Origin of the sequence: Eggerthella guodeyinii (genome assembly GCF_009834925.2) — a bacterium.
Classification (GTDB): Bacteria; Actinomycetota; Coriobacteriia; order Coriobacteriales; family Eggerthellaceae; genus Eggerthella; species Eggerthella guodeyinii.
Genome location: NZ_CP063310.1, coordinates 2175326 through 2635072, shown reverse-complemented (window position 1 = coordinate 2635072; position 459747 = coordinate 2175326). Strand labels below are relative to the sequence as shown.

At 67.0% G+C, this 459747-nt stretch carries 387 protein-coding genes, 11 tRNA genes and 2 pseudogenes (2 of these 400 only partly in view); 289 read left to right on the top strand and 111 right to left on the bottom strand.

The window, feature by feature from the left end:
* Together GS424_RS11115 and GS424_RS11110 are read right to left on the bottom strand one after the other, a co-directional pair.
* On the bottom strand, positions 1–147 hold the 5' portion of the coding sequence (locus GS424_RS11115) for an FAD-dependent oxidoreductase (protein WP_160943370.1). It extends 1407 nt beyond the left edge of the window; only the first 147 of its 1554 coding nucleotides appear in the window; the start codon lies at positions 145–147; its stop codon lies beyond the left edge, outside the window.
* Between the two features lie 243 nt (positions 148–390).
* The gene (locus GS424_RS11110) at positions 391–1122 is read right to left on the bottom strand and encodes a Crp/Fnr family transcriptional regulator (protein WP_160943371.1); all 732 of its coding nucleotides are present in this window, start codon (positions 1120–1122) and stop codon (positions 391–393) included.
* 140 nt (positions 1123–1262) lie between these two features.
* On the opposite strand from GS424_RS11110, the gene GS424_RS11105 reads away from it, so the two are divergent.
* The 3 genes from GS424_RS11105 (at position 1263) to GS424_RS11095 (ending at position 2997) form a co-directional block, all read left to right on the top strand.
* The gene (locus tag GS424_RS11105) at positions 1263–1760 is read left to right on the top strand and encodes a GNAT family N-acetyltransferase (protein WP_160943372.1); all 498 of its coding nucleotides are present in this window, start codon (positions 1263–1265) and stop codon (positions 1758–1760) included.
* Complete coding sequence (locus tag GS424_RS11100) at positions 1753–2313, top strand: YdeI/OmpD-associated family protein (RefSeq protein WP_160943373.1); 561 nt, start codon at positions 1753–1755, stop codon at positions 2311–2313. The genes GS424_RS11105 and GS424_RS11100 overlap by 8 nt, the downstream gene beginning before the upstream one ends.
* Positions 2314–2433: 120 nt before the next feature.
* Positions 2434–2997: a DUF4256 domain-containing protein gene (locus tag GS424_RS11095; RefSeq protein WP_160943374.1), complete on the top strand. Its 564-nt coding sequence runs from the start codon at positions 2434–2436 to the stop codon at positions 2995–2997.
* A gap of 7 nt (positions 2998–3004) precedes the next feature.
* Here the strand turns inward: GS424_RS11095 and ligD are convergent, their stop codons facing one another.
* Complete coding sequence (gene ligD / locus GS424_RS11090; RefSeq protein ID WP_160943375.1) at positions 3005–5464, bottom strand: DNA ligase D; 2460 nt, start codon at positions 5462–5464, stop codon at positions 3005–3007.
* A gap of 76 nt (positions 5465–5540) precedes the next feature.
* On the opposite strand from ligD, the gene GS424_RS11085 reads away from it, so the two are divergent.
* A tRNA-Gly gene (locus tag GS424_RS11085) sits at positions 5541–5614 on the top strand.
* A gap of 275 nt (positions 5615–5889) precedes the next feature.
* Here GS424_RS11085 and GS424_RS11080 read toward each other — a convergent pair.
* Complete coding sequence (locus GS424_RS11080; RefSeq protein ID WP_160943376.1) at positions 5890–7605, bottom strand: FAD-binding protein; 1716 nt, start codon at positions 7603–7605, stop codon at positions 5890–5892.
* Between the two features lie 247 nt (positions 7606–7852).
* Between GS424_RS11080 and GS424_RS11075 the strand changes: the two genes are divergently transcribed.
* Entirely contained in the window at positions 7853–8752 is a 900-nt protein-coding gene (locus tag GS424_RS11075) for a LysR family transcriptional regulator (protein ID WP_160943377.1), read from the top strand.
* 68 nt (positions 8753–8820) lie between these two features.
* Here the strand turns inward: GS424_RS11075 and GS424_RS11070 are convergent, their stop codons facing one another.
* Positions 8821–9063 (bottom strand): glutaredoxin family protein, encoded by a 243-nt coding sequence (locus GS424_RS11070; protein ID WP_160943378.1) that lies wholly within the window; start codon positions 9061–9063, stop codon positions 8821–8823.
* A 286-nt stretch (positions 9064–9349) separates the two neighbouring features.
* Positions 9350–9425, bottom strand: a tRNA-Arg gene (locus GS424_RS11065).
* 540 nt (positions 9426–9965) lie between these two features.
* On the opposite strand from GS424_RS11065, the gene arcA reads away from it, so the two are divergent.
* From arcA to GS424_RS11040, 5 genes are all read left to right on the top strand, one after another.
* Complete coding sequence (arcA, locus tag GS424_RS11060; protein ID WP_154334385.1) at positions 9966–11183, top strand: arginine deiminase; 1218 nt, start codon at positions 9966–9968, stop codon at positions 11181–11183.
* Between the two features lie 178 nt (positions 11184–11361).
* Positions 11362–12357, top strand: coding sequence for an ornithine carbamoyltransferase (gene argF / locus GS424_RS11055; protein WP_160943379.1), 996 nt, complete (start codon positions 11362–11364; stop codon positions 12355–12357).
* A 21-nt stretch (positions 12358–12378) separates the two neighbouring features.
* Positions 12379–13332, top strand: a complete 954-nt coding sequence (gene arcC, locus GS424_RS11050) for a carbamate kinase (protein WP_160943380.1) — start codon at positions 12379–12381, stop codon at positions 13330–13332.
* A gap of 181 nt (positions 13333–13513) precedes the next feature.
* Positions 13514–15121: a YfcC family protein gene (locus GS424_RS11045; protein ID WP_160943381.1), complete on the top strand. Its 1608-nt coding sequence runs from the start codon at positions 13514–13516 to the stop codon at positions 15119–15121.
* A gap of 198 nt (positions 15122–15319) precedes the next feature.
* On the top strand, positions 15320–26860 hold the full coding sequence (locus GS424_RS11040; protein WP_193666518.1) for a SpaA isopeptide-forming pilin-related protein: 11541 nt from the start codon (positions 15320–15322) through the stop codon (positions 26858–26860).
* Between the two features lie 32 nt (positions 26861–26892).
* On the opposite strand, the gene GS424_RS11035 is transcribed toward GS424_RS11040, so the two are convergent.
* Complete coding sequence (locus tag GS424_RS11035; RefSeq protein ID WP_160943643.1) at positions 26893–27327, bottom strand: GNAT family N-acetyltransferase; 435 nt, start codon at positions 27325–27327, stop codon at positions 26893–26895.
* A 206-nt stretch (positions 27328–27533) separates the two neighbouring features.
* Here GS424_RS11035 and argS point away from each other — a divergent pair, with 206 nt between their 5' ends.
* Positions 27534–29261, top strand: coding sequence for an arginine--tRNA ligase (argS, locus tag GS424_RS11030; RefSeq protein WP_160943644.1), 1728 nt, complete (start codon positions 27534–27536; stop codon positions 29259–29261).
* A gap of 97 nt (positions 29262–29358) precedes the next feature.
* Here argS and GS424_RS11025 read toward each other — a convergent pair whose 3' ends face one another.
* Together GS424_RS11025 and GS424_RS11020 are read right to left on the bottom strand one after the other, a co-directional pair.
* Positions 29359–31371 (bottom strand): cation:proton antiporter, encoded by a 2013-nt coding sequence (locus GS424_RS11025; RefSeq protein ID WP_160943645.1) that lies wholly within the window; start codon positions 31369–31371, stop codon positions 29359–29361.
* 100 nt (positions 31372–31471) lie between these two features.
* Positions 31472–32008: a DUF1836 domain-containing protein gene (locus GS424_RS11020; protein WP_160943646.1), complete on the bottom strand. Its 537-nt coding sequence runs from the start codon at positions 32006–32008 to the stop codon at positions 31472–31474.
* A 167-nt stretch (positions 32009–32175) separates the two neighbouring features.
* On the opposite strand from GS424_RS11020, the gene GS424_RS11015 reads away from it, so the two are divergent.
* Positions 32176–33030, top strand: coding sequence for a DegV family protein (locus GS424_RS11015; protein WP_160943647.1), 855 nt, complete (start codon positions 32176–32178; stop codon positions 33028–33030).
* A 19-nt stretch (positions 33031–33049) separates the two neighbouring features.
* Here GS424_RS11015 and GS424_RS11010 read toward each other — a convergent pair whose 3' ends face one another.
* Together GS424_RS11010 and GS424_RS11005 are read right to left on the bottom strand one after the other, a co-directional pair.
* Positions 33050–34489 carry a sensor histidine kinase gene (locus GS424_RS11010; protein ID WP_160943648.1) on the bottom strand — a complete coding sequence of 480 codons (1440 nt, stop codon included), beginning with the start codon at positions 34487–34489 and terminating at the stop codon, positions 33050–33052.
* A 3-nt stretch (positions 34490–34492) separates the two neighbouring features.
* Entirely contained in the window at positions 34493–35239 is a 747-nt protein-coding gene (locus GS424_RS11005; RefSeq protein ID WP_154332290.1) for a response regulator transcription factor, read from the bottom strand.
* A gap of 182 nt (positions 35240–35421) precedes the next feature.
* On the opposite strand from GS424_RS11005, the gene GS424_RS11000 reads away from it, so the two are divergent.
* Both GS424_RS11000 and GS424_RS10995 read left to right on the top strand, forming a co-directional pair.
* Positions 35422–36252, top strand: coding sequence for an ABC transporter ATP-binding protein (locus tag GS424_RS11000; protein ID WP_160943649.1), 831 nt, complete (start codon positions 35422–35424; stop codon positions 36250–36252).
* Positions 36242–38344 (top strand): ABC transporter permease, encoded by a 2103-nt coding sequence (locus GS424_RS10995; RefSeq protein ID WP_160943650.1) that lies wholly within the window; start codon positions 36242–36244, stop codon positions 38342–38344. Before GS424_RS11000 ends, GS424_RS10995 begins: the two co-directional genes overlap by 11 nt.
* Positions 38345–38400: 56 nt before the next feature.
* Here the strand turns inward: GS424_RS10995 and GS424_RS10990 are convergent, their stop codons facing one another.
* The 4 genes from GS424_RS10990 to GS424_RS10975 all read right to left on the bottom strand — a co-directional run bounded on the left by GS424_RS10990 (position 38401) and on the right by GS424_RS10975 (position 41317).
* Positions 38401–40191: a hypothetical protein gene (locus tag GS424_RS10990; protein ID WP_160943651.1), complete on the bottom strand. Its 1791-nt coding sequence runs from the start codon at positions 40189–40191 to the stop codon at positions 38401–38403.
* A complete protein-coding gene (locus GS424_RS10985; RefSeq protein ID WP_244977520.1) occupies positions 40188–40727 on the bottom strand; it encodes an RNA polymerase sigma factor in 540 nt (179 codons plus the stop codon). The genes GS424_RS10990 and GS424_RS10985 overlap by 4 nt, the downstream gene beginning before the upstream one ends.
* Positions 40728–41058: 331 nt before the next feature.
* A tRNA-Lys gene (locus tag GS424_RS10980) sits at positions 41059–41134 on the bottom strand.
* A 106-nt stretch (positions 41135–41240) separates the two neighbouring features.
* A tRNA-His gene (locus GS424_RS10975) sits at positions 41241–41317 on the bottom strand.
* Between the two features lie 221 nt (positions 41318–41538).
* Between GS424_RS10975 and GS424_RS10970 the strand changes: the two genes are divergently transcribed.
* Positions 41539–43161: an NYN domain-containing protein gene (locus GS424_RS10970; RefSeq protein WP_160943652.1), complete on the top strand. Its 1623-nt coding sequence runs from the start codon at positions 41539–41541 to the stop codon at positions 43159–43161.
* 154 nt (positions 43162–43315) lie between these two features.
* On the top strand, positions 43316–43891 hold the full coding sequence (locus GS424_RS10965; RefSeq protein ID WP_154332285.1) for a DUF4230 domain-containing protein: 576 nt from the start codon (positions 43316–43318) through the stop codon (positions 43889–43891).
* A 101-nt stretch (positions 43892–43992) separates the two neighbouring features.
* Here the strand turns inward: GS424_RS10965 and sstT are convergent, their stop codons facing one another.
* From sstT to GS424_RS10945, 4 genes are all read right to left on the bottom strand, one after another.
* Positions 43993–45249 (bottom strand): serine/threonine transporter SstT, encoded by a 1257-nt coding sequence (gene sstT, locus GS424_RS10960; RefSeq protein ID WP_160943653.1) that lies wholly within the window; start codon positions 45247–45249, stop codon positions 43993–43995.
* A gap of 91 nt (positions 45250–45340) precedes the next feature.
* Positions 45341–45425, bottom strand: a tRNA-Leu gene (locus GS424_RS10955).
* A 115-nt stretch (positions 45426–45540) separates the two neighbouring features.
* Positions 45541–45903 (bottom strand): hypothetical protein, encoded by a 363-nt coding sequence (locus tag GS424_RS10950; protein WP_160943654.1) that lies wholly within the window; start codon positions 45901–45903, stop codon positions 45541–45543.
* Positions 45904–46067: 164 nt separating this feature from the next.
* Entirely contained in the window at positions 46068–46661 is a 594-nt protein-coding gene (locus GS424_RS10945) for a DUF308 domain-containing protein (RefSeq protein ID WP_160943655.1), read from the bottom strand.
* A 281-nt stretch (positions 46662–46942) separates the two neighbouring features.
* On the opposite strand from GS424_RS10945, the gene tig reads away from it, so the two are divergent.
* The 12 genes from tig to GS424_RS10885 all read left to right on the top strand — a co-directional run bounded on the left by tig (position 46943) and on the right by GS424_RS10885 (position 60520).
* Positions 46943–48430, top strand: coding sequence for a trigger factor (tig, locus tag GS424_RS10940; protein WP_244977519.1), 1488 nt, complete (start codon positions 46943–46945; stop codon positions 48428–48430).
* A 163-nt stretch (positions 48431–48593) separates the two neighbouring features.
* Positions 48594–49217: an ATP-dependent Clp protease proteolytic subunit gene (locus GS424_RS10935; protein WP_009304212.1), complete on the top strand. Its 624-nt coding sequence runs from the start codon at positions 48594–48596 to the stop codon at positions 49215–49217.
* Between the two features lie 17 nt (positions 49218–49234).
* Positions 49235–50650, top strand: a complete 1416-nt coding sequence (gene clpX, locus GS424_RS10930) for an ATP-dependent Clp protease ATP-binding subunit ClpX (RefSeq protein ID WP_160943657.1) — start codon at positions 49235–49237, stop codon at positions 50648–50650.
* A gap of 96 nt (positions 50651–50746) precedes the next feature.
* The gene (locus GS424_RS10925) at positions 50747–53428 is read left to right on the top strand and encodes a valine--tRNA ligase (RefSeq protein WP_160943658.1); all 2682 of its coding nucleotides are present in this window, start codon (positions 50747–50749) and stop codon (positions 53426–53428) included.
* Between the two features lie 2 nt (positions 53429–53430).
* A complete protein-coding gene (locus GS424_RS10920) occupies positions 53431–54330 on the top strand; it encodes a GGDEF domain-containing protein (RefSeq protein ID WP_160943659.1) in 900 nt (299 codons plus the stop codon).
* 106 nt (positions 54331–54436) lie between these two features.
* A complete protein-coding gene (locus tag GS424_RS10915) occupies positions 54437–55126 on the top strand; it encodes a hypothetical protein (protein WP_193666517.1) in 690 nt (229 codons plus the stop codon).
* Positions 55127–55251: 125 nt separating this feature from the next.
* Positions 55252–55920, top strand: coding sequence for a hypothetical protein (locus GS424_RS10910; RefSeq protein ID WP_160942191.1), 669 nt, complete (start codon positions 55252–55254; stop codon positions 55918–55920).
* A gap of 120 nt (positions 55921–56040) precedes the next feature.
* Positions 56041–56835: a hypothetical protein gene (locus GS424_RS10905; protein ID WP_160942192.1), complete on the top strand. Its 795-nt coding sequence runs from the start codon at positions 56041–56043 to the stop codon at positions 56833–56835.
* The gene (locus GS424_RS10900; RefSeq protein ID WP_160942193.1) at positions 56832–57458 is read left to right on the top strand and encodes a hypothetical protein; all 627 of its coding nucleotides are present in this window, start codon (positions 56832–56834) and stop codon (positions 57456–57458) included. Before GS424_RS10905 ends, GS424_RS10900 begins: the two co-directional genes overlap by 4 nt.
* 19 nt (positions 57459–57477) lie before the next feature.
* The gene (locus GS424_RS10895; RefSeq protein WP_160942194.1) at positions 57478–59541 is read left to right on the top strand and encodes a lectin like domain-containing protein; all 2064 of its coding nucleotides are present in this window, start codon (positions 57478–57480) and stop codon (positions 59539–59541) included.
* Positions 59542–59804: 263 nt separating this feature from the next.
* Positions 59805–60179, top strand: a complete 375-nt coding sequence (locus tag GS424_RS10890; RefSeq protein WP_160942363.1) for a type II toxin-antitoxin system RelE/ParE family toxin — start codon at positions 59805–59807, stop codon at positions 60177–60179.
* Positions 60176–60520 (top strand): helix-turn-helix domain-containing protein, encoded by a 345-nt coding sequence (locus tag GS424_RS10885; RefSeq protein WP_160942195.1) that lies wholly within the window; start codon positions 60176–60178, stop codon positions 60518–60520. The genes GS424_RS10890 and GS424_RS10885 overlap by 4 nt, the downstream gene beginning before the upstream one ends.
* A gap of 159 nt (positions 60521–60679) precedes the next feature.
* Here the strand turns inward: GS424_RS10885 and GS424_RS10880 are convergent, their stop codons facing one another.
* Entirely contained in the window at positions 60680–60916 is a 237-nt protein-coding gene (locus GS424_RS10880) for a helix-turn-helix domain-containing protein (protein WP_154332275.1), read from the bottom strand.
* A 334-nt stretch (positions 60917–61250) separates the two neighbouring features.
* Between GS424_RS10880 and loaP the strand changes: the two genes are divergently transcribed.
* From loaP to GS424_RS10830, 11 genes and pseudogenes are all read left to right on the top strand, one after another.
* Positions 61251–61763: an antiterminator LoaP gene (gene loaP / locus GS424_RS10875; protein ID WP_160942196.1), complete on the top strand. Its 513-nt coding sequence runs from the start codon at positions 61251–61253 to the stop codon at positions 61761–61763.
* A gap of 37 nt (positions 61764–61800) precedes the next feature.
* Positions 61801–62589: a sugar transferase gene (locus GS424_RS10870; RefSeq protein WP_160942197.1), complete on the top strand. Its 789-nt coding sequence runs from the start codon at positions 61801–61803 to the stop codon at positions 62587–62589.
* 156 nt (positions 62590–62745) lie between these two features.
* Positions 62746–63939: a glycosyltransferase gene (locus tag GS424_RS10865; RefSeq protein WP_160942198.1), complete on the top strand. Its 1194-nt coding sequence runs from the start codon at positions 62746–62748 to the stop codon at positions 63937–63939.
* Positions 63932–65209, top strand: a complete 1278-nt coding sequence (locus GS424_RS10860; protein ID WP_160942199.1) for an O-antigen ligase family protein — start codon at positions 63932–63934, stop codon at positions 65207–65209. Before GS424_RS10865 ends, GS424_RS10860 begins: the two co-directional genes overlap by 8 nt.
* Before the next feature lie 45 nt (positions 65210–65254).
* Positions 65255–66361 (top strand): polysaccharide pyruvyl transferase family protein, encoded by a 1107-nt coding sequence (locus GS424_RS10855; RefSeq protein ID WP_160942200.1) that lies wholly within the window; start codon positions 65255–65257, stop codon positions 66359–66361.
* Positions 66340–66534 (top strand): annotated as a pseudogene (locus GS424_RS18150) (4Fe-4S dicluster domain-containing protein); the annotation flags it as partial. The gene GS424_RS10855 and the pseudogene GS424_RS18150, both read left to right, overlap by 22 nt.
* A 3-nt stretch (positions 66535–66537) precedes the next feature.
* On the top strand, positions 66538–67569 hold the full coding sequence (locus GS424_RS10850) for a Coenzyme F420 hydrogenase/dehydrogenase, beta subunit C-terminal domain (RefSeq protein ID WP_244977518.1): 1032 nt from the start codon (positions 66538–66540) through the stop codon (positions 67567–67569).
* Positions 67553–68674 (top strand): glycosyltransferase, encoded by a 1122-nt coding sequence (locus tag GS424_RS10845; protein ID WP_160942202.1) that lies wholly within the window; start codon positions 67553–67555, stop codon positions 68672–68674. Before GS424_RS10850 ends, GS424_RS10845 begins: the two co-directional genes overlap by 17 nt.
* Entirely contained in the window at positions 68674–69807 is a 1134-nt protein-coding gene (locus GS424_RS10840) for a polysaccharide pyruvyl transferase family protein (protein WP_160942203.1), read from the top strand. The genes GS424_RS10845 and GS424_RS10840 overlap by 1 nt, the downstream gene beginning before the upstream one ends.
* Positions 69808–70009: 202 nt before the next feature.
* The gene (locus tag GS424_RS10835) at positions 70010–71008 is read left to right on the top strand and encodes a Coenzyme F420 hydrogenase/dehydrogenase, beta subunit C-terminal domain (protein WP_160942204.1); all 999 of its coding nucleotides are present in this window, start codon (positions 70010–70012) and stop codon (positions 71006–71008) included.
* Positions 70992–72248, top strand: a complete 1257-nt coding sequence (locus GS424_RS10830; RefSeq protein WP_160942205.1) for an oligosaccharide flippase family protein — start codon at positions 70992–70994, stop codon at positions 72246–72248. The genes GS424_RS10835 and GS424_RS10830 overlap by 17 nt, the downstream gene beginning before the upstream one ends.
* 106 nt (positions 72249–72354) lie before the next feature.
* Here the strand turns inward: GS424_RS10830 and GS424_RS10825 are convergent, their stop codons facing one another.
* Entirely contained in the window at positions 72355–72573 is a 219-nt protein-coding gene (locus GS424_RS10825) for a hypothetical protein (RefSeq protein WP_160942206.1), read from the bottom strand.
* A gap of 137 nt (positions 72574–72710) precedes the next feature.
* On the opposite strand from GS424_RS10825, the gene GS424_RS10820 reads away from it, so the two are divergent.
* From GS424_RS10820 to GS424_RS10800, 5 genes are all read left to right on the top strand, one after another.
* The gene (locus GS424_RS10820) at positions 72711–72923 is read left to right on the top strand and encodes a helix-turn-helix domain-containing protein (protein WP_160942207.1); all 213 of its coding nucleotides are present in this window, start codon (positions 72711–72713) and stop codon (positions 72921–72923) included.
* Positions 72924–73080: 157 nt separating this feature from the next.
* Complete coding sequence (locus GS424_RS10815; protein ID WP_160942208.1) at positions 73081–73635, top strand: zinc ribbon domain-containing protein; 555 nt, start codon at positions 73081–73083, stop codon at positions 73633–73635.
* 141 nt (positions 73636–73776) lie between these two features.
* Positions 73777–75690 carry a threonine--tRNA ligase gene (gene thrS, locus GS424_RS10810; RefSeq protein WP_160942209.1) on the top strand — a complete coding sequence of 638 codons (1914 nt, stop codon included), beginning with the start codon at positions 73777–73779 and terminating at the stop codon, positions 75688–75690.
* A 487-nt stretch (positions 75691–76177) separates the two neighbouring features.
* Entirely contained in the window at positions 76178–76495 is a 318-nt protein-coding gene (locus GS424_RS10805; protein WP_160942210.1) for a PadR family transcriptional regulator, read from the top strand.
* Entirely contained in the window at positions 76492–77028 is a 537-nt protein-coding gene (locus tag GS424_RS10800) for a DUF2812 domain-containing protein (protein ID WP_160942211.1), read from the top strand. The genes GS424_RS10805 and GS424_RS10800 overlap by 4 nt, the downstream gene beginning before the upstream one ends.
* Before the next feature lie 2 nt (positions 77029–77030).
* Here the strand turns inward: GS424_RS10800 and GS424_RS10795 are convergent, their stop codons facing one another.
* Positions 77031–77858: a hypothetical protein gene (locus tag GS424_RS10795; protein ID WP_244977517.1), complete on the bottom strand. Its 828-nt coding sequence runs from the start codon at positions 77856–77858 to the stop codon at positions 77031–77033.
* 168 nt (positions 77859–78026) lie between these two features.
* Here GS424_RS10795 and GS424_RS10790 point away from each other — a divergent pair, with 168 nt between their 5' ends.
* The 7 genes from GS424_RS10790 (at position 78027) to panF (ending at position 84465) form a co-directional block, all read left to right on the top strand.
* Positions 78027–78611, top strand: coding sequence for a response regulator transcription factor (locus tag GS424_RS10790; protein WP_160942212.1), 585 nt, complete (start codon positions 78027–78029; stop codon positions 78609–78611).
* 73 nt (positions 78612–78684) lie between these two features.
* Positions 78685–80103, top strand: a complete 1419-nt coding sequence (locus GS424_RS10785) for a helix-turn-helix transcriptional regulator (protein ID WP_160942213.1) — start codon at positions 78685–78687, stop codon at positions 80101–80103.
* Between the two features lie 173 nt (positions 80104–80276).
* Positions 80277–80921: a twin-arginine translocation signal domain-containing protein gene (locus tag GS424_RS10780; RefSeq protein ID WP_160942214.1), complete on the top strand. Its 645-nt coding sequence runs from the start codon at positions 80277–80279 to the stop codon at positions 80919–80921.
* Between the two features lie 42 nt (positions 80922–80963).
* On the top strand, positions 80964–82271 hold the full coding sequence (locus tag GS424_RS10775) for an FAD-dependent oxidoreductase (protein WP_160942215.1): 1308 nt from the start codon (positions 80964–80966) through the stop codon (positions 82269–82271).
* 21 nt (positions 82272–82292) lie between these two features.
* Entirely contained in the window at positions 82293–82514 is a 222-nt protein-coding gene (locus tag GS424_RS10770; RefSeq protein WP_160942216.1) for a 4Fe-4S binding protein, read from the top strand.
* Positions 82515–82658: 144 nt separating this feature from the next.
* Entirely contained in the window at positions 82659–82934 is a 276-nt protein-coding gene (locus GS424_RS10765; protein WP_160942217.1) for a YhdT family protein, read from the top strand.
* On the top strand, positions 82927–84465 hold the full coding sequence (panF, locus tag GS424_RS10760) for a sodium/pantothenate symporter (RefSeq protein ID WP_160942218.1): 1539 nt from the start codon (positions 82927–82929) through the stop codon (positions 84463–84465). The genes GS424_RS10765 and panF overlap by 8 nt, the downstream gene beginning before the upstream one ends.
* Here panF and GS424_RS10755 read toward each other — a convergent pair.
* Positions 84462–86132, bottom strand: coding sequence for a cation:proton antiporter (locus GS424_RS10755; RefSeq protein WP_160942219.1), 1671 nt, complete (start codon positions 86130–86132; stop codon positions 84462–84464). The two genes, panF and GS424_RS10755, sit on opposite strands and share 4 nt — an antisense overlap.
* Positions 86133–86267: 135 nt before the next feature.
* Between GS424_RS10755 and GS424_RS10750 the strand changes: the two genes are divergently transcribed.
* Positions 86268–86591 (top strand): heavy metal-binding domain-containing protein, encoded by a 324-nt coding sequence (locus GS424_RS10750; protein WP_154332258.1) that lies wholly within the window; start codon positions 86268–86270, stop codon positions 86589–86591.
* Positions 86592–86604: 13 nt separating this feature from the next.
* The gene (locus GS424_RS10745; protein ID WP_160942220.1) at positions 86605–87498 is read left to right on the top strand and encodes an ion transporter; all 894 of its coding nucleotides are present in this window, start codon (positions 86605–86607) and stop codon (positions 87496–87498) included.
* Here GS424_RS10745 and GS424_RS10740 read toward each other — a convergent pair.
* Both GS424_RS10740 and GS424_RS10735 read right to left on the bottom strand, forming a co-directional pair.
* The gene (locus tag GS424_RS10740) at positions 87444–89387 is read right to left on the bottom strand and encodes a sensor domain-containing diguanylate cyclase (protein WP_160942221.1); all 1944 of its coding nucleotides are present in this window, start codon (positions 89385–89387) and stop codon (positions 87444–87446) included. The two genes, GS424_RS10745 and GS424_RS10740, sit on opposite strands and share 55 nt — an antisense overlap.
* 107 nt (positions 89388–89494) lie before the next feature.
* Positions 89495–90445 (bottom strand): patatin-like phospholipase family protein, encoded by a 951-nt coding sequence (locus GS424_RS10735; protein WP_160942222.1) that lies wholly within the window; start codon positions 90443–90445, stop codon positions 89495–89497.
* A 284-nt stretch (positions 90446–90729) separates the two neighbouring features.
* On the opposite strand from GS424_RS10735, the gene trxA reads away from it, so the two are divergent.
* Entirely contained in the window at positions 90730–91038 is a 309-nt protein-coding gene (gene trxA, locus GS424_RS10730) for a thioredoxin (RefSeq protein WP_101722793.1), read from the top strand.
* 90 nt (positions 91039–91128) lie between these two features.
* On the opposite strand, the gene GS424_RS10725 is transcribed toward trxA, so the two are convergent.
* Complete coding sequence (locus tag GS424_RS10725) at positions 91129–91887, bottom strand: MerR family transcriptional regulator (protein WP_160942223.1); 759 nt, start codon at positions 91885–91887, stop codon at positions 91129–91131.
* Positions 91888–92020: 133 nt separating this feature from the next.
* Here GS424_RS10725 and GS424_RS10720 point away from each other — a divergent pair, with 133 nt between their 5' ends.
* On the top strand, positions 92021–93364 hold the full coding sequence (locus GS424_RS10720) for an MATE family efflux transporter (protein WP_160942224.1): 1344 nt from the start codon (positions 92021–92023) through the stop codon (positions 93362–93364).
* A 36-nt stretch (positions 93365–93400) separates the two neighbouring features.
* Here the strand turns inward: GS424_RS10720 and msrA are convergent, their stop codons facing one another.
* Entirely contained in the window at positions 93401–94642 is a 1242-nt protein-coding gene (gene msrA, locus GS424_RS10715; RefSeq protein WP_160942225.1) for a peptide-methionine (S)-S-oxide reductase MsrA, read from the bottom strand.
* Between the two features lie 209 nt (positions 94643–94851).
* On the opposite strand from msrA, the gene trxB reads away from it, so the two are divergent.
* The 4 genes from trxB to GS424_RS10695 all read left to right on the top strand — a co-directional run bounded on the left by trxB (position 94852) and on the right by GS424_RS10695 (position 99622).
* Positions 94852–95826 carry a thioredoxin-disulfide reductase gene (gene trxB / locus GS424_RS10710; RefSeq protein ID WP_160942226.1) on the top strand — a complete coding sequence of 325 codons (975 nt, stop codon included), beginning with the start codon at positions 94852–94854 and terminating at the stop codon, positions 95824–95826.
* A 135-nt stretch (positions 95827–95961) separates the two neighbouring features.
* A complete protein-coding gene (gene prfA / locus GS424_RS10705; protein ID WP_218958853.1) occupies positions 95962–97035 on the top strand; it encodes a peptide chain release factor 1 in 1074 nt (357 codons plus the stop codon).
* 14 nt (positions 97036–97049) lie between these two features.
* Positions 97050–98045, top strand: a complete 996-nt coding sequence (locus tag GS424_RS10700) for a N5-glutamine methyltransferase family protein (RefSeq protein ID WP_160942227.1) — start codon at positions 97050–97052, stop codon at positions 98043–98045.
* A gap of 743 nt (positions 98046–98788) precedes the next feature.
* Positions 98789–99622, top strand: a complete 834-nt coding sequence (locus tag GS424_RS10695) for a purine-nucleoside phosphorylase (protein ID WP_160942228.1) — start codon at positions 98789–98791, stop codon at positions 99620–99622.
* A gap of 100 nt (positions 99623–99722) precedes the next feature.
* On the opposite strand, the gene GS424_RS10690 is transcribed toward GS424_RS10695, so the two are convergent.
* Positions 99723–100784, bottom strand: a complete 1062-nt coding sequence (locus GS424_RS10690) for a PTS sugar transporter subunit IIC (RefSeq protein WP_160942229.1) — start codon at positions 100782–100784, stop codon at positions 99723–99725.
* Positions 100785–101036: 252 nt separating this feature from the next.
* On the opposite strand from GS424_RS10690, the gene GS424_RS10685 reads away from it, so the two are divergent.
* Entirely contained in the window at positions 101037–101840 is an 804-nt protein-coding gene (locus GS424_RS10685; protein WP_160942230.1) for an MBL fold metallo-hydrolase, read from the top strand.
* 13 nt (positions 101841–101853) lie between these two features.
* Here GS424_RS10685 and GS424_RS10680 read toward each other — a convergent pair whose 3' ends face one another.
* Both GS424_RS10680 and GS424_RS10675 read right to left on the bottom strand, forming a co-directional pair.
* Complete coding sequence (locus GS424_RS10680; protein WP_160942231.1) at positions 101854–102270, bottom strand: hypothetical protein; 417 nt, start codon at positions 102268–102270, stop codon at positions 101854–101856.
* The gene (locus tag GS424_RS10675) at positions 102263–102469 is read right to left on the bottom strand and encodes a helix-turn-helix transcriptional regulator (RefSeq protein ID WP_154332243.1); all 207 of its coding nucleotides are present in this window, start codon (positions 102467–102469) and stop codon (positions 102263–102265) included. Before GS424_RS10675 ends, GS424_RS10680 begins: the two co-directional genes overlap by 8 nt.
* A 209-nt stretch (positions 102470–102678) precedes the next feature.
* Between GS424_RS10675 and GS424_RS10670 the strand changes: the two genes are divergently transcribed.
* Positions 102679–102966, top strand: coding sequence for a type II toxin-antitoxin system Phd/YefM family antitoxin (locus GS424_RS10670; RefSeq protein WP_160942232.1), 288 nt, complete (start codon positions 102679–102681; stop codon positions 102964–102966).
* Positions 102954–103292, top strand: coding sequence for a type II toxin-antitoxin system RelE/ParE family toxin (locus GS424_RS10665; RefSeq protein WP_160942233.1), 339 nt, complete (start codon positions 102954–102956; stop codon positions 103290–103292). Before GS424_RS10670 ends, GS424_RS10665 begins: the two co-directional genes overlap by 13 nt.
* A gap of 11 nt (positions 103293–103303) precedes the next feature.
* On the opposite strand, the gene GS424_RS10660 is transcribed toward GS424_RS10665, so the two are convergent.
* Positions 103304–104215 carry a cysteine peptidase family C39 domain-containing protein gene (locus tag GS424_RS10660; RefSeq protein ID WP_160942234.1) on the bottom strand — a complete coding sequence of 304 codons (912 nt, stop codon included), beginning with the start codon at positions 104213–104215 and terminating at the stop codon, positions 103304–103306.
* Positions 104216–104464: 249 nt separating this feature from the next.
* Positions 104465–105538, bottom strand: coding sequence for an endonuclease/exonuclease/phosphatase family protein (locus tag GS424_RS10655; protein ID WP_244977516.1), 1074 nt, complete (start codon positions 105536–105538; stop codon positions 104465–104467).
* Positions 105539–106106: 568 nt separating this feature from the next.
* Between GS424_RS10655 and ilvD the strand changes: the two genes are divergently transcribed.
* From ilvD to nrfD (GS424_RS10600), 11 genes are all read left to right on the top strand, one after another.
* Positions 106107–107780 carry a dihydroxy-acid dehydratase gene (gene ilvD / locus GS424_RS10650; RefSeq protein WP_160942235.1) on the top strand — a complete coding sequence of 558 codons (1674 nt, stop codon included), beginning with the start codon at positions 106107–106109 and terminating at the stop codon, positions 107778–107780.
* Complete coding sequence (gene ilvB / locus GS424_RS10645) at positions 107777–109687, top strand: biosynthetic-type acetolactate synthase large subunit (RefSeq protein WP_160942236.1); 1911 nt, start codon at positions 107777–107779, stop codon at positions 109685–109687. Before ilvD ends, ilvB begins: the two co-directional genes overlap by 4 nt.
* Positions 109684–110169 (top strand): acetolactate synthase small subunit, encoded by a 486-nt coding sequence (gene ilvN / locus GS424_RS10640; protein ID WP_009304310.1) that lies wholly within the window; start codon positions 109684–109686, stop codon positions 110167–110169. Before ilvB ends, ilvN begins: the two co-directional genes overlap by 4 nt.
* 56 nt (positions 110170–110225) lie before the next feature.
* Positions 110226–111221 carry a ketol-acid reductoisomerase gene (ilvC, locus tag GS424_RS10635; protein WP_160942237.1) on the top strand — a complete coding sequence of 332 codons (996 nt, stop codon included), beginning with the start codon at positions 110226–110228 and terminating at the stop codon, positions 111219–111221.
* Positions 111222–111498: 277 nt separating this feature from the next.
* Complete coding sequence (serA, locus tag GS424_RS10630) at positions 111499–113079, top strand: phosphoglycerate dehydrogenase (RefSeq protein WP_160942238.1); 1581 nt, start codon at positions 111499–111501, stop codon at positions 113077–113079.
* A gap of 10 nt (positions 113080–113089) precedes the next feature.
* Positions 113090–113953 (top strand): NrfD/PsrC family molybdoenzyme membrane anchor subunit, encoded by an 864-nt coding sequence (gene nrfD, locus GS424_RS10625; RefSeq protein ID WP_160942239.1) that lies wholly within the window; start codon positions 113090–113092, stop codon positions 113951–113953.
* 155 nt (positions 113954–114108) lie between these two features.
* Positions 114109–114489, top strand: a complete 381-nt coding sequence (locus GS424_RS10620; protein WP_154332236.1) for a GntR family transcriptional regulator — start codon at positions 114109–114111, stop codon at positions 114487–114489.
* A 9-nt stretch (positions 114490–114498) separates the two neighbouring features.
* Positions 114499–115431, top strand: coding sequence for a slipin family protein (locus tag GS424_RS10615; protein ID WP_154332235.1), 933 nt, complete (start codon positions 114499–114501; stop codon positions 115429–115431).
* Positions 115432–116105: 674 nt separating this feature from the next.
* Positions 116106–118508, top strand: coding sequence for a molybdopterin-dependent oxidoreductase (locus GS424_RS10610; RefSeq protein WP_160942240.1), 2403 nt, complete (start codon positions 116106–116108; stop codon positions 118506–118508).
* A 10-nt stretch (positions 118509–118518) separates the two neighbouring features.
* The gene (locus GS424_RS10605; RefSeq protein ID WP_160942241.1) at positions 118519–119139 is read left to right on the top strand and encodes a 4Fe-4S dicluster domain-containing protein; all 621 of its coding nucleotides are present in this window, start codon (positions 118519–118521) and stop codon (positions 119137–119139) included.
* 10 nt (positions 119140–119149) lie between these two features.
* Positions 119150–120391 carry an NrfD/PsrC family molybdoenzyme membrane anchor subunit gene (nrfD, locus tag GS424_RS10600; RefSeq protein ID WP_160942242.1) on the top strand — a complete coding sequence of 414 codons (1242 nt, stop codon included), beginning with the start codon at positions 119150–119152 and terminating at the stop codon, positions 120389–120391.
* 122 nt (positions 120392–120513) lie between these two features.
* On the opposite strand, the gene GS424_RS10595 is transcribed toward nrfD (GS424_RS10600), so the two are convergent.
* Entirely contained in the window at positions 120514–121242 is a 729-nt protein-coding gene (locus GS424_RS10595) for an AAA family ATPase (RefSeq protein WP_160942243.1), read from the bottom strand.
* A gap of 540 nt (positions 121243–121782) precedes the next feature.
* Between GS424_RS10595 and GS424_RS10590 the strand changes: the two genes are divergently transcribed.
* The 4 genes from GS424_RS10590 (at position 121783) to GS424_RS10575 (ending at position 127287) form a co-directional block, all read left to right on the top strand.
* Positions 121783–123315 carry a 2-isopropylmalate synthase gene (locus GS424_RS10590; protein ID WP_160942244.1) on the top strand — a complete coding sequence of 511 codons (1533 nt, stop codon included), beginning with the start codon at positions 121783–121785 and terminating at the stop codon, positions 123313–123315.
* A gap of 617 nt (positions 123316–123932) precedes the next feature.
* Positions 123933–124814: an enoyl-CoA hydratase/isomerase family protein gene (locus tag GS424_RS10585; protein ID WP_154332226.1), complete on the top strand. Its 882-nt coding sequence runs from the start codon at positions 123933–123935 to the stop codon at positions 124812–124814.
* A 91-nt stretch (positions 124815–124905) separates the two neighbouring features.
* Positions 124906–126168: an MFS transporter gene (locus GS424_RS10580; RefSeq protein ID WP_154332225.1), complete on the top strand. Its 1263-nt coding sequence runs from the start codon at positions 124906–124908 to the stop codon at positions 126166–126168.
* A 177-nt stretch (positions 126169–126345) separates the two neighbouring features.
* On the top strand, positions 126346–127287 hold the full coding sequence (locus tag GS424_RS10575; protein WP_160942245.1) for a LysR family transcriptional regulator: 942 nt from the start codon (positions 126346–126348) through the stop codon (positions 127285–127287).
* 58 nt (positions 127288–127345) lie between these two features.
* Here the strand turns inward: GS424_RS10575 and GS424_RS10570 are convergent, their stop codons facing one another.
* Both GS424_RS10570 and GS424_RS10565 read right to left on the bottom strand, forming a co-directional pair.
* Complete coding sequence (locus tag GS424_RS10570; protein WP_160942246.1) at positions 127346–127876, bottom strand: hypothetical protein; 531 nt, start codon at positions 127874–127876, stop codon at positions 127346–127348.
* A gap of 111 nt (positions 127877–127987) precedes the next feature.
* Positions 127988–129175 (bottom strand): acyl-CoA dehydrogenase family protein, encoded by a 1188-nt coding sequence (locus tag GS424_RS10565; protein WP_154332222.1) that lies wholly within the window; start codon positions 129173–129175, stop codon positions 127988–127990.
* A 383-nt stretch (positions 129176–129558) separates the two neighbouring features.
* Between GS424_RS10565 and GS424_RS10560 the strand changes: the two genes are divergently transcribed.
* The 4 genes from GS424_RS10560 to GS424_RS10545 all read left to right on the top strand — a co-directional run bounded on the left by GS424_RS10560 (position 129559) and on the right by GS424_RS10545 (position 133753).
* On the top strand, positions 129559–130755 hold the full coding sequence (locus GS424_RS10560; protein WP_160942247.1) for an acyl-CoA dehydrogenase family protein: 1197 nt from the start codon (positions 129559–129561) through the stop codon (positions 130753–130755).
* A 166-nt stretch (positions 130756–130921) separates the two neighbouring features.
* Positions 130922–131878 (top strand): LysR family transcriptional regulator, encoded by a 957-nt coding sequence (locus tag GS424_RS10555; RefSeq protein ID WP_244977515.1) that lies wholly within the window; start codon positions 130922–130924, stop codon positions 131876–131878.
* Between the two features lie 124 nt (positions 131879–132002).
* The gene (locus tag GS424_RS10550) at positions 132003–133160 is read left to right on the top strand and encodes a CaiB/BaiF CoA transferase family protein (protein ID WP_160942248.1); all 1158 of its coding nucleotides are present in this window, start codon (positions 132003–132005) and stop codon (positions 133158–133160) included.
* Between the two features lie 107 nt (positions 133161–133267).
* On the top strand, positions 133268–133753 hold the full coding sequence (locus GS424_RS10545) for a PaaI family thioesterase (protein ID WP_160942249.1): 486 nt from the start codon (positions 133268–133270) through the stop codon (positions 133751–133753).
* Between the two features lie 19 nt (positions 133754–133772).
* On the opposite strand, the gene GS424_RS10540 is transcribed toward GS424_RS10545, so the two are convergent.
* A complete protein-coding gene (locus GS424_RS10540; RefSeq protein ID WP_154332219.1) occupies positions 133773–134426 on the bottom strand; it encodes a TetR/AcrR family transcriptional regulator C-terminal domain-containing protein in 654 nt (217 codons plus the stop codon).
* 367 nt (positions 134427–134793) lie between these two features.
* Here GS424_RS10540 and GS424_RS10535 point away from each other — a divergent pair, with 367 nt between their 5' ends.
* Positions 134794–136869, top strand: a complete 2076-nt coding sequence (locus GS424_RS10535) for an oxidoreductase (RefSeq protein ID WP_160942250.1) — start codon at positions 134794–134796, stop codon at positions 136867–136869.
* A 118-nt stretch (positions 136870–136987) separates the two neighbouring features.
* Positions 136988–138172 carry an acyl-CoA dehydrogenase family protein gene (locus GS424_RS10530; RefSeq protein WP_160942251.1) on the top strand — a complete coding sequence of 395 codons (1185 nt, stop codon included), beginning with the start codon at positions 136988–136990 and terminating at the stop codon, positions 138170–138172.
* Between the two features lie 313 nt (positions 138173–138485).
* Here the strand turns inward: GS424_RS10530 and GS424_RS10525 are convergent, their stop codons facing one another.
* Positions 138486–139268, bottom strand: coding sequence for a phage tail protein (locus GS424_RS10525; RefSeq protein ID WP_160942252.1), 783 nt, complete (start codon positions 139266–139268; stop codon positions 138486–138488).
* Positions 139269–139597: 329 nt separating this feature from the next.
* Here GS424_RS10525 and GS424_RS10520 point away from each other — a divergent pair, with 329 nt between their 5' ends.
* The 6 genes from GS424_RS10520 (at position 139598) to GS424_RS10495 (ending at position 146377) form a co-directional block, all read left to right on the top strand.
* Positions 139598–140737, top strand: coding sequence for an acyl-CoA dehydrogenase family protein (locus GS424_RS10520; RefSeq protein WP_160942253.1), 1140 nt, complete (start codon positions 139598–139600; stop codon positions 140735–140737).
* A gap of 48 nt (positions 140738–140785) precedes the next feature.
* Positions 140786–141574 carry an electron transfer flavoprotein subunit beta/FixA family protein gene (locus GS424_RS10515; protein WP_160942254.1) on the top strand — a complete coding sequence of 263 codons (789 nt, stop codon included), beginning with the start codon at positions 140786–140788 and terminating at the stop codon, positions 141572–141574.
* A gap of 18 nt (positions 141575–141592) precedes the next feature.
* On the top strand, positions 141593–142585 hold the full coding sequence (locus GS424_RS10510; protein WP_160942255.1) for an electron transfer flavoprotein subunit alpha/FixB family protein: 993 nt from the start codon (positions 141593–141595) through the stop codon (positions 142583–142585).
* Between the two features lies 1 nt (position 142586).
* Complete coding sequence (locus GS424_RS10505; RefSeq protein WP_160942256.1) at positions 142587–144647, top strand: heterodisulfide reductase-related iron-sulfur binding cluster; 2061 nt, start codon at positions 142587–142589, stop codon at positions 144645–144647.
* An 81-nt stretch (positions 144648–144728) separates the two neighbouring features.
* Positions 144729–145565: an NUDIX hydrolase gene (locus GS424_RS10500; RefSeq protein ID WP_160942257.1), complete on the top strand. Its 837-nt coding sequence runs from the start codon at positions 144729–144731 to the stop codon at positions 145563–145565.
* Entirely contained in the window at positions 145550–146377 is an 828-nt protein-coding gene (locus tag GS424_RS10495; RefSeq protein WP_160942258.1) for an MBL fold metallo-hydrolase, read from the top strand. Before GS424_RS10500 ends, GS424_RS10495 begins: the two co-directional genes overlap by 16 nt.
* A gap of 325 nt (positions 146378–146702) precedes the next feature.
* On the opposite strand, the gene fadK is transcribed toward GS424_RS10495, so the two are convergent.
* Positions 146703–148328: a medium-chain fatty-acid--CoA ligase gene (gene fadK / locus GS424_RS10490; protein ID WP_160942366.1), complete on the bottom strand. Its 1626-nt coding sequence runs from the start codon at positions 148326–148328 to the stop codon at positions 146703–146705.
* A 566-nt stretch (positions 148329–148894) separates the two neighbouring features.
* On the opposite strand from fadK, the gene GS424_RS10485 reads away from it, so the two are divergent.
* Both GS424_RS10485 and GS424_RS10480 read left to right on the top strand, forming a co-directional pair.
* A complete protein-coding gene (locus GS424_RS10485; RefSeq protein WP_154332210.1) occupies positions 148895–149773 on the top strand; it encodes an enoyl-CoA hydratase/isomerase family protein in 879 nt (292 codons plus the stop codon).
* Positions 149774–149875: 102 nt separating this feature from the next.
* Entirely contained in the window at positions 149876–150490 is a 615-nt protein-coding gene (locus GS424_RS10480) for a flavodoxin family protein (protein ID WP_160942259.1), read from the top strand.
* A 185-nt stretch (positions 150491–150675) separates the two neighbouring features.
* Here GS424_RS10480 and GS424_RS10475 read toward each other — a convergent pair whose 3' ends face one another.
* Positions 150676–151986, bottom strand: coding sequence for a CaiB/BaiF CoA transferase family protein (locus GS424_RS10475; protein ID WP_160942260.1), 1311 nt, complete (start codon positions 151984–151986; stop codon positions 150676–150678).
* A 349-nt stretch (positions 151987–152335) separates the two neighbouring features.
* Between GS424_RS10475 and GS424_RS10470 the strand changes: the two genes are divergently transcribed.
* The 3 genes from GS424_RS10470 (at position 152336) to GS424_RS10460 (ending at position 156132) form a co-directional block, all read left to right on the top strand.
* Entirely contained in the window at positions 152336–153484 is a 1149-nt protein-coding gene (locus GS424_RS10470) for an acyl-CoA dehydrogenase family protein (RefSeq protein ID WP_160942261.1), read from the top strand.
* 323 nt (positions 153485–153807) lie between these two features.
* Positions 153808–155073, top strand: coding sequence for an MFS transporter (locus tag GS424_RS10465; RefSeq protein ID WP_235904753.1), 1266 nt, complete (start codon positions 153808–153810; stop codon positions 155071–155073).
* Positions 155074–155184: 111 nt separating this feature from the next.
* On the top strand, positions 155185–156132 hold the full coding sequence (locus GS424_RS10460; protein ID WP_160942262.1) for a LysR family transcriptional regulator: 948 nt from the start codon (positions 155185–155187) through the stop codon (positions 156130–156132).
* Here the strand turns inward: GS424_RS10460 and GS424_RS10455 are convergent.
* The 7 genes from GS424_RS10455 to GS424_RS10425 form a co-directional block, all read right to left on the bottom strand.
* Positions 156122–156709, bottom strand: a complete 588-nt coding sequence (locus GS424_RS10455; protein WP_160942263.1) for a hypothetical protein — start codon at positions 156707–156709, stop codon at positions 156122–156124. The genes GS424_RS10460 and GS424_RS10455 overlap by 11 nt on opposite strands.
* A 23-nt stretch (positions 156710–156732) precedes the next feature.
* Positions 156733–157659, bottom strand: a complete 927-nt coding sequence (locus GS424_RS10450; RefSeq protein ID WP_160942264.1) for a LysR family transcriptional regulator — start codon at positions 157657–157659, stop codon at positions 156733–156735.
* A 147-nt stretch (positions 157660–157806) separates the two neighbouring features.
* Entirely contained in the window at positions 157807–158103 is a 297-nt protein-coding gene (locus GS424_RS10445; RefSeq protein ID WP_154332204.1) for a ferredoxin family protein, read from the bottom strand.
* Positions 158100–159395 (bottom strand): FAD-dependent oxidoreductase, encoded by a 1296-nt coding sequence (locus GS424_RS10440; protein WP_160942265.1) that lies wholly within the window; start codon positions 159393–159395, stop codon positions 158100–158102. Before GS424_RS10440 ends, GS424_RS10445 begins: the two co-directional genes overlap by 4 nt.
* Before the next feature lie 27 nt (positions 159396–159422).
* On the bottom strand, positions 159423–160313 hold the full coding sequence (locus GS424_RS10435; protein WP_160942266.1) for an electron transfer flavoprotein subunit alpha/FixB family protein: 891 nt from the start codon (positions 160311–160313) through the stop codon (positions 159423–159425).
* Positions 160314–160340: 27 nt separating this feature from the next.
* Positions 160341–161111, bottom strand: coding sequence for an adenine nucleotide alpha hydrolase family protein (locus GS424_RS10430; RefSeq protein WP_160942267.1), 771 nt, complete (start codon positions 161109–161111; stop codon positions 160341–160343).
* A 53-nt stretch (positions 161112–161164) separates the two neighbouring features.
* Positions 161165–162319 carry an acyl-CoA dehydrogenase family protein gene (locus tag GS424_RS10425; RefSeq protein WP_160942268.1) on the bottom strand — a complete coding sequence of 385 codons (1155 nt, stop codon included), beginning with the start codon at positions 162317–162319 and terminating at the stop codon, positions 161165–161167.
* A 496-nt stretch (positions 162320–162815) separates the two neighbouring features.
* Here GS424_RS10425 and GS424_RS10420 point away from each other — a divergent pair, with 496 nt between their 5' ends.
* The 7 genes from GS424_RS10420 (at position 162816) to GS424_RS10390 (ending at position 176178) form a co-directional block, all read left to right on the top strand.
* Entirely contained in the window at positions 162816–164024 is a 1209-nt protein-coding gene (locus GS424_RS10420) for an acyl-CoA dehydrogenase family protein (protein WP_154332199.1), read from the top strand.
* Positions 164025–164299: 275 nt separating this feature from the next.
* A complete protein-coding gene (locus GS424_RS10415; protein ID WP_160942269.1) occupies positions 164300–165784 on the top strand; it encodes an aldehyde dehydrogenase family protein in 1485 nt (494 codons plus the stop codon).
* Between the two features lie 700 nt (positions 165785–166484).
* A complete protein-coding gene (locus tag GS424_RS10410; protein ID WP_160942270.1) occupies positions 166485–168200 on the top strand; it encodes a SpaH/EbpB family LPXTG-anchored major pilin in 1716 nt (571 codons plus the stop codon).
* Positions 168201–168274: 74 nt separating this feature from the next.
* On the top strand, positions 168275–169858 hold the full coding sequence (locus GS424_RS10405) for a SpaH/EbpB family LPXTG-anchored major pilin (RefSeq protein WP_160942271.1): 1584 nt from the start codon (positions 168275–168277) through the stop codon (positions 169856–169858).
* Between the two features lie 13 nt (positions 169859–169871).
* Entirely contained in the window at positions 169872–174518 is a 4647-nt protein-coding gene (locus GS424_RS10400) for a SpaA isopeptide-forming pilin-related protein (RefSeq protein WP_160942272.1), read from the top strand.
* Positions 174515–175360, top strand: a complete 846-nt coding sequence (locus GS424_RS10395) for a class C sortase (protein ID WP_160942273.1) — start codon at positions 174515–174517, stop codon at positions 175358–175360. The genes GS424_RS10400 and GS424_RS10395 overlap by 4 nt, the downstream gene beginning before the upstream one ends.
* Positions 175357–176178, top strand: coding sequence for a class C sortase (locus tag GS424_RS10390; protein ID WP_160942274.1), 822 nt, complete (start codon positions 175357–175359; stop codon positions 176176–176178). Before GS424_RS10395 ends, GS424_RS10390 begins: the two co-directional genes overlap by 4 nt.
* A gap of 41 nt (positions 176179–176219) precedes the next feature.
* On the opposite strand, the gene GS424_RS10385 is transcribed toward GS424_RS10390, so the two are convergent.
* Entirely contained in the window at positions 176220–177683 is a 1464-nt protein-coding gene (locus GS424_RS10385) for a helix-turn-helix transcriptional regulator (protein ID WP_160942275.1), read from the bottom strand.
* 301 nt (positions 177684–177984) lie between these two features.
* Between GS424_RS10385 and GS424_RS10380 the strand changes: the two genes are divergently transcribed.
* From GS424_RS10380 to GS424_RS10350, 7 genes are all read left to right on the top strand, one after another.
* Entirely contained in the window at positions 177985–179298 is a 1314-nt protein-coding gene (locus GS424_RS10380; RefSeq protein WP_160942276.1) for an MFS transporter, read from the top strand.
* Between the two features lie 96 nt (positions 179299–179394).
* Positions 179395–180390, top strand: a complete 996-nt coding sequence (gene aes, locus GS424_RS10375; RefSeq protein WP_160942277.1) for an acetyl esterase — start codon at positions 179395–179397, stop codon at positions 180388–180390.
* Positions 180391–180471: 81 nt separating this feature from the next.
* A complete protein-coding gene (gene caiA, locus GS424_RS10370; RefSeq protein ID WP_160942278.1) occupies positions 180472–181620 on the top strand; it encodes a crotonobetainyl-CoA dehydrogenase in 1149 nt (382 codons plus the stop codon).
* Positions 181621–181698: 78 nt separating this feature from the next.
* Positions 181699–182910 (top strand): L-carnitine CoA-transferase, encoded by a 1212-nt coding sequence (gene caiB, locus GS424_RS10365; protein WP_154332189.1) that lies wholly within the window; start codon positions 181699–181701, stop codon positions 182908–182910.
* A gap of 151 nt (positions 182911–183061) precedes the next feature.
* Positions 183062–184675 (top strand): crotonobetaine/carnitine-CoA ligase, encoded by a 1614-nt coding sequence (caiC, locus tag GS424_RS10360; protein ID WP_244977514.1) that lies wholly within the window; start codon positions 183062–183064, stop codon positions 184673–184675.
* Positions 184676–184771: 96 nt separating this feature from the next.
* Positions 184772–185644, top strand: a complete 873-nt coding sequence (locus GS424_RS10355; protein ID WP_160942279.1) for a MaoC/PaaZ C-terminal domain-containing protein — start codon at positions 184772–184774, stop codon at positions 185642–185644.
* A gap of 130 nt (positions 185645–185774) precedes the next feature.
* Positions 185775–187217, top strand: coding sequence for an MFS transporter (locus GS424_RS10350; protein WP_160942280.1), 1443 nt, complete (start codon positions 185775–185777; stop codon positions 187215–187217).
* Positions 187218–187456: 239 nt separating this feature from the next.
* On the opposite strand, the gene GS424_RS10345 is transcribed toward GS424_RS10350, so the two are convergent.
* Entirely contained in the window at positions 187457–188452 is a 996-nt protein-coding gene (locus GS424_RS10345; RefSeq protein WP_160942281.1) for a hypothetical protein, read from the bottom strand.
* Positions 188453–188618: 166 nt separating this feature from the next.
* The gene (locus GS424_RS10340) at positions 188619–189077 is read right to left on the bottom strand and encodes a GNAT family N-acetyltransferase (protein ID WP_160942282.1); all 459 of its coding nucleotides are present in this window, start codon (positions 189075–189077) and stop codon (positions 188619–188621) included.
* 113 nt (positions 189078–189190) lie between these two features.
* Here GS424_RS10340 and GS424_RS10335 point away from each other — a divergent pair, with 113 nt between their 5' ends.
* Positions 189191–190477, top strand: a complete 1287-nt coding sequence (locus GS424_RS10335) for a hypothetical protein (RefSeq protein WP_160942283.1) — start codon at positions 189191–189193, stop codon at positions 190475–190477.
* Positions 190478–190599: 122 nt separating this feature from the next.
* Here GS424_RS10335 and GS424_RS10330 read toward each other — a convergent pair whose 3' ends face one another.
* The gene (locus GS424_RS10330; protein WP_160942284.1) at positions 190600–191385 is read right to left on the bottom strand and encodes an enoyl-CoA hydratase/isomerase family protein; all 786 of its coding nucleotides are present in this window, start codon (positions 191383–191385) and stop codon (positions 190600–190602) included.
* A gap of 504 nt (positions 191386–191889) precedes the next feature.
* Here GS424_RS10330 and fixA point away from each other — a divergent pair.
* From fixA to GS424_RS10300, 6 genes are all read left to right on the top strand, one after another.
* Complete coding sequence (fixA, locus tag GS424_RS10325) at positions 191890–192648, top strand: putative electron transfer flavoprotein FixA (protein ID WP_160942285.1); 759 nt, start codon at positions 191890–191892, stop codon at positions 192646–192648.
* 46 nt (positions 192649–192694) lie between these two features.
* A complete protein-coding gene (locus GS424_RS10320) occupies positions 192695–193576 on the top strand; it encodes an electron transfer flavoprotein subunit alpha/FixB family protein (protein ID WP_154332178.1) in 882 nt (293 codons plus the stop codon).
* A gap of 248 nt (positions 193577–193824) precedes the next feature.
* On the top strand, positions 193825–195120 hold the full coding sequence (locus GS424_RS10315) for an FAD-dependent oxidoreductase (protein ID WP_160942286.1): 1296 nt from the start codon (positions 193825–193827) through the stop codon (positions 195118–195120).
* Positions 195117–195416 carry a ferredoxin family protein gene (locus GS424_RS10310; RefSeq protein WP_160942287.1) on the top strand — a complete coding sequence of 100 codons (300 nt, stop codon included), beginning with the start codon at positions 195117–195119 and terminating at the stop codon, positions 195414–195416. Before GS424_RS10315 ends, GS424_RS10310 begins: the two co-directional genes overlap by 4 nt.
* Before the next feature lie 418 nt (positions 195417–195834).
* The gene (locus tag GS424_RS10305) at positions 195835–196323 is read left to right on the top strand and encodes a DUF1269 domain-containing protein (protein WP_160942288.1); all 489 of its coding nucleotides are present in this window, start codon (positions 195835–195837) and stop codon (positions 196321–196323) included.
* A gap of 301 nt (positions 196324–196624) precedes the next feature.
* The gene (locus tag GS424_RS10300; RefSeq protein WP_160942289.1) at positions 196625–198334 is read left to right on the top strand and encodes an FAD-dependent oxidoreductase; all 1710 of its coding nucleotides are present in this window, start codon (positions 196625–196627) and stop codon (positions 198332–198334) included.
* Positions 198335–198344: 10 nt separating this feature from the next.
* Here the strand turns inward: GS424_RS10300 and GS424_RS10295 are convergent, their stop codons facing one another.
* Positions 198345–199295: a LysR family transcriptional regulator gene (locus GS424_RS10295; RefSeq protein WP_160942290.1), complete on the bottom strand. Its 951-nt coding sequence runs from the start codon at positions 199293–199295 to the stop codon at positions 198345–198347.
* 176 nt (positions 199296–199471) lie between these two features.
* Between GS424_RS10295 and GS424_RS10290 the strand changes: the two genes are divergently transcribed.
* Both GS424_RS10290 and GS424_RS10285 read left to right on the top strand, forming a co-directional pair.
* Positions 199472–200050 (top strand): helix-turn-helix domain-containing protein, encoded by a 579-nt coding sequence (locus GS424_RS10290; RefSeq protein WP_160942291.1) that lies wholly within the window; start codon positions 199472–199474, stop codon positions 200048–200050.
* A gap of 10 nt (positions 200051–200060) precedes the next feature.
* Positions 200061–201752, top strand: a complete 1692-nt coding sequence (locus GS424_RS10285) for an AMP-binding protein (protein WP_160942292.1) — start codon at positions 200061–200063, stop codon at positions 201750–201752.
* A 146-nt stretch (positions 201753–201898) separates the two neighbouring features.
* Here the strand turns inward: GS424_RS10285 and GS424_RS10280 are convergent, their stop codons facing one another.
* Positions 201899–202987, bottom strand: a complete 1089-nt coding sequence (locus GS424_RS10280; RefSeq protein ID WP_193666516.1) for a hypothetical protein — start codon at positions 202985–202987, stop codon at positions 201899–201901.
* Positions 202988–203018: 31 nt separating this feature from the next.
* On the opposite strand from GS424_RS10280, the gene GS424_RS10275 reads away from it, so the two are divergent.
* From GS424_RS10275 to ribF, 9 genes are all read left to right on the top strand, one after another.
* On the top strand, positions 203019–204866 hold the full coding sequence (locus GS424_RS10275) for a GHKL domain-containing protein (protein ID WP_160942293.1): 1848 nt from the start codon (positions 203019–203021) through the stop codon (positions 204864–204866).
* Positions 204867–205095: 229 nt separating this feature from the next.
* A complete protein-coding gene (locus GS424_RS10270; RefSeq protein WP_160942294.1) occupies positions 205096–205575 on the top strand; it encodes a ribosome maturation factor RimP in 480 nt (159 codons plus the stop codon).
* A gap of 17 nt (positions 205576–205592) precedes the next feature.
* Positions 205593–206810: a transcription termination factor NusA gene (nusA, locus tag GS424_RS10265; RefSeq protein ID WP_160942295.1), complete on the top strand. Its 1218-nt coding sequence runs from the start codon at positions 205593–205595 to the stop codon at positions 206808–206810.
* A gap of 30 nt (positions 206811–206840) precedes the next feature.
* A complete protein-coding gene (gene rnpM / locus GS424_RS10260) occupies positions 206841–207122 on the top strand; it encodes an RNase P modulator RnpM (protein ID WP_101722710.1) in 282 nt (93 codons plus the stop codon).
* 17 nt (positions 207123–207139) lie between these two features.
* Positions 207140–209902, top strand: a complete 2763-nt coding sequence (infB, locus tag GS424_RS10255; protein WP_160942296.1) for a translation initiation factor IF-2 — start codon at positions 207140–207142, stop codon at positions 209900–209902.
* A gap of 108 nt (positions 209903–210010) precedes the next feature.
* The gene (gene rbfA, locus GS424_RS10250) at positions 210011–210448 is read left to right on the top strand and encodes a 30S ribosome-binding factor RbfA (RefSeq protein WP_160942297.1); all 438 of its coding nucleotides are present in this window, start codon (positions 210011–210013) and stop codon (positions 210446–210448) included.
* Positions 210449–210456: 8 nt separating this feature from the next.
* Complete coding sequence (locus GS424_RS10245) at positions 210457–211470, top strand: DHH family phosphoesterase (RefSeq protein WP_160942298.1); 1014 nt, start codon at positions 210457–210459, stop codon at positions 211468–211470.
* Positions 211458–212480, top strand: a complete 1023-nt coding sequence (gene truB / locus GS424_RS10240) for a tRNA pseudouridine(55) synthase TruB (RefSeq protein WP_160942299.1) — start codon at positions 211458–211460, stop codon at positions 212478–212480. Before GS424_RS10245 ends, truB begins: the two co-directional genes overlap by 13 nt.
* Complete coding sequence (ribF, locus tag GS424_RS10235; RefSeq protein WP_160942300.1) at positions 212464–213387, top strand: riboflavin biosynthesis protein RibF; 924 nt, start codon at positions 212464–212466, stop codon at positions 213385–213387. Before truB ends, ribF begins: the two co-directional genes overlap by 17 nt.
* Before the next feature lie 221 nt (positions 213388–213608).
* Here ribF and GS424_RS10230 read toward each other — a convergent pair whose 3' ends face one another.
* Entirely contained in the window at positions 213609–215672 is a 2064-nt protein-coding gene (locus GS424_RS10230) for an LTA synthase family protein (RefSeq protein WP_160942301.1), read from the bottom strand.
* Positions 215673–215969: 297 nt separating this feature from the next.
* On the opposite strand from GS424_RS10230, the gene GS424_RS10225 reads away from it, so the two are divergent.
* From GS424_RS10225 to GS424_RS10210, 4 genes are all read left to right on the top strand, one after another.
* Positions 215970–218069: a sodium-translocating pyrophosphatase gene (locus GS424_RS10225; protein WP_186938147.1), complete on the top strand. Its 2100-nt coding sequence runs from the start codon at positions 215970–215972 to the stop codon at positions 218067–218069.
* A gap of 91 nt (positions 218070–218160) precedes the next feature.
* Positions 218161–218820 (top strand): GNAT family N-acetyltransferase, encoded by a 660-nt coding sequence (locus tag GS424_RS10220; protein WP_218958852.1) that lies wholly within the window; start codon positions 218161–218163, stop codon positions 218818–218820.
* Between the two features lie 125 nt (positions 218821–218945).
* Complete coding sequence (locus GS424_RS10215) at positions 218946–220505, top strand: GGDEF domain-containing protein (RefSeq protein ID WP_160942303.1); 1560 nt, start codon at positions 218946–218948, stop codon at positions 220503–220505.
* Complete coding sequence (locus GS424_RS10210) at positions 220502–221812, top strand: GGDEF domain-containing protein (RefSeq protein ID WP_160942304.1); 1311 nt, start codon at positions 220502–220504, stop codon at positions 221810–221812. Before GS424_RS10215 ends, GS424_RS10210 begins: the two co-directional genes overlap by 4 nt.
* A 95-nt stretch (positions 221813–221907) precedes the next feature.
* Here the strand turns inward: GS424_RS10210 and gdhA are convergent, their stop codons facing one another.
* From gdhA to GS424_RS10190, 4 genes are all read right to left on the bottom strand, one after another.
* A complete protein-coding gene (gdhA, locus tag GS424_RS10205) occupies positions 221908–223239 on the bottom strand; it encodes an NADP-specific glutamate dehydrogenase (protein WP_160942305.1) in 1332 nt (443 codons plus the stop codon).
* A 150-nt stretch (positions 223240–223389) separates the two neighbouring features.
* Positions 223390–224436: an LCP family protein gene (locus tag GS424_RS10200; RefSeq protein WP_160942306.1), complete on the bottom strand. Its 1047-nt coding sequence runs from the start codon at positions 224434–224436 to the stop codon at positions 223390–223392.
* Positions 224417–225241, bottom strand: a complete 825-nt coding sequence (locus GS424_RS10195; protein ID WP_160942307.1) for a class B sortase — start codon at positions 225239–225241, stop codon at positions 224417–224419. The genes GS424_RS10200 and GS424_RS10195 overlap by 20 nt, the downstream gene beginning before the upstream one ends.
* 112 nt (positions 225242–225353) lie before the next feature.
* Positions 225354–226337 carry a hypothetical protein gene (locus tag GS424_RS10190; RefSeq protein WP_160942308.1) on the bottom strand — a complete coding sequence of 328 codons (984 nt, stop codon included), beginning with the start codon at positions 226335–226337 and terminating at the stop codon, positions 225354–225356.
* Between the two features lie 252 nt (positions 226338–226589).
* Here GS424_RS10190 and GS424_RS10185 point away from each other — a divergent pair, with 252 nt between their 5' ends.
* Both GS424_RS10185 and GS424_RS10180 read left to right on the top strand, forming a co-directional pair.
* Entirely contained in the window at positions 226590–227945 is a 1356-nt protein-coding gene (locus GS424_RS10185) for a DUF2130 domain-containing protein (protein ID WP_160942309.1), read from the top strand.
* On the top strand, positions 227935–229689 hold the full coding sequence (locus tag GS424_RS10180) for a hypothetical protein (RefSeq protein ID WP_160942310.1): 1755 nt from the start codon (positions 227935–227937) through the stop codon (positions 229687–229689). The genes GS424_RS10185 and GS424_RS10180 overlap by 11 nt, the downstream gene beginning before the upstream one ends.
* 246 nt (positions 229690–229935) lie before the next feature.
* Here the strand turns inward: GS424_RS10180 and GS424_RS10175 are convergent, their stop codons facing one another.
* A complete protein-coding gene (locus tag GS424_RS10175) occupies positions 229936–230430 on the bottom strand; it encodes a YaiI/YqxD family protein (RefSeq protein ID WP_160942311.1) in 495 nt (164 codons plus the stop codon).
* Between the two features lie 182 nt (positions 230431–230612).
* On the opposite strand from GS424_RS10175, the gene dltA reads away from it, so the two are divergent.
* The 16 genes from dltA to gpmI all read left to right on the top strand — a co-directional run bounded on the left by dltA (position 230613) and on the right by gpmI (position 250626).
* Positions 230613–232160 (top strand): D-alanine--poly(phosphoribitol) ligase subunit DltA, encoded by a 1548-nt coding sequence (gene dltA, locus GS424_RS10170; RefSeq protein ID WP_160942312.1) that lies wholly within the window; start codon positions 230613–230615, stop codon positions 232158–232160.
* Positions 232161–232176: 16 nt separating this feature from the next.
* Positions 232177–233349, top strand: coding sequence for a D-alanyl-lipoteichoic acid biosynthesis protein DltB (gene dltB, locus GS424_RS10165; protein WP_160942313.1), 1173 nt, complete (start codon positions 232177–232179; stop codon positions 233347–233349).
* Complete coding sequence (gene dltC / locus GS424_RS10160; protein WP_087191596.1) at positions 233342–233596, top strand: D-alanine--poly(phosphoribitol) ligase subunit DltC; 255 nt, start codon at positions 233342–233344, stop codon at positions 233594–233596. Before dltB ends, dltC begins: the two co-directional genes overlap by 8 nt.
* A gap of 6 nt (positions 233597–233602) precedes the next feature.
* The gene (gene dltD, locus GS424_RS10155) at positions 233603–234883 is read left to right on the top strand and encodes a D-alanyl-lipoteichoic acid biosynthesis protein DltD (RefSeq protein ID WP_160942314.1); all 1281 of its coding nucleotides are present in this window, start codon (positions 233603–233605) and stop codon (positions 234881–234883) included.
* A complete protein-coding gene (locus tag GS424_RS10150; RefSeq protein ID WP_154332157.1) occupies positions 234883–235056 on the top strand; it encodes a hypothetical protein in 174 nt (57 codons plus the stop codon). Before dltD ends, GS424_RS10150 begins: the two co-directional genes overlap by 1 nt.
* A complete protein-coding gene (locus GS424_RS10145; protein WP_160942315.1) occupies positions 235056–236648 on the top strand; it encodes a serine hydrolase domain-containing protein in 1593 nt (530 codons plus the stop codon). Before GS424_RS10150 ends, GS424_RS10145 begins: the two co-directional genes overlap by 1 nt.
* A 66-nt stretch (positions 236649–236714) precedes the next feature.
* The gene (locus GS424_RS10140) at positions 236715–237659 is read left to right on the top strand and encodes a LysO family transporter (protein ID WP_160942316.1); all 945 of its coding nucleotides are present in this window, start codon (positions 236715–236717) and stop codon (positions 237657–237659) included.
* A 42-nt stretch (positions 237660–237701) separates the two neighbouring features.
* Complete coding sequence (locus GS424_RS10135; protein WP_160942317.1) at positions 237702–239894, top strand: ATP-dependent helicase; 2193 nt, start codon at positions 237702–237704, stop codon at positions 239892–239894.
* Positions 239895–240497: 603 nt separating this feature from the next.
* Positions 240498–242777 (top strand): excinuclease ABC subunit UvrC, encoded by a 2280-nt coding sequence (gene uvrC / locus GS424_RS10130; protein ID WP_244977512.1) that lies wholly within the window; start codon positions 240498–240500, stop codon positions 242775–242777.
* 4 nt (positions 242778–242781) lie between these two features.
* A complete protein-coding gene (gene rapZ, locus GS424_RS10125) occupies positions 242782–243750 on the top strand; it encodes an RNase adapter RapZ (RefSeq protein WP_160942318.1) in 969 nt (322 codons plus the stop codon).
* Between the two features lie 10 nt (positions 243751–243760).
* Positions 243761–244885, top strand: coding sequence for a gluconeogenesis factor YvcK family protein (locus GS424_RS10120; protein ID WP_154332151.1), 1125 nt, complete (start codon positions 243761–243763; stop codon positions 244883–244885).
* Complete coding sequence (gene whiA, locus GS424_RS10115; RefSeq protein ID WP_154332150.1) at positions 244864–245796, top strand: DNA-binding protein WhiA; 933 nt, start codon at positions 244864–244866, stop codon at positions 245794–245796. Before GS424_RS10120 ends, whiA begins: the two co-directional genes overlap by 22 nt.
* A 219-nt stretch (positions 245797–246015) precedes the next feature.
* Complete coding sequence (gene gap, locus GS424_RS10110; protein WP_154332148.1) at positions 246016–247017, top strand: type I glyceraldehyde-3-phosphate dehydrogenase; 1002 nt, start codon at positions 246016–246018, stop codon at positions 247015–247017.
* Between the two features lie 62 nt (positions 247018–247079).
* On the top strand, positions 247080–248264 hold the full coding sequence (locus GS424_RS10105) for a phosphoglycerate kinase (RefSeq protein ID WP_160942319.1): 1185 nt from the start codon (positions 247080–247082) through the stop codon (positions 248262–248264).
* 14 nt (positions 248265–248278) lie between these two features.
* A complete protein-coding gene (gene tpiA, locus GS424_RS10100) occupies positions 248279–249046 on the top strand; it encodes a triose-phosphate isomerase (RefSeq protein WP_154332146.1) in 768 nt (255 codons plus the stop codon).
* Positions 249046–250626, top strand: coding sequence for a 2,3-bisphosphoglycerate-independent phosphoglycerate mutase (gpmI, locus tag GS424_RS10095; RefSeq protein WP_160942320.1), 1581 nt, complete (start codon positions 249046–249048; stop codon positions 250624–250626). The genes tpiA and gpmI overlap by 1 nt, the downstream gene beginning before the upstream one ends.
* Before the next feature lie 51 nt (positions 250627–250677).
* On the opposite strand, the gene GS424_RS10090 is transcribed toward gpmI, so the two are convergent.
* Positions 250678–251007 carry a branched-chain amino acid transporter permease gene (locus GS424_RS10090; protein WP_160942321.1) on the bottom strand — a complete coding sequence of 110 codons (330 nt, stop codon included), beginning with the start codon at positions 251005–251007 and terminating at the stop codon, positions 250678–250680.
* Positions 251004–251801: an AzlC family ABC transporter permease gene (locus GS424_RS10085; RefSeq protein ID WP_160942322.1), complete on the bottom strand. Its 798-nt coding sequence runs from the start codon at positions 251799–251801 to the stop codon at positions 251004–251006. Before GS424_RS10085 ends, GS424_RS10090 begins: the two co-directional genes overlap by 4 nt.
* A gap of 115 nt (positions 251802–251916) precedes the next feature.
* On the opposite strand from GS424_RS10085, the gene GS424_RS10080 reads away from it, so the two are divergent.
* From GS424_RS10080 to GS424_RS10060, 5 genes are all read left to right on the top strand, one after another.
* Positions 251917–253362: an aminotransferase-like domain-containing protein gene (locus GS424_RS10080; RefSeq protein WP_160942323.1), complete on the top strand. Its 1446-nt coding sequence runs from the start codon at positions 251917–251919 to the stop codon at positions 253360–253362.
* A gap of 69 nt (positions 253363–253431) precedes the next feature.
* Positions 253432–253686 carry a preprotein translocase subunit SecG gene (gene secG, locus GS424_RS10075; protein WP_160942324.1) on the top strand — a complete coding sequence of 85 codons (255 nt, stop codon included), beginning with the start codon at positions 253432–253434 and terminating at the stop codon, positions 253684–253686.
* A 68-nt stretch (positions 253687–253754) separates the two neighbouring features.
* A tRNA-Leu gene (locus GS424_RS10070) sits at positions 253755–253842 on the top strand.
* Between the two features lie 90 nt (positions 253843–253932).
* The gene (locus GS424_RS10065) at positions 253933–254838 is read left to right on the top strand and encodes a cation diffusion facilitator family transporter (RefSeq protein WP_160942325.1); all 906 of its coding nucleotides are present in this window, start codon (positions 253933–253935) and stop codon (positions 254836–254838) included.
* A 9-nt stretch (positions 254839–254847) separates the two neighbouring features.
* Positions 254848–255540, top strand: a complete 693-nt coding sequence (locus GS424_RS10060; protein WP_160942326.1) for an HAD family hydrolase — start codon at positions 254848–254850, stop codon at positions 255538–255540.
* A gap of 64 nt (positions 255541–255604) precedes the next feature.
* Here GS424_RS10060 and GS424_RS10055 read toward each other — a convergent pair.
* The 3 genes from GS424_RS10055 to GS424_RS10045 all read right to left on the bottom strand — a co-directional run bounded on the left by GS424_RS10055 (position 255605) and on the right by GS424_RS10045 (position 255946).
* Positions 255605–255680, bottom strand: a tRNA-Gly gene (locus GS424_RS10055).
* Between the two features lie 49 nt (positions 255681–255729).
* Positions 255730–255803: transfer RNA gene (locus GS424_RS10050), tRNA-Cys, on the bottom strand.
* Between the two features lie 67 nt (positions 255804–255870).
* Positions 255871–255946 (bottom strand) — tRNA-Gly (locus tag GS424_RS10045).
* Positions 255947–256108: 162 nt separating this feature from the next.
* Here GS424_RS10045 and GS424_RS10040 point away from each other — a divergent pair.
* Positions 256109–256183, top strand: a tRNA-Val gene (locus tag GS424_RS10040).
* A gap of 131 nt (positions 256184–256314) precedes the next feature.
* Here the strand turns inward: GS424_RS10040 and GS424_RS10035 are convergent.
* Positions 256315–256467, bottom strand: a complete 153-nt coding sequence (locus tag GS424_RS10035) for an FmdB family zinc ribbon protein (RefSeq protein ID WP_154332139.1) — start codon at positions 256465–256467, stop codon at positions 256315–256317.
* A 229-nt stretch (positions 256468–256696) separates the two neighbouring features.
* On the opposite strand from GS424_RS10035, the gene GS424_RS10030 reads away from it, so the two are divergent.
* On the top strand, positions 256697–257788 hold the full coding sequence (locus GS424_RS10030; RefSeq protein WP_160942327.1) for a hypothetical protein: 1092 nt from the start codon (positions 256697–256699) through the stop codon (positions 257786–257788).
* 3 nt (positions 257789–257791) lie between these two features.
* Here the strand turns inward: GS424_RS10030 and GS424_RS10025 are convergent, their stop codons facing one another.
* Positions 257792–259216 carry a response regulator transcription factor gene (locus GS424_RS10025; RefSeq protein WP_160942328.1) on the bottom strand — a complete coding sequence of 475 codons (1425 nt, stop codon included), beginning with the start codon at positions 259214–259216 and terminating at the stop codon, positions 257792–257794.
* Between the two features lie 299 nt (positions 259217–259515).
* On the opposite strand from GS424_RS10025, the gene GS424_RS10020 reads away from it, so the two are divergent.
* The 14 genes from GS424_RS10020 to GS424_RS09955 all read left to right on the top strand — a co-directional run bounded on the left by GS424_RS10020 (position 259516) and on the right by GS424_RS09955 (position 273059).
* Positions 259516–261519, top strand: coding sequence for an FAD-binding protein (locus GS424_RS10020; RefSeq protein ID WP_160942329.1), 2004 nt, complete (start codon positions 259516–259518; stop codon positions 261517–261519).
* Between the two features lie 424 nt (positions 261520–261943).
* The gene (locus GS424_RS10015; protein WP_160942330.1) at positions 261944–263089 is read left to right on the top strand and encodes a hypothetical protein; all 1146 of its coding nucleotides are present in this window, start codon (positions 261944–261946) and stop codon (positions 263087–263089) included.
* Positions 263089–263463 (top strand): hypothetical protein, encoded by a 375-nt coding sequence (locus GS424_RS10010; protein WP_160942331.1) that lies wholly within the window; start codon positions 263089–263091, stop codon positions 263461–263463. The genes GS424_RS10015 and GS424_RS10010 overlap by 1 nt, the downstream gene beginning before the upstream one ends.
* Before the next feature lie 76 nt (positions 263464–263539).
* A complete protein-coding gene (locus tag GS424_RS10005; protein ID WP_160942332.1) occupies positions 263540–264907 on the top strand; it encodes a M73 family metallopeptidase in 1368 nt (455 codons plus the stop codon).
* Between the two features lie 31 nt (positions 264908–264938).
* Positions 264939–266393, top strand: coding sequence for a TasA family protein (locus GS424_RS10000; protein ID WP_160942333.1), 1455 nt, complete (start codon positions 264939–264941; stop codon positions 266391–266393).
* Between the two features lie 117 nt (positions 266394–266510).
* The gene (locus GS424_RS09995) at positions 266511–267227 is read left to right on the top strand and encodes a signal peptidase I (protein WP_160942334.1); all 717 of its coding nucleotides are present in this window, start codon (positions 266511–266513) and stop codon (positions 267225–267227) included.
* Complete coding sequence (locus GS424_RS09990) at positions 267224–267487, top strand: helix-turn-helix domain-containing protein (RefSeq protein ID WP_160942335.1); 264 nt, start codon at positions 267224–267226, stop codon at positions 267485–267487. Before GS424_RS09995 ends, GS424_RS09990 begins: the two co-directional genes overlap by 4 nt.
* A gap of 203 nt (positions 267488–267690) precedes the next feature.
* A complete protein-coding gene (thiS, locus tag GS424_RS09985) occupies positions 267691–267888 on the top strand; it encodes a sulfur carrier protein ThiS (RefSeq protein ID WP_160942336.1) in 198 nt (65 codons plus the stop codon).
* Positions 267888–268496 (top strand): sulfur carrier protein ThiS adenylyltransferase ThiF, encoded by a 609-nt coding sequence (thiF, locus tag GS424_RS09980; RefSeq protein ID WP_160942337.1) that lies wholly within the window; start codon positions 267888–267890, stop codon positions 268494–268496. Before thiS ends, thiF begins: the two co-directional genes overlap by 1 nt.
* Before the next feature lie 46 nt (positions 268497–268542).
* On the top strand, positions 268543–269316 hold the full coding sequence (locus tag GS424_RS09975) for a thiazole synthase (RefSeq protein ID WP_160942338.1): 774 nt from the start codon (positions 268543–268545) through the stop codon (positions 269314–269316).
* Positions 269317–269325: 9 nt separating this feature from the next.
* Positions 269326–270543, top strand: coding sequence for a 2-iminoacetate synthase ThiH (thiH, locus tag GS424_RS09970; RefSeq protein WP_160942339.1), 1218 nt, complete (start codon positions 269326–269328; stop codon positions 270541–270543).
* Positions 270530–271117 (top strand): thiamine phosphate synthase, encoded by a 588-nt coding sequence (locus GS424_RS09965; RefSeq protein ID WP_160942340.1) that lies wholly within the window; start codon positions 270530–270532, stop codon positions 271115–271117. Before thiH ends, GS424_RS09965 begins: the two co-directional genes overlap by 14 nt.
* A gap of 47 nt (positions 271118–271164) precedes the next feature.
* A complete protein-coding gene (locus GS424_RS09960) occupies positions 271165–272418 on the top strand; it encodes a GAF domain-containing sensor histidine kinase (protein ID WP_222617540.1) in 1254 nt (417 codons plus the stop codon).
* Positions 272415–273059 carry a response regulator transcription factor gene (locus GS424_RS09955; protein WP_154332123.1) on the top strand — a complete coding sequence of 215 codons (645 nt, stop codon included), beginning with the start codon at positions 272415–272417 and terminating at the stop codon, positions 273057–273059. The genes GS424_RS09960 and GS424_RS09955 overlap by 4 nt, the downstream gene beginning before the upstream one ends.
* Positions 273060–273124: 65 nt before the next feature.
* Here the strand turns inward: GS424_RS09955 and GS424_RS09950 are convergent, their stop codons facing one another.
* From GS424_RS09950 to GS424_RS09925, 6 genes are all read right to left on the bottom strand, one after another.
* Entirely contained in the window at positions 273125–274018 is an 894-nt protein-coding gene (locus GS424_RS09950) for a 4Fe-4S binding protein (protein WP_160942341.1), read from the bottom strand.
* On the bottom strand, positions 274015–274272 hold the full coding sequence (locus GS424_RS09945; protein ID WP_160942342.1) for a chaperone NapD: 258 nt from the start codon (positions 274270–274272) through the stop codon (positions 274015–274017). The genes GS424_RS09950 and GS424_RS09945 overlap by 4 nt, the downstream gene beginning before the upstream one ends.
* 119 nt (positions 274273–274391) lie before the next feature.
* Positions 274392–274724, bottom strand: a complete 333-nt coding sequence (locus GS424_RS09940; RefSeq protein ID WP_160942343.1) for a hypothetical protein — start codon at positions 274722–274724, stop codon at positions 274392–274394.
* Positions 274725–274734: 10 nt separating this feature from the next.
* A complete protein-coding gene (locus GS424_RS09935; RefSeq protein ID WP_160942344.1) occupies positions 274735–277299 on the bottom strand; it encodes a molybdopterin-dependent oxidoreductase in 2565 nt (854 codons plus the stop codon).
* A 112-nt stretch (positions 277300–277411) separates the two neighbouring features.
* Positions 277412–278032: a 4Fe-4S dicluster domain-containing protein gene (locus GS424_RS09930; protein WP_160942345.1), complete on the bottom strand. Its 621-nt coding sequence runs from the start codon at positions 278030–278032 to the stop codon at positions 277412–277414.
* 223 nt (positions 278033–278255) lie between these two features.
* Positions 278256–279038, bottom strand: a complete 783-nt coding sequence (locus GS424_RS09925) for a teichoic acid transporter (protein WP_160942346.1) — start codon at positions 279036–279038, stop codon at positions 278256–278258.
* Between the two features lie 671 nt (positions 279039–279709).
* Between GS424_RS09925 and GS424_RS09920 the strand changes: the two genes are divergently transcribed.
* Positions 279710–280819 carry a TerC family protein gene (locus tag GS424_RS09920; RefSeq protein WP_160942347.1) on the top strand — a complete coding sequence of 370 codons (1110 nt, stop codon included), beginning with the start codon at positions 279710–279712 and terminating at the stop codon, positions 280817–280819.
* Positions 280820–280886: 67 nt separating this feature from the next.
* Here GS424_RS09920 and GS424_RS09915 read toward each other — a convergent pair whose 3' ends face one another.
* Together GS424_RS09915 and GS424_RS09910 are read right to left on the bottom strand one after the other, a co-directional pair.
* Positions 280887–282353: an FAD-binding protein gene (locus GS424_RS09915; RefSeq protein WP_160942348.1), complete on the bottom strand. Its 1467-nt coding sequence runs from the start codon at positions 282351–282353 to the stop codon at positions 280887–280889.
* 68 nt (positions 282354–282421) lie between these two features.
* Positions 282422–282883: an FMN-binding protein gene (locus GS424_RS09910; RefSeq protein ID WP_160942349.1), complete on the bottom strand. Its 462-nt coding sequence runs from the start codon at positions 282881–282883 to the stop codon at positions 282422–282424.
* Positions 282884–283119: 236 nt separating this feature from the next.
* On the opposite strand from GS424_RS09910, the gene GS424_RS09905 reads away from it, so the two are divergent.
* Positions 283120–284565 (top strand): helix-turn-helix transcriptional regulator, encoded by a 1446-nt coding sequence (locus tag GS424_RS09905; RefSeq protein ID WP_160942350.1) that lies wholly within the window; start codon positions 283120–283122, stop codon positions 284563–284565.
* 21 nt (positions 284566–284586) lie between these two features.
* Here GS424_RS09905 and GS424_RS09900 read toward each other — a convergent pair whose 3' ends face one another.
* A complete protein-coding gene (locus GS424_RS09900) occupies positions 284587–285498 on the bottom strand; it encodes a diacylglycerol/lipid kinase family protein (RefSeq protein ID WP_160942351.1) in 912 nt (303 codons plus the stop codon).
* Positions 285499–285573: 75 nt separating this feature from the next.
* Between GS424_RS09900 and rnd the strand changes: the two genes are divergently transcribed.
* The 5 genes from rnd (at position 285574) to GS424_RS09875 (ending at position 289587) form a co-directional block, all read left to right on the top strand.
* Positions 285574–286719: a ribonuclease D gene (rnd, locus tag GS424_RS09895; RefSeq protein ID WP_160942352.1), complete on the top strand. Its 1146-nt coding sequence runs from the start codon at positions 285574–285576 to the stop codon at positions 286717–286719.
* A 159-nt stretch (positions 286720–286878) separates the two neighbouring features.
* Positions 286879–287553, top strand: coding sequence for a zinc metallopeptidase (locus tag GS424_RS09890; protein WP_160942353.1), 675 nt, complete (start codon positions 286879–286881; stop codon positions 287551–287553).
* Between the two features lie 9 nt (positions 287554–287562).
* Complete coding sequence (gene xseA / locus GS424_RS09885) at positions 287563–288933, top strand: exodeoxyribonuclease VII large subunit (protein ID WP_160942354.1); 1371 nt, start codon at positions 287563–287565, stop codon at positions 288931–288933.
* Positions 288930–289187, top strand: a complete 258-nt coding sequence (gene xseB, locus GS424_RS09880) for an exodeoxyribonuclease VII small subunit (protein ID WP_160942355.1) — start codon at positions 288930–288932, stop codon at positions 289185–289187. The genes xseA and xseB overlap by 4 nt, the downstream gene beginning before the upstream one ends.
* A 46-nt stretch (positions 289188–289233) precedes the next feature.
* Positions 289234–289587 carry a histidine triad nucleotide-binding protein gene (locus tag GS424_RS09875; RefSeq protein ID WP_160942356.1) on the top strand — a complete coding sequence of 118 codons (354 nt, stop codon included), beginning with the start codon at positions 289234–289236 and terminating at the stop codon, positions 289585–289587.
* A gap of 97 nt (positions 289588–289684) precedes the next feature.
* On the opposite strand, the gene GS424_RS09870 is transcribed toward GS424_RS09875, so the two are convergent.
* Complete coding sequence (locus tag GS424_RS09870; protein WP_160942357.1) at positions 289685–290563, bottom strand: LysR family transcriptional regulator; 879 nt, start codon at positions 290561–290563, stop codon at positions 289685–289687.
* Positions 290564–290778: 215 nt separating this feature from the next.
* Here GS424_RS09870 and GS424_RS09865 point away from each other — a divergent pair, with 215 nt between their 5' ends.
* Together GS424_RS09865 and GS424_RS09860 are read left to right on the top strand one after the other, a co-directional pair.
* Positions 290779–292371: an FAD-dependent oxidoreductase gene (locus tag GS424_RS09865; RefSeq protein ID WP_160942358.1), complete on the top strand. Its 1593-nt coding sequence runs from the start codon at positions 290779–290781 to the stop codon at positions 292369–292371.
* 169 nt (positions 292372–292540) lie between these two features.
* A complete protein-coding gene (locus tag GS424_RS09860) occupies positions 292541–293755 on the top strand; it encodes an acetate/propionate family kinase (RefSeq protein WP_160942359.1) in 1215 nt (404 codons plus the stop codon).
* Positions 293756–294090: 335 nt separating this feature from the next.
* On the opposite strand, the gene pta is transcribed toward GS424_RS09860, so the two are convergent.
* A complete protein-coding gene (pta, locus tag GS424_RS09855) occupies positions 294091–295092 on the bottom strand; it encodes a phosphate acetyltransferase (RefSeq protein ID WP_160942360.1) in 1002 nt (333 codons plus the stop codon).
* Between the two features lie 155 nt (positions 295093–295247).
* On the opposite strand from pta, the gene glf reads away from it, so the two are divergent.
* Positions 295248–296462 carry a UDP-galactopyranose mutase gene (gene glf / locus GS424_RS09850; RefSeq protein WP_154332108.1) on the top strand — a complete coding sequence of 405 codons (1215 nt, stop codon included), beginning with the start codon at positions 295248–295250 and terminating at the stop codon, positions 296460–296462.
* 4 nt (positions 296463–296466) lie between these two features.
* Positions 296467–297489 carry a glycosyltransferase family 2 protein gene (locus tag GS424_RS09845; RefSeq protein WP_160942361.1) on the top strand — a complete coding sequence of 341 codons (1023 nt, stop codon included), beginning with the start codon at positions 296467–296469 and terminating at the stop codon, positions 297487–297489.
* A 71-nt stretch (positions 297490–297560) separates the two neighbouring features.
* Here GS424_RS09845 and GS424_RS09840 read toward each other — a convergent pair whose 3' ends face one another.
* Positions 297561–299288, bottom strand: a complete 1728-nt coding sequence (locus tag GS424_RS09840) for an OPT/YSL family transporter (RefSeq protein ID WP_160942362.1) — start codon at positions 299286–299288, stop codon at positions 297561–297563.
* Between the two features lie 145 nt (positions 299289–299433).
* Between GS424_RS09840 and GS424_RS09835 the strand changes: the two genes are divergently transcribed.
* The 3 genes from GS424_RS09835 (at position 299434) to cydC (ending at position 305075) form a co-directional block, all read left to right on the top strand.
* Entirely contained in the window at positions 299434–300234 is an 801-nt protein-coding gene (locus GS424_RS09835; RefSeq protein ID WP_154332105.1) for a type III pantothenate kinase, read from the top strand.
* 902 nt (positions 300235–301136) lie between these two features.
* Positions 301137–301592, top strand: a complete 456-nt coding sequence (locus GS424_RS09830) for a YbaN family protein (protein ID WP_160942371.1) — start codon at positions 301137–301139, stop codon at positions 301590–301592.
* 3 nt (positions 301593–301595) lie between these two features.
* Positions 301596–305075: a thiol reductant ABC exporter subunit CydC gene (gene cydC / locus GS424_RS09825; RefSeq protein WP_160942372.1), complete on the top strand. Its 3480-nt coding sequence runs from the start codon at positions 301596–301598 to the stop codon at positions 305073–305075.
* On the opposite strand, the gene yfcE is transcribed toward cydC, so the two are convergent.
* The 4 genes from yfcE to GS424_RS09805 form a co-directional block, all read right to left on the bottom strand.
* On the bottom strand, positions 305072–305605 hold the full coding sequence (gene yfcE, locus GS424_RS09820; protein ID WP_160942373.1) for a phosphodiesterase: 534 nt from the start codon (positions 305603–305605) through the stop codon (positions 305072–305074). The two genes, cydC and yfcE, sit on opposite strands and share 4 nt — an antisense overlap.
* A gap of 71 nt (positions 305606–305676) precedes the next feature.
* A complete protein-coding gene (locus GS424_RS09815) occupies positions 305677–306324 on the bottom strand; it encodes a TorD/DmsD family molecular chaperone (protein WP_160942374.1) in 648 nt (215 codons plus the stop codon).
* A gap of 113 nt (positions 306325–306437) precedes the next feature.
* The gene (locus GS424_RS09810) at positions 306438–306977 is read right to left on the bottom strand and encodes a 4Fe-4S dicluster domain-containing protein (RefSeq protein WP_160942375.1); all 540 of its coding nucleotides are present in this window, start codon (positions 306975–306977) and stop codon (positions 306438–306440) included.
* Between the two features lie 3 nt (positions 306978–306980).
* On the bottom strand, positions 306981–309386 hold the full coding sequence (locus tag GS424_RS09805; RefSeq protein WP_160942376.1) for a molybdopterin-containing oxidoreductase family protein: 2406 nt from the start codon (positions 309384–309386) through the stop codon (positions 306981–306983).
* A gap of 286 nt (positions 309387–309672) precedes the next feature.
* Here GS424_RS09805 and GS424_RS09800 point away from each other — a divergent pair, with 286 nt between their 5' ends.
* Positions 309673–311133: a helix-turn-helix transcriptional regulator gene (locus tag GS424_RS09800; RefSeq protein WP_160942377.1), complete on the top strand. Its 1461-nt coding sequence runs from the start codon at positions 309673–309675 to the stop codon at positions 311131–311133.
* On the opposite strand, the gene GS424_RS09795 is transcribed toward GS424_RS09800, so the two are convergent.
* Both GS424_RS09795 and GS424_RS09790 read right to left on the bottom strand, forming a co-directional pair.
* Positions 311112–312338 (bottom strand): deoxyguanosinetriphosphate triphosphohydrolase family protein, encoded by a 1227-nt coding sequence (locus GS424_RS09795; RefSeq protein ID WP_160942378.1) that lies wholly within the window; start codon positions 312336–312338, stop codon positions 311112–311114. The genes GS424_RS09800 and GS424_RS09795 overlap by 22 nt on opposite strands.
* 231 nt (positions 312339–312569) lie before the next feature.
* Positions 312570–313739: a baeRF8 domain-containing protein gene (locus tag GS424_RS09790; protein WP_160942379.1), complete on the bottom strand. Its 1170-nt coding sequence runs from the start codon at positions 313737–313739 to the stop codon at positions 312570–312572.
* Between the two features lie 211 nt (positions 313740–313950).
* On the opposite strand from GS424_RS09790, the gene GS424_RS09785 reads away from it, so the two are divergent.
* The 29 genes and pseudogenes from GS424_RS09785 (at position 313951) to GS424_RS09645 (ending at position 342341) form a co-directional block, all read left to right on the top strand.
* Entirely contained in the window at positions 313951–314142 is a 192-nt protein-coding gene (locus GS424_RS09785) for a hypothetical protein (protein WP_160942380.1), read from the top strand.
* 9 nt (positions 314143–314151) lie between these two features.
* Positions 314152–316020 (top strand): DNA primase, encoded by a 1869-nt coding sequence (gene dnaG, locus GS424_RS09780; protein WP_160942381.1) that lies wholly within the window; start codon positions 314152–314154, stop codon positions 316018–316020.
* Positions 316021–316091: 71 nt separating this feature from the next.
* Positions 316092–316520, top strand: a complete 429-nt coding sequence (locus GS424_RS09775; protein ID WP_160942382.1) for an NfeD family protein — start codon at positions 316092–316094, stop codon at positions 316518–316520.
* A gap of 1 nt (position 316521) precedes the next feature.
* Positions 316522–317466 (top strand): SPFH domain-containing protein, encoded by a 945-nt coding sequence (locus GS424_RS09770; protein ID WP_154332091.1) that lies wholly within the window; start codon positions 316522–316524, stop codon positions 317464–317466.
* Positions 317467–317601: 135 nt separating this feature from the next.
* Positions 317602–318153, top strand: coding sequence for a peptide deformylase (gene def, locus GS424_RS09765; protein WP_160942383.1), 552 nt, complete (start codon positions 317602–317604; stop codon positions 318151–318153).
* 1 nt (position 318154) lies between these two features.
* Positions 318155–319111 (top strand): methionyl-tRNA formyltransferase, encoded by a 957-nt coding sequence (gene fmt, locus GS424_RS09760; protein WP_160942384.1) that lies wholly within the window; start codon positions 318155–318157, stop codon positions 319109–319111.
* On the top strand, positions 319104–320525 hold the full coding sequence (locus tag GS424_RS09755) for a transcription antitermination factor NusB (RefSeq protein ID WP_160942385.1): 1422 nt from the start codon (positions 319104–319106) through the stop codon (positions 320523–320525). Before fmt ends, GS424_RS09755 begins: the two co-directional genes overlap by 8 nt.
* 43 nt (positions 320526–320568) lie before the next feature.
* Positions 320569–321894, top strand: coding sequence for a coproporphyrinogen III oxidase family protein (locus tag GS424_RS09750; protein WP_160942386.1), 1326 nt, complete (start codon positions 320569–320571; stop codon positions 321892–321894).
* 172 nt (positions 321895–322066) lie between these two features.
* The gene (locus tag GS424_RS09745) at positions 322067–322648 is read left to right on the top strand and encodes a helix-turn-helix domain-containing protein (protein WP_160942387.1); all 582 of its coding nucleotides are present in this window, start codon (positions 322067–322069) and stop codon (positions 322646–322648) included.
* A gap of 127 nt (positions 322649–322775) precedes the next feature.
* On the top strand, positions 322776–324554 hold the full coding sequence (locus tag GS424_RS09740; RefSeq protein WP_160942388.1) for an AMP-binding protein: 1779 nt from the start codon (positions 322776–322778) through the stop codon (positions 324552–324554).
* On the top strand, positions 324554–325318 hold the full coding sequence (locus GS424_RS09735) for a nucleotide-binding protein (protein WP_160942389.1): 765 nt from the start codon (positions 324554–324556) through the stop codon (positions 325316–325318). Before GS424_RS09740 ends, GS424_RS09735 begins: the two co-directional genes overlap by 1 nt.
* A 72-nt stretch (positions 325319–325390) precedes the next feature.
* A complete protein-coding gene (locus tag GS424_RS09730) occupies positions 325391–325597 on the top strand; it encodes a 4Fe-4S binding protein (protein WP_160942390.1) in 207 nt (68 codons plus the stop codon).
* A gap of 3 nt (positions 325598–325600) precedes the next feature.
* Positions 325601–326683 (top strand): 3-methyl-2-oxobutanoate dehydrogenase subunit VorB, encoded by a 1083-nt coding sequence (locus tag GS424_RS09725; RefSeq protein WP_160942391.1) that lies wholly within the window; start codon positions 325601–325603, stop codon positions 326681–326683.
* 3 nt (positions 326684–326686) lie between these two features.
* Complete coding sequence (locus GS424_RS09720; protein WP_160942392.1) at positions 326687–327535, top strand: thiamine pyrophosphate-dependent enzyme; 849 nt, start codon at positions 326687–326689, stop codon at positions 327533–327535.
* Complete coding sequence (locus tag GS424_RS09715) at positions 327532–328068, top strand: 2-oxoacid:ferredoxin oxidoreductase subunit gamma family protein (RefSeq protein ID WP_154332082.1); 537 nt, start codon at positions 327532–327534, stop codon at positions 328066–328068. Before GS424_RS09720 ends, GS424_RS09715 begins: the two co-directional genes overlap by 4 nt.
* Positions 328069–328077: 9 nt before the next feature.
* Positions 328078–328629 (top strand): helix-turn-helix domain-containing protein, encoded by a 552-nt coding sequence (locus GS424_RS09710; RefSeq protein WP_154332081.1) that lies wholly within the window; start codon positions 328078–328080, stop codon positions 328627–328629.
* A gap of 12 nt (positions 328630–328641) precedes the next feature.
* Entirely contained in the window at positions 328642–330315 is a 1674-nt protein-coding gene (locus GS424_RS09705; protein WP_160942393.1) for an AMP-binding protein, read from the top strand.
* A 195-nt stretch (positions 330316–330510) separates the two neighbouring features.
* On the top strand, positions 330511–331362 hold the full coding sequence (locus GS424_RS09700) for an aminoglycoside 6-adenylyltransferase (RefSeq protein WP_160942394.1): 852 nt from the start codon (positions 330511–330513) through the stop codon (positions 331360–331362).
* Between the two features lie 145 nt (positions 331363–331507).
* Positions 331508–331792, top strand: a pseudogene (locus tag GS424_RS09695) (peptide chain release factor-like protein); the annotation flags it as partial.
* 462 nt (positions 331793–332254) lie between these two features.
* Positions 332255–333115, top strand: coding sequence for an aldo/keto reductase (locus GS424_RS09690; protein ID WP_154332078.1), 861 nt, complete (start codon positions 332255–332257; stop codon positions 333113–333115).
* Positions 333116–333288: 173 nt separating this feature from the next.
* Positions 333289–334056: a DUF4352 domain-containing protein gene (locus tag GS424_RS09685; RefSeq protein WP_160942396.1), complete on the top strand. Its 768-nt coding sequence runs from the start codon at positions 333289–333291 to the stop codon at positions 334054–334056.
* Between the two features lie 147 nt (positions 334057–334203).
* Positions 334204–334623 (top strand): XRE family transcriptional regulator, encoded by a 420-nt coding sequence (locus tag GS424_RS09680; protein WP_160942397.1) that lies wholly within the window; start codon positions 334204–334206, stop codon positions 334621–334623.
* Between the two features lie 68 nt (positions 334624–334691).
* Entirely contained in the window at positions 334692–335984 is a 1293-nt protein-coding gene (locus GS424_RS09675; protein WP_160942398.1) for a serine/threonine protein kinase, read from the top strand.
* A gap of 151 nt (positions 335985–336135) precedes the next feature.
* Positions 336136–337539, top strand: a complete 1404-nt coding sequence (locus GS424_RS09670; protein WP_160942399.1) for an APC family permease — start codon at positions 336136–336138, stop codon at positions 337537–337539.
* Between the two features lie 151 nt (positions 337540–337690).
* Positions 337691–338413 carry a LytR/AlgR family response regulator transcription factor gene (locus GS424_RS09665; RefSeq protein WP_160942400.1) on the top strand — a complete coding sequence of 241 codons (723 nt, stop codon included), beginning with the start codon at positions 337691–337693 and terminating at the stop codon, positions 338411–338413.
* Positions 338414–338534: 121 nt separating this feature from the next.
* Positions 338535–339749 (top strand): putative ABC transporter permease, encoded by a 1215-nt coding sequence (locus GS424_RS09660; RefSeq protein ID WP_160942401.1) that lies wholly within the window; start codon positions 338535–338537, stop codon positions 339747–339749.
* Between the two features lie 151 nt (positions 339750–339900).
* A complete protein-coding gene (gene amrA / locus GS424_RS09655; protein WP_160942402.1) occupies positions 339901–341325 on the top strand; it encodes an AmmeMemoRadiSam system protein A in 1425 nt (474 codons plus the stop codon).
* Complete coding sequence (amrS, locus tag GS424_RS09650) at positions 341318–342160, top strand: AmmeMemoRadiSam system radical SAM enzyme (RefSeq protein ID WP_160942403.1); 843 nt, start codon at positions 341318–341320, stop codon at positions 342158–342160. The genes amrA and amrS overlap by 8 nt, the downstream gene beginning before the upstream one ends.
* An 84-nt stretch (positions 342161–342244) precedes the next feature.
* A tRNA-Sec gene (locus GS424_RS09645) sits at positions 342245–342341 on the top strand.
* Positions 342342–342437: 96 nt separating this feature from the next.
* Here GS424_RS09645 and GS424_RS09640 read toward each other — a convergent pair.
* Positions 342438–343370 carry a LysR family transcriptional regulator gene (locus tag GS424_RS09640; protein WP_160942404.1) on the bottom strand — a complete coding sequence of 311 codons (933 nt, stop codon included), beginning with the start codon at positions 343368–343370 and terminating at the stop codon, positions 342438–342440.
* A 454-nt stretch (positions 343371–343824) separates the two neighbouring features.
* Between GS424_RS09640 and GS424_RS09635 the strand changes: the two genes are divergently transcribed.
* From GS424_RS09635 to GS424_RS09570, 14 genes are all read left to right on the top strand, one after another.
* Positions 343825–344688, top strand: coding sequence for a respiratory nitrate reductase subunit gamma (locus tag GS424_RS09635; RefSeq protein WP_160942405.1), 864 nt, complete (start codon positions 343825–343827; stop codon positions 344686–344688).
* Between the two features lie 4 nt (positions 344689–344692).
* The gene (locus GS424_RS09630; protein WP_218958850.1) at positions 344693–346309 is read left to right on the top strand and encodes a (Fe-S)-binding protein; all 1617 of its coding nucleotides are present in this window, start codon (positions 344693–344695) and stop codon (positions 346307–346309) included.
* Between the two features lie 67 nt (positions 346310–346376).
* Positions 346377–347696 (top strand): glutamyl-tRNA reductase, encoded by a 1320-nt coding sequence (hemA, locus tag GS424_RS09625; RefSeq protein ID WP_160942406.1) that lies wholly within the window; start codon positions 346377–346379, stop codon positions 347694–347696.
* Positions 347693–348625 (top strand): hydroxymethylbilane synthase, encoded by a 933-nt coding sequence (gene hemC / locus GS424_RS09620; protein WP_160942407.1) that lies wholly within the window; start codon positions 347693–347695, stop codon positions 348623–348625. Before hemA ends, hemC begins: the two co-directional genes overlap by 4 nt.
* Positions 348626–348642: 17 nt before the next feature.
* Positions 348643–350199 carry a uroporphyrinogen-III C-methyltransferase gene (cobA, locus tag GS424_RS09615; protein ID WP_160942408.1) on the top strand — a complete coding sequence of 519 codons (1557 nt, stop codon included), beginning with the start codon at positions 348643–348645 and terminating at the stop codon, positions 350197–350199.
* Positions 350196–351173 carry a porphobilinogen synthase gene (gene hemB, locus GS424_RS09610; RefSeq protein WP_160942409.1) on the top strand — a complete coding sequence of 326 codons (978 nt, stop codon included), beginning with the start codon at positions 350196–350198 and terminating at the stop codon, positions 351171–351173. Before cobA ends, hemB begins: the two co-directional genes overlap by 4 nt.
* Before the next feature lie 12 nt (positions 351174–351185).
* A complete protein-coding gene (gene hemL, locus GS424_RS09605) occupies positions 351186–352490 on the top strand; it encodes a glutamate-1-semialdehyde 2,1-aminomutase (protein WP_244977511.1) in 1305 nt (434 codons plus the stop codon).
* Between the two features lie 335 nt (positions 352491–352825).
* Entirely contained in the window at positions 352826–353014 is a 189-nt protein-coding gene (locus GS424_RS09600) for a 4Fe-4S binding protein (protein ID WP_114546733.1), read from the top strand.
* Between the two features lie 40 nt (positions 353015–353054).
* The gene (dsrA, locus tag GS424_RS09595) at positions 353055–354275 is read left to right on the top strand and encodes a dissimilatory-type sulfite reductase subunit alpha (RefSeq protein WP_154332066.1); all 1221 of its coding nucleotides are present in this window, start codon (positions 353055–353057) and stop codon (positions 354273–354275) included.
* A 72-nt stretch (positions 354276–354347) separates the two neighbouring features.
* Entirely contained in the window at positions 354348–355397 is a 1050-nt protein-coding gene (dsrB, locus tag GS424_RS09590) for a dissimilatory-type sulfite reductase subunit beta (protein WP_222617582.1), read from the top strand.
* Positions 355398–355547: 150 nt separating this feature from the next.
* Positions 355548–356909 carry a YeiH family protein gene (locus tag GS424_RS09585; RefSeq protein WP_154332065.1) on the top strand — a complete coding sequence of 454 codons (1362 nt, stop codon included), beginning with the start codon at positions 355548–355550 and terminating at the stop codon, positions 356907–356909.
* Between the two features lie 177 nt (positions 356910–357086).
* Positions 357087–357287 (top strand): hypothetical protein, encoded by a 201-nt coding sequence (locus GS424_RS09580; protein WP_154332064.1) that lies wholly within the window; start codon positions 357087–357089, stop codon positions 357285–357287.
* 85 nt (positions 357288–357372) lie between these two features.
* Positions 357373–357846: a hypothetical protein gene (locus GS424_RS09575; RefSeq protein WP_160942411.1), complete on the top strand. Its 474-nt coding sequence runs from the start codon at positions 357373–357375 to the stop codon at positions 357844–357846.
* Between the two features lie 59 nt (positions 357847–357905).
* Positions 357906–358781 (top strand): hypothetical protein, encoded by an 876-nt coding sequence (locus GS424_RS09570; RefSeq protein ID WP_160942412.1) that lies wholly within the window; start codon positions 357906–357908, stop codon positions 358779–358781.
* A 20-nt stretch (positions 358782–358801) separates the two neighbouring features.
* On the opposite strand, the gene GS424_RS09565 is transcribed toward GS424_RS09570, so the two are convergent.
* Positions 358802–359428 carry a precorrin-2 dehydrogenase/sirohydrochlorin ferrochelatase family protein gene (locus tag GS424_RS09565; RefSeq protein WP_160942413.1) on the bottom strand — a complete coding sequence of 209 codons (627 nt, stop codon included), beginning with the start codon at positions 359426–359428 and terminating at the stop codon, positions 358802–358804.
* Positions 359429–359717: 289 nt separating this feature from the next.
* Between GS424_RS09565 and GS424_RS09560 the strand changes: the two genes are divergently transcribed.
* From GS424_RS09560 to GS424_RS09520, 9 genes are all read left to right on the top strand, one after another.
* Positions 359718–359939 (top strand): hypothetical protein, encoded by a 222-nt coding sequence (locus GS424_RS09560; protein ID WP_154332060.1) that lies wholly within the window; start codon positions 359718–359720, stop codon positions 359937–359939.
* A 102-nt stretch (positions 359940–360041) separates the two neighbouring features.
* On the top strand, positions 360042–360545 hold the full coding sequence (locus GS424_RS09555) for an RsbRD N-terminal domain-containing protein (protein ID WP_160942414.1): 504 nt from the start codon (positions 360042–360044) through the stop codon (positions 360543–360545).
* Complete coding sequence (gene dsrM, locus GS424_RS09550) at positions 360542–361531, top strand: sulfate reduction electron transfer complex DsrMKJOP subunit DsrM (RefSeq protein ID WP_160942415.1); 990 nt, start codon at positions 360542–360544, stop codon at positions 361529–361531. Before GS424_RS09555 ends, dsrM begins: the two co-directional genes overlap by 4 nt.
* Before the next feature lie 6 nt (positions 361532–361537).
* Positions 361538–363202 (top strand): sulfate reduction electron transfer complex DsrMKJOP subunit DsrK, encoded by a 1665-nt coding sequence (dsrK, locus tag GS424_RS09545; RefSeq protein ID WP_160942416.1) that lies wholly within the window; start codon positions 361538–361540, stop codon positions 363200–363202.
* A complete protein-coding gene (gene dsrJ / locus GS424_RS09540; protein ID WP_160942417.1) occupies positions 363195–363596 on the top strand; it encodes a sulfate reduction electron transfer complex DsrMKJOP subunit DsrJ in 402 nt (133 codons plus the stop codon). The genes dsrK and dsrJ overlap by 8 nt, the downstream gene beginning before the upstream one ends.
* A 1-nt stretch (position 363597) precedes the next feature.
* Positions 363598–364470: a sulfate reduction electron transfer complex DsrMKJOP subunit DsrO gene (gene dsrO, locus GS424_RS09535; protein ID WP_244977510.1), complete on the top strand. Its 873-nt coding sequence runs from the start codon at positions 363598–363600 to the stop codon at positions 364468–364470.
* Positions 364463–365665, top strand: coding sequence for a sulfate reduction electron transfer complex DsrMKJOP subunit DsrP (gene dsrP, locus GS424_RS09530; RefSeq protein WP_160942418.1), 1203 nt, complete (start codon positions 364463–364465; stop codon positions 365663–365665). Before dsrO ends, dsrP begins: the two co-directional genes overlap by 8 nt.
* A gap of 74 nt (positions 365666–365739) precedes the next feature.
* Positions 365740–366054, top strand: coding sequence for a TusE/DsrC/DsvC family sulfur relay protein (locus GS424_RS09525; protein WP_154332054.1), 315 nt, complete (start codon positions 365740–365742; stop codon positions 366052–366054).
* Between the two features lie 20 nt (positions 366055–366074).
* Positions 366075–367517: a cobyrinic acid a,c-diamide synthase CobB gene (locus GS424_RS09520; protein ID WP_218958849.1), complete on the top strand. Its 1443-nt coding sequence runs from the start codon at positions 366075–366077 to the stop codon at positions 367515–367517.
* A 55-nt stretch (positions 367518–367572) separates the two neighbouring features.
* Here GS424_RS09520 and selB read toward each other — a convergent pair whose 3' ends face one another.
* The 4 genes from selB to GS424_RS09500 form a co-directional block, all read right to left on the bottom strand.
* Positions 367573–369510 carry a selenocysteine-specific translation elongation factor gene (selB, locus tag GS424_RS09515; RefSeq protein ID WP_160942420.1) on the bottom strand — a complete coding sequence of 646 codons (1938 nt, stop codon included), beginning with the start codon at positions 369508–369510 and terminating at the stop codon, positions 367573–367575.
* On the bottom strand, positions 369507–370985 hold the full coding sequence (selA, locus tag GS424_RS09510) for an L-seryl-tRNA(Sec) selenium transferase (protein ID WP_160942421.1): 1479 nt from the start codon (positions 370983–370985) through the stop codon (positions 369507–369509). The genes selB and selA overlap by 4 nt, the downstream gene beginning before the upstream one ends.
* A 67-nt stretch (positions 370986–371052) precedes the next feature.
* Positions 371053–371421 carry a type II toxin-antitoxin system VapC family toxin gene (locus tag GS424_RS09505; protein ID WP_160942422.1) on the bottom strand — a complete coding sequence of 123 codons (369 nt, stop codon included), beginning with the start codon at positions 371419–371421 and terminating at the stop codon, positions 371053–371055.
* Between the two features lie 15 nt (positions 371422–371436).
* On the bottom strand, positions 371437–371721 hold the full coding sequence (locus GS424_RS09500; protein ID WP_160942423.1) for a type II toxin-antitoxin system RelB/DinJ family antitoxin: 285 nt from the start codon (positions 371719–371721) through the stop codon (positions 371437–371439).
* A gap of 420 nt (positions 371722–372141) precedes the next feature.
* Here GS424_RS09500 and GS424_RS09495 point away from each other — a divergent pair, with 420 nt between their 5' ends.
* From GS424_RS09495 to GS424_RS09380, 24 genes are all read left to right on the top strand, one after another.
* Positions 372142–372696 carry a 4Fe-4S dicluster domain-containing protein gene (locus GS424_RS09495; protein ID WP_160942424.1) on the top strand — a complete coding sequence of 185 codons (555 nt, stop codon included), beginning with the start codon at positions 372142–372144 and terminating at the stop codon, positions 372694–372696.
* An 18-nt stretch (positions 372697–372714) separates the two neighbouring features.
* Entirely contained in the window at positions 372715–374937 is a 2223-nt protein-coding gene (gene fdhF, locus GS424_RS09490; RefSeq protein ID WP_160942425.1) for a formate dehydrogenase subunit alpha, read from the top strand.
* A 66-nt stretch (positions 374938–375003) separates the two neighbouring features.
* Positions 375004–375594, top strand: coding sequence for a 4Fe-4S dicluster domain-containing protein (locus tag GS424_RS09485; protein ID WP_160942426.1), 591 nt, complete (start codon positions 375004–375006; stop codon positions 375592–375594).
* On the top strand, positions 375591–377609 hold the full coding sequence (gene hyfB, locus GS424_RS09480; RefSeq protein ID WP_160942427.1) for a hydrogenase 4 subunit B: 2019 nt from the start codon (positions 375591–375593) through the stop codon (positions 377607–377609). Before GS424_RS09485 ends, hyfB begins: the two co-directional genes overlap by 4 nt.
* A 10-nt stretch (positions 377610–377619) precedes the next feature.
* Positions 377620–378549, top strand: a complete 930-nt coding sequence (locus GS424_RS09475; RefSeq protein WP_160942428.1) for a respiratory chain complex I subunit 1 family protein — start codon at positions 377620–377622, stop codon at positions 378547–378549.
* 20 nt (positions 378550–378569) lie between these two features.
* Positions 378570–380024 (top strand): hydrogenase 4 subunit D, encoded by a 1455-nt coding sequence (locus tag GS424_RS09470; protein WP_160942429.1) that lies wholly within the window; start codon positions 378570–378572, stop codon positions 380022–380024.
* A gap of 10 nt (positions 380025–380034) precedes the next feature.
* On the top strand, positions 380035–380688 hold the full coding sequence (gene hyfE / locus GS424_RS09465; RefSeq protein ID WP_160942430.1) for a hydrogenase 4 membrane subunit: 654 nt from the start codon (positions 380035–380037) through the stop codon (positions 380686–380688).
* A 9-nt stretch (positions 380689–380697) separates the two neighbouring features.
* On the top strand, positions 380698–382272 hold the full coding sequence (locus GS424_RS09460; protein WP_160942431.1) for a hydrogenase 4 subunit F: 1575 nt from the start codon (positions 380698–380700) through the stop codon (positions 382270–382272).
* Positions 382273–382281: 9 nt separating this feature from the next.
* A complete protein-coding gene (locus GS424_RS09455) occupies positions 382282–384012 on the top strand; it encodes a hydrogenase large subunit (RefSeq protein ID WP_160942432.1) in 1731 nt (576 codons plus the stop codon).
* Between the two features lie 9 nt (positions 384013–384021).
* Positions 384022–384561 carry a formate hydrogenlyase complex iron-sulfur subunit gene (locus GS424_RS09450; protein ID WP_160942527.1) on the top strand — a complete coding sequence of 180 codons (540 nt, stop codon included), beginning with the start codon at positions 384022–384024 and terminating at the stop codon, positions 384559–384561.
* Positions 384558–385349, top strand: a complete 792-nt coding sequence (locus GS424_RS09445) for an NADH-quinone oxidoreductase subunit B family protein (RefSeq protein WP_160942433.1) — start codon at positions 384558–384560, stop codon at positions 385347–385349. Before GS424_RS09450 ends, GS424_RS09445 begins: the two co-directional genes overlap by 4 nt.
* On the top strand, positions 385319–385843 hold the full coding sequence (locus GS424_RS09440; protein ID WP_218958848.1) for a formate hydrogenlyase maturation HycH family protein: 525 nt from the start codon (positions 385319–385321) through the stop codon (positions 385841–385843). Before GS424_RS09445 ends, GS424_RS09440 begins: the two co-directional genes overlap by 31 nt.
* Complete coding sequence (locus tag GS424_RS09435; RefSeq protein WP_160942434.1) at positions 385840–386301, top strand: hydrogenase 3 maturation endopeptidase HyCI; 462 nt, start codon at positions 385840–385842, stop codon at positions 386299–386301. The genes GS424_RS09440 and GS424_RS09435 overlap by 4 nt, the downstream gene beginning before the upstream one ends.
* A 68-nt stretch (positions 386302–386369) precedes the next feature.
* Complete coding sequence (locus GS424_RS09430) at positions 386370–387203, top strand: formate/nitrite transporter family protein (RefSeq protein WP_244977509.1); 834 nt, start codon at positions 386370–386372, stop codon at positions 387201–387203.
* Positions 387204–387221: 18 nt separating this feature from the next.
* The gene (fdhD, locus tag GS424_RS09425; protein ID WP_160942435.1) at positions 387222–388118 is read left to right on the top strand and encodes a formate dehydrogenase accessory sulfurtransferase FdhD; all 897 of its coding nucleotides are present in this window, start codon (positions 387222–387224) and stop codon (positions 388116–388118) included.
* A 75-nt stretch (positions 388119–388193) separates the two neighbouring features.
* The gene (locus GS424_RS09420; RefSeq protein ID WP_160942436.1) at positions 388194–388808 is read left to right on the top strand and encodes a carbonic anhydrase; all 615 of its coding nucleotides are present in this window, start codon (positions 388194–388196) and stop codon (positions 388806–388808) included.
* Positions 388808–390064, top strand: a complete 1257-nt coding sequence (locus GS424_RS09415) for a chloride channel protein (RefSeq protein WP_160942437.1) — start codon at positions 388808–388810, stop codon at positions 390062–390064. Before GS424_RS09420 ends, GS424_RS09415 begins: the two co-directional genes overlap by 1 nt.
* Before the next feature lie 227 nt (positions 390065–390291).
* Positions 390292–391566 carry a double-cubane-cluster-containing anaerobic reductase gene (locus GS424_RS09410; RefSeq protein ID WP_160942438.1) on the top strand — a complete coding sequence of 425 codons (1275 nt, stop codon included), beginning with the start codon at positions 390292–390294 and terminating at the stop codon, positions 391564–391566.
* Positions 391567–391576: 10 nt separating this feature from the next.
* On the top strand, positions 391577–391873 hold the full coding sequence (locus GS424_RS09405; protein ID WP_160942439.1) for a putative Se/S carrier protein: 297 nt from the start codon (positions 391577–391579) through the stop codon (positions 391871–391873).
* A gap of 56 nt (positions 391874–391929) precedes the next feature.
* Positions 391930–392562, top strand: a complete 633-nt coding sequence (gene yedF / locus GS424_RS09400) for a sulfurtransferase-like selenium metabolism protein YedF (RefSeq protein ID WP_160942440.1) — start codon at positions 391930–391932, stop codon at positions 392560–392562.
* Between the two features lie 35 nt (positions 392563–392597).
* Positions 392598–393740 carry an aminotransferase class V-fold PLP-dependent enzyme gene (locus GS424_RS09395; protein WP_160942441.1) on the top strand — a complete coding sequence of 381 codons (1143 nt, stop codon included), beginning with the start codon at positions 392598–392600 and terminating at the stop codon, positions 393738–393740.
* 3 nt (positions 393741–393743) lie between these two features.
* Positions 393744–393983, top strand: coding sequence for a putative Se/S carrier protein (locus GS424_RS09390; RefSeq protein ID WP_160942442.1), 240 nt, complete (start codon positions 393744–393746; stop codon positions 393981–393983).
* A 153-nt stretch (positions 393984–394136) separates the two neighbouring features.
* The gene (locus GS424_RS09385) at positions 394137–394907 is read left to right on the top strand and encodes an acyl-CoA dehydratase activase (protein WP_160942443.1); all 771 of its coding nucleotides are present in this window, start codon (positions 394137–394139) and stop codon (positions 394905–394907) included.
* Positions 394897–396051 carry a double-cubane-cluster-containing anaerobic reductase gene (locus tag GS424_RS09380; RefSeq protein WP_160942444.1) on the top strand — a complete coding sequence of 385 codons (1155 nt, stop codon included), beginning with the start codon at positions 394897–394899 and terminating at the stop codon, positions 396049–396051. Before GS424_RS09385 ends, GS424_RS09380 begins: the two co-directional genes overlap by 11 nt.
* A 62-nt stretch (positions 396052–396113) precedes the next feature.
* Here the strand turns inward: GS424_RS09380 and selD are convergent, their stop codons facing one another.
* Positions 396114–397172: a selenide, water dikinase SelD gene (selD, locus tag GS424_RS09375; protein ID WP_160942445.1), complete on the bottom strand. Its 1059-nt coding sequence runs from the start codon at positions 397170–397172 to the stop codon at positions 396114–396116.
* Positions 397173–397630: 458 nt separating this feature from the next.
* Here selD and GS424_RS09370 point away from each other — a divergent pair, with 458 nt between their 5' ends.
* From GS424_RS09370 to GS424_RS09350, 5 genes are all read left to right on the top strand, one after another.
* A complete protein-coding gene (locus tag GS424_RS09370; protein ID WP_186937843.1) occupies positions 397631–400768 on the top strand; it encodes a molybdopterin-dependent oxidoreductase in 3138 nt (1045 codons plus the stop codon).
* A 12-nt stretch (positions 400769–400780) separates the two neighbouring features.
* On the top strand, positions 400781–401707 hold the full coding sequence (locus GS424_RS09365; RefSeq protein ID WP_160942448.1) for a 4Fe-4S dicluster domain-containing protein: 927 nt from the start codon (positions 400781–400783) through the stop codon (positions 401705–401707).
* On the top strand, positions 401700–402464 hold the full coding sequence (locus tag GS424_RS09360) for a cytochrome b/b6 domain-containing protein (protein WP_160942449.1): 765 nt from the start codon (positions 401700–401702) through the stop codon (positions 402462–402464). Before GS424_RS09365 ends, GS424_RS09360 begins: the two co-directional genes overlap by 8 nt.
* A gap of 114 nt (positions 402465–402578) precedes the next feature.
* Positions 402579–403526 carry a formate dehydrogenase accessory protein FdhE gene (locus GS424_RS09355; protein WP_160942450.1) on the top strand — a complete coding sequence of 316 codons (948 nt, stop codon included), beginning with the start codon at positions 402579–402581 and terminating at the stop codon, positions 403524–403526.
* 4 nt (positions 403527–403530) lie between these two features.
* Positions 403531–404283 (top strand): formate dehydrogenase accessory sulfurtransferase FdhD, encoded by a 753-nt coding sequence (locus GS424_RS09350; RefSeq protein ID WP_160942451.1) that lies wholly within the window; start codon positions 403531–403533, stop codon positions 404281–404283.
* 22 nt (positions 404284–404305) lie between these two features.
* Here GS424_RS09350 and GS424_RS09345 read toward each other — a convergent pair whose 3' ends face one another.
* Positions 404306–405181 carry a LysR family transcriptional regulator gene (locus tag GS424_RS09345; RefSeq protein WP_160942452.1) on the bottom strand — a complete coding sequence of 292 codons (876 nt, stop codon included), beginning with the start codon at positions 405179–405181 and terminating at the stop codon, positions 404306–404308.
* Between the two features lie 94 nt (positions 405182–405275).
* Here GS424_RS09345 and GS424_RS09340 point away from each other — a divergent pair, with 94 nt between their 5' ends.
* From GS424_RS09340 to GS424_RS09310, 7 genes are all read left to right on the top strand, one after another.
* On the top strand, positions 405276–406199 hold the full coding sequence (locus tag GS424_RS09340) for a DMT family transporter (RefSeq protein ID WP_218958905.1): 924 nt from the start codon (positions 405276–405278) through the stop codon (positions 406197–406199).
* 493 nt (positions 406200–406692) lie between these two features.
* The gene (locus GS424_RS09335) at positions 406693–407661 is read left to right on the top strand and encodes a LysR family transcriptional regulator (protein WP_160942454.1); all 969 of its coding nucleotides are present in this window, start codon (positions 406693–406695) and stop codon (positions 407659–407661) included.
* Positions 407658–407858, top strand: coding sequence for a 4Fe-4S binding protein (locus GS424_RS09330; protein WP_160942455.1), 201 nt, complete (start codon positions 407658–407660; stop codon positions 407856–407858). Before GS424_RS09335 ends, GS424_RS09330 begins: the two co-directional genes overlap by 4 nt.
* 172 nt (positions 407859–408030) lie before the next feature.
* Positions 408031–410367 carry a molybdopterin-containing oxidoreductase family protein gene (locus GS424_RS09325; protein WP_160942456.1) on the top strand — a complete coding sequence of 779 codons (2337 nt, stop codon included), beginning with the start codon at positions 408031–408033 and terminating at the stop codon, positions 410365–410367.
* Between the two features lie 2 nt (positions 410368–410369).
* Positions 410370–410978 carry a 4Fe-4S dicluster domain-containing protein gene (locus GS424_RS09320; protein WP_160942457.1) on the top strand — a complete coding sequence of 203 codons (609 nt, stop codon included), beginning with the start codon at positions 410370–410372 and terminating at the stop codon, positions 410976–410978.
* Complete coding sequence (locus tag GS424_RS09315; protein WP_160942458.1) at positions 410954–411796, top strand: DmsC/YnfH family molybdoenzyme membrane anchor subunit; 843 nt, start codon at positions 410954–410956, stop codon at positions 411794–411796. Before GS424_RS09320 ends, GS424_RS09315 begins: the two co-directional genes overlap by 25 nt.
* A 65-nt stretch (positions 411797–411861) precedes the next feature.
* On the top strand, positions 411862–413154 hold the full coding sequence (locus GS424_RS09310) for an MFS transporter (RefSeq protein ID WP_160942459.1): 1293 nt from the start codon (positions 411862–411864) through the stop codon (positions 413152–413154).
* Between the two features lie 108 nt (positions 413155–413262).
* Here GS424_RS09310 and GS424_RS09305 read toward each other — a convergent pair whose 3' ends face one another.
* Both GS424_RS09305 and GS424_RS18060 read right to left on the bottom strand, forming a co-directional pair.
* Positions 413263–413454, bottom strand: coding sequence for a helix-turn-helix domain-containing protein (locus tag GS424_RS09305; RefSeq protein WP_244977508.1), 192 nt, complete (start codon positions 413452–413454; stop codon positions 413263–413265).
* Positions 413455–413532: 78 nt separating this feature from the next.
* Complete coding sequence (locus GS424_RS18060; protein ID WP_280527508.1) at positions 413533–413664, bottom strand: hypothetical protein; 132 nt, start codon at positions 413662–413664, stop codon at positions 413533–413535.
* Positions 413665–413723: 59 nt separating this feature from the next.
* On the opposite strand from GS424_RS18060, the gene GS424_RS09300 reads away from it, so the two are divergent.
* Positions 413724–414539, top strand: a complete 816-nt coding sequence (locus GS424_RS09300) for a helix-turn-helix transcriptional regulator (RefSeq protein ID WP_160942460.1) — start codon at positions 413724–413726, stop codon at positions 414537–414539.
* A gap of 126 nt (positions 414540–414665) precedes the next feature.
* Here GS424_RS09300 and GS424_RS09295 read toward each other — a convergent pair whose 3' ends face one another.
* The 4 genes from GS424_RS09295 to GS424_RS09280 form a co-directional block, all read right to left on the bottom strand.
* On the bottom strand, positions 414666–416093 hold the full coding sequence (locus GS424_RS09295; RefSeq protein ID WP_160942461.1) for a purine-cytosine permease family protein: 1428 nt from the start codon (positions 416091–416093) through the stop codon (positions 414666–414668).
* Positions 416094–416114: 21 nt separating this feature from the next.
* The gene (locus tag GS424_RS09290) at positions 416115–416336 is read right to left on the bottom strand and encodes a hypothetical protein (protein ID WP_160942462.1); all 222 of its coding nucleotides are present in this window, start codon (positions 416334–416336) and stop codon (positions 416115–416117) included.
* A 97-nt stretch (positions 416337–416433) separates the two neighbouring features.
* Positions 416434–417630 (bottom strand): agmatine deiminase family protein, encoded by a 1197-nt coding sequence (locus GS424_RS09285; protein WP_160942463.1) that lies wholly within the window; start codon positions 417628–417630, stop codon positions 416434–416436.
* Positions 417631–417712: 82 nt separating this feature from the next.
* Positions 417713–418810, bottom strand: a complete 1098-nt coding sequence (locus GS424_RS09280) for an ornithine carbamoyltransferase (protein ID WP_160942464.1) — start codon at positions 418808–418810, stop codon at positions 417713–417715.
* Between the two features lie 273 nt (positions 418811–419083).
* On the opposite strand from GS424_RS09280, the gene GS424_RS09275 reads away from it, so the two are divergent.
* Both GS424_RS09275 and GS424_RS09270 read left to right on the top strand, forming a co-directional pair.
* A complete protein-coding gene (locus GS424_RS09275; protein WP_160942465.1) occupies positions 419084–420421 on the top strand; it encodes a Y-family DNA polymerase in 1338 nt (445 codons plus the stop codon).
* The gene (locus GS424_RS09270; RefSeq protein WP_160942466.1) at positions 420414–420743 is read left to right on the top strand and encodes a YolD-like family protein; all 330 of its coding nucleotides are present in this window, start codon (positions 420414–420416) and stop codon (positions 420741–420743) included. Before GS424_RS09275 ends, GS424_RS09270 begins: the two co-directional genes overlap by 8 nt.
* Positions 420744–420861: 118 nt before the next feature.
* On the opposite strand, the gene GS424_RS09265 is transcribed toward GS424_RS09270, so the two are convergent.
* The 3 genes from GS424_RS09265 to GS424_RS09255 all read right to left on the bottom strand — a co-directional run bounded on the left by GS424_RS09265 (position 420862) and on the right by GS424_RS09255 (position 425152).
* Positions 420862–421479 (bottom strand): GNAT family N-acetyltransferase, encoded by a 618-nt coding sequence (locus tag GS424_RS09265; protein ID WP_160942467.1) that lies wholly within the window; start codon positions 421477–421479, stop codon positions 420862–420864.
* Entirely contained in the window at positions 421476–423992 is a 2517-nt protein-coding gene (locus GS424_RS09260) for an excinuclease ABC subunit UvrA (RefSeq protein WP_160942468.1), read from the bottom strand. Before GS424_RS09260 ends, GS424_RS09265 begins: the two co-directional genes overlap by 4 nt.
* A 125-nt stretch (positions 423993–424117) precedes the next feature.
* Complete coding sequence (locus tag GS424_RS09255; protein ID WP_160942469.1) at positions 424118–425152, bottom strand: DUF3089 domain-containing protein; 1035 nt, start codon at positions 425150–425152, stop codon at positions 424118–424120.
* A gap of 545 nt (positions 425153–425697) precedes the next feature.
* On the opposite strand from GS424_RS09255, the gene GS424_RS09250 reads away from it, so the two are divergent.
* A complete protein-coding gene (locus tag GS424_RS09250) occupies positions 425698–426915 on the top strand; it encodes an aminotransferase class I/II-fold pyridoxal phosphate-dependent enzyme (RefSeq protein ID WP_193666515.1) in 1218 nt (405 codons plus the stop codon).
* A gap of 267 nt (positions 426916–427182) precedes the next feature.
* On the opposite strand, the gene GS424_RS09245 is transcribed toward GS424_RS09250, so the two are convergent.
* The 3 genes from GS424_RS09245 to GS424_RS09220 all read right to left on the bottom strand — a co-directional run bounded on the left by GS424_RS09245 (position 427183) and on the right by GS424_RS09220 (position 435223).
* Complete coding sequence (locus GS424_RS09245; RefSeq protein WP_244977507.1) at positions 427183–427926, bottom strand: hypothetical protein; 744 nt, start codon at positions 427924–427926, stop codon at positions 427183–427185.
* Between the two features lie 418 nt (positions 427927–428344).
* Entirely contained in the window at positions 428345–433900 is a 5556-nt protein-coding gene (locus tag GS424_RS17870) for an EAL domain-containing protein (RefSeq protein WP_218958847.1), read from the bottom strand.
* Between the two features lie 114 nt (positions 433901–434014).
* Positions 434015–435223 carry an MFS transporter gene (locus GS424_RS09220; RefSeq protein ID WP_160942471.1) on the bottom strand — a complete coding sequence of 403 codons (1209 nt, stop codon included), beginning with the start codon at positions 435221–435223 and terminating at the stop codon, positions 434015–434017.
* A gap of 151 nt (positions 435224–435374) precedes the next feature.
* Here GS424_RS09220 and GS424_RS09215 point away from each other — a divergent pair, with 151 nt between their 5' ends.
* Positions 435375–435827, top strand: a complete 453-nt coding sequence (locus GS424_RS09215; RefSeq protein WP_160942472.1) for a MerR family transcriptional regulator — start codon at positions 435375–435377, stop codon at positions 435825–435827.
* Between the two features lie 101 nt (positions 435828–435928).
* Here GS424_RS09215 and GS424_RS09210 read toward each other — a convergent pair whose 3' ends face one another.
* Positions 435929–438085 (bottom strand): Tex family protein, encoded by a 2157-nt coding sequence (locus GS424_RS09210; RefSeq protein WP_160942473.1) that lies wholly within the window; start codon positions 438083–438085, stop codon positions 435929–435931.
* Between the two features lie 376 nt (positions 438086–438461).
* Between GS424_RS09210 and GS424_RS09205 the strand changes: the two genes are divergently transcribed.
* The 3 genes from GS424_RS09205 (at position 438462) to GS424_RS09195 (ending at position 442535) form a co-directional block, all read left to right on the top strand.
* On the top strand, positions 438462–438803 hold the full coding sequence (locus GS424_RS09205; protein WP_160942474.1) for an arsenate reductase family protein: 342 nt from the start codon (positions 438462–438464) through the stop codon (positions 438801–438803).
* 64 nt (positions 438804–438867) lie between these two features.
* Complete coding sequence (locus GS424_RS09200; RefSeq protein ID WP_160942475.1) at positions 438868–440544, top strand: hypothetical protein; 1677 nt, start codon at positions 438868–438870, stop codon at positions 440542–440544.
* Between the two features lie 35 nt (positions 440545–440579).
* Positions 440580–442535: a fructose-1,6-bisphosphatase gene (locus GS424_RS09195; RefSeq protein ID WP_160942476.1), complete on the top strand. Its 1956-nt coding sequence runs from the start codon at positions 440580–440582 to the stop codon at positions 442533–442535.
* A 65-nt stretch (positions 442536–442600) separates the two neighbouring features.
* Here GS424_RS09195 and GS424_RS09190 read toward each other — a convergent pair whose 3' ends face one another.
* On the bottom strand, positions 442601–443587 hold the full coding sequence (locus tag GS424_RS09190; protein ID WP_160942477.1) for an ArsR/SmtB family transcription factor: 987 nt from the start codon (positions 443585–443587) through the stop codon (positions 442601–442603).
* Complete coding sequence (locus GS424_RS09185; RefSeq protein ID WP_160942478.1) at positions 443559–445310, bottom strand: ABC transporter ATP-binding protein; 1752 nt, start codon at positions 445308–445310, stop codon at positions 443559–443561. Before GS424_RS09185 ends, GS424_RS09190 begins: the two co-directional genes overlap by 29 nt.
* Before the next feature lie 175 nt (positions 445311–445485).
* Between GS424_RS09185 and GS424_RS09180 the strand changes: the two genes are divergently transcribed.
* Positions 445486–446373 (top strand): aldose 1-epimerase family protein, encoded by an 888-nt coding sequence (locus GS424_RS09180; protein WP_160942479.1) that lies wholly within the window; start codon positions 445486–445488, stop codon positions 446371–446373.
* A gap of 8 nt (positions 446374–446381) precedes the next feature.
* The gene (locus tag GS424_RS09175) at positions 446382–446963 is read left to right on the top strand and encodes a DNA-3-methyladenine glycosylase I (RefSeq protein ID WP_160942480.1); all 582 of its coding nucleotides are present in this window, start codon (positions 446382–446384) and stop codon (positions 446961–446963) included.
* A 124-nt stretch (positions 446964–447087) separates the two neighbouring features.
* Here GS424_RS09175 and GS424_RS09170 read toward each other — a convergent pair whose 3' ends face one another.
* Together GS424_RS09170 and GS424_RS09165 are read right to left on the bottom strand one after the other, a co-directional pair.
* Positions 447088–448635 carry a flavocytochrome c gene (locus GS424_RS09170; RefSeq protein ID WP_160942481.1) on the bottom strand — a complete coding sequence of 516 codons (1548 nt, stop codon included), beginning with the start codon at positions 448633–448635 and terminating at the stop codon, positions 447088–447090.
* A gap of 139 nt (positions 448636–448774) precedes the next feature.
* Positions 448775–450238, bottom strand: a complete 1464-nt coding sequence (locus GS424_RS09165) for a helix-turn-helix transcriptional regulator (protein ID WP_160942482.1) — start codon at positions 450236–450238, stop codon at positions 448775–448777.
* Between the two features lie 399 nt (positions 450239–450637).
* On the opposite strand from GS424_RS09165, the gene GS424_RS09160 reads away from it, so the two are divergent.
* From GS424_RS09160 to GS424_RS09145, 4 genes are all read left to right on the top strand, one after another.
* Positions 450638–451759: an ammonia-forming cytochrome c nitrite reductase subunit c552 gene (locus tag GS424_RS09160; protein ID WP_160942483.1), complete on the top strand. Its 1122-nt coding sequence runs from the start codon at positions 450638–450640 to the stop codon at positions 451757–451759.
* Between the two features lie 195 nt (positions 451760–451954).
* Positions 451955–452686, top strand: coding sequence for a response regulator transcription factor (locus tag GS424_RS09155; protein WP_193666514.1), 732 nt, complete (start codon positions 451955–451957; stop codon positions 452684–452686).
* Positions 452687–452737: 51 nt separating this feature from the next.
* Positions 452738–454042 (top strand): sensor histidine kinase, encoded by a 1305-nt coding sequence (locus GS424_RS09150; RefSeq protein WP_160942484.1) that lies wholly within the window; start codon positions 452738–452740, stop codon positions 454040–454042.
* Positions 454043–454660: 618 nt separating this feature from the next.
* Entirely contained in the window at positions 454661–455416 is a 756-nt protein-coding gene (locus GS424_RS09145) for a hypothetical protein (RefSeq protein ID WP_193666513.1), read from the top strand.
* 534 nt (positions 455417–455950) lie between these two features.
* Here the strand turns inward: GS424_RS09145 and GS424_RS09140 are convergent.
* The gene (locus GS424_RS09140) at positions 455951–456538 is read right to left on the bottom strand and encodes a recombinase family protein (RefSeq protein ID WP_160942485.1); all 588 of its coding nucleotides are present in this window, start codon (positions 456536–456538) and stop codon (positions 455951–455953) included.
* Between the two features lie 417 nt (positions 456539–456955).
* On the opposite strand from GS424_RS09140, the gene GS424_RS18145 reads away from it, so the two are divergent.
* The 3 genes from GS424_RS18145 to GS424_RS09125 all read left to right on the top strand — a co-directional run bounded on the left by GS424_RS18145 (position 456956) and on the right by GS424_RS09125 (position 458584).
* Positions 456956–457117, top strand: a complete 162-nt coding sequence (locus tag GS424_RS18145) for a ribbon-helix-helix protein, CopG family (protein ID WP_160942486.1) — start codon at positions 456956–456958, stop codon at positions 457115–457117.
* Positions 457118–457131: 14 nt separating this feature from the next.
* Positions 457132–457989 (top strand): hypothetical protein, encoded by an 858-nt coding sequence (locus tag GS424_RS09130; protein WP_160942487.1) that lies wholly within the window; start codon positions 457132–457134, stop codon positions 457987–457989.
* A gap of 199 nt (positions 457990–458188) precedes the next feature.
* On the top strand, positions 458189–458584 hold the full coding sequence (locus GS424_RS09125) for a hypothetical protein (RefSeq protein WP_160942488.1): 396 nt from the start codon (positions 458189–458191) through the stop codon (positions 458582–458584).
* A gap of 221 nt (positions 458585–458805) precedes the next feature.
* Here the strand turns inward: GS424_RS09125 and GS424_RS09120 are convergent, their stop codons facing one another.
* Positions 458806–459396: a hypothetical protein gene (locus tag GS424_RS09120; protein WP_160942489.1), complete on the bottom strand. Its 591-nt coding sequence runs from the start codon at positions 459394–459396 to the stop codon at positions 458806–458808.
* Positions 459397–459450: 54 nt separating this feature from the next.
* On the bottom strand, positions 459451–459747 hold the 3' portion of the coding sequence (locus tag GS424_RS09115; RefSeq protein WP_160942490.1) for a tyrosine-type recombinase/integrase. It continues 903 nt past the right edge of the window; 297 of the gene's 1200 nt are visible here — the last part of the coding sequence; its start codon lies beyond the right edge, outside the window; it ends in the stop codon at positions 459451–459453.

Genomic DNA, 459747 nt, shown 5'->3' with positions numbered 1-459747 from the left:
GGCCTGCGCCTGCTCGTTTGCGCTGCCGTCCGGTGCGGTCGAGCTTGCGGGCTCGGAGCTCGGGCTGCATCCTGCGATTCCCGCCAGGGCTGCGACTCCGCCGGCGATCGCGGCGGTCGACAAGAACTTCCTTCGATCCATTTCCATGATGATCCCCTCTGTCTTTCCCTCGTGGTGCTTTCGGCTTCGGTTCCGTCTGCGCCGTCGTCTCGCGTGCGATGGAGATGGAGCGACGTTCGCCCCTCGCGTTCATGCCCGATCGTTCTCCAGAAAAAGCACGGCGCCATCCTCCCTTCCCTCTGGGCAAGGAGAATACGAAGTGCGGGGGAATTGGTCTAGAAAGCGAGGCTACCGTTGTGATCTTGGCTACAACGGTAGCCTCGGCTCGACCTAGAGGGTGTTTCGATAGCTGCTGGCCTGGGTTTTCGTGTACGCTTCCAAACGGGGAACGTCGGGGACGCCGTAGACGTTGTTGATCCTCCGAACGAGCCCCTTCTTCGTGAGGGACTGCATGCACTTCGTTACCGTGACCCGATTCGCGTTGGCGAAATCCGCTATCAGCTGGTGGCTGAGAGGGAAGGCGATGAGCGTTCCCCCTTCGAAGTCCTTCCCGTACCGGTGCGAGAATTCCAGGATGATGTTGCAGACCCGCCACACGACGGGTTCCTTTCCCAGATTGCTGTAGAAGCCTTTCACGGCGAACATTTTTCGCGCGACGAGGAGGGCCACATATTGCGACAGCTCTTTGTCCCGGTGGAAGAGGTCGAGGAAGTCCGCCTTCGGTATGAAGAGCGCACGCGTTTTGATCTGCGCTTGGAAGCCCATGGGGAAGGGCATGTCGAGCAGCAGGGACGTTTCGCCCACGAGCGCGTCCCGGTCTATGACGAGCCCCAGCACCTTCTCGCCGTTCCTCGTGAAATCGACGGCGAAGACCAGTCCTTCGACGATGTAGTAGCAGCCTTCGATCGGGGCGTTGTTCTCGACCAGCATGCTGCCCGGAGGGAACTCCTTTTCCTCTCCGATGGCGCGAATGCTTCGAGGTACTGGTGGCGAATCGAAAAACAGGCTGGAAAAGTGAGTCCCCATAATTCCCCGCTCCCCTTGGGCTTGACCGAATCCCATTCTAGCTTATTGCCGAAAAAGTATCGACCCGGCGCGTGTCAGGCTGCGGCATGCAACGGCGGGTTATAATGGAAGCGCGAAACCGATTCGGCCGTAGAGGGCCGATCGTGCCGGTGTCCCCGACCGACGGAGAGCCCCCTATGAGCCACGGCATCGCGCTGAGAGCGTTCGAAGACGACGACCTTCCCCTGTTCGAAAGCTGGCTGGCTCGTCCCCATGTTGCCGCCTGGTTCGGCGACCCCCTCGCCTGGATCGACGAGGTGAAGAAGCGCCGCGGCGACTGCGCGTTCATCCATCACTTCATCGTCGAGGCCGATGGCGAGCCCATCGGGTTCTGCCAGTTCTACGAATACGCCCGCGGCGGCGAAGAGTGGCACGGCGACTTGGACGTGGCAGGAGTCTACAGCATCGACTACCTCATCGGAGAAACCTCCTATCTGGGCAGAGGGTACGGAGCCGCCATCGTCGGCGCGCTCGTCGACCGCATCGCGGCGCGCGCCGACGCGCGCCTCGTCATCGTGCAGCCCGAACCCGAGAACAAGGCCTCGTGCGGCGCGCTCCTGTCCAACGGGTTCTCCTTCGACCCGGCACGCAAGCTGTACGCATTGGATCTCTTGGGAGGGGCGCACCATGGATGAACCTTTGATCTTCGCCGATCGGGCGGCGTTTCGGGCGTGGCTGGACGAGTTCGGCGAGACGAGCGCCGGGGTGTGGCTTCTGTTCGGCAAAAAGGGCGGCCCCGTCACGCTCAAAGCGGCTGAGGCGCTGGAGGAGGCGCTGTGCTTCGGGTGGATCGACGGGCAGATGCAGAGCATCGACGCCGCCGCGTATCGCAAGTACTTCGCGCGCCGCACGCCGCAAAGCGCGTGGTCGGACAAGAACAAGGCGCTGGCCGAGCGGCTCGAGGCGCAGGGCCTCATGACCGAGCGCGGGCGCGAGAGGATCGCGGCTGCCAAGCGCGACGGCCGATGGGATGCGCGCAAGGCGCCGGGGATCACCGAGGAACAGCTGGCGGAGCTCGTGGGCCTGCTGGAAGGCCACGAGCCGGCATGCTCGAACTTCAAGGCCATGTCGCCGTCGGTGCGCACCACCTACGCGAAGGCGTACTTCGGCGCCAAAACGGACGCCGGCCGTGCCAGCCGCCTCGCGTGGATGCTCGACCGCCTCGAGCGGAATCTCAAGCCCATGTAGGCGGGGTGGCCGTCCGGTAACGGCTTGCCGTGCGTTGCGCGCGCCGCGTTCCCAACGGTCGCCCGGCGCTTTACCATGGCGGAGACGAACGACCGCCCGCCCGCGACCGAAGGACCCGCCATGGAAACCTCGAACCCCCTCACCGACGACCAGCGCGCCGCGCTGCTGGACGCGCTGCAAGCGCGCTTCGAGCGCAACGAGCACCTCCATCCCGGCATCGCCTGGGAGGGCGTGCGGGCGAAGCTGGAGGCGGACGAGGGCAAGCTGCGCGCGCTGTTCGCCATGGAAGAAACGGGCGGCGAGCCCGATGTCGTCACGTACGACCAGCTCGCGGACGTCTACGTGTTCTACGACTGCGCGCCCGAGAGCCCGATCGGACGCAGGAACCTGTGCTACGACCGGGCGGCCTGGGAGGCGCGCAAGCGCAACAAGCCCGAGGGCAACGCCGTGGATGCGGCCGCCGCGATGGGCATCGAGCTGCTGACCGAGGCGCAGTACCGCGCGCTGCAGGAGCTGGGGGAGTTCGACGCCAAGACGTCGAGCTGGATCGAAACGCCCGAGCCCGTGCGCGCGCTGGGCGGCGCGCTGTTCTGCGACCGCCGCTACGACCGCGTGTTCACCTTCCACAACGGCGCCGAGTCCTACTACGCCTCGCGCGGCTTCCGCGGCTCGCTGCGGGTGTAGTCCGGCGCTACTCGAGCGCCTGGTCGACGTCGAAGTAGCCGTCCCAGGGGTCGTCGCCCTCGATGCGCGCGAGCGCGTCGGCCATCGTGACGGCGTTCGGGGCCACCTCGTCCAGCTCGTCCCAGGCCAGCGGCATGGACACGCGCGCGCCGCTGCGGGCGCGCAGCGAGTACGGGGCGATGCTCGTGGCGCCGCGCCCGTTGCGCATCCAGTCGATGAACACCTTGCCGGTGCGCTTCGCCAGGCGCACGTTGCTCGTGTAGCGGTCGGGCCACTTCTCGGCCATCACCTGGGCGATGCGCCGCGCGAAGTCGTGGAACGCGTCCCACGACGCGGCGGGCTCGAAGGGTACCACCACGTGGTAGCCCTTGCCGCCGCTCGTCTTGAGGAACGTTTTCAGCCCCAGGTCGTCGAGGATGCCCTTGAGGTCGCGCACGCCTTGGCGCACCTGCTCGAGCGCGAGGCCCTTGTCGGGGTCGAGGTCGAACACCATGGTGTCGGGCTGCTCGAGCGTGGCCACCCGGCTGCCCCACACGTGGAACTCGATCGTGTCCATCTGCGCCTCGGACACGATCCCGACGGCGTCCTCCACGTAGAAGTACAGCTCGTCCCCGCCGTCGCTCGCAGGCGTCGACACGGTGCGCACGCCCGGGGTGGAGGGGCCGGGATGCTTCTTGAAGAAGCAGGCCGATCCCGCGCCGCGCGGGCACCGCACGATGCTGAGGATGCGGCCGCCCGCGTAGGGGAGCATGCGGTCGGCAACCCGGGCGTAGTAGCGCACGACGTCCTCCTTCGTGATGGGCGGTTCCTCGAACAGCAGCTTGCCGGGGTTCGTGATGCGCACGCCGTCGATATGCAGCTCGTCGCTCTTCTCGTTCGATTCGTTCATGGGAAGCTCCAATCGCTCGGTCGGGTTCGGGGACGGCTCCTCGACGGATTCGCGCCGTACGTCGCGCGGGTCCTTGTCGGTGCGCAGGCCCAGGTAGCTGGGGTGGCGCAGGAGGCCGTCCTCGGTCCATTCCGAGAACCGCACCTGCACGACTGCCTGGGGGTCCAACCACGTGAGGCGCTCGTTCGCGCGCGGTTTCGGGGCGTCGGCGAAGGGCGCGTCGGGCCGCTCGAGGCCGGCGAACGCTTCCAGCAGCTCGTTCGACGCCGCCTCGCTCAGGCCCGAGCCGACGCGCCCCGCGTACACGAGGCGCCCCTCCTCGTACAGGCCCAGCAGCAGCGAGCTGATGCCGCGCACGCGCTTGGCCGTGCGCGTGTACCCGCCGACGACGAACTCCTGCTCGTCGCCGCACTTCAGCTTGATCCAGTCGCCGTTGCGCGCGCCACGGTACGGCGCGTCGGCGCGCTTGCCCACCACGCCTTCGAGGCCCTGCTCGCAGGCCGCGCGGAAGCTGTCGGCGCCGTTGCCGCGCACGTCCACGCTGTAGCGCACGTCGTCGGGCGCGTCCTGCAGCAGCTTCTCGAGCAGCTGCTTGCGCTCGACGAGCGGCCGGTCGCGCAGGTCCTCGCCGTCGAGCGCCAGCAGGTCGAACGCCACGTAGGCGGGGTGCTTGCCCTGCGGCTCGCGCAGGAAGCCCTGCAGCGCCTGGAAGTCGGTCCTGCCGGTTTCGTCGGCTACTGCGAGTTCGCCGTCGAGCACCATCGCGCGCCGGCCCGCCCAATCCTCCAGCGAGCGCGCGACGGTGTCGAAGCGCTCGGTGTAGTCGTTGCCGTTGCGCGTGACGAGGCGCGCCGTGCCGCCTTCGAGAAAGGCGACGATGCGGTAGCCGTCGTACTTGACCTCGAAGAGCCAGTCGTCGCCGGGCGGGGCCGCGCTCACGAGCTTGGCGAGCTCCACGTCGACGCGCTCGAACGGGTTGCGGACGACGCGCTCGTCCTCGCCGCGGGCGATCTCGTCCATCGTGCGACCCGTCTGGACGGACGTGTCGAAGCCCGCGATGCCGGCCTCGTCCTGCACATAGTCGTCCTTCTCCTTGATGAGCAGCCAGTTGTCGTCGCGCTCGCGGCCCTTCGGCTTCATGTGCACGAGCACCCACGCGCCCTTCAGGCGGTGCCCGTCGAGGACGAACTTGAGATCGCCGTCGCGCAGCCCCTCCTCCACGTCCACGAGCGGCTCCCAGTACCCTTCGTCCCACAGCATCACGGTGCCGCCGCCGTACTCGCCCTTCGGAATGGTGCCCTCGAAGGTGCGGTAGTCCAGCGGGTGGTCCTCCACGCGCACGGCCAGCCGCTTGTCGCGCGGGTTGTAGGACGGCCCCTTCGGAACGGCCCAGCTCAGCAGCGTGCCGTTCCATTCGAGACGCAGGTCGTAGTGGTCCCGCGACGCGCAATGGTGCTGCACGGCGAAGCGGAGCCGCCCGTCGCCGCCCTCGTCCGAGCGCGGCTCCGCCGTGCCGGGCGGTTCCGTCGTCCGGTCGAAGTCGCGTTTGCGGTTGTAGTCGCTCAAAGGGGAGGTCATGGGCACCTCGTGGTTCTTCTCGGATAATTTCGCTCGCAGCGGGCGAACTTGCGGTACAATAGTCGCCGCGCAAAACGCGGGTGTGGTTCAATGGTAGAACCTGAGCCTTCCAAGCTCATGACGCGGGTTCGATTCCCGTCACCCGCTCCATGAATTCGCAGGCCGTGCACGTATTGTGCGCGGCTTTTTCTTTGCCGGAACCCCGCACGACCACCTGATTGCGCATCGTTACCGTGCGTACGGCCCGCCGAAACCCCGCCCGTCTCGGCGCGGCTGCCTTCCCGCGGGCACGCATCGCGCGCGAACCGGGGCTCGCGCCGCGCTCGAAAAGCCCCGGCGCGCGATGCGGGCCGGGGCTTCTGCTTGCGCTCCAGGGAGGGGGGCGGACGCGCAAGCCGGGGAGGCGAGGGAGGGGGCAGGGCCGCTTACGCCAGCAGCTCCTGGGCGTCCTTCATGGCCAGGCGGCCGGAGTTGACCGCCCACGCCGCCTGGGAGCCGGGGGCGAACTTCACGTCGTAGGAGTCGCCGTACAGGCCGCCTGCGTCCGAGCCGCCCGCGTACAGGCCCACGATGACCTGGCCGTCCTGGTCGAGCACCTGGGTCTTCTCGTTCACCTTGATGCCGCCGCACGTGGTGTAGAAGCCGTCGGCCGTCTCGCACAGCCAGTAGGGGCCGGCATCCATCTTGTGCAGGTACTTCGCGCGCTTGCCGAACTCCTCGTCGGCGCTCGTGTCGTCGCCGTCGAGGCCGGTGGCCGCGTCGCAGTAGCCGTTGTACTGCTCGACGGTGGCCTTCACCGCGGCGGGGTCGAGCCCCACCTCCTTGCACACGGCCTCGAGGGAGTCGCCCACGTGGCAGCCCTCGGCCTTCTCCAGCACCTCGCGCGCCTTCGCCAGCGGCGTGCCCGGCGTGCCGAACGAGAACACCTGCCCGTCGGGGCCCTCCGCTTCCCAGCGCAGCATGTCGGCCTCGGTGAACAGCGCGAACGTCTTCTCCTGGTTGCGCACGCAGATGCCCGCGCCCGCGAAGTCGTCGATCCACAGGTCTTCCTTGCAGAAGCGCGCGCCCTTCTCGCTGAGCCACAGCGTGGGCTGCACGCCGGCCGAGTAGGCGTCGGTCGTCCACGTGGCCGTCACGGCGCCGATGGTCACCGGGCCGCACCACATGACGGTGCCCAGCCCCTCGGCGAACTCGGCCCCGGCGTCCTTCGCCATCTTCAACCCGTCGCCGACGCGGCAGTCCATGCCGAGCGCCTGGATGTTGGCGTTCTTCGTCTCGGAGACGCTGTACAGCATGTCCGAGTTGTTCGCGTAGCCGCCCGTGGCGATCATCACGACGGGCGCCTCCACCTTCAGCACGTCGCCGTTCTCCTTCTCGGCCAGCACGCCGGCAACCTTGCCGTCCTCGACGAGGAGCTTGCGGCCGAACGTGTTGAAATGGGCTTCCACGCCCAGCTTCTCGGCCTCCGCGCCGAAGCACTGCATGAAGTAGCCGCCGGGGCTCGCGTTGTCGCCCTTGTCGTACACGTGCCATACCTTCGGGCCGGAGCCGATGGAGATGTTGCCCTCGAACACGATGCCGTGTCCCTCGAGCCAGTCGATGGTCTCGGACGTCTGGCCGAAGAAGTTCTCGTACAGCTTGTGCTGGGGGATCCAATGGTGGTAGTTCAGGCAGGTGTTCGTGGCGTTCTTCACGCCGTAGGGGGCGTCGGGGCTGTAGGCGCCGGCGAACTGCACACCGCCGTCGGCTTCGGTGAAGTGCGTCTCGAGGCCGGTCATGCCCTCGGTGCCGATGAACGATCCGCCGTAGCCGCTCAAGCGCTCGATGACGACGGGCTTGAGCCCGAGGTCGATGGCCTGGATGGCCGCCGCCGTGCCCGTGCCGCCCGCGCCCACGATGCACACGTCGGCCTGCACGGTCTCCTTCGGCTCGCCCAGCTCGGGGATGCTCCAGATGGCGTCGTCGGCAGCGATGTCGGCCGTGGCTCCCGCATCGGCGCCGGCGGTCGGGGCTTCGGCCTCGGTTTCCTTGGCCTGCTGCGGCCCGCAGCCCGTCAGCGCCGCGCCGGCGAAGCCCGCGGTCAGGATGCCGGCTCCTGCGAGAAAGGAACGCCTGCTCAAGTTGTTGGTAGCTGCACTCATGGTGGATCCTCCTTACCTGCCTCTGTTGCGAGGAAGTGGATTGCGGCCGCCCTCCTGCGGCCTGTCCTTACTGTAGATTCTCGTGGATATTTCGTGCAAGAGCTTGACGTGTAGCTCCTCGTTTGCTGTTGAATCTCTTAGTTTCAAGCGCAGCGTATCGCGCGCCCGCCGCGCGCCGCCGTAGTACAATGGGTCGTGCGGAGCGGGGAGGGAGCCCCTTTCGCACGGCAGGCGGGAGGGACATGCGATGATGCAGGACAGGTTCGACTACTTCGTGCTGGCGTACGATTCGCCCAGCTTCAGCGCCGCGGCGAGCAAGGTGCCCATGTCGCCGCAGGGGTTCGCGAAGGCCGTCCGCAACCTCGAGCGCGAGCTGGGCGTGCCGCTGTTCGCCGTGGACGAGGACGGCACGCGCCGCGCGACGCCCTACGCCGACGAGCTGTACGAGTACGCCAAGCGCATGCGCGCCGAGCGCAACCTCCTGGCCAGCGCCTTCGAGCGCATCTCGTCGAGCGGCTACGTGGAGCTGCGCATCGCCTGCTCGCTGGGCGTGCCGGGGCTGCTGGGCTCGGGCTTCCTCGGCGGCTTCCTCGAGCAGCATCCGGACGTGTCCATCACGCTCAACGAGATGCCGGACGCGATGTGCGAGTCGGTGCTGCGCGACGGCCTGTACGACCTGGCGCTCACCGTGACGTCCCCCGTCGACGACTTCGACTCCCACGAGCTGTACTCGTCGCCCGTGAGCTACTGGGTGCGCAGCGACGACCCCCTCAGCGCGCGCGACGCGCTCGAGCTGGACGACCTGGCCCAGCGCCGCCTCGCCATCCCCGGCGACGACTTCAAGTGCTACCGCGACCTCGTGGGCCGCTTCGAGCGCGAAGGCGTCGACCCGCCCGAGATCGTCAAGTACTCCGAGATATTCTGGATCTACGAGTTCGTCCTACGCGGCGAGGGCATCGGGTTCACGCTGCCGCACCTCTCGTCGCTCGAGGTGTTCAAGGGCAGCGAAGCGGTGGTGGCCGTGCCGGCGCGCGGATTCACCTGGGGGTTCGGCGTGTCGCATCTCAAGGCGCACGCGCTGGGGCCGCGCGAGGAGGACCTGATCGCGTACTTGGACGAGCGCGCGGCGCGCCTGCGCCGCAGCTGACCGGCGGCGCAAAAAAAACCGCCCGCGGCAGGCGGGCGGTCGGGCAGTCGAAGCGGTGGGGAAGGGCGCTACGCGATGGTGGTGCGCAGGTAGGCGATGATGTCGTCCGACTCGTACAGGGGCTTTCCGTTGATGACGAGGCACGGCACCTGCTTCTTGCCGCCGATGCGGACGAGGTCGTTCTGGTTGCCGGGCTGCAGGGTGTCTCTCGTGTCCATCGTGATCTTGTTGTCGTCCATGAAGCGCAGGACCTTCTGGCAGAACGGGCACTGCTTCTTGTAGTACAACGTGTGGTTTTCCATGTACGGCATGCGCAGCTCCTCTCGATGTGCGATCGAACGTTATTCATAAGCTCGGGGATGATAGAGCTTCTTATATTACGCCAACGAGTATAAAGGGCGAACCGATTCGGAGGGCTGTTGCCAATCGGTTGACAACTCTCCGCACCGTGTCGGAAAAGACGGGCGTTTGTCATCGTACGGTAACTACCTAAGAACTTTCTATTGTGATATGTAAAGAACTGTGCAATAATATTCAGTTTTTCGTTCAACGGGGTAAAAGAGGGGCGATGCTCGAAGCGAGCGGATGAGCGAAAGATGGCGCGCCCGGCAGGACTCGAACCTGCAACCGACGGATTAGAAGTCCGTTGCTCTATCCATTGAGCCACGGGCGCGTTTCAGCGAGCATCGGTATTATACCGTAAAACTTCCCCGTGCGAAGGACGGATACGCCGAGTGTTCCAGCGGGGCAGCGTCAGGTCAAAATCTGCCCGGTATCTGGTATTTTACGCGCGAGAACCCCCGTCTGAGCCGCGCGGCGCACCCCCGGTGAGCGCCGTCCGATCGACGTGGGCCGCGGCGGTTGCATCCGAAATGCATCTTTCTGCATGTTTATGCATTCGGGTTAATCAAATATGCAATCCAAAAGGTCGGCGCACCTGCGGTTCGGGGCCGAAACGGGGCGAAACAAGCCGCTTCATCGCTATAGCGCGAAAAAGTGAATGTGTCGAAAATATGAAAACACGCCGGCTAACGGGTGACCATTCGCCGAAAAAACACGAGGTATTGCGAGGGGTACCGTTTTGTTTCGTTTTTGTGGTTGCAATTTGATCCGAACCATGAGATTTTGGCGAAGTGAACGGACACCCGGTGCGCAACGGGTGCTTCCGCAAGCCAAAAATCTGGAAAATGCATAAAGGAAAAGGAGGGTTGCTATGGCTGGTGTGAACGTCAAAAGCGAGATCAAGCCTTTGAAAAAAGTCTTGCTCCACCGACCGGGTAAAGAGCTTCTGAACCTGACACCAAACACGCTCGAAGAACTCCTGTTCGACGACATTCCGTTCTTGAAGGTCGCCCAGGAGGAGCACGACGCCTTCGCGCAGGCTCTGCGCGACAACGGCGTCGAAGTCGTGTACCTCGAGAAGCTCATGGCCGAGGTGCTCGATCAGAACCCCGAGCTGCGCGAGCAGTTCCTTAAGCAGTTCATCGAGGAAGCCGGCATCCGCACGGATCGCTACCAGAAGATCATCTTCGACTACCTCAACGAAAACTATCCCGACAACCTCGACTTGGTCATGAAGACGGTGGAGGGCATCAACCTCACCGAGCTGCACACCGACAAGTCGAACTCCCTGGTCGACCTCGTCAGCGAGGCGTCCAAGATGGTCGTCGCCCCCATGCCGAACCTGTACTTCACCCGCGACCCGTTCGCGATGATCGGCAACGGCGTGTCCATCAACCGCATGTACTCCGTCACGCGCAACCGCGAGACCATCTACGCCGAGTACATCTTCACGCATCATCCCGACTTCAAGGATGTGCCCCAGTACTACAGCCGCTACAACACGTTCCACATCGAGGGCGGCGACATCCTCAACATCAACGACAAGGTGCTGGCCATCGGCATTTCCCAGCGCACCGAGCCCGATGCCATCGATGCCATCGCGAAGAACATCTTCGAGGACGAGACCAGCCCGGTCGAGACCATCCTGGCCTTCAACATCCCGAACAACCGCGCGATGATGCACCTCGACACGGTGTTCACCCAGATCGACACGGACAAGTTCACCGTGCATCCGGGCATCCTCGGCCCGCTGACCGTCTTCGAGATCACCCCCGAGGGCGACGGCATCAAGGTCAAGGAGATGAACGGCACGCTTGAGAGCATCCTCGAGAAGTACGTCGGCCATCCGGTCGAGCTCATCCCCTGCGGCGGCGGCGATCGCATCGCGGCCGAGCGCGAGCAGTGGAACGACGGCTCGAACACGCTGTGCATCGCCCCGGGCACCATCGTGGTGTACGAGCGCAACGACGTCACCAACAAGCTGCTCAAGGAGAAGGGCCTCAACGTCATCGAGGTTCCCTCCGCCGAGCTGTCCCGCGGCCGTGGCGGCCCGCGCTGCATGAGCATGCCCATCTGGCGCGAGGACTAAGGTTCCAAGCTCGCGCGCAGCTGCATGTGCGCGAGTGTTATTTGAGCTACCCTTGCCTTTTCCGGATTGCCGGGGCCGTGCAACGCGGCCCTGGCGTTCGAAGAGGGGGCGGGCGGAAATACTTGGCACCGCCTGCCGGTATCATTGTCTTGGTAAGCAACGTTGAAAGGAATGATCTATGCCTACTAGCCTGAGCGGTCGCGACTTCCTGCGCCTCCTCGACTTCACCACCGAGGAAATCGAGTACCTGCTGAAGTTGTCCCGCGAATTCAAGAACCTGAAATTGACGGGTACCCCCCATCGTTACCTCGAGGGCAAGAACATCGTCCTGCTGTTCCAGAAGACGTCCACCCGTACGCGTTGCGCGTTCGAGGTTGGCGCCATGGACCTCGGCATGGGCGTGACCTACCTCGATCCGGGCAGCTCCCAGATGGGCAAGAAGGAGTCCATCGAGGACACCGCCCGCGTGCTCGACCGCTTCTACGACGGCATCGAGTTCCGCGGCTACGCCCAGTCCGACGTGGAAGAGCTGGCTGCCGGCGCCTCCGTGCCGGTGTGGAACGGCCTGACCACCGAGTGGCACCCCACCCAGATGCTCGCTGACATCCTGACGGTTCAGGAGAACTTCAACTACGACATCAAGGGCAAGACGCTGGTGTTCATGGGCGACGCCGCCAACAACGTGGCCCGTTCGCTCATGGTCGTGTGCGCCAAGCTGGGTCTGAACTTCGTCGCCTGCGGCCCCAAGGAGAACATGCCTGCCGCCGACCTCGTGGAGACCTGCGAGGCCATCGCCGCCGAGAACGGCTGCACCATCAAGCTGACCGAAGACGTGAAGGACGCCTGCACGGGCGCCGATGTCATCTACACCGACGTGTGGGTGTCCATGGGCGAGCCCGACGAGGTGTGGGCCGAGCGCATCAAGCTCCTCGAGCCCTACCGCGTGACGGAGGAAGTCATGGCCATGGCCAACAAGGATGCCATCTTCCTGCACTGCCTGCCGTCGTTCCACGACACGAACACCACCACCGGCGCGGACATCGCCGAGCGCTTCGGCGTCACGGAGATGGAAGTCACCGACGGCGTGTTCGAGTCCAAGCAGTCCAAGGTGTTCGACGAGGCCGAGAACCGCATGCACACCATCAAGGCCGTCATGTACGCGACGCTCTCCTAAAGAAAGAAACGGTGATTCAGTATGCCTTACGCTAAAGGAGAAGGCCCCAGCGTCGTCATCGCGCTCGGCGGCAATGCCCTGGGCAACACGCCCCAGGAGCAGCTCGCGCTCGTGAAGAACACCGCCAAGCACATCGTGGACATGGTGGGCGAGGGCACGAACGTCGTGGTCAGCCACGGCAACGGCCCGCAGGTCGGCATGATCAACAACGCCTTCGCGTATGCGTCCCAGCACGACGGCAAGACCCCGGAGATGCCGTTCCCCGAGGCCGGCGCCATGAGCCAGGGCTACATCGGCTACCAGCTGTCCCAGGCCATCCTCAACGACATGAAGGAACGCGGCATCATGCGCTCCACGGCATGCGTCGTGACCCAGACGGTCGTCGATCCCGAGGATCCGGCGTTCCAGAACCCCACGAAGCCCGTCGGCGCCTTCCTCACCGAGGAAGAGGCCAAGGCCAAGGCCGAGGAAACCGGCTGGACCTTCAAGGAGGACGCCGGCCGCGGCTGGCGCCAGGTGGTTGCCTCGCCGAAGCCCGTGCGCATCGTCGAGTTCGACGCGGTGAAGGACCTCATGGACGACGGCTACATCGTGGTGTCCACGGGCGGCGGCGGCGTGCCGGTGTTCGAGACGGAGGACGGCTACGTCGGCGTCCCCGCGGTCATCGACAAGGACCGCTCCTCGGCCAAGCTCGCGGCCGACTTCGGCGCCGACATGCTCGTCATCCTCACGGCCGTCGAGAAGGTGTGCATCAACTTCGGCAAGCCCGACCAGGCCGAGATCAGCACCATGACGATCGCCGAGGCCGAGGAGTACATCGCCCAGGGCCAGTTCGCCCCCGGCTCCATGCTTCCGAAGGTGGAGGCCTGCATCGAGTACGTGCGTGCGTTCCCCGAGGGCAAGGCGCTCATCACCTCCCTCGAATGCGCCGCTGCGGGCCTCGAGGGCAAGACGGGCACGGTCATCACGGCGTAAAGCGTTTTGCGTGTGCGCGGAAGGCTTCGTGAGCTTCCGCACGATGGAACGGTGGCATGCGTTTCGGCGCATGCCACCGCAACAGGGGTACGGCGGTCTGCGGTTACGCTTCCACAAGACCGCTTGAAAATTTCTCGTTCGCCAAAATATCCGACTCGATCCTCAAATAGGAGGGGTTGTTATGACCGAGAAAGCAAAAGAAAAGAGCAAGAAAAAGCGATCTATTTCATCGTTTACCATCCTGCTGATCATCTTGATCGTGCTGGCGCTGGTCACGGTAGTGATGTCGCTGGCAGGTGTGCAGGGAGTTGAAGGCGCCACGATTGCCAATGTGGCAACGGCTCCCGTGAAGGGCTTTACCGACGCTCTACCCGTTTGCCTGTTCGTGCTGATCCTGGGTGGTTTCCTGGGCATCGTCACGGAGACGGGCGCGCTGGACGCCGGTATCGCAGCGCTGGTGAAGAAGCTGAAGGGCAATGAGCTCATCCTCATCCCCATTCTGATGTTCATCTTCTCCATCGGCGGTACGACGTACGGTATGTGCGAGGAAACGGTTCCGTTCTACCTGCTGCTCGCGGCCACCATGGTCGCCGCAGGCTTCGACAGCGTCGTCGGTGCTGCGGTCGTGCTGTTGGGTGCCGGCTGCGGCGTGCTCGGTTCGACGGTCAACCCGTTCGCCGTTGGCGCTGCCGTTGACTCCCTGAGCACGTCGGGCATCGTGATCAACCAGGGCACCATCATCATGCTCGGCGTGGTGCTGTGGCTCGTGACGCTGGCGATCTCCATCGTCTTCGTCATGCGGTATGCGAAGAAGGTCAAGGCCAACAAGGGTTCCACCATCCTGTCGCTGCAGGAGCAGGAGACTATGAAGGCCGAGTTCGGCGAGGCCCAGCAAGAAGCTGAAATCGCTGAGGCGAACCCGAGCGAGAAGCTGATGACGGGCCGCCAGAAGTGGACGCTCATCGTGTTCGCCCTGACGTTCGTGGTCATGATCGTCGGCTTCATCCCCTGGGGCGACTTCGGCGTCGAGCTGTTCGATGCCGGCGCGGCCACGGAGGAAGTCACCACGCCGGTTTCCGGCGAGGACATCTCGGCCGTCTACGCCGATGGAGACATGGGCGAGCTGACCTTCACGGGCGATGTGTCCGGTACGGTCACGACGGAAGACCAGATCTCCGAGGGTTGGTCCGCGTTCCTGACGGGTCTGCCGCTGGGTCAGTGGTACTTCGATGAGGCTTCCACTTGGTTCCTCATCATGGCCATCATCATCGGCGTCGTCGGCGGCGTGTCCGAGAGCCGCTTCGTCAAAGCGTTCATCAACGGCACCGCCGACATGATGAGCGTCGTGCTGATCATCGCCATGGCCCGTTCCATCACGGTGCTCATGGGCGAGACCGGTCTCGACATGTGGATTCTCGAGAACGCGGCGAATGCGTTGAACGGCTTGTCGGCGGTCATCTTCGCCCCCCTGTCGTTCCTGCTGTACATCGTGCTGTCGTTCCTCATCCCGTCGTCGTCCGGCATGGCAACGGTGTCCATGCCCATCATGGGGCCGCTGGCGAACTCGCTGGGCTTCTCGACCGACGTCATGATCATGATCTTCAGCGCCGGCAACGGCCTGGTGAACCTGTTCACCCCGACGAGCGGTGCGATCATGGGCGGTTTGGCGCTGGCCAAGGTGGAGTACTCCACGTGGCTCAAGTTCGGCGGCAAGCTGTTCGTGATGCTGGGCGTGGCGTGCGTGATCATCTTGACGGTTGCGATGATGATCATCCCGGGCGCTGCGTAAGCGTTCTGCGTCAAGCAGAGCACTCTGGTGCACGGCTGCATCTGAAATCCCCCCGCTTCGGCGGGGGGATTTTTTTTTACGTGTGACGCGCTGACCAGGGCTTGAACTCTTGTTTGAATCACTATTAATTGGAACCCCCCTCTCATTACAATGGGCAACTGGCGCGGAGCGACCGCGCGCAGGGGAGGGGAGTTTACTATGCGATATCCGCTTGCTCACAAGGCCGCTTCGGTGCTGATGGCGTTCGTGCTGGTATGCACGTGCAACAGCGCCGCCCTGCAGCCGCTCGCGGCGTTCGCCGCGCAAGGGGACGGCGCGGCAGCCGCGGAGCAGGAGGCGCTGACCGAGGCGTCCGAGGCGGGGAACGCAGGGGAGCCTGAGGCCGCGCCTGCGGGCGAAGAGGGGCCTGCGGGCGCGGCCGAGCCCGAGGAGGGCGCGGAGGCGCCGCGCGCGGTGAGCGAGCTGACCGTTTCCGGGACGTGGGACGCCGACGCGCGCATCGTCACCTGGACCGTGCGCATGGGGGAGGAGTCGGCCGCCGCAGTCGATCTGTCGCGCTACGAGCTGACGCTTTCCTTCGACGATCGGCTTGCCGTCGAGCGGGCCCGCCTCGGCGATGCCCCGACGGGCTTCGACGTGAGCGGCGCCCTGTCGCCCGGAGCGGCCACGTACCGCTTCGAGGCCGTCGGGGCCGATCTGCCGCTCGCGCCGCAGACATTGACGGTGTCGATGCGGGCGTCCGACGCCCTGCTCGACGCCTTGGCCGCCGCCGAGGAGGCCGGCGACCGCTTGGCGGTGGCGCTGGACGCGCGCCTCGAGGTCGCCGAGGACGCCGCGCCGCTCTTCGACGCCCCTGCGGTGGAGGGGCGTGCCGACGTCGTGCTGCGGGAGGCCTCCGTCGGCGAGCCTTCGGCGGAATCGCGCAAGACCGTCGAGGACGGCGGGGTCGCCGAGGCGACGCCGAGCGCGGTGCCGGGGGACGCGCCTCGCGAAGGCGCCGAAGGCAGCGACGTGACGAACGAGGTCGAGCAGCTTTCGCTCGGGGTCGTGGACTTCTCCTACGTCGATGCGGCGGGCGCCACCCACGTCATCCCCGCCGTGCAAACCGGGGACAAGCGCGTCGCGTACGATTTCTCGAGCGTCCCCCTCGCCTCCATCGACCGGATGAACATGGGGGTCGATTTCAAGATCAACAAGGACGACGCGTCGCGCACGATCAACGCCGGCGACGTGTTCAGATACAGCGTGCCCAGCATCTTCACCGTTGCCGACAGCCCCTTCGCGCAGGACATCGTGTCCCCCACGGGCGAGGTGCTGGCAACCTACACCATCGAGAACAACCAGGTGGTGGTCGCGTTCACGCAGACCGTGGACATCGAAGAGGGCAACGTGGGCATCGTGGGCGGCATCATGTGCTCGTTCAAGCTGAACGACGACAAGCTGCAGTCCGACGCCCCGACGGATGCCGACATGACGCTGCAGACCGACGGCACCGTCTACACGTTCACGGCCCCGAAGAAATCGACGGATCTCGTGGGCATCGAGAAGACGGGTTCGTACAACAAGAACGACGCGACGGTCACCTGGACCGTCACGGTGGGCTCGGCGGCCGAGTCGGCCGGGGTTCCCCTCAAGAACATCGTGATCGTCGACGAGTACGACAGGGCGACGCAGGGGGAGGCGACGGTGACCGGCCCGGACGGCGACGCGCTCGCGATCGAGCAAACCGACGCGGGCTTCACCTACGCGTTCCCCGCCGATTCCACCGCGGTGGCGCCGTACAAGCTGAGCGTGACCGTTCCCGTCGAAAACGAGGTGCTCGATGCGGCCGTGAACGGCGATCAGCTCCTTTCGAACACGGCGACGATGTCGTCCCCGGCGGGCTCGTCGATACACGTGACGGGCGAGCCGGACGCCACCGGCACCGCGACGGTGCCGAAGTACTCGTTCAGCAAGCGGGGGACGCCGCTGAACAGCAGCACGATAGCTTGGGAGCTGACCGTCAACCAGGGCGGCTTGGGCGCGGCGAACGACGTCGTGGTGTACGACCGCCTGGACGCGCGTGCGGCGTACAAGGACAAAACGCTCAGGTTGGACGGAATGCCCGTGACCGTGCATGCTTCCGCGCCCGATCCGGCGCCTTCGTCGACGTACGCGGTGCTCGTCGCCGAGGAGGGCGGAACGCACCTGCTCGAAGTCCATATCGCCGGAACGGTGGACACCGAGCGGCGCATCACGTTCGAGACCGAGATCGACGCGCCCGGGCAGGAGAACGAGAGCATCGACTTCCCGAACTCGGCGTGGATCGCCTACCAGTGGCCCAACGGCTACGGTCCCGGCGAAGGGGCGTTCAAGCCCATCGACGTCAACACGGATTTCCAGGTGGCGCATCTCGACAAGGAGACTCCCTCCTACGATTCCTCCACCGGCGAGATCACGTGGCGCATCGTCCCGTCGGTGCGCACCGACGACTACGAATCCGGGGCCATCGCCGACGTGATCGACGACGATCAGGCCTACATCGCCGGCTCGGTGAAGGTCGTCTACCGGGACGCCGAGCTGACGCCGGACCAGCTGGCCGGCGTGTTCTCGTACGACGAGGCGCTCAAGCTGCTGACCTTCTCCTTCGAACGCGCCGAGTACGCGCTCAACGACGTGGTCATCGAGTACCGCACCCAGGCGCTCAACTTCAAGGACGAGAACAGGGTGCTGCATCGCTACGAGAACGCGGCGAACCTGGTGGTGAGGTCGGAGCACGGGACGTTCGAGGCGCAGGCCACCGCCTCCCGCACGTTCGAGAACAAGTTCCTCGCCAAGACGAGCTCCTACGAGGTGGTGGACGACGAGCACGGCTCCACCGGTTACCTGCATTACCGGATCGTCGTGAACGGGAGCCATATGCCCAGCGCGAACCTGCAGGTGAGCGACGATTTGAGCGCGCTCGTCACGGACGTGCGCGCCGCCGACGGAGCGTCGCTCGGCTCCGTCGCCGCAGACGAGTGGGCGATCGCCGAGGGCGACCGGGCCATCAAGGTGACGGAGCTCGGCAAGGACGGCACCGAACGGGACGTCACGGCATCGTACGACACGGCCGCCTGGAAGGATTCCCGGAAGATCGAGGCGATCTTCTCCGACGACGCGCCGACGACGAACGGCTACCGGATCGACCTGTACCTCACGCTGGAAAACTCCGTGCTGCAAAAGCTGCACCAGGACCATCCGGGCGATTTCGTGATCAGCGCGACGAACTCCGCCACCGCCGGCTCCGACGATTTCGCCGGCGGCACGCCGACGAACGTGAAGTGCCAGGGAGCCGCGGGCGCGGGCAACATCGACAACCGATTGGTCGCCAAGACCGTCGACGGCTCCCAGCAAGGCAACGGGGTGCTCGCGTACCGCATCAACATCAACCCCAACGGCGCCGATATGCGCAACGTGACGCTGACCGACGTGCCCGACGACGTGCTCAGCATCGACGTGGGCAGCGTCGAGCTGCATCGCGCAACGCACGACGCCGGCGGCGCGATAGCCGACGCGCTGGGCGAGGCGGTGGATTCGGATACGTGGTCGAAGAAGCTGACGTACGACGCGGGCTCCGGCGGCACGGCCTTGAGCGTGACGGTGCCGGACGGCACGGCGTCGTACGTGCTGACGTATAGCGCCAAGGTGGTGGGAGCTGCCAAGGGCGGCAAGATCGCGAACAACGTGACGCTGACGGCCGATCAGGGCCAGACCGGTTCCGACACCTGCGTGGCCGAGGTCGATGCGGGTTCGTGGGGATGGCTCACGAAGAAGGCCATCTACAAGCTGGTGAAGGCCGACGAGTTCGGCGGGAAGGCGTCGCCCATCGCGGGCGTGACGTTCAACCTGTACAGCGATCCCGAGAAGAAGGATCTCGTGGCGACGTCCGTCTCGAACGCGAAGGGTTTGGTGGCGTTCTACGGGCTCGACGTGGACGCAACCTATTACTACGACGAGCTGGAAGCGTCGAGCGGCTATAAGACGCTGGCGTACGACGCCGATGCGAACCAGTTCACGACCGGTGCCGGAGGCAGCAACACCGTAGCCGGCGCTGCGACGCTGAACGAGCGTCTCACGAGCGAGGCGCCGGTGCTTCTCGAGAAAACCTTCGAGCTCGAGGCGGGCGACGCGCTGAGCGGCCCGCGCTCCTCGTTTAGGCTGTACCTGTACCCTAACGGGTTCGACGGCGGCAAGAAGGTGGCGGTGAGCGTGACGGGTTCCGACGGCTCGTACGCCTACGCCCCGTCGGGCGATAGCTTCGAGCTCGTCAACAGAGATGCCGACGGCTCGCTCGCTCTTGCCGGGCTCCCGTGGGGCGACTACGGCCTGGAGGAGGTCGACCCGCAGGCCGGTTACGCCGCCTACGAGGGCATGAAGCACTTCTCGGTGGTGAGACCGGCCGATGGCTCCTCGTGGTTGGTTGATTACGCGCCGGGGACGGGCAGCGACGTGGGCGAGGCCGCCGCCGTCGTGAACGAGAAGACCTCGATCACGGTGAAGAAGACGACGGACGAGGACAAGAGCCTCGAAGGGGCGGTGCTGGCGATCCATGAAGACGACGCCGGAGCGGTGGGCAACGTGCTCGTGAATTCCTTCACGAACGAGAAGTACAGCGTGACCGTCGGCGACGCGTCGACGTACGAATGGGAGCTGCGCGGCATCCCCGTCGGCACGTATTGGCTGTGCGAAGATAAGACGCCCCACGACCCGACGGTCGGCAAGTTCGAGGATGTGCGGTTCAGCATCGACGTCCACGGGAAGCTGGCCGTGCTGAACGGCAAGGGCACCGTGACGGGGTCGACGCTGGCGGTGGCGGACGACCCCAACAAGGTGAGCGTGAAGAAGATCGACCAGTGGGGCAAGACCGTCGCGGGCGCGACGCTGCAGCTGCAGGTGCAGAACGGCGATGCGTGGGATAAGGTTGGCGACGCGCAGGAGTCGCCGGCTGCGGGCGAGCTCTCGTTCGACGGCCTCGAGCGCGGCAAGAGGTACCGCATCGTCGAGACGGCGGTGCCGGAGGGCTACGCGGCCGCAAGCCACGCGGACCAGAGGGTCGAGTTCACCATCGACGAGTACGGCGTCATCGCCGACGACGCCGTCGATCTGCACAACGGCGACGCGCCGGACGGCGTCGCCGGCAACGGCACCTTCCTGAACGCGCACCACGGCAACAACGGCTTCACCCTGCGCAACGAGCGTATCGTGGGGCATGCGGAATTCACGAAGCAGACGGATGACGGCGCGCCGCTTGCGGGCGTGAAGTTCAACCTGTACCGGAAGGCGGCGGTGCCGGGCGCGGCCGACACCCTCGTGAATTCGACGTCCTTCGTCAGCGGACGCGACGGCAAGGTGACCACGGTCGGCCAAGCCTCGATGTGGAATAGCGTCACGGGCGATTGGATGAGCCGCGGGCTTACGCCGGGCACTTACTATTTCAAGGAAACGGCCACGCACGGCGACTTCGTGCTCGACGGCGCCGATCCGCTCGTCACCGACGAGTTCACCATCGGCGCGACCGACAACCGCTTCACGTGGTCGAAGGACGCGGAGGGGAAGGTCTCGTTCGGGGACGTCGTCGTCGTGACGAAGGACGGCGGCGCGGTGGCCAATGCGCCGCTCGACGCGAGCGTGCGCGTGCTGAAGGCGACGGCTGGGGGCCGGGCGCTCAACGGCGCCGTGTTCACCCTCACGGGAGCGGACGTCAACGGCAAGAGCGTGAGCATGACGGCCGCGTCTGCTGACGCGGGCACTGTGGTGACGGCGACGGACTCCGCAGGAACGGAACATGAGTATACGACGACCGACGACGGCGAGGCCCTGTTCGGCAACGTGCCCGCGGGCGCGTACGTCGTGGAGGAGACCGTCCCGCCTCCCGGCTACAAGCTGAGCGCGGCGGAGCTGACGGTGACCGTCGAGCAGGGAACGGCGAGCGAAACCTACACCCTCAACAAGGGTGATGCCGTCGTGAACGAGCAGAACGAGTTCACGGTGTCCAAAAAAGACGCGGCGACGGGGGAGGCCCTGGGCGGCGCGAAGTTCACGCTGAGCGGCGAGTTCGCCGACGGCGCCGATCCGCTCGTGTGGACGTCGGGCGACCATGCCGAGGCCGTCGCGGGGAAGCTGATAGCCTCGACGGCTGGCGACGAGCGCGTCTACACCCTTGAGGAGACGGGCGTTCCGCAGCACTACCTGGCCGCGCCGTCCCTCGAGCTCAAGATGGACGCGGAGGGCGCCCTCTACCAGCGCGCCCCGGGCGCGACGGCATGGAGCAGGGTGGAGGCGAACGCGCTCACGGTGCTGAACAGCCCGGTGCGCGGGCACGTGACGCTGACGAAGACCGTCGCCGACGACGGCGTCGGGACGGTTGCGGGCGTGGAGTTCTCGCTGTACAAGGCGGGCGCGGACGGCGCCGACCTGCTCGTCGCCGCGGGGCTTGAGACCGATGCGGACGGCGCGTGGACCTCGGTGGGGAAGGACTCGACGGCCAACCCGGACACCGGGCAAATGCTGGACCAGGGCCTCGCGGTGGGTTCCTACTACTTCGTGGAGACGGCGGCCACACCCGACACGGTGCTCGATAGCGACGCGCGCCACGAGTTCGAGATCGCCGACGGGAACCATTACGCTACGACGAACGCAGCCGTGGCCTGCGGCGCGAAGAACAAGGCGTTCTCGGCCTCGCTCAAGTTAGACAAGCTGGACGGTACGTCCGGCGAGGCGCTCGCCGGTGCCGAGTTCGAGCTCATGTATACGCCTGAGGGCGGCGGCGCGGCGCAGACCGTACCGCTGACGGTCGAGGGCGGCACCTTCAAGGCAACCGACCTCAAGAAGGGCTCCTACGCCCTGGAGGAGACGAGGGTCCCGACCGGCTACGAGGGCGCGGGCGCGTTCAAGGCGACCTTCGAGCTGGCCGACGCCGACGACGGTCTGGAGCTGGCGATCGGGGAGGGCGCGGCCACGTCGGCGGGGCCGGTGGATAAGGCGTCCGGCGCGTGGACGTCGGCGGGCGTCTTGAACGAGCGCATCCTCGGCTCGATGAGCCTGGACAAGGTGGCGGCGGGCACGGAAGCGGGCCTCGAGGGCGCGGAGTTCCGGCTGGCCGGCCCCGACGGCTACGTCGCCACGCTGACCACCGGCCCCGACGGCGCGCTGAGCGTCGGGGACCTCGCCTGGGGCGAGTACTCCCTCGTCGAGGCGAAGGCCCCGGCCGGCTACCGGCTGGGAGCGGAGCCCTACTCCGCGGCGTTCGCGATCGGCGCGCAGAGCCTGGCCGTCGACCTCGGCTCCGTCGAGAACGCGAAGACGAGCATCTCCATCGCGAAGACCGATGACGACGGCGGCCCCCTGGCCGGCGCGCGCCTGAAGCTCTCCGGAACCTTCGCCGACGGCACGACGGAAACGGAATGGACGTCCGAGGCCGACGCGCGGCTCTTCGAGGGCGCGCTCGTCGTGGGCGAGGAGTACACGTTGACCGAGGACGGCGCGGTGGCCGGCTACGAGCCGCTGCCCGGGAGCGTCGTCTTCAAGCTCATGGAAGACGGCAAGATCGAGCTCTCGTCCAACCCGGTCTACGCCGACGGCACGCCCGCCGCCATGCTCGACGACGGCAACGTCGTGCTTTCCGTCCGCAACATGCGCCTGTCCGGCACGGTGGAGCTTGTCAAAGTGGACGCCGATGACGCGAACGCGCCCTTGGATGGCGCGGTGTTCGGCCTGTTCGACGTCGATGGCGATGCGAAGCTGGGCGAGTTCGCCACCGGCAGGGCCTACACGGGCGCCGACGACGCGGAAGGCGCGCCCGCCGAGCCTGGCTCGCTCTCCATCGCGGGGCTGGAGTGGGGAGGCTACTATTTGCAGGAGCTCTCCTCCGACGGCTACGTGATCCCCGACACGCGGTACCCGTTCTCCATCGGCGCCGGCACCCCGGGCATGACGGCGGACCTCGGACAGGTGGCCAACGAGCGCACCAAGGCGTCCTTCTCCAAGGTGGACGCCGCCGAGGGCGGCTTCGTCGCGGGCGCGACGCTGACGCTCTCCGGCAGGTTCGCGAACCCCGAGGCCGACGAGGTGTCCTGGACCTCGGGCACCGGAGCCTTCAACCTCGCCGGTCGCCTGGTCGCGGGGGAGGCCTACGAGCTGGCCGAGACCGCGCGGCCGGACGGCTACCTGGCGCTGCCGGGCCCCGTCGAGCTCGCGGTGGGAAGCGACGGCAAGCTGTCCGTCATGCAGAATCCGGAGCTCGCCGACGGCCGCCCGGCCGTCTCGGTGGCCGCCGACGGCACGTCGCTGTCGCTGCGCAACGTGGAAGTCTCCGGAAGCGTCGAGCTCGTGAAGAGCGACGCCGCCGGAAGCCCGCTGGAGGGGATTTCCTTCGAACTGCGCAAGGGCGTCGACGGTCAGGGCGGCCTGGTGCAAGAGGGCCTCGTCACGGGTGTCGACGGCAAGGTATCCGTCGCCGGTCTGCCCGAGGGCGACTATGCCTTCGTGGAGACGGTGACGCGCGACGACCTGGTTCTCGATCCGAACCCCGTGCCGGTGAGCATCGGCACGGGCGACCACGGGACGACCGTGTCGGTGGCGATGGAGAACAAGGCGTTCTCGGCCTCGCTCGTGCTGCACAAGCTGGACGGCGCGACGGGCGACGCGCTCGAGGGCGCCGAGTTCGAGCTTGCGTACGTGCCTGAGGGCGGCGGCGACAAGCGGGTCGTGCCGATGACGGTCGAGGGCGGCACCTACACCGCGGCCGACCTCAAGAAGGGCTCCTACGCCCTGGAGGAGACGAAGGTCCCGACCGGCTACGAGGGCGCGGGCGCGTTCAAGGCGACCTTCGAGCTGGCCGACGCCGACGACGGCGCGACGGTCTCTATCGGCGAGGGCGCGGCCACGTCGGCGGGGCCGGTGGATAAGGCGGCCGGCGCGTGGACGTCGGCGGGCGTCTTGAACGAGCGCATCCTCGGCTCGATGAGCCTGGCCAAGGTGGCGGCGGGGACGGAAACGGGCCTCGAGGGCGCGGAGTTCCGGCTGGCCGGCCCCGACGGCTACGTCGCCGACCTCGCGACCGATGCCGACGGCAAGCTGAGCGTCGGGGACCTCGCCTGGGGCGAGTACTCTCTCGTCGAGGCGAAGGCCCCCGCCGGCTACCGGCTGGGAGCGGAGCCCTACTCCGCGGCGTTCGCGATCGGCGCGCAGAGCCTGGCCGTCGACCTCGGCTCCGTCGAGAACGCGAAGACGAGCATCTCCATCGCGAAGACCGATGACGACGGCGGCCCCCTGGCCGGCGCGCGCCTGAAGCTCTCCGGAACCTTCGCCGACGGCACGACGGAAACGGAATGGACGTCCGAGGCCGACGCGCGGGTCTTCGAGGGCGCGCTCGTCGCGGGCGAGGAGTACACGCTGACGGAAATCGGCCGGCTGAGCGGATACCGTACCTGGTCGGGGCACGTGTCCTTCAAGCTGGACGACGCGGGCAAGGTCGTCCTCGACGATCCGGCCGATCCTGCGGCTACCGTCTCCGCCGACGGCCTGCGCCTCTCGCTGAGCAACACGCGGATCGTGGCGAACGTCGAGCTGACGAAGACCCGCGACGGCGCGGGCCCGCTCGAGGGCGTCACGTTCGACCTGTACGCCGAAGGCGCGGACGAGCCGCTTGAGCGGGGGCTGGTCACCGACGCGGCGGGTAAGGTGGCGGTGTCGGGGCTGCCCGAGGGAAGCTACTACTTCGTCGAAACCGCCGCGCCCGACGACGCGGTGGCGGACGGCGCGCATCAGGCGTTCTCCATCGGCGAGCAAGACCATGGGAAGACGGTTGCCGTGGCCATGGACAACAGCAGCTTCACCACCGTGGTTTCCCTGCTCAAGGTGGACCAGACCAGTGCCGAGGCGCTGGCCGGAGCGCAGTTCGCGCTGTCCAAGCGTACGGCGGACGGGTCGTTCGCCCCCGTCGGCTCGTCGCTCGCCACGAACGAGCACGGCGCGGCGGCGTTCGTGCTGACGGAGAAGGGCACGTACCGCATCCAGGAGACGCAGGCCGCGCCCGGCTACGTCCTGGACGCCGACAAGCCGTACACGGCCACGTTCACGGTGGATAACACGGCCGCCTTCCAGGGTGCCGAGCTCAAGCTGGCCGAGGTCGTCGACCCGGCCACGGCGGGCGCTTACGGGCTGGTCGTGGAGAACGCGCGCTACGAAGGCGGCAAGGTGGCCAACGAGCGCAAGCTCGGGTCCGTGGCGCTGACCAAGGTCGCGGCGGGGACGGATGAGGGCCTCGCGGGCGCCGAGTTCAAGCTGACCGGCCCCGACGGCTCCATCGCGACCATCACGACCGGCGCCGACGGCTCCCTGTCCGTCGCCCCCCTCGCCTGGGGCGCCTACACCGTCACGGAAACGAAGGCCCCCGACGGCTACCGTCTGGGCGCGCAGCCCTACTCCAAGACGTTCGAGATAGGGGCGGGCAACGCGGATTCGACCCCTTCGGTCGATCTGGGCGCGGTGGGCAACGAACCCATCGAAGTCTCGTTCGCGAAGCTCGAGCGGTATGTCGAAAGCTGCTCGGACGCCAGCCTGGGAGCCGCCGAGGCAGATGCCACGCGGTCGCTCGAAGGCGCGGAGTTCACGGCGTACGACGACGAGGCGTGCACGCGGGTCTCGCAGACGGCCGGCGGCGAGGACCTGAGGGCGCGAAGCGGTGCGGATGGCGCGGTATCGTTCTCCCCGGTCACGGCCGGCACCTACTATCTCAAGGAGACGGTGGTGCCCGCGGGCCACGTGCCGAGCGACGCGGTGCACCGGCTCGACGTCGCCGTCGACGGCACCGTCGAGCGGTTCGCCCCGCTGGGGGAGGACGGCGTGCTCGACGCCGTCGTGAACGACGTGCACCGCACGGACATCCGCATCAAGAAGGTGTCGGAGAACGACGAGGGCAAGGTGCTGCCGAACTCCACGTACGGGCTGTTCAAGCGCGTGGCCGCGCCGGAAGCGCGGGCGGCTTCGGCCTTCCCGGGCGAAAGCGGCCTGCAGCTCGTCGCGAAGGCGACCACGGGTGCGGACGGCTACCTCGTGTTCGAGGGCGTGCTCATGGATCGGGAGTACGTGATCCAGGAGCTCGAGGCGCCCGACGGCAGCCTCGTGTCGAAGCATCCCATCGCGCTGACGTTCGCCGTCGGAGACGACGGCGCCCCGAGGCTCGTTTCGTTCGACGACGGGTCCGGCACGGCCGAGGTGGACGAGAACGGCGACATCGTGTGGAAAGAGCCGCAGGTGATCGTCGAGTTCAGCAAGAGGGATCCCGACGGCGCGCTGCTGGCCGGCGCCACGCTGCAGGTGGTGGACGAGGCCGGCGCGACGGTCGGCGAGCCGTGGGTTTCCGAGGCGGATGCGGGCCGGCGGATCGAGGGCGTGCTCGCGGCGGGGAAGACCTACCGCTTGGTGGAGCTCGCCGCGCCCGACGGCTACGCCGTGGCCGAGGACGTGACGTTCACGGTGGAGAATCCCAAGCTGGGGCCGCAGGAGGGCTACGTGCAGCACGTCGAGATGGTGGACGAGCGCGTTCCGGAGGCGCCGGTCCAGGCACCGGCGAAGCCCTCGGCGTCGAGGGGGCCGTTCGGGTTCCTCGCGAAAACGGGCGACGCGCCGCTCGGCCTGCTGGCGGTTGGCGCCACGCTGGCCGCTGCCGGCATCGCGGCCAGCGTGGGCGTGCGCCGCCGCCGCAGGCGATCCTAGAGCGCGAAGGGGGCCGGCGGGCCCCCTTCTCGTTACAGCGCTTTCTTCATCCAGATGTGCTCGACGTGCTCGTCCAGCTCGACGGGGCCGTACTGCTCGTAGCCCGTGCGCTCGTAGAACGATGCGACGCGGCATTGCGCGTGCAGGTGTATCTCGGTGGCGCCGGCTTCGCGCGCCAGGCGCTCGGACTCGGCAAGCAGCTTGCCGCCGAAGCCGCCGTGGCGCGCCTCGGGCAGCACGGCCAGGCGGCCGAACACCCAGCGGCCGGGCTGGTCGGGATGGTCGGGGTCGGGGAACGTGCGCGCGCAGCCGACGAGGGCGTCGTCAACGTAGAGCGTCACGTGGATGGTGCGCGGGTCGTCGTCCACGGCGTCGAACTCGTCCTGGAAGCCCTGCTCCTCCATGAAGACGCGCGTGCGCACGAGGCGCGCGTCGTCGAAGTTCCCTTGCTCGAATCGCAAATCCATGCGGGCCCTTTCTCTCTTCGGTCGCCGACCACCTTACCATACGTGCGCAATGAAATCAGGCTTTTGCGAGGTCGTGTGGATGTTTTCTGCATAAGGGCTCCGAAGTGCAAAGCGGCGCTCGCGTGTGCTTCATTTGCGGTGGAAAAATGGTAGAATCGACGGATGTATAAAAAGAAGGACTCATCCGCTAAGGAAAGATGCGTACCATGCAAATTCGCGAACAACTTGAACAGCTGATCGACGCGGCCGTCGCGGCCGCGTGCGAGGACGGAACGCTCACGCTCGAGCAGGCTCCCGAGGCGGCACTCGAGCGCCCGCGCGACGAGAGCAACGGCGATTGGGCGTCCACCGTCGCCATGCGTTCGGCAAAGCTCGCCAAGAAGAATCCCCGCGAGATCGCCCAGATCATCGTCGACCACCTTCCGGAGAACGACATGATCGCCTCCGTCGACATCGCCGGCCCCGGCTTCATCAACATCCGCCTGGCGAACGTGGTCCTGCAGAGCGTCGTCGCCACGGCGCGCGCCGAGAAGGGCGACTTCGGCAAGGGCGAGATCCCCGAGGGCGAGCGCAAGATCAACCTCGAGTACATCTCGGCGAACCCGACCGGCCCCCTGCACGTGGGCCACGGCCGCTGGGCTGCGCTCGGCGACGCCACGGCGCGCGTCATGCGCCATGCGGGCTACGACGTGTTCGAGGAGTTCTACATCAACGACGCCGGTACGCAGATGGACAACTTCGGCGAGTCGGTGGCTGTGCGCTACCAGCAGCTGCTGGGCCGCGACGTCGAGATGCCGGAAGCGTGCTACGCCGGCTCCTACGTGAAGGACATCGCGCAGGCCATCATCGACGAGGACGGCGACACGTGGCTCGACGCCGACCCGAAGGAGCGCATGGAGAACTTCCGCGAGCGCGCCTACGCCTACGAGCTGGCCGAGCAGCATCGCGTCACCGAGCGCTTCGGCACCACGTTCGAGTGCTGGTTCAGCGAGCGCAGCCTGTACGTGCCCGACGAGACGGGCGAGAGCGCGGTCGACCGCAGCCTCAAGGCCATGGACGAGAAGGGCTACATCTACGTCGAGGACGGCGCCACCTGGTTCAAGTCGAGCGCGTTCGGTGACGAGAAGGACCGCGTGCTCATCAAGGCCAACGGCGAGATGACGTACTTCATGAGCGACGTGGCGTACCACTACAACAAGATGGAGCGCGGCTTCGACCACCTCATCAACATCTGGGGCGCCGACCACCACGGCTACATCGCTCGCTGCGAGGCCATGCTGGCCGCGTGGGGCTGGCCCGGCGCGCTCGAGATCATGCTCGGCCAGCTGGTGAACCTGTTCCGCGACGGCGAGGCCGTCCGCATGTCGAAGCGCACGGGCGAGATGATCACGTTCGAAGAGCTCATCGACGAGGTGGGCGTGGACGCGACCCGCTACCTCATGCTGGCGAAGTCCTCCGACCAGCCCATCGACTTCGACATCGAGGTGGCGAAGAAGAAGGACGCGTCGAACCCGGTGTACTACGTGCAGTACGCGCACGCCCGCATCTGCTCCATCCTGCGCAAGGCCGCCGACCCGGCCGATGCCGAGGCCGCCGCGAACGGCGACATCACGATGGACGAGCTGGCCGCGAAGGTGATCCCGGCGAACGTGGACCTGAGCCCGCTCTCCCACGAGTCCGAGCTGGCGCTCATGCGCAAGATGGACGACTTCGGCCCGCTCGTGGCCCAGGCCGCCCGCGACCGCGCCGCGTTCCGCCTGACGCACTACGCGCAGGATCTGGCGGCGCTGTTCCACTCGTTCTACACGAACTGCCACGTCATCGGCGAGGAGGACGACGTGAAGAACGCGCGTCTGGCCCTCGTGGACGCCACCCGCATCGTGCTCGCCACGACGCTCGACCTCCTGGGCGTCACGGCTCCGGCCAAGATGTAGTGCGATTCCAAGCGAAGGGGCCGTCCGATGGGCGGCCTTTTTGCGTGGTGCTCTCGAAAACCCCTCGCGACGCGGAGCGTGCCAAGGGGGAGCGGGCCTACACGTTGTCTTCCAGGTCCACCTGCATGAGGTAGACGTTCTCGCGGAGGCGCTTGTACGAGGCGCGGCACAGCTCGCCGTCCTCGTAGCGCGCCTGGATCTGCTCCAGCTCGAGGCGCAGCCCGTGGCGCTCGATGTCCACCGCCTTGCTGGCGGTGTTCGCGAGCGCGGTGATGGACGGGTTCGCGCTGCGCAGCGCCGTGATGGAACGCTGGTACTCCAGCAACAGCGTGCTCACGTCCTCGGTGGGCTCGTTCGACTCGGGCGAGGCCAGCTTCTGCTGCAGGCGTTCCACCACGTGCTCGGCGCAGAGCATCTGGAGGTCGCGGACGGCCTGCACCCGCTCGGTGACGTTGATGCCGGGCAGCCCGGCGACGATGCGGTGCCAGCCCGAGCGCACGATGGCGCGCAGGCGCAGCATGAAGTTCTGCGCCGACCAGCGGCCGCGATGGTGCTGCAGCATGTTCTCGATGCGCGCGAGGCGGCTGAGGTACTGGTAGCCGATGATGGGGTAGATCTCCTCGTCGTCGATGAGCTTGAGCACGAGCTCCTGCTCCCATGCCACCGCCTGCAGGCGCAGGGCGGTGTTCGGCTGGTCCTCGATGTCGTTGCGGCTCTTGATGCGCGCGATACGGTCGTTGTAGGAGCGGATGACCATCTGCGTGGCGGCGCGGTTCTCGGTGGTCTGGCGCGCGGCCAGGTCCTCGATGACGGTGCGCAGGATCTCGATGCTCACCTCGGTCTCGTCGCAGCGCAGGTCCTCGTCGGTCGGGGGCTTCTTCGGCGCCAGCAGCGGCACCACGAACGTGGCCAGCAGCAGCGTGACCACGATGACGCCGCAGGCCATGAATATCATGAGGTCGCGCTGCGGCACCGTGTAGGGGATGGTGAACGCCACGGCCAGCGTGATGGTGCCCTTCGGCCCGCCCAGCGTCATGACGGCGGCCGAGCGCACGTTCTCCAGCCCGAACGAGCCGGTGTCGGGGTCTTTGCGGTTGTGCGCCCACTCCATGAGCAGGATCCACACGAAGCGCACGGCGATGATGAGCAGCGCGAGCCCCAGCACGTAGGCGATCAGCTTGTCGTTGGCGATGGCGGTGCTCTCCCATGTGCCCAAAAACGCGAGCGGCAGCTGCGTGCCCAGCAGCACGAACACCACGCCGTTGAGCGTGAACGACAGCACGCGCCACACGCTCGTCGAGACGATGTTCATGCGCGAGATGGACGGCCCGATGATGCGCGGCGAGATGACGTTCACGAGGCCGGCCGCCACCACGGCCAGGATGCCGCTCGTGTGCAGCGCGTTCGCCACGAGGTACACGATGAACGGCGTGAACACCTCGAACAGCACGTGGAACGTCGTGTTCTCGAGCCCCCAGGAGCGCACCTTGCGCACGAGGAAGTTGCCCAGGTAGCCCATCGCGATGCCCATGAGGATGCCGCCGAAGAAGCTGAACAGGAAGTCGGCCGTGGCGTCCACGAGCGAGAACGTGCCCGTGACGGCGGCGGCGATGGCGAACTGGAACGACACGATGCCCGACGCGTCGTTGATGAGCGATTCGCCCTCGAGGATGCTCTTGGAGCGCGACGAGATGTTAGTCTCCTTCGACAGCGAGGCCACGGCCACGGCGTCGGTGGGGCCGAGCGCCGCGCCCAGGGCGAACGCCGCGAACAGGCCGATGGACGGCACGAGCCAGTTCACGGCGAAGCTCACGACGAGCGCCGTGGCCACCACGAGCCCGATGGCCAGCGACAGCACGGGCCGCCGGTTCCTCCACAGCGACGCCTTGTCGATGTTCTTGGCCTCGTCGTAGAGCAGCGGCGCGATGAACAGCACGAGGAACAGCTTGTCGTCGAGCTCGATCTTGATTTGCGAGGAAGCGAGAAGCGCGATGCCCAGTCCCAGCAGGATTTGGATGAGAGGCGAGGAGATCTTGGGGACCAGCTGGTCGATGACCGACGAGACGAGGACTGCTGCCAGCAAGAGCAGGGCGAGCATGAGCGCTTCCAAGGGCTCCTCCTATCGTGGACGGGATCGACCCTTCTATTGTAACCGAGCGCGTCGTGCTTGCCCGAACCTGCGCATGAAATGAGCGGAAGACGTAACGTCGCTACGCCTGGGACACCGCGATGCTCGCCTTGATGTAGAGCGTGTAGGCGACCGCCGCGGTGGAGGCCAGCACGAGATCGCGTTCGAAGTCGCCCTCGTTCGCGCCGCTCATCAGGCCGTTCGGACTGGTCGGGTCGGGGGCGAACAGCGCGTGCAGCGCGGCCTCGAACGCGTCGCAGTAGTAGTCGTAGGCCACGTGCGTGTCGAAGCTGGCGATCTGCATGCGGATGAGCCGGTCGATCTCGGCGATGGAGAACGTCTGCTTGAGCGTACAGATGACGATGAGGTAGGCGATGTGGGAGCGCGTGTACTTCTTGCCCGCAGCTGACGCCAGCACGCCCTGCTTCACGTAGTTGTTCACCATGGAGCGCGTGATGATCTTCTCGTCCGGCTGGTACAGGGGGCCGAGCATCTCCTCGAGGTAGCCGATGAGCTGGTCCATGTACAGATCGATCGAGGGTATCTCGTCGTAGCGCGGCAGATGGAGCGCCACGAGCCGTTCGGCGTACGATGATGCGCTGACGGATGCGTCGTTCATGGAGGGGCCTTTCGTGTGCGGTGCGGGGGAGGCGAACACGAGGATAGCAAGAAGGACGTTTGGAGTCAATCTTCCGAACTTCTTGACATGGTGTGCTTCAACCAATAATCTAGTTATTGAAACTAGATAGCACGGGGGCGATCCCCGACCCGACGAAAGCAGGCCGCATGGACACCAACCGCATCGCCCTCGTCATCGACTCGTGCACGGACGTGCCGCCCGCCGACATCGAGCGCTACGGCATGTACGTCGTGCCGCTCCAGGTGAACTACCGGGACGAGAGCTTCCTCGACAAGGTCACCATCACGCCGCAAGAGGTGTACGACCGGTTCAGCGAGGAGATCCCCACCACGTCGACGCCCACGCCGGCCATCGCGCGCGAGGTGCTGCAGCGCGTCGCGGACGACGGCTACGAGCAGGCCGTCGTGGTCACCATCTCGAGCGGGCTGTCGGCCACCTACGAGCTCATGCGCTCGATCGCCGTGGGCCTGCCCCAGCTCGACTGCCATATCGTGGACACGAAGAACATCGGCATGGGCGCGGGCCTCGTCGCGCTCGCGGTGGCGCGCAGGCTGGCGGCCGGCGCGACGCTCGACGAGCTGCGGCGCGACAGCGACCGCATCGTGGACAGCACCAAGGTGTTCTTCTGCGTGGACACCCTCGAGTACCTCCACGCGGGCGGGCGCATCGGAAACGTGACGTACGCCGTGGGCAGCCTGCTGGACATGCGGCCGGTGATCAGCTGCAACGAGAAGGGCGTCTACTACACGGTGGCGAAGGCGAAGGGTCGCCGCCAGTCGCTCAAGAAGGCCATCCGGTGCGCCGAGGAGGTGGCGGCGCGCTACCCGCGCTGCACGATGGCCGTGGTGAACGGCGACGCCGCCGAGGAGGCGGTCGAGGTGAAGCGCGAGCTGGAGGAAAGCGTGCGCAACGTCGATGCCTGGTACGAGGGGCAGATCAGCCCCGTGCTCGTGGTGCACACCGGCCCCGGCCTCATCGGCATCGGGGTGAGCGGGGCGTAAGCCCCTGCGTCCCGCGCCGTTAGGCCAGCGGCAGCGTGATGGCCACGGTGAAGCCCTTGCCGTCCGCGCCGTCGAGGGCGAGCGAGCCGCCGTGCGCGCGGGCGATGCGGTCGATGAGCACGAGCCCCAGGCCGTGGTCCTCGTTGAACGACCCGGCCGCGCTGCGCGCCGTGCGCGAGCGCGCGAGGCGCGCTTCGAGCGCGGCGAGCTCGGTGGGCGCGAGCCCCGAGCCGTCGTCGCTCACGCTGATCGTGCAGCGCGCGCCGTCGCGCGCCGTCAGCGCCACGCGGATCGCGCAGCCGCGCTCGTTGTGCAGCCGCGCGTTCGCCAGGGCGTTCTCCACCGCGCGCGTTAGCAGCCGCTCGTCGCCGAGCACCACCGCGTCGAGCGCGCCCTCCTCGATGTCGAGCTCGATGGGATGCTGCTCGTTCAGGCCGCTGTTCGCGTGCGCGGCCGCCACGGTGCGCAGCAGGCGCCCCACGAGCACGCGCTCGAGGTGCAGCGGCTGCATGTCGTAGTCGAGCTGCGAGGCGGTGTTGAGGTCGGTGACGAGGTCCTTGATCTTGAGCCCCTGCGCGCGGATGACCCGCGCGCGCTCGCGCGCCTCCTCGTCGGCGCCCGCGTCCTGCGCGAGCGCGTCGGCGTAGCCGAGGATCATCGACAGCGGCGTGCGGATATCGTGCGAGATGCCCCGGATCCAGCTCGTGCGGGCGGCGTCCTTCTGCTCGATGATGGCGCTCGTCTCGGTGATCTGATCCCCGATGTCGCGCAGGTCGCCCTTGAGGTGCAGCTCGGCCGCCCGCCCGTCCGACAGCGCGTCGAGCGCGGCCGCGATGGGGGCCACGGCGTTTTGCGTCCGGCGGCGCGACACCGCGTAGATGGAATAGAGGATGCCCAGGTCGACCGCGAATATCAGCAGCACGTACAGCGGGAAGTTGCGCACGGTGGACGCGGGGTAGGTCAGCGTCATCGTCCAGAACTCGTGCTTCGGGAAGCCGATGACCAGCAGGCCGTCGTCGCGGTCCCAGAAGAACGTCGGATAGTCGGCGATGTCCGCGTAGTGCGCCGCCATCGCCACGTCGTTGACGCTGAACCGGTCGGGCACGTCGTCGGGCTTGCCACGCGACCACGCCACCGCGCCGTCCGCGCCGACGACGAGCGCCCACGCGTCCTGCTGGTCGAGCGCTTCCGCGCCGTCTTCCCCCAGCGTCCACGTGCCGTCGGCCTCCTGCGCGAGCGCCTGGTCGACGGCTCGCGTCGTGGACGCGGGCGTGCCGTCGTTGAAGTTCGAGTTCGACTCCTGGTAGGCGATGACGGCGTACAGGAAGAAGTCCACGACGACGATGAGCAGCGCCAGCGCCACGAACAGCAGCAGCTGCTTGGTGAAGAAGCGCGCGAAGCCCACCGACTGGGCGCCGCGGCGGTCGCGTCCGAAGGATGTGCGGGGAGGGCGGCCCATGCGCTAGCCGCGTTTCACCAGTTTGTAGCCGAGGCCCTTCACCGTGACGAGCGACGCCGGGGCCGACGGGTTGGCCTCGATCTTCTCGCGCAGGCGGCGGATGTGCGCCATGAGCGAGTTCTCGTAGCCGAACGACGTGCCCCAGCACGCCTCGCACAGCGCGTCGATGGTGACGATGCGCCCGGCGTTGCGCGCGAGCACGCTCAGGATCTCGTGCTCCTTGGCGGTGAGCAGCACCGTGCTCCCGTCGGCGCGCTCCACCTCGGCCGTGGCGAAGTTCACGCGGCTCGCGGCCAGCTCGAGCAGCGGGTTCTCGGCGACGTAGCAGCGGCGCAGCACGGCGGCGATGCGCAGCACCAGCTCCTGCGGCAGGAACGGCTTCGCGATGTAGTCGTCGGCTCCCAGCGTGAGCCCCGACACGCGGTCGAAGGGCTCGTCCTTCGCCGTGAGGAACAGCGCGGGCGTGGAGGCGTGCGCGGGCAGCTGGCGGATGCGGCCGAGCAGGTCGAAGCCGTCCATGCCCGGCATCATCACGTCGAGCACGAACAGCTGGTAGGCCGCCTCGGGCGTCGCGCTGCGCGCCGTGATGGACGCGAGCGCCTCGGTGCTGGAGTTCGCGATGTCGACGGAGGCGAACCCCGCGCCGTGCAGGATGGTGGCCACCATGTCGGCCAGCTCGCGCTCGTCGTCCACCAGCAAGATGCGCTTGTCGCGCAGATGCGCCTCCACCATGCCGAATGCGCCGGTCATCGTCAAACCCCTTTCTCTCTTGCTTGCCAGTATGCCACAGCCGGGCGGTCGCGGGCACCCGGTTGCGCACAACGTAAGGCAGCCGCAAGGTACGGCAAGGTTGGCGCAAGGAACGCTGCAAGGCGCCGTAAGGAGCGGTTCGTATCCTGGGGGAAGGAGCAAGCGAGAAGAAGGAGACGATCATGGAAACGAAGGACGCAAGCGGCTCGACGGTGGTGGAGGTGCGCGCGCTCAGCAAGCGCTACGGCGCCGGGGGGCGCAAGCACGATTCATGCGTGACGCAGGCGCTCGACCGCGTGAGCTTCGCGGTGTCGGCCGGCGAGTTCACCGGCATCATGGGCCCCAGCGGCTCGGGCAAGTCGACGCTGCTCAACTGTCTGGCCACCATCGACGCGCCCACGAGCGGCAGCATCCACGTCGGCGGGCGCGACGTGACGAAGCTCGCGGGCAGGGAGCTGGCGCGGTTCCGCCGCGAGGACCTGGGCTTCATCTTCCAGGACTCGAACCTGCTGGACACGCTCACGGCCTACGAGAACATCGCGCTGGCGCTGACCATCCAAAAGGTGCCCGCGCGCGAGATCGACCCGCGCGTGCAGGAGGCGGCGCGCTCGCTCGGCATCGCGGACGTGCTGCAGAAGTACCCCTACCAGCTGTCCGGCGGCCAGCAGCAGCGCGTGGCCGCGGCGCGCGCCACGGTGACCCGCCCGCACCTCGTGCTGGCCGACGAGCCCACCGGCGCGCTCGACTCGAAGTCGGCGGCCGCGCTGCTGGAGTCGCTCGCGTACCTCAACGGGCGGGGGTCCACCATCCTCATGGTCACGCACGACTCGTTCTCGGCCAGCTACTGCAACCGCATCGTGTTCATCAAGGACGGCGGCCTCTACGGCGAGCTGCGCCGCAACGGCGCGGAGCGTTCGGCGTTCTACCAGCGCATCGTCGAGGTGGTCACGAGCATGGGCGGCGCGGTCGAGGACGATGCCGCGGCGGGCGAGGTGACGCGCCATGCTTGCTAGGCTCGCGCTCGGCAACGTGCGCAAGTCCCTCGCGGACTTCGGCATCTACTTCCTCACGGTCATGCTGGGCGTGGCCGTGTTCTACGCGTTCAACTCCATGACGGCCCAGCAGGGCGTGCTCGCGTTCTCGCAGACGCAGGACAAGATGTTCGAGCTGCTGGGCATGGTCATCGACGGCGTGTCGGTGTTCATCGCGTTCGTGCTCGTGTTCCTCGTGGTGTACGCGAACAGCTTCCTCGTCAAGCGGCGCAAGCGGGAGTTCGGGCTGTACCTCACGCTGGGCATGAGCACGGGCGACGTGGTGAAGATCGTGGCGCTCGAGTCGCTCATCGTGGGCGCGGCGTCGCTGGCGGTGGGCCTCGTGGCGGGCGTCGGGTTGTCGCAGCTGCTGCTGCAGCTCACGAGCGCGCTGTTCCAGGCCGACGTGGCCGAGGCGGGCGGGTTCGCGTTCGTGTTCTCGGCCGACGCGATGGCGAAGACCGTCGCGGTGTTCGCGGTCATCTTCCTGGTCGCCGCGCTGCTGAACGCGCGCACGGTGGCGCGGGCGAAGCTCATCGACCTCTTGCGCGCGCAGCGCAAGAATGAGGAGATGAAGCTGACGAGCTTGCCGCTGTCGCTCGCGCTGTTCGCGGCGTCGCTCGTGCTTATCGGCGTATCGTACAAGCTGCTCATCGACAACGGCCTGATGGAGCCCTCGCCGGAATTCGCGGCGGCTGCGCTGCTCGTGTGCCTGGGCACGGTGTTGTTCTTCTACGCGCTGTCGGGCTTCCTGCTGAAGCTCGTGCAGCTCATCCGGCCGCTGTACCTGCGCGGGCTCAACATGTTCACGCTGCGGCAGCTGAACGCCAAGGTGAACACCACGTTCGCGTCGCTGTCGGTGGTGTGCCTCGTGCTGTTCCTGGCCATCACCAGCGTGTGCGGCGGCATCGGCATCCGCAACGCCATCGACGGCTCGCTGGACAAGAGCACCGGCTACAGCGCCAGCGTGTCCACGTCGTTCGGCTCGTACAACGCCGAGGCGGGCTATCAGCCTGCCGAGCTGGGTGAATTCGGGGCCTTCGCCGAGCGGCAGGGCTACGATATGGCCGCGGGGCTGCGCGCGAGCGTGGCGGCCGTGGGCGCGGGCGACTTCGATGCGGCGGCGTCCCGCACGGCGCAGATCGACTTTTTGGTCGATCCGGCCGACGGCCTCGTGATGGACGACGTGGAGCGCGCGAGCGGCCTCAAGCTGTCCGACTACGCGGGCGCGTCCGTCAACAGCGGTTACGGCGCGTACCCCGTGTACCTGGCGAAGCTGTCGCAGGTGAACGCCGCGCTCGAGCTGGCGGGTCGGCCGACGCTCGAGCTGGGCGCGGGGGAGTGCGCGGTTTTCAGCGACTCCGACATCACGAGCGGGTTCTACCGCGACGCGGTGGATCGCGGCACCGTGCTGTCCGTGGGCGGGCGCGACCTGCGCGTGGCCGAATTCCGGGGCGAGAGCCTGCAGACCACGCCGTTTCCGATGAACACGGGCACGCTCGTGGTGCCCGACGAGGCGGTGCCGACAGGATCGGCGATCCTCCAGTCCGTCCTCGACGTGCAGTGCGCAAGCGACGAGGACGAGGCCGCGTTCGGCGAGATGATGGACGCCGTGGCGGACACCGACAACCCCGACACCTGGCCGGTCACGCTGTCCATGACGCGCGCCGAGGTGATCGACCAGAGCATCAGCCTGTCCACCATCGTGGCGTACCTGGCCATCTACCTGGGTTTCGTGCTGGTCATCGCATGCGCGGCCATCCTGGCCATCCAACAGCTGTCCGACGCGTCCGACAACGCGCAGCGCTACGGGCTGTGCGCCAAGCTGGGCGCGCCCGAGGGCATGATCAGCGGCGCGCTGTTCACCCAGGTGCTCGTGTACTTCCTGTTCCCGCTGCTGCTGGCCGTGGCGCACTCCGCGTGCGCGCTCGTGGTGGTCACCGACGTCGTGGCCGTGTTCGGGCACCTCGACATCACCTCGATGGCGCTGGTGTGCGCCGGCGCGTTCCTCGCGGTGTACGGCGTGTACTTCGCCGTGACGTACGTCGGTGCCCGGAAGCTCGCGCGCGGGTAAAGGGCATGAAGAAGGGCCCGCAGGTTCGACCTGCGGGCCCCTGCGTGGCGGAGCAGCTAGATCTGCCCGCCGACGGAGAACGCTTGGGTGACGGCGCTCGTACCGTCCGGGACGAACAGGAGGCTGTCGTCGTCGGCCAGGCGGTTCGACAGCACGCGCAGGATGGTGATCTGCACGGTGTCGCCGGCCGCGATGCCGACGTGCTGCGGCTCGTCGCACGGCAGCGCGTTGTCGCTGGTGGAGAAGTCGAGGCTGTAGCCCGTGCTCGCCGTGGCCACGACGCCGTCGCCGTTGACGATGGCGAACTCGCCGATCCAAGCGGGCCATACCTCGATGGCCTCGTCGCCCGTGTTCGTTACGTCGAACGTTGCCGTGACGTAGGTGAAGTCGTCGCTCGTGAGGGTGCCGTCATCGTTGAAGCCGTAGCCCCACACTTCGTTCGAGCACTTGTTCACGTACGCGGTGTCGCCGAACCAGCCGTAGATGACGCCGTTGAAGTCGCCGAGCGTCTTGCCGTCGGGCGGCGCGCTGAGGCGCTCCACGGTCGGGTATCCGTAGGAGAGGGGGACGAAGGATGCTTCCCCGGCGACCTCGCTGCGGTAGGTCGTTTCGATCGTGGTGCCCTCGCCGAGCAACGCATCTTCACCGAGCTTCGTGTCGGTGGGACGGGTCTCGTCTTGGCGGTCGAGCGTGTAGGCCGGCAGCACTTCGTCAGCGCGGTCGTTCGCGTTGTCGAGCGGCAGCGGGAAGGCTTCCTTGTTCGCCTCGATCACGGTGCCGTACAGCGAGCGGAGGGAGTGCTCGCCCTCGCCCAGCTGCGCGGGGTCGACGATCTCGGGGATGAGCTCGGTTTCGGTGCTGCTGGTGTATTCGACGCGGAAGTCGGCGGCGTGCAGCTCGATGACCTGGGTGGAGCTGTGTCCGTCTTCGAACGTCACCGTGACGGTGAGCGTTTGGCCGTCGAACTGGTCGATGACGCCGGCGTAGGGGTCGAACGCGGCGTCTGCGGACGGGTTGCCCTCGTTCGTCCACAGGCCGAAGCTCGTCTCGCCGGTGGCGATGCCGGGGTCGTCCTGTGCAGATACGTCGATGGTGGAGCCCAGCAGCTTGTTCAGCTCGGCGCCCACGATGGCGTCGGGGTTGTCCTTCGCGCCGTCGTTCGCGATCATGAGCGGGTACGCTTCGTCGTACGCCCCGTAGTATTCGCCCATGCCGCGGTTCGTCGGCTTCGTGCTGATCAGCTCCTGCCATTTCTCCGGCTCGTCGCCGCGGCGGAACTGCTCGATGGCGGAGCGGTACAGCACGCCCTTCGAGACGTTCATCTGCACCCGGGCGATGCCGTCGCCTTCCACGCGGAACGTGCAGCCGGTGAACGCGCCTTCGACGTCGTACTGGTCGCTGAGGCCGGTCGTCGGCGCGCGCCTCCCGAACACCACGGTGCCGTCGCTGCCGAGTTCCAGCATCGAAGAGCCGTCGGCCGCGTAGGCGCGCACCGAGAACCCGCTGGTCAGCTGGGCATCGTTCATGGAGATGGCCGAGTGGCTGCCCGCATCCATCGCGCCCATGACGACGGGCACGCCGCCGGCGACGATGGCGACTGCCACGAGGCAGGCCGCGGCGGGAAGTCCCCAGCGACGCGCGACGGCGATGCCGCCGGCCTGCGCGCCGCGCGATCCGGTGCGCCGATGCGGGCGCTTGGCGGACGCGGGCACGGCCGCTTGCGGGGTGGGGGCGCCGCGATGGGCCTCGCGGTTCGCGGCGGCCAGCGTTCGCTGCTTGAGATCGGACGATGCGGTCACGTCGTGCTGCATCGCCTCGTATGCTTGGCGGAAATCACGTTCGTTCATGAGTGCGCTCCTAGATTGATCTTGAGGGCCTTGCGCGCGCGGTGGAGGTGGGATCGGACGGTGCCGGGGCGCTCGCCGGTGATCTGCGCTATCTCGTCGGTCGCGTAGCCTTCGAAGTAGAACAGGTGCACCACGGTGCGCTGCTGGGGCGTGAGGCGGGCGAGGGCCGCGGTCAGGTCGCCGCGCTCGAGATCGCGGCTGCCGAAGGCGTCGTCGGGCGGCTCCTGCCCCGGCTCGTCGAGCTCCGAGGCGCGCAGCGTGGCCGCCGTGGCATCGTCGAGCTCGGCGCGCCGCTTGTTCCAAGGGCTGCGGTGCGCATCGTTGCAGCAGTTGACCGTCACGCGCAACAGCCACGCCTTCAGATGCTCGTCGTCGACGAACCGGTCCCTCGATTGCAGCAGGCGCATGAACACGGTTTGGAACACGTCCTCGGCGTCGGCGACGCTGCCCATGCGGCTCGTCGCCAAGCGCAGCACGGTGTCGCCCCAACGCTCCATGGCGCTCGAGCGCGACGGTGTCGAGGGGGTGCGCGCCATCGCGTTCTCCGTCGATGCGCGGTCTTCGCCCGGTCGCTGCAGCAACCGGGCGATCGCTCAGGGGCATTCCCGCCCCCAGAGCCTCGCAACCTGTATCCATATCCCATCTCCTTTCCGCTACCAACACGGACGAAGGAGCGTTTTGTTGCAGATGCTACCGCCATCATACACAAGGTGCCCACAATTCAAGGGAGAAGGGGGGGTGGAGCGCACCGGTGCTGCGGTCGGGGGACCGGAGGGCTTCGAGGATCGGGCGGCGATGCGCAACGCAGCTTGCAGCTTGAGGGCAACAAAAAAGGCCAGACGCAATGTCTGACCTCTCGAATTCAAATGGTGGACTGTCGGGGACTCGAACCCCGGACCTTGGGATTAAGAGTCCCCTGCTCTACCAACTAAGCTAACAGTCCGAAAATAACGCCTATGTCAAAGTTCTCAAAACTCGAAGTGCGCAAAGCGCTGGATTATTTTAAAGCACGTTTCCAGCAATTGCAAGCACTTTTTTCAAACTCGCGCTGGGGTGGATGATGGGACTTGAACCCACGACCTCCAGAGCCACAATCTGGCGTTCTATCCAACTGAACTACACCCACCAAGGCGCAAGGTGGAAGTATACGGATTATCGGCCTCGAGCGCAAGAGGAATATGAACAAAATGTATCAGGCATTTTGCAATTGCCCGCTCAACGCTCACTTTCAAGTAGTATAGAATCAGTCGAGACGCCGAAAACGTCCCGTCAACCAAGGCGCGGCGCGATGCGGCGCCCGAGGGGCAGGGCATCCGGCTCGCCCGCAATCGGAATGAGGAGCACCACGTGGATACCAAGCAATCGTCTGAAAAGCGGTTCGCACTCTTGATCGATGCCGACAACGTGTCGGCGAAGTATATAAAGCCCATCACCGACGAGCTGTCGAAGTACGGCACCGTCACCTACAAGCGCATCTACGGCGACTGGACGCTCACGCTCCACGCCAAATGGAAGGACGCGCTGCTGGAGAACTCCATCACGCCCATCCAGCAGTTCGGCTACACGCAGGGCAAGAACGCCACCGACTCGGCCATGATCATCGACGCGATGGACATCCTGTACACGCGCTCGGTGGAAGGGTTCTGCATCGTGTCGAGCGACAGCGACTTCACGCGCCTGGCCAGCCGCATCCGCGAGAGCGGCCTCACGGTCATCGGCATGGGCGAGAAGAAGACGCCCACGCCGTTCCGCAAGGCGTGCGACATCTTCACCACGCTCGAGCTGCTGCTGGGCGACACGGGCTCCAAGAGCTCCGGCGGCCGCGGCAAGAGCCGCCACGACCAGCCCGGCTCGTCGAGCAGCCAGAGCGCCGGCACCACCACGATGAGCAAGGACGAGATCGAGCAGGCCGTGGTGAACATCATCACGGACAACCAGAACAACGGCAAGTCGACGGGGCTCGGCGAGGTGGGCAGCCGCCTGCTCAAGCGCTATCCCGACTTCGACGTGCGCAGCTACGGCACGAACCTGCTGTCGAAGCTGCTCGACGAGTTCGCCAGCGTGCAGATCATCAAGGACGGCAGCTCGGTGGCCGTGGTGCTGACCGAAGGCAAGGACGCGAAGGACGCGCCGGTCGAGGTGGAGCAGGCTCCCGAGGGCACGCAGGGCGACGGCTCGGAAGACGCGTCGGGTGCGGAGCAGACGGAGCCGACGGACGCGCAGGGCGCGGCCGAGGCGAAGCCCGCTGAAAAGAAGCCGGCGCCGCGCCGCCAGCCGCGCCGCCGCAAGGAGCAGGCTCCCGAAGCCGTCGAACAGGAGCCTGCCGAGGCGGCCGACCCCGCGGTCGAGTCCGCCGAGGGGCAAGCTGTCGTCCCCGTCGAGGCCGAGCCCGTCGAGCGGCCCTCTTTGGACAACCGACCCGGACGAGCGGCCCGCAAGCGTGTCGCGGCGACGCGCGCAAAGGGATCGGGAAGCAAGAAGCCGGCAGCTGGCAACCAGGTTGAGAAGGCCGATCGCGCCGGCGAAGCCGATGCCCAGGCCCTGGCGCCTTCCGAAGAGCTGAAGCCCGCGGCGAAGCCGAAGCGCAAGCCTGCAAGGGCCAAAGCTCCCAAGACCGAACGGCCGGTTGTCGACACCGAGGCCGCAAAGGAGGCGTCCGTCGACGAGGCGGCCCCGGCTTCCGCTTCCGCGAAGCGTCCTGCGAAGCGCCCGGTCAAGGCGACGTCGAAGGCTCCTGCCTCGAACGCCGCCGCCCCGTCCGATGCCGAGGCGTTCATCCGCCAAACGGTGGCCGATGCCGAGCCTGAAGGAATCGCGCTCTCGGTGCTCGGCAAGCGCGTGCGCGGCAAGTTCCGTTCGTTCAAGCTGCGCGATTTGGGATATGCTCAGTTCAGACCCTATCTCGCCGACCTCGCAGGCATCAAGGTGGAGCAGCGGGACGGTCAATCGTACGCTCGCCTCGATCGATAGGTTGCCGGTTTCGAGCCGTCGCCGCCCATGCCGGCGGCGGCTCGCGTCTCGTGACGATCGGGCAACAACCGATCATTGAAGCTGCGCGTCGACGTTTTCGCGGCTCGGCCTCATGGTATCCTTGCAGGGTGAAAGCTGACAGGGTAGGAGAGGCATGAAGAAAATCCTCATGGTTGTCGTCGCCGTCGCGCTCGTCGCGGCCGGCGTGTTCGGAACGCTCGCCGTGCAGCGCACGCTCGAGCCGAGCGTGTCGCTGTCGTCCACGTCCATCCAGGAGCAGCTGTCCGACTGCAGCGAGCTGGCCACGGCCAAGCTCGATTACCGCGGCCTCGTGCGCTACGAGAACGGCGACATCGACTTCATCACGAAGAAGGCGTTCACCATGGTCTACGATGCCGAGGTGCGCGCGGGCGTCGATCTGGCGCAGGCGAGCGTCGAGGTGAGCGGCAACGCCATCACGGTGAGCCTGCCGGCGCCCAAGCTGCTGGGCATCGAGATCGACCCGAACTCCATCGAGTTCTACGATTCTTCGTTCGCGCTGTTCAACTGGGAGAACAAGCAGGATACGGCCGAGGCGCTCAAGGTGGCCCAGCAGGATGCCGAGGGCAAGGTGAACCAGGCCAACATGCTGGAGCAGGCCAAGACCCAGGCCCACACGCTGGTGGAGAACCTCCTCAAGCCCTTCACCGTGGGCGACAACGCCTACACGGTGGCGGTGGTGGACCAGTAGGCCGCCCCGCTTCGCGGCGGCGCCCGGATACCCGGAACCTCGCCGCGCCGAAGAAGAACGAAGCGGCCCCCCGGGGGCCGCTTCGTTTGCAGGGGGTGTGTTTACGCCAGCTCGTCTTCGCTGAACGCGTCCTTGCCGAACGTGATCTCCTTGCCGGCCTTGCGCCACTGGCGGTACTCGGACGTGGCGGTGAACAGCACGTCGGACGACGAGTTGAGCGCCGTCTCGCACGAGTCCTGGATCACGCCGATGATGAAGCCGATGGCCACCACCTGCATGGCCACGTCGTTGCCGATGCCGAACAGCGAGCACGCCAGCGGGATGAGCAGCAGCGATCCGCCCGCCACGCCCGACGCGCCGCAGGCGGACACGGCGGACAGCGCGCTCAGGATGACGGCGGTGGGCAGGTCGATACCTACGCCCATCGTGTGCGCGGCCGCCATGGCCATGACCGAGATGGTCACCGCGGCGCCCGCCATGTTGATGGTGGCGCCCAGCGGGATGGACACCGAGTAGTTGTCCTTGTCGAGGCCCAGCTTGCGGCACAGCTCCATGTTGACCGGGATGTTCGCCGCCGAGCTGCGCGTGAAGAACGCCGTGATGCCGCTGTCCTTCAGGCAGCGCAGCACGAGCGGGTAGGGGTTCTTGCGGATGCCCCAGAACACGAGCAGCGGGTTCGTGACGAACGCGATGAACAGCATGCAGCCCACGAGGACGAGCAGCAGCTGGCCGTACTCGGTGAAGATCTCCAGGCCGTTCTCGCTCACCGTGGAGTACACGAGGCCCAGGATGCCGAACGGCGCCAGCGCGATCACCCAGCGCACCACCTGCGACACGGCGTCGGACACGCTGGTGAACACGTCCTTCGTGCCCTGCGACGCGGCGCGCAGCGCGATGCCCAGCACCACGGCCCAGGCGAGGATGCCGATGTAGTTCGCGTTCATGAGCGCGTCCACCGGGTTCGACACCACGTTCATCACGAGCGTGCCCAGCACCTCGCCGATGCCCGACGGCGAGCTCTGGTCGGTCGCCGGCGCGGACAGCGTGAGCTCGATGGGGAACAGGAAGCTGGCCACCACGGCCACGAGCGCCGCGACGAACGTGCTGACCACGTAGAGGAGCACGACGGTCCTCATGGAGCCGGCGGCCTTCGCGTTGGCCAGCGCGCTGATGACCAGGAAGAACACGAGGATGGGGGCAACGCCTTTCAGCGCCGACACGAACAGCGTGCCCAAAAGCTCGATGATCTCGATGTTCGGCGCCGCCACGCCCAGCACGCCGCCGATCACCAGCCCGATGACGATGCGCTTCACCAGGCTGACGGAGTTCCACGCCTGCGCGACCTTCTTGATTCCCATGATGCGGTTCCCGTTCCTTTCTCGACGTCGGCCGTGCGGCGGCCGTTGAAACCAGCTGGGGGGAGGATGCCGATGGCACCCTCCCCCCAGCTGGTGCGGGCGAAAGGACTTGAACCTTCACGAGTTTCCCCACCAGAACCTAAATCTGGCGCGTCTGCCAATTCCGCCACGCCCGCACGTGTGAGCGCACGCTTGGAAGCGTGCAGCGATCATGATACCAAAAAAGGCGGGAAAGCCAACCGCAATCGTCGGCTTGCGCGAAAATGGGCGCGACGAGGACGCGTTGCGGCGCTACGCGAAGAAGTGTCCCAGCAGGAAGCCGATGAGCATGCTGATGACGGCGAACAGGGCGGCGGTGCCCACGAGGCGCACCTCGCGCCGCTCGCGGCGCTTGCGCTCGTCCTCCTCCTGCTGCAGCATGGGGAAGTAGGAGTAGCCGTCCGAGGTGATGGTGACCACGGTGCCGCGCCGATCGTCGATCTTCTGCATGAGCGCGCCTCGCTCGACGAGCTCGCGCTGCAGATCGTCGTCGGGCCGGTAGGGGAAGGCGCACCGGTACACGAGGTCGCCGTCGACCGTGCATGTGGCGCGCTCGTAGTCGAGCAGACGCCCCAGTTCGCGTTCCTGCATGATGTTGAGATCGATGGTGGGCATGAAAGCCTCCGCTGCTGCGTTTCGTGTACGTTTTCGGTTCGCTCCCATGATACCGTGACCGGCCATTCCGCGGGAGGGGGAAATCGATTTGTAACCTTATTCCATGAGGTGGACGGCGGCTGCGCAGGCGCGCGCCGAACCCCGCCCGCGCACGGGGGCGGGGGCTACGCCTCCGTCTCGATGGTGAGCTTGCCGGAGTCGCCCGACTCGATGCGGAAGGGGTAGGCGATCAGCTCGAGGCCCAGCAGCAGCACGTGGTGCTCGATGTTGGCGAACGGGCTGACGATGAGCAGCACGGCCAGCACCATCTCGAACACGGTGAACGCGAGCTTCAGCACGAAGCGGCGGCGGGCCCTGAGCGCATGCACCACCTCGTCGATCTCGTCGGCGGCCTTGTACAGGCCGAGCAGGCCCCACATCACGCCGACGAAGCTGATGGACGCGTGCCCCTGCACGAGGATCACGATGCCGAGCACGCTCATCACGATGGCCTTGCCGAGGATCGCGTGCTCGGCAGCGCGCCCGCGCCCGTCTCCGTCCCCTTCGTCCCTCTTCGCGCCGGCCGCCGCGTGCACGATGCCGCCGATGCCGGAAACCGCCATGATCCCGCCCAGAACGAACGGCAGCGCCATCGTGGACGCCTCGGGAAGCAGCAGGCAGCACAGCCCCAGCAACGGCAGGAACAGCAGCGAGATCACCGATACCTGCTCGCTGCGGCTGCGGGTCTTGATGGCTTTGAGGGTGCGGTCCTGCGGCATGGGGGCTCCTTGGGGGCGGGGACGAAACAGGCCTATACTAGCACGACGGGCGGACCGGGCGAACGGCGCGCGCGGCGCGAACGGCGCGCAACCCGCCCCGTTTCGTCGGTTCTTCGTGAACCTGCCTCATCTTTACTTCCCGGGCGGCCTCATATGTGCGATAATTCCGTCTCGGTGTGCTTGGCGCAGTGCAGGTCATCGCGCATCGCCGCATGAAGGCAGCCAAGGCAATCGCACCGAACGATGCCGCAAGGCGACATAGAATGATGGAGGATAGCTACGTGGAAACAAAAGTTGAGGCATTGGAAGATAACCGCACGAAAGTGACCGTTACCGTCGATGCTGCGGACATCGATGCCCGCATCAAGAAGACCTACAAGGACTTCGCCAACAAGTACAACTTCCCCGGGTTTCGCAAGGGCAAGGCCCCGCGCCCGATCATCGACAACGCCCTTGGTGCCGAAGCCGTCCGCGCGACGGTGACCGACGATGTCGTCAACGGAACCTATCCTCTCGCCATCGACGATTGCGACCTGTACCCCATCGCCAAGCCCGAGTTCGACGAGACCGACCTCGTCGAGGCTGGCAAGCCGTACACGTTCGCGTTCACCGTCGCGGTGAAGCCGGAGATCGAGATCTCCAGCTACGAGCCGGTTGAGATCGAGCTGCCCGCCGAGGGCGCGAGCGACGCCGAGGTCGACGAGCAGATCGACGCCCTGCGCGAGCACTACTACTCGTTCGAGGACGCGTCGGCCGCCACGAAGGTGAAGGACGACAGCTACATCGACCTGTCCATGAAGGCTACCGACGACAAGGGCGAGGAGATCCCGTCCCTGACGACGGAGAACCGTCCCTACGGCCTGGGCGCCAACCTGTTCCCGGCCGAGTTCGACGAGCAGCTCGTGGGCCTGAAGAAGGGCCAGACCGCCACGTTCACGCTCGACATGCCGGCCGACCCGCCGATCATGCTGTCGGCGCTGGCGGGCAAGACCGAGAAGATCAACTTCGAGGTCGAGGTCAAGGTCGTCAAGAAGAAGATCGTCCCCGAGGTCACCGACGAGTGGGCCAAGGAGCAGATGGGCTTCGAGAGCGTGGAGGACCTGCGCACCCGCATCGCCGAGTCCATCGCCAGCCAGAAGGCCGACATGATGCCGCGCCTCAAGGAGAACGCCTGCCTGTACGCGCTCGCCGAGCGCGTCGAGGCCGAGGTCCCCGAGGCCCTGCGCGAGGATGCGGAAGCCAGCCTGATCCAGGACTTCTTCCAGCAGCTCCAGAGCCAGGGCATGACGTTCGACGTGTACCTCGCCCAGCAGGGCATCACGCCTGACCAGTTCAAGGAAGACGTCAAGCAGCAGGCGCTCGACATGTCCAAGCAGGACCTCGCGCTCGACGCGTGGGCCCGCCACTTCGGCATGGAGGCCACCGGCAAGGACGTCACCGAGGAGTTCGTGAAGAGCGGCGTGGAGGACCCCGAGGCCCTGCAGGCCGAGTGGCGCGCGAACGGCCAGCTGCACATGGTGCGCCAGGGCGTGCTGCGCACGAAGGCCGTGAAGGACCTCATGGACAAGGCCGTCGTGACCGAGCTCGACCCCTCGAAGAAGAAGGACGAGGAGAAGAAGCCGGCCAAGAAGGCTGCCGCCAAGAAGACCGCCAAGAAGGACGACGCCGAGGGCGACGAGCCCGCGAAGAAGCCGGCCAAGAAGGCCGCTCCGAAGAAGGCTGCGAAGAAGGACGAGGGTGCCGAGGCCAAGGCCGACGACGCCGAATAGCACCGCGAACTGCTCGGGCCGTCCGGCTGCGCACCTGCGCGGTTGGACGGCCCGAGGTAACGAAACGGTACCCGGGCCTTGCACAGCGCAGCGATACATCGCACTATGGCATGAACGCAAGCAGAGCCGCCCAGCGGCCTCAAGAGACAAGCGAGGCATACCTATGAGTTTTGATCCCAAATCAGCATTGATCCCCTACGTTATCGAGCAGTCCCCCCGCGGCGAGCGCAGCTACGACATCTACTCCCGCCTGCTCAACGATCGCGTCATCTTCCTGGGCGAGCAGATCGACGACAACGTGGCCAACTCCGTCGTGGCGCAGCTGCTCCACCTCGAGAGCGCCGATCCCGACAAGGACATCTCCCTGTACATCAACTCGCCGGGTGGCTCGGTGACCGCCGGTCTCGCCATCCTCGACACGATGGACTTCATCAAGTGCGACGTGTCCACCATCTGCCTGGGCGAGTGCGCGTCCATGGCCGCCGTGCTGCTTTCCAACGGCGCCAAGGGCAAGCGCCTGTGCCTGCCGAACTCCATGGTGCTCATCCACCAGCCGTCCGGCGGCGCGCAGGGCCAGCAGACCGAGATCGCCATCGTGGCCGACTTCATGCTGAAGACCCGCAACCGCCTGAACAAGATCCTCGCGGACAACACGGGCCAGACGCTCGAGACCATCCAGAACGACACCGAGCGCGACAACTACATGACCGCCGAAGAGGCCGTTGCCTACGGCCTGGTCGACCGCATCACCACCTCGCGCGCGGTTGCGCCGAGCACCGACGAGTAGAAGAGCGAACAGGATACATGAACGACAGACGCGACGACGAATTCGAAGGCCGGAACTCCGACATCGCCTGCGCCTTCTGCGGCAAGCAGCCGCATCAGGTGGCGGCGATGATCTCGGGGCCGAACGGCATCTACATCTGCGACGAGTGCATCTCCGTGTGCGCCGACGCGATGATGCGCGACCTGGGGCTGAGCGTTCCCGGCCACGACGCGGACGCGTCGGCCGAGGGCTTCTCCCATGCTGAAGAGGGCCGCCACGCGCGGGTGGGCGACGGCGCCGTGATGGCGTCGGTCGCCGATCCGGCGCCGGAGGACGTGCTGGCCGACCTGCCCACGCCCCACGAGCTGTACGCGGACCTCTCCGAGCACGTGGTGGGCCAGGAACAGGCGAAGCGCGCGCTGTCGGTGGCGGTGTACAACCACTACAAGCGCATCAGCCTGGGCGCGGACGCCGAGGACGGCGACGTGGAGCTGGCGAAGAGCAACATCATGCTGCTGGGCCCCACGGGCTCGGGCAAGACGCTGCTGGCCCAGACGCTGGCCCGCACGCTGCGCGTGCCGTTCGCCATCGCGGACGCCACGACCCTCACCGAGGCCGGCTACGTGGGCGAGGATGTGGAGAACATCCTGCTCAAACTCATGACGGCGGCGGATTTCGACATCCCGCGCGCCGAGATCGGCATCATCTACATCGACGAGATCGACAAGGTGGCCCGCAAGGCCGAGAACCTGTCCATCACCCGCGACGTGTCGGGCGAGGGCGTGCAGCAGGCGCTGTTGAAGATCGTCGAGGGCACGGAGGCCAGCGTGCCGCCGCAGGGCGGCCGCAAGCATCCGCAGCAGGAGCTCATCCACATCGACACCACGAACATCCTGTTCATCCTGGGCGGCGCGTTCGTGGGCCTGGCCGACATCATCGCCGAGCGCGTGGGCAAGAGCGGCCTGGGCTTCAACGCCGAGATGCCCGAGAGCAAGAAGCACGCCGAGGCCGAGCTTCTGGCCCAGGTGCTGCCGGAGGACCTCAACAAGTACGGCATGATCCCCGAGTTCGTGGGCCGCATCCCCGTGGTGACGTCCCTCAACGAGCTGTCGGAGGACGACCTCGTGCGCATCCTCACCGAGCCGAAGAACGCGCTGGTGAAGCAGTACACGAAGATGTTCGAGTTCGAGGACTCCGCGCTCACGTTCGAGCCCGAGGCCCTGCGCGCCATCGCGCACGAGGCCGTCGAGCACGGCACGGGCGCCCGCGGCCTGCGCTCCATCTGCGAGCGCGTGCTGCAAGACGTGATGTACGACCTGCCCGAGCAGAACGGCCCGTCGTCGGTGACCATCCGCGCGACGGACATCACGGGAGAGACGAAGCCCGACATCGAGCCGGCGGACGAGATCGAGGCCCTTCCGGCGGGCGGCGAGGCGAGCCTGCAAAGCGCGTAGCGCGGGCGCAGGATGCGGTAAACGAGCGGGCGGATCGCGGACGAGCGGCGCGCCCGCTTTTCGGTTTGAGAGACTTTGAGGACGAAAGAGCAGATCATGGCCGATAACACGAACGACAAGAGCGGCAAGAAGATCGACTACGACTTCGCCGCGCACGAGCGCCCGCTTTTCGACGCGTGGATGGACGCGGGCTACTTCCAGCGCACGCCCGAGCTGGGCGCGGGCACGGGGCAGCCCTACACCATCGTCATCCCGCCGCCGAACATCACGGGCGTGCTGCACATGGGCCACGCCCTCAACGACACCATCCAGGACACGTGCATCCGCCGCGCCCGCATGCAGGGCCGTCCCACGCGCTGGATCCTCGGCACCGACCACGCCGGCATCTCCACGCAGACCAAGGTGGACAAGAAGCTGGCCGACCAGGGCATCAGCCGTTTGGAAATCGGCCGCGAGGCGTTCATCGAGGCGTGCTACGACTGGTATAAGGAGTACGGCACCACCATCGTGAACCAGATCAAGGGCATGGGCTGCTCGTGCGACTACGCCGACGAGCACTTCACGCTGGAGCCGGCCTACGTGAAGGCCGTGCGCAAGCTGTTCGTGGACTGGTACCACGACGACCTCATCTACAAGGGCAAGCGCATCGTGAACTGGTGCCCCCACTGCACGACGTCCATCTCCGACGACGAGGCCGAGTACGTGGACGAGGCGGGGCACCTGTGGTACCTGCGCTACCCGCTGACCGAGCCCGAGGACGGCCTGGAGTACCTCGTGGTGGCCACGACGCGCCCCGAGACGATGCTCGGCGACACGGGCGTGGCGGTGAACCCGAAGGACGAGCGCTTCAAGCACCTCGTGGGCAAGACGGTGAAGCTGCCGCTCGTCGACCGCGAGATCCCCATCTTCGCCGACTGGCACGTGGACAGGGAGTTCGGCACCGGCTGCGTGAAGACCACGCCCGCGCACGACCCGAACGACTGGGCGATGGGCGAGCGCAACGGCCTCGAGCGCATCAACATCTTCGACGAGACCGCGCACGTGGTGGACGGCTTCGGCGCGTTCAGCGGCATGGACCGCGACGAGGCCCGCGAAGCCGTCGTGGCCGCGTTCGACGAGCTGGGCTTGCTGGAGAAGGTGGAGGACCACGACCACTCCGTCATGACGTGCTACCGCTGCCACACGAAGCTCGAGCCCTGGGAGTCCGAGCAGTGGTTCGTGGCCGTGGACGGCCTCAAGCAGGACGCGGCGCGCGTGGTGGAGGACGGCTCCATCCAGTTCCACCCCGAGCGCTGGAAGCAGGTGTACCTCGACTGGCTGGACAACCTCAAGGACTGGTGCATCTCGCGCCAGCTGTGGTGGGGCCACCGCATCCCCATGTTCTACTGCGACGAGTGCGGCTGGGAAGACGCGTCGGTGGAGGACGTCGAGGTGTGCCCCGTGTGCGGCAAGCCCGCACGCCAGGACGAGGACGTGCTCGACACGTGGTTCTCGTCGCAGCTGTGGCCGTTCGCCACGATGGGATGGACCGAGGAGGGCATGGACGCGCCGCAGATGAAGCAGGCGTATCCCACGCAGGTGCTGTCCACGGCGCGCGACATCATGGGCCTGTGGGTGGCGCGCATGGTGATGGCGTCCATGTACTGCACCGATCGCATCCCGTTCGAGCACGTCATCATCCACCCGACGGTGATGGCCGCCGACGGCAAGCCCATGTCCAAGAGCCGCGGCAACGGCGTGGACCCGCTGCGCCTCATGGAGGACTACGGCGCCGACGGCATGCGCTTCGGCCTGCTCATGCAGGTGACGGGCGCGCAGGACCTCAAGTTCAACGAGGCGAAGCTGGAAAGCTCGCGCAACTTCGCGAACAAGATCCGCAACGCCGCGCGCTTCGTGACGATGAACCTCGACGACTACGAGCCGGGCGCGCCCGAGCCCGTGACGCCCGCCGACCGCTGGATCTTCTCGCGCTTGGCGGGGCTCGTCGCCCGCGTGGACGAGGCGTTCGCGAACTTCGAGTTCGGCGAGATCACGCGCGAGCTGTACTCGTTCGTGTGGAACGAGTTCTGCGACTGGTACATCGAGTTCTCGAAAGCCCGCCTGAACGGCTCGCCGGAGGATCGCCGGTCCTGCCAGCGCAACCTCGTGTTCGTGCTCGACCAGGCGCTGCGCCTGCTGCATCCCATCATGCCCTTCGTGACGGAGGAGATCTACCAGCAGCTGCCCATCGATCGCGCGGACGCGCCGTACCTCATCGTGGCTGCGTGGCCCGACGCCGAGGCGCTGGCGCGCTACGCCGACGCGGACGCCGAGCGCGCCATCGACATGGTGTGCGAGACGGTGTCGGCCATCCGCTCGACGCGCGCCCGCTACGGCATCTCGCCGAAGACCGAGCTCAACGTGGTCGTGAAGGCGGGGGAGGCCGACGCGGCGCTGCTCGAGGCGCAGCGCGGGCTGATCGAGGGCATGGGCGCCACGGCGTCGCTCGCGATCGCCGCCGACGCCGAGAAGCCGGCCGAGTCCAGCGTGTCGCTGGCGCCGGGCCTCGAGGTGTACATCGTGCTGTCGGGCCTCGTGGACTTCGACGCCGAGCGCGCGCGCTTGGAGAAGGAGCGTGCGAAGCTGGCCGCCGACGCCGGCAAGCTGGAGAAGAAGCTGGGGAATCCGGGCTTCTTGGCGAAGGCCGCGCCCGAGATCGTGGAGAAGGATCGTGCCAAGCATGCCGAAATGGCCGATAAGCTGGCTCGCGTGGAGGCGCAGTTAGCGGAATTGGGGTAGCCATGTTCCCGTACGCGAGCATCCATCCCGCTGTTGCGAATGCCGCATTCGACCAGCTGAAGTACGACTTCTACCGCCTGGTCGATCCGAGCGACCACCGGGTGTTCGCGTACGGTTGCGATACGGCGGAGCTTCGCGCGTCCGACGAGCTCTGCTATCGCGTCTGGAAGCAGGGCGCGCCGTGCCTCAACTGCACGTCGCGCTCCTGCTTGGCGCTGCAGGCGCCCATGTTCAAGATCGAGTACCTCGACGGGCGCGTGCTGCTCGTCACGAGCCTGCCGTCCGAGGTGGAAGGACGCGTTTTCGCCCTCGAGCTGATCAAGGACGTGACCGACAGCCTGCTCGTGGCCGATATCGAGGTGCACGACAACATCGAGATCACGCACATGGTGACGAAGTTCAACGATCTCGCCGTGCGCGACGGGTTCACGAAGCTGTTCAACAAGACCTACATCAACAACGAGCTCGAAGGGCTCATCCAGGCCGCGAAGGACGATCCTGCCGTCGAGGCCGCCGCGGTCGTGGTGCTCGACATCGACGACTTCAAGCTGATCAACGACACGTACGGCCACGTGGCCGGCGACGACACGCTGCAGTACTTCGCCAACCGCCTGCGCAACCTCGCGCGCGAGTTCGACGCGTGGGTCGGCCGCTTCGGCGGCGACGAGTTCGTGCTGTGCGCGCCGCAAGGGCTTGTCGATGCGGACCTCGAGCGCCTGTTCGCCGAGGTCGACGTCATCGAGCAGCACGTGTTCGAGACCGAGGCGGGCTCCTTCTCGCTCACGGCCAGCTGCGGCGCATGCTTCGTGCGTCCCGACGACACCGCCCGCACGCTGCTCGACCGGGCTGACGAGGCCATGTACCGCGCCAAGCCCCTCGGCCGCAGGCTGGCCGTGCGCTAGGGAACGGCGCCTTCCTGCGGATTCTCTCCTCGTGCGGGCGCGCTGCGCAGGGTACGGGTGATACGATGATCCCGTAGGTGCGATTTGACGCGAGAGAGGATGTCCCATGGCGAAAATCAGCAAGTTGATCGACGAACTCAAGGGCAAGACCGAGGAGGAGATCCGCACGAGAGAGCAGTATTGCTTCCTTCAGAAGATGGCCAGCGCGAAGTCGGAGACCTTCGAGAACCGACTCAAGCTCAAGCTGAGCAAAGAGGAGACGGCGGGCGCGCCCGAGATCGTGGGCGGCAGAGCGTACGAGTACCATAGCGGACAGCATGTGAACATCTCGCAGCAATGCGACGATGCCGTTCCCAAGGAGATCGCCGAGTTCTTCAAGGGCAGCGAGGAGGTCAAGGCGGGCTTCCAGAAGCTCGTCAAAAAGGGCCTTTCCGGTCCGATCAATGATACGTCCATCGGCGAGACCGAGGAGACGAAGTCCTTCGTGTTCCCTGAGAACTACGCCATCGTGCGCGTGGACGTGACGGCCTACAAGTACGCGTTCTCGTCCGAGGACGTCCTCGCGAACAACGTGGAGAACGTGTTCGTCTACACCATGGCGAAGTCCATCGTAGACTGCAAGAAGGTGAGCCTCGACTCCCTCTTGCACGCCGTCGTGGATATACTGAACGACGACACGGGCGAGAACCTCAACATCGAGCAAGTGATGCCGTTCGTTAAGGAGCTGCAGATGTACTGGAAGCTGCTTGACGAGAACGCGATCTCCGCAAGTGCATCCGACCTGCTGCGCGGGTAGCTCAGGTCGCGTTTTTTGATTAGTTTGCGTTCTCAAGCGTCCTGCGGACGTGCAGGACGATTGAACCAAAGGACGATGCGCTGCACCCTGCATAGTATGGACGATTCTGCGAGAGAGGATGTCCCATGACGAAGATCAGCGAGATGATCGACGATATCAAGGGCAGGACCGAGGAGGACGTACGCGCGAGGCAGCAGCTCGTATTCCTTCAGAAGATGGCATGTGCGAAGTCGAAGGAGCTCGAGGGCCGGATTGCGACCATGTTGAGCGATGAGAAAGCGGTAGGGGACGTTGCGATCATGGGCGGCGGGGCGTACGAGTACCATAGCGAGCAGCATGTGAACATCTCGCGGCAATGCGACGACGCCGTTCCCAAGGAGATCGCCGAGTTCTTCAAGGGCAGCGAGGAGGTCAAGGCGTGCTTCCGAGCCATCGTCAAGCAAGGCCTTTCCGGTCCGATCAATGATACGTCCATCGGCGAGACCGAGGAGACGAAGTCCTTCGTGTTCCCTGAGAACTACGCCATCGTGCGCGTGGACGTGACGGCCTACAAGTACGCGTTCTCGTCCGAGGACGTCCTCGCGAACAACGTGGAGAACGTGTTCGTCTACACCATGGCGAAGTCCATCGTAGACTGCAAGAAGGTGAGCCTCGACTCCCTCATGCACGCCGTCGTGGATATGCTGCGGGGCAACTCGGACGAGGGTCCGTCCCCCGATCAGGTGATGCCCTTCATCCAGAACCTTCAGACGTGCTGGAAGCTGCTCGACGAGGGCATAGTGCCGCCTCGGTAGCGCACCTAGCCCGATAATTCTCCTTGACTCATGCCCCCTGATTCCCTATGATCAAAGCAAGGGACAATGCGGAGCCGCCCTGCACAATGCGAACGGTGCTTCGGGACAGGAGAAACCACCATGGCGAAAATCGGCAAGATGATCGACGACCTCACGGGCAAGTCCGAGGAGGAGATCCGCATGAAGGAGCAGTTCAGCTTCCTTCAGAAGATGGCTAGCGCGAAGTCGGAGACCTTCGAGAACCGGCTCAAGCTCATGCTGAGCAACAAGGAGACGGCGGGCGCGCTCGAGATCGTGGGCGACAAGGCGTTCGAGTACCACAACTCGCAGCACGTCAACATCTCGCAGCAATGCGACGATGCCATCACGGGGGCGGTCGACGAGTTCTTCAAGGGCGGCAAAGGCGTCAAGGCGGGTTTCCAGAAGCTCGTCAAGCAGGGGCTGTCCGGCCTGATCGGCAACACCTCCATCGGCGAGACCGAGGAGAAGATGTTCTTCGTGTTCCCCGAGAACTACTCCATCGTGCGCGTGGACGTGATGGCCTACAAGTACACGTTCTCGTCGAAGGGCGTCCTCGCGAACAACGTGGAGAACGTGTTCGTCTACACCATGGCGAAGTCCATCGTCGACCACAAGAAAGTGGGGGTCGACTTCCTCATGCACGCCGTCGTGGACATGCTGTGGGGCGACTCGGACGAGGGTCCGTCCCTCGATCAGGTGATGCCCTTTATCCAGAACCTTCAGATGTGCTGGAAGCTGCTCGACGAGGGTGCGGTCTCCGCAAGCGCATCCGACCTGCTGCGCGGCGCGGCGCCCACCGTGGATACCTCGGTCAAGGAGCGCATCCAGAAGGAGGTCAAGGCCCTCACGCCCGAGGATGTTCTGGCATCCGCCAAGAAAGGGGCGATCGCATGAGTGCGCCGCATATGACCCGCGTGGCGATCGCCAACCGCTCCGGCGTGCCGTTGCTGGACGCGCGCGTGATCCACGTGTTCGGCGACGAGCAACCTGAGGTGCTTACCTGGTCGAGGGCGATCGAGTCCGGCGAAGGCATGCTCAGCGACACGAAGAACGTGTCGTACGCCACCGGGTTCGGCAACATGACCGACAACGATTGGTGGTTGGTAAGCTGGGAGACGGAGGAGGCGGGGCAGCGGTTCGTTTGCGCCACCACTCCTTCTATGTTCAACCTGGTGAGCAATTATTTCATCATGCAAGGAGGAGATGCGATTGGCGCGACCGTTGACGTTTCCGACGCGATCGATCCATCCGATACAGCCAAAAGCATGAGCAAGATGGGAGGATCCTTGGCGAAGCTGCTGTTCGGAGGGATCGCGCGCAAAGTGGACAAATCGCAACTCAAAGAGCACGTCCTCAAAGAAGAAGATGCCTACGATCCGCTGCATCCCGCCGATATCGGCCTGAAGTTGGTCGTCGGGAGCGATATGACCGTCACGTTCGAAAGTCCGTCGGGAAATTCTAAGGCCGACTACACGAAGGTGGCCGTGCCGAATGACCTTGTTGCCCTGGGCTATTAGGCGAAGGGGTGGGATACCGATGAGAATCAGCGCGCGCTTCATCGTTCGATTCGCCGTCGGCCTGGTTCTCGCGTTCGCTCTGGCGGCGGGCTGCGCGCCCGCTGCCGGGGCGGACCCCGTCCTCGCCGAATCGCAAGGAGGGGGCGGAGGGGCGCGGGGAGGGGGGCTCCTGCCGCTTGCGCCCGACTGGCTTGCCTACACCTACGATGCCGACATGCCGACGGTGCTTGCCGAAAGCGATCTGCCCGCATCGTTCGACCTGCGCGCCGAGGGTATGGCGACCGGGGTGAAGGATCAGACGCCCTTCAACGCATGCTGGGCGTTCGGTGCCCTGGGATCGCTCGAGTCGAACGCGCTCGTTTCGGGCGAGGCGCCGTTGGAAGGGTGGGCCGGTTATTCCGAGCGGCATTTGGCCTGGTTCGCCTACGAACCGCTGCTTGCGGGCGAACAGGCGGGGGAGGGCGTGGTGCCTGCAGACGTGGGATCGGCGAGTCCGATATGGGGGCCGGTGTACCATATGGCTGCGGGGACCTCGTACCTTGCCCTGACGGCACTTGCATCCTGGGAGGGGGCCGAGGACGGCGCGGCGGTGCCGTATTCCGACGACTTGGGAACAGTGGAGCCCGGCAACGAGAGCTGGCGCGTGGACGAGAGCCTGCGCTTCGACTCGGTCGATCATCTGACCGACGTCGACTTCCTGCCGACGCCCGTGACCGAGGAGGGAGATTCCTACGTGTGCAGTTGGCCCGCTATCGAGGCTGTCAAGCGCTCGATACTCGAAAACGGCGCGGTTTCGGCCTCGTATTACGCCGAGCAGAGTTCGCCGGGTGCTGAGCCGGGCTCCTCGGAGTACTTCAACCGGGATACGTGGTCGTCGTGCGTGACCAACGTCGACGAGCTTGACGCTCCGTTCGTAAAGCCGAACCACGTGATCACCGTGGTCGGGTGGGATGATTCGTATTCGAAGAGCAACTTCGCGGAGGGGCATCAGCCTGCGGGCGACGGGGCGTGGATCGTCAAGAACAGCTGGGGGACGGGATCGTGGGGGATTCCGGATGGGAACGGGAAGGGAACCGGGTACTTCCACCTTTCCTATTACGATGAGTCGGCCGGCGAATTCATGAGCTTCCAGGGAGACGGCGCAGCGGACGGGTTCGACTACGAGACGAGCTACCAGCACGATTTCTTGGGGATGTCGGCCATGCTGGTCGAGGAGGAGCACACGCGCGCGGGGAGGTCGACTGCCAACGTGTTCGTTGCGCAGGAAGAGGGAGAGGTGGGGGCCGTGTCCTCGGTCGCGATGCGGCCGGGAATGAGCGTGAGCGCCCAGGTGTACCTGCTCGGCGAGGATGCCTCCGATCCTGCCGACGGCGAGCTGGTGGCGAGCGCGTTCGAGACGTTCGCGTTCAGCGGGTACCATACGATGGAACTCGACGTGCCGGTGGAGGTGTCCGTGGGGCAGCGATTCTCCGTAGTGGAGACGATCACGTCCTTGGCTGAAGACGGCTCGATGCTCTACCAGTCCTATTTCGAGAACGGGCCAGCAGACGAGACGAGTTCTCGGCGGTGGAGCGAGCTGTCGCGCATGGACACGACGGTGGTGGTGCATGAAGGCGAGAGCTTCCTCTACGAGGAGGGCGCGGGTTGGACGGACGTCGTGGATTTGGACACGGTGGGCTGTCGGTACGATTCGAGCGTACGCGTCGAGTACGGCAACGCCCTCATCAAGGCATTCGCGAACGGGCGGGAGGAGGAGCCCGAGCCGAACGAGCCCGACGAACCGGTCGTGCCCGATGAGCCCGACCCTGACGGCCCCGGCGAACCTAACGAGCCGGTCGTGCCGAGCGAGCCTGAGCCTGGCGACCCTGATGCGCCGAGCGAGCCTGAGCCCGGAGGGTCTGACGTTTCGACCGATGCGGAGAGCATGGCGAAGCCGCTGCCCGAGGTTGCCGGCGAGCAGACGCCTGCTCCTTCGGAAGGCTCCGCCTTGGCAGCGACGGGGGGCAGGCTTCCGGTCGGCATCGCCATGATCGCGGTTATCATGCTCGTCGCCGTGATCCTCGCCCGCATCCGTCGACGTTGACGGATGCGGGCGAATCCGCGTCGGGAATCCGCGTCGGATTGGCTGGCAACGCGCGTGCGATCCGCGCTGGGTCGGCTGGCAACGTGCGTGCAATCTACGTTTGATTCGTTGGCAAGGCGCGTGCGATCTACGTTGGATCCGCGTTGGATCCGCGCGAGATCGAGGCGAATTCCCGCTAGATCCCCGCCATCGCCGCGTAAGACGGCGTTGTTACCATTGAAGGAGGAGAATCGCTCGACAAGAAATAACGTGTGAGGTATATTATGGGGACTTGGGAAGTTGATCTGAGCTTGATACGTCCATGGCTCGATGAGCAGGATTGCGAGACGATTATCCGCATAACGGCGGCGCTCAACGAGCTTCGCGACGTGGGCCCTCGTCTTGGAAGGCCGCTTGTGGATACTGTCGAGCGATCAGCGTTCAAGAACATGAAAGAGCTCAGACCGCCCTCTCCCGGCAGAAGCGAGATCAGGATCCTGTTCGCATTCGATCCGTCGAGGAAAGCGGTGATGCTTCTGGCGGGCGATAAATCGGTCGGCGGAACGCGTGAACGATGGGGCCGTTGGTATGCGAGAGCAATCCCGAGAGCCGATAGGATCTTTCGGCACTACTTGAAAGGGTTGGAGGATTCAAAGTGAAGGAAATCCTTACCATCGAAGAATACCTTGCGACACGTTCGGATATCACTCCCGAAATGATCGAGGAGGGGCGTCTTCTTACCGAGGCTAAGATCAAGGGATACGAGCTGCAACAGGCGCGCAAGGCGTGCCGTATGACGCAGAAGGAGGTCGCGGCCAAGATGGGCGTCAGCCAGAAGCGCATCTCCGACTTGGAGAACGGCAGCATCGACGTCATGCAGGTGGATACGTTGCGCCGCTACATCACCAGCCTGGGCGGTACCCTCGAGATCAAGGCCATACTCCCCGAAGTCTCCCTCGATCTTCAAGGCCTGGGCACCGATCACCCGCTTTTCTCGTAAACGCGATCTTGTAACGAGCGACGCCTCTTGGGTTGCCGGAAGGCTTCCCGAGAGCTTCCGCTCGTTCCATTTTTCGTGGCTTTCGTTACGGCATTGTTGCTTTTATACAACATATAGGTATAATCGAATGCGCGACGGGCAAACCGTTGGATGGAAGGGTCAGGCGCTCGGGTCGATGCGGGGGATTCCCTCGAAGAACTCGGACAGCGTCATGTCGAATCCGTTCGCGATTTTCGCAAGGTTCTGCAAGGTGACGTTGCGCTGCCCGACCTCGATGGATGCGAGGTAGGTGCGGTCCATGCCGATTTTGTTGGCAAACCGCTCCTGGCTGACATCGTTGATGGCGCGCAGGTCCTTGATACGCAGACCGACTTTTGTTTGAAGTGTGTTTCGCATCGTCGCAGCGTATCGTGTGTGTTGTGTATATAACAACGGACTATATACAACATTGCACAATCGTTGAGGGAGGGAAAGGCGCTCGTCGCCTTTTTCTTTCGGCGGGTATGTTGTATGTATGCAACATACCCGTGAGCCGTCGGGCTCGGTACATATCTTGAGAAGACGAAATCGTCGCGAAGCGCGTTCCGTCGATCGACAAGAGGATGAATAGATGCGTTGGCTCGATACGAGCGGCTGTCGCCGGAAGGCGACGGCACGGCGCAGCTATTCGTCCTCTTTTCTTTTGACGGAACGGATCGGCGTGCGCGAGAGGCGAGAGGAAGGAGCAGGCATGTGGTATGTGGCGCAAGTGCAAGCGGGTCGTGAGTCCTCGACGCTCGAGATGTGCCGCCGCTTGGTACCCCCTTCCGTCATGGAGGACTGCTTTATGCCCGAATACGAGGTCATGTGGAAGATCCGCGGCGAATGGCGCCTGGTGAAGCGGCTGTTGTTCCCGGGGTACTTGTTCTTCGTGGCCGACGATCCCGAGGCGCTCCATCGGGAGCTGTCGAAGGTGCCCCTGCCCATCCGTCTGCTGGGCAACGAGGAGAACTCGTTTTTCCCGCTCACGGGCAAGGAGCGCGACTGGTTCCTGTCGTTCATGGACGGCAGCCATACCGTGCGCATGAGCGAGGGCGTGATCACCGGCGACAAGATCACCGTCACGAGGGGCCCGCTCATGGGCTTCGAGGGCGACATCCGCAAGATCGACCGGCACAAGCGCCGTGCCTACCTCGACGTCAGCCTGTTCGGGCGCACCGTCCCCGCCAGCGTCGGCCTGGAAATCGTCAGGAAATCCGCATGAAGCCGAATCGCCCGACGGGGGGGGGGGTGCTGACCGCATGGGTCGCGTACTGGTGGTTGAATCCTGCACGACAACCGAAGACTTGCTCGAAGACGGCGCGCTAGCGGCGACGGTCGGCGACGGGGCGTGCGCGGCGACCGACGTGGCGTACCTGGCCCCGGAGCCGGCCGCCGAAGCCGAAGGCTTGGCGCCCGCTCCCGCGCACGCCAAGTGCCGCTTGGGCTATCGCTTCGTCAAGCGCGCCTTCGACATCGCGTTCAGCCTGTGCGTGATCGTCGCGGGCTTGGTGCCCGGACTTGTTCTCAGTCTGGCTATCGCCATGGAAACGAAGGGCAGTCCTATCTACACGCAAGAACGTGTAGGAAAAAACGGCAAGCCGTTTCGGATCTTCAAGTTCCGCACTATGGTGGCCGATTCCGACAACGTCGAAAAGTATTTGAATCCTGGGCAGCTTGAAGAATGGGCTCGCGAGCACAAAGTCGCCGACGATCCTAGGATTACCTCCCTTGGGAAGATCCTTCGGGCGACGAGCGTCGATGAGTTCGCTAATTTTCTCAACGTCCTTGCTGGCCAAATGAGCGTAGTGGGCCCACGCGCCATTGTCGAGGATGAGGTTATCTGGTTCGGCTCGGATGAAAAGCTGTTGCTTTCCGTGCGGCCCGGCGTGACGGGTTGGTGGCAGGTTAGGGATCGAAATGAAGCGACCTACGAAAGCGGAGATCGTCAGAAACTCGAATTGCATTACGTAGAGCATGCCTCGCTCCTGTTCGATGCCCGTATCTTCTTAATGACCTTCAAAGCCGTGCTCAATAGAACTGGAAAGTAGCAATGGCAACGGCTTGCGCGATGCGAATTGTAAAGACGAGGTCGGTTGAAGGTGCGGTGATGAAGCGCTCCTGCAGCGCGTCGGGTGGTTCTAACGCCAGCCTTTCGCTTCCCGTCGCCGAAAACGCTTCCCTTGAGGCTTCATGAAAGACGTGCTATGAAAAAGATTCTATTTGTCGTCCACTCGCTTGGAGGTGGCGGGGCTGAACGCATTCTTGTGAACATAGCCAACAACCTGCCTCGTGATAGCTTCGATGTCTCCGTCATGACGATTGTCGATAGCGGTCTACATCGAAGGAGTCTTGCGGAGCATGTGCGATACCTTTCGCTGTTTTCTCTGCCTGGAGGGAAGGGAGCTCGTGAGCGCAACGGCAGCGTTTCCGGCAGCTTGCTTGCGGGAAAGTCGTCCTTCAAGACGATTGTGAAAAAGCTGTACATGTTGTTCTGGAGGCATGCACCCGCCTCGGCCCTTCATCGATTCGCCGTGCGTGAAAAGTACGACATTGAAGTTGCGTTTCTTGAAGGGATTTGCACGAAGTTTGTTGCGGCCTCTTCGGATAGGCATGCTAAAAGGATCGCTTGGGTTCACGTGGATATCGAAAAAGAGGGGAAGTCGCATACAGCGTTTAAGTCGTTGCGAGAAGAGCGTTCTTCATATGAACGCTTCGAAAAGATTGTATGCGTATCGAATGGCGTAGAGGGTTCGATGAGGCGCATGTTTCCTGCTCTTGCAGACAAGCTGCTGGTCGCCCGTAATCCTATCGACATGCGCGATGTGCTGGAAAAGGCGCATGAGGCGATTCCTGCGGAATGCGAATGCCTTTTTGACAAGTCGTTCGTGTTCTGTTCGGTTGGGCGCCTTTGCGAGCAGAAGGCTTTTGACCGTCTTGTGCGCGCTGTCGCCCTCTGCCGGCAGCGGGGAAAAGACGATTTTGCCGTTGTGGTCATGGGAGAAGGTCCCGACAGCGGGAGCTTGCAGTCCCTTGCGTCCAGCTTGGACGTGACGGATCTGATCCATTTTATCGGATATCGAGAGAATCCTTATCCTTTTATCGCTCGTTCTCATGCATTTGTATGCACGTCGCGGGCCGAAGGCATGAGCACGACGGTGAGCGAGGCGCTTATCTTGGGTGTTCCGGTGGTATCCACCCCTTGCTCGGGTACGGAAGAATTGTTTGCGATCGGGGACGGCAGGATTATCGGAGAGAGCGACGAGGAGATAGCTGATGCTCTGTGCGTCGAGATGAGCGCTTTTCGGAAGCGCTCCTGCGATAGTTCTGCGCATGTTCGAGAATTCTTTGATTTCGGTAACGCCCTGTCTTCCATTGAAAGTGTTCTGACTTGTGATTAGCAAGAAGCCTTTGAGCCACATACTGTTTTTGGCATCTTTGTACCTGTTTGCATTCTCGTCAATCAATAGAGAAGCGTCTTTGTTCGGCCTGGATATGCGTTATTTTCTTATCGCAATCATGATTCCAGCCCTTTTCTTCACCCTCTGCGATGCGGCTGGGTGGCGTAATACTCGGGCGGGGACTGTCGACAAACTGTTTTTCGTCTACTATGCTTTGATCCTGATAAGCTCGCTGAGCCTGACTACGACGGAGCTTCCCATAGATGCTGGAATAGCGGGCAACGTTGCGGTCTTGCACGGAATGAACCTCCTCATGCTCGTGCTCATCGTCTCCAACAGGAAAATTGTCTCTTTCGACTCGATCGCAAGCGCAATCTGCGTTTCGGGCTGCATTCTCGGAGCGAGTCAGATTGCGGTCTATCTCGGTTTCGATCTCGGCCTTTTCCTCCAGTCGGAGGATGTGAGAACGATGGCGGTCGATCGCGGTGCTGGCGAGCACCTTAATCTTTTCGGGCAGCATTTCAGAGTGTCGGGTTTTGCGGAGGATCCGAACTACGCCTGCTTCTTCAACGTGCTTTGCGGGGCGATGGCCGTCTGTATCAGAAGAAAGAAGCCGCTGCTGTCGAAAATGGCTCTCGTCGTCTCCGTCATCGGGATTTCCCTGTCTTGGTCGAGGACGGTCGCATTCGGATCCGCTCTGGCGGGGATATTCGTTGCGCTTGCATATTCTCAGCCGCGATTGCGCAAGGCGGCTCTCTGTTCTTTGCCGATTGCCGTTGCAGCTGTTTCCCTTCTGCTGCCGATCCTGAAAGTTGGTTCGCTCCAGACGATGAGCACGCGTTATACGCTGTGGACGAACGCTTACCATCTGTTTTTGGAATCGCCGCTAATCGGTAACGGCCTTACGTCGTTCAGAACGTACAACTCGATGATGCAGAACGGGTGGTACGTTCATCCCCACAGTTCGTATTGGGAGACGCTTTCCGAGTTCGGCGCTCTAGCTTTTATCGTGCTGGTCGCGATATTCGTCTTTGCCATGCGGGAGACCGAAAGCCCGGTGATTAGTTTTCTGATCGCAGCTTTCGCTGTCTTCTCGATCAACTTCGATTGCACCTATCTTCAGATATCGATCGTCGTTCTCGCTCTTCTGCCCGCCAGCTCGCAAAGCATGGCGGTCGAATTGCCGAAACGCGGAACCTCGCTCGACGAAAAGCGAAGATCGCATCGGAAAGCATTGAGGGCGCATTATCCGAAGATCCGTTTAGCTTAAGTCGTCGATCCGACTTCCTTTGCGGCGCATGAGAAAAGAGATCCTATGAAAATCGGCATACTGACCCATTACGATGTATCGAGCCACGGAGCTTATTTGCAGCTTTACGCGATGAGCCGCGTCTTGCAAGAGCGAGGGCATGAGCCGTTCGTGCTGACCTATTGTAAAAATTTCGATTTCGCCGAAGGAGATGAGGCGAAGAAGTTTCAGGTTGGTTTATCCAATGTCTCGTACTATCTTCGTAAATATCTTGTCGATGCCGGACCGGCGAACAGCTATTTCCAGCTGAGAAAGCATAGAGAGCTCATATCTTTCGGGCGACGCACTTTTTCTTACGCGCCTTACGCGCAGGCGGACATGGATGCCGCCGTCATTGGCGCTGACGAGGTGTTCAGCTTGCAATACGGCGTCAATAGCATGATGTACGGACACGGGGTCGATGCCCGAAGCGTTTTTTCCTATGCGCCTTCGTTCGGGCAAACCGACATGGGGAGGATCGAGAGGTTTCGCGTTAGATCGCTTATTGCGGCAGGGCTTGCCTCCCTGCAAGGGCTTTCGGTGCGAGACGAGGGCAGCGCTGATGTCGTCGAGCAGCTTTGCGGCATTCGCCCCTGCATCGTCTGCGATCCTGCACTGCTGTACGACTTCGAACGAGAGCGTGCGGAATTCTCACGCGGCAAGCCAAGGAAGCCGTATGCTCTTGTGTACGCTTACACGACGAACATGAACGAACCGCAGGTTGTCGAGTCGGTCAAATCGTATGCGCGCGCTCGTGGTTTAGAGCTGGTGTCCATCGAGGGGTACCATGCTTGGTGCGACAAAAACGTGGTTTGCAATCCGATGGATATGCTTGCCTGGTTTTCGTCGGCATCGGCGGTGATCACGGACACGTTCCATGGAACCATCAGCTCGGTCATCACCCATGCCCCACTTGCTCTTTTCACACGTCCTACGAATACGGTAAAGCTGGGTAGCCTTGTGAGGCAATTGGGACTCGAAAGCCGTCTTGTGACGGATGGACTTGGTGTTGGGGATATCCTTGACCGTCCGTTCAGCTATGAAGCGGTTGAGGAGAACGTGAAGGTTCTGCGTTCGGAGGGCTCGGCGTACCTTGATTTGCAGCTCGGCATATGCGAGGGAATGCTGTCGTGATCGAATCAATTTGCGATAGTTTCGACTCTCGCTGCACGGGCTGCGAGGCATGCATGCGGGCTTGCCCCCGATCTTGTATCGAAATGGTTCCTGACAAAGAGGGCTTCGCGTACCCATCTATTGACAATTTCTTGTGTATTTCGTGCGAGGCGTGCGTTCGAGCGTGTCCCAACAACATGGATGTTCGGTACGAGGATTCAGCTTGCGCCTGGGCTTTTCAAGAGCAGGGCGACTTTGCGCTGCGAAGCTCGTCGGGCGGCGCTTTTCATGCGCTTGGACTGGATGTGCTCGCTCGAGGCGGGGTGGCGTACGGTTTCGCCTTCAACGGTTGCGACCTGGTGATGAGACGTGCGGACAAAGCAGCGGACCTTGACAAACTCCGTGGCTCCAAATATGTGCAAGGGTCGATCGGCGATTCTTTCGATCAGATTGAACGCGATGCCGTTCTCGGTCTGCCGATTGTGGTGTGCGGCACGGCATGCCAGATCGCGGGAATTCGCTCGAGCTTGAGCGCTTTGCGCGACAAGGTTCTCTTGATCGACCTCGTGTGCCATGGCGTGCCTTCTCCTGCGATGTTCGAAAGGCACGTGCGCTATTTGGAGAAGCGGTTCGAAGACGATCTCATCGAGTACTCGTTTAGGGATAAGAAAACAACGCATTGGCTGATGAGCAAGCATTTCCGGTATCGTTTCGCCCGTAGGGACGATGTGGAGGGGAATTGGAAGGCCGACGCTTACTACAACGCGTATCTGAAAGCGCTCACCATGCGAGAGTGCTGCTACCGATGCCCGTACTCGACTGTGGCGAGATGCTCTGACTTGACGCTATGCGATTTCTGGGGCGTGGATCGAGCCTCGCGATCTATCGACCAACGCCTCGGCGTCTCTGCCTTCATCGCGCACACGGACAGGGGGCGGGCGGCTGCTGAGCGCTTGGAGGCATATGGCGTTATGCATAAAATCGAAGTTGACGATATCCTGAAGGGCAATCCCAATTTGGAACGTCCCACGAATCGTCCTGCAGCGCGCGACGAAGTGTATGCGGATATTTCACGTACGGGCTACGAAGCGTGGGCCGTCCGGCAAGTGACTCTAAAAGACCGCATTTTCGCGTTTGTCGTCGATTCGGTTCCGTTGTGCGCCGTGGAGTCGTTGCAAAAGCTTCGTGACCGCAAACGAGCAAGGAGCGAACGTGTCGAAAGGCGTTAGTCGGAAGAAAGCGTTGTTCGTGGTCAACTCTCTAGCAGGAGGAGGGGCCGAGCGGACTTGCGTATACCTCGCAAATGTCATGGCGCAAGACGCCGACGTCGATATTGTGACATTGTACGAGGATGCTTCTATGCCGGAGCTCGCTGGCGTGCATATTGAGTCACTTGGCCTTGGACGGGATGTCGGGAAAGCGGCCAAGCTCTCGCAGTTGTTTGCCGCTCGGAAGAAGCTCGATGCTTTCGTATCGCGACGCGAGCAAGAAGGTCGGTACGATCTCGTCACAGCGCATCTGACCGCCTCCCATGTTCTTACCTCGTTTTCCCGGGTGGCAGAGAGGTGCTTGTACGTCCACCACTCGCTTCCTTTCGCGATTCATCAGCTGTATCCTATGCCGCTTTTGCGCTATCTGCGTCGAATATATCGGCATGGGCAATCGGTTAGCGTATCAGATGGAGTGAGACGGCAGGTTGTGGAGCTGTTTGGAGCCGATCCTTCGAACGTGACCACTATCTACAACGCCGTTCCGTGCGAGCATATACGCGAGAAGATGCACGAGGACATCCCTTTTGAGAAGGAGTTCTTGCTCTGCGTTGGGAGGCTCGCTTCCAGCAAGCGGTTCGATCGGATGGTGAGGGCGTTTGCGGAAGGAGGTTTCGATGAAAGGTTCGACCTCGTCTTTTTGGGCGAAGGTCCCTTGAAGGGCGACCTGATGAACCTTGCTGAATCCTTGGGAGTCGGCGCTTCTGTCTATTTCCCGGGTTATACGGAGAATCCCTATGCGTGGATGAACCGGTCGAGCGCGATGATCATGACATCGGATCGTGAAGCTCTTCCGACCGTTTTGATCGAGGGGCTTATGGCGGGCACGCGCGTCGTGAGCGCAGATTGTGATTTCGGGCCTCGGGAGATACTGACGGGGGAGTTTGCCGCCTATCTAGTTCAGCCGGATTCCATCGGAGACTATATCGAGGCCATCAAGGGTGCTCTTGAGTCGTATCCATCGCCTAGCGCCGAGCTATTTAGGCGCTACGATGCAGACGAGGTCGTACGTCAGTATTTCGCGCGGTACGAGGCCCTCGTACGTGCGGATACGGAGGTTGAATAATGAAAAGCGGAATTGTCGGCACAACTCCTACGGTCGGAATAGTCACTTTTCATAAATCGTTGAGCTACGGGGGCTGTCTTCAAGCTTACGCTACCCAGGTGCTTCTTGAGAAGCTCGGCTATGCGGCGTTTTTCGTGGATTATGAAAACCCCTACGAAGCGCGAATGAAATCGAACGCCGTTTTTCGCTACGGCACTCTTAAGGAGCGTCTCGCAGCCTTCGCAAAGAAGACGATCTATCGTCAGGAAGAATATCAGAGGCGCGCGTTCGAAGACTTCCATAAGATGCTTCCGGTGACGCCTCGATCGTACAGTAGCGCAGCTGAAATGGACGACGTCTCCGCAGATGTCTTGCTGGTTGCCTCCGATCAGGTGTGGAGCCCTAAGATAACCGGTGAAGTGGATCCTGCCTTCTTCCTTGATTTCGGCAATGCAGAGAAAAGGGTGTCGTTTGCGTCAAGCATGGGATCGTACACGTTGTCGTCGGATGAGATTGCGGCATGTGGAAAACACCTGCAGCGCTTCGATGCGGTGAGCGTGCGAGAGGACTTTACGCGCAAGCAGATCGAGGGCCTATGTTCGTGTGGTGTCCATATCGCACTTGATCCCACGTTGCAGATCAGTGCCGAACGGTGGCGAGAAAGAGCGATCGAGCCTCGGGTGGATGTGCGCAACGGATTCATCTTGGTTTTCATGGTTAGCTCTGCCCCTTCTCGATACGCATGCATTCTGTCAGAGTTACGGGCGCGTTTGGGTGTTCCCGTCGTGATGGTTCGCCTGAATTCGAAAAAAGCGCCGAGCGTCGATCACGTGATTCCGGCAACACCGTTCGAGCTTCTGTGGCTCATCGATAACGCATCATTCGTCCTTACGGACTCGTTTCACGGGATAGCGTTTTGCTCGAATCTTGAAACTCCGTTTGCCGCATTGCCGAACATTAGCAACAACGTTCGTCTGAAGGAATTGCTTGCGGGTATGGGGCTGGAGGCGTGCATGATCGATGAAACCGATAAAGGAGCCGCTGGGTCGGTCGATATCGATTTCGGCGGCGCTCGCATTACTCTTGACGAGCGCAGGGCGAAGGATATGCGCTGGTTGGCAGCTGCTCTTGGAAAGGCCAGCGGCTGTGCGTAACGTCGGCTCTGTAAGATGCGATGAGTGCACGGGTTGCGGTGTATGCGAGGTTGCGTGTCCGGTCCAGTGCATCGTCCTGGTTTCCGATGGCGAAGGTTTCTTGCGTCCGTCGGTCGAAGAGGCGTGTTGCATAGGATGTTCGAAATGCCTGAACGTGTGCCCTGCTTGCGGTGAGCCTAAAACCGGATCGCGAAAAGAGGCCGTGCTTTTCCGGTACTTCGGGGAGGGTTCAGGGGATAGCTCGTCGGGAGGGGCTGCGTTCGCGATCGCGTTGTCGGTTATCGCGCGCGGCGGGGTGGTGGTCGCTTGCGCTTTTGACGCGCAGGGGACCGCGCGTCATGCTGCATTCGAAACCCTTGACGAGCTTCGTGCGATGCAGGGGTCGAAATACGTGCAAAGCGATGCCCGTGAGGGGTATAGGCTGTGCGGGGTGTCGCTTGAGGCCGGTCGCGAGGTTCTTTTCATGGGAACGCCCTGTCAGGTTGCAGCGGTCAGGATGTTGTGCGGGGATTGCGACCGCTTGCTTACATGCGATCTTATCTGCCACGGCGTGCCCAGTCCCGGTTTCTGGGCGAAAAACTTGGAGTATCAGAATTCGCGAGGGCTTTTGGCATCACGCAAGGACGTGCTGTTCCGCAGTTCGGACAGGCGAAGCCGGGTCAATTTCGAGTTAAACACCAAAGGGACTTATGGCAGAAGAAGAATACCTTATGAAAAAGATCCCTATTTTACGCTGTTCATGGGAAACGCGTCTTTGCGCGAGTCGTGCTATATGTGCTCATATGCTCGAGAGGAGCGGATGGGCGATATTACGATAGGAGATTGTGCGTCGCGAGACAGGTATCCGGATTTTCATCCATGCGAACCAGTATCCTCGGTTATTGCGAATACCGATGCGGGACAGGTTGCGCTCGAGTCTGTACTTTCGCGCATTGACATTGATTTCGTCCCCTTGGATTTTTCGCTGGAAGCTCAGCTGAACGGGCAGCTGAGCAGGCCGTCGCCGCGTCCTGGATCGCGGGAAGATGTTTATGGCGATTTGCGCGTCCTCGACTATCGAGGTTTTGCCCGCAAATACTGCAAGTCCGTTACGATAGGATGGAGAGCGAAGCGCCTTGTCAAGATTCTGATCCCGGTTGGCGTTCGCGTTGCATTGAAACGAGCGGTGCGAGGGCTGGGTGACCATGGAAGAGGAAGATAACGGCAAGAACGGCGTAATAAGGCTCGCGAAAAATACGGGCTTTCTCTACCTTCTCTCTCTGTCGTCTCAGATAGTCAACCTCGCTCTCATCCCTTTCGAAACTCGGGTGCTTGGATCCGAGGCGTACGGCGTGATCGCGCTGGCGGTTGCTATGTCTTCGGTCGTTACCGTCCTCCTGGACTTCGGATTCATCTTGTCGGCGACTGAGAGAACGGTCAAGCTTGTTGGCGACACGCGTGGTTTGGCTCGCCTGTTGGGCAACGTTGCATGTGCGAAGGCCTATTTGGCACTCGCAGTCGGCTTCGTCGTGAGTGCGCTGGTTATTTTCGTTCAGCCATTTTCCGATCATCGTGCATTGTTCCTCCTATATTATCTGGCGTATGCCGTCAGCGCGTTTCTTCCGGATTTCTTCTATCGAGGTCACGAGGATATGCGCATTATCACGGTTCGCACGATGGCGGTGAAAGTGGTTTCGGCGTTGCCTATCTTCTTTTTGCTGCGTAGTCCAGCCGATATGTGGGTGGTTCCGGCTCTGCTGCTTGTTGGTAATGCGGCTGCGGTATCATTCTCTTATTACGACATCCGCAAGCGATATCGTGTGAGGTCTCTGGTATGCAAACGTGCGGAATCGCTGGGTCTTCTTAGGATGAGCTTCGGTTTCTTCGTCTCGCGTTTCGCTTCGGTGTTTTACCAATCCATGAACTCGGTTCTTCTCGGTTTCGCGTATCCAGGGCAAGCGATCGTCGGTTATTACGGTGCAGCTGAGAAGTTCCTATCGTACTCGAAGGCGGTGTCTTCGCCCGTAGCCGATAGCTTGTATCCGTATATGGTGCGGACGAGAAATTACAGTCTTTGCATCAAGATTCTTGTCGTGGCGATGCCTCTCGTTCTGGTTGCCGCCGTTATGGGGTGGGTGTTCGCCGAGCCGATTTGCCTGTTCGCATTCGGAAAGGGTTATGAGGGATCTGCGGAGCTATTGCGTTGCCTTATGCCGGCAATCGTGGTTATTCTTCCTACGTATGTTCTTTGCTTTCCCATGTTGGTGCCTATGGGGCTGTCTCGGTATGCCAACCGATCGAATGTGATAGGCGCGATCGTCCAGGTTTCGCTCGTCGGGGTTCTCTTTGGAACAGGTTCGTTCGATGCGAGAGCGCTGTGCCTTGCAGCAAGCGCCTCGGAAGTGTCGGTGTTTTTGTACCGTCTTTGGGCCGTGTGGTCGCATCGGGGCCTTATTCGGTGAGAACGCGCCAAATAGATAGAGGCGTCTGCCCCATGTTTTGCATTTTGCGAGGGACGATTTGTTTCGAATCTGCGAGTTGCAGTTGCTCGTCGAGGGTCGATGGGCCTCACTTGTTTTCTGGGCTCAGTATTGCGAGCGAGTTGCAAGCGGTCGAAGCGCAATGCTCCAGCAGGCACGATATCAGTTTGATGGCTTCGGGTGCGTGCATGCCGCTGTTCGATAGCGCGAGGGTCAGGGTCGACAGCCCATGAAGGGTCATACGGACATCGGTCAGTTCGTCGATTGCCTCCAGCGTCGTTTCGATTTGGGGTGTTTGTTTGTACATGCCAGCCTCAACGATCTACGATAAGATTTGAATATTCAAATATTGTAGAGGATCGTACGTGTAAGGTAAAGCGGTACTTGGAGTTTTTCGCAATCCTTTTGGGGAATTCTGATACCCTGATCAGGTAGGAGGAATTCATGGCGTCCATCCAATATCGCAAGCTGTTCGACATGATCGCGCGTCGCGGCTATAAGAAAACCGACCTTCGAGAAGAGGTCGGCTTGTCCACGGTCACCATCGCCAAGCTCTCCAAGGGCGAGTCCGTCACGACGGACACGATCCTTCGCATCTGCGAGCGGTTCGACGTGCAGCCGGGGGATATCATGGAGTACGTGCCGGATCGGGACTGACGTCCCTTCATCAACCTGTAACTCAACTGCTTGCGGAAATTACCTGCACGTCTGCTCGTTCTTCGCCATCTTTGCTATAATGACTGATCGTGTGCAGGTATCAGGTGTTTCGATGCGTGTGCGCCAGTCGCTGAATATACAAGAAAACGAGGTTGAAATGAGCGAACTGCTGTCCCAGCTGTGGACTCCTGAACTGCAAGCCGCGTTCACCGTGGTTGTGGTGCTGCTGGTCATCCTGTACGTGCTGTCCATCATCTGGGTGGTTCGCGACGCGTACTTGCGCGGCTCCTACTGGTACGTGTGGGCCATCGTGGCGCTCATTCCGCTGCTCGGCATCATCGCGTACTGCTTGCTGCGCCCGCCGCTGCTGCAGATCGATCGCGACGAGCAGGAGCTGGAGATCGCGCTCAAGCAGCGCGAGCTCATGAAGTACGGCGAGTGCGCGAACTGCGGCTATCCCGTGGAATCCGATTTCGTGCTGTGCCCGAACTGCCACCAGCGCCTCAAGAACCTTTGCGGCACCTGCAACCACGCCCTCGACCCCACCTGGACCGTGTGCCCGTACTGCGCCACGCCCGTGGCCGGCGGCCCCCGCACGCGCCGCGCCCCGCAGCAGCAGCGCGCTTCGCGAACGCAGCAGCCGCAGCAGGCGGCATCCCAGCAGCAGACGAGGCAGGCGCGCCCCGCTCAATCCGAGCACGGCGCCCAGTAACCACTTCGCTTTTCATCGAAGCCGCCTCGCGAACAACGGGGCGGCTTCGTTGTTTTGTCGCATCGGCGGGCGCCGGACGCGCCCGCTGCGAACCGATCGTGCAGGTGCTTTGTGCGCACCCGGCACAGGAAAGGAACTGATATGAACATCGTACTTCCCGACGGCTCGACCAAGGAACTCGCGGAAGGCGCCACCGTCGCCGACGTGGCCGCCTCCATCGGAGCGGGCCTGGCGAAGGCCGCGCTCGCCGGCATCGTGAACGACCAGCCGGTCGACCTCTCCGCACCCGTGCGGGAGGGCGACGCCGTCGCCATCGTCACGGCCAAGAGTGACGAGGGTCTCGAGCTTCTGCGCCACTCCACGGCGCACGTCATGGCCGCCGCGCTCGTCGACCTCTACGGCGACGTGCAGTTCGGCGTGGGGCCGGCCATCGAGGACGGCTTCTACTACGACGTCAAGCTCGACCGCGCGCTGTCGCCCGACGACTTCGCCGCCATCGAGGCCCGCATGGCCGAGATCGTGAAGGCCGACGAGCCCTTCGAGCGCCGCGTGGTCACGCGCGCCGAGGCCGAGGAGATCTTCGCGAGCCAGCCGTTCAAGCTGGAGCTCATCGCCGAGCTTCCCGAGGACGCCGTCATCACCACCTATCGCATCGGCGAGTTCACCGACCTGTGCCGCGGGCCGCACCTGCCCTCGACCGGCAAGATCGGGGCGTACAAGCTGACGAAGCTGGCCGGCGCGTACTGGCGCGGCGACGCCGAGCGCGAGATGCTCACCCGCATCTACGGCACCGCGTTCTTCAAGCAGAAGGAGCTTGACGAGCACCTGCACAATATGGAGGAGGCCGAGAAGCGCGACCACCGCAAGCTGGGCCGCGAGCTGGGCATCTACACCATGGACCCGCTGGCCGGCGTGGGCCTGCCGCTGTACCTTCCCAAGGGCGCGCGCGTCATCCGCACCATGCAGGAGTGGCTGCGCCGCGACCTGTACGAGCGCGGCTACGAGGAGGTCATCACGCCGCACGTGTACAACGCCGACGTGTGGAAGACCTCGGGCCACTACGGCTTCTACAAAGAGAACATGTACTTCTTCAACATCAACGAAGGCACCGACGAGGACCCGCGCCTGACCGAGTACGCCGTGAAGCCCATGAACTGCCCGGGCCACGTGATGCTGTACAAGAGCGAGCTGCATTCGTATCGCGACCTGCCGCTGCGCTACTTCGAGTTCGGCACCGTGTACCGCCACGAGATGAGCGGCGTCGTGCACGGCCTGCTGCGCGCCCGCGGTTTCACCCAGGACGACGCGCACGTGTTCTGCACGCGCGACCAGGTGGTGGACGAGGTGGTGGCCATCCTCGACCTCGTGGACCACATCATGAACACGTTCGGGTTCGCCTACGAGGCCGAGATATCCACGCGCCCCGAGAAGAGCATCGGCACCGACGACATGTGGGAGCACGCGACCAACGCGCTCAAGGAGGCCTGCGCGCGCCACGACCTGGCCTACGAGATCAACGAGGGCGACGGCGCGTTCTACGGCCCGAAGATCGACATCAAGGTGAAGGACGCCATCGGCCGCACCTGGCAGTGCTCCACCGTGCAGGTCGACTTCAACATGCCCGAGCGCTTCGAGCTGACCTACCGCACCGAGGACAACACCGAGGAGCGCCCCTGGATGCTCCACCGCGCCATCTTCGGCTCCATCGAGCGCTTCCTGGGCATCCTCATCGAGCACTACGCCGGCGCGCTGCCGCTGTGGCTGGCTCCCGTGCAGGTGGCCGTGCTGCCGCTGGCCGATCGCCACAACGACGCGGCGGCCGAGCTGGCGAAGCAGCTCAAGGCGGCGGGCGGCCGCATCGAGGTGTACGACCAGAACGAGCCCATGCGCGTGAAGATCGCGAAGGCCCAGAGCCAGAAGATCCCCTACATGGTGGTGCTCGGCGACAAGGAGATCGAGAACGGCACGGTCAGCGTGCGCGAGCGCCACGAAGGCGACCTCGGCGCGTGGCCGGTCGAGCAGCTGCTGGAGAAGATCCGCGAGGCGGCGCTGTAAGCCTCCCGATCCGTTTCGCGTTCGACGACGACCCCGGCCAACGGCGCCGGGGTCGTTTTTTGCTCGGGGTAAGTTCCGGCTGCGTGCAGGAGGCAGGGGCGTGGCATGCAGCAGGGGCCGTCCGCAAGCCCTTTCGCCAAGGGTCGGGCACGCGAATTCGCGCATGCTAACCAATTTTTTCGTTTTGCGTGCGATTCGGCGCTTCGAAGCGCCCTTGGACGCCGATTTCCGAAAGCGGTTTTTACGTTTCCGCAGGTCGCACGATTCGCGTTCGACCGCTGTGGGGCAGCAAGCCCCCTTGAGCGTACGCAAAACGAAAAAATTGGTTAGAACTCGGCGATTCGCGTGCCGCAGTTAAACCGTCAGGTATCGAGCGCTTCCGGCCCGAGACGGATTCCTCCTTGCATACTATATCGGCTTCCGATATACTGACTATATCGGAAGCCGATATAGTTGCGATGGCGAGGGCGAAGAGGGAGGGGGAGGCGTGGAACCGATAGCGCTGACCGAGGCGGTGTTCTACATCCTGCTGTCGCTCGACGAGCCGCTGCACGGCTACGGCATCATGCAGAATGCCGAGCGTCTGAGCCGGGGCCGCGTGCGCCTGGCGGCGGGCACCCTGTACGGCGCGCTCGACACGCTGCAGAAACGGCGCTGGATCGAGCCGGCGCCCGGCGGAGGGTCGGGGCGGAAGAAGGAGTACCGGTTGACGGACGCCGGCCGCGACGCGGTGAAAGGCGAGCTCGAGCGGCTGCGCGAGCTGGTGGAAAACGGCGAGGAGATCGTGGGGAGGTGGCCGTCGTGAAGCGGGTGATGCACCGGCTGTTCTGGGCGTGGGATTTCGACCGCGAGGAGGAGTGGCTGAACACGTGGGCCGCGCGCGGATGGGCGCTCGTCGACGTGTGCGGGTTCCGCTACGTGTTCGAGGAGAGCGCGCCGGGGGAGTACGCGTACCGCCTCGAGCTGCTGGAATACACGGCGAACCATGCCGAAAGCCGCTGCTACCTGGACTTCTTGCGCGACATGGGCATCGAGTGCATCGGGTCGTACGGCCGCTGGGTGTACCTGCGGCGCAGAAGCGACGGCGCGCCCTTCGATCTGTTCTCCGACGTCGATTCCAAGATCGCGCACCTGCGGCGCATCAACGTGCTCGTGCTGGCGGTGCTCGTCATCTGCCTGGCGGGCGGCGCGAACCTGCTGCATATGCGCGACTACCCGCTGGATGCGCTGCCGTTCGCCGTGCTGTGGGCGGCGGTTTCGATCCTCGTGGCGTGCGGGTTCGTGCGGGTCGCGCGCAAGCTGCGCCGCTTGAAGCGCGAACGCGCCGTGCGCGAGTAGGCTCAGCCCAGCCAGAGCCGGTAGACGGTGGGCGGGTCGTAGTCGGACAGCGCGAGACAGAAGCGGGACGGGTCGATGTCGTCGTAGGCCGCCGGGTCGCGGAACGTGTTCTCGTACACGAGGAACGGCAGCGTGAAGGTACGCGCCTCGCTGGGCTGCAGGGTGAACCACTCGTCGGGCAGGCTGTTTTGGACGAGCCCGCGCTCGGAGGGGACGCCGTACAGCTCTTCGAGCAGGTAACCGCCCGAATCGCCGCCTCCGCCGTTGTCGAGCATGTCGTTCGCCCCGTTGAAGTCTTCGCTCCAAAGCTGCACGACGGGGAGATTCTGCTCGTAGTCCATGGTGTTCGTCATGGTCAGGTCGACGAGCACGATCTTGCATTCGTGTTTGCGGGCTTCGGTGTACCCGGTCGTCAGGGCGTAGTGCGGATACCATTCCGCGAAAGCATCGAGGGAAACCGTCTTGAGCTCGTGAGGGATTATCTCGACGCCGTCCGAATCGTAGAGGTAGTTGTATTCGTCCAGATAGCGCTTGCGCTCCTCGTCGCTCCACGACGCGCGTTCCTCTTCGCTTACGCTGAACCATTTCCCCCGGGTCAGGCTCTCGGTTCGGAAGGTTTGCCCGAAGGGCACGTCCACGATGCGCTCGGCCTCGTAGCTGCCCGCGCCGACGGCGCTGATCGACGCAGGGCGGGATTCCCCATCCGCCGTCCGCGCTCGCGGCTCGCCGGGGGTGAATTGGAAGGCGAACCAGACGAGCGCGGCGGTGGCCGCCGCGATGCAGACGGCGCCGAGGGCCGTCCGTGCGATCCTGCTGCGTGCTGCGCTCATGGGACGCTCCTTCTCCGTGGTCCGCGATCCGACGCATCCAACCTAGCACGACCCGGCGCGAAACGGCAATGATGAAGTTTTTCATCACCCGTTCTGCCCGGGCGCGCCGGGAGCTTGCGCTATGCTGGGGAAATCCAAACGGCAAATCGGCAAGAAGGAGGGCGGCGCATGGTCTCGTGGTCGACGGCGGCGGTGCTCGCGCTGGCGTGCGTCGTGTACGGCGCGTTCTGCACGGCGGCGGCGCGGGCGTTCTTCCGCGCGCGGGCCGACCGGGCGGCGTACCGGACGGCGGGCGCGTGGGCGGCCTGCTTCGGCGTGACCGTCGTCGGGTCGCTCATGGCGCTCGACGCGCAGGGCGTCGACGCGGCCGCGGCGTTCGCGGCCTGCGCGTGCCTCGCATCGTTCCCGCTGTGCCTGCTGCTCGAACGCCGCTGGCGCAACCGCGACATGGCCGCGGCCGTGGCCTACCTGCAGCTTCATCGGCCGGCTCCCCGGCCCGCGGAGCCGGCCGCCGCGCCGGGGTCGGAATGGGGCACCGGCCTCGACGCCACCTGCGCGCGCCTCGCGCGCTCCTACGACCTGACGCGCCGCGAGGAGGACGTGCTGCGCCTGCTCATGGAGGGCCGCACGTTCGCCGAGGCCGCCGACGAGCTGGTGGTGTCCCTCAACACGGTGAAGAGCCACGTGCGCCGCATCTATGCCAAGATGGGCGTCAGCGGCAAAGCCGACCTGCTGGAGAAGGTGTCGTGCTGAACCTGCCGCATCCCCGAAAGGTGCGCTACACTGCAAAGGGTAGCAAGGTGGTGGGGCAAAGGGGAGTGCTGAGATGGGCATGAGGGTGCTGACGGTCGTCGGCTTGTCGTTTCTGTGGTCGGTCCTGTATTCGGACATCTACTTTCCCCTGTCGTTCGTGTTCGACGGCAGCGGGACGTTCTCGCAGGCCGACCTCTCGTATTTTCACACGCTGTTCTGCGTCGTGCTGCTGTGCCTGCTGGCCATCTGCTTCTTCGCCCGAAGGCTGATCCAGGATCTCGTGCGGTTCCATGCGAGGGCGCTGGCGGTCGCGGGCGTCGTCACGGGCGTGACGGGCGCCTTCGTGCTGGCGCTCGGCTCGTCGGTGCGGGGCGTCGAGGAGGTCGAGATCGGCGCCGCCACGACGTTGCTGGCCCTGTGGCTCGTGCTCGTGTTCCTGGGATGGACGAACGTGTTGATGCGCGGCAGCGAGAGCGAGATGGCGCAGAACGTGTGCCTGTCGTTCGTCGTGCACCTCGTCGTCGTGTCCTTGGTGCTGCTGACGGGCGTCCCCTTGGTCGCCTATCAGCTCGCGTGCCCCCTGTTCGCCTCGCTCGCCCTGGCGTTCTTCCCGGAGCGGTCGGAGCGATCGACGTTCGTGGGCGCGCAGGCGTTCAGGGAGCTGCCGTACCGGATCATCGTGCCGCTGTGGTTCTTCATCTTCCTGGGAATCGTGAGCACCCGCTTGATGGTGGGTTCGACGAACGGCATCCTCACCACCGACTCGCGGTTCATGACGATCGTGCCCTCGCTGGTCATCGCGGGGATCATGACGGTCTGGTGCTTCGCCGCCACCTGGTCTTCGGACACGGAGTTCTCGATGTTCTCGTTCTTGGCGGTCGCGGCGGTCTTCGGTTTCGTCGTGGTGATCCTGCTGAACCAGCACGACCTTCCCTTTTCGACGAAGCGCATCGCGGTGGCTTCCGAGCATTGCCAGGAGCTGCTCTGCTTCATGGTGCTGGTGTCGACCTGCATCAGGAAACGCCTGTCGCCGCTCGTGGCGGTCATCGCGTTTCTGGCCGCGTGCTTCCTCGTGCCCCGGTTCGCGGCGAACGACCTCGTGTATTTCGCGGGAGCCGGGATCACCCTCGACGCGAGCGGCTCCATGGCAACCGTCTCGGCGGCGGTCATCTTCGTGTTCACGGTGCTGATCGTGGTGCTGCTCATGCGCTACGGCAAGCAGTATCGCGAACAGGGGCGCGGCCAGGAAAGCGACCGGTTGGCCGAGCGCTGCGAGCGCCTTGCCCGGACGGGCGGTCTTTCCAAGCGCGAGACGGAGACGCTGGTGTGCCTGTGCGAGGGGATGAGCGTGCGGGACGTGGCCGAAACCATGTGCATCGCCGAATCCACCGTGAAGACCCACGTGAAGCATATCTACGAGAAGCTTGACGTGCACTCCCGACGCGACCTGTCCCAGCTGGTGGACGGGTACGCCTCGGACTCCTCCGCGTGATGCGTTTCCCCTGATGGAACCTCCCCTATGAGAGGGGATTCGGCCCTCGGGACGTAAATCCCCTCCTGCGCCTGAATACAGCGCGCTCCCTTCCTCCTATGATCTCGAGCGTCGTACACGCCGTCCCGTCAAAGTGGCCGGGCGGCGCGAAGGATGCAACGATAGGAGGAGTTATGGGAAACGAACCCAAGGGCGCCAAGGCCGCGGGGGTGTCGCGTCGAACGTTCATCGGCGGAGCCGTGACGTTGGGGGCGACGATGGCCGCGACCGCGCTCGGAGGATGCGCGCCGCAGGCGAGCGCCGAGTCCAAGGCGCAATCGAGCGCATCGGCCGCGTCGAGCGCGCCCGACGTGCGCACGACGGACACGGCGGGCGATCCGAGCTACCTGCCGCTCAACACGGAGCTCCCCACGCCGAAGATGCCGGCGCCCGACACGACCGAGTACGCATGCGACGTGCTGGTGGTGGGCGGCGGGCTCACGGGGCTCAACGCGGCGTGGGCCGCGGCCGAGGCGGGCAAGAGCGTCGTGCTGGTGGACAAGGGCACGCCCGGGTACTCGGGGCTTTCCGCTTGGCCGAGCTGCACGGCGTACTACGACCCCGACCTCGACGCCGATCTGGACACGTGGGACGAGTACATGCGGCGCAGCTGCGACTGCTTCGCGAACCTCACGTGGGAGGACGTGTGGGTGCAGGAGTCGAAGAGCGCGACGCAGCGCCTGATCGACTGGGGCTGGATATCGTCCTACGACCGCGCGGCCGATACCGAGTACTGGGTCGACGGGCTGTGCTGGCATGACGACGTGCGCGGGTACTAGCGGGAATTCGCCGACAAGGACCGCCGCAAGGTGTTCGGCGCGGTGCTCGAGAAGAGCGGCGTGACGGTGGTGGACCACGTCATGATCGTCGACGTGGTCGAGCGGGACGGCGCGTGCGTCGGTGCCGTGGGGCTGCACTTCAAGAGCGGCACGATGCTGTCGTTCGCGGCGAAGGCGGTGGTGCTGGCCACGGGCAACGGCGTGACGAAGTCGAGCGGGTACCCGCTGGGAGCCGACACGTTCGACGGCATCTGGATGGGCTACCAGCACGGGCTGCCCATCACGGGCGTCGAGTTCGAGGACTTCCATATGACCACGCGCTTCGCCGCGGGAAACATCCAGATGGACAACAGCTGGCCCTATTTGGAGAACATCTGGCTGACGGGCGGCACCGTCGATGCCGAGCACATGATGAAGAAGCCGGGCGTCCAGGAGCGCACGAGCAGCTTCCTCGAGGGGTTCAAGCGCAGCGACACGACCGAGCTCGAGGACATCGCCGGGGCCGCGTGCTCGTCCGCGGTGACCAAGGGCAACGCCGACGACCCCCGCAAGGGCAAATGGACGAGCCCCATCCCCAAGGGGAACACCTACGGCGCCGCGCCGGGCATGTGCGTGCACACGGCCGCGGGCATCTGGTGCGGCGTCGACAACACCGACTGCTCCACGGGCATCCCCGGGCTGTACGCCGCGGGCGACGGCACGAACGGGTGCTACGTGGGCGGGCCGAACTACGGCGCCCAGCGCGGCAGCACCTCGTCGTTCATGACCGTGCAGGGCGAGCACGCCGGCGCGGCCGCGGCGGCGTACGCCGACACGGTGGGCGAAGTCGCCCTCCCCGCCGACAAGGTCGCGGAGATCTCCGACGAGGTGCTGGCCCCCTTGTCGCGCGAGACGGGCTACGACCCGACGTGGGTGCGCGACACGCTGCACGGCATCATGGCGCCGGGATGGGTGACCATCGCGAAGAACGAGGCGAGCCTGCAGGCCGCCAAGACGCAGATCGTGCAGCTCAGAGAGCTGACGAGCGGGAAGATGATGGCCCAGAACCCCCATGACCTGCGCCTCGTGCAGGAAGTCGAGCACCAGCTGCTCGCCTGCGAGCTCAAGATCAACGCGGGCCTCGAGCGCAAGGAGAGCCGCGGCTACCACTACCGCACCGACTACCCCTTCAAAGACGATGCCAACTTCCTGCACTACCTCGTGCAGACCAAGGGCGACGACGGCGAGCCGGTGTTCGGCACGGTGGAGCTGCCCAGCCGCTGGGTGGGCGACGTGTCGGCAAGCTATGTCGAGCGCTATCCCAGCTTGTCCACGCCCGAAGAAGTGGCGAAGTACGGCGAGAAGAACTGACGAGAGGACAGGAGCAACGATATGGCTGTGACGCGCAAGGATTTGGATGCGTGCATCGGGTGCCGCACCTGCGAGACCGTGTGCCCGATGGACGTGATGTACTACGACGGCGAGCGGAACAAGTCGGTGATCGCCTACGTGCAGCAATGCATCAGCTGCGGCCAGTGCTGGCTGCGGTGCCCGAGCGGTTCGCTGGGGCTGTCGAGCGAGCTGGCCGATTTCGCCGTGAACGCAGGTCGGTAAGCCGGGAGCTCCCTCCGCTTTCGGCATCGCGCCCGCTCCGTTCGCTCGACGGGGCGGGCGCTCGCGCGCACCCGTCTCCCCCGGTTGGTGTACCATGCTATGAGCAAAACGACGCGGCGCGACGGCCGCAGCAGGGGAGGGCGTATGGCGCAGAAGGCGCTGACGGGCTATCGGGAGAAGCTCGCTCAGACGAACAGGGAGGCGAAGGCCACGGTGGTGGCGCTCGCCGTCGTCGTGGCGGTGTGGCTCGTCGGCGGGTTCGGGCTCGCGGGGCTCGACGTGCAGGTGCTCAGCACGCCGCTGTGGATCGTCGTGGGATGCGTGGGCACGTGGATCGCCGCGGTGGTCGCGGCCATCGTGCTGACGCGCTGCGTGTTCGCCGACTTCAGCCTCGACGACGAGGAGGGCCTCGATGGGTGACCTCGCCGCGCTCGTTCCCGTCGCGCTGTTCCTCGCGTTCGCCGTGGGTATGAGCATGGTCGTGCGCCGTCGCGCACGGGCCGCGTCGACCGGCGGCGGGTTCGTGAAGGAGTACTTCATCGGCAACCGCGGCCTCGGCGGCTTCGTGCTGGCCATGACCACCATCGCCACGTACGGCTCGGTGAGCTCGTTCGTGGGCGGCCCGGGCCAGGCGTGGAGCATCGGCTTCGGCTGGGTGTACATGGCCGTGGTGCAGGTGACGGCGCTCGTGCTTTTGTACGGCATCGTGGGCAAGAAGATGGCGCTCATCGCGCGCAAGCTGGACGCCATCACGGTGGTCGACGTCATCCGCGCCCGCTACGGCTCGGACGCGCTGGCGAACCTGTCGGCCGTCATCATCGTCGTGTTCTTCGGCGCCACCATGATCGCGCAGTTCGTGGGCGGCGCGAAGCTGTTCGAGGCGGTGACCGGCTACTCCTACGTGTTCGGCCTCGCGCTGTTCGGCGTGGCGGTGGTGCTGTTCACCACCATCGGGGGATTCCGCGGCGTGGCGCTCACCGATGCGCTGTGCGGCATCGCCATGCTCGTGGGCATCGTCGTCCTGGCCGCGGGCATCCTGGACGCCGGCGGCGGCTACGAGGCCATCATGGGCTCGATCGCGCAGAACCATCCCGAGATGCTCGAGCCCACGTCGGGCGGCAACATGCCGCCGTCGCTGTACTTCACCCAGTGGCTGCTCGTGGGCATCTTCACGTTCGTGCTGCCGCAGTCGGTGGTGCGCACGATGGGATACAAGGACGTGAAGTCGCTCCACCGCGCCATGATCGTGGGCACCGTCATCATCGGCGCGATGATGATCGGCGTCACGGCGCTCGGCGTGCTGGCCGCGGGCGTGCTCACCGAGGATCTCGCGGCCTACGGCGGCAGCGTGGACAACATCATCCCGCTGGCCATCGTGCGCACGCTGCCGCCGGTGCTGGCCGGCATCGCCATCATCGGGCCGGTGGCCGCCTCCATCTCCACCGTGTCGTCGCTGCTCATCTCGTCGTCCTCGGCGCTCGTCAAGGACGTGTGGATGCACTACGCCGAGGCGCGCGGCAGGCGCGTGGGCGAGCGCACGCTGTCCGTGTCGAGCCAGGCGATCACGCTCGGTCTGGGCGCGGCGGTGTTCGTGCTGGCCATCGTGCCGCCCGACGTCATCTGGAAGATCAACATGTTCGCGTTCGGCGGCCTCGAGACGGCGTTTCTCTGGGTGCTCGTGTGCGGCCTGTTCTGGAAGCGGGCGAACCGCACGGGCGCGCTGTGGTCGATGGCGGGCGGGACGCTGGCCTACTGCGCCACGATGGCGCTCGGCTTCAAGGTGGCCGACCTGCACCAGATCGTCATCGGCGTCGTCGTGGCCGGCGCGTGCATGGTCGTCGGCTCGCTGGTCGGCTCGCACGCGCCGAAGGCCCGGCTCGACGTGTTCTTCCCGGGCGACGCGGACGGTGCGGACGACCGGGGCGCCGCGGGGGCTCGCCGCGCGAGCTAGCGCCGCCCGCCGCGCTCGTGGCCGCGCTCGTCGCGGCGCTGCCGCGCGTCGTCGAACATCTGCTTGACGTCGTCCTCGCTCAGCCCCATGCGCTCGGCCGCGCGGCCCATCTCGCCCATGCGGCGGCGGTACTCCCGCACCACGCGTTCGGCCATGTGGCGGCGCCGATCCTCGCGCCGCTGCTGGCTCTCCGCCAGCAGCGGCCCATCGCCGTCGGGATCGGCGTCGGGCGCCAGCTCGCGGCGGGCCATCTCCTGCGCGGCGTAGTCGAGCGCCTCGTCGATCGCGCGCTTGCGCGCCGATCTCCGCTGCAGCAGCGCGGCCCGTTCCTGCCAGTCCCCGTCGTCCGCCTCGCGCCCCTCGCGCCGCGTCGCCAGCCGCTCGAGCGCCTCCTTGCGCGCCAGCATGCGCTCCAGCTCCCAGTGCTCGCGCAGGATGTCGCCGATGTCGCGCGGGTTGCGCGTGATCTCCTTCACGGCCTCGAGGGGCTTCGCGTCGGCCACGCGGTAGGTGAGCATGCCCAGAAGCGGCATGAGGAACACGGTGATGGCGCCGGCGGCCACCAGCACGCTGGCCGTCTCCTGCGACATGGCGTTCGCGCTGACGGCCACCGAGGTCACCGCCACGATGATGGGCAGCGCCGTGGTGCAGTACAGCGCGATGGTCAGGCGGTTGTGCGTGGATATGTCGCGCGTGTCCTTGCCGGTGGACAGAGCGACGAAGATGGGCACCGCGCGGATGAGCAGCAGCATGAGGATGAACCCGACGAGCAGCGCCGGCTGCTGGAACACGGCCATGAGGTCGATCTTCGCGCCCGACACCACGAAGAAGATGGGGATGAGGAAGCCGTAGGCCACGCCGTCGAGCTTCTTCTCCAGCCCGTGGTCGCCCTCGGGGATGATGTAGCGCAGCACGAAGCCCGCGGCGAACGCGCCCAGCACGATGTCGAGGTCGAACGCGGCCGACAGCGCCACGAGGCCCACGAGCAGCAGCACCACCATGCGCATCATGGTCTGCGACGTGCCCTCGGCGTTCGCGGTGAGGAAGTGGAACAGCCGGTGGCCGGCCTTCTTCGCCTTCGCCGGCACCACGGCCACGATGACGGCGATGGCCACGAACGCCAGCAGGATGAGGACGGTCTTCCACTCGGCGCGCGACGACAGCAGCACGGCCATGGCCAGCACGGGGCACAGCTCGCCCCAGGTGCCGTACGCCAGGATGGACTCGCCCACGCGCGTGCCGGTGAGCTCGCGCTCCTTGAGGATGGGCATGAGCGTGCCGAGCGCCGTGGTGGTCAGCGCGATGGCCACGGCGATGCCGTCGATGTGGCTGACCGAGAAGAACGGCGTGGCGCGCACCACGGCGAAGGCGAGCAGGATGGAGATGCCCCAGGTGAGCAGACCGCGTTTTCCCTGGGAGCCCGTCAGGCTCTTGGGGTTGATCTCGTAGCCGGCCAGCAGGAACAGGAAGGCCAGGCCGAGGTCGGACAGCAGGCCCACCGAATCGGTGAGCACGATGGCGCCCGCCAGGTGGGGCCCCAGCAGCGCGCCGGCGATGAGCAGGAACACCGTCTCGGGGACGAGCTTGTTGGGGATGAGCTTGGCGACGATCGGGCACGCCGCCGCGACGAGCGCGATGATGGCGAGCGAAATAAGGTCGACGGTCATGGAGCGCCTTTCGTGCATATTTGGCATAGGTGCAGGTAAACGTTACTATTGTACACCTTTGGCCTTGCGCGGATCGTGGTATGCTAAGCGACACGCAATGCGCATCGGTTCAACCGTCCGTTGAAAGGAACGACCATGATCGTGACCACCACCCCGTCCGTCGAGGGCTACCGCATCACCGGCTACTACGGCGTCGTGTTCGGCGAGGTCATCACCGGCATCAACTTCCTGCGCGACTTCGGCGCGGGCATCCGCAACATCGTCGGCGGCCGCAGCGAAGGCTACGAGCACGAGCTTCTGCAGGCGCGCACCGAGGCGCTGCAAGAGCTCGAGCAGCGCGCGGCCTCCATGGGCGCGCACGCCGTGGTGGGCGTGGACATGGACTACGAGGTGCTCGGCCAGGGCAACATGCTCATGGTGACCGCCTCCGGCACCGCCGTCACGCTCGAGCAGGCGTAAGGGAACCGGTGCGATGAGCGCGACGAAGCGGGACGCCGGGAGCGCGTCGAGCGAGGGGAGGGCACCCCGGCGGGAGCCCTCGGCTTTCAAACGGCAGGCGTACTTCGCGCTCGAGGACGTGCGGCGCGGCAACGCCGTCGCGCGCTTCGTCGGCATCGCGCTGTTCGCGCTCATCGTGGCGAACGCGGTGCTCGTGTTCGCCGAGACGCGCCCCGGCATCCCCGCCGGGGTGTCGGCGGCCTTCCTCGTGTTCGGCCTCGCCTCCAGCGTGTGCTTCGCCCTGGAATACGCGGCGCGCCTGTGGACGGCTGACCTCGTGCATCCCGACCTCGGCCCGGCGCGCGCCCGCGCGCGCTACGCGCTGTCGCCGATGGGGATCATCGACCTTCTGGCCTTCGCCCCCGGCCTGTTCGTGCTGTTCGTGCCCGTGTCGGCGTCCATGCTGAACGCGGCGCGCATCATCAGGCTCGTGCGCCTCATCAAGCTGTCGCGCTACATGCGCGGCCTGCACTCCATCGCGCGCGTGTTCCACAAGCGCCGCCAGGAGATCGTCGCGGCGTTCATGGTGCTGGCCCTGCTCACCGTCACGGCCAGCGTGCTGATGTACGAGATCGAGCACCCGGTGCAGCCCGACAAGTTCGACAGCGTGTTCACGGGCATGTACTGGGCCATGACCACCATCACCTCGACGGGCTACGGCGACCTCGTGCCCCTCACGGCGGCGGGGCGCTTCGTCGGCTTCTGCACGATGCTGCTGTCCATCGGCGTGGTGGGCATCCCCGCGGGCATCTTCTCGGCCGGCTTCGTGTCGGAGTTCCGCGCGCAGGACGCGCACGACCGCCGGCGCGCGCGTCACGAGGACGCCGGCGCCTCCTCGGACGACGCTCCCGACGACCCCTCCTCGTAGAGGGCGAAGCGGTTCTTGCCGTCGGCCTTCGCGCGGTAGAGCGCCTGGTCGGCGTGGCGGTAGAGCGTCTCGAAGTCGGTGCGCGCGCCCTGGCCGAACGCGACGCCCGCCGATGTCGAGACCGTGCAGGGGCCCGCGTCGGTGAGGACGGTCATGCTCAGCGCCTTCACGAGCTCGCCGGCCTTCGCCGCCGCGGCCGCCTCGTCGGGCAGGGGAGCGAACGCCACGAACTCGTCGCCGCCGATCCGACCCACCACGTCGTAGGGCCTGAACTGCGCGCGCATCGCGGAGGCGAACCGTGCGAGCACCGCGTCGCCTGCGCCGTGCCCCAGCCGGTCGTTCGCCCCCTTGAAATCGTCGATGTCGAGGATGAAGAACGCGAAGGACATGTCGGGCGCGTCGCTCAGGAGGTCGCTGATGTGGCTTTGCGTGGCCGCCTTGTTGAACAGGCCCGTGAGCGAGTCGCGCTGCATCTGCTCGAACATCGTCCGCTCGCGGCGCTTCTCGTCGTCGATGTTCTGGCGGTACACGAGCATGCGCACCGAGCCGTCCTCGTCCCACACGAACAGGTGGGCGTAGATGCGTATCCAGTGGTACGACGCGCCGTCTTCGGTCATCTTGAACTCGAAGGTGAGGTTCTCGACGCCGCGACGGTACGACTCGAGCACGGCTTCAGGCTTGAACGTGTCGAGGTAGGCCTGGCGGTGCTCGAGCGCGATCTGCCGCTCGGCGACGACGGCGATCGCCTCGTCGAAGGGCACGTTCCTCGGCGCGCCGAGGCTTTCGAAGTACGCCTCGGTGGACTCGCTCGCCGCGCGGTTGTGCGTGACGTCGATCTCGTAGATGTCGTCGTAGAGCTGCTCGGCCGCTTCCTGGAAGATGGACCGGTGCTTCTGCTCGGTTGCGGCGGTCTGCTCGATGATCATCGTGTTGTAGCGGCGGAACACGCTCGTCGTGGCCGCGAGCACGAGCGCGATCACCGCGGCGATGACCAGCAGGGCCAGCGCGAACTGGCGGGCGATCTGGGCGTCGAGGGCCGAGGTGTCGTGGTCGACGACGAGGAACCAGTCGAGGTAGGGGACGTACTGCGCCACGAGGTAGCCCGACGACCCGGCCTCGTTGTACCACGTGCGGAACAGGTCGTCGTCGCGCACGAGCGACTCGTCCCGGAGCGCCTCGAGGCCGTCGGCTTCGAACAGGTCGACGGCGCCCTCGTCGCGCCCGTCGGTGGATACCTCGATCGTCCCCGCGCCGTCGACGAGGTAGGCCCTCGTCTCCGTCTGCTGCTCGTAGGAGGCGAACAGCGCGCGCAGATCGTCGATGCGGAAGCCCACGCCCACGATGCCGAGCGTGCCGCCGTCCTCGTCGAGGATGCGGCAGTTCACGAACACGGTGATCGCGTTGTCGGTGGCCTCGTCGTTGTCGACGTTGAGCGCGTACTCGTCCTCGCCGTCGAGGAACGCGTAGAACCAGTCGTTCTCGGGGTCGCCGGTCTTGAGGGTGCGGTTGACGCCGTTGTAATGGTAGTAGCGCGTGGTGGCGGCCGACGCGAGGAACACCGAGTCGTAGCCGTACTTGGCGCGATAGGCCTCGAGGTAGCCGGTGAGCGACGCCTCGTAGGAGGGGTCGTCGAGGCGCTCGAGCTCGCCGTCGAGGTACTCCTTGAGCAGGCTGTCGTTCGCCATGGTGAGCGACACGTTGACCGGGCGGGTGAACTGGGCGTCGATCTCGCGCGCGATGCTCTCGGAGGTGAGCACCGACACCTGCTGGGCGTCCCGCTCGAAGGTCTCGCGGTTCGAGTGGTAGCTGATGTAGGACGTCAGCACGAAGCCAAGGACGATGATGAGGCAGATGAGGACGTTGGCGCGCCAAGTGATCCGCTTGCCCATGCCCGCACCTCCTCTCCGCTCCGTCGTACCCCTGAGAGAGTCAATTGTACGATGAGGCACGACCCGCCGCCCCCGTCGCGCGGGCGTTCAACCGACGGTTGAACCTGCTACGCTTCCAGGTACGCCTGGAGGCCGGGCCAGGTGCGGGCGGCCTCGGCGTAGCCCTGCTCGTAGAGCGCGAACAGCTTGTCGGCGTCCTTCTCCATGCTGCCCACGCACACCGGCTCGGGCGGCCTGATGAGGAACAGCTCGCCGGCGTCGTGCAGGCGCGGCAGCGCGCGGTAGGTGCGGTTGTAGTCGTAGTGGCGGTGCTGCAAACGCTCGATGTAGTGGGGGTACAGGGCGTAGCGCTGGCGCAGGATGGCCATGAGCTTGTTCGGCCCCTTCACGTAGTCGGCCGCCTGGGTGAGCACGACGATGTGCTTCTTGGCGCCCGTCAGCATCGAGTACACGATGGGCACGCTGTCGCAGGTGCCGCCGTCGAGCAGCAGCTTGCCGTCCACGTCCACGATCTGGCTGACGAGCGGCATGGACGACGAGGCGATGAGGTAGGGCAGGTCGGCCAGCGAGTCGGCGAAGGGATGGTAGTCGGCCTCGCCCGTGACGAGGTCGCTCGACACGGCGATCAGCTGCATGGGCGACTCGTCGAACCCGGCGTAGTCGAACGGCTCCAGGCGGTTGGGCACCTCGTCGAAGGCGAACTCGCGCCCGCACGCGTTGCCCGTGCGCACGAAGCTCTTCATGGACAGGTAGCGCCAGTCGTCGCAGTACTTCGTGTTGAGGTAGCACGTGCGCCCGTCCTCGCCGGCCACGTAGTTGTAGCCGCACAGCGCGCCCGCCGACACGCCGATGACGCGCTCGCAGAACAGCTTCTGATCCATGAAGAAGTCCAGCACGCCGGCCGTGAACTGGCCGCGCATGGCGCCGCCTTCCAGCACGAGGTTCGCTTGCACCGTGCCGTGGCCGCGCCAGGCGGGCGTGTGGGTGGGCCGCGCGGAGGAGGCGGCGGGCGCGGCGGAGGGGGCGGGGGAGGATGCGTGCTCGGTCGATGCGCTCATGCGGGGTTCCTTTCTATGCGTCGCCTCCGATTATATCGCAGCGGGCTCGCGCTTCGCGCGCTCGCGGGTGACCGTCGCGTAACGGGCTGCCCGTCTGTGGAGCAACGGTGGAGGAAACCGTCCCCGCCTGCCGTTTGCCGAGCGATTTTGTCGGGAATATCAAGATTTATGGTCTGAACCGTAACAATTTGATGCACAGTTGAGCAAACGCGTTTACAATACGAGGCGAACAAGAACTGCCGCGGGCACGTGAAGCGCGCGGCGCTTAAAAAGGAGGCTTTAACATGAGCGAGGTCGTTTCTTCTTCTGAATTCCAGTCCAAGGTGCTCGACGCCCAGGGACCCGTGCTCGTGGACTTCTTCGCCACGTGGTGCGGACCGTGCAAGATGCTCGCGCCCACGCTCGACGAGGTCGCAACCGAGACGGCCGGCAAGGCCGCCGTGTACAAGCTCGACATCGACCAGAGCCCCGACATCGCCCAGCGCTACGGCGTGATGAGCGTGCCGACGCTCATGGTGTTCGAGAACGGCCAGGTGAAGAACCAGGCCGTGGGCGTGCAGCCGAAGCAGAACATCCTGTCGATGATCGGCTAGCATCCGGGACCGGACCGCAGCGCCGCACCGAACGAACGGAACGCCCCGACCGCACGCGGCCGGGGCGTTCTTGCGTGCGGCCGGCACCGTTCAGCGCGTTCCCACGACCCACGCGCGGTGGTAGTCCCAGCGGCCGTCCGCGTCCGATGCCGTCAGCAGGTAGCTGCCCGCCACCGCGTACGGCTCGATGCCCTGGCGGGCCGCCTCGGCGAACAGCGCGCGGGCGTTGCTGCCCTCGGCCGTAGGCGACACCTTGAGCAGGCACTCCCGGCACGTCGCCTCGTCGTGCGCGCCCGTGCGCCGCCATAGCACGGCGCCGTCGCCCGCCTGCGCGTCCACCACCGACTCGCGCACCTCGTCCGGGTCGCTCGCGAAGACGAGCACGCCGTAGCGCCAGGGCTCCTCCACGAGCAGCTTCCAGGGCGCGGCGGCATCGTAGTCGATGGCGCTCAGGCTGGCGATGGCGGGGGCGCCGGGGCGCATGCCGGCGCGCTCGAGCTCGTCGGCGGCCGCGCCCAGCGCGCGCTGGCGGGCGAGGCGTTCGCGCGTGGCCTCGAGCTCGGCGATGCGGCGCTCCACGTCGTCCTCGGTGCGGGCGAGCGCCTCGTCGAGGCCGCGGGCCGACAGCGCCCGGTAGCCCCGCAGCTCCTTCACGGGCACGCCGAGCTCGCGGTAGAACGCGATCTCGCTCGCCTCGATGAGGTCGTGCAGCGAGTACTGGCGGTAGCCGTTGGCCGCGCTGCGCCCCGCCTGCACGAGCCCCTCGCTTTCCCAGTAGCGCAGCGTGGAGGCGGCGATGCCCAGGTAGCGGGCCGCGTCCTTGATGTCGTAGAGGCGTGGCGTTCCCATGGGCGCGCTCCTTCGCGTTCGTCTGAAGATTCGGAGAATCCTGTGAAATGCGGGCTTTACCTTCAAGTAGCTTTAAGGTTTAGAGTACCATGCGGAAAAAATCTCAGCAAATCGCATAGCGGAGCGGCGCACCATGATTACCAAAGGCATGTTCAAAGAATATCTGAAGTACATCGTCCCGACGATGATCACGTTCACGCTGAGCGGCGTGTACAGCATCATCGACGGCGTGTTCGTGGGCCACGCGGTGGGCGACGCGGGCCTGGCCGGCATCAACGTGGCCTTCCCGCTCGTGGCGTTCATCATGGCCGTGGGCACGGGCATCGGCATGGGCGGCGGCGTGATCTCGTCCATCGCGCGCGGGGCGGGCAACGCCCCGAAAGCCCGGCGCGCCATGGGCACGACGCTCACGATGCTCGCGATCGCCGCCGTGCCCATCATGGCGCTGCTGCTCGCCTTCGCCGAGCCCATCTGCAGGTTGCTGGGCGGCCAGGGCGAGACGCTCGCGCAGGCCGTGGCGTACACGAGCGTCATCGCCTGGGGCGTGCCGTTCCAGATCCTCGTGACCGGCTGCACGCCGCTCATCCGCAACCAGGGGAACGTGGCCTACGCGATGGCCGTGCAGGTGTTCGCGGGCCTCATGAACGTGGCGCTTGACTACGTGTTCGTCATCCTGCTGGGCATGGGCACGGCGGGCGCGGCCGGCGCCACCGTCATCTCGCAGGCGTCGTCGTTCGTGCTGGTGCTGGGCTTCTTCCTCGCGAAGAGGAACCGCATCGCCTGGTCGGACCTGCGTCCCGACCGTCGCATCGCGCTCCATGCGCTGCGGCTGGGGCTCGCCCCGTTCGGCCTGACCATCCTGCCGGAGGCCACGGTGGTGGCCATCAACGTGAACCTGTCGATGTACGGCGGCGAGCAGGCGCTGGCGGCCTACGCGGTGGTGTCCTACACCGCCTGCGTCATCCAGATGCTCATCCAGGGCGTCGGCGACGGCTCGCAGCCGCTCATCAGCAAGCACTACGGGGCGGGCGACGCCGACGGTGTGCGCCGCTTCCGCAACACGAACTACCTGATCACCATCAGCCTGGGCGTGCTGGGGCTCGCGGCCATGTACCTGCTGCGCAATCAGGTGCCGCTGCTGTTCGGCGCGTCGGCCGAGACGGCGGGCCTCATCGCCTACGCGCTGCCCATCTTCTCCACGGCGTACGTGTTCTACGGGTTCACCCATGCGTCAACCTCGTACTTCTACGCGGTGGACGACGCGAAGGCGTCGAGCGCCATCGTGTACGGCGAGGCGCTGCTCGTCGTCCTCATCGTGTTCGGCGCGGCGCGCCTGTTCGGCCTCGACGGCATCTGGCTGTCGGTGACCGCCGTGCAGATGGTGCTGTCGGTGGCGGCCGGCACGCTGCTGCGCTACCGGCACCGGACGCGCCGGGCCGAGCCCGCGCTGGAGCCGGCGGCGGGCGAGGCGTGCTAGCGCGCACGCCGGGTTCCGCCGCGCCCCGCGTCGCGCTCAGCGCGCGTCGGCGAACTCCTGCTCGACGAGCGGTTTGAGGTAGCCGTAGCCCTCGGCGTCCATGCGGGAGTAGGGCACGAAGCGCAGGGCCGCGCTGTTGATGCAGTAGCGCAGGCCGCCCGCCTCGGCGGGGCCGTCGGTGAACACGTGGCCGAGGTGCGCGTCGCCCGCGCGGCTGCGGACCTCGGTGCGGTAGGTGCCGAGCGTGCGGTCGAGGTGCTCGGTGACCACCTCGCGCGCGATGGGGCGCGAGAACGCGGGCCAGCCGCATCCGGCGTCGAACTTGTCCGACGAGGCGAACAGCGGCTCGCCGCTGGTCACGTCCACGTAGATGCCCGGATCGAACGTGCGGTCGTACGCGTTGCGGAACGGCGGCTCGGTGGCGTTCATCCGCGTCACGCGGTATTGGTCGGCCGTCAGCGTGCGGCGCAGCTCGTCGTCGGAGGGGGCGGCGTAGCCGGCCTCGCGGATGCGGGCGTCCACGGCGGCGTCGCCGCCGGCCGCCTCGTCCGCGCCGTCGCCTCCGCGGTGCGGGCGAACCGCGCGTTTCGACACCGACGGCGTGGGGATGTCCTCGCGCTCCACGGCGCGCGCGGTTGCGCCCTCGCCCGGCGCGAGCGGCTCGCACAGCCCGTCCACCTGGACGCACGGCTTCCCCTCGGCGAGGCCCATGCGCTCGGCGAACGCGTCGGCGTCGCGCAGGTTGATGTGGCAGTAGGCGCCCGGGTTCTTGTCGAGGTAGTTCTGGTGGTACTCCTCGGCGGGGTAGAATCCGTCGAGCGGCTCCACCTCGGTGACGATGGGGCTCGCGTAGCGCGCCTGCTGGCGCAGCAGCGACGCCTCGATGGCGGGCAGGTCGGCCTCGTCGGTCCAGTAGATGCCCGTGCGGTACTGCGTGCCGCGGTCGTTGCCCTGGCGGTCGAGCGTCGTGGGGTCGATGGCCTCGAAGAACGCGTCCAGCAGCACGTCGGTGGGCAGGATGCGCGGGTCGTAGGTCACGGCCACGGTCTCGGCGTGGCCCGTGTTCCAGCGGCACACGTCGTGGTAGCTGGGGTTCTCGGTCGAGCCGTTCGCGTACCCTGCCACGGTGCCGCGCACGCCCGGCAGGCGCTTCAAGTAGGCTTCGAGCCCCCAGAAGCAGCCTCCGGCCAGATACAGGGTGCGCGGGGGCGCGGGATCGAGGGCTCCCTCGTCGGTCGAGGCGGCCTCGTCGGTGTGAGCGGTGTTCGCGTGATGCATTGCCCGGTCCTTTCGCTAGCGATCGCGTCCATGGTAGTGCGTGGGGCGCGGGCGCGGGGGCGACTGCGCGAATCCGTCACGCACGCGTTGCCGGCCCCCGGCCATTCCTGCTCTTTTAGCGCATATTGGTGCCAAGTTTGTGACATTTAAGCGACGTACCTTATACTGGCCCTCAGAAAACGCGAACACCGGCAAACCAGGAGGCATGCATGACCGAGGAAACCGTGAGCAACGAAACGTCCGCCGCGTGCAAGACGGCGACGACCGACGACGTCATCGACGTCGCCGTCATCGGGGCCGGCCCGGCCGGACTCACGGCGGGGCTGTACGCCGCGCGCGCCGGCCTGCACGCGGTGCTGTTCGAGCGCATCGCGCCGGGCGGCCAGCTGGCCCAGACCGAGCACATGGAGAACTACCCGGGCTTTCCCGAGGGCGCCAACGGCTTCGAGCTGGCCTTCGCCATGAAGCAGCAGGCCGACCGCTTCGGCGTGAGCAACGTGGGCGAAGAGGTGGTGTCGGTGGACTTCACCCAGAACCCGAAGGTGCTGAGGACGGCGTTCAACGAGTACCGCGCCAAGAGCGTGATCATCGCCACGGGCGCGCGCCCGCGCAAGCTGGGGCTCGAGCTCGAGGAGGACCTGCAGGGCCGCGGCGTGTCGTACTGCGCCACGTGCGACGGCAACTTCTTCCGCGACAAGGAGGTCATGGTGGTGGGCGGCGGCAACACGGCCGCGGGCGACGCCATCTACCTGTCGCGCATCTGCAAGAAGGTGTACCTCGTGCACCGCCGCGACAAGCTGCGCGCCACCGCCATCTACCACAAGCGCCTCGAGGACCTGCCGAACGTCGAGTTCGTCTGGAACGCGGTGCCCCGCAAGCTCGTGGCCGACGAGGGCAAGCTGGCCGGCGTGCGCCTCGAGATGCTCGAGACGGGCGAGGAGCGCGACCTGCCCGTGGACGGCCTGTTCGTGGCCGTGGGCACCGAGCCGAACACCGAGTTCCTGGGCGGCGCGCTGCAGCTCGACGAGACGGGCTACATCGTGGCCGACGAGTCGTGCACGACCGAGGTGCCCGGCGTGTTCGCGGCCGGCGACGTGCGCACGAAGTTCCTGCACCAGGTGGTGACCGCCGTGTCCGACGGCGCCGTCTGCTCCGAGGAGGCCGCCGAGTTCCTGGCGATCTAGCAAGGGGTGCGCAACGCCTGACGATCTGCTATCATAAACCGGTTACAGCACGAGCGCCCGCTCCGCATGCTTGGGGCGGGCGCTCTCCGCGCGCGGGGGCGCGCTCGGGAACCACGTCACGAAGGACAGCACAGGATGCAAGATACCGATATGCGCGAGAAGCTGCTCAAGATCATCGAAGCCTACGAGGACGTGCAGGCGAAGATGGGCGATCCGGCCGTTCTCGCCGATCAGAAGGAATACAACCGCCTGGCCAAGGAATACGCCAACCAGGGCCCGCTCGCCAAGAAGGCGCGCGAGTACGTGCAGGCGGCCGACGACCTGGCCGCGGCGCGCGAGATGCTGGCCGACTCCGACATGCGCGAGTTCGCCCAGGAGGAGATCGCCGAGATCGAGGGTCAGCTGCCGGCGCTCGAAGAGGACATCAAGTTCATGCTCATCCCGGCCGACCCGGCCGACGACAAGGACATCATCGTGGAGATCCGCGCGGCCGCCGGCGGCGACGAGGCGGCCCTCTTCGCGGGCGACCTGTACAAGATGTACGAGCGGTTCGCGGCGGCGCAGGGTTGGAAGACCGAGACGATGGACATGTCGGCATCCGAGGCCGGCGGCTTCAAGGAAGTCCAGTTCAAGGTCAAGGGCGATCACGTGTACTCGGTCATGAAGTTCGAGAGCGGCGTGCATCGCGTGCAGCGCGTCCCGAAGACCGAGAGCCAGGGCCGCATCCACACGTCCACGGCGACGGTGGCCGTGCTGCCCGAAGCCGACGAGGTGGAGATCGACATCAACGACAACGACCTGCGCATCGACGTGTACCGCGCCGGCGGCCCGGGCGGCCAGTGCGTGAACACCACCGACTCGGCCGTGCGCATCACGCACCTGCCGAGCGGTCTGGTGGTGCAATCGCAGGACCAGAAGTCGCAGCTGCAGAACAAGATCGCGGCCATGGCCGTGCTCCGCGCGCGCCTGTACGAGAAGATGCTGGCCGAGCAGCAGGCCGCCGAGGGCGCCAAGCGCCTCGCGCAGATCGGCTCGGGCGACCGCAGCGAGAAGATCCGCACGTACAACGGCCCGCAGGACCGCGTGACCGACCACCGCATCGGCTTCAACGGCACGTACAACGGCGTGCTGCTGGGCGACGGCCTGGGCGACGTGATCACCGCGTTGCAGGCCGCCGACCGCGCGCAGAAGCTCGAGCAGGCCGTCTAGCCGGCGAACCGCACGTGGCGAACGACATCTGGACCATTCAGGCCGCCCTCGATTGGACGGTGGGCTACCTCGAGCGCAAGGGCGACGAGAACCCGCGGCTGTCCGCGCAGTGGCTGCTGTCCGAGGCCACCGGCCTGCGGCGCATCGAGCTGTACGCGAACTTCGAGCAGCCTTTGTCGATGGAGGAGCGCGACGTGCTGCGCGCCTACGTCACGCGCCGCGGCAAGGGCGAGCCGCTGCAGTACATCACCGGCGAGGTGGGCTTCCGGCACATCACCGTGCAGGTGCGCCCCGGCGTGCTCATCCCGCGCCCCGAGACCGAAGTCCTCGTCAGCGAGGCGTTGGCCCTGCTGCCCGCCGCGCCGAAGCGGGTGGCCGCCGACTCCCTGCGTCCGGACGGCGACTTTGGGGAGCAGGGCGCCGCGCAGACGGCCGACGGGGACGCTTCCCCGGGCGAACCCGGGCCCGAGCCCGCCGAGCCTCCCGAGCTCCTCGTGGCCGACCTCTGCACCGGGTCCGGCTGCATCGCCTGCTCCGTGGCCTACGAGCACCCGCTCGCGCGTGTGGTGGCCACCGACATCGCCCCCGAAGCCGTCGCGCTCGCGCGCGACAACGTCGCGGCGCTCGAGCTGTCCGGGCGCGTCGACGTCCTCGCGTGCGATCTGGGGGAGGGCATCGACGACGCGCTCCTGGGCGCGTTCGACCTCGTCGTGTCCAACCCGCCGTACGTGCCCACGGCCGTCATGGACGGCATCCCGCGCGAGGTGGCCGCGTTCGAGCCCGCGCTCGCGCTCGACGGCGGCGCCGACGGCCTCGACGTGCTGCGCCGCCTGCTGCCGTTCTGCCGACGCGCCCTCAAGGAGGGCGGCGGCTTCGCCTTCGAGCTGCACGAGACGTGCCTGGACGAGGCCGCCCGCCTCGCCGGGGACGCCGGCTTCGCCGACGTGCGCATCGTCTCCGACCTCGCCCAACGCCCCCGCGTCCTCACGGGGCGCAAGCCGCTCGCGTAGCCGGCGGGCCGCTCGCGGCTTCGTTGGCCGGCCGTGCGCGCGTTTCGGAACGGGAACGACGATTCGCGCCGCCGTCGGCGCGGCGCGCGAATCGCCGAGTTCTAGCCAATTTTTTCGTTTTGCGTGCGCTCGAGGGGGCTTGTCGCCCCGCAGCGCCCGAACGCGCATCGCGCGACCTGCGGAAACGCAAAAACTGCTTTCGAAAATCGACGTCCAAGGGCGCTTCGAAGCGCCGAATCGCACGCAAAACGAAAGAATTGGCTAGCATGCGCGAATTCCGCTGTCAAACCGCCGTTGACATCCCGCAGACCAACCCCCCCGTCATCCTGAGCGGAGCGACCGCAGGGAGCGCGCTCCGCTCGCTCAGGACGACAACCTGCCCGCCCATAGGATGGCGGCTTGCCCAGGTGCATGTCAACGGCGGTTTAACAGCGAAATCTCCGAATTCCATGCAATTTTTTCGTTTTGCGACCGTCGAGGGGCTCCGTTGGGCGGCACGCCATGCAAGCGGTTCTTGCAACCCCAGATCATGACACTGCTCGGCGCGCGATCGAGCCCCGAACGTTCGCAAAACGAAATAATTGCTTGCTGCGAGCTGATTCGCGTGCCGCAGGAGCGCTCCCTACGAGTCCCAGCCCCCGGCGGGCCTTCGACGCGCCCCGCCGCGTTTCCGATGCGCCTTCGGCGGAAGCGGCGCGGCGCAGTCGGCTATAATGGGGCGAAAACGCGAACGAGGAGGCGCCATGCTGGAGCGGAACGTTCTTGACGATAACCTGACCCTGTCGGCCTACGTGCTGCGGCAGCGGCTGGAAGGCCGCGAGCCGAAGATCGGCCTCGTGCTGGGATCGGGCCTCAACCCCCTGGCGAACGAGATCGCCGACGCGGTGAGCATCCCCTACGTGGAGGTGCCGCGCATGAAGACGAGCACGGCCGAAGGCCACGTGGGCCGCTTCGTCTGCGGCACGCTGGGCGGGAAGTGCGTGCTGGCCATGCAGGGCCGCCTGCACGCCTACGAGGGCAACAGCGCGCAGGAGGTGGCGTACCCCGTGTGGCTCATGGAGCGCCTCGGCGTGCGCACGCTCATCACCACGAACGCGGCGGGGGCGCTCAACCCGAACTACGAGGTGGGCGACTTCTGCATCATGGCCGACCAGATCAACTTCACGGGGCGCAACCCCATCGCGGCGCCCGACCCGGCGAACCTGTCCGACCGCTTCTTCTCCATGCTCGACGCGTTCGACCCCGAGCTGCGCGCCATCGCGCACGACGTGGCCGCCGAGCGCGGCGTGCGCGTGCAGGAGGGCGTGTACCTCGGGGCGCTCGGCCCCAGCTTCGAGACGCCGGCCGAGATCCGCATGTTCCGCTCATGGGGCGCCGACACGGTGGCCATGAGCGTATGCGAGGAGGTCATCGCCGCGCGGCACGTCGGCATGCGCGTGCTGGGCATCTCGCTCGTGTCGAACATGGGCTGCGGCATCGAGGGCGCGAGCCCCACCGGCCTCGAGGTGCTCGACGTGGCGAAGACGCGCGAGACGGACTTCGCCCGCCTCGTCACCGGCATCGTCGAGCAGCTGTAACGGCGTCGGGGGCCGCGGCGTGTGGACGCTGCGGCCCCCGACGCGGAGATCGCCGCGCGGACGTCGTCGCCCGCTGTGCGGCCGCCCGCGTCCGCGCGGCCTACGCCTCCAGCTTCAGGTCGCCTTCGACGATGAGGCCGGCCTTGCGCATGAGCGCGCCCACGGCCCCGGCGATGAGCGCGGGCAGCACGAAGCAGACCAGCACGAGGCCGACCCAGTCGAAGACGCCCGGGGCGGCCGCTCCGGCCTCCATGCCCGCGATCCAGCCGGTGTACACGCCGATGGGGCCCACGAGCCCGCACGTGCCCATGCCCGAGGCCACGGCGGGGCCGTTCTGGCTGATCTGGAACACGCAGGTGGCAAGCGGGCCGGTGATGGCCGAAGCTACGATGGCCGGCACCCAGACGAGCGGCTTCTTCACGATGTTGCCCATCTGCAGCATGGAGGTTCCCAGCCCCTGGGACAGCAGGCCGCCCCAGCGGTTCTCGCGGAAGCTCAGCACGGCGAAGCCGACCATCTGCGCGCAGCAGCCGGCCAGCGCCGCGCCGCCCGCGAGCCCCGTCAGCCCGAGCGCCGCGCAGATGGCCGCCGACGAGATGGGCAGCGTGAGCGCGATGCCGATGACCACCGACACGATGACGCCCATGAAGAACGGCTGCAGCTCGGTGGCCCACATGATGAACCCGCCCACGGACGAGGCCAGCGCGCCGATCCACGGCGCCGCCGCCAGTGCGAGCCCGCATCCGACGAGGATGGTGACCGCGGGCGTGACGATGATGTCCACCTTCGTCTCCTTGGACACGGCCTTGCCCGCCTCGGCCGCCACCACGGCGATGATGAGCACGGCCAAGGGCCCGCCGGCGCCGCCCACGTCGTTGGCGGCGTAGCCCACGGCGGCCAGCGAGAACAGCACGAGGGGAGGGGTGCGCAGCGCGTATCCGATGGCGATGGCCATGGCCGGCCCCGCCACGCTCTTGGCGAACGTGCCCACCTGGTTGAAGAACCCCCATCCCGACAGGTCGCCGACGGTGCTCAGGATGGTGCCGATCAGAAGCGACGCGAACAGCCCCTGCGCCATCGCCGACAGCGCGTCGATGGCGTAGCGCTGGAAGGTGATCTCGATGTCCTTGCGTTCGAAGAATGCTGCAACCGATGATGCCATGGTACCCCGTCCCCTTGGTTCGACCTGCCTGTTCGTGTGGGGAACCATAGTAGGCGAACCGTGCGGCGCGGCGAGCCGCCGATTCCCGATCGGCGGCAATTCCGCCCGTGCGCGGCAGCGCGTCCCCGCGGGGGACCGTTTCTCGGGGGCGTCGGTTCGGGACATTTGCGGACGCGAGGCGCGTTCGGGGCGCGTTCGGGTACAATCGGAGGTCGACCGAGAGACTGAGAAGAGATACGGGAAGCGAACCACATGAACCATCGACTTGCACTGCACGTGCTGGCAAGCGGCAGCCGCGGCAACGCGGCCGTCATCGAGGACGCCGTCACGGGCAAGGGCGTGCTCGTGGACTGCGGCATCTGCAAGCGCGACTTCTTCGCGCGCTGCGACGAGGCCGGGTTCGACCCGGCGAACCTCGAGGCCGTCCTCGTCACGCACGACCACACCGACCACACGAAGGGGCTCGGCGTGGTGCTGCGGGGGCTGGCGAAGCTGGGCATCGAGCCCCCGGTGTTCGCGGACGACGCCGTGCGCGCGGCCAGCAAGGAGATCGGCGCGCTCGAGGGCGCGTGCGACCTGCGCGCGTTCTCCGCGGGCGACGCGCTGTCGCTGGCGGGCATGCAGGTGCACGCGTTCCGCACGTCGCACGACGCGGCGGCGTCGTGCGGGTTCCGGCTCGAGGGCGGCGGCGACGCGGTGGGCTTCATGACCGACACGGGCATCGTCACCGGCGAGGCCGACGAGGCGCTGCGCGGCGTGCGCATCCTCGCGCTGGAGAGCAACCACGACGTGCAGATGCTCAAGGACGGGCCGTATCCCTACCCGGTGAAGCGGCGCGTGGGATCCGACTTCGGCCACCTGTCGAACGCGCAGGCCGCCGACGAGCTGGAGGGTCTGCTGAGCGACGCGCTCGAGCAGGTGGTGGCCATGCACATCTCGCAGAACAACAACACGTACCGGCTGCCGGACGAGGCGCTGCGCGCGGTGGTCGAGCAGGCCGGGCACCCCGCCGTCGTGCAGGTGGCGTACCAGGCCATGCTCGTGAGCGTCCGCTAGTCCCGCACGTCTCCTACATGGTCTTCTGCATGCGCGCGATCTGCGCGAAGTAGACGACCGTGGCGACGATCTCCACGCCGATGAGCGCGAGCAGCCCGGCGACGCTCACCTCCCCGACGACGTACAGCACGAGCCCCGCGATGGGCACGAGCACGCTGAACGTCTCGAACGCGAGCAGGGCGGCCTTGCCGTTGATGGCGGCGTTGCGCTCGTCTCCCTGCTCGATGAGCTCGACGCGCGTGGGCTTGTGGGCCAGCGCGAACGCGCCGCACACGATGAGCGCCGCCGCGCACCCGCCGAAGCCCCACACGGCCTTGCCCGCGAGGGGCAGGAGGGCGGACGCGCCGCCGAGGTCGAGGGCGAACACGACGGCGGCGAGCGCGCAGGCGATGCCGAGGGACAGCGTGAGGACAGCGGGCTTCTTATTCATGGTCTTCCTCCTGGTAGATGAACACGTCTTCGATCCGCAGGTCGAAGCGGCGGGCGATTTTGAACGCGAGCAGGATGGAGGGGTTGTAGCGCCCCTTCTCGAGCGAGCTGATGGTCTGGCGCGACACGCCCAGCTCGAGCGCGAGGTCCTCCTGCTTGATGCCGCGCGCTTTGCGGATCTCCTCCAAGCGGTTCTCCATGCGCGCCCCTTTCTCCCGATACGACTATGTAAAGCTAGCTTTCCATACAGTATACGAGGCGAACGCAAAAATGTAAAGCATGCTTTCCATTCGATGTCATTGGATGCGATGCGTCGTATAGGCATGCATGTCGCCTGCATTTCGAAAGAGCAAAATTCATGCAAAACGTGATACAATCCTTGCATAAGATATGAACAAAGGAGGTTCTCATGGTGATGCCGCTCCCTGCGATCAGGCCCATTAGCGATCTTCGTACCGATTTGAACGGTATTTGCGACGAGGCTCGCGATACGAGGCAGCCCATCTTCATGACGAAGAATGGAAAGGCGAGCCTCGTGGTGATGGATTGTGAGGCGTACGAGCAGCAGCGACAGCGTGACCGCTACGTCATGAAACTGCGCGAGGCCGAGATAGAGGCTCGCTATCGTCCGGAAACCGTTTCCCAAGCCCAGCTTGACGAGCGTTTGGACAAGGTGTTCGCGATGTGGGATCACTGATGGCGCGCTTGGCGCCAGCGTATCGGCCCCGCGCCAGCTACGACATCGAGTCGATCGTCGTCTATATCGGGCAGGTGCTCGATTCGCCTAAAGCGGCGCGAACTAGGTACGAAAGCCTGAAAGAGACGGTATCGCTGCTGTGCGACATGCCCGATCTTGGAAGGCCGTTCGATGACGACCGTCTGGTATTCAGGGATCGCCGCAGTTATCGGGTGGGCTCGTACCGGTTGTTCTACTCGTATTCCGCGGATACGCTCACCATATGGCGCGTCGTCCATTCCACGCAGGACATGGACGACTACGCCTTGGTCGATTTGGTCGATTAAAACGGCGCGGCTTACGCGGCCGGCGTGTAGGACCAGAGGCCGGTCGCCTGCGACGTGATCTCGTCGAAGGTCCAGTGGCGGCTCGTGTGGTCGCGGCTGAGCGGGTCCACCACGGCGAGCGTGCCGTGCTCGTCGATGCCGGTGATCACGATGTAGGTGGCCGACGAGCCGAACGAGCCGGCCTTCATGGCGGCGATGATGGGCCGGTCGCCCACGAGCTCGCGTCGCATGGCCAGCTCGTTCGCCTCGATCTCGCGCGAGGCCAGCCCCAGCTGGGCCGCGCCCTCGGTGAGGAGCTCGGTGGCGTCGACGGAGTTCGCGTAGCCGCTGCTCTGCGAGAACGAGGCGACCTCGACGGGCCCGGTGCCCGTGTCGCCGGTGGCCTCGATATGCACCATGGCCAGGCACAGGGGCGCCGCGCCCGCGTCCCCGACCGTGCTGGCGCCGTAGGGACGGTCGGCCCATTGCGGGTCGTCCTGGTACAGCGCGGGCACCGTGCCCTGCTCCCACGACGACTGCGGCGCGCTGAGGCTCGCGGTGCCCGTGGAGGCGGCGGCGCTCGCCGACCCGATGAGGGGGAAGGCCCCTTCGTCGATGGCGCCGGTCAACGCGCGCGCGGCGAAGATGCCGAGGAACGCCGACAGGATGGCGACGAGCACCATGGCGAACACCGCCTTGAGCACGCGTTGCGGCTCGAAGCTTTGGCGCGCTTGGCGCGAGGCGGTCGAGCTGCGGGCGCATACGGGGCGCACCGCCTCGGAGGGCGCGTAGGTTCTGATGCAGGTGGAGCGTTTCGGCGCGGACGCGTAGCGGATGCCGTGCGTGCGGTTGGGGAGGCAGCGGCGTTCCGTCGCGTACGGGTCGGTGCGGTAATCGGAGCCGGCGCTTTGGGAAACGAAGTAGAGTAAGCCTCGATACGGCATGAACGCCTCCTTTCATGGTGGTGTGCGGAGATAGACCAAGCCCCTTGTCGCACGGGGCGCTCGCGGGGCTTTCGTGGTAGGTGAGTGTACCGCCCGCGTGATCGTGCGCATGCGAGCTGGGACAACCGTTTCCCCGGTATGAGCGATCGGTCAGCAATCCGACATGTTTTCGGCGCGTTGACGGCGTATTCGAAGCGAGGGGGAGGTGCGAGGCTGGAGGGCCGGGCGCCGGCGAAGCGCCCGTCCCGGCTACTCGATCACCCAGGTGCCCAGCAGCGCGAAGTGGTCCGTGCCCTGCACGTCGACCGTCTGGAGGTCGCCCACAGACATGCCGCTGTTCTTGGAGTACACGATGTGGTCGATCTCGATCATGGGCGGCACCGGCACCATGGCGTAGTACGGCTCGGAGGGGTAGGTCATGTGGAAGCCCTCGCCCGCCTGCTGCGACGCGTCCACGAGGGTGTCGCCGAGCATCTTGCGGTAGCGCGAGTGGTCCCACGTCGAGTTGAAGTCGCCCATGATGAGGTACTCGTCGTCGTAGCGGCGCAGCGTGCCCAGGTTGGCGAGGCTCTCGTTCCAGAAGCCGCGCGCGCCCGTCTTGGGGGAGGCGGGATGCGCGCTGACGAGGCGCACCGGGCGTCCGCCGGCGACGATCGTGCAGGCGGGCACGGCGGACCCGGTGACGGGCAGGATGCTGTCGGACGCGTCGCTGACGGGCGCGAGCGCGTAGATGGCGTTGATGCCGCCGTTGTCGCCGGCCCCCGCCGCGCCGAGGACGCGCGAGGGCAGCAGCTCGTCGAGGCCGGCCGCCGACAGCCGCTCGACGAGCGAGTCGCTGACCTCCTGGAGGGCGAGCACCTCGACGCGCTGGTCGCGGACGATCGAGACGATCTGCTCGGCGTCGGCGTTGCCGTTCTTCGTGTTGAGGGTCATGACGCGCATGACGGCGTCGTCCGCGGTTCGGGCGGGCGCGGGCTGCGTCGCCTCCTCGGCGATGCGGGGCGCGGGCACGAAGAAGCCCGCATGCCAGACGACTTGGCAGGCAAGGCACAGCACCGTGACTGCAACGAGCGCCTTTCTCCTGGTCAGCGCTGCGATGACGAGCATGATGGCGCTCGGTGCCGCCAGCCAGGGCACGAACGCGGCGGCCTCGGGGACGAGCCGGCCGTTGCTCAGGGCGGAGGGCGCGAAGCGCGCGGCCATGATCACGACCACGCATGCGGTGACGGCCCACAGAACGATCGAGAGCGCCGTGCGAACGGGGGAGCGGCGGCTCTGAGCCGCCCGTGCCGCCGTCCTGCCGCCTGTCGTTGCTTCGTCCATGCCCGTTCCTGCCTTACCGTCGAGAATCCCCACGGCCCCCAATCTATCATTCGAACCGTCAGCGGGCACGGCGGATCGCCGTTCGATCCCCAAACGTCAGCGAATGCCCATGCGGTCCGAAGCCCGCCGGGCGTCCTGCGGCGCAACCCCCAGCCGTTCCATGTGAATTTCCCGCGCAAACGCTTCGACCGTCAAAGTTTTTCTTGCATCCGCGGAGCGCGGGGGTATACTTTCCTCCAACAAGTTCATAGATGAAATGCGATGACGAGGACAGTAGGGACGAATCCATCTCAAGAGAGCCGGCGGATGCTGCGAGCCGGCGGTGGACGGTCCGAATGCCCCCTCCGAGCAGTTCAGCTGAACGTCTTGGCCCGCGACGGACGATCTCCGGGTGCAGCCGAGGCAAGTAACCTGAACCGGCGACTCCGTTATCAGTCCGAAACGAGCCCCGCTCGACCGCCGTGCACCGGCGGCGCGACGCGGCAGCTCACTTCTCTCTGAGGTCCTGGTGCAGGTTGCTTGCAGCAGGATTTTTTTACGGGCGGAACCCAGAGAGAAGGGATCGGACATGCAGCTACGCAGCGACGCCGTACGATGCGGCACAGCGCGCGCCCCTCACCGCAGCCTGCTCAAGGCTGACGGCATCACCGACGAGGAGATGGAACGGCCGCTCGTCGCCGTCTTCAACTCCCGCAACGACATCATCCCGGGGCACAACAACCTCGACAAGATCGCCGAGGCCGTGAAGGCCGGCATCTACATGGCCGGCGGCGTGCCGTTCGAGATCTCCACCATCGGCGTGTGCGACGGCATCGCCATGAACCACGACGGCATGCACTACTCGCTCGTGTCGCGCGAGGCCATCGCCGACTCGCTGGAGTGCGCGGTGCAGGGCCACGCCTTCGACGCGCTCGTGTGCATCCCGAACTGCGACAAGATCGTGCCGGGCATGCTGCTGGGCGCGCTGCGCGTGAACATCCCCACGGTGTTCGTGTCGGGCGGCCCGATGCTGGCTGGCAAGCATCCGGGCGGTTGCGGCCCCACCACCGACCTCAACACGCTGTTCGACGGCGCGGCGCGCGTGCACAACGGCACGATGACCGCCGACGAACTCAAGTTCTACGAGGACACGGCGTGCCCCACCTGCGGCAGCTGCTCGGGCATGTTCACGGCGAACTCGATGAACTGCCTGTGCGAGGCCCTCGGCATCGCGCTTCCCGGCAACGGCACCGTCCCCGCGGTGTACTCCGAGCGCATCCGCCTGGCGAAGCACGCGGGCATGAAGGTGATGGAGCTGCTGGAGCAGGGGATCTGCGCGCGCGACATCGTGAGCGAGGCCGCCATCCACAACGCCATGGAATGCGACATGGCCTTCGGCGGCTCCACGAACACGGTGCTGCACCTCACGGCCGTCGCCCGCGAGGCGGGCCATCCCATCACGATGGACGACTGGGACGCCGCGAGCGCGCGCACGCCGCACCTCGTGAAGCTGCAGCCCTCGGGCCCGCGCCCGCTGTCCGACCTGTACGAGGTGGGCGGCGTGCCCGTGGTCATGCACGAGCTGGCCGAGCTCGACCTGCTCGACCGGCGCGCGATCACCTGCATGGGCCCGCTCGACGAGTACCTGCGGACGTGCACGAAGCCGGCCGACGGCGAGGTGTGCCGCACGCACGACAACCCGTTCTCCCCGGTGGGCGCGCTCAAGGTGCTGCACGGCAACATCGCGCCCGACGGCGCCATCGTGAAGAAGTCGGCCGTCGACCCCTCGATGCTCACCCACACGGGCCCCGCGCGCTGCTTCGACAGCGAGGAGGAGGCCTGCGCCGCCATCAACGGCGGGCGGGTCGAGGCGGGCGACGTGGTGGTCATCCGCTACGAGGGCCCCAAGGGCGGCCCGGGCATGCGCGAGATGCTCACGCCCACGTCGTCCATCGTGGGGATGGGCCTGTCCACGAGCGTCGCGCTCATCACCGACGGACGCTTCTCGGGCGCCACGAAGGGCCCGGCCGTGGGACACGTGAGCCCCGAGGCGGCCGCGGGCGGCCCCATCGCGCTCATCGAGGAAGGCGACACGGTGACGGTGGACATCGAGGGCGGCGCGCTCACGCTGGGCGTGGACGACGCCGAGCTCGAACGCCGTCGCGCGGCATGGACGCCGCCGGCGCCGAAGCACGACCACGGCGTGCTCGCGAAGTACGCGAAGCTCGTCTCATCCGCAGACAAGGGGGCGTATGTGTCATGACCAACGCACGCAGCACCTCAACCGACGACGCCGCGCCGCGTCCGACGCAGGCCAACGCCACGGCCGCCGGCGCGTCGCGCGGCCTGGGCAGCAGGACGCCCAAGCAAGGCACTGCCATGATCGGCGCCGAGGCCGTCGTGGCCTCGCTCGAGGCCGAGGGCGTCGACCTCGTGTTCGGCTACCCGGGCGGCCAAGCCATCAAGATATACGACGCGCTGTACGACTCCGCCCAGATCAAGCACGTGCTGGCGCGCCACGAGCAGGGCGCCGTGCACGAGGCCGACGGCTATGCGCGCGCCACGGGCAACGTGGGCGTGGCCATCGTCACGAGCGGCCCGGGCGCCACGAACACGGTGACGGGCATCGCGACGGCCTACATGGACAGCGTGCCGCTCGTGGTGATCACGGGCCAGGTGCCGCGCGGCGTCATCGGCACCGACTCGTTCCAGGAGTCCGACATCGTGGGCATCACCATGCCGGTGGTCAAGCACAGCTACCTGCTGCAATCGACCGACGAGCTCACGCGGACGTTCCGCGAGGCGTTCCACATCGCCAAGACCGGGCGCCCCGGCCCCGTGCTCATCGACATCCCGTCCGACCTGGCCAGCGAACGCATGGTGTTCGACTACCCCGACGACGTGAACCTGCCGTCGTACAAGCCCACCTACCGCGGCAACGCCAAGCAGATCAAGCAGGCCGTCGCGCGCATCGCCCGGGCCGAGCGCCCCGTGCTGTACGTGGGCGGCGGCACCGTGTCGTCGGGCGCGTCCGAGGAGCTGAGGGAGCTCGCCGAGCTCATGCAGATCCCCGTGGTCACCACGCTCATGGGCAAGGGCGCGTTCCCCGCGTCGCACCAGCTGAACCTGGGGCCCGTGGGCATGCACGGCTCGAAGTACGCGAACCTCGCCATGACCGAGAGCGACCTCCTCATCGCGGCGGGCGCGCGCTTCTCCGACCGCGTGACGGGCAAGCTCGACGAGTTCGCGCCGCACGCCGACGTCATCCACATCGACATCGACCCGGCCGAGATCGGCAAGGTGCGCGAGGTGCAGGTGCCCATCGTCGGCGACCTCAAGGGCGTGCTCGGCGGCATCGTGGCGAGCCTCCGGAAGGAGGGCGCCCGTCCGAACACGGGCGACTGGGTGGCGCAGATATCCGCGTGGCGCACGCGCTACCCGTTCTACCATCCCGGCGTGGGCGACGATCCGGACGAGATCGTGCCCGAAGTGGTGCTGAAGAAGCTCTCCGAGCTGCTCGACCCGCAGAAGAGCGTCGTCGTGACCGAGGTGGGGCAGCACCAGATGTGGGCCGCCCAGAGCGTGGACCGCGAGGCGCCGCGCAGCTTCATCTCCTCGGGCGGCCTCGGCACGATGGGTTTCGGCTTCCCGGCCGCCATCGGCGCCGCCATCGGGTGTCCCGAGAAGCAGGTGGTGTGCGTGGCGGGCGACGGGTCGTTCCAGATGAACAGCCAGGAGATGGCCACGGCGGGCATCCACCGCGTGCCGGTGAAGGTGCTCATCCTGGACAACCGCTGCCTCGGCATGGTGCATCAGTGGCAGAAGCTGTTCTACGACGAGCGCTACTCCTCGACGTTGCTCGACGCGAACCCCGACTTCGTGAAGCTGGCCGACGCGTACGGCTGGCAGGCCGAGCGCGTGGAGAAGCCCGCCGACGTGGAGGCGGCGCTCGAGCGCATGCTGGCCAGCGACGGCCCGTACCTGCTGGACGTGGCCATCTCGCGCGATCAGAACGTGTATCCCATGGTGGCGCCGGGCCGCGCGCTCGACGAGGTGATCGGCGCCATCGACGTGGCCGTGGGCGCCGTGCGCACCGACGTGCCCGAAGGCGACGAGGTCGATGCACTCGACGAGGTCGACGAGAACGACGAGAAGGGGGGCGCGCGATGAAGCACATCCTGTCCGTCCTGGTGGAGAACAAGCCCGGCGTGCTGTCGCGCGTGACCGGCCTCATCTCGCGGCGCGGCTTCAACATCGAGTCGCTGTCGGTGGGCCCCACCGAAGACCCCACCATGTCGCGCGTCACGGCCATCGTGAAGGCCGACGACGTGGCCTACGAGCAGATCACGAAGCAGCTGCACAAGCTGATCAGCGTGCACAAGATCACCGACCTCACCAACGACGCCGCCATCGAGCGCGAGCTCGTGCTGTTCAAGGTGAACGCCCAGCCCGACCGCCGCAACGAGATCATCGAGATCGCCAACGTGTTCCGCGCGAAGATCGTGGACGTGGGCAGAAGCTCGCTGACCATCGAGGCCACGGGCGACGAGAGCAAGCTCAAGGGCATGGAGGACCTCTTCCGCGCCTACGGCATCAAGGAGATCACCCGCACCGGCAAGATCGCTATGTCCCGCAACAGCAAGGACGTGTAAGGCGCGCGGACGCACGCCGCATCAGGTACAACCAGCCTCAAGAAAGGAAACCAACCATGGCTGTTACGATCTATCATGAGAACGACGCGAACCCCCAGCTCATCCAGGACAAGAAAGTGGCCATCATCGGGTACGGCAGCCAGGGCCACGCCCATGCGCTCAACCTGAAAGACTCGGGGGTCGACGTGCGCGTGGGCCTGCGCGAGGACTCGAAGTCGCGGGTCAAGGCCGAGGAGGCGGGCCTCAAGGTGATGAGCGTCGCCGGCGCCGCCGAGGAAGCCGACCTCATCATGATCCTCACGCCCGACGAGACGCAGGCCGCAACCTACGAGGCTGAGATCGCCCCGCATCTCAAGCCCGGCGACACCCTCGCGTTCGCGCACGGCTTCAACATCCACTTCGGCTACATCACGCCGCCCGAGGACGTGGACGTCGTCATGATCGCGCCGAAGGGCCCGGGCCACATGGTGCGCCGCGTGTTCACCGAGGGCGCCGGTGTGCCGTGCCTCATCTGCGTGAGCCAAGACGCGTCGGGCCAGGCCAAGGACGTGGCGCTGTCCTACGCGTGGGGCATCGGCGGCGCGCGCGCCGGCGTCATCGAGACCACGTTCAAGAACGAGACGGAAACCGACCTGTTCGGCGAGCAGGCCGTGCTGTGCGGCGGCGTGACGGCCCTCATCAACGCCGGGTTCGAGACGCTCGTCGAGGCGGGCTACCCGCCCGAGATGGCCTACTTCGAGTGCTTCCACGAGATGAAGCTCATCGTGGACCTCATGTACGAAGGCGGCATGTCGAACATGCGCTACTCCATCTCGAACACGGCCGAGTACGGCGACTACTACGCCGGCCCCCAGGTGATCACCGACGACGCGAAGGCCGCGATGAAGACCATCCTCGAGCGCATCCAGGACGGCAGCTTCGCCCACGAGTTCATGGAGGACTCCAAGAACGGCCAGGCGTGGCTGAAGGAGCAGCGCATGGAGCACGGCAACGCCCAGATCGAGGAAGTGGGCGCCAACATCCGCTCGATGTTCAGCTTCGTGCGGAGGTAGGCCGCGCCTCGGCGCCAGAGCCTCGGGGACCCCTCGCCACGCGCCGGGGGTCCCTTTTTTCGTCCCGGCGCGCGCGATGCCGCGGGCTCCCGGGCGCCGCGGCCGCCTCAAAGGTGGGTTTCTGGGAATTTCGCCGGCTGAGCCTTCGGTTCGCGGCGTTTCGCACTATCATGGACTCGTCGCGCTCGTCAAGCGCGGCGCGCCGCCCCGTTCGGGACGCGGCAACGATTCGGATCAATGAAACGCATAGGACGCAAGACGCAAGGTGGTTACCATTATGACGAAGAAGGTGCTGGTTACCGAGAAGCTGGCCGACGCCGGCCTCGCGGTGCTTCGCGACAAGGGCTACGAGGTGGACGTGCGGCTGGAGCTGGGGCCCGAGGAGCTGGTCGCGGCCATCCCCGCCTACGACGCGCTCATCGTGCGCTCGGCGACGAAGGTCGACCGCGCGGTCATCGAGGCCGCGGAGAACCTGCGCATCATCGGCCGCGCCGGCGTGGGCGTGGACAACGTGGACGTGGAGGCCGCCACCGAGCGCGGGATCATCGTGTGCAACGCCCCCACGTCGAACATCGTCTCGGCCGCCGAGCACACGCTGGGCCTCATGCTGGCCTGCGCGCGCAAGGTGCCGCAGGCGAACGCGTCCATGCACGCGGGGAAATGGGAGCGCAGCCGCTTCACCGGCGTGGAGCTGTACGAGAAGACGCTCGCCATCTTTGGCCTCGGCCGCATCGGCGGCCTCGTGGCCGAGCGCGCCCGCGCCTTCGGCATGAAGCTCGTCGGCTACGACCCCTACTGCAGCCCCGAGCGCGCCGAGCAGCTGGGCGTCACCCTGTACGACGACGTGGACGCGCTCGTGCTGCTGGCCGATTTCATCACCGTGCACCTTCCCAAGACGAAGGAAACCATCGGCATGTTCGGTCCCGACCAGTACGCGCGCATGAAGGACGGCGTGGTGCTCGTGAACGCGGCACGCGGCGGCATCTACAACGTGGACTCGCTCGCCGACTTCCTGGCCGCGGGCAAGATCGGCGCCGTCGGCATCGACGTGTACGAGAGCGAGCCCTGCCTGACGAGCCCGCTGCACGAGTTCGACAACGCCGTGCTCACGCCGCACATCGCGGCGAGCACGCGCGAGGCGCAGCTGCGCGCCGGCGTGCAGACGGCCGAGTACGTGGCCGCGGGCCTCGAGGGGTCCATCGTGCCGACGGCGCTCAACATGGCGCCCGTGCCGCCCGAGGTGATGGACGCGGTGGGCCCGTACGTGCCCGCGTGCCAGATGATGGGCAGCATGCTCGCGCAGATCGACGGCGAGATCCCGCAGTTCCTCAAGCTGACGACCGCCGGGACGCTGGCGAACGCCGACGTGTCCATCCTCGTGGCCGGCACGCTCAAGGGCATCCTGTCCTACAAGAGCTCCACCACGGTGACGCCGGTGAACGCCGACTCCATCGCGAAGCGCCACGGCATCAAGGTGGAGACGCTCTCGGTGGCCGACGCCGACGGCTACGCCTCCACCGTGTCGGTGGTGGCCGACGGCACCGAGGTGGCCTGCACGCTGGCCGGCGAGGCCCAGGCCGCGCGCCTCGTGTCGCTGCTGGGCTACAAGCTGGACATCGCGCCGGCGGGCCAGTCGCTCGTGTTCGAGTACGTGGACGCGCCGGGCCGCGTGGGCACCATCGGCACCATCCTGGGCGAGGCGGGCATCAACATCACCACGATGCAGATCGGCACCAAGCCGGCCGAGCAGTGCGCGCTCGTGTACATGAACGTGGAAGGCGACGTCGACGACGCCGTGCTGGCCTCGCTGCGCGCCGGGCTGGGCGACCTCAAAAACCTCTGGTACGTGAAGCTGTAGCGGCCGCGCGATGTTCAGCCCGCTCATCGTCATCTACCTGTTCTTGGCGGGCGCGGGCTGCGGCACGTTCGTCGCGGCTGTGTTCCTATCGTGGCGGGCGCGCTCGTCTGCGGCGCTGAAGCGCTCGCTCGGGCGCGTCGCGCTGCCGGCGCTCGTGGCCTCGTGCGGCATGGTGGCGGTGGGCGCGGCGTGCCTCATGCTCGACCTGGGGCGGCCCGAGCTGGCCCTCGACGTGCTGGCGAACCCGCTGGGCAGCGTGCTGTCGGCGGGCGCGTGGGCGCTCGTGGCGTTCGTGGCCGCCGCCGCGGCGCTCGTCGCGTGCAACCTGGGCGCGCTCAGGCTCGGCCGGGGCGCCGCGACCGCCGTGAAGGCGTTCGGGTGCGCGGCCGCCGTCGTGGTGATGGTGTACTCGGGGCTGTTCCTGTCCACCATCTGGACGCTGCCGTTCTTGGCGTCGCCGCTCGTCCCCGCGCTGTTCGTGTGCTCGTCGCTGTCGTGCGGGGGAGGGGCGCTGCTCGTGCTGCCGGTGCTGTGCGACGCCGACCCCCGGCCGCTGTTCGCGGAGATCGCCCGCGTCGATGCGGTGCTGCTGGCGCTCGAGGCCCTCGCGCTGGCGGCCCTCGTGACGCTTGCGGCGAACGACCCGCTGTCGAGCGCGGCCGCCGCGCGGCTGCTGGCCGGCGACTTGGCGCCCGCGTTCTGGGGCGGGCTCGCGCTGGCGGGCATCGCGGCGCCGTTCGCGCTCGAGGCGGCGCTGCGCGCGCCCGATGCGCGCGCCTGCGCTTGCATCGGCGTTCTGCTGCTCGCAGGCGGCTTCTTCCTGCGGTACTGCCTCTGCATGGCGCCGTTCGTGGGCATCGCCTCCTATCTTTGAGACAGGGGCAGGAGTGGGGTTCCCTCTCGTTCCCGTTCAATCTGCGATTCTCGTCGGCAACGCGGACGAAGCGCGTTAGAATATATACGGTTGTATTTGGCTAGGGATGTAGGAAAAGCAGCGCTCGCCTCCGGCGGCGCGAGGAAGCTCGGCTCATGGAGAATTTCAGCATAGACGAACGCAGCGGCGTGCCCATCTGGGTGCAGCTGCGCAACAGGCTCGTCTACCTCATCCAGACGGGGCAGTACCAGCCGGGCGACCAGTTGCCCACCGTGCACGAGATGGCCGTCAACCTCAACATCAACTACAACACCGTGAACAAGGTGTACCGCAGCATGGAGACCTCGGGCCTCATCATGTCGAAGCGGGGCCGCGGCACCTTCGTCGCCGAGAACCCCGCCTCCGCCGACGAGGATTCCGTCGAGTCGACGATCGACGCCATGATGGGCGATTTCATCCGCCAGTGCGAGGAGCTGGGCATGACGCGCGGCGAGATCGTGGTACGCCTTCAGGACAAGATCTCCCGGTTGGGATAGGAGCGAGCTATGATCAAGTTCGTCAAACGCGGCAACGAGCGATCGAACGACGTGCTGTCGGGCGGGGAAGAGCCCGCTTCCGGCAGGCGGAAGGCGTCGCGTCGCGGCGCGGTCGTGCTGGCCGTGGCGCTGTTCCTCGTGGCGTTCGCCGTGGTGGTGGGCGCGACGTACCCCTTCCGCTCGGCGTTCACCGTAGGTGCGGGCGTGCTCGTGGGCCTGGGGCTGGCCGGCAGCGTGCACATCGCCTACGAGTGGGAGCGCGCCGTGGTGCTGCGCTTCGGGCGGTTCCATCGCCTCGCCGGGCCGGGGCTGTACGTCACCATCCCCGTGGTGGACTCGGTGACCATCGTCATCGACCAGCGCATCTCGTCCATCTCGTGCTCGGCCGAGCAGGTGCTGACGGCCGACCTCGTGCCGGTGGACCTCGACGCCGTCGTGTTCTGGATGGTGTGGGACCCGAAGAAGGCGTGCTTGGCCGTGGAGGACTACGAGCACTCCGCGTCGCTCGTGGCGCAGACCGCGCTGCGCGACGCCATCGGCCAGGTGGAGATCGCCGAGCTGTCCATGCAGCGCGCGCACATCGACCACCAGCTGAAGAAGAACATCGAGGAGAAGACCGAGCAGTGGGGCGTCACGATCATCGACGTGGAGATCCGCGACATCCGCATGCCCCAGGAGCTGCAGAACGCCATGAGCGCCGAGGCCCAGGCGCAGCAGGAGCGCAACGCCCGCGTGGTGCTGGCCGAGGTGGAGAAGGACATCTCCGACATGTTCATCGAGGCCGCGCACGCCTACCGCGAGGACGACCTGGCCCTCCAGCTGCGCATGATGAGCCTCGTGAACGAGAGCGTGAAGGAGGGCGGCAACATGGTGGTGGTGCCGAGCCCCTACGCCCAGGGCTTCACCGGCGACATCGCCTCCGCGCTGAAGGGCAAGAAGTAGGGCCCCTCTTCTGATCGCGCGGGGCCCCGCAGAAAGCGTGCGAATGTTTCACGTGAAACATCTGTACGTGTGGCGGGTCGCCGTCTTGCACGAAAATCACCGCTGTGAAGCTCGTCGAGCCGATGTTCCGCACCGTCGTCGATTGCGAGCTGGTAAAACGCCCGTGAAAGGCGTGCCGGTCGTACGCGTATGGGGCCTGAAACCGGTCGGAGGTCCCGAAATCGCTTCACGACGGTGATTTTCGTGCAGCGGCGGACGCTTCCCAGGTGCCGGGTACCGTCGTTTCGCCGCTTTGCGCCGCAGGGGCATCGAGGCGTGCGAATGTTTCACGTGAAACATCTGTACGCTTTGGACGCGCGCCCGGGAGCGGACGAATCGGCTTGCGCGCGTCGTGCGGAACCCTTCGTTGGGGGAGGGGAGTAAAACATTTGTCAACAGGTCATATATAATGGCTGACAAGGGTATACGATGCCGACGAGGCGTTGTTCCCGCAGCGGCGAAGGCCGCAGGAGCGGCATGCTCCTGCGGCCTTCGCCGTGTTTTCGGCGCCGTTCGCGGACAGGCAAATTATTCTTGAAATATACATATTCAATTTCCTATTTAACTATATTACTATGAAAACAGTTAATTAGTGGTCGAGGAAACGGTCATGAGTCACTGAGAAAGGGGATGCAATGGCCACAGACGAGACGAACGTGACGCGTCGGGGTTTCATCAAGGGAACCGCCGCCGCGGGAGCCGGCCTGGCGCTGCTGGGCGCGGCAGGCGCGATGACCACCGCCGATGGATGGTTGTCGCCGGCCCATGCCGATTCGGGCGAGGAGTACACGGCGTACACGTACCACCAGTCGCATTGCGGCGGCATGTGCCCGCTGGCGTGCACGGTGCGCGACGGCCGCATGGTGTCGGTGCAGCCGAACAACTGCTGCGACGACCGGTACGAGACGATCTGCGTGAAGGGCATTTCCGAGGTCCAGCACATCTACGGCGACCATCGCGTGCAGACCCCGCTGCGCCGCACGGGCGAGCGCGGCGCGGGCGAGTTCGAGCCCATCTCGTGGGACGAGGCGCTCGACGAGGTGTGCGACACCCTCAAGGACCTCCAGAGCAAGCACGGCAACGACTGCGTGGTCATCTCCACGGGCGCCGAGGCGAACTTCCCGTGGCTGGCCGCCGTGCTGGGCGCGCAGGTCGACGGCAGCTCGGGCATCGACGTGGGCATCGGCAACGGCCTCGACCCGGCCATCGGCTTCGGCGGCGGCTACGCGATGGCCACCTGCGAAGCGCGCGACTGGGTGAACTCCAAGCTCGTGCTCAACGTGGGCAGCAACTTCCTCGAGTCGAGCCTGCCCAACGTGCGCCTGTTCTTCGAGGCGAAGGAAGCCGGCACCCGCATGGTGACGGTGGACCCGCACTTCTCCACGACGGCCGGCAAGTCCGACCAGTGGGTGCCCATCACGCCGGGCACCGACGCGGCGTTCTTCCTCGGCATGGCCAGCGTCATCCTGGACGAGAAGCTCTACGACGAGGACTTCGTGCTGAACCACACCTCGCTGCCGTTCCTCGTGGACGCCTCCACCGGCAAGCTCCTGCGCGACCACGCGGAGGACGTGGACGCCGAAGAGCCCGAGACGGGCGAGCAGAACCCCTTCTTCGTGTGGGATACGGCGGCCGACGCGAAGGCCGCCCACACCGACGCGGCCGCGAAGCCGGCGCTCGAAGGCACCTTCACCGTCGACGGCGCGTCCTGCACCACCGTGTTCTCGCTCCTCAAGAAGAAGCAGGCCGAATACACTCCCGAGTGGGCCGAAGGCGTGAGCGGCGTGCCTGCCGACGTCATCCGCAACCTCGCCCGCGAGTACGCCGAGGGCCCTGCGTGCCTCGCGCTCGGCTGGGGCGGCAACGACAAGATGGGCAACGCCGACATCGCGGGACACGCCGCCGCCACGCTCGTGGCCCTCACGGGCAACGTGGGCAAGGTGGGCGCCGGCGTGGGCGTGTTCGTGGGCGGCAGCTACAACGGCCATGCGGGCACGCTGGGCGCCTGGGAGCTGCCTGAGGACCTCGCGGCCGGCACCCTCGAGATGCCGCTGTACGACGCCCGCGACGGCCAGGCCAAGGTGCGCGCCTGCATCTTCTGCGGCGACGTGCTGCAGCAGCACATCGGCAACATGAACAAGACGGCCGAGTTCGCCCGCGGCCTCGACTTCATCGTCACCATCGACCCGTACTTCACCGAGGGCGCCAAGTGGGCCGACATCATCCTGCCCGCCACGACGCGCTTCGAGAACGACGCGGAGGTGGGCAACGTGAAGGTGGGCTACAGCAACATCGTGCTGCAGAACAAGATCATCGAGCCCCTGTTCGAGGCCCGAACCGACTTCTGGATCGGCAAGGAGATCGCCAAGCGCTTCGGCAAGGACCAGTACCTGCCCGCCACGTCCGAGGAGTGGGTGGCGAAGGTGCTGTCCTCCTCCGAGGATCCCTACGTCTCGGCGCTCACCGTCGACAAGATCAACGAGAAGCAGGGCGTGTACCCCCTCGAGGGCATCGAGGAGCCGCGCCGCGAGTTTATGGACCGCGTGTTCGCCACCACGTCCACCCGCATGGACGTGTACTACGACGCGCTGGCCTCCTACGACCAGGCGCTGCCCACCTACGAGCCCCCGCTGGAGGCGCATGCCGACAGCAAGCTGGCCTCCACCTACCCGCTGCAGCTGGCCAACGTGCGCACGCGCTACCGCATCCACAACCAGTTCAACGATGCCAAGTGGATCCAGCAGTTCGCCGAGCCGCGCATCGAGCTCAACCCCTCCGAGATGGAGGCGCGCGGGCTGGCCACGGGCGACGCGGTGGAGGTGTTCAACGACCGCGGCTCCTTCAAGTGCCGCGTGAAGGCGAACGAGTCCATCCGCCCCGGCAGCGCCCGCATGTTCGAGGGGCAGACGGCCGACTTCCTCATCGAAGGCAACGTCCAGAACGTCACGAACGACGGCTACGTCGAGCGCGGCGCCGAGCTCATGTGCGGCCCGGTCATCCCGTTCTCCGACACCCTCGTCGAGATCAAGAAAGCGTAGGTGACCGATCATGACCAAGCTTGGCATCGCCATCAACCTTGAGCGCTGCGTCGGGTGCAACACCTGCGCCAACGCCTGCAAGATGCAGAACAACATCCCCATGAACATGCTGTACATCCGCGTGGAGACCGACGGCGTGGACACCGCCGACGGCGCGCAGGGGACCTACCCCAACCTCAGCCGCACCTACATCCCCGTGGCGTGCCAGCACTGCGAGAACCCCGCGTGCCTCAAGGTGTGCCCCGTGGGCGCCACGTACAAGGACGATAAGGGCCGCGTGGAGATCCACTACGACAAGTGCATCGGCTGCCGCATCTGCATGGCCGCGTGCCCGTACAACGCCCGCGTGTTCAACTGGAACGAGCCTGAGCGCGACCCCAACTGGAACTACGGCGACAAGGACGTGCCGGTGCGCCCGAAGGGCGTGGCCGAGAAGTGCACGCTGTGCAAGGAGCGCACCGACCGCGGCGACATCCCCATGTGCGTGCGCGTGTGCCCGGGCCGCGCCCGCGTGTACGGCGACCTGGACGATCCCGACTCCGAGATCTCGAAGGTCGTGCGCGAGAACAAGGCCTATCAGCTTCTCGAGGAGTTCGGCACCCGCCCGCAGCTCCGCTACTACAACGCTTAGGGGGCTTGAGATGCAAACGAAACGAATCTCCCGTCCGGTCATGATCGTCCTGGCCGTGATCGCCGCCGTCGGCGCAGCCGCCTGGATCTACCAGACCATGTTCGGCCTCGGCGTGACCGGCATGAACAACGGCACCTCCTGGGGCCTGTACATCGCCGCGTTCATGTTCTTCGTCGGCCTGTCTGCCGGCGGCCTCATCGTGGCCTCCTCGGCGTCGATCTTCCACGTCACCGAGTTCAAGAAGGTGGCGCTGCCGGCCGTGTGCGTGTCCACGGTGTGCATCTGCTGCGCGGGCCTGCTGGTCATCCTCGACCTCGGCGGCGTGGCGCGCCTGTTCAACCTGATCCTCTCCCCGAACTTCATCTCGCCGCTGTTCTGGGACATCTGCGTCATCACGTGCTACCTGATCATCAACCTGGTCTACCTGTACTTCATGACGTCGAAGAAGGCCGACAAGTCCAAGATCGCCATCGTGTCGCGCTTCGCCCTGCCCATCGCCATCCTCGTGCACACGGTGACGGCGTGGATCTTCGGCCTGCAGATCGCTCGCGAGGGCTGGCACTCGGCCATCATGGGCCCGCTGTTCGTGGCCTCGGCCATGGACTCCGGCCTGGCGCTGCTGCTCGTCTCGCTCGCGTGGATGAACCGCCGCGGCATCTGGGAGACGTCGAAGAAGCTCATGGGGATGCTGGCGGGGCTGTTGGCCACCTGCATCGCGGTTGACGGCTACATGGTGGGCTGCGAGCTTTTGACCACGGCGTATCCCGGCTCCGAGGGCGGCTGGCACGTGCTGTCGCAGATGTTCTTCGGCGCCACGGCCCCGTACTTCTGGATCGAGATCATCGTGGGCGTGCTCATCCCGTTCACCATCCTCGTGTTCGCGAAGAACCGCCAGAAGACCGGCCTCATCGTGTTCTCGTCGGCCTGCGTGGTGGTGGGCGTGTTCTGCAAGCGCATCTGGCTGCTGTTCTCGTCGTTCATCACGCCGAACACCTTCGGCGGCCCGGGCCTCATCGACGGCACGTCGGCCGCTACCTCGGGGATGGACGTGTGGGCGGCGACCAGCTGGTACGCTCCCACCTGGGTCGAGTTCGCGGTGCTCCTCGGCGTGATCGCGCTGGGCGCGCTGGCCTTCCTCGTCCTCGTCGAGCGCTTCATCATGAAGGCGAAGCCGACCGACCTCATCGACGCCGACGCGGCCCATGCCGACGCGGCCGGCGCCGACGCGAAAGCGAGCTCACCCTCCTGCTAGCGCGTGCGACCTCCTCTTCAGCACGCCGTTGGCATCGGGCCCGGCAAGCGCTCCCTGCGCTTGCCGGGCCTTTTTGCGCTCGAGTGTTTCCCGTGGGACGGTTCCGTTCGGGACGTTTTGGATCAGGGCTCGAGGAAGGCCCTCACGGCGGCGTCCGGGTCGTCCATGAAGCGCTGCATCATGATCCATTCGAGCGAGTCCTTCGCGTCGATCTCGCGGACGTCGTCGTCGAACTGGTAGACGGTGGCGCCGTCGAGCGCCAGCAGGATGGGAGAGTGCGTGGCGATGATGAGCTGGCAGCCCGCGTCCCGCAGCCGGGCCAGCTCGCAGAGCAGCGCGATCTGCCCGCTTTGCGACAGCCCCGTCTCGGGCTCGTCGAGGATGTAGAAGCCCTCGGGCCGGAAGCGGCGCGTGATGAGCGCCATGATGCTCTCGCCGTGCGAGCGGGCGTGCAGCGACACGCCGCCGTAGTAGCGTTGGTCGTCCTCGAGCTCGTCGGTGGCGCTGATGAGGTTGAACAGCGTGTCGGAGCGGACGAAGTAGCCGTCGAGCGGGCGGTAGATGGACCGGTCGAGCCGGATGAAGTCGTGCAGCTGGGAGTGCGTGGGCCTCGTCGAGAACGTGTAGTTGCGCGAGCCGCCCTCGGGGTTGAAGCCGAAGGCGATGCCGACGGCCTCGAGCAGGGTGGACTTGCCCGTGCCGTTCTCGCCGCAGAAGAACGTGACCCCCTTGTCGAACCGGATCGCATCGAGCGAGGCGATCGCGGGGATGTTGAACGGGTAGGCGTCGGCGGCGGGGACCTCGCTCCAGAGGATCTCGGCCGAGCGCACGAACGCATCGTTTTCGAACATGGCAGCCCCTTCGTCTCGTCGAGCGCCGCAAGCGCGCCTCCGAGTATACGGAATCGGAGGCGCGCTTGCCAGCCGGAAGCAGCGTGAGGCCCCGTCCCGTCGCGCCGCCACGCCGCCGAGCGGGGGGGCGACCTCGGTTTCAGCGGCGGGAGCGAAGGGACGGTGGACAAAAACGCGAGTATTCTTTATCTTTTGTTGGGAATAATCGTGAGAGCAACCATTCTACCAGGTGTTATGCGAACCGCCATGTTCGGAGGGCCTCGAGCGCGGGCAAAATCTAGCGAATACTCGCACTTTTGTCCATTACCTTGCCAATCATATATAACCTGCGGAACGGGTGGATGCCTGCCGGTGACGGCGGAGCGCTGCGCTCGTTTCGCCATGCGCGCGAAAATGACCGGGGAGAACCCGGGGCCGCCGCCGAATTCCCACGGCTTCGGTCGGCATATTTGCTATGATTGTCAAATCAATTTGAGTCGCGGTCAACGCCTGCGCTGTTCGATGCGGCGGGACTGGACACGAGAAGGAAGGAACACGCACATGACTCGCAAGATCAACATCTTCGACACGACGCTTCGCGACGGCGAGCAGTCGCCGGGCGCCTCCATGAACACCGAGGAGAAGCTGGTCGTGGCGCGTCAACTTCTGCGACTCAACGTCGACGTCATCGAGGCGGGCTTCCCCATCTCCAGTCCGGGCGACTTCGAGTCGGTCCGCCGCATCGCCGAGCTGGCGGGCGACCAGGCCACGGTGTGCGGCCTCACGCGTGCGGTGGAGAAGGACATCGACGCGGCGGCCGACGCGCTCAAGTACGCCAAGCGCCCCCGCATCCACACGGGCATCGGCGTGAGCCCGAGCCACCTGCACGACAAGCTGCGCATCACCGAGGACGAGTGCGTCGAGCGCGCAGTGAAGTGCGTGAAGTACGCCAAGACGTTCGTGGAGGACGTGCAGTTCTACGCCGAGGACGCGGGCCGCTCCGACTACGACTTCCTCGTGCGGGTCATCGAGGCCGTCATCAAGGCCGGCGCCACGGTGGTGAACATCCCCGACACCACGGGCTACTCGCTGCCCGAGGAGTTCGGCGCGCGCATCAAGTACCTCATGGACAACGTGGACGGCATCGAGAAGGCCACGGTGTCGGTGCACTGCCACAACGACTTGGGGATGGCCACGGCGCTGTCGCTGGCCGGCGTGAAGAACGGCGCCACGCAGGTGGAGTGCACCATCAACGGCCTGGGCGAGCGCGCGGGCAACACGGCCATGGAGGAAGTGGTCATGGGCATCAAGATGCACGGCGACGAGCTGGACGCCTGCACCGAGATCAACACGCGCGAGTTCATCAAGGCGAGCCGCCTCGTGTCGTCCATCACGGGCATGAACGTGCAGGCCAACAAGGCCATCGTGGGCGCGAACGCCTTCGCGCACTCCTCCGGCATTCACCAGGACGGCGTGCTCAAGAAGCGCGACACCTACGAGATCATCGACCCCGCCGACGTGGGCGCGGGCACCAGCCAGATCGTGCTGACGGCGCGCTCGGGCCACGCGGCCCTCAAGCATCGCCTCGAGGAGCTGGGCTACGAGCTGGAGGGCGAGGCGCTCGACCAGGTGTACGAGGCGTTCCTCAACCTGGCCGACAAGAAGAAGGAAGTGTACGACGAGGACCTCGAGAGCCTCGTGAACGAGCGCGACCGCAACGAGAGCGCGCTGTACTCGCTCGAGGGCGTGCAGATCAGCACCGGCTTCCCGCTGACGCCGACGGCCACGGTCACCCTGCGCAACGCGGCCGACCAGGTGGTCACGGCGTGCGAGTACGGCACGGGCCCCATCGACGCCATGTGCAAGGCCGTGAACAAGATCGTGCAGGTGGACAACGACCTCACCGAGTTCTCGGTGCAGTCCGTCACGCGCGGCATCGACGCCCTCGGCGAGGTGACCATCCGCGTGACCGATCCGAGCGGCGCCGTGTACACGGGCCGCGGCGCCGACGGCGACATCGTCGTCTCGTCGACGAAGGCCTACCTCAACGCGCTCAACCGCCTGCTCAACGACAAGCAGGAGCAGCGCCGCTAACGCTTGCGGCTTCCGTGCGTCACCGACGGCCCGTCTTCGGACGGGCCGTCGGCGTTTCGAGTTGCATGCGCTCTCGGAACCCGCTTGCCCGTTTCGCCGTCGTTCGCGAGGCGCGGCGGCACGCGAATCGGCTCGAAGCAAGCAATTTTTGCGTTTTGCGAACGCACGGGGCGCGCACGACGCCTGTTTCAGGAGTCGCATTGTAGGCGACCTGGGGAAACGGTTCACGTCTTCCTCCGCGTCGATGGCGGAAACGGACTCGTCGGGCCTCCAACGTACGCAAAACGAAAAAATTGCTTGGAATTCGGCGAATCGCGTGTCCGATGCAAGCTGTCGACGGGCGACGTTTTCGCGCGCGGGATCGAACCGATTTTCCTATCCCGACCGCAGCGGCGGGCGGTGGACTCATTGGTATTTCGAGGGGTCGTTGCGGCGTTTTACTCGGGAAACGTCGGTGCAGGGCCGTCCCATCCATTGAAACTTTCAATGGAAGAAAAACGAGGGGACAAAACCGGCGATCCTGTCCGTGTTCGAGGGGGCGTGCGGCCGGTAGGCTGCAACTCATGCGATCCCGGATGCTCAGGGTCACCGGGACGATCCGTTCATGAGGAGGAATCATGGGTCTGTATCAGGAGAAGTACCACGTTCCCACGTTCACGTACGACGAGTACGAGAAGATCACCGTCAAGAAGGACGGCCCCGTCTACATCGTCTCGTTCAACGATCCGGGCAACCTCAACGCCATGTCGTACGCCCAGATGGCCGAGTTCAACGAGTTCCTCATCAAGGTGCGCATGGACCACGAGTGCCGCGTCATCGTGCTGACGGGCGAGGGCCGCGCGTTCTGCGCCGGCTTCAACCTCAACGACCTGGCCATGGAGCATCCCGACGACATGGGCGACGTGCAGACGATGTACTACCTCATGCAGCGCATCTGCTCCGACCAGGTGGTGTACATGCACCGCTGCGAGCAGCCCATCATCGGCGCGCTCAAGGGCTACGCGGTGGGCGGCGGCATGTCGCTGTCCTGCGCCTGCGACATGCGCATCCTGGGCGAGAGCTTCAAGATGAACGCCGGCTACCTGGCCATCGGCTACACCGGCACCGACATGTCCGGCTCGTTCTACCTGCCGAAGATCGTCGGCTACGAGCGCGCGTTCCGCATCATGTCCTCGCCCGACCGCTGGGATGCCGAGACGCTGCACAGCTGGGGCTTCGGCCTGGAAGTGGTGCCCGACGACGAGGTGGTCGACAAGGCCGTGGCGCTGGCGCACCACATGTGCGACACCACCGCCCCCATGGCGCTGCGTCTCACGAAGGAATCCATCCATGCCGCCGTGGACGGCACGAGCTTCGAGACGCAGGTGAAGATGGAGAACCGCAACCAGGTGCTGGGCGCGGTGTCGCAGGACGGCGTGGTCGGCCGTGCGAAGATGAACCCGCACAACAAGCAGGACGTGAAGGACAACCCCGAGAAGTACCAGTTCAAGAACCTCTGATCTCCGCCGCGCCTCGGCGCTGGCACCCCACCCTGCGAACCCGGGCGCTGCTCACGCCCGGGTTCGTTCCACACCGTCTAGAGGGGGTTGTATGGCTGCGCAAACGCGTGAAAAACTCTCGTCTCGTCATCTGCTCGTCGTGCTCACCGGCATCATGATCACGTTCGGATGCTCGGCGCTGTGCTTCTCGACCTGGGGGCTGTTCCAACCGGTCGTGTCGGAGGCGCTCGGCATCCCCACGACCTCGTTCGCCTTGTACGTGACCATCATGTACCTGACCATGACCGTGGCTTCGCCCTTCGCGGGCAAGCTGCTGCAGAAGGTGGACGTGCGCATCATCTTGAGCGCATCGGCATGCAGCGTGGCCGCTGCGTTCGCGTTGATGGGCTTCTCGACCAACATCTTCATGTTCTACGTGGCCGGCGTGCTGCTGGGCCTCGGCGAGATATCCATTCTCTGGCTGGCCATCCCCGTGCTGGTCAACAACTGGTTCTACGAGCGGGCCGGGTTCTTCATCGGCCTGTGCATGGCGTTCACCGGCATCGGCGGGGCGCTGTGGTCCATGGTGTTCACCGCGCTCAAGTCGAGCGGTATGGACTTCCATCAGATCTACCTCATCTGGGCCGTCATCGCGCTGGTCACCTCGCTGCCGTTCACGCTGTTCTGCGTGCGCACGCGCCCGTCCGACTGCGGGCTGGCGCCCTACGGCGCCACCGTGGCCGAGGGCAAGGAGGCCGCGCGCCCGCAGGGCCTGTCGGCGAAGCTCGCCATGAAGTCGTCGGCGTTCTACCTCGTGTGCGTCTGCGCGGGCATCATCAACATCGCGAACCTCATCGCCATGCAGTTCCCCACGTACACGAAGTCGCTCACCGGCGTGGCCTTCGACGTGCTCGTGGTGGGCGGCATCATGTCCACCGTCATGATGGTGGGCCAGGCGCTGTTCAAGATCGTGCTGGGCGCCGCCGTGGACAAGAGCGTGAAGGGCGCGCTGTGGTTCGCGTTCGCGGCCGGCGTGGTGGGCATCTTCCTGTGCTGGTTCGGCTTCGCGTCCGAGCTCATGCTGTACGCCGGCGCGTTCATCTTCGGCGCGTTCTACGCCACGGCGGTGGTGCTGGTCCCGGCGCTCACGCGCGCCATCTTCGGCACGCGGGAATACCCCGTCATCTACTCGCGCATCTCCACCGTATTCAACCTCATCGGGGCGTTCGCGTCCATGATCTGGGCGTGGGTGGGGTCGTCCTACGGGTTCGACGCCGTGTTCGCGGTGGGGCTCGTCATGCTGGCGGTGGTGCTGGTCACCGGGCTGGCGGCGCTGTCGGTGGGGAAGCGGCGCCTGCGCGCGCTGTGGGAGTGACCGGCCGGGGGCGCGCCGCGCGGCGCGCCCCTCGCGCCGTTGCGGGGGAGGGCCGACCGCGCGGCGCGCAAACGGAACAGAACGGCCAGGCTGGCCGTGGCGCGGCGGCGCCGCAGCGCCTAGGATAGGGGCAAGGGCCGAGTGCCGGTTGCATCCACGGCAGGTGAGGAGATACCCGTGAACAACTCTTCTTCGCTTTCCCTCTCGCAGCTGTACAACTTCAAGAAGCTGGCGGAGACGCAGCACATGACCCGCGCGGCGAAAGAGCTCTACATCACCCAGCCCACGTTGAGCCTGTCCATCAAGGCGCTCGAGCACGAGCTGGGCGTGCCCCTCTTCTTCCGCGACGGGCGCCAGATCAAGCTCACGAAGCACGGGCGCGACTTCTACGCCGACGTCGCCGGCGTGCTGAGCGACCTCGACCGCAGCATCGCGGCGGTGCGCGCCCAGGGCACGGTGGGATGCGGCTCGCTCAGCATCGGCACCATCCCCACGATCCAGCACGACTTCCTTCCCGAGCTGCTGCAGCAGTTCTGGCAGGAGTACGGCTACGACGTGAAGATGGGCTTCACCGTGGAGTTCTCGCTGCCGCTCATCCGCTCGCTCAAGGCCCAGGAGTTCGACCTGATCTTCGCCTCGAAGGCCGACAACGAGCCGAACCTGTGCTTCGTGCCCATGCTGACGAAGCGCCTCATCCTCGTCGTGCACGAGGAAAGCCCCTTCGCCGACCGCGACAGCGTGTCGCTGTCGGAGCTGCGCGGCGTGCCGTTCGCCAGCTACGCGCCCGACACGCCGCTGGGGATGGAGGCGAAGCGGCTGTTCGAGGGGGTCGGCATCCAGCCCGCCATCGTCTACGACGACGAGTTCATGCTGACGAGCGTCGTCGTGGCGAACCACGCCATGCCCGGCGTCATGCTGGACACGTTCGCCATCGAGCGCTTCGACGGCGTGCGCAAGATCGCGCTGGCCGACGTGCCCGATGCCTTCCACTACATCTACCTGGCGTACGACAAGCGCATCTACCGCAGCCAGGTGGTGGAGAGCTTCATCGAGACGGCGCGCCGCTTCTCCTCGATCGCGCAGGACGAGGCTCCGGGCACGTTCGCCGTCCCCGCCTGAGCGGCTGCGCTTCGCCCGAAAGCGCCCGAAGGCGCCCGCCGCGGCCGGCGCCCGGCGCTCAGGGGACGGCGGGTGCGTCGGGCGGGTTCTCGCAGGCGAACCGCAGGCCCTCCCCGTCGGCGCGCACCACGTACAGCTTGAAGCCGCGCTTGCAGCGCGCGACGCACTGCTCGCAGGGGTCGAGGTCGCAGTAGCAGTAGGCGTCCTCGTCGGCGAGAGGGAACACGGCCGCCCCGCCGCGCGGGCGCGGCCGCGCCTGCAGGCCGGTGAACGTCTTGAGCACGACGAGCGCGGGGTCGCCCGCGCCGTCCTCCCAGGCGAGCGTCAGGCGGTTCGCGTCCATCCCGCCCGTGAACGCGAAGGAGAACCCCTCGTCGGCGGCGCAAGCGCTGCGAAACGCCACGGGCTGCACGGGCCCGTCGCCGCATCGCGCGCACGTCGCATGCGCGTCGCCGTCCTCGCCGTAGGGCGCGCATGCGATCACCGAGCGCCACAGGTCGACATCGACCCGCGCCGCGGCGCTGCCGAGCCCCATGAGGAGGCTCCCGCAGCGCGGGCAGCGGTACAGGGCGATGTCCGCCTCGTCCACCCGGGGCTTCCAGGTGGCGCGCGTGCGCGTCGGCGAGAGCCTTGGCGGCGCGCACGCGCGCGAGGAGGATGTCGGGCGGTCGGTCATCGGGCCGTCGGATCGCGCGGGGCGCTAGTCGAGGTAGGCCATCGTGCCGCCGTGCTTGATGCAGTCGCGCGCGATGGTGATGCGCTGCACCGTGGGCGCGCCCTCTTCCAGCCACATGGCGCGGCAGTCGCGGTACAGGCGCTCCACCGGGCCGAACGGGTTGTCCTCGAAGTAGCCGTCGCCGCCGAAGATCTCGAGCATCTCGTCGGACACGAGGCGCGTCGTGTCGATGGAGAACAGCTTGCAGCAGGCCGCCTTCTCGGCGATGTAGGCGCCGTTCGGCTCGTGCATGTAATCCTTGCAGAAGTCGTACACCATGGTGCGCAGCGCGTGGATGTACATCTGCATGTTCGCGATCTTCATCTTGATGGCCTGGCGCGACAGGATGGGCTTGCCGAACGTGATGCGGTCGGCGGCGCGGGCGAGCGAGATCTCCAGCATGCGCTGCGCCATGCCGAGGTTCGACGCGGCGATGTGCACGCGCGACACGGCCAGCGAGTGCATGGCGATCTCCATGCCCTGGCCCTCTTCGCCCAGGAGGTACTTCTTGTCCACCTTCATGTTCGTGAACTTGAGGCCCGTGTGGCCGGCGCCGCGGCAGCCCATCATGTGCGGCATGGGCGTGACTTCGTAGCCGGGGGTGTCCACCGGCACGTAGAACGTGGACAGGCGATGGTCGGGGTCGGCGTCGGGGTCGGTGACCGCGTGGATGTAGGAGTGCGTGTTCATGTCGGTGAACGAGATGAGCCACTTCTCGCCGTTCAGCACGTAGTCGCCGTTCTCGTCCTTGACGGCCGTCGTGTGCAGGTCGGCGCCCGTGCCGCCCGTGGCCTCGGTGAGGCACCAGGCCGAGAAGATGGACTTGTCCTGGAACTTCGGCATGAGCTCGGCCTTGAGCTCCTCGGAGCCGTAGTCGTACAGCGGGCGCCAGTTCAGGTCCTGGGCGAAGTGCATGTGCATGCGCATGCCGCCGGGGCCGCGCGAGAACTCCTCCTGGCACTTGAGCGTCTCGAGCTCGCTGAGGCCCCAGCCGCCGTACTCCTCGGGCAGCGACATGCGGTAGATGTTGTGCTCGTTGCACTGGTCGTAGAATTCCTGGGGGAACTTGTTCGTGACCTCGATGTCGGCCTGCATCTCCTCGCACGGCCCCTCGACGAAGGCGCGCAGCTCCTTGAGATACGATTCGAATTCCTGCGGCGTAAGCTTGCCCATGGTTCCTCCTCCGGTCTGGCGCCGCTGCCGCGCGGCGCGTGGTATGCCCGTATTGTCCGCTCGCGCGCGGCCGCCCGTCCAATTAGAAAACCGGGGGGAATCGATAGGTTGGATTTATGGATGCACGTCGGCGGCGCGCGGCGGGAGGGCGCGCGACGGGCGCGCGGCTTGGGAGGAGGGGCGCGCTGCGGGGCTCGGGCGCGCGGCTTGGGGTTCGGGCGCGCTGCGGGCTCGGGCGCGCGGCGCGGGGCTCGGGCGCGCTGCGGGGCGGGGCGTTCGCGGAATCGATCGATCGGGCGCGAATCGAGGGGCGTTCTGAATTGGAACGGACGGCGCGGACGGCGGATAATGGGGGCGATGGAGCGCGAGAGAAGGAGAGGACCATGAATCCCCAGGCAACGATCACCGACGAAGCATTCCAAGCCTACCTGCTGCAGATCAGGGCGCTCGCGGAGGGCCCCTTCGAGGAGATGCAGCCCGAGATCGAGGTGTCGAACCGGTTTCCGCAGCGGTTCTACGACCTCGCCCGCGACAACGACCTGTACCGCTTCTACCTGCCGGCGGAGTACGGCGGCTGGGGCCTCAACGAGCTGGAGATCCTCCGCGTGCAGGAGGAGTTCTCGCGCGGCCCGGGCGGCATGCGCATGCACCTGCACCACGCGGCCGACATGAACTGGCGCATCCTCGACGACTACGGCTGCCCCGCGCTCAAGGCCCGCTACATGGACAAGTTCCAGGACAAGTCGATCTACTGCAACTTCGCCATCACCGAGCAGACGGGCGGCACGGGCGCGGACATCCACACCACCGCCGTGAAGGATGCCGACGGCAACTACGTGCTGAACGGCGAGAAGTGGCTCATCTCCCACACGGATTGCAGCGACTTCACGTACGTCATCGCCGCCACCGACCCCGATTCGGACAAGGACTCCCGCCTCTCGGCGTTCTTCGTGCCCACCGATGCCCCCGGCTTCGAGCTGGTGCCCATGCCGCACATGATGGGCTGCCGCGGGGCGGGGCACGCGGGCCTCAAATTCGACAACGTGGTGCTGTCCCCCGAGCACCTGCTGGGCGAGGAGGGGCAGGGCATGGAGATCGCCATGCACTCGCTGTCGGTGTCGCGCGTGCACATCGCGTGCTCGAACCTCGGCATGGCGCAGCGCATGCTGGAGATCTCGCTCGCCCGCGCCGAGGACCGCGTCACGTTCGGCAAGCCCATCGCCTCGCGCCAGATGATCAAGCGCGAGATCGCCGAGATGCAGACCTACGTGCACGCGCTGCGCACCCTCGTGCACGATTTCGCGCGCGATTTCGACGACGATCCGCACGGGGCCGACATCGAGGAGAAGGCCGCCATCGCCAAGCTGTTCTCCATCTACACCACCCGCATCGTCTCCGACGCGATGCTCGAGATCTTCGGCGGCGACGGCTACTTCGAGGACAACCCCTACGGCCCGGTGGAGCGCCTGTACCGCGACGCGCGCGCCATGTGGCTGGAGGAAGGCGCGCCGAACGTGCAGCGCATCACCATCGCCCGCGCCTGCCAGCAGCGCAAAGGCGAGCTCTCCTACCGGTACTAAGGTCGCGGCGCGCCGCGGAGCCCCGCGGCGCGCGCTCGTCGGGCCGCAAGCCCCCTCCGCGCCAGAGGGGGCGGCGCGCCCCGCGAGACGGGGCCGCGCCAGGGCGCCCGCCGGTTCTGCCCGCTTGGGGCGTTTTGGCCGTTGCCGTGCGCGGGGGGCGCGCCGTATGATGACGGCATCGACCCCGCCGGGAAAGGCCGCCATGAACCTCGCCCACCTCTACTACTTCCGCACGCTCGCCGAGCTCGAGCATTTCACGAAGGCCGCCGAGCAGCTGTACGTGGCGCAGTCCACGCTGTCGAACGCCATGGCCCGGCTGGAGGAGGAGCTCGGCGTGACGCTGTTCGAGCGGCGGGGGCGCACGGTCGAGCTCACGAAGTACGGGCGCGAGTTCCAGGCGTCGGTCGTCGAGGCCCTGAACGTGCTGGACAAGGGCGTGGCGCGCGCCCGCGAGCACGCCGACCGGATGACGGGCACCATCGACGTGGGCACGGTGTACACGATCCAGGGCGACTACCTGCCGGCCCTCGTGCGCGCCTACCGCGACGAGTACGGCGCGGGCCTCACGGTGAACCTGTTCCAGGGCCTCACGCTGCCGCTGCTCGAGGATCTGGAGCGGGGCCGCTACGAGCTGGCCTTCACCGCGCGGGCGGAGCATCGCCCGGGCCTCACGTTCGTCCCCGTGCTGCGCCAGTCCCTCGGCGCGCTCGTGCACCGGACGCACCCGCTTGCGGCGCGCGCGGCCGTCCGGCTTTCCGACGTGGCGGCCCTCGGCGCGCCCGTGGTCACCTACCGCGACGCGACGCCGCTCGGCGCGAAGGTGGCGCGCCTCGCCGCGGACGCCGGCATCGCGGTGTCGGACGGGGCCGACGACGAGATCACCATCGGCAGCCTCGTGGACGCCTCGCCCGACGCCGTGGGCCTCGTGCTCGACACGCTCGGCGTGGCGCCGTTCGGCGACCTGACCGTCGTGCCCCTCGCGGACGTGGGCGAGGGCTTCCACGAGGTGTGCCTCGTCTACCGCACGTGCTCCTACAAGTCGCGCGCCGCCGAGGCCTTCATCGAGCTGGCCCGCTCGTTCTCCTGGCCGCCGGAGGATGCGGCGCGCGACCTGCGTCGATAGGCTCGATGCACAGGTGTCATTGAGAACGCCAATGCAAACGCGCCCCGTTTCGCCCGGCGGTTGAGCTATCGTTGGGGGAAGCGGCGAGGCGCGCGGGCGCGCGCCGAGGGAAAGGAGCGGACCTATGGGCAACCCATCGTTTGCGCGGCTGCGCGTGCTCGACCTGTCGAGGTACCTTCCCGGCGGGTACGCCACGCAGGTGCTGGCGGACCTCGGGGCCGACGTCGTGAAGGTGGAGGACGTCGGGCTCGGCGATTTCTGCCGCCACGAGCAGCCCCGGCGAAACACGATGAGCTACTACCTCGAGGCGCTCGGGCGCAACAAGCGCTCCGTCGCGCTCGATCTCAAGGACGAGGAGGCGCACGCGGCGTTCCTCAAGCTGGCGGAAGGCGCCGACGTGGTGATGGAAAGCTTCCGCCCGGGCGTGACGAAGAAGCTCGGCATCGACTACGGCACGCTGGCCGCCGCGAACCCGCGGCTCGTGTACTGCTCGTTCTCGGGCTACGGCCAGGACGACCCGCGCAGCCAGCTGCCGCTGCACGACCTGAACATGCAGGCGCAGAGCGGCTACCTCTCGCTCAACGGCGGCGTGAAGGCGCCGCTGCACCTATGCGACCTCGCCAGCTCGATGGTGGCGGCGCAGAGCGTGCTCGCGGCGCTGTACGACCGCGAGATCACGGGGGAGGGGCGCTTCATCGACGTGTCGATGTTCGACTCCTTCGTGTGGTGGAACTCGCTCATCGACGAGCGCTGGTGCTTCCAGGGCGGCATCGACGAGGGCTCGGTCATCTACCCGGCCGACTGCTGCTTCTACAACATCTACGAGACGCGCGACGGCGGCAAGCTGGCGTTCGGCCTCATCGAGGACAAGTTCTGGACGGCGTTCTGCGAGGCCGCGGGCGTGCCGGAGCTGGCGTGCAAGCCGGCCGGCGCCTACGAGCGCATGCGCGAGCTCGTGGCGTCGCGCACGCGCGCCGAGTGGGAGGAGTGGCTGGTCGGCAAGGACCTGTGCATCGCCTCGGTCATCGACAAGGACGAGGCCATCGCCCAGCTGCTCGAGCGCGAGCCGGACATGATGGCCTACCGCGACTTCCCGCGCGCGGGGCGCGTGCTGCAGACGAACCTGCCGCACAACATCGCGGGGATGCGGCCGTCCATCGACACGTTCACCGAGGCCCCGGCCCACGGCGAGCACACGGCCGCGGTGCTGGCCGAGGCGGGGCTCTCCGCCGACGACGTCGCGCGCCTCGAGCGGCGCGGCGCCGTGCGCAGCGCGTCATAGGCGGCGGGCGCGACGTCCCGAAGCGCGCGGTTTGCCCGTGTCGCGGCGCGGCGCGGGACGCTACCATGAAAGGAGGAGAAGGCGAAGAGGGAAGGACGGCACGCGCGATGGGCACCATGAATCCGGATCATGCGAACGCGGTGATGGAGCTGATCAACCGCTCGCCGTACTTCGAGCTGCTCGGCATCGAGCTCGTGGAGCTGGCCGAGGGATCGTGCCGGGTGGCGTGCACGTTCGAGCGCAGGCATATGAACGCGTTCGGCGGCGCCCACGGCGGCGCGTACGCCTCGCTGCTCGACTGCGCCGCGTACTGGGCGCTGTACGGGTCGCTCGCCGAGGACGAGGGGTTCACCACGATGGACCTGGCCACGACCTGCCTGAAGGCGACCGGCACGGGGCCCGTCACGGCGACGGGGCGCGTCATCAAGCGCGGGCGCACCGTGTGTTTGTGCGAAGCCGAGGCGCACGACGAGCGCGGCGCGCTCTTGGCGCACGCGACGTCGAAGATGCTCGTGGGAGCGCACCTGCAGCCGATGAGCGCGGCCGTGCGCGAGCTGGGCTCCGCCGCGCTGCCGCCGAAGTTCCTCGCCTGAGCGCGCTCGGCAGGCCGCTCTACAGGTTGCGGCGCAGCTGCGCTTCCTTGATCTGGGCCTCGAGCGAGCTGTGGATGATGTTCGCGAAGGGGCCGGCTTGGCCGGTCAGGCGCTCGGCGCCCGGCTGGTCGCACTTGCGGATGAAGTAGTACAGGAACGCGCACGTGTAGAACTCGGCCAGGAACTGGATGTTCTCCTGGGGCAGGTAGCGGTTCGCCAGGATGAGGTCGATGTCGTTGCGCAGCGCGGGCAGGTACAGGTGGTACAGGTAGTTGCGCAGCGAGTACGGGTTCGTGTCGGCCAGCGCCTGGGTGTAGAAGTGCCGCTTGGCCTCGAGCACGCGCGCGAAGCAGTCGAAGAACTCGGCATGGTCGAGGGAGCGCACGCCCGATTTCTGCAGGATGTAGAACGGGAACTGCGCCGAGGAGTCGTTCGTGCCGGTCTCGTACACGAGCGCGCTCTCGGGGAAGCGGCGCTTGAGCTCCTGGCCGAGGTCGTAGCGGAAGATCCACGTGATGAGACAGTCCTTGTTCTCGAAGTGGTAGTAGAACGTCTTGCGGTTCTTCCCCGTGCGCTCGATGATGTCGCTGATGGACACCTTCTTGAGCGGCATCTCGTCGCATAGCGCGACGAACGTGTCGGCGATGAGGAGCATCGTGCTGAGCGCGTTCATAGGATCGGGCCTCGCTCTCGATAATGATGATAGTGCCAGGGCTATTATACGTCGCGTTTTCGCACATTTCTAGGACAAAGATTAAAATATGTGCAGTAATTGTTCGGAGTGATTCCGGTCGAGTCTCCGTGTTTTGGGGATATTCCCCGTAAAAACAGGCCCATCCTAGGCAATATTGGGAGACTTTTTTCACGATGACTAACCAATCTTGGAATTCTGTCCATCGTATCGTCCTTTTCGGGAGCCTACAATGTTGGCAACGAGGAAGCCGCGCGCATCGAGAGGGATAGTTCGCACGGATCGACCTCGCACCAATCGCGCAGAGAGAGACGCTTAGCACTGTTCAAAGCGGAAAGGGGTTTGCATCGTGGCAAAGTATCAGAAGCTGCTGGAACCGTTCAGCATCGGCGGGGTCGAGATCAGGAACCGGTTCGTCATGCTGCCCATGACCACCGAGATGGTCGACAACTACTACATCACCGACGCCATCGTCGACTTCTACGAGGAGCGCGCCAAGGGCGGCACGGGCCTGCTGGAGCTGGGCAGCGCCTACATCAGCGACTGCTTCAACGCGACGCCGAAGTACCACACCACCACGGGCGCTGCGGGCATCTGGGACGACGCGTTCGTGCCCGGCCTCACGCGCATCAACGAGGCCTGCCACAAGCACGGCGCCAAGACGGCCGTCCAGCTGCAGCTGTGCTACGAGTGGCGCGCGTCGGGCGACGACGAGCTGAAGAGCTACGCCCCGTCCAAGGACGTGCCGAGCGGCCCGTTCGTGGGCATGCCCGAGTGCGAGTACACCACCGAAGAGATCGCCACCGTGGTGAAGCAGTACGGCGAGGCCGCGCGCCGCGCCGTGGAGGCCGGTTTCGACATCATCGAGATCCACGCGGGCATCGGCTACATGGTCATGCGCTTCCTGTCCAAGTACTCCAACCACCGCACCGATGAATACGGCGGCAGCCCGGAGAACCGTGCGCGCCTGCTGACCGAGATCCTCGACGAGGTGCACCGCGTGTGCCCGGACACCCCGGTGCTCGTGCGCATCTCGGCCGACGACCTCATGCCGAACGGCAACCGCATCGAGGACACCCTCGAGCTCATCCCGATCATCGAGAAGCACGGCGTGGACGCGTGGAGCGTGCAGGCGGGCTTCCATGAGGCCCCGCGCCCCGTGGCCAACCAGATCGTGCCGGAAGGCGAGTTCATCGACCTCGCCAAGCAGGTGAAGACCGTCACGGACAAGCCCGTGTTCCCCGGCACCCGCATCAACTCGCTCGACATGTGCGACAAGGTGGTCACGCAGGGCTACGGCGACGCCGTGGGCATGGCGCGCCAGTTCATCGCCGACCCGGAGACGGCGGGCAAGGTTGCCGCCGGCCATCCCGAGCAGGTGCGCCCCTGCATCGTGTGCAGCCGCTGCCTCGACCACACGTTCCTCGGCCAGCCCATCTGGTGCTCGGTCAACGGCAACATCGACAACATCGCCATCGGGCATCCCGAGGACCAGCCCGCCTACGAGAAGAAGCACATCGTCGTGGTGGGCGCCGGCCCCGGCGGCCTCGAGACGGCGCGCGTCGCGGCCGTGCGCGGCCACAAGGTGACCGTGCTCGACAAGTCCGACCGCGTGGGCGGCCTGCTGAACATGGCGCAGGTGCTGAACGCCAAGATCGAGCCCCTCGTGACGTACTGGAACGAGGAGCTGAAGCTGCATCCCAACATCGAGCTCAAGCTGGGCACGAAGGTGACCGCCGACACCATCAAGGCGCTCGACCCCGACGAGGTCGTGGTCGCGCCGGGCGGCGAGGTCATCGGCGTGGACGTGCCGGGCATCGACGGCAAGAACGTCGTCAGCTCGCAGGACATCAAGGACATGGTCGCGGGCATCGTGCCCGAGGGCAAGGGCCTTATCTGGAAGGCGGCCGTTGCGGCCATCAAGGCGCAGGGCGGCACCGTGGGCTTCATGCGCATGGGCCTCAACATGGCGAGCGGCCCCACCGCCATCGTGGGCAAGCGCGTCGTGGTCGTGGGCGGCGGGTTCGCCGGCCTCGAGGTCGCCGAATCCATGAGCGACGGCCGCGAGATCACGGTCATCGACGAGGCCAAGAAGATGGGCAACGGCATCGGCATCATCGACAAGAACCCCACCATCAACCTCGTGAAGCAGAAGGGCGTGAAGCTCATGCCGCTGACGAAGCTGGTCGAGGTCACGAAGAAGGGCGCGAAGGTCCAGAACGTGGAGACGGGCGAGGAGCAGCTGCTCGAGTGCGACACCGTGCTGCTGTCGCTGGGCGTCGAGGCCAACACCAAGCTGTACGACGAGGTGGTCAAGATCTTCCCGAACGCCAAGCTCATCGGCGACGCCACCACGCCCGCGGGCAAGGTGTACCGCACGCTCGAGGCCGTGAACGCCGGCTACAAGGAGGCCATGGCCTTCTAAGCGCTGCCTGGCACGACCGGCGCCCGCCTCGTCCGCTGCACGAGGGGGCGGGCGCCGCAGAACTTCGATTCAAACACGCAGGTGTTTTGAATATAGGGAAAACGGTTAAGGAGGAAGCATGGATTTCGCATACACCGAGGAACAGCTCCGCATCAAGAAGGGCATCCGCGAGTGGGCCAACGAGAACCTGACGGAAGAGGTTATCGCGGCCGGCTACAAGAACCGCGGCATCGCCCCCGAAGTGGCGAAGGCGTGGGTCGATTCGGGTTGGGGCATGTACGGCCTGCCCGAGGAGTACGGTGGAAAGCCCGTCGACCATCAGACGATGGCCATGATCATCGAAGAGCTCAACCATGCCGGCGGCAACATCCCCATGGCTCCCAACCTGCTCATCATGTTCGATGTGTGCGAGTTCGGCACGCCGGAGCAGATCAAGTACGCGATGGACTACTACGTGGAGAACGGCTACCCGCCGTACTGCCTGGCCATCTCCGAGCCTGAGGCGGGCTCCGACAACCAGGGCATGGAATGCCTGGCCACCCGCACGGGCGACGGCAAGGTGCACATCACCGGCGTGAAGACCTGGGTGACCCAGGGCGAGCACGTGGACGGCTTCATCGTGGTGTGCAAGGACGAGGATCCGTCCCGCGAGAACAAGAACATGTCCATGTACCTCGTGCCGGCCAACGCCAAGGGCGTCACCATCGAGCCGCTCAACAAGATCGGCATGCAGATCATGCCGTTCGCGATGATCCACTTCGACGACGTGGTCATCGACGAGAGCGACCTCCTGGGCATCCAGGGCAAGGGCTTCTACCAGCTCATGAAGAACTTCGAGTGGGAGCGCTGCGTGCTTCTGGCCGAGCTGCTCGGCGAGGCGCAGGCCGCCATGGAGGACGCGTGCGCCTGGACCAACGAGCGCATGCAGTTCGGCAAGGGCATCAAGACCTACCAGCTCGTGCAGGAGCACATCGTCGAGATGCAGATCGAGCTCTCGAACACGCGCAACTTCCTGTACCGCACCTGCTGGAAGATGGACAACGGCATCCCGGTGAACAACGACGCCGCCATGCTCAAGCGCTACGGCGCCCCGGCGCTCACCGACTGCTGCTCGCGCGCGCTGCAGCTCATGGGCGGCCTCGGCTTCACCGACGAGACCCGCGTGTCCCGCCTCATGCTCGACTGCCGCGGCTTCCAGATCGGCGGCGGCACGGTGGAGATCATGGTGCACATCTCCGGCCGCGGCATCCTCAAGGAGTACGCCAAGGTCGCCGAGGATCCCGATTACCTGTACACGATCTAACCCGACGCTTCAGCACGCGGGGCGATTCGCCCGCCCCGCACGGAAACGCCCCGGCTCCGGCCGGGGCGTTTGCCGTTGCGCGCACGGCGGACGGGCGCCGGGAAGGGGAGGCCCGCTCCCTCAGGATGAGGCGAACGGATGTTTCATGTGAAACATCCGGTGCGTAGGGGGGTCGGGCGGCGCGGCGAAGTGCTCGCGGACGTTGCGCATCGCCGCGTTCCGGCAGGATCCGAGGCGCGCGGTCGATGCGATGGGCGAACGGATGTTTCACGTGAAACATCCGGCGCGTGGGGGAGGGGGGAAGGGGGCCGCCTTACTTGGCGAAGGTTCCCTTGGCGCCGTGGCAGGTCATGCCGATGGCGCGGATGGAGCAGTACGAGCGGTACTTGCAGCGCCCGCAGGCGCGCTTGCGGTTCTTCTGGGAGGGGTCGTAGAGCCCGATGACGCCCACCGTGCTGTAGCGCGGCTCGAAGACGCCGTCCTTGCCCAGCTTGAGCCCCAGGCGCTTCTCGGACTGCGTGTAGAACACGAACTGCGAGCGCGTGTCGAGCGGGAAGTCGCCCATGCCGGGGCTCAGGCGATCGTCGGTGTAGAGGCCGTCGTCCAGCGCGGCGGCCACGATGGCGGCGTTCACGCGGTCGGCCGCGCTCTCCACGAGCGCTTTCGCGCAGGCGTCGGCCAGCGCGCGGTCGAGCTCGTCGGCGTCCGCGGGCAGCGCGGCGGGGTTGTCGGGCCCGATGGTCACCGCCATGAGCGCGCAGTGCGCGGCGCGGCGCAGGCGCTCGTACACGCTTTGGCCGTGGAACATCATCATGGTGCCCACGAGCTTGATGGCCGGCTCCACGTACTCGGGCGGCAGCGTGCAGATGGCGGGGTTGAACAGCTTGTACACGCCGCGCGGACGGTAGGCCGCCAGGCACGCCGCGACGGCGGCGTCGATGCGCGCGCCCGCCTCGGCGTCGAGGGCGCCCCCGTCGGCCGCGTCCGCGCCGAGCGCGCGGGCCGCCTCGGGCGGCAGCTGCGCGAGCACCTCGGAGCGCTCGAGCGCGCCCACGGTGCAGGGGACTTCGATGATCTGCCGTACGGCTCCGGTCATGATGGACGCTCCTTTTCGTGCACGATTCTTCCTGTATAGATCATAGAGCACCGTCTGCACGGATTGACCGGCTAGTTTGGCTCGACTGTGCGGTTTTCGCCCTCGGGACCCTGTCAAGGCTCATGGTTTCCACGGAATCGCGGGATTGGGTGGAGCAAAAGCCAACAAACGCATTCGATTGACCAGTTCGTATGCTCAGGGTTTCGGTTTTGACCGTAGGCAAACCATAGACGCAGCCTATCATTTGAAGAGTAATCAATAGGAAATGGAAATGGATTGCCGTCGGGCCCCGCGGGTGCGGCGGCGCCGTCACGCGGGGAAGGGGTTCCATGTACGAACTGACGCAAGAGGAGCGCATGATCCTCTCGATGGTGGACGACCTGTGCGTCGACGTGGTGGCGCCGCGTGCGGCCGAGATCGACGAGGAGGACGAGTTCCCGCAGGATATCTACGAGCTGTTCGTGGAGCAGGGGCTGTTCGCGCTCGCCTACGGCGAGGAGCACGGCGGCGTGGAGGTGAGCATGCACTGCTGGGTGCAGGTGATCGAGCGCATCGCGCGCGAGTCGCCGGCCGTGGCGCTCATGATCCTCATCTCGGCCATCGGCTCCGACGCGCTCGTGTTCTCGGGGACCGACGAGCAGAAGCGCACCATCCTGCCCGCGCTGGCGGCCGGCGAGGCGAAGATCTGCTTCGCGCTGACCGAGCCGAACGCCGGCTCCGACATCTCGGCCATCGCCACCACGGCGCTGCCCGACGGCGAGGGCTACACCGTGAACGGCAGCAAGATATTCATCACGAACGGCGCGGTCGGCGACTGGTTCACCGTGTTCGCGCGCGTGGTGGAGGACGGGCAGTCGAAGCCCTCCTGCTTCGTCGTGCACCGCGACACGCCCGGCCTCGTGATCGGCCGCAAGGAGGACAAGATGGGGCTGCGCGGCTCGGTGACCTCGCAGCTGTTCTTCGAGAACATGCACGTGGGCCCCGATGCCGTGGTGGGCGCGGTGGGCGACGGGTTCGCCATCGCGCACCACACGCTCAACCGCGGCCGGCTGGCCGTGGCGGCGCTGGCTGCCGGCGTGACGGCGGCGTCGCTCGGGGCGGCGGCCGCCTACGCGAAGGAGCGCATCCAGTTCGGCAAGCACATCGCCGACCTGCAGGCCATCCGCTTCATGCTGGCCGACATGGAGATCGCGCTCGAGGCGTCGCGCCTGCTGCTCGACCAGGCGGCCACGGCGTTCGGCGGCGACATCCAGACGATGATGAAGACGGCATCGGTGGCGAAGGTGTACTGCTCGGAGGCCGCGGTGAAGGCGGCCGAGACGGCCGTGCAGATATTCGGCGGCTACGGCCTGTGCAAGGACTACCCGGTGGAGCGCTACTACCGCGATGCGAAGTCGTTCACCATCGTGGAGGGCACGAGCCAGGTGCAGCGCTCGCTCATCGCGAAGTCGGTGCTGAAGGAATACTAGGAGCGCGCCGCCGGGCGCGGCGCGCAGGGGGCGAGGAGGATCGCAGCCATGAACATCGCAGTGTGCATCAAGCAAACCGTCGACACCGAGGCCGAGGTGGGCGTCGACGCCGAAGGGCGGGTGCTCACCGAGGGGCAGACGCTCGTCATCGACCCGTACGGCGAGTTCGCCGTCGAGCGCGCCGTGCAGCTCGTCGAGGAGCACGGCGGCGAGGTGGCCGTCGTGTGCATCGGCGGCGACGAGGCGCTGCCGGCCGTGCGCCACGCGCTGTCGATGGGCGCGGCCGCGGGCTACCTGATCGACGATCGCGCGCTCGACGCGGCGGATGCGGCGGCGCGGGCGCGCGTGCTGGCCGCCGCGCTCGAGCGCGTGCCGGCCGACCTGGTCATGGGCGGCTGCAAGTCGGCCGACACGGCGGGCGCGCAGACCATGCCGCGCGTGGCCGAGCTCCTGGGCCTGCCGTGCGTGCAGGTGGTCACCGCGCTCGAGGCGGACCCCGCGGCGGGCACCGCGCGCGCCACGCGCGAGATCGACGACGGCGTGGCCGTGGTGGACGTAGCGCTGCCGGCCGTCGTCACGGCGCAGCAGGGGCTGGCCGAGCCGCGCTACCCCAACGTGCGCGCCATCATGCAGTCGAAGAAGAAGCCCGTCACCGTGTGGACGCTGGCCGACCTCGGCAGGGAGGACGCCGCGGCGCCCGAGGCGGCGCGCACGCGCGTGGTGCGCTACCGCGCCAAGGCCGCGCGCCAGGGCGGCCGCATCGTGGAGGGCGAGACGACGGCCGAGGCGGTCGCCGCCACGGTGGGGCTGCTGGAAACCGAAGCCAAGGTCTGGTAGGACGGGAAGGGAGCATCCATGGCAGGAATCTGGGTATACGCGGAGCCGCGGAACGGGTCGTTTCCGCGCGCGACGTTCGAGATGCTGGCGCTCGCGCGCCGCATGGCCGACGCGGAGGGGACGGACGTGGCCGCCGTCGTGCTGGGCAGCGGGCTGGGGGACGTCGATTGCGCCCCGCTCGGCGCGGCGGGCGCCGACGCCGTGCTCGCGCTGGACGATCCGGCGCTGGCCCCGTACACCACCGACGCCTACGCGGCGGCCCTCGCGGCCCTCGCGGCGCAGCAGCGTCCCGACGCGGTGCTGTTCGCCGACGGCGCCACCGGGCTCGACGTGGGGCCCGTGCTCGCGCAGCGCCTGGACACCGGCTTCGTCGCCGACGTGGTGGCCGTCGAGGCCGACGCGCGGGAGGGCTTCCTGTTCACGCGCGAGCCGTACTCGGGCAAGGTGCGCGCCGACGTGGCCTTCGCCGCCGACGCGCGCCCGATGGTCGTCACCGTGCGCCCGAAGGCGTTCGACCCGGCCGCGCCCGACGAGGGCCGCACGGCGCCGGTGCTCATGCAGCACGTCGACGGCTTCGGCGACGTGCGCCAGACGGTGGCCGACGTGGTGCGCCGCGCGTCGGGCCGCGTGGAGCTGACCGAGGCCGACGCGGTGGTGTCGGGCGGGCGCGGCACGAAGGGCGCGGCGGGCTTCGCGCTCGTCGAGGAGCTGGCCGACGTGCTGGGCGCCGCCGTCGGGGCCTCGCGCCCCGCGGTGGACGAGGGCTGGACCGACATCCAGTTTCAGGTGGGGCAGACGGGCAAGACCGTCGCCCCGTCGCTCTACATCGCCTGCGGCATCTCGGGCTCCATCCAGCACATGGCCGGCGCCGCGGCGTCGAAGTGCATCGTGGCCGTGAACACCGACCCGCAGGCCGAGATCTTCAAGGTGGCCGACTACGGCATCGTGGCCGACCTGTTCGAGGCGGTGCCGCTGTTGACCGAGGCCTTCCGCGCGAGCAAGGCGTCCTAGCGTGGAGGCGGCGACGCCCGCGCGCGAGGCGCTGTGGAACATCGAGGGGTCGTGGATCATGTACCCCTGCTTCCTGGTGGTGCTGGCCGTGGCCGCGTACTTCTTCGTGCGGCGCTACCGGCTGTGGAGGATCGGCCGTCCCCTCGAGCGCGCCGACCGCCCGCGCGAGCGCCTGAAGGGCGCGTTCTTCGACGCGCTTTTGCAGGCCACCGTGGTGCGCGAGCGCGGCATCGGCATCGCGCACCTCGGGATGTACGTGGGGATGGCCGTCATGGTGGTGGCCACCGTGAGCTACGCGGCGCAGGTGGACCTCGGGGTGGACATCGCGAAGGGGGACTACTACCTCTACGTGCTGGCGCTCGGCACCGACATCGCCGGCCTGGCGTTCTGCATCGCGATGGTGGCGTGCATCGTGCGGCGCGCGGCGGGCCGCAACCCCGCGCTCGACACGAAGCCGGCCGACATCGTCGTGCTCGTCTGGTTGCTCGTCATCGGCGTCACGGGCTTCGTCGTGGAGGGGCTGCGCATCGTCGGGACGAACGACCCCTGGGCCGCGTGGTCGCCCATCGGCAACCTGTTCGCGCAGGCGCTGTCGGGCCTCGATGCCGCCCAGGTGACGCTCGCGCACCAGGCGCTGTGGTGGTTCCACATGGCCATCGCCTTCGGCATCCTGGCGTACTGGGTGTACTCCAAGCTCGTGCACGTGCTGCTCGTCCCCGCCACGGTGTACTGCCGCCCGCTCGAGCCGAAGGGCACGCTGCCGTTCGTCGATCTGGAGGACGAGGAGCTCGAGGAGTTCGGCGTGGGCAAGCTGGAGGACTTCACGTGGAAGGACCTGCTCGACGCCGAGGCGTGCGTGCGCTGCGGGCGCTGCGAGACCGTGTGTCCCGCGCACGGAAGCGGCAAGCCGCTGTCGCCGAAGGACCTGATCCAGGCCCTCGACGCGCATCTGGAGGAGCGCGGGCCGCTCGTGCGCGCCGAGCGCAGGGCCGAGGCGGCGGGCGGCGCGTTCGAGCCGACCGAGCAGCAGCGGGCCGTGCTCGACAAGGCGCTCGTGGGCGACGTGGTGGCGCCCGAGGCGCTGTGGTCGTGCACCACGTGCGGCGCGTGCATGGAGGCGTGCCCGGCGCTGCTCGAGCATGTGCCGAAAGTGGTGGGCATGCGCACCTACCAGGTGTCGATGGAGAGCGCGTTTCCCGCGGAGGCGAAGGCGGCCTTCCGCAACCTCGAGACGAACGGCAACCCGTGGGGCCTGGGGTGGCAGAGCCGCCTGGCGTGGGCGGAGGGGCTCGACGTGCCCACGCTGGCCGACCGGCCGGACGCTGAGTACGTGTACTGGCCCGGCTGCTCCGGCGCCTACGACGCGCGCAACCGCAAGGTGTCGCGCGCCCTCGTGGCGCTGCTGAGGCGCGCCGGCGTGGACTTCGCCGTCATCGGCGCGCAGGAGAAGTGCTGCGGCGACGCGGCGCGCCGCATGGGCAACGAGTTCGTGTACTACCAGCTGGCAACCGAGAACATCGAGACGCTGCAGCGCTTCGGCGCGAAGAAGATCATCGTGCAGTGCCCCCACTGCGCCCAGGTGCTCGAACGCGACTACCCGCAGCTGGGCGGCACGTTCGAGGTGGTGCGCCACGCGCAGCTGCTCGAACGGCTCGTGGCCGAGGGGAGGCTGCCGGGCGCGGCCGAGGCGGGCGCGCATGCGGCGTTCGAGCGCGTCGCCTACCACGACTCGTGCTACCTGGGGCGCTACGCCGACGTGTACGACGAGCCGCGCGCCGTCGTGGCCGCGAGCGGCGCGCAGGTGGTGGAGATGGAGCGCGCCCGCGAGAAGAGCTTCTGCTGCGGCGCGGGCGGCGGGCGCATGTGGCTCGAGGAGCGCGAGGGGCAGCGCATGAACGTCCTGCGCGCCGAGCAGGCCCGCGCGACCGGCGCCGACGCCGTGGCCACCGCCTGCCCCTTCTGCCTGTCGATGCTCGAAGACGGCCTCGCATCGCACGACGACGCGCCGCCCGTACGGGACATCGCCGAACTGTTGTCCGACGCACTTGCCCTCGAGCGGTGATACCATGAGGTGAACCCCCTTGCGCGCGGTGCGCGAAGGGGGCAAACCGAGATGGATGATAGGTGCGCACGGAGGTGGCCTATGAACGCGTGGAGGTCGGGCGAGACGCTCGAGGTGCCGATGAGCGAGCAGCTGGCCCGCACGTACGAGGAGTTCCGCGCCGCGGGGGCCGCTCCCGTCGCGCCGAGGCTCGCGGCCACCGTGATGCTCGTGCGCAGCCCGCGCGAGGTGTTCATGCTGCGCCGGGCGGCGACGATGGCGTTCGTGCCGGAGGCCGTCGTGTTCCCGGGCGGGGGCGTGGACCCGCGCGACGCCGACGCGCCTTGCTCGTGGATCGGCCCGGACGAGGAGGAGTGGGCCCGTCGCATGGGCACGAGCGCCGACGTGGCGCGGCGCGTGGTGACGGCGGCCGCGCGCGAGGTGTTCGAGGAGTGCGGCGTGCTGCTGGCCGGCGACGAGCGCGGCGTCTGCGCCGTGGACGCCGCGCAGCCCGCGTGGGCCGAGGAGCGCCGCCGGCTCGTGCGCCACGAGGCCTCGTTCGCCGACGTGCTGAGCCGCCACGGCCTCGCGCTGCGCACCGACCTGCTGGGCCTGCGCTCGCACTGGCTGACGCCCACGTTCGAGCCGCGCCGCTACGACACCTACTTCTTCGCCGCGCTCGCGCCCGCCGGGCAGGAGCCCGACAGCCGCACCACCGAGGCCGACGGGGCGGGCTGGGCCGACCCGCGGCTCATGCTCGAGCGCGGCGCGGCCGGCGCGCTGCGCCTCGTGCCGCCCACGGCCTACAACCTGGCCCACCTCGCGCACGCTCCCAGCGTGGAGGCGTTCGCGGCGGGCGTGGAGCGCGCGGGCCGCGTGATGCTCGAGCCCGCCGTGCGCGACGGGGGAGAGGCGGTGCTCTCATGCCGGCTGCCGTAGCGCGACGCGCCGCCGTCGCGGCGGGCGCGCCCGCCTGGGGAAGCGGTCGCGTGTCGGCGCACGCGCGCGTGATCCTCGCCGACAACCCTTCGCCGCTCACGTACCTCGGCACGAACACCTGGGTGCTGGCCGATCCCGGCTCGCCGGCGTGCGTCGTGGTGGATCCCGGGCCCGACAGCGCGTCCCACCTGCGCGCCGTGCAGCGCGCCTGCGCCGAGGACGGGCGCGCGGTGGCGGCCGTCCTCGTGACGCACGACCATGCCGATCACGCGGAGGGCGCCGAGCGCTTCGCCGCGATGACGGGCGCGCCGGTGCTCTCGCGCAAGGGCGGCACGCTGCCCGACGGGCCGCTCGACCTCGGTGCGGACGCGCCGCGCCTCGAGGTGATCCCGCTTCCCGGGCACGCGAGCGACCTCGTGGGGTTCCTCGTTCCCGCCGACGCGTCCATCGTGACGGGCGACATGCTGTTCCGGCAGAGCTCCACGCTCATCTGCTGGCCCGACGGCAGCCTCGCGGAGTACCTGGACAGCCTCGAGCGCCTGCGCGCCGCGGTGGAGGCGCACGGCGTCACGCGGCTGCTGACGGCCCACGGCCCGCTCATCGACGACCCGCTCGACGCCATCGATCGCGCGCGCCGCCATCGCCTCGACCGCCTCGAGCGCGTGCGCGCCGCGGCGGAGGCCGGCGCCGGCTCGGACGTCGAGCGCATCATCGAGGCCGTGTACCAGGACGTCGACGTCCGCCTCGACCCCGCCGCCCGCATCAACATCCAAGCCCAGCTGGAGTACCTCGAGCAGCAGGGGCTTCGGTAAAGCACGGGCGCGCCGTCCGCGCTGCGCGGCTGGCCCGTTGCGGTCCCGCCGCGCGGGCGTTTCGCCGCTCGTGGCAGGTTTTGCGAGTTTTTCGTCGCGTTTCGCCCGGATGCGGCCACGGCTGCGCGCTCGGCTGCCGAGTCGTTCTCGTCGTCCCAGGTTGGAAGCGAGCAGGGAAGCGCGCTCCATCGAGCGGGGTCGAGAGACGACGAATTTCTCGCAAAACCTGCCACGAACGCAACGAACCGGCGATGCGTGCGCCGCGTTGCCGGCAAGCGTCGCGAAAAGCGAAGGATCGGGGGCTCCCCCGATCCTTCGCTCGCGACTACTTCATGCGCTCGGCCAGCTCGGCGGCCAGCAGATGGCGCTTCACCTTGCCGGTGGCCGTCTTCGGTATCTCGTCGATGTACTCGATGCGCTCGGGCCACAAACGCTTCGCCACGTGGTGCTCGGCCAGGAAGTCCGTGATGTCGGCCAGGGCGGGGCGCTCGTCGCCCGTCGCCACCGCGAAGGTGCAGATGCGCTCGCCCAGGCGCTCGTCGGGCATGCCGATGGTGGCGTGGTCGCCGATGCCGGGGCACTCCATGAGGTTCTCGTCGATCTCGTTCGCGCAGATGTTCTCGCCTCCGCGGATGATGATCTCCTTCTTGCGCCCGTTGATGCGGATGCGGCCCGCTTCGTCCATATAGCACAGATCGCCGCTGTAGAACCAGCCGTCGTCGTCGAGCGCGCGGTCGGTACGTTCGCGATCGTTGAGGTATCCGACGAACTGGTGCGGCCCGCGCGAGATCTCCTCGCCCTGCGTTCCCGGCGCCACGTCGCGATGGTCCGCGTCCACCACGCGCACCTCGATGCCGGGGAAGGGGATGCCCGACCAGGCGCCGTTCCACTCCAGGCAGTGCTCGGGCGGCACGAACGCGTGCGGGCAGCTCTCGGTGGAGCCGTAGCATTCGCACAGCAGGATGCCGTGGGCGTGGGCGCACTGCACGAGCGTGCTCGGCACCGGGGCGCCGCCACAGATGAACAGGCGCAGCGTGTCGAACGAGCCGAGGTTCTCGGCCGTGAGGTACTTGAGGATGTCGTAGATGAACGGCGTGGCGCCCATCGACCAGGTGACGCCCTCGCGGTTGCACAGCTCGAAAGCCCCCGCGGCGTCGAAGTGCTCCTGCAGCACCGTGCGCCCGCCCAGGATCATGGGGGAGATGAGGCCGTGGTAGAAGCCCGTCGCGTGGTTGAGCGGCGAGGGCATGTACATGACGTCGTCCGCGGTGCGCCCGAGCCCCTTCACGTAGGAGCGCTCGGAGAACAGGATGTTGTTGTGCGTGAACAGCACCGCCTTCTGGCGGCCGGTGGTGCCCGACGTGGACAGGATGCACGCCACGTCGTCGGACGACGCGGCGGCGCGCTCCCGCACGGGCTCGAACGAGGCGCAGATGCCGCTCAGGCACGGCGCGCCGTCGGGCGCGGGGGCCTGCTTGTCGATGAACGCGATGGACGTCAGCGTGGGGATGCGGTCCTTCACGGCGTAGGCCTGCGCGACGAAGTCGCAGCGATGGAACTCGGTCGGGCAGATGAACGCGCGCGACCCCACCTTGTTCATGTTGTAGACGAGGTCCTCGTCGTTGAAGTTCGGGGGCACGGGGTGCATCACGGCGCCGCACTTGAGGCACGCCACGTACACGATGCAGAACTCGGCCCAGATGGGCACCTGGAACGTCACGACGTCGCCGGGCCGCACCCCTTCGGCGATGAGCCACGACGCCAGGCGCGCAGCCCGGTCGTCCACCTCGCCGTAGGTGTACGACGACCCTTGGTCGTCGGTGACGTACGTGCGCTCCGGATGGGAGGCCGCGCGGTCGGCCCATACGTCGCCGATGGTCTTGTCGGTCCAGTACCCCTTCTCGTAGTAGAATCGCTTCCGCTCGGCATTGATTTTGAGATCGGTAATCATCACCCCTGAGTCCTCTCTTGATGACGGCTCGCTTCTCTCATCCGGCGCTCCTGCCGGATGCTCCGCTTGACTCGATCTGCCTGCCCGCTCCTCCGGATCCCCTCCGGCCCGTCCCGCACGATGCGGCGAGTGCCAGGCGCTGCGCATGGAATCCCATGCCTTGCTCAGTGTCCTCCATTGTAGACCCCTCGGTGATGGTCGATGATCCACATTTGTGGGTATACTCATAGGAAGTTCCTATGTGTTGATAGCCAGAACCTATTAATATATAAAATACCTGTTCAAGCTATGGTTTAGAGGTACGGGCAGCAGGGGATTTCGCGGGAGACGCTTTTTCGAAATCGAGGCAAACCTGAAACGATATGAGTACTCGTTTCAGGAAAATGATGGACAAAATATAAAGAATGAGAAGTTTCGATTTGGTATGTTAGACAGTATCAGCCGATTGTCCGTAGATTAATCGCGCGTATCCGTAGATCATAGAGAAGGGCCGATGAGCACGGCCCGTATCGCGTCCCAGGACGCAAGCGAACGATATGAAGACTACAGGGAAAGGGGTAGTGCCAATGAGCGTGTACCAGGAGGATTACCATCTGCCGGAGTTCGAGTACGACTACGAGAAGCTGATCATCGACCGTCGCGGTCCGGTGTACGTGTGCAGCTTCAACGACGCCGCGAACCTCAACGCCATGTCGTACGCCCAGATGGCCGAGTTCAACGACTTCCTCATCAAGGTGCGCATGGACAAGGATTGCCGCGCCATCGTGCTGACGGGCGAGGGCAAGTCGTTCTGCGCCGGCTTCAACCTGAACGACCTGGCGCTCGAGCCGCCCGAGGACATGGGCCGCATCCAGCGCGACTTCTACATCATGCAGCGCATGTGCTCCGACCAGATCATCAACATGCGCCGCTGCGAGCAGCCCATCATCGGCGCCCTCAAGGGCTACGCCGTGGGCGGCGGCCTGTCCATCTCCTGCGCGTGCGACATGCGCGTGCTGGGCGAGTCGTTCAAGATGAACGCCGGCTACCTGTCCATCGGCTACACCGGCACCGACATGGGCGGCGCGTTCTTCCTCCCGAAGATCGTCGGCTACGCCCGCGCCTGCGAGATCCTCATGAACCCCAACCGCTTCGGCGCCGAGAAGCTGCTGGAGTGGGGCTTCGCCAACAAGGTGGTCGCCGACGACGACGTGGTTGAAGAGGCCGTGGCCTTCGCCCAGCAGATGTGCGACGCCACCGCCCCGTTCGGCCTGCGCCTCACGAAGGAGTGCCTGCAGGCCTCCCTCGACGGCACGAGCTTCGAGAACGTCGTGAAGATGGAGAACCGCAACCAGGTGCTGGCCTCCAACACCACCGACGGCCGCATGGGGACGCTGAAGATGAACCCGAAGAACAAGCAGGACGTGAAGGACAACCCGGAGAAGTACCAGTTCCACAACCTGTAAGGCGCACGGCGCACAAGCGCGCTCGCCTCGGTCGCCCCCGGCCCGCACTGCGGTCGGGGGCGCTTCGCATTTCGGCGCGTTTCGACGAGAGAGGATGAGGGCATGCGGATACTCGCCATCAACGGGAGCCATCGGCCGGGCAAGGGGACGGCGGCGCTGCTGCAGGCGGCGCTCGACGCGGCGCGCGACGCGGGGGCGGAGACCGAGCTCGTGGAGCTCGCGCGGCTCGACATCGGCTACTGCATCGGGTGCAACGCGTGCCTGGCGAAGCCGTCCTGCACGCTGTCCGACGACATGGACGGCCTCGTGGAGAAGATGAAGGCGGCCGACGGCATCGTCTTGGGCTCGCCCGACTACTTCGCGAACGTCACGGCGCGCATGAAGACGTTCATCGACCGCACCCGCCCGCTGCACATGACGGCCAACGCGCTCAAGGGCAAGGTGGGCGGCATGGTGACCACGTCGGGGCTCGTCGACTGCGGCGCCGAGGAGACGCTCGGCGCGCTCGACCGCTTCTTCGCCACCCATGAGATGCTCGTCGTGCACCCGCGCCCCGCGGGGCCGGTGCAGGCGAACGGCACGGCGGCGTCCCAGTTCGCCGGCTTGGACGACGAGGGCCGCATCCGCTGGCGCCGCGTCCAGGACGACCGCACCGCCTTCGCCTTCGCGCGCCAGCTCGGCACCGACATGGTCGAGCTCGTCGAACGGTTGGGGTAGGCTACAACCAGAACGGATGTTTCACGTGAAACATCGAGCCGCGTGCGCTCCGCGCCGCATCGCGCCGGGGGGCTTTCGGCTGGCGCCGCCCCCGCCCCGGCCCTCTGCTGCGCCGAGGCGGCGGTGGGGCGCAAAGAAGAGCCGCAGCGCGATGCTGCGGCTCTTTCGATCGGTGCGGGGGCTGCCTACCAGTTGCAGGGGGCCTCGCCGGCGATCTGACGCTCGGACTTGAAGATGACGTCCGGCACCTCTTCGCCGTGGTAGCACTTGATGGCTTCCTTCTCCTCCATCTCGGCGATCTCGGCGTCGCTGTAGCCCAGGTCCTGCAGGAACTCGGCCGTGTGGTAGCCGATGGGCTTCGACAGGATGATCGGCGGATCGCCGTAGTCGTCGAAGCGCAGCGGCGACATGGGGATGGCCTTCTTGCCGAACGCCTCGTACTCCACCCAGCGCAGCGAGTCGTTGTCGTAGGCCTCTTCGTCCTTGATGATGTCGGTGTAGCGGAAGCACTTCTGGTGGGGCACCTCGTGCTCGCGCAGGATCTCGTCCCACTCCTCGAACGTCTTCGTGGCGAAGGAGTTCTCGAGCCAGCCGATGACCTCATGCTGCTTGCCGGAAGCCTTGAGGGACGGCAGGTTGCAGGTGTCGGGCTGGTCCTTGTGCTCGTCGTTGCCCGTGATCTCCATCATCATGTTGTAGTACTTGTCGTACTGCGGCATGCAGATGAGCATCCACTTGTCGTCGGACGTCTTGTAGGTGTTGTTGAAGGGGTTCGGAACCGCCTTGCGGGACTTGGGGTAGGGCGCGCCGAACTGCGTGGCCATGACGCCGATGTTGCCGCCCCAGATGGCCGCGCCGTACAGGTTGCAGGTGACCTTGTCGCCCTTGCCCGTGCGGGTGCGGTTGAACAGCGCGGCGAGGATGCCGCCGGAAAGGATGGACGCCGCGTTGTAGTCGCCGAACGCCTGAGGCGGGATGGCGGGGGACTGGCCGTCCTCGCGGAACACGTTCGCCACGCCGCCGCGCGCCGCCCAGCACACCGCGTCGAAGCCGGGGGTGTCGCGCTCGGGGCCGAACTCGCCGTAGCCGCGCATCTGCGCCCAGATGAGGGTCGGGTACTTCTCCTTGAGGGAGGCGTAGTCCAGGCCCAGCTTCACGAGCGCCTTGTCGCGCAGGTTGTTCACGAACACGTCGGCGGTGGCCAGCAGCTGGTGCATGACCTTGGAGCCCTCTTCGGTCTTCAGGTTGAGCGACAGCCAGTTCTTGTTCGTGTTGTTCAGGTCGATGGTGGGATCCTCGCGCTCGGTCTGCTCGCATCCGAACCCGGGGCCCTGCGTGCGCTGTGCATCGCCGTGCAGGGGCTCGACCTTGATGATCTCGGCTCCCATTTCGGACAGAACGCGCACCGTCGCAGGTGCCGCCACCCATTCGCACAGCTCGACGACCTTGACGCCGTTCAGAGGACCATACCCGTTCAGTTTCTCTGTCACTGACATACGACGGTTCTCCTTTCTTCGATGACTTGTTGTTTTCCTCCTGCAGATATACTCACATGTCATCCGTTTTGTTGCTATGGACAATTATTTATACTTGATGGTCGCTTGTTCGTTTTGGTGGGTTGGGAGGGTTTCACTCACAGGTTCACCGATTTGTTGGCCATTTGCCGGGGAGAGGGGGTCTCAATCGGCGAATTCGTCCGTCCTTTTGGTTAATTCGGCAGATTTGGGGGTGATGCGGCGGGGCAGTCTCAGTATACTGGTAACAAGTAATCCCTGCTTGCAGCGTTGCGGGGGCCCGCGGGAAGAGCGCGGGCGCCGCGGCGTTCTGAAGGAAAGAAGGCACCCTGTGGATTTCGAATTGACCGATAAGCAGCGCAAGCTCGTGGAGGCGTTCCGCGCGTTCGGCGAGGAAACGTTCACGCCCGAGCACGTGCACCAATGGCGCCGCGACCAGGGCCTGCCCGACGAGGTGGTGAAGGGGTTCGTCGACCTGTACTTCGGCCTCGAGGATCTCGAGGACGGCGAGGGCACGTTCAGCCTGTGCTCGCAGGCGCTCATCATCGAGGAGCTGTCGCGGTGCGCCGGCGCCACGCTGCCGTTCCAGAACGACCTGTTCAACCTCTCCATCGTGCGCCAGTTCGCCGGCGCGGGCGAGTTCGCCGACGTGCTGAAGGACTACCGCGAGACGGGCCGCCTGCTGTTCGCCCTGGCCATCTCGGAGCCGGAGGCCGGCTCGGACGCCATGAACATGCAGACGTACACGCGCACCGTCGACGAGCACCTCATCCTGAACGGGCGCAAGACCTACGTGAACAACGGCGAGTACGCACCCTATATCATGGTGGCGGCCATCGATCGCGACAAGGAGGCGCCGGGGAAGTACCCGCCCATGACGTTCTGGCTGCTGCCGCGCGACCTCAAGGGCGTGAGCGCGTACCCCATCAACAAGATCGGCCAGTCGATGCTGCCGTTCGCCACCCTCGTGTTCGACAACGTGGAGCTGTCGCCGGCCTACCGCCTCAACGGGCGGCAGGAGGGCTTCCGCCAGCTGTTCCGCCTGCTCGAGTTCGGCCGCGTGACCACGTGCGCCTCGTCGCTGGGCATGGCGCGCGCCGCCATGGAGGACGCCGTGGCCCACGCGCGCAGCCGCAAGGCGTTCGGCGTGCAGATCGGCCGCTTCCAGCAGATCGAGCAGATGCTGACGGACATGGAGGTGAACATCTCCAACATGCGCTCCATGCTGTACCGCGCGGCCCTGGCGGTGGACAACGGCGGCCCCGACGAGCGCCTGTCCGTCGCGCTCATGAAGCGCTACGTGCCCAACGCCGCCACCGAGGTGGCCTCGGGCGCCATGCAGATCCTCGGCGGCATGGGCTATACGGAGGGCGCGCGCGTGAGCCAGCTGTGGCAGGACTGCCGCGGCAACCAGATCGCGGAGGGCACCGACCAGATCATGGTGTACATCGCCTCGCCGCTCATCATGGAGAAGTACTGAGACCGCCGGTCCCGGCGCTCGAAGGCGACGAACGGGGCGCCCGCCGCACGATGCGGCGGGCGCCCCTTTTTCATGCTTTGGTACAAGCAAGGCGGATAGTCCTGCGCAAGTGCTCAAAACTATTACTCAATTGTTCAATATTATCCATTGTACAGCTCATTTCTGGGTCAGTTCCGATGTTATGACCATTCTCGTGTGTCGGACAGCACGGAATAATGACTGCTAGAGAGCCTGCTCTAAGCAGATAGTGTCAGGGGTGCCGTTCCCCTTCGCGAGCGCTCAATCCCGCGGAGAGGGACGACGGAGAAATTTAGGAGGACAAATTGAGTACCGCAGCTAAGAAAGAGAAGATGAGCGTGCGCCACATGCTCGTCGTTCTCACGGGCATCATGATCACCTTCGGGTGCTCGGCCCTGTGCTTTTCCACGTGGGGCCTGTTCCAGCCGGTCGTCGCCGAGGGCCTGGGCGTGCCCACCACGGCGTTCGCCCTGTACGTCACGGTCATGTACCTCACGATGACCGTCGCCTCGCCGTTCGCCGGCAAGCTCATCCAGACGATGGACATCCGCATCATCCTGAGCGTCTCCGCCTGTCTCGTGGGCGGCGCGTTCATCCTCATGAGCTTCTCGAACGACATCATCATGTTCTACATCGCCGCCGTCCTGCTGGGCCTCGGCGAGATCTCCATCCTGTGGCTGACCATCCCGCAGCTCATCAACCGCTGGTTCCACGAGCGCGCCGGCTTCTTCATCGGCCTGTGCATGGCGTTCACCGGCATCGGCGGCGCGCTGTGGTCCGCGCTGTTCACCGCGCTGCGCTCCGGCGGCATGGACTACCACACGATCTACCTGATCTGGGGCGTCATCGCGCTCGTCACGTCGCTTCCCTTCACGCTGTTCTGCATCCGCAACCGTCCCGAGGACGTGGGCCTGTCCCCGTACGGCGCCAAGGTCGCCGCTGACGGCGGCGCCGTCAAGCCGACCGGCATCTCGGCCAAGCCGGCCATGAAGATGCCCGTGTTCTACGCGCTGTGCCTGTTCGCCGGCATCATCAACGTGGCCGTGCTCATCGCCCAGCAGTTCCCCACCTACACGAAGACCCTCACCGACGCCACGTTCGACGTGCTTGTCGTGGGCGGCCTCATGGCCACCGTCATGATGGTGGGCCAGGCCATCTTCAAGATCGTGCTGGGCGCTGCGGCCGACAAGAACGCCAAGGGCGCGCTGTGGTTCGCGTTCGTGGCCGGCGTGGGCGGCGTGCTGCTGTGCTGGCTCGGCTCCGCGTCCGAGTACATGATGTACGTGGGCTCCTTCATCTTCGGCGCCTTCTACGCCACGGCCGTCGTGCTCGTGCCGATCGTGGTGAAGCAGGTGTTCGGCCTGCGCGACAACGCCATCATCTACTCCCGCATCTCCACCGTGTTCAACTTCATCGCCGCGTTCGGTTCGATGATCTGGGCTTGGATCGGCTCCTCGTTCGGCTTCAACGCCGTGTTCGTCGTGGGCCTCGTCATGATCGTCGCGGTGCTGCTGCTCGGCCTGTACTCCTTCGCCCAGGCGAAGAAGCTCCGCAGCCAGTGGACCGACTAAACACGGGTATACTCTGCTAGATCAGCTCTGCACTTCGGTCGGGGGCCCGCTTCGGCGGGCCCCCGCCGAGCGTCTTCTTCAAACCGGTCGAGATCGTGGGGGAGCATCGCAATGAACCTGTCCCAGCTCTACTACTTCAAGAAGCTCGCCGAACTGCAGCACTACACGCGAGCGGCCAAAGAGCTCTACATCGCCCAACCCACGCTCTCCGACGCGATCAGCTCGCTGGAGAAGGAGTTGGGCGTTGCGCTGTTCTGCCGCGACGGCCGCAGCGTCAGGCTGACGTCGAACGGCAGCGAGTTCTACCGCTACGTGAGCGACAGCCTGCGCTCCCTCGACGACGGCGTCGACGCGATGAACCGGCGCAAGGAGCAGCTGGGCGGCACCATCAACCTGGGGGCGACGTTCACCGTGCAGGACGACTACCTGCCGACGCTGCTCAAGGCGTACCGCGAGCGCTTCGGCGACGAGGTGCGCATCGAGACGTACCAGGCCTTCACGAACTACCTCACGCAGAGCCTGCACAACGAGACGCTCGACGTGACGTTCTGCGGGCGGCGCGACCACGAGCCCGACATCGAGTACTTCCCCGTGCTGAACCGCAGCCTGGAGCTGGGCGTACGCGTGGACCATCCGCTGGCCGACCGCGCGTCGGTGTCGTTCGACGAGCTGCGCGACCAGCGTCTCATCACGTACCGCCGCGGGACGCCCATCGGCGAGGAGGTGCAGCGCCTGCTCGCCCGGAGCTCGCTCGAGGGCGTCGAGGCGCTCTACGACGACGACATCACCATGGCCTCGGCGCTGTCGGTGGACGGCGGCCTGGGCGCGCTCATGCTGAACTCCATCGGGCTCAAGGTGTTCTCGAACATCACGACGGTGCCCCTCGAGGGCGTGCGCCCCGACTTCTACTGGGTGTACCTGGCCAGCAGCGCGAAGCACGCCAAGACGGCGGCCGTGCAGTCGTTCATCGAGTTCGTGAAGGGGTTCGACGCCGAAGGTGCGGGGATCGACCTCGGCTACCGTCCCGAGCGGCCCGAGGGCGCGCCTCCTAGCGCGTGACGGCCTCGCGGTGCACGCTTTGCGCGACGAGCCCCACGCGCTCGACGTAGGCGTACAGCTCGAAGCCGCGCTTGCAGTGGAACGTGCAGCTGACGCAGGGGTCCTCGTCGCAGTAGGCGTAGGCGTCCTCGTCGCCCAGCGCGAACACGAGCGGCGGCCGCTTGCCCGGCAGCACGTACTTGAGCTGCATCCCCGTGAACGTCTTGAGCGCGATCCAGCGCGGCTCGCAGCCGTCCTCGCGCACCTTCCAGGACACGCGCAGCGCGTTCTGGTCGAACCCGCCCACCACGTCGTAGGAGAGCTCGATCGCGTCGGCGCAGGAGGCGGCGTCCGCGGCCGCGAGGCGCGCCAGGGAGCCGTCGCACGCGGCGGGGTCGGGGGCGGGGGCGTAGGGCAGCTCGATCGTGGGGCGCCGCCCGCCGCCCGTGAGCTGCGGGCCCTCGCCGCCGTCGACGCCCACGAACACCGCCGCGCACCCGTCGCAGCCGTAGAAGGGGATCGGCTCGTCGAACACGCCGGGCTTCCAGGTGGCGCGGGTGCGCGTGGGGCTCAACGCGGTGCTGTCGGTGTCTGCCATGGCAATCCTCCGGGAAAATCGAATCAGTCGATGTAGCGGGCGTTCGGGTCGGTGGCGAGCGCCTTCGTGTCGGCGACGTACTGGATGAAGTGGTCCACGCAGTACGGGTGGTAGTTCTTCGTGCTGTAGGCCATGTACACGCGGTGGTAGCAGCTGCGGCGTTCGAGCGGGCTCAGGTAGAAGGGCCTGACCACCACGTTGTCGACGCTGCGCAGCAGGAAGGTGTCCAGCATGATGGCCGCCTCCACGCCGTTGGCCGCGAAGCCGGCGAGGATGGACTCGTCGAGGTAGCTGTACTCGACGTTCTTGATGTCGCGCTCGTCGAGCATCCGCCTGATGGCCCGTCCCAGCGGGATGGTGTCGACGTAGGTGATGAGGTGCTGCTCGTACAGGTCGGCCGGCGTGATGAACGCCTTGTCGACCAGCGGGCAGTCGGCGCTCATGGCCACGACCACCTTCTGGGTGAGCACGGGCACGTACGTGAGGTCGGGGTCGTCGTCGCCGCGCGCGCAGAACACCACGTCGTAGCAGCCGCTCAACAGGTCCTTCACGAGGGGCTGCGAGGTGTCCTCGCGCACGCTGAACGCGACGCCGCCGGTGGAGGCCTTGTAGCCGTTGAGGAGCTTGGGGATGAAGTCGGTCTGCACGGTGATGATGCAGCCGAGGTCGATCTTGCCGCCGTCGCTCGTGCCGGCGTAGTTCTTCATGATGGCGATGCCCTTGTCGATCTGCTCGAGGCCCTTGTTCACGTAGACGAGGAACTCGCTGCCGTACTTCGTGAGGTGGATGTTGCGGCCCGTCTTCTGGAACAGCGACACGCCCAGCTCCTGCTCGAGCGAGCTGATGGCGTTCGAAAGCGAAGGCTGCGTGATGTAGAGCTCCTTGGCCGCCTTGGCGTAGTGCTGCAGGTCTGCGAGCTTGCGGAAGTAGTACAGCTGCGAAAGGTTCATTGGTCGCCCCCTGGGGTCTCACGCCGCATCGAACACCACCTCCATTATACGGGTGAATGACGAGGAGATTGCCACACAAAATGGCTGATCTAGGGGTTTTCGCCCCGCTCCCTTGTGCGCGCGAGGGAGCGGGGCGCCGGGAGGGGCCTATCCGTAGCGGTACTCGACGCCCATGGTGGGCTGGGGGTACTCCCAGCGCTCGAGGATGGTGGCGCCGCACAGGATGCGGCACGTGCCGCACTCGAGGCACCCGGCGTAGTCGAACGACAGGCCGCCGTCCTCGTCGAACTTGTACAGCGCGGCGGGGCAGGCCAGCACGAGCTTGCGGAACTCGGCGCGGTCCGCGTCGCCGACGAGCTCGATGTGCGCGTGGCCCTCGTCCACGTTGTACTTGTTGAGCGCCAGCTTGGCGTCGACGTTGACGCTGATGACGGGATCGCTCATAGGGCCTTCATCCCCTTTCTGCCGTCCTGGGCCAGCTGCCACAGGCCCACGCGCTTGAGCGGGCCCAGCAGCTTGTCCTTGACGCGCTGCTGCGGATGCCCGTCCACCTTGAACAGGTTGAGCATGACGTCGCGGGCCATGGCCGGGTACTCGTTGAAGATGCGCGTCGTCTCCTCCATGTAGTGCGGGAAGCGGCGGAAGCGCTTGAGGTCCTGCAGCACGTAGCAGCCGTCGAGCAGCTGCTCGTAGGCGGCCAGACGCGGTGCCGACACGTCGTCGGCCTCGAGCGCGCGCATGACGGCGTCGGCCGCGAGGTCGCCCGAGCTGACGGCGAAGTCCATGCCGCGCACCGAGTAGCCCAGGTTCATGCAGAGCATCGCGGCGTCGCCGCACACGAGCACGCCGTCGCCGTAGAGGCGCGGCACCATGGCGAGGCCGCCCTCGGGCACGAGGTGCCCCGAGTACTCCACGAGCTCGCCGCCCTTGACGAGCGGGGCGATGTCGGCGCGCTGCTTGAAGTCCTCGAGCATCTGGTAGATGGGCACGTCGCCCGCCGCGAGGTCGGACAGCGTGGCCACGAGGCCGAGCGAGATCGAGTCGTCGTTCGTGTACAGGAACCCGCCGCCCACGCGGCCCTTCGTGCAGTCGCCGGCGAACATCCACGCCGCGCCCTCGCCGGGCGCGCACAGGAAGCGGTCCTCGATGACCGACGGCGGAAGCGCAATGGTCTCCTTCACGCCCACGGCCATCTGGTGGGGCAGGGGCGTTCCGTCGGCGAGGCCCGCCTTCTGGGTGAGCAGCGAGTTCACGCCGTCGGCCAGCACGGTGACGCGCGCCTCCACCTCATCGCCGCCGGCGACGACGCCGCATACCTTGCCGTCGCGCACGATGAGGTCCTCCACGGCGATGCCGTAGATGAAGTCGGCGCCCGCCTCCTCGGCCTGCTCGGCGAGCCATTGGTCGAAGGGCCCGCGCAGCACCGCGTAGGAGTCCTTGCCCGACTCGCGCAGCTCGTCGGCCGTGAAGTCCATCGTGAACAGCGCATCGGGCGCGGCCAGCGAGATCTTCTCGTGCGTGATGCGCCGCTGCAGGGGAGCGCGCTCCTCGAAGTCGGGGAACACGCGGGCGAGCGCATGCGTGTAGATGCGCCCGCCGGTCATGTTCTTCGCGCCGGCGTAGTTGCCGCGCTCCACCACGAGCACGGCGAGGCCCGCGGAGGCCAGCCGGTAGGCCGCGACCGCGCCGGCGCACCCGGCGCCGACGACGATCGCGTCGAATTGATCATCGGACATGGGGATACCTTTCCTCAGCCCGGTCCGCTAGGACAGCTTCTCGACGAGGGCCGGCAGCGCCTCGTGCAGGTCGCCCACGAGGCCGAAGTCGGCCTGGGCGAACACGGGCGCGTTCTGGTCCTTGTTCACGGCCACGATGATGTCGGCGTTGTGCACGCCGATCATGTGCTGCATCTGGCCGGAGATCCCGACGGCGAAGTACACCTTCGGCGACACCATGCGGCCCGACACGCCCAGGTAGAGGTTCTTGGGCAGCCACTTCTCGTTCTCGGCGAGCGGGCGGGAGCAGGCGATCTCGCCGTGCACGGCCGAGGCCAGGCTGCGCGCCAGCTCGAGGTCCTCCTCGTGCGCGAAGCCGCGCCCGGCGCCCACGATGACCGACGCGCGGCCCAGGTCGGCGCCCACATGCGGCACCTCGTGCGTGCCGCGCAGCTTGAGGGGCTTCTCCGGCGCGACGAACGCGCGCGCCTCCACGACGTCGGTGCCCGACGCCTCGGCCCCGTCGAAGGCGGCGCCATTGCAGGAGTAGAAGGCCACGGGCCCCACGGCATGCTGCTTCTTCGTGGCGAGGCCGCCGAAGTACAGGCTCTCGGCCTCGGCGCCGTCGAGGGCGGTGATGTCGCTCATCACGCTCGTGTTCGCGTGGGCCGCGAGGCGCCCGCCCACGATCTTGAGGCGCGGCGTGGGCTCGAACAGCACCACGTCGGGCGCGGTTTCGTCGAACAGCGCGGCCACGGCGCCGTAGGCGTTCTCCACGAGCTCGCCCTGCGGCAGCTCCACGGCGAAGGCCTTGTCGGCCACGCCCGTCGCGGGGTCGGTGCCGATGGTGACGAGCAGGACCTCGTCGGCGAGCGTGCGGGCTCCGGCGCAGAGCTCCTTCTGCGCATCGGCCGATTCAGCGATAACGAATGCTTTCATGATGGATGCCTCTCTCTCGTCTACCGACTACGCGCGGACGGCCGCGGCCACGGCCGACGCGAACGCGTCGAAGTCGCCGTCGTTTTTCATGTCGAACACCTGGCGCTTGCGCTCGGCCAGCTCGGGCGCCGTGATGCTGGCGGTCTCCACCGCGGGGCTCGTGTCCACGCCCGCGTCCGCGGCCGAGGTCACCGTCGCGGGCTTCTTGCCGGCCGCGAGGATCTCGCGCATGCCCGCGATGCGGGGGAACGCGCATTCGGGCGTCACGGCCACCACGGCGGGCAGCGGCACCTCGATCTCCTCCACCACGTCGCTCAGCGTGCGCTCCACCACCACGGCCCCGTCTTCCAGCTTGATGGACGAGACGGCGTTGATCACCGGCAGGTCCAGCTCGGCGGCCAGCTGCACGTCCACCTGGCCGGCGTACATGTCGGCCGAGCCGTCGCCGCACACCACGAGGTCCACCTCTCCGATGCCTCTCACGAGCGAGGCGAGGGCGCGCGCCGTGGTGCGGGCGTCCGCGAAGGCGAACGCGTCGTCGGCGATCATGCGCAGCTCGGCGGGGCCGCGCGACAGGATGCTCTTCTTCACCTTGAGGTCGTCGGCCTTCGCGTTGCTGGCGCTCACGGCGTACAGCGTGGCGCCCGCCTCCTCGGCCAGCAACGTGGCCGCCTCGATGGCGTTGAGGTCGTACTCGCTCACGATCTGATGGGCTTTGGAGTAGTCGAGGGTGCGGTCGGATGCGACGGCGATGTCCTGGTCGTCGGGCACCACTTTCACCGCTACGGCAATGTTCATTCGGGTTCCTTTCGCTCGATGGGTACGATTGCTCTCGTTCGTGCCTGGTCGTCTTACTTCGCGTAGCGCTTGAGGATCTGGCGCCCGGCGATGTAGCTCATGATCTCCACGGTGCCGCCGGCAAGCTGGTTGCCGCGCAGGTCGGTCCAGATGCGGCCGACGCGGGAGGCCGTGGTGTAGCCGAGGGCGGCGAAGATCTCCAGCGCCATATCGGCCACCTTCGTGCAGCCCACCGTGGCGTAGCGCTTGAGCAGCGCCGCCTCGGTGCGCACCGATTCTCCCTGGTCGAGCTGCCACAGCGTCTTGTACAGCATGTTGCGGGAGTTCTCGAGGATGGTCTCCATCTCGGCCAGCATGTCCTGGATCATGGGGTTCCAGCCGATGGGCTTGCCGAAGGCGTAGCGCTCGTTGGCGTAGGCGGCCGCGTCGTCAATGCACGCCTGGGCGAGCCCGAGCGACTGGGCCACCACGAGGCAGCGCTCGATCTCGAAGTTCTTCATGAGCAGCAGGAAGCCCTCGCCCTCCTTGCCGAGGCGCATGTCCTCGGTGAGCACGACCTCGTCGAAGAACACGTCGACGAACGGGATGATCTGCTGGCCGATCTTCTCGAGCGGGGCGGTGGACAGGCCCGGGGTGTCGGTGGGGATGAGCCACAGCGACATGCTCTCGTTGGCGTGGGCCGGATGCTCGTCCTTGGACACCACGAGCATGTAGGGGGTGTTGCCGCCGTTCGTGACCCAGGTCTTCTGGCCGTTCATGATGTACGTGCCGTCGGCCTGGCGCTTCGTGTACGTGCTCATGGCCTTGTTGTCCGAGCCGGCGCCCGGCTCCGACAGCGCCAGCGAGGCGATGGGCTTGCCCGACTTGTTATATTGGTCGACGACGAGCGACACCTGCTCGGGCGTGCCGAACTCCGCGACGTCGGCCGTGGCCAGCATGGCGGTCATGAACGGGGTCATGCAGCCGGTGGCGTGGTACAGCGTCTCGGTCATGAGGCCCAGCGTGAGCTTGTCGCAGGGGATGCCGCCGCACTCCTCGGGCAGTCCCATGAAGGCGAACCCCGCGTCGCGGTACGCCTCGCCGATCTCGTCGGGAATGCCGTGGTTCTCGTACATGGCGCTGACGGTCTCCTCGTCGAAGTACCGGTCAGCGAATTCCTGGATGCTCTCGACCAGCAGTTCCTGATCGACGGTCAGGCTGAAATCCATAGTCAACGCTCCTTTTCTGTCCAGTGTCTTACCCCGCATGCGTGCGGTTCGTCCCCGTTCGCCCCCGGGTTGGCGGGGGCCGTGCTGCCGCACTTGTCTCGTTCTAACGGTTGCTTCGTACAGTTTGCACCCAGAATCACGTCAATGTCCAATAGGTTCTTTTCAGTGATTCATAGGTTAATCCATAGGTTTCTTCTATCGATGAAGGGGGACAACCGGACAAGGACGTTCGTATGATGGTGGTATGAAACGCTTATGATCAGGTAAAATATAGAACGTCGAAACGGGAATCCGGAGCGCTCCACCCGGGGAAAAGCGGAAATCGGCGGCGAATCATAGCCAAAACCTATCTTTGGCACATGATTCATCAATGATTACCTATTGGACAAAATAATCGTTTAGGGTGCAAACTGTGATCAACGCGGTTGCCACTCACCAATACCGGAGACGAAGCAACCCGAAACCCGCCGTCTGGCACTACGTTGAAGGAGGATGTATGAGCAAGCTAACCCCCGAGGAGTTCCGCGAGTACCTCAAGACCGTGCGCGCGCTCGCCGAAGGCCCGTTCGAGGAGATGCAGAAGGAGGTCGAGGTCACCAACAAGTTCCCGCAGGAATTCTACGACCTGGCCATCGAGAACAACCTGTACCGCTACGCGCTGCCCGAGGAGTACGGCGGATGGGGCCTGTCCGAGAAGGAGATCCTGCAGGTGCAGGAGGAGTTCTCCCGCGGCCCGGGCGGCATGCGCATGCACCTGCACTACGCGGCCGACCTGAACTGGCGCATCCTCGACGACTACGGCAAGCCGGAGCTCAAGGCCGAGTTCATGGACAAGTTCCAGGACAAGACCATCTTCACGAACTTCGCGCTGACCGAGCAGACGGGCGGCACCGGCGCCGACCTGCACACCACCGCGCTCAAGGACGAGAACGGCAACTACGTGCTCAACGGCGAGAAGTGGCTCATCTCCCACACCGACTGCTCGCAGTACGCCTACGTCATCGCGGTGACCGACCCTGACAAGAAGGGCGACGAGCGCCTGTCCGCCTTCTTCGTGCCCATGGACACGCCGGGCTTCGAGCTCGTCCCCATGCCGCACATGATGGGCTGCCGCGGCGCGGGCCATGCGGGTTTCAAGATGACCAACGTCGTGCTCGACCCGAAGTACCTGCTGGGCGAGGAGGGCCAGGGCATGGAAGTGGCCATGCACTCGCTCGCCATCTCCCGCGTGCACATCGCCGACTCCAACCTGGGCATGTCCCAGCGCATGCTCGAGATGTCCATCGCCCGTGCCCGCGACCGCGTGACCTTCGGCAAGCCGATCATCCAGCGCCAGGCCATCAAGATGAAGCTGGCGAACATGGCCACGAACATCCACGCGCTGCGCTGCATGATCATGGACTTCGCCGACGAGTACGACGTGGACCCGCACAACGAGTTCGTCGACGAGAAGGCCGCCATGTGCAAGCTGTTCTCCATCGACACCGTGAAGATGGTGTCCGACGAGATGCTCGAGATCTTCGGCGGCGACGGCTACTTCGAGGATTCGCCGTACGGCCCGACCGAGCGCCTGTACCGCGACTGCCGCGCCATGTGGCTTGAGGAAGGCGCTCCCACCGTCCAGCGCATCACCATCGCGCGCGGCGTGGACAAGCACGACGGCCACGTGGAGTACGCCGACTGGATCGCCGGCACCGCCCTGTAAGCTCTTCCGAAACCACCTGCACCGTTTTCCCTTATCAAGCGAAGGGCTCCGGCAACCGCCGGGGCCCTTCGCCATTGCAGGGACGGGAGGGGGCGTTTGCGCAGATGCTGCACATAAACGTTCCTTTATTGTTACCTGTGTGGCATCAATCGAGAAAACGGTACCGCTCGTGTAAACGTTCGGCAACGGGGGCGGGGACGCGGGACGCGGGGGTGTATCGTGGCCGCAACGGCCTTGAAGGCCGGGCAGCGACTCTCGTGCGAAAGGAAGCGCCCATGAACAACCCTGCTCAGAAATCCTACCAGCTCTACATCGACGGCCAGTGGGTCGACGCGTCGGACGGCGGTACGCTCGACGTGTACTGCCCCGCCAACGGTGAGCAGCTTTCAACCATCGCCGACGCCACGAAGGAAGATGTCGACCGCGCGGTCGACGCCGCGTGGGAGGCGTTCAAAACCTGGGGCAAGACGACGAAGGCCGAGCGCGCCATCATCTTGAACAAGGTGGCCGACCTCATCGAGGAGAACGCCGAGAAGTTCGCGCTCCTCGAGTCGCTCGACAACGGCAAGCCCATTCGCGAGACGCGCGCCATCGACGTGGCGCTGTCCGTGGACCATTTCCGCTACTTCGCCGGCGTGCTGCTGGCCGACACGGGCGAGGCCGACAAGCTGCCCGGCAACCTGCTGTCCATCGTGCTGCACGAGCCCATCGGCGTCGTCGGCCAGATCGTGCCGTGGAACTTCCCGTTCCTCATGGCCGCCTGGAAGCTGGCCCCCGTGCTGGCCGCCGGCGACTGCACGGTGTTCAAGCCCTCGTCCACCACGTCGCTCACGGTGCTCGAGCTGGCGAAGCTGACGCAGGACATCATCCCGGCCGGCGTGTTCAACGTCGTCACGGGCCGCGGCTCGAAGTCGGGCCAGTACATCCTCGACAACCCGAAGATCAGCAAGCTCGCGTTCACCGGCTCCACCGAAGTGGGCCGCGACGTGGCCCGCGCGGCGGCCGAGCGCCTCATCCCGGCCACGCTGGAGCTGGGCGGCAAGTCGGCGAACATCGTCTTCGACGACGCCAAGTGGGACATGGTCATGGACGGCATCCAGCTGGGCATCCTGTTCAACCAGGGCCAGGTGTGCTGCGCCGGCAGCCGCATCTTCGTGCAGGAGGACATCTACGACAAGTTCGTGAAGGACGCCTGCGAGGCCTTCAGCAAGGTGAAGGTGGGCATGCCCTGGGAGGACGACACCCAGATGGGCAGCCAGATCGACGAGAACCAGCTCAACAAGATCCTCGAGTACGTGGAGATCGCGAAGCAGGAGGGCGGCAAGGTCCTCTGCGGCGGCGAGCGCAACACCGAGGGCGACCTCGCGAAGGGCGCGTTCATGAAGCCGACGCTGCTCGAGGTGCCGAACAACTCGTGCCGCGTGGCGCAGGAGGAGATCTTCGGGCCCGTGGCCGTCGTCATCAAGTTCAAGGACGAGCAGGAAGTCATCGACATGGCGAACGACTCGGTGTACGGCCTGGGCGGCGCCGTGTGGACGCGCGACATCAACCGCGCCTTCCGCGTGGCCGAAGGCATCCAGACGGGCCGCATGTGGGTGAACACCTACAACCAGATCCCGTCCGGCGCGCCGTTCGGCGGCTACAAGGAGTCGGGCATCGGCCGCGAGACGCACAAGGTGATGCTCGAGCACTACACGCAGACGAAGAACATCATGATCAACCTGGGCGAGGAGCCGAGCGGTTTCTACCCGGCGAAGTAGGGCTCGCATCCAGTATGTACGTGAGCGCCCCCGGGTTCCCCCGGGGGCGCTTTTTTGCGCGCCGCCGCATGCTGGCGATCGCCGCGCTTTCACGTGCGGGCGGTGAGATGGCGCTTGCCCCCTGCTCGACCCTTCAGGGATCCCTCCCCGAGGACGAAATTCGGGCGAATCGAACGATTCTGCTGAAAATTTCGACTTGTGAACGATCTTTTGCGAGGATAAAAGAAGCTCCACGCGGTCTACCTGGGATTTTAGGTGGTGCAAAACGCGCCACGGCGAAATCGGGTTCTGAAACCGTTCATAAGTCGATATTTTTAGCAGATCCGGCGGAATCCTCGCCTCGCATGCGCTCGTCCGCCGCGCGCCTCGCACGCCAGCTGCGGGTCCGCTGGGAAGATCGGAGCCGTGCGCGGGTCTTTCTTTTCTTGACGCCTGCGTGAACGGTCGGCCACGCCTTCGTGGCGGTATCGGCACGCCATGGTGCCAGGACGGGCCCCGTCATCGTTCACCGGGCAGGTAGGGCTTATGCTGCGGTCACGAGCCCAGCCGTCCTCCTATCTGGCTGCGAGCTCATACCCTCTTGCAGCGCAATCGCTTCCGGCACGGAACGCGGGATCGCGAGCCTCGCGGCGCAATCGTCGGCGCGGAGCGGAATACGAGACGGGATCGACCCGTCCCCACCGGTATGAAAGGAAGACAGATGGAACAGAGGTTATCTGGGCTGTCGGGAAGGGTGATGGCCGCAGCCGTGGCCCTCGCGCTCGCCGCGTCGATGGCGCTGGGCGCCACGCCGGCGTTCGCGCTGAACAACGGCGGCCTGACCGACGACGGCACCGCATCGATCACGGTGCACAAGTACAAGACCCCCGCGGCTTCGTCCGAGCCCGGCACCGGGTCGACGGCCGACGCGGGCAACGTGCCCACCGGCGCCGAGCCGATGTCGGGCGTGGACTTCACGCTGTACAAGCTCGACTCCGCCAAGGTAGAGGGCTCGGTCGCCGGCACGGCGGCCGCAAGCGCAGCCCCGTCGGCCGACGGCGTGGCGGCGTTCCTCACGCTGTACAAGTCCGCGAGCTCCACGCCGGTCGTCAAGACCACCGGCGCCGATGGCACGGCCGTGTTCGGCAGCCTGTCGTTCGGCTACTACCTGCTCGTCGAGACGAACGCGGGCGGCGCGAACGTCGAGACGAGCGTGCCCTCCATCATCACGCTGCCCTACGCGCAGCAGGCGAGCGGCGGGTCCACCACGTACCTCAAGGACGTGCACGTGTATCCCAAGAACGTGAGCAAGGAAGAGGTCGAGAAGACCGTCATCGACGAGCCCGACCTCGTGAAGCCCGGCGACACGCTGAGCTACCAGATCGCGTTCATGATCCCCGAGGCCTCCAAGATCTTCACCGATCCCGCGAACTGCCTCAAGGGCACCATCGTCGACATGCTTCCCAAGAACGCCGCAGGCCAGCCCACCATCACCATCAAGAACGACTACTCGGTGGTGGCGCTCGCCCAGGACGGCACCGAGAACGTGCTGACCCCCGGCGACATCGGCTTCTCCGACACCTCGGCCACGAACGGGCAGGCCACCTGGACCATCACGCCGGCCATCGCCCAGGCCATCAACGTCATCAACGTGGCGAACACCGCCACGCCGGCGAAGCAGATCGGCAAGATCCTCATCCGCGTGAACGCCACGGTGAACGACAACGCCTTCAACGCGGGCGTCGACGCCAACGGGCTGCCGATCATCCAGAACACCGCGGCGGTCACCGTCATCGACGCGCTCGGCACCACGACCATCGACACCAAGGCGAGCACGACCGTCGCCATCCCGCTCATCGGCTTCCAGTTCCTCAAGGTCGACGCCGAGGGCAACGCCATCCTCTCCGACACGGCCACGTTCAAGCTGGCCACGTCCTACGACAACGCGGTCGCGGGCACGTTCCTCAAGAACGCCACCGCCACCGCCGATCTGCAGGCCACGACGAACCTCGCCGACGGCAAGGCCGTGTTCTCGGGCCTGAGCTTCGACAACCTCACCTCGGGCGGCACGGCCTACACGGCCATCGAGCAGGCCGTGACGGCCGCGCGCGCCAACCTGGGCACCGTGCAGAACGTGGAGCTGTGGATGTGCGAGACGAAGGCGCCGAACGGCTACCGCATCCTGCAGGCCCCCCAGAAGGTGACGCTGCAGATCGTGAAGGCCACGGCCGACGCCAAGGTGACCACCACGGTGGTGGGCGGCCCGCTGTCCCTCGTCAACACGCGCGACGGCCAGGAGGGCGGCGGCAACTTCGCGCTGCCGAACACGGGCGGCACGGGCGCGCTGATCTTCGGCATCGTGGGCGCCGTGCTCATCGGCGCCGCGGTGACGTACTTCGTGCGCTCGCGCAGGCGCGACCAGCACGACCAATCGTAAAGGCAACGGATGCGGCGGGGCCTCGAGCGGAGGCCCCGCCGCACGGCGAGCAGGGAAGAGCGAGGTGTGATCGGGTGAAACGAACGAGCGAACGCGCGATGCGCGCGAACCTGCGCGCCGCAGCCGCCGCGACGGCGCTCGCCGCCGCGCTCGCCCTCTGCGCCGCGGCGCTCGCGGGCGCGGGCGACCCGGCGTTCGCCGACGCCGGCGCCGACGCGGCGCGCACCGGCTCCATCGTCGTGCACGAGTACCGCTCGCAGCTGGGCGGCACGAACCCGGGAAACGGCGACGAGGACCCCGTGCTGCCGAAGGACGCCCTGCCGTTGGCCGACGTGCCCCTCACGTTGTACCAGCTCTCGACCGACCCCGAGGCGGCGAACGGCTTCGAGCCTGCGGTGGACGTCGACTCGCCGCCGCTGGCGTCGTTCGACTCGCGCACGGGCACGACCGACGCGCAGGGCGTGCTCGCGTTCCGCGATCTGCCGCGCGGCGTGTACCTGCTCGTGCAGGGCGACGTCGCCGGCGTGCAGCCCGCGCAGAAGAAGCTGCTCGTGGCCGTGCCCATGCAGGGCGCGGTTGGCGGCGACGCGCGCTGGGACGTGCACGTCTACCCGAAATCGTACGTGGCGGCGTCCATCGCCAAGGCGGCGGACGACCCGGACGCCGTGTACGGCGTGGGCGACGAGGCGCGCTGGCGCATTACGGTGCCCGTCCCCGCCGAGCTCAAGCTCGTCGCGGCCGACGGCTCGGTGCGCTACGGGCGCGGCTTGCAGGTGCGCGATATCCTGGACGCCCGGCTCGACGACGTGCCCGGCGCGCAGGTGTCGCTCGTCGACGCGACGGGCCAGCCGAGCGCGACGGCGCTCGTGCCCGGCGCGGACTACGAGGAGGCGTACGACGAGCAGGGGCGCACGGTATCGTGGACCTTCACCGACGAGGCGCTGCGGCGCATCGCCGATGCCGGCGCGGCCAACCTCGTCATCGCGGTGACCACGCGGGTGAACGAGGCCGCCTACGACGAGCCGGGCGCCATCTACAACAACGCCGCGGTGTCGTTCACGGCCGCCTCGGGCGCGCCGACCGGGGCCGAGGTCATCCCCGGAGGCGTGCCCGACCCCGCGAACCCGGCGCACCCGCGCATCACCACGGGAGGCGTGCGCATCGACAAGCACCTCGAGGAAACGGGGGAGAAGCTCTCCGGCGCGACGTTCAAGGTGGCGCGCTCGCGCGCCGACGCGCTGGCCGGACACTTCATCGCCCGGACGGTGGACGGCGTGCTGCAGGACGTGCAGCTCGTCACCGACGCGGACGGCGCGGCGTCCCTCGGCGGCCTCGGCGCGGGCACCTGCTGGCTCGTGGAGACGCAGGCGCCCTCCTACGAGGACGCCGAGGGTCGGCAGCGGGCCTGCGTGCGCCTTGCCGAGCCCGCGGCCGTCGACATCCCCGCCGACCCGGCGGCGGCCGAGGTGCGCGTGGCGGTGGCGAACCGCCTCGAAACGCCCCTCGATCGGGCGGGGAGCGCCGTGGGCGGCGCGCTGGCGAAGACGGGCGATGCGGGCTGGCTGCTCGCCGCCGCCCTCGCCGCCGTCGTCGCGCTCGCGGGCGCGGGGATGGTGCGCCGCCTGCGGCGGCGCGGCGAACGTACGGACGATCGATAGGAGGAACGGCCCCATGAAGAAGCTCGACGACCGGCGACGTCCGGCCCGCCCGCTGCGCGCGGCATGGCGCGTGCTGCTGTGCGCCCTGCTGGCGCTCACGCTGTTCCCCTCCATCGGCGCCGGCTCCGCGTCCGTCGGCGCCGCCGACGGCCGCGCGGAGGTGCCCGCCGCGTCCGCCCCCGATGCCGACCGGCCCGATCCTGCGCCCGCGCCCGAGACGGACGCCTCCGCCGACGGGCGGCCCTCCGACGAGCTCCCGCCGACGGACGAGCCCGCCGACGGAGCGCAGCCCTCCGCGCCCTCCGCGTCCGCCGACGATGCCGCCGACGAACCTGCGGTCGCGCCGGATGCGGACGAGCCCGCCGACGACGCCGCCGACGCGGCCGCCGCCTCGCAGGCCGAGCCGCGCGCAACCGGCGACACCTTGTACGTGTCTGCGTCGGGCAGCGACCTGACGGGCGACGGCACGCACGCGAAGCCGTTCGCCACCTTGCAGGCCGCGGTGCAGAAGGCCTCCGCGTCGGCCGCGACCACGGTGGCCGTCATCGGCAACCTCGCCGCCGCCACGACGGCCGCGGTGGGTGCCAAGAACGTCGTCGTGACCACCGATCCGGCGCAGAGCGCGCCCGCCGTGGTCACCGGCTCGACCGCCGCCACGCTGTTCACCGTGAACACCGGGTCCATCACGTTCTCGAACATCGTGTTCGACGGCGCATCCACGTCGGTCGACCATCGGGTGGTCGAGGCGACGGGCACGAACTCCCAGGTCACGCTTTCGTCAGGCACGACCGTGCGCAACTGGTACAGCTCGGGCACGGCGGGCGCGTTCCGCGTGAACGCCAACGGCGCGGCCCTCACCATGCAGGCGGGCAGCACCATCCAGGGCTGTCGCCTCGTCACCTCGGGCGCCCATGCGGGCGGCGCGGCCGTCAGCGTCCTCGCGAACCGCACGCCCGGCACGGGCACGACGCCCTCCTCGTCGAACCGCGCCTCGTTCACCATGCAGGGCGGCTCGTCCATCGTCGACTGCGACACGCAGCTCACCGCGAACGCCTCGCTGTCGGGCGGCGGCGCCATCCATGCCGCCGACGCCGTGGTCAGCATCCAGGCGGGCGCCGCCGTGCGCTCGTCGGACCTCACGTACCGCAGCACGCTCGGCCTGCTGTTCGACCCGACGGGCACGCGCCAGGGCGGCGGCGGGCTGTTCGCCAACAACTGCAAGGTGGACATCGCCGGCACCATCGACGCGTGCAACGTGGTGAGCAGCGTGAACATCACCGCGGCCAACTTCTACGCCGGAGGCGGCGGCGCGTACCTCTACGACTATGGGTGCACGACGGCCGCGGCCGTGGACTGCCGCACCTCCATCAGCGGCACCATCTCGAACTGCTCGGCCATCGCGGGAGGCGGCGTGTTCTACTGGAGCGAGGCGGATGGCTACGGCGAGGGCGACAACCTGTGGGTGGGCGCGGGCAACGCGCCGCTGACCTCGGCCGCCCAGGTGGTGGACAAGGTGTACGACACCGTCACGCTGTCCGGCACCATCCAGAACTGCTCGACCACGGACGTGGGCACGCTGCGCGCCATCACGCTGGGCTCCTACGGCGATTTCGAGCGCTACGGCGTGGGCGGCGGCGCCATCTGCGGCGCGTTCAACGGCCTCGTCGTGCTGGCCGACGGCTCGCGCATCGCGGGGTGCTCCACGTACAGCGAGGGCGGCGCCGTGTCGAACTACGGCACGTCGGTGTTCTGCCTCGACGGCTCGGCCGACCTGAGCGGCGGCCCGTCCATCTCGAACTGCACCTCGGGCAAGATCGCGGGCGGCTTGAGCATCGGCGCCGGGTCGAGCATCGAGAGCGTGCGCATCGACGGCTGCACGGCCGGCGCGTTCGGCGGCGGCATGTACCTGTACAGCGGGTCCACCACGATGTACAACTGCTCCGTCACGAACTGCACGGCGGATATGTACGGCGGCGGCATCATGCAGGACATGTACAACGACCTGTTCTGGTACGGCGGCACGGTGACGGGCAACCACGCGGGGCTCGGGGGCGGCGGCGTGGCCCTGTACGGGTTCGCGGGAGGAACGGCGAGCGCCCCGCGCGGCCTCGTGTTCAACTACCCCGCGTCCGGCAACGGCGGCTTCACGAACCCCACCTATTACAAGACGAGCATCCTCACCGGCAAGATCGTCGCGCCGAGCATCGTGCGCGCGAACACGCAGGGCGTGGCGAGCATCGCGTCCAACGTGTGGACGAACGCGTTCTACCCTTCCGCGCGCATCTCCGTGAGCGGCGCGTTCGTGAACGGGTCGAAGGTGGGCGTCCTCGTGTCCGACGGGCTGGCGACGCTCAACGTGAGCGGCGCCACGTTCGGCTCCGTGTTCCAAGCCTCGGCGAACCTGGGCCCCTTCGCGAACGACGTGGACCCCACGCTCGTCGCGGCGGCCAGCGGCACGCAGCTCGTGTGGGCGAGCGGCTTCGTGGTGGACTACCGCGCCAACGCGCCTGCGGGCACCACGCTCGCGGGAACGGCGCCCTTCGACGGCGTGGGCGGCATGGCGAACGCGTACCCCCGCACGGGCGGCGCGGCCACGCTGCTCGACCAGGGCACCATGGCGGTGAGCGGCTACACGTTCAAGGGGTGGGCCTCGTCGCCCACGGCGACGACGGCGCAGTACCAGCCCGGGGCGACGCTGTCCTACGATGCGTCGCTCGACCCGCTGAAGAACGGGCATATGGTGCTGTACGCCGTGTGGCAGACGCCGCCGCGCGTGTGCCAGATCATCCGCGACACGAACGGCGACGGCGTGCCCGACGCGTTCTTCCAATCGTACACGACGCTCTACGACGCGTTCCGCGCGGCGCAGTCGAACGACCGCATCGAGATGCTGCGCGACGCGCCCATCGTCGACTTCGCGGCCTCCAGCAAGCCCGCCGACGGCGGCGTGGCGCTGGCGGCGGGCGCCAGCGGCGTCGCGCTGACCACGGCGCCGCTCGTGCAGACCGTCCCGGGCGCGAGCGGGTGGCTGGGCTCCGTCCCGTCCACCGGGTCGCTCGCGGCCACGCTCACGCGCACGGCGTCGGGCTCCGTCTCCTCGTGGTTCTCGGTGGCCGGGGGCCTGAGCGTGACGAACCTCGTCGTGGACGGCGGCTGCACGGTGCGCCAGGCCCAGGACGGCACGGGCATCGCGGCCGACCACGCGCTGTTCGAGGTGTCGGGCGCCTCCTCGTCCCTGACGGTGGGGGCCGGCGCCGCGCTGCGCAACGCCTACAACGCCTCCGGCCCGGGCGGCGCGGTGCTCGCCGCCGGCGGAGCAACCCTGCGCATGACCGTCGGCGCGAGCATCGCCGGCTGCACGGCCGCCGACGGCGGCGGCGTGACGGTGGAGGCGGCGACCTTCGCGCAGAGCGGCGGCTCGATCGCCTCGAACGCGTCCGGGCGCTTCGGCGGCGGCGTGTACGCGGGCCCGCAGGCGACGGTGACGCTGTCGGGCCTCGCGGAGGTGCGCGCCAACACGGCGAAGCGCACGGGCGGCGGCGTGTACGTCGATCCTGCGGCGCGGCTCGTCATGACGGGCGGCTCCGTCGTGAACAACGCGGCTTCGGCCGAGAACAACGACGGGGGAGCCTATGCGGGCGCCTACGTCGGCGGCGTGGCGCTCGGCGCCTACGCGGGCACGTCCCCGCTCGTCACGCTCAGCGGCGCCGCGCTCGTCTCCGGCAACGTGGGGCGTCCCGTCAAGGGCTCGTCGACCGACGCGCCGAAGGCGTCCGACCTGGAAGCGGCCCGCTCGGGCACCTCCTACGCCATCGCGGTGGACACGTCGGGCCTGGCTCCCACGGCGGCCGTCGGCATCACGTCGGCCGACCCGACGCTGCTCGCGGCCGGCGCGCAGTTCGCCTCGCGCACGGGCTCGACGCCCGTCGTGGGCCTCCAGCTGTTCTTCAACAACGCGAACGCGGGCCTCGCGGCCGTGGCGGGCACGGGCAGCGCCGTGGTGTGGCGCGGCCTGCACGCGGACGTGACGTTCACGAAGGTGGGGGCCGACCAGCGCACCGGCGCCACGGTGAAGCTGGGCGGCGCGCAGTTCAACCTGTACCGCTACGTGGGCTCGGTCGCCCTCGGCCCGCTCACCATCAACGGCGGCTCCATCGACCTGGCCACCACGGCCTCGGCCCAGTGGGCGCCCGTCATCGCGGCCGACGGCACCGTGGGCGCGCCGGGCGACGCGTCGAACGTGCCCTACGTGTTCGAATCGTCCTCGAGCGCCGACACGCTCGGCCAGGTCAAGCTCACGCAGCTGGCGCCGGCGTCCTGGTACATGCTCGTGGAGGTGAGCGCGCCCGACGGCTACCAGAAGCCCACGGGGCAATGGGCGTTCCAGGCCATCGAGCTGTCCGGCGCGGGCGGCTACGGCATCGACGTGAGCACGCTGCTGGCCCGCAAGGGCGACGGCGGCCTGCTGCCCACCGCGTTCTCCACCTCCATCACCGTGGGCGGCGCCGTCGAGCGCGGCGTGTACCTCGTGAACGTGGCGCGCTACGACCTGCCCTTCGCCGGCGCGCCGGCGATCGCTCCGTACGCGGGCGCGCTGCTGGGCCTCGTGCTCATCGCGATCGCGATCGCGCTGCATCGCGCGCGGCGCGCCTCCTCATGAGGGCGCGCGAGGGCGTGCGCCGCGCCCTCATGCTGGCGTGCCTTTTGGCGGGCATCGCCCTCGTGCTGTACCCGGTGGTGGGCACGTACCTCAACGAGCGCTCGTTCAACGACGCGGTGAGCCACTACGAGGAGGCGGTGCAGACGCTGCCCGACGACGTGCGCCGGCAGATGCTCGCCGAGGCGCGCGCCTACAACGACAGCCTGCGCGGCGATCCCGTGCACGACCCGTTCGTGGCGAACAGCGGCTACGCGGTTCCCGACAACTACGACGACGTGCTCGACGTGGACGGCACCGGCCTCATGGGCACGGTGAGCATCCCGTCCATCGGCCTCACGCTGCCCATCTACCACGGCACGTCCGACGACGTGCTCGCGCACGGCGCGGGCCACATCCCGCAGACGTCGCTGCCTGTGGGCGGCGCGGGCACGCACGCCGTCCTCACGGGCCACACGGGCCTGCCCACGGCGCGCCTGTTCACCGATCTCGAACGGCTGAAGGAGGGCGATGTGTTCGTCATCGAGGTGCTGGGGGAGCGCCGCGCCTACGCGGTGGACGACGTGAGCGTGGTGGAGCCCGACGACGTGTCGTCCATCCGGGTCGACGGCGAGCACGACTACGTGACGCTGCTCACCTGCACGCCCTACGGCGTGAACTCGCACCGCCTGCTCGTGCGCGGCGCGCCCTGCGACCTGCCCGACGATGCGGCGCTCGCGGCCGCGGCGCCCGTGCCCTGGCCGCTCGTCGGCGCGACGGCCGCCGCCGCGGCGCTGGCCGCCGCCTTCGCCGTGCGCGCGGCGCGCAGGCGGCGGCGCAGGCGCGCGGCAGGGGAGCGCTCGTGAGCGCCCGCCACCGCCTCGCGCGCTGGTTCTTCGGGGCCGTGCTCGTCCTCGGCATCGGCTGCATCCTGTACCCGATCGTGACGAACGTCGCCTACCAGCTGGGCGCGTACAGCGCCGTGTCGTCCTACGACGACGCCGTGGCCCGCCGCAGCCCCGAGGAGCTGGCGCAGCTGTGGGCGCAGGCCTACGCCTACAACGAGGAGCTCGCGGCCTCGGAGGTGCGCGACCCCTTCGCCGTGGAGGAGGTCACCGCCCCGCTCGACCGCTACTTCGAGGTGCTCGACCCCGACGGCACCGGCATGATGGGCTACGTGGAGGTGCCCTCCATCGGCCTCGAGCTGCCGCTGTACCATGGCACGGGCGACGAGGTGCTGCAGAAGGGCGCGGGCCATATCGCCACGACGGCGCTGCCCATCGACGGCGACTCCATCCACCCGGTGCTCACGGGGCACACGGGGCTTCCGGACAAGCTGCTGTTCACGAACCTGTCGTTCGTGAAGGTGGGGGACGTCTTCCGCGTCAAGGTGCTCGACCGCACGTTCTCCTACGAGGTGGCGTCCGTGGACGTGGTTGAGCCCGACGACACGGCGCTGCTGCAGCCGACGGCGGGGGAGGACAAGCTCACGCTGCTCACCTGCACGCCCTACGGCATCAACTCCCACCGCCTGCTCGTCACGGGCGTGCCCACGGCGGGCGACGGCGAGCAGGGCCTCAAGCCCGAGCTGCTGGCGCCCTTTGCGGTCGGGGCGGCGCTCCTGCTCGGCCTCGCGGCCGTGCTGGCGGCGCGCCGCATCGCGAGGCGGCGCGATCGCGGCTAGAGGCCAGCGGTTGGCCGCGGCGGGGAGCGCCGCGGACGCCCCTAGAAATCGCTGCGCTGCATGTTGAGGTAGTTCAGCAGCTCGCTGCGCTTGTGGATCTGCATCTTCTCGTAGATGTGCCGCACGTGGGTGTTCACCGTGTACGGCGAGATCACCAGCTTCTCGGCCATGTTGTTCGTGGTGTAGCCGCGCGCGATGAGCACGAGGATCTCGGCCTCGCGTCCCGACAGGCTGAACTCCTTGGCCACCTCGGAGCAGATCTCGTCGATCTCGGCCTTCGTGGGCGGGGCCGCCGTCAGCGCCACGATGTTGAACTCCTGGCGCACGAGCGGGACCAGCAGCACGGCCAGCAGGCACATGAAGGCCAGGCACGTCTCGGGCGTGATGGCCAGAGCCAGGTCGGGCGCGTGCTCGTAGCCCACGGCCCAGGTGTTGCCCACCGCGATGCCCGCCCGCACGAACGCGCCGGAGAAGGCGAACGCCACGGCGGGCGTCACGTAGCCCTTCGACGTGAGGATGCCGAAGTACATGATGAGGAGGATCTCCAGCAGCGACGAGATGCCGGTCGCCATGATGAAGGCGGGGAAGAAGGCGACTTCATCGGCCAGGAACAGCGCGAACGCGGCGATCAGCAGCACGATGAGCCAGGGGAACATCTTGAATATGCTGGCCTTGTCCTTCGAGAGCATGCTGATGCCCGCGATGCCCAGCATGATGACGGCGCCGCCGAGGATGCCCAGCGTGAAGCTGAGGTCTTTGGTGGGCAGCACCTCCCAGGGGATGATGGCCACGAGGAAGTAACACGCCGTGCTGGCCAGGAACGTGATGGCGCTCACCACCACCATGTTCTTGAGGCCGCCCTGCGCGGTGCTCTTCGGCAGCAGCACGGGGAAGCAGTGCGCCCCGTCGCGGCGGGCGGCCACCAGCAGCGCGCCGGAGGCGATGGGCAGCAGCGAGACGAACACCGTCGTCACGTAGGTGGGCAGCACCCAGGCCAGCGCGATGGTGACGAGCAGCGCCAGGCCGAACGTGGTGCCGATGTGGCGCAGCGAGAAGTTCGCCTTCACGCAGGCGTAGCGCTCGCCCCAGAGTATCCACATGACGGATTCGGTGGCCCCGAGGAAGAAGGCCAGCGCGTAGGCGAGGCCCGGCACGGTGAACGCCTGCGGCAGCAGGCACAGCGCCAGCGTCGCGACGCACGTGAGCCCGGGCGCGGCGACGAACAGCCAGCGGAACGACGAGAGGTGGCGCTTGCGCCCCAGCAGGAAGGCGATCAGGAGCAGGAACACGACGGTGGCGCCCAGGTTCACGAGCCAGGAGGTGGTCACGCGCTCGTCGAGCAGCGCGGTCTGCGTGAACATGTGCGGGACGAACCACAGCGCGTAATGCCACGCCAGGAGCAGCGCGAAACCGACGTACTTCAGCGCGGGGCGGTCCGCGAATTCCGTGAGCGCCCCCGCTTTCCCCGTCTTGAGCTCTGACGATGCTTCCGCTTGGAGTGTCATGAAGCAGACCACCCTTCCTATCTCCCGTTAGCGATGGATGATGATGTCGTTGAACTGCTCTAACGCATGGTAACCCGCAGCGCCCATGCCGTACTCATCACGGCGAAAATCTATCACTAATTCTACGGTAACGCCTCGCAAGAAAGTAAGTATTAGGGTAATTAGTGGCGATTTTGCGATGGCAAAACCACAGTCTGAGAACAGAATGCTCCCAACGGCTCGGTTCACCGCCGGTCGCCGCCATGAACGTGCCGGCGACCGACTGAGAGACCGGGCGAAGACAAGGAGAAAGGAAGACAAGATGTCACTGCTTGCCAAGAGCAAGGGCGAGGTCACCTACAAGGAGCTCACCACGCTCCACAAGTGGGCCCTCGTCGTACTCATCTCGATGGGGTCGTCGATCATCTACGCGCCGATGTATCTGAAGAACGTGTTCTACGATCCGCTGATGCAGGCGCTCGGCGCCACGAACGCCGACCTCGGCCTCATGGTGTCGGCCTACGGCATCGCCGCCATGATCTGCTACCTGCCCTCCGGCATCGTGGCTGACAAGTTCCGCATGCGCTCGCTGGCCGGCTTCGGCTTCCTCGCCACCGCCGTGCTCGTGTTCGTGTACGCGATGCTGCCTTCCGTGCAGATCTGCCTGATCCTGTTCGTCCTCATGGGCGTCACCTCCATCCTCGTGTGGTGGGGCACGCGCTTCAAGGTCATCCGCCTGTGCTGCGAGGAGAACGAGTACGCCTCCAAGATCGGCATCAGCTACTCCATCTACGGCGTCACCGGCCTCGTCATCGGCCTCATCAACGCCGGCATCATCGCCGCCATCTCCGGCTCGGCGGGCGTGCAGGCCATGCTCATCTTCCTGGGCGTCGTCATCGCCATCCTCGGCGTGGTCTCCTTCTTCCTCATCCCCGACTTCAAGGGCGAGATCAACAAGGACGCCAAGCTGTTCAGCATCAAGGAGGCCGTCCAGGCCATCAAGCACCCCGGCGTCATCTGGGCCTGCGTCGCGTACTTCGCCTGCTACGCCGTGTACCAGGGCGCTACCTACACCACCCCGTACCTCACGCAGTGCTTCAACGCCGACGGCAACCTCGTGAACATCGTCGGCCTCATCCGCACCTACGGCATCGGCCTCATCGCCGGCCCGATCGTCGGCTTCATCGCCACGAAGATCAAGAGCCCCTCGAAGACCATCCTGGGCGGCTTCATCCTGTCCATCGCGGTGCTCGTCGGCTTCATCCTCTTCCCGCAGGATCCCTCCGGCGCGATGGTGGCCTCCATCCTCGTGGTCGTGTTCGGCTTCACCACCTACGGCGCCTTCTCCATCGGCTCCTCGCCGCTGTCCGAGGTCAAGATCCCCATGGCCATCTTCGGCACCGCCTCCGGCCTGCTGTCCGTCATCGGCTTCCTGCCTGACGTGTTCATCCACACCTGGTACGGCGGCATGATCGACGCCCAGGGCACGGCCGCCTTCTCGAGCATCTTCGGCTTCGAGATCATGTTCGGCGTCATCGGCTGCGTGGCCCTCGTCATGCTGCTCCGCAGCATCAAGAAGCACTTCGGTGCCACGGATGCCGTCGCCGAGGTCGAAGAAGAGGCCGCCAAGGCGTAAGGCTCCACTCGAACGAATGCGGGGACGTGCCGCTGCAAGCCGCGTCCCCTCATCTCGAACCTCTCACCAACGAACGCGAACCGGGAAGGAAGCATCATGAACAAGCTCGACGTCCTGTCCAAGATCAACCCGCAGATGAAGGCGGTCCTCGCCAAAGAGGACGAGCTGGCGGGCGATGCGAACGACACGAGCGTGGGTTTCGAGCTGATGCGCGAGAACTACGTGGCGGGCCGCGCGTACTGGACCGAAGGCGGCCCGGTCATGGCCGAGCAGCTCGACGCCGAGGTCGACGGCCCCCACGGCCCCATCCCGGTTCGCTACTACTATCCCACCGCCGCGGCCGCCGCGGGCCGTGCGGCGGGCGAGCCCGCCACGCCGGCCATCGTGTACGTGCACGGCGGCGGGTTCGTGCTGGGCAACCTCGACACGCACGATCGCGTCTGCCGCATCCTGGCGCAGAACGCCGGCGTCGCGGTGGTGGCCGTGGACTACCGGCTGTCGCCCGAGGCGAAGTTCCCGAGCGCGGTGGAGGAAGTGGCCGCCGTGGCGGCGTACCTGCACGAGCAGGGCGCCCGGCACGGCATCGACGGCGAGCGCCTGTCCTTCGCCGGCGACTCCGGCGGCGCGCACCTGGGCCTCGCGGCCACGCTGTACCTGCGCGAGGAGTTGGGCGGCAGCGGGTTCGTGAAGTGCTGCCTGCTGTTCTACGGCTGGTTCGGCCTGACCGACTCGTCCTCGATGCGCCTTCTGGGCGGCCCGTGGGACGGTCTCACCGAGGCCGACTGGCAGTTCTACATGCAGATGTACGCGAACGACCCCGCCGAGCTGGAAACCAACCCGTACGCGAACCTGTTCCTGAACGACCTGGAGCGCGACCTGCCGGCCTGCTACATCGCGGCGGCGGAGTTCGACCCGCTGCGCGACGACAGCGCCACGCTGGCGGCCATCTGCGAGCAGTACGGCACCCCCGTCCGCTACGAGGTGTTCGAAGGCGTCATCCACGCGTTTCTGCACTACACCAAAATGCTCGATGCGGCCAACGACGCCCTCGAGCACGGCGCGACCTTCTACCGCGAGCAGCTGGGGCTGTAGGCCCGGCACGCGGCCGGAAGACCAATCAAGGCTACAGCGGGGGAAAGCCCCCGTTGCACAAACACCAAAAGGAGGATCGTCATGGATTTCAAGTTGACGGACGAGCAGGAGCTGATCGTCGATAGCTACCGCGAGTACATGGAGAGCGAGAACTGGGAGACCTACTTCCACGAGTGCGACGAGAAGCACGAGTACCCGTTGCGCTGGGTGAAGGGCCTCTGCGAGCTGGGCTTCGACCAGATCATGCTCCCCGAGAGCCACGGCGGCCTCGGCCTCGAGCAGCCCTGCGTGACGCTCATGGCCGTCTACGAGGTGCTCGGCCGCTTCGGCGCCCCCACCTACGTGCTCTACCAGCTCCCGGGCTTCGAGACCATCATCCGCGAGGGCACCGAGGAGCAGATCGAGGCCGTCATGTCCACGCTGGGCTCCGGCGAGCAGATCTGGAACTCCGCCTGCACCGAGCCGGGCGCCGGCTCCGACGTGGGCGCGCTGGCCACCACGTACAAGCGCGAGAACGGCAAGATCTACCTCAACGGCACCAAGACGTTCATCACCTCCTCGCTGGGCGTGAAGTACCTCGTCATCATGGCGAAGAGCGCCGAGGACCCCAGCGTGTTCACCGAGTTCTTCCTCGACATGTCCAAGCCGGGCGTCAAGCTTTCCCCGCTGACCAAGCTGGGCCTGCGCATGGACAGCTGCTGCGAGGTCTACATGGACAACGTGGAGCTTGAGGAGAAGGACATCTTCGGCAAGGAGGGCAACGGCTTCATGCGCGGCGTGTCCGACTTCAACTTCGAGCGCTGGCTCGTGGGCGCCTGCGACTACGGCACCGCCATCAGCGCGTTCGAGGACGCCATGGCGCACGCGAACACCCGCATCGCCTTCGGCAAGCCGATCAGCCGCTTCCAGCTCAACCAGATCAAGATCACCGACATGTGCATCAAGCTGACGAACATGAAGAACATGCTGTACGAAGCCGCTTGGAACGCCGACAACAACGACGGCAACTTCGACCCGGCCGCGGCCGCCATGTGCAAGTACTACTGCGCCAACGCCTCCTTCGAGGTCGTCGACGACGCCATGCAGATCATGGGCGGCATCGCCGTGGCCAGCGAGCATCGCATCAACCGCATCTGGCGCGACCTGCGCGTCGACCGCGTCTCGGGCGGCACCGACGAGATGATGATCCTCGCCACGTCCAAGGGCGCCTCCATCAAGTACAAGCAGTAAGCACGAGTCCCCGTACCTCCGCGGGGGCGCGGCCTGCGCCCCCGCTTCATGAAACTCATGCGAGCAAGGAGAAACAACATGGCAATTCCTACCGAAAAGCCCTCGTACGGCCCCCTCGACGGCGTCAAGGTCGTCTACGCAGCGGTGGAGCTGGCGTGCCCGAAGGCCGCCGACCTCATGGCCGACTGGGGTGCCGACGTCGTCTGGCTCGAGAACACGGGCGCGGGCGACACCATCCGCGACACCCCGTACGTGAAGCAGGCCGAGCGCCGCAACCAGCGCTCCGTCGCCCTGAACTACTTCTCCGAAGAGGGCAAGAAGGTCTTCTTCGACCTCGTGAAGGACGCTGACATCTTCATGGAGGCCTCCAAGGGCGGCACGTGGGCTCGCAAGGGCATCACCGACGACGTGCTGTGGGAGCTCAACCCCAAGATGGTCATCGTGCACGTCTCCGGCTTCGGCCAGGAGGGCGACCCCAAGATGGTCAAGCGCGCGGCGTACGACCTGACGGTCATGGCCTACTCCGGCATCATCATGCAGAACGGCACGGAGGAGCAGCCCATGCTCCCCGGACCCTACGCCGGCGACTACTTCAACACGCTCATGATCGCCTCCTCGGCGCTCGCGGCCCTCTACAAGGCCGAGAAGTCCGGCAAGGGCGAGAGCATCGACCTGGCCATGTACGAGACGCTGCTGGCCATCGGCCAGTACTACCTCGTCGACTACCTCAACGAGGGCATCAAGTGGCCCCGTCCCGGCGCCCGCAACCAGAACCTCTGCGGCATCGGCGAGTTCAAGTGCAAGGACGGCTTCCTGGGCGTGTGCCTGTACGGCGTCGACCAGAACAAGTACTTCCTCGAGACGATCGGCCTCGGCCATCTGTGGGGCACCGAGGACATCCCCGAGGACACCTCGGGACTGTGGCTGTCCAACCCGCACGCCGACGAGATCCAGAAGGCGTTCGAGGACTACTGCCTGGCGAACTCCAAGTACGACATCGAAGCCGACTTCGCCGCGCACCGCATCGCCGCTCAGGTGGTCAACGACATGGAGGACCTCGTCGAGGAGGAGCACCTGAAGCTCCGCAACACCTGGGTCGACTGGGAGACGGTCGACGGCGAGACGTTCCACGGCCTCGGCGTGTTCCCGAAGTTCAAGAACAACCCGGGCCAGATCTGGCGCCCGATGCCGAACCAGGGCGGCGACACCGTCGACGTCATGACGAAGCTGGGCTACACGCAGGAGCAGATCGACGAGCTGGCCGCGGCCGGCGTCGTGAAGATCGGCTAGCCTGCTTCGGCCGCCGGTTCGGAAGCTGCATTCCGAGCCGGCGGCTCGGCGGATGCGCGGCCCGCCGCTTGCCGCGCATCCGCACGATGCCGCCCTCGCCGGGCACGCGCTCGCGACGACGGCATCGTGCGGATAACCAGGGGATCGATGGATGGAAAAGGTGAGACGATTGACCGACATCGTGGGAAACGAAACGGTGCGCAGCCTGTGGGACGGCCTCGTGGCCGCCTGCGGGAACCGCGAGTTCCTCATCTTCCGCGATCGCACGGGCTCGACGAGCACGTACACGTACCGCGCGTTCGACGAGGAGATCAACCGCACGGCCAACGTGTTCTTGTCGTTGGGCGTGCGTGCCGGCGAGCGCGTGGCCGTGCAGCTGTGCACGTGCCCCGAGTTCATGATGTGCCTGTTCGGGCTCGCGAAGATCGGCGCCGTCATGGTGCCTATGAACGAGCAGTACCTCGTGGAGGAGGCCGCGTTCGTGCTCGAGCGCACCGAGGCCTCCTGCGCGCTCGTGGAGCCGAAGTTCCTCGACCTGTACCGCGACGTGCGCGCGAGCGGCCCGTACCTGCCCAAGGGCGTGCTCGTGGCCCGCACCGAGGACGACTGCGTGGAGGGCGTCGAGGCCGCCCGCAGCGCGCTCGGGCGCGAGGGGGACCTGCACGACTTCTCGCGGATGCGCGCCGCCGCCGCGGTCGGGCTCGACGAGGTGCGCCCGCTCTGCGCGGACGACCCGGCCGAGATCATCTTCACGAGCGGCACCACGTCGCGCCCGAAGGGCGTCGTGCTCACCCATGCGAACATCCTGTTCAGCGGCTTGTACGGCGACTGGGAGGTGGCGCTCACGCGCGACGACCGCCTGCTCACCACCATGCCGGCCTGCCATTCCAACTTCCAGCTGGCCGCGCTCATGCCGGTGCTCACCGTGGGCGCCACGCTCATCGTGGTGGAGAAGTACAGCGCCAGCCGCTTCTGGTCGCAGATCCGCGAGTTCAAGGCCACCGTCACGCAGTGCGTGGCCATGATGCTGCGCACGCTCATGCTGCAGCCCGCCCATCCCGACGACCGCAACCACACCCTGCGCGAGATCCTCTACTTCCTGCCGGTGTCCGACGCCGAGAAGGAGGCCTTCGAGGAGCGATTCGGCGTGTCGCTCATGAACACGTACGGCTCCACCGAGTCCATCGGCTGGGTGCTCACCGACCCGCCCACCGGCGCGCGCCGGTGGCCCTCGGTGGGACGCGCGGGCATGGGCTACGAGGTGCGCATCATGCGCGAGGACGGCACGGAGGCCGAGCCGCACGAGGTGGGCGAGATCCAGGTGCACGGCGTGCGCGGACGCACTATCATGAAGGAGTACTTCAACGACGAGGAGGCCACGGCGCGCACGTTCACCGCCGACGGCTGGCTCAAGACCGGCGACAAGGGCTACGTGGACGAGGACGGCTGGTTCTTCTTCGTGGACCGCAAGGTGAACATGATCAAGCGGGCGGGGGAGAACATCTCCACCACCGAGCTCGAGAACGTGCTGGTGGACCATCCGCTCGTCGCCGAAGCCGCCGTCATCGGCGTGCCCGATCCCATCCGCGACCAGGCGGTCAAGGCGTTCGTGCTGCCGGTTTCGGGCGCCGAGCTCACCGAGGAGGACGTGCTGGCCTTTTGCGAGGAGCACATGGCCGGGTTCAAGGTGCCCTCCTTCGTGGAGATCGTGGACAGCTTCCCGCGCACCTGCTCCATGAAAATCGAGAAGAAGCTGTTGCGGTGATCTGGCGATCGGCGCAAGGGGTCGGGCATCACGGAAACCCTCGCTGACCTTGCTGGACCGGCGTGCAAAACGAAGACCGAACAAAGGAGAACGACCATGGCAATCAGCACTGAAATCGTGGGCAAGGAGTTCGGCCCGTTCGTGCGGGAGTACACGTTCAAGGACCTCGAGATCTGCGCGCTCGGCTGCAACGCCGGCTACGACGGCCAAACCGACCTCGAGTACGTGAACGAGGGGGACGCCGCCCACCCCGACCTCAAGGTGCTGCCCATCTTCGGCGTGCCGCTGACCGTGCACGAGGAGATGACGCGCACGCTGGACTACGGCTACGACTACGACGGCTCGCTGCACTACGGCTTCGAGATCAAGCTGCACGCGCCCTTCAAGATGAACGACCGCATCGAGACGTTCGTCACCCAGGACGCGCTGTACGACCGCGGCGAGGGCCGCGGCTGCCTGTCGAAGCAGACGGGCCGTTCCTACTCCTCCGACGGCACGCTCTTGTGCGAGACCGAGACGTGGGACGTGTGCATCTACGACGGCGGTTGGGGAGGCCCCAAGCCCCCGAAGGACATCGTCGAGATGCCCGAAGGCGCACCCGACGCCGTGGTGGAGGAGACCATGCCGCTCAACATGCCGCTCATCTACCGCCTCATGGGCGACTGGCACCAGCAGCACATCGACTTCGCCTACACCGAGCAGACGGGCCTCGCGCGCCCCATCGCGCACGGCGTGAGTCTCGGCGGCTTCACGATGCGCCACATCATCAGCTCGTTCTTCCCGGGCGAGCCCGAGCGCATGACGCGCTTCAAGACCCGCATCACCTCGCCGGTGCTGCCGGGCACCACGCTGCAGACCCGCATGTGGAAGGTGGGCGACAACGAGATCCGCTTCCAGCTCGTCGACGCCGACGCCGACGAGACCGGCGCCAAGCCGCATCTGAACTTCGGCATCTGCGAGTGGTCGTAGCCGCAGGTCCGCGAGCGCGGGGGAGCGTGCGCCTGTCGCCGCTCCCGCCGCGCTCCGTCCAGGCGTCGCGGGGAACCTCGCGCGCCGACGCCGCAGGCGTCCAGCATCCGGCACAGAAGGAGACGAGAGCATGAACAACGTAAAGCAGATGACCCAGGTGACCAGCCCTCCGATGGGCGAGATCGCCGATAGCGCCAAGCAGATCGGCGAGGACGTGGTCGACAAGGTGAAGAAGTCGGCCAAGAAGACCATGGACGACGTCGCCATGACGCCCTTCCTCCGCAAGATCACGTTCTTCTCGAGCGGCGGCTCGTTCCTCGACGGCTACGTGCTCTCGCTCATCGGCGTCGCCCTCACGCAGATCACGCCGCTGTTCAACCTCGACGAGGCCTGGAGCGCGGCCATCGGCGCGTCGGTTCTGCTGGGCATCTTCGTGGGCACGATCGCGGGCGGCTACCTCACCGACCGCATTGGGCGCAAGAAGATGTTCATCGTCGACATCGTGGCCATCGGAGTGTTCTCCATCCTGAGCGTGTTCTGCTCCGATCCGCTCCAGCTCGTGCTGGCGCGCTTCTTCATCGGCGTGTTCGTGGGCGCCGACTATCCCATCGCCACCTCGCTCATCGCCGAGTTCACGCCCAAGCAGCACCGCTCCATCTCGATGGGCATGGTGTCGGCCGCCTGGTACCTCGGCGCCACCGTGGCGGCGTTCGTGGGGTACTTCCTCTACAGCGTGCCCAACGGCTGGCAATGGATGCTCGGCTCGGCCGTCATTCCCTGCATTATCCTGCTGGTCGGGCGCCACGACATCCCCGAGTCGCCCATGTGGCTGGCCCAGAAGGGCCGCACCGAGGAGGCGGACGCCGTCATGAAGCGCGTCTTCGGCGAGGGCGTCGAGCTCGAGCTGGAGGAGCCGGGCGAGAAGACCAGCCTGCGCAAGGTGTTCGCCGGCGGCTACGCCAAGCGCATCGTGTTCCTGGGCATCCTGACGCTGTGCCAGGTGGTGCCCATGTACGCCATCTACACGTTCGGTCCCGAGATCATGACGGCCTTCGGGCTGGGGCAGGGCCACGAGGCCATCCTGGGCGAGAGCGTGGTCAGCCTGTTCTTCCTCATCGGCTCCATCCCGGCCATGTTCTGGCTGAACTCGATGGGGCGGCGCCCGCTGCTCATCCGCTCGCTCGCGCTCATGGCCGTGGGCCTCGTCATCCTCGGCGTGTTCCCCAACGCGCCCGTCGTCGTGATCATCCTCGGGTTCGGCCTGTACGCGTTCTTCAGCGGCGGCCCGGGCATCCTGCAGTGGCTCTATCCCAACGAGCTGTTCCCGACCGAGGTGCGCGCCTCGGCGGTGGGCATCGCCATCGCGTTCTCGCGCATCGGCACCATCGTCGCCACGTACGGCACGCCGCTGTTCCTGGCCGCGTACGGCGTGGGCCCCACCATGCTGATCGCCGCGGGCCTCGTGATCCTCGGCCTCGTGCTGTCGGTGTTCATGGCGCCCGAGACGAAGGGCAAGTCGCTTCTGGAGACGAGCTCGCTCGACGAGGGGGATGCGAGCCCGCGCAGGGCGTAGGGGGAAGCGCCGCGCGACCGCCGTGCACGTTCGGTCGCATCGATGTGCGGGAAAATCGGGTTTTTGGCAATCGCCGCCGGGCGTTCCGTGCGGACAGCGGCTCTCTCCAGGGCGCCGCGCGGGCAAAACCCCAGGTGGAGAATTCCCCTCTTCGCGGGGCACGCTGACGAGATTGCCAAAAACCCGATTTTCCCGCACAAAGCCGACGGAAATCGCGCTGAAGAGCTGCGGGGCGGGGCTCAGCGCTCGCTGAAGAACGAGCCTGTCAGCATCCCGTGCAGCTCGTGCTGAGCCTTTCGCCAGCCGCTTCCGCCCACGTCGAGCCTCTTGCCCAGGCGCTTTGCCAGCAGGCGTGCGATCCGATCGAGCTCGATGAGGTTCCAGACCGTTCTGCCCGTTATCGACACCACCGTGACGTTCCTGGCGAGCAGGTCGTTTCTCCTCCTCGCGTCGTTGGCGAGCTCCGTGCGGCTGCTGTGATGCAGGAAGCTGTCGTACTCGACGGCGATGCCCGCGTCGGTCCACAGCAGATCGCAGCGATAACGCTTGTCGGAGGGCTTGAGGCCGGCCTGCTTTTTCAGGTTCGCCCTGCCGTTCATCGCGGGGAGGGGCAGGCCGTACCCGCCGAGCCGGGGCGGTAGGCAGAACAGCAGGATGACGGCCGTCTCCATGGGCGAGGCCGATCCGGGCGCGATGCGGCGTGCGGCCCTGCGGGCTTTTTCCAGCCCCGGCATGCGCTCCGCCTTGAGCAAGAAACGCTCCAGGCGCTCGACGGTCGTGAAGGGGGACTCCCGGTCGAAGTCCACGATGCCGACGGTTTCGATGCCGTAGGTGCCGCACAGCTCGTCTCCCAGCTTGACGAGGCGGGGGGAGTCGAGCGTTTCCGCCATCTGGACGAAGGCGAGCTCGGGGGAGGACGAGAACGTATCCGCGGCCGCGGGGATGAACGAGTGCGCGGGAAATCCGCCGGATCGCACATGGCAGCGCGCGGCGGCGCATCTCGTGCGGCATCGGTCGCTCGGCACGAGGACGTGCACGGGGACGGCGAGGCATCCGACCCCGGAGGCGGCGAACCCGTCGATGACGGCGCGGGACGCCTTGCCGGCGCAGGGAATGCCGGCTCCGTTGCGACGGGGGAGCCGTCGCCGATGGTCCGACGCGGCGAGGGCGAGCGCCTTCTCGGGCGTCCGGGCGAGCCACTCAAGGGCCGAAGTATGACTGAGATACGTGTTCATGGCGCGAGCGTACCACGCGAGCCCCGCGGTAACGATGATGACAAACGTCTGTTTACCAGGTGTTATGCAACGTTGGAACCGCGCTGGAACCGCGTCGGAATCACGTCGGAACCGCGCTGGAACGGCGTCGGAAACGCGTTCTGAAAGCCGCTTCGAGCGTGATCGCCTACCGCGTCGCGTCAGCGCCGTAGAGGCGCACCTGCGCGCCCTCGTCGTCGACGGCCATGCAGACGAATTCCCAACCGCAGCGCTCGTACAGCCCCACGTGGTCGGTGATCAGGTACAGGCGCTCGCAGCCGCGCGCGCCCAGGTCGGCCCGCGCGAAGTCGAGCAGCCGGCGGGCGAGCCCGCGGCCGCGGTGCGCGGGCTCCACGTACAGCGCGCAGAGGTTGGGGGAGAGGTCGGTGCGGTCGTGGAAGTCGTTGGCGATGACGCCTGCGCCGGCGACGATGACGCCCTCGCCGTCGCGCACGGCGTACCACTGCACCGTGCCGTCGGGGCGGCCGAGGCACTCCTCCATGCTGGCGCGGTAGGCCGCGCACGGCACGGCCCAACGTTCCGAGAACCAACGCGCGGCCTCGTCGAGCAGTTCGGGATGGTCGCGCAGGCAGATGACGGCGCTCATGGGGCCTCCTCGTCGGTCGATCGCTTCGGCACGGTCAGTGTAGCATGTCCTTTTGAGCGGCGGTTGGGGAGCCGTTGCTTGTCCACCGCGCCGTCGCGCCATACACTGGATACATGATGAACCCGCTTCCCGATATCGCCCGCGGCGCGCGCGCCGCCTTCGCGCGCCTGCGCGCCTGGACCCGGCGCCCGTTCGCGACGGGCTACCGCTGGGGCCTGCCGCTCGCGCTGTGCGCGGGCCTCTGCCTGGCGCTGCCGGCGGGCGCGGGGCTCGCGCTGTTCCTGCCGCTCGCGCTCGCCTTCGGCGCGAAGGCCGTGCGCGTGTCGCAGCGCATCCACCGGCTCGACTTCGTGCGGCTCGTCGACGAGGACGGCACCGCGCACCTCGGCACCGAGGCCGACCGGCTGCAGCGCGCCTGGGTGCTCGGCTGCATCGCGCTCGTAGGCCTCGCGGTCGTGCTGCTGGCGGCGAAGCTCGCGCTCGCGTTCGCGGGGCAGGCGGAGCTGTCGGGCTCGATCGCCCTGTATCTCGGCTTCGCCGCCGTGCTGTTGGGAGGCTTCCTGCTGTTCTACTTCCTGGCGCTGCGCTTCGACAGCGGCCTCGCCCGGGGCCTGGCCAGCGTCGCGGTCACCCTGCCGGCGTTCTTCGTCATCGTGGCCGTGGCGGCCATGCTGCTGTCGTGGCTCACGGCGCTCGTGGGCACCCTCGGCGTCTCGGCCGAAGGGGTCGTCGCGGACGGCTTCTCGTGGGTGTACGACGTCCAGCGCGTCCTCAGCTCGGCCACGGACTACTTCGTGCGGCAGGACGCCGTGATCATCGGCGGCTCCATCGTGTTCGCCGCGGTGCTCCTGCTGCTGTACGCCTACACGGTGCCGTACTACTGGATGGCCAGCGTGGCGCGCTGGTTCAAGGGGCTCGGCATCGCGGCCGTGGCGTTCTCGGGCGCGGCCATCGTGTTCGCGGGCGCCTGGCTCGTCGACGTGCAGCGCTGGGCGGCTGCGGGCGGGGACGGCCAGCTCGCGCACGTCCTCGATCCCGACCTCGTGGGCGACAAGGCCCAGGCGTTGGCCGACTACCGCGCCGACGACCTCGTGGCGCTCGTGAAGGCGTTCGTGCTGCCCTACACCGTGGGCGTGTTCGTGGCGAACGCCGTGGTGGCCCGTCGCTTGGCGAAGGCGAAGCGCGAGAGCGACGCGATCCTCGACGGGTTCGCCCGCGCCGGCTCCGTGGACGAGGCGGCCCTGCCCGGGCTCGAGAAGCGCTACCTTTTCTTCGGCGGCCGCCGCACGCTGTGGGACATCGCCCTGCGCTCCATCGGCGCCGACGTGCCCCTGCCGAGCCCCTTCGCGCCGCGCAAGCTCACCTGGAAGGAGCGCCTGACCGGCGAGCTGGAGGAATGAGGAGGCGTCCCGTCCCCGCGCTTCCCCGCGCCGCAAAAAAGCCCCCGGAGGCGTCCGGGGGCTTCAGGGCGGGCTTGCCGGACGCATCCGGCAAGCCCGCGTTAGGGTAAGACCAGGAGGAGTTACTTGCCCTGCCAGTTCGGGGTGCGCTTCTCGACGAAGGCGGCCGGGCCCTCGATGCCGTCGGCGGTCTTCTCGAGGAAGCGGTACGCGGCGTCGCTGTAGCGCATGGCGTCCTCTTCGGACATCTGGTCGGCGGCGTGCACGATGTACTTCGTCCACTTCAGGGCCAGAGGCGCGTTCTTCAGGCACTGCTCGGCCAGCTCGATGGCCTTGTCCATGACTTCCTCGGCCGGCACGACGTAGTTGATCAGGCCGAGCGCCTTCGCCTCGGGGGCCAAGATCTTCTTGCCGGTGAGCAGCAGCTCCATGCAGTCCTTGCGGTTGACGTCGCGGGCGAGGCGCACGAGGCCGCCCGTGGAGGCGATGATGCCGAGACCCACTTCGGTGCAGCCGAACTTGGCGCGCTCGGAGGCCACGACCATGTCGCAGGACAGGGCGATCTCCATGCCGCCGCCGGCCGCGGAGCCGTTGCAGGCCGCGATGACCGGCTTGGAGCACAGGCGCGCGGTCAGGCCGCCGAAGCCGTGCTCGGTCACGGTCTGGCACTCGCCGCCTTCGCTGAGCTCGGAGAGGTCCTCGCCCGCGCAGAACACCTTGCCGGTGCCGGTGACGATGATCGCGCGCACCGCGGGATCAAGCTCGGCGTTGTTCATGATGTTCTCCATGGCCTTGGAGGTTTCGCCGTTGAGGGCGTTCGCCACGTCGGGTCGGTTGATGCGGATGATCAGCAGGCCGTCCTCGCGAAGTTCGGATACGACGGTGTCGGTGCCATAGTAATCTGCCATTGCTCCTCCTTGGATCGTTGCGATTTCACGCTGGTCTCCCAAGCGGCATCCTCTCCCTCTGCGGCATGTGCAGCACGGCGCAGAGGGAGGTTCAACGCGCCTGAAATCTGATTCCATCATAGGGATCGTCAGGTATCCGCCGCATCGCAAGCAGCGCAGTAATTCGACGATACTGCGCAAGTGGGGCATCGCAAAAAAAGCAGTAGCCGCGCGTAAACCCGGGTAGTGAGCGCGGGCGAGGGTCCCTTCGCGCCGCCCTCGCCGCCCGGTCGTCGGACGGCCCCCGCACCCCCGCGCGCCCCGCTCGGAAAAGCATAGTCAAAAGTTGAGTAATGAGGGTTTCACAGCGATTTTGCGATGACGGGACGATGACGGGGCCGCAAACTGTCATCAACGCGCTGGGAGGCAGCCCGGACGGCTTCCGAGAAGATGGGAAGGCCCGCGACGCTCCCGGCCAAGGACCTGCATACCAAGGTACGTCAATCGAGAAGGGAAAGGTACAGGATGAACATCGTTGCTGCTTTCAAGGTGGTTCCCGACGATCAGGATATCCAGGTGTCGGCTGACGGCTCGCTGGACTACTCCAAGGCGAAGAACACCGTGTCCGCCTACGACCTGAACGCCATCGAGGCCGCCGCTCAGCTGGCCGCCGCCAACGAGGGCTCGAAGGTGGTCGCCGTTACCGTGGGAGGCGCCGACATCGACGACTCCAAGCTCAAGAAGAACGTGCTCGCCCGCGGCGTGGACGAGCTGTACATGACGGCCGACGCCGCGTGCGCCGACCTCGACGCCAACGCCGCCGCGGCCGTCCTGGCCGAGCTCGTCGGAACCGTGGGGGGCTTCGACGTCATCCTCTGCGGCGACGGCTCCGCCGACAACTACGCGCAGCAGGTGGACGTGCAGCTGGCCGCGAAGCTGGGCCTGCCCGTGGTGAACGCCGCCACGAAGATCACCGCGAAGGGCGACGTGCTCGAGGTCGAGCGCACGCTCGAGGACGTGGTCGAGGTCGTCGAGGTGCCGCTGCCGGCCGTCGTGTCGGTCGCTCCCGACATCGCGCTGCCCCGCATCCCCGGCATGAAGGACATCCTCGCCGCCGGCAAGAAGCCGATGAACGTGGCGGGCGCCGCCGGCGCGTACGAGAACGCCATCGACGTCGTGTCCTGCCTCGCGCCGAAGCAGGCCGACCGCAAGCAGGAGATCCTCGAGGCCTCGGCCGACGGCGCCATCGCGCAGTTCGCCGCCGCCCTCAAGGCCGCGCTGTAAGTTCCCCCGACCATCCGTTGCATACAGAAAGGCAGAGTTGATATCCATGAAAGCACTCGTTATCGCTGAACGCGCGGACGCCGCCCGGGAGCTCGCTGCTGGCGCTCGCACCATGGCCGACGAGGTCGTCCTCGTCTCCTTCGGCGAGGCCCCCGAGGCCGTCGCCGACAAGATCGCCCGCATCTCCGTGCCCGAGGGCTCCGTCGTCGACGACGCCGCCGACACCGTGATCTCCGTGTTCGACGCCGAGCAGCCGGGCGTCGTGATCGTCGAGCCGACCCGTCATATGAAGGTGATCGCCGGCAAGCTGGCCGCCCATGCGAACACCTCCGTCATCACCGACGTCATGTCCTTCGAGGACGGCGCCAAGAGCCTGTACTTCGGCGGCGTGGCCGAGCGCGTGCAGAAGGCCGCGGGCGACGTGGCCGTCTACACGGTGGGCGCGGGCGCCTTCGAGGGCGCCGAGGCCTCCGGCGCGAACGCCGTGGAGGACGTCGCCTGGGTCGCCCCGGCGAACCCCGTGAAGCTCGTCTCGTCCAGCCCCATCCAGAAGAGCGGCGTGGATCTGAACAAGGCCGACATCGTCGTGGCCGCCGGCCGCGGCTTCGCCGAGGAGTCCGAGCTCGACCTGGCGCGCGCCCTGTGCGACAAGCTGGGCGGCGGCCTGGCCTGCTCGCGCCCCCTCACCGAGGGCGTGGACTGGCTCCCCACCGAGCTGTACGTGGGCGTCTCCGGCCTCATGCTGTCGCCGAAGGTGTACGTGGCCTGCGGCATCTCCGGCCAGATGCAGCACATGGTGGGCTGCAACCGCGCCGGCGCGCTCTTCGCCATCAACAAGGACAAGAACGCCCCCGTGTTCAAGCAGTGCGACTACGGCCTGGTGGGCGACATCAAGGACGTCCTGCCGGCTCTGGCCGCCGCCCTGTAAGCCAAGCTTGCTCCCCGGGCCCTCGCGGGTCCGGGGAAGCCGGTCAGGCTGTCATCCCGAGCGCTGCGGGCGGACGCGGGACGCCGCATCCTCCCTCCTCTCCTCGACGAGACCTTCGCCAGCTCGTCGGTAGCACGAACCGCGCCCCGCGCCCGCCCCGCGCGCTCGGGATGACAGCCTCAACGGTTTGCGGCGAACGTCGCGGCACGATACTATAGTGGAAACGCACACACAAGAAAGGACAGGACATGGCTGATTTCGACGCGATCGTCGTCGGCTCCGGATGCGCGGGCGCCGTGGCGGCCTACGAGCTCGCCCAGGCCGGCAAGAGCGTCCTCGTGGTCGAGCGCGGCAACTTCGCCGGCGCGAAGAACATGACCGGCGGGCGCATCTACTCCCACTCGCTCAAGAAGGTCTTCCCGGATTTCGAGCAGGAAGCCCCCCTCGAGCGCAAGATCACCCACGAGCGCATGGCGTTCATGGATCCCACCTCGCAGATGGCCATCGACTTCACGAGCCCCGAGCTCGCCGAGGAGGCCAAGGACTCCTACAGCGTGCTGCGCGCCCCGTTCGACCAGTGGCTCGCGAGCAAGGCCGAGGACGCCGGCGCCGAGTACATCTGCGGCATCGCCGTCGAGGAGCTGCTGAAGGACGAGTCCGGCAAGGTCGTCGGCGTGCGCGCCGGCGAGGACGAGATCACCGCCGAGGTGACGATCGTCGCCGAGGGCGTGAACTCGCTTTTGTGCGAGCGCAGCCTCGGCAACCCCCGCCCGAAGGCGAGCCAGATGGCCGTGGGCATCAAGCAGGTGTTCGAGCTTCCCGCGGGCCAGATCGAGGACCGCTTCCTCGTGCCCGAGGGCGAAGGCGCGGCCATGCTGTTCGTGGGCGACTGCACGCATGGCAACGTGGGCGGCGGCTTCCTGTACACGAACAAGGACTCCATCTCGCTCGGCCTTGTGGCCACCATCTCGCTGGCCGCCGATGGCTCCAACGAGGTCCCGGTCTACCAGATGCTCGAGGACTTCAAGAACCACCCGGCCGTGGCCCCCATCATCCGCGGCGCGAAGCTCGTGGAGCACTCCGGCCACATGGTGCCCGAGGGCGGCTACGACATGGTGCCGCAGTACGTCTTCGACGGCGCGCTCGTGGCGGGCGAGTCGGCGGGCCTGTGCATGAACATGGGCTACCAGGTGCGCGGCATGGACTTCGCCGTGGCGTCCGGCCAGATGGCGGGGCTTGCGGCCGTGAAGGCGCTCGACGCGGGCGACACGTCGGCCGCGGGCCTGTCCTCCTACAAGACCGCGATGGAGAACTCCTTCGTCATCCAGGACCTGGCGACGTTCCGCAAGTGGCCCCACACCATGGAGGGCTGGTCGAGCATGTTCACCGACTACCCGGTCATGGTGAAGGAGATCTTCAACGCCATGTTCAGCGTGGACGGCGAGCCGCAGAAGCCGCTGATGAAGCGTATGATGCCCATTGTGAAGAAGCGCGGCCTGTTCAAGCTGGCCGGCGAGGTGAGGAAGGCGGTGAAGTCGCTGTGAGCAAGGTCAAGGAGATCACGGTCAACGTCGACGAGTTCCTGGCCATCGACAAGTACGAGGTGGACGAGGAGAACGCCCACATCGAGCTGGTCGAGGACCCCGACACGGAGGAGTTCCTGAAGCTCGTCCGCGTGTGCCCGGCGGCCCTGTACAAGATCGACGAGAACGGCGCCAAGTCCTTCGACTACGCCGGCTGCCTCGAGTGCGGCACCTGCCGCATCGCCTGCGAGGGCACCATCGTCAAGAAGTGGGAGAACCCCCAGCCCACCATGGGCGTGGAATACCGCTTCGGGTAGGCCGTTCCCACCATATGCAGCGTCGAAGCGATGCGAGGCCCTGTCCTCGCATCGCTTTTTCTCGCGCGCTTCACGCGAAACGGGGTCGAGCAGCACAAAAATCACCGCTGTGAAGCGATCTGGATGCTGCGGAGCGCCATCGCGAGCCCTTGATGGATCGTGCGGAACACGCGACCGGGGGATTCCTCGTTGGCTGATGCTTCCGCTTCGTCGCTCGGCCTTCTCGGAGCTTCACAGCGGTGATTTTCGTGACTTCGGGGCCTGGTTTCCCGTCTGCGCGCGCCGCTCCCGCCCCGAGTCGGCGCGTCTTACGCGACGGTTTCAAACGGGTGGCGGCCGGCAACGCTTCCCGCCGCTCGCGCCCGCGAGGCCTTAGAGTGGAGGCTCCAACGAACGCGTCGAAAGGAGCCCCATCATCATGAGTACGCTCATCGTGCTCGGTTACCCGAGCGAGGCGGAGGCAAAGTCCGCTTACCAGAAGATCCTCGATCTCGACAACAACCTCATCGTCAGCCTGCAGTCCGTCGCCGTCGTGGCGCGTCGCGCCGACGGCAAGTACGACGTGGTCACGCCCGGCTCCAAAGTGGGCACCTCCACGGTGTGGGGCCTGTTCTGGGGCGTGCTGTTCGGCCTGCTGTTCTTCGTGCCGTTCTTCGGCGCGGCCCTGGGCGCCGGCATCGGCGCGCTGACGGGCGCCATCGTCAAGCACGGCGTGGACAAGGACTTCCAGGATCGCGTGCGCAACCTGCTGTCCACCGACGACAGCGCCGCCGTGTTCATGGTGGTCGACGAGATGACCACCGACAAGTTCATCGACGCCATCCGCCCCTTCGGCGGCGACGTGCTGCAGACCTCGCTGTCCATCAAGGACGAGGACGAGCTCAAGCACGCCCTCTTCAAGGGCTAGGCCCCGGCGCCTCGGCGTCCCCGCGCACATCCCCGCACTCCGCGAAGCCGCCCTCCCGGGGCGGCTTCGTTCGTCTCGGCGCTTCCGGTTGCCGGGGAGCGGGCTCGACGCGAGGGTCGCGCCCGCAACGAAAGGCGCGCCGCACCGGCCGTCGGGCGATGCCCCCGTTTTCACCTATCGGCTTTCGCTATGGCACCATGCCGTTCCCTTATGCCGGCCTGGGATTATCCGATTTCCGGTATAGGCGCCGCGCCCCGTATACTCCAGATCGTAGGCACGTCCGATCGAAGGAGGGGCTGGCATGAACACGGGGAAAGAATCGATGGGGAATGCAAGCGGCATGCAGCTGAGCAGGCGCGATGCGATCAAGGGAGCCGCCGTCATGGGCATGGGGCTGCTGGGCGCAACGTCGCTCGCCGCCTGCGCTCCCGGCAAGGGCGGCGACGACGCCGCGGGCGGCGCCGGGGCGGGCGCGGCATCGTGGGACAAGGAGGTGCAGGTGCTCGTCGCGGGGACGGGGACGGTCGTGCATGCGGCCATCGCGTGCGCCGAGCGCGGGGCGGAATCGGTGCTCGTCGTCGAGAAGGACTCGGCGATGTTCGGCGGTACCTCCGCGACGTCCGGCGGCGGGTACGCGCTGGCGATGCTCGACTTCAACGCCGACGAGGGCATCGAGGATACGCGCGAGAAGGTGCTCGAGTACATGAAGCTCGTGGGCGACGGCCGCATGGACGAGAACGTGCAGGCCGCGTTCGTCGACAACGCGAACGAGTTCTGCCGCTTCGTCCTGGAGACGCACGGCTGGTCGAAATGGGGCCACACGAGCAAGGCGTTCGGGGATTACTACGAGCTGTACCAGGGCTCGCTCGACGACGCGTACGGGCGCGGAAGCTGGTATCCGTTCGACGGCGACGGCCAGCCGTTGATGGCCCCTGCGCAGTGGGAGGGGTACCGGGCGTACGTCGATGCGAGCGATCGCATCGAGCTTGCGATGGGGACCTCGGTCGAGTCCCTCGTCACCGACGATGAGGGCGCGGTCGTGGGCGCCGTGCTGTCCGACGGCACGAGGGTGAAGGCGTCTGCCGTCATCCTGGGCACCGGCGGTTTCGAGCATGACGAGGACATGCGCAGGTTCCACCTGCCGTTCCCGTACTATCGCTCGAACGGCAGCGCGAACAACACCGGCGATGCGCATCGCATGGGCGCCCGCATCGGCGCGCAGCTGGCCTACATGGACACGACGTTCGGCAACCCGTACTTCGACACGCAGAAGGAGTGGGAGCCGGGCGCGTTCCGATACGACAAGGTCGGCAGCGACGCCTTCGCGCCGCGCGGATTCCCGCACAGCATCATGGTCAACCGCAAAGGCAGGCGCTTCTGCGACGAATCGACGATGTACGACACGATGAACCGTGCGTTCGGCACCTACGACACCGGCACGCTGGAGTACGTCAACATCCCCGGCTATTGGATATGCGACAGCACGTACACCTCCACGTTCCTGCTGCCCGGCTACGCCACGCCCGACGAGCTTCCGGAATTCGTGTTCAAGTTCGATTCGCTCGAAGAGCTGGCCGAGGGCATGGGCATCGACGAGGGAGCGCTCCTCGCCGAGGTGTCCTCCTTCAACGAGCATGCCGGGCAGGGCGCCGACCCCGCGTGGCATCGCGGCGAGAAGGCGGCGAGCGCGAACACGCTGGCCATGATGAGCGCGCTCATGTCGCTGCCCGGCGCCGAGATCCCGCAGAGCGTGTTGGGCACGGTGAGCGAGCCGCCGTTCTACTGCTGCCGCTACGTGCCGGGCATGATGGGCGGCACGCGCGGCGGCCTTCATATCAACGAGAACGCCCAGGTCCTTGACGTGGAGGGGCAGCCGATCGAGGGGCTGTACGCCACGGGCAACTGCTCGTCGGGCGTCGCGGGGTACTGGGCGGGCGGCGCCACGCTCGGGCAGGGCGGCGTGATGGGCTACGTGGCCGCGAAGCACTGCGTCGAGGCGGCGCAGCGGTAGCCGGTCTCCGTCACCGTCCCTGCTCCGAGAGCGCGTGCCGGCGAGGCTCCGTCGCCGGCACGCGCCGCAGGCACTCGTCGACGAAGCGCCGCACGGGGCTCTCGTCGTCTTGCAGATCGCCGGTTCGGCACACGAGGGCGACGGGGTGCGTCAGCTTCCTGCCGTCCACCTCGTCGAAGACCCGCACGTCCTCTCGCTGCCTCAGCAGCTCCTGGGAGGCTTTGTCCCCGCAGATGTAGATCGAGGATCCCAGGTCGACGAAGGAGAGGTTGCTGATGCTGTCCAGCGCGTTGATGCGAAACCCCAGCTTCACGTCCTCGCCCAGCAGGGATTGCACCATCTTGCTCCAGCGGTCGAAGTGGAACCCGCTGTTGATGATCACGGTCTGGCCGTTGAGGTCGCGGCGCACGAGCCGTTCCTTGCGCGCGAGCGGGTTGCCCGCCATCATCGCGAGGAAGCAGGCGTCCTCGCCGATGCGGCGGTAGGTTATGCCGATGGCGTCCCCTTCCTCGCGCAGGGCGTCCACGATCGAATAGTCCGACTCCACGGCGACGTCGATGAGGCCTTGCCGCAGGGCGTCGATGGCCGCGGTGTTCAGATCGAGGTCGACGAAGGAGAACGGCATGGATTCGTGTTCCGGGAGCATGCGGTAATGGGGGGACGACGGCGCGATGGTCGCCACCTTGACGGTGGGGGAGAGCCGGGCGGCGCGCTGGCTCTTCTCGAGCGCCTCGTCGTGGAGCTCGATGATGCGCTGGGCGTAATCGAGCAGCACGGCCCCGGCGGAGGTGAGAGCGATCCGGTTTCTCGAGCGATCCAGCAGCGGGTAGCCCAACTCCTTTTCCAGCGCGCTCATGCGGCTGCTCAGCGACGGTTGCGATAGGTACAGTTCCTGGGCGGCCTTCGTGATGTTCAGATGCTTGGCGACCATCACGAACTCGCGCAGCGTTTCCAATCTCATAACCCCTCCTTATCCCCTCGCTCCAGTATATACGGTTCCCCCGCGCCGGTCATCGTTTGAACCCCGTTGGGCGAATCGCGCCATTTGCGCGATTCACGCTGCATTTCGGCGCAAACAAGCGATAATGGCTCCTATGCGATGAAGGAGCACATTGACTTGAGGAGGGGGAGCGCGGTATGGCAGATGAGAACAAGCTCGGGGAGAAGATCGTCACCCTTCGGACGGCGCACCACCTGTCGAGCCAGGACCTGGCGGATCGCTGCGGATGCGACGTCTCGGTCATCGAGGAGCTCGAGGCCGGCGAGCTGCCGCCCTCGCTCGCGCCGCTCATCAAGATCACGCGCGCGCTGGGCGTGCGCCTCGGCACGCTCATGGACGACGACGAGAACCTGGGCCCCGCCTACATCGACCGCGCGCAGATGGAGGAGGTCGCGAAGGTCAAGACGCTCGAGACGGCCAGCGACGCCGGCGATCTGAGCTACTTCAGCCTGGCCGCGGGGCGTCCCTCGCGCCACATGGACCCGTTCGTCATCACGGTCGATCCCTCGGGCGCGACCGACCACGAGCTGGTGGGGCACGAGGGCGAGGAATGGCTCTTCGGCATGGAAGGCTCCATCGAGATCGAGTACGGCAAGGACGTCTACGTGCTGCATCCGGGCGAGAGCATCTACTACGACTGCATCGTGCCGCATCAGGTGCGCGCCCACGACGGCCAGAAGGCGAAGTTCCTGGCCGTCGTGTACACGCCGATCTAGAGGGGGCGACATGACGACCGACGAGAAGAACGAGCCCGTCCCGGGCGATCCCGGCTACCCGCTGCATTCCGAGAAGACCATCGGGCGCTACTTCCGCGACCAGGCGGCAATCGACCCCGACCACGAGTTCGTCGTGTACCCCGACCGCGCGCTGCGCTGGACGTACGGGGAGTTCGACGAGCGCACCGACAACCTGGCGCGCGGCCTGCTGGCCATCGGCATGCGCCCGGGCGACCACCTGGGCGTGTGGGCGCGCAACATCCCCGACTGGCTGACGTTCATGTACGCCACGGCCAAGATCGGCGTGGTCATGGTGACGGTGAACCCCGTGTACAAGAGCCACGAGCTGGATTACGTGCTGAAGCAGTCGGACATGAAGGCGCTCTGCGTCATCGACGCCTACCGCGACGTGGACTACCTGCAGATCATCCGCGAGCTCGTGCCCGAGACGCTCACGCAGCAGCGCGGCTACCTGGAGTCCGAGACGTACCCGTTCCTCAAGAACATCATCTACATGGGCCCCGAGAAGCACCGCGGCTGCTACAGCGTGCCCGAGCTCGTGCTGCTGGGCCAGCACGTGCCGGCCGACGCGCTCGCGGAGGCCGAAACCCATTTCGACAACAACGACGTGGTGATGATGCAGTACACGTCCGGCACGACGGGCTTCCCGAAGGGCGTCATGCTCACGCACCGCAACATCCTCAACAACGGCTTCTACATCGGCGAGGGGCAGAAGCTGGGCCCGGACGACCGCGTGACGCTGCCGGTGCCGTTCTTCCACTGCTTCGGCTGCGTGCTGGGCGTCATGGCGAACCTCACGCACCGCTCCACCATGATCATCGTGGAGGAGTTCGACGCGAGCCTCGTGCTGCAGGCCATCCACAAGGAACGTGCGACCAGCGTGTACGGCGTGCCCACCATGTTCATCGCCGAGCTCAACCACCCCGATTTCGACACGTTCGACCTGTCGAGCCTGCGCACGGGCATCATGGCCGGAAGCCCCTGTCCGCCCGAGACGATGCGCGAGGTCATGGACAAGATGTTCATGAAGGAGATCACCATCTGCTACGGCCTCACCGAGACGAGCCCCGTGTTCACGCAGACGAGCGCCGACGACGACATCGAGCACAAGTGCGAGACGGTGGGCCGCAAGCACCCGCCCGTGGACGTGCGCGTGATCGACCCCGCCGACGGCCGTATCTGCGCGCCGGGAGAGCCGGGCGAGCTGTGCTGCAAGGGCTACAACGTGATGAAGGGCTACTACAAGATGCCCGAGGAGACGGCGCGCGCCATCGACGCCGACGGCTACCTGCACTCGGGCGACCTCGGCACGGTGGACGAGGACGGCTACTACCGCGTCACCGGGCGCATCAAGGACATGATCATCCGCGGCGGCGAGAACGTCTACCCGCTCGAGGTGGAGAACTTCCTGCTGACCATGCCCGGCGTGCTGGACGCCCAGGTGGTGGGCATCCCCGACGCGAAGCTCGGCGAGCTCGTGGGCGCGTTCGTCCGCGTGCGTCCCGGACATGAGGGCATGACCGAGGACGACGTGCGCGCGTTCGCCATCCCGCGCATCGCGCGCTACAAGGTGCCCAAGCGCGTGTTCTTCGTGGACGATTTCCCCATGACCCCGTCCATGAAGGTCCAGAAGTTCAAGCTGCGCGAAATGGCCGAAGAGCTGGTGAGGTCCGGGAAGTAGGCAAGGCGCCGCGCGCTCGCGGAGCGGGCGGCGCCCCCGTTTCCGCCGAAGCGCGGCTCGTCGCGGCGAGTGGGCGTGCGCGAGGATTCTGCTCGCGCGGAAGACGACCGCACGGCGACGCCAGCGCGGCCGCAAGCGGCGCGCGTTCAGGGACGCGTTTTGCGCGGGCGCTCCGAACGCACTCGCCGTGCGGCGAGCGCGCCTCCGGCGAGGGCCACGGCGCCGGCGGTGACGCCGACGGCCCACGCGAAGCCGGGGATGCGCCCCTCGCCGTCGGCCTCGGCCGCGCCTGCGCCTGCGGGCGCGGCGCTCGAAGCCGCGGCGCCGCCCTGCGCGGCGGGCGCGGTCGCGCCCTCGTCCGCGGACGCCCCGCCTTCGGCATCCGCCCCGCCTTCGCCGCCGTTTCCGCTCCCCGTCGCGTCCTGGCCGGCCGACGGCGCGCCGCGCCGCGGGGCCGCCTCGGCCTCCTGCGCCGCGGGCACGACGTCCTCGGGGGCGCCGGCGGGGTCCACGCGCTCGCTCTCGCCCTGGCCCACGCCGCCGCGGTTGCCGCCGCTGTCGCCGCCGTCCGCCTTCGGCGGGTTCACGACGCTCGGAGGCTCCGCTCCGGGCCCGTCAGGATCGTCGGGGTCGTCGGGATCGGGCTGCGGGTCGGGGAGCCATTCCTCCTCGTAGGCGAACAGCGCCGGCGCGAACGCGGTGGTCGTCCGCACGCCGTCCTCCCACGTCACCGCGGTCGCGCGCAGGTAGAAATCGCGGTAGTCGACGACGTCCGATTCGACGTGCACCGTGCAGTAGCTCACGATCGTCCATTGGTCGTCGGCGTACACGGGGACGAGGGAGAGGCTGCCGTCGGGCGTGTTGTACTCGCCCCAGCCGTCGTCCCAGGCAAGCGTGCCGAGGGGCTCCCACGCATCGGGCTCGTCGGCGTACGCGCGCTCGATGGCGAGCGTCTCGAGCGATCCGGGGAGGCGCCCTTCCTCGTCGAGGATGGGCAGCGCGGGCAGGAACAGGATCGACAGCGTTCCGACGTCGGGGATGATGCGGACGATCTGCCCGAACGGCTCGTCCACGCGGTCGATGCCGCCATCGCCGGCCCCGCCGACGCCCCCGACGCCCCCGACCCCCGCGAGGGCGAGCGCGCTTCCGCCCGGCAGGGCCAGCGCGGCCGCGAGTCCGAAGGTCAGCGCGCACGCGAGCGCGCGGCCGGGGCGTTTTCTGGTACCATGCTGCACGGAGGCTCCTCGTCGTTGCGGAAGGTGGCATATGCCGGTTCGTGCGCTCTGTCGCGCGGCAGCTCCCGCAGCAGCGATCTTCCTGCTGGCGGGATGCCTGTTCGCGTTGACGTACTACCATGATAACAAATACCTGGCGCCGCCCCCGTACGGTTCGGACGGCGTCGTCGAGATCTCCGACGCCGACCTCGCGCGCCCCCTCGCGCTCGTGGACGGATGGCTGCTCTCCGTCGACGGCGGGCCGCAAACCGAGACGTTCATCGGCCAGTATTCCAACTTCTCCTACGCGCCGGGCGGCACCTCCGCCTTCGGCAGCGCCTCCTACGAGCTCACCCTGCGCTACGTCGGCGCCCAGGACGAGCGCGCGCTCGTCCTGCTGGTCCCCGAGGTGTACGGCGACTACGCGCTGTACGTGGACGGCGTCGTCGCGGCGTCGAGCGGCGACGGCGCGGACGTGGGCATCGTGGTGGACGGCGACACGCGCCTGCGGCTCGAGGTGGTCAACGACGCGCACTACTACAGCGGGCTGTACTACCCGCCCGTGCTGGGCACGGCGCAGGAGGTGGCGAACGTCGTGTTCGCGAACGCGCTGGGAACCTGCGTGCTCGTGCTGGGGCCGCTCGCCGCGGCGCTGTTCGCGCTGGCCGTGCGCCGCAGGCGCGACGGCGACGCGCTCGTGCGCGACTTCGGCGTGCTGTGCGCCGCCTTCGCCGTGGCGGGGGCGCACGGGGCGGCGTGGCGCCTGGGCATCGCCGGGGCCTGGTGGTACGCCGTGGAGGACGCGGCGTGGGCCTGCGTGCTCGTGGCCGCCGTGGCGCTGGCCGCCCGCGCTGCGGGCCTGCCGTGGACGCGGGCGCGGCGCCCGGCCGCGCGCTGGGCCGCCCGCGCGCTGTGGGCGCTGCCGGCCGTCACGCTGGCCTGGGCGCTGGCCATCCCCGCGCTGCCGGCGTCCATCGAGGCGTACGGCCTGTTCCAGACCGTCGCGCGCACCGGCTGCTGGGCCCTGTTCGTGGGCTGCGCCGTCGCGGGCGCGCTCAACCGCAGCGCCGAGGCGCGCTTCGTGCTGTACGGCTGCGCGGTGCTGGGGGCGGCGCTCGTGGCGAACCTGCTGGACAACAACGCCTACGAGCCGCTGTACGGCCTGTGGCAGAGCGAGTACGCGGGGCTCTTCCTCGTGGGCATCTTCGCCTGGATGCTCGTGGAGCGCGTGCGCCGCCTGCGCGCCGCCGGCGAGCAGGTGCGCGACCTCGAGGTGCAGGTGCGCGCGGCCGAAACGAGCGTCAGGCACCTGCGCAGCGGCGAGGAGGCCACGCGCGCCGCGCGCCACGACCTGCGCCACCACGTGGGGACGCTGCGCCGGCTCGCCGACGCGGGGGAGTGGGAGCGCTGCCGCGACTACCTCGACGAGCTGGGCGAGCTGCAGGACTCCGAAGCGCCGCTGCGCTACGCCGACAACCTCGTGGTGAACGCGGTCATGGCCGCCTACCTGTCGCCGGCGCAGGCGGCCGGCGTGCGCGTGAGCTGGGACGTGCAGGTGCCGCCGACGCTCGGCATGAAGAGCACCGAGCTCGTCGTGCTGCTGTCGAACCTGCTGTCGAACGCCGTGGAGGCGTGCGAGCGCGCCCGCGCCGCCGGGGTGCCCGCGCCGCGGCTGGCGCTCTCCATGCACGAGCGCGACGGCCGCCTGGCCGTGCGCTGCGAGAACGCGGCGCCGCCCGGCGCGGCGTTCGGCGCCACGAGCAAGCCCGACGCGCGCAACCACGGCCTGGGCCTGCCCGCCATGCGCCAGATCGTCGAGTGCCACCGCGGCGCGCTGCTCGCCGACGTCGAGGACGGCACCGCCGTCGTCCGCATCGCCCTGTGCTTGGACGACGCGTGAAAAATGTGGTGAACTTGCGGGCTGCCTGATGAGCGCACTAGGCAAAGCGCAGTTGATATGGTATAAATGCAGAGCACGACAAAGAAGCAAGCGCGTTTTCGCGCACCATACTTTCGACACATTGAGAAAGTGGGCTTGTTCCCGCTTTCTTTGTTTGTAAGGGCTCGCCGCCCCGCGCGGCGGCGGTCATGGGGCGGCGAAGCGGAACCGAACGGGAAGGAGGAGGCGCGTGCTCAGCAAGAAGGAACAGCAGCTGCTCGACGCGTTGGCCCCCCGGGCGGAGCGGGAGGGCGTCGAGGTCGTCACGGTCGAGGTCGCGGGCGCGAAGAAGGCCCCGACGATTCGCGTGTTTATAGACACGCCCGACGGCGTGAGCTTCGACGAGCTGTCCTCCGCGCAGGCGTGGATCAACGATCTCATGGACGAGCTCGACCCGTTCCCCGGGGCGTACACGCTCGAGGTGTCGTCGCCCGGCATCGACCGGCCGCTGCGCACCGTGGAGCACTTCGCACGGTTCGCGGGCGACACGGCGGTGCTCAAAACGCAGCCCGTGGACGGTCGCAGCAGCTGGACCGGCACCATCGTGGGCGCCGAAGGCGACGCGGTCACGCTCGACGTGGACGGCGCCGAGGTGCAGATCCCGATGAACACCATCAAGCGCGCCCATCTCAAGGGCACGATCGATTTCAGCTCGCAGACGAGCATCTGAGGAAAGGAAGCGAAGACGTGGCAAGTTCAGAACTGATTGAGGCGTTGCAGGCGCTGGCCCATGAGCGCAAGATCGACGAGTTCTATCTCATCGAGCGCCTCGAGGCATCGCTCGCCAAGAGCTACCAGCATATCCTCGATCTCGAGTGGGATGCCCGCGTGACCATCGACCGCCAGTCGGGCCATATCTACGTGTACGAGCTCGTGCCCGTGGGCGAGCCCGACGAGGAGACCGGCGAGTACGAGGAGTTCGAGGAGCGCGACGTCACCCCCGACGACGTGAGCCGCATCGCCGCCCAGAACGCCAAGGGCGTCATCGCCTCCATCGTGCGCGAAGCCGGCCGCCAGTCCATCTACGAGGAGTTCTCGGACCGCGTGGGCGACCTCGTGACGGGCACGGTGCTGCAGGGCACGCCCGACTTCACCATCATCAAGATCCGCGACGGCGTGGAGGCCGAGCTGCCCCACTACGACGTGAAGCGCAACCCCAACGAGCGCAACGAGCGCCCGGCCAACGAGCACTACCGCCACAACCAGCGCCTCAAGGTGCTCATCATCGAGGTGCGCGACCCGAACTCCGACGCGCCGAAGATGCGCGGCGAGCAGGCGCGCCCGGCCATCGTGGTGTCGCGCACGCATCCGGACCTCATCCGCCGCCTGTTCGAGATCGAGGTGCCGGAGATCTACGACGGCATGGTGGAGATCAAGTCCATCGCCCGCGAGCCCGGCGCCCGCTCCAAGATCGCCGTGGCGTCGCGCGAGGCGAACCTCGATCCCGTGGGCGCCTGCGTCGGCCCGAAGGGCAGCCGCGTGCGCATGGTGGTCGAGGAGCTGCGCAACGAGCGCGTCGACGTCATCCAGTGGGCCGAGGATCCGGCGGTGTACGTGGCCAACGCGCTGTCGCCGGCGAAGGTGACCCGCGTGGTGGTCGACGACGAGAATAACTACGCCACCGTCGTGGTGCCCGACGACCAGCTGTCGCTGGCCATCGGCAAGGAGGGCCAGAACGCCCGCCTCGCCGCCCGCCTGACGGGGTGGCACATCGACATCAAGAGCGCCAGCTTCACGGGCGAGTCGCTGGCCCCGATGGACAACATGCTGATCGACGAGGAAGAGGCCGGCGACGACGAGGCCGGGCTGTGCGCCTACGTGGGCGAGGACGGGGTCCGCTGCCGCAACCATGCCCGCCCGGGCAGCCGGTACTGCGGCGTGCACGCCGACCTCGACGAGGCGTAGGCGAGGGTTACCGAGAGAGGGCGGCCTGGGATGACGACGACGGCGACGAAGCGGCAGCGCAGCTGCATCGCATGCGGGAAGCTGGCTGGCAAGGCCGAGCTCATGCGCATCGTGCGCGACCCGTCCGGCGCCGTGTCGTTCGACAAGACCGGCCGTGCGCCGGGCAGGGGGGCGTACGTCTGCTCCGAGGAGTGCTTCGCCGCCGCATGCAAGAAGAAAAAGCTCGACCGGGCGCTCAAGGCGACGCTCGGCAGCGATGAGTACGACAGGATCGCCGCCGACGTCGCTTCGGCTGCGCGCGAAGCGAGATAGAAGTAGAGGAGTGGTATATGGCCAGCATGCGAGTACATGAGTTGGCGAAGGAATTCGATATGTCGAGCAAAGAGCTGCTCGACAAGCTGCAACAGATGAAGATCCCCGCGAAGAGCCACGCGAGCATGCTCGCGGACGCCTACGTCGACAAGATCCGCAAGAACCTCGAGCCCGAGATCAAGCAGCGCGCCGGCCAGCTGGAGGACGAGGAAGCCGCCAAGCTCGCCCAGGAGCGCGCCGAAGCCGAGGCCAGGAAGGCCGAGGAGGAGCGCGCCCGCCGCGAGGCCGTGGAGCAGGAGCGCGCCGCCCGCGAGGCCGAGCGCGCGCAGCGCGCCGAGGGCTCGCCCGACGACGAGCACGCGCTGGGCGCCGACGGCTCCGACAAGCCGAAGAAGGCCCCGGGCTCCTCGCCGTTCGAGAGCCTGGCGAGCCAGATCGAGAGCGAGAAGGAGCGCGTCGCCCGCGAGGCCGCCGAGGCCCGCGCCCGTGCGCGCCAGGCCAAGATGGCCGCTGAGGTGGCCAAGAAGCAGGCCGTGGAGGAGGCGCTGCGCAACCGCAACGCCAAGGGCGCCAAGAGCGCCTCGCCCGCGGCCGCTCCCAAGAAGCCCGCGCCGGTGCTGGGCGCCAAGAAGCCCGCGTTCGACTCGCTGCTGTCGCAGATCGAGGCCGAGAAGCAGCGCATCGAGGCCCAGAAGCAGGCGGCCCCGGCCGCCCGCGACGCCGCGCGCAAGGGCTCCAAGCCCGAGCGTCCGGCCAAGAAGGGCAAGAAGGGCGGCCACGTCGAGCAGATCGTTCCCGAGCTCGAGCAGCAGGCCTCCCAGCCCGAGGACCGCTACGCGCAGATGGCCGTGCAGGCCGAGAAGCTGCAGCGCGACAAGGTGCTGGCCGAGGCCCGCGCCGCCGTCGCCGCCGCCTCCACCCACGAGGGCGAGGGCCGCCGCAAGAAGCGCAAGGAGAAGCGCGAGGCCGAGAACCGCGAGCGCATGGAGCTCGAGGCCATCGAGAAGGGCCTCGATCCCACGCTCGTGCTCGACGACTCCGTCGTGGAGATCCCCCAGGGCGCCACGGTGGCGAAGTTCGCCGAGATCCTCGGCGTGCAGCCCAACGACATCATCAAGCGCCTGTTCATGCTGGGCCAGGTGCTGACGCTCACGCAGTCCATGGGCGACGACCTCGTGGAGCTCATCGCCGACGACATGGGCCGCAAGGTGCGCGTCGTGTCGCCGGAGGAGGAGTACGCGGTGGTGTACCACGACAAGGACGAGGACCTCAAGCCCCGCCCGCCCGTGGTCACCGTCATGGGCCACGTCGACCACGGCAAGACGTCGCTGCTCGACGCCATTCGCGACACGGGCGTCGTGGCCAGCGAGGCCGGCGGCATCACCCAGCACATCGGCGCGTCGGTCGTCGAGATCGACGGCAAGCAGATCACGTTCATCGACACGCCGGGCCACGAGGCGTTCACGGCCATGCGCGCCCGCGGCGCCCAGGTCACCGACGTCATCGTGCTCGTGGTGGCCGCCGACGACGGCGTCATGCCGCAGACCGTCGAGGCCATCAACCACGCGAAGGCGGCCGAAGTGCCCATCGTGGTGGCCGTCAACAAGATCGACAAGCCGGGCGCGAACCCCGACCGCGTGCGCCAGGAGCTCGTCGAGTACGGCGTCATCCCCGAGGAGTGGGGCGGTTCGAACATGTTCGTGGAGGTGTCGGCCAAGCAGCGCCTGCACATCGACGACGTGCTGGAGACCATCATCCTCCAGGCCGACGTGCTCGAGCTCAAGGCGAACCCCGACGCCGAAGCCTCCGGCTTCGTCATCGAGGCGAACCTCGACAAGGGCCGCGGCCCCGTGGCCACCGTGCTCGTGCAGCGCGGCACGCTCCATCCGGGCGACGTCGTGGTCGCCGGCACGTCGTACGGCCGCGTCCGCGCGCTCGTCGACCCGCACGGCAAGCACGTCGACGAGGCGCTGCCCGCCGACCCGGTGGAGATCCTGGGCCTCAACAGCGTGCCCGTCGCCGGCGACGAGTTCCGCGTGTTCGAGGACGAGCGCGACGCCCGCAAGCTGGCCGAGGAGCGCGCGCTGCGCGCCCGCCTGGCCGAGCAGGAATCCAAGAGCCACATGAGCCTGGACGACCTGTTCAACCGCATCGAGGAGGGCAAGCAGACCGACCTGAACCTCATCGTGAAGGCCGACGTGCAGGGCTCCATCGAGGCGCTGCGCGATGCGTTCGAGAAGATGGACCAGTCCGAGGTGCGCATCAACATCGTGCACTCGGCCGTCGGCGGCATCACCGAGACCGACGTCACGCTGGCCTCCGCCTCCGACGCCATCATCATCGGCTTCAACGTGCGTCCCACGGGCAAGTCGAAGCAGCAGGCCGAGAAGGAGAAGGTGGACATCCGCCTGTACAGGATCATCTACCAGGCCATCGAGGAGATCAACGCCGCGCGCGTGGGCCTGCTTTCCCCCGATATCGTGGAAGAGGACACCGGCGTGGCCGAGGTGCGCGAGACGTTCAAGGTGCCGAAGGTGGGCACGATCGCCGGCTGCTACATCATCGACGGCGAGATCCACCGCGACGACAAGGTGCGCATCGTCCGCGACGGCACCATCATCTTCGAGGGCGTCATGGAGTCGCTGCGCCGCTTCAAGGACGACGTGAAGTCCGTGAAGCAGGGCTACGAATGCGGCATCGGCATCCACGGCTACCAGGACCTCAAGATCGGCGACCACATCGAGGGCTACACCGTCAAGGAAGTCGAGCGCACGGAGTAACCGTTCGTCGCCACTGCGTACACCAGCGCGCTCGCCGGTTCATCCACGCTACACTGGATGCGGCGGGCGCGTTTCGCGCAGACCCCGATAACGGTAAGGAGACGCATCATGAAACAGAGTTCATCGAATCGCAAGGTCAACGAGCAGGCACGCGAGATCATCGCCGGAATCCTGCTGTTCGAGATATCCGACCCGCGCTTGGAGCTGGTCACCATCACCGGCTGCGAGGTCAGCTACGACCGCAGCGTGTGCAACGTGTTCTACACCACCGAGCCCGAGCGCTACGAGGACGTGGCCGCGGCCTTCCAGAAGGCGTCCGGCCGCATCCGCTCGCTCATGGCGAAGCAGCTGTCGTGGCGCATCGCGCCGGAGCTGCGCTTCCTGCTGGACAAGAGCGTGGACGAGGCCGAGCGCATCGCGTCGGCCCTCGAACGCGACGCCGCGCGCAACAAGGTGACGGCGCCCACGGACAGCGACGTGCCGGCCGACGCCGACATCATGGCCGACCGCGAGGCCGAGGCCCAGTCGGCGGCCGACGACGAGTAGGAGACCCCATGACGGTCACGCCCCAGACGAACACCGACCTCGGCTCCATCGCCGAGGCGTTGCAGGCCCATGACGACTTCATCATCTGCGGGCACGTGAGCCCCGACGGCGACTGCCTGGGCTCGCAGCTCGGCCTGGCCGCGGCCCTCAAGGGGCTCGGCAAGCGCGTGACCTGCCTGCTGGCGTCGGACGAGCCCATCGACGAGCGGCTCGGCTTCCTGCCGGGCGCGTCCGAGCTGGTGCCGGCGGCGTCCTTCGATGGGCGCGCCCGCACGTTCGTCGGGGTGGACGTCCCCACCCGCGAGCGCGTCGGCGAGGCGGCCGCCGCCCTGCGCGACGGCTGCGAGCTGGCGATAACCGTCGACCACCACGCGGTGGACACCACCATGTCCGACCTCGTGTACGTCGACCCCGCCGCCGCGTCCACCACGATGCTCGTGTGGGAGCTCGCCGACCTCCTGGGCGCGGATCGCTCCGGCGACGTGGCGCTGTGCTGCTACACGGGCCTCGTCACCGACACGGGCCGCTTCCAGTACCAGAACACCGACGCGGCCGCGATGCGCGCCGCTTCCGAGATGGTGGAGGCGGGGGCCGACCCGGCGTCGGTGTCGCGCGCCATCTTCCAGAACCGCACGCTGCCGTCCGTGCGTCTCGAGGGCGTCGCCGTAGAGCGCATGGCGTTCGGCGCAGGTGGGGCCTACGCGATGAGCTGGCTCGTCGCCGAGGACTTCGCGGCTGCCGGCGCGGTGAAGGCCGACGCCGAGCCCATCATCGACGCGCTGCGCTCGGTGGCGGGCGTGCGCGTGGCCTGCATGCTGCGCGAGCAGGGCGACGTGGTGCGCGGCAGCCTGCGCGCCAAGGACGACACCGACGTGGCGGCCATCGCGCGCTCGTTCGGCGGGGGAGGCCACGTCGCCGCGGCCGGATTCACGCTGTCCTGCACCATGGACGAGGCGCGCCGCCTGGTCGACGAGACGCTTGGGGCGACCTTCGCCGCAGACGAGGGGGCGTGCCGCGCGTGAAACGGGGGTTATCGGGGCTGTCGCTGGTCGTCGGGGTGAACAAACCCGCCGGCATGAGTTCTCATGACGTGGTGAACCGCTGCCGGTCCATCTTCGGCGAGCGGCGCGTGGGGCACACGGGCACGCTCGACCCGATGGCCACCGGCGTGCTTCCCATCTGCGTCGGGCCGGCCACGCGCCTGGGGTCGTATCTGACCGGGCACGACAAGCGCTATCGCGTGTCCATCGCGTTCGGCGCCGGCACCGACACCGACGACGCCGCCGGCCAGGTGGTGCGCACGGGCGAGGTGCCCGACCGCGTGCTCGATCCCGAGTTCGCGGCCGCGTTCGTGGCCGGCCTCGTGGGCAAGCGCAAGCAGATGCCGCCGGCGTACTCGGCCATCAAGGTGAACGGGAAGAAGTCCTACGAAGCCGCGCGCGCCGGCAACATCATCGACCTCGCGCCGCGCGACATCGAGGTGTACGATGCGCGGCTGCTGGGCGTGCGCGAGGGCGACGGCGAGGAGCTGCCCTCGTGGGACGTGTCGTTCGAAGTGTCGAAGGGCACCTACATCCGCGCGCTCGCCCGCGACGCGGGCGTGGCGCTGGGCTGTCCGGCGCACGTGGGCGCGCTCGAGCGCACCGAGCTGGGGCTGCTCGCGCTCGACGAGTGCGTGAGCCTGGAGACGCTGGCCGAGCTCAAGGACCGCGCCGCGCTCGACCCGGTGCGCCTGCTGGGCGTGCGGTTCTCCTACGCCCAGGACGAGCTGGCGAAGAAGGTGGCGAACGGCGCGCAGCTGCCTGCTGCCGAGCTGGGGCTGTTCGAACGGAGAAGAACGACGTCGGCAGCCGAGATGTGCGCCTGCACCGCAGGCGTGCGCGAAAGCTGCGAGCCGCCGCGCGACGGCGAGCTCGTGGCCGTGTTGACGGACAACAAGCTCGTCGCGCTGTACGCGTTCGACGAGGGGCGCGCTCGGTTCGAGACGCGCTGCGTGTTTCAAACGGGGGTGTCTCGTGGCAGAGATATATAGGGTCGACGCATCGTTCGACCACGGGTTCTTCAAAGGCACGTCGTGCGCGTTCGGCGTGTTCGACGGCGTGCATCGGGGTCATCGCTTCCTGCTCGACTGCGCCCGCACCACCGCGGCCGAGAGCGGCGGCGCCAGCGTGGCGCTGACGTTCGACATCGATCCCGACGAGGTGTTCCATCCGACGCGCCTCAAGAAGCTCATGACGAACGAGGAGCGCGTGCTCATGCTGGCGGACAGCGGCGTCGACGCCGTCGCGGTGCTGCCGTTCACGCGCGACTTCGCCGCGTCGTCGCCGGAGGAGTTCCTCGTGCAGACGTTCGACGGCACCGTGCCGTCGTGCCTGCACGTGGGCTACGACTTCAAGTTCGGCGCGCGGGCGGCGGGCACGGTGCGCGACCTCGACGCATGGGCTGCCGAGGGCGGTACGGACGTGCAGGCGCACGAACTGAAGAGCGACGACGGCGCGCCCATCACGGCCACGCGCATCCGCCTGCTGCTGGCCGACGGCGACATCGAAGAGGCGAACCACCTGCTGGGACGCCCGTACTTCATGACCGGCGTCGTGGAGCCGGGCCGCGGGGAAGGGGCCGATCTGGGCTTCCGCACCGCGAACCTCACCGTGCCCGACCAGATGAGGCCGCTCGGCGACGGCGTGTACGCCGCCTACGCGCACGTGGACGGCGCGCGCTACAAGGCCGCCGTGAACGTGGGCGTGGCCGCCACCTTCGCCGACCGCGCCACCGCCACCTGCGAGGTGCACCTCCTCGACTTCTCCGGCGACCTCTACGGCAAGCCGGTCAAGGTGGAGTTCCTCCACTGGCTGCGCGAGATGCGGAAGTTCGACGACTTGGACGAGCTCGTGTCCACGGTGAAAGGCAACATAGCCTGGGTCAGGGAGAACCTGTAGCCTTCGTCTTCGGGTAACCCGGCTTTCGGGGTGGCTGCCGCTTCTTTGGCGCGGCCCCATCTCGTTTTTGGCGCGACGACGGGGGCGGGATGCGTGCGGCTCGCGTCGCGCCGATCGCACGCCGCGCCCCGGTCGAATCGGCGCGGATGCCCGTGCCGAACCGCACACCTCTCCCCGCGCCAGAGGGGAGGAGGATCCCTGTTCCGAGGAGGGGAGATCCTCTACTTGCCCGTCCACTCCGAATCCTTGTTGAACAGGTTGTCGTACTGCACCGTCGCGTAGGCGCGCAGCGCCTCGAGCACGCCGGCCTCCTCCTCGTCGCCGAAGCCGTGCCAGGCGCCGTCGGCGGTCAGGAAGCCGTTGAGGTTGATGGCGGGGATCGCCTCGCGCACGGCCAGCAGGAAGCGCTGGTAGCTCGTCGTGGGCAGGCCCGCGGCCTCCACCAGCTTCGATCCCAGGTAGTTGAGGCTCGTGCGCCCGTCGGCGCCGCCGTCCAGCTCGTGGACGCCCTGCGCCCGGGCGGCGTCGTTCGCCCAGATGAGGTACGGCACCGTGTAGCGCTCCTGCACGGCCTCGAGCCCCAGGTCGTCGGCCGTCGCGCCGTCGTGGGTGGCCTCGAACAGCCAATCGCTGAAACCGGGCTGGTGGTCGCCGAAGAAGCACAGCACCACGGGCCGGTCGAGCGCATCGAGGCGATCCACGAGGTAGGCGAGGTCGCGGTCGGCCTGGCGGATGACGCTCGCGTACTCGTCGAGCTCCGAGGACGTGCTGCCGTCGCCCAGCGGCACGCTCACCGCGAGGTCGTCGGACAGGCCGCCCACGTCGTAGCCGCCGTGGTTCTGCAGCGTCACGTCGAAGATGAACTGCGGGTCCTCGTCGGCTTCCAGCAGGTCGAGCACGTAGTCGTACGTCGCGCGGTCGGTGGTGAGCCCGCGCAGCGTGTCGGCGTCGGCGAAGGCGTCCTGGTCGGCGAACTCGTCGAAGCCCAGCTGGTCGTACACGCGGTCGCGCCGCCAGTTCGTGTTCTCGGCGGGATGGATGGCGTGGGTGCCGTAGCCGAGCGAGTCGAAGTACGACACGAGGCTCTCGGCGCCGTCGAGGTCGTACAGCACGTACGGGTACACGCCGCCGCCGAGGTGCCCCATGCTCGAGCCGGTGAGGAACTCGAACTCGCTGTTGCACGTGCCGCCCCCGAGCGCCGACACGTACGCGTCGCCCGCCTCGAGCGCCTCGGCGGCGATCTCGTAGTAGTGCGCAGGGCGCGCGTCGGTGCCCGCGAGGCCGGGGTAGCGCGAGAGGTCCGAGAACGTCTCGTTCATGATGGCGATGACCGTGGGCGCCTCGGCTCCTTCGTCCGCGTCGGGCGCGTCGCGGCCGAGCGAGCCGAGCAGGGTCGCGACGTCGTCGGCGTCGTAGCCCTCCGGACGCTCGGGGCTCAGGTCCTGCACGCGCTTGAGGAAGCACAGCGCCGACCCTTGCTCGGCGTACGACTCCTTCACGCCCCACACGTCCACGGTGCACGCGTAGGCCTCCTCGATGTCGGACGACGCCACCCACCAGCCGAAGCAGCCGGCCAGCGCCAGCGCGCACGCGCCGTTCGCCATGGCGCGCCGCGGCGTGGCGGCCACCTTCGGCAGGTAAGCGACGGCCGTCGAGGCGGCGGCGAACGCGACGATCGTCTCGAGCAGGCGCGCGTCGAGCGCGAACGTGTAGCCGGCGCCCACCGAGGCGGCCGTCGACAGCGCGAACAGGTCGGCGGGCACGATGGGCTGGCCTTTGAACAGGATGACGAAGTGGTTCGCCACGCCCGCGACGAGGCAGGCCGCCAGGAACAGGACGACGGCGCCGCGCGTGCGCTGGCCGGCCGCGTACACGATGGCGAACAGCGCGCCGAGCACGCACAGGTTCACCGCCGCGTAGTAGGGGCTCATGGCGAGCAGCTGGTCGTTCCAGGGACGTTCCAGCAGGTAGAAGCCCACGGGGATCGCGAGCAGCACGACGAGGGGCCGCGCGAGGCGCCAGGCCTCCCGCGCCCGCTCCGAGCGCCCGGTGCGGGCCAGGAACGCGGCGGCGCAGCCCAGAAGCGCGCAGACGGCCAGCGCCGCGGCGAACCAGGGCGCGTCGGTCAGGCCGCATGCGGCGTAGACGGCGAGACCCGCGGCGGCGAGGGCGCACAGGGCGGCGCCGACGAGGTCGCCGCGCGTGGGGGATAAGCGAACGCGCAGGTCGGAACAGAACGCAGCGGCCGCGGAGAGCGCCGGTTCAAGGCGCTGACGAACGGTCATACAGAACTCCTCTATATATATGCAGGCAGTGATCGTCTCAAGTATAAGGGGTGCATGATACCGGTTCCCGCGCGATCGCGCAGGGGGGCCTGCGAACGGTCGTCGGGCTTTCGGGCGCTGACCGGGCGATTCGACCCAAGCGACAAAAAACTGTGATTCCGGCTTCACATTATCTGCAAATATCCTACAATAGTGCAGTTGCATGCGACTTTCCCGCTTAGAATGCCCGGCGAAAAGGTCGCATAGTTGTATTCGTACGGGAAAAGGAGGATTCAAGTGACGCTCCAAGTCGCATGGATGGCCCCCATCTGCGCCTTAATCGGCATCTGCGTGGCGGGCTATCTCGGATCATGGGTTCTGAAGCAGGACCCGGGTCCGGAGAAGATGAACAACATTTCGCTGAAGATCCAGCAGGGCGCCAAGGCGTTCCTCATGAGCGAGTACAAGCTGCTCGTCATCTTCATGGTCGTCGTGGCCGTGGTCATGGCCGTCGCGCTGTCGCCGATCACGGCCATCGCGTTCGTGACGGGCGGCGTGCTGTCCGCCCTGGCCGGCTACATCGGCATGCACGTGGCCACGCGCGCCAACACGCGCACGGCCTACGCCGCCGAGAAGTCCGTGGCGGCCGCGCTCAACGTGAGCTTCAAGTCGGGCCTCACCATGGGCCTGTCCGTGGCCTCGTTCGCGCTGCTGGGCCTGAGCCTGTGGCTCATCCTGCTCGTGTTCGGCGTTGACTCCTTCGACCTCATGCACGAGCACGTGGGCATGGTCGAGGGCTTCGCCACCGGTGCATCGGCCGTGGCGCTGTTCGCCCGTGTGGGCGGCGGCATCTACACGAAGGCGGCCGACGTGGGCGCCGACCTCGTGGGCAAGGTCGAAGCGGGCATTCCGGAGGACGATCCGCGCAACCCGGCCACCATCGCCGACAACGTGGGCGACAACGTGGGCGACGTCGCGGGCATGGGCGCCGACCTGTTCGAGTCGTACACCGGCTCCATCCTGGCGCCGACCATCCTGGCCACGACGTTCGCCGCGCTCGGCTACTTCGGCGCGTTCGGCAGCATCGACGCCACGTGGGCCATCGTCGTGCCGGTGCTCATCGCCGGATGCGGCATCATCACGTCCATCATCGGCCTGCTCGCCGTGCGCACGAAGGAAGGCGCCGAGCTGCACAAGGCGCTCAACCGCGGCACGTACCTCGCGGCCCTCATCGAGGTCGTCGCCATCCTCGCGATCTTCTTCGTGTGGAACGGCCAGACCGTCGACTCGCAGCCCATCTGGCTGTTCGGCTCCGTGCTGTGCGGCCTCGTGGCCGGCCTGCTCATCGGCAAGACCACCGAGTACTTCTGCTCCGACGCCTACAAGCCGGTGCACCAGATCGCCGAGGCCTCTGAAACCGGTCCGGGCACGAACGTGATCCAGGGCCTGTCCACGGGCATGCTGTCCACGATCATCCCCATCCTGCTCGTGGCGTTCGCCATCATCGGCGCGTACACCTTCGGCAACATGGCGTTCCCGAACGCCGACGACATGGGCGGCATCGCCGTCGGCCTGTTCGGCGTGGCGTTGGCGGCGACGGGCATGCTGTCCAACACGGCCATCACCATCGGCGTCGACGCGTACGGCCCCGTGGCCGACAACGCGGGCGGCATCGCCGAGATGGCGGGCCTGCCCGAAGAGGTGCGCGAGCGCACCGACGAGCTGGACTCCGTGGGCAACACCACGGCCGCCATCGCGAAGGGCTTCGCCATCGCGTCCGCGGGCCTGTCGGCCATCTCGCTGTTCGTGTCCTACCAGGCCACGATGCACCATGCCATCCCCGAGTTCGAGCTGACGCTCACCGACCCGCTCATCATCGCCGGCATCTTCATCGGCGCCATGATCCCGTTCATGTTCGCGGCCCTCACCATGGGCGCCGTGTCCCGCGCGGCCCACGCGATGGTAGAGGAAGTGCGCCGTCAGTTCCGCGAGATCAAGGGCATCATGGAGTACGAGGCCGAGCCCGAGTACGACAAGTGCATCGCCATCTCCACGTCGTCCGCGCTGCGCGAGATGATGCTGCCGGGCATCCTGGCCGTCGTCATCCCCGTGGTCATCGGCTGCTTCAACCCGGCCATGCTGGGCGGCTTCCTCGCGGGCGCCGTGTCCACCGGCATGCTGCTGGCCATCTTCATGTCGAACGCCGGCGGCGCGTGGGACAACGCGAAGAAGTACATCGAGAAGGGCGCGCACGGCGGCAAGGGCTCCGAAGCCCACAAGGCTGCCGTCGTGGGCGACACGGTGGGCGACCCGTTCAAGGACACCTCCGGTCCGTCCATGAACATCCTCATCAACCTCATGACCATCGTCTCGCTGACGTTCTCGCCGCTGTTCATCTTCGTGCAGAGCATGTTCTAAGCGCGATCTGAACGCCGCGCCGACCGCTGCGCGACATCGGAGGCCCCGGCATCGCCGGGGCCTCCGCGCTGTTTGGGAAAGGATCGAACCTATGGAGCTGGAACTCGAGGTGCGGCGAGCCCGGACCGACGACCGTCCCGCCACGGAGCGCGTGATGCGCGAGGCGTTCTGGAACCGCTACGGCCCCGGCTGCTGCGAGCACTACCTGCTGCACGTCATGCGCGCGTGCCCGGCCTACGTTCCCGAGCTCGACCTCGTGGCGACGGTCGGCGGCGACGTGGTGGGCAGCTCCGCGTGCCTGCGGTCGGTCGTGGAGGGCGACGACGGCGTGGCGCGCGCGGTGCTGAGCCTCGGCCCCATCGCGGTGCTGCCGCAGCATCAGGGAGCGGGCGCAGGCGCGGCCCTCATCGAGCGCTCGAAGGACGAGGCGCGCTCGCTGGGCTTCGGCGCGCTGCTGCTGTGCGGCGACCCGGCCTACTACGGGCGCCGCGGCTTCGTGCCCGCGGAAAGCCGGGGCATCCGCATGGCCGACGACGCGTACGCGGCGGCGCTGCAGGCGTGCGAGCTGTTCGAGGGCGCGCTGGCCGGCGCGGCGGGGCGCTACGTGGAGGATGCGGCGTACGAGGTGGACGAGGCTGCCGCCGCGGCCTACGACGCGCGGTTCCCGGCCCGGGAGCGCGTCGTCGGCACGCCCTCGCAGCTGCGCTTCCAGGAGGTGGCGGCCCGGCGCAGGGACGCGTTCGGGCGCTGAGGCAGGGGGCGTGCCGCCTCTGAATCTTTCCGTGAAGCGGAGGAAGTTCCTCGATGCGCATACCTGCGGGGGGGGGGGGGGGGTGCTACACTGACTTAATCAGTGCGCATGAGAAGGACGACGTAATGGCACGCAAGACGGACATAGCCCGCGGGGCTTCGCGGTTCTCGTTTCGGCGCATGGCCGTCTACGGCGTCACGCTCGCGGCGGCGTTCCTGGCGGCGGTGTGCGCGGTGGGCGCGGTGTTCGCGGTGCAGAGCATGCGCCACGAGGCCGACGTGTCCCTCGCCGGCGCCAAGCCGCGCATCGAGGCGAGCGTCGAGGAGTCGTTCAAGCTGCTCGAGTCGCTGGCCGACCAGCCCACGCTGTACGACGCCTCGGTCCCCGTCATGGACAAGGTGGCCATGCTGGATCAGGTGAACGAGCATTTCGGCTACTTCCTGCTGTGCTACGTCGACGACGAGATGAACGTGTGGGACGCCACCGGCCCGGCGAGTCTCGCCAGCCGTGACTTCATGCAGAAGTGCTACTCTACCGGCCAGAGCCTCGTCACCGACAGCTTCGCGGCCGGCGCCGACGGCGTCACCCTCAACTACGTCGTGCTCGTGCCCCTCTTCGACGGCGGCGAGATGACGGGCTCGCTGTTCGTGTCGCTGTACTTCGACGACATGGTGAAGGTGCTCGACGAGAGCGCGACCAGCGGCGCCGTCGACTCGGTGCTCGTCGGCAGCCGCGGGCAGGTCATGTCGGCCACGTCCGGCTTCGTCTACGACGATCTGTTCCTCGACCCCCTGCGCGACTCGATCGCCTTCGGCGCGACGGCCGACGAGATCGAGGCCGAGCTGCTCGACCTCAACCCGGTGACCTTCTGGGTCGTCGACGGCCTCGACGTGCGCTACTACGCGGCCGCGCCCATCGCGAACACCAGCTGGGACGCCGTGTGCGTCACGAGCTTCTGGAGCGCCTACGCGGGGGTCATGGGCTCGCTGCTGCCGCTCGTCGTCATCGTGCTCGCCCTCATCGCGGGCACGTTCGCGCTGCTGCGCGCCAACTTCGCGCGCCAGACCGAGAACGCGCGCATGTTGGAGAAGTCCGTCGAGGAGCTGCAGCGGAAGGTGTACAGCGAGGAGCGTCCCGCCGACGCCGACATCGCCGACATCCTCGAGCTCACCTCGTCGGGCCTGTCCGACGGCCTGACCGGCGTCGTCACGCGCTCCGTGTTCGCGAGCAAGCTGGCGGGCGCGCTCGAGAACGCCGAGGACGACGGGTCGCTGTACGCGCTGTGCTTCGTGGACCTCGACGACTTCAAGACGGTCAACGACACGTTCGGCCACGCGACCGGCGACATCGCGCTCAAGACCATCGGCTACGCGCTGCGCGGCTACGAGCGTCGCTACGACGGGCTCGTCGGGCGCTACGGCGGCGACGAGTTCGTGCTGCTCATGACCGACATCGACGACGAGGCCGAGCTGCGCGGCGTGCTCGACGAGATGGTGGGCGAGCTGCACGTGGACATCCAGTCGGGCGACGCCGTGTTCTCGGTGCACTGCAGCGTCGGCGTGGCCGTGTGGGATCGCTCGATCGACGCCGACGCGCTCATGGAGCAGGCCGACCAGGCCCTCTACCGCGTCAAGCAGCACGGCAAGGAAGGATACGTCGTATTCGGCGACGAGGGGGAGCGGTGAGGCGGCGTGATGCGCTGGCCGCGCTCGGCTTCGCAGCGTACGTCCTGATCGTGTGCACGCTCACGGGCTTGCTCGGCGTGTTCGTCCACACCGAGGCGGGCGCCATCCGCCAGCGCGACGCCGAGCACGTGCTGACCTACTTCCAGCAGACCATGCAGCTGAAGCTGCACAACGTGGCGAGCCCGGTAAGCCGGCTCTCGTCGGCGCTCGAGGTCGACCCGGACGACGAGTCCTGGCTTCCCCGCGTCGCGAACGACCTGCTCGAACGCGAGGAGATCGCCTACGTGGCGTACGTCCGCGACGAGACGATGGCCTACGCCTACCCCGAGGACGCGTTCGGCGACTCCGTGGGCGCCGACCTGGCCACGTTCTCCTACGTCTACACCCTGGCGAAGGTGACCGATGGCTTCGTGGTGGAGGGGCCGGTGGAGCTCTCGAACGGCGTGTCGGCGTTCCTGTTCATCGAGCCGGTCGATGTCGACGGCGCCTACCGCGGCGAGATGGTGGTGGGGGTGCGGGCGTCGTACGTCGTCGAGCAGCTGAACCTCGCGTCGCTCGAGGAGGCGGGGTACCGCTACGAGCTGTGGGCGGTCAGCCCGCAGGACGGCAGCAAGGACGTGATCGCGGCGTCCGAGGGAGGCCATGACTTCTCGCATGCGGTGAAAGCGTCCTTCAACATGCCGACGCAGTGGACCCTGTCCATCATGCCCGAGCAGGGCTGGGTGCCGCAGGGCTGGCTGTGGTTCATCGCCGCGGGCGTGATCGCGACGCAGGCGCTGGCCGTCGGGCTCGGCGGCACCGTGGTGGCCGCCCGGCGCTCCCGCCGGCTGCACGCCGAGGCCGTGCGCAGCGACGACGAGACGGGGCTGCTCACCTACCGCGCCTTCATCGACGTGCTCGATCAGGCGGCCCGCTGCAGCGACGGCTGCGCGCCGTTCACCATCGTCTGCCTGACGGTGGACGGCTTCGAGCATACGGCGCTCTCGCTGGGCTGGGACGCGCGCCGCGCCTACCTGGGAAGCGTGAAGGGGGAGATCGACGCGGTGGTGCACGGCGACTACGAGGCCGCGCGCGTGAGCGCCGGCTGCTTCGCCATCGCCATCCGCGAGTACGTGGACCGCCGCGCGCTCGGCGACCTCATGCGCGCGCTCGAGCTGGCGCTGCTGTGGAAGGTGCGCATCGACGGCAAGAAGGCGTTCTGCATGGCGCGCTCGGCCGCCGTGCGCTTCCCCGAGGACGGCGACGACCCCGCGGCGCTCGTGGAGCGCACGGTGTCGCTGCTGGAGCGCGACCGCCCCGACCGGTAGCGCCTCGCCCCTTCGCTCCCTCGCTCCCGAGAAAACGAACGGCCCCGTCCGAGGACGAGGCCGTTTCGCTGCGCGCGGTCGGTGCTGCGCCGCGCCTACACGATGCCCTGGGCCATCATGGCGTCGGCGAGCTTCTTGAAGCCCGCGATGTTGGCGCCCATGACGTAGTTGCCCTCGTGGCCGTACTCCTTGGCGGCGTCGTCGGCCGCATGGTAGATGTTCTTCATGATCTCCTGCAGCTTGCCGTCCACTTCCTCGAACGTCCAGGACAGGCGCTCGGAGTTCTGCGACATCTCGAGGCCGGAGGTGGCCACGCCGCCGGCGTTCGCCGCCTTGCCCGGGCAGAACACCACGCCGTTCTCCATGAGGTAGTCGGTGGCGTCCATCGTCGTGGGCATGTTCGCGCCCTCGGCGACGATCTTGCAGCCGTTGGCCACGAGCTGCTTGGCGTCGTCGATGAGCAGCTCGTTCTGCGTGGCGCAGGGCAGCGCGATGTCCACGGGCACGCTCCACACGCCGCGGCCCTCGTGGTACTCGACGCCCTCCTTGCGTTCGGCGTACGCGGAGATGCGCGCGCGCTCCACTTCCTTGATCTGCTTCACGAGGGCGAGGTCGATGCCCGCCGGGTCGTGGATCCAACCGGTGGAGTCGGAGAGGGTGACCACCTTCGCGCCGAGCTGCTGCGCCTTCTCGGTGGCGTAGATGGCCACGTTGCCCGAGCCGGACACCGACACGGTCTTGCCCTCGAAGGAGTCGTCATGGCAGTTCAGGTACTCCTGCACGAAGTAGACGAGGCCGTAGCCGGTGGCCTGCGTGCGCGCCAGCGATCCGCCGTAGGACAGGCCCTTGCCCGTGAGCACGCCCTCCCACACGTTCTTGATGCGCTTGTACTGGCCGAACATGAAGCCCACCTCGCGGGCGCCCGTGCCGATGTCGCCGGCCGGCACGTCGGTGTCGGCGCCGATGTGGCGGTACAGCTCGGTCATGAAGCTCTGGCAGAAGCGCATGACCTCCATGTCGGACTTGCCCTTGGGGTCGAAGTCGCAGCCGCCCTTGCCGCCGCCCATGGGCAGGGTGGTCAGGCTGTTCTTGAAGATCTGCTCGAACCCGAGGAACTTGATGATGCCGAGGTTCACCGACGGGTGCAGGCGCAGGCCGCCCTTGTAGGGCCCGATGCAGCTGTTGAACTGCACGCGGTAGCCGCGGTTGACGTGCACGTTGCCGGCGTCGTCGACCCAGGGGACGCGGAACATGATGACGCGCTCCGGCTCCACGAGGCGCTCGAGCAGACCGGCCTTCTCGTAGGCGGGATCGGACTCGATGACCGGCTTGAGGGACGACAGCACCTCCGTGACGGCCTGGATGAACTCAGGCTCGTTCGGATTCTTTTCCTTGACCTGCTCGATGACGTTATCGACGTAACCCATCTTGGCGGACCTCCATTCATGCGGTTGCTCATACTGCGTTCATTATAGGGAGCCGGACGCGCCTCCCGCGCTTTATTAAACGAATCGAAACAAAACAGCACGTTGAAAGGTCGGGGAAAGCCGTCGCGCGACGGATCGGCTGCGTGCGGGCTAGCCTACCGGATGGTAGTAGATCGACAGGATCGTCTCGTACGCCGCCGCTTGATCGAGGTAGAACTCGCCGTAGCTCGCTCCGTCCCTCATTTCCCCCGACAGCGTGACGATGTCGAGGTCGGAAGCGTCGCTTGCGGCGAGGCAGAGCGTGAGGCAGCCCAGCTCGTTCATGCTGAGGTTGGTGAGCACGTGCTCGGCAGCAGCCTGGTAGAGGTCGAGCAGCGCGGCTGGATTGCTCGCCGCTTGCGAGGCGAAGGCTTCGACGTACTGCGCTTGACGGGCTTGGCGCTGCAGGGGCGACTCGAGCACCGGCTCGTCCCTCCACTGCACGTAGCGGCGCGCGTCTTCCCCTTCGAGGCGGATCGTCTGCCCCTGCTCGATGTCGCTGTCGGGAATGGTCTCGAGCGCGGTGACTTCGACGCCGCCGACGGCGTCGTTCAAGGGCACGATGCCGCTCAGGTCGAGGGCCAGGTAGAAGGGGATGGGGATGCCGTACAGCGCGTTCGAGACGGCGCGGACGGTGTTGGCGCAGCTGGTGTGCTTTCCGTCCCCGTACGCGTAGGCGAGGCACAAGGCCGTCGTGGCGGTGCCTCCGTACGTCCCTTCGGGGCTGAGCATCTCGACGTCCACCATGCTTTCGCGGGGGACGCTGATCAGCTTGACGTCGTTCGCATCCAGATCGAATGCCGCGACGATGACGGCGTCGGCCTGCCCGGCGCTTTCTTCCGAAGGGGTTTCCCGATCGAATCCCAGGAAGCACGCCGAAACCATGTTCTCGTTGAGGGCGTAGCGCGCGCCGCCGTACTCGATCGTTCTGCCTCCATCGTCGGACGAAGCGCCTTCGAACAGCTCGATGCCCTCGCTCGCCGAGGCGCTCAGGGCGGAGGCGCGGCCCTGCTGCACGATGGCGAACGCGGCAACGAGCACTCCTGCCGCCACGAGCGCGATCGCGGCGAGCGCGACGGCCCCTGCGCGCATCAGCTTGCCGCGCATGCCGAGCGGGCGGGCGGCATGCGCGGCTTCCCTAGTCGGTCTGCTGCTCATCGACGAGCGCTCCCGTCACGATGTAGCGGAAGGCGGTATCCTCGGTCGGGCTGGTGCACGTGCTCAGCTGCACGATCTTGTCGTCGACGGTCAGCTGGGCGCCCTCGCGCACGGTGCGCGTTTCCGAGTCGGGGTCGGACACGGAGTCGAAATACGATTGCAGGGCGGAACGGTCGGAGAAGTCGTTCGTCTTTATGATGTGCCGGTCGTCGTATTCGTACGCGGAGACGATGCGGTACGTCAGTATGCGACCGGGCAGGTAGATCAGCAGGGTATCGTGCTCGTCGAAGAAGGCCTGGTCCTTGAAGTCGTGCAGGCTCGAGAACATGGTGCCGTTCACGAGGCAGTGCCCGTACAGCACCGTCACCGGGTCGCTGAAGTCGGCATCGTTGACCGACTCCGTGTAAACCGCTCCCTCGATGGCGTAATCGCCATCCTTGTTGTGATCGAGGTAGAAGGAGTCGTCGCTCGGATGCCTGAGCACGGGGTAGTTGACGTCGGTGCCCGGCAGGTACACCCACGCGTAGATGTCCGGATTCTCGGCTTGGAGCGTTGCGAAGTCGATGGGGTTCTCCCCGGTGCCCAAGGGGGTGTCGTGCACCTCGGGCAGGGGGGCGCTTTTGGAAACGCGCGCCGCGTGGTCCAGCTCCAGCTGCTGCCACAGCAGATAGCTTCCGCCCGCGACGGTTCCTACGAGCAGGATGGCGAACAGGGCGCCCAGCGCGACGACGCGCGTCCTGCGTCGTCTCCTGTGCGGCGGGGGCGAGGCCGTCGTGTCGTGGTCGCGATGGGGGTGATTCGGCATGGTGAACCGCCGTTCGGTCGGGCGTGTACGAGAAGGGTCATAGCAAAAGGAGCCTGCGAACGACAGCAGGCTCCTTTGTTCGTGCGATAGGCGAGCGGAAGAGCGCGCCGCGCTACTTGGCGGCCACCTTGCGCAGGCCGATGAACGCGGCGCCGGCCGCAAGCGCCATGAGCGCGGTCAGGGCGGCAACGCCGCCGAGGTCGGCGTTGGTCTTGGGGGACTTGGCGGTCGGGTCGATCTTCTTGACGGCGTCGGCAGCGTTCGCGTTTGAGCTGGTGCCGTAGTCGCCCAGGACGATGGAGAACGACGAGAGGCGGTCGACGTGGATGGAAAAGCTGCCGTCGGCTCCGACGGTCGCGACCTTCTGCTCGAGGTCGCCGTTGTCGTGCTCGATGAACACGGTGACCTTCTTGCCTGCGTACTTGGCGTCCACGAGGAACTGCAGGTCGAGGTCGGTCGCGTCGCCCTTGATCTCGATCGTATCGATGACCGTTGCATCGGAGGGCACGTTGCTGCTCGGCGTGCTGCCGAACGACACGCTTTCGACGGTGCCTTCGAACTTGGCGAGCGTGACAGCCTGGGCTCCGCTGCCTTCGCCCGAGATCACCGCTCCGGGCTGGATCGGATTCGGATCGGGGGCGCTGATGTTGCCGTAATCGCCGATCACGATCGTGAACAGAGAAAGGCGGTCGCTGTGGATGGAGAACGTGCCGTCCGCGGCCACGTCGGCGACCTTCTGCTCGAAGGTGCCGTCGTCATGCTCGATGAAGACGGTCACGGTTTTGCCTGTTGCTTGGGATGCAATGAACTTCAAGTTGAGGTTGGTCGCATTGCCCTTGAGCTTGCAGGAAAAGTGAATCGTTGCGCCATCGGGCACATTCGAAGCTGCTACCTGGGCGAAATCCATCTCATCAACCATTCCATCGAAGGAGACGAGCGTGATCCCGATCTGTTTGGTGCTGTTGCCTCCCATTATCCCGCTTCCGGGTGGGAAGGTCGACCCGCCGGGGCTCGGGTTCGCCCAAGCGAGCGTGGGCAGGGCGAGCGCGAGCGCTGCCGCGCAGACCACGGCGATAAGCCTCTTCTTCAAAATCATCCTGCGATCCTTGTCTCCTTGGTGGTTGGGACGGCTGGTTCGGCATGAGCGCAGGAACACGGCACGCAAGCGAATTCACCTAGTGCAACATCTTGCCCCCCCCCCCCCATTTTTTGTCAATAGCCAATCGCAACCATCAACGATAGGCTTAATGAGCGCGCGACGCGGAAAACGCCGGCCTGTCCCGAAAGGAGGGCGGGCGCGCGGGGCCGATGGGGTAGAATCGGAGGGATACGGGAGAAGGAGAGCAGCATGAACGAGATCAAGTGCCCCCACTGCGGCGAGATGTTCACCATCGACGAAGCCGGGTTCGCGGCCATCGTGAAGCAGGTGCGCGACGCCGAGTTCGACAAGGAGGTGCGCCGCCACGCCGACTTGCTGGAAACCGAGAAGCGCCAGGCGGTGGAGCTCGCCGTGGCCCAGGCGCTCGGCGACGCGCAGGGGGCGGCGGCGCAGAAGGAGGCGCGCATCGCGGAGTTGGAAGCCCGCCTGGAGGCGGCCGCGCGCGAGCGCGAGAACGAGGCGCGCCTCGCCCAGGTCGAGCGCGAGCGGGCGCTGGCCGACGCCGTCGCGGCGAAGGACGCCCGCATCGCCGAGCTCGAGCAGCGCACGACCGCGCAGCAGCGCGCCTTCGAGGCGGAGAAGCAGCTGGCGGTGGAGCAGGCGCGCTCGGCCCTCGAGCGCGAGCGCGACGCGCTGGCCGCGCAGGTGGCGCTTAAGGATGCCGAGAAGTGCCAGGCCACGAGCGCCCTCAGGGAGCAGCTGGCCATCGAGCTCAAGGCGAAGGACGACATCATCGCCTACAAGGACGGCGAGATCGAGCGCTACAAGGACATGAAGGCGCGCCTGTCCACCAAGATGGTGGGCGAGTCGCTCGAGCAGCACTGCGAGACGGAGTTCAACAAGATCCGCGCCACCGCGTTCCCGCGCGCGTACTTCGAGAAGGACAACGACGCGTCGGAAGGCTCGAAGGGCGACTTCATCTTCCGCGAGTGCGACGAGGAGGGCAACGAGATCGTCTCCATCATGTTCGAGATGAAGAACGAGTCGGACGATTCGTCGCACCGGCACCGAAACGAGGACTTCTTCAAGAAGCTCGACGCCGATCGCGCGAAGAAGGGCTGCGAGTACGCCGTGCTCGTCACGCTGCTCGAGCCGGAGAGCGAGCTGTACAACCAGGGCATCGTGGACGTGTCGTACCGCTACGAGAAGATGTACGCCATCCGCCCGCAGTTCTTCGTGCCGATGATCTCCATCCTGCGCAACGCGGCGCTGGGCTCGCTGGCGTACAAGGCTGAGCTCGCCGTCGTGCGCAACCAGAACATCGACATCACGAACTTCGAGGAGTCGATGGAGACGTTCAAGAGCGGCTTCGCGCGCAACTACGACCTGGCCAGCCGCAAGTTCCAGACGGCCATCGACGAGATCGACAAGACGATCCTGCACCTGCAGAAGACCAAGGACGCGCTCGTGTCGTCCGAGAACAACCTGCGCCTGGCGAACAACAAGGCCCAAGACCTCACCATCAAGCGCCTGACGAGGAACAACCCCACCATGAAAGCCGCCTTCGAGGAGCTGGCGTCCCGCAAGGCCGGCGATGAGTCGTAGCGCTGCAACGCCGGTTGCGACGACGCTCGCGCGGGTCGGGTATGCGCTGGCGGGCGCGCTCGTCGCGGTGCTCGTGTCGGCGGCGGCGTCGCTCGTGCCATGGCCGATGGAGGCCTCGACCCTCTCCCTGTTCGTCACCGCAGCGGCGATGGGGGCGACGCTCATGCTGTGGGCGTCGTTCAAGCCCTCGCACGTTGCGGGCGGCTCGGTTGCCGTCGAGGCGCTCGTGGTGGTGGTCACGGTGATGGCGCTGCTGATGGTCGGCAGCTCCCTGCAATCGCCGAGCTTGATAGGCCACTACTCCAACCCGCTTTCGTGGGTGTGGGACCATGTGGTCTTCATGCTGTACAGCAGCCTCGGCTTCGTCTTGCCTGCAGCGTGGGCGCTCGGCAGCAGCGAGCGGTGGGTGCGGCGTTCATGGGGGCGCGTCGGCGGCGAGGCGGCGTTCGTCGTGGCGGTGGGCGTGCTGGTCGCAAGCGGCGTGCTCGACCTGGCGTATTCCTTGGCGGGGTTCATCGTGCAGGGCCTTCTGTTCGTGGCGGCCGCGTTAGCTGCTGCGGCGGTGGTGCAGCGGTTGGTCTGCGAGCTCGTGCGGCGCTCGCGCGAGGGGCGCGATCCCGCGCCGCGCCCCGCCGCACCCCCGGCAGAGCGCCCGCGCCCCGCGTCCCGGTGGAACCTGCGCGCGGCGTGCATCGCCGTGCTGGTCGTGTCGGCGGGCATCAGCGTGGCCGCCCTCGCGTTCTTCTTCGCGTGTCGCGGACAGGCGGCGGCGCAGGGCCTCGAGCTGCGCCGCGTCGTCTACGACGTGCCGACCATCTGCGTGTTCCTCACGTGCTTCGTCGCGATTCCGTTCGCCGCGATAGGCACGGCAGCGGGGCCGAGCAAGGATTATCGCGTTGCGGGGTGCGCCGCGCTCTGCGCGCTCGTGTTGCTGCCGACCGCGCTGTTCTCCACGGTGCGCCTGGCGCCTCCCGAGGAAACCGTGCTCGACGACGGCAGGATCGAGGTGACGAAGAAGCCGTTCCTGTTCGGCGCGGCCACCTTTGAGTACGCGACGCCCGAAGGCCCCCTGTTCATGAGGATGCTGCCCGACGCGCGCGAGGCGGCGGTTCCCGAGGACGACGCGGCGAGCGATCCCGGGCAAATGAGAAGCTCCTACCTCGTCTCGGGCGCGATCGTGTCCCTCGACGCCGAAGCGCGCACGCTCGTGCTCGCGGTGACCAACTCGACCGAGTATCTGGAACCGGGAACGGAGGTGGACGTCGAGTGCGCGTCGGCCGAGCACTTCGACGTTCCGTTCGAGGAGCTGGCCGTGGGAGAAAGCGTGCAGATCGTTTCGGAGCAGGGCCTTTCGCGCGGAACGTTCGTCGCGCAGGACGTATACGTCGAAATCAGCGAATACTATCGGCAGGAGGACGGTCCTGCGAGGACCCTCGACGACATCCTCGCGTCGTACGATTGCCCCTACGCGATCACCGGCACGGTGACCTCGGCCGTCGGGGAGGGCAGGTTCTCGTTCCGCGTGGACGACGGGGGCGGCTTCATCGAGAACGGCACCGAGCTGCGCGTGTCCGAGGCGTTCGTGGAGCGGCGCCTCTACGGCATGAAGGGTTTGCAGTGGGGGATGGACGGCGTGGTCATCGGGTTCTCCGACCTGCCGGCCGAGGGCGTGCTGCGCGCGAAGGTGATCGTCGGCAACGACGACACCTCATCGGACTACTGGGAGAACATGCCCGCTGCGTAATGCGTCGGCTCTCTGAACCCGAGGGGCCCGGCCTCCGTCGAAACGCAGGTGCGCTGCAAAATCATCGATTTCGGCGTCGTGGCACGTCGGGGAATGCCCCGCATCGCGTATCGATTCGGAAGCCCTAGTCGAAAGGCCTGATGGGGACGGTGTCGAGGGGGACCGTTTTGTGACGGGTCCCCTCGAGCGCCCGTCGATGCGTCGAAAACGGCGATTTTGTAGCAGGACCTTCGCCAGCGGGCGCTCTTACTCTTCGTCGCGCAGCGCCTCGTCGACGAGGCGCTGCAGGTTCGCGCTGAACCGCTCGCGGTCGTCGTCCTCGAAGGCGGCGGGGCCCTTCGTCCGGCCGCCCTGGCGGCGCACCTTCTTCTCCTCGTGGCGGATGTGCATGTCGAGGTCGATGGTGGCCAGCGTGTACACGCGCCCGCGCACGCCGATGGCCCGCGCTCGGCGCCCCAGCACCATGGCGGCCAGCCCGATGTCCTGCGTCACCACGATGTCGCCGGGCTCGAGCTCCTGCACGATGGCGAAGTCGGCCGCGTCGGCGCCGACGCCCACGGCAAGCGTGTCCACCCAGAACCCGCCGGTGGGCTCGCGCGGGTCGCCGCGCCGGATGTGCCGGGCGAGGTTCTGCGTCGCGTTGCCGGCGATGACCACGGCCAGCTTGTTCCTGCGCGCGACGGCGAGCGCCTCGGAGGTGACGGGGCAGGCGTCCGCGTCGATGTAGATCGTGGGCTTCATGGGCTCGCTTTCTCTCGGAGGCCTCCAGTATACGGCGTGCGGGCGCGCCGGAGCGCGCCAATGCGACGGTACGGTGACCGAAATGTGCGCAGACGGTGATCGGCCCTCGCCGTAGATATTTTGTTGAGAACTTCGTCATAGATTCTTGCCCGTACGGTAGTCGAAGCTGCGGGAGGATCGCCATGACGAGGGAGAACGAGTTCGTATGCGCCGTGGAGCGGCAGGTTCGCGCGCACCCGGAGGCGCCCGCGCATCGGGCGTCGAACGGGCGGACGACGACGTACGGCGAGCTGTGGGAAGCCTCCGACCGCATCGCCGCCGCCTTGGCGGCGCGCACGGACGGGCGGCAGCCGGTGGTGGTACTCGGCCACAAATCGGCGCTCATGGCCGCCGGGTTCCTCGGCTGCCTCAAAAGCGGCCACGCCTTCGTGCCCGTCGACGTGGAGATGCCTCCCGCGCGCCTCGCCGACATCCTGGCGCAGCTCGGCGACGCTCCCGTGGTGACCACCGTGCCCGTGCCCGCCGCGCTTGCCGCATCCCTCCCGGCAGGCGCGGCGCTCGACGCGCGCGCGGCGGCCGCGGCCGCCGACCTCGGCCCCGCGCCCGATCGCAGCCGGTGGGTGACGGGCGAGCAGACGCAGTACCTCATCTTCACGTCCGGATCCACGGGCCGCCCGAAGGGCATCGAGGTGAGCGCGCGCAACGTCGCGCGCTTCATGGACTGGGTGCGCACCTTCCCGGTGATCGGCGAGGGCGGGCGCGTGTTCCTCGACCAACCGCCGTACTCGTTCGACCTGTCCGAGTACGAGGTGGTGGGCGCGCTGTCCACGGGCGGCTGCTTGCACGCCGTCGAGCGCGAGGAGACGGAGGATATGCGGGCGCTGTTCGCCGACCTGCGCGCCTCGGGCGTGGAGGTGTGGACGTCCACGCCGTCGTTCGCCGACCTGTGCCTGGTCGACCGCAGCTTCGACGAGCGGCTGCTGCCTGACGTGCGCCTGTTCCTGTTCTGCGGCGAGGCCCTGCGCCGCTCCACGGCCGCCGCCCTGCGCGAGCGCTTCCCCCGCGCCCGCATCGCGAACACGTACGGCCCCACCGAGTCCACGGTGGCGGTCACCTACGTCGAGATCGGGGACGCCGAGCTCGCCGGCGAGCGCCCGCTGCCGGTGGGCGCGGCGCGCCCCGGCACCGAGCTGCGCATCGTCGACCCCGAGACGGGCGCCCCGTGCGAGGCCGGGCGGACCGGCGAGATCGTCATCGTGGGCGACACGGTGGCCAAGGGCTACTTCCGCAACCCCGAGAAGACGGCCGCGGCCTTCTTCGACGCGACGCTTGCCGACGGCTCGCCCGCGCGCGCCTACCGCACGGGCGACGCGGGCCACCTCGACGAGAGCGGCATGCTGTACTGCGACGGCCGCTTCGACTCGCTCGTGAAGGTGAACGGGTTCCGCATCGAGCTGGAAGACGTGGAGGAGAACCTCGGCGCGCTGCCGCTCGTGAAGCAGGCGGCCGTGGTGCCCGTGCGCCGCCGCGAGCGCGTGGCGTACCTGAAGGCGTGCGTCGTGCTGCGCGACCGTCCGGCCGGCACCGACTTCGAGATCGCGCGGCTCATCAAGGCGCGGCTCGCCGAGCGCGTGCCCGGCTACATGGTGCCGCGCGCGGTGACGCTCGTGGGCGAGCTGCCGCTCACCTGCAACGGCAAGGTGGACCGCAAGGCGCTGGCCGAGGCATGAGGCATGGCGAGCATCGATGACGTTCTACGCCGATCCGAGCTTCTTCGCGCTGCTGGCGCTGGCCGTGGCGGGCGCCGCCTTCCTCGGCCTGCGCGAGAAGCCGCTCGCGCGCTACGGCATGGCCGCTTCGGTGGCGTTCCTCGCGTGCCTGTTCTGCAAGGACCTGCCCGGGCTGGCCGTGGCGCTGTGCTTCGTGGCGGTGGCCGTGCTCTCGACGCGCTGGGTGCTGGCGAGCCCGCGCTCGAACAAGCGCTTCGCCGTCGCGTTCGCGCTCATCCTCGCGCCGCTTCTCTCGGCGAAGGTCGGCGCGGTGTTCGACCAGAACCTGCTGGGCTTCATGGGCGTGTCCTACATCACGTTCAAGGCGCTGCAGGTGCTGTTCGAGGTGCGCGACGGCATCATCGAGGAGCTCGGCCTGTTCGACTACCTGTACTTCCTCCTGTTCTTCCCGGTGTTCACCTCGGGCCCCATCGACCGGTCGCGCCGGTTCGCCGAGGATGCGCGGACGGTGCGCTCGCGCGACGAGTACGCGGGCCTCTTGGCGCGCGGCATCCTGCTTTTGCTGGTCGGGCTCGTGTACACCTTCGTCGTGGCCGCGTGGCTGCATCGGTTCTACGCGCCGGCGGCCTGGGGCTCGGGCCCGTTTCTGGCCGAGCTGGGCGCGCAGGTGCAGACGGCGTACGTGTACGGGCTGTACCTGTTCTTCGACTTCGCGGGCTACAGCCTCATGGCCATGGGAGCCAGCTACTGCTTCGGCATCAGGACGCCGCGCAACTTCCGCGCCCCGTTCGCCTCCGTCGACATCAAGGACTTCTGGAACCGGTGGAACATCACCCTTTCGTTCTGGCTGCGCGACTTCGTGTTCATGCGCTTCTCGCGGCTGGCGCTGAAGCGCCGCTGGTTCGACAGCCGGCTGGCTGTCGCGTGCTGGGGCTTCGTGTTCGACATGGCCCTCATGGGCGCCTGGCACGGCCTCACGGCGGACTACCTGCTGTACGGCCTGTTCCACGGCCTGCTGCTGGCCGGCACCGAGGCGTTCCAGAAGAAGTCGAAGTTCTACAAGGCGCATAGGAAAGCCCCCGCGTTCAAGGCGCTGTCCTGGTTCGTCACGCTGCAGCTGGTGATGTTCGGGTTCGCGCTGTTCTCGGGGCAGATCACGATGCTCGTGAAAGGAGCGTTCCATGGCTGATACGACGCACGAGGAGCTCGAGGGGAAGATGCTCGACATCCTCGAGGAGGTGTGCGGCGACGACGAGGTGCGCGTGCGCCGCGACGAGGACCTGTTCGCGCTCGGGCTGCTCGACTCGATGGGCGCCATCGAGCTGCTCGTGGACATCGAGGACGAGTTCGGCGTGTTCATCGCCCCCACCGAGGTGGAGCGCGCCGAGATGAACACGGTGAACCTCATCATCCACCAGGTGGAGATCAGGCTGTAGGCGACCGTGGCGAACCGGTCGGACACCCCGGGCGCGGCTCCGTCGGGCATGCGCCTTCTGCGCGCGGTGCTGGCGGGGCTGCTGGCGGCGGCGCTCGTGCTGGCGGGCGCGAACGCCCTGCTGCCCGCGCAGACCGCGCACGACCCCGCGCGCCTGTACGACTACGTGTACTCGGGCACGAAGTCCGAGAGCACGGCGTTCACGCTGGCCACCATGAGCGAGGACGGCTACCTGGCGTTCGGGTCGTCGGAATTCTACATCTCGAAGGACAAGGTGGCGCAGTGCCCGCAGCAGGTGCTCGGCGAGAACGTGACGGGCGTCGACCTCACCTACGTCGGCGAGGCATACGACCAGAGCCTGTGGCAGGCCATCGCCGCGGGTGCGTACGGCAGCCAGGTGAAGAACAAAAAGGCGATGATCGTCGTGTCGCCCCAGTGGTTCTTCAAGGGCAACGGCGACCAGGGCAAGTTCGCCTCGAAGTTCTCCTACGCACTGTACCGCCAGTTCGCGGACAACCCGAGCATCTCGGACGAGACGAAGGCCTACGTGCGCTCGCGCGTGGAGCAGCTGGGCGTGGACGCGAAGACCACGGCGTCGGCGCATCGCGACACGCCGCTCGACGCGGTGAACGACGCGGTGCGCGCGGCGGCCGACGACCTGCGGTTGCGCTCCGAGCTGCCGAGCGTGGTGAGCCAGGCGCCGCTCAAGAGCGCCGTGCGCGCCGCGGGCGAGCCCACCGGCGAGCCCGACTGGGACGCGCTGCTCGAGGAAGCCGACGCGTCGGGCGACGCCGCCTGCACCACGAACGATTACGGCGTCTACGACGCGTACTGGCAGAAGAACTCCGGCTACGACGCCGAGCGCGGCCAGACCTTCTCGCAGGCCGACGAGGAGTACGCCGACCTCGCGTGCTTCCTCCAGGTGTGCCGCGAGACGGGGATCGAGCCGCTCGTGGTCATCCTGCCGGTGCACGGCGCCTGGTACGATCGCGAGGGCGTCTCCGCCGACGAGCGGCAAGCGTACTACGAGCGCGTGCGCGGCATCGCCGACGCGGCGGGCGCGGCCTACGCCGACTTCTCCACCTGCGAGTACGAGAAGTACTTCCTCTGCGACACCGTGCATCCCGGGTGGCGCGGCTGGGTGCGCATCGAGCAGGCGTTCTACGACTTCGTGCACGATCGCGACGACGCCTTCCTCGGCGGCGGCTCGTTCGGCGCGGCCGAGGGCCTCGACGCGGCGGGCAACGCGGGCGCGTCGCTGGCGGGCGCGGGGGAGGCGGCCTCGTGATGGCGCGAGCGATGCGGGCGGCGGCCGCGGTGCGCGCCGCGGTGGAGGCGCGGCCCCGGGTGCTCGGCGCGCTCGCGGCGCTGGCGACGGCGGCGATGGTCGTGCTGCTCGCGTGGTTCCTCGTGTTCTCGGGGCTGAACGGGCCGGTGCAGTTCGTGTACAGCAGCTTCTGATGGCTCGCGACGACGACAGGCGGGCGCGCGCGTCGCGCGCGGGACGGGTTGCGCGGGCGCTTGCCGCGGCGGCGCTCGCGCTGGCGTGCGCGCTGCCGCTGGCATCGTGCGGGGCCGAGGCGGATACGGCGGATGACGAGGGCTTCGCCGCCGAAACGGCGGCGACGGCGGACGAAGGCCCCGCCGACGACGAGGAGGGGCCCGAGGACGCGGACGGCGCCGCGCCCGCAGGGCTCGAGCCGACGGGGGAGGACCTCGCCGCGCGCCTGGACGCCTACCTGTCCGCGAACTTCCCGCAGGTGGGCATGCCCGGGGCGGCGGTCGCCGTGGTCGACGCCGACGGCGTGCGCTACCTCGCCACGCTCGGCGACTGCCCCGGCGCCGACGCGCCGTTCGTCGTGGGCTCGCTCAGCAAGTCGTTCACGGCCGTGGCCGTCATGCAGCTGGTCGAGCAGGGGGCGGTGGACCTCGACGCCCCCGCCGCCCGCTACGCGCAGGGCTACGACGTGCCCGACGAGGTGACGGTGCGCAGCCTGCTCAACCAGACGAGCGGGTTCGGCTCCCACGATTCGCTCTCGGAGGCCGCCGACGGGCAGCTGGGCGACACGTTCGGCTCGTTCTCGTACGCGAACGCGAACTACGACCTGCTCGGGCGGGTCGTCGAGGGCGCGTCGGGCGAGCCGTACGCGCGCTACCTCGACGAGCACGTGCTGGGCCCGCTCGGGATGACCGCTTCGACGGCCGATCCCGTTCGCGCCGAGGCGCTCGGCATGGCGCCGGGGCACCGCGACTGGTTCGGCCTCCATCTGGCCGACGGGTTCCGGCACGCGCAGGGCGACGACGCATGGGGCGGCCCCGCGTCGGGCTACGTGGCGTCCAGCGTGCAGGACATGGCCGGCTACCTGCGCATGTACCTGAACGGCGGCGCGGCCGACGACGGCGGGCGCGTGCTGTCGTCCGACAGCGTGCGGCGCATGTTCTTCGACCGCGTGCCCGATCCGGAGGGCGACACGTACTACGGCATGGGATGGACGTCGTTCTGCTGGGACGACGGCGAGCTCGTGCTGTCCCATGACGGCCAGGTGGAGAACTACGTGGCCAGCATGTGCCTGCTGCCCGAGCGCGGCATCGGCGTGGTGGTGCTGGCGGACGCCAACGACAACGCCGGCGGCAACAGCCGATTCTTCGACCTGGTCAGCGGCGTGGTGACCGCGGCGGTGGGCGGCGTGCCCGCGCCGGTGGACGCGCAGTGGACCGCGCTGTGGCGCCAGCGCACCGACGTGCTGTACGCGTGCGCGGTGCTGGCCTGCGCCGCCCCGCTGCTGCTGATAGGCCGCTGGCCGCGGCGGCTGGCCGCGGTGCCGCGCCGCCGCCTGCTCGCGCAGGGGCTCGCGCTGCACGCGGCGCTGCCCGCCGCCCTCCTCGCGCTGCCCTCGTCGTGGGGCACGCCCTGGCGCGACCTGCTCGCGTTCGCCCCCGACGCGGCGCTCGTGCTCGTCCTGTGCGCCGCGCTGCTCGTCGTCGCGGGGGCGGCGAAGCTCGCGTGGGCCGCGCTGGCGCGAAACGCTGCGCCGCCCGCGAACTTGCGGTAAGATAGCTCCTTCACCGATGGGATCGCAGCGCAGGCTCTCGCCATGCGCACGGCGGGAAGGGATGTCGTGGAGATACTGGTCGTCATGGTTGCAGGGGTGCTCGTGGGGGCGACGGTGTTCCCCGCGCGGCTCAAAGGGCTGAACGAGAAGCTGACGCTCGCGGCCACCGGGCTGCTCATCTTCTCGATGGGCGTGCTGCTGGCCGGGCGCGACTCGTTTCTGGAGGAGCTCGGCACCGTGGGGTGGGCCAGCGTCCTGTTCTGCCTCGTGCCGGTGGCGTTCTCGACGATCGCCGTGTACGTGCTGACGAGCCTGTTCATGTCCGACATCGCCCGCCGCCCGGCCGGCCCGCGCGTGGCCGCCGCGCAGGACGGCGCCGAGGGCGGGGCGGGCGCGCGCGGCGAGGCCGCGATGATCGGCGTGGCGGTGGGCGCGCTCGTGCTCGGCGCGGCGTACGGGCTGGCGGGCGTGCCGATCGCGCCGATCGACTTCGTGGCCGGCCATTCCGAATCCGTCCTCTACGCGCTCATGTTCTTCGTGGGCATCAGCGTGGGCGGCAGCCGCGGCCTGCTGGGCAAGCTGCGCCAGTACCACGTGCGCGTGCTCATCGTCCCGGCGGGCATCGTGATCGGCTCGGTGCTGGGCGGCCTCGCGTGCGCGCCGCTTGCGGGCGTGTCGCTGCCCACGGGCGCGGCCGTGGCGTCGGGCCTGGGGTGGTACAGCCTTGCGGGCGTCATGATGACCGACATCGCCGGCGCCCAGGTGGGCAGCATCACGTTTCTGGCGAACCTGCTGCGCGAGCTCGTGTCGTTCTTCAGCATCCCCTGGATCGCGAAGCACCTCAACTACCCCACGTGCATCGCGCCCGCCGGCGCCACGAGCGAGGACACCACGCTGCCCATGCTCATCCGCTGCACGAACGGCGAGACCGTGGTGCTCTCGGTGCTCAACGGCGTCATCTGCTCCGCGCTGGTCCCCGTGCTGATCGAGGCGTTCCACCAATTTATGTAGGAACATCTGTGCGTTTTCTGGTACACTGATCGTATGGAACAAATGATCGAAAAACCAGGAGACTTCCCAGCGGGCGACGGGGGAGGCGGCAGGCCGCCTTTGAACGCGGCCCAGCGCGAGGCCGTCGAGGCGACCGAGGGGTACGTGCGCGTGATCGCCGGCGCCGGCACGGGCAAGACGCGGGCGCTCGCCGAGCGCTTCGCCTACCTGGTGAACGACCTGGGCATCATGCCGGGCACCATCCTGTGCGCCACGTTCACGAACAAGGCGGCGAACGAGATGCGCCGCCGCATCCGCCGGCTGACGGGCGACAGCGACACCGGCTACATCAACACGTTCCACGGCTTCTGCGTGTCGGTGCTGCAGGAGGACTGCCACGCCGTCCAGTACCCGAAGAGCTTCCTCGTGCTGGACAACGCCGACGTGGACGCCATGCTGCAGGTCGTCTACGAAGAGCGCGGGCTCACGCTGCGCGACATGACGTTCTCGAAGGCGCGCGACATGATCGAGATCATGAAGCTGAAGGAGCGCCCGGACTACTACCGCGACATGCTGGCCATGCCGCTCGAAGGCCTGCGGCAGAAGTACCTCGATGCGACGGACGCGTCGGACGTCATCTTCTACGGCTACCTCTACCAGGAGAAGAAGTGCTTCGGGTTGGACTACAACGACCTCATCGTGTTCGTGCTGTACCTCTTCGAGCAGAACCCCGACATCCGGTCGAAGTGGCAGAAGCGGCTCGAGTACATCATGGTCGACGAGTTCCAGGACATCGACGGCCTGCAGCACGAGCTCATGGAGGTGCTGGCCGGATACCATAAGAACCTGTTCGTGGTGGGCGACCCCGACCAGACCATCTACACCTGGCGCGGCGCGGACGTGCGCTACCTGCTGGACTTCGACCGCACGTTCCCGGGCACGCGCACCGTCATGATGCTGGAGAATTACCGCTCGGCGCCGCGCGTGGTGGCCGTCGCGAACTCGCTGATCGAGAAGAACCGCGAGCGCATGCCGAAGAGGCTCGTCGCCGCGCGCGCGGCCCACGGGCCCACGGTGTGGCATCATGCCAAGAGCTCGTCCGACGAGGCCGCGTGGATCGCCCAGGGCGTCCTCGCGCTGCACGGCGAAGGCGTGGCGTACCGCGACATGGCGGTGCTCTACCGCGCCCATTACGCGTCGCGGCCGGTGGAGGAGGCGCTGCTGCGCGCCGAGGTGCCCCATGCGGTGTACAGCGGCGTGCCGTTCTTCGGCCGGCGCGAGATCAAGGACGCGCTGTCGTACCTGCGGCTCGTCGCCTACCAGGACGACCTGGACTTCGCGCGCGTGGCGAACACACCCAAGCGCAACCTGGGGCAGCGGCGCATGGCCTTCCTGCGCGAGAAGGCCGACGAGTGGGGATGCAGCCTGCTCGAGGCGCTCGCGCGCTCGGCGGACGACGAGCTGTTCAAGCGCACGAAGGCGCGGCAGCTCCTGCAGCTGGTCGACCGCTTCCGCTCGTCGTACGAGGGGCGCCCCGTGTCCGAGGTGCCGCCGGCCGTGCTGTCGGAAAGCGGCTACGAGCGCGCGCTGCGCACCGAGGGCAGCCAGGAGCGTCTCGACAACCTGGCCGAGCTGAAGCAGTCGATCTACGAGTTCGAATCGACGTGCGGGGAGGAGGTGACCCTCGAGCACTACCTGGCGCACGTGGCCCTGCTCACGAACGCCGACGCGATGGACGACGCGCAGGACAAGGTGCGGCTCATGACCGTCCACGCGGCGAAGGGCCTCGAGTTCGCGCACGTGTTCCTCTGCTCGATGAGCGAGGGCGTGCTCCCGTCGCGCAAGACGAGCACGCCGCAGGGCATGGAGGAGGAGCGCCGGCTGGCGTTCGTGGCCATGACGCGGGCGCGCGACGGGCTGTACCTCACCGAGGCGGAGGGGCGCTCGCACGAGGGCGCGCCGCGCTACCCCTCCCGCTTCCTGCTGGACATCGACCCGGCGGCGCTCGAGTTCTCGAACAAGCCCGACGAGCGGCGGATCGAGGATGCGCGCGCCGCCTACGCGCTGACCGACCGTTGGATCGCCGACCTCGTCCGCGACGCGCGCTTTTCCGCGGGCGACCGCGTGGCCCACGCGGTGTTCGGCGTCGGGCGCGTGGCTGCCGTCGACACCGAGAAGCGCGCCTACGAGGTGGAGTTCGACGGGGTGGACACGCCCCGGACCATCTCGTTCAAAGCCAAGCTGGAAGAAGCCTGACGAGGCGCGCCCGGTCGTGTCCCGCGTCCTGTGCGCAGCCGTCCGCCCGTCGCCCGCCCGCCGAGTGCCCGCCCACCCGGCGATTGCCGGTCTGCCCGCCGCGCGGTCATTCGTCGCACAGCTGTTGCGAGGTGTTTCACGTGAAACATTTGTACGCGTATCAAGTGTGCGACGTGCGGGGGCGCTCCGCATCGACGGCCGGAAGCACCTTGGCGAACTCCTTTTCACCTCCGGCACCTATTACGCGCTTTTTTGCACAAAAACAGGCGACGTGCGAACCCGGAGGCTCTTGGCGCTCCCTACGAAGTTGGGTTTCAGGGCGTCGCGCATGTTTCGAAAATTCTCACTTCTCTGACCTGGGGGTTTCCGCGAGGCGCATCGGCGGGCGCGCATCGTGGCCCCGGGAGGTTTCGCACGTCGCCTGTTTTTGTGCAGAAACCGGTCGATTCCGTGTCCGGTCGACTGTTCTCCTCGGCATGCAAGGCAGCCGAGGTGCGTATCGGATGCGACAGCTGCCTCGTGCACGACCCGCTTCCTTTTGCAAACCGCGTGGAGCGGGGGCGCGCTCAGGGGAACGCTTGTGCGGTTTGCTATACTGACGGCATGGACGATCTCAACGACAACATCAACGACCTCGACGGTGCCGGCCCGTTCGGCTCCGACGACGGCCTCGGCACGCCCGACGCGGGCGGCGTGGAGCGCCTGACGGGCGACGCCTCGCTCGACGCGGGGCGCCTGCGCGACGACGAGCGCCTCGAGCGCGAGGGCCGCCGCCGTCCCGCGCTCAACCGCGCCGCGCGCGAGCACGACGCCGACGCCGCGCGCGCCGAAACCGGCCAGCGCGCCAAGCTCGAACGCATCAAGCGCGAGCTCGACAGCGTGCCCGCGCTGCCGGGCGTGTACCTGTGGAAGGACAAGTCCGGCCAGGTCATCTACGTGGGCAAGGCCAAGCAGCTGCGCGCCCGCATGCGCCAGTACGTGAACTTCCAGGACGAGCGCGCCAAGATTCCCCTGCTGGTGGACCAGATCGACAGCTTCGACTACCTCGTGGTGGAGAACGAGCACGAGTCGCTCGTGCTGGAGAAGAACCTCATCAACCAGCACGCCCCGTTCTTCAACGCCGACTTCAAGGACGACAAGTCCTACCCCTTCATCGCGCTCACGAAGGGCGACGTGTTCCCCGCCATCAAGTACACGCGCGAGAAGCACCGCCCCGACACGAAGTACTTCGGCCCCTACACCGACAGCCGCGCCGCCCGCGACATGGTGGACATCGCCCGCCGCGTCGTGCCGCTGTGCGCCACGTCGTGCGCCGACTGGCGCCAGCTCAAGCGCCGCCTGGAGAAGGACCCGCTCGCATCGGCGGCGCACGACGCGCGCCCGTGCTTCGACGCGCACGTGGGCCTCGGCCCCGGCGCGTGCTGCGGCGGCATCACGCCCGAGGAGTACCAGGTCAACGTCAAGCGCATCGAGCGCTTCCTGTCGGGCCAGCACCGCGAGTTCATCGACGAGCTGACCGAGGAGATGCAGGCCGCCGCCGCCGAGCTCGACTTCGAGCGCGCCGCGCGCATCAAGGCGCGCATCGACACCATCAACAGCCTCACCGACAAGCAGCACGCGGTGTCCACGCGCAACCTCGACGCCGACGTCGTGGGCCTGTTCCGCGAGGAGACGGTGGCGGGCGTGCACGTGTTCATGGTGCGCGAGGGCCGCATCATCAACTCCAACGAGTTCGTGCTCGATCGCGGCAAGGACGTCCCCGACGACGACCTCTTGCACATGTTCCTGCTGCGCTACTACGACGCCACCACGTCCATCCCGCACGAGGTCATCCTGCGCGACGAGCCCGAGGACAAAGCCGCCATGGAGGAATGGCTCACCGAGAAGCTGGCCAGCCCCCACGGCGCGAAGGTGCGCATCACCGCGCCGCAGAAGGGCGAGAAGGCCGAGCTCGTGGGCATGGCCGAGACGAACGCGAAGCACACGCTCATGCGCTACAAGGTGCGCACGAACTACGACGACAAGCGCATCAACAACGCGCTTTTGCAGCTGGAGAGCGCGCTCGCCCTCGACGAGGCGCCCATGCGCATCGAGTGCTTCGACATCTCCACCATCCACGGCTCCTACACGGTGGCCTCGATGGTGGTGTTCACGAACGGCAAGCCCGACAAGAACCAGTACCGCCGCTTCAAGATCAAGACGCCGCTCGACGAGGCGAACGACTTCCTGTCCATGCAGGAGGTCATGAGCCGCCGCTACGCGCCCGAGCGCATGGCCGACGAGCGCTTCGGCAGCAAACCCGACCTCATCATCCTCGACGGCGGCAAGCCGCAGCTGTCGGCGGCGCTCGAGATGTTCGATCGGATGGGCATCGACGACATCGCGATGTGCGGCCTGGCCAAGCGCGACGAGGAGCTGTTCGTGCCGTGGCAGGACACGGGCCCCGTTGTTCTGCCCAGCGGCTCGGCGTCGCTCTACCTCGTGAAGCAGGTCCGCGACGAGGCGCACCGCTTCGCCATCACGTTCCACCGCGAGCTGCGCGGCAAGGGCATGACGGCCTCCATCCTCGACGACGTGACGGGCATGGGCCCCGTGCGCAAGAAGGCGCTGCTCAAGCACTTCAAGTCGTTCAGGAACCTCAAGGCGGCCACGCTCGAGGAGATCAAGGAGGCGCGCGTCGTGCCCGAAGAGGTGGCCGAGGAGCTGTATCGCGTGGTGCAGCAGTATAATAGGGATCGGAAAGACGAGCGCGTCGTGGGAGGCGAGGCCGACGAGGCCGCCTGCCCGCCCGCAGGCGAGGGCCCGGCGGCCGTCGCGTCCGCCGTGGTGGACGCAGCCGTCGAGGCGGCCGTGCAGGGTGCGCGTACGGATACGGAAGGATAGCGCTATGAGCGAAGAAACCGCAGGCAAGACGGCAGACCAGGCCACCGACCTGAGGCACATGCCCGAGCTCGTCATCGTCACCGGCATGAGCGGCGCGGGCCGCACCGAGGCCATGCACTCGTTCGAGGACCTCGGCTACTTCTGCGTGGACAACCTCCCGTCCAGCCTGATCGGGAACCTGCTGGAGCTCACCGGCATGCCCGGCCAGCCCGACGAGAAGCGCCGCCTCGCCGTGGTGTGCGACGCGCGCAACCGCGATTTCTTCGCGAGTCTGGACGGCGAGCTCAAGAAGCTCAAGGAGCTGGGCATCGACTACCGCATCCTGTTCCTCGACGCGGCCGACGAGAAGCTCGTCGCGCGCTACAAGTCCAGCCGCCGCCGCCATCCGCTGTGCGCCGACGGCGCGTCCATCGCCCAGGGCATCGAGCGCGAGCGCGACCTTCTGTTCGAGGTGCGCGAGAACGCCCACCACGTCATCGACACCACGTCCATGCTGCCGCCGCAGCTGCGCTCGACCATCCGCGCGCTGTTCGCGCCGGGCGAGGAGCGCGCGGGCCTGTCCGTCACCGTGTACTCGTTCGGCTTCAAGCACGGCGCGCCGCTCGACGCCGACCTCGTCATGGACGTGCGCTTCCTGCCGAACCCCTACTACGAGCCCCAGCTGCGCGCCCTCACGGGCCTCGACAAGCCGGTGCGCGACTTCGTGCTGTACCGTCCCGAAACCGAGGAGTTCCAGGAAAGGTGGCGCGCGCTGCTCGACTGCGTCATGCCCGGCTACGTGGCCGAGGGCAAGCAGCAGCTGGCCATCGCCGTGGGGTGCACGGGCGGCCAGCACCGCAGCGTCGCGCTGGCCGAGTCCACCGCCGACTACCTCAAGGCGAAGGGCTACCGCGTGAGCATCGCGCACCGCGACCTCTCCCTCGCCGAGGGCGGCGAGGCCTCGGCGCGTCCGAGCGCCGCCGCCGGCCGGTAGGGGAGGACCCATGGCTGCCCGCCCGTTCACCCACGATCCGTCGGCCACGGCCGCGTTCGCCGCGCTGCGCGATTCGCAGCCCGTCGTCGCCCGCGACGAGCGCCTGCGCGTCGTCGTCATCGGCGGCGGCACCGGCGCTCCCGTGTCCATCCGCACGCTTCTGTCCATGGGGCTCGAGACGAGCGCCGTCGTGGCCATGGCCGACGACGGCGGCTCCACCGGCATCCTGCGCGAGGAGGCCGACGTCACGCCCCCCGGCGACGTGCGCAAGTGCATCGCCGCCATGGCGGCGAATCCGAACGACCCGCTGACCAAGGCGTTCAAGTACCGCTTCTCGTTCGCGCGCAACCACACGCTGGGCAACCTCATGCTGTCGGCGCTCGAGGACGCGGCGGGGTCGTTTCCCGAGGCCATCTCCATCTGCGAGCGGCTGCTCGACGCGCGGGGGCACGTGTACCCCTCCACGCTCGACCGCGTGACGCTCGTGGCCCGCACGCGCGACGGCCGCTCCATCGAGGGCCAGGCCGTGGCCTGCCACTCGCGCACGGCGCTCGAGTGCGTGGGGCTGCGCTCCGCCCACGAGGTGGTCCCCTACCAGCCGGCGCTCGACGCCATCCGCGACGCCGACCTCATCGTGCTGGGCCCGGGGTCGCTGTTCACGTCCATCATTCCGAACCTGCTCGTGCCCGGCGTGGTGGACGCCATCCGCGCGTCGAAGGGCTCCACGCTGTTCGTGTGCTCGCTCGCCGACATGCAGGGCGAGACGTGGGGCCTCGCCGCGCGCGAGCACGTGGAGGCGCTCATGGACCACGGCATGCGCGGGCTGCTGGACTACGTGCTCGTGCACACCCCGGTCACGCTGCGCCCCGACAGCCCTGCCACGGGCGTGTTCACCGCGGTGACCGGCGCCGATTCCGAGCACGCTTCCACCGCCGACCTCGACGACCTCGTGCTGTCGGGCCGCATCCGCCCCGTGCGCATCTGCTACCAGGACGTCAAGGCCATCCAGGCGCAGGGCCCCGTGGTCATCGCGCGCGACCTCGTCGATCCCATTCATCCTACCTGGCACGATCCCGCGTCGCTGCGCGACGCGTTTGCGGGGGTGTTGAAGCTATGTCGTTCACGGCGGAGGTAAAGGACGAGCTCGCGCGCGTCCCTCCGGTGTGCTCGCACTGCGAGAAGGCCACGCTGGCGGCGCTCGTGCGCATCGAGGGCACGCTGTTCTTCAGCGGCCAGGGCAAGTACCGCATCGAGATCGCCACCGACGTGCCGTCCGTGGCGCGCCTCATCATCAAGCTGCTGCACGAGCTGTACCACCTCGAGACGAACCTCACGGTACGCCGCAGCGTGCTGCACAAGACGCCGAACTACCTCATCGAGGTGCCCTCGCAGCCCCGCCTCGCGCCGGCGCTCGCGGACATGGGCGTGCTGTCGGCCGACGGCGGCCTGGAGCTGGGTCTCAAACCCGACCTCGTGGAGAAGCAGTGCTGCTGCGCGGCCTATCTGCGCGGCGCGTTCCTCGGCAGCGGCTTCGTGTCCGATCCGCGCGGCGACTTCCATTTCGAGATCACCGTGGAGAACGAGGACCTGGCCGAGGGCCTCGTCGACCTGCTCGACCGCAAGGGCATCCGCGCGCGCGTCATGCAGCGGCGCAGCTCCTACATGGTGTACCTCAAAAGCGGCAGCGCCATCCTCGAGTTCCTCGCGTTCGCCGGCGCGCACCAGAGCGCGCTGGCCATGGAGAACGCGCGCGTCATCAAGAGCGTGCGCAACGACGTGAACCGCATGACGAACGCCGAGATCGCGAACCAGGCCAAGGCCGCGAACGCCTCGGTCGACCAGCTGTACGCCATCCGCGTGGTGCTCGAGGCCCACGGCATGGAGAACCTGCCGCCCGCGCTGCAGGACTTCATCAAGCTGCGCGTCACGTATCCCGACGCCACGCTCAAGGAGCTGGGCGAGCGCGCGAACCCGCCCCTGTCGAAGTCGGCCGTCTACCACCGCGTCCGCCGCATCGAGCAGATGGCGAAAGAGGTCCAAGGCTAGGGGAGGGCAGGGCATGGGGACTGTCCCCCTGCGGGACCTTTGGACATCGGCGGCCGTCATGCGACAGCCCCTCGGCGAGCGGTGGGAAACTTCTGCGAATGGGCTGCTCGGTTGCTTTTTTTATACGCTGGCGAGATAGGGCTTGCCGCGAGGCAGCGATACCGGCTATGATCGGGACGTTCCTGCAATTCTAATGCGAGTATCTGAAAGGGGATACGCATGGCAATCAAAGTAGGCATTAACGGATTCGGTCGCATCGGCCGCCTGGCGTTCCGCGCGATGGTGAACGATCCCGAGATCGAGGTCGTGGCAGTGAACGACCTCGGCGACATTCCGACGATGGCCCACCTGCTCAAGTACGATTCCATCCACGGGCGCGCCTTCGACACGGTCGAGGTCACCGAGGACGGCTTCGTGGCCGACGGCCATGCGGTCAAGGTGCTCTCCGAGCGCGAGCCGGCCAACCTGCCCTGGGGCGAGCTGGGCGTCGACGTCGTCGTCGAGTCCACGGGCTTCTTCACCGACGGCACGAAGGCCAAGGCGCACCTCGACGCGGGCGCCAAGAAGGTCGTCATCTCCGCGCCGGCCAAGAACGAGGACATCACCATCGTCATGGGCGTGAACGACGACCAGTACAACAAGGACGAGCACAACATCATCTCGAACGCTTCCTGCACGACGAACTGCCTGGCCCCCTTCGCGAAGGTGCTCATGGACAACTTCGGCATCAAGCGCGGCTACATGAACACGATCCACTCCTACACGAACGACCAGAAGATCCTCGACCTTCCCCACAAGGACCTGCGTCGCGCCCGCGCGGCCGCCATGTCGATGATCCCCACCACCACGGGCGCCGCCCGCGCGGTGTCGCTCGTGCTGCCCGAGCTCAAGGGCAAGCTCGACGGCTTCGCCACCCGCGTTCCCACGCCGGACGGCTCGATGGTCGACCTCACGGTGGAGCTCGAGAAGGACGCCACCGTCGAGGAGATCAACGCCGCGATGAAGGCCGCCGCCGAGGGCCCGCTCAAGGGCATCCTGGAGTACACCGAGGACCCGATCGTCTCCATCGACATCGTGGACAACCCGCACTCCTCCATCTTCGACAGCGGGCTCACCATGGTGCTGGGCGGCGAGGGCAACTTCGTCAAGTGCATCTCCTGGTACGACAACGAGTGGGGTTACTCGAACCGCGTGAAGGACCTCGTCAAGATTCTTCTCTAGCAGCATTCTCTGGAACGAGCCTGCCTTGGCAGGCTCGTTTCGCGTTTAGACAGGAGGGCCCCATGGCCGACATCAAAACCATCGACGAGCTGGACGCGCACGGCAAGCGCGCGCTCGTGCGCGTCGACTTCAACGTGCCGGTGAAGGACGGCGTCGTCACCGACGACACGCGCATCCGCGCCGCGCTGCCCACCATCGAGAAGCTCGTCGCGCAGGGCGCGCGCGTCGTGCTCATGAGCCACCTCGGCCGCCCGGCCGGCGAGGGCTACGAAGAGGCGTTCTCGCTGCGCCCCGCCGCCCAGAAGCTCTCGGAGCTGCTGGGCAAGCCCGTCGTGTTCGCCGCCGACACGGTGGGCGACGACGCCCGCGCGAAGGCCGCGTCGCTGCGCGACGGCGACGTGCTCGTGCTGGAGAACCTGCGCTTCGACAAGCGCGAGAAGAAGAACGACCCCGCGTTCTGCGAGGAGCTGGCCGCGCTCGGCGAGCTGTACGTGAACGACGCGTTCGGCACCGCGCACCGCGCCCATGCCTCCACGGCCGGCGTCGCGGCGCTGCTGCCGGCGTACGCGGGCTACCTCATGCAGCGCGAGGTGGGCACGCTCTCGGGCATGCTCGAGGAGCCGCGCCGCCCCTTCGCCGCCATCCTCGGCGGCTCGAAGGTGTCCGACAAAATCAAGGTCATCGACGCGCTCATGGACACATGCGACACGCTCATCATCGGCGGCGGGATGTGCTTCACGTTCCTGCTGGCGCAGGGCAAGGCCGTGGGCACGTCGCTCAAGGAGGAGGAGTGGGTGGAGCGCGCGGCGGCCATGATCGCCAAGGCCGCAGACAGCGGCGTGCAGCTGCTGCTTCCGGTGGACGTCGTGTGCGCCGACCGCTTCGCCGAAGATGCCGAAACGCTCACGGTTTCGGTCGATGACATCCCCGGTGATATGATGGGCCTCGATATCGGGCCCGAGACGGCGAAGCTCTACGCGGACGCCGTGGCCGAGGCCAAGACCGTGTTCTGGAACGGCCCCATGGGCGTGTTCGAGATGGCCGCGTTCGAAGCCGGCACGAAGGCCGTGGCCGAGGCCGTGGCCGCCAACGCCGACGCGGACACCATCATCGGCGGCGGCGACAGCGTGGCCGCCGTCAACAAGTTCGACCTGGCCGACCGTATGACGTTCATCTCGACCGGCGGCGGCGCCTCCATGGAGCTGGTGCAGGGCGAGGCGCTCCCGGGCGTGGAAGCTCTTCGATAGAAAGGATGCAACCGATGCGCAAACCCATGATGGCGGGCAACTGGAAGATGAACAACACCATCGCCGAGGCGGTGGTGCTCACGCAGGAGATCTCGAACAACTACGAGAAGGAGTGGGTCGAGGACGTGGACATCGTCATCTGCCCGCCCTACGTCGACCTCAAGCCGGCCAAGACCGTGCTCGACTTCGACAAGACCAAGATCGCCGTGAACGCCCAGAACGTGTACTGGGAGCCCTCGGGCGCCTACACCGGCGAGATCTCGGTGCCCATGATCAAGGAGATCGGCTGCGCGGGCAGCATCGTGGGCCACTCCGAGCGCCGCGAGCTGTTCGGCGAGACGAACGAGGACGTCAACCGCAAGGTGAAGGCGCTCGTCGAGGGCGGCCTGTACGCCATCGTGTGCGTGGGCGAGTCGCTGGCCGTGCGCGACGAGGGCACCACCGAGGAGTACGTCACGGCGCAGGTGCGCGCGGCGTTCGCCGGCGTGGACGCCCTGGACGCGCAGCGCTGCGTGGTGGCCTACGAGCCCATCTGGGCCATCGGCACGGGCCGCACGGCCACGCCCGAGCAGGCCGAGGCCGTGTGCGCCGCCATCCGCGCCACGCTCGCCGAGCTGTACGGTCCGGCCGTCTCCGAGGAGATGCGCGTGCTGTACGGCGGCTCCATGAACCCGGGCAACGTCGAGGGCCTCATGGCGCAGCCGAACATCGACGGCGGCCTCATCGGCGGCGCCAGCCTCAAGGCCGACTCGTTCGTCCAGCTGATCAAGGCGTGCCTGTAATGTCGCAGGAACCGAACGCGCGCCCGCAGGCCCCCGCGCCCGCAGGCGGCCTTGTGCTTCCCGCGTGCCTCGTCATCATGGACGGCTTCGGCCTGGCCGAGCCGGGCCCGGGCAACGCCATCTCCCAGGCGCGCACGCCGTGCCTCGACGAGGTGTTCGCCACCCGCCCGTGGACGAAGCTCGAAGCGTCGGGCGAGGCCGTGGGCCTGCCCGAGGGGCAGATGGGCAATTCCGAGGTGGGGCACCTCAACATCGGCGCGGGGCGCGTGGTGTTCCAGGAGCTCACCCGCATCAACCGCGCCTGCGCCGACGGCTCGCTGGCCGCGAACCCCGTGCTGAACGACGCGTTCGCGGCGGCCGCGCGGCCGGGCGCGGCGCTGCACCTCATGGGGCTCGTGTCCGACGGCGGCGTCCATTCGTCCAACGAGCACCTCTACGCGCTCGCGCGCGCCGCGAAGGCGGCCGGCGTGGGGCGCATCGTGGTGCACTGCTTCATGGACGGGCGCGACGTGCCGCCGAAGAGCGGCGCGGGCTACCTCAAAGAGCTCGAGGCCGTGCTGGCCGAGCTGGCCGACGACGCGTGCGTCGCCGAAGTCGGCAGCATCTCGGGGCGCTACTACGCCATGGATCGCGACAACCGCTGGGAGCGCGTCGAGCAGGCGTGGCGCGCTATCGTGGCCGCCGAGCCGTGCACGGACGCGACGCCCGCCGAGGTGATGGCGGCCTCCTACGCCGCCGACGTCACCGACGAGTTCGTCGCGCCCACGGCGCTCTCCGGCCGCGGGGTGCGCGAGGGCGACGCGGTCGTGTTCTTCAACTTCCGCCCCGACCGCGCCCGCGAGATCACGCGCGCGCTGGTGGACCCGGCGTTCGCCGGCTTCGATCGCGGCGCGTACCCGCAGGTGAGCTTCGTGTGCCTGACCGAGTACGATCCCGAGATCCCCGCTCCCGTGGCGTATCCCAAGGAGTTCCCCGACGACGTGCTGGCCGACGTGCTGGCCGAAGCGGGCCTTCGCCAGTACCACATCGCCGAGACGGAGAAGTACGCCCACGTGACGTTCTTCCTGAACGGCGGTCGCGAGGAGCCCAAGGCGGCCGAGGTGCGCGCGCTCATCCCCAGCCCCAAGGTGGCCACCTACGACCTGCAGCCCGAGATGAGCGAGCCCGACGTGGCCGCCACGCTGGCCGCGGCCATCGACGCCGACGAGGCCGACGTCTACATCGTGAACTTCGCGAACCCCGACATGGTGGGCCACACCGGCGTTATCCCGGCCGCCGTGGCCGCCGTGGAAGCGGTAGACTCCGGCGTGTCCCAGGTGCTCTCGGCGCTCGAGCGCAAGGGCGGCGTGGCGCTGATCACGGCCGACCACGGCAACGCCGACAAGATGCTCGCCGAGGACGGCTCGCCGTTCACGGCCCACACCACGGCGCTCGTGCCGTTCGCGCTCGTGGACTTCGCGGGCACCGGGCGGGTGCTCGACGATCGGCAGGGCGCGCTCTGCGACATCGCGCCCACGCTGCTCGAGCTCGTAAGCCTCGAAGCCCCCGCCGCCATGACGGGCAAGAGCCTGCTGGCGTAACCGTCTTTGCATGCGAGGTGCCCGCAGCCCAGGTTGCGGGCACCTCGCTCCCTACGCGAACACCGTGCGGATCAGCAGCAGGTAGATCAGCGTGCCGCCGATCATCGACAGCGACATGTTCCTCTTCCACGCGTGCAGCCCCACCACCACCGCGGCCGCGATCAGCTCGGGCGCCATATGGTAGCCGCCCAGCGGGTCGCTCGTGCGGAAGCAGTACACGATGAGCAGCCCCCACATGGCGGCGGGCAGCACCGTTCCCAGGTACGTGACGGTCTTCGGCGTCTTCTCGGCGGTGGGGAAGGCCAGAAACGACGCCCAGCGCGTGATCTGCGTGGCCAGCGCGCCGGCCGCGATCATGACCAGCATCTCGACCGCGCTCATCGCGTCTCCTCCTCTTCCGCGTTCGCCCCCGCGCCTTCGAGCCGCGTGCGCAGCAACAGCAGCAGCGCCACGATGGACACGAGCGCCGGCACGAGGAACCCCTCGCTTCCGAACGCGACGAGGCACGCGAGCGCCACGCCCAGCCCGACGAGCGACGCCCGGTGGTCGTCCTCGGCCATCCAGCAATCCAGGAAGATGACGATGAACAGCGCCTTCATGATGAAGTCGATGCCGGTGAGGTCCACCGGGAGCCCCGAGGCCACGTACGATCCCACGGCGGCGAACCCGGCCCAGTACACGAGGTTGAGCCCGGTGATCCAGGCGTACGTCCAGAAGCGGTCGACGCCGTGCGGCACCTCGAGCGGCTGGCACAGCGCGAACGTCTCGTCGATAAGGCCGTAGCGCAGAAACGCGCGCAGGCGCCCCGCGCCGCGGTACTTCTCCAGCATGCTGATGCCGTAGAACAGGTGGCGCGCGTTGATCATGAGCACGACGAGGAACACCGCGAGCGGCGCGAACGACGCGGTGAGCATGTCGGCCACCACGAACTCGGCAGACCCGGCGAATATGGACACGGCCATGAGGGGCGCGGCCCAGGCGGGAAGCCCGATGGACGTGGCGTACACGCCGTAGGACAGCCCGCAGAACGCGAAGCCCGCCATGAGGGGCAGCGTCTGCTTGAAGGCGAAGGGGAAGGCGGCCGCCGCCCGCGCGCGGCGGGAGGCGGTGCGCGCCGCGTCGGCGGCGGGGGCGGGTGCGCCGTCGAAGGCGGCGCCGTCCGGGTTCTCGTCCATGATGCTCCTCGTCATGCTCGTTCGGTGGTGGCTATGCTATGCTAGCCGCGAAAACCATGCAATATCGAAATTGCATGCAATGCAATTGCGCCCGCGCACGGCAAAGGAGGCTCGCGTGCCGTTCAACTCGTTCGACGACTACCCCATGAGCTGGAGGCCCGATCGCGCGCAGCTGCGCAAGCCGTACTACGCGTGCCTCGCCGACATGCTGGAGGAGGCCGTCCGCACGGGCGAGCTGCCCGTGGGCGTGAGCCTGCCGCCGCAGCGCGAGCTGGCCGACTTCCTCGACCTCAACCCCTCCACCGTCATGCGCGCCTACGCGCTGGCGCGCGAGCGCGGGCTCGTGTACGGCGTCACCGGCAAGGGCACGTTCGTCGCGCCGCACGCCAAGGGCGACCTCACGCTCACGGCCGACGGCTTCGACGAGGGCTGCATCGAGCTGGGCATGGTCACGGGCTTCAACCAGTGCGACGGCATGGTGGCCGAGGCCGTGCGCGCGGTGGCGCAGCGGGGCTACCTGTCGAAGCTCATGGACTACTCCAACCCCTGCGGCTACCCGCACCACATCGAGGCGGGGCGGCGCTGGCTGTCCTGGAAGGGCGTGCGCAGCGAGCCCGCCTGCGTCATGGTGACGTCGGGCGTGCAGAACGGGCTCGTCGTCACGCTGTGCGCGCTGTTCCGCGCCGGGGACCGCATCGCGGTGGACGCCTACACCTTCCCGAACTTCATCGAGCTGGCGAAGCTCTTGGGCATCGAGCTGATCCCCGTAGCGGGCGACGCGGCCGGCATGCGCGCCGACGCGCTGGACGCGCTGTGCCGCTCGGTGGACGTGCGGGGCGTCTACCTGATGCCCACCTGCGCGAACCCCACCACCGTCCACATGCCCGCCGAGCGGCGCGAGGACATCGCCCGCGTGGCGGAGCGGCGCGACCTCGTGGTCATCGAGGACGACCTGGGCGGCACGGTGGAGGGCCTCGACGGCGAGCTGGGACGGCCCGTCACGCCGCGCTTCATCGACCTGCTGCCCGATCGCACCGTCCACATCGCCGAGACCACCAAGACCCTGGCCAACAGCCTGCGCATCGCGTTTCTGGCCTGCTCCGAGCGCTTCAAGGACCGCATCGCGCACGCCGTGTTCAACGTGAACGTCAAGACGTCCTCGCTCGACGCCGAGGTGGTGGCCGAGCTCATCCTCAGCGGGGGAGCGGCCGGCATCGTGGCCCGCAAGCGCCAGCTCATGGTGGAGATGAACGAGCTGTACGACCGCATCTTCCCCGAGGCGCCGGCCCCGTCGTTTCCCTACCCGCTGTTCCGCTGGATGCCCATCGACCTGGAAGGGTCGTCGGCCCAGATCGAGGAGCGGCTGCGCGCGGCGGGCGTGCGCGTCTACCACGGCGACCGGTTCCGCGTCTCGGGCGAGGCGCCGGGCTCGTTTTTGCGCGTGTCGCTGTCCACCTGGGACGCGCCCGCCCGCCTCGGGCACGGCCTGCGGGTGCTCAGGCGCGAGCTGGACGCGGCCGGCGAGGACTCCTGTGTTTGTGCTGCGCCGCGCTTGCCCTGACGGGCGCGTTTCGCTATACTTAGCAACTTGCGTACCGATATACCTTGAATGAAAGAAGAGAGACGAACCTTGAACCCGCTCCTCATCATCATGCTCATCCTGCTCGTCGTTTCGGGCTTGGGCCTCATCGTATTCATCCTGCTGCATTCCGGCAAGGGCACGGGCATCTCCGACATGATCGCCAGCTCGGTGTACTCCACCCAGACCGGCACGAGCATCGTCGAGAAGAACCTCGACCGCATCACCATCGCCTTCGCGATCGTCTTCATGCTGTCGCTCATCGTGCTCATGATCATCTACCCGCACGGCACGATCTCAAAATAGCGGAAATTGCCCCTTCACAACGCAGAGGGGTTCGGGTAGAATAACCTGCGTTGCGTTTCAGGCAACACGTCGGAGTGGTGGAACGGCAGACACGCTAGCTTGAGGTGCTAGTGCCCGTTTAAGGGTGTGCGGGTTCAAATCCCGCCTCCGACACCAGAGAGAAACGAGAGAGCCTTCGGGCTCTCTTTTCGTATATGGCCGCCTCCTCGCGCGCGGCCGCGACCGCCGTCGGCGAAAGGAGCGAGCGTGGCGAAGGCGCTTGCAACGAAGAACGCGGTATCGGAGCGCATGCGCTCGATACGGCGCGTGCTGTGGATCATCCTCGTGCTCAACCTGGCCGTGGCCGCCGCCAAGTACGCCTACGGCGCGATAAGCGGCTCGGCGTCCATGCAGGCCGACGGCATCCACTCGGTGTTCGACTCGGCCGGCAACGTGGTGGGCCTCGTCGGCATCGCGCTGGCGGCGCGGCCGGCCGACGACAGCCACCCCTACGGCCATGCGAAGTTCGAGACGTACGCGAGCCTCGTCATCGGCGTGCTGCTGCTTTTGGCGGCCTTCGAGGTGGGGTCGAGCGCGGTGGGCAAGCTGGCGTCGGGCGTGTACACGGCCGAGGTCACCCCGCTGTCGTTCGTGGTCATGGTGGGCACGCTGGCCGTCAACCTGGGCGTGACCACCTACGAGCGCCGGTGCGCGAAGCGGCTCAAGAGCGAGGTGCTGGCGGCGGACGCGAACCACACGCTGTCCGACGCGCTCGTGTCCATCGGCGTCATCATCGGCCTGGCGGCCGTCGCGCTCGGCTTCCCCATGGCCGACCCCATCATGGCCCTCGTGGTGACCGTGGCCATCCTGGCCACCGCCTACGACGTGTTCAAGCACGCGCTGGCCACCCTGTCCGACCACGCGCGCATCCCCGAGACGGACGTGCGCGCCGCGGCCATGGAGGTCCCGGGGGTGCAGGACGCCCACCACATCCGCACGCGCGGCACCGAGGGCGAGGTGTACGCCGACCTGCACGTGCTCGTGGCGCCCGAGATGACGGTGGGGGAGGCCCACGAACTGTCCGAGCGGGTGGAGCGGGCCGTGATGCGGCGGTTCCCCAACGTGATCGAGGTGCTCGTGCACATCGAGCCGAACGACGGCCACGAGGACTAGGGGGCGCGCATGACCGAGGCGGTGTTCTTCGACGTGGGCAGCACGCTCATCCGGCCGTGCCCTTCGGTGGCCGAGACGCTCGCGCGCGTGGCGGCCGAGCGCGGCCACGGGTGCACGGTGCGCGACATCGAGCCGCACATGCCGGCCATGGACGCGTACTACGAGGCCGAGTACCTGCGCGACGGCGATTTCTGGTGCTCGCACGAGGGCTCGACGGCCATCTGGCTCGACCAGTACCGCTACGTGTGCCATCTCGCCGGCATCGGCCACGATGCGGAGGGCGTGGCGCAGACCGTGCACGAGGCGTACCGGAGCGCGGGCTCCTGGGAGCTGTACGCCGACGTCGTGGAGTGCCTGAGAGCGCTCAAGGAGAGCGGGTACGCGTTGGGCGTGGTGTCGAACTGGGATGCGGGCTTGGAGGGGCTCCTGCGCGACCTGAGGCTGCTGCCGTACTTCGACACGGTGGTGTCCTCGGCGGTGGTGGGCTATCGCAAGCCGAACCCGGTGATCTTCGATCTCGCCTGCGAGCGGATGGGCGTGCGAGCCGCGGCGTGCGTGCACGTGGGCGACCGGCCCGACGCCGACGGCGACGGGGCCCGCGCGGCAGGCGTCCGGCCCGTGATCATCGACCGCCACGACGCCGAGGCCGGCTGCGGTTACGAGCGCATGGCGGCGCTCACCGATCTCTTGGAGTTGCTCTAAGCGGCATCACCCGGAGCGGGGCATGAAAAAAGCCCGTCGGCGAACCGACGGGCTTGTACGATCATGGAGCGGACGACGGGGTTCGAACCCGCGACCCCGACCTTGGCAAGGTCGTGCTCTACCAGCTGAGCCACGTCCGCATGGGTAACGCTCTTCAGTTCTCAAACCAACCGTCCCGCAAGGGAAGGATGGAGGCGACGCCCGGATTCGAACCGGGGGTGAAGGCTTTGCAGGCCTCTGCCTTACCACTTGGCCACGTCGCCATCTCGTCGATGTCGTCATGAAAAGGCCGGTCAAAACTGTTGCGTATGACCGGCCTTGTAGTGACGATGGAGCGGACGACGGGGTTCGAACCCGCGACCCCGACCTTGGCAAGGTCGTGCTCTACCAGCTGAGCCACGTCCGCATCGGCGAGGAAATATGATACTTGAAGTGATTCGACCGCGCAACCCCTGATTTCGGAAAAGTTCACGAAAATATTTCCGAAATTTGTCTTTGACGCTCAGCGATCTTCTGGTAGACTATCTGCTTGCTGACGCGGAAAACTTCCAACGCAGCGCACGTTCATGGGCGATTAGCTCAGGGGGAGAGCACTACCTTGACACGGTAGGGGTCACAAGTTCAAATCTTGTATCGCCCACCATGAATTCTGAAAGAGCCTTCGCAGTCGAAGGCTCTTTTTTGTTGTCCGGCAGCAGTCTCGTGGTACCAGGGCCGCGCCGGGCGGCGGGAGAGCGCGCGGGGCGGGGGCCGGCGCAGCGGCCCCCGTGCGCGCTAGTCCTCGTCCTCGAGCTTCTTGAACTCGTGGTGCCCGCAGTTGGGGCAGGCGGGCAGCGCCTCGGCGTCGCTCGTGATGCGCACGACGTAGCCGCAGTGCTCGCAACGGTAGCGGCCTGCGCCGGGCTTGTCGCCGGTTTGGTATTCCATGGTCGTCTCCTTCCGGTCGGGTGCCTTCGCGCCCCCAGCCTACCGCAGCCGCCCCCGCGTGCGGTGGCGGCGCCGTAACGGTTCCCCGTCCGCTCGCTTGCGCGGCCCGGCGCGCGAATTCGCGCCAATTCACCCGGATAGGGTATGGTGCGCCGCGCCCGCAACCGGGAAGATGAGGGGCGAAACGAAAGCGGTCGAGCGCCCGGATGCGGGCGGAAAGCGAGGAGCCATGGACGTCGGTTCGCGCGATGCGGTCATCTCCATCAACATCCCCTTCGTCAGCGACGAGCGGCCCTTCCAGACGGGCCACTGCCTCGTGGGCGACCGGGAGGCGCGCATGCGCTACCTCGACGCGCTCGCGGCCGAGGCGCGCGCGGTGGCGCCCGAGGCGGCGGGCTGCACGGTGCGTGCGGTGAAGGTGGTCGGGCCGAGCCCCTCCATCATGAGCCCCGACGCCCTGGGCGCGCTGCTGCGCGAGGTGCGGCAGCTGTTCGACGTGGCCGACGGCTGCGAGGTGGGCATCGAGGCCGCGCCCCACACCGTGGGCGTGCCCTCGCTCACGGGCTGGGGCCAGGGCAAGGTGAACCGCGTCGTCCTGCGGGCCGACAGCGTGCAGCCCGAGGAGCTCGCGGCCCTCCAACGCCCCTTCGACAGCGTGCAGGTGCAGAACGCGCTGCTGTTCCTCGAGCGCTTCCACCTGGGCAACGTCGACGTGGCGCTGCGCTACGGCATCCCGGGCCAGACGGAGGCGTCGCTCATGCGCACCCTCCGCTCGGTCGCGGGCATCGAGCCGGCGCACCTCACGCTCGAGCCGCTGCTGGCGGCGGAGGAGGGCGTCGCCGACGAGGAGGCCCAGCGGCGCCTCTACGAAGCGGCGTGCGAGCGCCTGTCCTCGTACGGCTTCGAGCAGTACGCCGTGGGCCGCTTCGCCCGGGACGCGGCGCATCGCGAGGCGTTCGCTACGGCGCTCGGGCGCGGCGCCCAGCTCGTCGGCCTCGGCATCGACGCCCGCAGCGTCTACGGCTCCGTCGCCTACGTCAACACGTCCGACTACGCCGCGTACGTCGCGCACAGCGCCGATGCGCGCGAGACGGTGGCCGAGGCGGCCGCCCTCGACGCTGCGGCCCGCGCCCGCCTGTTCGTGCGCACGCGCCTGGCCTGCGGCGGCGGTTTCACCGCCGACGAGCTCGCCGCGGCGTGCGGGCCGCTCGACGCGGCGCTCGCCCGCGAGCTCGACGAGCTGGAGCAGGCGGGCCTCCTCGAGCGCGCCGGGGGCGCGTCGCGCCTCACGCGGCGCGGCATGTTCGCCTGGGCGCGCTGAGCGCTACAGCCGCGCGGGGGCGTCGGCCGCCTCGCGCCCCTTCTCCTGCACGAGGTCGATGAGCTCCTGCTGGGTGTGCACGCCCAGCTTGCTGTACACGTTCGAGATGTACGTCTTGATGGTGTTCTCGGACAGCACCAGCTTCTCGGCGATCACCTTGCGGCTGCGGCCCTGGGCCAGGTAGGGGAGGATCTCGGTCTCGCGCGCAGTCAGCAGGTTCTCCAGCGCGAGGGTGGCGCACGCCGTGTCGATGTCGGTCTCGGCGGCGTGCTCGGCCGGGCGCACCATGCCCCAGCTCTCGTAGGGCGACGCGCTCGTGGACATGAACAGGCACGCCAGCAGCAGCGACGTGGACATGAGCACCGACGCCTCGTGGTCGAGCCCGTACAGGAACGTGTCGATGGAGATGAGTCCCACCCCCTGGCCGAGCGCCATCATGCACCCCATGAGCGCGAACAGCCACCGCACCATGCCGCGCGACTGCGTGGCCAGGTACACGCACAGCACCCAAAGCACCACCTGCGTCATGTAGTAGCCGGCCACGCACAGGATGAACCCGACGAACGCATTGCCGTTGAGCGCCACGAGCGTGAACCCGAGGGCCAGAAGCGGGATGCCCGTGTGGTAGATGAGGCGGTTGAAGTCGAACCGGCCCCGGAACACCACGACGGCCGCCGCGCCCGCCGCCAGCAAGAAGCCGATGGACGACAGCGGGTTGAGCGCGCTGTGCCCCTCGCCGGCGGTGATCTGCGTGAAGATGCCCTGCAGCATGCCTAGGGCGAGCCCCGCCAGCAGCAGCGTCAGCACGAACTTCACGGGGATGCGCGCCCGCTCCACCTTCCGCGACTCCTTGAGGCCGTAGTGGCGGCGCAGCCGGTCGAGCACGGGCGGCGCGAGCACGAGGAACGCCACCATGAGCCCCTCGCGGGCGTTGCCGCCGATCCAGTACAGCGACATCTGCACGGGCACGCAGATGACGAGCGCGGCGATGGCTGCGGTGGAGATGAAGCGCAGGCGCGTGGCTCCCATCGACCCGAACAGCTCGCCGATCTCGGCGTACAGAAACGCGCTGGCCGCGCCCATGGCGACCGACTGCACGGCGAAGGGCGCGCCCGCGAGCTCGCCGTCGAAGCTGCCGTCGGCGAGGTCGGACGCCAGGATGACGGCTCCCAGCGCGAAGGCGAGCGCGTAGCGCCGCGCCCGCCGCTGCGAGCGTGTGCCGCCATCGCCCAGGTAGCGCATGAGGAACAGGGCGAACCCCGTGACCGCGAAGGCCAGCAGCAGCGCGAAGCGCGACGGCAGCGCGACGGGCCCGAGCTCGATGACGAGGCTCGTCGGGCTCTGGTAGATGATCCAGTTCCACGACCAGAACAGCCCCAACACGATGCAGAACACGATATCGAGCGCCGAAGCGCGCCGCTTCGCCATGATGAACCACCGTCTCCCTCGCAGCCCCGAACGGGCCGCCGAACCCCTCTTGCCGACATCGATCCCATGGTACGCAACCGCGGTTGCCCGCACAAGCGAAACGTTGACGCCGACGCTCCCTTTTCCCTTCCATGGTCGCATGAAATCGCAGATCACCGTTCACCCGAGACGGGTGAATTGCGGGCGATTTCCGGGTTTGGGCCCCCGTCGGGTGAGTACAAGCGCCCGCGCAGCGGCGATGATGCGGTGCAGCGGGCCGAGCGGCCCGGCATCATGCACGAACGGGAAAGGGGAAAGACATGGGAGAAGATCTGACGCGCCGCGATTTCCTGATGGGCGCCGCCGCGATGGGAAGCATCGCCGCGCTCGGCTTGGCGGGGTGCGCGCCCCAGACGACGAACGCGGGCGCCGCCGACAAGACCGAGACGGCCAAGGCGGACGCGGGCGGCGAAGGCGGCGGGGAGGGCGGCGGCCCGGGCGGCGGATCGTCCGAGCCCACGGCGTTCTCGGGCCTCACCGACGACGGCCGCGTGCGCGGCTACTGCGGCCCCGGCGACTGGCTGGGCGCGCCGCCGACGGTCGACGACGCCGACATCGTGGACGAGAAGACGTTCGACGTGGTGGTGTTCGGCGGCGGCCACGCGGGCCTCATGGCCGCGTGCGGCGCGGTCGACGAGGGCGCCACGGTGGCGGTCATCGAGATGCAGCCGTGGTCGAGCTACGTGGACGAGGAGAACACGAGCGGCACGAACCTGGCGGGCTGGTACGGCGAGGACATCGGGCACGTGAACTCGCAGTTCCTCATCGAGCGCGGGTTCGGCCCCTACAACACCGGCGAGATCACGGCCGAGTTCTGCAAGCGCGCGGGCGGGCGCGTGAACCCGGGCCTGCTGCGCAACTACGTGCAGAGCTCCGGCCCCATGTTCGACCGCTACAAGGAGATCTACGACGGCTACGAGGCCGAGCGCAAGGCCAACGACAGCGCCGTGTTCATGAAGGACACCCAGGTGGTCATCCCCGGCGTGGACGTGCCCGACGAGGGCACCTTCGACATGTCGAACATGTTCGAGTACCCGCTGTGCAACACGCAGGCGGCCTGGAGCGGCGCGAACGTGGAGTACCCCATCGAGTGCGGCGGCTACAAGACCTGGCCGTGCAACGCGCAGTTCTACGGCTACCAGGGCAACAACATCGAGTTCGTGCACAAGTACATCGTCAAGCACACGCAGGAGAACGGCGCGGAGTGGTTCTTCCAGCACACGGGCACCGTGCTCGTGCAGAACGACGCGGGCGACGTGACCGGCCTCATCGCCGAGGGCCCCGACGGCTACGTGAAGTTCAACGCGAACAAGGGCGTGGTGCTGGCCGCGGGCGACTTCATCGGCGATCCCGCCATGTGCTGGGCGCTGCTCAACGAGGGCATGGAATGGGGCGAGCGCAGCGGCGCGACGAAGGACGACTGGACGCAGACCGGCTTCCGCACCGGCGCGGCCCACAAGATGGGCTGCTGGGCGGGCGGCATGATCGAGCCCAGCCCGCGCGGCTGGATGGGCCTCGGCGGCGCCGCGAGCGGCCCGTGGGGCACCGCGCCCCTGCTCATGCTCAACTCCGAGGGCAAGCGCTTCTGCAACGAGGGCGCCATCCCGCAGCTCTCGGCGGTGTCGCTGCGCCAGCCGCACGGCCTGTGCACCTGGGTGTCGGACGCGAACTGGAAGGATATCGTGGGCAAGGCCCCGCTCGACCACGGCGCGCCGAACTTCGGCATGGACGACTACATGGACGCGCTCGAGGCCGACATGGCGAAGGTGCCCGTGGGCGACGCCGAAGGCTACGAGGTGGTGGGCGCGAACCTGGCCGAGCGCAAGATGATGAAGGGCACGGTGTTCGCCGCGAACACGCTGGAGGAGCTGGCGACCATCCTGGGCTACGAGGGCGACGCGGCGACGGAGTTCGTCAAGAGCATCGAGCATTACAACGAGCTGTGCCGCAGCGCCGACGGCGACACCGACTTCGGCAAGGACGCCGCCTACCTGGCGCCCATCGAGACCCCGCCCTTCTACGGCGGCAAGGGCCAGCTGTCCCACAGCTCCACGCCCATGATGGTGACGATGTCGGGCCTCGTGTCCGACGAGTCGCAGAACGTGCTGAAGACCGACTGGACGCCCATCAAGGGCCTGTACGCGGCCGGCAACTGCCTGGGCGGCCGCTACGGCTTCGGCTACAGCACGCCGTTCGCGGGCAACTCCGTGGGCATGGCGATGACGCACGGCTGGCTGGCCGGCAAGACGGTGGCGAACCTGTAGGCGCCGCCGCGCGACGCGGATCCCGAGGAACCCCCTCCCTCCCGTTCCTCTCTCCGAGAAAGGGCCGTTTACGGCCCTTTCTTCATGTTCCGGCCCGTACGGGGCCGTCTTCGGCAGGGCGCATCGCCCGAGGAGGCGTCGGCGCGCCCCGCCCGCCGCCCGCCGGCGGGGCGGCGCGTACGAGGCGCTTTGCGCTGCGAATTCGGGCGCCGGGCGCTTCCTGATCGAAAAAATCAAGATTACCCCGGGGTAAGAAACGCCGATGCCGATTGTTTGCGGGGGGGGGGGCTCTATCATTACCCTTGACGGTACTACATCAAGCGCAAATCGCATAGGCAAGACGGAATCCTCCGAGAGGGGGCTTGGCTTGTCGGTGCCTGCGCCGGGGTAAAGGATCGAGCTGGAACCGACACGGCGACATAGCATGCTCAGAACCGCGAGGAGGGCCGCTGCAACGGCGCTCCTCGCGGCGCTCGCTGCCTGCTGCCTGGCGCTGGCCTGCCCGGCGGCGCCGGCGCGCGCCGAGGGCGGGGGCGCGTCGGTCGAGCTGTACGAGGGCGCCCCCTCGGCGAACGAGCGGTTCTCGGTGGCGGGGATGCTTCCCGGCGACGCGGAGTCGCGCGACTTCGCCGTGAAGGTGGCGCACGCGGAACCCCTCGACGTCCGTTTCGCCGTCGAGGTCGTTTCGGACGAGCGGGGCTTGGCGGACGTCCTGAACGTGCGCCTGGAGGACGCTGCGGGCGCGGTCGTGTACGACGGGCCGGCGAGCGCGCTGTCGCGGGAGCCCGCCGCGCTCCGGGTGGACGACGGCGCGGGGGAGACCGTCCTCGCCTGCCGGGTCACCGTGTCGTTGAGCGCGTCGGCGGGCAACGAGTTCCAGGGGGCGCACGCGCAGGTCGACCTGCATTGGTCGGTGGACGCGTCCGACGAGGGGAAACTGGCACCTCTGGCGAAGACGGGCGATGCGCTCGGGGCCGCGCTCGGGGCGCTCGCGCTGCTGTGCGTCGCCGCGGCGGCGGCCCTCGCCGCGAGGAGGCTGCGGGGCCGGCGCAGGCAGGCGCTCCGCCTGGTAGCGGCCGCCGCGCTGGCTTCGCTGGTCGTCGCGCTCGCCTGGGCGCTGCTCTCGCCGCGCGCCAGCGTGCGCGGGAACGTCTTCGACACGGGCACCGTCTCCATCGACCTGAACGGCGGCGCGCCGGCGTTCTCCGAGCGATCGGCGCGGCTGGAGCCGGGCCGGGCCGTCACGGAGGAGCTCGTCGTCGCCAACACGGGGACGGCCGCCGCCCGCTACTGCCTGTACCTCGAAAACCTCCAAGGCGACGCGGCCGATGCGGTGGAGTTCACCGTGCTCCTCGGCGATGCGGTGCTGTTCTCGGGCGACGCGGCGCAGCTGGAGCGCCGCGGCTCCTGCGCGTCCCCGACGATCCTCGAACCCGGCCAGGCCGAGACGCTCGCCGTCTCGGTGCGCCTGCGGGAGGGGGCCGGCGACGACCGCCAGGGCGGCGGCGTCGGGTTCGACCTCTGCGCCGACGCGGTGCAGGTCGCGAACGTCGGGGGAGGGGGGTTCTGATGGCCTCGGCGAGCCCTTCGACGGCCGCCGCGCCGCGCGGCCTTCGCCTCGCGCTCGCGGCGAGCGCCCTGTTGCTGGCGGCGTCGGCGCTGGTCGCGACCGGGACGACGCGCGCCTGGCTCGCCGACGCCGTGGTGAACGAGGGCAACGTCGTCAGGTACGTCGAGCCGGCGGTCGCGCCGCTTGAGGAGGCTCCCGAGCCGGCGGAGGGGGCCGGCGGGCCCGACGCCCCCGCCGACGATCCCGCCGACGCCGCCCCGCTCCCTGCGGACGATGCGGCGCAAGGCGAGGCGTCGGATGCGGGGAAATCGCCTCCCGCCCCTGTGGGGCAGGGCGCCGATCCCGTCCCGGAGGACGTCGAGGGAGAGGGGTGAGGCGCTCATACGCGATTGCGCATTGAGGGCGGGCGACGCCCTTCATCCGAAACGAAGCGACAAGGAAGAGAGTCACATGGAAACGACCAACAACAGAAAGCTCATCGCCAGCGCGGCGCTCATCGTGGCGTCGGCGGCGCTGCTGCTGGGCCTCACGTTCGCCTGGTTCACCGACACCGCGGCGAACAGGGGCAACAAGATCCAGGCCGGCACGCTGCAGGTGGCGCTGCTGGAGAACGGGACGGACATCGGCGGGTCGTCCGATCCCGTGTTCGACCACAACCTGTGGGAGCCCGGCTATTCGACCGGCACCGCTTTGGCCGTGAGGAACGACGGCACGCTCGCCGTGAAATACAAGCTGGGCTTCCAGTTCGGCGACATGGGCCAGAGCAAGGGCATCGAGCGCGTCATCGACGTGTACGTGCTCGACCACGACGGCGCCGTGACCGACGCCGACGTGCCCGCGGGCACCCTGGCCGAGTTCGCGGACGGCTCGAAGGCGCTGGCCGAGGGAGACCTAGCCCCGGGCGCCACGAGCGACGCCGTGAACGTCGTGCTCAAGATGAGCGCCGGAGCGGGCAACGAGTACCAGGGCGCCATCGCGAACTTCGACATCCTGTTGACGGCCACGCAAGCCCCCTCCGAAGCCGACGGCTTCGGCAACAGCGACTACGACAAGGATGCCGTCGTGGACTTCGCGCCGGTCTCCGACGGCGAGGGGCTGAAGAAAGCGCTGGAGAGCGGCAAAAGCGTCTCTTTGGAGCAGGACGTCGTTCTGGGCGAAGTGCTGAAGCTCGAAGGCGACGTGGTGATACAGGGCAACGGCAACGCGCTCGTCGTTCCCGACGGGGCGGACCGGGTCATCGACGTCTCGAACGCAAGCGAACCCGTCAACATCACGCTTTCGGGGGTTGACGTCAAGGGGCCGGATTCCGGTTCCTACACGCGCGGCATGTCGTTCTACGGCAATGCCGAGGTCCGCTTGACGATGGACGACTGCTCGGTCTCCGCAAGCTCGTACGCGCTCAACGTGGCGAGCGAGAACAAGAACGTCGACCTGACCGTGAAGAACACGGTCCTCGACGGGTGGTGCGCGTTCCAGACATGGTCGCCGAATACGCGCGCAACGTTCGAGAACTGCACGCTCATCGGGACGAACGACAAATCCGAAGGGCCTTCGAACGGCTTTTCCACGGTCGTCATCAACGAGGATGCCGGCGGCAGCGCGATCGAGTTCCTGAATTGCCGCATCGAGGCGGTCGAGACCAACTCGAACGCGCAGACGCTGTTGAGCATCCGAAGCAACGACAACACCGTCACCTGCACGGGCTGCACGTTCGTGTACAACGGCGAAACGGTCGGCAGCGAGGACGCCCCGATACACCGGTACGACAATCTGTCGGGGAACAAGCTGATCATCGACGGCGTCGACGTCCTGGCGTAGGCTCGCTCGGGAGAAACGGGGAAGAGTATCTATGGAAACGACCAACAACAGAAAGCTCATCGCCAGCGCGGCGCTCATCGTGGCGTCGGTGGCGCTGCTGCTGGGCCTCACGTTCGCCTGGTTCACCGACACCGCGGCGAACAGGGGCAACAAGATCCAGGCCGGCACGCTGGAAATCGAGCTGAACGACGGCAGCGCCGCGCCGCTTATCAGCGGCGACGGCGTGCTGTGGGAGCCGGGCTCGTCGCAGAAGGCCGCGGTGACGGTGAGGAACGTCGGCAGCCTGTGGCTCAAGTACCGTTTCTCGGTTTCCGACCTCTCGGTTGCGGAAGCGGGCAATGGCGGCGACATCGCCGATGTCCTCGACGTGTACAAGGTCGACAAGGCGGCTGAAAGCGTCACGGCCGACGACCTGACCGCCGACAACAAGATCGGCACCCTGGCCGGCCTTGCCGCCGATGAGGAGGGGACGGGCGACGCCGTCCTCGCGCCTGCGGGGAATGCGAGCGATCCCGCGTACGCCGATGCTGACGCATTCACCCTCGTGGTGAAGATGCGCGAGGAGGCGGGCAACGCCTACCAGAACGCGGGCATCGACTTCACGATCAACGTGGTCGCCGCTCAATTCGCCCACGAGACGGACGGTTTCGGCAACAATGACTACGACGCTGCGGCGACGTACCCCGCGCTGGTGTCGTCGGAAGCGGAGCTCAGGGTAGCTGCAGCGAAGGGCGGCGTCGTGGAGTTGGCCGCCGACGTGGCGTTGACGGAATCGGTGACGTTCGTCGAGGACGCCGCGCTCGACCTGCAGGGCAGGACCTTGACCGTCGCGGGCGGCTCGCAGCCGATCAACGTCGCGTCGGGCAAGACGCTCGTCATCGAGGGCGACGGCCATATCGCAGGCGGCGTCTACGCGAACAGCAACGGCAACGTCGTGATCAACGCCGGGACCGGGTTCTCCCTGGCGTCGAGCGTAGACGCCGGCTGGGCCGTATGCGGAAATGCGAACGCGAACCTCACGGTGAACGGGGGGACGTACACCGCCACCGAAAAGGGCGCAGCGGTCATCCAGCGCACGGGGACGGGCGGCACGCTGAGCGTCTCCGATGCGACGGTGAACGTCGGGGTTTCGTCCGTGATGCAAAGCTGCGGCATCAGCTCGGGCGCGAGCGAAACCGTTCTGCGCAACGTGACGGTGAACGCGGGCCACAGCACAGCCGTGAAGCTCACGAGCGATTACAGCTCCGACACGATACGGGGAGGCTCGTTCGTCACCGACAAGACCGCCGAAGGCCTTGCGGCCAACCCCACCATCCGCTACAGCGGCAAGCTCGATATCTCCGACGCCTCCATCACGCGGGTGGGCACGGGCATCGGGTACTACAAAACATATCCGCCGGCCACCGAGGTCAAGGATCTGACGATCTCGAACGTGAGCTTCGACGCGGCCCCCGGCGCGGCAGGCGTCGACGTCGGCGTGCAGTGAGCGCGGGCCGTCGTTGAGGGGGCCGCATCCGCCGACCGGGGGCGGTTCGGCGAACAGCAAGCTAATCGAGCAGGGGGCGCGCCGCCGGCCCCCGCTCTCCATCGTCTGAGGAGATCCGTGTCTGCACGCAAAACCTTCACCATGCTGTCAAACATCGTCGCCAGCGTCGTCTTCGCGCTCGCGCTGTGCTTCACGGCGGTCGTCGTGGCGACGACGCTCGCGTCGGGACGGGGAGAGGCCAGCCTGCTGGGGTGGAAGCCCTACGTCGTGCTGTCCGATTCCATGCGGCCCGAGTTCCAGGTGGGCGACATTGCGGTGTCGCATGCGGTCGATCCCGCCACGCTGGGGCCGGGCGATATCGTGACGTTCGAATCCGTCGACCCCGACAGCTACGGCGAGGTGTTCACGCACAAGATCCGCGAGATCACGGAGTACGAGGGCGAGCGGGCGTTCGTCACCTACGGCACCACCACCGGCGACGACGACGCGTATCCCGCGCCGTTCAGCCGGGTGGTGGGGCAGTACGCGTTCCGCATCCCTCAGGCGGGCTACGTGTTCCAGTTCTTCAAGTCGCCGCTGGGCTACGTGGTGCTCGTGCTGGCGCCGTTCTCCGTCCTCATCGGGCTGCAGGTGAAGCGGTTCGCCGGCTTGCTCGCCCAGCGCAGGAGGGAGAGCGCCCGCGCGCTGGCCCAGGAGCAGGCGCGGTCGCGCGCGCTGGAGGCCGAGCTCGCCGTGCTGCGCGGGCGCCACGTCGCTCCGCCCGCCGCGCCCCGCCCGCCGCTGCCGCCCGACGGCGCGGACGCGCGCCGCATGCGGGGAGGGGGTTTCCGATGAGGGTCGAAGCGGCCGACCCCCGGGAGCACCTGTCGCCCGCGCAGATGTGCGTGATGGGCATGATCGCCGCGCATTCCGCGGAGGGCGGCGGCGCGATCCTGTCGAAGCGCCAGATGAGCATGCTGTCCGGTTACAGCGACGACGCGATCAAGCTGGCCGTTCGGGAGCTGAAGCGCAAGGGCTACCTGACGGTGGAGTCGCGCTTCGCCGAAGATGGCTCGCGCCTTTCGAACCGCTATCGCATCGTGGTGCCCGGTTAGCCCTCGCGCCCTCGCGGCGTCGCGCCCCGCCCGCCGTTCGCCGGCGGGGCGTTGCGGGGGCGGGCGAAGTCCGGTATCCTAGCCGTCGTGAGAGTACGCAAGCGCGTACGAAGGGGCGCACCACCTCGGGTGCGATCTGCTTCGTGCGCGCTTTTTTCATGCTCGGAGGGCGGTTATGCGCCGGCGGGCGGAGAGGAGGGACGGTGGCGAAGGTGAACGGGGTCGAGCGGCCCGACGCGGACGGCGGGACGCTCGCCGAGCTGCTGGCGCTCGACGGCGTGGACGCCGCGCGCGTGGCATGCGAGCTGAACGGCCTGATCGTGCCGCGCGACGCGTACGCGGCCACGGTGCTGCGGGCGGACGACGCGCTCGAGGTGGTCCGCTTCGTGGGAGGCGGCTGATGGATGCGCTCGCCCGTCGCATCGGCGCGGACGCGCGCGCGAGGCTGGCGGCGGCGCGCGTGGGCGTGGCGGGGCTCGGCGGCCTGGGGTCGCACATCGCCGTCATGCTGGCGCGCTCGGGGGTGGGCGCGCTGCACCTCGTGGACTTCGACCGCGTGGACGAGGGCAACCTGAACCGCCAGCACTACTTCCGCGAGCACCTCGGCCGACCGAAGACCGAGGCGCTCGCCGAGCAGCTGCGGCGCATCGAGCCGGGCATCGAGCTGGCGCTCGACCGCGTGCGCGTGGACGCCGGCAACGCGGCGGCGCTGTTCGCGGGCGAGCGCATCGTGTGCGAGGCCTTCGACGACCCCGCGTGCAAGGCCGACCTCGTGAACGCGCTGCTGGCGGAAACGCCGGACACCGTGGTGGTCGCGGGCAGCGGCATGGCGGGCGCGGGCCCGGCCGACGCCGTGGTCACGCGCCGGGCGGGACGGCGGCTGTACGTGTGCGGCGACGGCGCGACCGACGTGGCGGACGCCGCGCTGTTCGCGCCGCGGGTCGCCCTGTGCGCGGCGCAGCAGGCGCTCGTCGCGGTGCGCCTCGTGCTGGGGCTCGAAGAAACGTGACGACATACGCGAAACGGGCCGCGGAGGCGGCCGGGAAGGGATAGCCATGGCATACGAACCGGACACCTGGTCGCTCGGCGGCCGCACGTTCACCTCGCGCTTCATCCTGGGGTCGGGGAAGTTCAACCTCGACCTCGTGGAGGCGGCGGTGCGCGACGCGGGCGCGCAGATCGTCACGCTGGCCGTGCGCCGCGCGAACACGGGGCAGGACGAGAGCATCCTCGACGCCATCCCCGAAAGCGTGACGCTGCTGCCGAACACGTCGGGGGCGCGCACGGCCGAGGAGGCGGTGCGCATCGCGCGGCTGGCCCGGGCGATGGGCTGCGGCGACTTCGTGAAGGTGGAGGTCATCCGCGATGCGGCCTACCTCATGCCCGACAACGCCGAAACCGTGCGGGCCACGGCGCTGCTGGCCGAGGAGGGCTTCGTCGTGCTGCCCTACATGTTCCCCGACCTCGTCTGCGCGCGCGACCTCGTGCGGGCGGGCGCGGCGGCCGTCATGCCGCTGGCGGCGCCCATCGGCTCGAACAAGGGCCTGGCGGCGCGCGACTTCATCAAGATCATCGTCGAGGAGGTGGACGTGCCCGTCATCGTGGACGCGGGCATCGGCCGGCCGTCGCAGGCGTGCGAGGCCATGGAGCTGGGCGCGGCCGCGGTCATGGCGAACACCGCGGTGGCCACGGCGGGCGACGTGCCCCTCATGGCGGCCGCGTTCAAACGCGCCGTGGAGGCGGGCCGCGCGGGCTACCTCGCCGGCATGGGGCGCGTGCTCGACCGCGCCGAGGCCTCCTCGCCCCTTACCGGGTTCCTCGCGGACTAGGGGGCGCGCATGGACATCGCAAGCGCCCCGCGCTTCCCGCGCCTCGACGCCGTGGACCCGGCGGACGTGGCGCGCGACCGCGGCATCGATCCCTTGGCCTACCTTCCCGACATGGACGTTACCGACTCGCCCGTGCTCGGCGAGCTGCTCGACCGTGCGGCGGCGTTCGACTTCGACGCCGTGGGGCAGGCCGACGTGCGCGCCGCGCTCGCGGCCGAGCGCCTTACGCCCGAGGGCTTCGGCGCGCTGCTGTCGCCGGCCGCCGAGCCGATGCTGGAGGAGCTGGCCGCCGCCGCCCGCGCCGCGCGCCGGCGCTGGTTCGGCAGCACCGCGTACCTGTTCACGCCGCTGTACCTGGCGAACTACTGCGACAATCACTGCGTGTACTGCGGGTTCAACCGCGACAACGACATCTGCCGCGCGCGCCTCGACGCCCCCGGCATCGTCGCCGAGCTCGACGCGATCGCGGCGACCGGCCTCGAGGAGATCCTGCTGCTCACGGGCGAGGATCGCGCGCGCACCGACGTCGCCTACATCGGCGAGGCGTGCAAGCTGGCCGCCGAGCGCTTCCGCATGGTGGGCGTGGAGGTGTACCCGATGAACGAGGACGAGTACGCCTACCTGCACGCATGCGGCGTCGACTACGTCACGGTGTTCCAGGAGACGTACGACCCCGCCCTCTACGGCAAGCTCCACCTGGCGGGGCGCAAGCGCGTGTTCCCCTACCGCGCGAACGCCCAGGAGCGCGCGCTGAGGGGCGGCATGCGGGGCGCGGCGTTCGGCGCCCTGTTGGGCCTGGGCGACTTCCGGCGCGACGCGCTCGCCTGCGGCCTGCACGCGTGGCTGCTGCAGCGCGCCTACCCGCACGCCGAGCTGTCGCTGTCGTGCCCGCGCCTGCGCCCCATCGTCGGGAACGGATCGCTGGGGCCGCGCGACGTGGGCGAGCGCCAGCTTCTGCAGGTGATGTGCGCCTACCGCCTGCTGCTGCCGCAGGCGGGCATCACCATCTCGTCGCGCGAGCGCGCGGGCTTCCGCGACGAGGTCATGGGCATCGCCGCCACGAAGATATCGGCCGGGGTGTCCACGGGCGTCGGCGAGCACGCGGGCGAGGAGGAGGCGGGCGACGACCAGTTCGAGATCGCCGACGGCCGCGACGTGTCCCAGGTGCGCGCCGCCCTGCGCGCGGCCGGCCTCGAGCCGGTGATGAACGACTATGTGCGCCTGTGAGCCCGGCTTCCGGACCCCGTCGTTCGCGCGCATCTTCGTCACCGACCGCGTGAGCTGCGCGCGCCCGCTGCCGCAGCAGGTGGAGCTCCTCGCCGCGGCGGGCGCCGTCGACGCGGTCATCCTGCGCGAGAAGGACCTCGACGCCGATGCGTACGCGCGCCTCGCGGCCGAGGTGGCCGCCGCCTGCGCCCGCTGCGGCGTCGCGTTCGCCGCGCATACGCAGGTGGACGCGGCGCGCCGCATCGGGTGCGCGGCCGTGCACCTGCCGCTGCCGCTGCTGCGCGCGCAGGGGCGCCCGGACGGGTTCGCCTGGGTGGGCACGAACGTCCACGAGGCCGAGGAGGCGGACGAGGCCGAGGCGCTCGGGGCCGACGCGCTCGTCGCGAGCCCCGTGTTCGCCCCCTCGTGCAAGCCGGCGACGACGGCGCGGGGGCTGCCCTTCCTGCGCGCGACGGTGCGGCGCGCGCACGTGCCGGTGTTCGCGCTGGGCGGCATCACCGACGAGAACGAGCCTCTGATCAGGGAGGTCGGTGCGGCAGGCGCCTGCCGCATGGCGGATTACGCGCGTCGGTGAGGCGCGCGGCAAGGCGTCCCGTGCAAATCGGGGCGAAGTAGGGGATAATGGGACGTCGACAAGCGAACGAGCGGTTCGGCGACGGAAACGGGGGAGACGCGGTGGGAGCGTCCAATTTCAGCGAGCGGGAACTGGCGGGCGGGTGCGAGACGTACGCGCGGACGGTGAACGACATCAAGGATCGGTACGGGTTCGATTTCGTGTCCATCGGCCTGACGGCCTTCATCGGCGCGCCGCTCAAGTGGGTCTACAGCGCGGGCGCCACCGGCGAGCGCCACCGCCGCATCGTGCTCGCGCCCGGGCACGGCATCGGCGGCATCACCATCAAGGCGGGCAAGCCCATGATGTTCACCAACATCGACGAGGAGATCGACCCGCGCGAGTACTCGTCGTACCCCATCGTGTTCGCCGAGGACCTGCACAGCTTCTGCGCGCTGCCCCTCACGCGCGACGGGCGCGTGGTGGCCGTGCTGCTGTGCGCCTTCCGCACCGCCAGCGACCAGCACGAGGCGGCGTTCCACCGGCTCATCGAGGGATTGGGCGACACGCTGTGCGGCCTGAGGGTGGTGACGAGCGACTTCATGGACTTCGAGAGCATCGCGGCCGAGAAGCGCTCCGACAACCAGAAGAACCCCATCTTCATCCGCTCGGAGCTCTCGCGCGTCATCGCCGCGCAGGAGGACGAGCGCAAGCGCATCTCGCGCGAGCTGCACGACGGCATCGCCCAGGAGCTGCTCACGCTGTCGTTCGTGTTCAAGCGCCTCTGCGCGCACGTGGACGCCGAGGGCGCCGACCTGCTCGCGGAGGCCAACAACGACCTGGACCGCGTGCTCGACGAGCTGCACAACATCTCGGTGGAGCTGCGCCCGTCGGCCCTCGACCACCTGGGGTTTGTGGCGGCCCTGCGCTCGCAGGCGGCCGTGTTCGAGCGCACGTACGGCAGCGAGATCGTGTTCGAGGGCAGCCTGTCGCGCGACCGCTTCGACCAGGCGCTCGAGACGCAGGCGTACCGCATCTGCCAGGAGGCCATCCTGAACGCCTGCAAGTACTCGGGCTCGGAGAAGGTGGTCGTGAAGCTCGAGGACTCGGCCGGATGGCTGCACGTGGGCGTCGTCGACTACGGCTGCGGCTTCGACACCGAGCAGCCCGAGATCAAGGGGAGCGGCTGCGGCCTCGTGGGCATGCAGGAGCGCGCGAGCGTCATCGGCGCCACCCTCACGATGGAATCCGACGAGCACGGCACGAGGGTGACGCTGGTCGCGCCGATGCACGTGGTGGAAGGCAAGGAGGTGGACGCATGATCCGCGTAATGCTGGCAGACGACCACGAGGTGGTGCGCGCGGGCTTCAGGATGATCCTCGAGCAGGATCCCGACGTGCGCGTGGTGGCCGAGGCGGCCGACGGCGCGCAGGCCTACGCCATCGTGGCGCGCGAGAAGCCCGACATCCTGCTCATGGACATCTCCATGCCGCCGGGGCAAAGCGGCCTGGTGGCCTGCGAGAAGATCGCGAAGGACTTCCCCGGCACGAAGGTGGTCATCCTCACGATGTTCGCCGAGCCGGAGTACCTGTTCTACACGCTGCGCGGGGGAGCTGCGGGCTACGTGCTGAAGAACTCGTCGTCCGAGGAGCTGATCGCGGCCGTCCATGCGGTGGCCGAGGGCGGCAGCTACATCCACCCGAAGATGACGGCGCTGCTCACCAAGCAGCTCGTGACGGGAGGCGAGGAGGAGGACCGCTCCTACCAGCAGCTGTCGAACCGCGAGCTGGAGATCCTGCAGCTTCTGGCGAAGGGCTTCACGAACAAGGAGATCTCCGAGCAGATATTCCTCTCGGTGAAGACCGTGGAGGCCCACCGCTCGAAGATATACCAGAAGCTCGGCCTCAAGACCCGTGCCGACCTCGTGGACTACGCCCTCCGGCACAAGCTGCTGAACGTGTAGCCGCCCTTCCCGGTGCCGTCTTCGGTAAGCCGCGAAGCCGCGCGGCCCACCGAAGACGGCACCGGCTACTTCTCGGCGCTCGCCTTCGGCTTCGCGGTGCGTCCCAGGGTGAACGACAGGGCGCGCGTGGGGCAGGCGTCGATGCACGATCCGCAGGCCATGCAGTCGCCCGCGCGCACGATCACGTCGCGCTCGGTGAGCACCGGGTCGAGGATGGCGGGGTCGGACAGGCACGAGCGCTTGCACGCGTCGCAGCGGATGCACGCGCTGCGGTCGAACTTGACGTTCACTTGGCCCACGTGCCCGAGCGCTTCGTAGAAGCCGCCGAGCGGGCACAGCGCGCGGCACCACACGCGGTGGCTCCAGAACAGCTCCGCCAGCACGATGGCCAGCAGCACCCACACGCCCGTTACGGCGCCGAACAGGATGCCCTTGTTGATGACGCTGATGGGCGAGAACGCTTCGAACACCGGCACGCTGGTCAGCGCCGACAGCGCGAGCACCGCCAGCGCGATCCACAGCTTCGCGCGGCGCGGCACCGGCATCTCCCGCACCTCGATGCGCAGCTTGCGCCGCACGGCGTCCACGATCTCCAGCAGCAGGTTGACCGGGCACACCCATCCGCAGAACGCCCGACCCCTGATCAGCCCGTACACGACGAGCACCGGCAGCGCGGCCAGCAGCCAATCGAGCTCGAACGTCTTGGAGGCGGCGGCCACCTGCAGGGTCCCGAAGGGGTCGAGAATCTCGAAGCCTCCGATGGAAGAGGAGGACAGGCTGCCGAAGAAGGGGAGGTCGGCAGGGGCGGCCACGGCGTCGTCGCCGCCGACGGACGTCCCGAACAGGCCCCAGCCCACCGCGATCACCGGAGCGGCGAACAGCACCAACGCCGCCGCCTGCACCGTGTGGCGCAGCCAGGACCAACGCAACGTGCGCGGAGCGTTCGGAGCGTCGCTCATCGCGTACCGGCCTTGGCGAGCGTGGGGTCGTCCTCGAAATTCGCGTAGACGAGGTTGATGCCGATGACGCCCTCGATGCCGATGAAGCCGCTCGCGATCTCGTGCGAATCGTCCACGGTCTCGGCTTCGATGGTGACGACGACCTTGTATCCGTTCGTCTCGTGCACTTCGACGCCCTCGCGCCGCGCGAGCTCCTGCGCCACGTCGCCGGTGCGCTCGGGGATCGTTTCCACGACCAAACTCGAAATGACCATGATGGGTTCCTCACCTTCGTTCATCGATTCCTCGGAGGGCCCGCCCCCTCCGAGGAAGGGGCGGGCGAGGAGGGAGGGCGGACGCGCGGTGCTCCGTCCGCCGGGTAGGCCTCGTTCTCTTACGCCTGCGCGTGGCAGGTGATGCACTGCTCGTGCGTCGGGTCCATTTCCAGGGAGCCCGCGTCGCCGCCGGCGTAGTGGTCGTCAGGCAGGGCGACCGCGTCGGCCAGCATGGGGTTGGCCTGCTCGTTCGCGCCGTGGCAGCCGTAGCAGCCCGCCGCGCCGAGGCTCTCGAAGCGGCCGTCGTGGCTCGTCGGCATCAGCGGCGGGGCGCCGGCCGGCACGTCCGCGTTGACGTTCTCCTTCGGCGCCTCCTGGCTGCAGCCGGCCACCGTGCCCAAACCCATCGCCATCACGGCTACGAGGGCAGCGGTTATCATGTGCTTCTTCATCGTCTTCCCCCTAGAGCTTCGTGATGGATACGCAGGTTTTCTTATAGTCCGGTTCCTTGGACAGCGGGCAGTACACGTCCTGCACCGCCAGGTTCACCAGGGTCTCCTCGGCGAAGAACGGGGCGAACGTCACGCCGGTGGGAGGCTCGGTGCGGCCCGCCGTGGACACCTTGATGTCGAACTCGCCGTACGTCGACTTGACCTTCACCATGTCGCCGTCTTTGATGTCCATCTTCTTGCAGTCGTCGGGGTTCATGTTGAGCAGCGCCTCGGGCAGCGCGCGGTCGAGCTCGGGCACGCGGCGGGTCATCGTGCCGGTGTGCCAGTGCTCCAGCAAGCGGCCCGTGACGAAGTAGAACGGGTACTCGTCGCTCGGGGTCTGCGCGGGCGGCTCGTAGGGGCGGAACACCACGGAGGGCTTCAGGTTGGCGGACTTGTAGAAGCTCACGCCGCCGGCCTGGCCGGCCTTGCCGTACTGCTCCACGCCGATCTCGTCGAAGCCCTCGTCCTGCGAGCCCTCGGCGAAGCGCCACTTCGTGGACTTCCAGGTGCCGCCCACGTTGCGCACCGGCCACGTCATGCCGTGGTGCGCGAGGTACTCCTCGTAGGGCGCCAGCTGCTTGGCTTCCATCTTGAGCTTCGCGTTGAACGTCCCGTCGGCGTCGTCGTTGATGGCCTTGGCCTTGTCGTTCATGTCGGGGTTCGAGAAGATGCGGTACTCTTCCCACAGCAGGCGGTTCGTCTCGCGGTCGTCGTTCTTGAAGTCGTGGGCGTTCTTGTCGTAGATGAAGCCGAACAGGTGGTCGAAGGAGTCCTTGCCGTCGATCTTCTCGCCGTCGAGCACGCGGTGCGCCACTTCCATGAACGCCCAGAGGTCCCACTTGGCCTCGCCCGGGGCGTCCACGGCCTTCTCGAAGACGGCGGTGCGGCGCTCGGCGTTGCCGAACTGGCCCTCGCGCTCCACCCACAGCGCCACGGGGAACACGACGTCGGCGTACTGCGTGGACAGGGTCGGGTACACTTCGTTGACCACGATGAACGCGTCGAAGATGCCCTTGTTCTCCGCGCCCTGGCCCAGGAAGCGGGTGAGGTTCGGCATGGACTGCGCCCAGTTGTTGTGCGCGGACCACATGAAGTCGATGTTGCCCTTCGACAGCTCGCGGAACATCTTCACCGTGTGCATGCCGGGCGCCTTGATCTCGTCGAGGTAGCCCTCGGGCAGGTCCCAGATGGCCTCGGTGTAGCGGCGGTGCTGCTCGTTGGCCACGAGGAGGTCGGCGGGCAGGCGGTGGCTGAACGTGCCCACCTCGCGGGCGGTGCCGCAGGCGGTGGGCTGGCCGGTCAGCGAGAAGGGGCCGCAGCCGGGCTGGGCGATCTTGCCGGACAGCAGGTGGATGTTGTAGATGAGGTGGTTCATCCACGTGCCGCGGTTGTGCTGGTTCACGCCCATGGTCCACAGCGACATGACCTTCTTGCTCGGGTCGGCGAAGACCGCCGCCAGCTCCTTGAGGTCCTCGACGGCCACGCCGGAGAGCTGGGAGGTGTACTCGAAGGTGTAGGGCTCCAAGCGGGCGGCGTACTCCTCGAACGTGATGGGGCTCACGGCGTCCACGGTCGAGCCGATGTCGCTCTTGTCGTAGCCGTCCTCGAAGGAGTTGCCGATGTCCTCGGTGCCCTGCTTGAACTGCAGGTGGTCGTTCACGAAGGCCTCGTCGTACTTCTTCTCCTGCACGAGGTAGTTGGCGATGCAGTTCGCGATGGCGAGGTCGGTGTTCGGATGGAAGATCATCGTCTTGTCGGCGCTCGCGCTCGTGCGCGTCCTGATGGTGCCGAGGTCGTAGTGCTTGACGTTCGGGTCGGAGAGCTTGTGGGCGGTCAGGCGCGAGTACAGCATGGGGTGCGCCTCGGCCATGTTGGCGCCCCAGGTGATGAACACGTCGGCCTGGTCGAGGTCGCTGTACGACCCGGCGGGCTCGTCGGTCTGGAACACGTTCATGAACGCGACCACGGCGCTGGCCATGCAGAGGCGCGCGTTCGGGTCGACGTTGTTCGAGAGCAGGCCGGCCTTGATGAGCTTGGCGCAGGCGTAGCCCTCGGTGATGGGCTGCTGGCCGCTCAGCCAGAACGCCATGCGGCTCTTGTCGGCCTTCCACGTCTCCTTGAGCTTGGAGGCCACGAGCTCAAGCGCCTCGTCCCAGGTCGCCTCACGCAGGCCCTCGCCGGTGCCCTTCGTTGACTTGTCCTCGCGGATCAGGGGCTTCGTCAGGCGGTCGTCCCCGTAGAGGATCTTGCCCAGGTAGTAGCCCTTGACGCAGTTGAGGCCCTTGTTGGACTCGTTGTCCGGGTCGCCCGTGACGCTGATCAGCTTGCCGTCCTTGACCTCGCAGATGACGCCGCAGCCGCAGCCGCAGAAGCGGCACACGGCCGTGTACTTCTGGCCTTCGCCCGCCGCGGCGGTGGTCGACTGACCCTCGCCGCTCGCGCATCCAACGAGCGACGACATGGTGCCCGCCGCCGCGGCGCTTGCCAGCGCTACCGCCGTGGCCTTGACGAATCCTCGCCTTGAGATGTCCATGACATCCCTCCTTTTCCTCCCGTTGCTCACTCTTTATGTCCTACCGTCCTCCAACGGTTTGGCAGTACTTTTCAGGGACGCGGGGCGCTGCTGCGCTGCTGCGCCGCGTCCGTTACGCCTGTTCGGGCGCGGCGATGTCCCGGGCGCGCTCCTGGTCGCTCGCGATGCGGATGGCCACGCGCGGCTCGCTGACCACGCAGCGCTCGACGCACAGCCCGCATCCCACGCATTTGTCCTCGTCGATGACGGGGGCGAACACGGAGTGGATGGCGTCGCCCTCGCGCAGGCGGTAGTCGATGACGATGGCCTCGTCGATGAGGGGGCAGGTGCGGTAGCACACTTCGCAGCGCATGCCCTGGAACGCGATGCAGAGGTCCTCGTCGATGACGGCGACGCCCATCTTCACGTCGGAGCGGGCTTCGACGTCGCGCAGCGCGCCCGTGGGGCAGGCCTCGACGCAGGGGAAGTCCTCGCACAGGCGGCAGGCCTGGGCGCGCGCGTCGATCATCGGCGTTCCCACGGCGGCTCCCGCGCTGTCGCGCGCGGGCTTGAGGGCGAGATAGGGGCAGGCCTCGACGCACTTGCCGCACTTGATGCAGCGCGCCACGAAGTCCTTCTCGCCGTGCGCCCCGGGGGGCCGCAGCAAGTCGGCCTCGCCGCGGGTGGCGTAGAACACGGCCTGGAATGCCACCAGGGCAGCCGACGCACCCGCTATGACGCTCGATACTTTCATGAAATCTCCTCTTCCTCGCCTCGTATCATCCGCTTGAGCTGGTCATGTGCCTATCGGGGTATATCCGGGGGCGCACGAGGAAAACCCCGTTGCGGGGCTAGGGTTTTATACTGTTTTTAGGAAAGAATAATGTTGACGAGGAGAAACGAAGCGCCCCGCATCGACGGACACGATGCGGGGCGCGGTTTTGCAGCGATGCGATACGGCGCGCGGGGCGCGGGGGCTAGGCGCTCAGGCGCACGCCCACGTAGGTGGCGGTTTCGGGCAGGCCCGAGATGTCGTACATGTCGGACAGCGGGATGGCCGACACCTTCCAGGTGTAGGTGGTGCCGTTCGCGTCCACCGTGCCCTGCTTGAACGTGTTGCCCACTTCGTCCACGCCCATGCCGTCCTCGGCGATGGTGGCAGGGTCGAAGCCCTCCGCGGCGATGGCGCTGTCGATGGCGGCGTCGAGGCTGCCCGACGAGAAGTCGGCGTAGCGCAGGCGCATGGACAGCCCGTCGGTGCGGTCGGCGTCGAGCGTCCACGACCCGTTGAGCAGCAGCGCGGCCTCGCTCGCGGTGAGCTTGGAGACGCCCTTGCTGTACAGCAGGCCCGCGTCGAGCTCGCTCACGTCGGAGGGGAGCTTGATCAGCTCGAGGGCGGCGTCGGGGTCGTCGGACATACCCCCTTTGTCGATGACCGTGAGGCCCGCGTCGGCCACGGCCTGCTTGATCTCCTCGTCGCTCAGCGCGATGTAGGACGTGAGCGCCGGCAGGTCGTAGGACACCTCGCGCGACAGGTTCTCCTCCACGCTGGCCTGGGCGCGCGCGGCGCCGCCCTTCACGGTGTCCAGGATGTTGAACAGCAGGTAGCCGCCGATGAGGGCTGCGACCACGACGAAGGCGATCATGACGGCGATCTGGGGCTTCGGGATGTCGAGCGGCCGCTCGAGGCCGCTGCCGTCCAGATAGCGCACGGGGCCTTCCGTGTCCACGTACTCGTTTCTGCGTGACTTGAATAGCATTGCGTCTCCTGCGGTGATGTGCGTGATCGGTGCGAAACTGATGTTGCGCTTTGCGCATTATAGCATTGCCCGCTGCGACCTGCGCGCAAGCTGACGCGTCAACGTTATTTGCAGAGTTCCCGGAGGTTTTCGGGCGTCACCCCAGCTCGAATTCTCCGACGGCCGTCCTGCCGTCCTGCTCGTACACGGTCAGGACGGTCTTGCCCTGCGCCTTCCTCTCCTTCGTCGTCGCTCCGCGTGGCCCGGGGAGGGTTCCGCCGGTTCCGGGTTGCTCGCAGGGGCTGCGCAGGATGGCAGCAGCAGGGCGGGGAAGGCGGTGCAGGCGAGCGCGAGGGCGATCGCGGGGGCGCTCGGGGCAACGTCGAGCCGCCGAACAACAGGGAACATGCCGATGTCCGGCGGGTTTGTACGGGTTGCGTTAAATTATGTTTTGGCAATTGCCGAGCTGGGGGCGTCGTGTTAGGATACCAGGACACCCGTGGGGGAGTAGTTGGCTCGCATGCTGGGACATGCGAGCGGCACGTTCAACATCATGGCTGAGAAGCCTGGCGTGTCTTAAATAACGAGACTCATGGCGCAGCCGGCATCGAGCGGCGCGCCATGAGTCTTTTTTTTATGGACGAGGCCCGCGCGCGGAACAGACGAGCAACCGAAGAAGGAGCTAACAACCCGTGGACCTATCAATCTTCGCGTCACCCGAGGCATGGATCAGCCTGGTCAGCCTCATCTTCCTGGAAATCGTGCTCGGCGTGGACAACCTGGTGTTCATCTCGATCACGACGAACCGGCTGCCCGAGGACAAGCAGCATATCGGCCGCAAGCTCGGCTTGGCCGGCGCGCTCGTCATGCGCATCGTGTTCCTGAGCTTCGCATCGTACCTCGTGCACATGACGGCGCCGCTGTTCACCATCGACCTCGGCCCCTACGCGCACGGGTTCTCGGTGCGCGACCTCGTGCTGCTCGTCGGCGGCGGCTACCTTATCTACAAGGGCATCGCCGAGCTGCGCGAGACGCTCAAGCTCACCGAGATCAAGGCCGAGCACTGCGAGGAGCACAAGGCGCTGCACCTGATCACGCTGCCGCAGGCCGTGGGCACCATCATGATCATGGACGTCGTGTTCTCCATCGACTCGGTCATCACGGCCGTGGGCATGGCCGACCACCTCATCATCATGATCATCGCCGTCATGCTGGCCGTGTTCCTCATGATGATCTTCATCGACCCCATCTCGAACTTCATCAACGGCCATCCCGAGATGAAGATGCTCGCGCTCACGTTCATCGTGGCCATCGGGGCGCTGCTCGTCATCGACAGCGCGGGCTTCCACACCGGCATCGAGCTTCTGCACATGCCGCTTGAGAAGCTGATCGTGTACTTCGCCATGGTGTTCTGCATCGTGCTCGAGGTCATCCAGATGCGCTACAACGCGAACTTCCTCGCCTGGCGCAAGGACCGTTGGAAGAACGAGACGGCGGCCCAGATCGAGAACGTGCGCGCCGAGATGATGGAGCAGATGAAGCGCGAGAGCGCCCAGCCGCAGGCCGCGGGCGCGCCGAGCGCCGACGCCGAGCGCATCCGGCCCGTCATCATCGGCAACAACGTATACGTCATGATGCCGATGACCGGCGAGGACGCCGCGTCGTTCAAGGAGCTCATGGCCACGTCCGACACGGCGAGCGCCGCGTTCGGCCAGCCGCTCGAGATCGGCGCCGAGAACGTGACGGTGGAGGACGCCGCCGACGCGTCCGACCCCGCCTACGAGGTGCCGGAAGGCAAGTAGGAAGCAAGGAAGCGGCCCCGAGAGGGGCCGTTTCCATTGGGAGGGGGATTGCAGGGGGGGGGGGTTCCTACGCCAAGTCCTCCGCGAGGACGGTGCCCAGCAGCAAGCCGCTGCCGGCGGCGGGGACGATGTCCTCGGTGCCGGCGGTGCATCCGGCGGCGTAAAGGCGGGGGATCGGGTTGCCGTCGCCGTCGAGAACCTCCATGCGATCGCTCACCGTCAGGCCTCCGCAGCTCTTGTAGCGCACGGGCACGTTGCGCAAGAAGTAGTACGGCGGCTCGAGCTTCTGCAGAAAGAGGGTCTTGCCGAACTCGGGATCCTCCTGCTTGTCGCAGATGCCGTTGTAGTCGTCGAAGGCCGCCTGCACCGTCTCGATCGCGAGCCCCGTCTTCTCGGCCAGCTCCTCGAGGGAGTCCGCAGTTTGCACGGCGTTCCCGGCATGTGCGATGGCTTCCTGGTCGAGGCCGTTCTGCGCCGTGTTGTCCCAGATGCTGTACCACTCGTTGTAGCCGGCGGCCAAGCAGCCGGTGGCCGCGTTGTGCACGGCGGTCTCGCAGTAGAAACGCTTGCCGTTGGGCAGGAGGCCGACGAGCGGGTAGAACGTACCCAGCATGTGACCCGCCTCGTAGCGCGGGTTGAGGTTGCCCGAAGCCGCCATGCCCGAGAGCGTGCCGCCCGCGGCTACGCCGGCGGCGATGCCGTCGCCCTTGCGACCGGCCACGATGTTGCCGACGAACGCCCACTCCGGCGCGTACTTCACCATCCATTCCTGGTTCGATATGTATCCGCCGGCGGCCAGCACCACCGCCTTCGCCTTGATGTCGACGACCGACCCGTCCTTCGCGACGAAGCGTGCGCCCGCGATGGTGCCCTCGTCGTCCACGATGAGCGTCTTGAAGGTGGTCTCGAACAGGTAGGAAGCCCCTGCTTCGATGACCTTCTGGTTTATGAGCTCGAACTCGTCCTTCATCGTACACAGGCCATTCTTGGGAAAAAACGCCTGATGGTAAGGGCTTTCGCGCAACTCTTGGAACTGATAGCCCCAGTCGTAGTGCATCAGGTCGATGAACTTCCCGCCCCAGGTTTGCATAAGCACGGTGCGCTCGAGCCCCGCTTCGTCGTTCTCGTAGTAGGGGGCGAACTTCTCGCGGATCTGGTCGGCGCTCATGTACTTGTCGGGGCGCTCCTCCTGCGTGAGCTTCGCCGTGGTGCACATCTGGCAGGCTGCCGAGTACATGGCGTCGCCGCCGTAGGTGGAATTCTGCTCGACGATGAGCACGTCGAGGCCCGCGGCGGCGGGGTCGATGGCGGCTAGCATACCGGAGATGCCCGCGCCCACGACGAGGGCGTCCACCTCCTGTCCGAAGCTCACGTCGGCGTCGCCGATGGCGCGGGCCGATGCTGCGGCGGGCGAGCCCGCGCCCTCCTTCGCGCCTTCGTTGCCGGAGGTGCAGCCTACGCTCGCCCCTCCGGCGATGGCGGCCAAGGCGCCGGCCGTGCCGAGCGCGCAGAACTGACGACGATTCATGTTCATCCCTGTCTCCTTCTCTCGATTGCGTCTGCCCAACGCTTCCGTTCGACGCGTCGGGATCGTACGTGGGGCTACTTCGCCTGGGCGAGCGCTGCCTCGACGGCCCTCCTCACGCCGCCTGTGGTCATGGTGGCGCCGGTGATGCCGTCGATGTCGGCCGACTGCGCGTCTTCGATCTGCGCCTTGAACGTGCCGTCCTCGATGGCCTCCTTGCCGCCGATGCCGGCCGTCTCGCCTGACTCGACGATCTCGTCGACCGTCACGTGCCCGTCGGCGACCGTGAGCGTCACGTCGATGGGGCCGCCCATGCCCGTGCCCGAGCCGACGTACGTGCCATCCTTGTAGCTTGCAGCTGGCGCATCCTGCTTTTTCTGCTCCGACACCGCTGCTGCATCCTGGCTTTGGCTTCGCTCCTGCTCCGATTCGATGCCCGTGCTGGCCTGTTCCGCCGAGGCGCTCGGGCTGCAACCGGTCAGCAGCGGGTTCACCGACACCGCAAGGCAGCACGCCGCGACGGCTATCTGCTTCTTCATATCCATCATCCCTTTCTCGTTTCGCTGGCGTTCGGTCGCCCGAATATAAGCGAACCGGGCGGCATCGCGTCAAACCATCTCGTGAGGTATCTTTGAAAACGGTGCGGTAGGCGTGAGGTAGAAATGAGGTAGCGCAAGAAGTACGGTTTCTCATCTGCGAATTGCGGAAACGACCGGTCGCCAAGGCGCGATGTTCGCTACTATGGCACTGAGGGAGAGAGAGGGGATGGCTGCAAATGAACCGCAGTAAGGCGTTGCGTGACGCTGCCGCAGCGGAACCGTTGCCCGCGTCGACGTTTGCCGTGCTCGTGTGCGGGCTGGGGCTGTACTTGGGGTGGCAGACGGTTGGCATCTCGCCGACGCTGTTCCCGCAGCCGTTGAGCGCGAGCGCGTCGGTGCTCGAGCCTGCGAACTACGCGCAGACCGCGCTGTTTCTGATCCTGCTCATGGTGTTCGCTCAGGTGGCGAAGCGGCGGGGAAGCCTGCTGTCCTGCAGACCCCTCGTCGTAGGGGCGCCGCTCGCGGTATGCGCGTCCACCGTCTGCGCGTATGCGTGCGGCTGGGTGCTCGATGCGCCCCTCGGAGCGGCAGCCGGCGTGGTGCTCGAGGGATCGAAGGCGGCGCTTCTGCTCGTGTGGGCGGAGTGCCTGTGCCGCGTCCGCTTCCGCGACACGCTCTTGTGCGTGGCGCTTGTGTACGTCGTGGCGTTCGCTCTCTGTTTGCTGGTGGCGGGGCTGGAACCGATGGCGGCGCTTATAGTGCACGCGGTGTTTCCGCTGCTCTCGGGTGTCGCGCTGCTCGTGCTGCGCTCCGACGACGCGCTCGCGTCCGTCGAGGACGCTCGTCCCCGCGAAGCGCGTACGCTTGCGCGTCTGCCGTTGCGCTTGTTCGTAGGCGTCGGATTGTTCGGTGCCATCAACCTGCTGACGAACTCGCTTTCCGAGGCGAAATCGTCGGCCACGGCCGAGCTCAACACGCTGCTTGCCGGGTTGGCCGTGTCGGCGCTCATCGCTCTTTTCGCCCGGAGCCGCGGCGAGAAATCGGACTTCATGTTGCTGTACCGCATGCTCACGCCGCTCATCATCCTGAGCATCATTCCCGTGCTTACGCTGGAAAGCGGCAACCAGCACTACGAAGCGTACGTCATCGGAGCAGGCTGGACGTTCTTTCGCATCTTCACCTGGACGCTGTGGTGCAGCATAGCCCTGCGCTCGCACGCGCCGGCTGCCTGCGTGTTCGCCGCAGGGCAGTTCGCGCTCACCGCGTGCAGCACGCTCGCGCAGGTGCTCTACGACGGCGTGCTGCACACGGCCGACGTGCCGCTGCCGGTCATGATCTCGGGCGTCATCGCCCTTGCGGTGGTCACCTCGGCGTTCGTGATGAGCGAAGGCGACATCCGGCGGTTCTTCGAGCGGCGCAAGACGACGAAGCGGCTGGCCGACGATGAGGGCGCGTCAGCGCAGTGCGCCCGGAGCGCTGCGCGGGAGTTCGGGCTGTCGAAGCGGGAGGAGGAGATCGCCGTGCTCGTGGCGCAGGAGAAGAACAACGTCGTCATCCAGGAACGGCTCTGCATCACCGAAAGCACCCTGCGCACCCACCTGCGCAACATGTACGCGAAAATGTTCGTCCACAGCCGCCAAGAGCTGGCGGATGCGCTGCGCGCGTATTTGGAGGAGGAATAGAAGACGAGGAGCGGCGGCTCCCTACTCGGCGGCGAACAGCTCGTAGCCTTCCTCGCTGACGAAGAAGCGCGCCGCGCGCGGGATCACGCGGGCCGAGAACGGCGTCATGAGGCGCGTCGCCTCGCCGTCGTACTGCACCTCCATCGGCGGATCGGCCTCGACCCGCACCTCGCGGGCGCGGTGGATCTCCAGGGCGCCCGTGCGGTCGGGGAAGTCGCCGCCGCGGTCGAGCAGGCCGGCCAGCACGGCGGGGATCAGCTCGAAGGCGGTCTTCGCCTTGAGCACCACCACGTTGAACTCGCCGTCGCGCGGCTCGTTGTCGTGCGTCACCGTGATGTCGAACTGGATCTTCGAGAAGTTCACGAGCAGGATGCCCAGGCCGTCGCTCTCCACGCGCTCGCCGTCGAGGTCGATGGTGAAGTGCGATTTCTGCGGCATCGGGTTCGCGATGGCCGCCGACAGGTAGGCCATGGGGCCGAACAGGCGCTTGCCGGCCTCCGCCCCGTGCATGATGGCGGCGTCGTAGCCCGCGCCCGCCATGATGCCGAAGCCGAACTTGCGGTCGGCCACCTCGATCTCGCCGAGGTCGAAGTCGAGCGTGCGGCCCTCGCGCACCATCTTCGCCAGCGCGTGGGGCTCCATGGGCGAGGCCAGGTTGAGCGCGAGCAGGTTCGCGGTGCCGGCGGGGAAGGGCAGGACGGGGATGCCCGTGTTGGCCAGCAGGTAGCTGACCGTGGCCACCGTGCCGTCGCCCCCGCTGGCGATGACGGCGTCGAACGACGCGGCGTCGGTCAGCAGGGCGCTCACGCCGGTGGTCCCGTCCGTCGAGCGCAAGCACACCTCGTCGCCGTCTTGGACGAACGAGCGCACGAAGTCGTACACGGCTCCTTCCCCGAAGCCGGACGAGAGGTTGTTGATGACGAGCAGTTTCACCGGTTCCCTTTCCAATCGTTTGCTATGATGGCATGGTACAACATGAACTGGGAAACACAAGGTAAGGAACACCGGGTGTACATAGCAAACCAAGAAAACCTCGCGGCGTTCGTCGACCGCGCCATGCATTCGAGCGTGCTGGCCATCGATACGGAGTTTCTGCGCGAGAAGACCTACTATGCCAAGCTGTGCCTGATCCAGCTTGCGACCGACGACGAGACGGCCATCGTCGACCCCTTCGCGGTGGACGACCTGCGGGTGCTCGCGCCCGTGCTGCGCAACGAGGGCGTCATGAAGCTGTTCCACGCGGGCAACCAGGATCTCGAGATCCTGTTGCGCGAGGTGGGCGTGCTGCCGCACCCCCTGTTCGACACGCAGGTGGCCGCCGCGCTCCTGGGCCACACGCAGCAGATCGGCTACGCGGCGCTCGTGCACGCCGAGTGCGGCGTGACGCTCAAGAAGATCGACTCGTTCACCGACTGGTCGCGCCGCCCCCTGTCCGAATCGCAGCTGGAGTACGCGGCCGACGACGTGGTGTACCTGCCGCGCATGTACGAGCGCATGCGGGCGCAGCTTGTGGAGCTCGGCCGCCTCGCGTGGCTCGACCGCGACTTCGAGGACATGGCCGACCCGGCGCGCTACGCCACGAACGAGCGCGAGCGCTACAAGCGCCTCAAGCGCGTCTCCCAGCTGTCGCGCCGCCAGCTGTCGGCCGCGCGCGAGGTGGCGGCGTGGCGCGAGCTGGAGGCCCAGCGCCGCGACGTGCCCCGCAAGTGGGTGGTCACCGACGAGCAGATCGTGGAGGCCTGCAAGCGCGAGGCGCGCTCCATCGACGACCTGTTCATGGTGCGCGGACTGTCCGACCGGCTGTCCACGAAGGACGCGCGCACGGTGGTGGCCCTCATCGCGGCGGCGGTGGACGCGTCGCCCGACACCTGGCCCGAGCCCGACCGCTGCGGCAAGAACGAGCCCAACGTGGATGCGGAGCTCGACCTCATGTGCGCGCTCGTGCGCCTGCGCGCCAAGCAGAACGGCGTGGCGTTCCCCACGCTGGCCAGCCACGACGACCTGTCGCGCGTGGCGCGCGGCTACCGCGAGGGCATCGACCTTCTGCGCGGGTGGCGCCGCGCGCTCGTGGGCGAGGAGCTGCTGGAGCTGCTGGAGGGCCGGCTCGCCCTCAGCATCGACGGCTCCGAGCTGCGCGTGGAGCGCCGCGACTGAGGCGCGCGGACGCTTTCGCGCGGGAAGTTACGAATCTTTCACGCTGAATCGATGACGGTTTCGAGGCGATCATCTGTTTCATTATAGAATATCGGGGAACGAAAACGATGCGGGCGCACGCGTCCGCGCACGCAACCTTTTGAAGGAGTGTTGTCACCTATGTTCTTCGGATTGAGCAACGGATACCTGCTGCTGATCGTGGTCACGCTCGCCATCGGCGGCTTGGCGACCTGGTATGTGAACTCCCAGCTGAAGAAGTACACCCACGTGCCCATCTCCACGGGCCTCACCGGCGCCGAGGCCGCGCGCCGCATGCTCATGTACTACGGCATCGGCGACGTGGAGGTGCACCGCGGCGGTCCGGGCCAGGATTTCTTCGACCCGCGGACGAACTCCGTCACGCTGTCGCCCGACGCGTTCTCCGGCCGTTCCATCACGGCCACGGCCACGGCGTGCCACGAGGTGGGCCACGCCTGCCAGTACGCCCAGGGCTACGCGCCCATGAAGATCCGCGGGGCGCTCGTGCCCGTGGTGAACCTCGCGTCGAACGCGTGGATCTTCCTGCTGATGCTCGGCATCTTCATGCAGATCACCCAGCTGACGACGCTCGCCATCGTCATGTACGCGGCCGTCGTCATCTTCCAGCTGGTCACGCTGCCGGTGGAGTTCAACGCCTCGCAGCGCGCGATGGCCTACATGAACACGACGGGCCTGCCGCAGGCCGAGCAGACCGGCTCGTTCAACGTGCTGCGCGCCTGCGCGCTCACCTACGTGGCCGCGGCCCTCACCTCCATCCTGCAGCTGCTGTGGCTGCTCGGGCAGCGCCGGGACTAGCGCCCGACCATGGAGGAGCAGGAGAAGAGCCAGGCGCTGTCGGTATCGGGCGCGATGGCGCTGGCGAAGGGCGCGCTCGAGGGCGTGACGGTGCGCCTCGTGGGCGAGGTGTCCGAGGTGTCGAACAAGCCCGGCTACAAGGCCGTGTACTTCACCGTGAAGGACCAGAGCGCCTCGCTTCCGTGCATGATGTGGAACAACCGGTTCCAGGCGACGGGCGTGGCGCTGACCGTGGGCCAGCTCGTGGAGCTGACCGGCCGCTTCACGCTGTACGCGCCGAAGGGCCGCATGAACTTCGACGTGTTCTCGCTGGCGCTGGCCGGCGAGGGCAACCTGCGCCTGCAGGTGGCGAACCTCGCGCGCAAGCTCGAGGCCGAGGGCCTCATGGCCGCCTCGCGCAAGCAGCCGGTGCCGGCGTACCCCGCGCTCATCGGCCTGGTCACGTCGCCGCGCGGCGCGGCCGTCCACGACGTGCTGCGCACGCTGCGCCGTCGCTTCCCGCTGGCCCGCGTGCTCGTGGCCGGCGTGGCGGTGGAGGGCGCGAACGCGCCCGCCGGCATCGTGGAGGGCATGCGGGCCGTCGTGCGCGCCGGGGCCGAGGTGGTGCTCGTGGTGCGCGGCGGCGGGTCGTTCGAGGACCTCATGCCCTTCAACGACGAGGGGTTGGCGCGCATGATAGCGAAGTGCCCCGTGCCCGTGGTGACCGGCATCGGGCACGAGCCCGACACGTCCATCGCCGACATGGTGGCCGACCTGCGCGCCTCCACGCCCACGGCCGCCGCGGAGGCGGTGAGCCCTGCGCGCGAGAGCCTCGAGCGCCTGTTCGAGGCCCGGGGCGCGTCGCTGCGCGCCAGCGCGGGGCGCGCGCTCGACCGCGCCGCCGCCGAGGTGCGCCGCTGCGCCACGCGCCCGCTGTTCTGCGACGCGCAGCTGCTGTACGCCACCGAGGCGCAGATGCTCGACCTGGCGGCCGACCGTCTGTTCCGCGCGCTGCCCGCCAGCCTCGCGCGCGACGAGGCCCGCGTCGAGCGCCAGCGCGAGCGCCTTGCCCGCGCGCTGCCCGCCAGCCTCGACCGCGACCGCACGCGCCTCGGCCACGAGCGTGAGCGCCTCGCCTCGTGCGGCGGCGCGCTCGTTCCGCGCTTCGGGCAGCAGGCGGCGCTGGCGGCCGCGCGCCTGCACGACCTGTCGCCGCTCGCCGTGCTCGGGCGCGGCTACGCCATCGCGCGCTCGTCTGACGGCGCCGTGGTCAAAAGCGTGGAGGCCGCGCCGCCCGGCACGGCCGTGGACGTCACCGTCGCCGACGGCGTGCTGGCCTGCCGGGTTGAGCAGGCGCGCCGCGTGGACACCGAAATCATCGACTGGGAGGATGCATCATGACCGAGAACCCCGAACGCAAGCCCATCGAGGAGCTCACGTTCCGCGAAGCCATGGCCGAGCTCGACGGCATCGTCGGCGTGCTGGAGAGCAACTCGCTCGAGCTGGAGGACAGCCTGAAGAGCTACGAGCGCGGCGTGGCCCTGCTCGCGGCGCTGCAGGGCCGCCTCGTGGAGGCGCAGCAGAAGGTGGACGTGCTCATGGGCGAGCTCGTGGCCGACGCCGACGACGGCGCACGCGACACGAGCCTGTCCTAGGCGGGAACCCGGCTCGCAGCCGGGCCGTTTCGAGAAGGAGAAGGATATGCGCAAGGAAGACTGCCTGTTCTGCAAGATCGTGGCGGGGGAGATCCCCTCGACGAAGGTGTACGAGGACGACCGCGTGCTCGCGTTCGAGGACGTGAACCCGCAGATGCCCGTGCACACCCTCATCGTGCCGAAGAACCACTACGACAACATCGGCGACGCCATCCCCGACGAGGAGATGGGCTACCTGTTCAACACCGTGAAGAAGGTCGCCGAGATCAAGGGCGTCGCCGAGAGCGGCTACCGCGTGATCGTCAACACGAACGACGACGCGCAGCAGTCCGTGCACCACATCCACGTGCACGTGCTGGGCGGCGCCCCCATGAACTCGGGCGACCCCTCGGCGCGATAGCGCCCGGCCTGCGGAAGCGGCGCGGCGCGGGGCGTTTCCGGAGCGGACGGGCCGGCCGGCGCGCCCGCTCGCCCCAGCCGCCCTCGCCGCCGCCCGCTCAGGATCGCCGCAGCTTGGAGAAAACGCTTTCCAGGTGCTCCAAGAACGGCTCCAGGCGCTCCTTCTGATCGGGGTGGAAGGCCAGGTAGGCGTCGGCGTCGAACGGCGCGGACGCCAGCGGCTTTGCCACGAGGGCCTCGGACTCCATGGACTGCGCCGAGTAGCCGGGCGTGATGAACACGCTGTCGCTGCGAATCAGCGTTTCCTTGAGGACCGCGCTGTGCGGCCCGACCAGTTTGACGTGCGCCCCGGCCGCCCGGCTATGCTGGGCGTACCGGTTCAGCGAGCTTTCCGACGTGCATGCTATCGTCTGGCCTTCGAGGTCTTCGAAGAAATCCACCGCGTCCCGGGAGGCAAGCCGGTTCTCCCGTCCCATCAGGCAATACAAATCGGACGGCGCGACGAGCACCTTTTCGAGGTCGTCCACTATCGGCGCGGCCGTGAGGACGGCCACGTCGAGCTCCCTTCTCAGCAGCCTGCCGAACAGGCGCTCGTGATCCGCGTCCCTGACCACGCGGATCTCCGCTTCGGGATGAACCGATTCGTACTCCGCTATCGAGGCGATCACCGAATCGGGGGTGTGGATGAGGCTCACTCCCAGGGCCATCCGCTCGGGCGCGGCGCATGCACCGATGTCGCTGAGCGCCGCGTTCCACAGGAGGGTGGCGCTCTCCGCGTACCTCAGCAGTATCTCGCCGGCCTCGGTCAGGGCGACGCCGCTCTTGCTCCGGAGGAAAAGCGGGGCGCCGACCGCGCTTTCCAGCTGCTTGACGCTTTCCGACAGCGCCTGGCGCGACAGGTACAGCTCTTCGGCGGCCTTCGATATGCTTTTCGAGCGGCATACCTGCATGAAGTATTCGATGTTCTTCGAGAGCATGGTCTTCCTTTGCGGCGTCGTATCGGTATCCGTCAAGTTCCTCTTTACCTGAAAGTGAGATTACTCCTGCTTTTTCTCGCGTCGCCCCCTGGGTACGATGGTGCTTGCAGGAGCTAGGTCCAGAGTAAGAGATAGGGGAGAAAATGTCTGCCGAATCAAGCGATAATGGGAAGAAAAAGAACGTTTCGAGGCGAGGATTCCTTGCCGGCGCGTCCGTGTTCGCAACGGGTCTTGCGGCCGCCGGATTGACCGCGTGCTCTCCGAAGGAGTCGGGGGCGCAGGCCGCCGACCCGAGCCCGTCGGCGCCCGAGGAAGGCGCGGGCGGCGCCACCAGGCCCGAGTGGGGCCTTCCGGAGTTCGTCGAAACCGCCGACGAGACGATGGAGGCCGACATCGTGGTCGTCGGCACCGGGATGGCCGGCTTCTCCGCCGCGCTCACCGCCACCGAGCAGGGGGCGTCCGTCATCATGCTGGAGAAGAATCCCGGGCTCGGGGGAGGCACCAGCTTCGCGGAGGGGCTGTTCGCCATCGGCTCCCCGCTGCAGGAGGAGCTGGGCATCCCCGCAGATGCGAGCAAGATGCTGCAGGCCGAGTTCTCGTTCCAGCGCTACGTCGTGGACTCCACGCTTTGGAACGTGGTTGCGGGCAATTCCCCCGAAGACGTGCGTTGGCTGATGGACCAGGGGGTCGAGTTCGCCGAGCTGGGCGCCGGCGGCCCCGCCGTGGAGATCAGGACCCAGCATCTGTTCCTCGAGCATCGGGGGCGCACGGCGATCGCGGCGCTCGAGAAGAAGGCCGAGGAGCTCGGGGTGACCATACGGAAGTCTGCGCGCGCGGTCCATCTCTTGAAAGAGGGCGACAAGGTGGTGGGCGTGCAGGCGGACGCCGGGAAAAGCACGCTGAACGTGAACGCCCGGGCGGTCGTCCTGGCAACGGGAGGCGTCGGGGACAACCAAGACCTGATCAACACCTACACGAACCGCAACGCGGACAACATGTACTGGTGCGGCGGGCCCAATATCACGGGGGACGGCATCATGATGGCGGCGGAGGCGGGAATGGGGAAGCCCTATCGCATCGGCGGCCCCGGTCTCGGCGTCACGGTCGAGCCTTTCGGGATAACGTCGCATATCGGAGCCGCTGCGGGGATGCAGCCGACCAACCTGTGGGTCAACCAGAACGGCCTGCGCTTCTTCAACGAGGATCAGGTCCGCATGTACACCTACCCGCTCAACGCCATCGACTCCCAGCTCAAAACCTTCTCGGTGTTCGACCAGGATATGTACGACCTGTACGTGAACGAGGGCGCGGTCAGCGCTTTCGGCTATTACGTGTTGGCCGGAGAGAAGCTCACCGACCTCGAAAGCCAGATGGAGCAGGCGCTGTCCTCCGACAACCCGTACGTCTTCGTAGCCGACACGCTCGAAGAGCTGGCGGGGAAGATGGGCGTGCCGACCGACGCCTTCCTCAGCACCGTCGAGGCTTACAACGGCTCTGTCGAGGAGGGGGTCGATCCCCAGTTCTCGAAGGACCCGCAGTTCTTGAAGCCCGTCAAGACGGGCCCGTTCTACGGCTTCCGGGTCAAGTCGAATCTTCTGCAGTGGCTCGGCGGCATTCACGTCAATTCGAACGCCGAGGTGATCCAGGGGGACGGCACGGTGATCCCCGGGCTCTACGCCGCGGGAAACGATTGCGGGGGCTTCCAGGGCGAGACCTACGGGCTCAACATACCCGGCTCGTGCCAGGGCATAGCCCTCGGCATGGGAAGGCAGAGCGGGAGGAACGCCGCCGCGTACGTCGGGAAGTAAGGCTGCCGACCCGCTGTCCGAGGCCGTCCGGTCGCGTTGCGACGGGGCGGCCTCGGCCGTGTTTTCGGTGAGCGGCGCGCCGTTGGCCGATACTGAGGGCCGTTTGCGCTCGGAGGTTCTCGCACCCGCCTAAAATAAGCGTTTTAGGAATACTGAAGGAGGCAGGTCGTTGAACGTACTAGTCATCAATGCGGGATCATCTTCCTTGAAGTACCAGTTGGTCAACGTGGAGCAGCAGGAGCTGCTCGCGAAGGGCATCTGCGAGCGCGTGGGCTCGGCCGAAGCGTTCCACAAGCACGGCCTCGACAAGAACGAGGAGGTCATCGACGCCAAGATGGCCGACCATGACGACGCCATGGCGCTCGTGCTGGCCTCGCTCACCGGGGGCCCGACGAAGGCCATCGACTCGCTCGACGAGATCGACGCGGTGGGTCACCGCATCGTGCAGGGCGGCAAGTACTTCGACCGCTCGGTGCTCATCGACGCGGACGTCATCGAGAAGATCGACGAGCTGGCGGAGCTGGCGCCCCTGCACAACAAGGCGGCGCTCATGGGCATCAACGCGTGCCTCAAGCACATGCCCGACACGCCCATGGTGGCCGTGTTCGACACGTCGTTCTTCCAGACGCTGCCCCCGAAGGCCTACATGTATCCGCTGCCCTACGAGCTGTACGAGAAGTACGCCATCCGCAAGTACGGCGCGCACGGCACGTCGCACCGCTACATCTCCGAGCGCGCCGCCGTCGTGCTCGACGAGCCGCTCGAGGACCTCAAGCTCATCACGTGCCACCTCGGCAACGGCTGCTCGATGTCGGCCATCGACCACGGCGTGGCGGTGGACACGTCCATGGGCCTCACGCCGCTCGACGGCCTCATGATGGGCACGCGCTGCGGCGCCATCGACCCGGCCATCGTGCCGTTCGTCATGGACCACGAGGGCCTGACGTCCGGTGAGATGAACGACCTCATGAACAAGAAGTCGGGCCTGCTGGGCATCTCGGGCATCTCGAACGACCTGCGCAGCGTGCGCGACGCGTCCGAGCAGGGCCACGAGCGCGCCATGCTGGCCTACGACATGTACTCGAACTCGGTGAAGAAGTACATCGGCCAGTACATGGCCGTCATGGGCGGCGTGGACGCCATCGTGCTCACGGCCGGCGTCGGCGAGAACTGCGAGAAGATGCGCCGCATGATCTTCACGGGCCTGCAGCCTCTCGGCATGATCCTCGACGAGGAGAAGAACCGCCAACGCGGCTTCGAGCGCGAGATCTCCACCGAGAGCTCGCCGGTCAAGATCATCATCATCCCCACGAACGAGGAGTACATGATCGCCCGCGACACCTACGAGATCCTCCACGAGAAAGTGGACGTCCCGCTGGTGTAAGGAAGAGAACGAAGCCCCCGCACATGCGGGGGCTTTTTTTGTGGGGGTTCTCCCTGCCCCCCCCCCCGTGCGCCTGGGAACGGCTCTTGGTGCTCCCTCCTCCCGTGCGCCTGGGAGCGGCTCCGGGAGCTCCTCGAAAAGCGCCAGGCGCAACCAGGAGGTCTTCCCGGTTGCGCCTGGCGCACGGTCACCGTATCCCAAGCGTGCCGTCAGACGCAAAAAGAGGAGCTATCCCTCCCGCGCCGTCAGGCGCAAAAAGAGAAGCCATCCCTCCCATGCCGTCAAGCGTAAAAAGAGGACCTCCCGCGCCGCCAGGCGCAGGAGGCGGACTGCCCCTACCCCTCCATCTTCTTCGCCTGCGCTTGCACGCAGGTGATGGCGATGACGCCGACGATGTCGTCGGCGGTGCAGCCGCGGGACAGGTCGTTCACCGGGGCGGCGATGCCCTGGGTGATCGGGCCGTACGCCTCGGCCTTCGCCAGGCGCTGCACCAGCTTGTAGCCGATGTTGCCGGCGTCGAGGTCGGGGAAGATCAGCACGTTGGCGCGTCCGGCCACGGGGGAGTCGGGGGCCTTCGAGGCGCCGACGGAGCCCACGATGGCCGCGTCGAGCTGCAGCTCGCCGTCGAGCGCGAGCTCGGGCGCCAGCTCCTTCGCGATGGCCGTGGCCTCCACCACCTTGGCCGAGTCGTCGTTCTTGGCCGAGCCGTAGGACGAGTGCGACAGCAGCGCCACGGCGGGCTCGGTGCCGATGAGGGTCTTCCACGACTTCGCCGAGTTCACGGCGATGTGCGCGAGCTTCTCGGCGTCGGGCTGCACTTCCAGGCCGCAGTCCGAGAACAGGAACGTTCCCTGCTCGCCCAGGTCGCAGTCGGGCACCACCATGACGAAGAACGAGCTGACCAGCTTCACGCCGGGGGCCGTCTTGAGGATCTGCAGGCAGGGGCGCAGCACGTCGCCGGTGGCGTGGCACGCGCCGGCCACCATGCCGTCGGCGCCGCCGGTCTTCACCATCATCACGCCGAAGTACAGCACGTCGTCCATGAGGGCCGTCGCCTGCTCGGGCGTCATTCCCTTGGCCTTGCGCAGCTCGTAGAGGGCGTCGGCGAACCCGGCGCGCAGCTCCGACGTGCGCGGGTCGACGATGCGCGCGCCCTCGAGCGCGTAGGGGCTGGCCGCGATGGCGTCGGCGTCGCCCAGGATGACGAGGTCCGCGACGTCGTCGGCCAGGATGCGCTCGGCCGCCGCCAGCGTGCGTTCGTCGTCGCCTTCGGGCAGCACGATCGTCTGTCGATCCGCTTTGGCGCGGGCGAGCATCGTTTCCAGGAATGAACTCATAGGCGATCCCTTTCCGGTATTGTCCGTTTTCCGATGTAACTATGATACTACCCGCCGCGTTGGAAAAACCGGGCTATAATACGTCCTCAGTGCAAACGCGCATATTTCGGGCCGGAAAGGCCTCGTGATTCTCTTAATGCAAAGGAAGGTTACCCATGGGTGTGCGGTTCTGCGATTTTCGCGACATTGATCGAGGCGATTTCGACGCCGTGGTGGTGGGCAGCGGGTTCGCCGGCAGCGTGATGGCGCGCGAGCTGGCCGAGCGCGGCGGCAAGCGCGTGCTCGTCGTCGAGAAGAAGCCCCACATCGGCGGAAACATGTACGACGAGGCCGACGAGGCGGGCATCCTCGTGCACCGCTACGGGCCGCACATCTTCCACACGAACGACGAGCGCGCCTTCAACTACGTGCGCCGCTTCACCGAGTGGCGCGACTACCAGCACGAGGTGCTGGCCGACTGGTACGGCACGTACATGCCGGTGCCGTTCAACAAGAACTCCATGGAGATCGCGTTCGGCGAAGAGCGCGCCGCCGAGCTCATCGAGAAGCTCATCGCCACGTTCGGCGACGAGCGCAAGGTGACCATCACCGAGCTGCGGAGCCAGGACGACCCCGACCTCACCGAGGTGGCGGACTTCATCTACAAGAACGTCTTCCTCTACTACACGCAGAAGCAGTGGGGCCTCACGCCCGAGGAGGTGGACCCGTCGGTGACGGCGCGCGTGCCCGTGTTCCTGTCGCGCGACAACCGCTACTTCCAGGACGCCTTCCAGGGCATGCCGCTGCACGGCTACACGCCGCTGTTCGAGCGCATGCTCGACCACGAGAACATCATGGTGTGCCTGGACACCGAGGCCGAGAACGTGTTCGAGCTCGAGTTCGAGAGCGGCGAGGAGAACGCCCCGCTGTCCGCGATCCTCATCAAGGACGCGCCGTTCGAGGGGCCGATCATCTACACGGGCCCGCTCGACGAGCTGTTCCTGTCGCGCTTCGGCCGCCTGCCGTACCGCAGCCTCGACTTCGTGTACGAGACGCACGACGCCGAGCACGTGCTGCCCTGCGGCACGGTGAACTTCACGGTGACCGAGGACTACACGCGCATCACCGAGTTCAAGTACCTCACGGGCCAGGTGAGCGACAAGACCACCATCATGAAGGAGTACAGCCACTCCTACGACGATCCGAAGAAGCAGATCCCGTACTACGCCATCATCAACGACGAGAACGCCGCGCACTACGAGCGCTACCGCGCGCTCACCACGTCGCTTGACAACTTCCACCCGCTGGGGCGCCTGGCCGAGTACCGCTACTACAACATGGACGTCATCATCGGCCGCGCGCTGGCCCTCGCCGACGAGTTGGTGGGGTAGCGCCATGAAGACCATCTCTTTCGCCGTGCCGTGCTACAACTCGGCCGCCTACATGGACGCCTGCATCGAGTCCATCCTGAAGTGCGGGGACGACATCGAGATCATCATCGTCGACGACGGCTCCACGAAGGACGACACGGCCGCCAAGGCCGACGCCTGGCAGGAGCGCCACCCCGACCTCATCCGCGCCATCCACAAGGAGAACGGCGGCCACGGCTCGGCGGTGAACACGGGCCTGAGCCATGCGACGGGGCGCTACTTCAAGGTGGTCGACTCCGACGACTGGCTCGACGAGCACGCCATGTCCGAGATCATGGCGTACCTGCGCCGCCAGGCCGAGCTGCCGAACCCCACCGATCTCGTCATCGGCAACTACGTGTACGAGAAGGTGCACGAGGGCGCGCGCACGGTCATGCACTACCGCAACGTGTTCCCCGAGGGCCGCGAATTCGGCTGGGCCGACGTGGGGCACTTCGGGCAGAGCCAGTACCTGCTCATGCACTCGGTGATCTACCGCACCGAGCTGCTGCGCGACATGGGCCTCGAGCTGCCGGAGCACTGCTTCTACGTGGACAACATCTTCGTGTACGTGCCCCTGCCGCACGTGAAGACCATCTACTACCGCGACGTGGACATGTACCGCTACTTCATCGGCCGCGAGGACCAGAGCGTGAACGAGAGCGTGATGATGGGCCGCATCGACCAGCAGCTGCGCGTGACGCGCCAGATGATCGACGCGGTGAAGCTGCCCGACGACGTGCCCGAGCGGCGCCTCGAGCGCTACATGGAGAACTACCTGTCCATGATGATGTGCATCTGCTCCATCTTCCTGCGCATGATCGATTCCGACGAGGCCGAGGACAAGCGCGAGGCCATCTGGGCGTACCTCAAGGAGCACAACCCCGACGCCTACCGCCCCATCCGTCGCAGCACGCTCAACATGGGCACGAACCTGCCCACGTCGTTCGGCCGCCGCATCGGCATCACCGGCTACCGCGTAGCCCAGAAGATCTTCAAGTTCAACTAACGGAAGCGCCGCCGGGAACCCGGCGGCGCTTCTCGGTTCGGCCTTCTTCCGACGCGGGCGCCGCGGAGCGCCTACGCCCCCAGCCCCGTCGCCACGGCGGCGAGGGCCACGAGGACGCCGACGATGGACTCGCCGCCCAGCAGGCCGGACGACACGACGAGACCCGTCTCGCCCTGCGCCCTCTCCTTTTCGGCGGCCTCTTCGGGCGCGAGCTTCGCGCGGCGCCGCTTGCATACGAAGTCGTACGCCACCTTCGCCATCGCGCCGAGAAACGCGGTGAACGACATGTAGAAGGGCAGGTAGATGCCCAGGCCCAGCATCATGGTGGGGAAGTTCAGCAGGTAGAGGCCGAAGCCGACCGCCAGCCCCAGCGCGAACGCCGGGACGGACGGGATGCCGGCCACCATCGTGGCCACGACGGACGCCTGCGCCGACACGAACGAGGCGGTGGGGCCGAACGACTCGGGGCCGTAGGCGCTCACGAGCACCGCCATGACGGCCACGGCCACCACCGCGCCGATGACGGCGCCGATGGCCTGGCCGATCCACTGGGCTTTCGGCGAGGTGCCCAGCACGTGGCCGGCGTGGAAGTCGTTCATCACGTCGCCGGCCAAGCCGCACGCCACGGCCACGATGCCCGCGACGAAGAACAGCTGCACCTGCGGCACGTTGGACACGGCGGCCACGGCCAGCAGCACGATGAGGCCGAAGATCTCCATGGGGTCGACGCCCGTCTGGCCGACGCTCTGCGCGCTCATGGCCGTGGCCACCCAGGCGAGCGCCACCACGATGAGGGCGGGCACGGGGCCCAGCTGCAGCCCGAAGCAGATGACGAGCGCCACGGCCGCCACGGCGAACGCGACGATGCCGGCGGACAGGCGCAAGCGGGCGCGCTTGGCGCCCTTGCCCTCGGGGGCGGCGGGCGCGGCTCCGTCGGCGTCGGCTGCGGCGGCGCCGAGCGTCACCGCGCCGCGCGTGTCCTTGAGCATGCGGAAGGCCTTGGGCAGGATGTTCTTGAAGATGACGCCGAGGCCCGCGCCCATCATGACGCCCATGCCGAGGCTCGACACGATGCCCTGGCCGCTTGCCACGTCCCAGAGCCCGGCGGCCGAGCCGCCCACGATGATGCCGAAGTTGCCGATGAGCGCGCCGGCGAACCACACGACGACGGCGCCGGTTCCCACGAGGAAGCCCACGGCCAGCAGCATGGGGGAGTTGTAGATGCCGAACGCCACGCCGGGGATGGCGACGTTGCCGAACAGCATGGCGGGGATCATGCCCAGCCCGTCGCGCAGCGCCGTGTAGATGCCGGCGATGCCCATCGACCCGAACAGCTTCCAGCCGGTCTTGCCGCCCTTGTCGCCCGCGATGAGCGTCTGCGCGGCCGCTTCGCCGATGGGGTACTCCAGCTCGGCGTCCTCGATGAAGTGGCGGCGCAGCAGCACGGTGCAGACGAGCCCGAGCACGACGCCCGAAAGCGCCACGAGCAGCATCTCGTAGACGCCCACCTCGTCGGCGAAGCCGAGCATCCAGATGCCGGGGATGGTGAAGGCCAGACCGCCCGCCACCATGGCGCCCGCGCTCATCACGGTGTGCGTGACGTTCGCCTCGTTGAGGCTGGCCTTGCCATGCCCGAGCGCTTTGAGGAAGAACAGCGAGATGATGGCCGCGAACACGATGGGCCAGGGAAGAGCCCCCATCTTGAGGGCCGTGTACACCGATGCCGCGGTGATGATGGTGCAACCGACGCAGCCTATGAGGATGCCGCGCAGCGTCAGCTGCCCTTTGACAGAATCCATTCTCTTCTCCTTTTCGTATATCCGCTTCCCCTCTCGATCGGGAAGTCGGGTTACTGAACGGACGGGTACAGTATACTGTACGGAAACGACGGGCGACATCGCTAAAATCGCATGATTGTGGGAGAACGCGGGAAGGCAGGCGGATATGGGCAACGGGCAGGGCGCGGCGCGCACGGTGCTGTGCGTGGACGTGGGGAACTCGGACACGAACCTGGGGCTCTTCGTCGACGGCGAGCTCGACGCGACCTGGACGGTGACCACGACGGAGCGCATGACGGCCGACGAGGCGCGCATGCGGATGGCCGGGCTCTTCGACATGCGGGCGCGCGACGGCAAGGACGCGGCCTGCGACGACGCGGTGATCGCCTCGGTGGTGCCCGGCCTGACGGACGCCTGGGTGACGGCGACGCGCGCGCTGTGCGGCCGACGCCCCCTCGTGGTGGGGCCGGGCGTGAAGACGGGCGTGAGGATGCGCTACAACGACCCCGGCGAGCTGGGCGCCGACCGCGTGGCCGATCTCGTGGCCGCGCGCGCGGCCTACGAGCCGCCGTTCGTCGTGGTGGACCTCGGCACGACGACGAACTTCGAGGTGGTGGACGAGGACGGGGCGTTCGTGGGCGGCATCATCGCGCCCGGCGTGAAGCTGTCGGCGAAAGCGCTGGCCGACGCCGCCGCGCAGCTGGCCATGGTCGATCTCAAGGCCCCCGCCTCGGTGGTGGGCAAGAACACGCGCGAGGCCATGCAGGCCGGCGTCGTGATGGGGGAGGTCGCGCTCATCGACGGCCTCGTCGACATGGTGCAGCGCGAGCTGGGCTACGACGTGGACGTCATCGCCACGGGCTCGGACGCCGCCGCCATCGCCGCGCTCTCGCAGCGCATCGCCCGCACCGACGAGCACCTCACCCTCCGCGGCCTCAGCATGCTGCATGCGCTGAACAGGAAGTGAGGGCGTCCCGTCCGAGCACGCCGCTCGCGGCCGTGCGTGCCGTTCGCCTTCCGTGCTCGCTCTTTTTGAGTTGCGAACAAATGTTTCACGTGAAACATCTTGATCGGGCGGGTTGCGATTCCGAGGGCTGCCTGTCGGGTGCGGTTTTTACCGAAATGTGACGCAAGCGGGCTCTCCGGGCTCCCCTGCTTTTCCGATCGCGGACGTTTCCCCTGGTCGTCGTGCGCCGCGCGCCCTTGAGCGCGTCTTGGACGCCGCCGAACTGCAACATCTCGGTGAAAACTGCACGGATCCGCGGCGGGAGGGGCGCATTGGCGCGCAATGCCCGACGAGCCGCATCCGCTCCTCGCGCTCTGCCCTGCAGGAAATCACCCGATTCGGGTGTTTTCGGTCGGGCCGCAGGCGCGCCGGGAAACCCTTTCTCGCATCATGCCTGTTCGAGACAGCGTTCCCGAGACGCCCGAATCCGGCGGTTTCTCGCCTGTTCGGCGGCGGGAGGATGCCTGGGGGCGCCCGCGAGGCGTCGCGCCCGTCGGGGGGGGGGGGGGGGCGGGGCTGCGCCAAAGAGGGGCCAGAACAAATGTTTCACGTGAAACATCTTGATAGGGCGGGTGGGGTCGGTGGTGCGCGGCTCGGAGGGCGGCGCGGTGCGGCGGGCGGCGGACGCGGCTGGCGGGCTCCCCTGCGCGGCGGGCGCGCGGGCGGCTCCTCCTGCGCGGAGGACGGGCCGGCTCATGCGGCGGGCGAGGGGTCGGGCCCGCGCGCTTCCGCCGGGTGCGTGGCGATGCGATGGAAAATTAGCCGTGGTTTACAAATTCGGCTGAATCGCGTACAATTCCCATTTTGTTAGATTGAGCAAACTAATCGTCGGCGCACGCGCCGGCGCGGGGAAGGACGCACGTATGACGAACAAGAAGGACGAGCGCGCCGGCGGCGGCCTCCGCGCGCTGTGGGCGGTCGGGGGCTTCGTGTGCTTCGGGCTGGGCGCGCTGGGGGCCGTGCTGCCCATCCTGCCGACGGTGCCGTTTCTGCTGGGCGCGGCGTTCTGCTTCGCGCGCAGCTCGGCGCGCCTCGATGCGTGGTTCCACGGGACGAAGCTGTACCGCAACGTGCTCGAGGGCTTCACGAAGAAGCGCGCCATGACCGTGAAGGCGAAGCTGTTGCTGCTGGGTCCCATCACGCTCGTGCTGGGCGTCTCGTTTCTGCTGATGGCGAACGTGCCGGTGGGGCGCGCCGTCGTGGCGGCCGTGTGGGTGGCGCATATCGTGTACTTCGGCTTCGTGGTGAAGACCGACCGCGGGGCCGCGACCGCGGCCGAGCTCGTTTCCGAGCGCGCTCCCGAGCGAACGGAGGGCTAGGGCATGTTCAGCAAACGGCTGGCGGAGATGGTGCCCGCGGCGCGCAAGTACGTGGTGGCCAGCGTGGCGCTGCAGTGGGTCGCGCTCGTGGCGAACGTCGCCCTCATGCTGCTCATCGGCCTGTTCGTGCAGGCGCTCATCGAGGGCGGGGACGTCGCGGCGTCGCAGGCGAGCCTCGTGCAGGCCGCCGTGGCGGCCATCGTCGTGCGCGTGGGGTGCCTCACGCTCGCGCAGCGCATGGGCCAGGCGGCCGCCGCCGCCGCGAAACGCACCGTGCGCAAGCAGGTGTACGACAAGCTCGTGCGCCTCGGGCCGTCGTACTCCGAGCGCGTGGCCACGAGCGAGGCCGTGCAGGTGAGCGTCGAGGGCACCGAACAGCTCGAGAGCTACTTCGGCTCGTACATGCCCCAGCTGTTCTACTCGGTCGTGGCGCCGGTCACGCTGTTCGCCTGCCTCGCGCCGCTGTGCCTGCCGGCCGCCGTCGCGCTTCTGGCCTGCGTGCCGCTCATCCCCGCGTCCATCGTGGCCGTGCAGAAGATCGCGAAGCGCGCGATGGGCACGTACTGGGGCGCCTACACCGACCTGGGCGCCACGTTCCTCGAGAACCTGCAGGGCCTCACCACGCTCAAGATATACCGCGCCGACGCGGAGCGCCACGAGGCGATGAACCGCGATGCCGAGACGTTCCGCCAGGCCACGATGCGCCTGCTGCGCATGCAGCTGAACTCCGTGACGGTGATGGACGTGTTCGCCTACGGCGGCGCGGCGGTGGGCATCATCATGGCGCTGTGGCAGTTCTCGCTCGGGCAGGTGCCGTTCTTCGCGGCGTTCGCCGTCGTGTTCCTGGCGTCCGAGTTCTTCATCCCGCTGCGCACGCTTGGCTCGTTCTTCCATACGGCCATGAACGGCATGGCCGCGGCCGACAAGATGTTCGCCATGCTCGACACGCCCGAACCCGAGCGCGGGTCGCGCGTCATCGAGCCCGATCGCGCGTCCTTCGCGTGCCGGGGCGTGGGCTATTCCTATGACGGCGAGCGCACCGTGCTGGAAGCCGTGGACTTCGACGCGCCCGCCGGGTCGTTCACGGGCATCGTGGGCGAGAGCGGCTCGGGCAAGTCGACGCTGGCCGGCATCCTGTCCGGGCGCAACGCCGGGTTCACGGGCTCGGTGGAGGTGGGCGGCGTGCCGCTCGCGCAGGCGTCGCGCGCCGCGCTGGCCAGCACCGTCACGGTCGTGCCGTTCTCGAGCTACCTGTTCAAGGGCACCGTGCGCTCGAACCTGCTGCTGGCCGACCCGCAGGCGAGCGACGACGAGCTGTGGGACGCGCTTTCGCGCTGCCGCGTGGACGGGTTCGTGCGCTCGGCCGGCGGCCTCGACGCCGCCATCGCCGAGGAGGGCGGGAACCTCTCGGGCGGCCAACGGCAGCGCCTCGCGCTGGCCCGCGCGCTTCTGCACGACACGCCGGTGTACGTGTTCGACGAGGCCACGTCGAACGTCGACGCGGAGAGCGAGCACGCCATCATCGAGGTCGTCCACGAGCTGGCGCGCACCAAGACCGTCATCATGATCTCGCACCGCCTGGCCGCCGTGGCCGACGCCGACCGCATCTACGTGCTGGAGGACGGCCGCGTCGCCGAGGCGGGCCCCCACGACGAGCTGCTGGCGCAGGACGGCGCCTACGCGCGGCTGTGGAACCAGCAGGCCGCGCTCGAGCGGTTCTCGAGCGCCGCCCGGATGGGCGAGCCCGAGGACGAGCTCGCCGACGCCTTCGACGATGCGCCCGACCGGCGCCCCGAAGCCGCGCCCGCGCGCGGCGCCGCGCCGGCGAGCAGGTCGCACCTGTCGGTCATGCTGCAGCTCGTCAAGCTGGTGCGCCCCCTGCTGCCCTGGATGCTGCTGGCCGTCGCGCTGGGCGTGCTCGGATTCGCGGCCGCCATCTTCCTCACCGTGTTCGGCACGTACGCGCTCGTCGACCTCGCCGGGTTCCCGCAGGCCGTGAGCTACGGCGCGGCCGTGGTGCTCGTGGCCGTCTGCGGCGTCGCGCGCGGGCCCCTGCGCTACGGCGAGCAGCTGTGCAACCACTACCTGGCCTTCAAGCTGCTGGCGCTCGTGCGCGACCGCGTGTACGCCGCGCTGCGCCGGCTCGCGCCCGCGAAGCTCGAGGGGCGCGACAAGGGCGATCTCGTCTCCCTCGTCACGAGCGACATCGAGCTTCTGGAGGTGTTCTACGCGCACACGCTGTCGCCGGCGATCATCGCGCTCGTGGTGTCGCTGGGCATGGGGGCGTTCATCGCCGCGGTGTCGCCCGTGCTGGGCGCGCTGGCGCTGGCGTCCTACGTGCTCGTGGGCGTCGTGGTGCCCGTCGTGGCCTCGAAGGCCAGCGGCTCGGGCGGCCGCGCGCTGCGCGAGGGCATCGGCGACATGAACGCGTTCGTGCTGGACAGCCTGCGCGGCCTGCGCGAGACGCTGCAGTTCGGCCGCGCCGCCGACCGCTCCCGCGAGCTCGACGAGCGCATGGGCGCGCTCGCGCGGGTGGAGGAGCGCCTCAAGGGCCGCGGCGCGCTGGCGATGTCGCTGACGAACGGGTTGGTGCTGGCGCTCGACGTGGCCATGGTGCTGGCGTCCGGAGCGCTGTGCGCGTCCGGCGCCATCGGGCCGGACGCCGCGCTCGTGGCGACGGCCGCCCTCATGTCGTCGTTCGGCCCGGTGATCGCCGTGGCGAACCTGGGCTCCACCCTGCAGCAGACGCTGGCTTCGGGCGCGCGCGTGCTTGAGCTCATCGAGGAGCGCCCGCAGACCGAGGAGGTCGACGACGGCGTGGACCTGGAGGCGTTCTCGGGCGCCGCGGTGCGCCGCGTGGACTTCTCCTACGGCGATCGCCCCGTGCTCGACGGCGTGAGCCTGCGCATCGAGCCGGGCAGCGTGGTGCACCTGGCCGGGCGCAGCGGGTCGGGCAAGTCCACGCTGTGCAAGCTGCTCATGCGGTTCTGGGACGCCACGCGCGGCGTGGTGGAGGTGTCGGGCACTGACGTGCGCCGCGTGAACACGGCCAGCCTGCGCGACACGGAGGGCTACATGACGCAGGAGACGCACCTGTTCGCGGGCACCATCGGCGAGAACATCCTCATCGCGAAGCCGGACGCCTCGCCCGAGGAGCTGGCCGAGGCGTGCCGCAAGGCGGCGCTGAGCACGCTGGTGGAGCGCCTGCCCCAGGGGCTCGACACGCCGGTGGGCGAGCTGGGTGAGACGCTGTCGGGCGGCGAGCGCCAGCGCATCGGCCTCGCGCGCGTGTTTTTGCACGACGCGCCGTTCGTGCTGCTGGACGAGCCCACCTCGAACCTCGACAGCCTGAACGAGGCCGCCGTGCTGAGCGCGCTGGCCGAGGGCCGCGAGGGAAAGACCATCGTGCTGGTGAGCCACCGGGCCTCCACCGCCGCGATCGCGGACACGACGTACACGGTGGACCGAGGACGCCTGAGCTAGCGAAGCGCTGCCGCTCCCAGCACGGTCCCGTCGAGGTCCTTCAGTGTGAACGTGCCGTGCTCGTACACGGCGTAGCTGGCGCTGCCGTCCTTCGGGATGGAGGTGCTTCCCGGGTTCACGAACAGCACGCCGTCGCGCTCGTCGAGCGTCTTCACGTGGGTGTGGCCCGACAGGAAGGCGCTTCCGGGGCGCAGCTGGGGCGCGAGGTCGAGGTGGCCGTGGGTGAGGTAGAGCTCGTGGCCGTCGGCCTCGACGAGGGCGTAGTCGGCCATGCAGGGGAAGTCGAGCACCATCTGGTCCACTTCGGCGTCGCAGTTGCCGCGCACGGCGACGATGCTCGCGGCCAGGCCGTTGAGCAGCCCGATGACCTCCTTCGGGGCATAGCCCTCCGGCAGGTCGTTGCGCGGGCCGTGGTACAGGAGGTCGCCCAGCAGGACGACGCGGTCGGGCGCCTCGGCCTCGACGCGCGCGACGAGCGCGCGCACGGCCGGGGCGGCGCCGTGCAGGTCGGATGCGATGAGCAGCTTCACAGGCGCTCCTTTCGATCGGTCGTGACGATCGTGCCAGTGTAGCGCAAACGCCCCGGACGCGCGACCCGGCCCTACAGCTCGGCCAGCACCGCGCGGTCGGCCTCCACCTGCTCGCGCGCGAGCGCGGCCAGGCCGCGGTAGAACGACGTGCGGGCGCGCTTCTCCGCGTCGTCGGCGAACGCGGGCACCCAGGCGCCCAGGTGCTCCTCGACGAAGGCGCGCTGGCACGCGACGAGCCCGTCGACGGTCTCCCGGTCGCCGCGCTCGCAGGCGGCCGCCGTGCGCTCGGCCAGCTCGGCCGCGAACGCGCACTCGAGCGCCAGATGGTCCTCGGGCAGGTTGAAGTCGTCGGGCGCGTCGAGCCCCTGCGAGCGGTACGCGGCCAGCACCTCGTCGCGCGCGTCCTGCATGAGCAGCCCCTCGGGGCTCGTGTACACCGACTCGTACGGCGGCACGGGGTGCGGTCCCATTCCCAGGTACAGCCGGTTGTAGTCGGCGGCGAGGTCGATGCGCAGTGCCTCGTCGTCGGACGCGTCGGCGGAGGCCAGCTCCGCGAAGAAGGGCGCGAGCGGGTCCTCGGCGGGCCGGTCCGCGGATGCGGCGCGTAGCGCGGCGACGAACGCCGCGTCGGGGGCCGTGCGGTAGGCGCGCGAGAGGAAGCGGTAGGCGAGCGCGCGGTCGCCCATGAGCTCGATGAGGTTGAGGTCGTCGGTTTCCATGGAGTGCTCCTCGGGGTCGGCGGTGAACGCGGTGCCGAAGGGCGCCGAAGCGCCCTTCGAGCGAGGGAGGGGAGGGGGCCGCGGGGAGGTGCGGCCCCCGGATGGTCGAGACGCTAGGACACGTACACGCTGGGGTTCGTCTCGCCCTCCATGCGCGCGCCGCCGCGTTCGGCGGCCTGCGTCTCCATCTCGGAGAGCGGGCCGAAGTGCAGGGCCTGCATGGGGCACGCCGCCACGCAGTGCGGGTCGCCCTCCTCGGTGCGCCCGATGGACAGGCAGGTGTCGCACTTGTCCATCTTGAGGCCGCCGCCCTCCACCTCGCGGTACTGCGGCACGTCGAACGGGCAGGCCAGCGAGCAGGTCTTGCACCCGATGCACTTCTCGTCGTCCACCACCACGACGCCGTCCTCCTCGCGCTTGCTGATGGCGCCTTGCGGGCACTTCGCGAAGCACGCGGGCTCTTCGCAGTGCATGCACGACAGCGATTCGAAGGAGCGCTTCACGGTGGGGAACGTGCCGTCCACCGTCTCCTGCACGTTGCGCCGCGACACGGTGCCGGCCTCGATGCCGTGCCACTGCTTGCACGCTACCTGGCAGGCCCAGCATTTGATGCAGCGGCTCGTGTCAACGTAGAATCCGTACTGCTCAGCCATGATCTACCCCTCACTCTTCGAGATCTTCACGAGCGTCTGCTTGGCCATGGCCGAGGTGAACCCGTCGTAGTTCGCGATGTCGTCGTCGTACAGCACGTTGACCTCGCTGCCGCCGTCGAGGCTGCCGTAGCCGGGCAGGCCCAGCTCGTCGCAGGGTTCCCACCAGCCGCGCTTCGTCATGAGCACGTCGGGCGCGATGGCCTCGAAGTAGCGCGCCACCATCTTGATGGAGCCGTGAGGCGATTCCACCTTCATCCAGTCGCCGTCGGCGATGCCGTACTGCGCGCCCGTGGCCGGGTTGATCTTCACCCAGGGCTCGGGCTGCAGCTCGCGCAGGTAAGGCACGTCGTGGTAGTAGCTGTGGTTGCACAGGCGGTAGGCGTGCACGTCGGAGATGACGAGCGGGTACTCCGCGGCCACGTCGGGCGTGCCGACGATGCTCTCGGGCGCGCCCTTGTACACGGGCAGGCGCTCGATGGTGCCGGTGTCCGTGGCGTTGGGCTTGTCGCCGATCCACTCGTTGACGCACTGCACCTTGCCGCCGGGCAGGTTCGCGAACATCTTCTCGTAGTCCTGGTACGCGGGCTCGGTGGGCTTGGCGCCGTCGGTGCGCTCCTTGAACACGTAGCCCTTCTCGCGCAGCTCCTCGAGCGTCACGCCCGAGCCGTCCAGCTGCTCGTTCAGCATCTTGTCGATGTCGCCGTCCCAGAAGTCCGCGCCGTAGCCCATCTTCACGGCCAGGTCGAGGTAGTACTGCCAGTCGGAGCGCGTCTCTCCCGGAGGCTCGGAGATCACCTGGTTGATGCCGATGAACGTGCCGGCGGGGGAGTTCTTCGTGGCGAACTGGTCGGCCGACTCGTACTGCGTGGTGGCCGGCAGCACGATGTCGGCGTAGTCGCACGACGAGTTCCACGCCGTGTCCATGACCACGTAGTAGTCGAGCTTCTTGAGCGCCTCGGCGATGGTCTTGGGCTGGCGGGTGGCCGACATCGGGTTCGAGGACTGGCCGAACACGAAGCGCAGCGGGTAGGGGTCCTCGGTCAGGATGGACTGCAGGCCCTTGTTGTAGGCGCTCGTCGGGCCGGATTCCTGGGTCACCATGTCCTGGAACCAGCGCGGCGTCTCGGGCGCCACGAGCTTGGACACGCCGGCCATCCAGCCGTTCGTCTTGTCCTCGTCGCTTTCCGGCAGGCGGTCGGTCAGCAGGTCGATGCCCTTCGTCTTGATGAGGGGCTCCGGCATGACCATGCCGGCCCCGCCGCCGCCCGCGATGCCGAGGTTGCCGGTGATGGCCTCGATGAGGCAGGCGCACGCCACGGTCCAGTGGCCGTCGTTGGCCTGGTCGCCGATGCCGTTGCCGCAGTTGATGCCCATGGGCTTCACGGTGCCCATGAGGCGGGCGACCTCCGTGATCTGCTCCTCGGGCAGCCCGGTGATCTCCGCGGCCCACGCGGGCGTGAACTGCGTGACGTGTTCGGCCAGCTCGTCGAAGCCGGTCGTCCAGTTCTCGACGAAGTCGTGGTCGTACAGGTCCTCGCCGATGATGACGTTGAGGAACGCGAGCGCGAGCGCCGTGTCGGTGCCGGGGCGCACGGGCAGCCAGTAGTCGGCGTGCGCGCCGAGGCCCTCCTGCATCGGGCGGATGTCGACGATCTGCATGCCGCCTTCCTTGGCGTTCATGCGCGCGTTCGGGTTGCCCTGGTTCACGGCCGAGTTCTCGGAGTTGAAGCCCCATACCACCAGGAGCTTCGTCTTGCCCAGCTGGCCGGGCGCCGTGTCGGTGGCCTTCGCGTGCTCGGGGCCGCCGATGGTCACGAGGCGCGAGAACATGCGCTGCGAGTTGCAGATGGCGGAGTGCAGGTAGTTCGGCGAGCCGTGCACGTTGAGGAAGCGGCGCCCGAGGCTGCCGAGCACGGCGTAGAACTGCGGGCTGAGCACCGCGTAGGACTCGGCGCCGTACTGCTCCTTCTGCTCCTTGAGCTTGGCGGCGATGGTGTCGAGCGCCTCGTCCCACGTGATCTGCTCGAACTTGCCCTCGCCCTTCTCGCCGGTGCGCTTCATGGGGTACAGCAGGCGCGTGGGCGAGTACACCGTGTGCATGGCGGCGTTGCCCTTGGCGCACAGCGTGCGCGAGCCGCGGCCGTAGTTGTTGCCGGCCTCGGGGTTGCCCTCGACGTTCGTCCAGCGGCCGTCGCGCACGGTGCACAGGGTGGAGCAGTGCGTGCGGGCGGGCCCGCACATCTTGCACCAGGCGTGCTTGACCTCGACGACGGCGTCCTCGCCGCCTGCGCCGGCAGCGTCCGCGCCGTCGGTCTCCTTCATCTCCTGCGGGGCGCATCCGCCCAGCATGGCCGCTGCGCCGAGCGCGGCGGCACCCTTGAAGAACGTTCTCCTCGTCAGTTCTGACATGATCCCTCCTCTTGGATCGGTTCCCCCTTGCATCCTGCGCCCGTCGGCCCGTGCGATGCGTCCCCCTCCTCCGTGCACGCATCCGACGTTTCCCCGCGCGTCGTGCCAGGATCGCTTATGCGATGGGTTCACTTTAGGCAGGCGGCCGGCCGTTTGGAATCGTAGGTTTCATAGCGGGAGAAAATCGTTTTCCCACCTGGGTGAACATAGGTTTTATATGAGGTTGGTTTGCGGTACAATAGCCGCTTACGTGGCAGCCGCGCGCGGCACGGGGGAGAGGAACGCCATGGAGACGGGGATCGTGGAGCGTATGGCGGCGGTCAAGGCCCACCTGAAGGCCGTGACGCTGGCCGACGTGTTCGACGTGCGGGCGCTGGGCTTCGCGCTGACGCTCGCTTGGGCGTCCATCGTGTTCTTCAGCACCACCGTCCACTTCTCGACGCGCAACGACGTGAGCCATTTCAACAGCGTCGTGGGCTTCTCGAACGTGGGCACGCTGGCCGTGCTGCTGCTGGGCGCGCTCGGGCCGAAGCGCTTCGCCCGCGTCATGCGGGCGCCCGCGATGCGCGCGCTCGCGCCGGCGGTCATGGCGGTGTCCACCGTCGTGCTCGTGATCATCGACCTCAACTTCTTCACGCAGCCGTGGTGCTCCCTCTTCTCGACGGCGGCCGGGGCGGGGCTCGGCGTGCTGTACCTAGCCTGGGGCGAGGAGTTCCGCCGCCTCGCGCCGGCGCAGGCCGTGGTGAAGACGGCGTCGTCGTTTCTGCTGGCCGCCATCCTGTTCGCCCTCGTGGTGGCGCTGCCGCGCCCGGTGAGCGTCGCGGCGACGGTGCTGCTGCCCGTGGCGGTGGGCTTCGTCCTGTTCGCGAAGGTGGGCGTGTGGAAGGGCGACGACGAGGCCGCGCCCGCGACGCTGCGGCGCGGGGCCTTCTCGCTGCGCGCGCTGCTGTCGCTCGGCGTGCTGTCGTTCGCCGAGTCGTTCATCCGGGCGCTGTTCTTCAACGCGTCGCCCATCATCAGCGAGGGCAGCTACCCGTGGCTGTTCCTCGTGGCCACGATGGCGTCCATCGCGCTCGTGTGCGTGCCGCTGTTCTCGTCCGACGGCCTCGACGTGGCGGCCGCGTACCGCGCGGCGGTGCTCGCGCTCGGGTTCATGTTCCTGCTGCTGCCCATCCTCGACCTCGGCTCGATGGCCGCCGACATCGTGGCGCTCACGATGTACGCCACGGTGACGCTGCTCGTGTGGATCGTGCTCGTGCGCATCACGGGCCTGTACGGCCTCGTGGCGCTGTTCTCGATCGGCGTGGGCTGGGGCGCGCACGTGGCCGGCTCGCTGGCCGGCACGTTCGGCGGGGCCGTGCTGGGCTCGTTCATGGAGCTGGCGCCGCGCGTGCTGAGCATCGTCGAGCTCGGGTGCGTGTGTCTGCTGTTCCTGGCGTACCTGTTCCTGTTCACGGATCGCTCGATGACCAGCCTCTTGGGCATGCGCCCCGGCGGCGACGGCCGCCGGCCGTTCCGCGAGCGCTGCGAGCGCGTGGCGGCCGACTACGATCTCACGCCGCGCGAGCAGGAGATCATGGCCCTCGTGGCGAAGGGCCGCTCGACGCCGCGCATCCAGGACGCGCTCGGGCTGACGGCGGGCACGGTGAACACGCACCTCGCGCACCTGTACCGCAAGCTCGACGTGCACGACAAGCAGGAGCTCATCGACCTGCTCGAGCGGCCTCAGCCCAAGTCGGCGCAGTAGCCGCGCGCGATGATGCGGCGGTCGCTCTCCGGGAACAGGTGGGCGTACAGCGCCATGAAGTAGCTGTCGGTCATCGAGGCCATGTAGTCGACCACCACCTGGTTCGGCTCGGACGCGAGGTAGTCGTCGAGCTCCACCGTGCGCGACTTGGCCGCGAGCGAGGCCGCGTGGTGCTTGAACACCGGCGAGCTCTCGTCGCCCGCGCGCAGGTCGTCCAGCAGGCGGGCGTACAGCTCCTCGAACATCTCCCCGACGACGTTGCCCGCGCCGCTCACCGCGCCCTCGCGCTCGTAGATGAGCTCGTAGTTCTGGCGCTTGGCGCGCTTGAGGTCGGCGAACACCTCCTCGCTGAGCGCGATGCGGTCGGTGCCGTAGCTCGTGTTGACGAGGTCCACCGTGAGGTTGTTGATGATGCGGGCGTTGTCGCGGCCGATGACCGTGCTGTCGAAGACGTCGAGCGCGTCGATCACGCCCATGTCGAGCGCGTCGGCGCGGTCCTTGCCCACGTAGGCGATCATGTCGCTGACGCGCACGACGCAGCCTTCCAGCGTGGAGGGGCGCAGCGTCTTGATGGTGCGCTCGTCGGCGTTGCAGGCTTCCACGAGCCCGTCGAGCGCGGCGAAGTCGCGGGTGTCGCCCGTGCGCAGCACCTGCTGGGCGAACTCGCCGTTGTGGCACAGCACGCCGTCGAGGGTCTGCAGGCTGACGTTGCGGCGGTACAGCTGGTCGAGCACGCGCACCGAGTGCACGTTGTGGTTGAAGTAGCGCCCGGTGCGCGCGTGGTAGCACGCGCTGAGGTAGCGCTCGCCGGCGTGGCCGAAGGGCGTGTGCCCCACGTCGTGGCCGAGCGCGATGGCCTCGATGAGCTCGCAGTTCAGCCCCAGCAGGCTGCCGATGCCGCGCGCCACGCGGCTGACCAGCTGCACGTGCAGCCCGCGGCGGCAGATGTCGTCGTTCTCCACGAACGAGAACACCTGCGTCTTGTCGGCGTAGCGGTTGTACGCCGGCACGTTGAGGATCTTCTCGATGTCGCGCGCGAACGCGGGGCGCGTGAGCGTGGCGTCGTCGTGCGGGTTCCGCTCGCGGCGCACGACGTCCGCGTCGTCGAAGCGGCGGGGGTGCAGCCGGCCTGCGGTGCGGTCGGCGCGGATGGCCTCCTCGACGGCGGGGTCGAGCGTGAGGTAGGGGATGTTCGCGTTGTCCATATGCGTCCTCTGCTGTGCGGCGCGCCGCCCGGGCGGCGCGCATCGTATTGTTCGAGGACATTGTAACGCATAGAACAACACCGTACAAATGTTTCACGTGAAACATTCGGGACCGGAGCGATGCGCCGGCTCCGCGCTCGGCCGACGCGGCGCGCTTCCGTCGGGCGCGCCGCGCCGCGGCGGAAGGTGGCGGAGGCCGGGCCGCCGGCCGCCCTCGCTCTCCGCCGCCTTCTAGTACCTATATAACGCGGCCATGCCGGAGTCGCCGGGGATCCGGGCGGGGTCGACCTCGAACACCTCGGCGTCCTGGGCCAGCGCCGCGCGGGCGAAGTCGTCGGCCAGCTCGGGGCCTTGGAAGCGGCCGTGCGGCTCGCGCTCGAACAGGTAGACCTCGCCCGTCTCGTCGTTGAAACCGCCGGGGATGTAGGCGCCCTCGGCCACGAACAGCGCGCGCACCTTGCGCTCGACGAGCGCCAGCCCGATGGCCTCGAGGTCGGTCGAGCCGCCGCCGTGGGCCTCGGCGTCTCCGAGCTTCTCCAGCAGCTCGGCCGCGCGCGCCTCGCGCACGTGCTCGATGACGGCCTTGGCGCTGTCCAGCAGCTCGGGCGCCTCGATGCCGCCGATGTCCTTCTCGATGCCCTCGTTCAGCAGGTGGGGGACGGTGGAGATGCGGCGGAACATCGTTTGGTGCTCGGGCAGGCTCACGAGGATGACCGGCAGCTCGGTGCCCTGCACGAGGTGGTCGGTCACCGCCCGGTTCACGTACTGGAAGAACTTCTCGGCCTCTTCCTTCTTCACGTCGTTGCGCGACTTCCAGCCGTGGTAGGGCGGCAGGTGGTTCTCGAGCGACGCGTAGTCGAGCGCCCCTTCGTGCCCGTCGTAGACGAGGGGGAACTCCTCGCTGAACTCGTCGAGCACCTCCTGCGGCATCTCGACGCGGTCGAGCGAGCCGAAGTCGCCGTGGACGAACGCGAAGCGGTCGGCCGACAGCCCCAGCAGGAAGTAGTGCGATCCGAACTGGAAGTTCTTCAGCAGCGGACGCACGTAGAACCGCTCGCCCACGAACGCGAGCGGCCCCACCTCGTAGCTCAGCTGGTAGACGTAGGTGCGGTCGTTGCCCACGAGCACGGCGAGGCTGTCGCCGGGCGCGGGGCTCGCGAGGTCGTCGAGGTGCGCGGCCACCTGGTCGAGGCGCTCGTCGACGCCCTTGTACTCGCGGCGCTCGCGCTCTTGGGCGAGCTTGCCCCGCGCCTGGTCCACCAGGTTCTTGAACTCGATGCGGTCCTGGTCGTCGCCGGGGACGCGCCCGTGCGTGGGCAGGTAGAGCGATACGAGGGGCGGCTCGACCTGCTCGTAGAGCGCAGAATCGAAGTCCGCCAAAATCGTGATGTCGTCGTTCATGGCAAACCTCTCTTGTCGATGATCGTGCGGTGCGCCGACCGGAAGCGGCCGACCGATCCAGCATAGCAGCGGCCTCGGGCGCCGCCGATTCTGCTGCGGTTTTGTCAGGATTCGGTTGGCGTTCTGCTGATTACCCCGCGCGCCCCCGCCGCGCTGCCGCGCAGGCGAGCTTGCGCTATACTGGACGGCGACGAACACGGAAAGGGAGCGCATGCAAAACAGGCAGTGGATATTCGCGGCGATCGGCGTGCTGAGCTTCGTCCTCATGACGGGCAGCCTCGTGCTCACGTACATGAACGCGGGCGAGGAGGGCGTCGGGCTGGCCGAGCTGGGCCCGTCGCTGGCGCTCGCCTTCGTGTTCCTCGTGAACGTCGTGCTGGCAAAGCAGAACAGGCGAAGGTAGGGGCGCACCGTGGCGGGCGGCATCAGCGAAGAGGACATTCAGAAGGTACGCGAGGCCAGCGATCTCGTCGCGGTCATCGGCGAGCGCACGCCGGTGAAGCAGCGCGGGCGCGATTTCTGGTGCTGCTGCCCCTTGCACAACGAGAAGACGCCGTCGTTCAAGATCGATCCTTCCCTGCAGCTGTGGCACTGCTTCGGCTGCGGCGAGGGCGGCGACGTGTTCGGCTTCATCATGAAGACCGAGGACCTGTCGTTTCCCGAGGCCGTGCGCCGGCTGGCCGAGCGCGCGCACATCGACATCGCCGAGAGCGGCGGTCGCAAGAGCATCGGCAGCAGCCGCAAGGCGCGCCTCAAGGCCGTCTGCGACGAGACCGCGCAGTTCTACCACTCCCAGCTCATGCGCAACCCCGGCCCCGACGCGTCGGCGGCGCGCAGCTACCTGGGCGCGCGCGGCCTGGGCGGCGAGGTGCCGAAGACGTGGCAGCTCGGCTTCGCGCCGGGACGCGGTCAGCTCGTGCGCCACCTGTCGGCGAAGGGATTCAAGCCCGACGAGATGGTGCAGGCCAACGTGGCGCTGTCGGGCGACGGCGGCAAGCTTCGCGACCGCTTCTACAACCGCATCATGTTCCCCATCAACGACCCGCAGGGCGAGTGCATCGCCTTCGGCGGGCGCGTGGTGGGCAAGGGCGAGCCGAAGTACCTGAACTCCCAGGAGACGCCGCTGTTCCACAAGTCGCAGGTGCTGTACGGCATGGACAAGGCGAAGGCCGCCATGGCGTCGACGGGCGTGGCCGTGGTGGTGGAGGGCTACACCGACGTCATCGCGCTGCACGAGGCGGGCGTGAAAAACGCCGTGGCCACGCTGGGCACCGCGCTCACCATGCGCCACATCCGCCTGCTGTCGCGCCACGCGCAGCACGCCATCGTGTACCTGTTCGACGGCGACGAGGCGGGGCAGCGCGCCGCCGACCGCGCGCTCGCGTTCATCGACGACTCCATGACGCCCGAGGCGGGCAAGAGCCGCATCGAGCTGGCCGCCGTCACGCTGCCGGACAACCTCGACCCGGCCGACTTCGTGGCGCAGCGCGGCGCCGACGAGCTGCAGAAGCTCATCGCCCACGCCCAGCCGCTGCTGAAGTACGGCATCGAGCGCCGCCTGGCCCGCCACGACCTCGGCCGCGCCGAAGGGCGCGCCGCGGCGCTGGCCGACGCGCTGCAGGTGCTGGCCCCCATCAAGGACTCCATGCTCGCGCGCGACTACGCCGTGCAGATCGCCACGAGCGTGCGCGCCCGCGAGCAGGACGTGATCGACCAGCTGGAGCATCTGAAGGCCCCGAAGGCCGAGGGCGAGCAGGACGGGCCGGACGCGCCCGACGGCGCGCCCGAGGCCGCCGCGCCGCGCCCGAGCCGCAGCCTGCCGCGCGCCGAGATCAACCGCCGCCGCTTCGAGCGCCAGCTGCTCACGTTGGCCGCGCGCCGCCCCGACCTCGCGCTCCTGCACGCCGACGCGCTTGCGCAGACGCAGTGGCACGAGCAGGCGCACGCCGTGATCGCGCAGAGCATGCTCGACACGCTGGCCGAGGATCCCGGCGCCACCTCGGCGCGCCTCGTAACCGAGGCGTCGCGCGCGCTGCCGGCCGCGGCCAGCGTGCTGACGTCGGGCACCGTGTCCGAGACGACGACGCCCGAGAACCTGGCCGCCTTCCTCGTGGAGGAGCTGGCCATCGGCGACGCCGAGGACGCGGTGGGGGCCCTGCGCGCCCAGATCGCCGACCCCTCGCGCCTCGATCCCGACGAGCTGGAGATGCTGTACGAGACGGTGGCCGCCATGCAGCAGGACCTCAAGCGCCGCCGCGCCGCGCACAAGCCGCTTTCCTGATCGGGTTCGCGCCCCTCGCGTGCCAGGCGCGCATGGAATGGTATACTCGATGCAGGAGAAAGGAGGAGCCCGTGAGCCCCTTCATCTGGTTGGCCGTCGCCGCCGTCATGGCAGTCGTCGAAGTGGCGTCGTTCGGCCTTATCACCATGTGGTTCGTCGTGGGCGCCCTTGTGGCGTTCGGCGCGAACCTGCTCGGCGCCGACCTGCTCGTGCAGATCGTCGTGTTCCTGATCGTTTCCGTCGTGTGCCTCGTCGCCCTGCGCCCCGTGTTCGTGAAGTACCGCGACCGCGGAAAGCAGGAGGAGCCCACCCATATCGGGCAGACCGCCATCGTGGTGGAGGACGTCGACAACGAGGGCCTCACCGGTCGCGTGGAAACGGACAACCGCATGACCTGGGCCGCGCGCTCCGCGGACGGCTCGCTCATACCCAAGGGCGCCGTCGTGCGCATCGTGGGGCAGGAAAGCGTGAAGCTCATCGTCGAAAGGAAGGTGTCCTGACATGTTCACCCTCGATCCGCTCCTGATCGCCATCATCGTGATCGTCGTGCTCGTGGTGCTGTTCTCGGTCACGTGCATCAAGATCGTCCCGCAGGCCGAGGCGGCCATCGTCGAGCGCCTCGGCTCGTATCTGGCCACGTGGAACAACGGCCTGCACGTCAAGGTGCCCTTCATCGACCGCGTGCGCCCCTACATCTCGCTCAAGGAGCAGGTGTTCGACTTCCCGCCGCAGCCCGTCATCACGAAGGACAACGTCACCATGTCCATCGACACGGTGGTGTTCTTCAGGATCATGGACCCGAAGCTGTACTGCTACGGCGTGGAGAACCCCATCATCGCCATCGAGAACCTGTCGGCCACCACGCTGCGCAACATCATCGGCGACCTCGACCTCGACACGACGCTCACCTCGCGCGACACCATCAACGCGAAGATGCGCGCCATCCTCGACGAGGCCACCGACGCGTGGGGCATCAAGGTGAACCGCGTCGAGGTGAAGAACATCACGCCGCCCGCCGCCATCCAGCAGGCCATGGAGAAGCAGATGAAGGCCGAGCGCGAGAAGCGCGAGGCCGTGCTCCTGGCCGAGGGCGAGAAGCAGGCCGCCATCACCATCGCCGAGGGCAACAAGCAGGCGCAGATCCTGTCCGCCGAGGCCGCGAAGCAGCAGGTGATCCTCGCCGCCGAGGCCGAGAAGGAGAAGCAGATGCGCGAGGCCGAGGGCGAGGCGGCGGCCATCCTGAACGTGCAGCAGGCCACGGCCGACGGCATCCGCATGGTGCGCGAGGCCGGCGCCGACAGCGCCGTGCTCACGCTGCAGGCGTTCGAGGCGCTCAAGAAGGTGGCCGACGGCCAGGCCACGAAGCTCATCATCCCCTCCGAGATCCAGGGCATGGCGGGCCTCGCCGCCTCGCTCAAGGAGATCGTCGTGGACAAGCGGGAATAGCGCTTCCCACCTCGCGCTTTGTGGAGCTTTCGGAAGATCGCTAGACAAGGCGCGCCCGAAACCGGACAATACGAATCCGACGATAATCCGCGCCGCCCCGAACTCGGGCGGCGCGTCCCATAGAAGCAGAAGGACGTGTTGACCGTGATTTCCATCGTGCAGTCCCCCAACCCCATCCTGAACCAGATGTGCGAGCCGTGCGATCTGGACGACAAGAGCCTGAAGAAGCTGGCCAAGCAGATGGCGAAGGCCATGTACAAGAACGACGGCTGCGGCCTCGCCGCGCCGCAGCTGGGCGTGACGAAGCGCCTCGTGGTGATCGACTGCGACCAGGACGAGGGCGAGCAGAACCCCATCGTGCTCGTGAACCCCGTGCTCGTGGACACGCAGGGCGATCCCATCGTGGCGGGCGAGGGGTGCCTGTCGTGCCCCGGCATCTCGGTGCCCATCGCGCGCCCGCCGTTCGCGCGCGTGCGCTACTTCGACCTCGACGGCGAGGAGTGGGAGATCGAGGGCGACGACCTTCTGGGCCGCTGCCTGCAGCACGAGCTCGACCACCTCGACGGCATCACCATGTTCGAGCGCTGCGACCCGCTCGTGCGCATCCAGGCGCTGCGCGACTACGAGGTGGCGGTGGCCTCCGGCGCGAAGCCGGGGGAGACCTCGCTCGAAGCGCGGGTGCGCTGATATGCGCGTCGTGTTCATGGGCACGCCGGAGTTCGCGGCGACCATCCTCGACGACCTGGTGGAACAGCACGACGTGGTAGCCGTGTACACGCGCCCCGACGCGGTGCGCGGCCGCGGCAAGCGCCTCGAGCCCTCGCCGGTGAAGGCCGTGGCCGAGCGCCACGGCCTGCGCGTGCTGACGCCGCGCACGCTGCGCGACGAGGAGGCCCAGCGCGAGCTGGCCGCCTTCGAGCCCGACGTCGTCTGCGTGGCGGCCTACGGCGCCATCCTGCCGAAGGCCGTGCTCGACATCCCGCGCTTCGGCTGCCTCAACGTGCACGCCTCGCTGCTGCCGCGCTGGCGGGGCGCCGCTCCCATCGAGCGCGCCATCCTGGCGGGCGATGCCGAGGCGGGCGTGTGCATCATGCGCATGGAGGAGGGCCTCGACACGGGCGCGTACTGCGTGTGCCGCACGGCCGACGTCGGGGGCAAGAGCGCCGCCGAGCTCACCGACGAGCTGGCCGACCTGGGCTCGCACGCCCTGCTCACCGCCCTCGTGCACGTCGAGCGCGGCGCCGCCGAGTGGACGGAGCAGGACGAGGCCCTCGTGACCTACGCGTCGAAGATCGAGAAGCGCGAGCTGGACCTGTCGCCCGCCGACGGCGCCGCCGCGGCGGCGCGCAAGGTGCAGGCGTCGGGCCCGGCGCACCCCTCGCGCGCGACGGTCGCCGGGCGCGGCGTCACCGTGCTCGAGGCGCGCGCGCCCGAGGACGCGGCGGGCCGCGAGCTGGCGGCGGGGCTCGCCCCGGGGGCGGTGCGCTTCGCCGGCAAGCGCCTGTTCCTCGGCATGGCCGACGGCGCGCTCGAGGTGGGCGCGCTCAAGCCGGACGGCAAGCAGGCCATGGACGCGCGTTCGTTCGCCGCGGGCGTCCAGGGAATCAAAGACGGCGGCCTGACGTGGGAGGAAACGCATGCCTGATACACCTGAGAAGCGCGAGCCGAAAGGCTACGCGGGACCCAAGAACCCGCCGAAGAAACCGCGCTCCAAGGCGAGCCCCGCGCGCCTCGCCGCGCTCGACGTGGTGCGCGCCGTGCGCGAGCGCGACGCGTTCGCGCAGGACGTCATCGGCACGCGCATCGACCGCTCGGACCTCTCCTCGGAGGACCGCGCCTTCGCCACGAAGCTGGCGCTCGGCGTGGTCAGCGCCAGCGGCACGCTCGACGAGGTCATCGACCGCGCGCTCAACGCGCCCGACGACGTCAAGCCCGACGTACGCGACGCCCTGCGCGTGAGCACCTACGAGATCGTCTTCCTGGGCAAGACCCCGCACGCGGCCGTCGACCAGGGCGTCGAGCTCGTGCGCTCGTTCGCGGTGAGCGCGTCGGGCCTGGCGAACGCGGTGCTGCGCAAGATCGTGGCCCTGCGCGCGGCGTTCCCCTTCGGCGACCCGATGCGCGACCCCGAGGCGCTCGCGCGGCTGCACGCGTTCCCGCTGTGGCTGACGCGCAGGCTCATCGCCGACCTGGGGCCGCAGGCGGCCCTCGACTTCATGCGCGCCTCGAACGAGCAGGCGCCGCTGTTCATCGCCGTCAACGCCGCGAAGACGACCGACGAGGCCCTCGTGGCCGCGTTCGAGAAGCTCGACGAGGGACTCGACCCGGTGGCCGTCGACGACGTGCGCGTCCCCGGCTGCTACCGCGTGCTCGACACGCGCGCGCTGCTGCTGCCCGAGGTGAAGCGCCTGTTCGGACAGGGCAAGATCCTCGTGTCGGACGCCGCCTCGCAGCTCGTGGCCGCCTCGGTTCTGCCCGAGCGGAAGCCGGGATCGCTCTTGGAGGTGGGCGCCGGGCGCGCCACGAAGACCATCCTGCTGCAAAGCGACGCCGAGCGCGCCTACGGCTCGCAGCTGGAGCTCACGACGCTCGACAACCACGACTTCAAGACGCGGCTCCTCAAGGAGCGCGCCGACCGCTACAACGCGCAGGTGGCCGAGGCGCTCACGGGCGACGCGCTGGAACTGGACGCCGTGGTGGGGGAGCGGCTGTTCGACGAGATATTCATCGACGCGCCCTGCTCCGGCCTGGGCACGCTGCGGCGCCACCCCGAGATCCGCTGGCGCATCAGGCCGGCCGACATCGCGGAGTTCGCGCGCGTGCAGCTGGGCATGCTCCAGTCCGCCGCGCCCCACGTGGCCGTCGGGGGCACGCTGGCCTACGCCACGTGCACGGTGACGCGCGAGGAGAACAACGGCGTGGTGAAGGCGTTCCTCGAGAGCGCCGCCGGCGCGGGCTTCGAGCTCGCCCCCATCAACGGCCGCTCCTGCGTCGCCACGCGCCTGTACCCCGGATCGTCGGACGCGCACTTCGCCGTCCGGTTCCTTCGCACCGCCTGACGCGCGCCGCCCATCCTGTAGACCGAAAAGAAAAGGAGACCCCATGCTTTCCGAGCGCATGCTTTCGCGCCTGATCCATACCATGACCAAACGCGAGCTGACCCTGAAGCGGACCGACGAGACCATGATGCCGCCCGCGAACCCCGGGCAGAAGTACATGCTGTACATGCACGTGCCCTTCTGCGAGCGCCTCTGCCCCTACTGCAGCTTCAACCGCTACCCGTTCCGCGCCGAGGTGGCCGCGCCCTACTTCGCGAACATGCGCAAGGAAATGATGATGCTCAAGGATTTGGGCTACGACTTCGAGAGCATCTACGTGGGCGGCGGCACGCCCACCGTCATGATCGACGAGCTGTGCGAGACCCTCGATATGGCCCGCGACAACTTCGACATCAAGGAAGTGGCTTCCGAGACGAACCCGAACCACCTGACGCAGCCCTGGCTCGACAAGCTGCACGGCCGCGTGCAGCGCCTGTCCGTGGGCGTGCAGAGCTTCGACGACGACCTGCTCAAGCAGATGGACCGCTACGAGAAGTACGGCAGCGGCGACGAGATCCTCGAGCGCATCGCCGAGGCCGAGCCGTACTTCGACTCGCTCAACGTGGACATGATCTTCAACTTCCCCTCGCAGACCGAAGACGTGCTGCTGTCCGACCTCGAGAAGATCGCGCTGTCCGGCTGCCGCCAGACCACGTTCTCGCCGCTGTACGTGTCGTCGGCCACCACACGCAAGATGGTGTCGGTGCTGGGCAAGATGGACTACGAGCGCGAGTACCGCTACTACCAGATCATCGACGGGGTGCTGGCCGGCGGCGACGACCCGCTGTTCGACCGCACCACGCTGTGGACGTTCACGCGCGACGGCGAGGGCGAGAAGCCGGCCGACGCGCCGCAGATCGACGAGTACCAGGTGAACTACGACGAGTACCCGGCCATCGGCAGCGGCTCCATCACGCACCTGAACGGCTGCCTGTACGTCAACAACTTCAGCATCAAGGACTACAACGCGGCCATCGAGAGCGGGCGCATGTCCATCATGGGCAAGACGGTGATGAGCAAGACCGACCTCATGCGCTACCGGTTCCTGCTCGACCTGTACAAGCTGCGCCTCGACAAGCGCGCCTTCGCGCGCGATTTCGGCTGCACCATCGAGCGCGGCCTTCCCATGGAGATGGCGTTCATGCGCCTGAACGGGGCGTTCGCGACGGACAACGCCGACGAGCTGACGCTCACGCCCATCGGCCGCTACCTGACCGTGGTCATGTACCGCCAGTTCCTCAGCGGCATGAACAACCTGCGCGACCAGGCGCGCGCCGCGCTGACGGGCCCGGAGCGCGAGCTGCTGTTCGGCGAGGGCGTCCCCGCGTAGGGAGCCCGTGCACGCCGGCGTTGCGCGACCCGACGCCCGCAGTAGGCGGCCCGGTACCACCGGGCCGCTTTTTTGTTTCCAAATGATTTCGTCATCGTATGAACCGAAGCGGTTTGCTATACAATAGGTAGACTTTTATTCCGACGACATACAAGAAGGAGGTCAAGCGAGCATGGAGCCGAACATCGAAGAGGTGGCTGGACGCATTCGGGCGCTGCGCGAAGACCTCGACATCACCATGCAGGAGATGGCCGACGCGACGGGCCGTTCGGTGGCCGAGTACGCCGCGCAGGAATCGGGGCGGCAGGATTTGTCCTTCACGTTCCTGTACAAGTGCGCGCAGCGCTTGGGCGTGGACGTCATCGAGCTTCTGACCGGCGAGGACCCGCACCTTTCGGGCTACTCGCTCACGCGCGCCGCCGAGGGGCTGTCCATCAAGCGCCGCGCGGGCTTCGAGTACCTGCACAAGGCACCGCACTTCAAGAACAAGCTGGCCGAGCCCTTCCTGGTGACGGCGCCGTACCTGGAGGAGGAGCAGGGCGAGCCCATCCACCTGTCCTACCACAAGGGCCAGGAGCTCGACTTCATCATCTCGGGCCGCATGCGCTTCGCCTACGAGGACCACATCGAGGAGCTCGAGGCGGGCGACCTGCTCATGTACGATTCCAGCCGCGGCCACGGCATGATCGCCACCGGCGGCGAGCCGTGCACGTTCCTCGCGGTCGTCATGAAGCCGGAGACGGAGATTATCTAGGCGCAGCCGGCCGGGCGCGCGGCATCGCGCCGCGCGGAACCCCGGGCGCACGCGCCTCGCATCCGATGATCCCATCCGTCTCGCGGCGGATAGTTCCGCCGCATCACTTCCGCAGAAAGACACCATCATGAGAAACATCAACCTCCGCTACGTGAACGAAGCTTACGACGAGGACGGCGTGCTCACCTCGTTCGAGGTGAACTGCCCGGCCGACTTCAACTTCGGCTACGATGTGGTCGACGACATCGCCGTGAACGACCCCGACCGCCGCGCCATGGTGTGGTGCAACCCCGAAGGCGAGGAGCACGTGTTCACGTTCGCCGACATGAAGCGCTGGTCGGACAAGACGGCGAACTTCCTGGCCGAGCAGGGCATCGGCCGCGGCGACATGGTCATGGTCATCCTGCGCCGCCACTACCAGTTCTGGTTCGTGGCCCCGGCGCTGGCCAAGCTGGGTGCCGTCATGGTGCCCGCCACGTTCATGCTCAAGGAGCACGACCTGGAGTACCGCCTGAACGGCGCCTCCATCAAAGCCGTCATCGCCACGTCGCTCGGCGACATCGCCGACGTGGTGGACAACGTGGCCGGCGCGTGCCCCACGCTGGAATGCCGCATCCTCGTGAACGGCGCGGGCGGCGGGCTGTCGCCCGAGGACGAGCACGGCGCCATCGTGCTGCCCGAGGGCGAGCTCATCGGGCCCGCGCTGTCCGGCCCGGAGGGCGTGTGCGCGGCTCCGGCCGAGCGGGACGGCTGGCTCGACTTCAACGCGGGCGTGCGCGCCGCCTCCGAGGACTTCGCGCGCCGCGAGACGGCCGCCGCCGACCCCATGCTCATGTACTTCTCGTCCGGCACGTCGGGCAATCCCAAGATGGTGCTGCACGATTCCGAGTACGCCATCGCGCACCTCGTGACGGCGAAGCACTGGCACAACGTGGAGCCCGACGGCCTGCACTTCACCATCGCCGACACGGGATGGGGCAAGGCCGTGTGGGGCAAGTACTACGGCCAGTGGCTCATGGAGGCGTGCGTGTTCACGTACGACTACGACCGCTTCCACCCCTCCGACATCCTGTCGCTCATCGGGCGCTACGGCATCACCACGCTGTGCTGCCCGCCCACGATGTACCGCATGATGATGACCGAGAACATCGACGCCTACGACCTGAGCACGCTCGTGTACTCCACGACGGCGGGCGAGGCGCTCAACCCCGACCTGTTCGACTTCTGGAAGGAGCACACGGGGCTCACCATCTTCGAGGGCTTCGGGCAGACCGAGACGCCGCTCACCATCGCGAACCTCACGAACTCCGTGCCGCGCCCCGGCTCCATGGGCAAGCCGGTGCCACTGTACAACGTGGAGATCCAGCGCGACGACGGCACCCGCTGCACCACGGGCGAGACGGGCGAGGTGTGCATCGACATCCGCGAGAAGGCCGCCGGCATCATGCTGGAGTACTACCGCGACCCCGAGAAGACCGCGGCCGCCATGCACGACGGCTGGTACCACACCGGCGACACGGCCTGGTGCGACGAGGACGGCTACTTCTGGTACGTCGGCCGAAACGACGACGTCATCAAGTCGAGCGGCTACCGCATCGGCCCCTTCGAGATCGAGAGCGTGCTGCTCGAGCACGAGGCGGTGCGCGAGTGCGCCGTCACCGGCGTGCCCGACCCTACGCGCGGCAAGGCCGTGAAGGCCACCATCGTGCTGGCCGACGGCTTCGCGGGCTCTTCCGAGCTCACGCGCGAGCTGCAGACCTGGGTGAAGCACAAGACCGCGCCGTACAAGTACCCGCGCATCGTGGAGTACGTCGAGGCGCTGCCCAAGACCGTCAACGGCAAGATCCGCCGCGCGGCCATCCGCGAGGTGGACGAGGCGGCCTCGGCGCCGGAAGGGCTCGTGTGATGGCGGCCGACGACCCGGAGCGTTCCGCGCGCGGCCCGCTCGCCCTCGACGTGCCCGTGGCCGTGGTGTGCGGCCACTACGGGGTGGGCAAGACGAACCTGTCGCTCAACATCGCGCTCGACGCGGCCCAGGCGGGGCGCGCGGTCACGGTGATCGACCTCGACGTGGTGAACCCCTTCTTCCGCTCGAGCGACTACCGCGCGCTGCTCGACGAGCGCGGCATCCGCCTCGTCGCGCCCGTGTTCGCGGGCACGAACCTCGACGGGCCCAGCCTGTCGGGCACCATCGAGCCGGCCATCGACGGCGCGCAGCGCGCCTGGCGCGCGGGCGACGAGCGCCCGCTCGTCGTCATCGACGCGGGCGGCGACGACGTGGGCGCCACGGCGCTCGGGCGCTTCGCGCGCACGGTGGAGCAGGCTCCCTACGCCCTGCTGTACGTGGTGAACCGCAGCCGCAACCTCACGCAGGAACCGGCCGAGGCGGTCGAGGTGCTGCGCGAGATCGAGCGGAAATCGCACCTGAGGGCCACGTGCGTCGTGAACAACACGCACCTCCAGCACGACACCGACGCGACGGTGGTGGAGCAGGGCGTGCCTTTCGCGCGCGCCGTCGCGCAGGCGGCCGGGCTGCCCCTGGCGTGCACGACGGTGCCCGCCGCGCTGGCTCGGCAGGTCGCCGACCGGGAAACTACCCACCGCGCGCCGAATGGGGATCGGCAAACGTACTATCCTGTGCAAGTATATGTACGAACTCCCTGGGAATAGACGAGAGAGCTGCGTGCCGGACGGATTCCGTCCGGCCGTTCATGCATTCAGACGAGACGAGGAAGGCGAATCATGGCGAGAATCAGCGTAGACGACTCCTTCTGCAAGGGGTGCGGCCTGTGCGTCGACGCGTGCCCCGAGCGGATCATGGCGCTCGACCACGACAAGATCACCGCGAAGGGCTACCACCCCGCGTACTGCACCGACATGGATGCGTGCACGGGCTGCATGTCTTGCGCGACGATGTGCCCTGACGTTGCGATCACGGTAGAGAGGTAGACCATGGCAGAGAAAGTGCTCATGAAGGGTAACGAGGCTCTGGCGGAGAGCGCCCTGCGCGCCGGCTGCCGCTTCTTCTTCGGGTACCCCATCACGCCGCAGACCGAGCTCGCGGCCTACATGTCCAAGCGCATGCCGAAGGTGGGAGGCACCTTCCTGCAGGCCGAGAGCGAGATCGCGGCCATCAACATGGTGTACGGCGCCGCGGCCGCCGGCGCGCGCGTCATGACGTCGTCGTCGTCGCCAGGCATCTCGCTGAAGGGCGAGGGCATCTCCTACATGGCCGGCGCCGATCTGCCGGGCGTCATCATCAACGTGCAGCGCGGCGGCCCGGGCCTCGGCGGCATCCAGCCGTCCCAGGCCGACTACTGGCAGGCCACCCGCGCGCTCGGCCACGGCGACTTCCGCGTGGTCGTGTACGCGCCGTCCACCGTGCAGGAGATGGCCGACTACGTGTTCTCCGCGTTCGACGTGGCCGACCGGTACCGCACGCCCGTCATGATCCTGGCCGACGGCATGCTCGGCCAGATGATGGAGCCCGTGGTCATGCCCGAGCCCGTCGACGCGCTTCCCGACAAGCCCTGGGCCACCGTCGGCCACAAGCACGAGCGCGCCCACAACGTGGTGAACTCGCTGTACCTGACGGCCGAGGCCCTCGAGGACCTCAACGTGGAGCGCTACGAGCGCTACGCCGCCATCGAGCGCGACGAGCAGCGCGCCGAGTCGTTCATGACCGACGACGCCGACATCGTGGTGGTCGCGTTCGGCGCGAGCGCCCGCGTGGCGCGCAGCGCGGTGGTCGCGGCCCGCGAGCAGGGCATCAAGGCCGGCCTCATCCGGCCCATCACCCTGTGGCCGTTCCCCGTGGACGCCATCGAGGCCACGGTTCCCACCGCGAAGGCGTACCTGTCGGTGGAGATGAACATGGGCCAGATGGTGGACGACGTGCGCCTCGCGCTCGCCGGCCGCCGTCCGGTGGAGTTCTACGGCCGCACCGGCGGCGTCATCCCGACGCCCGTGGAGGTGCTGGCCAAGCTGGAATCCATGAACGAAGCGATCGCAACGTCCGCGAAAGGAGGGGAGTAGGCCATGGCCGAGAAGGAAATGAACGTCGTGTTCGAACGACCCCATGCTCTCTTGCCCGTCGTGACGAACTACTGCCCCGGGTGCTCCCACGGCATCGTCAACCGCCTCGTGGCCGAGTGCCTCGACGAGCTGGACGTGGAAGGCTCCACGGTGGGCGTGGCCCCCGTCGGCTGCACGGTCACGTCCTACGACTTCTACGGCTGCGACATGATCGAGGCCGCCCACGGCCGCGCCCCGGCGGTGGCCACCGCGGTCAAGCGCGTGCTGCCCGACGGCGTCGTGTTCGCCTACCAGGGCGACGGCGACCTCGCGTCCATCGGCATGGCCGAGACGGTGCACGCGGCCACGCGCGGCGAGAACATCACCATCATCTTCGTCAACAACGCCATCTACGGCATGACGGGCGGCCAGATGGCCCCCACGAGCCTGCCGAACCAGGTGACGCAGACGAGCCCCTACGGTCGCGACACCGAGACGGCCGGCTTCCCCATCCGCGTGTGCGAGCTTCTGAGCTCGCTCGACGGCGTGGCGTACCTCGAGCGCGTCACCGTCGACTGCCCGAAGAACGTGCGCAAGGCGAAGAAGGCCATCAAGAAGGCGTTCCAGACCCAGATCGACAAGCGCGGCTACTCGCTCGTCGAGATCGTGGGCACGTGCCCCACGAACTGGGGTATGACGCCGCAGGACGCGTTCGCGTGGATGAACGAAAACATGCTGCCGTACTACCCGCTGGGCGTGTACAAGGACGTGGTGGCAGAGGGTTATGCGAACGTGGCCGAAGCCGCCTCCGCGCGCAACGCCGACTGCCCCATCGCGAACCCTGCCCCGCAGGCGGAAGGAGGCGCGCGATGAGCCGCTCCGTCAATATGGTGCTGGCCGGCTTCGGCGGCCAGGGCGTGCTGTTCGCCGGCAAGCTGATCGCCTACGCCGGCCTGCTGGAGGACCGCGAGGTGTCGTGGCTGCCGTCCTACGGCCCCGAGATGCGCGGCGGCACCGCGAACTGCAGCGTGTGCCTGTCCGACGACCCCATCGGAAGCCCGCTCGTGCTGGCGCCCGACGTGCTCGTGGCCATGAACCAGCCGTCGCTCGACAAGTTCGAGCACAGCGTGGCGAAGGGCGGCGTCGTGGTGGCCGACTCCACGCTCATCCAGAGCATCCCCGAGATCGACGGCGTGCGCATGTGCGCCGTCCCCGCGACGGCCATGGCCGAGGAGGCGGGCTTCAAGAAGCTCGCGAACATCATCCTGGCCGGCAAGCTGTTCGCCGAGACGGGCTTCTGCGAGGAAGCCACGCTGTGGAAGGCCATCGAGAAGTGCGTGCCCGCCAAGAAGGCGGAGATGCTCGACATGAACAAGCGAGCGCTGCAACTGGGAATCGACGCGTAAGGAGCGACCATGGTAGCTGAACTGGCCGAGATCGGCCTGCGCATCAAGGGCCTGCGCGAGGCGTGCGACGTCTCGCGCGAGGACATGGCGGCCGAGCTCGAGGTGCCGCTGGAGACGTACGTGCGCTGGGAGGAGACCGGCGACGACGTGCCCATCTCGGCCATCTACCACATGGCCCACCACTTCGGCGTCGAGTTCACTGAGATACTCACCGGCACCGCGGCGAAGCTCGACACGTACCAGGTGGTGCGCTGGGGCGAGGGCCGCGAGGTGGACCGCTACCCGGGCTACCACTTCGAGGACCTCGCGTGGCGCTACACCGGCAAGATCATGCAGCCGCTGCTCGTGGTGCTCGACCCGTCCGACGAGCCGGCGAAGCTCGTCACGCACACGGGCCAGGAGTTCAACCTCGTCATCGAGGGCACCGTCGTGGTCACCTGGGCCGACAAGGAGTTCGAGCTCAACGCCGGCGACAGCATCTACTTCAACCCGGAGTACCCGCACGGCCAGCGCTGCAGCGGCGACATCCCTGCAAAATTCGTGACGATCATCGCAGAATAGGAAGCACCGCCCGTGAACCATATCCTGAAAAAATACTGCCCCCGCATCGAGTTCGACTCCTACGAGGACTTCTTCGAGAACTTCCGCATCGACGTGCCCGAGGCGTTCAACTTCGGCTTCGACGTCGTGGACGAATGGGCCCGCGTCGAGCCCGAGAAGCGCGCGCTCGTGTGGTGCGACGACCGCGACGAGGAGCGCACGTTCACGTTCACCGACCTGTCGAGGCTGTCGAACCGGGCGGCGAACGCGTTCGCCAAGCTGGGCATCGGCAAGGGCGACGTGGTCATGATGATCCTGCGCCGCCGCTGGGAGTACTGGGTGTGCGCCGTGGCGCTGTGCAAGCTGGGTGCCACCATCATCCCCGCGTCGCTGCAGCTGACGAAGAAGGACATCGTCTACCGCGCCGAGAGCGCGCGCGTGAAGGCCGTCGTCTGCGTCGACGACGACTACGTGTGCGGCCAGATGGAGGAGGCGCTGCCCGAATCGCCGTCCATCGAGAACCGCATCATCGTGGCGGGCGAGCGCCCGGGCTGGACGCCGTTCGACGAGCTGATCGAGGGCGAATCGGACGAGTTCGAGCGCCCGACGGGCGAGGCCGGCGTCACGAGCGCGGACACCATGCTCATCTACTTCACGTCCGGCACCACCGGCATGGCGAAGGCCGTGTGCCACAACTTCGCGCACCCGCTGGGCCACATCATCACGGCGAAGTACTGGCAGCAGGTGGAGGAGGACACGCTGCACATGAGCGTGACCGACAGCGGCTGGGCGAAGTTCGGCTGGGGCAAGATCTACGGCCAGTGGATCGCCGGCGCCACCATCTTCGCCTACGACATGGACAAGTTCGTGCCCACGAAGCTGCTGCAGAAGATCCAGGACTACCGGCTGACCACGTTCTGCGCGCCGCCCACGATGTACCGCTTCATGCTGCAGGAGGACGTGAGCGCCTACGACCTGTCGAGCGTGCACAACTTCGCCACGGCGGGCGAGCCGCTGAACGCCGAGGTCACCATCGCGTGGAAGCGTTTGACCGGCAAGAACATCCGCGAGGGCTTCGGGCAGACCGAGGGCCCCGTGCTGCTGGCCACGTTCCCGTGGGTCGATCCGCGCCCGGGCTCCATGGGCAAGCCGTCGCCGCTGCTGAACATCAAGCTGCTCGACGACGAGGGCGTGGAGGTGCCCGACGGCGAGGAGGGCGCCATCTGCGTCACGGGCCTCAAGGAGGCGTACCCGCCGGGCCTGTTCACGGGTTACTACCGCGAGCCGGAGCGCACGCGCGAGGCCGTGGGCGGGGAGTACTACAACCTGCACGACATGGCGTGGCGCGACTCGGACGGCTACTGCTTCTTCGTGGGCCGCAACGACGACGTCATCAAGTGCTCGGGCTACCGCATCGGCCCCTTCGAGGTGGAGAGCGCGCTCATCGAGCACGACGCCGTGGTGGAATGCGCCGTCACGGCCGCGCCCGACCCCATCCGCGGCAAGGTGGTGAAGGCCACCGTCGTGCTGGCGAAGGGCTGGGAGCCGACCGACGAGCTGGTGCGCGAGCTGCAGAACCACGTGAAGAAGACGACCGCGCCGTACAAGTACCCCCGCATCGTCGAGTTCGTGGACGAGCTGCCGAAGACCATCGGCGGCAAGATCAAGCGCAAGCTCATCCGCAACCAAGACGGCATCGAGGACTAGAGCCCCCGCCCCCGACGGGCTGCCCCCCCCACCACCTGTGGCGCGACGACGAGCCGCAGGTGGGGGGGAGAGACGCGAGACCGCGCCGATTCGGATGTCTCTCAGGTTCAACCGGGGAGCCTCCCGGATCGGCGCGGCCATACGTTTCCCCACCTGCTGTCCGTTGCCGCGCCCAAAGAACCGTAAGGAGCACGTATGAGATCGCCGGCCGAGATGCTTGCGCTGTTCGAGGAGATCGCCTCCTCCGACGAGCGGATACGCGTCGTGACGCTCGAGGGCAGCCGCGTCAACCCGAACGCGGCGGCGGATGCGTGGCAGGACTACGACGTGACCTTCCTCGTCACGGACGTGGCCGGCTTCACCCGATCCGACGAATGGCTCGAACGCTTCGGCGCCCTCGTGTTCATGCAGAAGCCCGAGGCGATGGAGCTGTTCCCGCCCGATTTCCCCGCAGGGTGGTTCTCCTACCTGATGCTGTTCTCGGACGGCGCGAAGATCGACCTCACCCTGGTTCCCTGCGAGGATCGGGACGCGTACTTCGCGCAAGACCCGCTCATCCGCGTGCTGCTCGACAAAGACGGCGTCTGCCCGGAAGCGCAGGAGCCCTCCGACGAGCGCTTCTGGGTGCGGGAACCGCCGTCGGGGCATGTCCGCGATTGCGCGAACGAATTCCACCTTTCCTGCACGTACGTGGCGCGCGGGCTGCTGCGCGACGAGCTGCTGTGCTCGAACTGGACGTTCGAGCGGATCGTGCGCGTCGAGCTGCTCCGCATGCTCGGGTACGTCGCCGGCGTGCGCGTCGGCTTCCCGCTGAACACGGGCAAGCATGACAAGCTGCTGCCCCGCTTCTTGAAGCCGGGCGAGCGCGAAGCCCTGCTCGGCACGTACCGGCTCGATACCGTCGAGGCGGCGTGGAAGGCCCTGCGCGCCGCGATGGACCTGTTCGAAGCGTCGATGTCCGAGGTCTGCGCGGCCCTCTCGTACGACTGCCCGAACGACCGCCCGACGATCGACGCCTACCTGGAAACCCTCAAGGGCCTGCGATAGCTCCCGCGCCCGCCGCGCCGCGGGATGCCGGCCGGGGTCGTGCTATCATGGCCCCATGGACTCCCGTGAGCCGACATACCGCGACTACGCCTTCTGGGCGCGCCAGCCGCTCGAGGACATCGCGCGCGACTGCGACGTGCAGGCGTTCCGCGCGAGCGGGCCGGGCGGGCAGTGCGTGAACACCACCGACTCGGCGGTGCGCATGACGCACGTGCCCAGCGGCATGACGGCGACGTCCCGCGAGTCGCGCAGCCAGTTCCGCAACCGCCAGCTGTGCGTGCAGAAGCTGCGCGAGCAGTTCGCGCGCAAGGCCGTGCCGCCGAAGGTGCGGCGCGCTACGAAGGCGACCCGCGCCTCCAAGGAGCGCCGCCTCGCCGAGAAGCGCCACCGCTCCCAGACGAAGGCGCAGCGCGGCCGCGTCGACGAGTAGCGCGGCCGGTCGGCCGGCGCGTTCCCTCCGTGGTTGGGCGTCCTCCCGCACGGCCGGGTCGTCGCAGCGGCGATTCGTGGCAGAAAATGCGAGATATTCGTCATCGAGCATCGCCGCATACGGCGATCCGCTCAAGGCGGTTTCGAAGCACCCTCTTTGAACAGGCGAAACGAAAAGGTGCCCGATGCCCCTTCGCCATCCTGGCCGAAACGGCGGCGCAGGATGACGAATTTCTCGCATTTTCTGCCAAAATCCTCGATTCCTTCGGCGTGCGCCGCCGTCGTGGGCGCGGGCTGGTCGAGCGCTCGCCGGAGCGCCCCGCGCCGGCGGGGTAACGCTTGCGTATCCCTCCTTCTACGAACGTTCTACGGTTCGGTGACCGCGCACCGCGCGGGCGTATCGTTATCGCGTTATGACGGTTTGCGACGCCTGCGGGCGGCGTATAAGTGATAAGGAGCACGCATGGCGGATTTGCAAAGCCCGAAGGACCGGATCACCCTGCGAAACGGCTACGGCATTCCCTGCCTGGGGTTCGGCACGTGGAAGATGCCCGACGGGGAAGTGGGGATCGAGGCCGTCCACCAGGCGCTTCATGACGGGTATCGCCACATCGACACGGCTGCTGCCTACGACAACGAGGGCACGGTGGGCAAGGCGCTCGCCGCGGGCGGCGTGTCGCGCGAGGACCTGTTCGTCACCACGAAGGTATGGAACACCGATCGCGGCTACGATGCCGCGCTCAAGGCGTTCGAGGAGTCGCGCAAGAAGCTGCACCTCGATTATGTCGACCTCTACCTCATCCACTGGCCCGACGCGAAGGGCGCCGAGGCGCAGTGGCAGCGCACGAACCAGGAGACCTGGCGCGCGCTCGAGACGCTCTACCTCGACGGGAAGGTGCGCGCCATCGGCGTGAGCAACTTCAAGCCCCATCATCTCGAGCCGCTCATGGACGCGGCCGACATCCTGCCGATGGTCGACCAGATCGAGCTGCACCCCGGCTGCAACCAGGAGGTCACGCGCGAGTTCTGCAACCGCCACGACATCGTGGTGGAGGCGTGGTCGCCGCTCGGCTCGGGCCGCGTGCTGGAGAACCAGCTGCTCATCGACATCGCGGCCAGCTACGGCTGCACGGTGGCGCAGCTGTGCCTGCGCTGGTGCCTCCAGCGCCGCGCCATCCCGCTGCCGAAGTCCACGGACCCGGCGCGCATCGCCGAGAACGCGCGCATCTTCTGGTTCAACATCACCGACGAGGACCTGCAGCGCATCGACGAGCTCGACCCGCTCGGCCAAAGCGGCCTCGACCCCGACACCGTCGACTTCTAAGCGTCGACGCCCGTTTCCTCCCGTTCATGCAAAGGGCCCGCCAAGCGGGCCCTTTTCCGTGCGCGCCGTCTGCAAGTTCTTAGCTGGCAGCTAATGTTTTTGATCGGGGCTTTCCTTAGCATGGTCACTGCTAATGAAGGAGGGCCGCGCAGGCCCGCAATGGAAGGATGCATATGAGCGAGTACCAGCAATACCGGCCGAACGACGAGTATCGGCCAGCCGCTCGGTTTCAAGAGACGGCACCTCTTTCGGCGATGGCGGTGACGGCTTTGGTCCTCGGCATCATCGCGCTGCTCACGTCGTTCCTGCCTATCATCAACAACGTATCGTTCCTCTTGGCTCTGCTGGGCGCCGTTTTCGGCGTAGTCGGCGTGGTCGCCACGGTGCGCGGCACGCGGAGGGGGAAGCCCCTCGCCGTGTCGGCCCTCGTGCTCAACATCGTCGCCTTCGCGGTGGTCCTTGCCACGCAAGCGATGTTCAGCGCGGCCATCGACGAGGCGACGTCGGGCCCGAGCGCCGTCGGCGCGTCCGCCGAGCAGCCTTCGTCGGAGCCGCAGTCCTCGGAGCCCCAAGCCGACTACAGCAACCTGGCGGTCGGAACGACGGCCGAATTGGACAACGGGCTGTCGGTCTGCGTGCAGTCGGTCGAGACCGGGCTGTCGAACTACGACGGGTCGGCGATCACCGGCGTGACGGTTTCGTATGCGAACAACGGGAGCAGCGAAGCGTCGTTCAACCTGTTCGACTGGAAGGCGCAGGATTCCCAGGGAGCCCAGAGGAACACCGCGTACTATTCCGAAGCGACCGACGATCTGAGCTCGGGGTCGCTTGCCCCGGGAGGCACGGTTACGGGCAACCTGTATTTCGAGGGGGATGTGAGCAAGGTCCTGTACTATTCGAGCCTGTTCTACGACAGCTCGGTTGCATGGACCGTAGCGTAACGTGGTACGCGCTCTGATGCCCGGTTCGCCCGATCAAGCGCGAACCGGGCGGCGGGTGCCCGAAGACGCGGTGCGCGGAACCGGGTCGTTTGGAATACAATGATGAACGCGTTAAACAGGAAGAAGCCGAGAAGAAGGAAGCGTCGCGTGAAAGAACCCCTTACCGACGAGCTGCTCGACGAGCTGCTGAGCGCTCCCGATCCTCATTCGTTCGCGAAGGAGCATCACATCGGCACGCGAACCTTGCCCGATTACCTGCAGCAGCTGCTCGACGAGCACGATCTCGTGCGAGCCGACGTCATACGCGAGGCGGGGTTGAACGAGACGTTCGGGTACCAGATATTCATGGGGCAGCGCGGGGCGTCGCGCAACAAGGTGCTGCAGCTCGCGTTCGCCCTGGGGTGCACGCTGCGGGAGGCGAACCGGCTTTTGCAGGCGGCGGGCGCCAACGAGCTGTACTGCAAGAACCGGCGCGACGCCATCATCATCTTCTGCCTCGATCACGGCTACGGCCTCCAGAAAACCGACGAGGAGCTGTACCGGTTCAACGAAGACACGATCTGCTGATGCCGCTGCAAGCGAATCGGCTTCGCGCGGCAGCGCGCGCAACCTCTTCTGGTACCATGGACTCCACTATGCCAGACGAACTTGCCGAACAGCTCGATGCCCTTGCGCGCGACGATTGCTATCGCGTCGATGCTGTGTTGAAGGAGGGCGCGTTCGAGACGACCCAACGGGTGTTCTTCGTGGGCGCGAACGGCGCCGAGCAGGGCCCGTACGTGCGCAAGTACCTCGACGGCGACGCGGGGCTGGGCGCGGCGTACGAGCGCATCTGGAAGGCGCAGCGCGCCGGCAGCCGCTTCCTGCACCTGCCGCGCATCGTGGACTGCTACGCGGCGGGCGAGCAGCGCGCCGTGGTCATGGAGCACGTGCAGGGCGAGACGCTGGCCGACGTGGTGTACCGCTGCGACCCGTCGATGGCGCTCGCGTGCGACGTGTTCCCGAAGCTGTGCGAGGCCGTGAGCGAGCTGCACGACGGGTTCGACCCGCCCCTCATCCATCGCGACCTCAAGCCGTCGAACATCATGCTGACGAGCAGCAACCTCACCATCATCGACTTCGGCATCTCGCGCACGTTCGACGACGGCGCCGACGAGGACACGCGGCACTTCGGCACGCGCGCCTACGCGCCTCCCGAGCAGTTCGGCTACGGGCAGACCGACGTGCGCAGCGACGTGTACGCGCTGGGGATGCTGCTGTACTTCTGCCTGACGGAGAAGACCCCCGACGCCAAGGCCCGCAAGGACGGCTTTCGCGACGCCCGCATACCCGAAGAGCTGCGCCAGGTCATCGCGCGGGCGACCGCGTTCGACCCCCTGCAGCGCTATGAGAGCGTGACCGAGCTGCGCCGCGCGTTCGGCGCGGCGACGGGCGCCGCGGGGCTTGCGGCGGGGTCGGGGAGCGCGGCCGCGGCCGAGCCCCCGCGGTTCCAAGCGCCGACCCGGCCGGCCGCCGCGCGTCCTTCCGAGCACCCGGCGCCCTCCGCGACTCCCGCGATCCCCGCAAGCCCGCGCGAGCCCCTGCGCATCGGCCCGAAGCTCGGCGTCGCGTGGGACGTGGTGCTCCTCGCCGTGTTCGCGCTCTTCGTGGCCGTGGCCACGTCGATGGTGTTCGATCCGAAGCCGACCGACCAGGCTGCGACGGCGCCGCTTATCGTCCGCGCATGCGAGTACTATCCCGTCGCCCTGCTCATGATCGGCCCCGTGCTCTACTTCGTGAGCGACCGCCGCCCGCTCAGGCGCCTGGTCCCGCGGCTTGCGAACGTCTCCTGGAAGCGCGAGCTGCTCGTGTGCTCGATCGCGTTCGTCGTGGGGGTGCTCATGGTGGGCATCGCGGGCCAGTTCGTCCCCTCTCCTCCGGGTTTTTAGCGAAAACGCCTGGTCGACGGGCTGGCAACGCGTTGGCAAGGGCGGCGCGGCCCCGCGCGCGACGCCGCGGTTCTCCCGTAGGGTGTATCGGGTACGCCTCGACGCTTGCGCGTCGGGCGCTTCGGAGCGACCCTCGATAAGGAGCATCAGCATGGTCGATAACGCTCAAGGCGGCGCGAAGCGCGCCCCGTCCGATGCGAGCGCCGACGGGAAATCGGGCGAGCAGCCGGGCACCCAGAAGCTCAAGCGCGTGCTCACCGTGCCGGACATGATCGTGTACGGGCTCATCTTCATGGTGCCGATCGCCCCGATGGGCATCTACGGCGGCGTGTTCGGCGACTCGGGCGGCATGCCCGCGCTCGTGTACCTCGTGGGCACGCTGGCCATGGTGTTCACGGCGCTGTCCTACGCCATGCTCATCCGCGAGTGGCCCGTGGCGGGGTCGGTGTACGCCTACACCTCGCGCGGCCTCGGCAAGGGCATCGGCTTCGTGACGGGCTGGACGCTCTTGCTCGACTACCTGCTGATCCCCGTGCTCATGTACGTGGTGGCCTCGACGGCGTTGGCGGGCCTCGTGCCCGAGGTGCCCGCCTGGGCGTTCGCCGTGGTGTTCGTGGTGGCGAACACGTTCGTGAACGTGCGCGGCATCGGCCTCACCGACATCGTGAACCGCGTCGCGCTCGTGCTGGAGATCCTCGTGCTGCTCGTCTTCGTCGTGCTCGGCGTCCGCTGGCTGCTCACCGACCCCGCGTCGCACGGCTTCTCGCTCGACCCGTTCTTCAACCCGTCCACGTTCGACCCGAACCTCGTCATGAGCGCCGTGTCGCTGGGCGTGCTGTCGTTTTTGGGCTTCGACGGCATCGCGACGCTGTCGGAGGAGGCGAAGGACGGCCGACGCGGCCCGGGCCGCGCCATGATGGCGTCGCTGGCCATCGTGGGCAGCCTGTTCGTGCTGCAAACCTACATCGCCGGCTGCATCAGCCCCGACGGCGCCGTGTTCGCGGGCGACTCGGGCAACGCCTTCTACCTCGTGGCGCAGCTCGTGGGCGGGCGGTGGCTGTACGTCGTGTGCGCCGTGGCCACGGCGCTGGCCTGGGGCATCTTCACGGCGCTGGCCGCGCAGACGGCCGTGTCGCGCATACTGTTCGCCATGGGCCGCGCGGGCGGGCTGCCCAAGCCGCTGGCGAGGATCCACCCGAAGTACCATACGCCCTACGTCGCGTCGCTGTTCGTGGGCACGCTCACGCTCGTGCTCGTGCTGACGTTCGGGCGGCTGGGCACCGACACCATCTCGCTGTTCGTGAACTTCGGCGCGCTCACGGCGTTCCTCATGCTGCACGTCACCGTCATCGGGTACTTCTTCGTCAAGAAGCGCGACGGGCGCTGGGTGGCGCACCTGCTGTCGCCGCTGTGCGGCATCGCGGTGATCGGGTACACGTGGTGGAGCCTCGACGTGCCGGCGAAGGTGCTCGGCCTCATCTGGATGGCCGCGGGTATTGCGTACTACCTCGTTCTACACTATGGTTTGAAGCGCGACGTGAAGCTGGACGGCTAGGCCGTTTGCCGTGCATCGCGGGGGCGACCCCATGCTCAACTGCGAAAACGGCGCTCTGTGCGTCGTAACCGGTTCTGGACAACACCACCCTCTTCGTCAGAAAATAGATCAACATGGTCAAAAACGGAAGAGAATACGAGGAGGTTCCGGTTTGAGGATAGCGATCTGCGATGACGACGGAGCGCTGCGAAGCGATCTGCGCAGCGCGCTGGACCGGTCGCTGGCCGGGCGAAACGTTCGGGCCCGGTACCAGGAGTATACCGCCGGCGAGCACCTGGTGGCCGATGCGGCGGGAGACGGGCCCTTCGATCTGGTGTTCCTCGACGTCTACCTCGAGGGCGAGGACGGCGTGTCGGCGGCCCGCGCGCTGCGCGCCGTGGACGCGGCGGTGCCCATCGTGTTCCTCACGGTATCGCGCGAGCACGCGGTGGAGAGCTACGAGGTGCGCGCCACCGACTACCTGATGAAGCCCCTCGACCCGGCCGACCTCGAGCGCGTCCTCGATCGGGTTCTGCCCGCCCACAAGCCGCGCCTGGCGTTCCGGGTGGGCGCGTCGCGCCGCTACTTCGCGTTCGGCGACATCGTGTACCTCGAGAGCCGCGACCACGCGGTGCTGCTGCACACCGCCGACGGCTCCTGCCACCGCGGCCTGGCGAAGCTCGACGACGTGCAGCAGGACCTGAACGACCCCCGCTTCCTGCGCTGCCATCGCAGCTGCCTGGTGAACATGGATTACATCGCCGACGTGCGCGACGACTTCGTCCTGCGCGACGGGACGTGCGTGCCGGTGCGCGTGAAGGAGCGCCGCAAGATGCACGAGGCCTACCATCGGTACTTCGTCGACGCCCTGTGCGAAGGGCGCCGCGACGCGTAGGGAACAGGGGATTTCGGCGCAGGTCGCGTTACGGTAGCGTTGCGGCTGCCGCGCGCCGGCTCTGCGGATCGTATGATGTGCGCACGACGTCATCGTCAACGACCGAAGAAAGGACGCGACCATGAACCATCCGGTGAACGAGGAGGGCCGCACGCCGGACGCGGGCCCCGAGCAGCGTCCCGAGCAGCGTCCCGAGCAGCGCCTGCCGCTGCCGCTCAAGCTGTTCGGCGCGCTGTGCATCCTCGGCGGGCTCACGTCGCTCGGCGATCTCGTGCCCGTGATCGTCTCGTTCGTGCAGGGGATCGCCGGCGGGGGCTACCGCACGGCGTCCGTGGTCATCTTCGCCGCCCTCATGGCGGTGCTCGCGGCGTCGGCCGTGCTGTTCGCGGTGCTGGGCGTGCGGCTGCTGCGCAACCGCCGCGCGCACGCGGCGCAGGCCGCCAACACCCTCGTGGCGCTCACCGTGCTGGCCGTCATCGGCACGCTGATGCTGTTCGGCCTGTCGGCGCACCATATCGGCTACCTCGTCCAGATCGTCATCCTCATCGCGGTGACCAGCTACCTCGACCCGCAGCTGCGCGAGGAGCGCAAGCTGCAGCGCATGCTCAAGAAGATGGACAAGGAGCAGCGCGCGGAGGAGCGGAGGCTGGCGCGCGAGCGCACGCCCAAAAAAGGGTTCATCACGCTGAACTTCTTCAACCTGTTCTGGATATTCACGGTGTGCTGCGTGCTGGGGCTCGTCATCGAGACGGTCTACCACTTCATCGTGTTCGGCGGCTACCAGGACCGCGCCGGCATGCTGTTCGGGCCGTTCTCGCCCATCTACGGGTTCGGCGCGCTGCTCATGACCATCGCCCTCAACCGCTTCCACGACAAGCCCGTGTGGGCGGTCTTCCTCGTGAGCGCCGTCATCGGCGGGGCGTTCGAGTACTTCACGAGCTGGATCATGGAGTTCGCGTTCGGCATCCGCGCGTGGGACTACTCGGGCACGTTTTTGTCCATCGACGGGCGCACGAACTTCGCGTTCATGGTGATGTGGGGCGTGCTGGGCGTGGCGTGGATCAAGCTGCTGCTGCCGCAGCTGCTGAAGCTCATCAACCTCATCCCGTGGAACTGGCGCTACACGGTGACGGCCGTGTGCACGGTGCTCATGCTGGTGGACGGCGTGATGTCCGTCCAGTCCATCGACTGCTGGTACCAGCGCATGGCGGGCAAGACGCCCGACACGCCCATCGAGGAGTTCTACGCGAAGCACTTCGACAACGCCTACATGGAGCACCGCTTCCAGACCATGACGATGAACCCCGAGGACGCCACCCGCACCGACGTGCGCTAGGCGCGCACGTCCGTCAACGCTTGCGTGCCGGATGGGCGGCGGCGGGCGCGGGGCGTCGCGGGGACGGGTCCCGGCGGTGTACAATGGCCGAAACGATAGGCGCGCCCGCGCTTCCGGGCGCGCCCGGTCAACGCCGTGGAAGGGAGCCTTCATGGGAATCGTCGCCGCGTACGCCGTGCCGCATCCGCCGCTCATCGTGCCCGAGGTGGGCCGCGGGCAGGAGCGCGCCATCCAGGACACCATCGACGCCTACCGCGAGGTGGCGCGCCGCATCGCCGCGCACGCGCCCGACACCATCGTGGTGGTCTCGCCGCACGCGCCGCTGTTCCGCGACTGCTTCCACGTGTCCACCGGCGAGGCGGGCCACGGCGACATGGGGCGGTTCGGGGCGTGGGACGCGTCCGTCACCGTGCCCTACGACGGCGCGATGGGAGCCGCCATCGCCGCCTGCGCGCGCAAGCACACCGTGCCGCTGTGCGGCAGCGGCATGCGCGACGGCGAGCTCGACCACGCCACCTTCGTGCCGCTCCATTTCGTGAACGAGGCGTACGCCGGCTACCGGCTCGTGCGCGTCGGTCTGGCGGGCCTGTCGCCCGAGACGCACCTCGCCCTGGGGCGCTGCATCGCCGAGGCGGCCGCCGACCTGGGCCGTCGCTGCGTGCTGATTGCCAGCGGCGATTTGTCCCACAAGCTCACGCCCGAGGGGCCGTACGGCTACGCGCCGCAGGGCCCGGTGTTCGACCGCACGGTGACGGCGCTGTTCGACGCGGGCGACCTGGACGGGCTGCTCGACATCGACGAGGAGTTCGCCGACGAGGCCGCCGAGTGCGGCCTGCGCTCGTTCTGGATCATGGCTGGCGCGCTGGAGGGCCTCCCGATCTCGCATGAGCTGCTCAGCTACGAGGGGCCGTTCGGCGTGGGCTACGCCGTGGCGGCGTTCGAGGTGCAGGGCGCATCCGGCGACGGCGCGGTGCGGACGGGCATCGACGAGCGCGAGGACGCGGTGGACGCCGAGAACGGCGCGGCCGACGAGGCGGCCGTCGACCCGTACGTGGCGCTGGCCCGTGCGAGCGTCGAGGGCTTCGTGCGCATGGGAAGCCCCATCGCGCTGCCGGACGGCCTGCCGCCCGAGCTGGCCGACGAGCGCGCCGGCGTGTTCGTGTCGCTGCACGAGCACGGCGACCTGCGCGGCTGCATCGGCACCATCGCGCCGGTCACCGGCAGCGTGGCGGCCGAGATCGTGCGCAACGGCGTGGCGGCGGCCTCCGAGGACCCGCGGTTCCCTCCCGTGCGCCCCGACGAGCTGGACGCGCTGTCGTACTCGGTGGACGTGCTGCTCACCCCCATGCCCATCGACTCGATCGACGAGCTCGACCCCGCGCGCTACGGCGTGATCGTGACGAAGGGGTGGAAGCGCGGCCTGCTGCTGCCGAACCTCGAGGGCGTGGACTCGGCGCAGCAGCAGGTGGACATCGCGAAGCGCAAGGCCGGCATCGACCCGTTCGACGACGACGTGGAGCTCGAGCGGTTCGAGGTGGTGCGCCACGTGCGCGGGGGAGAGGCCCGTCGTGGCTGACGGGCGCGCCGTCTGCGGCGTGTGCCCCCACGCCTGCGCGCTCGCCGAGGGCCGGCGCGGCATCTGCCGGGCGCGCGCTGCGCGCGGCGGGCGGGTGGTGGACGAGAACTACGGCCGCGTCACCTCGATCGCGCTCGACCCGGTGGAGAAGAAGCCGCTCGCGCGGTTCCTCCCGGGATCGACGGTGCTGTCGCTGGGGAGCTACGGCTGCAACCTGCGCTGCCCGTTCTGCCAGAACGCGGACATCGCCTGCGCGGGGCCGGACGACGCGGCGTGGCGCGAGCTCGCCCCCGAGGACGCCGTGAGGCTGGCGGCGGGCGCACGCGGCGAGGGGTGCGTCGGCATCGCCTACACGTACAACGAGCCGCTCGTGGGCTACGAGTACGTGCGCGACGTCGGGCGGCTCGCGCACGAGGCGGGGCTTGCGAACGTGCTGGTGAGCAACGGCATGGTGAACGAGGGGCCGCTGGCCGAGCTCCTCGGCGTCGTGGACGCGGCCAACATCGACCTCAAGGGGTTCACGCAGGGGTTCTACGACCTGGCGGGTGGCGACCTGGCCGCCGTCAAGCGCACCATCGAGACGCTGGCGGCCGACCCGGCGTGCCATCTCGAGGTGACGACCCTCGTGATCCCCGGCCTCAACGACGACCCCGGCGAGATCGACGCGGCGGCGGCCTGGCTGGCTTCGCTCGACCCGCGCATCCCGTACCACCTCACGCGGTTCTTCCCCTGCCATCGCATGCTCGACCGGCCCCCGACGCCCGTGCCCGCGCTCCGCGCGCTCGCCGACGTGGCGCGCCGCCACCTGGACGACGTGCTCGTGGGGAATTGCTGAATGCTGCGCAACATTTCGGAACGTGCGGGCGCAACGCCGACAAATACGGTACTATATCGATGGTGCCTTCGGCACCTTCTTATTGGAGATGGATGGGTCCTGGTGGGCCCCACGGCCTTCAAAGCCGCTGTGAGGCGTGCAGAACGTCTCGGGTGTGTTCGATTCGCACACATCTCCGCCAGAAAAGCAAAGCGCCCCGCGGGGCGCTTTTTTTCGTTCTCGAGCGAGGGGCCCGCGTCCGAAGCGTCCGGGACGCCGCCTCGGCGCCGGAGCCGCGCTACGGCAGCAGCGGGGGCGGCAGGATCTCCTTGAGCCGGTTGCGGTTGCGGATCAAGGAGAGGAACGTCTGCTCGTCCGAGGTGAGGAAGCCCCGCTTGTGCGTGAGGATGTTGAGCGGGCGCTGCAGCTGGCAGCCTTCCAGCCGAAGCATGGACAGCTGCTTTTGCCGGCATTCGCGCTGCACGGTGAGCGCCGAGATGATGGTGACGCCAAGGCCCGACATCACGCTCTGCTTGATGGCGCGCGTGCTGTTCAGCTCCATGGTGATGTTGAGCTCCGAGGCGTCAACCCCGCCTTCCTGCAGCGCGTTCTCCATCACCTTGCGCGTGCCCGAACCTTGCTCGCGGATGATGAAGCGCTCGTCTTTGAGCTCGTTGAGCGACACGCTCAGAAGCTTGCTCCAGGGATGGTCGATGCCCACGACGATGACCAGCTCGTCGTGCCAGAAGTTCTCGATGATGAGGTCGGGGTTCGTGGGCACGGGCCCTTCGATGAGGGCGAGGTGCAGCTGCTTGTCGAGCACCTCCTCGGCCATGTTGGCGGTGTTCGCCACCTTCACGTTGAGGTTGATCTGGGGATGCTCGTGATACATCGCGTCGGCTATGAAGGGCACCACGTACTCCCCGATGGTGAGCGTGGCCCCCACGTGCACGTTGCGGTGCTGCTTCGCCTCGTGCTCGAGCATGACCTCCTGCGCTTCGCGCATGGCCTGAATCACCTGGCTGATGTACTGGTAGAAGATCTCGCCGCACTCGGTGAGCAGCACGCCGCGGTTGGTGCGCTCGAGGAGCGTGACGTTGTACTCCTGCTCGAGATTCTGGATTTGGATGCTTACGCTCGGTTGGCTGATATGCAGGTGTTTGGCTGCCTGAGTGACGTTGCCGGTATCGGCTACCTCTTTGAACACGACGAATTGCCCCAAAGAACTCAAGACGGCTCACCTCCTCCTGTGTTCCGGCAGGACGATATGAGCAAAACATCGGAAAACTTCCTATGCCGCATATCGCATGTGCGCATCCGGACCGTGCCGAACTAAAGGCTTTCCCCGCACGACGGCCCCCTACGCCTTAACGAACGAACGTGAAAAGCAATTATCCGAAGCGGCGATGATCGCTTTCCACCTTGTTCAGCTGTATACTAAAGTACTCTACTAAGATTATTCTGTAAAATATGCATTTACAATCGCGATATAAAGAATTTCTATCATGCGGTGATCGAAAACATCGCGTTTATCCCGTTGAGCACGCCTGTTCGTGCACAAAAACCATGCCATAGGATTTGTTCATCGCCCCATCCAAAATAGGTATTTTACACTCGAACCCGCGTCCCTTAGTTTGTATCTAGGCCCATGCGCGGCCAAGACGAGGTTGGGGAGGGGTGGTACGATGAATGCTGCTTTGCTGGGATTCGTCTTTGTCATCATCGGATTGGCGGGGTTCGTCGTTCTCACCGCCGTCAAGGCGTGGAAGTACGCCCACTTGCCCGTTCATTCGCGGGTCGAGCTCTACCCGGTGCCCAAGGAGGGCGATGGCCGCGGCAAGTACGGCGGCTCCTATTTCGAGGAAGAGGACTGGTGGGAGAAGCCCCGCCGCCTCGATCCCGTCTACGAAGTCGTCGACATCATGCAGGAGATGCTGCTCATCAGCAAGCTGTTCAAGCACCAGCGCAGCCTGTGGTGGGCGTCGTACGCGTTCCACCTGGGCATCTACGTGATGTTCGGCTGGAGCCTGCTGCTGCTCCTCACCGTGTTCTGGAACCCCGAGTTCCTCGTGGTGGGAACGGCCGTCGTGGGCGCGGTGGGCTTCGCGCTGTCCACGATCGGCGCCGTGCTGCTGCTCGTGCGCCGCGCCGTCGACGAGAGCCTGCGCGCGTACACGCCGCCTCAGGAGTACTTCAACATCCTGCTCATCCTGGCCACGCTCGTCACCGGCATCGTGGCGTGGACGCTGTTCGCCTCGCCCTTCGACGTGGCGCGCAGCGTGTTCGCGTTCGACGCGGCGCCCCTGCCGCCCGTCGTGGTCGCGCACCTCGTGCTGCTCGGCATCATGCTCCTGTACATCCCGCTCAGCAAGATGAGCCATTACGTGGGCAAGTTCTTCGCCTTCCACAAGGTGCTGTGGGACAACGATCCCAACGTCGCGGGCAGCAAGGTTGCCGCGATGGCCGAGCGCGAGGCCGGCGGCCCCGCGCCCGCCGCCTGGTCGGCCCCGCACACCCGTCCCAGCTCGTCCGATACGTTGGAGGGATAGCGCCATGACCCAGAACACCAAGCAGCTGCGCCCGCGCGACATGGCGAACGACGCGCCCGTCCTGTCTCCGCTCGACGACCTCGCGCCGCTTCCCGCGCCGTACGACCGAAACGGCCTCGAGCCGCCTTTCAAGGAGCCGAAGCCCGCATGGGCCGAGGAGCACTGCGCCTCGCTCGACGGCTTCGTCGCCCTCGACACGCTCAAGCGCCCCGAAACGCAGGAGGAAGAGGAGGCGTTCGTCCTCTCGTTCCTGAACGGGCTCGAGAAGCTATTCGCGGACAGCAACAAGCGCTCGCTGCAGCCGCTCATGCTGACGATGGAGTACTGCGCCAAGTGCAACACGTGCTCCGAAGCGTGCCACGTGTTCCAGGGCAGCAACGGCGACGAGATCTACCGCCCGAGCTTCCGCGTGGACGTGCTGCGCCGCATGTACAAGAAGCACTTCACGCCCGGCGGCAAGCTCATGCCCGGGTTCGTGGGCGCCGACGTGGACGTCACCTGGGAGAGCATCGCGCGTCTGGGCGAGCTCGCCTACCGGTGCAACCTGTGCCGCCGCTGCGCGCAGACGTGCCCCCTCGGGCTGGACAACGGCCTGGCAGCCAAGGAGATCCGCAAGCTGTTCAGCCAGGAGATGGGCATCGCCCCCACGCCGGTGCACGCGAAAGGCACCCAGCTGCAGCTCAAGACGGGCTCGACGACGGGCCTCACGAAGCCGGCGCTCATCGACACCATCGAGTTCATCGAGGAGGACATCGAAGAGCGCACGGGCCGCAAGATCAAGTTCCCCATCGACAAGAAGGGCGCCGACGTGCTGCTCATGCACAACGCCGGCGAGTTCATCGCGTGGCCGGAGAACCCGGCGGCCTTCGCCATCCTGCTCGACGAGGCGGGCATCGACTGGACCCTCAGCTCGGACCTGCTGGGCTACGACAGCGTGAACTACGGCATCTGGTACGACGACTTCCAGGCCAAGAAGGTGGCGCTCGGGCAGTTCGAGGCCGCGAAGAAGCTGGGCGTCCGGCGCATCGTGGTGGGCGAGTGCGGGCACGCCCACAAGGCCATCGCCATCAGCGCCGACCGCATGGCCTCGGAGGAGGAGCGCGTGCCGGTGGAGAGCTTCCTGCCCCTCATGGCGGATCTCGTGAAGACGGGCAAGCTCAAGTTCGATCCGTCCAAGAACGATTTCCCGGTCACCCTGCACGACCCCTGCAACGTCGTGCGCCAGATGGGCATCGTGAAGCCGCAGCGCGACATCTTGAAGGCCATCGCGCCGGGATTCCGCGAGATGACGCCGCACGGCGTGGACAACTACTGCTGCGGAGGCGGCAGCGGGTTCGCCATCATGAGCTCGTACAACTTCGGCGACTTCCGCGACAAGGTGAGCGCCCGCACGAAGTGGGCCCAGATCGTGAACGCGTTCCCCGACGAGTTCGAGAACCCGGACATCGTGAAGTACGTGTGCGCCCCCTGCTCGAACTGCAAGGGCACCATCCGCGAGCTGCTGAAGGCCTACAAGGGCACGGCGACGTACAACGTGCAGTACGGCGGCCTCGTGGAGCTCATGGTGAACGGCCTTGCCAGCATGGACAAGCCGTACCTGGAGTTCTTGGAGGAAGCGTAAGGCGCCCGCCCGCGAACGGCGAACGGGCGCAAGGGGACCGGCGGGAGCGTCAGACGAGGGGTAGTCCATGGACAGCGTGGTTGTGGGATTGAACATCAAGAGCGCTCCGATCGAGCTGCTGGAGAAGCTGAGCATCCACCATTCGCTCAACGCTTCGTGCGCGCGCGACTTGAAGTCGGCGGCGCGCCTGAGCGCGGCCGTCGTGCTCAGCACGTGCAACCGGTTGGAGTTCTACGTGACGGCCGACGACCCCGAGCGCGGGGCCGAGGAGGTGTGGGGCTATTTCACCTCGCAGGGCCAAACCATCACCGAGCACGAGCGCACGCTGCTGCGCGAGCACATGTACGCCTACTCGGGCGACATGGCCGTGCGCCATCTGTTCGAAGTGGTGACCGGGCTGGACTCGCTCATCGTGGGCGAGGCCGAGATCCTCGGGCAGGTGTCGCGCGCCTACGACGCCGCCTGCAAGGCGGGCACCACGGACAAGTTCGTCAACGTGTGGTTCCAGCGGGCGCTCCATCTGGGAAAGAAGGTGCGCCACGAAACGTGCATCGGGCGCTACTCGATGTCGGTGGGGCGCATCGCGGTGGAGCTGGCCGCGCGCGAGCTCGGCGAGGTGAAGGACAAGCGCGTGCTCATCCTGGGCGCCGGCGAGATGAGCGAGCTCACCATGAAGTACCTCGTGGCCCACGAGGCCTCGGTGGTCATGGTGTCGAACCGCTCGCTCGACAAGGCGCGCACGCTGGCCGACCGCTACGGGTTCGAAGCGCACCGTCTGGAGGGCCTCGCGTCCTGCCTCGAGAAGGCGGACGTCGTGTTCTCGGCGACCTCGTCGAAGACGTACATGATCGATCGGGCCCTCGTGCAGCGCACCATGGAGGCGCGCCCCGACCGCCCGCTGCTGTTCGTGGACATGGCGGTGCCGCGCGACGTGGACCCGGCGGCCGCGAGCGTTCCCGGCGTGAGCATCTACAACATCAACGAGCTGCGCGACGAGGCCGACGCGAACCGCTTGAAGCGGGTGACGGCCGAGAAGAGCGTGCGGCGGTTCATCGAGGAGGAGGTGGCGGACTTCCGGCGGTGGGTGCAGTCGCTCGAGCTCGTGCCCGTCATCGCCGCCTTCCGCCGGCACGCCGAGGAGATCAAGCGCGCGCGGCTGGACGTGGCTCTCGAGCGGCTCTCGGGGCTCACCCCCTCGCAGAAGAAGCAGGTGCGCGTGCTGGCCACCACCATCACCGACGAGTTCGTCCACGAGCCCGTCGAGTCCCTCAACGCGCAGGCCGGCTCCGCGAAGAGCAGGGAGTACGCGCGCATGCTCCAGGAGCTGTTCGCGCTCGAGGTGGCGCGCACGGCGGGCGACGCGGCGGAGCGGGGGTGCGCGCGATGAGGAGCTTTCGCATCGGCACGCGCAAGAGCGACCTGGCCCTGTGGCAGGCCCGCTTCGTGCAGCGCTTGCTGGAGGAGGCCCACCCCGGCATGGAGGTCGAGCTGGTCACCATGGACACCGAGGGGGACAAGCGCCTCGAGGTGCCGCTGTCGTCGGTCGCCGGCAAGGGCTTCTTCACGGCCGAGATCGAGGAGCGGCTGTACGGCGGGGAGATCGACATCGCCGTGCACAGCTTGAAGGACCTGCCCACCGTGCTGCCCGAGGGCCTGGGCATCGGCGCGTACTGCGAGCGCGGCGACGCGCGCGACGCGTTTCTGGGCAAGGACGGCCGCACGTTCGACGAGCTGCCCGCGCAGGCGCGCGTGGGCACCTCCTCTCTGCGCCGCACGGCGCAGCTGCGCCGCCTGCGCCCCGACGTGGAGTGCGTGGAGATACGCGGCAACCTGGGCACGCGCTGGCGCAAGCTGCAGGAGGCCGACGACATGGACGGCATCGTGCTGGCCGCCGCCGGCGTCGTCCGCCTGGGATGGCAGGAGCGCATCACGCAGTTCTTCGACCCGCTGACGGTGCTCTCGGCGCCCGGGCAGGGGGTCGTCGCGGTGGAGAGCCTCACCGAGCGCGCGGACGTGCGGGAGGCGCTTGCCGCCGTCAACCACCGGCCCACCGAGCTCGCGGCGCGCGCCGAGCGCTGCTTCCTCGCGCTGCTCGGCGGCGGCTGCCAGACGCCCATCGCGTCCTTCGCCACGGTGGAGGACGGCGCGATACGCCTTGCGGGCAGCGTCATCAGCCTTGATGGCACCGAGCTCGTGCACGTGACGGAAACGGGCGACGATCCCGGGCAGGTGGGCGAGCGCGCCGCGCGCCGCGCCCTCGATGCAGGGGCGGATGCCATCCTGCGCGCCACATGCGGCGCGCCGACGGACCACTAGAGAGGCGGCGACACCTTATGGAGCAGAACGCGCAGGCGTACCTCGTAGGAGCGGGCCCGGGCGACCCGGGCCTCATGACCGTGCGGGCTTTGGAGCTGGTGCAGCGCGCCGACGTGCTCGTGTACGACCGGCTCGTGTCGCCGGACGTCGTCGCGCAAGCGCCCGCGACGTGCGAGCTCGTGTACGTGGGCAAGTCGCCCGACCGCCACACCCTCGCGCAGCACGAGATCAACGCGCTGCTCGTGGAGAAGGCCGCGCCGGGGCGCACGCTCGTGCGCCTCAAAGGCGGCGACCCGTTCGTGTTCGGCCGCGGCGGCGAGGAGGCCGAGGAGCTGCGATCCCACGGCATCCCGTTCGCCGTGGTGCCGGGCGTCACGTCCTGCATCGCCGCGCCGGCGTATGCGGGCATTCCCGTGACGCACCGCGGGATGGCCTCGTCGTTCACGGTGATCACCGGCCACGAGGACCCCTCGAAGCTGGCCTCGTCCGTGGACTGGGAGCAGGTGGCGCACCTGAGGGGCACCCTCGTGTTCCTCATGGGCATGAAGAACCTGCCCGTCATCGCCGAGAGCCTCATGGCGTACGGCATGCCCGGCGAGACGCCGGCGGCCGTCGTCGAGCGCGGCACCTGGCCCGCTCAGCGCGTCGCCGTCGGGTGCTTGGACACCATCGCGGCCGAGGCGGCCGAGCGCGGCCTGGCGAACCCCGCCGTCATCGTCGTGGGTCAGGTTGCGGCCCTGCACGACGAGCTGGCGTGGTTCGACCCCCGCCCGCTCGCAGGCAAGACGGTGGGCATCACCCGCGCCCGCCATCAGGCCTCCGAGCTGCGCACCGAGCTGGAAGCGCTCGGCGCCGCCGTGGCGGAGTTCCCGGTGAGCCGCCTGGCGCCGCCCGCCGACCCGGCGCCGCTCGCCGCGGCCGCAGCTTCGCGCGAGACGTACGACTTCGCCGTGTTCACCAGCGCGAACGGCGTCAAGACCTTCTTCCGCGCCTGCGAGGCGGCCTGTCCCGCGCCGGCCGACGCCGCCCCTTCCGCATCTTCCGCTGCAGCCGTCCTCGCGGGCGCCGCCGTCATCGCCGTAGGCCCCGCCACGGCCAAGGCGCTCGCGACGCGCGGCGTGCGCAGCGCGATCACGCCCGACTCCTTCTGCGCAGAGGGAGTCGCGGACCTCCTCAGTGGGCGCCTCGGCCCGAGCGAGCGCGTGCTGCTCGTCAGGGCCGAGGATGCCCGGACCGTCGTGGCCGACGCCGTGCGCGCGGCGGGCGCCGAGCTCGTGGACGTGCCCGCGTACCGCACCGTGCTGCGCGAGGACGGCAAGGACGACCTTCTGGCCGCCCTGCGCGCCGGCAGCCTGGACGCGCTCACGTTCGCCAGCTCGTCGGCCGCGCGCAACACCGTCGCCCTGCTCGACGGCGACGCGTCGCTGCTGGCGGGGGTATCGCTGTTTTCAATCGGACCGCTCACCACCGCCACGATGGAGGGGCTGGGGCTCGCCGTGCGCGCCGAAGCCGGCTCGTCCACCGTCGGAGGGCTCGTGGGCGCGGTCCTCGGATCCCTAGGAGAGCCATCGTGAACCTTCCCCAACGCCCGCGGCGCCTGCGCCAGAACGAAGCCGTCCGCGCCATGGTGCGCGAGCACGAGCTGCGCGCCGCCGACTTCGTCTACCCGCTGTTCGTCTGCCACGGCGCCCGCATCGCGGACCCGGTCGGCTCCATGCCCGGCGTGTGCCGCTACTCGCTCGACCGGCTTCCCGCCGTGCTCGACGACGTGGTCGGCCTCGGCATTCCCGCCGTCATCCTGTTCGGCATCCCCGAGCGCAAGGACGCCGTGGGCTCCGAGGCGTACGCGGACGACGGCATCGTGCAGCGGGCCGTGCGCGCCATCAGGGAGCAGTACCCGCAGCTCGTGGTGATCACCGACGTGTGCCTGTGCGAGTACACCGACCACGGCCACTGCGGTCTCGTGGAGGACGGCTACGTGCTGAACGACGAGACCGTGGAGCTGCTCGCGCAAACGGCCGTATCGCACGCGCGCGCCGGCGCCCACATCGTGGCGCCGTCCGACATGATGGACGGGCGCGTGGCCGCTATCAGGCAGGCGCTCGACGCCGCGGGGCTGGAACGCACGGCCATCATGTCGTACGCCGCGAAGTTCGCGTCGGGCTACTACGGCCCGTTTCGCGAAGCGGCCGGCTCCACGCCGGGCTTCGGCGACCGCAAGGGCTACCAGATGGATCCCGCGAACGGCGACGAAGCCGTCCGCGAGGCCCTGCTGGACGTGGAGCAGGGCGCCGACATGATCATCGTGAAGCCGGCGCTTGCGTTCGGCGACATCGTCTGGCGCACGAAGCGGGAGACGCATCTGCCCGTCGTGGCCTACAACGTGAGCGGCGAGTACGCCATGGTGAAGGCCGCCGCCGCGAACGGCTGGCTCGACGAGCGCAAGGTGGTGCTGGAGTCGCTCTGCGGTATGAAGCGCGCCGGCGCCGACATCATCATCACCTACCATGCGCTCGATGCGGCGCGCTGGCTCGCCGAGCGCGCCTAGGAAGGAGGGCCCATGCAGGAAACGGAGAACGCCCGCACGATGCGGGCGAGCGAGGAGGCCTTCCGCCAGGCCGCCGAAGCCATCCCCGGCGGCGTGAACTCGCCCGTGCGGGCCGCGCTCGCCGTGGGCGCCGAACCGGCGTTCATCGCGCGCGGAGAGGGCGCGTTCCTGTGGGACGTCGACGGCAACCGCTACCTCGACTACGTGGGCTCGTGGGGCCCGCTCATCATGGGCCACGCGCATCCCGCCGTCGTGGAGGCCGTGTGCGCGGCGGCCCGCGACGGCCTGAGCTTCGGGGCGCCCACTCCGGGCGAGACGAGGCTCGCCCGCGTCGTCCGGGACGCGTTTCCCTCCATGGAGATGGTGCGCCTGGTGAGCTCGGGCACGGAGGCGACGATGAGCGCCATCCGCCTCGCGCGCGGCGTCACCGGCCGCGACTGCATCGTGAAGTTCGAGGGCTGCTACCACGGCCACGCCGACGCCCTGCTCGTCAAGGCCGGCAGCGGCGCGCTCACCATGGGCGTGCCGAGCTCGGCCGGCGTGCCGGCCGGCTGCACGGCTTCCACGCTCGTGGCGCGCTACAACGACCTCGACAGCGTCCGCGCGCTGTTCGCCGAGCGCGGCGAGGAGATCGCCGCCGTCATCGTGGAGCCGGTGGCGGGCAACATGGGCGTCGTGCCGCCGCAGGACGGCTTTCTGCCCGGGCTGCGGGAGATCACCGAAGCGTACGGCAGCTTGCTCGTCTTCGACGAGGTCATGACGGGCTTCCGCGTGTCGTTCGGCGGGGTGCAGGCCCTCTGCGGCGTCGACCCCGACCTCACCTGCCTCGGCAAGATCATCGGCGGGGGCATGCCCCTCGCCGCGTTCGGCGGCAAGCGCCGCTACCTGGAGCAGCTGGCCCCGCTCGGGCCGGTGTACCAGGCGGGCACGCTCGCCGGCAACCCGGTGGCCGTGGCCGCGGGCCTCGCCACGGTGGAGCTTCTGCGGGAGCCGGGCGTGCACGAGGGCATCGTCGCGAGGACCGAGGAGCTCGCGCGCGGCATCGAGCGGCTCGGCATCGCGCGCGGCGTGCCCCTGCGCGTCAACCGGGCCGGGGCCATGTTCTCGGTGTTCTTCACCGAAGACGAGGTCTACGACTACCGCAGCGCCCTGTCCTCCAACACCGAGCTGTACGCGTGCTTCTACCGCTTCCTGCGTGCCTCGGGGGTGTACATCGCCCCGAGCCAGTTCGAGGCGCTGTTCGTGTCGGCCGCGCACACCGACGCGCATATCGCCGACACCCTCGAGCGCATCGAGGCGGCCTTGGCTCGGATGTAGAACATCGGCGCCAGCCTTCTTCGCTTCGCCCGCCCATCCCGCAGGGGAGAGGCGGGCGAAGCGCTGTCAGAAGTCGGAAAATTCCGCATTTGATCAGGGAACATGATGATGCATGGCAAACGTTCCAGCTATCGGAATCTTTTATACCAGGAATCTGCGGCGAAGCCGCGACGGGCGTTTGACCAAGCGAAACGACGGGCGATAGCCAATGGTGATCACGCCATGAATTCAATGTATTTTACAGGCCAAATAGGGGGTGATTAAATCAAAAGCAGCTGATCATCGGCTTTTGAAGGACAAGACGAGGTGAGGGAAGGAAAGGAGGGTGGAACGACATGTACATGGTGGTGTTGGACGAGGAGAAGTGCACCGGATGCGATTCGTGCGCCGAAGGTTGCCCGGCTCAGATTCTCGGATTCGATGGCACGCACGCTTTGATCAAGGGAGATTCATGCGACTGCATGGGATGCGAAGCCTGCGTCATGGTATGTCCCGCCGGGGCGTTCACCGTCACGGAATTGTAGCGCCAACAGGTTCCCGGTAGGAACCACAGGAGGAGCGATCATGGATGAAAACAGCAAGACCCCCCAGTTGGACGAGCTGGAAACCGGGCCGTGGCCGAGTTTCGTCACGGAGATAAAGAAGGCGGCCGACAAGAGCGCGATGAGCGCCGACCTGCTCGGCGTGCTCGAGCGGTCCTACGAGGACAAGGTGGGCCACTGGAAGCACGGCGGCATCGTGGGCGTCAAGGGGTACGGCGGCGGCGTCGTCGGGCGCTACACCGACCTGCCCGAGGAGTTCCCGAACGTCGCTGAGTTCCACACGATGCGCGTCAACGCGCCGAGCGGCTGGTTCTACACCACCGACGCCCTGCGCACCGTCTGCGACATCTGGGAGCGCCACGGTTCGGGCATCACGAACATGCACGGCTCCACGGGCGACCTCATTTTGCTGGGCATGAAGACCGAAGAGCTGCAACCCACGTTCAACGAGCTGGCCGAGAACGGGTTCGACCTGGGAGGCTCCGGTTCCGACCTGCGCTCCCCGAGCTGCTGCTGCGGCCCCGGCCGGTGCGAGTACGCCTGCTACGACACCTTGGACATGTGCTACGACATCACCAACGAGTTCCAGGACGAGCTGCATCGTCCGATGTGGCCGTACAAGTCCAAGATCAAGATGTCCGGATGCGCGAACGACTGCGTGGCCGCCGCCGCCCGCGCCGACATCTCGGTCATCGGCACCTGGCGCGACACCATCGTCATCGACCAGGAGGCGGTGAAGCAGTACGCCGCCGACGGGCTCGACATCCGCGAGGCCGTGGTGGAGAAGTGCCCCACCCGCTGCCTGACCTACGACCAGGGCACGGGCGAGCTCGCGGTGAACGGCGCGGAGTGCACGCGCTGCATGCACTGCGTCAACGTCATGTGCAAGGCCATCAAGCAGGGCGAGGAGAAGGGCGCGACCATTCTCCTGGGCGCCAAGTCCACCATCGTGAAATCCGCCTTCATGTCGTGGGTGCTCGTGCCCTTCATGAAGATGGAGGCCCCCTACACCGAGTTCAAGGACCTGGTGAACCGCATCTGGGACTGGTGGGACGAGAACGGCAAGACCCGCGAGCGCATCGGCGAGACCGTGTACCGCATCGGCATGGGCAAGTTCCTGCGCGAGGTGGGCATGGAAGCGGTGCCCCAGATGGTGTACCGCCCGCGCGCGAACCCCTACGTGTTCTGGCCCCAGGAGGAGATCTTCAAGGAAGCGGCCGGTCAGGCGGAGGGCGACAACTAGACGTACGGCCTTTCTCTCAGAGAGGCTTCGCTACGGCATCCAATTCAGATAGACGAGGTGATTGAAGTGGCAATGATCGACAACGGCCCTCCGGATTTTCACGAGTACCTTCCCACCATCATCAAAGAGAACTACGGCAAATGGCTCTACCACGAGCATCCGCGACCGGGCGTGTTGAAGCACGTCGGGCCCGCAGGCGCGCTGTACAGCGTGCGCGTGGGCGAGCCGCGCCTCATGAGCGTCGACTCCATCCGCGACGTCTGCGACATCGCCGACGAGTTCTGCGACGGGCACCTGCGTTTCACGAGCCGCAACAACATCGAGTTCCTCACGCCTGACGAGAGCAAGGTCCTGCCCATCATCGAGCGCTGCGAGGAGATGGGCTACCCGGTGGGCGGCACCGGCAACTCGCTCAGCAACATCGTGCACACGCAGGGCTGGGTGCATTGCCATACGCCCGCAAGCGACGCGTCCGGCATCGTGAAGGCCATCATGGACGACCTGTTCGAGTACTTCGGCACGCAGGTCCTGCCCAACAAGCTGCACATCGCCATGGCGTGCTGCCTCAACATGTGCGGCGCGGCCCACTGCAGCGACATCTCCATCGTCGGCATCCACCGCACCGTCCCGCGCATGGATCACGAGGCCATCCGCAAGAACACCGAGATCCCGAGCCTCGTGGCCTGCTGCCCGACGGCGGCCATCCGCCCCGATCCGAAGAACAAGAGCGTGAGCGTGGTGGAGGAACGCTGCATGTACTGCGGCAACTGCTACACCATGTCGCCCGGCATGCACATCATGGATGCCGAGAACGACGGTTTGGCCATCATGGTGGGCGGCAAGGTTTCCACGGCCCGCACGGATCCCAGCTTCTCGCGCATGGTCATCCCGTTCCTGCCGAACAACCCGCCGCGCTGGCCCGAGACGGTCGAGGCGGTGCGCCACATCGTGGAGGTGTGGGTCGAGAACGCGCACCAGGGGGAGCGTTTGGGCGAGTGGATCGAGCGCATCGGATGGGAGCGGTTCTTCTCCATTTCGGGAATCCCGTTCTCCGACAAGCTCATCGACGACTACATCTTCTCGCGCGAGACCTTCAGGACGTCGTCGGCGTTCAAGTTCTAGCGTTTCAGGCTCTCAATCCGCGTCGGCGGGACTGACGGAACCCGTCGGCGCGGATTGATCAACGATGGCTGATGGCATCACCTATCGCTGATCGAATACACGAGGGACGAGCAGCCGTGCGGCTGTTCGAACAGAGAAAAGGGGATATTTATGTCAACAAACAATACCAAGACCAACGGCGGGGGCCTCAAGAGCCTCTACCTGAAGGAAGATTGGTGGGCCGTTTGGATCGGTCTGGGCCTCGTCGTCGTCTGCCTGATCCTCTGGGCAGCCGGGCAGTCCGATATCCTGAGCGTGCTCAACGTGAAGTTCGCCGGCTACAGCGACTTCGCGGGCCTGCTGCCGTGCGTGACCGGCATCTTCCCGAACGCGATCATCCTGTACGTCGTGCTGGCCATCATCTTCTCGATTGTCATGGGCATCATGGGCAAGAACGTCCCGAAGTTCTTCGCGGGCTTCACGCTGCTGTACGTGATGGCCATCTTGGTCCAGATCCTCTCCGCGTGGGACCTCGCCAAGCAGTTCAGCCTCGAGGCGCCGGTCATGGCCCTGATCGTGGGCATCATCCTCGGCAACTTCGTCAAGATCCCGGATTGGTTCGAAGCCGGCATGCGCACCGAGTTCTACGTGAAGACCGGCATCGTCCTCATGGGCGCCACGCTTCCCTTCACGCTGATCCTCCAGTCCGGCCCGGTCGCCCTCTTGCAGGCCACGATCATCGCCGTGTCCACCTTCCTGGTGATCTACTTCTGCGCCACCCGCCTGTTCAAGCTTGAGAAGCCGTTCGCGGCCACCCTCGCCACCGGCGGTTCCATCTGCGGCGTGTCGGCCTCCATCGCCATCGGCAGCGCCGTGAACGCCAAGAAGGAGCACGTGTCCGTCTCGATCTCCATGGTCGTCATCTGGGCCACCATCATGGTGTTCCTGCTTCCCATCGTCTGCCGTGCCCTCGGCCTGTCCGACGGCGCCTCCGGCGCGTGGATCGGCACGTCCGAGTTCGCGGATGCCGCCGGCATGGCCGCAGCCGCCCAGTTCGGCGACGGCGCCATCACCACGTTCACCCTCATGAAGGTCGTCGGCCGCGATATCTTCGTCGGCGTGTGGGCCTTCATCCTGGCCATCATCTCCGTCACCATGTGGGAGAAGAGCGACAGCGCCGACGGCACGCGCCAGAAGCCGTCCGCGGGCGTCATCTGGGAGCGCTTCCCGAAGTTCGTCCTAGGCTTCTTCATCGCCTCCATCCTCATCACCGTCGTGACGCTGTCCGTTGCTCCCGACATCGCGGCCACCATGGACAAGCAGGTTCTCAGCCCGATCAAGGGCCTGCGCGGCTGGGCGTTCATCCTGTGCTTCCTCTGCATCGGCCTGACCACGCGCTTCAAGGCCCTCGCCGCTACCGGCTGGAAGCCCTTCGCGGCCTTCACCTGCGGCGTCGTGGTTAACGTACTGCTTGGCTTCCTCTTCTCCACGATGATCCTGAACAACTACTGGACGACCGTCGGACTTGGGTAAGCAATGGAAGAGCCAACCGTAGTCAAGCATACCTGCATCCAAAGCGCCTGCTTCTTCCTTCCGTTCTTCGAAGCGGGGGAGTGGCGCCGAAGGGGAAAATCGCCTTGGAAGTCCGTCAAGAAGATCGAGGCGACCCCGGATGCGATTCGAGAGCTCGCGGCGTACACCGAGCGATGCATGGTGCATAGCGCAGCGGTCATGGAGTTCTTGCTGAGCATTCATGACGACTGGGAGATCACCGTCAAGAAGGACGGCGTGTGGATGGAAACGGAAACCATGATCTACGAGGACATCCTTCCCAAGCTCGAAGAAGCGGGTATCAGCGAGAACGACTACGCGCTCTACAGCGAGTACACGCGCAAATGGGGCATGATCTAGTCCCGTAGGCGCATGGTCGGAAACGCAGGCGGTCTCGTGCGAGCGAGGCTGCCTGCGGCCGTTTCAACGCGGAGGAAGGATCGTCGTGGGCAGTATCACCAAAGCGGGCGTGCGCGCCATCGCCGAAGCGGGGGACGCAGGCGCGCTTCTGAGGGCGTTCGACGAGGATCCGAGCCGGGTGCGGAGGTTCCTCGCGCGGCTCACCTTCGCGCCCGACGATGCCGGTCACGATCGCGCCGTCGCATGCTTCGAGACGCTCGCGCGCGAGCGGTGTGCGGCCATGCCCTCGTTCTTCTTGGAGATCATCCGCCGCAGCCTCTGGGAGATGAACGACGAAGGAGGCAACAACTCCTGGTCGGCCCCCGAGGTGGCCGGCGCCGTCATCGCGGGGGCGACCCCGCGCTTCGACGGCTACTTTTCCTACGTGTTTTACGCCGCGCGCGACGAGCCGCTGTTCCATGAGAGCTTGCGCGCCGCCTTTGCGCTGGTGGCCGCCGCGAATCCGCTGTTGGGCGACGAGTATCGCGTGGGCATCGACGCCCTCTGCGGCACGTATTGAGATGCGCCGTCCCGCACGCCGTGCGGGATCGCGCCGGTTTGTTGGGGAGAGGAAGCACTATGAGAGCTTACGAGCGTATCGTCGACGTCCTGGGCGACGAGGCCGACGAGGAGTCCCGCGCATGGGTGCACCGCAGCTACACGATCAAGGTGCGCGTCGCCGGGGTTGCCGCCTTCGCGTTCTTCATGATGGCCATGGGCATGTCGGGCACTCCCTGGTTCGCCATGAGCACCCTCATCCTGCTGCCGCTCATGATCGTCGCGGTGTTCTTCGGGGTGCTCATGCGCGGCACGGTCAACAAGGGCCTCACGCGCCTCATCGACCGCGACTGCGATCCGGTGCTGTGCGGCCGCCGGACGCTCGCCCTGCTCGAGAAGGACAAGAAGAACGCCGACCCGCGTAGCGGCCTGTTCAGCAACGCCTACGCCCTGCGGTGGCAGGGGAGGTGGAACGAGGCGGCCAAGCTCATGCGGACCCTCGAGGACGACGACGATCCTCAGAGCAGGTTCCTCTACCACAACCTCATGGCGTACTGCGCGTTCGACAAGCGCGACCTCAAGGGCCTGACGGCCGAGGTCAAGGCGTTGAAGGAGCTTTCCGGCGAGGGGCTGTCGAAGGACGCGCCCGCGCACATCGCCGAGCACGTCGCCCTGCGCGACCTGCTGGCCAAGGAGCTCAACGGAAAGCCGTCCAAGGCGGCGGCCGACTACCTCCAGGTGGCCGACGGGCCCAAGGCGCTTCCCGCGCATGCCGTGCTGTTCTCGCTGAAGGCGGCGGAGTGTCTGGCCGACCCTGCCGAGCGCCGCGCGCGCCTCGCCTACGCGGCGGAGAACGGCGGTACCACCTGGTGCGCCGCGGAAGCGAAAACGCGGCTCGACAAGGAGGCCCAGAAGAAGCTCGCCCGCGCAGCGGCGGATGCGGCGGCGCTCGCCTGATCAGGCGAGCGGGCCCCTCCTCACTTGAGGAGGGATTCCAGGATCGCCTCGGCTCCGGCCGCGTCGCCGGCCTCCAGGGCGGCCAAGACGCGCCCGTCGGAAGCCTGCTCCCAGAACGCGAAGTGGCGCTCGGGTGGCAGGGCGTCGCTCACCCGGGGGCGCCACGAGGCCATGAGCTCGAGGTACGGCGCGTACGCCTCACCGAACCGCTCCTCCAAGCCCTCGCGGATGCGGCGGGCCGACAGGGGGCTCGCGCCCTCGGTGGACACGGAGACGGACAGCTTGCCGCGGCGCAGCACCGACGGCAGGAAGAACGTGCACACCTCGGGACGGTCGGCCACGTTCACCATGAGGCGCGCGGCCGTGGCATCGTCGTACACGCGCCGGTTGACGCCCTCGTCGTCGGTTGCCGCGAACACGATGTCGGCCTCGTCGAGGTCGGAGGTTTCGTAGGGCCGCACGCGCCATGTGCAGCGCTCGCCGTCGACGAGCTTCTGCAGATCGGGCGTCGCCTCGGGCGCCACCACGTCCACGAGCGCCTCGCACTCCAAGAGGCCCTGCACCTTGCGCGCGGCCACCGGGCCGCCGCCCACCACCACGGCGCGCTTGTCTTTCAGGACCAGGGAAACAGGGTAGGTTCTCGCCATGGGAGCCCTCGCATCTTCGCTTGAACGGATTGCGGACGAACGCCGGAAACCGGCTTGGGCACGATTGTAGCACCGGTGGGAAAACGAGGGCGCGGCAATTTGCCCGCCGCGGTGCCATACAGGCAGAAAAACGGCACGTGAACAGGTAAAACACCCTGTCATTGTCTTTTGTAATGGGGTGATGAATTCATAGTATTTTACACGTGGCGAACCCCGTGATTAAATGAGATGCATGGGATTCGTGTATCGCTGACAGGCCCGTTCGACGGGTCGAAGGAGGACGTTCGTCATGGAAAAAGGTCCGGCAGATCCTCAGGTCAAGCAAAAGGTTCTCGATTATCTCGACACGGTGGAGAAGGCCAAGAGCAAGGAGATCGCCGCCGCTATCGGCGAGCCGAAATCGGCCGTCGACCTCGCGGTGAAGGAGCTCGCGTTCGAGGACAAGGTGGAGTACCTCTACATCACCACGACGTTCGTCGCCCTCAAGGGCAAAGTCGCCCCGCCCGAATAGGCGCGCGTTCGCGCTTCGGGGTGCGCCCGCGTCGGGAGGGTGCGGGCGCACAGGGGGCACGCGCTGCAGGCCGCAGGACACACGAGAGGCATGGGGAATGCAATGACCGCTCTATCCGAAGAGCTTATCGAGGGGAAGGACTCCATCCTGGAGGCGTGGCGCAAAGCCGTCGGGCCCTCGCGGGATGTGGGATTCGCGTCCTCGCACCGGAAGGGCCGGTTCGCCGATCCTGCCGGCTACCACGCAGCCCGGGGCATGGACGACGTGCTGGTCTGGCTTCTGTCGGACGAGGGCGACGGGATGCCCGCCGCGGTGGAAGAGCTCTGCCGCGTCGAGGCCGTGCGGGACGAGCCCCCATCCGCGGCGCTCGCGTTCCTGTTCGACCTGAAGCCCGTCATACGCTCCGCCGCGGGCAAGGCGGCGGACGAGGAGGACCTGCGTGCGCTCGACGCGCGCATCGACGCGCTTTCGCTGCACGCGTTCGACTGCTACGTCGCCTGCCGCAACCGCATCGCGCAGCTGCGCGTCGACGAGGTGCAGCGCGGCGAGAAGATGCTGCGCAGACAGCTTGAAGGCATCCGGAGGAATGGGGAAGAGCTGGCATGAAACTAGGGATTCCGCTGCTCGTCGTCGCCGCGTTGGCGGCCTTCGCCTGGATAGGCACCGCGTACCTGCATTGGTACGCCCTGTTCGGGATCGTCATCCCGTACGCGGCGTTCACCCTGTTCGTCGTGGGGTTCGTCATCAGGCTCGTCAAATGGGGCACCTCCGCGGTGCCGTTCCGCATTCCCACGACGTGCGGCCAGCAGAAGTCGTTGCCGTGGATCAAGCAGAACAAGCTGGAGAACCCCTCGTCGTTCGGCGGGGTGGTGGGCCGCATGCTGCTCGAGGTGCTGTGCTTCCGCTCGCTGTTCCGCAACGCCAAGACCGAGAAGGCGGACGGCAAGCTGGCGTTCGGCTCGGCGAAGTGGCTGTGGTTCGGCGCGCTCGTGTTCCACTGGTCCATGCTCGTCATCGTGCTCCGCCACCTGCGCCTGTTCCTGGATCCCGTGCCCGCGTTCGTCACGGGCATCGAGGGGCTCGACAGCATCCTGCAGGTGGGGCTGCCGCTGCTCTACATCACCGACGTGCTCGTCGTCGGCGCGCTCACGTTCCTGTTCGTGCGCCGCGTGGTCGTCCCGCAGGTGCGCTTCGTCTCGCTGCCGGCCGATTTCCTGCCGCTGTTCCTGCTGCTGGGCGTGGCGGTTTCGGGCATCGTGATGCGCTACGGGTTCCGCATCGACGTCGTGGACGTGAAGGAGCTCGCCATGGGCCTGGTCACGCTGCACCCGGTGGCACCCGAGGGCATCGCCCCCATCCTGTTCGTGCACCTGTTCTTGGTGAGCGCGCTTCTGGTGTACTTCCCTTGGAGCAAGCTCATGCATGCGGGCGGCATCGTGCTGAGCCCCACGCGCAACCTGGCGAACAACAACCGCGCGAAGCGCCACGTGAACCCCTGGAACTACCCGGTTGACGTGCACACGTACGCCGAGTACGAGGCTGAGTTCGGGGAAAAGATGAAAAAAGTCGGCCTGCCCCTGGATGCGGAGTAACACGACATGGCGAAACTACCGAACAAAGAAGACCTGCTCGACTTCGACCTCGGCGTGTCCGAGAAGCCGTGGATGGACACGCCCGCGGAGTTCAAGGAGGGCATGTACTGCCACGGCGCGAAGCCGAAGACGCTCAACGTCGTGGGCATGCCGAACGCGCACGAGTGGTCGTCGTCCGACGAGGATTGGAACCTTCCCGAGAACTGGAAGGAGATCATCCTCGACGGCATGGCCGACCGCGTGAAGAAGTACCGCTCGTTCCGGCTGTTCATGGACGTGTGCGTGCGCTGCGGCGCCTGCGCCGACAAGTGCCACTTCTACCTGGGCTCGGGCGATCCGAAGAACATGCCGGTGCTGCGCGCCGAGCTTCTGCGCTCGGTGTACCGCCGCTACTTCACCACGTCGGGCAAGCTGTTCGGCCGCCTGGCCGGCGCGCGCGACCTCACCGAGGACGTGCTCAAGGAGTGGTGGTACTACTTCTACCAGTGCACGGAGTGCCGCCGCTGCTCGGCGTTCTGCCCCTACGGCATCGACCAGGCCGAGATCACCATCATGGGCCGCGAGCTTTTGAACCTCGTCGGCCTCAACACCGAGTGGATCGCCGGCCCCGTGTCGAACTGCTACATGAAGGGCAACCACGTGGGCCTCGAGCCCCAGACCATCATGGGCAACGTGGAGTTCCTCATGGAGGACCTCGAAACCATCACGGGCAAGCACATCGAGCCCTCGTTCAACCGCAAGGGTGCCGAGATCCTGTTCGTCGTGCCCTCGGGCGATCTGTACGCCGAGCCCGGCACGTTCACGTTCATGGGCTATATCCTGCTGTTCGAGCAGCTGGGACTGGACTACACGCTGAGCACGTACGCCTCCGAGGGCGGCAACTTCGGCTTCTTCACGTCGAACGAGATGGCGAAGCGCCTGAACGCGAAGATGTACGCCGAGGCCGAGCGTTTGGGCGTGAAGTGGATACTGGGCGGCGAGTGCGGCCATATGTGGCGCCTCGTGAACCAGTACATGGACACGTGGAACGGTCCGGCCGACTTCCTGGAGCAGCCGGTGTCGCCCGTCACGGGCACGGTGTTCCAGAACGCCGCGTCCACGAAGATGGTGCACATCACCGAGTTCACGGCCGACCTTCTGTACCACGACAAGGTGAAGCTCGACCCGAGCCGCAACGACCATCTCGTGGTGACGTACCACGACTCGTGCAACACCTCGCGCGCCATGGGGCTGCTGGAGGAGCCGCGCTTCATCCTCAGCAAGGTGTGCAACAACTTCCACGAGATGCCCGACGAGACCATCCGCGAGAAGACGCTGTGCTGCGGCAGCGGCGCCGGCCTGAACGCGGGCGAGAACATGGAGCTGCGCCTGCGCGGCGGCTACCCGCGCGCCGACGCGGTGCGCTCGGTGAAGGAGCGCTACGGCGTGAACACGCTGGCCAACATCTGCGCGCTCGACCGCGCGTCGTTCCCCTCGCTCATGGACTACTGGGTGTCGGGCACGCGCGTCATGGGCGTCCACGAGCTGGTGGGCAACGCGCTCGTGCTGGACAACGAGATAGAGCGCACGCTCGACCTGCGCCTGGAGGAGCTCCCGAACCGCACGAAGGACGCCGAGCCCGCGCCGGGCGCAGGCGAACCGAGCGCCGACGAAGGGGGGAGCCATGTATAAGGGTGGAAGGATCATCCTGTTCGCGGGGCTGTTCGTCCTGCTCATGGCCGTGCCGCTCATCGTGAACCTGGGCAACGCCACGGCGGCCCCCACGCCGAGCACGGACACGCCGGCCATCGACGCGCTGTCCGAGAAGCGCTGCGTGGAGTCGACGGAGTACATGCGCAGCTCCCACATGCAGCTGCTCGACGAGTGGCGCAACGACGTCGTGCGCGACGGCGCCACGGAGTACCGGGGCGCCGGCGGCCAGGTGTACGAGATCAGCCTGGACGACACGTGCCTGGAGTGCCACACGAACCGCGAGGAGTTCTGCGACAGCTGCCACGAGTACTCGTCGGTGGAGCTGTACTGCTGGGACTGCCACGACCTGGCCGACGCAGGGCAGGGGAACTGACATGGCCGCGAACGCACGCGCGCACGACGACGCGCGCGACCATGCGCTGGCGGGAGGCGAGGACCGCGAGAGGAGCCGGGACCGGTCTATGGAGAGACGTACGTTTTTGAAGGCCGGCGCGCTGGCAGCCGCGGCCGCCGTGGCGCCCCTGTCCGGCTGCAGCTCTGCGGGGGCGGCGGGGGCCGAGGGCGAGACCGTGCGCCAAGCCATGGAGGCGCGGCAGTGGGGCTTCGTCATCGACGTGGAGAAGCTCAACGCCTCCGGCGTCATGGACCGCATCGTGCAGGCGTGCCACCACGCCCACAACGTGCCCGACACGGGCGACCCGAAAACCGAGATCAAGTGGATATGGGAGGACGATTTCGAGCACTCGTTCTCCGAGATCGACAGCGAGTACGCCAGCGAGCGCGTGGTGCAGCTGGGCTTTCCGCTGCTGTGCAACCACTGCGAGGAGCCGCCGTGCGTGCGCCTGTGCCCCACTGAGGCCACGTTCAAGCGCGCCGACGGCGTCGTGGTCATGGACTACCATCGCTGCATCGGCTGCCGGTTCTGCATGGCGGGCTGCCCCTACGGCGCCCGCAGCCTGAACTTCTTCGATCCGCGGCCCTATATCGACGAGCCGAACCCCGACTATCCCACGCGCTCGAAGGGCGTCGTGGAGAAGTGCATGCTGTGCTCCGAGCGCATCGACCAAGGGCTGGAGCCTTTGTGCGCCGAGCTGTCGGAGGGCGCCATCGTCTTCGGCGACCTGACCGATCCGGAGTCTGCCGCGCGCAAGGCGCTGGCCGAGCACTTCACCATCCGCCGGCGCGTGGAGCTGGGCACGGGCCCGAGCGTCTACTACATCGTGAACGGAGGCGAGGCGCATGCTTGAGAAGGCGTTGCACGGATCCAGGCTCTACTGGGCGTGGGTTGCCCTGCTCTTGGTCTGCATCGGCGTGGGCGTGGCCGCCTACGTGAACCAGTTCAACTACGGCCTGGGCCTTACCGGCATGAGCCGCGACGTGAGCTGGGGCCTGTACATCTCCCAGTTCGTGTTCCTCGTGGGCGTGGCGGCCTCGGGCGTCATGGTGGCCATCCCGCTGTACCTGCACAACTTCAAGGAGTTCGGCAAGATCATCATCTTCGGCGAGTTCATGGCCGTGGCGGCCGTGCTCATGGCCGTGCTGTTCGTGCTCGTCGACCTGGGGTATCCCACGCGCGTGCTCAACGTGCTGCTGTACCCCTCGCCCCATTCCATGCTGTTCTGGGACATGTGCGTGCTGTCGGCGTACCTGCTGGTGAACATCCTCATCGGCTGGACGGTGCTCGGCGCCGAGCGCAAGGGCGTCAAGCCGCCGAAGTGGACGCGCATCCTGAGCTTCATCGCCATTCCGCTGGCCATCAGCATCCACACGGTCACGGCGTTTTTGATCGCCGGCCTGCCCGGGCGTGCGTACTGGCTCACGGCCATCATGGCGGCGCGCTTCCTGGCGTCGGCCTTCGCCGCCGGCCCGGCGCTGCTCATCGTCATCTGCTTCATCATGCGCAGGTTCACGACGTTCAAGGCGTCCGACAAGGCCATCGACACGCTCGCGAAGATCGTGTGCTACGCCATGATCGCCAACGTGTTCTTCTTCGTGCTGGAGATCTTCACGGCGTTCTACAGCAACATCCCCTCGCACATGGCCTCGCTCGAGTACCTGTTCTTCGGGCTGGACGGCTCGGGACAGCTCGTGCCGTTCATGTGGACGGCGGTGGTGCTGGCGTTCCTGGGCCTGTTCCTGCTGCTCGTGCCCAAGCTGCGGCGCAACCACAAGACGCTTGTCGTGGCGCTTTTGGCCGTGTTCTTCGCGTGTTGGATCGACAAGGGCCTCGGCCTCGTCCTGGCCGGCTTCGTGCCCAACTCGTTCGAGCAGGTGGTGGACTACATCCCCAAGCTCAACGAGATCCTCGTCATCGTGGGCGTGTACGGCATCGGGTTTTTGGTGCTCACGGTGCTGTACAAGGTGGCTGTCGACGTGCACGAGCACGCCCTGGCGCCGGCGCACGGCGAGGACGGGGAGACCGCGGCGACGCCTGCGGAGTGAGTGGCTAGGTCTGCTGCGCCGCAGCGACTACCCATAGAAGGAAAGACGGATACGATCTGTAGGAGGTAGGTACCATGGCAGAGTTGCAAGTGGGGGACCGCGTTCTTCTTCTCGACGAGGACGGGTTCTTGGAGGACGCCACCCAGTGGGACGAGGAAGTTGCCGAGAAGCTGGCCGAAACCGAGGAGGTGGAGCTCACGCCCGAGCATTGGGCCGTCATCAACTACCTGCGCGGCTACTACGCCGAGTTCGGCGTGGCGCCGATGGTGCGCAAGATGCTGAAGGACACGGGCAAATCGAACGCCGAGATCTACGAGCTGTTCCCGAGCGGCCCGGGCAAGGGAGCATGCAAGATCGCCGGCCTGCTCAAGCCGACCGGTTGCGTGTAGGCCCGCCTAGCGCCGCGCGCATGCAGGAGAACCGAACAGAGCAGGATGCCGGGGCATCGCCGCATGCGATGCCCCGGCTCATGATCGCCGCGCCCCATGGCCGCAGCGGGAAGACCGTGCTGACCCTGGGGCTGCTGCGCGCCTTGAGCGATCGCGGCCTCGCCGTGCAGCCGTTCAAGAAGGGCCCCGACTTCATCGACGCCGGGTGGCACGGCGCCGCGGCGCGCCGGGACGCGCGCAACCTCGACTGCTTCTTCATGGACGATCCCACCCTGCGCGCCGTGCTGACCACGGCGGGGCGCGGGGCGGACCTGTGCGTGGTCGAGGGCGCCATGGGGCTGTTCGACGGCCTGGACGTGGAGGGCAGCAGCTCTTCGGCCGAGGTGGCGAAGCGCTTGGGGCTGCCCGTCGTGCTCGTGGTGGACGTGACGCGCATGACGCGGACGACGGCCGCCGTGGTGCAGGGCCTCGCGGGGTTCGACGACGGGCTGACCGTGGCCGGCGTCCTGCTCAACCGGGTGCAGGGCGCCCGGCAGGAGAAGCTCGTGCGGGCGGCGGTGGAGCGGTATTGCGGCATCCCCGTCGTGGGCGCGCTGCCGAAGGACGCGCGGATGGACATCCCCGATCGGCACCTCGGGTTGACGTCGAGCGCCGAGGCCCGCGACAAGGACGCGTTCCTCGACGACATCGCCGCGGTGGTCAGGCAGCACGTCGACCTCGACGCATTGCTGCGCATCGCGGCCGCGGCGCCTCCCGTGCCGGACGAAGGGCCGCCTCGGCGCCCGGCCGCCCTCGCCGGCGGGGCCCGCGTGAAGATAGCGGTCGTCCGCGACCGCGCGTTCTCGTTCTACTATCCCGAGAACCTGCAGGCGCTCGAGGACGCGGGCGCCCAGCTCGTGTTCGCCGACAGCCTGGAGGACGCCTCCCTGCCCGAGGACGCGTGCGGGCTGTACGTGGGCGGCGGGTTCCCCGAGGTGTTCGCCGAGCAGCTGCACGGAAACGCCGCGTTCCGGGCGAGCGTGCGACGCTTCGCCGAGCGGGGCCTTCCCGTGTGCGCCGAGTGCGGCGGCCTCATGTACCTCGCGCGCCGGCTCACGTGCGCGCAGGGAACCTACGACATGGCCGGCGTGCTCGACCTCGACGTGGCGATGGAGGAGAAACGGCAGGGGCACGGCTACGCGGTGGCGGTGGCGGGCGAGGACCATCCGTGGCTGCCCGCCGGCACCGTGCTCACGGGGCACGAGCACCATCATTCGCGCGTGGCGCGCTGCGGCTCGCCGGTGCGCTTCGCCTACGAGAACGTGCGCGGCCGCGGCATCGCCGGACGATGCGACGGCGCGGTCCGCGACAACGTGGTCGCCAGCTACCTGCACGTGAACGCGCTCGCGTCGCCTTCCTGGGCCGCGGGCTTCGTGGGGGCCGCCCGGGCGAAGCGCGACGCACCCGACGACGCCCCATCGTGAGGCGCGGGCGCGCCGTCGGGTGCGCCCGCGGGGAGCCGAGGGGCTCCCGCGCCTCCTACCGTGCGCCCAGCACCCGCGTGTCTCCCTCGCGGCGGGTGATGCCCTGGGCGTCGAAGTACTCGAGCAGAGGAATGGCGTACTTCCTGCTCGTGCCCATCGCGTCCTTGAGCTCGGCCGCGGTGGCGGGGCCGGCGGACAGGCGGGCGCGCACGGCCTGCTCGAAGGCGGCCAGCGCGGCCGCGTCGAAGTAGAAGTCCGCGCCGACGCGCCGCACGAGCCCCTGCTTCTCGAGGCCGCCCAGCACGCGGTGGACGAGCGAGGCGTCCAGGCCGCTCGCCGCGACGAGCTCGCCCACGGCGGGCGGCGCGCCGGCCGCGGCGGCCAGCGTCTCGCGCAGCCGCGCGGCCGCCTGCTCCTCCAGCTTGCGCGCGCCGGCGCCGGCCTTCGGGTGGCTCACCTCGCCGCCGTCCGCCACCGCCATGCCGCGCGCGACGGCGTCGTCCAGCAGCGCGTCGAAGCAGCTCGCGTCCAGGCGCGGCAGGCAGCGCCGGCGCAGAGCGTCCTTCGCGATGCCGGCGGCCGACGGGCTCTCGGCGTGGAATTTCAGCAGCGCGTTCTCGATGGCGGCGCGCTGCTTCTGCAGCACGGAGGCCGTCGCGTAGCGCACCGCGCGCCCGCTGCCGCCTCCGAGGCGCACCGCGGCGTTGCCCGCGGCCAGCGCCTCGAGCTCGCGCGCGGCCGCGTCCTCCTCGAGCCCCGACAGCGCGGCCAGCTCGGCGGCCGTGACGGGCGCGGTTGCCAGCGCGAACACGGCGCGCGCCACGGCGGCCTCGTCGCCGCCGCGCAGCGCGTCGAGCAGCGCCGTCGCGCCGGGCGCGAGCGTGGTGGTGCGGCGCGGGCGCGCGCGCAGCACCTCGCCGCCGCCGACGACGTGCACGGGGGAGTACGAGCGCACGACGAAGCGGTCGCGCCAGGCCACGGGCAGCGGCTCGTCGAGGCGGATCTGCGCGTAGGCGCGCTCGCCCGCGGCGAGCGATTCCCGACCGCCCATGAGCAGCACGCGGCCCGTGACCTCGCGCGTGCCGTGCGCCACGTGCACGCGCGCGCCGCTGGCGAGCGGCTTGCCCTTGCCGGGGACGCCCAGGTAGGCCAGCGACGCGTCGAAGCGGTCGGTGGCGCTCGCGGCGCCCGGCGCGGCGAGGAAGTCGCCGGGGCGCACCTCGTCGACGGACACCGCGTTCAGGTTGAGGGCCACGCGGTGCCCGGCCTCGGCGCGCTCGACGGGCGCGCCGTGCACCTGCACGCTGCGCACGCGCGTGCGCAGGCCTGAGGGGAGCACCTCCACCTCGTCGCCCACCTGCGCCGTCCCGCTCCACAGGGTGCCCGTGACCACGGTGCCGGCGCCCTTGATGCTGAACACGCGGTCGACGGGCAGGCGCAGGCGCGTGCCGGCCTTCGCGCGGCGCGTCGTGCGCGCGGCGCGCGAGAGCGCCGCCTGCAGCTCGGGCAGGCCGGCGCCCGTGCGGCTGGACACGGGCACGATCTCGGCTTCGGCGTAGGGGGTGCCGGACAGGCGCCCCCGCACCTCCTCAACCATGAACAGCGCCCATTCCTCGTCCACGAGGTCGGTCTTCGTGAGCGCCACCACGCAGGTGCGGATGCCCAGCAGCTCGAGCACGGCGAGGTGCTCCACCGTCTGCGGCATGACGCCGTCGTCGGCGGCGATGCACAAAAGCGCTAGGTCGATGCCCGTCGACCCCGCGATCATCTGGCGCACGAACCGCTCGTGGCCCGGCACGTCCACCACGCCGAGCTTCGTGCCGTCCGGCAGGTCGAGGCGGGCGAAGCCCAGCTCGATGGTGATGCCGCGCTGCTTCTCCTCGGCCAGGCGGTCGGGGTCGGTGCCGGTCAGCGCCAGCACGAGCGACGACTTGCCGTGGTCGATGTGGCCGGCCGTGCCCAGCACGAGGTCGGTCTGCTTCGCCTCGCTCATGCCCGGCCCCTCTCGGCCTCGGCGTCGAGCGCGTCGAAGTAGGCGCGCACCGCCTCGGCTGCCTCGGCCAGCTCGTCCTCGGCCACGGTGCGCGCGTCCAGCAGCACGGCGTCGTGCTTGATGCGGCCCACCACGGGCACGTCGCGCCGCGCGATGAGGAACGTCTCGCACCCCTGCGCGTCCCCGCGCACAAACTCGATGCGCACCGCGTGCGAGTCGATGTCGCACAGCGGCAGCGCGCCGCCGCCCGCCCGCGCGGTCTCCGGCACGACGCCGACGCGCGCCGCGCCCGCGGGAAGCGCCGCCTCGACGGCCGCGGCCAGCCGCTCGGCGCGCTCGCGCACGGTCTCGCCCGACTCGGACAGCATGCGCAGCGTGGGGATGCGCACGAGCGCCGCGGCGGGGTCGAGGTACAGGCGCAGCGTGGCCTCGAGCGCGGCCAGCGTCATCTTGTCGAGGCGCATGGCGCGGGCGTAGGGGTTCTTCTTCAGGCGGTCGATGAACCGCTTCGCGCCCACGATGATGCCCGCCTGCGGCCCGCCCAGCAGCTTGTCGCCCGAGAACGACACGAGGTCGCAGCCCGCCTGCAGCGACTCGGCCACGGTGGGCTCGGCGAACGCCCCGAACGCCTCGAGGTTCAGAAACGCGCCCGACCCCTGGTCCTCGTACACGAGCAGCTCGCCCGCGCCCGGCTCGCCGGCCGCGGCGCGGCGCGCGTTCTCGGCGTCGGCCAGCGCGCGCAGGTCGCCTGCGGCCACGCCCTCGGTGAAGCCCACCACGCGGTAGTTGGAGGGGTGCACCTTGAGCACCATCGAGGTGTCGGCGCCGATGGCGCGCTCGTAGTCCGCCGCGTGCGTCTTGTTCGTGGTGCCCACCTCCACCATGCGGGCCTGCGACAGCTCCATGATGTCGGGGATGCGGAACGACCCGCCGATCTCCACGAGCTCGCCGCGCGACACCACGGCCTCGTGGCCGCGCGCGAACTCGTGGAGCACCATCATGACGGCCGCCGCGTTGTTGTTCACGGCCAGCGCCGCCTCGGCGCCGGTGAGGGTGCACACGAGGTGCTCGACGTGGTCGTGGCGGCTGCCGCGCGCCATCGCGTCGGTGTCGTACTCCAGCGTGGAGTAGCCGCGCGCCACGTCCTCCACGGCGCGGACGGCCTCGTCGGCCAGCGGGCTGCGCCCGAGGTTCGTGTGCACGACGATGCCGGTGGCGTTGACGACGCGGCGCAGCGAGGGCCGCGCCTTGGCCAGCGCGCGGGCGCGCACGGCGTCGGCCAGCGCGCGCTCGTCGATTCGGGCGCAGGCACCGGCGAGCACCGCCTGGCGCAGCTCGTCGACGGCCTCGCGCACGCAGTCGGCGAGCACGTTGCGGGGAACGAGCGACAGAAGCGCGCTCACCTCGGGCAGCTGGAGCATTTCCTCCACCTGCGGGAGCGCGCGGAGCAGGTCGGTGCGTGACGGATTCGCCATAAGAGCGCCTTTCTCGAACACGGGTGCGGGAGCGCGCGAGCCGAAGGGCGGCGCGCCCCAAAGTATACTACAGCGGCAGCATGCGCTTGAGCACGGCCTTGTCGAAGCTCAGCACGCGGTAGCCGCGCAGCACGTTGCGCGCGATGAGCATGCAGTCGGTGAAGTCGAGCGGCGTGGTGCCGAAGTAGCGGCACGCCAGCCGGATGACGTCCTCCTCGTTCACGCAGATGTCGTCGAGCAGCATGGTGAGCGCCTCGCCGATCATCGTGCGGGGCACGTTGTACACGTCGCGCAGCGTGACGGCCACGCGCGCGATGATCTCGGGATAGGTGTAGGCGCGCCCCGTGGCGATGACGGAGGCGGCCTCCTCGGCCTGCTTCTTGTTGTCGTTCAGCACGTAGCGCAGGATGACGGTTTCGTCGATGATGGTGAACATGCGGTCCCCTTACCTTTATATGTCGGTGTCCGCGCCGATGCGCAGCGAGGCGATCCAGGCGTCCCGCTCGCGCTCGCGTTTCGTGGGGCTTGCGAAGATGTTGAGGATGCCGAACGCCTTCCCCTGGCCTTTTTTCCGATGGCTGATGGGCGTGAAGGGCATCTGCTGCTCCAAAACGCTCTGGTTCGCGAATATTCTGATGGCTTCCGACAGGCTCGTCCCCATCGAGGCGTACAGCTCCTCGGCCTGTTTTTTCAACGCGGGGTCGATACGGGCCTGCACCACGCTCTCTTTCGCCATTTTTTGAACCTCCCGCTTTGTAAAAGTTCACAACTTGTACTTCGATTGTAGTACGCAAATCTCAATCGTCAAGGGGATTGCGGCAAGCGCGCGCACGAAAATCACCAGGGTCACTAAGGTGCCGAAATCGGGTGCCGAATCGGGTAGGATCATGAGAAACTATGCATACGAACAGGGGAAAAGCGAATAAACTCAACCGGGGGCGAGCGCGAAGAATCATCCTTGACAGCTCGATTTCGCTTCCCTATGCTCGCGAAGAGTTCTGATTTTGGAGAAAATGTGCAGCGAGGAAACGGGGGAGGGGGGATCGAGCGCTGGCGGCTGCACGGAGTTCCATCCAGACGAGGAGGCGGACGCGGCACTGCGACGACGGCGGGAACCGTCGGCGCCCGTCTTCGAGATGAGACGAGAGAAGAGAACATGGGCAACAAATTCGTCATAGCGGACCCGGGGGTCTGCATAGGTTGCAAAACCTGCATGGCGGCCTGCCTCGCCAAGCACGACGTGTGCGAAGACGTGGCGCAAGCCCGCCTCAACCTGGTGACCACGCTGAGCGTCTCGGCCCCGATCGTATGCCACCACTGCGCGGACGCGCCGTGCGCGGCAGCCTGCCCGACCGGCGCGCTGTTCCTCGACCCCGAGCACGACCGCGTGGGCGTGCGCGCCGAGCGCTGCATCGGCTGCAGCAGCTGCGTCATGGCGTGCCCGTACGGCGCGGTGACGCTGGCTGCGAAGCACGTGACGTCGAGGATAGGCAACCTCGTCGTCGGCGAGAGCGACAAGCCGGTCGTCGTCAAGTGCGACCTGTGCGTCGATCGGGCGCAAGGCCCCGCCTGCGTGCAGGCCTGCCCCACGAAGGGGCTCGTGCTCGTGGACGAGAGCGCGCTCGAAGCGGGCGTCAAGCAGAAGAACATCGAAGCGGCGCGGGCGGCGGAGACGCTGTCGAGCCTGCCGCTCAATCCGGTGCTGGCATAGAGGAGGTTGGAGGTACGCATGGAGAAGCACATGGCCGTATGTCCCTACTGCGGAGCGGGCTGCAAGCTCGACCTGCTGGTGGAGGACGGCAAGGTCGTCGGAGCCGAAGGGCTCGACGGCATCACGAACCAAGGAGAGCTGTGCCTGAAGGGCCTGCACGGCTACGACTTCATCAACGACACGAAGATCCTCACCCCGCGCATCTACCATCCCATGATCCGTCGCGAGAAGGGCGCTCCGCTCGAGCGCGTCACGTGGGACGAGGCGCTCGACTTCACGGCGCGGAAGCTGACGGAGATCAAGGAGAAGTACGGCCCCGACTCCATCATGCTCACGGGCTCGTCCCGCGGGCCGGGCAACGAGGCCAACTACGTCATGCAGAAGTTCACGCGCGCCTGCATCGGGACCAACAACATCGACAACTGCGCCCGAACTTGACACGGCCCCACGGTCATCGGTCTGATGGACACAGTCGGTTCTGGTTGCATGAGCTGCTCGATCCCCGGTATGGAGGACGCGGGCTGCATTTTCCTGTTCGGGTACAACCCGAGCGCCTCGCACCCCATCGTGTCGCGCCGCATCGTGCGCGCCAAGGAGAAGGGTGCCAAGATCATCGTCGCCGACCCGCGCGTCATCGAAACCGCGCGCATCGCCGACATCTACCTGCAGATCAACAACGGGTGCAACGTCGCCTTCCTCAACGCGTTCATGAACGCGATCGTCACCGAGAACCTGCATGACAAGCGCTTCATCGAAGAGCATACGAACGGCTTCGCCGAGTGGTGGGAGACCGTCAAGGACTACACCCCCGAATCCGTAGCCCACATCACGGGCGTCGATCCCGAGGACATGCGCCGCGCGGCGCGCATGTACGCCACCGCCGAGCCCTCGTCCATCGTGGGCTGGGGCATGGGCGTGGCCCAGCAGAAGCAGAACGTGCTGACGGTGCACTCGCTGGCGGCGCTCGCCTGCATCACCGGGCAGATTGGCAAGCCGAACGCGGGCCTGGCGCCCGTGCGCGGCCAGAACAACGTGCAGGGCAGCTGCGACATGGGCATGCTGCCGAACTTCTACCCGGGCTACCAGAAGGTCACCGACCCCGCCGTGCGCGAGAAGTTCGCGAAGGGGTGGGGCGTGCCGCTCGAGCGCCTGTCCGACCACGAGGGCTACAAGCTCACCGACGTGGGCCACAACGTGGACGAGGGCAAGGTGCACGCGTTCTACAACTTCGGCGAGGACCCGCTGCAAACCGAGCCCGACGCCATCGAGCTCAAGCGCCAGCTGGGCGACCTCGACCTCTTCATCTGCCAGGACATCTTCATGACGCAGACCACCATGCTGGCCGACGTCATCTTCCCGGGCACGTCCTGGGGCGAGCACGAGGGCGTGTTCACCGCGTCCGACCGCACGTTCCAGCGCTTCACGGCCGCGGTGCCGCCGAAGGGCGAGTGCAAGCACGACTGGCAGATCTTCTCCGAGCTGTCCAGCCGCATGGGCTATCCCATGCACTACGAGGACACCCAGGAGATATGGGACGAGATGCGCGGGCTGTGCCCGTCGTTCTACGGCGCAACCTACGAGAAGATGGAGGGCACGGGGCACGCCCAGTGGCCCATCCCGACCGTCGAGCATCCCGGCACGCCCGACATGTACCTGGGCGGAAAGTTCACCACGCCCGACAACCGCGCGAACCTCATGGCGCATACGTGGGAGCCTCCCACCGAGCTGCCCGACGAGGAGTACCCGCTCATCCTGTGCACGGTGCGCGAGGTGGGACACTACTCCTGCCGCTCGATGACCGGCAACTGCCGCGCCCTGTCGCTTCTGGCCGAAGAGCCCGGTGAGCTGCACATCCACCCGTCCGACGCGCAGGCGCGCGGCATCCGCGACGGCGAGCTCGTGCGCGCGTTCTCGCGCCGCGGCGAGGCCATGAGCCGCGCGGTGGTGGACGAGCGCATCAACGAGGGCACGGTGTACATGACGTACCAGTGGTGGATCGGCAAGTGCAACAACCTCACGCTCCACGCCGTCGACCCGCGCTCGCACACGCCCGAGGACAAGTTCAGCGCCTGCCAGGTGGTGGCGATCGAGGACCAGGTGTGGGCCGAGCAGCACCTCCAGGAGCTCTACGAGGCGCTGAAGCAGGACCTGTCCGACCTCGCTTCCGTCCAGGATGTCGATCCGGTCGAGGCGGCGCGCCTGCGCGCGGCAGAAGCCGCGGGCGAGCCGGTGCTGGCTTAGTCGTTTTGAGGCCGACGCGGCCCGGGAGCGCGCTTGTCCCGGGCCGCCCCAAGATGAGGAGCGGATGTGAATCGATTTATTGCCATCAACCCCGACGCGTGCATCGGTTGCGGCACGTGCCGGGCGGCGTGTAGCGAGGGGCACCGGGAGGCGGGCCTGCAGGCCGAGCCCCGGTTGTCCCTCGTCATGACGCGCGACGTGTCCGCCGCGGTCACCTGCCACCACTGCGAGGGAGCGCCCTGCCTGCAGGTGTGCCCCGTCAACGCCATCGAGAAGGAGGACGGCGCGGTGCACGTGAGCGAGCAACGCTGCATCGGATGCAAGCTGTGCGCCATCGTGTGCCCGTTCGGGGCCATCCATCCCTCCGGCACGTCCATCGCGGGCGTGGCCGGCGTGAAGGTGAGCACCCCGACGTACCCCGCCAGCTTGGACCCGCTGCTGCGGTGGGAGATCGGCGTGTACACGCGCGCCGTCAAGTGCGATCTGTGCAGCTACGACGAGGCCGGCCCGCGCTGCGTGCCCGCGTGCCCCACCGATGCGCTCGTCTACGTCGAGCCGCGCGACGTCGTCGAGGCCGGCAAGGGCAAGCGCCTCGCGGCGGCCGCCGGCAACGACGCCATGCAGCCCGAGATCGCAGCGATAAGGAGGACGCGATGAGTGCGGTGAACCTGTTAGTGATCTCGCTGGCGCTGTCGTGCGTCGGAGGCGTGGCCGCGCTCGTGCTCAAGCGGGCCGAGAACGTCTCCAAGACGGTCGCCTGCGTGCTCGGCGCCCTCGCGGCGCTGTTCGGCTTCGGCTCGGCGCTCGCGGCCGTGTTCGGCCCGGCCGAGCTGGTCAGCGTGGCGACGCCGTTCTCGTTCGCGTCGTTCACGCTGCTGCTCAACCCGCTTGCGGGCCTGCTGGTGGGCGTGATCTCGCTGCTCGCGTTCGCGGCGTGGATCTACGGCCTCGCGTACATGGACGAGTACCGGGGAAAGGGCATCGGCGTCATGGGGTTCTTCATGAGCTTCTTCATCGCCTCCATGAACCTGGTCATCTGCTCCGACAACGCGTTCTGGTTCCTCGTGTTCTTCGAGCTGATGTCGCTGACCTCGTACTTCCTGGTCATCATCGAGCAGGACGAGAAGTCCATCCGCGGCGGCTTCCTGTACCTGATCATGGCGCACGTGGGCTTCCTGCTCATCATGATCGCCTTCTTCACCATGGCGGGCATCACGGGCTCCTTCGAGTTCAGCTCGTTCAGGGAGACGGCGTTCGCGCCGGCGGTGGCCTCGCTCGTGTTCCTGCTGGCCTTCATCGGCTTCGGCTGCAAGGCGGGCATGGTGCCGTTCCATTCCTGGCTGCCCCAGGCGCACCCGGCGGCGCCCTCGAACGTGTCGGCGCTCATGTCGGGCGGCATGATCAAGATCGGCGTGTTCGGCATCGTGAAGGTAGGCCTCGATCTGCTGGCGGCCTCGGGCTGCGAGCTGTGGTGGGGCGTCGTCGTGCTCGTGTTCGGCGCGGTGTCGTCGGTGCTCGGCGTGGTGTACGCGCTGGCGGAGCACGACATCAAGCGCCTGCTCGCCTATCACTCGGTGGAGAACGTCGGCATCATCCTCTTGGGCGTGGGCGCCGGCTTCATCGGCGTGGCCCTGGGCCAGCCGGTGCTGGCGGCCGTCGGGCTCATGGCCGGCTTCTACCACCTGCTGAACCATGCGGTGTTCAAGGGGCTGCTGTTCTTCGGCGCCGGCTCGGTGCTGTTCAGCACCGGCACGCGCAACATGGAGAAGATGGGCGGCCTCGCCCGCGCCATGCCGGTCACCGCGATGTGCTTCCTCATCGGGTCGCTGGCCATCTCGGCCATCCCGCCGCTCAACGGCTTCGTGTCCGAGTGGTTCACGTACCAGTCGCTGTTCAACGCGGCGTTCGCCGGCGATTCCATCGTGAAGATATTCGCGGCGTTCGGCGCGGTGGCGCTCGCCCTCACCGGCGCGCTGGCCGTCACGTGCTTCGTGAAGGCCTACGGCGTGACGTTCCTGTCGGCGCCGCGCTCCGAGGCGGCCGCCCGGGCGCGCGAGGTGGGCGCTCCCATGAAGGCGGGCATGATCCTGCTGGCCGCCGTCTGCGTGGTCCTCGGCATCGGCGCGCCGTGGGTGGCGCCCGCCATGGAGCATATCGCCTCGGCGACGCTGGCGGCCCCGTCCGCCACCGTGGCGCTGGGCGCGACGCTCGTGAACCCGGAGCTGGGCTCGCTCGTGTCGCCGCCGCTTCTGGCCGTGCTGCTGATCGCGTTCGTCGCGGTTCCCATCGTGCTGCGCGCCGTGCTGGGCAAGGGCGGCCAGGGCGTGCGCAAGGACCCGTGGGCGTGCGGCTACGCCCCCGATGCGCAGATGCCCGTCGTCGCGACGAGCTTCGCCTCCGAGGTGGAGATGTTCCTCGAGCCGCTCTACCGCATCCGCGCCATCGTGTCGCGGCAGAGCGGGAAGTTCGTGGCCCTGTTCCAAGGCACGGTGAGGGGCGCCGAGGTCGCCCAGGACGTGGGCGACAAGTACCTCGTCGACTCGGTGGCCGCGTTCGTCACCTGGCTTTCCCGCAAGGTGCAGAAGGTCGAAGGGGGAGACTTCCGCGTGTACATCGTGTACATCGTGGTGGCGCTCGTCTTCTTCCTCTGCCTGTCCGTCCTGGTGAAGTAGGAGGTGCGCCATGACTGAAATCATCATCGCAATCGTGCAGTCCCTCCTGCTCGTGCTTGCGGCGCCGCTCGTGTCGGGCACCGCGCGCTGGATGCGCGCCAAGATGCACACGCGCCGCGGCCCCTCGGTGCTGCAGGACTACTACGATATCTTCAAGCTGCTGAAGCGGCAGGACCTGCATACGGCGAACTCGAGCTTCGTGTCGCGCCTCATGCCCCCGCTGTTCTTCGGCACGATGCTCGTGCTGGCGTGCGGCATGCCCATGATCACGCGGCTGTGTCCCATCCCGGTGCTCGGCGACATCATCACCATCATCTACCTCATGGCCCTGCCGCGCTTCTTCTTCGCGCTGGCGGCCGTGGACAGCTCCAACGCCTACGCGGGCGTCGGCGGCATCCGCGAGCTGCTCGTGGGCGTGCTCGTGGAGCCGTCCATGATGCTGGCGCTGTTCGTGGCCGCCCTTGCCACGGGCACCACCAACATCGGCGAGATGGGCCTCATGGTGGGCTCGCTTGCCGCCGGCTCGCCCGTGGCCGTCGTGGTGGCCGCCGCGGCCTTCGCCATCGCCTGCTACGTCGAGCTGGGCAAGCTGCCCTACGACATGGCCGAGGCCGAGCAGGAGATCCAAGAGGGCCCGCTGGCCGAGTACTCCGGCCCGTCGCTCGCGCTCGTGAAAATGTCCATGTCCATGAAGCAGGTGCTCGTGGTCAGCTGGTTCGTCGCGGTGTTCCTGCCGTTCGGCAGCGCCGTGGAGCTCACGCTGCCGGCGCTGGCCGTGGGCGCGCTCGTCTACCTCGTGAAGGTGGCGGCCATCTTCTTCGTCTGCTCGTTCGTCGAGAACCTCGTGGCGCGCGTGCGCTACAAGCTCATGGGGCGCCAGACGTGGACGGTCGTGGGCGTGTCGGTGCTGGCGTTCGTGTTCTGCGTCCTGGGCGTATAGGGGAGAGGAGGAACTGAATCATGATTGGAATGGATATGTCCCTTCTCGCCATCGCCGCCATCGTCGTGCCCTTCGCGGCGGCGCTCGCCATCGTGGTGAGCCCGCAGCGCGCCGCCAAGTGGTGGTGCGTGGGCGCGGCCGCCGTGTCGACGGCGCTCACGCTGGCCGTGTGGGCCGCGTTCGCGGGAAGCGGCGAGGAATCCGTCACGGTGACGCTCGCCATGCTGGGAGATGCCGAGGTGATCGGCCTGGTGTTCGACAAGGTGAGCGTGCTGTTGGCTCCCTGCTTCGTGGGCATCGGCCTGCTGATCGGCATCTACTCGATCGGCTACATGAACGCGGGCAACCGCGAGCATGCCGACGCGCCGAGGCGCAGGTTCTACGCGTTCTTCACGGTGTTCATCGGCGCCATGGCCGGCGTCGTGTTCAGCTCGACCGTGGTCGGCCAGCTCATGTTCTTCGAGATCACGGGCGCGTGCTCGTGGGCGCTCATCGGCTACTACGACACGCCCACGGCGCGCAAGTCGGCCATGAAGGCGCTCATCCTCACGCACATCGCCTCCATTGGGCTGTACGTGGCCGCCGGCGCGCTGTTCGTGCAGACCGGCACGTTCGAGGTGTCGGCCATCGCGCAGCTCGACGGCTGGTGGAAGGCGTTCGTGCTGCTGTGCGTGCTGTTCGCGGCCTGGGGCAAGTCGGCCCAGCTGCCGCTGTACATGTGGCTGCCCTCCGCCATGGAGGCCCCCACGCCGGTGTCGGCGTACCTGCACGGCGCGTCCATGGTGAAGGTGGGCGTGGCGGTGTTCGCCCGCGAGCTCATCGGCGCGGGGCAGGTGCCCGAGGTGGTGGGCTGGGTCGTGGTGATCGGCGCCATCGCCACCATGCTGTTCAGCTTCTTCATGTACCTGCCGCAAAAGGACATGAAGCGTCTGCTGGCGTTCTCCACCATCTCGCAGCTGTCCTACATCTTCCTGGGCTTCGGGTTCTACATCTTCGGCAGCGACCTCGCCTTCGAGGGCGGCGTCATGCACATGTTCAACCACGCCTTCGCGAAGACCTTGTTCTTCCTGGTGGCAGGCGCGTTCAGCTACACGCTGGGCACGCGCATGCTGCCCAAGATCAAAGGCGTGCTCAAGAAGCAGCCGCTGCTGGGCGTGGCGTTCGCGTTCGCCGCGCTCGCCATCGCGGGCGTGCCGCCCATGAACGGCTTCTTCAGCAAGTTCGCCATCTTCTCAGGCAGCTTCGCGGTGGCCGAGGGCAACTGGATCCTCATGCTCATCGTGGTGGTGGCGCTGCTCGAGACGGTGGGCTGCTTCGCCTGGTTCCTCAAGTGGATGGGAAGCGTGCTGCCCGGCGAGCCGTCCCCGACGGTCGCCGACGCGGCGCCCCTGCCCAAGCCCATGATCGGCGTGTTCGTCGTACTGATGGTCATGACGGTGTGCTCGAGCTTCATCGCCGCCGCGTGGTTGGGGTGAGGAGATCGAAATGACTGGATATACCTTGGTTAACATACTGGGCGGCCTGCTGATCGTGACTTCGATGCTGGTCGTGCTGTCCAAGACGCCGACGCGCGCGGCCTACGTGTACGCGGCCCAATCGGTCGTGCTCGTGACGCTGTTCGTGGCGCTGGGCAGCGTGACGGGATCGGTGGAGCTGTTCACTTGGGCCGGCACCGCCTTCGTCACGAAGGTGCTCGTCGTGCCCGGCATCATCCTGTACGCGTGCAAGAAGATGGGCGACGCGGGCGCGGGGCTGTCGCCGAAGATCACGCCGGTCAAGAGCATCGCCATCATCGCGGTGGAGGTGTTCCTGTGCTTCGTCGTGGTGCAGGGGATCGACCTGCCGACGGCCGCGGAGGTGAAGCCGGCGCTGGCCATCTCGCTTGCGCACTTCTTCATCGGCCTCACCTGCATCGTCACGCAGCGCAACATCGTGAAGCAGATCTTCGGGTACTGCCTCATGGAGAACGGCTCGCACGTGACGCTGGCGCTGCTGGCGCCCGAGGCCCCCGAGCTCGTGGAGGTGGGCATCGCCACCGACGCGTTCTTCGCGGTGATCATCATGGCCGTGGTGGCCGTGCGCATCTACCGCACCGCGCACACGCTGGATGCCGACGACCTCATGGAATTGAAAGGGTAGGGGTGAGCCATGGATTACTCAATGCTGGTCATCGTGCTCATGGCGTTGCCGCTCGCCGCGTCGCTCGTCATGGCCGCGCTGCCGTCGAAGAGCGTGCCGCGCGGCCTGTACGAGGCCGTGCACCTCGCGTCGCTCGCCGGCGTGCTCGTGCTCGCGCTCTTCCTGACATCGCAGGTGGTGATCTCGGGCGAGGCGGTGAACGCCGTCGGCCTGTGGTTCCACCTCGACGCGCTCGGCAGCGTGTTCGTGGCGCTCATCGGCACGATCGGGTTCCTCACCGGCTTCTACTCGCTGGGCTATATCCGCCACGACGTTGAGATCGGGCACATGACCCCGTCGCAGGTGAAGCAGTACTACGTGTTCTTCAGCCTGTTCGTGTTCACCATGCTCGTGGTGGCGCTGTCCAACAACATCATCATGATGTGGGTGGCCATCGAGGCCACGACGCTGTCCACGGTGTTCCTCGTGGGCGCCTACTCCACGAAGCTCTCGCTCGAGGCCGCGTGGAAGTACGTCATCGTGTGCACCGCCGGCGTGGCGTTCGGCCTGTACGGCACCGTGCTCGTGTACGCCAACGCGGCCGACGTGATGGCCGACGCGCACCAGGCCGTGTTCTGGACGTCGCTTCTGCCGTACGCCTCGCAGTTCGACGTCGTGCTCATGCAGATCGCGTTCGTGTTCGCCGCCATCGGCTTCGGCACGAAGGCCGGCCTGTTCCCCATGCACACGTGGCTGCCCGACGCGCACTCCGAGGCGCCGAGCCCTGTGTCCGGCCTGCTGTCGGGCGTGCTGCTGAAATGCGCCATGCTCATCATCATCCGGTTCTACATCCTGGCCGTGCAGGCCATCGGCCCGGACTTCCCGCAGACGCTCATGCTGGTGCTGGGCATCCTGTCGGTGGCGTTCGCCGCGTTCGCCGTGTTCTCGCAGGACGACCTCAAGCGCAAGCTGGCCTACAGCTCGTGCGAGAACGTGGGCGTCGTGGCCCTGTGCCTGGGCTTCGGCGGCCCGCTCGGCGTGGCGGCGGCGCTTTTGCACTGCATCTTCCACGGCTTCACGAAGGCGCTGCTGTTCTGCCTGTCGGGCAACGTGTTGATGAAGTACGGCACCCGCGACCTCAACAAGATCAGCGGCATCCTGAAGGTGGCCCCGGCCACGGGCGTGCTGCTGGCCGTCGGCCTGTTCGCGCTGTCGGGCTTCCCGCCGTTCGCCATGTTCCTGTCCGAGGTCATGGCCTTCGTGGCCGGCATCGTGGCGGGCCAGATCGTGCTCGTGGTGGTGTTCGCCCTCGCGCTGACCGTGGTCATCGCGGCGCTGACGCACGTGGTGACGCATGCGGTGATGGGCAAGGAGCCCGAGGGCATGAAGAAGGGCGACGTGGGCGTGCTGGCGCTGCTGCCCGAGTTCGTGCTGGCAGCCGTGGTGCTGTGGTTCGGCGTGGCGCTTCCCCAGCCGGTGCTGTCCGGCGTCGAGGAGGCCACGGCCGTCGTGCTGCAGCAGGATACCGACGTGCTGCACGAGGCGCCGCTGTTCAAGGATCTGTTCGCTGCGACCGAAGGCGCGCGCAACGCCCCGTCCGAGTAGGAGAGTGTCATGAAGAGGAAACTGCAAGCGATGCGGGCGGGCGCGAGCCATGTCGAGGCGGTGCGCGAGCGCTTCCCCGGCGTGCTGAAGGACGCCGCCTGGCAGGCCGAGGAGCAGGTGACCATCACGGTGGCCACCGACTCGCTGCCCGACGTCGTCGAGTTCTTGTACTTCGGCCGCGGCGGCTGGCTGCCCATGATGGTGGGCAACGACGAGCGGCCCCTCAACGGGAAGTACGCGCTGTACTACGTGCTGTCCATGGAAGAGGAGGACCCGTGCTTCTGCGTCGTGCGCGCCGAGGTGCCGGCCGACACGTGCGAGTTCCCGTCCGTCACGCCCCGCGTGCCGGCCTGCGTGTGGAGCGAGCGCGAGGTGCGCGACATGTTCGGCCTGCGCCCCGTGGGGCTGCCCGACGAGCGCCGGCTCGTGCTGCCGGACGACTGGCCCGACAACCTGTACCCGCTGCGCAAGGACTCGATGGACTACCGCAAGCGCCCCGCGCCGGTGTCGGACATGGAGAACTACTCGTTTTTGGCCGAGACCGACGGGCGCGAGACCACCGAGATGCCCATGGGGCCCCTGCACATCACCTCCGACGAGCCGGGCCACTTCCGCCTGTTCGTGGAGGGCGAGGAGATCGTCGACGCCGACTACCGCCTGTTCTACGTCCACCGCGGCATGGAGAAGGTGGCCGAGGCGCGCCTCGACTACGACGCCGTCACGTTTCTGGCCGACCGCATCTGCGGCATCTGCGGCTGCGCCCACTCGGTGGCCTACGCGGAGGCCGTGGAGAACGCGCAGGGCATCGCGGTGCCCGAGCGCGCCCAGTTCATCCGCGCCATCGTGCTGGAGGTGGAGCGGTTGCACTCGCACCTGCTGAACCTCGGCCTCGTGTGCCACTTCTGCGGCTTCGACACGGGCTTCCAGCACTTCTTCCGCGTGCGCGAGAAGTCCATGGACCTGGCCGAGCTGCTGACCGGCCACCGCAAGACCTACGGCCTCAACCTCATCGGCGGCGTGCGCCGCGACATCCTGGCCGAGCAGCACCTGGCCACGGTGAAGCTGGTGGGCGAGCTGCGCGCCGAGGTGCAGGGGCTCGTGGAGGAGCTCATGAGCACGCCGAACTTCCTGGCGCGCACCGAGGGCGTGGGCATGCTCGACCCGCGCGTCGCCCGCGCGTTCAGCCCCGTGGGGCCGTGCGTGCGAGGCAGCGGCTTCACGCGCGACGCCCGCTTCGACCACCCCTTCGACGGCTACAAGAGCCTGCAGGGAACGTTCAAGGCGCGCAGCCACGACGGCTGCGACGTGAAGAGCCGCACGCTCGTGCGCATCGAGGAGTTCCTCGACTCGCTCGACATGATCGAGACGCTCATGACGAACGCGCCGGCCGGCCCCATCCTCACCGAGGATTGGACGTACACGCCGCACAAGTTCGGCATCGGCGTGACCGAGGCGCCGCGCGGCGAGGACGTGCACTGGGCCATGACGGGCGACAACCAGAAGTGCTACCGCTGGCGGGCGAAGGCGGCCACGTACAGCAACTGGCCCGTGCTGCGCTACATGTTCCGCGGCAACACCATCTCGGACGCCGCGCTCATCGTGGGCAGCATCGACCCGTGCTACTCGTGCACCGACCGCGTGACCATCGTCGATGTGAACAAGAAGACGAGCCAGGTGCTGACGAAGAACCAGCTGGAGTCGTACTGCCGCCGCCGCACCCACTCTCCGCTGAAGGATTAGGGGGACGTGATGCTGAAGACGCTCAGGAACATCATCAAAACCGGCGACGCGACGGTCAAGTACCCCTTCGCGCCGCTCGAGACGACGCCCGACATGCGCGGCAAGCCCGAGCACGACCTGGAACGCTGCATCGCGTGCGCGGCGTGCGCCGTGGCCTGCCCGCCCAACGCCATCCAGATGGAGTCGGACACGCGTGCGGGCACGATCACCTGGTCCATCGACTACGGGCGCTGCATCTTCTGCGGCCGTTGCGAGGAGGTGTGCCCGCTCGAGGCCATCCGCCTGGGATCGGAGTTCGAGCTGGCGGTCATGCGCAAGGACGACCTCGTGGAAACGTGCACCTACCAGCTGCAGGCGTGCGCGGAGTGCGGCGCGTACTTCGCGCCGCGCAAGGAAGTGGATTACGCGGCCCGGCTGCTGGCCAGCATGGAGGGCTCGCCCGAGGCGGAGGAGGCGCTGAGCCTGGCGGGCACGTGCCCCGCCTGCAAGCGCCGCGCCGACGGCCTCGCGGCGAAACGTACGATCGATGCGCAGGGAGGACGGTCATGACGAACACGCATCTGGTGCCGGAGAGCCTGCAGCACCGTTTGGACAAGGTGGAGCTCGACGACACGATCGCGGCCGCGAAGGCGGCGCTCCTCAACGACATCAAGCGCTCGGTGTACATCTACCGCGTGGACTGCGGCGGCTGCAACGCCTGCGAGATCGAGATATTCGCCACGATCACGCCGGTGTTCGACGCCGAGCGCTTCGGCATCAAGAACATGGCCAGCCCGCGCCACGCCGACATCCTCGTGTACACGGGCGCCGTGACGCGCGCCATGCGCATGCCGGCCCTGCGCGCCTACGAGGCCGCGCCCGACCCGAAGCTCGTGGTGAGCTACGGCGCGTGCGGCTGCACGGGCGGCATCTTCCACGACAACTACTGCGTGTGGGGCGGCACCGACAAGCTGCTGCCGGTGGACGTGTACATCCCCGGCTGCCCGCCGTCGCCGGCGCAGACCATCTACGGGTTCGCCATCGCGCTGGGCCTGCTGGGCCAGAAGCTGCACGAGACGCACCTCGTGGAGGGCGCGGGCGAGCAAGCGCCGCTTCTGCACGCGAGCATCCCCTACAAGCTGCGCGCCGAGCTGGAGCGCGAGGCGCGGCGCATGGCGGGCTACCGCTACGGGCGCGACCTCGCAGACCGTTTCATGGAGGCGCTCGACGGGCAAGGCGGCGACGTGCTGGGCTCGCTCGACGCGCTCGTGGCCGGAGAGGCCGACCCGCGCAAGGCCGAGATATACGCCGACCTCAAGGACGTCGTGTGCGCGAAGGTGCTGGGGGTGCGACCGTGAGCGGGCCGTTCGCCGACCTGTTCGCCGACGCGCCGAACGCGGTGAGCGCCACGGGCTCGACGGTGGAGTTCCGCAAGCTCACCCGCAAGTTCGTGGACAGCGCCTCGTCCATTCCCGAGGAGTCGACCGACGTGCTGTACTACACGCTGGCCGTGGGGCACCACACGGGCGTCATCGACTGCTTCGAGCGGGCGCTAGCCATGCCGGTGGGCGCGTACGAGAAGATGGTGGCGCTCATGGACGACGAGGAGGCGCGCTTCAAGCTGGCCGGCGTGCTGCGCTTCGGCGAGATCGAGATCGACAAGTCGCACGTGGGCCTGCTGCTGCCGGCCGCGCGCGCGGCCCTGGCGGGCCTCGACGTGTTCAACGAGCCGGGCAAGACGAGCATCGCGCTCGACCCGTCCGAGGTGGGGCAGCTCATGGGGTTCGTCGACCTGCTGCTGGCGGTGCGCGACGAGCCCTCGGTGTACGCGATGGTGAGGAGGGTGGCATGAGCGGCGTGGTGCTGACCGCCGGCAGCGTGCTGCGCGGCGACGACGCGGCGGGGCCGATGCTGGCCAAGCTGCTGGAGGAGAATCCCGTCGAGGGTTGGGAGGTGGTGGACGGCGGCCAGACGCCCGAGGACGACCTCGCGGTGGTGCGCCGCTGCGCGCCCGAGCGCATCCTGTTCGTGGACGCCGCCCAGATGCGGCTGGCGCCCGGATCGATACGGCGGCTCGGGGCGGAGGACGTGGCCACGCAGTTCCTCATCACCACGCATTCCCTGCCCATCACCTTTCTGCTTGGCGAACTCGACCGCATCTGCGACAATGTGACGTTTCTCGGCATTCAGCTGCGATCGACCGAATTCTTCGATCCGCTGTCGTCGGAGGTGCGCGACGCCCTCGACGACGTGATGGGCTGCTTGCGGGACGGAGGCGATTTCACGCGGTACGCGGCCATGGGGAACTGAGACCCGGCGGCGCATCGCCGTCCGGACAACGCGCTTCAAAACATACGGCTGGAGGAAGGGACGAGATCATGGCAATGACGCAAGACGAGTTGAAGGCGCTCAAGCCCGACGCGCTGTCGCCGGCGGAGACCGAGGCGAAGGCCGAGGGGATCGGCTGCACGAAGGCGGAGATGGCGGGCGGCAAGTGCTTCGTGTCGGCCATCCTGGCCGGCGCGTTCATCGGGTTCGGCGCGACGTTCTTCTGCCTGTTCCTGGGCGACACGACCATGCCGTTCGGCGTGCAGCGCCTCGTGGGCGGCATCTGCTTCTGCCTGGGCCTGTCGCTCGTGCTGTGCTGCGGTGCCGAGCTGTTCACCGGCAACGCGCTCATGCTGTGCGCGAAGGCGTCGGGGAGGATCTGCTGGGCGAAGCTGTTCAAGAACTGGGGCGTCGTGTGGGTGGGCAATCTCGTGGGCTCGCTGATCGCCGTGGCGCTCGTGTACCTCGCGAACACGCAGGGCATGAACGGCGGCGCCGTGGGCGCGACGTTCGTCAGCGTGGCCGCCGGCAAGGTGGCGCTCGACGTGGTGCCGATGTTCTTCAAGGCCATCCTCTGCAACATCTTCGTGTGCCTGGCGGTGTGGATCGGGTTCTCGGCCCGCACGGTCACCGACAAGGTCATCGGCATCCTGCTGCCCATCTCGGCCTTCGTGGCCATCGGCTTCGAGCACAGCGTGGCCAACATGTTCTTCCTGCCCATGGGGCTGCTCATGAACGTGATGGGCGTGGGCGCGGCCGGCGCGGTTACCGTGGGCGGCGTGGCCTTCAACCTCGTGATCGTCACCCTCGGCAACATCGTGGGCGGCGGCCTGGTGGGGCTCGCGTACTGGTACATCTACCACAAGAAGCCCGAGACGAAGTAGGCTGCCGTGGACGCATGCATGACGGCGGTGCGAAAGGATGCGGGGGAGGCGCGCGTGCCCGCGGGCGGGCGCGCCTCCGCGGAGGGATGCGGCCCCGGGCCCGGCGGCGAGTTCCGCGCCGAGCCCGACGCGGAGGGCGCGGCCTCGATGCGCGAGGTGGAGGCGCTGCTGGTGCGCGAGGACGGCTGCGTCCGGCGCACCGAGGTGGTGGCCGTGGAGATGCGGGTCGACCTCGCGGTGGACGGCGTCCCCTGGACGACGGCGGCGTGCTCGCCGGGCGACCTCGAGGACTACGCCTACGGCGCGGCGTTCGCGGCGGGCCTCGTCGGGGAGGCGGGCGACGTGGCGGGCGTGGACGTGCGCTTCGCCGGCGGCACCGCCGCGATCGACGTGCGCCTGCGCGCGCCGCGGACGGCGCTTCCGCAGGCGGGAGGCCCGGCGTTGCCGGGATGCCTGCTGGACGCCGGCGCGGCGGCGCGCACGGCCGCCGGTGCGGCGCGCGCGTGCGCCCCGCTCGAGCCCGCGGCCGTGTGGCGCATGAGCCGCGCGCTGCTGCCCGCCCAGGGCATGCACCTGGCCACGGGCGCCACCCATGCGGCCGTGTTCGCCGACCGCTCGGGCGCGCCCGTGCTCATGCGCGAGGACGTGGGGCGCCACAACGCGGTGGACAAGCTCGTCGGCGCGCTCATGCGCGCGGGGATCGACCCGCAGGATGGCTTCGCCTACCTGTCGAGCCGCTGCGCGCTCGAGCTGGTGGCGAAGCTGGCCCGGGCGGGCGTACGCATCGTGGCCACCGTGTCGGCCCCGACGTCGGCCGTGCTCGACTTCGCCGAGCGGGAGGGCATCGCGCTGGCCGCCTTCGCGCGCGACGGACGCTTCACCGTGTACGCCCACCCCGAGCTCATCGCGCTGTAGGCGCGCGGGCGCGGGGCGCAGGGCGCGGCGCAACCGCTCGCCGCGGACGCTCCGCGGCGTGGAAAGGGAGGCATCATGGACAAGAAGGCCGAACGAGGGGAGTCCCTGCGGGCGCTGGACCGCCTGATGGAGGGCAACCGGCGCTACGTGGACGCCGTGCGCAACGACGCGGACATCTCGCGGCTCGTCCGCAAGCGCACGATGGTGGACGGGCAGCGCCCCTTTGCCATCGTGGTCACCTGCTCTGACTCGCGCGTGGTTCCCGAGCACATCTTCATGGCGGGCGTCGGCGACCTGTTCACCGTGCGGGTGGCGGGCAACGTGGTGGCCGACACGCAGCTGGCGAGCGTGGTGTACGCCGCGTCCCACGCGGGCGCGCGCCTCGTGCTGGTGCTGGGGCACACCTGCTGCGGCGCGGTGGGCGCGGCCATCGCGGGCGGCGCCGAGGGCTGCGTGGGCGCGGTCACCGACCTGGTGCGCTCCGCCATCGGCGACGAGCGGGACGATTACGCCGCCTGCGCCTTGAACGTGCGCGCGTCGGTGGACCGGCTGCTGCGGGACGCGGAGGTCCGCGCCCTCGTGGAGGGCGCGGGCGTGGAGGTGCTGGGCGGCGTGTACCGCCTCGACAGCGGGCGCGTGGAGCTTCTCGCGCCCGCCGCGCGGGAGGCGCGCCGCCCGAGGGAGGGCTGATGCCCGCACGCGCGGCGGGGAGGGCGCGCGCCGCGGCGCGCTGGCCGGTCGCGGCGCTCGCCATCGGCGCCGCGGCCGGCGGCGCCACGGTGGCGCTCGGCTGGGCGGTGGATCTGGCGGTGGCGACGTTCTACGCGCACGAGCGGCTCGTGTGGCTGCTGCCGGCGGCGGGACTCGCCACCTACGGGCTGTACCGCATCTTGCGCCTGCCGTTCTCGCTGGGCACCTCCGACGTCATCGAGGCGGCCCGCGCCTCGCGGCCCGTGCCCCGGGCGCTCGCGCCGGCCATCTTCCTGGGCACGTGCTGCACGCTTCTGTGCGGCGGGTCGGTGGGCAAGGAGGCCGCGGCTCTGCAGCTGGGCGGCAGCATCTCGTCGTGGCTGGGCCCTCTGCTGGGGCTGCGCGACGAGGGGCTCCAGGAAACCTGCATCATGTGCGGCATGGCGGCGGCGCTGTCCGCGGTGCTGCTGGCGCCGGTCGCCGCGGCCGTGTTCACCGTGGAGGTCATGCACCGCCGCCTCGCGCATCCCGCGCGCTTGGCCGCGCCCGCGCTGTCGGCGCTCGTCGCGTTCGCGGTGGCGCGCGCGGCCGGCGCGCGCCTCGTGTCGCCGGCCGCCGCGGCGCTCGACATGGCGGGCGCCTCGCCGCTCGCCATCGTGGCGCTCGGCGTTGCCGCCGCGGTCGTCGCGGGCGCGTTCTGCGTGGCGCTGCGCGTGCTGCGCCGCTCCGTCGCGCGCCTCGACTCCGTGCCGCTCGTCATCGTGGTGGGCGGCGCGGCCGTGTCCATGCTGCTGGGCTTCACCGACCTGGCGCCCTACGGCGGCACGGGGGCGGCGCAGATCGACGCGGCGCTCGCCGGGGCCGCGCTGCCGCCCGAGGCCTTCCTCGCGAAGGCCGCGCTCACCCTGCTCGTGCTCGCCGCCGGGTTCAAGGGCGGCGAGATCATGCCGGTGCTGTGCGTCGGGGCGTGCCTCGGCTCGACGTTCGCCGCCGCGAGCGGGCTCGACGGCGCGAGCTTCGCCGCGCTCGGCATGGTGGCCCTGTTCGCGGGCTGCTCGAACTGCCCGCTGGCCTCCGTCGCGCTGGGCGCCGAGCTGTTCGGCCTCGCGGCCGCGCCGGCCTGCGCGCTGGCGGCGGCGTGCGCGTTCGCGTGCTCGTACCGGTGTAGCCTGTACCAGTCGGCCGTGATCGCCTGGACGCCGCGCGGGCTGCTGCACGACCTCGTGACGAAAACCGCTCGCCGATCATGGAATTGACGATTGCGACGGGCGGCCGACATACGGTATCATTACTGCGTTGCTTCGCATTGGCACGACTTCTGCGCGGGTGCCATTTCTGCATGCGGGGCTGCGTTTCACCACCGCGCACCCCATCGCGTCCCGCATGCGCTTCTGCGCGCGTCCGGCGGCGCTGCTCCATCCATTCTGCATCGCAATCGAATATCGCGCAAGCTTACTATCGACTGGTATCGAAGGGGGCCACTATGACTGACTATCAGGCAATGTGGGAAGACTTGGGTATGGATCTGGAAACGCACGACCAGCTGTGCGCCGTGCTGCCGATGGCGTTCGGCGACACGTACCTCACGCAGGAGAACCGACCGGAGGGCATGGCGTTCTACGACTTCGTGGTGTCCGAGATCCACGGCGTGCGCCCGGCCGAGCTCATCGAGCTGCAGAAGCAGGGCGGCAAGGTGTTCGGCACGTTCTGCGTGTTCGTGCCCGACGAGGTGGTCGTCGCCTGCGGCGGCGCCGTCACCGGCCTGTGCGGCGGCTCGCAGTTCTGGGTGCCCGAAGGCGAGAAGGTGCTGCCGAGCGGCATCTGCCCGCTGATCAAGGCGTCGCTGGGCGCGCACTTCGGCAAGACCTGCCCGTACTTCAGCGTGGCGGATATGTACGTGGGCGAGACCACGTGCGACGGCAAGAAGAAGGCCTACGAGATCCTCGGGGCCGACAAGAAGACCTACGTCATGGACGTGCCGCAGATGAAGCGCGCCAAGGACATCGCGGCGTGGAAGGACGAGATCGCGCTGTTCGCCGACGAGGTGGAGGCCGAGACGGGCAAGGAGCTGACGGCCGAGAACCTGGCCGCCGCCATCCGCACCATCAACGAGAAGCGCCGCGCTCTGGCGCGCGTGTTCGAGGCCCGCAAGGCCGACCCGGTGCCCATTAGCGGCAAGGACGCCCTGCTCATGATGCAGATCGCGTTCTTCGACGACCCGGTGCGCTGCGCCGAGATGGCCAACAAGCTGGCCGACGAGCTGGAGGAGCGCATCGAGCGCGGCGAGGGCGTGGTGCCGGCCGGTACGAAGCGCATCCTGATCACGGGTACGCCGCTGGCCATCCCGAACTGGAAGCTGCACCACCTCATCGAGACGAGCGGCGCCGTGGTGGTGTGCGAGGAGATGTGCACGGGCACGCGCTACTTCGAGAACGAGGTGGACGAGGGCGCCGACACGCTCGACGGCATGTTCCAGGCGCTGTCCGAGCGCTACATGAAGAACAACTGCGCGTGCTTCACGCCGAACCCGGGCCGCATCGAGGACGTGGTGCGCATGGCGAAGGAGTACCAGGTGGACGGCGTGATCGACGCGAACCTCAAGTTCTGCACGCTCTACGACGTGGAGAAGGGCTCGCTGGCCGACGCGCTGGCCGAGGAGGGCATCCCGTGCCTGGGCCTCGAGACGGACTACGCCGACAACGACGCCGAGCAGCTGCGCACGCGCATCGGCGCGTTCGTCGAGATGCTGGACGCGTAGGGCCGAAGCCGTGCAACGAGACGCTGCCGATACGGTGAACGAGGACGCGCGGCCCGTGGATTGCTATATCCTGTTCTCGAGCCACACCGACGGCTGGCGTCTGTACGAAGCGGCGCGCGACGCGGGGTGCACGGTGCGCATATCGCCCACGCCCCGCGCCGCGCGCGCATCCTGCGGGGTGTCGCTGCTCGCGTCGTGCGACGACGTGGAGCGGATCGAGCGCCTCGCGCAGGAGGAGGGCATCCCGCTCGAAGGGGTCGCCCGGCTGCCGCGCCAGCTCAACGCGCGGCGCGATACGTTTTGCTGACGAGCGCGCCCCGCCTTCGCGCGGGGCGCGCGACGACGAAGGAAGAAGGGATCGCGATGGAGCAGATCGACGCACGGGGCCAGGCGTGCCCGCTGCCCGTGGTGCGCGCCAAGAAGGCGCTCGCGGCCATGGAAGAGGGCGTGCTCGAGGTGCTCGTGGACAACAGGACCGCGGTGCACAACCTCGAAGCGCTCGCCAAGACGCTCAAGGTGGAAGCGGTCAGCGACGAGCGCGGCGAGGCTGCGTTCGCGGTGACGTTCGCGAAGGGCGCGACGGCGGGCGACGGGGCCGCCGCCGGAGCGGATGCGGATGCGGCCGCCGCCGTGTGCCCGGCCGTCCAGGCGGCGCCGACGGGCGGTGTCGTGGCGGTCATCCCGTCCGAGTTCATGGGCTCGGGCGACGACGAGCTGGGTGCGGTGCTCATGAAGGGCTTCGTGTTCGCCCTCACGCAGCTCGACGAGCTGCCGGCGACGGTGCTCATGTACAACGGCGGCGTGAAGCTGGCGTGCGCCGGCTCCTCGTCGCTCGACGACCTGCGCGCGCTGGCCGAGGCCGGCGTGGAGATCATGAGCTGCGGCACGTGCCTGAACCATTACGGCCTGGCCGATCGGTTGGAAGTGGGCGAGGCCACGAACATGTACGTGATCGTGGACAAGCAGGCGAACGCGCGCGGGATCATCCGCCCGTAGGGCGGGCGGCGCGCGAGACTAAGGACCGTACAGCTATGATCTACTTCGACAACGCGGCCACCACCGCCGCCAAGCCGCCTGCGGTGGCCGAGGCGGTGGCGCGCGCCATCAACGGGTTCGGCGGCGTGGGCCGCGGCGTGCACGAGGCGTCCCTCGACGCGGGCTACGCCGTGTTCCGGGCGCGCCAGCAGCTCGCGCGCCTGCTGGGCGCCGGCGACCCCTCGCGGGTGGCCTTCGCCAGCAACGCCACCGAGGCGCTGAACACGGCTGTGAACGGGCTCGTGCGGCCGGGCGACAAGCTGGTGACCACGGCCGCGTCGCACAACTCGGTGTTGCGCCCGCTGTACCGCGCGGTGGACGAGCGCGGCTGCGAGCTGGCCGTGGTGCCGCACGACGCGCGCGGCGCGCTCGACTACGAGGCACTCGACGCGGCGCTCGAGCCGGACGTGCGCCTCGCGGTCGTCACCCACGCGTCGAACCTGACGGGCGACGTGTACGACGTCGCGCGCATCGCCCGCATGTGCCGCGAGCGCGGCGTGCTGCTGCTGGTGGACGCCGCCCAGACGGCCGGCGTCGTGCCCATCGACATGGGGCGCGACGGGCTTGACCTCGTGGCGTTCACGGGGCACAAGAGCCTGTACGGCCCGCAGGGCACGGGCGGCCTCGCGGTTGCCGAGGGCGTGGACGTGGAGCCGCTCAAGGTGGGCGGCTCAGGGACGCACAGCTACGACCGGCGCCATCCTGCGCGCATGCCCGAGCGCCTGGAAGCGGGCACGCTCAACGCCCACGGCATCGCCGGCTTGGGCGCGGGGCTCGCCTACCTCGAGGAGCGCGGCGTCGAGCAGACGGGAGCGCGGGTGCGGGCCCTGGCCGAGCGCTTCGAGCGCGGCGTGGTCGGCATCGAGGGCGTGCGGGTGCTGGGAGGCGGCGGCGACGCCGGGCGCTGCGGCATCGTGGCGCTCAACGTGGGCGAGCTGGACTCCGCGGCGGTGGGCGACGCGCTCAACGCCGAGTTCGGCATCTGCACGCGCGCCGGCGCCCACTGCGCGCCGCTCATGCACGAGGCGCTGGGCACGCAGGACCAGGGCGCCGTGCGGTTCAGCTTCAGCAGCTTCAACGACGAGGACGAGGTGGACGCCGGCATCGCCGCGGTGGCCGCCATCGCCGAGGAGGCCTGAGCCGTGCGGGAGAAGACGCCGAAGGCCGTGGTGACGTTCGCGTCCACGAGCGACGCGATGGCCGTGGAGGCCGCCGCCCGCGAGACGGGCTTCCCGGGCAGGATGATCCCCATCCCGTCCGAGATATCCGCCGGCTGCGGCCTCGCCTGGTGCGTCCCGGCCGAGGAGCGGCGCGCGCTGCTGGACGCCCTCGAGAGCGGCGGCCTGGCATACGAGGCCGTGCACGAGGTGGAGCTGTACTAGGCGCCCCGCCACGTGGCGCGGAGGGGGATGGGCGTGCCGCGCGACTCGCCCGCGCCGATGGGACGACCTGCGGGTTCTCTCATCGGCGCGGATGCGCCGCACGACAGGCACGCTCTCCTCCGCGCCAAGAGAAAAGACGAAAGGACCTCACCCATGCCTTCTATCGGCATCGACATAGGAAGCACGGCGGCGAAGGCTGCGGTGCTCGAGGGCGGCGAGCTCGTCGCGACGTTCGTGTGCCCGACGGGGTTCAGCAGCGTGGACGCGGCCGAGCGCCTGGCCGAGCAGCTGCGCGCCCGGGGCTTCGACGCGCTCGACGCGCCCTGCATAGCCACCGGCTACGGGCGCGTGGCCGTGCCCTACGCGAACCGCGTGGTCACCGAGATCACCTGCCACGGCAAGGGCGCCGGTTTCCTGTTCGGCGGCGAGGGCACCGTGGTGGACGTGGGCGGCCAGGACACGAAGGTCATCGTGCTGCGCGGCGGCAAGGTGGTGAAGTTCGCGATGAACGACAAGTGCTCGGCCGGCACGGGCAAGTTCCTCGAGGTCATGGCGAACCGCCTCGGCGTCAGCCAGGAGGAGCTCGCGCGCCTCGCGCGCGCCGGCGCGCCCACGTCCATCTCGTCCATGTGCACGGTGTTCGCGGAGTCCGAGGTCATCAGCCTCATCGGCACGGGCACGCCCCGCGAGGACATCGCGTACGGCGTGATCGAGTCGGTGGTGGAGCGGGTGTCGGTGCTCGTGGCGCAGGGCAAGGGCGCGCCCTTCTACCTAACGGGCGGCCTGTGCGAGAACGAGTACTTCATCGAGCGCTTGGGAGCGCGCCTCGGCTCGCCCGTGGCCACCGACGCGCGGGCGCGCTTCGCCGGCGCGGTGGGCGCAGCGCTGCTGGCGGCGGAGGGGGAGGATCGCCGTGACGGATAACGGGCTGCCGCGCACGTTCGAGGACTTCAACGAGGCGCGCAAGCGCGGCTTTTTGGCCGCGAAGGAGTACAAGGAGCAGGGCGGCAAGCTGGCGGGCTGTTTGTGCTCGTACACGCCGCTCGAGGTGATCGACGCCGCCGGCATGGCGGCCATCGGCCTGTGCGGCATGAGCGACGAGGCCATCCCCGACGCCGAGACCGTTCTGCCGAAGAACCTGTGCCCGCTCATCAAGGGCACCTACGGCTTCGCGCTGACCGAGAAGTGCCCGTACACCTACTTCTCCGACATCATCGTGGGCGAGACCACCTGCGACGGCAAGAAGAAGATGTACGAGCTGCTGGCCGACCTCAAGGACGTGCACGTGCTGCACCTGCCCCAGAGCCAGGCGCGCTCCTACGCCGCCGACATCTGGCACGAGGAGGTGAAGCTGCTCGCGGAAGAGCTCGAGCGCCGCTTCGGCGCGCGCATCACCGACGAGAAGCTGCGGGCCGCGGCGCGCCTGCGCAACCGCTACCGGCGCGCGCTCGTGCGGCTCTACGAGCTGCAGCTGAACGACCCGCCCGCCGTGCACGGCGTGGAGCTCATGAGCACGCTGCTGGCCAGCACGTTCAGCTTCGACGTGGAGGCCTTCGTCGGGCGGCTCGAGGCGCTGGCGGACGAGCGCGAGCGCGCCTACGCGGCGGGCGAGCGCCCCGTGAGCGCCTCGGCCAAGCGCATCCTGCTCACGGGCTGCCCGTCGGGCGGCGTCATCAACAAGGTGGGCAAGGTGATCGAGGAGCACGGCGGCGTCATCGTGTGCCTCGACGACTGCTCGGGCGAGAGGGCGAACCGCCTGCTCGTCGACGAGGACGCCGACGACATCCTGCGCGCCATCGCCGATCGCTACCTCGCCATCAACTGCTCGGTCATGACGCCGAACGGGGCCCGCATCGACAACACGGTGGACCTGGCCCGCGCCTACCGCGCCGACGGCGTGGTGGAGGTGGTGCTGCAGGCGTGCCACACGTTCAACGTGGAGTCTGCCCGCGTGCAGCGGCGCATGGAGGACGAGGGCATCCCGTACCTCAAGCTGGAGACCGACTACTCCCCGGGGGACAGCGGCCAGGTGGGAACCAGGCTAGCCGCGTTCATCGAGATGCTGTAGTCCTTTTTCTTGGCGAATCCGCCTGATGTCCTAAAAGGGGCCTGGCCCCTTTTAGGACGTTTTCACGCGCGCATCGCGATGGTGCCGCTCGTTCCCTCCCGCACGCTGCCGATTCTCGCGGGCTTCCTGCCGGCCGCCTTCTCGAACGCCGCCGCGAACGCGGCGGCCTCCTCGGGCGCCACGGCCACCAGCAGGCCGCCCGACGTCTGCGGGTCGCAGAGCACGCCCATGCGGTTCTCGAACTCCTCGTCGCCGAGCGCGCCCTGCTCCACGAAGGCGCGCGCCCAGTCCACGATGCCGAACGTCTTGGCGGGGCGGCAGAAGTCGCAGGAGTACCGGTAGGCGCCCTCGAACAGGGGCAGGTCCTCCCAGACGAGCTCGGCCGAGGCGCCGGAGGCGTCGAGCATCTCGTGGAGATGGCCCGCCAGCCCGAAGCCCGTCACGTCGGTGGCGGCGTGCACGTGCACGCTCGCCATGGCCTCGGCACCCGCCTTGTTGAGCTCCATCATGGAGTCGATGACGGGGCGCATGCCCTCGTCGTCCTCGAACCCGGCGCGGAACGCCGAGTTCATGAGCCCCGAGCCGATGGCCTTCGTGTAGAACAGCGCGTCGCCCGGCAGCGCGCCGCCGTTGCGGACGATGCGGTCGGGGTGCACGGTGCCGAACACCGACAGCCCGTACTTGGGCTCGTCGTCCTCGATGGAATGGCCGCCCACCACGAACGCGCCGGCCTCGGCCACCTTGTCGGCGCCGCCGCGCAGCACGTCACCCACCACGTCGGTTCCCAGGCTGCACGGGAAGGCGAGGATGTTGAGCGCGGTCAGCGGCTTCGCGCCCATGGCGAACACGTCGGACAGCGCGTTGGCCGCGGCGATGGCGCCGAACTCGTAGGGATCGTCCACCACCGGCGTGAAGAAGTCGAGCGTCAGCACGGCGGCCGTCTCGTCGTCCAGGCGGTACACGGCGGCGTCGTCGGACGTGTCGAAGCCCAGCAGCAGGTCGGCGTCGGGAGGCGGCGCGATGTCCTTCAGTATCTCTTCGAGGTCGCCCGGACCCCACTTCGCCGCTCAACCGCCCTTCTCGGTGAGGTGGGTGAGGCGTATGCGCTCGGTCTCGCTCATGGACGTTCCTTCCGCACGGAACACGATTGGTTGCTGCCAGCCAGTATAGCAGTCCCGCGCCCCCTCCGAGCGCCCTGCCGCCGACGCGTTATCCAGGCCGTTCGTCGATACCGCACCGCGGTGGCAAACGCACCGTCTACCGGAGACGGGTCGCCGTCCGCCACGGGAAAGCGACCGCTCGCTCGGGCGCTTTTCCCGTCGAGTGACGCTTACCGAATATTCCACGAGGGAATCAAGGGAGTTTGCGCATAAAACGACCCATATCATCAGAAACTAATTACGTCGGATCTGGGCGCGCTTGCTAAGATCGCGATGGCCGGGCGGTGGAGGGCTGCCGTCCCGGCACAGCATGCAATCGGGCACCACGAGCAGGACGACGTCTCCCATGCCCTCGGCGACGTTCTCCCGCTGGTCTCGGGCATGATTCTCAACGGACGAGAAGGAAGGAGAACGAGGACATGAACCTGTCACGCAGGGGCTTCTTCAAAGCCACCGGCGCAGCGTTCGCCGCCACCATGGCGTTCGAGCTGTCCTCACAGTCGGAGGCGCTGGCCGTCGAGCCTGCCGCCGACTGGAAGCTTGTCAACACGGAGGAGTACACGAACATCTGCTGCTACTGCTCGGGCGGATGCGGCGTGATATGCTCCACCCGCGACGGCGAGCTGGTGAACATCGAAGGCGATCCCGACCACCCCATCAACCAGGGCGGCCTGTGCCCGAAGGGCGCCACGATGTTCCAGCTGCGCAACGTGGTGGATCCCGCCACGCGCGAGGTGATCAAGAACCCGAACCGCCGGACCAAGCCGATGGTGCGCCGTCCCGGCGCCTCCGAGTGGGAGGACATCACCTGGGACGACGCCGTCGCCGAGATCGCGAAGTGGGTCAAGAAGACCCGCGACGAGACGTTCGAGACGGTGGCCAACGGCATCACGGTGAACCGGTGCCACGGCATCGCCAGCTTGGGCGGCAGCCAGCAGAACTCCGAGGAAGAGTACCTCATCAACAAGATGATGCGCTCGTTAGGGGTGATAGCCATCGACAACCAGGCTCGTGTTTGACACAGCCCCACGGTTGCCGGTCTGGCAGCAACGTTCGGTCGCGGTTCCATGACGAACCACTATTGCGACATGCAGAACGCCGACGTCATCATGACGATCGGCTCCAACAACGTCGAGAACCATCCCGTGTCCTCCAAGTGGGTGCAGAAGGCGCTCGACAACGGCGCGACGTGGATCGTCGTCGACCCGCGCTACACCCGCTCGGCCGAGATGGCGGACATCTACTGCCCCATCCGCTCGGGCACCGACATCGCCTTCTACGGCGGCCTGTTCAACTACATCATCGAGCACGACCTGTGGCAGCACGAGTACGTGCTGAACTACACGAACGCGTCCTACCTGCTCAACGAGGAGTACTCCTTCGACGTGGAGACGGGCATCTTCTCGGGCTTCGACAAGGACAGCGCCACCTATGACGCGAAGACCTGGCACTACCAGGTGGAGTCCACGAAGGAATGGGACACCTCCGAGGGCGGCGCCTACGCCTGGGCCGCGGCCGAGGGCGTTCCCGCGTTCACGCCTCCCACCGTCGAGGTGCCGAAGCGCGACATGACCCTGCAGGACCCGATGTGCGTGTTCCAGCAGATGAAGAAGCACTACTCCCGCTACGACCTGGACGCCGTGTCCAGCGTGTGCGGCATGGACAAGGACCTGCTGGAGAAGGTGTACGCCACCTACGCGTCCACGGGCGCTCCCGACAAGTCCGGCACCATCCTGTACGCCCTCGGCCAGACGCAGCACACCTACGGCGCGCAGAACTGCCGCTCCATGGGCATCCTGCAGCTTCTGCTGGGCAACGTCGGCGTGGCCGGCGGCGGCGTGAACGCGCTGCGCGGCGAGCCGAACGTGCAGGGCGCCACCGACATGGGCATGCTCGTGGCGAACCAGCCCGGGTACCTGAACTGGCCCACCGAGTACGGCACCCCGTCTCTGCGCAAGTGGTGCGAGAAGGAGACGTATGCGGACGGCTACTACACCAACAAGCCGAAGTTCATCGTCTCCGCGCTCAAGGAGTGGTTCGGCGACGCGGCCACGGTGGACAACGACTACGGCTACGACTGGTGGCCGAAGGTTCCGAAGAGCCCCGACTACTCCATCATCGGCTCGTTCGAGCTCATGAGCCAGGGCGTCATCAAGGGCTACTTCAACTGGGGCATGAACCCCTGCCACTCGGCGCCGAACGCGAGCAACGTGCGCCGCGCCATGGCGAACCTCGACTGGCTCGTGGTGGCCGACTGGGTGGAGACGGAATCCGCCACCTTCTGGAAAGCCCCCGACATGAACGCCGCCGACGTCGACACCACGGTGTACTTCCTGCCCGCGGCGCTCATCTACGAGAAGCCCGGCACCATCCTGAACTCCGGCCGTTGGCTGCAGTGGCGCTACCAGGCCGTCGAGCCCTGGGACGAGGCCAAGCCCGACTACGAGATCTGCGACGTGCTGTGGAAGGCCATCGTGGATCTGTACGAGAAGGAGAAGGGCGTGGCGCCCGAGCCCATCGTGAACACGAAGTGGGACTACTACGTGGACGGCAAGATCGACCCGCGCCCCGTGGCCTGGGCCCTCAACGGCTACAACTACGCCGAGGGCGGCTTCGAGAACGGCGCCCCCGACCTGCTGAGCACGTTCGCGAACCTCAAGGCCGACGGCTCCACGGCCTGCGGCATGTGGATCTACACCGGCTTCTGGGCCAACAACGACGCGCCGCTCGACCCGGCCGAGCAGGCCATCGGCAGCCGCGTCACCGACGACCCGTCGGGGCTCGGCCTGCATCCCAAGTGGTCGTACGCCTGGCCGCTCAACCGCCGCATCATCTACAACCGCGCCTCGGCCGACCTCGAGGGCAAGCCCTGGAACCCGAACCGGGTGCTCGTGGAGTGGACGGGCGAGAAGTGGGTGCAGAACGACGTCGGCGACTTCGTGGCCGTGTCCAACGGCACGCCGGTGCCCCCGAACAACAAGGCGTTCATGATGCTGTGGGAGCAGAACGCGCGCCTCGAGAGCTACGGCATGGGCGACGGGCCGCTGCCCGAGCACTACGAGCCCTTCGAGAGCCCGGCCGACAACCAGATGAACGGTCGGCAGAACTCGCCGTGCGTCCGCTTCGCCGAGTTCGAGTCGGTCAAGCGCGGCGACCGCAGCCAGTACCCCATCGCGGTGACCACCTACTCGGTCACCGAGCACTGGCAGACCGGCGGCCAGACCCGCACGTGCCCCGCGCTCAACGAGGCCATGCCCGAGCAGTTCGTCGAGGTGTCGCTCGAGCTGGCTGCCGAGAAGGGCATCGAGAACGGCGAGCGCGTCCGCGTGTTCAACAACCGCGGCTCGGTGGAGGTCATGGCGCTGGTGACGCCGCGCTTCAAGCCGTTCAAGGTGAACGGCGAGACGGTGCACCAGGTGGGCATGACGCACCACTTCGGCTGGGCCGGCGATTTCGCCACGGGCGACATCGTCAACGACCTGCCGCCGAACGTGGGCGACCCGAACTGCTGGGTGCCCGAGTACAAGGCGTTCCTGGTCGACATCGAGAAGGCATAGGAGGGGTGAGCCATGAGTGAGAAAGCCATATTGTTCGACTCCTCCCGCTGCACCGCATGCCGCGGCTGCCAGGTGGCCTGCAAGTGCTGGAACGGCTTGCCGTCCACCCTCGAGAAGAACGGGAACCCCTCGACGGGCTCGTACCAGAGCCCGATGGACCTGAACGGCACCACGCGCATCCTGGTCAGCTTCCACGAGGAGGCCGGCGGGGACAAGGGCGTGAAGTGGGCCTTCGGGCGCCGCAGCTGCCAGCACTGCACCGACGCCCCCTGCGCCGTCATCTGCCCGGCGGGCGCGGTGTTCAAGGACGAGGCCACGGGGCTCGTGAGCGTGGACGACTCCAAGTGCATCGGCTGCAAGTACTGCTCCACGGCCTGCCCGTTCGACGTGCCGCAGTACCGCGAGGACAACGGCCGCATGAACAAGTGCACGGGCTGCCTCGACCGCATCGAGCAGGGCCTGGCCCCGGCGTGCGTCACGACGTGCCAGCCCGGCGCGCTCGTGTTCGGCGACCGCGACGAGCTGCTGGCCCAGGCCAAGGAGCGCGTGGGCTATCTGCAGGGCAAGGGCTACGCCGACGCCGCCGTGTACGGCGAGGACCAGGTGGGCGGCCTGCACGTCGTCCAGGTGCTCAAGCACGGCGTGGCCGCGCACGGCCAGGTGGAGGATCCGCAGGTGAACCCGATGGTCGGCCTGACGCAGATCATGAAGCCGGTCACGGCGGTGGCCACGGGCGTGACGGTGGCCGGCCTGGCCGCCATGTTCGCCCTCGGCATCGGCTACAAGCGCGACAAGCTGGCGTACAATGCCGACACGGAGGACACCATCGACGTGGACACCGGCCAGGTGGTCAAGCACGGCGACGGCCAGGACACCGAGTCGGTGAAGGAGCATATCATGGAGAACCTGGGCGGCAAGAAGGGAGGCAACGATGAATAAGGGACCCGTCTCGGTCTCCGCCGAGGAGGCCGCCAAGAACCAGGCGTTCCTGGCAAGCATGGCGGCGAGCGGCAAGGAGCGCTACATCAAGCGCCACTCGCTGCAGGCGCGCGTCACGCACGACGTCACCATCATCGCGTGCATCCTGCTGTGCATCTCGGGGCTGTTCGTGTTCGTCCCCGCGCTTGCGGCGATGGCGGGCCCGGACGCCGTGTGGCTCATCCGCATGTCGCACCGCGTCATCGGCGTCATCTTCGTCGCCGTGCCCCTCGTCAGCGCCATCATGGCGCCGAAGGGCGTGGTCCACATCTTCAAGAACCTGTTCGCGAAGTGGGACTCCGACGACAAGAAGTGGATGATCCTGTTCTTCCCGTACCTGTTCATGGCCAAGTGGATCCACATGCCCGACCAGGGCGAGGTCAAGAGCGGCCAGCGTTTCGCCGACGGCATGCTGTGGTTCGCCGGCGCGCTCATGGGCATCACGGGCGTGCTGCTGTTGCTGGGCTCGACGGTGGTCGACTTCGGCGGGGCGCAGGGCATCTTCCTGTTCCTGCACGACGTGGGCTTCCTGCTGATCGCGGTGTTCGCGCTCGCGCACATCTTCCTGGGCGCCGGCATCTTCCAGCCGTACCGCGGCACGGCCAAGCTCATGTTCGGCGACGGCACCGTGTCCGAGTCCGACGCCCTGTACCACTGGGGCCACTGGGCTCGCGAGGAGATCGCCACCGGGCAGAACGTGGTGGAGAAGACGAAGTAAGCGTATCGGCAAGACGGCCTGTTCGTGCCACCGCCCCGCGCGGTGGCACGAACGTCCTGCCCGCGCCGCATGCGCGGCGCGGGCAGGGACACCGAATCGATAGGATGCAAGCATATGAACCTCAAAGCCATCGACGCGGCCATCGCCGCGTACCGTACGAACCTCGACGACGCCGACAACGCGCGGCTCGCGTTCTTCCGCGAGCTGTGGGGCGCGGCCGACGAGTCCGCCGCGCGCGCCGACGCGGCCGCGGCGTACCCGCTGCCCGACGCGGACAGCCTGCGCGCATGGGCGCGGGACGGCGAGCCGGTGCTCGCGCAGGCGCCGGCCGCGCTCGAGGCCGACGCGCTGGCGGGCGCGATGGGGCGGGTGGCCGCGCTCATGGCCGAGCGCGGCGGCTTCGCGGCGTCGACGAGCGAGGCGCTCGCGCGCACGAGCTGGGAGCGCATGGCGGCGGCGAGCGACCTCGCGCTGGCCGGCAGCGACCCGGCGGCCTACGTGGAGTCGTTCGCCGGGCTGCTCGAGGACGACGGCATGGACGAGGACGCGGCCCGCATCGGCGCCGCCGCGGCGGCGCTCGCGCTGCGCGCGCTGCTGGAGGGCCCGGCGACGGCCATCGAGCAGGCGCGCCGCGCAGCGGGCGCCGACGAGCCGCACGGCGTGCGCTGCCCCGTGTGCGGCGGCGAGGCCGCCGTGGCGCAGGTGAGCGGCGCGCCGGCGGCGCAGGGGCGCGGCAAGCGCCTGTGGTGCGGCTGCTGCGGCTGCGTGTGGGACTTCGAGCGCGTGCGCTGCGCGCGCTGCGGCACGCAGAACCAGGGGCACCTGCACTACTTCAACCTCGAGGGCGACGAGGCGCATCGCCTGGCCACCTGCGACGAGTGCGGCGGCTACACGCGCACCGTGTACGAGGAGGAGGCGCTCGCGCCGTTCTCGTTCGAGGTGGAGGACGTGCTCATGGCGAAGCTCGACCTCGTGGCCTACCAGCGCGCCGCCGCCGACGCGGCGGCGGCCGGCGAGGGCGCCGAGGCCGGAGCGACCGCCGAAGCGCCGGCGCGAGGGTAGCGCCATGGCCATCGTCGAGTACCCCGCTCCCGCGCGCAGCGAATCGGCCGAGCGGCCCATCCGCATCTACCTGAACGACGTGCCCGTGGCGGTGAGCCAGGGCAGCCCCTTCGGGCTGCCGGAGCTGGCGGTGGGCTACCTGCTGTCCGAAGGCCTCATCGCCGACCGCGACTGCTTCGTGGAGGTGACCGCCGTGCCCGAGGAGGCGGCGGTGTACGTGGCCAGCGGCGAGTGCGCCGCGGAGGGCTACGTGCCCCTGCACCGCGTCACGTCGGCCGGCTGCGCGAGCTCGGCGCTGCTGCGCGACGCGCGGCGCGTGGATGCGCCGGCGGCGCTCGAGACGGCGGCGCGCTTCGACGCCGACGACCTGCTGGCGTGCATGGACGAGCTGTGCGAGCGCAGCCCGCGCCGCAACACCGGTGCGTGCGTGCACGGCTGCGGGCTGGGCGCGGCGGGCGAGGGCGCGCTGCTGTTCGTGCGCGAGGACATCGGGCGCCACAACGCCATGGACAAGCTCGTGGGCCAGGCGTGGCTCGACCGCGTGGACGTGCGCGACAAGGCGCTGTTCATCACCGGGCGCATCAGCTGCGAGATGGCGCTCAAGGCCTACCGGGCCGGCTGCCCCGTGCTGGTGAGCCGCAAGTCGGCCACCGACGAGGCCGTCGCCCGCGCCGAGGAGCTCGGCGTCACCCTCGTGTCGCACTGCCGCGACGGCCGCGTCCGCGTCCTGTCGCGCCCCGAGCGCGTGACGGGGTAGGGGGCCGTCGCCCGCCGCCCGCTCAGCCGTTCTCGCGGTAGCCGAGGTATTCCGTGAACCGGCGCACGGCGCGCGGGGCGCGCTCGCGGTCGCGCAGCGCGAGGCCGATCTCGCGGTAGACGGGCACGTCGAGCGGCAGCGCCGCGATGCGGTAGGGGGTGCGCCTCAGGATGAGGCGCGGCAGCAGGCTGATGCCCAGCCCGCTTTCCACCATCGACATGATGGCGTAGTCGTCCCAGGTGGTGAACCTGATGTCCGGCTCGACGCCCAGGCGCTTGAGCGCCAGGGCGACCTCCGCGTTCTTGTCCTTCGCCAGCAGCATGAACGGCTCGGCCTCGAGGGCGGCGACGGGGAAGCGCTCGCCGGACGCCAGCGGGTGGCCCTCCGGCAGCACCGCCAGCAGCTCGTCGCGCTCGAGCGGCAGCACGTCGAACTCGGGGCGCGTGGGCAGGCGCACGAAGCCGCAGTCGACGCGGCCCTCGGCTATCCAGCCCTCGATCTCCGCGTAGTCGCCCAGCACGAGCTCGTAGTCGATGCCGGGGTGGTCCTTCTGCAGCTCCTTCACGATGTTGGGCAGCCAGTGGGCGGCCACGCTGGAGAACGTCCCGATGCGGATGAGGCCTGATTGCAGCCCGTTCAAGTCGTCCACCTGCGCTTGCAGGCGCGCGTGGGCCGCGCACACCTCCTCGGCGAACGGCAGCAGCGCGCGGCCCTCCGACGTGAGGCTCACGCCCGCGCGGCCGCGCTCGAGCAGCGACACGTTCCAGTCGCGCTCGAGGTCGGCGATCATGCGGCTCACGCCCGATTGGGTGTAGTGCAGCGCCCGCGCCGCGCTCGTGAAGCTGCCCAGCTCCACCGTCTTCGAGAAGGCGAGGTACTTCTGCACGTTCGTGTCCATCCGGCGATCCCCTTTGCATTCCAAAACATCATGCGAACTATGATAAACATTCGCTTTTGCGATGCAAGCGGGAAGCGTATCCTGATTCGCCGTGATGAAACCGCATCTGAAATACCTCGCAGCCCTGCTGCTGTTCGGCTCCAACGGAGCCGTGGCGGGCATGATCGCGCTCGGCAGCGGGCAGATCGTGCTTCTGCGCACGCTCGTCGGCAGCCTGTTCCTCGTCGTGCCGTTCGTGCTGGCGCGCGGGAGGCTCGCGTGCCTGCGCAGCCCGAGGTGCCTCGCGCTGCTGGTCGCGTCCGGCGCGGCGATGGGTGCGAGCTGGATGTTCCTGTACGAGGCGTACCAGCAGGTGGGCGTCGGCATGGCCACGCTCGCGTACTACTGCGGCCCGGTGCTCGTGATCGCCGTGTCGCCCCTCGTGTTCGGCGAGCGCCTGAGCCGCGCGAAGGTGGGCGGCATCGCCGTGGTGCTGGCGGGCATGGTGCTGGTGAACGGCGGCTCGCTGCAGCGGGGCGGCCTGTCGTGGGGGCTCGCGTTCGGGCTGGCCGCGGCGGCGCTGTTCGCGCTCATGGTGGTGCTCAGCAAGAAGGCGCAGGGCGCCGACGGCCTCGAGCGCTCGCTCGTGCAGCTCGTGGCCAGCTTCGTCACCGTGGCGGCGATCCTCGCGGCGCAGCACGGCTTCGACGTGGCGGCCGTGGTACGCAGCGCGCTGCCCGCGCCGGGCGATCTCGCGCCCGCGCTGTTTCTGGGCGTGGTGAACACGGGCCTCGGGTGCTACCTGTACTTCTCGTCCATCCCGCAGCTGCCGGCCGGCACGGTGGCCGCGTGCGGCTACCTGGAGCCGCTGTCGGCGCTCGCGTTCGCCACGCTGCTGCTGCACGAGCAGATGGCGCTCGTGCAGCTGGCCGGGGCCCTGCTCGTGGTGGGCGGCGCCGCGGCGGCCGAGCTGTCGGGCAAGCGCCGCTCGAGAGCCGCCCGCCCGCTGCGGCCCGCGTCCGGGGCAGCCGCTCGCTAGGGAGCTCTGGGAAGTGTGGCCAGGCGCTCGCACCCGGCTCGAGCCCGTCGCCCTGCGCCCGAAGCGCGGATCGGGCGCTTTCTGCACAAAAACCGGCGACGTGCGAAACCTTCCGCTGCCGTGCGGTCGCGCGCTGCGATCAGCTTTACGGAAAACCCCAGATGAAAAGGACGATCCTGTTCGGAGTGGATGCCGTAGCGGGCAGGATCGGGCACGGCGGCGGCTTTGGACGGCCCCGAAGGCTCGCACGTCGACGGTTTTCGTGCATAGTGGGGCGAATCGCATGCAGACGATGTCCTCCCGGTCGCTACCGGATGGCGTGCTGTGCGCAAAGCGGCCCCGATGACCGGTATGCTCGCTTGTTCGCGTTGCGCATCGCCCGAAGTCGCGAACGGGGTGCCAGTCGAATCGCCTGCTCCGTTTGTGCTACCATGCGGCCATGGGGCTGCGCGCCGCCGCCGAGGCGTCGCGCGTGGAAGCGAGGGGGCAAGCTGTGCGAATCGAATCCATCGTGCTGTTCCTTTCCGTCGTCGAGAAAGGGTCCATCTCGTGCGCGGCGCGCTCGTCTTACATCTCCCAGCAGGGCGCGAGCTCCGTCATCAAGTCGCTTGAGCACGATTTGGGCGTCGAGCTGTTCGAGCGCACCGGCACGGCGTTGCAGCTGACCGCGGCGGGGGAGCGCATAGCGCAGGAAGCCTCGTCCGTCGTCTCCTCCTACCGCCGCATGCAGACGGTCGCCGCTTTGGGGCGCGCTGCGAGCGACGGCGGGGCGGGGCCGGTCCGCGTGGTCACCACGCCGCACGCCATGAACGTGCTTTCCCCCATCTTCGAGGCATATCGCGAGGCCGTCGCCGTCGACGAGCCGTTCGTGTTCGTCGAGCAGGGCATCTTCGACATCGTGCGCGCCTACCCCGCCCTCGATCCGGAGGCGTTGTACCTGGTGAACGTCCCGACGTTCATGAACGCCATCATCGGGCGGATCGGCCCGGCGTTCGACCCGCTGGTCGTCTCCGAGCTCATGCTGTACTGCGGGCCCGGCTCCCCGTTCTCGGAGCGCCGGCAGATCGCCCGATCGGAGCTCGCGGGCGTGCGCATCGCCTGCTACAACGAAGCGCTGCTGATCCGCCTCGTGCGCCACCTGCTCAAGGGCGTCGAAGGGGCCGACATCTCGACGAGCACCTCGAACCTCGAGCTGCTGGGCCGGTTGATCGACGACCCCCGCACGGTCAGCTTCACCGATTCGCTGTCCCTGTTCCTCAACGGGCTGCCGGAGGGCCACGCGTGCGTCTCCATCGAGGACGGCGTGCGCTTCGTAACGGGCGTGCTCGGGCCGGTGCGCGATCCGGCGGCCGAGCGGTTCGTGTCGTTCTTCCGGCGGTACCTGGAAACCGTGTGCGCCGACTACGGCAAGCGCTTCCCGCTCGCCTGGCCCCCTGCGCCCGCGGCGGTCGATGCGGGATGAGGCCCGTCCGCTACGAGATAGACCGGCGCATCTGCCGCCGATGCGGCTCCTGCCAGCGCGTCTGCCCGCGCGGCGCCGTGCTCGAGACCGCCGATCGGCGGCTGGCCATCGACCGGAAGCTGTGCGACGGATGCGGCGCGTGCCGCGACGCGTGCAAGCTGCGCGCCATCGTGAGGCGCAAAGGCCTGTTCTCTTAGCGGCCCGTTCGACCCGCGTCCTCCGGAGCCCCCACAAGGTTTTCTTGTGGGGGCTCCTCACTTTCCTGTTTGCCAACCGGCCGCGCGCTTCTCACAATCAGGGGTATCGAAAGGTGGCGAGGGGAAGGGGGATGGTTCGCGGATCCGAAACCGAGGAAAGGAGAGGCAACCTATGTCATCGGTCGTAGCGCTTCCCGACGGAGGGAAGATAGTCAAGACGAACTGCTTCGAGTGCCATGCGAAGTGCGGCGTCCTGTGCGAGGTGGACAAGGACGGCGTGCTCGTGGGCGTGAAGGGCAACCCCGACGATCCGCGCAGCGAGGGGCGCATGTGCGGCAAGGGGCTGTCGGCCCCCAAGATCCTCTACGATCCCGACCGGCTGCGCTACCCGCTGCGCCGCTTGGGAGCGCGCGGTGCGGGCGAGTGGGAGCAGATCACGTGGGACGAGGCCATCGAGTGGCTCGCGCAGCGGGTGGAGGAACTCACGGCCGAGTACGGCGCGGAGACGATCGCCTACGGGCAGGGCACGGGCCGCGGCACGAACCAGTGGACCGGACGCGCCGGCAACGCGGGCGGGCGCGTGCACCACAGCCTGTCGCCGGGCAACATCTGCCTCGTCCCCATGATGGTGCAGGCCTTCCTGCAGTTCGGGATGTTCCCCACCTTCGACGGCTGCGATTTCGACCACGCCGACTGCATCGTGTTCTGGGGCGCGAACTCGGTGTGGACCGAGCCGACCTACACGTCGGGCCAGGTGGGGCGCAGCCGCGACCGCGGCGCGAAGCTCATCGTGATCGACCCGTTCTTCGAGCACCCGCTTGCGGCGCGCGCCGACCACTTCCTGGGCGTGCGTCCTGGGGCCGACGTGTACGTCGCCTACGCGTGGCTCAACGTGATCATGAACGAGGGCCTGTACGACCGCGTGTTCACCCAGAAGCACACGAACGCCCCGATGCTCGTCATCGAAGGCGCCGAGGTCCCCTTGAACGAGGCGATCGTGAAGGAGGGCGGGAACCCCCAGGCGATGCTCGTGTGGGACAAGGCCACGCAATCCCTGGCGGAGATCCATGCCAAGGGCGTCGACGAGGACATCGAGTTCCGCGGCATGATCGAGACGGCCGACGGCCAGAGCGTGCCCGTCAAGACGGTGTGGCTCGGGCTCAAGGAGCGCGCCGACCGTTGGACGCCGGAAGAGGCGGCGAAGATGAGCTGGGTCGATGCCGACACCATCCGCGCGTCGGCCCGAACCTACGCCACGGCCCCCGCGGCCACGATCAACGTGTTCCAGGGGCTCGAGGAGCAGACGAACTGCAAGGACATCCTGCAGCTGGTCAACTGCATCATCGCCATCTGCGGCAACCTCGAGAAGCGCGGCGGCAACCTGAGCATGCCGTTTTGGAACCAGATGGGGCCGTTGACCGGCGCAGAGCCTGAAACCCAGAAGGAGCTGCGCATCGTCGACGAGCGCGCGGCGGGAACCGTGTACGGCATCTCGAACCCCACGTGCCTGTTCAAGGCCATGCGCACGGGCGAGCCGTATCCCGTCAAGGGCTACATCATGGTGCAGGGCAACCCGCTGTCGTGGGCCGAGAACACCGCGCTCGTGAAGGAATCGCTCATGCAGCTCGACCTGCTCGTGTGCATGGACTACTACCTGTCGCCCACATGCGAGCTGGCCGACCTCGTGCTGCCCTCCACCCACTGGACCGAGCGCGACTACCTGGCCGACGAGGTGTGCAGCGAGTGGGTGTTCGGCCAGCAGAAGGCGGTCGAGCCGCTGTACGAGCGCAAGAGCGACGTGTGGTTCTGGCGCACGTTCGGCCACCGGCTCAGCCCCGAATGGTGGCCCTGGGAAAGCGACGAGGAGCTGTTCGACTGGCAGCTCGAGCAGACCCATGCGGGCGTCACCTGGGACGAGCTGAAGGAGAAGTGGATCCATCACGTGCCCATGATGCCGTCGCGCGACTTCGAGGAGAACGGCTTCGGCACGCCGACCGGCCGTGCGGAGCTGTACTCGGTCATCGAGCTCGTCTCGGGCTCGAAGCCGTTCCCCGAGGCCGCCGAGCCGAAGGAGAGCGTGTACGCCACGCCCGACATCGCGAAGGAGTACCCGCTGACCGGCGTGACGGGCCGCCGCTATCCCATCTACTACCATTCGGCGTTCCGCGGCATCCCGCACCTGCGCGAGATCGTGCCCGAGCCGCAGGTGGTCTTCCACACGTCGCTTGCCGAGGAGCTGGGTATCGAGCGCGACGAGTGGGTGTGGATCGAATCGCCCACCGGCCGCATCACGATGAAGGCGCGCCCGAGCGACGGCATCGACCCGCGCGTGTGCGTCATCCCGCACGGCTGGTGGCAGGCGTGCCCGGCGCTGGGATTGCCCGGGTACCCCGACGGCAGCTCGAACGCGAACACGCTGACGAGCGACCGGGCGTACAACGACGAGTTCCTCACGCCGGGGCTGCGCAGCACCCTGTGCCGCATCGTCAAGAAGAAGGAAGGTGAGTAGCCATGGCGGAAGCGAAGCGCCATTGGGGCATGGTCATCGACCTCGATAAATGCACGGGCTGCCAGGCGTGCGCGGTGGCGTGCAAGATGGAGAACGACGTCGACCTCGGCGTGTTCTGGAACCGCGTGTACCGCATGGGGCCGATCGGGAAATACCCCGACCAGCTCGAGATGTTCTACTTCCCCAACCAGTGCATGCACTGCGAGAACCCCAGCTGCATCGCCGTGTGCCCCACGAAGGCGACCTACCAGACCGACGACGGCATCGTGCTGGTCGATGCGGGCAAATGCTTCGGATGCCAGTACTGCATCTGGGCGTGCCCGTACGAGGCCCGCACGCTCAACCCGAGAACCAAGACGGTGGAGAAGTGCATCCTGTGCGTCCACAAGCTGGAGCGGGGCGAGCAGCCGGCGTGCGCCTACACCTGCACCACCGGATGCCGCACGGTCGGCGACCTGGACGATCCCGACAGCCCCGTCTCGCGGGTGCTCGCGGCGAACGGGGATCGCGTCTACCGCGTGCATCCCGAGTTCGGGAACAAGCCCTCCGTCGTCTACCTCGTGCCCCGGAAAGGAGCTGAGACGCTATGCAAATCCATTGGCCGCTCGTAATATCCACCGCCTGCCAGCGCGTCGGCCTGGGCATGTTCCTCTGCGCGTTCTTGGCCGACCTCTGCTTCGGGCTGGGGCTGCCCCTCAATTTGGTGGCGCTGGCGACGCTCGCGCTGCTCGGCGTCGGCGGCATCGCCTCCATCTTCCACCTGCAGACGCCGTCGCGCTTCTTCAACGCGTTCTCGAATTTCAAGTCGCATCTGACGCAGGAGGCGCTGCTCACGCCGTTTCTCGGCATCGCGCTTCTGGTCTGCGGGTTGAACGGCATCCTCTACGACCTGGGCGGGGCGGGAATCGTGCTCGCCGCCGTCGCCGCCGCGCTCTCGCTGGCGTTCCTGGCGTGCACGGGGCTGGCCTACCAGATGGGCTCGCGCCCCGCATGGAACACCGGCTTCGTGCTGGGGCTGTTCTTGCTGACGGCCGCCGAGGCGGGAGGGATCGCCACGCTTGCGATCTGCCTGCTCGCCGGCGGCGGAGCTCCCGCGGCGCCCTCGGCTGCGGCCGCGCTGCTGACGGCCGCGTGCATCGCCGTCCAGTTCGCCTACGTGGCGCGCATGCGGCATGTGGGCTACGGCGTGGACGTGCGGGCGAGCGAGGAGCCGTACCGCGCGCCGTACCGCGCCTGGATCGCGTGCGGGGTCGTGCTGACCGCTGTCGCTCTCGCGGCGGCCGTCGCGCTTTCATCCGCGGTCGCCGCCTTCGCGGCGCTCGCCGCGTCGGCGTGCGGCATCGTGGCGTGGACGGTGCTGTTCTTCAAGGGGGCCCTCAAAGTGAAGATGTTCCCTATGTACCCGGTCGACCTCAATCTCGATATGTAGGCGGGAAAACCCATCGCGGGCGGGCCTGCGCTGCGGGACGCCCGCGCTTACCGAAGGGGAGTCGTATGGAGAAGAAGTTCATCGGCTGGCGCGTCGTCGTGGCGACCGGCCTGCTCTACGCGTTGCTGGGCAACTTCGGCTTGGCCGCCGCCCAGCTGGCCATTCCGGCGATGGCCGTCGATCCGACCGTCGCCATGAACCGCAGCATGATCGGGCTCGGCTTCACCGTGTTCATCCTCATGCAGGGCTTGCCGGGGCCGCTCATCGGCAAGTTCATCGCGCAGTACGGCGCGCGGAAGGCCTTCATCGCCAGCTCGGTGCTCATCGTCGCGACCGGCGTGCTCATGGGGCTGTTCGCCGGCGCGAGCACGGTTGCCTACGTGGTGCTGTTCGGCGTGCTCTTGAGCTTCTCGTGCACGCTCGGCGGCCAGATCGCCACGCAGACGACGGTCGGCAGCTGGTTCGTGCAGAAACGCGGCTTGGCCATGGCCGTGACGATGGGTCTGGGCGGCCTCGTGGCCTTCGCGTTCCCGCTCGTCACGACCGCGGCGATGGGGGAGGCCGGCAACTGGCGCAACGGGTTCTACCTCATCTCGGCGATGGCGGTCGTCGCGCTCGTCATCGCGTTCGCCCTCATGAAGGACAAGCCCGAGGACGTGGGACAGGTTCCCGACGGCGCGCTTCCCGTCGACGCCGCAGCCGATGCGGGCGCGCAGCGGGCCGAGGCGGCGCGGGCGGCATCGAGGGCCTCGAAGGTGTACAAGACCGCGCGGCCCAAGACGAGCAAGGAGGCCATGCGCAGCCTTCCGTTCTGGCTGATCTGGCTCGGGTCGTTCAGCGTGTTCGTGGCGCTCAACCTGGCGGTGTCCTCCGGCGTGCTCTACTTCTCGGGCCTGGGGCTGGACGTCGGCGTCATCGCGGGCGCGGTCGCGGTGCAGGGCGTCGCCGCCGTGGCGGTGAACCTGGTCATCGCCCCGCTTGCCGACCGCATCGAGCCCGCGCGCATCCTGGGCGTTTGCGCCCTGCTCGCGGCGGTCGGCGCGTTCCTGGCGTTCATGTGCGCGCCGGGCAGCGCGGTCGTCCTGTACGCGTACTACATCCTGCTGGGCATCGGATTCGGCGGCAACACGAGCGTCATGCCCACCGCTTTCGCGAACTACTTCGGCATCGAGGACTTCCCGAAGATCATGGGCATGGTGCTCCTCCTCCTGTCGGTGTTCTCCGCGCTGGTGCCCCTCATCGCCGGTGCCGTGTTCGACGCGATCGGGACGTACGCGCCCATGTTCTTGGCGGTCGCCATCGTCGCCGTCGTCGGCGGCGTCGCGTCGTTGCTGGTCCCGTTCCCCAAGAAGCGCTAGGGACGGGTAGGTTTGCAAAGACGGTGCTACGACCTGCTCGTTCCCGGTCATGAGGAAAAATCGAAATGCGTTTTCATGATTGCAGCATGCGACTCGAAGGGCGGTTGTCTACAAGCCTTCGACCAATTCGATGAGGTTGATGTCGAGCCCGTCAGCTATTTTGCATAGATTTTCGAAACCGATATTGCACTGGCCGCTTTCCACATCGCTCACATAAGCCTGTCCAAGACCGACCATCAAGGCAAAACGTCGCTGCGAAAGTCCTTGGGCTACCCGTGCTTGCCGTATTTTCAGGCCCAATTTTACCTTGCGTTCATTTATATCCATAATGGGTAAAGGCTATGTGGTAATATTGTTCTGTTGATATTGAATTCAATATCAACAGAACAGAAGAACGTTCTTCGAGAAGAGGGGCACATCTGCGAAGAAGAAAGCCGTCAGCGGTGGATAGAGGCGCGCGGCGATCTGCTGTTCGAGGCAGGCAAGCACGCGGAAGCCTTCAAAGGCCATGCGGGGTGGACGTCGTTCGATTTCGGCTCAGGAAGTAATCTCCGTTCGGAGGAGGAAAAGTGGACGAGCAGATGGGGATCGATCCGGAGTTCGACGACGTCCGAGCGAAGACGAACGGCCTCATCCTCAAGATTTACAGCCAGCCGATAGACAACCTTCTCCTCGCCTGCTGCGATGACCTGAGGAAAATCATCCCGTTCGATCATTCCTTCACGAGTTTCAACGATGAGAGGGATTTGGTCGGAAGCACCTTCAACTACCTGAGCAACGACACGGACGAGGAGCTGCTGTCGCTCTACGCGAACCGCTATTGCAAAATCGATTTTCTTTCCTGGTTCTACAACCAGCGGCAGCCCGCAACGCTTCGCGCCACAGACCTGGTGTACCCCGAGGTTATCGAGCGTTCCCGGATCCACACAGAGTGGGAAAGCCGGATGGGGGTCTTCTACACGGCGATCGCCTGCATCGCCGCCAACGACATTATCTACGGCACCATATCGCTCATGCGCTCGAAGGAGCGCGGCGATTTCACCGACAAGGAGGTGCGCGCGCTCGACGAGGTCAACCAGCATCTGTGCAACCGGTTCGCGCTGACGTACCCCCACGGGGTCAGCCGTTCCATGGTGGACGCCAGCATCGACCCCATCGCATCCGCCTTTTCCTTCACGCATCGAGAGTGGGAAATCGTATGTCTTCTGATACGAGGGTTCTCGCGGGCGAGCATCGCAGACGAACTCTGCATCAGCGGGAACACCCTCAAGCACCACATGGCCAACATTTACCGAAAGATGGACGTCTCCAACGCGCAGCAGTTCTTTGCCACGCTGGGGCAGGCCGGCGCGGCTTTGCACAGCCTCGGAAGCCCCACGGCGTAGGTTTCGGGCGCGGGCTGCGGGTTGCCATCGGCCCATGCGATTCTCGGCAAAAAGCGGATGCCAACAACGTGTGTTGGCATCCGCTGCACCTATAAGGCGCTGGGCATATCAGTTCAAAGCGCCTGCCTAGTCGATGTTCTTGTCCTCTTCCGTGGGATCGGGAAAACCGCCGACGCCTTTATTCACCAACAACAGCTTTCCCAACACGTAGTACGCCACGAAGGTGAAGACGCATACGGCGATGGTGGCGGTGCAGTATGGGAAGAGCGGATGCGGTACGCACATGAAGGGGTCGAATATCTGCAGATACAGAACAATCGACGCAATGAAAACCCCGATCGCAACCCAGTTGAAACCGCCCCAGAAGTAATACTTCGAACCGCGGGCGTTGTTGTACGCGTCGCGGATCGATATATGCTTCTTCCTGAAAAGGTAGTAGTCGACCAGCTGCATAATCGAGATGGGCGCGCACGTCATGCTGGAAATGCCCAAAATGATATAGAAGTTCGCGTACAGGTCTTCTGCCCAAATCATGCCGATGAAGGCAACGATGATGATGAGCCCCGTCACCTTGCCCCAGGAGAGCTTCAGGAAGCCCTTCACCTGTTTCAAGCCAATACCCAGGTTGTAGAGCATGACGGAGCATGCGGTGATATCGGCGCTTATCACCAGCAGCAACGCGATCGTGCCGAGCGCCAGGCCGCCCATGGGAATCATCCATGCGGTCGGGTCGGTGGCTCCGATGAGCAACGCCGCAGCAACGCCCATGACGGTGCCCAAAGTCGCCGCGAACACCAGGCCGATAATGTTGGGCCAAAACGCCGCCCTCGTGGTCTTGCACAGCTTAGCCAGACCGCCCATGTTGGGCCACCACGAGAATCCGGCGCCGAGGCTCAGCTCGAACGCGATGAGGAAATTGAGCCACTCGCTATCGAACGGCGCAAGGGGCTGGGCGGCCAAGACGGTGTCCCAACCATAGTTCGCGCTGATAACCACCGCGAGAAACAGCAGGATGATAATGAAAATGGGAGCCACGATGGTGTTCATCTTCTTCAAGAGCACCGGGCCCTTCCAAGCAACCATCCAGCAGACTGCGCCAGCCACCATCGACAGGATAACCACCGGCAATCCCGTGCCGATGTCTATCCCGCTGAATCCCAATACGATGTTCGCCACCGCTTTGGCGACCATCATGCACAAGATGATGAGCCACGCGATAACGAAGACGGACATCAGCACCAGGAACACCTTCGTGCCCTTCCCGCCGAGCACGCCTCGGACCGAGGTAAAGGCGTCCACGCCGTATTTCGAAGAGATCACCTGCGTTGCCAGAGACATGAGCAGCACCGCCACGATGTTGCCCGCAATGGAGGCAACGAGTGCCGTTTGCACCCCCACGTACGTGGCGAGCGTACCGCCCGTGATGAAGCACCACGCTGCACAGGCAAAGCCGGTGATGACGACCGTTTGATCTTTGAAACCGTAAATGCGCTCGCTCTTGAGAACGGGCATCGACTCGCTTTGAGCCTCGTTATTGACATCTGTTCCAGCCATACTGCACCTCCTTAAAACCCCTTAAAAATACAGGACCGCATACCAGAGCACTGGCAACAACCCGAGCACGACGAACATCGCGGCGATAAGCACGTTGTCGGCCTTGTTCAGCCCTGCAACAAGCGTTCCTTCGCGTTCCGCTCGCTCTATTTTCGCGATGCGTTCGAACAGTTCGCCTTCGTGCTCTTCGTCGAAGTTCGTATGGCCCCCGATTTCGGATCTGATTTCCTCTACATCGCTCATGACAGCTCCTCCTAGGACGTTTCAAAAAGGATGCGCGGGCCCCGGCCCCTGCGCCCGGAGCCCGCGCTCTCCAATTTTTTGATTGCTGACCAGGTCGTTACGCCGAAGGCTCCTGCTGCGTGATGCAATGAATGTTGCCTCCGCCGTAGACGACTTGGCGGGAGTCCACGCCGACGCATTCGAATACGCCCGCGCCCCACGTCTCGTCGTAGATGCTCTGGAGCGTCTCTACGGCGCGCGCGTCGTTGGCGTCGCCGTACTGCGGCACGATGCAGCCGTGGTTGGTCACCAGGTAGTTCATGTACGAGGCGATCTGAGGCTCGTCCTGCGCGGTTCGCGGGTTGACGAGGTCGATGGAGGCAGCCTCCGCTTCGGACATGTAGCAGGGCTTCTCGGGCATGGGCAGCTTGTAGACCTTGAGCTTGCGTCCTTTTGCGTCGGTGGCGTTGGAAAGCGTCTCGTAGATCTCGTGGCATTGCCGGTAGAAGGGATAGTCGGGATCGTCCGTCCAGATGCAAGCCATCACGCCGGGCGCGATGAACGTCGCACAGTCATCGATATGCCCATTGGTCACGTCCGGGTCGATGCCCTCCTTGACCCAGATCACCTTGTCGATCCCGAGATACTTCTCGAGTTCGGCGGTCATGTAGTCGCGCAGCTCGTCGCTGAACGGCGCATACGTGCGCGCGTACTGCGGCCAGTCGCCCGCATCGGGCTCGTCGGCGACCAGGGCGCAGGCGGTCCTGCCGGCGGACAGCAAGCAGGATTCGGTGACGACGAGCGTGCCCTCGCCGTCAACGGTGATCGAGCCGCCTTCGAGGATCACATGGTCGGGCCGATAGGTGCGCACGCCAACGTAGTCGGCCATCTTCCGGGCGATCTCGGCGTCCTTGTCCCAGGGGAAGTACAGGCCGTCCACCAGGCCGCCGTAGGCGTTGAAGTGCCAGTCGGTCGCGGCCTTGCCGCCCTTGCCGTCGACGAGGAAGGTGGCGCCGGTGTCGCGGAACCAGGCGTCGTTGATGCTCATCTCCAGCACCTTCACGCGCTCGTTGTCCTTGAACACCGCCTTGCAGTTGGCGTAGTCGGCCTCGTTGCAGCACATCACGACGGGCGTGAACCGGGAGATCGCATGCGCAATGCCTGCGTAGGTGCGCTGGGCGGGGACGGCGCCGAAGGCGAACGTGTCGGGACGGTTGGGCCAGCCCATCCAGACGCGATCCTGCGGGGCGAACTCGGCGGGCATGAAAAAGCCGTCAGCTTTGGGATGAGACATGGATTCGGTGATCTGATTCATTCGATCTACCTCCTAATCGCATTGCATGATTGCGGAAAACGAGCCGCAGCTCGCTTGCGGGGCTGCGGCTCGTTGGCGGGTTCTAAAAGTCGTAGTTGTGAATACGGGGGGTGAGCAGGTCTTCGACCTTGCCCTGATAGTGGTTCTCGAGAGCCTCGCTCGTGTTGCGACGCAGAGGCCACAGGATGTAGACCAGGATGCCGCGCTGCGCGTAGAGTCGGTTCTCGCCCAGCGGAAGCAGAGCGGACTGGGGCCCGTCCCAAACCGCGTCGGTCATCTCCCAGTTGCGGTTTCCGGGCAGGTAATGCATGACCCACGCGCTCTTCGGAGCATGGGACAAGAGCTCTTCGTTGATCTGGTACTTCGGATAGAAGACGTCGAAGGCTTCTTCCTCGCTCACGCCTTCCTTGTGGTAGTTCACGACGCCGGTGTAGAAGAAGTCCGTTTCCGGGGCGTACTCGATCGGGTCCTCGGTGCAGATGATTTCTCCGTTGCCGTCCTCGGCGGCCTGCTTGCGGCACTGCTCGAGAAGATCCTCGCTCGGCCAGAACTTCTTGGGACCCGCGCAGATGACGCGGATGCCCAGACGGGGGAAGAGCGAGAGATGGTCCATGAAGACGCAGTCGAAACCGTCGGCACCGTCGCCGAGCCACATGAAGGTGCAGTCGGAGAGCTTCTTTCCTTGAGGCTTGCGCTCGATCATCGTGATGAGGTCGGCGATGACCTGCGTCGGATGGTGCTGCTCCTGGCTACCAAAGCCGTCGGCACGGAAATCGTTGCAGCTCATGCCGGAAATGACGGGGACGGTGGAGTTTGCCACGACCTCGTCGATGACGCGCTGGCTCTTGCTGCGGATCATGATGGCGTCTGCCATGCTCGAGATGATGGCCGCGGTCTCGGCGATGTCCTCCTGACCGGAGCCTGAGTGCAGAGAGCTGCCACCGAGGAACATGGCATGCCCGCCGAACTGGGTCATCGCGGTCTCGAAGCTCACGCGAGTGCGGGTAGACTGCTGGTCGAACATCATCGCAAGGGAGACGTCCTTGAGAAGGGGGAGGCGCACGCCTTTCTCTTCCATTTCCTTGAGCAGCAGACAGGTGTCGAGCAACTCGTCGATCTGCTCGACGCTCCAGTCGCTCAAACGGTTCATGTCCATGTAGTGTTCGTGCTTCACTTCCATCACTCCTTAGACTTCGCGGAACACCGCCTCTCGGGCTCCATTGGGTAAGAAGTGTATGGACGAGCGGGAATAACCCTCAATGACCCCTCGGAGCCATTTCGAAGGTGAGGGCGTCGGTACGATGGGGTGTTACTGCGCGTTCGGCGTGCGCAACGGCGGGGGAACCGCGTTGCGACGGCGGGTGAACCGCGTGAGATCCGCGTCGGATCGGCGTGGAAAAGCGCTATACTGTACGAACAAGTGTTTTGGTTGTCGTGAAACGAGGAGGCGACGGTGGCGAAGGAGCGCACGTACGTGTGCATCGACTTGAAGAGCTTCTACGCGAGCGTCGAGTGCGTCGACCGCGGGCTCGACCCGCTCGCCGCGAACCTGGTCGTGGCCGATCCCGAGCGCACGGAGAAGACCATCTGCCTGGCCATCACGCCGTCGATGAAGGCGCTCGGCCTCTCGAGCCGCTGCCGCGTGTTCGAGATCCCCGCGGGCGTGGACTACGTCATGGCGAAGCCGCGCATGCAGCGCTACATGGAGGTGTCGGCCGACATCTACTCGATCTACCTGCGCTACGTGTCGCCCGAGGACGTCCACGCGTACTCCATCGACGAGTGCTTCATCGACGCGACGCCGTACCTCGCGCTGTACCGGATGAGCGCCCGGCAGTTCGCCGTCATGCTCATGGACGCGGTGCTGGCCGAGACGGGCGTGTGCGCCACGGCGGGCGTGGGGTCGAACCTGTTCCTCGCCAAGGTGGCGCTCGACATCACGGCGAAGCACGCCGAGGACCGCATCGGCTACCTCGACCAGGCCGAATTCGAGCGCTCGATCCAAACCCACCGGCCCATCACCGACATCTGGAACATCGGCCCCGGCATCGCGAAGCGGCTGGCGAAGTACGCCGTGTACGACCTGCGCGGGGTGTGCGAGATGAGCGAGAGCACGCTCTACCGCGAGTTCGGCGTAAACGCGGAGTACCTGATCGACCACGCCCACGGCGTGGAGCCCTGCACCATCGCCGACATCCACGCCTACGAGCCCGGCGGGCATTCTCTGGGAAACGGCCAGGTGCTGCCGTGCGACTATTCCTACGACGAGGCGAAGGACGTGCTCAAGGAGATGGTGGACCAGCTCGTGCTCGACCTCGTGGACAAGCGCCTCGTGGCGGCGTCCATCTCCCTGTACGTGGGCTACGCGAAGGATCCGGGGGAGCGCGCGGGCGAAGCGGACGGCGCGTTCTTCGACGGCGGGCACGGCAGGCGGCCCGCGAGCGGCCGGCGCGGGGGCGCGCATACCGGCGGCACGCGCAAGCAGGCGGATCGCACGAACCTCTACTCGAAGCTCATGCCGCGGTTCCTCGAGCTGTTCGAGGAGACGACGCGCGCCGACGCGCCCATCCGCCGCATCAACGTGGGCTTCGGCGGCGTGCTTCCCGAGGAGTTCGCCACCATGGACCTGTTCGCGGACGTGGAGGTGGAAGCCGAGGAGCGCCGGCTGCAGCGGGCCGTGCTGGCCGTGAAGGACCGCTTCGGCAAGAACGCGCTTCTGCGCGGGACCAGCTTGAAGGAGAAGGCCACGGCGCGCGAGCGCAACGAGCAGATCGGGGGCCATCATGCCTGAGCGCCGCCCCCGCGCCGACCGCGCGCAGCAGTTCATGCCCTTCGCCGCGCTCAAGGGCTACTACGACCTCATCCGCGAGCGCGAGCGCGTGGCAGAGCCGAAGCGCGAGCTGACCGACGAGGAGGCGCTCGAGCTGTCGCAGCGTCTCGCGCAGGTGGAACGCCGGACGATGGCGAGCGTCGTCTACCACGACGGCGAGGCGTACGTGACCGCGCGCGGCCTCGTCAGCGACATCGACCTCGCCGGCCGCACCATCACCGTCGTCCGCACCCGCATCCCCTTCGACGATATCGCGGAGATCGACGAAGGGGATGCGCTCTAGGCCGAACCGCCGCCGATGCGCAAGAGGTCCGAGCGTCTGAGCGGAGGCGCCCGCAGGGCGCCGTAGTCGAAGGATTGCACCATGGCGTGCAAGCTGCTTTCCAATGGGCGTACGTCTCTCAGACGCTCGGCTCCACGAAGCGAGCGAGGGCGTCGTTCCAGTAGCGCAGATACGTGCGGGCGTCGTTGCCGTCGAGGTCGAGCTGGTAGAGCCTGAACATCACCGTGCGGTTCTTCGGCTGCCATTGCTCTTCGTAGGTGTAGCGGTAGCTCATGCCGAGGCGCTTCATCACTTCGCCGCTGCGCGGGTTCTGCACGTCATGCGTGGCGGTGACGAAGGGCACGCCGTCGGCTCGCAGCCGCTCGAGGACGACGGCGCACGCTTCGGTGGCGATGCCCTGGTGCCAGAATGAGGAGCGCAGGCCGTAGCCGAGGTCGTGGCTTTCGCCCAAGCTGGCATGCACGTAACCGATGGGCGCGCCGCCGTCTTTCAGGCAGACGGCATAGGCATAGCCGCGGGGCTGCCGATAGACGCTCGCGTAGCGTTCCTCGAACACCGCGCGCGCCTCCTCCAGCGACTTCACGGGGAACCAGGGGAGGAAGGTGTTCGTCGCCTCGTCGGCGTAGATGGCGAAGAGGTCGTCGAGATCCTCCTCGTCAAAGCGCCTCAGGCGAAGCCGCTCCGTTTCCAGGTCGGGCGTGTTGAGCGGGTTCGAGGATGCGGTTTCGGGCCTCATGCCAGGTACCTCCCGGTGATGCTTTCGGGGTTCTCGGCTATCTCGGCGGGGGTGCCGACGGCGACTATGCGGCCGCCGGACTCGCCGCCGCCGGGGCCGAGGTCCACCACGTAGTCGGCGTTCGCGATGACGTCGAGGTCGTGCTCGATGACCACCACGGTGGCGCCGTGGGCGACGAGGTTCTCGAACACGCGCAGCAGGGTGCGCACGTCGAGCGGGTGCAGGCCGATGGTGGGCTCGTCGAACACGAACACGGCGTCGTCCTGCGTGCGCCCCATCTCGCTGGCCAGCTTGAGGCGCTGCGCCTCGCCGCCCGACAGCGCCGGCGTGGCCTCGCCGAGGGTGAGATAGCCCAGCCCCAGGTCGTGCAGCGTGTCCAGGCGGGCGCGCACCTTCTTCAGGTCGGACGCGGGCGTGCGCGCCTCGTCCACCGTCATGGACATGAGCTGGGGCAGCGTGCAGCCGGGGTCGTCGCAACCGGCGCCCGGCCGATGGACGAGATCGGCCTCGGGCGCGTAACGCGAGCCGCCGCACGCGGGGCAGACGATGTCCACGTCGGGCAGGAATTGCACGTCCAGGCTGATGGAGCCCGTGCCGTCGCAGACGGGGCAGCGCAGCTTTCCGGTGTTGTAGGAGAAGTCGCCCGCCTTCAACCCGGCCGCCTTCGCCTCGGGCGTGCGCGCGAAGGCGCGGCGCAGCTCGTCGTGCACGCCGGCGTAGGTGGCCACGGTGGAGCGCACGTTCGAGCCGATGGGCGTGGCGTCGATGAGGTTCGCCCGCTCGATGCCCGCGGCCTCGACGCGCTTCACGTGGGAGGGGAGCGCGCTGCCGCTCGCGTTCGCCGCCAGCGCCGGGATGAGGCTCTCCAGCACGAGCGTCGTCTTGCCCGAGCCGGACACGCCGGTGACGGCGGTCAGGCGGCCGCGCGGGATGGCCGTCTCGAGCGGCTTCACGGTGTGCAGCGCGCCGGTGGCCAGCTCGATGCGGCCGCGGGCGAACACCTCGTCTGCGGGGATGCGCTCGCGCACGCGCACGGTTTCCGCGCCCGACAGGAAGCCGCCGATGAGCGAGTCGGGGTTCGTCTCCACCTCGGCCAGCGACCCCTGCGCGACGACGCGCCCGCCGTCGGCGCCCGCGCCCGGGCCCATCTCCACCAGCCAGTCCGCCGCCCGCAGGATGTGCGCGTCGTGGTCCACCATGACCACGGAGTTGCCGTCGGCGATGAGGTCGCGCATGACCTCGATGAGCCCGTCGATGTTGGACGGATGCAGGCCGATGGACGGCTCGTCCAGCACGTACAGCACGCCGGTGGTGCGGTTGCGCACGGCGCGGGCCAGCTGCACGCGCTGGCGCTCGCCGGTGGACAGCGTCGAGCCCGCGCGGTCGAGCGCGAGGTAGCCCAGCCCCAGGTCGACGAGGCGGCGCGCCGTGTGCTGGAACGACTCGACGATGCTCGCCGCCATGCGCCGCATCTCGGGCGGGAGGCCGCCGGGCACGGCGTCTGCCCATGCGACCAGCTCCTCGAGGGTCATCTCCGACGCTTGCGCCAGGTTGATGCCCGCCACCTGCGGTTTGCGCGCCTGCTCGGACAGGCGCGTGCCGTGGCAGACGGGGCAGGTGCCCTGCTTGAGGAAGCGGGCCACGCGGCGCAAGCCCTTCTCGTCCTTCACCTTCGCCAGCGCGTTCTCCACGGTGTAGACGGCGTTGAAGTAGGTGAAGTCCAGCTCGGCGAAGGCGTCGGTCTTCTTCGCCTTGTACAGGATGTGCTTCTTCTCGGCAGGGCCGTGGAACACGATGTCGCGCTCCTCGGGCGTGAGCTGGTTGAACGGGACGTCGGTGCGCACGCCCATCTCGGCCGCAACCTGCTTCATGAGGTCCCACATGAGCGTGCTCCACGGCACGACGGCGCCCTCGTCGATGGTGAGGCTCTCGTCGGGCACGAGCGACGCCTCGTCCACGGTGCGCACGATGCCCGTGCCGTCGCACTCGGGGCAGGCCCCGTCGCTGTTGAAGGCCAGCTCCTCGGCGCCGGGGCCGTAGAACTCCACGCCGCAGACGGGGCACGTGATGGGCCGCTCGGCGGCCACGTTGAGCGTAGGCGGCACGCGGTGGCCGTTGGGGCACACGTGGCTGCCCGTGCGCGAGAACAGCAGGCGGAGGCTGTTCAGCAGCTCGGTGGAGGTGCCGAAGGTGCTGCGCACGCCGGGGACGCTCGGGCGCTGGTGCAGCGCGAGGGCGGCGGGCACGTAGAGCACCTCGTCCACCGAGGCGTGTTCCGCCTGCGTGAGGCGCCGGCGCGTGTAGGTGGACAGCGCCTCGAGGTAGCGGCGCGACCCCTCGGCGTACAGCACGCCGAGGGCGAGCGACGACTTGCCCGACCCCGACACGCCCGCGATGCCCACGAGGCGGCCGAGCGGGATGTCCACGTCGACGTTCTTCAGATTGTGCACGCGCGCGCCGCGCACCTGGATGCGATCGGGCGCGGGCGCGTGGGTGTGCGCGATGGGTTCCATGTCGGTCGGTTCGCCTGCTTTCCTCGACGGTTTCCTTGACATGGTACTGCACTGCGCGCCGCCGCCGTTCTCAGATGCCGGCTTTTACGCGTTTCGTTCACGTCCGGACACGTTGCCGGGCGCGTTTATCCGAGATAGCTCTGCGCGCGCAGAACCGCGTTGTCCCGCAGGTTGTGGTAGTAGAAGGGGTAGTCGCTCGCGTGGAACACGCCCTTGGGGAATAGGGCGGCCATCTCCTCGGGGAAGCTGAACTCGTCGACGTCAACCGTGGTGCACATGACGGTGCCTCGCTCGAGGTTGACCGTCGCGTCGGCGAGGCCCTCCACGTCCTCGTAGCCTCCCGCTTCGTCGTAGAAGCGCGACCCGAGGTTCAGGCCGGCGGCAGCGGGCTCGTCGGTGCGCGTCCACGACAAGGGGTTGATGGCCACCGATCCGGGCAGGGCGACCGGGCTCGCGCCCCCGATTTCCGGCGCCTCCGTGTTGTAGGAGACGATAACCCCTGTGTCGTCCGGCCCCTCGGCGAACTTCAAGTGGGGGTTGTCGTCGAGGTCTTGCTGGGTGACCGAGTAGCCGACGACGTAGGCGGCCACCATCCGCCCGTAGACGTCGGGGTGCTCTTGCATGTACTCGATGAGCAGGCATTTGATCATCTCGGAGCCCTGCGAATGCCCGGCCAGTATGAAGGGGCGCCCATCGTTGAAGTGCTCGAGGTAGTAGTCGAAGGCTGCAACCACGTCGGTGTAGGGCACGCCGTACACGTAGGACTTCTGCTCGTCCTGCGACAGGGGGAGCAGGTACGTCGCGTCGAGCTGGCGGTAGTAGGGTGCGAACACGTTGCCGGCGTCCTCGTAGGCCGAAGCCTGGGAGACGAGGTTGCGGGGCGCCCCCTCGCGCATGCTTCGGTTGTCGATCGCGGCCACGTACGGCTCGCCTTCTTGGCGGGTCCACGCAGTGGGGTAGAGGTAGAAGACGTCCACCGGCTTGTCGGGTTGCGCGGCGACGTGCAGCCAGTTGCCTTCGTCGGCGTAGTCGGAGGGCTCGATGGAGTCGCCCTGCTGCGGCGGCGCGGAGAGGTCGGCGTCGCTTGGCGGTGCCGCGCATCCTGCGGCGACGATCAGCGTGAGGGCGAGCAATGCGATGACGGGCGCGATCTTCTTCATAACGGTCCTCCTCGGGCTCTTATGAAGCTGCTGATGCTTGATTGCAGTATACCTTGAAACGCCGGATGAACGCGCGAGGTTGAACGGTGCCGCAGGGAAACGACCGCTTGCCCTCGCGAAGATGCCGGAAAAATGAACTTTTCGATTCCCGGCAGGTTCAAGTTCAATATCGTGGTGTAATGAGTTCAATTAAGTTGGTGCAGGAATTGAACCTCGGAGGGCTTATGAGCCAACAGGAAACGTTTGCGGAACGCCTCGCCCGGTCGATGGAGGCCAAGGGGTTCAAGCAGGCCGATCTTATCAGGTTGGCGGCCGAACAGGGAATGAGGCTGGGGAAAAGCCAGGTCAGCCAATATGCGAACGGCAAAACGCTTCCTCGTGCCCCGGTGGTGCGCGTCTTGGCGGATATCTTGGAAGTCGAACCTGCCTGGCTGTTGACGGGCGCAGAAATTGAACCCGGCGCGCGCGACGATGTGCCTGTCGCCGAAACCCCCTGCATCGAAGCCGGAACCGAACCCGAAACCACCGAACCGAGGAGCGAGCCCATGCGCGAGATCAAGAAGTCGACGAAGCTGGACAACGTGTTGTACGACGTGCGCGGGCCCGTGGTGGAGGAGGCCGAGCGCATGGAGGAGGCCGGCGCGCGCATCCTGAAGCTCAACATCGGCAACCCGGCGCCGTTCGATTTCCGCGCGCCCGAGGAGATGGTGTTCGACATGAGCCGCCAGCTGGCCGAGTGCGAGGGCTACTCGTCGGCGAAGGGCCTGTTCTCGGCGCGCAAGGCCATCATGCAGTACGCGCAGCTCAAGCACATCGAGGGCGTCGACATCGACGACGTGTACACCGGCAACGGCGTGAGCGAGCTCATCAACCTCAGCATGCTCGCGCTGCTCGACAACGGCGACGAGGTGCTCGTGCCCTCGCCCGACTACCCGCTGTGGACGGCCTGCGTGACGCTGGCCGGCGGCACGCCCGTGCACTACGTGTGCGACGAGCAGGCGGAATGGTACCCCGACATGGACGACATCCGAGCCAAGGTGACGAGCCGCACGAAGGCCCTCGTCATCATCAACCCCAACAACCCCACCGGCTCGCTCTACCCGCGCGAGGTGCTCCAAGAGCTCGTCGACATCGCGCGCGAGCACAACCTCATCATCTTCTCCGACGAGATCTACGACCGCATCGTCATGGACGGCCTCGAGCACGTCTCCATCGCCTCGATGGCGCCCGACGTGTTCTGCGTCACGTTCAGCGGCCTGTCGAAGTCGCACATGGTGGCGGGCTACCGCATCGGCTGGATGGTGCTGTCGGGCGACAAGGCGCGGGCGCGCGACTACATCCTCGGCGTCAACATGCTGTGCAACATGCGCATGTGCTCGAACGTGCCGGCGCAGTCCATCGTGCAGACGGCGCTCGGCGGCCACCAGAGCGTGCAGGGCTACATCGTGCCGGGCGGCCGCGTGTACGAGCAGCGGGAGTACGTGTACAACGCGCTCAACGACATCCCCGGCGTCACCGCGGTCAAGCCCAAGGCGGGCTTCTACATCTTCCCGAAGCTCGACGTGAAGAAGTTCAACATCGTGGACGACGAGAAGTTCGCGCTCGACCTGCTGCACGAGAAGCGCCTGCTCGTGGTGCACGGCGGCGGCTTCAACTGGAAGAAACCCGACCACTTCCGCGTGGTGTACCTGCCGCGCATCGAGGTGCTCGGCGACGCCATGCGCGATCTCGGCGACTTCCTGAGCCGCTACCGCCAGGCGTAGCGCGCGAGAGGCGCCGCAGCGGTGGCGACGGCGGTCGCGGCGTCAGTTCGTGGCATCGGTTCGTGGCGGAAAACGGGAGATTTTCGTCGTGAAGCGGGGCGTATCGCGGACGCCCCCGAATGCGGAATGCGGCGACCTGGGGAAACGTCGGCGCGCGCAAGCGCCCTTGTCCGCGAGGCCTCGTTTTCGGCTCGAAAGCGACGAATATCTCCCAAAACCTGCCACGAATCGGACGATCGGGCCGCGCGCCGGAAGCGGCGCGCGGCCTCAGCGCAGCAGCTCCGCTCGCAGGGCGAACTGCTTGCGCGCGTAGTCTTGGCAGCTCGGCCTGATCCTGGCCCCCAGATGGCCGGCGAGGATGCGCGCGAACCGCTCGTACTCCTGGCGGTTCGCCACCTGCCGCCACGTGGCCGTCATCACGGTCAGCCCGAGGGATTCGAGCGCGTTGCGCCGGGCGGCGTCGGCGGCGATGCGCGTCGGGCCCGTGTGGCAGAGCGTGCTGTCGTACTCGACGGCGACGTTTTGCTCGGGCCACAGCAGGTCGCAGCGGAAACGGGATCGGTCGGCGGCCCACCGGTTGCGCTTGCCGATGGGGATGACGGCGTTCATCCGCGGATGGGCGATGTTGCTGCCGCCGCGCGCGTAGGGCAGCGTCAAGAGCATGGACAAGGTCGATTCCCGGGGCGATGCCGACAGGGCCAGCACGTGGGGGAGCGCGACGCGTGCGGGCCCCGCGCCTCGGACGGCCCCCGCTTGGTCGAGGTAGGCGGCTATGCCGTCCGGGGTGGCGAGCGGGCTCCGGTTTCTCACGCCGAACGGGCGGCTGTCGTCGGGAGCGTAGGTTCCGCAGAGCTCGTAGCCGAGATGCACGGCGCGCGCGAAGCTCAGCGAAGCGGCCAGGTGCGCGAACGCGAGCTCGGGGCAGGCGACGAACAGGGGCTCTTCGGCGCCCTCGAGGGCGATGGCTCGAAACGAGCCGCTCGGGAGGGAGCGTGCTTGATGCACGACCACGTGCGGCGTGCTTTTGCGGCGCCCGTCGAGCGCGAGGACGTGCAAGGGCGCGGAGAACGTTCCGCAGCTCAGAAGCGCGCGCTCGGAGGAGGAAGCGGGCGCCGGCGCGCATGCCGGCGCGTCCCGAAGGGCGCAGGCCGCGCGGGGAGGGCCCGCGTCGCTTGCGGCGGAGCGCCAGAATTCGAGTGCGGATATGTGGGACAGCACGATGCTCATGCCGCGAGCGTACCACGAAATAAGGCCAGTTGAACCCACGATTTTCGCGCGTGGGATCCGCGTAAGAACCGCGCGAGAACCGCATGCGAACCGTGCAAGAACCGCGTGCGATACGCGCAAGAACCGTGCAAGAACCGCGTGTGTTCCGCGCAAGGTTCCGACGCTGGCGGCCGCGTCATCCTCGGGAACCGGCGGGGCGCGGCTACCCCTCGTCCCGCTTGCCGCGCTGCTTGTCGGCGTACATGGCGCGGTCGGCGCGGCGGATGAGGTCGTTGAGGGTGAACGGCGCCTCGCTCCAGGCGCTGCCCACGGCGGCGGTGGCCGCCACCTGGCGCTCGTCGGCCAGCTCGCGCATGCGCGCCGTCCAGCGTTCCACCAGCCCCGCCAGCTCGCCTTCCGCGCCGTCGCAGGCCACCACGAGGAACTCGTCGCCGCCGTAGCGGTAGCCGTGCACGCGCTCGTCGGCGATCGAGGCGATGCCGTCGGCCACGAGGCGCAGCAGCACGTCGCCCTGGTCGTGGCCCTCGCTGTCGTTCACCGTCTTGAGGTGGTTCACGTCGAAGAACAGCACGCCGCACGACGCGAGGTCGCGGTACGCGTCGGTTTTCATGTGCGCCAGCTTCGTGCGGTTGAACAGCCCGGTCAGCTCGTCGTGCTCGGCCATCGCGCGCTCCTCCACGGCCAGCTGGTCGGTCAGGTCGGTGTAGTAGCCGCTCAGCAGCAGGTTGCCGTCGCGGTCGTCGGTCACCCGGTAGAACACCTGCATGGGCACGTAGCTGCCGTCGCCGCGGAACAGGCGCAGGCGCAGCGTGATGGTCTCGCGGGAGGCGATGAGCTTCTCCAGCTCGCGCTTCGCCATATCGTTGTCGTCGGGATGGACCCCGGTGAAGCCGTCCGTGCCGTAGTACGCGAAGCACTCGTCGTGGCTCATGCCGCTCATGCGGCAGAACTCCTCGTTCATGAACAGCGGCACGGTCCTGCCGTCGGGGCTCACCAGCTGCTGCACGAAGCCGCCGGGCATGTCGTTCATGAGGTCGCGCATGACGCGGTTGTCGCGCAGGATCTGCTCCTCGCTGTCGCGGCGCTGCAGGATGGCGGCCACGGAGTCGCCGAGGCCGCCGAGGTGGTCGATGTGCGCGACGTTGCGCCGCGGGTTGTCCACGCCCAAGAACCCGCTCAGCTTCCCTCCGCTGTGCAGCGGCACGAGGACGAGGCTGCGTACGCCGCGCTCCCGGATGCCGAAGTCGGGCACGTCGCCCGTGTCGTCGAGGTACAGGCTCGCGCCGCCCTCCAGCAGGCCCAGCGTGCGCGCCTGCCGCTCGAAGGGGACGCCTTGCAGGCGCTCCTGCTCCGACGTCGCCCCCGGCGCGCAGAACTCGTAGGTGTTGCTCGACAGCCGGCGCCCTTCGTCCAGCTCGAAGACGTAGGCGCGGTCCCCGTCGAAGTACGCCGCCGTCTCGCCGAGCGCCGAGCGGATGGCCTCGTCGGGATCGTCGCCCATCAGCAGGTAGCGGGACACGTCGCTCAGCAGGCGCAGCTGCTCGTTCGTCTCCTGCGCCAGCTGCTCGGCCCGGCGCTGGTCGGCCAAGGCGACGCTGAGCGAGCGCGTCTCCTCGCTGATGGGCGTGTAGGTGGTGTACATGACGGTTTTGCGCGCTTCCTTCGCCACGATGCGCCCCACGAGGTGGAATGCCAGGTAGCTGCCGTCGCCCTTGAGCGTGCGGATGTCGCATTCCGTGTCGCGCCCGTGTTCGACGGCCTCGCCGATGGCGCGCATCATGCGGTCGCGGTCGTCGGGGTGGATCGCCTGGATGGCGTCGCGGGTGCGCAGATCGTCGCCGCTGCGCTGCACGAACTCGGCGTAGCGCTTGTTGATGTGGGACGCGTGGATGGCGCCGTCGGCGTCGATCTCGAAGATGATGGCGCCGCACGGCAGGTTGTCCAGCAGCTCCTTGCGACGCTCCTCCAGCTCGGTCTCGGGGGTCATGTCCACGTAGTAGGCGTTCATGCACTGGGAGCCGTCGGGCTCGTCGGTGACGCGGTAGAACGCCTGGAACGGCAGGTACCCCCGCTCCTTGTGCCGGAAGCGGGCGCGCGCCGAGAACATCGCGGACTCCTCCATGGCCTTCGCGGCCGCCCGCGTGAGCTCGGCGACGTCGTCGGGGTGCACGCCGGCGTACGCGTCCTCGGTGTACAGCTCCATGGCCTCGTCGTGGGTCATGCCCATGATCTGGCAGAACCCGTCGTTGATGAACGCGGGCACGGCGCTGCCGTCGGGCCGCATCCTCATCCGCACGAAGCCGCCCGGCGTGTCGTTCATGAGGCGCTGCATCAGCTCGTTGTCCTGCTCCATGCGCGCGACGTGGTCGCGGCGGATGAGCATCGCCGCGATGCAGTCGCCGAGGGCCGCCAGCTGGCCGATGTGGCGCGCGCTCTGCCGCGGGTCGTCGACGCCCGCGTAGCCGATGAGCGTGCCGTCGCTCCACAGGGGGACGAGCAGCACGCTGCCGATGCCCTGGAGCTTGAGGATGTCGCGCTCCTCCTTGGCCTCGGCCGACGGCGCGCTCACGTCCTCGATGAACACGGCGCGCCCCTGGCGGAACTCGTCCATGATGTAGCTTTGCCGCCAGAAGGGGATGCCCTGCAGGTTCGCCTGCTCCGAGACCACGTCGGGGGCGCACACCTCGTAGGTGTTGGACGACTCGCGCTTGTCGCGGTCGAACTCGAAGATGTACGACCGCTTCCCGTCGAAGTGCTCGCGGATCTTCTCGAGCGCCTGCTGGATGGCTTCGTCCGGGTTCTTGCTGACCAGCAGGAACCGCGATATGTCGTTGAGGAACACGAGCTGCTCGTTGATGTCCTCGGCCCGCCGCTCGGCCTTGAGCTGATCGGCGTGGGCGACGCCCACGGAAAGCTCGTCGTCGCTGATGGGCGTGCACGTGGCGTAGATGAGGCTGGAGCCGTCGTCCTGCGGCTCGGTCTTGCCCACGACGTGCATGGCGAGGTAGCCGCCGTCGCCGTGCAGCACGCGGTAGTCGCACATCATCCGCTCGTCGTCGGCGCCGTCGCGGATGGCTTCCATGATGCGCGCGCGGTCGTCCGGATGCACGGCCTCGAGGGCGTTCTGCGCGTAGATCTGGCTCTCGCTGCGCGCGACCAGGTTCTGGAACTGCTTGTTCACGTGGAGGACGCTGATGCCGCCGTCGCCGATCCGGTAGATGGCCGCGCCGCACGGCAGGTTGTCCAGCAGCTCCTTGCGGCGCTCCTCCAGCTCGGTCGCGGCCGTGGCGTCGGTGTAGTAGCTGTTGATGTGCTTGACGCCCTCGCTGCCGGTGCTTACGCGGAACGAGGCCTGGATGGGTATGTAGCCGCGCGTCTTGTGGCGAAGGCGTATGCGGGTGGACAGCACGTCGTTCTCGTCCGTCATGCGCCCGACCGTCACGCCGAGCTCGGACAGGTCGTCGGGGTGTACGAGCGCGAACGCGGAGGAGGCGAAGGCCTCGGCCACCTCGTCGCGCGTCATGCCCAGCAGCTGGCAGAACCGATCGTTCGTGAAGGTGGGCACGAGCGAGCCGTCCGCCCCGACGGCCGCCCGGCCGAAGCCGCCCGGCGTGTCGTTCATCAGGCGCTCCATGGACTCGTTCAGGTCCTCGAGCTGCTTCAGCGCCCGCTTCTGCTCGGAGATGTTCTCGACGAGGAAGTACACTTCGTTCCTGAAGCGCCCTTGGGCGATGGTGCGGCCGCGGTAGCGCAGGTGCTCCCGGCGCGAGGGATTCGTCTTGACCAACGAGAACGCCAGCTCGCCGGACACTTCCCGGCCGCGCCGCGCCGCTTCGTACACCTCGTCGCGCAAGCGCGCCGCATCCTCGTCGGACAGGCAGGTGAGTGGGTCGATCTTGAGGAGCTCCCCGAGGGTGAGCGGGGTGTTCAGCGTCTCGCGGAACTTCTCGTTGGCGCGGATGATCTCGCAGCCGTCCTCGGTGAACTCCGCGACGCACGCGCCGCCGACGTAGCTGTTGAAGATGAGCGACTCGAGCGATGCGGGGCTCCAAAACGTGCTGCTGTCCAGCACGTCGATCGTCTCGAACGTGTTGGCGTCGCTGGCCTTCTGGCAGGCGTCGAACTTCTCCTCGAACGCCGCGAGGGGCAGGGGACGGTCGTAGAGGTAGCCTTGCACGATCGAGCAGCCGATGGAGCTGAGGAAGTCGGCCTGCTCCCTCGTCTCCACCCCTTCGGCGATGATCTGCACGCCGATCCACTTCGCCATGCGGACGACCGACTCGATGATGTTGCCGCTGCGCCCGGTGCGGTCCTCGCCGGACAGGAACATCATGTCGAGCTTCAGCACGTCGGCGGGCACGTCCTTGAGCACGTTGAAGGAGGAGTAGCCGCTGCCGAAATCGTCGATCTCGATGGTGAACCCGCGCTCCTGCAGCCGCTTCACCATCGAGATGATGAGCGCGGTGTCGAACGAAAACGCCGACTCCGTGATCTCGAGGCGCAGCAGCTCGGTGGGTACGGCGTAGGCTTCCACGAGGCCGGTGATGCGTTCGTAGAAATCGTCCTGCAGCACGTCGATGCGCGAGACGTTCACCGAGACGGGCAGCGGCTCCTTCCCTTCGTCGAGCCAGCGGCGCAGCAGCTTGCACACCTGCTCCCAGACGTACTTGTCCAGCTCGTAGATGAACCCGTTGCGCTCGAACACGGGCACGAACGCGTTCGGCGGGATCATGGCGTCCTGCTCGGGGCTGCGCCAGCGCACGAGGGCCTCGGCGCCTGTCATGGCGCCGGTCTCGTGGTTGTACTGGGGCTGCAGCCACACCTCGAACTGCCCTTCGGCCAGCGCGTAGTCCATGTGGCCGATGATGCGCTGCTCCTCGATGGACCGGCGGCGCATCTCGTCGTCGAAGTAGGCGACCGACACGTTGTAGCGGCCCTTCACCGTGCGCTTCGCGAGCAGCGCGTTGTTCGTCATCTCGCTGATCGAGATGCCCTTGTCGTCGATGAGGTAGCGCCCGATGCTCAGCTGGAGCTTGAGGTGGATGTTCCGTCCCTTGAACACGCCTTCCAGCGACGAGACGAGGTCGGGCAGCAGCGCGGGCGTGTCGGCGGGCAGCAGCAGCTCGAAGTTGTCGGCCGCCACGCGGCAGGCGATGCCGTCGTAGGCGTCGACGAAGTCGGTGACGATGCGGCCGATCTGCTGCAGCACGAAATCGCCGGTCGTGCGCCCGTACTGGGAGTTCACGGCCTTGAAGTTGTCCACGTCGCAACACGCTAGCAGGTAGGTGCCCGCCGGCTGCGCCGCGATGCGCGCCGCGGCCTCGGACTCGAAGGTGTCCTCGCGGTATAGGCCGGTGAGCGGGTCGAAGCGGTGCCGGCGGTTCTCGAGCGCGTTCTTCATGCGGGCGCGTGCGAGCTCCGGCTTCACGGGCATGAGGACGACGTCGTCCGCTCCCGTCTGGAGGGCGTGCACCTGCAGCTCGTCGTCCTCTTCGGCCGCCACCGCGAACAGCGGCAGGCGATGCCCGCCGTTCAGCTGGGCGAGGCAGTCGTCGCATCCGGGCAGGGAGGGGTCGTAGACGATCGCGGCCACCGCGTTGCCGCTCAGGGCGGCGCGCGCCTCGGCGGCGGTGCGCGCGGAGACGATGGGGCGCTCCGGTTCGAAGACGCCTCGCAGCGCCGCGTCCTCGGCCTCGTCGAGGCCGAGAAAGAGCAACGAGCCCTCGGGTTCTTCCCCTGCTGCGTGTGCGCCGGCCATGTACACCTTCTTCTCGCGTGCGTCGAATCGTCGGCGCGTCAACCCTCGATACGTCGTTCGCGCACCAGTATACCAAGGAAACGGGCGCGGTAGCGCGCGTTTGGCGCGAAGGAGTCATCGCGTCGAGGCCTGCTCGAGGCGGCCCGGCGCGCCCTCGGCGAGGGGCCGGGCGTCGAAACGCGAGCGCGCGAAGAGGCTTGCTGCGGACAGGATCACGAACAGCACCGACGCGCCGACGGTGGCCTGCGGGCCGAAAGCCGCCAGCGCCGCGCCGCCCGCGGCGGTTCCCACGGCGATGCCGATGTTGCCGAACGAGATGAACAGCCCGTTGGCGAAGTCCGGCGCGTCGGGCATGGACGTCGAGGTCGCGAACTGCTGGACGTTGTTTCCGAACCCGTACACGAGCCCCCAGAGGACGACGGCCGCGACCGCCAGGGCGGCGGCGCCGGCCCCGAAGAACAGGAGGGCGTAGACGGCGAGCACGACCGCCGGGAAGGCGAGCAGCGTCGCGCGCGCCGCTTTCGAGAGCAGCCGGCCGGCAAGGTAGTTGCCTGCGAGGCTGGCGATGCCGAACCCCAGCAGGAGGGCCGATTGCGCTTCTCCCGCAAGGCCGACCACCTCGCCCAGGTACGCGGCCACGTAGGCGTAGGTTGCGAAGATGGCCGCCTGGATGCAGGCGGTCGCGACGAGCGAGACGACGGCGCGGGGGTTCTTGACCGACGAGACCTGCGCGACGTAGCTCATCTTCTGCGCGACGGGCAGGGGCTTGACGAGCAGGAGGGTGCCCGCGAACGCGACGGCGTTGACGGCTGCGAACACGAGCATGACCGTCTGGACGGACGACGCGTTCGCCAGCAGGCTGGACAGAGGGACGCCTGCCACCATGCCCAGCGAGACGCCCATCATCACCTTCGAAGTAGCCCTGGGCGCCTCTTCCTCGGACGTCGACGAGGCGGCCAGCGCGAAGGCGGCCGAGCAGTACACGGGATGGAGGAACGCCGGCAGGATGCGGGCCGCGAGGGCGACCTCGAAGGTGGGCGCGAAGGCGAACGCGACGTTGCCGAGGGCGAACGCCCCGAGCACGGCGAGCATGACGGTTTTGCGGTTCACCTTGGAAAGGGCCGCGGGCAGCGTGGCCCCCGAGACCGCCACGGCGAGGGCGAACAAGCTGACCAACAGGCCCGCCTCCGTCACGCCGACGCCGAAGCGGGCCGCTATCTGCGGCAGTATCCCGATCACCCCCGTTTCCGTGCAGAGTATGCCGAACGTCCCCATGAACAGGACGGGTATCAGGTGGTTCCCGACGGCTTTCTCAGATCGCATGCGCGTGCTTCCTTTCTGTCGCGGTGCGCACGTGGACTTCGCCGCGGCGCTTTGCTACAATGCGCACCAATATGAACTTGAAGTCATATGCTAGAACTTAAAGTTAACATTAAGTCAAGAGGCGTTCGAGAAAAACCGGGAGGAGCGGGCCGTGCTCTACACCATCGGAGATGCCGCCAAAAAGCTGGGGATGTCGGCGACGACGCTGCGCTACTACGACAAGGAGGGGCTGCTGCCCTACGTGAACCGCAGCGGCGGCGGCATGCGCATGTTCACCGAGGACGACTTCGAGTGGGTGCGCTTCATCGAGTGCCTGAAGAGGTCGGGCCTCACCATCAAGGAGATCAAGCGGTTCGTCGACTGGTACCTCGAGGGCGACGGCACCATCGGGCAGCGGCGCGACCTGTTCCACGCGCGCAAGCGGGCGCTCGAGGAGGAGATGGCCGATCTGCAGCGCACGCTGGACTTCGTCTCGTACAAGTGCTGGTTCTACGACGTCGCGGCGGAGGCGGGCACGACCGATGCGCCCCATGCGATCAAGGACGAGGATCTGCCTCCCGAGATCCGCGACCTCAAGGCGCGCAGCGGCGCCAACAAGTACTGACCCGCCCTCCGCCGCGCGGGTTCGCCTCCCATTTGGGCGCCTGCCCCCTCTCCGCGACGGGAGGGGACGGGAGGGGACGCCCGGGCGGGCGTCCTTTGCTCTTAGAGCTTCCCCTTGACCATGGTCAGCGAGATCTTGCCGCGGTCCTTGTCGACGCCGGACACCCAGACGGTGACGGTGTCGCCCACGGCCACGACCTCGCTCGGGTGGCGCACGAAGCGGTCGGCCAGCTTGGAGATGTGCACGAGGCCGTCCTGTTTCACGCCGACGTCCACGAAGGCGCCGAAGTCCACGACGTTGCGCACGGTGCCGGCCAGCTCCATGCCGACGGCGAGGTCGTCGAAGTCGCGCACGGTGCGGTTGAACACGACGGGCGGCGCGTCGTCGCGGGGGTCGCGGCCCGGCTTCTCCAGCTCGGCGACGATGTCGCGCAGGGTGGGCAGGCCCACTCCCAGCTCGGCGGCCAGCGCGGGAAGGTCGCCGAGGCGGCTCGCGATGTCGGGGACGCCGCCGCGGGCGAGCGCCTCCGGCTTCACCTTCGCGCGCTTGAGCAGCTCGCGCGCCGCCGGGTAGCTCTCGGGGTGGACGCTCGTCGCGTCCAGCGGGTTGGCGCCGCCCGCGATGCGCAGGAAGCCGGCGCAGTTCTGGAAGGCCTTGGCGCCCAGCTTCGGCACCTTCTTGAGCTCGCGGCGGTCGGCGAAGGCGCCATGCTCCTCGCGGTAGGCCACGATGTTCTTCGCCACGGCGGCGCTGATGCCCGACACGTAGCCTAGCAGGCTCGCGCTGGCCGTGTTGAGGTCGACGCCCACGCGGTTGACGACGCTTTCCACGACGCCGGTCAGCGCGCGCTCGAGCGCGGCCTGGTTGAGGTCGTGCTGGTACTGCCCGACGCCGATGGCCTGGGGCGGGATCTTCACGAGCTCGGCCAGCGGGTCCTGCAGGCGGCGGCCCAGGCTCATGGCGCCGCGCGTGGTGACGTCGAGGTCGGGGTACTCCTCGCTCGCCAGCTGGGAGGCCGAGTAGACCGAGGCGCCGGCCTCGTTCACGATGGTGTACTGCACGGGCTCCTCGATGCGCGCGAGGAGGTCGGCCACGACGTCCTCCGTCTCGCGGCTGCCCGTGCCGTTGCCGATGGCGATCACGTTGACGCGGTGCTTGCGGATGAGGGCGTGGAGCGCGGCCTGCGTCTCCTTGACCTGGGAGCGCGGCGGGGTGGGGTAGACGGTGGAGAAGTCGAGCAGCTTGCCGTACTCGTCGAGCACGGCCACCTTGCAGCCCGTGCGGTAGCCCGGGTCGAGCGCGATGACGCGCGCGCCGCGGACGGGGCGCTGCTGCAGGAGGCTCTCGGTGTTCTTAGCGAACACGCGGATGGCCTGCGTCTCGGCGCGCTCGGTGAGCTCGGCGCGCATCTCGCGGTCGATCGACAGGGCGATCAGGCGCTTGTAGCCGTCGGCGACGGCTTCCCGAAGGACGCCGGCGCAGGGGCTCTGCGGGCGCTTGACCACGCGTCGTTCCAGCTGGGAGACGGCGCCGTCCGCGTCGGCGCGCACCTTCACCCGCAGCTTCTTCTCCTTCTCGCCGCGGTTGATGGCGAGGATGCGGTGGTTGGGCACCTTGAGCAGGGGCTCGGAGAAGTCGTAGTACGCCTCGTACACGCTCTTCTCGCCCGCGTCGACGGCCTCCGCCGCGAGCGCGCCGCAGCTTTTGGTGTAGGCGCGCAGGGCCGCGACGTGCTCGGCGTCGTCCGCGATGGTCTCGGCCACGATGTCGCGGGCGCCCTGCAGCGCCTCTTCGGGTGTCGGGTAGCCGGCGGCCGGGTTCACGAGCCTCGCGGCGGCGCGCAGCGGATCCTCCCCGTGCGGCTGCTGCGCGAGGATGAGCAGGGCGAGCGGCTCGAGCCCCGCCTCGCGCGCCTTCGACGCCCGGGTGGCGCGCTTCTTCTTGTACGGCTTGTACAGGTCCTCCACGCGCTGCATGACCGCGGCGTCCTCGATCTTCGCGCGCAGGTCGGCCGTGAGCTTGCCCTGCTCCTCGATGGCGTGCAGCACCTCGGCCTTGCGCGCCTCGAGGTTGCGCAGGTAGGAGAGCCGCTCGTCGAAGGCGCGCAGCGTGGCGTCGTCCATGCCGTCGGTGGCCTCCTTGCGGTAGCGGGCGATGAAGGGGATGGTGTTGCCCTCGTCGACGAGCGCGATGACGGCGGCCACCTGCGCCGCGGTCAGGCCGAGCTCGCCGGCGATGGTGCTTTGGATGGATGGCATGGGTTGCTCCTGGACTTGGGTTCCGAATCGGGTAGCCATTATAGGCAACGGACGGCGGGCAGCGGACGCGCGACCGCGCCCGCTGCGGCGAAAAGCTCCCGTTCTGCACAAAAATCACCGAGGTGAAGCGATTTCGCGGTTTTCATGGCGCCGCGCTTGGCGACCGCTCCTCTCACACGCCCGTTTGCCCAGGTCGCGAGAAATTCGAGGTTGCCTTGCGTGCGCGTCGAGCTTCACGGCGGTGATTTTTGTGCAGAACGGGCCGCCGAAGCGGATGCGGCCGTTGACTTCGCTTGGACGGGCCGGTACGCTCTCGTCGCGGATGCTTGCGCAGCATCGGGACCGTTTTGCAGGAGCGCGAAAAAAGGGAGGCAGCGTGAACATCCAGGTGTTCGGCACCAAGAAGAGCTTCGACACGAAGAAGGCGCAGCGCTTCTTCAAGGAGCGGCGCGTGAAGTTCCAGTTCATCGACCTGAAGGAGAAGGGGATGAGCAAGGGCGAGCTCGAGTCGGCGTGCCGCGCGGTCGGCGGCATCGAGGCGCTGATCGACCCGAAGGCGAAGGACCAGGACCTCGTGGCCCTGCTCGCGTACCTCTCGCCCGACCAGAAATTCGACAAGGTGCTGGAGAACCAGCACGTCCTCGCCGAGCCCGTGGTGCGCAACGGCAAGCAGGCCACGGTGGGCTACGCCCCCGAGATATGGAAGATGTGGGAGTAGGGCCCGCTCGCGCGCTCGTCGTCTTCGCGCAACACGCTTCGCAAACCATCGAGGGAGGGCGGTCATGACGATTCGCCGGCAATGCAAGGTGCGAAAGGGCTTCCTCGCGGGTGCCCTGATCGTGTTCGCGTTGGCCTTGGCCGCTCTTTCGGCGTATGCGGCGACCCATCCGAATCGGGGCGCGGATACGGCGGCGACCGACGCGTTCGGGGGAGGAAATAGCCTGGTCGGCGCAAACGAAGCGCTCGTCGTCGATCTTGAGGGCGACGGGTTTGCCCCGCTGCCGTTCGATCGGGGGATCTCCTTCGATTTCGCGGATGCGGGAGACGGCGTTCGGACCGAGTGGGTTTCGGGCACGTGCGGCATCCTGGTTCGCGATCTCGATCACGATGGGGCGATTGCGAGCGGGAGGGAGCTGTTCGGCAACAATACGATGCTCGAGAACGGCGAGCTCGCCCGCGGCGCCCGCGAGGCGCTGCGCGATCTGGACGCCAACGGGGACGGGGTCGTCGATTCCGCGGATCCCGCATTCTCCGAACTCATGCTCTGGATCGACGCGGACTCCGATGCGGTTTCCCGTCCCGACGAGCTGCATGCTCTCGAGGGGAAGGGCGTGGTTTCGATCGAGATATTGGACGGCGATGCCGACGGTTCGGAGGATCAGGCCAGTCCCGACCTCTCGTTTTTCCGAGTGTCGAGCAGCGGCATGCGGGTGTACCGCGCGTGCGGCGTGGTTCTGTGCGACCATGCCAGCGCTTCGGCGACGTTCGAGGAGCTGCCCGTTCCCGACGACGTAGCGCTGCTTCCCGACTTTTCGGGCATGGGCGCCCTGCCGAGCCTGCATCAGAGCATGGCTCGCGACGGAACCGGTCGTCTGAAAGCATTGCTGGAGCGGTTCGTCGCGGAGCCCGATCGCGGCACGCGGTTGGAATTGACCGAGCAGGTGCTGCAGGCTTGGACGGGAGAGACCGACCGGCTCAAAGTGCTCGAGGTGCTGGCGGGCGCTTCCTACGATGGGCCTACGAGCGAGCAGGCCATGGACAAGATATCGTCGGGCTACGATTGGTTGGTGACCGAGCTGTATTGCTCGCTCATGGTCGACAGCCACCTCAAGGGCTATTGCGATCGCATTCGCTTCGAGGTCATGGGCGCGGCGAACATGGGGGCTGCGGCAGATATGCTGCTTGAAACGCTGGAACGCGATCAGGCGAAGGGCGAGGAGGTTCTGATCGATTTCGTTTACAGCATGGGCATGCTCGATCCCTATTCGACGTCGGGCAGGGAGGATCTTCGAGAAGCCTTGGACGCCGTCAACCGGCGCTACGGCGCCCTGGTCGATTCCGCGACGAACGACCTTTGGTTTTCCCAGCCGGAAGCGCGCGAGATGGAAGGGTCGTCCGATCGTGCGAATCTCTTCATCGTCGCCGAGGGCGATCATGTTTTGCTCGGAGGCGCCTCGGACGACGCGTACGTCTTCTCGGCGGAGGCCGGCGCGTGCGTCATCGACGATCCCGAGGGGGCGATCGCGATCGTACTCTGGGACGGCGTCGATGCCGAGGACGTGGTCGTCGAGAAGCGCGCGCAAGGGGCGTCGCCGGATCTGTCGGATGTTCTGATAACGGTGCAGGGGCAGGAGCCTTCGATACGCATCGAGGGGCTCGAGCGTTCGCATGCCTGTTCGATCATCTTGTCGAAAGGGGATCCCGTAGACGCATGGGGCAGAGCGGTTGAGGTAGAATGAACGCGCAATGCAACGTCCCAACGAGGAGGATGGACATGGATGTGACGAACAAGCGGTACCTGGAGCTGCTCTCCCGGTCGTTTCCCACGGCCGACAAGGCGTCGGCGGAGATCATCAACCTCAGCGCCATCCTGAACCTCCCCAAGGGCACCGAGTTCTTCGCGTCCGACATCCACGGCGAGTACGAGGCGTTCTCCCACACCCTGAGGAACGGCTCCGGCTCCATCCGCCTCAAGATCGACGACGTGTTCGGCGACGCGCTGAGCGCCGAGGAGAAACGCTCGCTGGCCACGCTCATCTACTACCCGCGCGAGAAGACCGAGCTCGTGCTGTCGCAGGTGGACGACGCCGAGGCGTGGTACGCCGTCACGCTGCCGCGCCTCGTGGCCGTGTGCAAGCGCGCCGCCCAGAAGTACACGCGCTCCCGCGTGCGCAAGGCGCTGCCCCGCGATTTCGCGTACATCATCGAGGAGCTCATGACCGAGAACCGCCACGGGGTTGACAAGCAGGCCTACTACGCCGCCATCATCGACGCCGTCATCCGCACCGACCGCGCCGCCGCCCTCGTCGAGGCGCTGTGCCTGCTCATCCAGCGCCTCGCCATCGAGCGGCTGCACATCGTGGGCGACATCTACGACCGCGGGCCCTACCCGCACGTCATCATGGACGCGCTCATGGAGCACCATTCCCTCGACATCCAGTGGGGCAACCACGACATCGTGTGGATGGGCGCCTCGCTCGGGCAGCGCGGCTGCATCGCGCACGTCGTGCGCAACTGCGCGCGCTACGGCAACCTCTCCATCCTGGAGGACGCCTACGGCATCAACATCCTGCCGCTCGCCTCGTTCGCGCTCGACGCGTACCGCGACGACCCGTGCGTCGCGTTCGCCCTCAAGGGCAACCCGGACCTCCCGCCGCAGGAGCTGGAGATGAACGTCAAGATCCAGAAGGCCATGGCCATCATCCAGTTCAAGGTGGAGGGGAAGCTCATCGACGAGAACCCCGGCTTCGGCCTGGACGACCGCAAGCTGCTCGACAAGATCGACTACGAGCGCGGCACGGTGATGCTCGACGGCGTGGAGTACGAGCTGACCGACACGGTGTTCCCCACGGTGGACCCGGCCGACCCCTACCGTCTCACCCCCGAGGAGGAGGACGTCATGCAGCGCCTCGAGCAGGCCTTCACGGGCTGCGAGAAGCTGCAGCGCCACATGCGCTTCTTCCTGGACGCGGGCAGCCTGTACAAGATCCACAACGGCAACCTGCTGTTCCACGCGTGCGTGCCGCTGAACGCCGACGGCTCCCTCATGGAGACCGACGTGTTCGGCGAGGCGTACAAGGGCCGCGCGCTGTACGACGTCATGGAGCGCTACGTGCGCGCGGCGTTCGACGACGCCGACCCCGAGCTGGCCAAGCGCGGGCGCGACCTCCTGTGGTACCTGTGGCTGGGGGAGGGGTCGCCCCTGTTCGCGAAGAGCAAGATGGCAACCTTCGAGCTGTACCTGATCGCCGAGAAGGAGGCGCGCAAGGAGGTCAAGAACCCGTTCTACACCTACCTCAACGACGAGCGCGTGATGGCCGGCATCTTCGAGGACTTCGGGATGGATCCCGAGACGTCGCGCATCGTGTGCGGCCACGTGCCGGTGAAGGTGAAGGACGGCGAGGACCCGGTGAAGTGCAACGGCCGCGTGCTCACCATCGACGGCGGCTTCTCGAAGGCCTACCAGCCCACCACCGGCATCGCCGGCTACACGCTGATCTCGAACTCCTACGGCTTCGTCCTGGCCGCTCACGAGCCCCTCGAGTCGATGCGCGCCGCCGTGGTGAACGAGCTGGACATCCACTCGTCGCGCAAGGTGGTCGAGCGCGTCGAGAAGCGCACGCTCGTGGCCGACACCGACACCGGCGCCGAACTCAAGCAGCAGGTGGCCGACCTGGAGCAGCTGCTGGAAGCCTACCGCAAAGGCGAGATCCCCGAGGGCGGGAAGTAGGCGGGCATCCGTGCGGGGAACGGGTTTGCCGTTCCCCGCGGAGGGTGGTTTGCCCCTCGGCGTCTCTACAAGAAGCGGTCGTGCAGCCAGGCGCGATAGCGCTCGACGGTGTCGCGGCACACGCTGTAGTACGCCTTCGCGCCTTCTTTCGACACTTCCACCAAGCCGGCGGAGAGCAGCATGTTCATATGATGGGAGGTGGTTGCCGGGGTAAGCTCCAGCTTCTGGGCGATTTCCAGGCTGTACAGCTTGCCCTGCTTCAGCTCGCCGAGAATCTTCACCTTACTGGGATCGCTCAGCGCTTTCGCCACCAGGGCGGCCTCGGTTTCGGTGAGGCCTTCGCTCCGTCCTCCCATCATCCTGTTCAGCAGAAGGCCGACGAAGTTGTAGTCTCCCAAGACCAGGATGATCAGGGGGTTGGCGAGCGAGGGGATGACGGGGGCTTGGGGGTTCAGCGCCACGATGCGTGACATGTTCGAGGACAGCTCGTCTTTTTCAAGCTGATCCTCAAGCTGCTCAAGCAAAGGCTCTATTTCGGATGCCAGCCTTGCGTAGGCGTGCTCGTACGTCGCGAGGTTGGCGTTGATGGCGTCGATGACAAGCGCAAGTTTTTTCCGCGGTTGTTGCAGAAGGGCGGTCATCTGCCATTTTGCCTGGTCCGACAGCTCGCTCGCCTCCAGGGCCTCGATGGGCCCCCCGTCGCTTTCCAGGAGGTCGGTTATTCCCTCGCTGATGGCGGCGGTCGCCTCTTCGTCGGAAACGGCGTCGAAGTCATCGAGCCACTGGGGGTGAAGGAGGAGGTTGATGATGAGCAGGAGTCCGAGCTCGGTCGACATGTCCTCGAACAAAGCGCTTCCCTCGGTTTGAACCGCCCTGCTCGCAAAAGCGTCATAGTAACGCTCGACCAGCGGAAAGTTCGCCGCGTACACGGCGGCGCCGTTGACCCCTAACGCGTCGAGTTTCTTTACGATCTCCTTTTTCGTCGTGTCTCCCCAATTGGGATACCCGAGCAAGCAAAAGGTTTCAAAGACCGGATTGAGTTGCAGTTTCATGTACGTGGACCTCGTTCTGTTGCGTACCTGGTTCGATTATACGCTCCAAGCGCTGGAATGAGGCAAAACCGCCCCCTTGCTCGACGAGCGCATCGTAGGTGCCTGCTTCGCCTATGCGACCTTGCTTCATGAACAGCAGGGCGTCGTAGCGCCGCAGCAGTTCTGGCCTGAGATTGTGGGTGATGGTGATCAGGGTCAGATCTTCGATCCCGAGCAAGGCGGATTCGATGTCGTAGGCTGTCTGGATATCCACGGCATTCGTGCCTTCGTCGAGGATGAGCAGGGGCTTCTCCTCGATCAGCGCCCTCGCAACGGCGATCCGCTGACACTGGCCCCCGGAGAGGTTGGCACCCATCTCTCCCGCCTGCGTATCGAGCCCCTGCTCGGTTTGGGCAAGGAACCTGTCAACGCCGCTTATCCTCAGGGCTCGGTTCCATTTCTCTTCCGAATAGGGCCGCCCCAGGCCGATGTTGTATCGGATGGTCTCGTCGAACAGGTACACGTCTTGGTGGATCGTGGATATGCTGGTGAGAAGCTTATCGATGTCAAGGGTGCGGAGCTCGTTCCCGTCGATGCGGATCTCGCCGGCGTACGCGCTGTGCTCGGCTGCGAGGAGGCTCATCAGCGTGCTCTTCCCGCAGCCGCTCTCGCCGATGAGGACGTACTTCCCACCCTTTTCCAGCGTCGCATCAAGCCCGGCAAGCACGGGTCGGCCTTCCGCATAACCGAAGCTCAGATTCTCGAACCGGATATCCCTCTCGAACGCCGGCTCGACCGTTCCGGTAAAACCGGATGGAGCGGGGGAGCTCAGCTCCTCGAGTCGGGCAAGCACGGGGCCGGCCCCTTGAATCTTGGGAATGCTTTGCAGGATGATCGCCACCGGCTGCACGAACATGCCCGAGAGTTGCAGGATGGCCAAGAGCGTGCCGGCAGCCATCTGCCCGTTGAGCACGAGAAACCCTGCGACCAGCATGGTGCCTATCTGGAGGCCCGCGCCCATCACGCCGGCGATGACCTCGCTCAGGGCCAACAGCTTGTCGACGCCGTACTTGCGTTCCGAAAGCTCTTCGTTTTGGCGCGTGAACGCGGCTTTTGCCTGATCGACAAGCCGGTACGAGCGTATGACCTCGTAGCCTGAGAATTGGTCTTTCAGTCTCGTCGTGAAGAGGGATAGGCTCGCCGAATAGGCTTCCTGCCGCTTGCCGATGGGCTTGCCCAGGCTGGCCGGCAGGAGGTACATGAGAAGCAGGCCGAACAGCATGATCCCGCCGATGAGCGGGCTGTACACGAACAGCGCGACAGCGGCCATGACGAATACGAGAGCGTATTGGATCGTGTTGAGGAACGCCACGATGACGTTCTCTTCGATGATCTTCACGTCGTTGGTGAGCGCCGAAAGGTAATCGGCCGTGTTGGTTGTCTTGTAGCGCTCGGTATCGCGGGAGAGGATGCCCTGCTGGACATCGTTCCTGAGATCCTGCACCGTGCGCACGATGAGCTTCTTCTCGGCGATGGTGCCGCAGGCGGACATCGCGACAAGGACCACGATGTAGCCCAGCACCACCCACAGCATGATGGAGAATAGCCCCCAGTTCCCATCGACTACCGAGTTGAGAATGTTCTCCAGGATAACGGCCGCGCCGATGCCGAGCACGGAGTTGATGACGCTGAACAGCAGAACCAGGGCAAAGAGGCCTTTGTGGTTTCGAAACAGCTTGAGCATGGTCGCTCCTTTTCCCAGGCGCGTAGACAGGATATTGCTACATATTAGATTATTATCTAATATGTAGCAATATCAAATCCATCACATAGAGACAAAGTGAAGCAGGAACTCACGCGGGGTCAAGGCGATGCGGTACTATAGTCCAGAACGATCCTCCCCGACGAAAGGAAGGCCCATGCAGGATGCGGTTGTGCTCGCGCTGGAGAACGACGAGCTTTCGGTGCGCGTTTCGAGCAAAGGAGCGGAGCTGCAGAGCGTCGTGCGCGATGGCGTCGAGCGGATGTGGTCGGGCGATCCTGCGGTGTGGGGTCGGCGGGCGCCGTTGCTGTTCCCGCTGATCGGACGCTTGCGCGACGGTTGGTACGCGGACGGAGGACAGCGCGTGGACGCGCCGATGCACGGCTTTAGCCGTGACCGCGCGTTCGCGGCCGAGCAGGTGTCGGGCACGCAGGCGCGCTTCGAGACGTCCTCCGACGAGGGCACGCGGGCCGTCTACCCCTTCGACTTCCGCTTGCGCGTCGATTTCTCGCTCGACGGCGACGCGATCGTCAAGACGCACACCGTGGAGAATACGGGCGCCCGGCCGATGCCGTTCGAGCTGGGCGGCCACGAGGCGTATGCGACGCGCCTGTTGCCGGGGGAGCGCATGGCCGACTATTTCGTGCGCTTCGAAGGCGTCGATGCGCTCGAGATGTTCGGGATGGACGAGGCGGGCATCCTCACGCTGCCGAAGGTCGAGGTGCCGCTCGAGGATGGGCGCCTGACGAAGACGCCCGAGCAGCTGGGTATCGACACCATCGTGCTGGAGAACGTCCCCGGCAGCGTCGCGACGCTGGCGAACGCGGCGAACGGCTACGAGGTCACGGTGGAGTTCCCGGACTTCCCCTACTTCGGGATTTGGACGGCCGCCGGCCAGGCCGATGCCCGCTACCTGTGCCTCGAGCCCTGGTCGGCGCTGCCCGATGCCTGCTTCTCCCCGCGTGAGCTGGCCGAGAAGCCCAGCGTGCGCACCCTCGGGCCGGGCGAGCGCGCGACGCTGACGTACCGGATGACGTTTCGCTAGGAGGCGCTATGGAGGGGAAACGCAGGTGCTCGTGGGCGGGCGACGATCCGACGTACGTGGACTACCACGACAACGAGTGGGGAAGGCCCACCCACGACGACCGCATGCTGTTCGAGCTGCTGGTTCTGGAGGGCGCGCAGGCGGGCCTCTCGTGGATAACCGTCCTCAGGAAGCGCGAGGCGTACCGGGAGGCCTTCGACGGGTTCGACCCGGGCGCGGTGGCGCGCTACGGCGAGGCGAAGGTCGAGGAGCTCATGGCGAACGAGGGGATCGTCCGCAACCGCCTCAAGATCAACGCGGCCATCGCCAACGCGAAGCTGTTCCTGGACGTGGTCGATGAGTTCGGGAGCTTCGACGCGTTCATATGGGGATACGTGGACGGCGAACCCATCGTGAACCGGTGGGAAGCCCAGGAGGACGTTCCGGCGACCACGCCGCTTTCCGATCGCATCAGCAAGGACCTCAAGAAGCGCGGCTTCAAGTTCGTCGGCCCCACCATCGTCTACGCCTACCTGCAATCCATCGGCATGGTGAACGACCACGTGACGGATTGCTTCGTGCGGCAGGAGCTGGAGGGCGGCGCCGCGTAAGGCGCATGGGCGATCTGAACGGACCAGGGTTTGCGCGCTGATCGAAAAACGACCCTGCCGAGCGGGCGATGGCAGGGTCGTTTTCGGAGCGAAGGGCGTTTCTTGGTCTTGCTTCGACGCCCGTTCAGCACCAGCTTTCCGCTTGCGCTGCGTTCTGGCCGGCCAGGGAGCCGTTGACGAGGCAGTCCGCGATGGAGCATGAGCCGAGCCGGCACGCTCCGTGCACGCCGCCGGTTGCTTCCCCCGCCGCGAACAGGCCTTCGATCGGTTGGAGGGAGACGTCGATGACGCGGCAATCCGCATCGGTTTTCACGCCGCCCATGCAGTGGTGGACCCGGGGCCAAACGCGCGTCACGCAATAGGGAGGCTCTTCGACCGGGAGGGCGTCTTCGGGAATCGCTTTGCCGAAATCCTCGTCAACCTTGTTGGCGACGAACGTGTTGTAGCGGGCTATCTCGGTTTGCAGGGCTTCGAGCGGGATGTCGAACCTTTCGGCGATCTCCTCGATCGAATCCATCCGCCACGTGCATCCGGCATCGATGCATTTCTCCAGGTACTCCAGCGACCATTCCGGCAGATTGCGTTCGTCGACGATCTGGATCAGCGGCTCCTCGTTCGCGAGGATCGCATCGCAGTAGCGCTTTCGGTCGGTCAGCTCGTTCACGATGCGCTTGCCGGTTTGAGGGGCCACGACGGGCCCGTAGGGAAATCCCGCGTCGATGTAGGTGCCGTCGGGGCCGTAGGTCTCAAGGTCGGGGCTGCACCAGGGCCCCAGCTGGATCCAATCCATGTGGACGGCCAGGGCGTCGGCATGCAGGGCCGGCTCCAAAGCCTCCCTGTTCGCGCCGGAGCGGTTGGTGTCCCCAACCGTCTCGTCGAGCCTCGGATCGTGCTGCATCCGCCACGCGACATCTCCTCCAAAGCCGCCGGTTGCCAGCACGACCCCTTTCCTCGCTTTGATGTTGATGCATTGCCCGTGGGGGCTGTCGGAGCGTTCCTGGGTCTCGTTGTTCTTCACGACCTTGGCTCCGATGACGCGGCCTTCGTCGTTTTTGACGAGCTCGGTAAGCAGAAGGTGGCATTCGGCCGCCAGGCCCTTCGCGTTCGCCTCGTTTCTGAGAGCCCCGACGATCGCGGCGCCCGCGCCCTCCGCTTTGAGCGTGCGGCGGATGGTATGCCCGCCGTAGGGCAGCACCTCGGTTTTGCCCTCGCCGTCTTGCACCCACGTAACGCCAAGATCGTTCAACCACTCGTAGATGCCGTTCGTGCTCTCCGCGATCGTGCGGCACTTCTCGACGTCGTTGAGGTACAGGCCCGCCACGAGCATGTCGTTGACGTAGGCGTCGACGGAGTCTTCTATCCCGTGCTCTTTTTGCGCCGACGAGCCGCACACGCCGAAATCGCCGTCGCATTTGAGGGAGTTCCCCCCGTCGCTCCCGCGTTTGTCGATGAGCACCACCTCGGCGCCGGCATCATGCGCATACAAGGCTGCGGAGTACCCGGCGAAGCCGCTTCCGACGACGAGGACGTCGGTTTCCCTATCCCACGCGACCGAGTCGGCATATGCTTTGGATGCACATGCGGTAATGCTCGCAGAGCCGACGATGCCGGCGCCCAGAAGGGCGCTCCCCTTGAGAAAGCTCCTGCGCGACAAACTCTTCAATCCAGACATTGATCTGCCCCTCTCTCTTTTCGTGCAACCTGTCTTGGCTTCCAATCTCCATCGAGTATTGCAAGTTCTGCCGAAAACAAGGTGCAGAAAGTGAGGGATCTTCGTACCCCATAATGAGGGATTTAGGCATAATGCCTGATCAATTGCTGTGAGAGTTCACGAACTTGATGATGTCCTGCCTGTTGTGGATCCCGAGCTTGCGGTAGATCCGCTTCGTGTGCGTGCGCACGGTCTCCGGCGATACGTACAGCATCTCGGCTATCGTTTTCGAGGTGTAGCCCTGGGATATCAGCAAGACGATTTCCGTTTCGCGTGCGGTGAGCTCCTTTTCGTCCGCCACGTGCGACAGTATCTCGTAGTTCGAGGTGCTTTTGGCCGATTCGAGGATCGCCTCGCTGAGCGCGGGGGCGTAGCGCACGAAAAACACGAAGGCCACGACGATCAACGCGAAGGCGAGCATCAGGAGCACCTCTTCGCGGTAGGTGGAGACGGCCGCTTCCTCAAGCTGGAGAAGCATGGGAAGCACCGTGCCCACAACGGCCACCATGAACACGTTGATCGGCAGATACAGCACGCTGAACGCGGTGGCGCTCGACACTTGGGAGTTGCGGGCGACGCTCGCCGTGAATATCCAGAGAAGCAGCTTGAAGCACATGAAGCACCCCGCCAAGACGGCTGCCGCCCGCTCTCCGCTGGGAAACATCCCCAAGGCGGTGGCGAACAGGCATCCGAAAAACGCTACGGCGATCGTCGACCAGGCGACGATGAACGTATGGTCGTGGTTCTTGCTTCGCGAGCCTATGATAAGTGCTGCGGTCAGCAAAACCACGCACGTGATTGAAGTGGGGATCGCCACCCCCTGCGTGAAGGGAGCCGTGATCGCACGACTACTGCTGTAGTTGACGAAGACGTTGGCGAACGCCGCCGTGCAGAAAAAGATGCCGCACACGATGAAGGTGGGGATTTGGGCATTCTCCAAATCGGCCAATCGGCTCGAGGTCGGCGGGTCGCTGTCGTTCTTGTTCGCCGAAAGCTGCCACAGTATGCTCGTGATGGGCGGCGTGGCGATTATGATCGTGGTGCCGATGGGCTCGGGCAGCAGGCTGCACAGGGTTACGACAATCCCCACGGCGAACGAGAGGACAGGGATCAGCATGCCGAACCGAGCGGTCTCCTGGATTATCGTACGTCCCCATGCGAAGGTGATGACGATGAACCAGAGTATGGGGGCTATGCTCGCGCAGAGCCGCGCTATCCAAAATACCGGGCCATCGCTTCTGAAGGGGATCAGGAAGAGCGCGACGCTGAGGCTGACGACAAGCGAAAGAGCCGACACAAGCCAGCTCTTTTCTTTGAAGAGGGATTCGACGCGCTTTCGCTTGGCGAACAAGAAGACGATGACCGCTATGGCAACGGCGCAATAGGCGGAGAATGCAGCAAATTCGCCGTTGCTCGATCCGGCTTGCAGGGCGATGAAGTAGTCGACGCGCGCGATGTCCACCGTCGACCAGTAAAACGCCATTCCGAAGACGATGGTCAGGCAGCGGGCAGTATTCGACCGAGTGGTCGAGGTGGTTGCATGCTGGTCGATTTCCCTTACCACGCTTTGACCGTCCTTCTTGAAAACCTACATCGCAGTTTTCCGGATTCTGTAGGCCCTCTCGCACTACTGCGAGGGGGCCTACTCCCGCTCGGTTAATCCAATCATATACTAAGAAACGAAATGCGTGTAGCTTGGTTCATCGATAGCTTCTCGCCGTTCTGGTCGTGCCTAGATGCAATCCATGCCGAGCATGTCTTTGACGGCAAGGCACGCTAAGCATTGGCTGGGCGGGCCGCATCCTGGAGTTCTTTCCGCGCGATATTCGACGGTGTCAATAATTGGGAAATATAAAAGCAACTTATACCCAATAAATCAGGTATCGGTATTACCCTCTTCGCTTCCTAGAATATCCTCAGATGCAAAATGTAATGCACTATCGAGTACGAAGGAGGGGTTTGCATGGCTAAGCGGAAAGGGAAGGTTCTGATCGCCTCTACCGTCGCTGCGTCCTTGCTCGCGCTTGCATGTGTCAGCGCGTGCGCGCCAAACGGCACGGGGAAAGCCGCCGACAGCGACACCGCCGAAGCTGCTAGCAGCGAGAGGGCGACCATCGAGGAATGGAGGAAGATGTACCCTGACCAGTACGCTTCGTTCGCCACCACAGGGTGGAACGTCGACAAAGGCGTCAAGGCCGGTCATTACTACATGTTCCAGAACATGCAGCAGCAGGATCATGCCAACCTCGACTGCATGTCCTGCAAGACCACGCAATGGGACGAGCTGTCTCAGGTATACGATGGCTCGACGCCGCTGGCCGATCTCGTGCCCGAGATCAATTCTTTCTTCGATTGCTATGTCTGCCACACCGATCCCGAGACCCTTGAGATCAATCCCGGCATCCGCTCGTTCGACACCAAGCGCGAGACCTACATTCCCGATGCTCCCGAAGGTACGATTCTGTGCGGCCAGTGTCACACCGGCTACACCCCCGGCTTCGATATCGACACCATCTACGCCGAGCGGGGCGCCGAGAGCGCGGAAAAGGGTCCCGACGAGGCCACGGGTGCCCTGAAGGTCAGCGCAGGTCATCCCGATGTTGAGATCTTCTACGACAGTACGCATGCCGATATGGGCCTCACCTGCATCGACTGTCACATGCCCACTATCGAGAACGCCAACGGCCAGCCGATGACCAACCACAACGCCTCCGGACGTCTGACCGACAACCTCGAAGCGCTTGAGACCTGCCTCGACTGCCATTCTTCTAAGGGTATCGAAGACGCCGCTCAGATGCGTGACTTCGTACGCAATGCCCAGGCCGAACTCAACGCCAAGGGCGAAGAGGCGCGCGCTCTGATCAACCAGCTGGGCGACATGCTCAAGGAGGCTACGGCCGCCGGCGAGGAGTCCGAGGCCCTGGATCAGGCGCGCGAAGACTACTCTCGCGCCAGCTACAACCTGACCTACGTCGAGGGCAAGCACAAGCTCGGCAACAAGGTCGCCCATGACCCCGAAGAGCAGCACGGGATCGTCGCTCAGGCCGCCGAGCTCGCTCAGCATGGCATCGACCTGCTATCCTAGGCTCTGCGGACGGGCGCGGTAGCGCGTGCAGTTCCGGTGGTTCGCGTCGGGGCGAACCACCGGGCTTCGTTCGGACACCTCTTCAATCGGGACCCTTGGATTTGGTATACTCCCACATACGCCGTGGCGTGACGGAAGAGCGTCGTAAGCGGTGCGGTGCGGTGCCAATGTTTGGACGGGGGGGGGGGTCGCATCATGAAGGTCATGTTCGCAGACGACGATGGGGACCTGCGCAAAGTTGTCGAGCGCGTCATGCTGGAAGACGGGTACGAGTTTTGCGGCGTAGGGGATGGTCTCGAGGTTCTCGATCGTATCGATGCGGAGCGCCCCGACGCTATCATACTGGACATCTCCATGCCTTATATGGACGGTTTCGAGACCTGTTTGCGTTTGCGAGAGCGCGGCGTGCGCACTCCCATCATCTTCTTGTCGGCGAGAAGCGATATCGTCGACAAGAGCGTGGGCTTCAGAGCGGGCTGCGACGACTACCTCACCAAGCCGTTTAGCCCTTTGGAGCTTTCCTTGCGCGTAAAAGCCCTTATCAGGCGTTGCGTTTCCGATGCTGATGCGCCTGTTCCAAGTGATGTCGAAACCGCTCATGCCGCTGACGCGAAGGGATCCCAAGGAGTTATCCGCATCGGCGATCTCGAAATCGATCGGGGTGGATACGAGGTCAGGCTCAAGGGCCAGCCCGTCAAGCTCACATCCAAAGAGTTCGAGATCGTCGTGTTGCTCGCTTCCTCGTCCGGCAAGGTTTTTACGCGCGAGCAGATCCTCGATCATATCTGGGGAGAGAGCGTCGGCATGGATCTGCGCAACGTCACGGTGCTCGTTCGCAAGATACGTGAGAAGATGGAACCCGTACCTTCCAAGCCCCGCTATCTTTTGACAGTGTGGCGCGTGGGCTACAAGTTTGCGAGCGCTTAGCGGCATCGAGAGTTGCAGGATGCGAGGACATGAGGGGAAAAGTGTTGTTCGATGGGCACAACGCTCGCTTCTAGCGTGCAGGTAAGGCTGACTGAGGCGCTTGCCCGCAAAACAGCGCGTAAGCTGACGATTTCCAACTGCCTCGTTATGGCTGTGGTCTTGTTCGCGATTCTTCTCATCCTCAACGTGCTGTTCTACGTGTTCGGATTCACCCCCATCGACTCGCGTTCCGCCTATCAGACGCAAGTCTTCATCGACGAGCATCAGTCGTCGAACGACCATACCTATGGCCTGTCGACGTCGTTTATTCCCGTGCTGTATATCAAAACGGCCGACGACGAGCTTCTGAACCTGCACCCCACCGACGAGATACCGCAGGACGATGTCGATACGCTGCTGGCTCGCGATATGCCGTTCGGCGACTCGACCTTCGAGATCGACGATCGGTTCTACCGCGTGCACCATACGCTCTACGATGCCCTTATCACCGAAGGGGACCAAACCTATCACGTAGAGGAAATACTGCTGTTTCGCGATATCACCAAGGAGATAGTGCCGCGCCATCGCTTGATCGTCGCCAGCATCGTGACGTATCTGCTAAGCCTCGTTGCGATGATTCCCGCGGGATACTTCATGGCAAAGCGCGCCGTGACGCCCATTCGCGATGCCTGGGAACGCCAGCGGCAGTTCTCTGCCGACGCTTCCCATAAGCTCAAAACCCCTCTTGCCGTGATGCTCGCCAACATAGAGATGGTGCTTCGTCATCCCGAGCACCGCGTGGCTGACGAAACTCCCGCGCTCCAAACGAGCCTGGATCATGCGTACAGGATGTGCAACACGCTTTCGGATTTGCTCACGCTCACGCAGGTGGAGGATGGCGTGGTGGACCATATGTACGCGGTTGTGGATATGGGCGATATGGTGGAGCAGATGTACGAGGATTTCGAGCAGCTCGCCGTCCAGCAAAAGGTCGAGCTCAAGGTCAACACAGAGAAGGGCGCGTTGGTCCTCGGCGACCGCGATCGGCTCGAGGAGTTGGCAACCGTCTTCGTCGAGAATGCCATCCATTACACCCAACCAGGGGGCACGATCTCGATTGAGTGCGCTCCCGAGGGCACGTGTGCCGTGCTGGTCGTTGCGGACACGGGTATCGGCATGGACTCGGAAACGATCGCCCATGTTTTCGACCGTTTCTACCGTTCCGAACGGGCACGGCAAGTCAACCCGCAGGGCACAGGGCTTGGCCTTCCCATTGCCCAGTGGATTGCCGAACGCCATGGAGGCCGCATCGATATCGAAAGCGGGAAGGACGAGGGGACCACCGTCCGCGTTTGGCTGCCTCTCAAGAACGATTAGGGTCCGTCTCCCCAACCCCCCCCCCAACGATACCTTGGTTCATGCGCAAAGCAAAGCAGCCATCCCGAAAAGAATGGCTGCTTTGCTTTGTGCATCGCCGCGCGTTACTTCATAAACAAGAAATTGTGAACCCTTACGCCTATTCCCACTCAATAATCTTAAATATTATAAATTTGGTATTTGACCTGGTTAAACTATTTCAAAATATAATACTATAAATCTAATTATGCAACATATTTGCAACAAAAAGAAGAGGAAATGCTAGGGGAGAGCGCCTTCGATCATCAAAAGCCAGCCAACTCACGAAACGCACGCATCGAGAGTTGAATGCGGTAACGTGTAGGTCGCATCTGTCTCGGAACGCTGGATGATGAAAGACTATGTATTACGGTTGGCGTATCTGCTAAAATCCTAATCACCACACTGCACCCTAGAAATAGGGAGCGCTTACAACTGAAGACGCTTAAACCATCTGCCAAGAAGGTATCTACCTATCTCGGTGGTTTACGTTTTCGTAAGCGCCTTGCAGTGTGGTAACTGTGGTGGATACCTTCTATCAAGCTACTGCACCTAGGCTTCTTCCACAGTCCTACGTAATGGCATGTTGGAAGGAGCGTTATGAAATCAAAATTTTGGAAAATGGTTTTAGTTGCAGGAATTACCATACTCGCGCTAGGTTTAGTTGGGTGTGGAGGTAAAGCGGAAACTGTAAAACCCACCGATGAAACACAAGCAATAATTGGAAATATTGACACCATAGGAACTGTTACAAAATATTCCAAAGATTGTATTAGTTATATACGTTCGGCTTACGAGGCGTTAAGCAATGAACAAAAGTCATTGGTGACCAATTTGGCAACTCTCGAAGATGCGGAAAAAGCATATTCAGAAATCATGTCGGCTGATTGCGTGGACAAGATCAATGACATCGGCGAAGTAACTCTTACGAAAAATACGTCTATCGAGACCGCCCGAAGAGCATACGATACCCTTGATGAGTATGGAAAAACTAAAGTTACTAATTATGAAACTTTAGTTTCTGCCGAATCTACATTGAAGAAACTGAAAGAAGCAGAACCGCCGAGCAAGTCATCATCTTCAGATTCAACGTCCTCATCAAGTGGCTCGAAATCATCATCTTCAGATTCAACGTCCTCATCAAGTGGCTCGAAATCATCTTCCTCAAATTCTTCTTCAAAAAAGGAGACGGGTTCTTACTACAACCCTAAAGATGGAAGTTCGCTTTACGAATATAGCGACGGCTCAAAAGAAATCACTGACGGATACGGTAACGTCGGTAGAGACAAAGACGGCGATGGTAAGCTGGACGAAATCTCAACCGATGGCGGGCAGACTTGGAAGAAAAACAAGTAACCTAAGACATGTTAGAGGCAGGTAAATTATGAGCGGGAACAATAGTGGTGGGTGCATGCAGGTAATCATTATTGCATTGGGTATTTTCCTAGGGCTATGCCTGTTCGCCTTTGCGGGATGATAGACAGCACAAAAAAGCAGATTCTTTTTGAGGTCATGATGGCTGGCGTGATACTTGCTGCTTATTGCGCCAACCGCTACTTCCGTTTGTTTGACTGCTGCCTTCCTTTGTCGTTCACTCGATTTCACTTTGGCGACCTATGTGGCGGCATATTGTTTCCTGCATATACCAACTTAGTAGCTTTAGCCGTAACAAAAAACCCTTTGGTAATCAGTTTCAAACGTATAGTAGCACTCGAATTTGTCTGCTCTGTCGCATGGGAAGTGGTAGCGCCGCTTGTTCTTGCAAGAAGCACAGGTGACCCTCTAGATGCACTAACTTACTTTTGCGGAGGGCTAACGTACTTGATCTTTCGTCGCCTTTTTCTTAGCACGAAAACTAATTAATAAATAGAGTTTTTGTTTGTGATATAGCTAACTGCGTCCCAAGCCTCTTCTTTCTAGCTCTCTGTAGAGGCTTGGGCTGCTTACTCCTGTGAGTTCCTTTACCTCTCGCACAGTAGAACCGCTTTGATATAAGGCTATAGCTTTATCATAGGTCTTTGCAGATATGCGAGGTCTTCCTCCAAGGCTCTTGCCCTTACTTCTAGCCGTCTCGCGTCCCATTTGACAGTTATCTATGATCATTTCTCTTTGCCACTGAACTACGCTCATGAGAACTGTAATTGTCATTCTTCCAACAGGCGTAGATAGGTCTAGGTTCTCCTTCAAGCTTACTAAAGTAACACCCTTTTCGGTCAGAGCATCAACCGTTTCCAATAGCTGCTTGGTGCTCCTGGCAAGTCTCGAAAGGTCGCAAACAATCAATTCATCGCCCTCGCGAAGTCTTGAAATAACATCATCAAGCACCGGTCTTTTTTTTGCAACGCCTGAAATCTTCTCGATGAAGATATTCTCTTGCGGCACGCCGTAAGCAAGCAAAGCTTCTACCTGCCTTGATTCATCTTGCTCCTTGGTCGAGCATCTAGCTATTGCGAACTTCATCGCCGCCTTACCCTTCATCGAATCTCATTTGCTACAAAACATATTAACATAGAAACATTAGGTTTTGAAGATAGCGAATGAAGTAAAATAGGGTATCAGACAAAGCTAAAAGGTTGCTTTTGCCCCTTACTCCATAACTTATAACTTTTGAAGCATTGCAAAAATAATAAAAAGCTAGTCATTAGAAATGACTAATCTAGCTTCAAATCATTTACTTTTCGGGAATTAAAAAATTTGTTATAATATGAGTATCAAATATATTATGGTCAAGTTTTAGTAATTCAAACCAATCATTTTTTAAATCTAATAACAACGAATGCCAAAAGATAAGGCTATGTTTTTATAGGCATAGCCTGATTTTCTTTTGGCTTCAAGGTGTCATAAACCTACATATCAAAGCAAATCGAACACGACTACTAGAAAGGTTCTACAACTATGGGAAGAACGGAAGAAAGGAAAAACAACTTCAAGATATTATCTTGCGAAGTCCCCAACTCTCTATATAGAAAGCTGGATAGTGAAACCAAGTTGATGCGGAAAACAAAAAGCGAAGTGATTAGATCGGCGCTTAACCACTATCTGTATTCAGTAAATTAAGAAGGTGGCATTCGTTGAGAGAATCATATACATATACCTTCCCGAATCAGAAAATAGTAGAGGTGGTAAAAACAGAATGCAAGGATAAACTGTTTGCTATCTACAACATGGAAGTATTACTTATGGCTGCACAAAACCTCGATGCAGGCGCTTTCAAGTTATGGTGCTATCTCGCTATGAATCAAAACGGATATAAGTTTGCTTTATCAAGTCAAGATGCAAGGGAGAGATTCGGAATCAAGAAATCTCAATACGATACCGCTATAGCGAAGCTGAAGAGGCAGCGCTACTTGGTAAATACAGATGAAGAGAAAACGGAAGACGAAACACAATGGGGAAACCACTGGCGCTTCCACGATCTACAGCTAGACGAACTAAAGATAGGTGATTATGCTCCCTTATCCGATAACCAAACAAACGCTTATACCGAAACCGAACAAGTCTTGTATGAAAACCGAATGACCCCCATGAGTGAGGTTTCTGATAATGAAAACCATCCTTGTAGCAAAACCGATCAAGGCTTATTTGAAAACGATATAAGCGGTTGTATCGAAATAAGGCGTTCTTCGGTTGAAAATCAAACAAGAAATAATATAGATAAAATAAATAGTATAAATATAGAATACGACGATCACACCGACATAGAAGATAGCAGGAAACTACAGATCGGGAATCATCAAACTATTCCATACAGCAAAGAAGCGCTCGCTAGCGCTGAACTAATCAAAGAGATAACCAGCGTACCCGGCAACTATTACCTGATCAAAGAATCACTCAACAACAACGAGATTCCGGATGATCTAGAAGAACAATACAAGAGCTACCTTGTCGATGTAGATAACGGTCATATAGGTAACTTGTTCTCGATTTGATAGACATGTGCGGGGCTTCACGCTTCTGGCGAAGCTACCCCGCTTGATCGTGCTAAACATGCTAAACGCATGCCCGCACTCAATTCAAAAGAAACAATGATGCAAGTTGACCGTAAAGCCTTATAACTCTTTGATTTTGCTTTTGGAATACACAACTATACAGCACGGTTTTATCAACCACATCAAAGGAGATTCAAATATGAATATTGTTGAAAACTATAAACTGATATACGACGGTGCGGGAATGCACGAAATACTAGGATTGGCGAAGTCTCAAACCTATGCTAACGCTGCAAAGCAAGCTGATTCAAAAGCGCTTGCGGAATACTTCTTGGATAGGGTGAGATTCGATAGAGACTTTAGAACAAAATACTCGATAGATACAGGCAGCTTCAACATGAGTGTATCCAAAAGTGATTCAAATATTGCGAGACAAATTGACCACATACATGAAAATTGCGGCCAAGAGATAAGAAGCAAGTGGGCAAAGCCGCAACTGTCAGATAAAGAAGTAGTGGATGCTTTGTATGCGGATAGAATAGAAAAGGAACTCGCGAAGATCAGCGATAAAGTGGATGTTGTAATGCCTCTGTAAGGGCTAGAAGCGGTTTTGGAATGGCGTTTCAGATTGTGTGTGGGAAGTACGGCACAAAAGAAATATAGCGTCTTGTTCTTGGGATTATCCCAATACCACCCCCCCCCCCCATTTTTTGATACTTCTGAATAAAAAAGAGGGATGAAGCAATAGCCATCCCTCTAAAGTGCTGCATCATCTATCGAGTGACGATTCATTAAACGATTATTTATTCCAGTAGATTAGACCTTGGCTTTGCTTATCCGATCTTCGATACCCTCGATTGCAGCACCCAATTCTTCCAACTTCAAAAGGGAATCATATGAATCAAAACTGGATTGTACTTCGGTTGCAAACTTCACATCATCAGCCGAATACTTCTTGTTCGCGTTCTTTATCATATTGGTTAGCTTGCGTTTAAGAGAGGTTTTCAGCTTCTTAGAGGATACCTCGTCTTGAATGGATGGGAGAAGTTCGATAATGTTTACCCCTTCGTCCCTGTAGTCTTGATAGAGGTCTAGAAGGGCTTGGATAGCGTATGAATCAAGCAGTTCTATTTCCTTCTCGTATATCTCCGAATAAGGTGCTTCATCGTCCACCCAAGAAGTAAGGAGTTTGTATCTTGCGGCGTTTGCTTGAATCGTATCGAATGCCGTGCGTTCACGAACGCCCTTTCCTTTGTTGGTGATGACCATGTTGCCCTTTGCGTATCCCTGAGCGATTGCGATCAAGGTTTCCCACGCATCTTCGGTAAGTGCGAGATACAAGCGAAGGTCGTTATCCTCTAGAGCAAGAGCCAAAATCTCTTCCTGTACCTTCTTGCTGATGTTCATTAGCGATCCTTTCTATTGGAGGCTAAACCATTGAATAGGAATATATCACAATCGCTATTCATCTTCATCATCGTACAGTTCATAGGCGGGTTGATCTTTGCTGAAAGCTTTTCCGATGGTGTTGGCAGCAGCTTTCATTGCTGCGGGGTTTTCTGATGCGTAGGTCGATAGCATCACGGTTTTAGTATGTCCGAGCATCTTGGCCGCAGATGCTATGTCAACATTGTTCGCCACAAAAAAGGTTGCTGCATTGTGGCGTAAACTATGTAACGTTACTTCTTTTCCGAAGTGATCAACGATGTTGTACTTACTAACGAATCTCTTTACTTCGTTGGATAGCGTGGTTGGAGC

What these genes read in the sequence shown, in the direction of transcription:
- GS424_RS10685 (WP_160942230.1), top strand. Translation starts at nt 101,037, where the DNA reads ATGAACCATCGACTTGCACTGCACGTGCTGGCAAGCGGCAGCCGCGGC.
- GS424_RS10525 (WP_160942252.1), bottom strand. Translation starts at nt 139,268, where the DNA reads ATGACCGGAGCCGTACGGCAGATCATCGAAGTCCCCTGCACCGTGGGC.
- selB (WP_160942420.1), bottom strand. Translation starts at nt 369,510, where the DNA reads ATGAGCGAGGCGAAGCAGACCGACCTCGTGCTGGGCACGGCCGGCCAC.
- dsrJ (WP_160942417.1), top strand. Translation starts at nt 363,195, where the DNA reads ATGTATAAGGGTGGAAGGATCATCCTGTTCGCGGGGCTGTTCGTCCTG.
- dsrM (WP_160942415.1), top strand. Translation starts at nt 360,542, where the DNA reads ATGAAACTAGGGATTCCGCTGCTCGTCGTCGCCGCGTTGGCGGCCTTC.
- GS424_RS10680 (WP_160942231.1), bottom strand. Translation starts at nt 102,270, where the DNA reads ATGAATAAGAAGCCCGCTGTCCTCACGCTGTCCCTCGGCATCGCCTGC.
- GS424_RS09805 (WP_160942376.1), bottom strand. Translation starts at nt 309,386, where the DNA reads ATGTCAGAACTGACGAGGAGAACGTTCTTCAAGGGTGCCGCCGCGCTC.
- arcC (WP_160943380.1), top strand. Translation starts at nt 12,379, where the DNA reads ATGCCTTACGCTAAAGGAGAAGGCCCCAGCGTCGTCATCGCGCTCGGC.
- GS424_RS10560 (WP_160942247.1), top strand. Translation starts at nt 129,559, where the DNA reads ATGAATCCCCAGGCAACGATCACCGACGAAGCATTCCAAGCCTACCTG.
- argF (WP_160943379.1), top strand. Translation starts at nt 11,362, where the DNA reads ATGCCTACTAGCCTGAGCGGTCGCGACTTCCTGCGCCTCCTCGACTTC.
- hemC (WP_160942407.1), top strand. Translation starts at nt 347,693, where the DNA reads ATGAGGAGCTTTCGCATCGGCACGCGCAAGAGCGACCTGGCCCTGTGG.
- GS424_RS10295 (WP_160942290.1), bottom strand. Translation starts at nt 199,295, where the DNA reads ATGAGATTGGAAACGCTGCGCGAGTTCGTGATGGTCGCCAAGCATCTG.
- GS424_RS10880 (WP_154332275.1), bottom strand. Translation starts at nt 60,916, where the DNA reads ATGCGAAACACACTTCAAACAAAAGTCGGTCTGCGTATCAAGGACCTG.
- GS424_RS10060 (WP_160942326.1), top strand. Translation starts at nt 254,848, where the DNA reads ATGACCGAGGCGGTGTTCTTCGACGTGGGCAGCACGCTCATCCGGCCG.
- GS424_RS11070 (WP_160943378.1), bottom strand. Translation starts at nt 9,063, where the DNA reads ATGCCGTACATGGAAAACCACACGTTGTACTACAAGAAGCAGTGCCCG.
- GS424_RS09670 (WP_160942399.1), top strand. Translation starts at nt 336,136, where the DNA reads ATGGTCGATAACGCTCAAGGCGGCGCGAAGCGCGCCCCGTCCGATGCG.
- GS424_RS10145 (WP_160942315.1), top strand. Translation starts at nt 235,056, where the DNA reads ATGGCTCGCGACGACGACAGGCGGGCGCGCGCGTCGCGCGCGGGACGG.
- GS424_RS09710 (WP_154332081.1), top strand. Translation starts at nt 328,078, where the DNA reads ATGGTAGCTGAACTGGCCGAGATCGGCCTGCGCATCAAGGGCCTGCGC.
- GS424_RS10765 (WP_160942217.1), top strand. Translation starts at nt 82,659, where the DNA reads ATGGCGCAGAAGGCGCTGACGGGCTATCGGGAGAAGCTCGCTCAGACG.
- GS424_RS09800 (WP_160942377.1), top strand. Translation starts at nt 309,673, where the DNA reads ATGGAGACGGGGATCGTGGAGCGTATGGCGGCGGTCAAGGCCCACCTG.
- GS424_RS09925 (WP_160942346.1), bottom strand. Translation starts at nt 279,038, where the DNA reads ATGCTATTCAAGTCACGCAGAAACGAGTACGTGGACACGGAAGGCCCC.
- whiA (WP_154332150.1), top strand. Translation starts at nt 244,864, where the DNA reads ATGTCGTTCACGGCGGAGGTAAAGGACGAGCTCGCGCGCGTCCCTCCG.
- GS424_RS10020 (WP_160942329.1), top strand. Translation starts at nt 259,516, where the DNA reads ATGGGAGAAGATCTGACGCGCCGCGATTTCCTGATGGGCGCCGCCGCG.
- GS424_RS10245 (WP_160942298.1), top strand. Translation starts at nt 210,457, where the DNA reads ATGACGGTCACGCCCCAGACGAACACCGACCTCGGCTCCATCGCCGAG.
- GS424_RS09955 (WP_154332123.1), top strand. Translation starts at nt 272,415, where the DNA reads ATGATCCGCGTAATGCTGGCAGACGACCACGAGGTGGTGCGCGCGGGC.
- GS424_RS10850 (WP_244977518.1), top strand. Translation starts at nt 66,538, where the DNA reads ATGGATGTTCGGTACGAGGATTCAGCTTGCGCCTGGGCTTTTCAAGAG.
- infB (WP_160942296.1), top strand. Translation starts at nt 207,140, where the DNA reads ATGGCCAGCATGCGAGTACATGAGTTGGCGAAGGAATTCGATATGTCG.
- GS424_RS10190 (WP_160942308.1), bottom strand. Translation starts at nt 226,337, where the DNA reads ATGATTTTGAAGAAGAGGCTTATCGCCGTGGTCTGCGCGGCAGCGCTC.
- GS424_RS09200 (WP_160942475.1), top strand. Translation starts at nt 438,868, where the DNA reads ATGACGATTCGCCGGCAATGCAAGGTGCGAAAGGGCTTCCTCGCGGGT.
- GS424_RS10545 (WP_160942249.1), top strand. Translation starts at nt 133,268, where the DNA reads ATGGGCACCATGAATCCGGATCATGCGAACGCGGTGATGGAGCTGATC.
- GS424_RS09755 (WP_160942385.1), top strand. Translation starts at nt 319,104, where the DNA reads ATGCCTGATACACCTGAGAAGCGCGAGCCGAAAGGCTACGCGGGACCC.
- GS424_RS09770 (WP_154332091.1), top strand. Translation starts at nt 316,522, where the DNA reads ATGTTCACCCTCGATCCGCTCCTGATCGCCATCATCGTGATCGTCGTG.
- GS424_RS10440 (WP_160942265.1), bottom strand. Translation starts at nt 159,395, where the DNA reads ATGTCCGATGATCAATTCGACGCGATCGTCGTCGGCGCCGGGTGCGCC.
- GS424_RS09940 (WP_160942343.1), bottom strand. Translation starts at nt 274,724, where the DNA reads ATGAAGAAGCACATGATAACCGCTGCCCTCGTAGCCGTGATGGCGATG.
- GS424_RS09685 (WP_160942396.1), top strand. Translation starts at nt 333,289, where the DNA reads ATGAGCGAGTACCAGCAATACCGGCCGAACGACGAGTATCGGCCAGCC.
- GS424_RS10725 (WP_160942223.1), bottom strand. Translation starts at nt 91,887, where the DNA reads ATGGGAACGCCACGCCTCTACGACATCAAGGACGCGGCCCGCTACCTG.
- GS424_RS11080 (WP_160943376.1), bottom strand. Translation starts at nt 7,605, where the DNA reads ATGAGTGCAGCTACCAACAACTTGAGCAGGCGTTCCTTTCTCGCAGGA.
- GS424_RS09700 (WP_160942394.1), top strand. Translation starts at nt 330,511, where the DNA reads ATGAGATCGCCGGCCGAGATGCTTGCGCTGTTCGAGGAGATCGCCTCC.
- gdhA (WP_160942305.1), bottom strand. Translation starts at nt 223,239, where the DNA reads ATGGGTTACGTCGATAACGTCATCGAGCAGGTCAAGGAAAAGAATCCG.
- GS424_RS09740 (WP_160942388.1), top strand. Translation starts at nt 322,776, where the DNA reads ATGAGAAACATCAACCTCCGCTACGTGAACGAAGCTTACGACGAGGAC.
- GS424_RS09180 (WP_160942479.1), top strand. Translation starts at nt 445,486, where the DNA reads ATGCAGGATGCGGTTGTGCTCGCGCTGGAGAACGACGAGCTTTCGGTG.
- GS424_RS09660 (WP_160942401.1), top strand. Translation starts at nt 338,535, where the DNA reads ATGAACCATCCGGTGAACGAGGAGGGCCGCACGCCGGACGCGGGCCCC.
- GS424_RS10825 (WP_160942206.1), bottom strand. Translation starts at nt 72,573, where the DNA reads ATGTACAAACAAACACCCCAAATCGAAACGACGCTGGAGGCAATCGAC.
- sstT (WP_160943653.1), bottom strand. Translation starts at nt 45,249, where the DNA reads ATGGGAATCAAGAAGGTCGCGCAGGCGTGGAACTCCGTCAGCCTGGTG.
- tpiA (WP_154332146.1), top strand. Translation starts at nt 248,279, where the DNA reads ATGCGCAAACCCATGATGGCGGGCAACTGGAAGATGAACAACACCATC.
- GS424_RS09120 (WP_160942489.1), bottom strand. Translation starts at nt 459,396, where the DNA reads ATGAACATCAGCAAGAAGGTACAGGAAGAGATTTTGGCTCTTGCTCTA.
- GS424_RS10675 (WP_154332243.1), bottom strand. Translation starts at nt 102,469, where the DNA reads ATGGAGAACCGCTTGGAGGAGATCCGCAAAGCGCGCGGCATCAAGCAG.
- GS424_RS11020 (WP_160943646.1), bottom strand. Translation starts at nt 32,008, where the DNA reads ATGAACGACGCATCCGTCAGCGCATCATCGTACGCCGAACGGCTCGTG.
- GS424_RS10345 (WP_160942281.1), bottom strand. Translation starts at nt 188,452, where the DNA reads ATGAACACGTATCTCAGTCATACTTCGGCCCTTGAGTGGCTCGCCCGG.
- GS424_RS09140 (WP_160942485.1), bottom strand. Translation starts at nt 456,538, where the DNA reads ATGAAGGGTAAGGCGGCGATGAAGTTCGCAATAGCTAGATGCTCGACC.
- GS424_RS10450 (WP_160942264.1), bottom strand. Translation starts at nt 157,659, where the DNA reads ATGAACCTTTCGCAGCTGTACTACTTCCGCAAGCTCGCAGACCTGCAG.
- GS424_RS11105 (WP_160943372.1), top strand. Translation starts at nt 1,263, where the DNA reads ATGAGCCACGGCATCGCGCTGAGAGCGTTCGAAGACGACGACCTTCCC.
- cydC (WP_160942372.1), top strand. Translation starts at nt 301,596, where the DNA reads ATGTTCAGCAAACGGCTGGCGGAGATGGTGCCCGCGGCGCGCAAGTAC.
- GS424_RS09460 (WP_160942431.1), top strand. Translation starts at nt 380,698, where the DNA reads ATGGATTACTCAATGCTGGTCATCGTGCTCATGGCGTTGCCGCTCGCC.
- GS424_RS09290 (WP_160942462.1), bottom strand. Translation starts at nt 416,336, where the DNA reads ATGAGCGATGTAGAGGAAATCAGATCCGAAATCGGGGGCCATACGAAC.
- GS424_RS09935 (WP_160942344.1), bottom strand. Translation starts at nt 277,299, where the DNA reads ATGGACATCTCAAGGCGAGGATTCGTCAAGGCCACGGCGGTAGCGCTG.
- GS424_RS10340 (WP_160942282.1), bottom strand. Translation starts at nt 189,077, where the DNA reads ATGAGCGCCGTCATCTGCCTGCGCGACCATCCCGAACTGCTCGACGAG.
- GS424_RS10230 (WP_160942301.1), bottom strand. Translation starts at nt 215,672, where the DNA reads ATGACCGTTCGTCAGCGCCTTGAACCGGCGCTCTCCGCGGCCGCTGCG.
- amrA (WP_160942402.1), top strand. Translation starts at nt 339,901, where the DNA reads ATGGGAATCGTCGCCGCGTACGCCGTGCCGCATCCGCCGCTCATCGTG.
- GS424_RS09870 (WP_160942357.1), bottom strand. Translation starts at nt 290,563, where the DNA reads ATGCTCTCGAAGAACATCGAATACTTCATGCAGGTATGCCGCTCGAAA.
- fixA (WP_160942285.1), top strand. Translation starts at nt 191,890, where the DNA reads ATGAACATCGTTGCTGCTTTCAAGGTGGTTCCCGACGATCAGGATATC.
- msrA (WP_160942225.1), bottom strand. Translation starts at nt 94,642, where the DNA reads ATGCATCACGCGAACACCGCTCACACCGACGAGGCCGCCTCGACCGAC.
- ilvD (WP_160942235.1), top strand. Translation starts at nt 106,107, where the DNA reads ATGCAGCTACGCAGCGACGCCGTACGATGCGGCACAGCGCGCGCCCCT.
- GS424_RS09265 (WP_160942467.1), bottom strand. Translation starts at nt 421,479, where the DNA reads ATGAGGCCCGAAACCGCATCCTCGAACCCGCTCAACACGCCCGACCTG.
- GS424_RS09785 (WP_160942380.1), top strand. Translation starts at nt 313,951, where the DNA reads ATGCAAAACAGGCAGTGGATATTCGCGGCGATCGGCGTGCTGAGCTTC.
- GS424_RS09890 (WP_160942353.1), top strand. Translation starts at nt 286,879, where the DNA reads ATGTTCTTCGGATTGAGCAACGGATACCTGCTGCTGATCGTGGTCACG.
- GS424_RS09185 (WP_160942478.1), bottom strand. Translation starts at nt 445,310, where the DNA reads ATGCTCAAGCTGTTTCGAAACCACAAAGGCCTCTTTGCCCTGGTTCTG.
- GS424_RS10605 (WP_160942241.1), top strand. Translation starts at nt 118,519, where the DNA reads ATGACCAAGCTTGGCATCGCCATCAACCTTGAGCGCTGCGTCGGGTGC.
- GS424_RS10500 (WP_160942257.1), top strand. Translation starts at nt 144,729, where the DNA reads ATGAACGCGTGGAGGTCGGGCGAGACGCTCGAGGTGCCGATGAGCGAG.
- GS424_RS09330 (WP_160942455.1), top strand. Translation starts at nt 407,658, where the DNA reads ATGAGGCCCGTCCGCTACGAGATAGACCGGCGCATCTGCCGCCGATGC.
- GS424_RS10515 (WP_160942254.1), top strand. Translation starts at nt 140,786, where the DNA reads ATGAACATCGCAGTGTGCATCAAGCAAACCGTCGACACCGAGGCCGAG.
- GS424_RS09505 (WP_160942422.1), bottom strand. Translation starts at nt 371,421, where the DNA reads ATGTTCACCATCATCGACGAAACCGTCATCCTGCGCTACGTGCTGAAC.
- GS424_RS10735 (WP_160942222.1), bottom strand. Translation starts at nt 90,445, where the DNA reads ATGAGCGCATCGACCGAGCACGCATCCTCCCCCGCCCCCTCCGCCGCG.
- GS424_RS09495 (WP_160942424.1), top strand. Translation starts at nt 372,142, where the DNA reads ATGGGCAACAAATTCGTCATAGCGGACCCGGGGGTCTGCATAGGTTGC.
- GS424_RS10385 (WP_160942275.1), bottom strand. Translation starts at nt 177,683, where the DNA reads ATGACACTCCAAGCGGAAGCATCGTCAGAGCTCAAGACGGGGAAAGCG.
- GS424_RS09580 (WP_154332064.1), top strand. Translation starts at nt 357,087, where the DNA reads ATGGTGCATAGCGCAGCGGTCATGGAGTTCTTGCTGAGCATTCATGAC.
- GS424_RS09285 (WP_160942463.1), bottom strand. Translation starts at nt 417,630, where the DNA reads ATGAATCAGATCACCGAATCCATGTCTCATCCCAAAGCTGACGGCTTT.
- GS424_RS09190 (WP_160942477.1), bottom strand. Translation starts at nt 443,587, where the DNA reads ATGAAACTGCAACTCAATCCGGTCTTTGAAACCTTTTGCTTGCTCGGG.
- GS424_RS10580 (WP_154332225.1), top strand. Translation starts at nt 124,906, where the DNA reads ATGGCTGCGCAAACGCGTGAAAAACTCTCGTCTCGTCATCTGCTCGTC.
- GS424_RS10865 (WP_160942198.1), top strand. Translation starts at nt 62,746, where the DNA reads ATGAAAAAGATTCTATTTGTCGTCCACTCGCTTGGAGGTGGCGGGGCT.
- GS424_RS10990 (WP_160943651.1), bottom strand. Translation starts at nt 40,191, where the DNA reads ATGAACGAACGTGATTTCCGCCAAGCATACGAGGCGATGCAGCACGAC.
- GS424_RS09735 (WP_160942389.1), top strand. Translation starts at nt 324,554, where the DNA reads ATGGCGGCCGACGACCCGGAGCGTTCCGCGCGCGGCCCGCTCGCCCTC.
- xseB (WP_160942355.1), top strand. Translation starts at nt 288,930, where the DNA reads ATGACCGAGAACCCCGAACGCAAGCCCATCGAGGAGCTCACGTTCCGC.
- GS424_RS10755 (WP_160942219.1), bottom strand. Translation starts at nt 86,132, where the DNA reads ATGACCGTCGACCTTATTTCGCTCGCCATCATCGCGCTCGTCGCGGCG.
- GS424_RS10815 (WP_160942208.1), top strand. Translation starts at nt 73,081, where the DNA reads ATGAGCGAACTGCTGTCCCAGCTGTGGACTCCTGAACTGCAAGCCGCG.
- GS424_RS09525 (WP_154332054.1), top strand. Translation starts at nt 365,740, where the DNA reads ATGGCAGAGTTGCAAGTGGGGGACCGCGTTCTTCTTCTCGACGAGGAC.
- rnpM (WP_101722710.1), top strand. Translation starts at nt 206,841, where the DNA reads ATGACGACGACGGCGACGAAGCGGCAGCGCAGCTGCATCGCATGCGGG.
- GS424_RS10890 (WP_160942363.1), top strand. Translation starts at nt 59,805, where the DNA reads ATGGGGACTTGGGAAGTTGATCTGAGCTTGATACGTCCATGGCTCGAT.
- GS424_RS10655 (WP_244977516.1), bottom strand. Translation starts at nt 105,538, where the DNA reads ATGGACGAAGCAACGACAGGCGGCAGGACGGCGGCACGGGCGGCTCAG.
- GS424_RS09600 (WP_114546733.1), top strand. Translation starts at nt 352,826, where the DNA reads ATGTACATGGTGGTGTTGGACGAGGAGAAGTGCACCGGATGCGATTCG.
- GS424_RS09355 (WP_160942450.1), top strand. Translation starts at nt 402,579, where the DNA reads ATGAACCTCAAAGCCATCGACGCGGCCATCGCCGCGTACCGTACGAAC.
- uvrC (WP_244977512.1), top strand. Translation starts at nt 240,498, where the DNA reads ATGGACGATCTCAACGACAACATCAACGACCTCGACGGTGCCGGCCCG.
- GS424_RS09520 (WP_218958849.1), top strand. Translation starts at nt 366,075, where the DNA reads ATGCAGGAGAACCGAACAGAGCAGGATGCCGGGGCATCGCCGCATGCG.
- GS424_RS10950 (WP_160943654.1), bottom strand. Translation starts at nt 45,903, where the DNA reads ATGCCCACCATCGATCTCAACATCATGCAGGAACGCGAACTGGGGCGT.
- GS424_RS10495 (WP_160942258.1), top strand. Translation starts at nt 145,550, where the DNA reads ATGCCGGCTGCCGTAGCGCGACGCGCCGCCGTCGCGGCGGGCGCGCCC.
- GS424_RS09500 (WP_160942423.1), bottom strand. Translation starts at nt 371,721, where the DNA reads ATGGCGAAAGAGAGCGTGGTGCAGGCCCGTATCGACCCCGCGTTGAAA.
- GS424_RS09455 (WP_160942432.1), top strand. Translation starts at nt 382,282, where the DNA reads ATGAAGAGGAAACTGCAAGCGATGCGGGCGGGCGCGAGCCATGTCGAG.
- GS424_RS09210 (WP_160942473.1), bottom strand. Translation starts at nt 438,085, where the DNA reads ATGCCATCCATCCAAAGCACCATCGCCGGCGAGCTCGGCCTGACCGCG.
- dltC (WP_087191596.1), top strand. Translation starts at nt 233,342, where the DNA reads ATGGCTGATACGACGCACGAGGAGCTCGAGGGGAAGATGCTCGACATC.
- GS424_RS09635 (WP_160942405.1), top strand. Translation starts at nt 343,825, where the DNA reads ATGAATGCTGCTTTGCTGGGATTCGTCTTTGTCATCATCGGATTGGCG.
- GS424_RS10090 (WP_160942321.1), bottom strand. Translation starts at nt 251,007, where the DNA reads ATGAGCGCGGTCGAGATGCTGGTCATGATCGCGGCCGGCGCGCTGGCC.
- GS424_RS09915 (WP_160942348.1), bottom strand. Translation starts at nt 282,353, where the DNA reads ATGAACATGAATCGTCGTCAGTTCTGCGCGCTCGGCACGGCCGGCGCC.
- GS424_RS09905 (WP_160942350.1), top strand. Translation starts at nt 283,120, where the DNA reads ATGAACCGCAGTAAGGCGTTGCGTGACGCTGCCGCAGCGGAACCGTTG.
- GS424_RS10460 (WP_160942262.1), top strand. Translation starts at nt 155,185, where the DNA reads ATGAACCTGTCCCAGCTCTACTACTTCAAGAAGCTCGCCGAACTGCAG.
- thrS (WP_160942209.1), top strand. Translation starts at nt 73,777, where the DNA reads ATGAACATCGTACTTCCCGACGGCTCGACCAAGGAACTCGCGGAAGGC.
- GS424_RS09570 (WP_160942412.1), top strand. Translation starts at nt 357,906, where the DNA reads ATGAGAGCTTACGAGCGTATCGTCGACGTCCTGGGCGACGAGGCCGAC.
- dsrO (WP_244977510.1), top strand. Translation starts at nt 363,598, where the DNA reads ATGGCCGCGAACGCACGCGCGCACGACGACGCGCGCGACCATGCGCTG.
- GS424_RS10195 (WP_160942307.1), bottom strand. Translation starts at nt 225,241, where the DNA reads ATGCCGAATCACCCCCATCGCGACCACGACACGACGGCCTCGCCCCCG.
- GS424_RS18145 (WP_160942486.1), top strand. Translation starts at nt 456,956, where the DNA reads ATGGGAAGAACGGAAGAAAGGAAAAACAACTTCAAGATATTATCTTGC.
- GS424_RS10010 (WP_160942331.1), top strand. Translation starts at nt 263,089, where the DNA reads ATGGCCTCGGCGAGCCCTTCGACGGCCGCCGCGCCGCGCGGCCTTCGC.
- GS424_RS10300 (WP_160942289.1), top strand. Translation starts at nt 196,625, where the DNA reads ATGAACACGGGGAAAGAATCGATGGGGAATGCAAGCGGCATGCAGCTG.
- cobA (WP_160942408.1), top strand. Translation starts at nt 348,643, where the DNA reads ATGGAGCAGAACGCGCAGGCGTACCTCGTAGGAGCGGGCCCGGGCGAC.
- GS424_RS09555 (WP_160942414.1), top strand. Translation starts at nt 360,042, where the DNA reads ATGACCGCTCTATCCGAAGAGCTTATCGAGGGGAAGGACTCCATCCTG.
- trxA (WP_101722793.1), top strand. Translation starts at nt 90,730, where the DNA reads ATGAGCGAGGTCGTTTCTTCTTCTGAATTCCAGTCCAAGGTGCTCGAC.
- GS424_RS11035 (WP_160943643.1), bottom strand. Translation starts at nt 27,327, where the DNA reads ATGGATTTGCGATTCGAGCAAGGGAACTTCGACGACGCGCGCCTCGTG.
- GS424_RS10215 (WP_160942303.1), top strand. Translation starts at nt 218,946, where the DNA reads ATGGCACGCAAGACGGACATAGCCCGCGGGGCTTCGCGGTTCTCGTTT.
- dsrP (WP_160942418.1), top strand. Translation starts at nt 364,463, where the DNA reads ATGCTTGAGAAGGCGTTGCACGGATCCAGGCTCTACTGGGCGTGGGTT.
- GS424_RS10795 (WP_244977517.1), bottom strand. Translation starts at nt 77,858, where the DNA reads ATGAGCGCAGCACGCAGCAGGATCGCACGGACGGCCCTCGGCGCCGTC.
- GS424_RS10315 (WP_160942286.1), top strand. Translation starts at nt 193,825, where the DNA reads ATGGCTGATTTCGACGCGATCGTCGTCGGCTCCGGATGCGCGGGCGCC.
- GS424_RS11010 (WP_160943648.1), bottom strand. Translation starts at nt 34,489, where the DNA reads ATGGGCCGCCCTCCCCGCACATCCTTCGGACGCGACCGCCGCGGCGCC.
- GS424_RS09910 (WP_160942349.1), bottom strand. Translation starts at nt 282,883, where the DNA reads ATGAAGAAGCAGATAGCCGTCGCGGCGTGCTGCCTTGCGGTGTCGGTG.
- GS424_RS10720 (WP_160942224.1), top strand. Translation starts at nt 92,021, where the DNA reads ATGATTACCAAAGGCATGTTCAAAGAATATCTGAAGTACATCGTCCCG.
- GS424_RS10415 (WP_160942269.1), top strand. Translation starts at nt 164,300, where the DNA reads ATGAACAACCCTGCTCAGAAATCCTACCAGCTCTACATCGACGGCCAG.
- GS424_RS10335 (WP_160942283.1), top strand. Translation starts at nt 189,191, where the DNA reads ATGATGAACCCGCTTCCCGATATCGCCCGCGGCGCGCGCGCCGCCTTC.
- fmt (WP_160942384.1), top strand. Translation starts at nt 318,155, where the DNA reads ATGCGCGTCGTGTTCATGGGCACGCCGGAGTTCGCGGCGACCATCCTC.
- GS424_RS10985 (WP_244977520.1), bottom strand. Translation starts at nt 40,727, where the DNA reads ATGGCGCGCACCCCCTCGACACCGTCGCGCTCGAGCGCCATGGAGCGT.
- rbfA (WP_160942297.1), top strand. Translation starts at nt 210,011, where the DNA reads ATGAAACAGAGTTCATCGAATCGCAAGGTCAACGAGCAGGCACGCGAG.
- GS424_RS09395 (WP_160942441.1), top strand. Translation starts at nt 392,598, where the DNA reads ATGATCTACTTCGACAACGCGGCCACCACCGCCGCCAAGCCGCCTGCG.
- GS424_RS10740 (WP_160942221.1), bottom strand. Translation starts at nt 89,387, where the DNA reads ATGGGCAAGCGGATCACTTGGCGCGCCAACGTCCTCATCTGCCTCATC.
- GS424_RS11100 (WP_160943373.1), top strand. Translation starts at nt 1,753, where the DNA reads ATGGATGAACCTTTGATCTTCGCCGATCGGGCGGCGTTTCGGGCGTGG.
- GS424_RS10785 (WP_160942213.1), top strand. Translation starts at nt 78,685, where the DNA reads ATGGGCATGAGGGTGCTGACGGTCGTCGGCTTGTCGTTTCTGTGGTCG.
- GS424_RS09810 (WP_160942375.1), bottom strand. Translation starts at nt 306,977, where the DNA reads ATGGCTGAGCAGTACGGATTCTACGTTGACACGAGCCGCTGCATCAAA.
- GS424_RS09795 (WP_160942378.1), bottom strand. Translation starts at nt 312,338, where the DNA reads ATGGACAACGCGAACATCCCCTACCTCACGCTCGACCCCGCCGTCGAG.
- dltB (WP_160942313.1), top strand. Translation starts at nt 232,177, where the DNA reads ATGACGTTCTACGCCGATCCGAGCTTCTTCGCGCTGCTGGCGCTGGCC.
- GS424_RS10965 (WP_154332285.1), top strand. Translation starts at nt 43,316, where the DNA reads ATGAAGAAAATCCTCATGGTTGTCGTCGCCGTCGCGCTCGTCGCGGCC.
- GS424_RS10455 (WP_160942263.1), bottom strand. Translation starts at nt 156,709, where the DNA reads ATGGCAGACACCGACAGCACCGCGTTGAGCCCCACGCGCACCCGCGCC.
- GS424_RS10900 (WP_160942193.1), top strand. Translation starts at nt 56,832, where the DNA reads ATGAGTGCGCCGCATATGACCCGCGTGGCGATCGCCAACCGCTCCGGC.
- prfA (WP_218958853.1), top strand. Translation starts at nt 95,962, where the DNA reads ATGCAAGATACCGATATGCGCGAGAAGCTGCTCAAGATCATCGAAGCC.
- caiA (WP_160942278.1), top strand. Translation starts at nt 180,472, where the DNA reads ATGGATTTCAAGTTGACGGACGAGCAGGAGCTGATCGTCGATAGCTAC.
- GS424_RS09255 (WP_160942469.1), bottom strand. Translation starts at nt 425,152, where the DNA reads ATGAAGAAGATCGCGCCCGTCATCGCATTGCTCGCCCTCACGCTGATC.
- GS424_RS10030 (WP_160942327.1), top strand. Translation starts at nt 256,697, where the DNA reads ATGGACGTCGGTTCGCGCGATGCGGTCATCTCCATCAACATCCCCTTC.
- GS424_RS09720 (WP_160942392.1), top strand. Translation starts at nt 326,687, where the DNA reads ATGGCCGAGAAGGAAATGAACGTCGTGTTCGAACGACCCCATGCTCTC.
- GS424_RS10035 (WP_154332139.1), bottom strand. Translation starts at nt 256,467, where the DNA reads ATGGAATACCAAACCGGCGACAAGCCCGGCGCAGGCCGCTACCGTTGC.
- GS424_RS09150 (WP_160942484.1), top strand. Translation starts at nt 452,738, where the DNA reads ATGGGCACAACGCTCGCTTCTAGCGTGCAGGTAAGGCTGACTGAGGCG.
- GS424_RS09835 (WP_154332105.1), top strand. Translation starts at nt 299,434, where the DNA reads ATGGGCAACGGGCAGGGCGCGGCGCGCACGGTGCTGTGCGTGGACGTG.
- hyfB (WP_160942427.1), top strand. Translation starts at nt 375,591, where the DNA reads ATGAGTGCGGTGAACCTGTTAGTGATCTCGCTGGCGCTGTCGTGCGTC.
- GS424_RS10610 (WP_160942240.1), top strand. Translation starts at nt 116,106, where the DNA reads ATGGCCACAGACGAGACGAACGTGACGCGTCGGGGTTTCATCAAGGGA.
- loaP (WP_160942196.1), top strand. Translation starts at nt 61,251, where the DNA reads ATGTGGTATGTGGCGCAAGTGCAAGCGGGTCGTGAGTCCTCGACGCTC.
- GS424_RS09875 (WP_160942356.1), top strand. Translation starts at nt 289,234, where the DNA reads ATGCGCAAGGAAGACTGCCTGTTCTGCAAGATCGTGGCGGGGGAGATC.
- dsrB (WP_222617582.1), top strand. Translation starts at nt 354,348, where the DNA reads ATGATCGACAACGGCCCTCCGGATTTTCACGAGTACCTTCCCACCATC.
- trxB (WP_160942226.1), top strand. Translation starts at nt 94,852, where the DNA reads ATGACCGAGGAAACCGTGAGCAACGAAACGTCCGCCGCGTGCAAGACG.
- GS424_RS10350 (WP_160942280.1), top strand. Translation starts at nt 185,775, where the DNA reads ATGAACAACGTAAAGCAGATGACCCAGGTGACCAGCCCTCCGATGGGC.
- GS424_RS10015 (WP_160942330.1), top strand. Translation starts at nt 261,944, where the DNA reads ATGCTCAGAACCGCGAGGAGGGCCGCTGCAACGGCGCTCCTCGCGGCG.
- GS424_RS10670 (WP_160942232.1), top strand. Translation starts at nt 102,679, where the DNA reads ATGGTGATGCCGCTCCCTGCGATCAGGCCCATTAGCGATCTTCGTACC.
- GS424_RS10995 (WP_160943650.1), top strand. Translation starts at nt 36,242, where the DNA reads ATGCTTGCTAGGCTCGCGCTCGGCAACGTGCGCAAGTCCCTCGCGGAC.
- GS424_RS09950 (WP_160942341.1), bottom strand. Translation starts at nt 274,018, where the DNA reads ATGAGCGACGCTCCGAACGCTCCGCGCACGTTGCGTTGGTCCTGGCTG.
- xseA (WP_160942354.1), top strand. Translation starts at nt 287,563, where the DNA reads ATGGAGGAGCAGGAGAAGAGCCAGGCGCTGTCGGTATCGGGCGCGATG.
- GS424_RS10905 (WP_160942192.1), top strand. Translation starts at nt 56,041, where the DNA reads ATGGCGAAAATCGGCAAGATGATCGACGACCTCACGGGCAAGTCCGAG.
- GS424_RS10915 (WP_193666517.1), top strand. Translation starts at nt 54,437, where the DNA reads ATGGCGAAAATCAGCAAGTTGATCGACGAACTCAAGGGCAAGACCGAG.
- GS424_RS09565 (WP_160942413.1), bottom strand. Translation starts at nt 359,428, where the DNA reads ATGGCGAGAACCTACCCTGTTTCCCTGGTCCTGAAAGACAAGCGCGCC.
- GS424_RS09975 (WP_160942338.1), top strand. Translation starts at nt 268,543, where the DNA reads ATGGCATACGAACCGGACACCTGGTCGCTCGGCGGCCGCACGTTCACC.
- GS424_RS11045 (WP_160943381.1), top strand. Translation starts at nt 13,514, where the DNA reads ATGACCGAGAAAGCAAAAGAAAAGAGCAAGAAAAAGCGATCTATTTCA.
- GS424_RS10750 (WP_154332258.1), top strand. Translation starts at nt 86,268, where the DNA reads ATGATCGTGACCACCACCCCGTCCGTCGAGGGCTACCGCATCACCGGC.
- GS424_RS18060 (WP_280527508.1), bottom strand. Translation starts at nt 413,664, where the DNA reads ATGGCCTTTGAAGGCTTCCGCGTGCTTGCCTGCCTCGAACAGCAGATC.
- GS424_RS09315 (WP_160942458.1), top strand. Translation starts at nt 410,954, where the DNA reads ATGCAAATCCATTGGCCGCTCGTAATATCCACCGCCTGCCAGCGCGTC.
- GS424_RS09345 (WP_160942452.1), bottom strand. Translation starts at nt 405,181, where the DNA reads ATGGACACGAACGTGCAGAAGTACCTCGCCTTCTCGAAGACGGTGGAG.
- GS424_RS10285 (WP_160942292.1), top strand. Translation starts at nt 200,061, where the DNA reads ATGACGACCGACGAGAAGAACGAGCCCGTCCCGGGCGATCCCGGCTAC.
- ligD (WP_160943375.1), bottom strand. Translation starts at nt 5,464, where the DNA reads ATGACCTCCCCTTTGAGCGACTACAACCGCAAACGCGACTTCGACCGG.
- GS424_RS09585 (WP_154332065.1), top strand. Translation starts at nt 355,548, where the DNA reads ATGTCAACAAACAATACCAAGACCAACGGCGGGGGCCTCAAGAGCCTC.
- GS424_RS10320 (WP_154332178.1), top strand. Translation starts at nt 192,695, where the DNA reads ATGAAAGCACTCGTTATCGCTGAACGCGCGGACGCCGCCCGGGAGCTC.
- ilvN (WP_009304310.1), top strand. Translation starts at nt 109,684, where the DNA reads ATGAAGCACATCCTGTCCGTCCTGGTGGAGAACAAGCCCGGCGTGCTG.
- GS424_RS09360 (WP_160942449.1), top strand. Translation starts at nt 401,700, where the DNA reads ATGAATAAGGGACCCGTCTCGGTCTCCGCCGAGGAGGCCGCCAAGAAC.
- GS424_RS09945 (WP_160942342.1), bottom strand. Translation starts at nt 274,272, where the DNA reads ATGGTCATTTCGAGTTTGGTCGTGGAAACGATCCCCGAGCGCACCGGC.
- GS424_RS10485 (WP_154332210.1), top strand. Translation starts at nt 148,895, where the DNA reads ATGAGCGTGTACCAGGAGGATTACCATCTGCCGGAGTTCGAGTACGAC.
- GS424_RS09195 (WP_160942476.1), top strand. Translation starts at nt 440,580, where the DNA reads ATGGATGTGACGAACAAGCGGTACCTGGAGCTGCTCTCCCGGTCGTTT.
- GS424_RS11000 (WP_160943649.1), top strand. Translation starts at nt 35,422, where the DNA reads ATGGAAACGAAGGACGCAAGCGGCTCGACGGTGGTGGAGGTGCGCGCG.
- GS424_RS09965 (WP_160942340.1), top strand. Translation starts at nt 270,530, where the DNA reads ATGTGCGCCTGTGAGCCCGGCTTCCGGACCCCGTCGTTCGCGCGCATC.
- GS424_RS10620 (WP_154332236.1), top strand. Translation starts at nt 114,109, where the DNA reads ATGGAGAATTTCAGCATAGACGAACGCAGCGGCGTGCCCATCTGGGTG.
- selA (WP_160942421.1), bottom strand. Translation starts at nt 370,985, where the DNA reads ATGGCGAATCCGTCACGCACCGACCTGCTCCGCGCGCTCCCGCAGGTG.
- GS424_RS10870 (WP_160942197.1), top strand. Translation starts at nt 61,801, where the DNA reads ATGGGTCGCGTACTGGTGGTTGAATCCTGCACGACAACCGAAGACTTG.
- aes (WP_160942277.1), top strand. Translation starts at nt 179,395, where the DNA reads ATGAACAAGCTCGACGTCCTGTCCAAGATCAACCCGCAGATGAAGGCG.
- GS424_RS09450 (WP_160942527.1), top strand. Translation starts at nt 384,022, where the DNA reads ATGCTGAAGACGCTCAGGAACATCATCAAAACCGGCGACGCGACGGTC.
- GS424_RS10595 (WP_160942243.1), bottom strand. Translation starts at nt 121,242, where the DNA reads ATGTTCGAAAACGATGCGTTCGTGCGCTCGGCCGAGATCCTCTGGAGC.
- GS424_RS10445 (WP_154332204.1), bottom strand. Translation starts at nt 158,103, where the DNA reads ATGAGCGATCCCGTCATCAGCGTCAACGTCGACGCCAAGCTGGCGCTC.
- GS424_RS09960 (WP_222617540.1), top strand. Translation starts at nt 271,165, where the DNA reads ATGGGACGTCGACAAGCGAACGAGCGGTTCGGCGACGGAAACGGGGGA.
- GS424_RS10550 (WP_160942248.1), top strand. Translation starts at nt 132,003, where the DNA reads ATGGGCAACCCATCGTTTGCGCGGCTGCGCGTGCTCGACCTGTCGAGG.
- GS424_RS10435 (WP_160942266.1), bottom strand. Translation starts at nt 160,313, where the DNA reads ATGAAAGCATTCGTTATCGCTGAATCGGCCGATGCGCAGAAGGAGCTC.
- GS424_RS10480 (WP_160942259.1), top strand. Translation starts at nt 149,876, where the DNA reads ATGCGGATACTCGCCATCAACGGGAGCCATCGGCCGGGCAAGGGGACG.
- hemL (WP_244977511.1), top strand. Translation starts at nt 351,186, where the DNA reads ATGCAGGAAACGGAGAACGCCCGCACGATGCGGGCGAGCGAGGAGGCC.
- GS424_RS09430 (WP_244977509.1), top strand. Translation starts at nt 386,370, where the DNA reads ATGGCAATGACGCAAGACGAGTTGAAGGCGCTCAAGCCCGACGCGCTG.
- GS424_RS09220 (WP_160942471.1), bottom strand. Translation starts at nt 435,223, where the DNA reads ATGCGATCTGAGAAAGCCGTCGGGAACCACCTGATACCCGTCCTGTTC.
- GS424_RS10430 (WP_160942267.1), bottom strand. Translation starts at nt 161,111, where the DNA reads ATGAACATTGCCGTAGCGGTGAAAGTGGTGCCCGACGACCAGGACATC.
- GS424_RS10105 (WP_160942319.1), top strand. Translation starts at nt 247,080, where the DNA reads ATGGCCGACATCAAAACCATCGACGAGCTGGACGCGCACGGCAAGCGC.
- fadK (WP_160942366.1), bottom strand. Translation starts at nt 148,328, where the DNA reads ATGATTACCGATCTCAAAATCAATGCCGAGCGGAAGCGATTCTACTAC.
- GS424_RS10780 (WP_160942214.1), top strand. Translation starts at nt 80,277, where the DNA reads ATGGGAAACGAACCCAAGGGCGCCAAGGCCGCGGGGGTGTCGCGTCGA.
- GS424_RS10920 (WP_160943659.1), top strand. Translation starts at nt 53,431, where the DNA reads ATGTTCCCGTACGCGAGCATCCATCCCGCTGTTGCGAATGCCGCATTC.
- argS (WP_160943644.1), top strand. Translation starts at nt 27,534, where the DNA reads ATGCAAATTCGCGAACAACTTGAACAGCTGATCGACGCGGCCGTCGCG.
- GS424_RS17870 (WP_218958847.1), bottom strand. Translation starts at nt 433,900, where the DNA reads ATGGCCGGCGCACACGCAGCAGGGGAAGAACCCGAGGGCTCGTTGCTC.
- ilvC (WP_160942237.1), top strand. Translation starts at nt 110,226, where the DNA reads ATGGCTGTTACGATCTATCATGAGAACGACGCGAACCCCCAGCTCATC.
- GS424_RS09280 (WP_160942464.1), bottom strand. Translation starts at nt 418,810, where the DNA reads ATGGAAGTGAAGCACGAACACTACATGGACATGAACCGTTTGAGCGAC.
- GS424_RS09310 (WP_160942459.1), top strand. Translation starts at nt 411,862, where the DNA reads ATGGAGAAGAAGTTCATCGGCTGGCGCGTCGTCGTGGCGACCGGCCTG.
- GS424_RS09790 (WP_160942379.1), bottom strand. Translation starts at nt 313,739, where the DNA reads ATGAACGACGACATCACGATTTTGGCGGACTTCGATTCTGCGCTCTAC.
- hemA (WP_160942406.1), top strand. Translation starts at nt 346,377, where the DNA reads ATGGACAGCGTGGTTGTGGGATTGAACATCAAGAGCGCTCCGATCGAG.
- GS424_RS09295 (WP_160942461.1), bottom strand. Translation starts at nt 416,093, where the DNA reads ATGGCTGGAACAGATGTCAATAACGAGGCTCAAAGCGAGTCGATGCCC.
- GS424_RS09420 (WP_160942436.1), top strand. Translation starts at nt 388,194, where the DNA reads ATGGACAAGAAGGCCGAACGAGGGGAGTCCCTGCGGGCGCTGGACCGC.
- caiC (WP_244977514.1), top strand. Translation starts at nt 183,062, where the DNA reads ATGGAAAAGGTGAGACGATTGACCGACATCGTGGGAAACGAAACGGTG.
- nrfD (WP_160942239.1), top strand. Translation starts at nt 113,090, where the DNA reads ATGTTCAGCCCGCTCATCGTCATCTACCTGTTCTTGGCGGGCGCGGGC.
- GS424_RS09845 (WP_160942361.1), top strand. Translation starts at nt 296,467, where the DNA reads ATGAAGACCATCTCTTTCGCCGTGCCGTGCTACAACTCGGCCGCCTAC.
- clpX (WP_160943657.1), top strand. Translation starts at nt 49,235, where the DNA reads ATGAACGACAGACGCGACGACGAATTCGAAGGCCGGAACTCCGACATC.
- GS424_RS10275 (WP_160942293.1), top strand. Translation starts at nt 203,019, where the DNA reads ATGCCGGTTCGTGCGCTCTGTCGCGCGGCAGCTCCCGCAGCAGCGATC.
- serA (WP_160942238.1), top strand. Translation starts at nt 111,499, where the DNA reads ATGACGAAGAAGGTGCTGGTTACCGAGAAGCTGGCCGACGCCGGCCTC.
- GS424_RS10895 (WP_160942194.1), top strand. Translation starts at nt 57,478, where the DNA reads ATGAGAATCAGCGCGCGCTTCATCGTTCGATTCGCCGTCGGCCTGGTT.
- GS424_RS09365 (WP_160942448.1), top strand. Translation starts at nt 400,781, where the DNA reads ATGAGTGAGAAAGCCATATTGTTCGACTCCTCCCGCTGCACCGCATGC.
- GS424_RS09930 (WP_160942345.1), bottom strand. Translation starts at nt 278,032, where the DNA reads ATGAAAGTATCGAGCGTCATAGCGGGTGCGTCGGCTGCCCTGGTGGCA.
- GS424_RS10395 (WP_160942273.1), top strand. Translation starts at nt 174,515, where the DNA reads ATGAGGGCGCGCGAGGGCGTGCGCCGCGCCCTCATGCTGGCGTGCCTT.
- GS424_RS11015 (WP_160943647.1), top strand. Translation starts at nt 32,176, where the DNA reads ATGGACACCAACCGCATCGCCCTCGTCATCGACTCGTGCACGGACGTG.
- GS424_RS10425 (WP_160942268.1), bottom strand. Translation starts at nt 162,319, where the DNA reads ATGGATTTCAGCCTGACCGTCGATCAGGAACTGCTGGTCGAGAGCATC.
- GS424_RS11040 (WP_193666518.1), top strand. Translation starts at nt 15,320, where the DNA reads ATGCGATATCCGCTTGCTCACAAGGCCGCTTCGGTGCTGATGGCGTTC.
- GS424_RS10510 (WP_160942255.1), top strand. Translation starts at nt 141,593, where the DNA reads ATGGCAGGAATCTGGGTATACGCGGAGCCGCGGAACGGGTCGTTTCCG.
- GS424_RS09470 (WP_160942429.1), top strand. Translation starts at nt 378,570, where the DNA reads ATGATTGGAATGGATATGTCCCTTCTCGCCATCGCCGCCATCGTCGTG.
- GS424_RS10200 (WP_160942306.1), bottom strand. Translation starts at nt 224,436, where the DNA reads ATGAGCAGCAGACCGACTAGGGAAGCCGCGCATGCCGCCCGCCCGCTC.
- GS424_RS09260 (WP_160942468.1), bottom strand. Translation starts at nt 423,992, where the DNA reads ATGGAACCCATCGCGCACACCCACGCGCCCGCGCCCGATCGCATCCAG.
- GS424_RS09560 (WP_154332060.1), top strand. Translation starts at nt 359,718, where the DNA reads ATGGAAAAAGGTCCGGCAGATCCTCAGGTCAAGCAAAAGGTTCTCGAT.
- GS424_RS10590 (WP_160942244.1), top strand. Translation starts at nt 121,783, where the DNA reads ATGACTCGCAAGATCAACATCTTCGACACGACGCTTCGCGACGGCGAG.
- GS424_RS11095 (WP_160943374.1), top strand. Translation starts at nt 2,434, where the DNA reads ATGGAAACCTCGAACCCCCTCACCGACGACCAGCGCGCCGCGCTGCTG.
- GS424_RS10690 (WP_160942229.1), bottom strand. Translation starts at nt 100,784, where the DNA reads ATGGCATCATCGGTTGCAGCATTCTTCGAACGCAAGGACATCGAGATC.
- GS424_RS09830 (WP_160942371.1), top strand. Translation starts at nt 301,137, where the DNA reads ATGACGAACAAGAAGGACGAGCGCGCCGGCGGCGGCCTCCGCGCGCTG.
- GS424_RS09690 (WP_154332078.1), top strand. Translation starts at nt 332,255, where the DNA reads ATGGCGGATTTGCAAAGCCCGAAGGACCGGATCACCCTGCGAAACGGC.
- GS424_RS09435 (WP_160942434.1), top strand. Translation starts at nt 385,840, where the DNA reads ATGAGCGGCGTGGTGCTGACCGCCGGCAGCGTGCTGCGCGGCGACGAC.
- GS424_RS09730 (WP_160942390.1), top strand. Translation starts at nt 325,391, where the DNA reads ATGGCGAGAATCAGCGTAGACGACTCCTTCTGCAAGGGGTGCGGCCTG.
- GS424_RS09725 (WP_160942391.1), top strand. Translation starts at nt 325,601, where the DNA reads ATGGCAGAGAAAGTGCTCATGAAGGGTAACGAGGCTCTGGCGGAGAGC.
- GS424_RS11110 (WP_160943371.1), bottom strand. Translation starts at nt 1,122, where the DNA reads ATGGGATTCGGTCAAGCCCAAGGGGAGCGGGGAATTATGGGGACTCAC.
- GS424_RS09715 (WP_154332082.1), top strand. Translation starts at nt 327,532, where the DNA reads ATGAGCCGCTCCGTCAATATGGTGCTGGCCGGCTTCGGCGGCCAGGGC.
- GS424_RS10025 (WP_160942328.1), bottom strand. Translation starts at nt 259,216, where the DNA reads ATGGCGAAGCGGCGCGCTTCGGCGCTCGATATCGTGTTCTGCATCGTG.
- GS424_RS09270 (WP_160942466.1), top strand. Translation starts at nt 420,414, where the DNA reads ATGCCTGAGCGCCGCCCCCGCGCCGACCGCGCGCAGCAGTTCATGCCC.
- GS424_RS09170 (WP_160942481.1), bottom strand. Translation starts at nt 448,635, where the DNA reads ATGTCTGGATTGAAGAGTTTGTCGCGCAGGAGCTTTCTCAAGGGGAGC.
- GS424_RS09250 (WP_193666515.1), top strand. Translation starts at nt 425,698, where the DNA reads ATGCGCGAGATCAAGAAGTCGACGAAGCTGGACAACGTGTTGTACGAC.
- GS424_RS10695 (WP_160942228.1), top strand. Translation starts at nt 98,789, where the DNA reads ATGCTGGAGCGGAACGTTCTTGACGATAACCTGACCCTGTCGGCCTAC.
- GS424_RS10790 (WP_160942212.1), top strand. Translation starts at nt 78,027, where the DNA reads ATGGTCTCGTGGTCGACGGCGGCGGTGCTCGCGCTGGCGTGCGTCGTG.
- GS424_RS09410 (WP_160942438.1), top strand. Translation starts at nt 390,292, where the DNA reads ATGACTGACTATCAGGCAATGTGGGAAGACTTGGGTATGGATCTGGAA.
- GS424_RS10910 (WP_160942191.1), top strand. Translation starts at nt 55,252, where the DNA reads ATGACGAAGATCAGCGAGATGATCGACGATATCAAGGGCAGGACCGAG.
- GS424_RS10180 (WP_160942310.1), top strand. Translation starts at nt 227,935, where the DNA reads ATGAGTCGTAGCGCTGCAACGCCGGTTGCGACGACGCTCGCGCGGGTC.
- GS424_RS09325 (WP_160942456.1), top strand. Translation starts at nt 408,031, where the DNA reads ATGTCATCGGTCGTAGCGCTTCCCGACGGAGGGAAGATAGTCAAGACG.
- GS424_RS10150 (WP_154332157.1), top strand. Translation starts at nt 234,883, where the DNA reads ATGGCGCGAGCGATGCGGGCGGCGGCCGCGGTGCGCGCCGCGGTGGAG.
- GS424_RS10420 (WP_154332199.1), top strand. Translation starts at nt 162,816, where the DNA reads ATGAGCAAGCTAACCCCCGAGGAGTTCCGCGAGTACCTCAAGACCGTG.
- GS424_RS09990 (WP_160942335.1), top strand. Translation starts at nt 267,224, where the DNA reads ATGAGGGTCGAAGCGGCCGACCCCCGGGAGCACCTGTCGCCCGCGCAG.
- GS424_RS11005 (WP_154332290.1), bottom strand. Translation starts at nt 35,239, where the DNA reads ATGACCGGCGCATTCGGCATGGTGGAGGCGCATCTGCGCGACAAGCGC.
- GS424_RS10290 (WP_160942291.1), top strand. Translation starts at nt 199,472, where the DNA reads ATGGCAGATGAGAACAAGCTCGGGGAGAAGATCGTCACCCTTCGGACG.
- GS424_RS10355 (WP_160942279.1), top strand. Translation starts at nt 184,772, where the DNA reads ATGGCAATCAGCACTGAAATCGTGGGCAAGGAGTTCGGCCCGTTCGTG.
- gpmI (WP_160942320.1), top strand. Translation starts at nt 249,046, where the DNA reads ATGTCGCAGGAACCGAACGCGCGCCCGCAGGCCCCCGCGCCCGCAGGC.
- GS424_RS10185 (WP_160942309.1), top strand. Translation starts at nt 226,590, where the DNA reads ATGAACGAGATCAAGTGCCCCCACTGCGGCGAGATGTTCACCATCGAC.
- glf (WP_154332108.1), top strand. Translation starts at nt 295,248, where the DNA reads ATGGGTGTGCGGTTCTGCGATTTTCGCGACATTGATCGAGGCGATTTC.
- dsrK (WP_160942416.1), top strand. Translation starts at nt 361,538, where the DNA reads ATGGCGAAACTACCGAACAAAGAAGACCTGCTCGACTTCGACCTCGGC.
- dltA (WP_160942312.1), top strand. Translation starts at nt 230,613, where the DNA reads ATGACGAGGGAGAACGAGTTCGTATGCGCCGTGGAGCGGCAGGTTCGC.
- GS424_RS10565 (WP_154332222.1), bottom strand. Translation starts at nt 129,175, where the DNA reads ATGGGCAAGCTTACGCCGCAGGAATTCGAATCGTATCTCAAGGAGCTG.
- GS424_RS10400 (WP_160942272.1), top strand. Translation starts at nt 169,872, where the DNA reads ATGAAGAAGCTCGACGACCGGCGACGTCCGGCCCGCCCGCTGCGCGCG.
- GS424_RS10135 (WP_160942317.1), top strand. Translation starts at nt 237,702, where the DNA reads ATGATCGAAAAACCAGGAGACTTCCCAGCGGGCGACGGGGGAGGCGGC.
- panF (WP_160942218.1), top strand. Translation starts at nt 82,927, where the DNA reads ATGGGTGACCTCGCCGCGCTCGTTCCCGTCGCGCTGTTCCTCGCGTTC.
- nrfD (WP_160942242.1), top strand. Translation starts at nt 119,150, where the DNA reads ATGCAAACGAAACGAATCTCCCGTCCGGTCATGATCGTCCTGGCCGTG.
- GS424_RS10410 (WP_160942270.1), top strand. Translation starts at nt 166,485, where the DNA reads ATGGAACAGAGGTTATCTGGGCTGTCGGGAAGGGTGATGGCCGCAGCC.
- GS424_RS10330 (WP_160942284.1), bottom strand. Translation starts at nt 191,385, where the DNA reads ATGGCAGATTACTATGGCACCGACACCGTCGTATCCGAACTTCGCGAG.
- GS424_RS09125 (WP_160942488.1), top strand. Translation starts at nt 458,189, where the DNA reads ATGAATATTGTTGAAAACTATAAACTGATATACGACGGTGCGGGAATG.
- GS424_RS10615 (WP_154332235.1), top strand. Translation starts at nt 114,499, where the DNA reads ATGATCAAGTTCGTCAAACGCGGCAACGAGCGATCGAACGACGTGCTG.
- GS424_RS09175 (WP_160942480.1), top strand. Translation starts at nt 446,382, where the DNA reads ATGGAGGGGAAACGCAGGTGCTCGTGGGCGGGCGACGATCCGACGTAC.
- GS424_RS10220 (WP_218958852.1), top strand. Translation starts at nt 218,161, where the DNA reads ATGGAGCTGGAACTCGAGGTGCGGCGAGCCCGGACCGACGACCGTCCC.
- GS424_RS09745 (WP_160942387.1), top strand. Translation starts at nt 322,067, where the DNA reads ATGGAGCCGAACATCGAAGAGGTGGCTGGACGCATTCGGGCGCTGCGC.
- GS424_RS09815 (WP_160942374.1), bottom strand. Translation starts at nt 306,324, where the DNA reads ATGGAAACCGACGACCTCAACCTCATCGAGCTCATGGGCGACCGCGCG.
- GS424_RS10000 (WP_160942333.1), top strand. Translation starts at nt 264,939, where the DNA reads ATGGAAACGACCAACAACAGAAAGCTCATCGCCAGCGCGGCGCTCATC.
- hyfE (WP_160942430.1), top strand. Translation starts at nt 380,035, where the DNA reads ATGACTGGATATACCTTGGTTAACATACTGGGCGGCCTGCTGATCGTG.
- GS424_RS09145 (WP_193666513.1), top strand. Translation starts at nt 454,661, where the DNA reads ATGAAATCAAAATTTTGGAAAATGGTTTTAGTTGCAGGAATTACCATA.
- gap (WP_154332148.1), top strand. Translation starts at nt 246,016, where the DNA reads ATGGCAATCAAAGTAGGCATTAACGGATTCGGTCGCATCGGCCGCCTG.
- GS424_RS09320 (WP_160942457.1), top strand. Translation starts at nt 410,370, where the DNA reads ATGGCGGAAGCGAAGCGCCATTGGGGCATGGTCATCGACCTCGATAAA.
- fdhD (WP_160942435.1), top strand. Translation starts at nt 387,222, where the DNA reads ATGACGGCGGTGCGAAAGGATGCGGGGGAGGCGCGCGTGCCCGCGGGC.
- GS424_RS09630 (WP_218958850.1), top strand. Translation starts at nt 344,693, where the DNA reads ATGACCCAGAACACCAAGCAGCTGCGCCCGCGCGACATGGCGAACGAC.
- GS424_RS10540 (WP_154332219.1), bottom strand. Translation starts at nt 134,426, where the DNA reads ATGAACGCGCTCAGCACGATGCTCCTCATCGCCGACACGTTCGTCGCG.
- GS424_RS09350 (WP_160942451.1), top strand. Translation starts at nt 403,531, where the DNA reads ATGGCCATCGTCGAGTACCCCGCTCCCGCGCGCAGCGAATCGGCCGAG.
- GS424_RS10475 (WP_160942260.1), bottom strand. Translation starts at nt 151,986, where the DNA reads ATGTCAGTGACAGAGAAACTGAACGGGTATGGTCCTCTGAACGGCGTC.
- GS424_RS10770 (WP_160942216.1), top strand. Translation starts at nt 82,293, where the DNA reads ATGGCTGTGACGCGCAAGGATTTGGATGCGTGCATCGGGTGCCGCACC.
- GS424_RS10005 (WP_160942332.1), top strand. Translation starts at nt 263,540, where the DNA reads ATGGAAACGACCAACAACAGAAAGCTCATCGCCAGCGCGGCGCTCATC.
- GS424_RS10830 (WP_160942205.1), top strand. Translation starts at nt 70,992, where the DNA reads ATGGAAGAGGAAGATAACGGCAAGAACGGCGTAATAAGGCTCGCGAAA.
- dsrA (WP_154332066.1), top strand. Translation starts at nt 353,055, where the DNA reads ATGGATGAAAACAGCAAGACCCCCCAGTTGGACGAGCTGGAAACCGGG.
- pta (WP_160942360.1), bottom strand. Translation starts at nt 295,092, where the DNA reads ATGAGTTCATTCCTGGAAACGATGCTCGCCCGCGCCAAAGCGGATCGA.
- GS424_RS10820 (WP_160942207.1), top strand. Translation starts at nt 72,711, where the DNA reads ATGGCGTCCATCCAATATCGCAAGCTGTTCGACATGATCGCGCGTCGC.
- GS424_RS11075 (WP_160943377.1), top strand. Translation starts at nt 7,853, where the DNA reads ATGATGCAGGACAGGTTCGACTACTTCGTGCTGGCGTACGATTCGCCC.
- GS424_RS09415 (WP_160942437.1), top strand. Translation starts at nt 388,808, where the DNA reads ATGCCCGCACGCGCGGCGGGGAGGGCGCGCGCCGCGGCGCGCTGGCCG.
- arcA (WP_154334385.1), top strand. Translation starts at nt 9,966, where the DNA reads ATGGCTGGTGTGAACGTCAAAAGCGAGATCAAGCCTTTGAAAAAAGTC.
- GS424_RS09750 (WP_160942386.1), top strand. Translation starts at nt 320,569, where the DNA reads ATGCTTTCCGAGCGCATGCTTTCGCGCCTGATCCATACCATGACCAAA.
- GS424_RS09445 (WP_160942433.1), top strand. Translation starts at nt 384,558, where the DNA reads ATGACGAACACGCATCTGGTGCCGGAGAGCCTGCAGCACCGTTTGGAC.
- rapZ (WP_160942318.1), top strand. Translation starts at nt 242,782, where the DNA reads ATGAGCGAAGAAACCGCAGGCAAGACGGCAGACCAGGCCACCGACCTG.
- thiH (WP_160942339.1), top strand. Translation starts at nt 269,326, where the DNA reads ATGGACATCGCAAGCGCCCCGCGCTTCCCGCGCCTCGACGCCGTGGAC.
- GS424_RS10175 (WP_160942311.1), bottom strand. Translation starts at nt 230,430, where the DNA reads ATGAAGCCCACGATCTACATCGACGCGGACGCCTGCCCCGTCACCTCC.
- GS424_RS10945 (WP_160943655.1), bottom strand. Translation starts at nt 46,661, where the DNA reads ATGCCGCAGGACCGCACCCTCAAAGCCATCAAGACCCGCAGCCGCAGC.
- GS424_RS10935 (WP_009304212.1), top strand. Translation starts at nt 48,594, where the DNA reads ATGAGTTTTGATCCCAAATCAGCATTGATCCCCTACGTTATCGAGCAG.
- GS424_RS09840 (WP_160942362.1), bottom strand. Translation starts at nt 299,288, where the DNA reads ATGGATTCTGTCAAAGGGCAGCTGACGCTGCGCGGCATCCTCATAGGC.
- GS424_RS09475 (WP_160942428.1), top strand. Translation starts at nt 377,620, where the DNA reads ATGACTGAAATCATCATCGCAATCGTGCAGTCCCTCCTGCTCGTGCTT.
- GS424_RS10840 (WP_160942203.1), top strand. Translation starts at nt 68,674, where the DNA reads ATGAAAAGCGGAATTGTCGGCACAACTCCTACGGTCGGAATAGTCACT.
- GS424_RS09385 (WP_160942443.1), top strand. Translation starts at nt 394,137, where the DNA reads ATGCCTTCTATCGGCATCGACATAGGAAGCACGGCGGCGAAGGCTGCG.
- caiB (WP_154332189.1), top strand. Translation starts at nt 181,699, where the DNA reads ATGGCAATTCCTACCGAAAAGCCCTCGTACGGCCCCCTCGACGGCGTC.
- GS424_RS10305 (WP_160942288.1), top strand. Translation starts at nt 195,835, where the DNA reads ATGAGTACGCTCATCGTGCTCGGTTACCCGAGCGAGGCGGAGGCAAAG.
- GS424_RS10520 (WP_160942253.1), top strand. Translation starts at nt 139,598, where the DNA reads ATGTACGAACTGACGCAAGAGGAGCGCATGATCCTCTCGATGGTGGAC.
- yedF (WP_160942440.1), top strand. Translation starts at nt 391,930, where the DNA reads ATGGAGCAGATCGACGCACGGGGCCAGGCGTGCCCGCTGCCCGTGGTG.
- GS424_RS10745 (WP_160942220.1), top strand. Translation starts at nt 86,605, where the DNA reads ATGAGCGCGACGAAGCGGGACGCCGGGAGCGCGTCGAGCGAGGGGAGG.
- ilvB (WP_160942236.1), top strand. Translation starts at nt 107,777, where the DNA reads ATGACCAACGCACGCAGCACCTCAACCGACGACGCCGCGCCGCGTCCG.
- GS424_RS10585 (WP_154332226.1), top strand. Translation starts at nt 123,933, where the DNA reads ATGGGTCTGTATCAGGAGAAGTACCACGTTCCCACGTTCACGTACGAC.
- GS424_RS10555 (WP_244977515.1), top strand. Translation starts at nt 130,922, where the DNA reads ATGATGACGGCATCGACCCCGCCGGGAAAGGCCGCCATGAACCTCGCC.
- GS424_RS10855 (WP_160942200.1), top strand. Translation starts at nt 65,255, where the DNA reads ATGAAAATCGGCATACTGACCCATTACGATGTATCGAGCCACGGAGCT.
- GS424_RS09340 (WP_218958905.1), top strand. Translation starts at nt 405,276, where the DNA reads ATGAAACCGCATCTGAAATACCTCGCAGCCCTGCTGCTGTTCGGCTCC.
- GS424_RS10120 (WP_154332151.1), top strand. Translation starts at nt 243,761, where the DNA reads ATGGCTGCCCGCCCGTTCACCCACGATCCGTCGGCCACGGCCGCGTTC.
- GS424_RS09675 (WP_160942398.1), top strand. Translation starts at nt 334,692, where the DNA reads ATGCCAGACGAACTTGCCGAACAGCTCGATGCCCTTGCGCGCGACGAT.
- GS424_RS09160 (WP_160942483.1), top strand. Translation starts at nt 450,638, where the DNA reads ATGGCTAAGCGGAAAGGGAAGGTTCTGATCGCCTCTACCGTCGCTGCG.
- GS424_RS10380 (WP_160942276.1), top strand. Translation starts at nt 177,985, where the DNA reads ATGTCACTGCTTGCCAAGAGCAAGGGCGAGGTCACCTACAAGGAGCTC.
- thiF (WP_160942337.1), top strand. Translation starts at nt 267,888, where the DNA reads ATGGATGCGCTCGCCCGTCGCATCGGCGCGGACGCGCGCGCGAGGCTG.
- GS424_RS10225 (WP_186938147.1), top strand. Translation starts at nt 215,970, where the DNA reads ATGGCCCCCATCTGCGCCTTAATCGGCATCTGCGTGGCGGGCTATCTC.
- GS424_RS09155 (WP_193666514.1), top strand. Translation starts at nt 451,955, where the DNA reads ATGAAGGTCATGTTCGCAGACGACGATGGGGACCTGCGCAAAGTTGTC.
- GS424_RS10530 (WP_160942251.1), top strand. Translation starts at nt 136,988, where the DNA reads ATGGATTTCGCATACACCGAGGAACAGCTCCGCATCAAGAAGGGCATC.
- GS424_RS10085 (WP_160942322.1), bottom strand. Translation starts at nt 251,801, where the DNA reads ATGGACGAGAACCCGGACGGCGCCGCCTTCGACGGCGCACCCGCCCCC.
- GS424_RS10660 (WP_160942234.1), bottom strand. Translation starts at nt 104,215, where the DNA reads ATGCCGTATCGAGGCTTACTCTACTTCGTTTCCCAAAGCGCCGGCTCC.
- GS424_RS10925 (WP_160943658.1), top strand. Translation starts at nt 50,747, where the DNA reads ATGGCCGATAACACGAACGACAAGAGCGGCAAGAAGATCGACTACGAC.